The following is a 337,575-nucleotide window of genomic DNA, read 5'->3' on the forward strand; positions in this document are numbered from 1 at the left end:
TAAAACAATTGACGCTTACTAGAATACCATAATTATCCTGCCTTTTAGCTTAACGAGGCTGCCTACATATTCGTGGCAGCCTCGTTAGTTTCCTTTATTGTGTGCTATCTTTCCCCGTTAGGCTTAATGAGTCATCTATTCTCCTCATCCAACGATAGGAATAAATCCTGTAAATCTCCATTAACTGCATAGGCGTTGCCTTGAACAGTTATCTTAACATCTAAATCTGCTAATTCCGATATTGATACAACCCCATCAAATATTCCTAAAAGGGTTGAAGCAGTATCCACTTGTACTTGCTTGATGATTTTATAGAGTATCTCTTTGTTCTCATCGGAAAGTTCCGAATATAACTTTAAAGCCTTCCTCCAGTGTGGGTCAGTCACCGTTTTTCTATCAGTATTTGTAAAGATCCCACGATAAATTTCCAGGTTGTCTTTAACAACATTCTGGTAAAGGCATTTAACTAGGGTCTCATCATTCATTATTTAATTCTCCTTAAATTCAGCTAAAGTTCCCAGTTAGTTCAACGACTTAGCTTCGGATTGAATCCTGTATTTATATCTCAATAGTCCTGGCTGGGAGAACCGAGTAATCCATTTAGCATAAATAACATTCTTATTTTCAAGTTCTATTGTTACTGTTTTATTGTGAAACACTTCGTTGTCAATTTTAGTGATTAACTCAATAGTGCCATACGTTTCACCAGTGAAATTATCTTGGTGCGTTTCTTCTTTATACTTGAGTATTTTAACTGTCTGATAGTTAATTTTTATTGTGATGTGTTTCTTTATTTTTCTATTAGGTTTCATGTCAGCTCCTTTATTTTCGTTTGTATTTTTATTTTAAAATCCTATTGTACCGAGTTAATCTGCCCTTTAGCTTAACGAGGCTGCCATACAAATTCGTGGCAGCCTCGTTGATTTCCTTTATTTAACTATAGTTCCCAGTTAGTTTAATCGTGAATGGAATCAGAAGTAATTTCATCAATGACAGCAATTGCCTTAGATTTCGATGAATTTCCTTCTTTTATTTCAAATTCCCCCATTACTTCAATAAGAATCAGGGAGCAGCTACCACGGCAATCTGCTCCCTGATTATTCCGCTATCGTTTAACGTAACCACTGGGGTTTGAAGAGATCTTTACCAATAACACTAGCTGACACAGGCTTTTTGCCAACTTCTCTCGCCCATTCACTTTTGCTGGTAAACCCTCTCTCTTAGTCAACTTCTGAACAAATCTGATTTGTTTAATTAGAACTTATTGCGGGAATATGCCCACTCCATTTCTCTCCGTTTACTGTTCCCTTAAATTCATAGACAGGCTGATAATATCCTTTTGAGTCATACATATAAGTTAATGTATAGCTTTCTACGGTCAGGTGGTCACCTGGTTTGTAATCGGTGTATCTTTCAAAATTTCCTTTTTCTATTTCTTCATAAGCCTGTGCTGGTGTGTTGATATCAACCTTTTTCACATAATTATTTACATTCATAAAATACAATATCTCGCAAGGTCCGTCAGTTTCTATAGAGGGTGTTATCAATATTCCCCCGCTTACATGATCTGCATTGCTCTTGGTAATATCCGTTGGATTACCCGCATCCCAGCGAAGGTAATGTTCGTCCTGTATGCTAAAGACTGCTCCCGTAGGCAAAAGCCCCATTGATCTAAGCCATTTTTCGTATCGGGCGCGTTGTTCCAATAACGTCTTTTTAGGGGGATTTGGGTTTGAGCAGTTATCTTGCCTCAGCGACCATAACCCTTGGTCTAACTGGTAAATAAGACTGTATTCGGCTCCGGCGTCGTTTTGATAATGAAAATATCGATTATACGATTCAGTACGCATGCCTCCCTGCCTGTGCAGTCCAAATGTCTCTGAAAGCAATGACCCCAATTCTCTGGCATGGTCTACATTATGAATGCTGTCGTTATGGTACAGACTTACCGGCTCCGCAGTTGTTGGCAAAGCAGTGGAGAGTTCCACTTTAACTTGTTTCATGTTCTGGGGAACAGCTGGGCGAATGGACATATTACCCAGTTCTTTTGTATGGTATGCGAATAACGCCCCGGAAAATACAGCAGTAAATACGAGCGGGATGGCCATAGCCTTGAACACAGGTATTAGGGCGACTTGTTTACGTTCCAAGCAGGCAAGGATAGCCATTACTACTAAATATCCAACTATGCTTCCGATCGTGTTGTGTAAAATATCGTCAAGCTCAAATATACCTCTGCGGGTAAGCAGCTGAAAGACCTCGATACCAACTGTCACAGCCAGAGATAGAAGTAATACCGGCATAAATCGGCGTATGCTTTTCCCTAACAGCGGCAGTAGAAATCCCAAAGGAACGAACAATAACATATTGAAGATAATTAGCTGAAACTCGATTAATGACCAGTTGTGCCATGCACTCACATAACCGCTGAAAAGCCTGAAATTGAATAGACCTTCAAATTGGGCTCCACGGCTGAAGGTCGTCAAGCCCATGACGACGACAAACCAACCCAAAATAAGAAAAGAAACGAAGAATTGTCCCTTGGTTAATGTTCGTTTCCCATTTCTTTTTTTGTAAATAAAGTAGATGAGCACTAAAACGAAGATTGCGACGAAAACCGCAACCAATGCAAAAAGAGCAATTGGCGCGATTGCTGATAAAATTCCTTTAATATCCATGTTTCCTCCAACAGTTTCACATTTCTTATTTTACAACGTTTATTCGTTGGACAATAATTACTATCTTAGATATAACTATTTCTCTAAGTACTAAACGAAACCTCATTCAACATTGTTGCGTTATCCTGCCCGATTCGTTGAAAAAAAGCTGCCGATTGATTAGACCTGCAGCCTTCAATATGTTATTACTCTATCGTGTCCCGTAAGTTAAAACCTTCTGTCGCAAGACCCGCCTTGATAAGTAGTCACGCCCCGACCCGCTTCTGCAACTCCATGATATAGTCATACTGCTTCTCTGATTTTCTTATTCAAATAAGAACCAAACCAAAAGCAACGCAAAAACCAAGAGAAGGTGAAAAAGTGGAATGGCCGAAATCAGCAGGTTTCCTTGCTTCCGCTTGACGATAGCAAGAATCAAACACACCAAATACGTAATCAAATACAAGCTGGACACGATCACGAAAGCGAATACGACGAATAATAACAGGGCGCTCTCGCCGCCCGATCGAACCCCAGCAATCTGCATGATGTTCCCAATCATCACGAAAGGATAAGGCAACAGCGCAAGGCCGCCAATGACGAGAAAAATGATGCTTAACGCTTTTTTGTTCATGATGCACCTCATGTCTCTTCCCCTATCACCATTTCAACATTGCTGGTTTTGTTATGCGAAGGATTCTCGTCATTCGCTTTGTCAAAACATCCAACGAAGATAAGGCGATAATAAGTAATTTATACTTCATCTCGAACCCCTTATTTAATTCATGAAAATAAACGTATAAAGTTCAATTATTGTTACACTAAACTGCCCGTCAGCTTCACAAGCCTATGAACATCAAGCAACTATGTGATCACTGATTCAGATAAGCCCTTCGTCTGACGCCGGTCTGCGCTAAGGTTCTAGGAACTTCATGAAATTTGCCTTTTCCACTAGATCCCTCAAATGTTGATGTCTTTCAGCTTCCCTCTTTACATAATACTCACTGTACGCATTTGTCGATTCCAATATATATACATAATAATTGTCCGATAACGGAACGTGATAATACGAAACTCCTGGCTTCAGAATATCGGTTAAGATTTGAGTCGCATCCCCTAACGGCACTTGGTCAGTCCCGTAAGAAAGCCATATACTCAATTATGATAGCCCTCACGCTCTCTTTTCATTTGTATAATAATCATCGGGATCAATATCACGATGAAAAGGACGAATATGATGTACAGATTGGCGCCTAGACTATAAATCGAGAATATTGCAAAAACGGAAACGATGGCTAATGCCGCAGTGATTAACAATACCTTGCCGACTCCGCTATTCTTATACCTTGTACTCCCGTCCGGGATAAACGTAAAGCCAACTCTGAAAAGATGTAATGCTGTTGCCACTGCAATTGTTAAAACCACTGTTCCCGTCTGTAATATAAAACCATCCGCCGAAGTAGGCGCGATATTTGCAGGTGAGATCCAGCCTAAAGCGTCCATTGTAATGAACGATATTACCTGAAGCGTCATAAAGAAGATATAACCAGTGGCACCCATGATCGCAGCGTAAAATAGTTGTATCTCGAATACATACGTTAGGAACAGGATTATAGCTACAAGTATGACGACCGGTACGACGTTGGGCGGTAGTACATTGTTACGTAACGCCCACGAAAGTACAGTTACATTTACACCCGCGAATATGGATCTCCCAACGAGGTACTTAAGATCAAAACGAAATAATTTTAACAACAGTACGAATATCGCGACTGCTTCCAGCGTAGAGAATAGCATAAATTCTAAGAAGTCCTGCATCCAACATTCTCCTTTTATATGTTTAACGTGACTAGTCTCTGTCGTAGACCGCGCGCACGCTCGACGCGTCTCTGTAATTTCCCGGTAACTCCGTAATCGTTCGCATCCTTATAACGTTTCAGCTCCAGTATTACCGCTATCTTAGCGTCAAGCACAAGCCCATGAACTTCGAATAATACAGGGTTAAGCACCTTCAACTTTACTGTTTGTAACTCATCATTTGTCATAGTTAAATGGTATGAAGTAACTTGATTTGCTGCCCCATTACCTTGAATATTTCTTTTTCTTTGCGTATTACTCTTGTTTGAATCTGTTTTCGAGGTAGTTTTATATAAAAAATACATATAGCTATTGAAAAATTCTCGCAATAATGATTATGGATATAAACATGTTATCACCTGACTTTTTAACGGAATTTCAAATCCAGCAATAACACCAATCCCACCTTCACCAGCTCCAGAAAGGGCTTTAAGAATCCAATATTTCGGCTTTGAGTTTAATTGAACTTGAAGTTTAATTTCATAGTCCACGAGGTTCCTGATATCCCAAAATGCTCAAAACCAAGTTTTTCATATAACTGAAGTGCTGCTTGATTCTCTGGATTAACGCTTAACGAAAGTGATTTATAACCATCGGATATTGCTTGATGAATGATTTCTTTCATAAGCCGCGTTCCTAACCCCTGCTTTCTAAAATTAGAAAGTATAGCAATACCTAACTCTGGGGTTTCACAATCAACAAACCCATATCCTTTATCCGTCTCGGCAAATAATCTATACCATGCAGCACCTACGGGTTTATTGTCAATCAGAGCTATTAAAGCAATATCACCTTTTCTTCCCCAATCCTCGCTATATTTCTTGATATTTGGGTCATTCAGAAGCTCATGTTTGGGTGGCTTCCCCTGTGATATATAAATGGACTCATAATGCATATCCATAAGAAAATCATATTCCTTTTGTTCCAATGGTCTTACATGTATCACAGAATCACCCCTTCGCATCTTATTCTATTTCCAATCATGCACTTGGTCTATAGTAAGATTGGTTTTATTCAACTCTTCTGCCCGTTAGCTTAATGCCGGCTGCCAGTCTATATTTTTATTATCACAGCACACCTGCAGTTGAAAAGCAGCCGACGACTCGAGCCGTCCCCAGCCATAAACCATGGTTGAGGGATGGCCCCTTTTTCTCCCGTTGAATAGAACAAAGCCAGGGCATGCCACGCATCCTAGCTTTGTGTTGTTTACAATTACAAACACCATGAAATAACTACATTAAAGGACTTTCTTTCCCTGAAAGAACTTTATTTTCCATGAAAGATCTTTATTTCCCTTCTCCACTTTATTATCTAACGTTCACAACTCCCCCACAAACTTTTCACCATTCCCTCAAAATGTATGTGAACTTTTTCACATAATATCCGATATAGTAAATAGAGAAGTTCAAGCCTCTCGCACTGGTGTAATATGTAATAGACCGGACAAGGCGAAATATTCCAGGAAAAGGTGGACTTATGGGCAAAGAGCCACATGATTCAGACAAACGCATCCATAAGCAGGAGAAGCGGCTGATGATCCTCATGTTCGTTGTGGCGGTTATTATGCTGATTTCTTTTGCACGCAAGTTTTTCTCGTAGTGAAGGGGACTTATTCAGATCAAAAGGAGTTGGACGCACCATGCCGCAATACGATCCGGCCATATACAGCCGAATCCTGACGAGCCTTACGCTCGGATTTCACATTATCTTTGCCACGATCGGGGTCGGCGTTCCGCTGCTGATTGCCCTCGCGGAGTGGATGGGGATCAAGCGCAGCGATCCCCATTACACCCTGCTCGCCCGCCGCTGGGCGCGCGGCTTCGTCATTACCGTAGCCGTCGGTGTCGTGACGGGTACGTCGATCGGCATCCAGCTCAGCCTGCTGTGGCCGAGCTTCATGCGGGTTGCCGGACAGGCGATTGCACTGCCGCTGTTCATGGAGACCTTCGCCTTCTTCGTCGAGGCGATTTTCCTCGGAATCTACCTGTATACGTGGGACCGGTTCAAGAAACCGATTTACCATTTCCTGCTGTCGATTCCGATTATCCTCGGCTCCTCCGGTTCGGCCATGTTCATTACGATGGTCAATTCGTTCATGAACGCGCCGGCCGGCTTCACTTTAAAAGACGGTAAAATCACCGACATCCAGCCGATTGTAGCGATGCTCAACCCGGCAACGCCGACCAAAGTCGCTCATGTGCTGTTCTCGGCGTATTTAACTTGCGCATTCATTCTGGCTGCTATCGCGGCCTGGTCGCTGCTGAAAGGCAGAAACCATATCTATTACAAAAAAGCTCTCAAACTTACCATGACGACCGGCCTTGTATTTGCGGTCGGGACTGCTGTTGTCGGTGATCTATCCGGCAAGTACCTGGCTGAATACCAGCCCGAAAAGCTGGCTGCTGCCGAATGGCATTTTGAGACGATAGAGAAAGCCCCGCTTATTCTAGGAGGCATCCTGACGGAAGAACGCGAAGTCAAATTCGGCCTGGAAATCCCCTATGCGCTAAGTATTCTTGCCCACGGCACCCCCGATGCCGTCGTGAAAGGGCTGAACGAAATTCCGCCGGAAGACCGGCCGCCTTTATATATTCATTATCTGTTCGACTCCATGGTAGGCATCGGCATGTTCCTTACACTAGTTACGATCATCTACCTTATCCTGCGAAAACGCCGAGGCGGCAACCCTCACCGGCGATGGCTGCTTTGGGCGATTCTGCTCGGCGCACCGTTGTCCGTCTTCGCCATCGAATTCGGCTGGGTGTTCGCCGAAGTGGGCCGCCAGCCGTGGATACTCCGCGGTTTTATGAGAACAAGCCACGGCGCTACGACTTCCGAGCATGTCGATACGATGCTGTACCTGTTCCTGCTGCTCTACCTCGTTTTAGGTATTGCCGTTACGCGCGTGCTGCGGCGCTTGTTCCGCAACAATCCGGCGGAAAACGAACTGCAGTCCATTTCGTCTGGGGAGGCGCATAAACGATGAGCTACGAACTGCTCGGGATTACCGTCCTGTGGACGTTTCTGTATGGATATCTGATTGTCGCTTCGATCGATTTCGGCGCAGGCTTCTTCAGTTATTACAGCGAAGTGACCGGCAATAAGAACGTCATTCATCATATTATCGAACGCTATTTGTCACCGGTTTGGGAAGTGACGAACGTGTTCCTGATCTTTTTCATGGTAGGCATTGTCGGTTTTTTCCCGGACACGGCTTATTATTACGGCACCGCCCTGCTCATCCCGGGGAGTATTGCCATCATCCTGCTGGCGATCCGGGGTTCCTATTATGCTTTTGCCAATTACGGCTCCAAAAAAGACAACCGCATCTACCTATTCCTGTACGGCGCAAGCGGCTTGCTGATCCCGGCCTCATTGTCTACTGTGCTGACGCTGTCGGAGGGCGGGTTTATCGAGGAGCGCGGGGACAAGGTCGTGTTTCTATATCAAAAATTGTTCACAAGCTCCTATTCCTGGTCCGTCGTCCTTCTTGCCATTGTAAGTGTGCTGTACATTTCAGCAGTATTTCTAGCCTATTATGCGGACAAAGCAGGCGACAAGCCCGCCCTGCACTTGCTGCGCCGGTATGCTATCGGGTGGAGCATGCCTACGATCCTGTGTTCGCTGCTCGTGTTCTTTGCAATCTCCAGGCATAATCCGCAGCATTTTGAGCGAATGGTCGATCTATACTGGATGTTTGCCTTGTCGTTCCTCTGCTTTGCCGCCGGGTTATATCTCGTATGGACCAGAAAAGCGTATGGCCTCGCGTTCATATTTGTCATGCTGCAGTTCGCTTACGCTTTTTTCGGCTACGGGGCGGCACATTTGCCATACTTGCTGTATCCGTATTTAACCATTCACGACAATTTCACGAACGAAGCGATGGCGACCGCACTGATCATTGTGTTTGTTCTCGGCTTGCTCGTGCTAATCCCGTCGCTGGCGCTGCTAATGAAGCTGTTCCTGTTTGACGCCAAATACGTGCAGGGCAAGACAAAGCCGAAGAAATAGCACATTAGAAAAAGGAGAGATTCGCTTATGCAGCACTTTTTGATCACGTACGCCCCCCCTTTACTGGTCGTCCTTGCTCTGTTGTTAATCTTTTGGTGGGGAGCACGGCCTGAAGGGGAAAATTAGAATAGTTCCTTTTAAAGAGGCAAATCCTACCTCCTGACTGTAAAAAACAGGTCAGAAAGGGATGTAATGAAATGAACGAACAAAGAGGATTACAGCAGGTCGCGGCTTCTATGAACAATTTTCAAGGCACGTTTAACATGGATAAGACCGGCTTCAATCCGGCCATGCCTGGGCACTCGACAGATCACCAGATGACTCTCCGCCAAGAACCGAGAACGGTGAAAAAAATCGGTGCAGGGATCGGACTTCCGTATGAAATCCGCAGTGAAATGGCATTGCAGCTGGATGATCACCAGTGTGCCCTTTCCGTAGCTCTTCATCAGTACAATAAGCATCATTGGATGAGTGAAGGAGCTGAAGGCTTCCTGAGCATTCATGAGCTTCTTAACGAACACCGTGAAAAAACAGCTGAGCACATCGACGAAATCGGCGAGCGTGTAGCACGTTTAGGCGGCGTTCCGACTGCACATCCGGTAACTCAACATGAATTGTCCTACATTAAACATGAAGTAGAAGGGCGTTATACGCTTCGCGACTATTTGCGGAACGATTTAGAGCATGAGTTGAAAATTCAGCAGATGCTTCGCGCAACGATCGATCGTGCGCATCAGCTGAAGGATTTTGGAACTGTGGAAGTGCTGGAAGATATTCTGGTAGAACGGGAAGACCTGGGATACCATCTGTACAGCGTACTGGAGGACGATTCCCTGGTCCGCGGCATGAAGCATCTTCTCGATGGACATGAAGACATTTCCGGCGACCGCCCGATGAACCCCGAAACGAAATTGCAATAGGTAGTGCCAGCCGCCTTCCGTTATCGGAAGGCGGTTTCTGTTTCACCGCCATTTTCGGTAATATCTAGGCGAACTCCCAGTTTTCCGCTTGAAAAAAGCAGAGAAATGGAACGCATCGGCAAACCCCAGCATCAGTGCAATATGCTCTACCGGCTGATCGGTCTGCTCCAGAAGCTGTTTGGCCTTGGACAGCCTCAATTCGAGCAAGTATACGTACGGACTTAACCCGATGTGTTTTTTAAACAGCTTGGTAAAATAACTCCGCTCCAGCCCCACATAATCCGCTGCTTGGCTGACCTGAATCGGCTTATCGTAATGCTGGTCCAGAAACTCCTTCGCTTTCTGCATCCGCATGGCCGATTCATCCCGGGAAGGAAAGGCCGGTTCCGCTGCGGACAAATCTCTGACAAGCTCGTCCTGAATGAGCAGCAGCAAACCCTGGTAAAACAAGGCTCGCTCCTCTCGGCCCCCTGTTGGGTTTTCTTGCAACAGCATCGACAAAAGCTGCAGCACCCTTTCCGGGCGCTTATGGTTTAGAATGGGCTCTTCCGCCCTGAAGCCAAGCTGTTCCATTCGTTCACCGGCCCGATTTCCTTCCACACTGATCCACATGTATTCCCAAGGATGCTTGTCATCCGCCTGCCATTTAGTCATTACATGCGGATGAAGCAGAAACGACTGGCCCTGCTTGACCTCCCGGGAGATGCCCGGAGCTTCATATGCCCCTCTTCCGCTGGCCACGTATACCCACAAGTAGTGGTCGCGAACATGCGGCCCCGCATAATGTCCCGGTGAACACGCTTCCTGCCCGAAATAACCGATATAACATTGTTCACCGGGTGCGGGCATTAAGAAATACTGCCTCATTGACAATGGAATCCCTCCTTGTTAAAAAGACACAAATTCATATATTCAAGCATCAATTACTCATGTAAAAACAGTAGTTTCCTTGTTACGATAAACACATTATATGACAAGGAGGAGCATGTATGAAAGTACAAATCGGAAAAGGCGAATTTCAATTGGGAAGTGAGGAGCTGACTGAACTAAGAGACTCTACAGAGCTGTTGGGCAGTGTGGAACAGCTTCGGACACGCATGGAAGAAGACGGGTATCTGCTGCTCCGCGGATTCCATGACAGGGCACAGGTATTACGGGCAAGAAGCCAAATTCTGGCGAAATTAGCGGCAGACGGCAAGTTCGCGGAAGAAACCGATCCGGAAGAGGCGATCATCGGACCGCTGAACAAAGGCGCTTTTTACGGAGGGACAAACGAGGATCTGCCTGAGTTTCTGGAGTTGGTGAACTCAGCGCGTGTCATGCAGTTTTTCCAAGACTTTCTGGGCGGCGAACCGATGACCTACCCATTTAAGTGGCTTCGTGCGGTTGCCCAGGGTGACAATACCGCGGCCCATTACGACATCGTCTATATGGGACGAGGCACCCCTAACCTGTATACGATGTGGACTCCTCTTGGCGATACCCCGATAGAGATGGGCACACTGGCTGTTCTGGAAGGCTCGCATCGCTGGCAAAACCTGCGGGAAACCTACGGACGGATGGACGTGGACAGGGATGGTACGGGAGGCTGGTTCTCCGATGATCCTCACGAACTGATTGAGAAGTTCGGGGGAAGATGGGCGACTAGTTCCTTTCAGGCAGGAGATGTCATGATTTTCGGCATGTTCACAATGCACGCTTCTACCGTCAATACGTCGAACAAGATGCGCGTCAGCTGCGACACCCGCTACCAGCTGGCCAGCGAGCCGGCCGACGACCGCTGGATCGGGAAGAAGCCGAAAGGCCACCGTCCTGCCGAGGGTGTGCAGAACCGTACCATGGCGGAAGCTCGGGAGAAGTGGGGATTGTAGAGTTTAAACAGCCGCCATGCCGGAAGGCATCAGGCGGCTTTGTTCTTGATACTTACACCACATAGGGATTATCCCCTATCTGTAGTATTTTGAAACAATTGTGGGTATATGGACGAAACACCGCCTGCCAAATCTTTTTGTACTTTGCGGCTCCAATCATCGGCCAGAATTTCATAGCTGTCCGCTTCAACCCCGTCAATCGCTATTTTGGCTACATCGGCCGGATTCGCTTTCGGAGCCGTAATTTTTGCTGTCATGTCTGTATCCATAAAGGCAACATGGAGTCCGGCAACTCTGATGTTGCGCGGAGCCAAATTCAATCTCAATTCGTTGGTCAATCCCCATTGTGCTGTCTTGGCAGCCGTATATCCGCCTGCACTACCTATGCTGAACCAGGAGAGGACCGAGAGAATATTTAAAATCGTTCCTCCGCCGTTACGCTCCAACACCGGCACAAACGAACGAATCATAGACAGGGTACCGAACACATGGGTACCGAATTCAAGATGAATTTTATCCAGTTCTCCATCGAGCAGTGACGCACCTGTAGACGAGCCTGCATTATTGATCAGAAGCGTTACATCGTTAGCCGTATTCGCTGCGGCGGCAACAGATCCAGGGTCCGTTATGTCAAGCTGTAGCGGAATTGCACCAGGAATATCCACGCTCTGCGGGTCCCTCGCACCTGCATATACCTTTGCCCCCCGGGACAAAAGTTCAAGTGTAAGATGGCGGCCAAGCCCTCGATTGGCACCGGTCACTAAAGCAACTTGATTAGCAATATTCATTATTCTATCTCCTTCACCACTTATTTTTTTGTCAAAGGCAGTCCTTTAACATAATTGTCGCCTTTGCTGAAAGCAAGAATATTATGCTTCACATAAGAAGCAGCTATTATGAAGTGAGGATTCTCATTTTAAAAGAATGCCCCATTTTCGACCCTAAGACTGCCGCGTTCTCCCGATTACCGCCATCGTAAACCGACCAAACAAAAAGGCCAACCAGTAATAACTGGCTGACCTAATAATACGAAAGACTGCCACTCCAGGTTTTACACCTAGGGACAGCCTTTCCTCTATAACAATGTTAGTTATTGAAATAAACCGCTTGGCCTGTTCTGGAGGACTCGTAGATGGCTTCCAGGATCTCGGAAACGACCAGAGCCTGCTCAGGTTTCACAGTCAGTTCTTTATCGTTCAGAACCGCATCGATCCACAGTCTTGCTTCCAGGTCTGCGTCGGATTCGGTTTGGCCTTCGTAGAAAGCTACGCCGCCTGCAGACAGGTCAACTTTAGTAGTGAACAAACGGGAGTTTTTCTCGCCGTTAATGCGAAGGCCGTCTTTCATGTCGGCTCCGCCTTCAGTACCGCTCAGGGATACTTTAGCTTCGTCCACTTCCAGGGAGTTCAGCGCCCAGGAGGATTCAAGGATAATGGTTGCACCATTTTCCATTGTGATCATCGCGAATGCGGAGTCTTCTACTGTGAACTGCTTCGGATCCCAAGGGCCCCAAGCGTTAGCAGCGTTCTCGCGGGAAGACAGCTTGTGGAACGCGCGTCCCAGAACCGCTTTCGGCTTGTAGTTGTCCATCATCCACAGCGCAAGGTCAAGCGCATGGGTACCGATATCGATCAGCGGGCCTCCGCCTTGCTTCTCTTCATCCAGGAACACGCCCCAAGTAGGTACGGCACGGCGGCGGATCGCATGAGCTTTCGCGAAGTAGATCTCGCCGAACTCGCCGGCTGCGCAAAGGCCTTTCAGGTATTGGCTGTCCGGACGGTAACGGTTGTTGTACCCGATGCTCAGCTTCTTGCCGGTACGCTTGGAAGCTGCCAGCATTTCTCTAGCTTCTGCTGCTGTCTTGGCCATAGGCTTCTCGCACAATACATGCTTGCCTGCTTCCATAGCGGCGATGGAGATGAAAGAGTGAGAATCGTTAGGCGTACAAACGTGTACGACGTCGATTGAAGCGTCCTTCAGTAGTTCCTTGAAATCGGTATAAGTCTTCGCTTCCGGTGTACCGTACTTCTCTTTCGCCTGCTCGGCTTTCTCCGGGATGATGTCACAGAAAGCTACCATTTCAGCGTCTTTCACTTTTGCCAAACTTGGCATATGCTTACCGTTGGCGATACCGCCGCAACCAATAATCGCTACTCTTACTTTGGACACGTTCAAGTTCCTCCTTAGATTCGATCCGTTGTACAAAATGGATGGTTACATAATAGGTTGAATTTCTTTATAATGTAGATGTACATGTTCGCTTTTAGTATAGTGAATATTACTTCAAAAAGAAATTGCAGATATAGGTATGATTTTATGCTATTTTGGCATTCTGGGGGCGGCAAGCTTGGAAATATACAATGAAAAGGTCACTTATGAAAACCCTCTCTTGTCTTTAAAAGTTTTTCAGACGGACCGGTTTCAAGACGGCCACTCCAGGTGGCATTACCATAAAGAACTGGAAATTCTGCTCGTCCTCGCCGGCAAGCTGGATGTGGAAGTGGAAGAAGAGCATTATTCACTGTCTGCCGGAGATATTGTGCTCATCGGAGCTTCCCAGCTTCACCGGGACCGCAGCATCGGCCATCTCGTATACATTGTGCTGCAGTTCGACATTCAGGAGTTTTTTGACCAGAACACCATGCAGTACATCCGGCGGTTTTCCGATCCGAAGCATCCTCTTAGCGAGCTGAACTACATCATCGGCCAGAATGCCGACGTCAAAAAAACGCTGGTGAACTGCATTACCGACATCCACCGGGAAAGCCGCACCAAAGAGGAAGGCTACGAAATCGCGGTCAACATCCGCATTAAGCAGATCTTGCTTACGCTTCTGCGCAATGACAGGCAGCACAGCTTGAGCCGGCGGGACGACTTCGACCTGGTACGTCTGAAGCCTGTGCTCGACTATATTGAAGCGAACATTGACGGCAAAGTACAGGTAGAGGAAGCAAGCAAGGTGGCTAATATCAGCTACTACTATTTTGTGAAGTACTTCAAGAAAGTGGTCGGCATGTCCTTTACAGAATACGTCAATTACAAGAAAATTAAACGTGCCGAGCGGCTGCTTCTCACCAAAGATATGAGTATCGCGCTGGTGGGCGAGGAAATCGGGATGCCGAACATGGCGCATTTTTATAAGATTTTCAAAAAGTACAACGACTGCTCCCCCAACGAGTTTCGTAAGAAGATGCTGGATTGGAATGCGCCCCAGCAGGCAGCTGTACCGAGCAAGAAGTAATGATGCGAGCCTTGGTAAGATAAACATCGATGATACGGTAATATTTTCCGATCAAAATGAAAGAGCCGCTCTCCAATGGAGGGCGGCTTCACTTTTGCAGGCAGCTATTTACTTCGCCACCGCTGTTTGCTGGCTCACCTCAATTGCCTGGGTCAGATCAGCGATAATATCCTTCACCGACTCCGTGCCGATGGACAAACGTATCATTCCCGGGGTTACTCCGGCCGCCTGCTGCTGCGACTCGGTCAGCTGGAGATGTGTGGTGCTGGCTGGATGGATAATCAGCGATTTGGAATCTCCTACGTTGGCCAAATGCGACAACAGCTTCACGCTGTCAATCACTTTGCGTCCCGCTTCCACACCCCCGCGGATCCCGAACGTAAGAATGGCTCCTTGGCCGTCCGGCAGATACTTTTGGGCAAGTTCGTACGAACTGTGGTTTTCCAATCCAGGGTAACTTACCCATTCGACAGCCTCATGCTCTTCCAGGAACCGGGCGACTTGCAGGGCATTCGTGCTGTGACGTTCCATGCGCAAATGAAGTGTCTCTAATCCCTGCAGCAGCAAAAATGCGTTAAACGGCGCCAACGCCGAACCCATATCGCGCAGCAGTTGGACTCTTGCTTTGATTATGTAGGCGATGGCTCCCACAGCTTCTGTGTAAACAACACCATTGTAGCTTGGATCCGGCTCGGTAAGGCCAGGGAACTTGCCGCTGGCTTTCCAGTCAAATTTTCCGCCGTCTACGATGACCCCGCCGATGGAGGTTCCGTGACCGCCGATAAATTTAGTTGCCGAGTGAACGACGATATCTGCACCGTGCTCAATCGGGCGAAGCAAGTACGGGCTAGGGAACGTGTTGTCCACAATAAGCGGAATTCCGTGCTCATGCGCGACCGCCGCTACTGCTTCAATATCAAGAACGTCACCCTTCGGGTTGCCTATCGTTTCAGCGAATACAGCTTTGGTTTTATCCGTAATCGCTGCACGGAAGTTCTCAGGATCGGAAGGATCCACAAATTTCACTTGAATGCCCAGCTTGGGCAGCGTCGTTGAAAATAGGTTATATGTACCGCCGTACAGGCTTGCAGCAGAAACGATTTCGTCTCCGGCTCCGGCAATATTCAGAATGGAGAATGTAATGGCCGCTTGCCCGGAAGATACAGCCAATGCCGCGGCTCCGCCTTCCAATGCCGCAACACGTTTTTCAAGAACATCGGTTGTCGGATTCATGATACGGGTATAGATATTGCCGAACTCTTTCAGGGCAAACAAATTCGCTGCATGTTCCGTGTCGCGGAAACCGTAAGAAGTAGTTTGGTAAATAGGCACCGCACGCGAGAAGGTCGTAGGGTCAATTTCCTGCCCGCCATGAACGGCAAGTGTATCAAGGGAAAGCTTCCATTCCTCAGACATCGGTCATTCCTCCAGAACAAATAGAATATATTTACACCCTATTATCTCATAGAAAAGGTAGAGTGAACAGTAGTTTCTCCAAGTTTTCCAATGGGAATATAAATAAAAAAGCTCCGCATCGGATACGGAGCATGTACAAACCAAACATTATCTCTTAGAAAAAACCAACTTATACCCCACGCCGCGGATCGATTCGATTTGGACCGAATCCTGTCCCATCTCCAGCTTTTTGCGAAGAGAGCTTACATGCACGTCAACGGTACGCTGCCCGCCGATATAGTCGAACCCCCACACTACATTCATCAGGTCATCGCGGGTAATTACCATGCCTGGGCGCTGGACAAGATACAGCAGCACCTCGAACTCTTTGGGTCTGAGCTGTATGGATTCGCCCTGAAGGACAACTTCGTATTTCTCGGGAAATATTTTCAATTCCCCTACTGAGATGACCTTATCCGACGAGGAAGCCGTCTGATGCTCGCCGTCATCCGGCACAGTTCGACGCAGTACGGCCGACACCCTGGCAAGAAGCTCCGCCACACCGAACGGCTTTGTAATATAATCATCCGCTCCATGTTTAAGTCCCTGTACGACCTCATCCTCCGCATTCCGGGCCGTGAGGATAATGACCGGCGTTTTATTTCCTTTTTGCCTAAGCTTGGTAAGCACTTCGAAACCATTCATGCCCGGCAGCATAATGTCAAGAATGATCAAGTCAAACGGCTGCTGCAGTGCAGCCTGAAGCCCGTCGCCTCCATGGTCCACCGCTCTCGTCTCGTATCCTTCCTGGGTAAGGTTGTACGAAAGCAGTCTCGCTAAGGTCGGTTCGTCTTCTATGACAAGAATTTTGTGCGGCATAGAAACCCCCATCTAACTTTAATAGTACGCTATATTTAATGAATCACCGGCAATTCGATGATGAATTTGGAACCGACGCCCAAGCCGCTCTCCACCCGGATCGTCCCCCTATGCAGTTCAACCAGATGCTTCACGATAGAGAGTCCAAGCCCAGTTCCCCCGGAACTTCGGGAGCGTGCTTTATCCACACGGTAAAAGCGTTCGAAAATCCGCGGCAAATCCTTCTTCGGAATCCCGATTCCGGTATCTTCAATGATAATCCGGACATGCTCGTAATCCCCTTCCGGCGTCGGGTCCGCCGGTTCCACCAACACCGTAACCTTACCGCCTTCCGGCGTATAGCTGATCCCATTCGCCAACAGATTAATGAGGATTTGCCGCAGCCTATCCTCATCCGCCTCAAGATAAACCGTTTCATCCACTTGCATGTCAATCTTGACCTGCTTTTTAGCAGCTTCCGTCCGCATAACCTCGACTGTTTTACGCACGAACATGTCCATATGAATCGGTGAAAAATAAAGCGGTATCCGTTTAGACTCAATCTTGGAAAGCTCCAAAATATCGACAATCAGCCGGTTTAACCGGTCGCTTTCATCATAAATGATCTGCAGGAAGGAATTCGCCGTCTCCTCGTCTTTGACTGCACCTGCCAGAAGCGTTTCGGCGAAGCCCTTCACGGCAGCAATCGGCGTCTTCAGCTCATGCGATACGTTAGCGACAAACTCGCTGCGCATCCGCTCGAGGCGCCGGATCGCCGAAATATCGTGAAGCACGATCACGATGCCGGCCCACTCCTCTTCACTATGATACATCGGAACAAGGTTAATCTCCAGTATCCGCTCCTCCGGGAAATAAAACGTAATTTCTTCGCGGATATGTTCTTTGCGCTCCATGCATTCCTGGATAATCTGCGTCATCTCATACTGCTGCTTTGCCTGGTCGTACCGTTTGCCAAGCAGCTCTTTGCTGCTGAATCCCAAAATTTCTTCGGCCGAACGGTTCAGCAGCACAATGCGCCCTTCCCGGTCAATCATCACGACGCCGCTGATCATATTTTCCAACACGCTTTTCAGCCGGCTTTCGTCCTCCTGGATCCGGTTCATCTGGAACTGCAGCGAGTCCGCCATGGCGTTAATCGCGTGGCCTAGCTGGCCAATTTCGTCCGTATTTTTGATATACACACGGGATTTATAATTCATATGCGTAATTTGCCGGGCTACACGCGTAATTTTCTCTAACGGCTGGGTCAGGCCGTGGGCGATCCGGTAACTCAGCAGTCCCGCCGCCAAGAAGAAGATCAACAGCCCCAAAATTAGATAAAACCACACTAGACGGGTGCTTGCCTCTACATCCTCCAGGCTCATTGATAATCTAACATATCCCCTGAATTTCGGATTATCGTTAACCGGCACCGCTACATACAGCATATTTTTCTTAAGGGTCTGACTGTATCTGGTTGTGCTGCCTAGTCCCTGCTCACGGGCTTGGACAACTTCCTCACGATGGGAGTGATTATCCATATTCACCGGATTGTTATCGGAGTCCCCCAGCACGATACCGTCTTCCCGGATAAAAGTAACCCGGGCCTCCGCTATCGTGCGCAGCCGTTCCGCCAGCTTCGTATAGTAGGCAATCTGTTCGGTATCGCTCCCCTCACGGAGCCAGTCCGTCATTGCCAGAATGATTTTGCTCTCCCTGACCAGGTTTTCTTTGAGGCTTTTCAGCTGGGATTGATTGAACGTCCTCGCCATAAAAATACTGCTGGCCAACACGGACAACCCGATCAGCACCACAAAAATCAACGTCAGCCGGACGCGAAACTTCTTCATTGGCCACATCACTTTCCTTCGTTAACTTGGCGCAAAGGCACTTCTATTATCGTAACTTTTACAAGACATGAAGACTAGTGGGTTGTTTATTAAGATTTTGTAAATAAACCCTTATCGAAGCAACTCAGGATGAGCAACCGCGTTTATAAGTAGCTTTATATGCCAAATGGCAAGCGTTTTTCGCAAAGCGAAAACTAGGCTTTCCAATGTGGAAAATAACCCTTATCGAAGCAACTCAGGATGAGCGACCGCGTTTATAGGTAGCTTTATATGCCAATTGGCAAGCGTTTTTCGCAAGGCGAAAACTAGGCTTTCCAATGTGGAAAATAACCCTTATCGAAGCAACTCAGGATGAGCGACCGCGTTTATAGGTAGCTTTATATGCCAATTGGCAAGCGTTTTTCGCAGCGAAAACTAGGCTTTCCAATGTGGAACATTGCCGCTTCGGCCGCGCAGCCTACGGGCTTCAACAGACCGGAGGATCCAATAATTCAGCGTAGCCATCGGCTGCTGAATGAGAATGGCGAGCACGACGGGCACCGCGGCCAGCGGCCCGAAATAGGCGAGCCCGATGACCATGCCGAGGGAAATGTTCCGCATTCCCGAGGCATAGGTCAGGTTCGCCGCTGCGGCGGGGTCACGCCGCCGAAGCAGCATTGACCCGAGCAGGCCGAGCAGATAGCACACGGCCACGAGGGCAAGGACAGCCGGCAGGACGACAGCCATGTCGTGCCGAAGGGCTGTTACATGCGGTGCGATGGCCGCCGCATTGATCATGACGACGGCGGTGAAGCAGAGCTTCGACACCGGCGCAGCCACAGGAGCGGCCGCAGCTTTGATGCGGCCGCGGGACAGCTCGTACAAGGCCACTCCGGCGGCCGTAGGGATCACGATGATTGCGAGCAGCTTCAGCATCATGCCCGCGGAGTCGATGTGGATGTCGGCACCGAAGAAGAGGTGCACGCTGGCCGGAACGACTGCCGGGCTGAGCAGCGAGTCGATCACGATCATGGCGAGAATCCAGGCGGTGCTGCCGCCGGACAAGCCGACCCAGATCGCCGAGGACACGCCCAGCGGGATCACGGTGAACAGCACCATGCCGACGACGTACGGGGAGGCGGCACCGAACAGGGCAGCCCCCATCGCGTAGGCGATGAGGGGTGCCGCGATGTGGGCTAATGCAAACAGCAGCAGCATCGGCAGCGGCCGGCGCAGCTCCTTGGCGATCTGGCCCGCGCTGCAGCCCCAGCCCATGACCAAAGTGATAAAAGCGAACAGCCACGGGACCCAGGCGATGAAAGGCTGAAGCTCATCCGCTAACCAAAAGCCGGCCGTCAGCGCCCCGGGGATGACAATAAACATATACCGCTCGAACCACGCATTAAAGCGCAGTCCGAACGGTATCCGTTTCATCGCGTCGGTACTCATTTAAACACAGGCTCTTTGAATTCGGCCAGTTTCTCCAATGAGTTTCTTTCTACATCGGCATGAAGGCTGTTGCCGTGGGAATCCATAGTAACGATAGCCGCAAAGCCTTCTACCTTCAAATGCCACATCGCTTCCGGAATGCCGAATTCCATGAAGTCCACGCCTTCCACCTCTTTAAAGCATTCGGCATAATATTGAGCCGCTCCGCCGATGGCATTCAGATACACCGCACCGTGCTCCTGCAGTGCTTTCAGCGTCTTAGCGCCCATCCCGCCTTTGCCGATAACGGCACGAATACCGAATTTCTTAATAATATCCCCTTGGTAAGGCTCCTCGCGGATACTTGTTGTCGGCCCCGCCGCCCGGACCTTCCAGCCGTTCTCATCTTTGCTCATGACCGGTCCGCAATGGTAAATTACTTGCCCGTTCAGGTCGATCGGTGCGTCATGGTCGATCAGATGTTTATGAAGCGCATCACGTCCGGTATGCATATGTCCGTTGATGACAACCACATCGCCTACGCGAAGCTGGCGGATCTGCTCTTCGGAAATCGGCGTCTGGAGCACTATTTCACGGCGCTCCTCCTGCTGTCCGGATCGTTCAGCCGCAGCGGCCGCTTCTTCACCCGCAGTGTCTTTCATCGGCACCTCTTGCCCGGCCTCGTATATCCACTCCTGGATCTCGCCTGTAGCCGCATTGACCAGCACCCCTTGCCTGCGGTACGCCCAGCAATTATATGCAACAGAAACGAAGAAGCTGGCAGGCAGGCGGTTCATCACGCCGACTTTACAGCCCAGCAGCGTTACCGCTCCGCCGAAGCCCATCGTGCCGATCCCCAGCTTGTTCGCATTGTCCAGAATGTAATCTTCCAGCTGCGCAAGCTCTGCATTCGGGTTCACGTCGTCCACCTTGCGGAACAGCTGCTGCTTTGCCAGCTCATACCCTGTCGTCCGGTCGCCGCCGATTCCGACACCGATGAAGCCCGCGCTGCAGCCTTGGCCCTGTGCCTGGTAAACAGCGTGAAGGATACATTTCCGGATGCCGTCCAAATCACGGCCCGCTTTACCCAGTCCCTCCAGCTCCGCCGGCAGGCTGTACTGGATGTTCTTGTTCTCGCAGCCGCCGCCTTTCAGGATCAGCCGCACATCAATCTCATCCTTCTCCCATTGCTCGAAGTGGATGACCGGCGTGCCCGGCCCCAAATTATCTCCGCTGTTAGCCCCCGTGAGCGAATCCACGGAGTTCGGACGAAGCTTGCTGTCCTTTGTCGCACGCTGAACCGCTTCGCGGATATCGCGCTTCATCTGGATCTGATTCGCGCCAACCGGGCAGTGCACGACGAAAGTCGGCATGCCTGTATCCTGACAGATCGGCGATACATTGCATTCCGCCATCTCAATATTCTCCGCAATCGTGGATAAGGACAGCGCCGCACGCGTGCCTTGATCCTCCTTCGCTTTCGCAGCGTTCACCGCGCGTCTGACGTCTGCAGGCAAGTTCGTGGATGTTTCGACAATGAGCTTATACATGCTTTCCTGAAATTGATTCATTCTGACGGCTCCTCCCTGACATCTATACAGAAAAAATGGTATGATCACAACAAAAGAACTACACTTTATCATACCATAATTTGTCCGTCAGGATAAACGGTTTCATACACAGCAGGCCGTCATCAGTTGTAAGGTAACCGCACCCCGTCCATCAGACCATAGTAAAGGAACGATGAATTTGGAAAGCCACTTTTTAGCTTATATGTACCGCTTACGATATATCGAGCGCTGGAGCCTCATGCGGAATACGCATAAAGAAACCGTAGCGGAGCATTCTTATCACGTCGCTTTGCTGACACACATGCTTTGCACGATCGGCAGCGAAATCTACGGCCGCTCCGTAGACGCCAACCAGGCTGCTGCGGCCGCGCTGTTTCATGACAGTACCGAGGTGTTCACCGGAGATATCCCTACGCCAGTGAAGCATCACAATCCCAGCATTCTCAAAAACTTCAGGGAAATCGAAGCCGTCGCCGCCGAAAAGCTGACTGATCTCGCTCCTCCGGAACTGCGCCACATTTACGGGCCGCTGGTGCGCAACCATATTGATCCAGTACTCTATACTTATATTAAAGCTGCGGACCTGCTGGATGCCTACTTGAAATGCGTCACCGAGCTCTCCGCCGGCAATCGTGAATTTCTGGTAGCCAAGCGCCAGACGGAGGAAGCCATGCAGTCACTGCAAATGCCCGAAATCGCTTTTTTCCTCGAACACTTTGCCCCCAGCTTTGAGAAAACACTGGATGAACTATCGGAGTAAACTTACCGGAAACACGCTATTTGCTAGCTTTATCCGCTTCGGACTGTCATATTCACTAAATATGGCTGCTGATGTCCGTTAGAACTTGAAAAGCCGCATTTTGGGCGATTTAGCGTGTCTGGAGTTCGTTAGGCCGGGGCCTGCAAACAAAAACCCGAATGACGGGCACTTGAACCAAGTGCCTGCCTTTCGGGTTTCATTGTTTCTGCGGAAAAAGTCTTATCCTCGATTATATTACATCCGGATGGCTCATGATGTACACGGTCACAACGAGAAGCACCGCATTTACAGCGCTCAGTGTCTGCACGGAAGAGGTGTTGCCTTCCTTCATCTTTTTGCCCATAATGCCTGTCAGTGCGAAAATCGCCAGCAAAAGCACGATGGAAACTACCATCCACGCTACGGACAAGTCATATTTGGATACAAGATATCCGCCCGTCAAAAATTGAACGATCAGCAGATACGTTCCGATCCGGTTCATAGAACGAAGCACCGGCAGGTTGTTGGCTTGACCGCTCACAAATGGCAATAGCAAGTAAAATCCGAGGCCTACCGCACTGATTAAATGGATAAATAAAAATACGCTCTCCACGCTAACCCCTCCAAATCTAGTATTTTTCCCATGTTACATTTCACAGTTTAGTATACTTCATTTTCCAGGCCAAAACAAAAAGAACATGCCGATTTTTACAAAAATGTCACCATTTCCGGCCGAATATCCCCATTTTCCATATATAAGGTCTGTTTGACTTCAAAAAACAGTGTTTATGTATTGAACAGAACAAATCCACCATTGAAAGGGAGATGCATGAATGAACCATAATGACAACTGGAATAACTGGGACATGGTTTATTTGATGAACAACAATCATATCTGGCGCTTGCTCGCGGCCGTAGTAATTCTTATTGCGGGGCTCTGGGTTGCCAAGGCTGTCGGAGGCGCGATTGCCAAAGGTCTTTCGAGGACGAATGTCGACCGGCACGGCGAAACTTATTTTAAATCCAAATCGTCGTTGAGCCGCATTGCCGGGCAAGTGATAAAATATTTCTTATACCTGATTACCATTCTAGTTGTACTTGAGCTCATGTCGTTTACTTCCATCCTGAATCCGTTTGTCGGGCTCATTGGTTCAATTACCTCTTTCATTCCTTACCTGCTGGCAGCGGCTCTGCTTGCTGCGGTTGCCCATATTTTAGGTACGCTGCTGAAAAGCCTGCTGGTCCGGATGCTGGATTCCGAAACGGTGAGAAAACATTCCCCCGTTTTGAACCAGTATAAAGAAACTTTGGGTACGGTGCTCTACGCGCTGATCATTCTTTTGTTTGCTCCAAGCATACTGCAGGCACTGCACATCGATGCCGTTTCCAGACCGGTCGGCGCGATTGTAAATCTGATCATCAGCTATCTGCCGCTATTGGTATCGGCCGCTATACTGGTCGTGATCGGTCACCTGATCGCCAAATTCGTGGCTAATCTGGCCCAAACGCTAGCGGCTTCCATGAATCTGCAGCGTTGGACAGGTCCGGAAGTCAATGCGCCGTCCATCATCCGAAGCCTTGTGTATTTCCTGATCTTGTTCCCGATCATAGTACAGGCGCTTAACATTCTGCAGATTCAATCGATCCAACAGCCGGCGGAAGGCATTCTCAATCTCATTATGTCGTGGATTCCTCGGGTAGCCGTTGCGGCGTTCCTGATTTACCTAGGGTACATTATCGCCAAAATTGCCCGTAACTTCGCTTTAACGCTGCTGTCTCCTATGAAGCTGGATCAGAAGACCTACGGTTTGGCGACCATGTTCAATCGTAAAAAGACCATGCTCGACGCCCAAGGCAATCCGCTTGGCGGCGGGATTACCCCGGTGCTTGACACCACTGGAGATACATTGGGTGCACGCACCACATGGCCTGTTACCCGCTGGATCGCCAACCTGATCGGTATTTTGGTATTCGGGTTCTTCCTGGTGGAGGGCACGAACATACTCGGACTTGAGTTTATTTCTGCAACCGTCGCTTCCATCATGGCACTTCTGCCGCGCCTGGTGCTTGTAGCACTTATTGTACTTGCCGGCATTGTATTGGCCCGTATGGCGGCAGGCATGGTCAGCGACTCCAATCCGTTGAAAAGCTTTATCCAGCCGCTCATCATCGTCCTGGCCGTTGTCATCGGTTTGACCGAAATCGGGCTGGCTTCCATCATTATCACCTCCGGATTTATGATCGTGCTCGGCGCACTTGCCGTCACCTTCATCATCTCTGTCGGTATCGGAAGCATTCCAGCCGTGAAGAAATACTGGGACAAGAAACAGTCTCGCGGCTCTCAGATGTAATTTGGCACACGGTGAAACGACTTACTCCGTCCTTTAGGCAAAAAGATCGTTTCATTCCGTAGAAATATCAGAACTGAGTATTACGTGAAACTTATACTTTCTGATATTTCAACAAAAATCCCCGCCCAAGAACTAAGTTCGAAGGCGGGGATTTCTTTGGCTGGGTTACCCTTTCACAATCTGAATTACGTTGCGGACCGATTGAGCGGATTTTTCCAAAGCCGCTTTTTCTTCATCCGTCAGTTCCAATTCAAACACTTTCTCGATTCCGTCGCCGCCCAAGATGGCCGGTACGCCCATGAACAGGTTGTCATAGCCGTATTCGCCTTGAAGCAGCGCGATGACCGGAAGGATGCGTTTCTTGTCTTTCAAAATCGCTTCAGTCATTTGAACAAGGGAGGCTGCCGGCGCATAGTACGCACTGCCGTTGCCCAGCAAATTCACGATTTCACCGCCGCCCGTACGAGTACGCTGCACGATCGCTTCAATGCGTTCAGCCGGAATCAGCTTCTCAATCGGAATGCCGCCCGCGTTGGAGTAGCGGACCAACGGTACCATGTCGTCCCCGTGGCCGCCCAATACGAAACCGCGAACGTCCTCTACGGAAACATTCAACTCTTGCGCTATGAATGTACAGTAGCGGGCGGTATCCAGTACCCCGGACTGGCCGATGACCCGGTTTTTCGGGAAGCCCAGCGCTTCATAAGCTACATAAGTCATAGCATCAACCGGGTTGCTCAGGATAATGACGTAAGCATCCGGCGCATACTTTTTCACGTTCTCACAGACGGATTTCACGATGCCCGCATTTGTGTTAACTAAGTCATCGCGGCTCATGCCGGGTTTGCGCGCGATCCCCGCTGTGATGATGACGATATCGGACCCTGCGGTATCTTCATAGCTCGAAGTACCTGTGATGCTGCTGTCGAACCCTTGCACCGGACCGGCTTCCAACATGTCCAGCGCCTTACCTTTGGTCGGGTTCTCCAGTTGAGGAATATCCACCAGAACAACGTCTCCGAGTTCTTTCTGAGCAAGCATCAATGCAGTTGTTGCGCCTGTGAAGCCTGCGCCTACGACGGTAATCTTTTTGCGTTGAATGGCCATGATAGGATGCCTCCCTTGTTTTGAGGAAAAAGACGGCAAAGCTTAGCAGCTCATACCGTCTTTTCTTATTACATATTAGCGATAATTTGGTTAGCGAATTCCGAGCACTTCACTTCGGTAGCGCCTTCCATCAGACGGGCAAAATCGTAAGTAACGGTTTTGTTGTTGATGGACGTTTCCATGCCTTTGTAGATCAGGTCAGCCGCTTCCTGCCAGCCCAGATGCTCAAGCATCATAACGCCGGAAAGAATGACGGAACCAGGGTTTACTACGTCCAGGCCGGCATATTTCGGAGCCGTACCATGTGTAGCTTCGAAAATCGCATGTCCAGTCACGTAGTTAATATTAGCTCCCGGAGCGATACCGATACCACCGACTTGAGCAGCCAGAGCATCAGACAGATAGTCACCGTTCAGGTTCAATGTTGCGATAACATCAAAGTCCGTCGGACGAGTCAATACTTGCTGAAGAGCGATGTCGGCAATCGCATCTTTCACGATGATTTTGCCTGCTGCTTCCGCTTCTTTCTGAGCTTTGTTCGCAGCGTCCGCGCCTTGCTCTTCCTTGATGCGGTCGTATTGGCCCCAAGTGAATACTTTGTCGCCGAACTCCTGCTCAGCCACTTCGTAACCCCAGTTCTTGAACGCGCCTTCTGTGTATTTCATGATATTGCCTTTGTGTACAAGGGTAACGCTCTTGCGTCCATGCTGAATCGCGTATTCAACAGCAGCGCGCACAAGACGCTTGGAACCTTCGGAGGAAACCGGCTTGATGCCGAGACCGGAAGTTTCCGGGAAGCGGATCTTCTTCACGCCCATTTCCTGCTGCAGGAACGCAAGCACTTTCTTCACTTCTTCCGAACCTTCCTGATACTCGATACCTGCATAGATGTCCTCTGTGTTCTCACGGAAGATAACCATGTCTACCAGCTCAGGGCGTTTCACCGGAGAAGGTACGCCGTCAAAATAACGGACAGGACGAAGGCAGACATACAGGTCAAGCTCTTGGCGAAGAGCAACGTTCAAAGAGCGGATGCCGCCGCCGATCGGCGTAGTCAAAGGACCTTTGATGGCAACGATATACTCGCGGATCGCTGTCAGCGTGTCAGCAGGTAGCCATTCGCCGTACTGGTTGAACGATTTCTCACCGGCAAATACTTCGTACCAGGCGATGGATTTCTCGCCGTTGTAAGCTTTCTCTACAGCAGCATCCAGAACGCGTTTGGAAGCCGCCCAGATGTCAGGACCTGTTCCGTCCCCTTCGATGAAAGGGATAATCGGGTTGTTAGGCACTTGAAGCTTTCCGTTGTCAATCGTAATAGGCTGCCCTTCTGTCGGCAGAGCGTATTTCTCGAATTGCGGCATGTAAAATTCCTCCCAGAATATCAAAAATAGATTGGTGCTTCAATAATTAGCGCTTGCTTACCGGAATGTACTGAGCCTTCTCAGGTCCGGTATACTCTGCGCGCGGACGGATCAGACGGTTGTTGTCGTACTGTTCCAGAATGTGCGCCGTCCATCCGGACAAACGGCTGATCGCGAAGATCGGCGTGAACAGGTCGCGCGGAATTTCCAGCGAAGTGTACACGGAAGCGGAGTAGAAGTCTACGTTCGGCTTCAGGCCTTTCTGTCCGGTTACCAACTCTTCAATTCTAATAGACATATCGTACCAGCGCAAATTCCCTGTCAGTTCCCCCAGTTCGCGGGACATCTTCATCAGATGTTTCGCGCGCGGATCGCCGTTCTTGTAAACGCGGTGGCCGAAGCCCATAATTTTCTCTTTGTTCTCCAGCTTGCCGCTGATGTAAGATTCCACTTGATCCGGGGAACCGATCTCTTCCAGCATCGCCATTACCGCTTCGTTCGCACCGCCGTGCAGAGGCCCTTTCAGGGCGCCGATAGCCGAAGTCACGCCGGAATAAATATCGGACAGCGTGGCAACGGTTACACGTGCAGCAAACGTAGAAGCATTCAGCTCGTGGTCCGCGTGGAGCACTAACGCTGTATCCAGCGCTTTCACGGCTACTTCATCCGGTTCCTGTCCAGTCAGCATATATAAGAAATTGTGAGCGACGGATACGCCTTGCTTCGGAGCAACTGGCTCCAAGCCTTGACGAATGCGGGCAAAGGCAGCTACGATCGTAGGCAGCTGCGCCTGAAGCCGGATCGCTTTACGGATATTCGCCTCTTTGGACATATCGTTCGCTTCGGCGTCGTACAATGCCAGGGAAGATACCGCGCTTCTCAGGGCAGCCATCGAATTTGCATCTTTCGGATAGGTTCTAAGCTGGCTGATCATCTCAGCCGGAACGGCAGCTTCCTTGCTCAAGTCTGCCAGCAGCTGATCCAGCTCCGATTGTGTAGGCAGCTTACCGAACCATAACAGGTAGGCAACCTCTTCAAATGTTGCCTGTTCAGCAAGCTCGTCAATATTAATGCCGCGATACGTCAGATATCCGTCAATGATGGAACTGATCGATGAGGTGGTTGCAACGATGCCTTCAAGCCCTTTAGTTGCTGTCATCCTTCTCTCTCCTTTAGCATTCAAAATGCGGGTTCTCAAATCCATATGAAAACAATCCTAGTACTATTAATCCTCAGAAAGCCCGATGAATCGGGCATGGAAACTTTCTGTAAGCCCATCTTTATCATAAAGCATTTTATTTGCGATGTGAACCGAACCGTACATAAAACTTCATTATCGCTACTATAAAAGAATTTTTGAAAAGGGTTTCATAATCTTATTTTGGACTACGCGGACACTAGTGTTAAAATGGAAAGACTATCTGTATTCCCATCATTAATGATTGTGAGGAAACCTGTCTTGACCAGTAAACGTTTCGGCATTATCGACATCGGCTCCAACTCTATCCGTCTCGTGATTTATGAGCAGACGGAGAACGGCGCTTACAGAGTCATCGATGAAAGCAAAGCTTCCGCCAGGCTCAGCGGGCATATTGACGCCGACGGCCGGCTGCCGCACTCGGGAATCCAACTGATTATCGAAACGTTAGCCTATTTCAAAATGCTCTGCGAAGCAAGCCGCGCCTACTCGATCCGCGCGGTAGCTACGGCAGCTGTCCGCAATGCCGGCAACAGCGGGGAGATCGTTCAGGCCGTCGAAGAGGCCTCAGGCATTAAGGTCGAAATTCTTTCCGGCCATGAGGAAGCCCGCTATGGCTATTTAGGAGTCCGCAACACGCTGGACATTGCAGAAGGATTTATTGTGGACATCGGCGGCGGAAGCACCGAGATTTCCTATTTTAAAGACCGGCATTTGCTTCACAGCGTCTCCTTTCCGTTTGGTTCCGTAAATACGGCAAAGCAGTTTTTAAAGAACGGCAACCTGGATGAAGAAGACTTGTCCAAAATCCGTTCGATGGCGATCAAAGCAATGGAGGGAGAACCCTGGATCCGGAAAGCGCCGGGACTGCCGCTGATCGGGCTGGGAGGCACCATCCGCTCCGTTTCCAAAATAGACCAGAAAGCGAAGAAGTATTCCCTCGGCCTCACGCATAATTACCAAATGGCAGCGCAGGATGTTACCCAATGGCTGCAATCGCTCCGGGCGATGCCGCTCGACAAGCGGCGCAAAGTCCAGGGACTGGCCAAAGAACGGGCGGACATTATCGTTCCCGGTCTGGTTATCATGCAGGCTGTGTTCCAGCATACCGCGGCTTCCCATTATGTAATCAGCGGATCAGGGCTGCGTGACGGGCTGTTCTTCCAAACGGTGCGTCCCGAACGGCCGGAAGCCGACGAGGTGCTTGAGGCGAGCGTACGCAATCTGATGGCGCTCCACCCTGCGATGCCCCATGCTCATGTGGAGCAGGTCAACCGCCTCTCCCTGACGCTGTTCGACGCTTTGCAGTCCCGCTTCGGGCTGTCCCGCCGGGCTAGATCATATGTGCATACCGCCTCGCTTCTGTACCGAATCGGCGTAACGATCCATTATTACCAGTATGCGAAGCATACGTTCTATGTAATGGCCCACTCGCGGATCGACGGGCTTTCCCACAGGGAAATCCTGATCTGCGCGATGATTGCCTCCTACAAGACAAAAAGCCGGACCCGCGCCTTGTATTCCGAACATAAGGATATACTGGCGGAATCCGACCTTGATTTAATTGTTAAACTAGGGACACTGCTGCAGCTGGCGATTGCGTTTGACCGGAGCGAAACACAGCCGGTCACCCGTCTCGATGCCGTACTCGCGGAACATACCCTGTCGCTTACGCTTTATGCCGGACACGATGCCGCCATCGAGTGGAAAGAGGCGGAGGCTGTCGGCAAAGAATTTACCAAGCAATGGGGGCTCTCCTTAACCGCGGATCTGCGGATGGAGCCTTAACGTTTCCACTTCTTAATATCGACCGCGGCGAATTGGCTTCGCAATGCAGGCAGCTCATTCGTCACGCGGGCATAAGTGCCGTTAGGCAAAAGCTGGCGCGACTTGACATTGTCCCTCAGCTTCAGCTGTAAAATCCGGATCAGCGTACCGCGGATTTCGCGGTCGAAGACCGGGCTCATCAGCTCAACGCGGCGCGTCAGATTTCTTGTCATCCAGTCCGCGCTCGCGATAAACACCTCGGGATCCCCTTCATTCTCGAAATAAAACAGCCTGGCATGCTCCAGAAACCGGTCGACAATACTATAGACGCTGATATTCTCGCTTAAGCCCGGCACACCCGGACGCAGGCAGCAGACGCCTCTGACGATCAGATCGATTTTTACACCGGCTTGGGAAGCCTCGTATAATTTATCGATGATTTCCTGGTGGGACAGGGAGTTCATCTGACCGATTATGTAGGCAGGTTTGCCTTGCAGGGCGTTTTCTCTTTCCCTGTCGATCAAGTGGTACAATTTATCTTTCAGAGCGCTCGGGGCTACACCGAAAGCCTGCCAGTTGTGGGGTGCGGAGTAGCCCGTTATTTCGTTAAATAAGGCGGAGGCATCCTCCCCGATGACCGGATGGGAAGTAAACAGTCCCACATCGGTGTATAACCTCGCCGTATTGTCATTGTAGTTCCCCGTACCGACATGGACATACCTGCGAAGATGGTCCTGCTCACGGCGGAGTACCAGCGTAATCTTCGCGTGTGTCTTCAAGCCGACGAGCCCGTATACGACATGACAGCCTGCTTTCTCCAGTTGGCGGGCCCAAGCGATGTTCTTCTCTTCATCGAACCGGGCTTTCAATTCCACGACAACTGTAACCTGCTTACCGGATTCCGCAGCTCTGGCCAGCGCCTGCACCAGGGTGGAGTTCCCGCTGACACGGTACAGCGTCATTTTGATCGCGAGCACCTTGTCGTCATAGGCCGCATCCGTCAGAAAGTCATCCACCGATGTGAACGATTCGTAAGGGTGATATACCAGGACGTCACGCTGCCGGATCACACTGAACAGATCCTCCGTTTCCGCAAACTCGGCTGGATATGCCGGTTCAATTTTCGGAAAACGCAGCGCCTCTCTTCCCGGGATGGAGCCGGCCAGCCTCATCAGATAAGTCAGGTCGATCGGCCCGTCAATTTCAAATATACTGTCTGTGATTTCAAACTCCTCTTGCAGCATGCTCAAGGAATACGGGTGCATCCCCTTCTCCACTTCCAGACGAACAGGCAGTCCCCATCTGCGTTTGCGGAGTTCTTTTTCAATTTCCTCAAGAAGGTCCTCCGCCTCTTCTTCGTTCAGTGTGATATCCGCATTACGCGTCAGCCGGAAACCATGCACATCTACGGGAACGTAGCCGCTGAACAGCGTTTGAATATGGATGCGGATCAGATCCTCCAACAGGATGTATTCCAGCTTTTTGCTGTTGGCACGGGCTGGAAGCTTTATGAACCTGGGAAGAATGGAAGGAACCTGAACGATGGCAAAATAAGGCTCTTCCTCCGGGTCCTCGTCTTGATCCTCCAACTTGAGAATAACGGCCAAATATAAACCCAGCGTATGTACGAGCGGAAAAGGACGGCTTTGGTCAACCGCCATCGGCGTCAGAACAGGAAAAACGATATCATGGTAGTAGTCGTCCATAGCTTTTTGCTGGACTGGGCTCAGCTCGGCATATTTGGTGAAATGGATTCCCTCTTTGGCCAGCAGCTTCTTCAGTTCCCTAAACGTCCTGTATTGTGCAGATACCATGGAGCCGGACCTTTTCATGATACGCTTCAATAATCCCTGCGGCGTATATCCGCTGAAATCTTTGCGGGTAATGCCCGCTCTAACCTGATCGTTTATCCCCGCCACGCGCACGCTCATAAATTCATCTAAATTGGATGATACGATGGACAGGAATTTGGCCCGTTCCAGCAGCGGATTTTCCGTATCCTGAGCCTCCTCATATACGCGTTTATTAAATTCAATCCAGCTCAGCTCGCGGTTCACATAACGGGATACGACATCTTTGCCGCCAGAGCTTGTTTTCATAATCAAAGTCCCCTCCAAATAAGTATAAAGAACAGGCAGTTGTGCAAATAAAGTTCATTTTGGTGGAAGTTCCCTAACATGGTACAATAGTTGCATAATCAGTATGGGACGATTACGTCCGTTTAGGTTGCCTACATAAAATCCGCTATTTCAAAATATGAAAAGGAGGTCTTACATGGACCGTATTTTACTCAGGCAGGTACTTAGGGGAGTCCTGGTGCTCTTATGCGCTGCCGCAGTCTTTCTTACTGTTTATTACGTCACCCCTCTGGTATATCCCTTCATCTTCGGCTGGCTGCTCGCTTATGCACTGAATCCGGTCATCAACCTGCTTCAGAACAAAGCCAGATTCCCCCGGTGGCTGTCCGTAACGGTTACGCTGATCGCCTTTGTCGGCATTTGTGTCACTTTTATCACTGTACTGGTCACACGAATCGTTGTGGAAATCGGGGTATTGCTAGAAACAGTACAGGCCAATCTGGATAAATGGATCGATGATCTGCTGAAGCTTGCCAACTCTGAAATTATTCAGGGTGTAGTGCAGCAGCTAAGTAAATTATATGAAGATAATCCGGATTATCAGGATACGATCAACAATAATTTGTCTTCAAACGCGGCAAGTTTAGCCGATATCATCTCCAGAGTCATCGGTGATTTCTTTAACATAACCATAAGTGTCATTAAAGCACTGCCCAGCATAGCTACGATTGCCATCGTCATTCTGCTGGCTACGTTCTTTATCAGCAAAAACTGGAGAAGACATCAGCAGCAGTTCTCGGAATGGCTGCCGTCGAACACGTTGCGCACCTTCGCAGTGATCTGGGCCGACCTGCAGAAAGCTTTGTTCGGCTACCTTCGCGCCCAATTCATACTGATCTCCATTACAGCTATGTTTGTGATTGTAGGCCTGCTCATCCTGAACGTAAATTATGCCATTACGATCGGTCTTCTGATCGGTCTGGTCGACTTGCTTCCGTACCTCGGTACAGGGGCCGTCATGGTTCCCTGGATCATATACGTCTATGTGTATGGGGATATTCAGCTGGGAATAGGATTATCCATTGTTTACGGCATCATCCTTGTTGCAAGACAAATCCTGGAACCGAAAGTGTTGGCCAGCAGTGTCGGACTGGATCCGCTAGCTACCCTAATAGCCATGTTCATTGGACTGAAGCTGTTCGGCGTACTTGGTTTGATTATAGGCCCGGTTACGCTTGTCATCCTCTCCGCATTCGTCAAAGCGAATGTGTTCCGTGATCTGTTCCATTTCGTGCGCTTTGGTACCAGGCCTAAGTAGTATAGTCTACGAATGTTAACGCTGTGTTAAGACTTATTTGATCTTAAAAAAGGTGAATGTTCCGTTCCCTTTCATCAGCCGGTTCTGAATGAAACCCTGCAGGGTGAGCCGGAAGAAGGGGCGGGTAGGCGGAAATAAAATGAGAAAACCGACGATGTCGGTGAGAAAACCGGGCGAGAGAAGCATCAGCCCGCCGGCCAGAACACAGATCCCGTCCAGGATCGTCGTGCTTGGCACACGCCCTGCCTCCATCTGGGCGCGCGCGGCGGCGAACACTTTTCTCGCTTCCTTTTTGGCCAAATAGGCTCCAAGAAAACCGGTAAGCAGAATCAAACCGAACGTCTGCCAGCCTCCGATCCACTGCCCCATCTGAATCAGGCTCCACACTTCCAAAGCAGGAACGACAATAAACAGAATGACAAGCCATTTTAACATTGGTAATCTACCTCATTTCCCGTCTTCGGATAATTTCCTCAGCATCTCATACAGCTCAGAAGCCTCTCTATCTATACGTACAGGCCGCCAGGCAGCATTTACCCACACATGCTTGGTAGCCCCTTCAGCGAGCAGCTCACCCGTCGGCTCTGCAAGGATCGGATTTGCCGCTTCCTCTTCCTCCGGCAGGTCCCTGCGGATTTGCGACCGGAACTCCATTCTCACATGGGAGTAAGCGTGCACTGAAGTCCATACGGTCACCATATCATCATAACGGGCCGGCATTTTATAACTCACCGCAGCATCCACCACTGGCAGCAAAAGCCCTTTTTCCTCCAAAGACTGATAGGTCATGCCGAGTTCGCGGATCAGCTCCGTCCGTCCGATCTCCATCCACGTCAAATAATTCGCATGGTACACAATACCCATACGGTCCGTCTCCTGATATCTTACCCTGAATCGGGTAGAGAACCATCTTGTTTCCACTTTTTCGATACCTCCTTGTCCGCCAATGAAAAAGAGCCCCGGAGAACCGAAATTCTCGCGGGGGCTCTGGCTGTTATAAGGGATTACAGTACGCTGGCTTGTCCGGTGTAAATCACGCCGAACTCCGCATAAACGGACACTTCCATGCCGTCTTTCAGCACATCTAATGCATTCTCGACACCGATGACAACCGGGATTCCCAGGTTCAGGCCAACGATTGCCGCGTGAGAAGTAATGCCGCCCGCAACGGTGATTACCGCTTTGGCCTTCTCAAATGCAGGCATATATTCTTTATCGGTAGAGTAGGTCACAAGTACCGAATCGTTGCCTACTTTCGCGATTGCTTCTTCAGGAGAGCGCGCAATTACAATGCGGCCGGTTGCGTTCTGGGTACCAAGACCCTGGCCTTTGGCAATCATATCACCGATGTGGTGAACTTTGATCAGGTTCGTAGTACCGGCACGGCCGACAGGTACGCCGGCTGTGATGACAACCAGGTCGCCAAGTTGAAGCATACCTGTAGACATACCGCCGTTTACGGCAATGTCAAACATTTCGTCCGTAGTAGTCGCTGCAGTTCCCTTCACAGGGATAACTCCCCAAACCAAAGCGAGTCGGCGCATTACCTGCTCCGTAGGAGTCACGGCAAGAATCGGAGCTTTCGGGCGGTACTTGGAAACCATACGAGCAGTAAAGCCGCTCTCGGTAGAAGTAATGATCGCTTTAGCGCCCAGATCCAGAGCTGTGTTCGCAACCGCTTGAGAAATCGCTTCGGTTACGGAGTTTTGGGAAACGTTCGCCTGATGAACGAAAATTTCACGGTATTGCAGAGCGGATTCAGCACGCAGTGCAATTCGGGACATCGTTTCCACAGATTCAACCGGATATTTTCCTGCAGCCGTTTCGCCGGAAAGCATAATCGCGCTTGTTCCGTCGAAGATCGCGTTCGCCACGTCACTTGCTTCCGCACGGGTCGGACGAGGATTGCGCTGCATGGAATCAAGCATTTGCGTAGCAGTAATAACCGGTTTGCCGGCGATGTTCGCTTTCTGGATCATGCGCTTTTGCACCAGAGGAACTTCTTCAGCCGGAATTTCCACGCCCAAGTCACCGCGGGCAACCATCAGGCCGTCGGAAACTTCAAGAATTTCATCCAGGTTGTCTACGCCTTCCTGGTTCTCGATTTTGGAGATGATTTGGATATGCTGTGCATTGTATTGCTCCAGCAGGTGGCGGATTTCCAGCACGTCGCTTGCTTTACGAACGAAAGAAGCGGCAATGAAGTCGATGCCGGACTCGATACCGAAAATAATGTCGTTTGCATCCTTCTCCGTAATACCAGGGAGGGAAATGCGCACGCCAGGCACGTTTACGCCTTTCTTGCTCTTGATCTGACCGCTGTTCACGATCGTGCAGTCGATCTCTGTTCCGCGGATACCGGTAACAGTCAAGCCGATCAGGCCGTCATCAATCAAAATGGTGGAGCCGACTTTTACATCTCTCGGCAAATCTTTATAAGTAATCGGAATCCGGGTTTCATCCCCAAGAATCTCTTCTGTTGTCAAAGTAATAGAATTGCCTTGTACCAATTCAATCGGCTCTACAGCCAATTTGCCCAGACGAATTTCAGGACCTTTCGTATCGAGCAGAATCGCTACCGTCTTGTTCATTTCCTGGCAAGCCTGACGGATGTTCTTAATCCGGTTGCCGTGCTCTTCGAAGTCGCCGTGGGAAAAGTTCAGACGGGCTACGTTCATACCCGCGTTAATCAGTTTCTTCGTGTTTTCCAGAGATTCGCTGGAAGGGCCGATGGTACATACAATTTTCGTTTTGCGCATGGTTTCTTTATTCCTCCGATATTTTTCAATACTTGCTGTGTTTTTATCTGTCTTGGCTTCTTTAGATTATAAAGAATGTTTATAGAAAAGTAAATTTCCCTATTTTACGGAATTTATCGTAACGGTCCGCACGCAGCTCGTCCGGCGTCATAGCGCTTAATTCCTGCAGATGCCTCCATACCGCTTCCTTGATGGATGACGCCTGTTCAGCCAGATCAAGGTGCGCGCCGCCTTTCGGCTCCGGCACGATTTCCTCGATCACCTCAAAGCCGAGCAGGTCCGCGGCCGTGATCTTCATCGCTTCGGCTGCTTCATCGGCTCTGGCCGCATCCTTCCATAAGATGGATGCCGCGCCGTTAGGCGAAATCACCGAATAAATGGCATTTTCAAGCATCAGCACACGGTTTCCGACCCCAATCGCCAGCGCCCCGCCGCTTCCGCCTTCACCTATTACTACACAAATCACCGGCACACCGAAACCGGCCATTTCGCGCAGATTGCGGGCAATCGCCTCCGATTGTCCTCTCTCTTCCGCGGCACTGCCGGGATAGGCACCTTTCGTGTCGATAAATGTGATAATCGGACGCTTGAACTTATCAGCCTGCTGCATAAGGCGCAGCGCTTTACGGAAACCTTCCGGATGAGGGCTTCCGAAAAACCGCGCGATATTATCCTTGGTATCTTTGCCCCGCTGATGTCCGATGATCGTTACCGGCACCCCGTTCAGCTTGGCGATTCCCCCGACGATCGCAAGATCGTCGCCGAACAGACGGTCGCCGTGCAGTTCCATAAAGTCCGTGAAAATCTCCTGAATGTAATCCAATGTTGTCGGCCGGCCGTGGTGGCGGGCCAGATGCATCTTCTGGGAAGGAGAGATTTCCAGGTAAATTTCTTCTTTCAATTTCGCATAACGATCTTCCAGCCGGGCAATTTCATCCGTAAAATCGATCTGTTTCTCTTCGCCGAAACGCTTTAGCTCGTCGATTTTGCTTCGAAGTTCAACCAGAGGCCGTTCAAAGGGCAGCTCACCCGCCATGAATCGCATCCCCCTTTACGGTGTGTAAATCTAATATTCTGGTTAGCGTTGCTTTCAAATCCTTACGGTGCACTACTTGATCTAACAGGCCGTGCTGCATGTTAAATTCTGCCGTCTGGAAATCGTCGGGCAGCTTCTGACGGATCGTCTGTTCGATGACGATTCTCCCTGCAAATCCTACTAATGCGCCGGGCTCGGCCAGGTTGAAGTCGCCTAACGTCGCGAATGATGCAGGAACGCCGCCGAACGTAGGGTCGGTCATGACGGAAATATATAATCCGCCCTGTTCATGAAATTTGTTAAGCGCTGCGCTTGTTTTGGCCATCTGCATCAGGCTCAATATGCTTTCCTGCATCCGGGCACCGCCGGATGTCGAGAAAATGATCAGCGGATAACGCTTCTCCATCGCCGTCTCAATTGCCCGCGTAATCTTCTCGCCGACCACCGAACCCATACTGCCGCTGAAGAAATCAAAGCTCATAACAGCAACAACCGCAGGAAACCCGTTAATCGTGCCTTCCCCCGTAACAACGGCTTCATTCAGCTCGTTCTTCTCAAGCTGCTGGTCCAGCTTCTTACGGTAGCCTGGAAATTGCAGCGGGTCTACCGATACCATGTCGCGGTCGAACTCGAAAATGCGGCCTTCATCCATAATCATCTGAATCCGTTCGCCGGCATTCAGTCGGAAATGGTGGCCGCATGCGGTACATACCTTCAAATTCTTCTCAAGTTCCTTGCTGTATTGAATCTTCCCGCATTTCGTGCACTTGTTCATAATCCCTTCGGGAATATCGCGTTTGGTGCGCTGCGAGGGGATGGTTGCGTATTTCTTTTTTTGAAATAAGTCCTTAAGCACATTGACACCTCACAAGGCATTAGTTAAAAAGCCTGTTTCTTACGTTCCATATATCATCCGTCCGCTCGATCGGCCGTTAAAGCTTCCTTAATGAAAAAAAGGAACCGCATCAAGGGTTCAAAATGCCGTTCAATACCTCTTGCACTTCTTCAACTTCCCCTTCGGGAACTACGATCTCGAACTGATTCTTCGATAAATTCGTGCCCCGGACCTGTACAAGAAACCCTTCTTCGGTCAGCTTATGCCTGATGATTTCTGCAATCCTGGCGGTTGGAGCGATATATATGACCGTCCACATAAACCACGTACCCTCCCAATATAGCCCGCAAGTTGAAACGGCGGTCGCCGCACTCAGGCGGATCAATGCGTTCCATAATACCCGTTCCGCCCGGCCGGCAGCACCCGCGCCCTCAACAGAGGAAGACAGATCCCCCGCAGGTATCCGCTCGTCCGCTTCCGGTCGCACGGATGCTCACCAAAGCCCACACAATGGATTAATGATAACATACCTTTTCTTTTTATAGCAACAAAGGTTATGTTCGCCTTGTGGAGGAAAACGTTGGAAAATGCCGGGCCGCCTTATACGGGAGGGCTGTCAGGAACAGGTGCGGGCCGCTTGGCAGCGTTGACTGCGGATGATGGGGCCGTTCCCCGCAATAGGACAGCGTTAAATCGGTATTAAGGTACATCTCCTATGGCGCCGCTGTAATCGGCGGCGTTATGGTCTTTATGGGCGATTCGGGCGGAGGCCGCTGCGGCCAATCCTGCAACGAGGTCGTCCAGAAATACGTGGATTCCGGTTTTGTTGTCGTTCAGCTGCTTAATAATACCGATTTTCTCTTTATCCAGATAGCCGAAGCTGGTCAACCCGATCATGCCGTATACGTTAGTAATGCCCAGTGCCAGCGTTTCATCAACGCCGTAAAGGGATTCATCGGCTTCCATAATGGCCTGCAGCGGCTGGGGAAGAAGCTTGCGCTCCGCGAGTTCATCCAGGGCGATCCCCGTATAAAGCACATACTGGACTTCCCTTTTATTCAGAACCGCCAGCACGCTTTCGACGCAAGCCGATTCCTCCAGCAAAGCATTATAAGGCCTCTGCAGCTTGTACACGATCTCCGCGATGGACGCCACCGTCACGCCGCGGTCCTCCAGCATTCGAATAATGTTGGATTGGGACATTCGCATACCTCCTCCTCAAGACTGTAACTAAACATATGCGGGGGAGGTTGTAAATGTTCGTGTTATTTTTTTACATTACTCTGCTCCCGTCGGCTGTACGGGAGCGCAGCGTCTTTCGGGTGATTTACCTCTTTCGGCACTAAAAATCCCAGCAGAATCGCAGGAATTTGGGGTTCAGCGGACGCGGACGGTATCCGCGCCGAGCATGCCCTCGATCAAGCCGAACAATTCCTTGGACGGCTTGACGTTGTAGTTGTCGTTAAGGGCGAGGAGTTTGGACTCGCGCTCATAGAACAGGACGGTCTGCAGCGGGCCCGGGTGCTGCTGCAGCAGGTCCTTCAGCCGGCTGAGCACCGCCGGCGTCTCCCGGTCTTCGGCAATTTTGACGAAGACCTTTTGGGTTTGCCGCTTGGCGGCGGGGGCGGCCTGCGCGTCAGGCGCCGCGTCCCCCCGGCCGCCTTGCGGCCTCGCCGGCGAAGCCGACTGCGGCGCGCGCGGCGCCGCGGTTCCCGCGCGGGGCGCGCCGCCGGCAGGCCCGCGTGCCGCGGCAGCGGCGCGGGCCTGGCCTTGGCGGCGCATGGCCGCCAGGCGCGCGGGCAGCTCCTCGCGGTCGAGCAGGATCAGCTCGTCCGCGAGGAGTTTCACGTCCTCGTCCTGCTGCTGCAGCTTGGCACGCAGCAGGACGAGGGCGCCTTTGTGGACAAGCGGTCCATACCGCTTCCACGTCTCAGGGAACAGCACCGCCTCCACTTTGGCGATGCGGTCCTCGATTTCCAGAAAGGCCATGCTCTGGCCTTTCTTCGTTACAATATTGCGCTGGCTGACGACCATGCCGGCCACCAGCACCTCTTTTCCGTCCGGAAACTCCGCCAAATCGTTAATCCGGTCCGTTTCGGCCTCGCGCAGCATGTCCTCGTATCCGTCCAGCGGATGTCCGGAAATAAACAGACCCAGCAGCTCCCGCTCCAGTTCCAACTGTTGAAGATGCGTATAAGGCCGCACCTCCGGATAATCGATCGTCCAGTTCACCGCTTCTACAAAGCCGAACAGCTGCAGCTGGAGATCGTCGCGCTCTTTCTTCCATTTGACTGCGGCTTCGAGCGTTTCGTCGAGCATGGCAATCAGCTGGGCGCGGTGACCTTTCATGGAATCGAACGCTCCACCCTGAATGAGCGATTCTATTACCCTCTTATTGCATACACGTAAATCTACCCTGCGGCAAAAATCCATCAGGTCGGCATAACCGCTCTCCTGCCGTTCCTTAATGATGGAATCTATGGCCTGGGTACCTACATTCTTGATGGCCGCGAGACCGAAGCGGATGCCCCCGAGCTGCAGAAGCTGTCCCTCTCCCGAGTCAGCCTGACCTGCGGAATTCTTCGCTGCAGCCTCCTCCGAATCTGCCTGACCACCGGTATCCTTAGATGGGGCCTCTTCCGAGCCAGCATGCGCTTTAGTATCCTTACTGTGAGACACAACCGTCCCGGCTGTATGCGGCGTAAACAACACCTGACTGCCGTTCACATCGGGCGGCAGGATGGCGATGCCCATCCGGCGGCATTCGTCGATATACTCGGCGACCTTCCGGTGGTTGCCCATGACGGCAGTCAGCATGGAAGCCATGAACTGGACCGGATAGTGCGCCTTCAAATAGGCGGTTTGGAACGCCAGAACCCCGTAAGCGGCGGCATGGGCACGCGGGAAACCGTAATCGGCGAAGCGGACGATCATATCGTACACCCGGTTGGCTTCTTCGTCGGAATATCCCTGTGTTACGCTGCCTCCCACAAAATGAGCACGCTGCTCGTCCAGCACCTCGCGCTTCTTCTTCGAAACGGCACGCCGCAGCAAATCCGCTTCTCCCAGCGAAAATCCCGCCATCGAGGAAGCGATCTGCATGATTTGCTCCTGATAGACGATAATGCCATACGTATCCGCAAGGATCGGCTTCAGTGATTCATGCGGATATTCCACCTCGATCTGGCCGTGCTTCCCTTGAATATATTTGGGGATAAACTCCATCGGGCCCGGACGATACAAGGCGAGTACGGAAACGATATCCTCGAACGAAGTGGGCTTTAGTTCCTTCAGCACACGCCGCATGCCTGCCGACTCCAGCTGGAATATACCCGTCGTATCCCCGCGGGAGAGCATCTCATAAGTAAGCGGATCGTTGTCGGGTATCGTGTGAAAATCAATCAATTTGCCAAACTGATGTTGAATCCAGAACAGCGTCCGTTCGATGATGGACAGCGTGCGCAAGCCCAGGAAATCCATCTTCAGCAGTCCGATGGACTCCAGATGCTCCATGGAGTACTGGGTCAGCGCCGTTCCTTCCGTCCCCTCCTGAAGCGGCACATAATGTGTCAAAGGCTCGCGGGATATAATGACGCCCGCCGCATGGGTGGAGGCATGCCGCGGCATCCCTTCCACCCGCCGCGCCATGTCGATCAACTCAGCCGTCTTCGGCTGTGTTTCCGTCAGCCGCTTCAAGTCCGGGTTCAGCTCCAGCGCGCGCTCGATCGTCACACCGAGCATATTCGGAATCATCTTCGCCGCCCGGTCGACTTCATGATACGGCAAATTCAGCACACGGCCGACATCCCTGACCGCCGCTTTGGCGGCCATCGTACCGAACGTAATGATCTGTGCTACCCGATCCGAACCGTACTTCCTCGAAACGTACGCTATCACTTCATCCCGCCGCTCATCGCTGAAATCGATATCGATATCGGGCATCGTAATTCGCTCCGGGTTCAAAAACCGTTCAAAGAGGAGCTTATATTTAATCGGATCGACATCCGTAATCCGCAGCACATAAGCCACCAGGCTTCCTGCAGACGATCCCCGCCCAGGACCGGTTGCAATCCCGTGCTCATGCGCATAGCGAATAAAATCCCACACGATGAGGAAATAATCCGAAAAGCCCATCTTCTCAATGACATCCAGCTCGTAATGCAGGCGCTGCTCTACAGACTTGCGGAAGGTCTTATCCTGCCAGTCTTCCAGCCCACCGTAACGCGCTTCCAGCCCTTCCGTACACAGCCGCTTCAAATAGCCGGCCGCTTCAAATCCATCCGGAATCGGTTCAAACGCCGGCAGGATCGATTTGCCAAACTCCAGCTCCACATTGCACTCTTCGGCTATCTTTACCGTGTTCGCCAGAGCCTCCGACACATGAACGAACAGGCGCTGCATTTCCTCGGCAGTTTTAAAATACAACTGATCCGAAGTAAACTTGAGCCGGTCCTGATCGTCCACGGTCTTTCCCGTACCGATGCATAGAAGCACATCCTGTACTTTGTGGTCAGGCCCCTTTACGTAATGAACATCGTTGGTAGCGGCAAGCGGAATGCCGGTTTCCCGGCTGAGTTCGATCATTGCGTGCATGACCTTCTTTTGCTCCAGCATGCCGTGATCCTGCAGTTCCAAATAAAAGTCGTCCCCGAATATATCTCTGTAACGGAGGGCCGCTTTGAGCGCTTCCTCTTTTCTGCCATACAGCAGGTGCTGTGAAATTTCACTGCCTAAACAGGCGCTCAGGCAAACGAGGCCTTCCGCATACATGGCCAGGTGCTCCAGATCAATTCTCGGTTTATAGTGAAACCCTTTCAGCTGCGCAAGCGAAACCAGCTTCATCAGATTCCGGTAACCCGTCTCGTTCTTGGCCAGCAAAATCAGATGGTACGTCGGGTTATCCTTCCGCGCGCCTTTTTCCTGCATCGGCCCCGTCGTCATGTACACTTCGCAGCCGATAATCGGCTTCACGCCGCGTCTCTTGCAAGCCTTGTAAAAAGCAATCGCCCCGTACATCACACCGTGGTCGGTCAAAGCCAGCGCCTTCATGCCGTTGCGTGCCGCTTCTTCCGCCAGCTCCTCAATGCGGGCCGCCCCGTCCAAAAGGCTGTATTCACTGTGTACATGCAAATGCACAAATCCGCTCATTCGTATCCCTCCTTTGTTCTATCTCTTGTTGTAAAACTTCATACATATTCGGGACAGGTATCCCCATACAGTAGTAATACGGGACAACCCGTTGCTCAAGCCGTTTACACTACTGATTCCCTGCGGAGGTCCGCCATGAATTTCATTACCAAAATATTTTTCGACTTCTTCGTAGCCTTCGGCGTTGTGCTGGGCGGTTCGCTGCTCGGCGGCATCTGTGCTGTGATCACGCTGCAGCCTCCTGCATCCATGATGTTCACCATTGCCGACAAAATTAAAATTTGGGCCATCGTCGCCGCCGTCGGAGGAACCATCGATCCGATCAAGGTGATCGAAACCAATTTTGTGGAAGGCCATCTCCCTCAGGCTCTCAAGCAAATTCTGTTCATTATCAGCGCGTTCGCCGGCGCCCAGATGGGAACCGATCTCATCCACCTGATCTGCCGCGGCAGCCTGAAATCATGAGAGTCCCGTCCCTTGACCGATTCGCCAAAGCGGTGCAAATGATGAGCATTTTCCTGTGCGGCGTCATTGTAGGCTGCGCCGTCTTTAATTCTTTCTTCCACAAGCAGATGGAAAAGCTGATGGCAACCAATAATGAGCTCTGGGAAGCAAACCGGGAACTGCGGGACGAAGTAAAAATATCGGATACTTACAAAAACAAACAGGTCATCAGTAAAATTGTCGTCCGCGCGGAGAACAGCAAACCGACAAGCGAAGTGAAGCAGATCGCCCAAGAGCAGATTAAGAAAAAACTTCAGAGCGAACTTGGTATCCTCCGCGGCAACAGCATTTATGAAATCGACCGGGATGCCAAAATCGCAAGTCTTCTTCTAAACAAGAAGCGGTATACTGTCGAACAAAAAGACTATGAAATTGAAATCAAAACCATGCTCCTCGTCGACAAAGTGCTGCACATCTGGATTACCGTCGCCCCTTATATCCGGAATTGATTTTTTATAGCAAAATGAGTACAGTTAAGGAACAATTTCCGCAAAGGAGCAATGGTCCCCTTATGGTGCAAGCAGTGTATTATTTCTTTCTACTATTAATTATCATCAGTGCGGTCTTTTCTGTATTTAACAGCTTCAAATCCCGCAGGCAGACAGATCCTTCATTAAAAGGCCTTTATGCCGCAAGAACAAACATATCGATGGGCGCGCTGCTGATTGTGATTTCCATCATGCAGCTGTTTCTGTTCCAGGGCAGCTCGCTGCGCGTCATTATCGGCGTCTTGTTTCTGCTGATGGGTGTGTTCAACCTGTTCGCAGGCATCCGCAATCATTCCTATTTCAGCAAAATGCAGCGATAATTCCATAGCCGTTCCCCAAGGGACTGCAAGCTTGGCCGATCCGCTGTCAGCGGCACGGCCGGACAGGCAGTCCCTTAATCATGGTCCAGCGTCTGTGCCGTAAGCAGCGACTTGGACACCAGTCCGCCGTTATGGTACACTTCGACGTCCAATTTGCCGAACTTGCGGCTCATCTCGATCGTTCTCGGCCGGATCTCGATTTCGTCATCGATCTGCAGCGGCTTCATAAAGTAAGTGGTCAGGTTCTCCAGCACCGCATCATGCTTGCGGATGTCCCGGATCACACGATAGGCGGCCTGTGTCATTAATGTGGTAAGCACACCCTCGGATACGGTTCCGAGGTTATTGGTCATCTGCGGTGTAATTACGCCGGTAAACGTCAGCGTGCCGTCTTCCTCACGCTGCTCGTCAAATCCTGTCCAGATGAGATCCTGGAACGTCTCCCCGATCTGAGGCTGCTTCTGGGCGTACTGCATCGCCTTCAGCACATCTTTGCGGGAAATAACGCCAAGAAGCTTTCGTCCCGTGTCCACAATCGGCAGCAGTTCGATCCCTTCCCACACCATCAGATGCGCGGCGGAAGCAACGGAGGTATCCAGCGACAGCGTGATCGGATTTCTGGTCATCAGCCTGTCTATCGTCTGCTCCGAAGGCTCTCCTACGACATCTTTCGACGTGACGACGCCGATCACCCGGTTCCACTCGTCCACCACCGGAAACCGGCTGTGGGTCGTCTCGTTCACCATCCGCCTCAGCTCTTCCACCGTGTAATGGCTCTTCACCGCTACCACCTTGGACCGCAGGGAAACGATATCCTCGATTAGCATGATCTTCTTCTTAATCAGCCTGTCGTCGATCGCCCGGTTAATCATGGAGGCAACAGTAAACGTATCGTAGCTGGAAGATATGATCGGCAGCGCCCGTTCATCCGCCAGTTCCTTCACTTCATCGCTCGTATCGAAGCCGCCCGTAATCAGAACGGCAGCCCCCTGCTCCAAAGCTACCATGTGAGCTCTGTGACGGTTCCCTACGATCAGCAGGCTGCCGGCGTCGATATATCTCAGCATCGCATCAAGCTCCATAGCGCCGATGACAAACTTCCCCAGCGTCTTCTCCAGCCCCTGTCCTCCGCCCAAAATGGAACCGTCCACAATATTGGCAACTTCCGCGAACGTAAGCTTGTCGATATTGTTGCGCTGCTTTTTCTCGATCCGTACGGTGCCGATCCGTTCCTTCGTACTCAGCAGGCCGACGGTTTCCGCTTCCTTCAATGCACGATAAGCCGTTCCTTCGCTCACCTGCATATCTTTGGCCATCGTACGTACCGAAATTTTCGTTCCGACTTTCAAGTTCTCGATATATTTCATCAGCTGCTCGTGCTTGGTGAGCGTGCCCCCGGTCATACCTTCCATCTGTACTACCCTTTCTCCCGAAAACTGTATTAATCTGTAATAAATCCATTATACCTCCAATCGAAAAAAAGAACAAATGTGCGCATCGGTTTTTTGCGGTTTTTCCCGACAAAAAAACACGCCCCGTAAGACGTGTTCTTCTCGTTGTGCCCTGTTGAGTCCCGTCACCCCCGAAACGGTCCTGTCGTGTCCCGCACCCGGATATCAGGCTCTATCGTGATCTGCTTCTTTACTTTCTCCTTGCGGATCAACCTGTGCATCATTTCCGCAGCCGTGCGGCCCAGCTCATTACATTTGAGGGAAACGGACGTCAGTTCCGGAATGCTGTGGGAAGCGAAAGGGATATCGTCAAACCCAACAATCGATAAGTCCTCAGGGATTCTAAGCCCCGCTTTAAACGCTGCTTTCATCGCTCCGATCGCGGTCAGGTCATTGATACAGAATACGGCGCTGGGCCTTTTTTTGCGGCACAGCAGCTCATCCATCAGCCTTCTTCCGTCATCTACCGAGAAACCGCCGTAAATAACCTTATCTGCCCCAATAGAAAGGCCGTTTTCCTTCATCGCCTTCTTGAATCCCTTCACCCTCGCAACCGTGTTTGACATATGATCGAAGCCGCCGATCATGACGATATCTTTGTGTCCCAGATGGATCAGATGCTGCGTTGCCTGCTCCGCACCTGCGGTTTCATTTACAACCACCCTATGCATCGATGATCCGCTCAGCCTGCCGTTTACCTGAACCACGGGAACCCTTTTGCTAACCTCCAGCAGTTCCTGAACCATCTCTTCCGTCGGATTCACCAAGTCGATTCTGCCGCCCAAAATGATGATTCCGTCCACCTGCTTCTCCAGCAGAAGATGTAAGTAATGCGATTCTCTGCGGTACTGCTCACGGGTATCCGAATTGGATGAACAGGTGTCGCACAAGAAGAACGTGTACCCTTGCTTGCGGGCCTCCTGTTCCAGCCCCGACAATACTTCCGGGAAAAATGGATTCGTAATATCCGGGAGCACGATGCCGATCATGCCCGTTTCCTTCTTCAGCAAGCTGCGCGCCAAGGCATTCGGCTGAAACTGGTATTTCTGAATCAGCTCCGCAACTTTATTGCGGGTCGACGTTTTGACGGGGGCGGTATTGTTAAGCACGCGGGATACGGTAGCTACGGACACCTTCGCTTCCCTTGCTATGTCGTATACGGTAATCTGTTTCATCATCCGCGCTAGCCCCTTTCTTCCTTTGAAAAAGGGATATCCGGCTTACGGATATCCCCGTTCACGTTTATTGGCTTTCCACCATCTTCTTGTATTCGTCAAGCTGCCTTTGAATTTCCTCTTTTACTTTGTCATAACCCGCCGCTTGGAGTTTCTTCCGGAAATCCTCAACCGCTTTGACAGGATCGCCGGCCTTGCCGTAAGAAATCGCAGGGCCCATTTCCCCGGCCACTTGGGTCAATGCGGTAATTTCAGCCTCCACCGGCGATTTGTCAAATACGAATTGTCCGTAAGGGAACGGCTTTTTGATCGCATCGTACTTCTTGTAAACATCACCGATTTTGTCGTAAGTCGTATCGCTCGGCAGTTCAAATTTGTCTACGCGTCCGCCCCAGAAGTCGGAGTAAAAGCCGTCTTTGGTGTCATCATAGCCTTGCGGCCTCACCCGTTTGCCGTCCTTGATCTCATACTGTACGCCCTCGATGCCGTAGTTGATAAGGCGATAAATTTCCTGGTCGTTGCGGATGAGATCATAGGCCATCAAAGCCCGCTCCGGATTTTTGCTGTGCGCGCCGACGGAAGTGCCGCCGTGTGTAATCGACATTTCAATCAGGTTGTTGCGGGTATCGGAGAACGAGAACATTTGCAGATCGGATCCCGGCTGAGCTTTGTCCATCTCTACCCGCAGGCCGCTGTACGTTTGCGTGTGATGCTCATCCGCCCCCGACAATCCGGCTTTCAGGGCCACGCGGTTGTCGCCTTTGAAATTCAATACATCCTCTCTCCAGAAGCCTTTATCGCCCCACTCTTTCATCAGTTTAGCGTAATTTATGAAAGTGTCGGTGAAGACCGGGCTGTCAACCGTATATCGTTCATCGTAGGATTTGCCGAAGAAAATCGGCGTGTATCCCGTAGACAACGGCAGCTCAATATTGTCGGTATACGCCTGGACATACCCGTTAAATCTGGATTCCGAAGCATTCGTGTCCCAAGGGACAGCCTCCGGCTTATTGTCTTTGATCCACTGCAGGTATTTGCCGAAGGTCTCGTAATCTTTGATCGGTTCCGTAATGCCCGCTTCCTTGGCCCAGTCGCCGCGGTAGAAGAGGCCGTGATTTACCCACTGGGTGTAATCGTTTTCGGGAATCAGCACGATTTTGCCGTTATATTTGCTCTGGTCCCAATCTTCCTTAGGAACTTCGTTGAACGTCTGAGGGGCATATTTCGGCAAAAGATCGTCCAAAGGCAGGAACGCTCCCCTTTGCGCGTTGCCCCACGTGTCCAGCCAGTCAGTACCGACGGTAATCAGATCGATCGGCTCGCCCGAAGCCAGCAGCAGGTTATACTTCGTCTGCCAGTCCGCCCATTCGACCCATTTCCATTCGAGTTCCGCATTGATTTTGGCTTTCATCTTTTCGTTGACTTTAGCCAGCACCTTTTCAAACTGTCCGTTTTTCGGCTTATCGCCCAGTACGACATAACTGATTTTCACAAACTTCGACGTGTCAGCGCCTGTTTCCGACGGTTTGTTGTTTCCGCCTGAATTGCCTCCGCTTTCCTTACTGTTGCCGTTCGCGCCGCCGCTGCAAGCTGCCATCGTAAACAACAGGATCAATCCGAGAAGCAGCATAGAACACTTTCTGATCGTAGACATTGCAAATCCTCCCCTTGATTGCAAAATGGTCGGCCTTTCAGGCCGGCGTTGCTCTATGTCGAGACAGCCCGGAAGCCGCCCGCATATTCATCAGCCTTTTACCGCGCCTACAGTAATGCCTTTAATGAAATAACGCTGCACGAACGGATAGAACAGGATAACGGGTCCTGTGGCAACGACGGCGGTGGCCATCTTCATCGATTCCAGCGGCATATCCCTTAGCGGAACATTGGAGGCCGCCGAGGAATTCCGGATAAAGTCCGCACTGGTAACCACGTTATAGAGGAACAGTTGGAGCGGTCTGTATTTCATATCGGGAGACAGAAACAGCATGGAGTTATACCACTCGTTCCAGTAACCTAAAGCGATAAACAAACCGATTGTAGCCAGCGCCGGGGTGGTCATCGGAAGGACCAGCCGGAGGAAAATCGTGAAGTCGCCGGCTCCGTCGATTTTGGCGGATTCCGTGATGGCATGCGGAATCGACCTCACGAAGCTTTTCATCATGATGATGAGAAACGGGCTCAACAGCCCTGGGAGCAATACAGCAAGATAGCTGTCCTTGAGGTGCAGATACTGGGTCATGAGCAGATAAAAAGGGACCAGTCCCCCGGAAAACAAGGTAGTAAAGTAAATGAAGAACGAGATGCCGTTCCTGTATTCAAAGTCCGGGCGCTGCAGCGCATACCCCGTCATCGCCACAAGGAACAGACCGATTGCCGTGCCGGCGGCGGTAATCAAGATCGTCACAGCATAAGAACCGAGGATCAAATCGGGATTCTCAAAGACGATTTTGTAAGCGAACGTACTGAATTCTCTCGGCCAAAAATTGAAGCCGTGCTTATGGATGGAGCCTTCGGCCGTAAAGGAAGTGCCCACCACGAGCAGAAACGGCAGCAGGCAGCACAGGGAGAACAAACTGATGAATACATACCCGAACCACGAAACCGCGACGGTGGCGGCGTCGGTGCGGATTTTGCCTCTTACCGCATGTTCCACATCCAGCACCTCCTTTTAGAATAGGGAATTGTCCGGAGAAAATTTCTTGACCAGCCAGTTGGCGGTAATGACTACAAAAAAGCCGAAAACGGATTGATACAAACTTACCGCGCTGCCGAGAGAGAAGTTGAAATTATTCATCAGCGATCGGAAGACGTACGTCTCTATAATATCCGTGCTTGCGTACAAGGCTGTGTTATTAGCGCCGACCAGGTTGTAGAATAAACCGAAATTCCCCCGGAGAACGCCGCCCAGTGAGAAGAGCAGAAGAATAATAAACGTCGGCTTCAGCCATGGAAGGACAATGTACCGGATCCGTTGAAAAGCGTTCGCGCCGTCAATTTCGGAAGCCTCCACAATTTCGTTGTCCAGTCCCATAATGGCGGCAAAGTAAACGATGGAGCCGTACCCTGTGGACTGCCACAGGAACGTAAGCACGATGATGAAGGGCCAGATGTGGGGATTGGAATACGTTTTGACGGGATCGGAGCCGATGGATTGCAGCACAGAATTCAAAAAGCCGTAATCATAGTTAAGGATGTTGTAAGCAATCAGCCCCACCAGGACGGCGGAGATGAAATGAGGCAGGAACATCAGCGTCTGGGATGCTTTTTTGAACCATTTCACCCGGACTTCATTGAGCAGGATGGCCACAAAAATCTGCAGCACGTTTCCGAATAGGATAAAAGCCAGATTGTAAGCGATCGTATTGAACGTTAATCGCCACAGATCCCCTGTCATCACGAGAAATCGAAAGTTGTCGAAGCCGACGAAAGGGCTTTTGAAAATACCGTCCGTGTAGTTGTACTTTATAAAAGCCAGATACAGCCCGGGCATAGGCAGATACGCGAAAATAATGAAAAATACAATGGCCGGCAGGCACATCAGCATCAGCGTTTTATTGTTCCAGAAGCGTTTGAGCCTAGATCTCCGGGCCTTCAGGGCGGGTTGCTTGGGCGTTGCCGCCGACGTTTGCAGGTGTGCTTCCATGGCGATCCTCCTATACCGGTATAAATTCTAATGCTTCCAGGGAAGCCGGGCGCCCGGTGTCGACCGCTTCCAGCAGCAGAGACAGCTGAACCTCCCCTTGCCTTACCCAGCAGCCGGGCACATAGAACGAATGGGGATCTCCTCCTGCAAAAACGGGCCTGGACTCGCTGTCTTCTGTCCACAGCCTGCCGACAATGCGGTCATGAACGAATACGGTCAACTTCATTCCATGCCCTTTCACCCGTACCCGCCAGCCTTTCCCCCCGTCGTCCGGAACAGCAAGGTCTTTTCCGTAAAGCCATGCGGTTCCTCCCTGTGCCAGACCGATGGGAAAGGAAGCCGGATGCGAGTGGGGAAACGCTGCGGCTGCATGCTCATGAAGCTGAGATTCCCCCGATGCAGAAAACAACCAGTCCTCAGCCTTGCTGCCTTCGTAGAGCTGCACGCTCCCAGCTTTTAGCCCAAGAAAGCGTTCCATACAAAGCGTGATTATGGATTCCCGGCCGGGCTGCAGGTAAGCCGACACATTGAGCGTCGGATCAAACGGATGTACAGTTCCTGCCTCTGCACCATCGATAAACACATGGACGATGGTCTCGATTCCATTCAGGTGAAGGATCCAGGAATCAGCCTCGGGCGAGGGCAGGAATTGACGGCGGAAATAATCCAGGCTCCGCGGTTCGGACGTCATCCAGCCTCCAAAACCAGTCATCGTCCAAGCCCGGTCATCGAGCTCAGGGGAAGCCAAAGCCGGATCCGGCATGCCCGGAGGAGAACGGAACAGCCGCCAATTTGCGCCCAATTGGTGAATCCGGGTAACGGCGGTCAGCCCTGCGATCCCTTTCTTTGCGTTTAAGTGAAGCGACGGCAGTCTCGGATCGTCAAAGTTTGTATGGCCCCATTGTTCAACCCGCAGGGTCCATTGCTGCCGCATCGGATGCAATGCAGGGTCAGGGATATACACCGTTTGTCCTCCAGGGGTCAAGGTTCCGAGGTAACGATCGCCGGCATACACCGAAATGGCGTCGCTCCCGCGCTCTACAAGCAGGCCCATCCGTCCTCCCGGCGTTCGTACTTCAGTGGCCGCCTGATACCAGGCGTAGCCCTTGGACACCCCCAATGTTTCCAGAGCTGCGGCTTCCGCCAGTGGGTCGGGTGCCGCCGCGGTAATAGGTATTCCTAGGGGGATCTGTTGAAGCGACCACTTTACTCCTGTCTGCACGGGATCGGAGCTGTATTCGTGAGGGGTGAGCATCCGGATCGTTCCATCCGGGCCTATTCCATCCGACAATAAAGCTTTGCTCCGCGGAATGAGGATCAGCTCCACCGCCTGACCCGTATGCAAGGGAATTCTGCACTTTGACTCCCCTTCACCGGATGAGGAGATGGTGAACAACGTCCCGTCCCTTACGATTTGGAGAACTCCCTTCGCTTCCTGACTTTCTTCGGATGCCTGTTCCAGCCGGATTTGTATGCATGCCGATCCCTCGGCGGCAAATACCATATACGTTGTCTTATCAATATGCTGTATCTCTTCCAGTTCGGCCGTGGAAGAAACGAGTGTCCCCTGCAGATTCCATCGGCTTAGCGGCACCTGTTCCGGAAGCGCCGCGGACCGGCCGGGCGGAAGTGTACATATCCCGCTGAAGTCCGGCGCTTTTGGATCTTGGGCCGGATCTGCTTGGGCTGTTATGTCAACGACTTGCATCTCATCGGTAAGGTTGGTGTAGAATAGCAGCCTTCCTCCTCCGGACAGGCGAAGCGCTTGCCGGGCAACACCGGTTTCGCTTCCGCAACCCGCAACATCCTCCGGCACAGCTTCGGCCAACGCCCGCCCGTAAGTCCGGATCATACGGGACAACAGCCTCGCCTCGTACGCCTCTTTTCTTAGATGCCCTTCCGGCGAAATCATGCCCCCGAAATCATAATCTGAGGTAAGGAACGACAGCGGGTTCCCCCAATTGTTAGCTGCATTCGAAAAGCCGAAATTCGTTCCGGAAGCCTGCAGGTATGGGCCGAGTAATTTAGCTCCGCAGGACAGAAGGCGTCTAAGCAGGTAATGGGAACGGTTCGTTTCCGTAACCATTAGAGGCAGGTCTTGTTCAGCAAGGATGGCCCGGTACGCCAGCACTTTCTCTTCAAAGGCAGGGTCCCGGTCATGCGGATAAAAGTTAAAGGCAGGCACGATCCCTTCCGCGTTTCCTGTCGCCTGTTCTTTTCCGCCTTGCCCGGCGCAGGCGATCAGCGGAACGGTAAGTCCTTGGGCCAGCGCCATATCGCGGAGGGAGGAAAGATACCCGTGAGGATTGCGGCACCCGTAAAAATCCAGTTCGTTCTCCAGCTGTACGCAAAGTACTGTGCCGGCAGCTCCCAGCTGCCGCGAGCTCAGGATTGGCAGGATCCTGTCGAACCATTTAGCGACATAGCTCAAGTACACCGGTTCCTGATCCCTGAGGCGAATGCCCTCCTTGTTCAGCAGATAGGAAGGAAGCGCACCGCCGTCCCATTCCGAGCAGATGTACGGACCCGGGCGGGCGACGACCCATAACCCGGCTTCAGCGGCGAGATCCAGGAAGTGACCGGCATCTTTTTCTCCGGAAAAGTTCCACAGTCCCTCTTCCTCTTCGTGGTAGTTCCACGGGAAGTAGACATCGATACAGTTGTATCCGCAGAATTTAATCTGCTCCAATCGTTCTTTCCAATAGGCTCTGGGAATGCGGAAATAAAACAGGCTGGCACATAAAATGATTTCAGGGGACCCTTTCACGCTCAAAAGGTTGGATGCAAGTTGAACCGGGGATGCAGTTTCACTGCTGCTGTTGTTGGCCATGTTACCTCTCCTCCATCTTTCGTCTTGGACTGAAATCGGTTTCACAATTTCTTTCAATGACAGTAGAACAAGTTGGATTTACAGAGATATAAATTTATGAAACCCATTTCATAAATGGCTAAAAAAAGAAACAGCGGAGCTGCTGGAATCGAATGTAGATTCATCTTATGCCCAAATGATAGCGCTGTCAATTGAAAAAATCTTTGAAATTTCGACAATTACCTTAGTGAAAACTTATACTTTCTGAAATCAAAAATGCCCGGCCGATGAGGCCGGGCTTTCGATGTTTCAGCTAATATACTGCCTCAGCACACGCGCCCTCTCGGCACGGCGGATGCGCTTGATTTTGGCCAGTTCCTTGCGTTTTTCTTCATCGACGCCCAGCAAAAAATGCAGCTGCGCAGCTATGATCAACAGCGCAAAGCAGATCCATATGCAGCTGAACAGCGTAGGCAGCGTCAGCCCGTATCCATTTTCCAGCCTGGGAATCGCGTAGATCAATAGTCCTAATGCAAGGCCCAGGTACAGAACCGGTTTCATCCCTTTCATCCCGCTCCACTCCTTCTAAATTAGACAAGTATACTCCAGTTTATGTGCAGACAAGCGAAATTATGAGACAAGTTGCGGTATCCTTCCAAAAATAGGCTTGACTCAAACCATGGTGTTCATTTCCTTTTATAAACAGGCTGATTTCCTGTCAGGGAAGGGTTTCCCGCGGCTTTTCGCCTTGTGTTTTCGCGGATTGTGCTGCTGCCTTTACAAGCACCACTGGATATATGTCCTCATATGATGATGTATTGAAAGTCAATGCTGGGAAGGAGTACACAAATGCAAAGCTCCAAAGTTACGGTTCAGGTGCTTGGCTCCAGCATTCAGGACGATTTGGTCATATGGATTGGCGATAAGCTGATGAAACAGCATAAATTGCCTGCCCATCAGCCGGTTACGCTTAAATTCGGCGCATGGAAGCAGCAAGCCAGAGTCGTACCCGTACCGAAAGGGGACGGCGTCCGGATTCAGCCGGACCTGGCAAGGCGAATGGGGCTGAAGGCAGGGACTCAGCTGCGGATACAGTACAAAGCAACAAGCCACACCCTTATTTTAGGGCCGGTCATTGCTGTGCTCGTTAGCAGGTCTTATCCCCAGTTTCAGGACCGCCCTTTCGGCGCCATCACTGCGTTCTGTAAAGAACTGACGGACGCGTGCCGGAGCCAGGGGGCTTTCGTTTATTTTTTCACTCCGAATGAACTGGGTTCCCAATCTTCTACCATACAGGGATGGAGTTATGCCGATCACTGGTTTAAAGCCGAATTTCCTGCGCCCGACGTGCTGCACAACCGCCTGACGACCCGAAAGCTGGAGAATAAGCCGAGCGTTCAACATTTCATGAAAGAAGTAAAAACCCGTTACCGGACCAGTGTATTTAATGAGAAATTCCTCAATAAAACAGAGGTATTCCAAGCGCTCCAGCAAGAGCAGAACTTGCAGAGATACCTTCCGGAATCCTATCTGTTCAAAAATTACGCGATGCTCAAAAGCATGTGCAGCAAGCATCCGGTTGTATTCCTGAAACCGATTCGCGGAAGCCTCGGCAAAGGGATCATACGCATCACCAGAATGAGCGACAATTCATACCAATGCCATTTCACCAATGTCAACGGAGCCCGCAAGCAGAATTTCCCGAAATTGCTGAACCTGTTCACCGCGATCTCCGGCAAAATGAAGGCCAACCGCTATCAGATCCAGCAAGGCCTTCAGCTGATGGAAGTAGCCAAGAGGCCGGTGGATTTCCGCGCGCTGGTCCAGAAAAATCTGGAGGGCCAGTGGGAACTGACTTCCATTGTTGCGCGAATAGCGGGAAACCAGCACTTTGTATCAAACCTGGCAAGGGGCGGTACGCTCAGCAGCGTGAAAGAAGCCGTGGCCAAATCCAATCTGAGCGCGCAAGCCCGAAATGACCTGTCAGGCAAAATGAAACGTGCGGCGCTGGATATTGCTGCAGGGATCGAATCGCAGATTCCCGCTCATTTTGGAGAGCTGGGCATCGATTTGGCCGTCGACTCCTATGGAAGAGTGTGGCTGCTTGAAGTGAATTCCAAACCGTCCAAGAACGACAACACGCAAATGGACGATACCAAAATCCGGCCGTCCGTCAGGCGTATGGTGCAATACGCCCGCTTCCTGTCCGGGTTTGTGAGGTGACGCTATGTCTGCTAACCAGCTTACACGATATGTCGGCATTATGATATGCGAAACCGGGGGTCCGCTCCCGTTCCCCGAACGCGGATATTTCAAGGAATGGTGCCTGCTCGGGGAGCAAATGGGCATGACCGTATTTGTATTTTCACCGCAATGGGTACGCTTCGAGTCCAAACGGGTGGCCGGCTATACCTACACCCGAGGGTCCGGCTGGGCAAAGCGGCTGTTTCCGCTTCCCGAGGTGCTTTACGACCGCTGTTATTACAGCTCGAAACCAAAATATGACGCATATGCCCCATCTATTCGTAAACTTCGTTCCCTGAAAGATATTCGATTTATGGGCTACGGCTTAAAGGGCAAATGGGATGTGCAGCAGGCGCTCGCGGGGAACGAGCTGCTGCAGCAGCATCTTCCCTATACGGAGGTGCTCCAGTATGGAGAAACGCTGCTCCCCTTTCTTCAGGAAAGAGGCGAAGCCTTTCTGAAACCTCATGCAGGCAGCCACGGGAAAGGGACGATGCATATCGCCCAGACGGCTCCGGGCTATTTCGAAGTCAGCGGCAGAAACGAAGAAAACCAGCTGTTCCGGTACGGATTCTCAGATGAAACCAAACTGCTGCGCTGGGTGCTTCGCTTCGCCGGATCAAGGCGTTACCTGATCCAGGAGTACTTGGATTTGAATACAAGGGAAGGCCATCCGTTCGATATCCGTTCCTTAGTTCAAAAAGACGGACGCGGAATGTGGCGGATGACCGGCACAGCAGTCCGTGTAGGCAAGCGCGGCGGTGTGACATCGAATCTTCACGGCGGAGGCAGCGCGGAGGAAACGGCACCTTTTCTAACCGGACAATTCGGCGAGGAGCAGGCGAAGGATTTGATGGAAACCATCGGGCGGCTGTCCTCCCTCATTCCTGAAACGCTGGAACATTATCATGGCCGGCTGGCTGAATTAGGCATTGATTTGGGGATTGATGCCGAAGGCCGCGTCTGGATTCTCGAAGTCAACTCCAAACCCGGGCGGGCAGTCTTCAAAAACTTTGCAGACCCTAAGCCGCGAAGCAATTCCGTGAGGCATCCCATACAATACGCGCGTTATTTACTGGATCGGCAACTAGGAGGGTAACAATGAGTATAACAAACTGCAAGCTTCACTTCACGCAGCAAGGAGACAAATCGATCTACATGTCAGGCGCGCTGCTGAAACAGCTGAACCTGAACGGGAAAAAGGCGGTATCCTTCCGGCTGGGCAAAGATAAGATCCACGCCACCATCCGGGCCATCAAAAGAACCGGCAATCATTTGTATGTCCCCGCTTCGATACGGAATTCCATCCGGGTGCCCAAGAGCGGAAATATTATGGTGGTCGGCTCTGCTGACGAAGTCCAGATCGGGCCCCTCATCGGTGTGCTGACTGACGGCTCCGGCCGCTCCAACGGCCTGCCGTTCGGCGGACGGACCGGCTTTATTAAGGAACTGTTGAGGGTCGGTAAAGATAAAGCTTATTTTTTTGCTTTTACCCCACGGGACATCGATTGGCAAAAGGATACCGTGACCGGCTATTTTCTCAATGATAACGGCGGGTTTGACCGCAAGACGGTCCCGCTTCCCGATGTCGTATATAACCGCCTTCCCAGCAGAACTTCAGAAGGCACGGGCTCTATGGAGAATTTCAAAGAGCGGTTTCTCAAACGGAAGATCCCTTTCTTTAACTGGAGCTTCTTCAGCAAGTGGGAAGTATACAATATGTTAAAGGATGATCTAGACGCCTACAAACATGTGCCGGAATCGTTCCTCAACCCGACGCCGGAACGGATTAAAGAGCAGCTGGAAAAACACTCTTTCGTATATCTCAAACCTACCGGGGGGTCGCTTGGACGGGGTATTTTCCGCCTCACATACCATACCAAAAAAGGATATTTCGTACGGTTCAGGAGAAACGGCGCCAATGTCCTGCTGAGGTTCACCAATTTCAACTCGCTGATGCGAATGCTTCAGTCCGGAACACGCAGCCGCATGAGAAATTATGTGCTGCAGCAAGGGATCCGCCTCATCGAGATTGACTCCTGCCCGATCGATTTCCGGTTCCATCTTCATAAGAACGGAAAGAACCAGTGGGTAGTGGCAGGCATCGGCGCGAAAAAGGCGGGGAAAGGCAGCGTCACGACCCATGTGAAGAACGGCGGACAGCTGATGACCCCGGAACAGGCTCTCGGACGCGTGTTCGGGTCCCGTTCCGGAGATGTGCTGGAAGCCGCCAAGAAGGTATCCATCAAGATGGCTGAGGCTATTGAAAATAACTATCGGCACGTGATCGGCGAACTGGGTCTGGATATCGGTATCGACAAAGATGAGAACATTTGGATGTTTGAAGCGAATGCCAAACCCGGCCGCTCCATCTTCAAGCATCCGGTGCTCCGCAGCGAAGGTAAGCAGTCGCTTGTTTATATTTTCGAACATTGCATGTATTTGAGCAAGTTCCGCACCAGAAAGGATGGTTAATGTATGGAGGTCCATCTGCATGAGGCCCACCGGCCCATCGTAGCCATTCTAACCGTAGACGACGACACCCAGCATTTCCGCGGCAACCGCAGCAATTTCATCGATCTGATCAAGACGGGGAAAGAACTCGGCTTCCTCGTCTATGTAACGACTTGCAAAGAACTGCAGCTGAACAACAAACGAGTGGTCGGCTACACCTACTCTTCCGAAAGCCGGAGCTGGACACAGCAGCTCCTCCCTCTTCCGAACGTGGTGTATAACCGGATTCCCACCCGCAAGGATGAGATGCTGCCGGAATGCCAGCGGGCCATTGAAAGCTGTATGAAACATCCGGCCATCCGGTTGTTTAACCCATACTTTTTCAATAAATGGACTCTGTTTGAATGGCTCAAAAAATCCAGAAGCACCCGCAAGTATATCCCTACGACCCGTAAGCTGACTACAGCTGCGGAGCTGGCAAAGCTGCTGAAGCTTCATCCGATGCTTTACCTGAAACCGGAACGGGGCAAAGCCGGCGCGGGCATCATGCGGGCAGCTCAAGTGCCGCAGAAAGAATATCCTTACCGGCTGACCATTCAGGACAACAAGGGAAGCCACACCTTAAAGTTCGCGACTTTGGCTAAGCTGTGGACCAAAATCACGAAGACGGCCGCAAGCGAGGAATATATTGTCCAGCAGGGCATTACGCTTGCCAGCATGAACCAGCGTCCATTCGACCTTCGGCTGCTCGTTCAGAAAAACTATAAAGGCCAGTGGGATGTAACAGGTGTAGGAGCCAGAGTAGCCGGCTTGTTCAGCATAACGACCCATGTCCCCCGGGGAGGGTCCATTGAAGATCCGGAGAAAGTGCTGATCTCCTCTTTCGGATCCGATCATGCCAAGAAAATCCTTGTCAAAGCGAGGCATGCCGCTCATCTGATCGCCCGTCAGCTCGAGAAAGGTTCGGGACATCTGCTGGGGGAAATGTCGATGGATATGGGTGTGGACGACAAAGGGGGCGTCTGGTTTTTCGAAGCCAATTCCAAGCCTATGAAATTCGATGAACCGCATATCCGCAAAAAGTCGCTGGAACGCATATTCCAATACAGCATGCATCTTTCTAAGCAGCGGTCCAAACCGGGAGGCCTGTAACGTGGAAATCCGGGCCGTTTCCTCAGAACAATACGCCAGGTGTAAAACAAAGATCCTCCGCTTCGCACAGCGCTGCGGGGAAGGACGGATCACATCCGCGGCACTGCGGGCGGCGCAGGAATCGGATGCGGACTTGGAGCGGGGCAGCCAGCTTCTGCTGATGATGGACGGAAGGAAAGCAGCCGGACTCAGTCTGCTGCTCGATTACGGAAGGACCGCCTCCTTTTTCGTCGTCCATCCCGATTACCGAGGCAAAGAAATCACCGTTCAGCTGATTAGACGCCACATCCAGGATGTAGGAGCGTATTCCTGCACGGTGGCCGTCACCAATACGCCAAGCTTGAAACAATGTTTCCGGGCAGGGCTGACAGCGGTGGACCTGTTCACAGGGCCGACGGGTAAACCCACCCTTCTGTTCATCAGCCCGTCCTATGAGTCCATTCTATCCGCTAAAAGTAGGTGAACACATTGCCCCAACCCGTATTAGGCATTATGACATTATATTTGAACGATCGGAAGCATATCGAGGAACGTGCCATTTTTCAGCGGATGATTGCATCGGGCAAGGAACTTGGGTTAGCCTGCTTTGTTTTTACTCCGGAGGATGTCGATGCTTCCCGCAAGTTGATCAAAGCCCAGTTCTATGACCCGAATTCAGGCCGATGGACGCGGAAATGGACCCAGTTTCCCACGATGATCTTCGACCGGTGCCGTTACCAGCCCAATAAACGGTTCAAACAGCTGCAACGGTTCAGAAGGAACTATCCGAAGCTGCTGTATCTGAACCGGCCGATCGCTAACAAGTGGATGATGCATCAGCTTTTCACCGAAAATCCGCGGATAAAGCCTCACCTGCCGGAAACCAGGCTATGTATGAAGGTAAGCGATGTGACGGATTTCTTGAAACGTTATAACCTCGTATATTTGAAGCCTAAGAACGGTACCGGCGGCAGAGGAATTTTACGCATCGAAAAAGTGACGGCAGGCCAGTACTTGATTCAAGGACGGGATCATTCCCGCCGGATTATCAAGCCGCAGCGTGTCACGCCGGGCCAAATCGCCATGCGGCTCGGCAGCTGGGGGCTGGCGGGGAATTATCTGATTCAACAGGGCATCCAGTTGAAATTGCAGGACGGCCGCGTCCATGACTATAGGCTGCTCATCCAGAAGAACAGGCAAGGACAATGGGAAGTGACCGGCTGTGCGGGGCGAATCGGGGCGTATCGCAGCATTACGTCCAATCTTCATGGCGGCGGCAGAGCCGTGAAGATGAACGAACTGCTGAAGCAGTGGTTCGATTCGGATGACCAGATCGAGTCCGTCAAAAAAACAGCCGACCAGCTGGCGCTTGAGACGGCCTCCTTCGTGGAGGAAAAGTACGGAAGGTTATGCGAGCTGGCGCTGGATATCGCCATCGATAAAAGCGGTCACGTCTGGATGCTCGAAATCAACCCCAAGCCTGCAAGGGAAGTATTCCGCCGCATCGGCGAGCAGGATACGTACACGAAAGCCATATCGCGGCCGTTGGAGTACGCGCTTTGGCTTTATAAACAAAGAAAGCCGGCTGGAACCTCGGGCTCGAATTCAAAAAGGAAATAGCCGCCTCAAGGCAATACCTCCACCCCAGCGGGGTGGGGGTATTTATGCTTCCAGGATAGCGGTTTAACCTTGCTTGGTCACGTTGGCGGGTACCGCCGACTGCAACGGGACTTTTGGCCGCTGCCGGGCGGCACGGGGGACATAGCAAAGAAAAAACCTGCAGAACAAGTCTGCAGGCCATCAAGGAATTTATATATCATTAAAAGGGGGGTTGTTATTACTATACCCAGCTTATATTAATAGAACATGAAGGGAATATTACAGTTTCATTACAGAGGCGTTAGATCGGATTTACTTGCCGGCAACGCCCGCTGCCGAAGCCGCTTCCTCCCGGATTTTAAGGAACACCTGATAGCTGCGCTCCGCACAGGCGGAGATGGCAATCGGGTCAAAGCCGACCAGATCGGCATAAAGCGTATCGTGAAGCGGATCGATCCAGCTCGACGGCAGCGCCTTAGCCCCTAACACGGCACCGAGAATGGAACCGACCGTCGCGCCGTTGCAGTCGGTGTCCCAGCCTCCTAAGACGGCTGTTGTAATCCCTCTCTCGTAATCGCCTTGGGCATAGATCAAAGCCGCCGCCACAAGCGCGGCATTATTGTTGGTATGAACGGGGTCGTAGTGCTTGAAAGCTTCCCAAATCCGGCTGACGAGGTCCAGCTGGTCCTTAGCGGAATGTGCAATTTCCAATGCTTGCGCGATATCCGCCGCCAAACGGGACGTAGCCGGAATCTCACTTAAGCCGGCGGCAATGATCCGCTCAGGATCGGATTCGGTGAAACTGGCGGCTATCATCGCGGCAACGAACATCTCACCGTATATTCCGTTCTTCACATGCGAGAAAGAGGCGTCCCTCCAGGCCAGTTCAGCCGCCAGCTCCGGATGGCCGGCCGCACCGTAGGCGAAGCCGTCCGCCCTGATTTGGGCCCCGATCCATTCGCGGTATGGATTAAGATAAGAACGGACCCACTCTATGCGCTTCTCCCAATCTTCCGGTTTGGCACCTTTCAAATGAGAGGTGACCTGAGTGAAGTTTAAATACGCTTGCGTTTCCGCGGTGCACACCTGCCCGTAAGTTAACCTCTGATGCCAGAGCTTACCAATGTCCCATGAATCCCAGTCCAGGCCCTTCTCTTCCAGCATCACCAGGCCCAATACCGTATACCTTACATCGTCGTCGCTTTCCATGAAGGCAATGTGCTCCCTGGTACTCTTCCAACACCAGTTGCCGCCAATCTTCAGCCCTTCCTGCTCTGCTCTGGAGTGCTTCGGAGTATATCCTTTGATCGGCCAGGCATCCGCTCCTTCAAACCAGCGCTGCACGTTTTTCCATCCCGGAGAATTCTCCGTTCCCCCCATCACAGCCGGGACTTCCAGAGGCTTACCCAGCGCACATCCCGCAAGCCTGCCCAGCCAGGCGCCGTAAAACTTGTCCCGCCATTGCTCTTCCGTCAGGTCCGACTCATAACGGCGAACCCCGGAAGGGCGAAGTGCGCGAATTTCTTCAAGCCCTGAAGGTTCTTGAAAAGGAAAATCAGCAGCAGTCTCCAAAGTCTGCAGCTCCTCATATACACTCATTAATGCAGCCTTATCTGTTCCAGCCGCTGCCCATTTTTCTTCAAAGCCTGTCACGTCGCAGCCTTCCTCGCGTCGCTGAATCATTTCAAATCGGATTAAATCTTGTAATTGATCCCAACCTGCCATCATTACACGCTCCTTTTATATAGTGGAACCTTCTACTATCTAGTCCTAAAGATAGCGGAAGGCATGGCGGCGTGTCTTCTTGTTTTAACATCATGTATTCTTAAAAAGGGCTATTGTCTCTTTTGACCCATACGGTATTCAAGGGGGGACTGTCCGACAAGAGTGTGGAAGGCACGGTAAAAAGGGGCGGAACTGTCATAGCCGCAGGCAAGATAAATCTCCGTTACGGATAACTCGGTTTGAGTAAGAAGCCGTTTCGCTTCTTGAATCCGTACAAACGCGAGATACGATTTAAACCCTTTACCTACGGTCTCCTTAAACAAGTGCCGCGTCCGGGAAGGACTGAGCGCGGCAGCCGCGGCCAAATCGGAAAGACCGATCGGTTCGCTGAACCTGGCATGGATACAATCCAGTGCAGGCCGAATCCGTTCCAGCCCCCGGATCAGGCTAAGGCGTTCTTCTTTAGGCCGTCCACGTTCTTCAAGACGGTACAGCAATGACATCAGTTCCAGCATCGAACCGCGCAGAAGAGAGCCGTAGGCCGGTTTTTTCCATTGGTACTCAGACAGCAGCCCCGAAAACTTATCTCTAAGTACGTCTCCTGGAAAACAAGCCTGCAAATGTTGTTCCGCCTTAACATCTCCTTGGCCTGAAAAGGCATGCAGCAGCAACCGGTCTTCTGAAGGCAGCAATTCCGCACTGAAGTAAATAAAGATAAAACTGCAGGTTGCTTCGGATTCCGAATGAGCGATATGAGGGGTGAACGGCGGGAACCAGACCAGATCGCCTGCTTTCACCCCGACGGTATGCTCCCCGATATGAAAGAGCGCCTCTCCTTGGATGCAATAGCCGATTTCGTAAAACGAATGCCAGTGCTGCTCCCCCCGGCTGGACGGAAGTCCGTATTGAAATATATGCATGGGGACGTCTGCCTCGAATGAAAATAGTTCCTGCATGCAATCCGCTCCTTCCTCGTCTGTACCCATAGTAAAGCAGTTTTACGCCAAAAAAAAGCCTTCCCTCCCGTTTCCGGGAAGAAAAGCTTCCTGCATGTTGATTATGGCTGAGCGGGTTTACGGTCTTTCAAGTAAATATGGACCCGCTGCACGCGGAGACGGTCCAGCTCGGCAATCTCGAACACATAGTTGTCCACTTCCACCTTGCTGCCCTGCTCCACATTGCCTTCCAGCTCTTTGAACATCCAGCCGCCGATGGAATCGACTTCGTCATCCTCCATATGCAGTCCGAACATGTCGTTTACTTCTTCAAGCAGAGTTCTGCCTTCCACCGAGGTAATATGGTCCAACACTTCTACGCTCGGCCGCAGGCCGTCGTCGAATTCATCATGGATTTCACCGACAATTTCTTCGAGGATGTCTTCGGCCGTCAAAATGCCCGCCGTGCCTCCGTATTCATCAATGACGATGGCCATCTGTGAGGAGGTTCGCTGCATTTTTTTCAATACTTGGCTGATTTCCATCGATTCCGGCACTCCAAGGACAGGCCTTACGAATAGACTCAAATCCGGATCAGCGCCCAAATCCGCTGTCAGCATATCGGTAATATGCACGAAGCCGATGATTTCATCTTTATCTTCAGCCGCTACAGGATACCTCGTATGCTTTGTTTCAAACACGATTTTAAGATTTTCCGCGAAGGAATCCGCAGTATACAGGCAGTCTATGTCCGTACGCGGCACCATGACTTCGCGCGCCAAACGCTCGCTGAATTCAAAGATGTTGTCGACCAGCCTCATTTCATCCTTGTCGATATGACCGCTCTTCGCGCTTTGGGTAACGAGAATCCGTATTTCCTCTTCCGTATGGGCCGCTTCGTGCTCGCTTGCAGGCGCCACTCCGAGCAGTCGAAGGAGCCGGGCAGCAGCGCCGTTCAAAAGCCAGATCGCAGGTTTAAATATGTTATAAAACATCATTAGCGGCCACGAAAGCCAGATAGAAGTCATTTCCGATTTCTGGATCGCGAGCGACTTAGGCGCCAATTCGCCGACCACGATATGCAGGAAAGTGATCACCAGAAACGCCAAGGCAAACGCGATCGTATGCACAACGGAGCTATGGACATCCAGGCCGAACTGATAAAAGATAGGCTCAATGATGAGATCCTTGATCGCCGGTTCCCCTACCCAGCCCAGCCCCAGTGACGCCAGGGTAATCCCCAGCTGCGTGGCGGAAAGATAAGCATCCAGCTTCTTATTCACAGCTAAAGCGTATTTAGCCCGCTTGTTCCCCTCATTGACAAGCTGAGTCAGCCGGGACTGCCTCACTTTCACAAGCGCAAATTCCGCGGCAACAAAAAAGCCGTTCAACAGAACCAGAAAAATTACTAATCCCATGTTTAGGGCGATCTCGCCCCAATGAAAAGTTTCCAAGCAGCATGACCCCTAACTTAAGCTAGAATCGCTTTTCTCGTCTTGAAATCCACCGATTTGTAATATGCGTCCGCAACCAGAAGGTTCGGTCCGCAGCAACCCGCGGCAGGGCAGTGGCAATCTACAGACTGTCCGGCCGGATGTTGAAGCCACCGCCCGAAGATACTGTCAAAGCTCTCTTCCTTAACATTCCCAAAAGAAGGAATATCAGCGAAATCCGTCACAAAAACTTCTCCTGTGAACAAACTTACATTCAGCCGGTTGCGTCCGTCCGGGTCGTTGCGGACCGTTACATTCGGCGCTTGTTTTAACTTATTAAGCAAATTCAGGTCCTCTTGAAACGAATTGCATGCAAAAAAGGGCAGCGTGCCGAAAAGCATCCACAGTTCCGGATCCCGTTCGTCCAGCAGCCTGTCTACCGCTCCCCGGATCTGGTCCAATGTCAGCAGAGGCAGCCCCGCTGCAAAAGAACTTGGATACATCGGGTGAACCTCATGGCGCCTGCAGCCCATTTCGGCGATCAAGCGATGAATTTGGCCCAGTTTATCATGGGTACGGTAATTGATCATAGATTCCGCCGAAACGAACATCCCTTCGCGGCTTAACCGGGCGGTATTCTCGATCATGCGCTCGTACAGCTTCGCCGCAGCAGAAAGCTTCACTTCGTGTCCTGCATTAGCAAAACCTACCTCATGAAAATCCTCGGCTCCAAGGTAGTTAAATGAAATATGCATGACGTCCAGATAGGGCAGCATAGCCTCATAACGGGAATAATCGAGGGTGACGTTCGAATTAAGCTGAGACTTGATACCGCGGTCTTTGGCATATTTGAGGAGAGGCACCAGGTACTGCTCCACTGTTTTTTTGTCATAAGACGGCTCTCCGCCTGTAATACTGATTGTTTCCAAATGCTCTACTTCATCCAGCTTCTCCAGAATGAATTTCAGCGGAAGTTTCGGTCCCTCCGTCATCGTTAGGGAGTCGCCGACCGCACAATGCTCGCAGCGCATATTGCAAAGATTGGTGATCGTCATCTCTACGCTGGTCAACACATGCCTGCCGTATTTCTGCAGAGACCGGATGGGGTCCCACGGGTCATTGGCAGGGGAAAGCGGGCTGGTTTTTATGGGGAAAATCACTTTGTCTGTCATAATCTGAAATACTCCTGACTTATACCGGAATCGGTGAAACGTTACCTGTTATTGTATCGCTCCCCGGCGCAGGACACAAGTTCCTTACTGTGGAAAGGACACCTGGCCGGTTTGGTTCATTTCGTAGTACAGTCCCTTCAACTCCATCAGCTCATCATGGGTTCCGCGCTCGGCAATGGTTCCTTGTTCCATGACGATGATCGTATCCGCATGACGGATCGTGTTCAGGCGGTGCGCAATGATGAAGCTCGTTCTTCCTTTCATCACTTTGGCGAGCGCCTTTTGAATATGCAGCTCCGTCCGTGTATCGATACTGCTGGTCGCTTCGTCCAGAATCAGGATGGAAGGATCAGCCAGAAACACCCTGGCGATCGCAAGGAGCTGCCGTTCTCCTTGGCTTAGATTGCCTCCGTTCTCCGTCAGAACGGTATCATACCCTTGAGGAAGCCTGCGGATGAAGCCGTCGGCATGCGCCAGGCGGGCGGCGTCCGCGACTTCCGTATCCGAAGCCGAAGGCCTGCCGTATTTAATATTTTCCTTTATCGTCCCGGAAAATAAATAGGTGTCCTGAAGCACGATGCCGAATGCTTCGCGAAGGCTTTGGCGGGTATACTCCCGTAAGTCCTTCCCCTCGAGAAGGACTCTGCCTTCAGTGGGATCATAAAAGCGTGTCAGCAGGTTCACCAGCGTCGTTTTCCCGGCTCCCGTCCGGCCGATCAATGCCGTACTGCTGCCGGGCGCCGCCGTGAAGCTGATCTGTTTCAGGATGGGTTCCTCCGGACGGTAGCCGAAAGATACATTTTCGAATTGGATCCAGCCTTCCGCATAATGCAGTTTCTTCGCCCGAGGCTGATCTTGCCTCTCTTCCTCCGCTTCCAGCAGCTCGAACGCCCGCTCCGCACCGGCAACTCCGGACAAGAGCACGTTATATAGGTTCGCCAAGTCGTTCAGTGGCCGGACAAACTGTCTGGAATAACTGAGAAAGCTTGCGATGACGCCTACGGTCAGGTGCCCTTTCACGGCAAGAATGCCCCCCGCGAACGCCACCGCCGTAAAACCAATATTGTTGATGACACTCATAAGAGGCATTAGAAATCCGGACCAGAGCTGGGCCCGCAAACCTGTCTCATAGAGCTTGCCGTTGACTTCCCTGAAGGAAGCCAGCATCCTTTCCTGCCTGTTGTACGCACGCACTGCTTCCATGCCGGAAATGGACTCTTCCACCTGTCCGTTCAGTCGGCCCAGATGCTCCTGCTGCGCTTTAAACAGTACCGATGTTCTGCGGGTAACGGTACGGGCCAGCAGAAAAACAAGCGGAACCGTTATCATGCTCGCCAACGTAAGCGCAGGACTGAGTACCAGCATCATTACAAAAGATCCCGCAATGGCGATCGCGCCCGACATGAATTGGGTCACCGTTTGGGATAACGTGCTGTTCACGTTATCGATATCGTTGGACAGCCGGCTCATCAATTCTCCCTGCTGCCGGGCATCGAAAAACCGGAGAGGCAGCCGCTGGAGCTTCGCAAACATGTCTTCCCTCAGGCTGGCGATAATCCGTCCTGAAATGCCCGCCATCAGCCGCCCTTGGAACAATGTAAGTACTGCATCTCCGGCATAGGCAGCGGTTAAACCGATGAGCGCCGCCTTGAGCAGGCTCATGTTCACACTGCCGCCGTGTTCCCCGTTCGCAGCGGCCATGCTGTCGACAGCGCGGCCGATCAGATACGGTCCTGCCAAGGAGAGTGCAGCACTGCATGCGATCAGGAGGAACACGCCCGCCAACTTTCGGCGTTCCCTGCCCACGAAGGTCCACATTTTGCGTAACGTTGCTTTCATGTTCTTCGGCTTGGCAGCCTGACCGGGCCCTCCGTGCCCTCGGCCGGCCCCCGGACGGCCCGGCATCATCGGCATTGCCGGCGGTTCTTCCTTTGCGGATCCGGTGCCCGCGGCACGGGGGGCTTGTTCAGCTTCCGTTGACGAAAGCATAGTTCCCCTCCTCTCCGTATTGCGAACGATAGATCTCCCGGTAAATCGCGGATTCCCGCATCAGCTGCATGTGGCTGCCTGCTGCCGCAATCCGGCCATCTTCCATCACAATAATCTGATCCGCATCCACAACGGAGCTGATCCGCTGGGCGATCAGGAGTATGGTCGTCTTTTGGCTTACTTTTCGCAGCGATGCCTTTATTTTCGCTTCTGTTGAGACGTCTACGGCACTAGTGCAATCATCCAGCAAGAGAATATCCGGCTGTTTTACCAGTGCCCGGGCAAGGGAAATCCGCTGTTTTTGTCCCCCTGACAGATTAACACCGCGTTGTCCTACCCTAGCTTCATAGCCTTCCGGAAAGGAAGAAATGAACTCATGAGCCTCAGCAAGCTTTGCCGCCTCTATGATTTCCTCCAATGTCGCTTCCTCTTTGCCCCAACGGATATTTTCAGCAATCGAACCCGTGAACAGGAGCGGCTTCTGCGGCACCAACGCAACATGTTCCCGCAAAGATTCCGGATTCCATTTCTCCACATCCATCCCGTCCACCCGGATTACGCCGGAATCCGGCCTATAAAATCCGGGTATGAGATGAACCAGCGTACTTTTTCCCGATCCTGTGGAGCCGATAATGCCTGTCGTTTCGCCGGGCTTGCACAGCATCGTGATTCCTTTCAATACCGGCGTACCTGAATCCGTCCCGTATGAGAACGACACATCGCAAAACTCAATCGAGCCTCTATGCTCCTGTTCCCCCGCCTTCTCCGTCCCGCCTTGGTCCCCTTGCTCAGCTTCCAGTACTTCGCCGATCCGGAGAGCCGATGCCTGGGCCCTGACAAACATCATGAACACAAACGAGATCATCATCAGCGAGAACAGGATTTGCGTCATATAATTGACGAAAGCGATGATATGCCCCACATCCGTCTGCCCCGTGTCCACCTTGAATCCTCCAAGCCATAGGATGCCGACAATACCCAAATTCACGGTAAGCATCATTGCCGGGTTAAACAGCGACATCGTCCGCATGACGGCAGTCGATTCATGACGATACGCATCGTTGACGGCGTCAAACTTTCCTTCCTCATAAACGTTGCGGTTAAACGCCTTAACCACCCTTACACCGGACAGATACTCCCGCAGCACCAGATTGACTTTATCCATTGCTTTTTGCACCAAAGTAAACCTGCGGAAACCGATCTTCATATTAAAATAAACCAGAAGCCCCACCACCGGCACCACAGCCATGGGAACCACCGCCAGCTGAGGGTTCAAACGTATCGCCAAAATCAGGCTTCCGATACACAGCAAAGGGGCTTTGACGAAGATGCGCATGAGCCCGTTCACAAAATTCTGTACTTGTGTCACGTCCTGTGTTAGCCTGGTCATCAGCGAAGCCCGCTCAAAACGGTTCAGGCTGGGAAAAGAAAGGCCCTGAATTTTGGCATAAAGATCATACCGCAGTTCCGATCCGAACCGCTGGGATACCCGGCCTGAGATGACGTTCCTCCCTGCAGCGCCTATCGCTCCGATTCCGGTAATCAACAGCATCAATCCGCCCCATTTCATGACCACGTCCATCCGGTTGTGAGCCACCCCCTGATCGATCATCACCGCCATCAGCGTCGGCATCATCAATTCGGACAGCGCTTCCACAGTAAGAAGCAGTACGGCCAGCAGAAACGGTCTTATGTTCCTGCGTATATAAGGTACGAGAAATCGCATCCAACCTCTCCTTTACGTTGCTTATTAACCCTCTGATGAAAAGTTACCTAGGGCGGCACATAGGTAGAATAACTCGTTTAGTGTGTAGAGATGAAGCTGGTAAAGGGTAACTGACAGGATAAACAGGATAAACAGGTGAAAATGGGTACAAGAACACTGAAACGGGGTACTGGGTCAGCCAATCAGGTACAAATTAAAACAGATACAAAAAAACCGGCCCACAGCCGGCTACAATGATTCTATTAGATTACGCCGTTTGTTGGCGCAAATTCTCGCGGTACATGTAAAGAGACTCATCGATCATCGCCTCCATCAGCTGCGGGTCTACCTCGGGAACGAGCATACGGGCAAACGCCCATGCGTTCTTTTCAATTTGTAAGGCCAGCGCCAGACGTATCCGCACATCGGAAGCAGAATCCATCCGGTCGGACAACTCCGCAAGCTCCGGGTCTTCCGCATGGCCCAGTTCATGTGCGCAGACTACAGCGGCGAGTGCAGGCAAATTCTCCAAACTCCCGAACAGGCGGCGGCATTGCTCTTCCAAAGAAGAAAGATACAGGGTTACCGTATGGGAGCCCATCTGGTACTTGCCTCCCACCAGGCGCTGCTGTGGAAATTCAGTTTCCACCCTCATTTGTACCGAACTTCCCGACCGGCTGCGCAATACCTCAGCCAGCATCTGCAATTCATGTAAGTTCAACGAAGCATTACTCCTTCATCCAATTTCGGCTGCTAAGGAGTATTATAACGGATCATGTTTCAAAAATACACATCTTCCCTATATACCCATGTGAAGGAAAATTGAAACTTTACTTTGGGCGCTGCAAACATTACTAGGTTCGTGTAACGGTACTTTTGGGCGCTGCAGACATTACTCAGTTCGTGCAACGGTACTTTTGGGCGCTGCAGACATTACTCAGTTCGTGCAACGGTACTTTTGGGCGTTGCAGGCATTACTAGGTTCGTGTAACGGTACTTTGGGGCGCTGCAGGCATTACTAGGTTCGTGTAACGGTACTTTTGGGCGCTGCAGGCATTACTCGTTTCGTGTAACGGTACTTTTGGGCGCTGCAGGCATTACTAGGTTCGTGTAACGGTACTTTTGGGCGCTACAGGCATTACTAGGTTCGTGTAACGGTTCTTTTGGGCGCTGCAGACATTACTAGGCTCGTCAGAGCAACCTGTTTGGGCTGATTGCGTTCTTTCGCTAGGTGTCCGTGAGGTGCGCCCGCGGCAAGAGTGTCCTTCCATGAAGAAAACCCCCGGTTTCCCGGAGGTTTTCTTCATTTTGCGTATTTATAAGACTATTCACGTTGGCGGGCGCGTGCCTCGCCGCCTTTGCGGCCTGCTTCCTCGCGGCTCATCTTGCCGTCACCGCCGCTGCTGCTTCCGCCGTTACCGCCGCCGTTGTTATCGCGGGACTCCCCGCCTTTGCGGCCAATCTCCTGATAAAACTCTTTGTCATGATTTTTGGCTGTAGCTTCTCCACCCATGCGACCTGCTTCTTCTCTGCTCATTTTGCCGTTGTCCTGGTTATTTCTAGCCATGTCAATCACTCCTTAGAATTAGGTATCATGGTGCACAGTAATTACATACCCTTGTCCAGGATCGAACTAACATTAGAAATAACTTATACTGACAAATCATTCACTTGCGTCACGACCAGATTCAACTGTTTCGACAAATCCACTTCATACAGATCCTTCAAGTCATTCCCTTCACTGTCCTGCAAAATCCGGATAACGGGGCGTTGGGGGTGGGACGTATTGACGTCGACGACAATTCCTTTATGGCCGGAGCTTAAAGTGACCGAGACGCCCAGCGGGTACAAGGCAATTTTATTGCGGAATGTCTCCAGCATCTTCAAATCATACAAACTGCCCGCTCCGGCATATAGCTGTTCCATCGCCTGATGAGGCAGCATGGCCTTACGGTACACACGGTGGGAGGTCATTGCGTCATAAGTATCCACAAGCCCGATCCATCGTGCGAACTCGTGGATTTCCTCTCCCTTCAAGCCGCGGGGATAACCGGTCCCATCGAGCCGTTCATGATGCTGAAAGGCGCAGTGCGCCGAAAGCAGCGGGATGTTGGGTTCGTCCTTTAGCAGCCGGAAGCCGTGTTCCGTATGGGTTTTCATAACTTCAAACTCCGCTTCGGTGAGCTTATTAGGTTTCAACAGTATATCAAGAGGAATCTTGGTCTTGCCTACATCATGAAGCAGTGCACCAAGACCAATGGTCGTCAGATCATCTTCACTATAACCGCAGGCGATTCCGAGCATCACCGAGTAAATGCATACGTTGAGCGAATGCTCGTACAAATACAGATCCGTGACGCTCATATTCGTAAGCATGATCATCGCATCCTCATGGCTGCTAAGATCATCGATTAATGTGGACAAGACGCTTTTGAACTGCTTGCCGATAAACAGCTGTGTCATGCCCCGGCGGCGGCCGGTGTCTTCCATCATCCGTTTAAAGTTGGTCCGCAGTTCCGACATAACCGCCCTGCGTGTGTCGTCCCGGATCAGATCGGGGACGATCAGGTCATCGGTCCGGGGATCGGCGACGTAAACGAAGCTTACCCCCATCGCTTGCAGCCTGCGGATCAGCTGTTCGGTCAGTTCTACCTGCTCCCTTAGCAGGACTAACCCTTCTTCGTTGTAAATCTTTTTACCTAGGCGCATGCCCGGCATGCATCGGTGTATCGGAATCAGTCTCATGCGGGATTCTCCATCCAAAAGGTAATCTTCAACTTCAACTTTCCTTTAATGTAAAGGAAATCGGTCAAAAACACAATGAAAAAACCGCGTCTTTCGACACGGTTCGATGGTCTTATTTTGGATCCAGGGATTAACGCAGCACAAAAAGGAAGAACAAAGCTGCCAAAATAAAACGGTATATGGCAAAATGAGTCAATGTAATCTTCTGGATAAAACGGAGGAACGCCACTACAACGATCCAGGCTACAACAAACGATACGATGAAACCTGTGGCAAAGAACGCCATGACGTCGCTGGTCATATACTGATAGCTGTCCAGTAATTCATAGCCGGTCGCCACCGTCATAATCGGAATCGCAATGAAGAAGGAGAAATCCGCTGCCGCCTTATAGCTAGCCCCCATCAGGAGGCCGCCCGCCATGGTCGAGCCGGAACGGGAAAATCCGGGCCATAGTACGGAAATACACTGAAATAATCCGATGAATAAAGCCTGTTTATAAGTAAGTTGATCCATATCCTCAGCTGTTGCCTTCGGATGGAATTTCTCGGCGAAGATGAAGAACAACCCGCCTACAATCAGTGCCCACAATACGGGAACCGTGTTAAAACCGTCGTCTTTAATAAAATCCTTAGCGACAAAAGCCAGCCCCATCGCCGGTACGATGGCCAGTGCAATATGAATCAGATTCAGGCCGTTTTTGCGGAAACCCGGCAGGCCCGACTCCCCGTCTCTGGCAAACAGATTGTAAATCCGCTTTCGGTACACCAGAGCGATGGCCAGGATGGCTCCCAGTTGAATGATGATTTTGAATGAATCCAGAACCGGATCTTTCTGCAATCCCAGCAGCTGCTGGGTGAGGATCATATGACCCGTGGACGACACCGGCAGAAACTCGGTCAGCCCCTCCACGATCCCGATAATGATCGCATCAAGAATATCGTACATATTGTCCCTCCACCGTATCTATTTATCTGTCTGTACAACCTACCCGCTCTAGATTACCACACATCCCGCTTCCCGTAAAAGCTACTCCCGGACTAGGCGGCAGACGGAGAAGGCGGCCTCTACCGTTCTTTGGTCACGGATTTCGGCATTAAGAACATCGCGGAGGAATTCCGGGAGGTAATACCTGACATCGCGCCCGTCCGCCAAGTGCAGATAACCGCTGCGAAAGGTGAACATATCGATAGTGCCGACAAGATATTCGGCATCGTCGTCCAGCGGCGCATCGCCGACGTAAATGGAGGCGATGCGGCTGTGCGCCGGCGCCTGCGGATCGACTTCAATCCGCAGGCCGTAGGTGGACAGCGTGCCCAACACTTTGCCGCGGAAGCCGAAGCCCCGGATCTCTTTCCCCGTGTATTCGGGGAGGAGAGACTCTTCGAGCGACATGCGCAGCGCACGGCCGCTGAGGCGCATGCTGCACGGGTTGATGGGCCCCGGGCAGACGGCATGCAGCATCGCTTCGGTGACGGCGCCGGCTGGCAGCCCGGCAAGCAGCTGCCCCGCGTTGACGAGGCCGATCGGGGCCCCCGTCCAACGCGCCAGCCCCGCCGCGAGCAGGTTGCCCAGCGGGGACTCCCCGTGCCAGTCGAGCGGCACGGGACGATCCAGCACGGCAACGGTGCCGCTCAGGGCAGCGGCTGCAGTGCGGCGGCCCGACTCGATGAGGGCGGCCGCGGCCGGCGCGCCGGCATAGCTGTCGACTTCGATCAGGCCTCCGCCCGTGTAAGTGACACGGCGGGCGGCGGGATCGAAGGAGAACTCCGCGCGGCCGACGTACCGGCCGAACTTGCCGGCGGCGCACAGCACCGTGCCGCCCATCCTCACGGGCGGATCGAACTCGTGGTGCGTGTGGGCGCCCAGGATGCAGTCGATGCCGGGAATCTCCCCGGCCATCTGCTCATCCAGGTGCAGCCCCAGGTGCGAGAGCACCACAATCAGATCCGCCTGCGGGCGAAGCAGTTCCGTCAGCTCCCTCACCTTCGCGAGCGGATCGCTGACGTCCCAGCCCAAAGCATCGTAGAACGGTGTAAACGCCGCCGTTACCCCGATCAACCCGACCCGGATGCCGCCCTTATCCACCAGGTGGTAAGGCCGGATCCACGGCGGCACCTGCCCGCTCTCCCGCTCCGTCAGGTTCGCGCACACCACCGGGAACGCTGCGCGTCCCTCATATGCCTGCCTCAGGGCGTCAGGCATAAACGTCAGCCCCTCGTTGTTGCCGAGGGTTACCGCCTCGTATCCGCTGGCATTAAGCACATCGACGTTAACGGCTCCTGCGGTGCCTTCCGTCTCGAGCCGCACGCGGTCCATATGATCGCCGATATCGAGGATAAGCAGTTCCTCCTCGTTATACAGCGCCCTGTAAGAATCAAGCACCCCGGCAATACGCGGCATTTGTTCAAAATGGCTGTGTATATCGTTCGTATGCAGTATGACAAGACGTTGTCCAGACACCGCGTTCACCTCCGCTTCCGTTGTTACCCTCCGATCTGCGACATCCGGCGGTCTGTCGGGAGATGGCTCTGCGCTTCGTCCGCCAGCTTAGCCGCCATCTCATGGTTCAGCGGCTTGATATCCAGTGCGCGCAGGTACAGCTGCCGGATCGCTTCATCATCCCCTACTGCAGGCCTGACGTTTAACTCATCCACCCAATAAAGGCACGGCTTTAGATTTCCTTCCGCCGTCAGCCTCAGCCGGTTGCAGTTTTCGCAAAAATGATTGCTTACAGGATGAATCAGCCCAAACGTTCCTTTGGCCCCCGTAATGCGATAATCTTCCGAGGGTCCGTTGCCGGTCAATCCGGAAACCCGTTCATAGCCATATCCATGTTCCGCACAGATTTCAAGCACCCTCCCAAGCGGAAGGTAGTGGCTCTTCCAGTTATCGTCGGCATGCCCGATCGGCATATATTCAATAAATCGCACATGAAGCTGCTCTTTCACCGACATGTCCAGAAACCGGCTGATTTCATCTTCATTAATACCTTTTAATAACACACAATTGATCTTGATGGGATGGAAGCCGGCTTCCGCTGCAGCAGCAATGCCCTCCATCACTTTCTGCAGTCCCCCGCGTCTGGAAATCATCAGGAATCTGGCTGGGTCCAGCGTATCCAGACTGACATTGACCCGGTTCAATCCCGCCGCTTTCAATGCGGCTGCTTTCTTCCCGAGCAGCAGGCCGTTCGTCGTAAGCGCAATGTCATCGATTCCGGGAATAGCGGCCAGCATGGCAATCAGCTGCTCCAGATCCTTACGGATCAACGGCTCGCCTCCGGTGATTCTAAGCTTACGGATACCCATGGAGGCGCCTACCCGGACAACCTCGGCAATTTCTCCGAAGCTCATGACATGCCCCGGTTCGAGAAATTCCATGCCCTCTTCCGGCATACAATACATGCATCTTAAATTGCACTGATCGGTTACCGAGATGCGTAAGTAATGATGGTTTCTTCCGAAACGGTCCGTTAATTGGTTCATTCCCTCACCGCTTTATCTATTAGAATTGTTATGTAATAGAATAACATTTGGCGCCCGAATATGGTATGCTAAGGTCAATTTTAGCACGAAAAGAGGTCGGTTTTCACATGCAACTGCATATCCAGCTTTTCGCCGCCTTGCCGGAGTTGATGGGCGGCCCTTTGCTCGACATCGAATATAAAGGCCCTGTGCCGCTTACAGCCGGCATGCTGAAAGTATGGCTGGCCGAGACGTACCCGCCGGCTTCGGATCTTTTGCAAACATCGTTCCTTGCCGTTAATCAAGCATATGCGGACAAGAACCTCGTCATTAACCCGTCGGATGAAATTGCAGTCATCCCTCCGGTATCGGGAGGCTAATCGTATGCCCGATTATGTAATTACCTATGAACCGCTGTCTGTGGAAGATACCGCAGCCAAAGTTGCGGATGACGACCATGGCGCTGCGCTGATCTTTGTCGGTACAACGCGGGAGCATACGGCTGGCCAGAGAACAGTGCTCCTGGAATATGAGGCTTATGTCCCAATGGCCCTTCAAACGATGGAGCAGATCGGCCGGGAGATCGCTGAGCGCTGGGAAGGGACCCGAACGGCGATTACACATCGTCTCGGCAAGGTAAGCGTTGGGGAAACAAGCGTAGTCATTGCCGTCTCTTCTCCGCACCGTGCCTCCTGTTATGATGCAAGCCGGTATGCGATCGAACGGCTCAAACAGATCGTACCCATCTGGAAAAAGGAAGTGTGGGAGGACGGCTCCGTGTGGAAAGGCCACCAGACAGGACCTTGGAACCCGCTTTACGTCCCGGACAGCCAAGAATAAATGGTGCTTTGGACTCAGTTTTTTGTTGTGGTATCCCCTGTACGGTGTTAGAATAAGGCTACGTTGTTATATATTTCATTAAGGGTGGGTTTGATGAAGATTCACGTAGCGGATGTAATGAACGGCGATCTATTGATTAAAGATGTGTTCAATTCGAACGGATTGCTTGTCATTTCATCGGGCACTGTGCTGCAGCCCTCGGATATTTCCAAACTGCAGATGCACTCCATTGAGGACGTTTCCATTTCCCCGCGCGAAATTCTGCATCGGCCGGAACCTCAACAATCCGAATCCTATGTACCCGCTCCGGGCCTAAAGAAAGAGTATGAGTCCGCATTGCGCGGAGTCGAATCCTTATTCACTCAGGTATTGAAGGAAGGCCGCTTTGACACAGCACAGGCGGATGAAGCATTTACCCCGCTTGCGGATCATTTCCGGCAGGAGAAGGATGTTGTTACCCTCCTGTTAACTTTAAACAACAAAGACGACTACACTTATCAACATAGCGTACAGGTAGGAATGATTTCCTACTACTTGGCCAAATGGCTTCAGCTCAGCGAGGAGGATGCGTTACTTGCCGGTAAAGCCGGGTATCTGCACGATATCGGCAAAGCGCTCATCGATTTGGCCATTTTGAAGAAACCGGGGAAGCTGACTCCTGAGGAATATGAGGAAGTCAAACTCCATACAGTGTACGGGCACGATATTATCCGGAATTCTATGGGAGATTCGATCTTTGCGACCGTGGCCATGGAGCACCATGAACGGATGGACGGAAAGGGCTACCCTTACGGGAAAACAGGAGAAAGCCTGCACTTGTATTCCAGAATCGTTGCCGTTGCCGATGTGTACTCCGCGATGATCTCATCCAGAGTCTATCAGGCGAAGCGGGACCTGCTGACTGTGCTTAAAGAGCTTCACCGCTGCAGCTTTGGGGAACTTGATCCGCTCATCACTCACACTTTCATTCAGCATATGATACCAAATTTTATCGGCAAAAAGGTTCAGCTCAAGTCCGGGGAAACCGGCATTATTATCATGAACAACCCTAACGACTATTTTCACCCGCTGCTGCAGATTGGAACTGAATTTATAGATTTATCCAAGCAGCCAGAAAGTGAAATTGAAACGATCTACTTTTAGGCATGTGCAAGCCGCCGTTCTCCACATCGGGGAAACGGCGGTTTTTGTGATGCACTGCTGTTTTATTTGGTGTACCTTTTTCCGTACAAAAATGTTCGTTTCCAATATGCTTTGTTGATGTCTGTAATTTGTACCCCGTTTTTAGGTTCGGGAGAGGCATGGATCATTTTGTTATTGCCCATATAAATTCCAACGTGCCCTACGGTCCGGTTGGACTTGAAACGGCCCGGCACATAGAAGAAGAGCAGATCGCCTTTGCGCAGGCTTTTGCGGTCGACCCGGATGCCTCTCGCGGCCTGAGCCCTTGCCGTACGCGGGAGGTCAATACCGTAAGCATCGAATACAAATTGAGTAAACGTTGAGCAGTCGAACTTGTGGGTTGACCGATAGGAACCGGTACCGAATTCATATCGAACCCCTAAGTAATTGCGTGCTTTTGAAATGACACTGCTTTCATTGACATTGACTAAAGCAGGTAAAGAAGGAATTCCCGCGTAAACAGCGCTGCGGTGTCGTCCGTTTTGGATTTCGTTCTGCCGTAAGGACGTTTCTTCCGTTTCGTTTCTCGCCGGGTCATTGGGATCGTCTCCAAAATCCAGCTGCGGATCGCCCACATCGGAGGGATCGTCGAAATGAAGCCCCGCCACGTCTACATTTGATGGATGCAGGACCAGCCCTTCCGGGCCTGCCTCGAAATTCATATCGGCTCCGAACATCTCTACTGCAGCTTCTGCCGGCGTATAAACAGCCCCGTTCAAAACTATGGACGGATGAGACAGCTCCCGTTTCTCACCCTCTCTGTAAACGGTGTTGGAATCTATATAAAACTCAAACTCTACCCCGTAATCCCCAATACGCAGAATCCGCTTGTCCTCATCAAATTTCGTGTGAAATTCCAGAACCTGCGAAAGTTGAGTGATCGAGACGTATTGCGTCCCATTCCGGTTCATATAGGGCAAAGTTACAGAGCTTGCCGTGTCCGTTTGCAGCACCTGAAAACGGCTCGTTTCATCCGGAACATTGCCTCGGGGTGACCGATTCCGGAGCTGGAGAATCTGTCTGCGGTTTTCACCGCTTTGAATCTGGTCTCTTTGTTCCTGCACCTGTTGCTGCGTCAACAAGCGGTCAGGGATCGTTTCCCCAGCCTGATGCTGGTTCGAGCCTCCCCCGCAGCCCGGAACAACTGCGATTCCTCCGGCCAATACGGCTGCGAGCCATGCATGCGGTTTTTTGCTCATGTCCATCCACCTCGTTTAGATTGCCAATATCCCGTTTAGCTTTTGGAATTCCCCCCTCTATTATGCAAAACACGAAAGCTTCAAGCACACATTTGTGTTACAATACCGCTATAACTTTGAGGAAGAAAGGACCTAGTAAAACCATGTCTGATCAGCTTCAACCTGCTTCCAACATTGGGGGGACCCAAGAGGAACAAGCACATAAAAAAACGGAATCTTTCCCCGGAAAGCCCGTGTTCCACACCCCGCACCCTTCCGGGAGACCCAACTCCGGCGTTTCCGGCTTAGGGAGACCTTGGACCGTAAATGCTTCGGTGGTTTGCGGCTTGCTGGCTTTACTGTGTAATCTGGCGTTGATCGGAGCGCCTCTGGGGATTCTGTTAGGGATTGTTGCGCTCGCTTTCTCCCTCCCTCATGTAACGCGTTATCCGGCTGCTGCCGCCGGGCTGCTGCTTACCTGCACAGCGTTCGTCATCTTAACGGTCTATGTGCTGACTGCGTCCGCTTTTTTATCCGACCCGACACTTTCACTCATATCCCTCCTGGAGAAGATCGCTGCTATGGACACCTGAGGAAACAAAGGAACAAATTGTTTTCATTCCTCATGAAAAAAGACATGACCGAAATGATGGTCATGTCTTTATTATTTAGTTTAGCCAAGTTTAAGTCCAATAGTGGCATTATCTTCCGGCGTACCAAGCCAATAGCCGTAGTTCATTGCTACTTCAACAAATTTCTGCAAGGCTGCCGGTTGAGGAGGTCCCGGCGGTACGGAAGCAGCCGGACGGCCGACTTCACTAAAGAACTCTCCCATTTTCACTGTTGTAGTAATCAGCAGGGTTACATTCTCGTTCGACAGGTTTCTCCAGGCGTGTTTCTCGTTTTCCGGAATATCCAGAATGTCGCCGGCCCGAAGCGTAATCCAGCGGTCTCCTGACCAGGCTTCCAGCTCCCCTGAAATCACATAAAAGGTTTCACGGTCAGCATGACTATGTACAGGCACAATTACACCCGGTCCGACTTCCCCCTTCATTACGCAGTAGTCTTGATTGTTAGCCAACTCCGTTAAATGCTGAATACGCGGTCCAAGTACATCTAAAATTTCTGGCATGTTTGTTTCTCTCCTCTTAATATTATATAGTTAATATCTTTTTCATAGTAAGATTAGCAAAATTGAAATGATATATCAACCGCCAATACAAGGTATTTTTGGAAGCAAAAAAAATACGCGTCCGGAAAACTTCAGACACGCATGTGTCAAAAGTCCCAACGGACACGTATTTAAAGCCTGCTAAAAAATTATCCGATACTGCCTTCCATCTCGAACTTGATTATTTTCGCCTTTCAAATCGTATCATAAAGTATCGAAAACCTTGAGAAATCAAGGTTTTTATCTCTTTGTTCATCACATCTTATCATATCTTTTCATGGGAAACCGGACAAAAAACGGACAAATAGGATTTTGCTTTCTCTCAAAAATCATTAAGGATAAACGAGTTCTTTGGGGTCTTAATTAGTATAGAATCTATTTCAGATGGTTCTTGCTGATATGCAATAAAAACAGCATCGAGTATCATAGGGAGTAACTCGTAATCAGGTTCAATGTTCTTGCTGAAAACTATTTCCACTTGCTTCATTAATAACCTCTCCCTAAATTCTCATTATATAATATAATGTTAATAGTAAATAATTTTGAAAGGTACCGGCTATGGCATTCCTACTTGGGGATTGCCTGCTCTTGGATCGACTAAAAGATGTCAACATGTCACAAGCTGAGTTCGCTCGTAAAATGAACTGCCAACGTCAATACGTTAATGGACTAATCAGGGGAACAGAAAAAATGTCGCTTGAATTCGCCATTAACGCAGCAGAAATACTTGGCTGTAACGTTCGCGACTTATATGTTGAGATACCGACCGGACGCAGGAAGGGATAAAAAACATCCCTGCCCCTAAAGTAGTTGTAAAGCCATAGCTTTACAGTACCATTGTAAGACTTTTCCGTGGAAATTTCTATCATTTATTGTCGAAATTTATCGTGTATTTTATGGGAATAATTTGATTATATTGGAAGTAAATGAGGTGATTAGAATGAAGAAAGCGCCCAAAGGATTTATATATCGACCTACATACACTCCCGATATGGAGAGGATGGTTAAAGCTCTGAGAATTATTCATGATTACTATAACAAGACCACCGTCACATCGGATAAAAAAGACACCACATCTAAAAAGTAGATGTGGTGTCTTTTATTATAAAGAGTGTCCTTGGTTTGCTTGCGTCCCAGGAGATGTATCCCTGCAATTTTAATTTAGTCATGAGCCCATGTGTCGTGCTCTGGGACTGATGACCAACAAGCTTCATAACTTCTCTTACTGTTGGCGCATACCTTTTCTCTTCAATAAATTGCTTTATCGCGTATAGAACGTCCATCTGTCTTTCTGTTAGCGGCTTCATATAAGTCCTCCCTAAGATGCAGATCCCACGCCAGTTTGATTAGGATCCAAAGCAAGAATGTTCGATTTCATAAAAGTTCGGAAGGATTTACTTTCTGTGCAGAATGCTTTCACGAGTGCGCCCTGAACAGCATTTACCTTGATGCGTCGCTGACTTATCTTGCCGATCTTGTTTTGATAAATAATATCAACATAGCGACCGATATATTTTTCTATCACAGATATCCCTCCAATAAATAGAACTTATGTTCCTATTTTATACGAATATATGTTCTTATTCAACACAAAAAAACACACTGCATTCCATTATGCAGCGTGTTGGTTATTTATTGCTGAGTAGCTGTTTCTTGCTTATTTGCCGGCTTTGCAGTATTCATCGCAAGCATTAGTTCTATCAATGCTTCCCGATTTATTAGCCTAACTTTGTTGGATTTAGCAAGTGCGTAGGCGGCGTCCGTATAGTCGTTGTTCGTAACTACCCAAGCTTCTGCAGCTCCGTAATGAGCAATAGCTGCGAACGCTTCCTGAACGGCCTTGATTCCTACCTTGGCTGAGTACCTCTTTGCCTGGACGACTATTTTTCTGCCATCTTTCGATATCACCAGGTCAGCGCCATAATCACCGGAAGCCTTGGTGACTTCACTGCGGTAACCATGAAATTTAAAGAGTTGTGCCAAGTAATGTTCGAAGCGATGCCCGTCCATTTTATCAATATCTGCAATCCCGGATCTTCTCAAGCGTTCAATTTTTCGTTGTTTAATTGCATACAAGATCCCCACAACGATGGCAACGAACAATAGAAAAATCACTAGGGATAATTGGAAATACTTTGTGTCAGCAAGACCCATTACGAGAAGTAAGGCTGCTCCTCCTCCAATCAATTCCACAAGTGGATCTTTCTTTTTTCTTCTCCTTCTCCGCTTAGCTACTTTAATTCCTACCTTAATACCTATCTTAATTCCCCCTTTTTGTAATATATCGGTAATACCTTTACTATTTTTAACTATTTTGTTCCCCGCCAGCGATCACGGCCAGCGGGGATCTTCTTTATCCGATAAATACCTTATTCATTTTGTTGTCGTACCGCACCGTCAGTCCGGTAGCCTCAGCCAGCTCAGCAGAGTGAACATAGCTAGTCGGCCCGATTAGGTTAGTAGACTGCATCTCCACCTTATTGAATATTGCCTTTTTCGTAGTATCGTTCCAGCCGTAAGGAGCGGAGAGTGCCAAAGCGACCGCCTTAAGTGGAACATAACTCCGGCCATTGTAAGTATATCCGAATGAAGCGATATTCTTATCCTTTACCTGGACCGCCATTGTCAGTTTTTTTTGCGGAGGAGGTGGCGGAGCCGGAGCAGCTGCTGTAGGAACTAGCACAGGTTTACCCGCAAGCAATTCCTTAATCTCCAAACCAAACGTCATCTGCAGGTGTGGCTTGTCCACAAAATCCCAGCGACCGCCCCATTCAAAACCTAGCTTCTCCGCTTCGTCTACTACTTCCATCCAGTCCGCCATACAGTCTCTGTCGGCATCCAGCAGCGTATCCCATGATACTTCCCTCCCGCAGTTAAGCAGCAGGGCGAAGTCGATTGCCAAACCGTAATTGTGATAGCTGTGGCCGCCGCGGGCGTTCGTCACGATCTTGCCCGGCTTTGTCCGGCCCTGGGCGTAAAGCTCGTCTTGGTATTCCTTAGATCGGGAGCCTTGTGTAATCAATATCTGCACGCCCCGAGTAAAACAACGCATAATAAGCGCCTGGGCCGCGGCCAGCACGACCGGATGCAGCCCCCTCAGCTTAGGCTCATTTTTCGACTGCAATGCTTGTAATGTCATATTCATGCTCATTTCCCCTTCCTCGTCCCTTCCCGGACCGCTTTAACAATCTCATGCCCGTACACAGCCAAGGCGCCGCAGATGATGCCTTGTAACACGCTGGAAGGCGAAACATCCTGCATCCACACTACGAACACGACAGCCAGTGCGGTGACAAAAAAAATGATGCACCAATTCGGCACCCGCGGGATGGTTTTCAGAGAATATCCAATCAGCCAGCAGGCTACCAACACAATAAAGAGCTGCGGATCCAGCAGCTCTAGTAATAGACTCAGTTCAGTTTGCGACATTAACGATCCCTCCTAATAAATTAATGCTACGATCCACCACAGAGTTGCAGAACATGGAAAAAGTAGAGAGAATATCAAATTCACATTACCCCTTTTACCAGATATAACTAAACGTGTTAAAGTGACAAGTGAGATTATAGATATTAAACTAGCAGTAAAAATGATGATCACGTAATCACCTCCACTTTAGAAAGGAATTTACAATGGAAATATTACTTGCTACTCTTGGTTTACTTTTTGCAATCATTCCTGTCCTCTACTTCTTATATGATCGATACTTCGTTAAACCTCATAAAACCCAGAAATGTTCTTACGATAATGCAGGATTTTCTTACATGAAAACGCATTGGAATGGTAAAGAAGCTATTTTGCCAATTTTCTTTATTTATGGTTTTAAAATTGTGAACAATAGCAATAAAAATATAACTTTAGAGTCGGTCAATTTGGAGTATGAAGTGTGCAAACTTAAAAAAACCTCCGAACCTTACTTTATTCAAACTAATAAATTAAATGAAGGTAATGAAGCCGTCCTAACAATCCACCCGGAAAGTAACACAAAAATTTACCTGACCGGATGGTCGGATATTAATTCTCTTCTTGGTAAATTAATTGAATCGCAAGCTGTCATTTCTTCGGGGATCGTCTTTCCCCTAGAAAGCACAGAAGAAGCTGAGTTAGGTAAGAAAATCTATATATTAATTAGAGATTTTTCAGGTAAAACTACTCGTCACAAAATCGAAATATCAAAAGAATTTTTTCAATACAAGAAAATACTTTTTATAAATAGTAGTGATTCTGACTAATTGCGTCTATTTAGTTCAGACCATACTTCCTTGAAGTTCTGCTGCATGTTGTGCTCGAGCGCGACCATTCCTTGCTGAATCTTCTCCAGCGTTTCCCCGGTTCTATCCAAATGGTCCATCAGTTTTTGCTCACGTTCCTTGCTTTCAAGCTTCTGCTCGGCATATATTGCCTGCAGCTGCTTCTCGCGCTCCTTGTTTTCTTCTTGCAGACTGGTGAGCAGTTTCTTCGTAACCGCAAACACGACAAAGAGCAGCAGTATAAATAAGATTGCGAACACATATTGTGACTCCGCGATGGATTGTGCCGTTTTTACATCAGGCATAGGTCATCTCCTCTCAAATAGAAAAGCCCCGCTTAAGCGGAGCCCTCTGTCGGTGCTGCATTCTGTTCAGTTAAGTATTGCTGGTAATCGGTTTCCCACGTTGCATCTTGATTCGTCTCGATGAGGTGACGATACGGATCTCGGACCTTATAAACTGGATATCGGAATTTTCGACACATAGTAAACCAATATTTTTGGTCATTAGCTGTCCAGTTAACTTGATTGTATGGGTATGGATACATATTAAGCGCCTCCCTTTAATACCGCGACTTCCGCGCGGAGTTCTTCGATTGTGGCCTGCATTTGGAATACCAATTCGAGAGTGTATTCATCGATTTCCTGCATACCCACCGTTCGCTCCTCATTGGTACCAAGCTGCTCTAAAGTGAATTGGTCAATATCCTGCATTCCGGTTGTCCGTTCGTCAATAATACGGAGTTGTTCGTCTATTGGCGGCGGCGTAGGCGGTTTCATTGCTTCTTCGGAGAGATATGCCTCCCAGGCGGCTTGTTGCTCAGCTTTGGTTGGTTTTGGATGGTTCAGGTCCCAGAGTGCGATATATTCCCCTTCCCCATCATCTTGAATAACGAAGTCTTTAACCGGCTTCGCATTTGGATATAGATATAATATCACCTTGGATAAAATCATTCCGATAATCCTCCTTATGCAATACGTGTGATGGTAACGTTAGTATAAAGTCCATCACCACTTACGTTTCTAGCGATTGAATTATTGTGTAGTCCATAAAGTTCTAGGGTGTCATTAGCAGCTAAACTTATGACCTTCGATAGATTTACCTGTACGTCAATGGCTGCTACATTCGGTCCCCATACGGCATTAGAGTAACTTTGCGAACCATTAATATGAAGCGCCGCAATATATTGCTTGGAAGCCTCTGTGTTGTTAAACAGCAGCGAGAAACTCACATGATAAAGCCCCGCTGTCTTAACTCTTAGCTTATGCTGCACAGTATCCCATTCCCCTAGTTGGTCCGCAGCTTCACCCATTACTTGTATTTTGGTGTACGTATTGGGGTTTAAGGTTTGGCCGCCTGTCGGAAACAGTCTTACGTGACTTCGAATCGAAGAAGTATTATCCCCCCATGGGTTCAATACATTAGATAAAATGAATCCTCCGCTTACCGTTTCCAGGGCGGCTGTTCCCGATGGCTGTGTTCCTGTCCTGGTAAATGTGGACCCGCTGACAGAAGCAATCCCCGTGGCATTGTTTGACCCTGTGGCATTAGATACCAGAATGTGCGAAGCAGCATCTGCTGTAATCCCCGTACCCTTGTTACTGAATACACCGTTCGCGATAATCCCTACGGAGAAGTAGGTAATGATTCCGGAGAATCCAACCGCCGCACCAATCGCCTTACAGTTGTTAAGTCTAAAACCTAACACCCGATTTACAACAAAGGCATCCCGTGTAATCGTATTCGCTCTTATATAGTTGACGGTAGTGGGTGTAGCAATTCCAAACAGTTCCAAGCTGTTAACGTTAACGGCATCTATATTTCCGCTGTTACCGTTGATGGTCAGGGATCCACCTCCGGTAAGACCTGTTACCTTAATGTCCTCCGGATAATTTCCATCAGCGAGATTAATTGTCACATTGTGCTTTAGTATGGATGGAACCATATCAATGGCCTTCTGAACTGTTCGGAACGCGCCGCCAGCGGTATTTATTAAACCTGTATTTTCATCGTTTCCGTCTGTTCGTACATAATAATTAATATTTGCAGTCGTTTGCTTAGGTACCTTTGTACTTACATACGAATCAATTTTGTCCCAGTTATCATTCAGCATCGTTTGAATGTTAAATGTATCTGTAGATGGATCTACTCCAATTACTTTTTTTAGCAAGTTTAATAATGGTGTGAACGATGGCAAAGTATGTCCCTCCTAATCTAAAAACGGAGCAAAGTCCGATAGTGGATGATTTTCTATTTCATTAATTGTCATGGAGTTAACTTCGTTTATGGTTAAATATCGGTATGAGTAACTAACAAGAAGATGTGAAGGTACAATTTCCGCAATCGCTTTTTGAAGATCGTTAATATTCGGCGGGGCTCCCAAGGTGCTAATAAAGCGGATAGTGAAAGTGCTACTTGCTGGATTAAAGGAAACATCAATTTCTCCGTTTTCATACGCCATGGCAACGTTTTTCATTAGCCGACCAGTAAATTTCCCGTATCCACGCATTTTAGCTTTAATAATCGCCCGGCGCTGCTCAAGCGGTTGCCCAGCTGCCGGCACGATGCCGAATTCCTCTTCCCAATCCTCAATACTCCATGTAGCTGAACCAACGAAGCGCTGAGCCAGCTGATCGTCTAGGTCCGACTGCAACTGATCAAATTGTGTACCTTCCGCCTGCAAGATGACCTGAACTTCCAAAACTGATCCATAGACAGCAGGAAGTTCTTCGATCATGTCCTTGCCTGCGTCAGAGGTGATTACGAAATCACTCATGTCAGAGTCACCGCCCCTATGACAGCAACGGAACCGGCAGGTACCTGTACGTTCGCTGTGCCGCCATTTAATAGCAGCTTGCTGGTGTCATAATCCTGCACGCCAGGTGTATCCAATAGAATGGTGCCAAGGCGGGCAAATTTCATGCTGCGATCCTGACTGTATGCGATGGAAGCAAGGTGGGCGATGAGAGCTGCCGTGAAGTCTGTCTTCACTTGGGCTAACGTCCGGGATCCACTAAGGACAACAGTTGCAGAAACGTTAATTGCAACGGTTGGAGCTGATACGGTAGTAACAACCGCTCCCGCCGGCGCTTGGCCCTCTCCCATTCCTTCGCCAAGTCCGATATTGGGGTCGATGTAGTCTTTGACAGCCTGAACGCTTCCCGCACTTGCTGGCAGCTTGTCCGGACCCAACAAGAACACTTTCACTGTATTGGGTCCATTCCAATTGGGCTGAACGTAGGCATCCCCTATGCCCGGCATTTCCAGCGCCCACTTCCGATAAGCGGCCCGGTTCCCGCTCGTCGGAGGGGTCCGAACCTGCGCGAAATATCTCACCCGGTACTCGTCGTCTGATTCTTCATCTTCGCCCGGTACCAAAACGCTAGTGAGTGTGGCCGTGGCGAGACCGTTAATATAATCCTGTGGAAGCAGAGCGCCCGACGGAATATTCCCCGTGGTCCCGGCCGTCTCGCACTGGAGTTTGAAGTCACCCGCCGCTAATTTCTCGGTTACGGTGAAATTCAGGCCGCTCGTCGAAAAGGTGCTGCCGATAGGGACATCAAACGGGGCGTTTTGATCATCCTTGAAGAGCCCCTTGCGTATGGCCGGCGTTGCCGCTTTTGGATCCAACCCAAAATCCGCCCCGAGCGCTCGAAGCTCGGCCCCGCTCGACGTCTGTGCATGCGACAGGCGATAGTCGGCATCCATTCGCTGATATAGCGTCTCGATCTTCGCCGCGGCAGGCGCCAAGGCCACATACACGATGCTGCCTTCTCGCTTATCAACTTCGGCAGGCACTTCGTCAAGCAGTTCCTGCATGATGGCATCAAATGTACGATCTTCATACATAGTTAGAAGCTCCTTTCTACGGCGATGGAGCCAAACACGGTAACCAAAGTAAAGCTCACGTTCATTTCATCGCCGCTTGTGCTGCTTACAAAATCCTCGATGCCCGTGATTCGATCATCAACCAGAAGGGCATCCGTAACGAGCTGTTGCAGCTGGCCGGAGCCTTCCACGAGGTTATCTACTCCGTAGTTCTCAGAGAAGATCGTATGTGCGAAACGATCCGTCGAAAGGATCAGAAGGGTCGTCTGCTTGACCGCCTCGATGTTATCAATCATGCCGATAATTCGGTTTATTTCTGGATCAAGCCGATAGGTTAGGCTCGGCTGCTGAGCCTCCTGAGCGGTGGTAGACGCACCCCCAATAGGTAGAACCATTTACACCATCCTTCCTAAAATCACGAACTGCTGGCCGCCGTCATCCCGAAGCAGTAGCAGCCTATCCCCTGGAGCAAAAGTCTTGCAATGTTCCAGGACAATTAAAAAATCCGCTGTGAGAGTAAAACGCTGATCGACGTTTACCTCAAGCGGATTGGTATTCATGACGGTGGCCGGGAAGAATGCAGCCGGCTGCGCGGCGCTGCGATGCTGCTCCACAATCGTTTTAATGCTGTCAATAATACTCATGGCTGATACACCCTAAGATTAAGGCTCATGGTGTGCTCTCCTCCCTTCCAGCTGTGCTGGCATTCTTCAACGAGATAATATTGGTCGATGCCCTGTTCCTTGATGGTCACCTGCAGGATCGTGCCTGCTCGGACGCCGACATACCCTAGCGCATCGATCTTGAATTTCCTCTGCTCCCGGTTCTTCAAGGCCATAAAGCGTTTCATCATGGCCTCAATTTGCGCATCATTCAGCCCGTCATCGACTTTTTGGTAATACGAGAGGCGCCCCCACTTGGCGATGGTAGAGCTGTCTTGATAGATGTAGGCATCCCGCTTCCCCGTCTTCTTATTGTCTTTGACAAGCTTAATACGGTTGTACGTGTCGGTGTCAATATCATGAGACAGCGAGTAGCCATAGACGAGGCTATTGTCTCCCAAAATCAGATTCACCCGCATATCCCGGACATGCCTGAGCGTGAGAGAGTGAAAATCATCGTACAGGACAAAGATGTCGCCCAGCTTAAGCAATGTATCGTCCAGTGCCTTGTACACCATGTCCAACCGCTTTTGGCCGTCTTGTGAGAATTTGGGGATGAGGTGTTTGGTATCTTCCAAGTATCCGATCACTAGGCCGGCGGCTGCAGCATTCTCCCTGATTACCTGTGTGGCTGTAATCTTTGCCCGGACGTAGGTGTCGGCCTCCATCATATAACGGAGCTGATCATAAGCGGTGAGTTTGATTTCCCGCGCCTCCGTCTCCTCGATGGTGAAGACGAACCCGTAGAATAACTTTACGCCGTCTACTTTCACCCGGATAACGTCCCCCGTATTAATTTCAAAGCTGTCCTTTTGGAATGTTGGCATGCGAACCAGGCTGCAGGTGAACACTCCGGCGGCCCCGATCCATTTCGTTTTCCAAGATGCTTCCGGAATCAGCTCCGATACATTCCAGAGGGTCCCGTTTCGATTATCGATTACGACTTCAAACAAGGTATCACTTCCTGTCCGGCAGCTGAAGTACCATTCCCACCTTGAGCCCTCTTCGCTCTTCTGAATCCGTGATTTTGTTCAGCAGTTGGATTTCCCGGTACCGGCTGGAGTCCCCCAGCTGCAGCTTTGCGATTTTCAGCAGCGTGTCGCCCGGCTTGATGGTGTAGGTTTTCTGTGGCACCCTCATATCCAGGCGCTTCTTAGGTTCCTTAATTAGCACTTCCGTGCCATCGGGCTTTTTGACGACCTTCACCTTCTGAGGTGCATAATGGACATACTCTTTCAGTTTGAGGGAATAGAAGATGTCACCCGGTGATCCGGCTTCTTCCCAGCGTTCGAACGAGGTGATCATCATGGGCAGAAATATCTTAGTATCATCTTTCGTTGCATTCTGTCCAACATAAATGAATCTAACGGGGTATCCACTAAGCATCCATCTGTTGATATCATTTACATACTTGTTTGGGTCAGGCGTACCATCGACTTTTTTATGGTGAATTTTATTATTAAAAGGATATATATTGCCTGGGAAGAAACATTCGAAACTAATTTCAGCAAGCTCCGGTTTATCAATTGTACTTATTGGGCCCGATCCAATAATATTGTAGTCTTTTGATACTCCGTTCCTTTTTATATTCAATTTCTCAGGCAAAACAGGGAAATCCCAGCCCTCATTTGCATTGTTCCATTGAATCTTCATTGTAAATGGCGAGGTTTCAATCATAATATCAATCCTCTCATAAAAAAAAGACGCCATTCGGCGTCTTAATATCATTCAATAATATTGAACTTTCTTAAATCCTCGATATTAAAGAAGTAATTCCCATAATAGAGTCGTATTCCTAATCCACTTACTACGAAATCCCCATTTGAAGCTGTTTTGAATTCGTCAGGTAACTTTAAAGTAGCTAACACTTTTTTGCGATCAGATGCACCGGTAGTGAATTCAACAACGTAAGGTGTAGTAGTACCATTGAATAAAACACCTTCAATTTTTAATAGCATACCCTCTGATATCCAGCCCTCGCTCATAAGGGGCGGCAACTTCTCCCTCTGCTCGTAGACAGCAATTTGGTATGATGCATCTTCTGAATCGGCATGGCCTTTGTATCCAGGCTCTTCTTCTTCCTCAATCACGGTACCCGGTTTCAGGATGCCTCCCTGCGGCAGCGTGGAACCCGGAGCTGGGTTAGATTGTTCAACATGCCCGCTCGACTTGCCGCCAATCTCAACCTGCTTCTTGGCTGCATTCCACCTGTATTCAACACCCGTGAGCTCTCCGATCTTTGCGAGCGGTATATATGTACGACCAGCATAATTCAAGATCGGTTGTTCCTTATCGGTGTAGACTTTACCGTTCACTATCACAGGTTTATCGAATAACGTCAGGACGAATTGCTTGGCCGCCCCGTATACCGGGACCGCGCTCGCTGCCGCCGCGCCTAACATCATGCCAATGGTTAACGTAATAAGTTGCTTTTTCACTAGATTCCCTCCCACAAATTTCCTCTTATCTTCCATATATCGGATTATACGAGAAGATTCGTGAGAAGTCACTAGTTATCGCCGGGTATAGTGACCGCTGGCGGATGCTGCAATGCCTTGTTCAACATCACTGACAATCTTTTGGATGACCTCATCGACATCCACTTCCTTGTAGATCGGACCGGTTGTAACATGCGTCGTCGGCTGCAGAGTGACAAAATTCTGAATGGCTTTCATTTCAGCAAGGTCCCTCATAATTTTCAGGTCTTCGCTGGAAATGTCCACCTTATCCTTAATCTTGCCGACTTCGCCAACTTTGCCCACGTTCGGGATATCTCCCTTGCCGGTTGCGTCCCCGCCCGGAAGTTTAAAGCCATCCAGCGCTTTGGATACTTTATTGACGATGCCCGCACCGGCCCGGTAGCCGTTATCAAACGAACCCTTCAGGTCCATTTCCTGCATCCGTGCTATATGCAGTACCTTCTTATCCGTCGTCGGGGCTTCCAGCCGGTTCATCATTGCTTTGATATTTCCGCTGACAGCATGTATGTTTTTTTCATCGATAAGCTTTGCGGGCTTTAAATTTCCAAATCCGGGAACGTTGTTCAGTCCGTTTATGAGAAAGTTCACGCCGCCCAGGATCATATTTATTGCCTTATTTACAACCGTCATGAAGTTCCCGGCGAAATCTTCCGCCCCTTTACTCATGGTGTACATGTGAGACAGGAACGTCATGGACAGATCATAAAACAGCTTCTTGATGGCGTACATAGGATCGATAAACACATTGATTAAAAACTCCGCAAACGATGCGAATACGTTGTACAGGAGCGCTACTTTGTTGTAAATGAAGGCAGCCAACGTATAAAACGCACCGGTGACGACGCCAACCATTTCCTGTGCAGTGACGCCCATTTTCAGCAGCCAATATACCAGCCCACCAATGGCAGCCCCCACAAGCAGGATCGGCCAGTTCAGATAGGCCCACGCTGCTACCTGCTGATAGATCGGAACCAGCATTGCATACAGCTGCCGAATCAAGATCGGAAGATAAATGTATGCAATAGCGCCCAAAACGCCCGCGATGATCGGCCAATATTCAATGAACAGGTCGCCAAAAAACATGGCAGCCCGCGCCGCGCCGTACATCAGGTTAGAAACAACCCATAACCCGGCACTGAGTACTTTAAAGAACGGGGCAAACCTTCCCTCGTCGAATGCCTTGATGATGAAGTCGAAAAGGGGTTCGAGTGCAGTCAGTGCGTCGGATCCGGCTTGCTTCAATTGAAATTTAAACGTCTCGATGACTTTTTCCCACTTGGCAGCCGGCGAGTCCAGCATTTTCATGAAGGCTGCTTCCGTCATGTTTTGCTGGTTCAACAGCTTATCCATTCCTGTGATAAAGCCGTCCATATCTCCCTTTTTCCCAGCCTCTAACGCCTGACTACCCTTGATCTGACCACGCCCGATATTGAAGCGCTCTACGATAGAAGCGTAGTCACCGGATAGGAGCTCTTTCATCGCAAAAGCAGCACCCTCGACTCCCTCGTCCTTGTTCAACTTTGCCAAACGCATAGAGAGCTTACTGAGTTTTTCCAGCTTCTCAGGATTCATGGTGTTAGACATAAAGGACATGCTCCCCGAGAGGGCTGCATCGACATTCTGACCAAGGTCCAGAGCTTGCTTGCTGATCTTGTCAAAGATGGCCCCGCCCAAGGCTTCGCTGCCGGCACGGGCGCTAAATGTATCCAACGTTTGCTGTTGCTCCATAGCACCGCCGACTGTCCCCTGCCAAAGCTGCTGTAAGCCCATAGCGGCGAGAACACTGGTGACGATGGCAGCTATGCCGCCTACGCCGCCGAAAGCACTGATTGCACCACCGCCGTCACCTGAATCCCCTGTCCTATTCCCGCGGTTAAAGATATGTGCCAGCTTGTCCATGGCAGAGACCAGGCGGTCCATGGATGCGGATACGTGACCCATGATGCCAGAAAGCTGTGCGTTCACCTTTAGTTCGACCTGGGCAACAAGGTTTCTCAGCTTGTTCAGAATGTCCGCACGAAGCTGTGAAGCCTGCCGGATGGCACTGGCGGAATCAAACTGGACTTGGAGCTGCAGCTTATTGGCCTTTGTGTTTCTCAGCGCTGCGGCAGCTTGTTTATTTACGTCCGGGAGTCGGACGGCGGCGTCACCGGCCTGCTCCAGCTTCTGCTTCACTTTCTCGGCTTGCTTAATTGCATTCCCGGTGTTGATGCTTAGTTTCACTTCGTTTCCCATTGCTTTTTGCAATTGGCTAGAAAGCTCCACTGTTTTTTGAATCACCTTGTTCACGGCTTGAAGCTTACTGCTGAATCGATCATACAGGTCCATGCTGGCTTGGATGGTTGGCATAAGGGATACCTCCTTTCTTTTTGTGATTTACTTGCGGCGCATACGGCGGCCGCCGCTTTTCATTGCCGGGGCCGCCAGTCTATTCCGCTTTTCCTTCTCGATCTTGTACTTGATGATCCCGATGAGAGCCGCTTTTTTACGCATGTCGTAATCAGCAAACTCCCACGGCAGGATCCCCCATTCTTCGAGGGCGGTCAGGGCAATGTTCCATTCCCCGTCGCCCCCCTCGATTAGTTTTTTACTTCGCTTGCCAGCTCGTTGATATCTTCATCGAACCCGTTAATTTCTTGAATTTTCGCTAGCAGGTTGGTGTACTCGCCGGGCAGTAGCATTTTCCGTACCACCGCGTCTGCACCGCGGACCCCGTAAGATTTCTGCAGCTCTGCGTCTTGCAGGTTAGGGAACACAACACAAGCCGCCGTTAGTTTCGCAAGATACTCCTGCATATTGGTTTCCGGAACGGACACACCGTTTTTCTGCTTTGCCTTCCGTGTGGACGAAGCGCGCAGTGCGTCATTCTCCTCTTCGGAAATGGCCCTGATCTGCCAGCGGACGGGTTTGCCCTCCGCATCCTTGAATCGTTTGGAGACCGGCACGCTCTCAGTTTCCGGCTGCGCCGCATTGCTTGCGAAAAATAGACTCATATCAGACATGTTATAGTTCTCCCTTACGGTTTATTGGTTTAGCCTAAAACGGGTGCTACAAATTGATCAGGCATGTCGATGTCTTCCCAAGTGAAATCGATATCTTCGTCCAGCTCGTCCGCGTCTGCATCCAAGGCGGCCATCACCACGCTGTCCAGGTTTACGCCTTTGAGAGTGACCGTTTGTTTGCCAATGGTGGAGTTCGGGTCCTCGTTTACGATGGTAATGTCGAAGTAAACGTCCTTCCCAGTCTTAATGTAGTCGTACATTAGCTTGCGGAACATGCTGGTTACGTAAAAGATAGTCATGGAACCCGTCCCGCTCCAACCCGTTGCCTTGCGCTGGGTTCCGCGTTTGCCGATGGTCTTGATTTCAGATTTGTTTTTCTCCGCGGTGGCCCGCAGGTTCCGCAGATAGAACATCTCATGATTAATGCCGTTAATTGTTATCCACCCACGGCCCTCTTGACCAGATACAATGTCGCCCGCTTTTAGAAATTCAGTCATAGATTATTGGACCCTCACTTTCATGTAGATTTTTTCGATGGAATCCACCGGCTGCACACTGCTGCCCACAAAAACGGCGTCCAGTTCATCACCTAAGGTGACGGTAATGTCCGTGAGTGCATCAAAGTTTTGTATGGCACCAATGCCTTGGTAAATCTCGGCAATCTTGACACATTCCTTCCGGAACAGATTACGGCCGTCAGCGTTGTTGCTCACCTTCCCAATGTAGTACGATTCGAAAGTGTCTTTCCAATCGTTCGCTAAGCTGTCCAGCGCCCGCAGAGAGCGATTCTTACGGAACGTCTTGCCTTTGGTTGGGGTGAAGCTTTTGAACGTGTTGATGTCCTGCTCCACGACAGCACGGCCCTTGTTCATGGTGAACAGGAACTCGCCATTGTTCAGGGCAGTAATGGTCTGGCTATTGGTGTATCGCGGGTTGGCGTCTACTGCTTCGTCGTACGCCGTGTAGGTCAGCGATTCATTGGCTGCCGCGGCCGCCGTCGCTCCCGCCACCCATGCGACCGCCTGGTCTGCAGTCAGCTTGGTTCCATCCGCCAACACAACCCCGTTTTTCACGCTGATGACGCCCTCGTAATCCGCCGCCGGATAATTCTCAACGACCAGTTGAATCTTGCGGCCTTCGTCGTCCCGTAGGCGCTTAGCGAAGGCAGCATATACGGATTTCAGCGTATTGTCCGTACCAACATAAGCAACGGTATTGAAGTAGTACAGCTCCAGCGCTGCCAGAAAGTCGGTGTGATCCGCATTGACTACCGCTGCCCCGTCTGTACCGCCCGCAAGCGAAGTGCCTGCTGTCGCCGTCAGTGCGCCAGCACCGGACCAAGTAACCCATTTGTTCGGGGTAAGGCCGGCAATATTCGCAACCGTTTGGGAATCTACCTGAACCCCGGACAGGAGAGTACGCACATCAAACTTCGCCGGATCATCGATGTTAGCTTGAACAATGATTTTCAGGTCATTCCCACGCAGCCCGCCGTATTTCGCTGTAGCCGTCAGGTTGCCGGCGGCAGCCGTAGCCTTTACCCCGGCATTAAGCCGGTACAGTAGTACCGTTTTGGCTCGTTTCAATGCTTCCTTGATGAGAAGCAGCTGGGAGGCTGTGATATCGTAACCCAGCCGTTCGAAGACGTCCTCACCGGCATTCACTTCGATGATTTCCTTTGCCGGACCCCAAGGAAGAACCAATTGCAACGCCGTGATCCCTCGGGTGCCTAATGTGGCAAGGGACTGCCCTTCACTTTCGAAGTTGATGAATACGCCTGGTCTTACTTTGTTTTGCACGGAATAAGTTCCACCCGCCATAGGTTACTTCGCCTCCTGGTTATAGAACTTCCGGAGAAGCTCGTCGATTTGCTTGAGAGAAAAGGTTCGACCATCCTCAAGTAATGCCTGAAGCACGTCCCGATCCGCAGCATACTTTTGCGATTGAAGTATCTGCGCTTTTTCGTAACTTGGGACGAATTCCGCTTCTGTTTCTTTATCTCGTTGTGCCGCCATTAGGCGTTCACCTCCGTATTCATCGTCCGCATTGGCGTGCCCGCTGGCACCGCCTGCATGACATGGAAATTAAAGTCCACAAAAAAATGCAGCACGTCGTCGATGACTTCATGCCGCATTCCACTCCCTCGTAGCTGACCTCCGGGTACCGTGATGTACCGCAGGCCGCTGATCAGCGTTTCCGCGATGCTATATGCTTCCTTATTGGAGCAGTTGAATAAATGTATGTCAAAAGCGTGGGTACGCTTATGGCGATGGTGTAGGAGGTGTTCACTGCCGCCTTGAAGCAGCTTGACGTAAAAATGCTTACCCTTCCCGATTCCCTGCTGTGGACGCTCACCAAAGCGCCCTATCGCCGGAAACAGTTCGGCCAGCTTTTCGAAGATGCCGTCACGCACGTCATTAATATCCATGCTTTCACCTCATATGCTTATCAATAAACTGCTGCATTTTCCGGTCCATTAACTTGGGCATTTCCTCTTCAATTTCCTTGATGGATAGGGTCAGCATGAATTTGCCGTCCACCCATCCCATATGGTCCGGCGTTCGATGGCCGTACTCCACGTACAAGGAGTATTCGACCGGATTAATAATTTCGATTTGGACGCCCGTTGCCGTCCGTTGGATCTGCCCGATGGTCCACCCGCGCCGGAGATCCCCGGTTACACCCACCGGTGAACGGGCAATCGTTTTAGCAAGCAGCCTTCCTGCAATCTCCCGGATACATTCATCCATAAACCTTGGGAAGTCCCGGTCCATCGCCTCTACGACCTTTTGCATGTCCTTGAGATCGTCAAAGTTGAAATCCCCTATGCCCGCCATAGCTTACGCATACCCTTCTCGCGATAGGTTAATTTCCTGATGCGTGCTGTAAGGGAATGGTTCGCCGGCCGTGAACTGCAGCACCGTTTCGCCGCGGGTGATCGTCACGGAATCCCCTTGCTTGATGACAAGCTCTGGCGAAATAAACAGCTTAGCATCGTACCGGATGTCGTTCTGCGCTTCCGTTTGATTGTTCCGGCCTAGTCCCTGTTGGGATAAGCGGCAAGGCTGGTTTTCGTAGACGGCAATAGGCTGCATAACAGTTTCATGGTTTGGCGCTTCCACTAGTCCCCGGCGCTGAATGGTCGCTCGGTCCGTGTACATTTTCTCAAGCACTTGGCGATATCGATTGGTGGGGATCACACTACCACCTCACACGGCGGAAGGCATTCAGCTCCGCCCGGTAATCAAATACCATGTTATCCAGCACAAGCATGGGCTGAACGGCTGCCGCCGGCTTGCCCGTCTTAACGGATGTGTCGCCTATACTGATCTCGAATTGTTCCTCATCCACCGGATCCGGGAAGAGGATCGCTTTTTGTTCGGCAGCTACCGCCGTGGCTGCCAAGGATGCCCAGGTAAAACGAAGGTCCTCCGGAATCTCCGGGATATTGCAGTAATGTTTGATCCGCTTCTCAGCCTCGTCAACGTAGATGCCAAGGAGATCATCATGCTGCCCGTCATTGACGGGCAGATTCAGCTTCTGCTTGACGATACTCTTGACCTCTTCTTTACTGGCCGGCATCTTGCTTGCCACCTTCGAGGAGGGCGATGATCTCCTCTTTCTTCGTAGCGCCTTTCAGGTCCACACCTTGCTTTTCAGCGTGTTCTTTCAGCTGGGGAATGGTTAAGTCCTCCAGCCGGAGATCCTTGTCCTTGTCGGGTTCCTCGATGGGCTGCTCTACTTCTTTGAATCCTTCGGAAAGGAGACGGGTCTTCTCCGCCTCCGTAGCTACGATACGATGCACATTATCACGTTTCAGCTCATACATAGGTTCGTTCCTCCTTAGGCGCCCGTTCTGACGAATACAGACGGCAGCGCGTTGTCCAGGATCCACAGTTCGTGGTATTTGCGGTAATCGATCTTCCACGCGTCCGCCTTTTGGTTGGTTGCTGGATCGAAAATGCGCATGTTGTCCGTTTTGGAAATGGCAATCGGCACATTGCGCGGGGTGATAATCCAGTGAACATCTTTCGCCCCGGCCGCTGGAACGAAACCGCCCGCCTCCTGCCCGGCTGTTTTCCCGTCACGGAACACATAGGCCGTTTTCATTCGTGCGGATGGCACAGGCTTAATCGGATTGCTGTCGATTGCCTTGATTTGCGTCTTCACGTCGCCTTGGGAGAACTCCACGACATTCAGCTGCTTCGCCAAGTCCGGCGTATTGCTCAACACACCCGTCAAGATCGTGCTCATGGTGATTACCAAGGGAACCTCACCAATAACGTCCTGGATGGCGTAAATGTCCTGTTTCAGTTGTTTCAGGATCGTGGCTTCATCCGGTGTGTACGTTGCCGAACGACCGCCGCCAATGGCTACGGAAGCGATCTTGCTGTATCGGTAGGCGTCTACCTCCGGAATAACCTTCGTGCGCTGAAACTCGCCCATGACCGCTGCTGCCGTTGCCACAAAGTTTGTTTCGTTGACGTCCATGCTGTCCAGCTGGAACGTCCGGCCCCGGTCCTGCGTCATCTGGCGGGTTTCGTAACCGAATGTCACAGCACCCTCAACAAAGCCGTTTGTCCTGTCGTAGTTACCCAGCGCATCCATGTTAAGTTTCGGGATTTTCACCTCATTACCGCCATTGTACTGAACCAGGCTTGCGTTGGGCTCCATCCATCCGGATGTGGCCTGGGCAATCATTTGCTTGTCCAGTGTGGCTTGAAACAGTTTTGCGTACTCCAATGTGTTTGCTACTCCCATATTAGTTCATTCCTCCAAGTATTTGATTTTCAATCAGGGTTTGCAGGCTACCCGGCTTTCCGCCGCCGGCGTCTACCGGTTTCGCACCGGAGAATTGCGGTTGACCCGGCTGCTTCTCGGTAAACAGGAAGGGTTTTGCTTCCTTGAGTCCTTTCAGCTGCTCGTCGAGGCCGCTTACCTTGCCATCATCGGAAAGGATCAGCTTTGTGCGATCCAGCAGGCCCGACACGATATCCGGGTCATGCGCTTCCCCCGCGATGGCTGCTTTAATGGCCGAAGTAAAGGACATTTCCTTCAGCTTGCCTTCGTACGTTTCTTTTGTGGTCTTGTTGGTTTCCTGCAGCGTTTCGATTTGCTTTTTCAGCTCCTCGTTATCGCCGGCAGCCTTCTTGAGATCCGCCAGTTGCTTGTCACGGTCCTTCAAGTCGGTATCCAGTTGCTTCTTGGCTTCGTTGAGCTGGTCGAACTTGTCTTTAGGGAACCATCTGCCGTCAGAAACAATGTCCGCCTTCGCATCACCCAATTTGCTTACGACCTGGTTGTACAGTTCCTCTCCAAGCAATTCCTTCAATTTATCCATTGTGAACACTCCCATTTAGTTTTTTTGGCGTAACCCACCGCCATGGGCGGCCGTGATGCTCCGGCCAACGAGCAATAGAAAGGGCCCCGGCAGTCTCAGCCAGAGCCCAAAAAAGAGATTCCATTTTTTATAAATAGTAGAATATAATTTAGAATATATAACCAATATATTCTTAAAGGGGAGACAACACAGTGCGCATTACTGCATCAGAATTTGATAGAGTTTCTTTTAAAATGCTCCTTAATATCCAAAGAGGAAACTACTACGCAAACAAGTTTGACTTTGAAATTTCTGACGAAACTTACTTCGATGTACTTAAAGAGTTACTTGATGATTATCACGTAGAAGGTTTTGCATTAGTCAAGATGCCCGGAGGTGGAGGCTTTAAGGCAATTAACCCTCGTGTAACTCGCAGCGGTTTATCTCTTATAGAAAAATACATTCGCGACAAGGTGCTACTCGTCTTAGCAACTAAGGCCTCTTCTCAAGGTATAAGCGATGCCACGATGAATAAGTCAGAGTTGGAAAAACGACTTGATGTTAAATCAGAGCAAATAATGCTCCACTTAGAATCTCTCGAAAACGAAGAATTCATTGAGATAACATCGAAAATCTACGCCGATGACGAACTATATAATTACGATATAGCATTAACCCCAAATGGTTTTAATTTGTTTTACGACACGCCGCATTTTAAGAAAAAGGAATCGTCTGTTGTTATAAATGGAGTAATGAACAACTACTCTAATTCCCAGGTCTTTAATGGCGACATAACTTTTTCAGATAGCTTTAACCATGTTGTGAATTCAACAGCGCTATCTCGAGAACAGAAAGAAGAACTCTCTGATCTTATCAGGAGCATTCTTACCGAAAAAAAGGTAACCCCTGATAATGAATCAAAGTTGAAGAAATATTTCGGCAAACTCGGTGATAAAGCCGGAGAAGCTGTTATTGTTCAAAGTGTGACCGCACTTATAAAAAGCATGTTAGAATCTAATGTTTCTTAGTAAACTTTTCCCCATCTGAAAACAGTTCTTCTCCGCGATTCGATGAGTAATATAGCAGTAGTTCTGATAACTGAGAGATTGAAGTTTCTGCAAGAAATTTATCTGTTAGAGGCATAACTTTTCTGTCTCTCATGACAATGGCCCACTTGTAAGGTGAACCCACCCAAGGATGTCCAACTGCCGGAAGCCTAAAGATACCCATCTTTTTTAGGCTTCTTTTTTTCACCCAGGACAGTCTTTTCTTACCGATCATGTAAATCCTCCTCCCCAAATAAAAAAGCACTCTCGACTATGCGGGAGCGCCTTACAGTTTAAATTCATTTTGGGTATGTTCATCCATAACCATTTTCAGTTTCTCATATAACGGTTTCACATCGTCCGGAGCGTCCGGTTTCAAATGTACCGTATCATTGCCAAAATGGATCCATGGCGCTAGTTTCGGCGGAATAAAGGGCATCATAGCATACCGGCCTCCTGCAGTTTTCGATTTAGGATCCTTATAACCTCTGTTGCCAGCCGCCTTGGATTTTCTATACCAATAGCTTCGGCAAACGATTCGGCAAGGATTTCTTTGGAATTCTTGTTAGCATAATCGCTTAATTCTTCGCGGATGTTTTCATTGGTGTGGTCGATCCCCAAGTTCGCCAGTGCTTCCTTGACGATCTCCGTCGATAATACCCCGCGGTTTAAACGTGAGAATATAATTTGCACGTCATCTACGGAAACCTTGGAACCGGTCCAGACGCCCATGACCTTCATGGCGTGGGCATATTCCAACAGATGGCCGAATTCATGAACAAAGAGAGATTCGCGGTTCGAGCCTGGCGGCCAATGCTTCACATCCACTGATGCCTTAATTATATCATCTATATCTTGGGAATTATAGTAATGCGATGAAATTTTCAGGTTTGACAAGACTTTCCCGCCAGTGTATTCCAAGCCTGCTTGTGCTACAAAGTCCTCTGTATCCACGGCTGTAATTTCCTTGGCAAACCCTTTAATGCTCGGGTACTCTTTCATTGCCTTGTCCATGGCCCGATTCACTGAATTGGCGCTATCCACGTCAAGTCCCGTATAGTCCGCCTTATCGAACCCATAGTCTCTCAAGGCGGCTTCCTCTGCTTCCTGAACCGTCTTGGCCGGGACGAACGGCTGCTGTGCCGGTGTCGGCGGCTGCGGTGCTGCCGGATCAGGGATATTGTTCAGCTTAAATGGTTCACTTGCTTCTTTGGCGTACGTCGCTTCCCAATCAGGATAGGTTATTCCGCCGGGAACATCGTAATATTCCCCTTTGTCGTCCATCGCTGACCGTACCTTGACGTTTTCTTCATAGTGCGGAATCGTCGTTGATCGGCAGCGGACATGCAGCGGCGGATAGTTTACCCCGGCCTGAGCTTCCGACAGCAGAAATTCTTTGCCGTCCATGTCCCGGCATGCGGGGGATGTCCTGGAATCCAGCGTCGCCGTGTACTTATACATCTCGACGCCAAGCTCTTTATAAGCATCCAAACGGGACTGTCCGGAAAAGTAAGCAGACTCCGTAAGGATCAACCTCTCTGCATTCGACCGGGAGACCTTCATTTTCTTGGCGAAGGCGTCAACCACGTCCTTGGCCGTATCCCCGCGTATAAGACCATGCGTGAGAGCCGTCTGCAGCTCGTTAAGCAACTTCGTCTTGTCGCCCCATATCCGGGTACTGAAATTCGTCCCGTCCGGCGACCAAGGCCGTGAAAGAAGCTTCTCGATCTGGGTGTGATCCAGTTTCGCGAAGGAGGAGCCAAGGCCCACGCCTTTTTGCATCTCGTAGATGGATTGATAGTATCCATCCTTGTAAATGGTACCCATGGTGTCCGCTGTGCCCTTCTGCTGCTTTGCAGACAGAATTTCGATATGTTGCCTCATCTGCGTCTGCAACGCCTCTAAGCGGCTCACACGGACTTTAATGGATGCATTCTCCAGCTCCTTCATCCAGCGGAGGTCTACCGCGTTTTCTTTCCCCTTCTCGATGTATTCCTCAACAGTCCATTTGAACTCTTTTAGCTCGCCGGCTTTCAGTACCTGCCGGGCGGTTGCCATGTCCATAATGCCGTTATTATGGCCGAACCGGGTGTAAAACGTATCGATATCCCGCTGTAAGGAAGCCATCGCCTTATCATACTGCGTGTTGAGGTCTTCGGTGTATTTTTCTCCCTTGCCGATCAGCGCGTCCGTGAGTTGGTCAAACCGATCGGTCCAGTACGCGTCGCTTCTCATTGGGTACCGCCGCCTTCAGGCGGTGTTTTGTCCTTACCCAAGCCGCCATACCCCTGTGGATCGTCTGGAGCGGCCTGCTCTTCTTCCTGGACGCGCTTAAGTTCTTCCTTAGCATCCTGGACCCAAGGATGATTTGCCAAGATGGTTTCCTGTGAGAGAATGCCGACGCTGTTCTTGACGTTGGTGATCGTATCCGTCTCGTTGATCAGGATATCCCGGTTAAAGAGGAATTCGACCGGCTCCTTCGTGTAATCGCCCTGTCCGGAGTTGATCAGGTGCATGTCAATGAACCAGCATAACTGCTCCAAGCTGGCTTGGAATTCCGTTTCGAGCGTGTTGGCGTCCATGTCCAGGTCATTATACAGCGACCGTAGGGCGACCCCGCTTGCATTGCTGCTGAACTCCTTGGCGGACGTGTCCACGCCGCGGCCAAACTCATAGATGTCCTTGCGGTTCATTTCCATGTGCGTCTTATACGCTTCGGTATCGATTTCCAAACTGATCGTATCCACGCCGCTGTTACCTTCCCCGTCTACCTTGATGAGCCGGTACGTGGAAAGGTTCTTGCGGAGCTCGCCCGCCTCCGTGCCGTCGTAGCCTTTGATGACAAAGATACTGTTCGGTAGATCCTCTAAATTGTTGGAGTTGTCAGACTTGCGCTTGTCGTAATCATCAACGAGCGATTTCAGGAACTGGATTAGGGGCAACTCCTCGTCGTTGTACTTGAAGCAAATGAACGGAACGCGCTCCCAGTTGTATGCTTGCTCTACGCCGTCCACAATGGCGGAAAAATGGGACTGGCTGCTCTCCTGATCCATGTCAGGCGTAAGCTTCCCGTCAACCAGTTCATACTTTTTGACGCCCTGCGTATCCCAATACTCTACTTTGGTCAGGTTCTTCTTGGTCGTGCCCTCATATCCTGTGACATCGTATGTCCGTATAACGGCCTGCAGCTCGGTATGAGCCGAATCCACCCATAGCGGTATGATCTCCTCTGATGGGATCTTCTTAAAAGCGAGCTGGCCGGATGGGTTGTAATACACTTGAACCCACGCTTTGCCTTTGTTGATCGCTTCTTTGCCGATGTTTTTCAGAAGCCGAAGCGTGTTCTTATCAAATAAGTCACCCAGCAGCTCTTGATACTTGGCGTTATCCGTTTGAATCGCAATCGGCTTGCTAAGCAGGTAGCCAACCTTCTGATCGGTCAGCTTCCGGATGAACTGATGCACCAGGCGATTGTCCGCCAAGTTCTTCGCAGGCTCCAGCTTACCGCCTTCCCCGACGACCGTGCGAACCCGTTGGAGAATGTCGGTATCACCTTTATAATACCTCTCCCCGGCCAGCATTTGGCTGCGCTGGCTGCTTGTTAGCCAGTCCTTGATTTCCTGCTCGATGATCTGCTCGGTTGTCATGGCGGACGCGGCGCCTGCCTGCAGGATGGAGAATATGTCTTGCATGAGGCTCATTGCCTCACCGCCTTTCCTATTCGAATGCGATGGAGGAACCGCGGCGCATGTCCTCAATGCTGTACCGCAGCGCGGCCATGGCGTCATCGAAGAAATCAACCGGTTCGTCCAGGTAAATGTTCTTTTTGGGATCGAACTTCCATTTCCATTGCGAGATTTCCTTAAGGGTGTTCACGCAATCAGGATGGATATGGATCTTATGCTTTTTGAGGAAGTCGATCTGTGCTTTTACGCTGCCGGGTTCCTTTTTCACGGGATAGGCTCGGTATCCGGCTTTCTTCCACGTCTTGATCCGGTCCGGCTCGGCGCTGTCGCAAGGCATCCTGAAGCGCTTGTCCAGCTTTCCTTCCGCCATCTGGATGATTTCGCCTGTGTCCTTCTCATGGACATAGATTTCATGGCACACAAACAGCTCACCGTCCTTGAAACCGACCGTGAGTATGGCATTCGCATGGTTGAAACCAAAGTCCTGTCCATGAGTCATAACGTCGAACCGCTCATGCGAGGTATCAAAATCATGGACAGTGTAGTTGCTGAGGATCAGGCCGCCCGTTTCGCCCCATTCTCCCTCACCATAAATCTTGTAGCCTTCCGGATCCCGTTCCTTCCTCATCATCATCCGCCGGTGATAGGCTTCGTCAATGAATCGGTTGTTCAGGTATGTGCTGTGGTGCGTTAAGACGTCGGGATGCTCGATATCAAAGTATTTCCCCTTGATAAAATGCGTTGCGGATACAGGGTTAAAGGTAAGCGTCATTTGATAATACAGGTTGCTGTTCGGCAGGATACCCCGGAGCCGGTCGTCCAAGATATCAATATCGGATTCCATGACTTCCGTTGCTTCCTCGATCCATATCCACGTGAGTTTCCCCTTTGTGAACGTGATCGATTTCAGCTTTTCCCGGTCCCGTGCATCATTGACGCCGCGGAAAATGATCTGATTCCCGGTAACCTTGCTGCGGAGCATAAGAGGTGACTGGCGAACTTCCCAATACTCTTCTGCCTCATCCCCGAATATCCGGTTGATAGCCGCCTGCAGCTCGGCAAAGGTACTGTTCCGGTGTGTGGCATCTACTTTGCGGACAACCAGCAGGTTCGCGCCTTTATACGTGGGATCTGACAGCTTCATGATGAAGTCCTGTGCCACGTTAACGGATTTCCCGCTGCCGGCGCTGCCCTTCATCACCCGGTACCGGTGCTTTGAACGGTTGACCTGGCGAAAGGCTGGGTTAAACTTCACGACGCCCCGGCTCATGGCTCATCATCCCCGTAATCTACGGTGAGCGTGAGAGGCTGCTTCGTATCGTCCTTGGTTACCTTTTCGACCTCAGCCTTCAGCTTGATTAGGCGTAACCGGTGCTCGTCATGGACGTCTTCCGGCGGCATTGTCCGAAGCATGTCCTCATACTGCTTGATCATGGTCGTTAGCCTGTGCATGGCTTGTGTCTGAGCGTTGAGTGCGGTTGCCTGACGATCCCAAGCGAACTGGAATTCAAACTCTTCTTCGACCATGATAGGAACCATGTTGTCGCCATCTGAATGCACTTCAAACTTGCGCTTTTTGACCTCTTTTATCATTTCATCCTTGCTCGTGACATGCATTTTGCGTTGGGCATCAAGGATATTGGACCATGCTATGCGGATTTGATACCACAGCATTTCCAGCCTGGACATGTTTTCCGTGGCATCGAAAATTTCAAGATAAATGGGATCATCCGGTAATAGCTTGCGGAATAGGCCGTGCTTAACAGCGTTGTCATTCCCTATTGGAGCGCTACCGCCTTTGTTTCCCTTAGCGTTTCTGTTTCCCCGCGGCGCCCCGCGCTTTGGCTCCGGCAGCTCGTCCCAGTTGTCCATACTCTTCCATTTTCGAACGAGCGCTGCACTGACGCCTAACTTATCGGCAATTTCAGCAGGTTTCATCGTGCGTCCGCTGCGGATCCAGAGCTTAGCAGCTTTCTCGCGGTCTGGGCTACGTTGACGTGACATCGTTCATTGCTCCACCTCCAATCTTTTGCTGCGGCAAGAGTAATTTGATATTGGCAGCCATAAGATTATCTTTTCTTTTTGGTTTTCCAGAAGCCATAAATAAAATAGCAAGATATCCCTAACAAAACCACTTGGTTCACGATTTGAAGGCACTCAATAACAGTTCTAGGCAAAATCAATACGATCATGTTCTCCCCCATGCTAAACACCTCCTATTTGAGTTTGTTTTCTCACTTTTTTCCTTGACTTTCACAGGCGCTTGTGATTTTGAAATTTAAACTCCTCAAAAACACCCAAAAAACAGCCTTTGAGTTCCCCTAAAAAGGCTTTGTGTGTAATTCAGAGGTTTCACACTTTTTTAGATTTTTCAAGTGCTTGAGATTCCTCTCAAAAATGAGTTCACTTTGCGCCGAATTATGGGTAACTCTACAGCGGATTTTCGTCTAAAGCGGAGTCTAACAGGTCCTGAAGGGCCCCGATATAACGCAAAGAGTCGCTTGGTTCTGTGTGTCCAAGCAACTCCATTAGTAACGCTATGTCCTTTGTTCGCTCGTATAAGTGATAAGCGCAGGTCTTTCTCATGGTGTGGCAGCCGATGTTATCCAGACCAAACTTTTTTCCGGCCTGGGCGAGTATCTTGTAGGCCATGCTGCGGCTGATCGGCTCGTTCTTTCGTCCGCTGATCTTCTTCCGGCTGCGGCCGGGGAACAGGTAATCTTCATCGTCCTTCCCCTCGATCAGCTGGTCCAGCACCTTGCGCAGCTCCTTGTTGATCTTGATTCGCATACGCTTGTCGGTCTTCTCGGTGACCAGGTTAATGTGCGTCCCCTTCACCATCCACACTTTTAAGGGTAGGATGTCAGAGATCCGGAGCGCCGTGTTTATACCCAGCATGAATAGAGCATAGTTGCGAAAGTCCGTCTTAAGCAGGTAGTCCTTAAATGCTTGGAGGCGTCTACGGTCCCGTATCGGTTGAACTACTTTCACCCTGTGCACCCCTCTATCGCTTTGATCTAATAAAAAAAAGCGCCTATTAGGGCGCTTAAAAATTTATCATTGTGTTAATTTGATATTTTTCCCACTCGTTGTCAGTAGGTTCTCTTAAGACATACTGATAACCAACTAGAAGTACTTTTTTATAAGCTTCAAAAGCTTCTTCGCTGAATTTGTTTTGCTGAACGTTATTTATAAAGGCCATTGAATTTTGCATGAATAGCAACGGATTTGTAAACTCAGTTACATCCTTCCACCCATCAACACCTTTAACCGACTGGCTTACTTTATCATCGCAAGTGCCTTTGCAACAAGGTATCACATCAGTAATAGTACCTTGCTTATTTTCAACAATTACAATAATGCCAGGACCTTTATCCTTACTTCCCTGAATTACATCTTTTCCACAAATTTCGCATTCTATCTTCGCTTCATCGCCATAAAGTTTTATCACTGCTACATACCCCTTTTATGTAATATTAGAGAACTCTCTCTAAATTCCATAATACTACAAAACATGGATAATAAAAGGTTAATTTTGATAATATCAATATCACTTTACTAACAATTCCTTTATAGCTTTCATAAGAACCGTTGCCAAGTCATCACCGTCATCGCCCTGTATATAATGAGCATCCCTGGCAATGAACCAATTGAACTTGAAATTCTGTATTTGAAACTGGAAATCATATGACAAAATATCAATCATCTGTGCGACAGAAAGTAACGGCAATGCTTTATTATGCTCGACAGCTATTCTGATTCCTTCTGCGTCATCGTATCGAATACAGTAATCATTGTCCTCTGGATAATATTCTGGATCAGTAATGACGAATACACCAGGTTGATCCTCGATAATGAATAATTCTCCAGCTTCTGGATCACCCCAATGATCCCTTATTCGTTTTATAACTCTTGGATCAACTATGCTTCTCATTTCTGCCTCAGTCAACCGATCACGCATTAAAACAGCCATTATGCCATCTCCCCTGGAAATATGATGTTGCTTAATATTTCTGTGGCAGCCAGAGAAGTCCTGCTATCGTAATCGAACCCGATCCTTATTAACTCTCTGCCATTTCTTCGCGGATGGCAAATGGTGTGTTGTCTCTCCGTAGCAGGTGATAAAAAATAACTTGGACTGCTTGACTATGGAGAACACCCACCATATACCGTCAAGCTTGATATATTCCTTCTGCCGGAACCAGTTGCCGCTCTGAATGTGAGCCTTGCACTGATCTGCCAGTTCATCCCTATCGATCTGTTTTACCCTGGAACAATACTTGTCGTAGGCGTGGTTAGTGATAATTAATTCAAGCTTGTCTAAATACATGGCCCCTTCCTCCTTAGGTTTACGACAACGAAAAAGAGACCGGGAGGGCTCCCCGATCTCTTCGTACTGCATGACTCTAATGCAACTTAATTTGGCGGAGAGTTTTACCTCTCACATATAGGTGGCATTCGCATGGCAAGATTTAACCTGAAAGAAAAATATTTTGTATTAATTCTCTGGATATCTTTCTTTGAGCCCTTTGGATATAGGAATCAACCGATCCTTTTGTGATGTTTAGCATTTGCGATATTTCGTAGTGTGAAAAACAATGACCATGAGCGAGAACATAACATTCCCTCTCCCTTTCCGATAACCTTGAAAGTGCATCATCAATCCTAAACCTTTCCCATTCCGACAGATTTGCCGGGCTTCCGGTTGTGCTGCCACTAACAAAAGCCTGCATTCGAACCGGGTCCATTAATTTTTCCCGTTGGTAAGCTGCGCGTCGTTCGATTCCCCGGCGGTTCCCCGGCCGGCGGCCAGACTGCAGCCACTCAAGCGTGTAATTGCAGTCCGAAATCATTTCACCGATGATCTGCCGCTCAGCCTTGTCCGTATTCAGCGTGCGCAGCGCCTGTAAGTTACGCCTGGTCCATTTATATCCCTTAACCATATCCTCCATGATGCTGCACCCCTTACGCTTCTTCCGGAGCGAATTCGTCGTCTTTAATTTCTTGGTTCAGGTTCTCGAGCACTTCCGCAACCTTACCATCCTTCTTTTTACGGGCCAGATCAATGCAAGCGTCGATGTGGTCCGTTAATTTATTTTTGTCTACCGTTTCCAGTGTAACCCACCCCTTTCGTTAGGCCCAATTTCTCTTATCTTTGCTGTTGCTGTTCGTCCCCGGATGTGGCTGGTCGTAATGGGCACGATCCAATGAAACGAACTTGTTATAGTTTTTGAGGAAGATCAATTCTACCGTACCCACCGGACCATTCCGCTGCTTTGCTAAGATGATCTCGATGATATTTTTCTTCTCGGATTCTGCATTGTAGTAATCATCCCGGTACAAAAAGGCTACGATATCCGCATCTTGCTCGATGGATCCGGATTCTCTCAGGTCGGACATCATCGGGCGCTTATCTTGGCGTTGCTCTACGCCCCGGCTCAGCTGAGACAGCGCGATGACTGGCACTTCCAGTTCCCTTGCAATCTGCTTCAATGTTCTGGATATCTCGGATACATCCTGTTGCCGGTCTCCCTTGCCGCGGCCCTGGATAAGCTGCAGGTAATCAATCAGAATCAATCCCAGACCTTTATCCTTTTTCAGTTGCCGGCATTTCGAACGTATTTCCGAAACTGTGATTCCTGGCGAATCGTCGATGTAGATTTCAGCGTCTGTTAGTGAACCCAGAGCCATTGTAGCTTTCTCCCAGTCATCCGCTTCCATCATGCCCGTTCTAAGGCGGTGCGCGTCAATATTCCCTTCGGCACACATCATTCGCGTTACAAGCTGTGTTGCACTCATTTCCAAGCTGAAGATTGCTACCGTCTCTTTCTGCCGGATCCCGACGTTTTGGGCGATATTGAGAGCGAAAGCCGTTTTACCGACGGATGGCCGGGCCCCGACGATAATTAAATCCGATTTTTGAAAGCCCGACGTCATTTTATCCAGGTCAGCGAAACCTGCGGAAATTCCGGTCAAACCGCCTTTATTGCCGCTATAGTGGGCGTTCTCGATATTCTGAAAGCACTCTTGTGCAACCTCGCTCATAAGCCGAAAGCTGCTTTTCTTTACCGTTTGATCGGCAAGCACTTGAGCGGCCGCCTGCATACTGGCTACCAGCTGGGCCGGGTCATCTGTGTTACGTGCCAAATGCGCTTGCTTTTGAATCTCAATAATCGCATTTCGGTGAACTGAGTTCTCCTTCAGCTTCGCAACGTAATATTCAACGTTTGCTGCAGAGGGAACCGATGACGCTAGCCCTGTTAGGTATCCGATCCCACCGATTTCTGAAAAAGCGTAGCTTTTGCTGAGCTTCGTCGCCAGGAGGACGATATCGACGGGTTCCCCGCCCGCCGATATGCTCTTCATCGCTTGATAAATCTCTTGGTTCGCTGGATCTGTGAATTCTTCGCCGCTGAGCATGTCTGCTACAATGTCATAGCATTTTGGCTCAAGGATGATCGCGCCCAACACGGACCGTTCTGCTTCTAAGTTCCGCGGAAGCTCCTGCATGTTAATCTTAGGACCACGATCTTGTTGCAAGCTGCTTCACCTTCTCTTTCAGCTTTTCAGGCATCGGCACTGCCTTGAGTTCCCGATCTTTTTCCACCTGTTCAAGCATCAACCGGGTATCCGCCGCATTGGGGATGTGAGGGCCTGCAGCTTCTGCCGTCGGTCTTACAGCAAGCTGCCCTGGCGTCGGTGGATATTTGTTGTCGGGGTTCATGATGTATCTTTTCAAGTTTGTCTCCGCCAGATCGTACGTTGTGGTCTTTAGCAATTCGGTCCAGAGGGCGACTTTGTAATCGTCGTAGAAGAATCCTCCCATGGTGTTTTCAATGACCAGGAAGAGCTTGCGCACTTCGCTCTCGTTCACGCTGTTCCGCCTCCCTTATTTTTCTCACGGCCTCTTCATTCCGAAGCTGCTGCTTGCTCTTGCCAGCAACAGCGGGATGGTTCCCCGAAGGCATCTTCATAGCAAGATCCTTGTACTTCTCACGGAGCTTCTTGGCGCTGAGTATGTTCTTTTGCCAGAATGGATCACTGGTAACCCAGTTGATTACACGCTTGATTTCGTCCGGCACCGCCTTGTCCAGTTCTACCAGCTTACGGAACTCGTCTGCCCACTTCTGCATGTCCGCATCTCGGACCAAGTGACCTTTTCCAAGCTGTTCTGCCGATGCCATGATCCTTTCAAACAGGTACTTTGCCATGAGTAAATACCTGTCATCCTCGGCATACGTCTTTTGTTGCCGAGAAGGTTTTTTTAATATCTTTTTCTTACTCTCCTTCTCTTTCTCTATCTCCTTCTCTATTTGTGTACTTTCTGTATCACTTTCTGAACGCTTACTAGGGTTAATGTATACATTAATTACATTACCGTTAGCATTAACTAGGTGAATGGGGGAAATGACCTTCTGGCAGGCAACACCTAAGTCGATCAATGTGTACTCGTCAATGAACACAATGGACTTCCTTCTCTTGGAGGCTCCTATGTATCTACTTTGGAAACCTTTGGAAGTTAGGATGTGGTGTTTTTCAAATAATTCTTGGTGGAAGAAACCCCATTTAATGCACTCATTAACTATGTCATTTACCTTGTTAATGTCTACATTAACCCGTTTTGCGAATACATATTGCTCACGTTCTTCCCATAGATGGAAGTATCCGTTTTTGTAAATCTCTGACATAAGTCGGATGATGATGCCAAAGCCTTCCATGCCGAATTTACCGATTACGACAAGCAACTTATCGTCCTGGTCAATGTCCACATCTAAAGGGAAATATTCAAGGCCTTCCTTTACAGGCCGCGCCATACCTTATCCCCCCTCTCCCTCAGTCGTTTGGTGCCATAACCAGCGCTCAAATTTCTTTTTTAAGCCCTTCTTCCTAAGGAACCGATCAAAGTCCCTTAAGTCGCTCCTATGTGCTTCCGATGCCGATATGAGACTTCCTTGGACTTCTTCTAAGACCGCACGTAGCTCCTGAACGATGCCAGCATATTCATCCAAGCGGACAAGGTAACAATCCTCCAGCGCCTTCATGTAGTGCGTAAGAAGAGGCGAAATCTCCGAAACAAACATCGTCTCGGTGATCTCATGCCTCCCCCGTCTCGCGATTAGATCTTCCACAATTGTTATGATTACGTCCCGATGTAAAGTCATTGTCATCACCTTTTCAGCTGCTTTAAAAAGCGGTAACCGGCCAAGAATCCCGCAACAAAGTGATCCTCGTTTTCCAGTAACCGACTAAAGTTTAATGCTTCTTCATATTCGATCAGGGCTTCCTTTTGATGATCGGGTAACGCAGAAGTCAACATGCTATCACGTTTATTTTCCGTCACTTCCTCCGCCTTAAAATACGCATCAGAGGCCGGAACATCCATTGCAAATAATGTTGTTAAGGCTAACTCACGGAGAACTTCTACCATCCCTTCCTCAAATAACCTGGTCCCGTCAAACGGGCTCAAATGACGATTGGGAGCAATTTTATTCATTAGGAGGGATACATCACTAACACTCTTCATTGCTGCAAAATCACCCATTAGAACGCCTCCTTGAGTAACATGCCGTCCCTAATACCTGCACGGTAAAATGCCTCGCATTGCTGGGTGAGTTCTTCGGCCATAAGCTGTTCCAAACTTTCGAAGAAGTTCTTTTGTTGTGTATTCATTGACTTCAAAAAAGCTTCTTGATATGACGCGATTTCCTTTCCCAATTCCTCATTTTTAGCGATGTTGTCTGCTTGGAGCTCGTTGAATCTGTTTGAAATCAGTTGGTTTAATGCTATAGAAAGTGCATCTTTTCTCACATGTATCACTCCTTTTACATTTAGGATTGAAAGGCGATTTCACCCTGAAAACCTGATGAAATCGCCCTTGGTTTACTTAACAGGCATTGATATGTGAACGGTAGTCACGATTTGCATCTCCAAGAAAAGTGGCAAGTCTCTGAAGAGCCTCAGTCCTCTCCATAAAAGTGCAATAATTCATCTCTTCTCCTTTGGTATTACAACGAGCAGCATTGTGCGCAGCTTTCTGTGCTTCGTCAAGAATTCCTTTTACGGCATCCAAAACGTCATCAAACTTTAATCCGCGAACGTACTCAATCAGTTTGAATTCATCATCGTCCAGGATGAATGCCGAGTTACATGCCGTTAATTCGAAAATGGCTTCAGATGGCATCGATTGGCTGTTAAACCATGCAGCATAGTTAGGTCCGGTAATCAATACGGTAACTTGCGCTCCTTGTACCAGCTGGAAGAATTCATGATCCCCAAGGCTAAAAGTAAAATCCGCACCGCCAAGGGTGATTTCAACAAGATCACCTGTTTCCATGAGATCTCCTTCGATATATTTGACAGCAATGGGTTCATCAACAAGGCTGATCAGCGGATCCGCATTATGATCTGCTTTGAATTCAAGTGAGCAATGCACTCCGTGTTTCGATAGAATCTCTAGCAAATCGCATACTTCCCCGGCATTGGAAGGAACCATATTAATCGTTGTCATATACACTTCTCCTTTAATAGCCTACAATTTTAGGAATCCAATTTTCGACATAACCTAGAACCTGTTGTAGTTCCTTTCGTTTAACATCAGTGTAACTACCAACACCCCAACGGTCTTTAATTTCACGATGAATTTCTCGGAACATCGGACGCCTATATTCAGGCAAATTAGCCAGCTTGTAAACGCGTTTAGCGATGGTTTTTTGAAGTCGCCGTTGCTCACCATGATCTAAAGTAATCTGTTCATCCACTTTTCTTTCAATCTGGTCAACCCTGTTATCCAGCTGCTGATATTTCTTATCTTGGATAAAAATGGCCTTCATCTCTGGACTCAAACCAGCATAAGGGTCTCTCTCGGACTCTAATAGATAATCACGGATGGCCCGCGCTACTTGACTGTCTCGTAGAAGCATTCCTATACGAAGAATTGCTCTTCTTGGAATGATTGTAAAAGAAGAAGCTGTTTTACCAATTAAACCCATCTCCTTCAAGGAGAACAGTTCGTCCCCCCGTAAAACACGAACTCCATCAATCGACAACTCATCCCGATTATCAAAGATGAGACTGTCTATCGCTTTTCTAGAAACTTCAAAGTATTCCGAAACCATTTCTACGCTGGCGTGTATATCTCCAGGGAGCATGATCAATTTTTTTACCTTTTCTAAAGCGTCAACTCGCTCGATTACTGTTTCTCGAAGAGATTTACTCTCAATGAGGGCATCACTTTTAGTCATGGATATGCCCTCCCGTTTTTGGCAGATCATCGACGCAATTAGTGCAAACTACCTTGCCCTTGTAATGAACAATGTAGTCCGCATTTCCGCAGAATACGCAAGCCGGAGAGTATTTCTTGAGCACGATCCGGTCCGCGTCGATGAAAATCTCCAGTCCATCTTTCTCGTTAATATCCATTGTTCTTCTCAGTTCGATGGGCAGTACGACCCGCCCCAGCTCGTCTACCTTGCGGACGATCCCTGTGGATTTCAGCATACTTCTTGCCACCTTCCGGGCTACTATGATAAAATGTAGCCAAATGTTATTTGAAATAGTTATTAATCGCGACTCTCTGGCTCCTACCCCAGAGGGTCGTTTTCGTTCTCAACATATCTTCCAGTCATCAACTTGTATGACTGGTAAACGATCAAAGACAACAACACTAGGCCAAAAACCAAATTAGTCCAATCGAATATAGTCATGACATCTTGTCCTTATTCATGACGTTCACCTCCTCTCCAGCTTTCAATTCAGATAGCTGATTAACAATCAGGCTGCTCTGATAACCATAGTTCAAGAAACTGTCTTCCCTCTTTTGCAGGAAACAACCACTTTCCTCCAACCTTCTTCTTCTTAAATCTAGGATCAAAGAAAAAATTATCTTGTATATAGTTCCAGCTCATACATGTCCGTTTTTGAAGTTCATTTCTGTCCCAGAAAACAAGATCCGCATCCACCTGCTTTAATAGTTCCGTTATGCGCTGCTTACATTCACGCAATATTGCTTCCTCATCGATCTTGACGGCAATCATTCCATTCCACCTCTCGTAAAAAATGGTAAAATGATAATTTAATTATCAAAATAAGTAAAAAAATATAGCAAAATAATTGACGATAATATAATTATCTTGTATATTATTAATAGATAATAAAATTATCGCTTCATTCATGCTTGAATAAGCCTCGAAAATAATCAGGGAAAAGTTTCTCGGCCGGTTGCTCGAAATATTGAGATAGTCGGAACATAAGGTCTCTGCCAGGAGTAAATGTTCCATTTTCGATCATTCGCACATAAACAGTGGAGATAAGATTGTCTGCAGCCACTTTTGCTTGTGTGCCCTTTTGTTTGCGGCATTCGGCGAAATAATGGCGTTTGTGAGTCATTGGCATTGCCACCTCCTTTGTACTTCTGATTATATTTGATAATTTTTTTATCGTCAACATATTTTTTGACAATATTCTTATCAAATTATGTCGGAGGTAGAAAATGAAAATTGGTTCTATATTAACAGAATTACGTTTAAAAAAGGGTTGGACACAAGATCAAATAGCTGAAGCCTTAGGAATAAAAAGGGCCCGGTATAACTCTTGGGAAAACGATATCGCAAGGCCTGACATTGAATTTGTTGACCAACTTGCCCAACTTCACAAGGTCTCCTCTGACTATCTTCTAGGTCGGATCGAACCAGGCATACCAGCATGGGCCACATCTAAAGATCAACGAGATTTCAAGAAAATGCTCGAAGAGGATACGCCAATTATGTTTGATGGAGTGCCGATAGAAGGAGAAGCGAGGCAGCGTGTTATGGATGTACTTACCGGGTTATTCTGGGAAGCTAAACAAATGAACAAAAAGACATATGGTAGAAAGAAAAACATCAAGAACGACACCCCAGATAACATCACAGAGTAGTAGGTGACCGCGCTTGGACAAGTTGACAAAAAAGTTAATACAACGATTTAAAACTAATGATCCATTCGTAATCGCGAAAGGCCTTAATATCAATGTTAAATTTGAATCTTTCCACGATGGAACCCGCGGTTTGTACTATCGAGTCCTGAGACGTCGTTTCATAGTAATACATGAAGGCTTAGACGATACCTGGAAGAGATTTATATGCGCTCACGAATTAGGGCACGACCGATTACACAATGGATTGAATAGATTTTGGTTAGACGAACATTCTTTTTTCACCCCTGGTAAGTTTGAGCGGGAAGCAACAGAATTTGCAGTCTTGCTTTTGTCAAAGGGAACACAAATTTCAGACTGCACAACAATTTATGAGGCAGCGCTTAATGCTGGGATACCAGTTGAGTTTGCGCATTACTTAGAAAAATTCGTGTCTTGTAGCAATATGGAGAGGAGTGAATACGATGGCATTCTTTCGTAAACGAGGAGAAAAATGGGAGTACAGAATAAGCTATGTAGATCGTCGAACTGGTAAATCCAAAGAGAAGACTAAAGGCGGATTTAAAACAAAGAAGGAAGCACAAGTAGCTGCTACTGCAGCTGAAGCAGATTTGAATTATTTTGGCTTTGATGAAAATGGCAATGAGAAAGTCGAAAAATATTTCAACGAATGGTTAGAAGTTTATAAAAAGCCTTACTTAAAACCAATTACATATTCTGTTCAAGAGAGAAACGTTAGATTGAATATATTGCCTCGTTGGGGGAATTATCGTTTAAAAGACTTGACGAGAAGTGAATATCAGAAATGGATTATTGAACTTCGCAGTCATTATAGCGAGGGGACTGTTCGAAGAATACACAGCATATTTTCAACAGCTATGGTTGATGCAGTTCACGAATACAATATTTTGCGTGAAAATCCAATTCAGAAAATTAAAATACCTAAAGATACTGAGAGCAAAGAAAAAGTACAATTTTTTGAAAAGAATGAATTAGAGCAGTTTCTTAACTCTGTTGCTAAGCCAATAAAAAATGCAAAGTATAAACACTCTATCCAGTACTATGCTTTGTTTACATTGTTATCTAGAAGTGGTCTTAGGATTGGTGAGGCACTCGCTTTAACCTGGGATGACATAAATTTCGATGAAAGAACAATAAACGTTAATAAAACACTCGTGTACCCTTTGAACTCTACCCCTTATTTATCTACTCCAAAATCCAAAAAAAGTAACAGAGTTGTTAAACTGGATGAAGAAACTATTTCTTTAATGCGGAAGCATAGGGTAAACCAAAAAGAAGTTATTCTTATGTATGAGCACTATCAGCCTTCGAAAGATAAAGTAATGTTTCACCAGCACGATGGCCGATGGCTGAGAACCAACGTTGTTCGGGAATATTTCAAGGAAGTTTGCAAACGAGCAGATCTGCCGATCTTGTCCCCCCACGCATTAAGACATTCCCACGCAGTTCACCTTCTTGAAGCTGGGGCAAATTTAAAATACGTGTCCGAAAGACTAGGACACGCGAGTGTCAAAGTCACAGCGGACACGTATTTACACATCACTAAAAAGTTGGAAGATGATGCTTTGGATCTCTACAACAAATATATGGACCGGACAAAAACCGGACAAGCATAAATCCATTAGCAGAAAATCCTTGAAGTATCAGGCTTACCCGATACTTCCTTCCATTTCGAACTTGATCAGACGGTTCATTTCAACGGCATACTCCATCGGCAGCTCTTTGGTAAACGGTTCAATGAAGCCCATTACGATCATTTGTGTCGCTTCGGCTTCGGTCAGTCCGCGGCTCATCAGATAGAACAGCTGGTCTTCGGAAACCTTGGAAACGGTAGCCTCATGTTCCAGGGTAATGTTATCGTTCAGAATCTCATTGTATGGAATAGTGTCCGAAGTGGACTCTTTATCCATAATGAGCGTATCGCACTTGATGTTGGCTTTGGAACCTTCGGAGTTGCGGCCGAAGGAGGCAAGGCCGCGGTACGTTACTTTACCGCCGTGCTTCGAAATCGACTTGGATACGATCGTAGACGTTGTATCCGGTGCAAGATGCGTCATCTTGGCGCCTGCATCCTGATGCTGGCCTTTGCCGGCTACAGCGATGGAAAGAACCATTCCTTTCGCTCCGCGGCCTTTCAGCACAACCGCAGGATACTTCATGGTCAGCTTGGAGCCGATGTTGCCGTCGACCCATTCCATCGTTGCATTCTCTTCAGCCACCGCACGTTTCGTAACGAGGTTGTAAATGTTCGGAGCCCAGTTCTGAATGGTGGTATAACGAACGCGCGCGTTCTTCATAGCCAAAATTTCTACTACGGCGCTATGCAGAGAATTCGTGCTGTAAATCGGAGCCGTACAGCCTTCCACATAGTGAACGAAGCTGTCTTCATCAGCCAGGATCAGCGTACGTTCGAATTGTCCCATGTTCTCGGAGTTAATACGGAAGTAGGCCTGCAATGGCACTTCGCACTTCACGCCTTTTGGAACATAGATGAAGCTTCCGCCGGACCAAACCGCACTGTTCAAGGCTGCGAATTTATTGTCATTCGGAGGAATGATCGTTCCGAAAAATTTCTTGAACAGCTCAGGATGCTCGCGAAGAGCGGTATCCGTATCTGTAAAGATAACGCCTTGATCTTCCAGATCCTTTTGCATGCTGTGATACACGACTTCAGATTCGTACTGGGCGGAAACCCCTGCAAGGAATTTCTGTTCCGCTTCTGGGATACCCAGCTTGTCGAACGTTTCTTTAATTTCGGAAGGCACTTCCTCCCAAGTCTTTCCTTGCTTCTCCGACGGCTTTACATAATATTGGATGTCGTTAAAATCCAAATCGTCCATGTTGCCGCCCCAAGTCGGCATAGGCATTTTGTTGAACTGCTCCAGCGACTTCAGGCGGAATTCCAGCATCCATTCCGGCTCGTTCTTCATTCTGGAGATTTCGGTTACGATTTCCTTCGTCAAGCCCTTACCCGATTGGAATACGGCTTTGTGCTCGTCGCGGAAACCATATTTATACTCTTCCATTTCCGGCATTTTCTTAGCCATGGCGCATACCTCCTATATCATTAATGCGATTCGCTTTGTTCAATTCCTTTACGCAGTGCGTTCCAAGCCAATGTGGCGCATTTGATGCGGGCTGGGAATTTGTTGACGCCGGACAATGCTTCCAGATCTTCATAATCCCCAAAGTCCACTTCCTCGCCCTTCATCAGGCCTGAAAATTTGTCCGCCAGCTCCATTGCTTCCGCAAAGCTCTTCCCTTTTACGGCTTCCGTCATCATCGAAGCGGAAGAAAGGCTGATGGAACAGCCTTCACCGACAAATTTCGCCTGCCGGACAATCCCGTCTTCCACCTGCATTTGCAAATGGATTTTATCCCCGCAGGTCGGGTTGTTCAGTTCAATGGATACAGACCCGTCTTCCAACTGGCCCCGATTCCGAGGGTTCTTGTAGTGATCCATGATCACTCTTCTGTACAAATCATCCAAACTCATGACCGAAGTACTCCTTTGTTTTTAGTAGGGCATTTACTAAGCGGTCAACATCGTCTTCGGTATTGTATAAATAAAAGCTTGCTCTAGCCGTCGCCGTCACCTGCAGCCACCGCATCAACGGCTGGCAGCAGTGGTGGCCGGCACGTACCGCAATGCCTTCTGTATCAAGGACGGTCGCAACGTCGTGCGGATGGACATCGCCCAGGTTGAACGTGACCAGTCCGGCGCGTTCGTTACGCGGCCCATAGATGACGATGTCGTCAATGGTGCTCATTCTCTCCATAGCATAAGCAGTCAGCTGCTTCTCATGCCGGTCGATCTCATCCAGTCCAATGTCTTGAAGGAAGTCAATCGCTGCACCAAGACCTACTGCTCCGGCAATGATCGGCGTGCCGCCTTCGAACTTCCAAGGCAGCTCTTTCCATGTAGATTCATATAGATCCACATGGTCGATCATTTCGCCGCCGAATTCGACCGGTTCCATGTTCTCGAGCAGCTCTTTCTTTCCATACAATGCCCCGATGCCGGTAGGAGCACACATCTTGTGACCGGATAAAGCGTAGAAATCACAATCCAAATCCTGTACGTCAATCTTCATGTGCGGCGTGCTCTGAGCACCGTCCACCACCATTACCGCTCCGTTGCGGCGGGCGATAGCAGCGATCTCCTTTACAGGGTTCACGGTACCCAGCACGTTGGATACATACATAACGGAAACGATTTTCGTACGCTCCGTCACCGTCTTTTCCACGTCCGCCAGATCAATCGTTCCGTCGGGCTGAAGCGGAATATATTTCAGCTCGGCGCCTGTCGCTTTGGCGACTTGCTGCCATGGAATCAAGTTGCTGTGATGCTCCATCGGCGTGATGACGATCTCGTCGCCTTCACGGCATACCGATCTTGCGTAACTTGAAGCAACCAAGTTCAAAGCTGTCGTCGTTCCACGGGTGAAAATAATTTCTTTCACAGAACGGGCATTTATGAATTTGGCCAGTTTCTCCCTTGCTCCTTCGTAAGCGTCCGTTGCCCGGGAGCCAAGGGTATGCACGCCGCGGTGCACATTGGCATTGTCGTATTCATAGTAGCGTTTAACGGCTTCTATGACTTGCACCGGCTTCTGAGAAGTGGCGGCACTGTCCAAATATACTAACGGATGTCCGTTGATCTCCTGGTCCAAAATCGGAAACAGCTTGCGAAGTTCGGCGGAGTTCATCGGCTTAACTTCCTTTCAATCTTGCCTTGTAATTGCTGGCGTACTGCCTCCAACGGTACGTCGGCCACTACCGGCGCCAGGAATCCGTTGATAATGAGACGTTCCGCCTCTACTTTACTAATACCACGCGTCATCATGTAGTAAACCTGTTCCGGGTTCACCTGTCCGACCGAAGCTGCGTGGCCTGCCGTTACGTCGTCTTCATCGATCAGCAGGATCGGGTTGGCGTCCCCGCGTGCTTTCGGGCTCAGCATGAGAACTTTCTCCGTCTGCTCGCCGTTGGCGCGGGTTGCGCCCTTCTCGATTTTCGTAATTCCGTTAATGATTGCCGAAGCGCTGTCTTTCATTACGGCGCGAGTGATCATTTGGCTGTCGGAATTCAAGCCGAAATGGATAGCGCGTGTCGTAATGTTAAGGCTCTGCTCTTCTGCTCCGATACAGATCACTTTCGCGTCGGATTCCGAGCCGTTGCCTTTCAGAATCGATGTCGTTTCGGTTACGGCTTTCCCGTTGTTCAGCTCGCCGATCACCCACTCAACCCGGCCGTCATTCTCAAGAACAGCCCGGCGGGAAGTAAAATCAATGATATGCTCGCCAAGGTTATGGATGGAGGAATATTCGACTTTCGCTCCGCCCTTCACGAACACTTCTACGATCCCGTTATGAACGAGCGTCTTTCCTTCACCGGAAAGATAGTTGTCAACGTAAGTCACCTTGCTGTTCGCTTCCGCTACAATTAACACGTGAGGCGCGAACGTCGCTTCACTGTCTTCCGAATAGAATACAGCCTGAAGCGGCACTTCCACGGTTACGTTGCGCGGTACATACAAGAATGCGCCGCCGTTCCATGCAGCAGCATGGAGAGCAGTGATACGGTTCTCTTCTACAAGCACGGCCTGCATCAGGTACTTCTGCACCAGATCGGAATGCTCGCGGACGGCTTTCTCGAGGCTAGTAAAGATAACGCCCTGGCTGGCAAGTTCTTCCGACAGCTGTTCAAACACAACTCCGGAGTTCTGCTGTACCAGCAAGTTATCGGCATGCCCTTCCTGCAGCAGCTCCTGGACATTTCCAGGCAGCTGCGACAAGGAATTCAAAGCCGCAGCCTCTTTGGCAACGCCGTATTCATTCAGGCTCCAGCGTGTAATATTCGTTTTCTCCGGTTTCGGCAATTCCAGTTGACCGGCCAGTTCCAATGCCTTTAAACGAAGGTCCGCGAGCCATGCAGGCTCGCTCTTGCTTGCGGATAATGCGGCGATGGCGTCACGGCCCAACGGAAGAATAGTTTCTGTACTCATGCGTAGTGCTCCCCCTTTGGATTAGACGTTCTCGCCTACAGTTTCGTCCACGATTCCCAGCTCTTCTTTAATCCAGTCGTAGCCTTCGGCTTCCAGACGCTCTGCCAGCTCCGGTCCGCCGGACTTCACGATACGGCCCTGCATCATAACGTGTACGAAATCAGGCTTAACATAGTTCAACAAGCGCTGATAGTGAGTGATGATCAGGAAACCGCGGTCTTCGCTTCTCATTGCATTTACGCCGTTCGCTACGATGCGAAGCGCGTCAATGTCAAGACCGGAGTCGATCTCATCAAGGATGACCAGAGAAGGATCAAGCAGCATCATCTGAAGAATTTCGTTACGCTTCTTCTCTCCGCCGGAGAAGCCTTCGTTCAGGTAACGGTGAGAGAACTCCGGGTTCATCTCCAGTTCTTTCATTTTGCCTTCCATTTGACGGATAAACTTAATCAGCGAAATCTCGCTGCCTTCTTCACGGCGGGCATTAATCGCGCTGCGCAGGAAATCGGCATTTGTTACGCCGGCAATCTCGCTCGGGTATTGCATAGCCAGGAATAGACCTGCACGGGCACGCTCGTCTACTTCCATCTCCAGAACGTCTTCCCCGTTAAGCGAAACGGATCCTTCAGTAACCTCATATTTAGGATGGCCCATCAGCGTGGAAGCCAACGTACTCTTACCTGTTCCGTTCGGACCCATGATGGCATGAATTTCGCCGCCTTTAATTTCCAGGTTGATGCCTTTCAAAATTTCTTTGCCTTCGATAGCCGCCTTCAGACCTTCTATCGTGAAATGAGTTGTAGACATGGACTAGTGACCTCCGTAAATTTGAAATATGAGATAAACCCCTATGGGAACAGCTATTCCAATAGAAATTCTTCTTATTTAGTAATCATTCCAATTTGATTCTCAATGATTCTCACTTTAATTATAGCTTACCACATCCGCTTGTTAAAGACCAATTGTCACATCGGAGCGAAGTTCGTCGAGAAGGCCTTACTCCTCTTATTCCGTTTCCGCGAGCCTGGCTTTAATCTCCCGGTACATCTGGTGGAATTCCGCGTCGCTTAAAACAGGGATTTTCTTACCGCCCGCAGCGGCTAAATCCTCCTGTACCTGCACCCACGATCTGCAGCCGAGATAATCGGGAATGACGGGCACCGTAACCGGCTTCTCAAGCCTGTACACCCGAAGGACAAGCAGATGCAGAGGCTGATTCTTTTTCCATTTCAGCCGGCCCTCCGCGAATTCCTCCGTCCCGATATGAAAAGGCCCCGCTTTATGAAGCACTTCTTCTTGATAAATTTCAATATCTTCCACAACTTCCGCATAGCCTACGATCGTTACAGTGTTCCCTGTGCGGTCCCATTGTAACAACGTGTCATTGATTTTCCCGTGATACGGTTCGCGTACCCACTCGGATTTCTGGTGCTCATAAGTCGGATAAAGGAAGAAAGAACTGCTTTTTACTTCAAAATGCTTTGTTTCCTCCTCAATCCCGCCCTTGCGCAAGATTACTGCCTGCTCCCCTTCCAACAGCGCTTTCGTGATAACCGCCCATTCTTTCAGCGCCATGCTTTCCGATGCCATCCCTGCCGCCTCCTTTTAAAATCAATATCTAAGATTATAATGAAGCTCCGCTGCCGTTTCAATTCTGAGTTATTTACTGGGGTATTTTCATAGAAAGCGATCTATTCTATAATAGGTAGATATGCTTATACTTATTGAACGCCCAAGGAGGTTGTTTCCTATGTCTGCTTATCATCCGCTGACCGAAACAGAAGCGATCCAAATAGCAAGAAGCCTGCCGGACCTGTTTTCCGGAGGGGCCGAACTCACTTCCCGCGAAATCGGGGACGGCAACTTGAACCTCGTCTTTCATATCCGGGACGCAGCATCCGCACGCAGCATCATCATGAAGCAGGCGCTCCCTTACGCCAAAGTCGTAGGCGAGTCCTGGCCGCTGACGTTAGACCGAGCCAGAATCGAAAGCGAAGTGCTGATGCTGGAAGGGGCGTTGTGTCCGGGGCTTGCACCGAAAGTGTATTTATACGATCCTGAATTGGCCTTGACGGTCATGGAGGATTTGAGCGATCACGTCATTATGCGCAAAGGCTTGATCGAGGGCAACCGGTATCCCCGTTTTGCCGATGATATTTCTACGTTTTTAGCACGTACCCTGTTCCTGACTTCGGACCTTGGCTTGAACCAGCAGGAGAAGAAAGAACGCGTGAAACAGTTTATCAATCCCGAGTTGTGCAAAATAACCGAAGATCTGATCTTCGATGATCCTTACCGTGACGCGGACACGAACAGCTTTGACGAAGCGATCCGCGATGAGGCCGAGAAGCTGTGGGCCGATGGGGAACTTCACCTTGAGGTTGCTTTGTTGAGGCATAAATTTTTGACTCAGGCTCAAGCACTTCTGCACGGGGACTTGCATACCGGAAGCATCTTCATCAAAGAGGATTCAACGAAAGTCATCGATCCCGAGTTTGCTTACTACGGTCCGATGGGCTTCGATATCGGCGCTGTACTTGCGAACCTGCTGCTCAATTATGCAGGCCAGGAAGGCTGGAAGAGCGATACGGCGGACCGGCTGGCCTACCGGGCTTACCTGCTTGATACGGTGAAGCAGGTGTGGAGCGGTTTTGAGGCTAAATTCCGCGCATTATGGGAACAGCAAGGTATCGACCGGCTGTCGAACAACGCTGCAGGGTTTCAAGAAGTGTATATGAAACAGCTTCTTCAGGATACCATCGGCTTTACCGGAGCGAAGATGGTCCGCCGCGTAGTTGGCTTGGCTCACGTAGCGGATATTGATACAATAGAGAACTCGCAAGCCAAAGAACGCGCGCAAAGGCTGGCTCTTGCCATCGGCAAGGCGCTGATTAAGCTGAACCGCCGTGCGGTTACCATTGATGAAGTCATTTCTATCGCTGAGCAGCAGACTTCTACGGTACAAGCCTAAACTAACTAGACGGAGTGATTCCATGAACGACAACATAGAAGAAGTACAGGGCTGGCTGCAGTCCGTTAAATGGAACAACGGCCGGCTCGACCTGCTGGACCAGCGCCTGCTGCCGGAGACGATCGAGTTCCTGCCGCTTACCACGGCACAGGATGTATGGGAGGCGATCCGCCACCTGAAGGTCCGCGGAGCGCCCGCCATCGGCATCAGCGCCGCGTTCGGCGTCTACCTCGGCATCCGGGATGCCGAAGGAGATGCGGCCGCGCTGCTGGAGGAGGTTCGGAAGCAGGCCGAATACCTGGCCACTTCCCGCCCTACCGCGGTCAACCTGTTCTGGGCGCTTGACCGCATGAAAGCCCGGGCGGAAGAGCTCGCAGGGCGTCAGGGCTTGTCGCCGGCCGGATTCAAGCAGGCGCTTCTCGATGAAGCGCTGGCCATCCAGGCCGAGGACGAGGAGACCTGCCGCCTGATCGGCGAGCACGCCCTCACGCTGTTCCAGGACGGCATGGGCGTGCTGACGCACTGCAATGCCGGCGGCCTGGCGACGGCGCGGTACGGCACCGCGCTCGCGCCGATCTATCTCGCGCAGGAGCGCGGCATCTCGCTCAAAGTATTCGCGGATGAGACGCGCCCTGTGCTGCAGGGCGCCAGGCTGACCGCCTTTGAGCTGCAGCAGGCCGGCGTCGATGTGACGCTGATCTGCGACAATATGGCCGGCATGGTCATGTCCAAAGGATGGGTGCAGGCTGTCATCGTCGGCACCGACCGCGTGGCCGCCAATGGCGACGTAGCGAACAAGATCGGTACGTACAGCGTTGCCGTGCTTGCCAAAGCGCACGGGATTCCGGTATACGTCGCTTGTCCGCTGTCGACAGTGGATTTATCCACGCCGACCGGTGCGGAAATTCCGATTGAAGAGCGCCCGGACGAAGAAATTACCGAAGGCTTCGGCAAACGCACCGCTCCGCAGGGCGTAAAAGTGTTCAATCCGGCATTCGACGTAACCCCGAACGAATATGTCTCCGCCATTATAACGGAGAAAGGGATCGTGTACCCGCCGTTTAACGTGAATCTGCCGAAGATGTTCGAGGCTTAATCATGGAAAAGACCGCCCTCCGCTGGCTGTTTGCGGAGAGGCGGTCTTTTTAACTAGGGCGGGCATCTTTGTCTATGTCGCGGGGGTTACATCATTTTCTTAATGGCTTCGCGTCCGCTCATCCCCTGTACGATGCCGAAAGCTTCCGCCGTGTACGTCACCGACTCCAGCGGGGCATCCAGCAGCTCCTGCAGCGTCTTTACGCCGACAGCCCGACCTGCAATGATTTCCCGGTCCTTCAGGCGTTCGTTAAGCAGGGCCACGTCCAAGGCACCGCACATGATGTATCCTTTATCCGTTGTAACAACAACCAGCGTAGTGTTGGGCAGCTTTACTTCAATTCCGACAGCTAGCTTATCTTCAATCGCGATAGGTTCAACCCGAATCATAGACGACTCCCCCATTCACCCCAAAATGTCATATACAAACATTATATGAGCCCCTGTGTGTTTTCGTACCACCTGATCCCCGGCCATGCTATAATGAAATACCAACATAGAGCCAGCGGCATAGAGGTGAGCGAAATGGAACCGCAAAAAGCTAAAAAATATATATATCAGATCGAACTGATGCTGGAAGGTGCAACCGACGGGGAAGCGCTGGAAAAGCTCCTTCATACCCTGAACACTTCAGCCGTTAAGGATTATCGGATCCTGAAAGGCGTGCGCCTGGGCAGCCTGCTCGACCAGGCCCGAACCGAAGAAGGAAACGGCATTCCTTTGCAAGGCCTCCCGTCCAAGGCTGACCAACCGGCAGCCCAGCAGGATTCCCATAATGAACAAATCTATGAAACGTTTATGGATTTCATCAGGGACAGTACTTTGGTTCGCTTAACAGTGCTCAAAGAAAAAGGCGGCAAAATAAGCATGCCCTGCCGGATCCTGAACTTCGACCAGACTACCGGCCATGTAACCGTCTACCATGTTGACGAAAAAAGCGTATATTTGTTTACACTTGAGGAGATCGAAGACTTCAAGGTTGTGTGAATATCATCATCCCAAAGAGCCAAAAAAATCCGGAAGCCTTAGCGGCTTCCGGATTTCCATGCTGCGGAGGCAAGCAGTCCCCAGGCGGTGAGGAAAGCTACGCCGCCAAGCGGTGTAATGGCTCCTAACACTTTGATGCCGGTAATGCCAAGAATGTACAGGCTTCCCGAAAACAGCACGATGCCGGCCATCATCAGCCTGCCGGCCCAAAGGAGCTTCCGCTGCTCACCCAGTTTATCGGCCGCAAGGCCAAGGAGCACTAAAGCCAGCGAATGCGCAATGTGATAGTGCACACCGGTTTCAAATGTAGCCCGGGTATCGTTCTTCTCCAAAACCGACTCCAGACCATGGGCCCCGAAAGCCCCGATTGCCACGGAAAGAAAAGCGCAAACCGCTCCCCAAAATATCCATCTTTTGGCCATAACTCCATTCCCTCCGACTTTTCGAATTCCTAATTTAGTAATAGTGTACCATAGGTTCGCTACTGGAATGAAAACGTTACAGAATCGACATAAACTTTTGGGGACCTATTTGCATTCGGTGGGTTCATCCACTATAGTAACGAGAAAATAAACATGAGATCATCGATCAGAGGGACTACATATGATTTATCAACTTACCTATCTATCAGATACATATAAAGTAAAAGGATACTTGTGCCTTCCCTACGGTTACGACTTTCCGGCAGCTGCGCTGCAGGCATCGTTGGAGAACTATTATCAAACCGGTAATCTTCCTGTCACGGAAATAGCCAAGTCCCGGCTGGCTGAGGACGGCATGCTGACAGACCGCAAATGGCCCGTCCTCGTTTATTGCCGGGGAGGCATAGGCAAAGTAGGCGCCGTCAAAACTGCATGGCTGGAGGACTTCTCCCCCCACGGCCATCTGATCTTTGCCCCGTGCTACCGGGGGAATGAAGGCGGAGAAGGCAGAGACGAATTCGGGGGCGCCGACCAGGAAGACGTCAACTCAGCCATCCGTTTTCTGCGCACCCTGCCCTTTGTTGACCCTGCCCGTATTTCCGTGATGGGGTTCTCACGCGGTTCCATCAACGCAACCCAAACGGCAGCCGGACTCCAGCAAATCCATAAGCTAGTGTTATGGGGCGGCGTGTCCGATTTGGCCGTCACCTATGAAGAACGTATCGATCTTCGCCGCATGCTGAAACGTGTGCTCGGAGGCACCCCTTCCCGCAAGCCGGAAGCTTATGCTTCGCGTTCCCCCATCCGGTTGGTTTCGCGTCTGGCTTGTCCCGTGCTCGTCATGCACGGTTCTGAGGACCAGCAGGTCGATATCGGCCATAGCCTCCGCTTGTATGAGAAACTAAAGAAGGAGGGCCTTCCTTGTATGTTTCACCGCTATGAGGGATACGGGCATCATCTCCCGGCACCCATACACAAGGAAGCCATCTCCCGGATGTTCCGGTGGCTGGAACAAAACAAAAAACCGGCAGAAGGATAAATCGCCCCTCTGCCGGCTTCAAAATTACTCTTGTTTCACCAGCCATACCAGCATCATGGATAGCAATTGATCCATATTCAGCGGTTTGCTGATATAGTCGGAAGCGCCTGCCTCCAGGCATTTCTCCCTGTCGTACTTCATCGCCTTGGCCGTAAGGGCAATCATCGGCAGCTCCGACCATTCCGGCATTTTGCGAATCCGGCGCATGGTTTCATACCCGTCCATCACGGGCATCATAATATCCATCAGTACCAGATCGTAGCTGTCTTTCCCTTGTAGCAAATCAAGGCATTCCTCCCCGTTCTCAGCTACCGTCACTTCCACGCCGGCCTGCTCCAGCGCCACAGTAAGAGCGAACGTATTCCGGATATCGTCATCCACAATCAGTACTTTCTTTCCTTTGAATATTTCATTCTCCAGCAGTTCGGACTTGAAGTCCATCATCCCATCCTGCACCACGGAAGACGCTTCGGGAAGCGGGGTTTCCAAGGCGGCGGCTATCTCCTCGTAGACCGGAGCTGACGCACCCTTTTCCTGAATCTCTTCGGCATTCACAGGAAGAATCAGCGTGAACGTGCTTCCTTTTCCCTCTGCGCTGACCACATGAAGCGATCCTCCCAGCAATGCTGCAAATTCACGGGATATCGACAAGCCCAGTCCTGTTCCTCCGTATTTGCGGCTCGTAGCCCCGTCAGCCTGCTGGAACGCTTCAAATATCAGATCCAGCTTCGAATCGGGAATTCCTATGCCTGTGTCGCAAACGGAGATCGCAACCGCTTGCCCCGAAATTTCCTCCGGCAGCCCGTTTTGCAAGCAGAATTCCTTGGTTGCTTTTGCTACCGAAAGCCTGACTTCTCCCCGCTCCGTAAATTTGAACGCATTGGACATCAGGTTCTTCAGAATCTGGTGAAGTCTCTGTTCATCCGTCCGGATCACAGAAGGAACATCGTCCGCTTGTTCAATAGTAAATTGAATCCGTTTCTGTTCCGCTATCGGCCCGAACTGATATTTCATCAATTGAGGAAGCTCCATCAAATTGACCTGATCCACGGCCAGTTCAATTTTACCGGCCTCCACTTTGGAAAGATCCAGAATATCGTTAATTAACCCAAGCAAATCGTTACCTGCCGAGTGAACGACCCGGGCATATTCCTGTTCCTCTTTGCTCAGACGGCCCTTTTTGTTCTCGGAGAGAATCTGGGACAATACAAGCATGCTGTTCAACGGTGTGCGAAGTTCATGCGACATATTGGCAAGAAAGGTTGATTTATAAGCGGAAACTTCCTCCAGCTGTTTCGAATACGCAACCAGCTCCTCCCGGCTCCGTTCCAGTTCGCCGGCTTTCTGTTCCGAATAGCGGACTTGTTCCTCCAGCCTGCTGTTTACCGACAACAGCAGATCCTGCTGGGTCTCAAGTTCCTCCGCCTGTGCCTGCAATTCTTCCGCCTGTGCCTGCAGCTCCTCGGTCTGAACCTGCAGTTCTTCGGTCATCATTTGAGACTCTTCCAGCAGACGCTCGATTTCCATCCTGGTTTCTATCCTGTGTAAAGCAATGGCTGCGATCTTGACAACCTCTGCCAACAGCTCCCGGTGGGAAGCGGTAAACGGTGCAAAAGATGCCAGCTCCAATGCGCCCAATACCTGGTAATCGTGCACAAGCGGGTAAATCATCAGCTGCTTAGGAGCTGCTTGGCCAAGGGCCGACGAAATGCGGATATAATCGGGGGGCACTGTGTCCAGATACATCATTCGGTTGTCAGTTATACACTGTCCGGTTAAACCTTCCCCCGCCCGGATGGAACTTACCCCGATATCCCCCGCTCCGGATGCGTAGGAAGCCAGTTTCAGATAATGGCTGTGATCTTTATCGGAACGGAAATACACTACTCCATAAGAAGCGTTCAGCAAAGGAGCGATGTTCCCCAAAAAGGCTTGTCCGAGAGCTTTACTATCCGTAATCCCCTGTAACAAGGCGGCTGTCTCCGCAATATTAGACTGAAGCCAGTTATATTCAGCCGCCTTATCCAGCAGTTCATTGGTAGCGATCCCTAACTCGCCCACCTCATCCTGTGTGCGCACTGTAATTCTTTGGCTGTTTCCGGCAGCCGTGATGCGCCGGATTGAAGCGGTCACGTCTTGAATGGTCCGGACAATCGAATTCGAGATATAAAAAGACGACAAGAGGGCAGCAGCGCATACAAAAGCGATTAAAACATAAATGATGGTTTCGAGTTTGTGATTCCTCGCATTCAGTTCGGCAGCTCTTTGAGTTGTCAAATCCAGTCCCGCTTCCCGGAAATCCGACAAGTGTGTCCTGATTTGATCCATTTCCTTTTTACCCGGATCCGTTCTGAAAAATTCCTGGATCTGTCCGGTTTTATTCTCCTTGCGAAGCTGAATCAACGGCTCGCCTGCCGCGGCGCTCCAGCTTTCTATGAGCGTCCCGATTTCATCCAGTTTCTGCTGCAGCCCAGGCTGTTGTTCCAGCAGTAACCGCAGCTTCTGGATGTTCATTTTCCAGTTGGCGATACCTGCATTGTAAGGTTCCAGATAAGCCGGATCTCCAGTTATGATAAAGCCTCGCTGGCCTGTCTCCATATCCAGCACATCTTTTTCGATCCGGTTGGACAACTCCTGTACCTGGAAATCATGACTGATGATGTAATTTCGTTCTTTCTTCAGCTCATTAATTTGATTATTAATCAACAGCATCGAGAATATAAATAACAGGATGCTGATCATGCTGCTCCACAAAATTTTGGAACGAATTCCTAAACGGCCCCTCCAATTCATTCGATGCACCCCCTCTATTTAAAAACAAACGTACCCTCTATACTAGCATACTTCCGGAAAGAGTTTCATTAGTGATAGTTTGGCACCACGCCTGGAGGTGTTCTTTTGCTATAGAGATATACGCCGTGCAGGTTCTCATCCGTTGTTTAAAAATCAGTGTACGATGTTAATAATTTTGATAATCTTAAACTATGATTTTGTATTCGGAATTTAAATAGGAGGCAGCACCACTATGATCTTAGCTTCAGAGGAGTCCTTGTTCAGACAAGCGTTTGCGCATGCTCCCTTCGGTATTGCCTTGTTTTCAAAATCAAATGGAACCTGGCACAAGGTAAATCCGGCGCTTTCTTCCTTGGCAGGGTTTGAACCCGGCGTGTTAGAGGGCCTTACTTTCGACTCTATATTCGTGGAGGACCTTCATTACATAGAAAAGCTTATTGAAAAAGAATTCCCCCGTACCGTGACTTTGCAGCTGCGCCATAAACAAGGAAATGTGATTCAGGTGCCTGCTTCGTTAACATGGCTGGAGCATGAAGGGGAACCCGGTATTTTGTTCACTATACAGCTTCCTTTGACTGTTCCCAACGGCACTCCCCCCCTTGCCGTAGAGAGCACCGGACTTCAGCAAAACCGTGAAAAGATATTAGCTATCGCCCAGCGGATATCCCAATCAGGCACCTGGAGCTGGGATATCCCTAACTCCATGTTGTACTACTCCGATGAAATCAGGCGGATATTCAACTATGCGCTGCAGCCCGTTGAAACTTCTCCCGAGGTGTTCGCTTCCCTTGTCCACCCTGACGACATAGAGCATGTGACAGAAGCTATTATGGAAGTCATCGAATCCGGGAAGTCAGGGGAGTCGACGGTGAAGATAGTTTTGCCTGGAGCTGGGTTGAAAGTGGTCCACCTGATCTGGGAAGTGACCCGGAATCCCGAAGGAGAGCCGGCCCACCTGATCGGCATGGCGCAGGACGTGACCGATCACTGGCGGATGGAACAGCGCTTGCGGGAAAGGGAGCAGCACTATAAGTCCCTGTTCGATAACAATCCGGCTGCCGTTTATTCCATGAACCTGAACGGGGATTACTTAACGGCTAATGCCAATTTAGAAAAAATAACAGGGTATACGCTTGAAGAGCTGATCGGGATGTATTGGGGACCGATTGTGCATCCGAAGGATCTGGCCAAGACGCAGTATCATTTCGGCGAGGCTGTGAAAGGCACTCCGCAAAGCTACGACTTAACAATTATTCATAAAGACGGGCATCACGTGGAGATAAACTCGACGAACATACCAATTATCGTGGAAGACGAGATTGTTGGCGTGTTCGGGATTACAAGCGATATTACGGAACGGATCCGCCGTACCGAACAAATCGAAAAGCTCAGCTACGAACATACTCTTATTTTAAATGCGGTTTCGGAAGGGATTTTCGGCTTGGATGACGGGGGCAGAGTGATTCTGGCGAATCCTGCCGGAGCCAGACTGATTGGGCTTCCCGCCGCCGGCATCATCGGCCAGCCGCTGGCTTCCCTCATCCAGGAAACGAGTCAGGACGGCATGTTTTTTGCATGGAATGAAATGCCTCTGCAGAAAGCAGTGGCGGATCAATCCGTGCTGCTCCATAAAGAAACTGTATTTTGGAGAAAAGACGGATCAAGCTTTCTTGCGGACTACCAGATTACACCGTTATGGGACAAAGGCGAGTATAAAGGTGCAGTAGCCGTTTTTCATGACATTACCGGAGAAAAAGAAATCATTAAGGCCAAAGAATCGGCTGAACAAGCGGACCGGGCCAAATCAGAGTTTCTTGCCATCATGAGCCATGAGCTCCGGACCCCTATGAACGGAATTATCGGCATGGCGGATCTGCTGTCGGATACGGAACTCAGCGAGGAACAGCGCAGTTATACCGATACCATCATGCAAAGCAGCGATTCGCTGCTTCACATTCTCAATGAAATTCTCGATTACAGCAAAATTGAAGCAGGCCAGATGACGCTGACCGAAGAAGAAATGCATCTTCCCTCGGTCATTGGCAGCGTGGCCGAATTGTTTGCCCCTAAGGTGGGCGGTAAAGGGTTAACCCTGGATTGGGATATGGATGAGCGCGTCTCCAAATACATTCTCGGCGATACCGGAAGACTCCGGCAGATTCTGATCAATCTTGTAGGAAATTCCGTAAAGTTTACGGACGAAGGCTATATCCGGGTTTCGGTCTCGCTCGCCGATACACCCTTTGGCGAGTCTAAGTTTTTAAAGTTTAAGGTGACCGATACAGGGATCGGCATTCCTTTGGAGATGCAGAGCCGGCTCTTTCAATCGTTCTCCCAGCTCCATCCGGAAATTAACCGCAAATATGGAGGAACGGGGCTTGGACTGGCCATCTGCAAAAAGCTGGTGGAATTGATGGGCGGGGAAATTGGAGCTGAGAGCGAGGCCGGCGCGGGTTCCGTCTTTCATTTCACCCTGCCGTACCGGGTTCCGGGACGTCTGTCGAAACCGGAGTTCACGAAGCCGGTCTATGTACCTGCTTCCCCAGAGCCCTCTAAGAAAGAGGAAGCTTTCGGGCCCTTGAGTATTCTTCTGGCTGACGATAACGACGTGAACCGGCGCCTGCTGCTCGCCATCCTTCGCAGATTCGGATATACCGCCGAATGTGCCGTCAACGGGCGGGAAGCGCTGCTAACCGCGCAGAACCGGCATTTCGAGCTGATTCTGATGGATCTGCAGATGCCTATTATGGACGGCCTTGAAGCCACGGCTGAAATTCTAAAGCTGCAGCCGGAAGAGGGACTGTATCCTTATATTACAGCGGTTACCGCCTTTGCCCAGAATAAAGACAAAGAAATGTGCCTGGCTGCCGGAATGGCGGATTTTATCTCCAAGCCTGTGTTTTCGTCCGAAGTAGAGCGTGTGTTGAAGGCCTGTGCCGAAAGGAAGGCCCGCTCTCTTACCAGTCCGTAATAGCTACGGCCTCCCGTCTGTCATGGACGGGGGGCTGTTTTTGATTCAAGTTCCCGTTTCGTGCTTGTACTCTGGCTTCCATGCCCCCTCTCCTGCATCAGTTACACCCGTACCGAATATACTGGAACATACCTAGGTAAGCCGGGTTTAAAAGTAAGCAATCGATGCTACGGAGGTGCGCGCATGAACGAACCCCTCTTTATCGTTTCCCGCGAGGACTGGTCACTTCACCGCAAGGGCTATCAGGATCAGGCCCGTCATCAGCAAAAAGTCCGCGAGGCGATCAAACAGAACCTGCCGGATTTGGTTACGGAAGAGAGTATCATCATGTCCGACGGCAAGCAGACGGTCAAAATCCCGATTCGAAGCCTGGACGAATACCGTTTTGTTTACAATTACAACAAAAGCAAGCATGTCGGCCAAGGCGACGGCGACAGTCAGGTCGGCGATGTGCTGGGCACGGATCCTCAAGCGGCGAAAGGACCGGGCAAAGGCGAAGGGGCCGGCGATCAGGCCGGGGAGGATTATGTAGAGGCGGAAATCAGCATTGAAGAGCTGCAGACGATGCTGTTTGAGGAACTCGAGCTGCAGAATATGCAAGAGAAGGATAAGGATCAGCTGGAAACGAAGGAAATCCGGTTTAATGATATTCGGAAAAAAGGAATCCAGTCTAACATCGATAAAAAGCGGACCATCCTTGAAAATCTGCGGCGCAACGCCCGCGACGGCAATCCGGGCATCCACAGGATCTCTCCGGACGATTTGAGATACAAAACCTGGGAAGAAATCGTGACTCCCCATTCCAATGCGGTGATCATTGCGATGATGGACACATCCGGATCGATGGGCAGCTTTGAGAAATATATGGCCCGGAGTTTCTTCTTCTGGATGACCCGCTTCCTCCGCTTCAAATATGAAAAGGTGGAAATCGTATTTATTGCGCACCATACCGAGGCGAAGGAAGTAACCGAGGAAGAGTTTTTTACTAAGGGGGAAAGCGGCGGCACGATCTGCTCCTCCGCCTACCAGAAGGCGATCGATATTATCGACTCGAGGTATCCGCCGGCCAGTTACAATATTTACCCGTTCCATTTCTCCGACGGCGATAACCTCACCTCCGACAACGAACGCTGCGTGAAGCTCATTGATCAGCTGCTGGAGAGGTGCAACATGTTCGGTTACGGCGAAGTGAACCAGTACAACCGGAGCAGTACGCTGATGTCCGCTTACCGCCATATCCACAAGCCGAACTTCCTCTATCACGTCATCCGTGAAAAAGGTGAAGTGTATAAGGCGCTGAAGACGTTTTTTAAGGCGAAGGCTCAGTAGTCGATCCGATGGAATAATGCCAAAAAAAACCCGCGCCAACCGGTGCGGGTTTCTTTGTGCTATATTGTACTGGCAAGCCATACTCCGGACATTTCTCTTCTAAATTTCGCTTTATCCAAGGTATACGTCCCGCAAAGTCAAGTACCGGTTCGTTTGAGAACGGCACTTAGTTTGATACCCATGTTACGGCTTCTCCGCTCTTCCAGCGAAGTTTGCCATTTTCAAATTTTTGCATGACATATCCCGTAGCGCTGTCGTAATACTCATCGCTTGTCGGCCAACCGTAAGCGTAAGGGCCGTTATTGTTCACATAGAACGTATAGAATCCGCCCTTCAGCAGATAGGCATTCGCAGCGCCGACCTTTAACAGGATACCGCATTCGCCATATGAGCCATTGTTGAACTGCTGAATGATGCCATTGTTGCCCGGCCCCCAGTAATGCGCTTTATCTCCGTACCAAGGGGCATTCGAATGGCGATACGCGTCCCCGTAAGCAGCTCTTCCGCCGCTGCTCAAATATTTATCGATAATCTGGTCGACAGTCCACTCGTTCACGCCGTCCTGAGTGAAGAGGCCAACGATCGAACTGTGGGATGCGAAAGGATAGAAAACCCGTTTTTTGGCATAGCCGAATAGTGAGTTTTTGCGAATGCCGAACGCCTTGTCTTCCGTGCCGGGTCCATCTTCATCATCCCGGAAGCCGTACAGGAACGGAATTTCAATTTGGGGTCTGGCATAAATCAGGCCGATCATCCTCTCTGTATAAATACGCTGGTTCTCCTCCCCGACCAGGTTTGCATCCCAGCCGTATTCCGTAAACCAGATCGGATAGCTGCCGATAACGTTGCGTCCCGTCACATCTGTATATGCTTTAATTTCATTGTAATAAGTTGCAAAAGTTCTGCCAAAATAAAAGTTGCCGTTCGGATCGCCTTGGGTTCCGTACGGATGCCAGGAAATCACATCCAGCGGCAGCTTGCCGTTGTTGGCGGCTCTGTAGTTCAGCATAATGGTGCTGTTAAAGATGCTGTTCTCGGGATCGTAGCCATATCCATGCTGGCCCAGCCATACACCTGCTTCAGCGTTGGCCGTTGCGGGTCCCACAAACTTAACGTTAGGATACTGCGGCTTGAGTGCATATACTTCGATGAGAGTTTTGGCGTACCGGGCCAGATTCGTGTTCGTAAATTTGACGTTGGCGCTTGGTTCGTTCCAAATTTGAATGGCATCTACGTTGTAGTTGTCCAAGTGCCATTGCACAGCGCTCTTAAAGCTTTGAATGCTGGCGTCCGTATTCGGGAAATTCGGAATATCGGGAATTGCGCTGTTTGCGATAACCCCGAGTACTTTAAGTCCTTTGCTGTGTGCATTGGCAATGACCTGTTGGAACTTCGTTTTGTTGGCCTGAACGGCAGCCGACGTAAAAGTAGAGCCCGCTGGAACACCGTAAAATTCTTCGAATTCGATACGTATCCATCCCAGCTTCAGGTCCTGGAATTCCTGGAATGCCGTCAGGTTCGTACTCAACTCGTTATAGAGCCTGCCCGTTACGATTCCCTGTGTTTTAAAAGCGGATGCCGACGTGAAGGTAGAGAACAGAAACACGAGCGCCAGAACCATGCTGATCAAGTGTTTGAGCTTTACCATGGCCTTCATTATAAAACCTCCTCGATATGGTGGTTTCTCGGACTGACCGGCTGCAACTCCATTGTAAGGGATATAACAATGAAAGCGCATTCATAATTGGGACAACAAAGATGGCCACCCGCCCTAACCAGTCTGCGTGCCGGCAGCCTATCTCCTTTAAAATATGGACTTTATTCGCACCCTTTCCGTTGATTCAGTTGATTTACGGGCAAACCATAATCTCTACTTCCGCCTCAAGGCAGGCTTGGTGCAACTCTTCATCCGGCCCGCGATCCGTGACGATCCGGGCGGCCGCTTTCAATTCGGCAAACGAGAACAGCTCGCTGGCACCAAATTTGGAATGGTCAAGGACCACGACCGTCTCATTGGCTTGCATGATGGCCGTTCGCTTGATCTCCGCCTCATATATATTGGAGTTGCTAAAGCCATGGCGGGCGGACACGCCCGTCGCGCCGAGAAACGCCCGGTTGAAGGCCATGCCTGACAACGTAGCGGAAGCATGCGGCCCCACCAGCGTGGATGTCGCTTCTTGAATCAGGCCGCCGGTGACAATGGTGGTTATTTTTTTGTCCGACAGCTCGTGGGCTACATTCAGCGCATTGGTGACGACGGTGACTCCGATGCCCTCCGGCACATGCCTGGCAATCTGGTAGGCGGTCGTTCCTCCATCGATGAAGATCGAATCGCCGCTGCGGATCAGGGAAGCCGCATGTTTGCCGATTCTGATTTTCTCCTCCAGCAGCATGCCCGCCCGTTCCTTCAGAGTAATATCGCGTCCGAGGTAGATCGCCCCTCCGAAGATTCGGCGCACGGAACCTGACTGCTCCAGACGCTCCAGGTCTCTTCGAATGGTCATTTCGGTTACGCCGAAATGGCTTTTGAGCTCGGAAACCTTAGCTTCGCCTTCCCTCTCCAGCATGTGAAGCAGCTGGAGCTGGCGCTCATTATATGTCACATTCATAGGTCACTGCTCCCTTCTGCTGTGCCTGACGAAAGGTCGAGCCGCAGTTGATAGCGGACGCGTCCCCCGGGCTGCAGCACGGTGAGCGTTCCTTTGTTCTGCTCGGCTGCAATGCCTTCCACGCCGCAATTCGAAGGCTCGATGCCCAGTACATGCTCCCTCTCGCCGGCCATCTTCCATTGCACCAGCCTGGGAAGCGTCTTGCTGCTCCAGGTCAAGCGAACCCGAAGCGGGACGGTGCCAAGGGCCACGGGAAAAGCCGGCTGGTACAGTTCGGCATGGACGCTGTCTTTCCCTTGGGGCAATTCGTGATAATAGACTCTCTCGCGGTAACCATTTTCAGGAGACTCCCATATATCGTACCCTTCTGCAGGGGTCCCTTTGTCTCTGGCATTTACCCGCTCCGACGGAAACTGCATCACGGTCCTTTCATCGAGCAGCGGAAACCCGAAATTGAAATGGTACAACATCATATGAGGAGCGGACTGATAGCCGGCATTTTCTAAGGTATCTATGATTTCAATGGTATTTTGGCCCAGACGGCTGCGAACCTCGCGATACATGCGGAGGTGGCTGCCGAATATCGACGTTTCATCCACTTGGCCCCGAATGTTCATCGTATAGTGATCCTCATCCCATCTGCCTTCCGCGCATACGTGAGAGGCGGACAAATGGTGAACGCGCCCATGCATGCCATAGGTCCGGCCTTGCAGCGAAGAAGGAGAGCCGACATTCGACAGCCCGCATGTCATCAGCAGTCCGCCCGACGCCGTGCGAAGCCAGCCGCTGCCTTCGCCGTCATAAGCGGAAGGGTGTGCATCTCCATTTGGAGACTGCCAGCTGATGGGAGAGCCGCCGAATTCGGCCAGCGAGATATCCAGTCCTTTGGTCGGGCTTACGATATAAGACAGCCCAGCACCCGTGCGGACTTGAATCAGCTCCACGCCGGTTTCGGCTCCTTCCGCTCCGAGGACCCTTTTGATTCCGCCAATCTGTTCCAGTCTTCCTACGCGGGCTTCCAATTCTCTGCGCGTCCACTTCCGGCCGTATAGCTCCATTCTTCGCCTCCTCCTTCTCCTTCATATACTGTCTAGATATCCTCGATAATTACCGGCATACGTTGGATTCTGGGATCCGTAAACATATCGAATTCATCCCGGCTTGTGCTGGAAAACTCGGAGACAACAGCTCCCTCCGCCCCTGCTTGGAACCAATGCAATGTATCAGGCGGAATTGTATACTGCTCGCCAGGATGCAGTACGATTTCATGAAACACGGTATAATACGGCTCGCTTCCCGCAGGCACAATGCTTTGTATAGCTGCTGTCGGCGTTCCTTCCACGTACAGAAACACTTTGCCGTACCGGCAGCGGAACGTTTCCATTTTGCCCGGCTCGCCTTCTACCGACGGATGACGATGCTCGGGGCAGGTTTGATGCGGGAACAGCACAAGCTCCTTCGCGCAATAACGGTTTGTGTTGACATATGTAACGAGCTCCAGGCCCTGCGTTTCCAGTTCTCCCAGCCCGAAGGATGCTACCTCGATATGGTCGAGCTCGGAAGGCGACAGAACGATGCCAACCTTCTCAAACAGCTTGGATGCGCGTTGCTGCGCGGCTTTTACTTCGCTTCTTTTCATCTCCTGACCTCCTCAGCTTCTGTCCGGCTTGGAATACAAGCCGCTTGATACCTTTACCAAACCTTCCAGCGGGAGCGCCATCGCTCTGCTCTCCCAGCCGGCATCAATACGGCTCCTTACCCGCTGCCAACTCGGCACGCCCGTCACGGCGTCAGCCTTCTCAACATTGCAGGCCCCGACGCCGACGGCGCTTTTCATCGTATCCGCCATGGACCTTCCAGTGTTCCAGCCGGCAAGGAAGCCGGCAATCGTACAGTCGCCCGCTCCCGTCGTTCCTGCCGCTTCCACCTTGTAGCACGTCGCATAATACTCTTGATCCAGCCATTCCGATTCCCAGCCGTCCGGCCTTCTGCCGGCGATGTCACGAAAGCGGCCGGCATCGCTTGTCGTCTTGGCATACAAACCGTGCTCACCCAGCTTAATAGCTGCAACAGCCGCTCCCTTGGCGATCAGTTCATCCGCAAGCGATGTCAGCAGTTCCCGTGTGGCGAACGGAATCAACTCTCCTCCTCCGGCTTTGGCGGAAAGCTCATCGTAAACATCACGGCGAAGCATATATACAATTTCGTCAAAGCTTGGCAGGAACAGATCTACATACGGCAGCACACGGCTCAAGATCCGCTTCCAGTCCGCCGCTCCCGCGTCCGACGCGGGATCCGGCTTGGCCATGTCAAGCGAGACTGTGGCTCCGCATGATTTCGCCTTGCGAAGCGCCGCCTTGAGCTCCTTGCCTTCCTCCATGTACATGGTTCTCATCAGTGGAGGGTACCCGAAATGAAACATGCCCGCTTGCTTGACTGTATCCTCTACGACATCTGCGGCATGAAACGTATCGTTAGCACCGGTGCAGTGCAGAAAAACCCTGTCCACCAAGGGAGGGTTGATGACGATCGTGTAAGAGCTTGCTTCTCCCTTCGCGACCACCATCGTTTCCGCCAGCTGCGGTGAATAGGAGCGAAGAATGTCCTGAACGGCGCGGCCGAACAGATCGTCTCCGATCTTGCCCATCAGCCGTACGGGGAACCCCAGCCGGTGCAGCGCCAGCCCCGTATTGGACACCGCGCCGCCGGTCGACAGCACCGCAGGTCCGGTATCCACCAGCTTGCCGGGAACCAGCAGCTCGTGAAGGGTTCCTGAAACGGCTTTCATCTCCGGAATAATGTCCAGGCATATATGTCCGGCAACGACAATGACTTCTTGCTGCGAGGCCATCTTATCCCTCCCAGTTCAGCTTGATGGTTTCCCCTTCCGCATGGGACGCGAGCGCTGCCGTGAACAGGCGATGGCTGTCCGCCGCTTCCTCGGGCGTCGCGCAATAGAACGGCTGAAGCATTTGACTGCCATTGGTGATTTCATCGCAGAACGCCGCCCACATTTGAAGAATGGAATCGGAAAATCCGAATTCGAAGATGCTTCCCGTAATCGTCGGGTACGCGGATACATAGGCTGCATCCTCTATATGCCATGCTTGGCTGCCGCCCGGCTCATAGGGCAGATACGAAATCTGCTTAGGCTGCTTCGTGCTGTACTCCATTGACATCTTTGTCCCCGCCACGCGAAGGAACCAGGTATTGGCATGACCGGGCGCAACACGTTTCATGGAAAGAATCATCGGGAATTCGCGGCCCTGCGCTTTGACATCGCAAGCCAAAATCGCGTTGTCCCAGGTTTCGCAGGAAGCATAGCCGCCTTTGCCGTCGGGGCGCTGGTCAACAACCTTGGACAGCAGCGCTCTGACGCTGTTCGGCTTCCAGCCGAAGCGCAGCGGCAGATGAAGCACATGCAGGCCAAGATCGCCCATGCAGCCGTATTCGCCATTAGTTGCCACGATCCGTTTCCAATTAATAGGCTTGGTAGGGTTCAAGTCGCTGGAATGCCAGAAACCGGCCTCCACCTCGATAATGTCGCCGAATCTGCCTTCCCCGACCCACTTGCTAATTTGCATCGCCCCCGGGAAGAACGGAAATTCCGAGGAGCTGCGAACGACAACCTCCGGGTTAGCAGCGAAAGCAGCCATGATTTCATCGTTCGCTTTTTTGTCGATGCCAAATGGCTTTTCTCCGAGCAAATGCTTGCCCGCCTGGATGATATCGATATAGATGCGTTCATGAAGGTTGTGCGGAACCGCACAATACACCGCATCCACTTCCTCATCGGCCAGCAGCTCTTTGTAATCCCTGTAGGAGCGCTTCACAGAAGGCACACATGCCGTAAACCAGTCGATAGCGGCCTGGTTGGCATCGCAGACAGCGATGATGCGGGGCTCGAAGTTCACGCTTGTCAAGTGGCACCAACGCGCAGCAGCGCTCGCAAATTCTTTGCCCATCAAACCGCAGCCTATGACGCCAAAGCGAATGATCTGTTTACTCATGTTCATTCCCCCCTCAAGATGGACAAAGCGCGGTCTCTGTCAGCCCCTTCATGAACAATCGCCATCAACGCTTTGGTCATCCCCGAAGGGTTCGGATGCTGGATCACATTCCGGCCGTACACAATACCTGAAACGCCCTGCTCCATCAATTTGACGGTACGGGTTACGATCTCTTCGTCGGAAGCTCTGCCTCCTCCGCGCACGAGGATCGGAATGCCGGAGGCCGCTTCGACCACCTTATGATAATCCTCCACATGGTCCGTAGGATCCGCCTTGATCACATCCGCTCCCAGCTCAACACCTTGCCGAACGAGCGGCATAATTTTGTTCAGATCCCCGTCTACCATATAACCGCCCTTCATCTCATTAGGAAGCATCACGAGCGGTTCCACCATTAACGTCATGCCGTATTGCTCGCACGCCGTCTTCAGCTTCATCACATTCCGTACGCATTGACGGTGCAGCTCAGGCTGGCTTGGGAGCAGCAGTAAATTCACGCATACGGCGACAGCATCCATCCGTACGGCATGCTCGACTGCCGAGTCAATCAACTCGCTGAACAGCTTTTCCGGCAGCTTGCTGCCATATATGTTAGCGGCATCCGTGCGAAGCACGAGTCCCGGCTTCTGTCTGCCCGGAATCTCCTGTAAATGTCCGGCCTGGCCAAGGCTGAGCTGGATGCAGTCCGGTCCGGCCTGGACAATGGTGCGAACGGCTTCCCTCATATTCTCAATGCCGCCAAGAAACGAATATTCATTGAAAAATCCGTGATCAATCGCCACATCAAAACATTTGCCTTGTGCACTGAACATCCGGTTCATTCTAGCTTTGATCATTATGTTTCTCCCCTTCTCCTTCTTTGTTCTATCCTCTTAGCGAAGAAGCTCGCCTGCGGCGCTGCGGTTTGCTGAGTACGGCATCGCTATTCGCCGTAGACATACAGAGGAGGCGCCTGCCGATCTCCAGCTCTTGTTCGGTGATCATGCACAGAGTCTTGTCTTCCTGGTTTACGCTGCCTTCTACTACCTCGAACAAGCACGTTCTGCACGTGCCGTTTCGGCAGGAATGATCTATTGTTACCCCTTGCCGGAGAGCCGCGTCCAGCAGCAGCTCTCCTTGCTTCGCAAGAAAGGTTTCGCCCGATTCCAATGTAATCCGATAGTCACTCATTTGCCTTCACCTCAAAGCTTTTGATTTTCTTACGCAGCCCGCTGAGGAACGGCTCATAATCCCATTTTTGATGCGCTTGCTCAATCCATGTATTCCAGGCCTCTCTGACCTCTTCTTTCAAGTCCTCTAGCTTATCGATATCGCCTCCGAGCCGGTGCAGGCACCACTTGTACCCGTACTGCAAATGGATGCTTTCGTCCGCCCAGTCATAGTCAAAATCCTGAGAGCTCGCAGTATCGCCCATGTTTTCAAATTTGGCCTTGAACGTGCTCTTAAGTCCCGGTCCGTTGATCTCGAAATCATGTAGCAAGCATAACAGCGCAAGCTCCCCCATATGCGACACCGACTCGTAATGGTCGCCGACAACCGGGTAGTCCATTCCCGTCTCAAACCCCCAGGCCTTCATCCGCTGCTCACCCATCATGCAGTGGCGGGACTCGTCAAAGCACCAGCGCGCCGTCTCCAAATAGAACTCCCAAGGCATGTCGTCCCACTTCCAAAGAACAATGCCCGGCACTTCCGCTGCCCATATCTCATTCACATGATTAATGCCGCCCCAGATTTGGTGTTCCAGGAAGGTGTTCCATTCCACAGGCGGCATATGGTAGACCGCCTTGCAGAACCGCGGATCCCGGGCAGGAATCAGCGGAGGTTCGTAAGGCTCCCGAATAAGGGCCTCGGGAAGATGCACAGCATTTGCTGCCTCTCTAGTTCCCAGCAAGCCGCCGATCCCGCTTAGGAGCTCAGCTAGAGCCTGTTTTCGCTTCTCGTCCCCACCCTGCTGAACCTCCGGCAACGCATCATAGACCGTGCGAATCTCGTCCAGCTGCTTGCGGATTTCAGCCGGGAACCGTCTCATAAATTCGTAGGTCGGCGCATCGTCCAGGGGATCCGATTCTGCCAAGTAGGTTTCGTAGGCCTCTACGAGCGCCTCCTTCGTAACGAAGTAGACCCCTGCAATCAATTCCGCATCATTCAAGCTGCGGATCTGCTGATGAAGGTACCGGCTTAACGCCTCGTCCTGATCCTGGTCAACGTCTCTTCTCGGATAACGAAGCTCTAACACGCGTGTGCGAAGCGCATCCGCACGCAAGGAATCCTGCCAGATATGGTAAGGAAGCTTAGTCTTAAGCTCCCAGCGGGATACACTGACCAAATATCCGCCAAGAACCCTCATACATTCTCTCTCCGTGTAATACAGCCGCTTCAGGACAGCGGAAGCGTCATCCACCGCTTTCCGTCCCGGTTCACCCATGACCATTCCTTTCTGTTCCATCCTGGCTCCTCCTGTCTGCAGGTCCGTGATACGCCTAAACGACTTCAAGATCGTCCACAGTGCCAAGGCTTGGATGCGGAACGTGCGGCTCCAGCTGATACCAGAAAGCGGTGGAGCTGATATCGTCCCGCAACGGGTAGTACCGTCCATGTGAATGCCAGCCAAGTGCCTGCACCGTTACTTTCAGGTCTTCCTCGAAACGGATGGGATCCATAACATGCCATCGATACATGCCGAATCTTTGATTTGCGCGGTACAAGCCGTCCGGTTTAATGACTTGATGCATGCCGAGGAACGGGGTGGAATACGTCGTATATTGATTGTTCATATCCCAGTTCCAAGCCCCTCCGAAGTAATCCTCGGTACCCGTACCGCAGATGGTAGGAAATTCGCCGTCGCCGTCCATGTAGAACTTGACTTCGCCTTCGCCCCACCAGTTATTGCTGTTCACCTGCCAGGCCAGGTAAGTGCCGACATACTGCCCTTTGCCTTTTACGCCGTCCAAGATGGTGTGAACCTCTTTGAATTTCAACGGATTGCTGCGTCTCCACTGCGCGTGGAAGTAAGCCATATCTTCAGGAATTTCCGTTAAAGCGTAATCGATTTGATAATAAAGCACCGAATTTTCGTGGCTCAAATTCTCCATTTCGATCCGGGCTTTCTTACGAAAAGGCATTTCCCAATAGCTGTTGAAGCCGCCGGCGGGATTCACCGAAATCGGAAGGGAGTTCACGTTGCTGCGCTCGCACCAGCCGTTTGCGAAGAAATCGCCGACCGGCACCCGCACGGAAGGTTCCGTCTCGTCGTCCCAATAGATCGTAAGGATGAGCGAGCGCCAGCGTTCCGGCGGACAAGTCAGCCAGATGTGCTGGATGACGCCGGGACCTTCGATTTCAGCCATGGTGAACGATTTATTCCCTTCTACCCAGACGGAAGGGGAAATCTTCCAGCCTATGCCGAGGTCACGGGCACAAGCTGCGCCTGTGCCTTCTGTCGCCATGGCTCCTGCGCCCTTCCCGCCGGTGAAGTTTTCCGGGCTGATCGATCTCGTTTTGGCATTCGATACGCGGGATAGATTGCCTAGTCCCATTCCAAGTCCATTAAATGTCATATCTGGTCCTCTCCCTTCAAACTGTATGCACAAGTATGGTTACAATCTCTTTTGGTTTCATCTGCAGCTTCACTTGCCGATGCTCTACCCGCAGCTCCTCAACCGGCTGTTCCATCAGATCAGCCTTCCAGGCTTGGGAGATGCCCTGTGCCGTCGTTAACTTGGCAGAGGTCGGCACCTCCAGGGCATTGTAGAAGCGGATTGCCGTTTCTGGTCCGCCCAGACGCTTCTTGACGGCGCTCAGCACGACACCTTCCCCTTGCAGGGTTACGAAGCTTGCTTCCCTCGGAAGGCGAGGCTTGCCTGCATCGGGATCCCGTCTGCTGAACAAGCCGCCGATTTCGCTGTCCTGCACCCAAGGTCTCCCGGCAGCCCATTTCTCCTCCCGCACCGGGAGTGTGTAAGAACGCAGTCCGTGATGGAAGGCTTCCGCTTCCCTGGCAAGCACAGCCGCATTGTCGGAAGGGCCGAACGGCCTGAGCGCAAGCTCGAACGTGTAGGCACCCTGGCATTGCCCGAGCGGGTTGTCATCGTTCTCATGCGGCAGGGGGTTCGGCCGTCCAAAGATCGTGCCGACGCTTCTGATCAGCGTCAAATCCAGGGCCGTGTCGTCTTCCGTCAGTTCATATTCGTGCAAGCCTTTGTTAAACACCGCCATGCCTTGCTCCCAGCCGGCGGCCGCCCACTTCCAGTTCGGCAGGGAATTGGCATGGCGGGTGTACGGCTTCCCGTCAGAGGCTTCCCGGCGGAGGACGTCGAACTGACCGCCGGCAAGCGTGCCCGGCACGGCATGCTGCATCGGGAATCTTATGCGAAGGCGATGATCCCTCGCCGTGTTGTTCAACTCGATGCAAACATCCAGATGTCTCGCATGACGAAGCAATCCTATTGTCGCCTTGATAGCATAGGCAACTTTGCCGTCCGTTCTGGACGTCCCCTCGGCCGCCAGGCTTTCCGGCAGTTCCCAGTGCCACCGAATTTCGACGGCTTGATAGCCCTCCGCCACCGTATTCACAGCCAGAACCTGAGCTTTCAGATCAGCGGAAGTCAGCGTTTGAGCTCCCTCCAGATGTTGAAAGACGTAGAGATCGCCCGCATCCGCCTCATCGACAAAGGTCAGCTGATTCTCGTACAATACTCCAGTTACCTTATCCAGAACGTTCAAGCTGCCATTGGCATTCACCGTGACGCTTATAAATTCGTTCTCCAGACAGCCAGCGTTATGCTGATGTTTGGGAGCTTTAACGGGCTCCTGATGAGGAATGACCTGAAAGGACGTATAGCCCTGCGCCGGCACTTCCTCTGCAACAATTCCGATCAGATAGCGGTTCACGGGAAGCTCCGTCGGCAAATTGATCGGGCTGAGCCTTTGTTTCCTCGTCCTGGTATGGCTGATGATCTGGTAAGGGATCTCCACGCCTGCCGCGTTAACTATGCGGAAGGAGGTAACGCCATCCTTCTCCTGAAAATCGATCGACTGCTCTATCCATCCGGTCATCGGCAGCGTCGAAGGGTTAAACACGGCAATCAGCTGATCGTCCTCACCCATCCCCTCCCTACCGATTCCTCTCAGCAGGCTCAGCGCCTGCCGGTGAAGAACTTCTTGGGCAGCCTCGCCGAACGCCTTGAAACGGTCCATCATATGTTCATGCACTTCGTCCTGGCTGCAGCCGCAGATGCTGTCGTGGGGATGGTTTTTCATTAGTGATTTCCACAAATACGTCAGATAGGCTTCCGGATAGCTGCCGAAACCCGACATTCTCGCCCATACCGCCAGCGGCTCGATCCATTTCTCCAGCAGATCCTGTGCCTTCACGTTTTCCTGCTTAAGGTATACTCGTGCAGACAGCGTTCCCGCCAAAATGTGATAGTCGTCTCCCGCTCTCATTTCACCCTTTTGAACAGTCGGCGAAATCAGTTCCGCCTCCACTCTCCGGATATGCTCCTCCAGCGTCGTATGGAGTATTTCCGCCTCATCCCCAAGCGTTTCGCGAAGCCCCTTCAGAATGCCGCTCAGGTTTTCCTGCGCCTCCAAATGGTCCACGCCGTTCATCAGCAGGTAATTGTTGGTTTGCTTCCGCTCGTCGATTCTGGCTTGGATGAGCTGCAGGGTTTTGAGAGCTTTGGCCGGCTCTTCGGGTATGCGCTGCGCGTTATTGTACCAATTCGGCATGAAAATCGCCGTGATCCGGCTGTCATCCGCGCCTTCCCACAGAAATTCCTGCTCTTTATGCTTGTTGAAGTTATCGTAGCCCCTTCCGAACACTACGTTGCCGATGCCGAAGCCGCGAAGAATTTGAGGCATTTGTGAAATATTGCCGAATTGATCGGGCAGGTAGCCCACCTTCATTTCCCTGTCGATTTGACGGGACATCGTAATGCCGGTCTGCAAGTTCCGGATCGTCGCCTCTCCGCTTGTCAAATATTCATCATTTTGCAGATACCAGGGCCCGATCAGGATCCTTCCGGCGCGAATGAGCTTCTCCAGACGCTCCTTGTTTTCGGGATGAATCTCGTAATAGTCCTCCAGCACAATCGTTTGCCCATCCAGATGGAATACCTCAAAGTCAGGATCTGTTTCCAGCAGCTCGATCAGTCCGTTCATCAGTTCGACGAGCCGGAAGCGGAACTGTTCGAAGGTCAGATACCATTCTCTATCCCAGTGCGTATGCGATATCACGTGAAAACTTGGTTTCATGCCCCTCTCTTCCCCCTTACAAATCAACCTGGGCTATTCGCCGGCAAAGCTGAATCGAATACTTACAATTTGCTTAGGCTTACACGTGAAGGAAATCAGGTTGCCTTCAACATCAACAAAGTCCGCCAGGCCTTCCTTCAGATCGGTCAGCACTGCTTTCCCGACACGATCTTTGAAGGCAAGAACCGCCTTTTGAGTTTCGGATCCAGGATTATACAATCTCACGATCCACCCGTCCCCGTCTTCGGCCCGCTTCAGGGCGCTGAGTGACAAGTTCCCCTCTGACAATCGAAGGAAGGAGCAGGCTTCCGCAGGAAGCGTCCCCTGCCTGCCGGAAGCTCCTTGATAATAGCGAAGGCCTGCACGAAAGGTGTCCGCTTGCCTAACAAGATCGTCATCCGTGGCCACCTCATGAAGCACGATCGCATAGTTGTAAGTCATCACGCGCAGGCACTGAGATCCCGGAGTCTCGAGTGCCGGCCCCGCTCCAGCGTTAATCTTCAGCGGATCCGGAGAACCCAGATGACCGACGGAACGAAGAAGCGTTAAAGCCAACGTTCTCGCAGAATCGGAACAAAGCTCGTATTCCGTGAGATCGCCGGACAATACGGCAAAGCCAGCATTTGCCTCCGATACGTCCACAAAGCCGTTCATGGGATGCGTAGCAGGCGCATCCTCCACCCATACGTCGTCCTCCGGCTGTTGAACATACACACTTCGCTTCACAACGTCGAACTGGGAACCGGCTCTGGATTGGTCTGTTTTCATCGTTGTAGGAAACAGGACACGCAAGCGGTGATCCTTCACTGTGTTATTAACGATCGTCTTAAGCTCGATTCGTCTCGAGTGCCGCAGCAGCGTTACCTCAGTTACAACGCCTACGATCCCTTTCTCCTGCGTTCTAGCATTGCGGTCTCCCGTGAGGGATAACGGAAGCAGCATGGAGCGCGAAATGCGGATCGTGGCGAAATCCGATGTATCCGCAACAACCGAGATGGTGCAGTCTTCTCCGCCTCCAACAAACACTTCGTCAAACATCGGCGGCGAGTAAACATAGCCGTCTCCCCGGTCGCCGCCGTCTTCCAGACGATGCTGCCCAGGATATACCCGGCCCGATTTCTTGTCTGTCAGGTCGAATGTGCCGTCCGAATGCACATCCAGCCTGATCCATTCGTTCTCCAAAGTTCCAGGTCTGGTTACCAGACTGTGATCCCAAATCCTGCACTTGCGGGTAGACTTCGCTAGCACGGTCGTATAGCCCTGCGCCGGTACCCGCGGCACATAGAAACGGACCTTGACGGCCTGCCAGTACGGAATCAGCGGATGATGGTCATAGGCATGTTTGGCAACCGCGCGTCTGCGGCTCTCCAGCATTTGAGAGGAGATCAAAGTGCCATCCCACGACCTAATTTCAAGATTTCGGATTTCCGTCCCGTCCGGGAACAACAGTTCCGCTTCCACCATGCCTTCACCGTCCTTCAGTCCGGTGTGGAACACATGTACAGGTACGGCCTGATCCTCCAGGCCTTCGGTATGTATCCGGGCACAGATTCCATGCATGGCTTCATAGGCCAGCTGTGTGCTGATCTCCGTCGACCAGGCGTAGCGGGTTTCGTTCTGATCATGCACTTCATCAATGCTGCAGCCGCAGATGCTGTCATGAGGATGGTTCTGCAGCAGATACTTCCATGACTGGCGAAGCAGTTCGTAGGGATATGCAATGCCGCCAATCGCGGCTCCCCATACTGACAGAGGTTCCGCCCAGCGCTCCAGCAGCAATTGGGAGCACTCGTTCTGCAGCTTCAAATACATGCGCGTCGACGCAACATTTGCCAGAAGGTAATTATGATGACCCTGAGGCGAATAGTTCGTGCTGCGAAGCTCTCCCTGCAGCGTCTGCAGGCCGTCGGGACGGACTTCCTCCTTCACTGCCTGCACATAACGGTCTACTGTACTATGGATAAAGGTGAACCCTTGAACATGCTCGTTCATCCATTCCACCATCTCTGCCAGGTTTTCTTCCGGCATCGTGTGATCCGTCCCGTTCATCAGCAGCAGCTGTTTCGTCGTATTTCGTGCCGTTAAGATGTCCAGCTCCGACTTGATCCGCACGAGGAGCTCTTCTTTGCCGCTTGGCAAATACAGAGCATTGCTGTAACCGGCATGGACAGGCAAATGATTGGCAAGCAATCGGCTGCCGTCCGCGCCCTGCCATAGAAACTCCGAGGACGTTTGCTCCGTTCCCTGAGTTCCTCCGTCTATCCCCCGCCAGAACACGATATTATCGATTTCAAAGCCTTGAAGGATCTGGGGCATTTGACTGATGTGACCGAATATATCCGGCAGATACCCCAGCTTCACCCCTCGGCCGAAGCTGGCCGCCATGCTCATGCCTATCTCCAGGTTTCGGATCAGGGACTCCCCGCTGACCAGAAACTCATCCGGCATCACATACCATGGCCCGACATCGATTTTTCCCTCAGCGATAAGCTTCTTAAGCGCATCCTTGTTGTCCGGCTTGATTTCCAGGTAATCTTCAAGAACAATCGTTTGGCCGTCGAAATGAAACGAAGGGTAATTTTGCTCGTTCAGCAGATATTGCAGTCTATCCATGAGTCGGACGAGGCGGATCCGAAAATGCTGATACGTCAGGTACCATTCCCGGTCCCAGTGCGTATGAGGGACGACATGGACGGTCATATCTCCGTTCGGAGGCTTTTTTATATCGGCTTTCTCCATTTCTGTCCTCCATCCTATTGGTCTGGGCAATGATTTACTTACAAGAAGATTGCGAATGAGATAAACCTCTATCGAGGTATTTTCAAAGCTGAGCGACCGCGTTAAGATGAAGGTTTATTCGCCAATAAGAAAGCCTGTTTTCGAGTTGAAAACTTATACTTTCTTATGTGGTAAAATATTGCTTGTAGACAACTGTTACGACATTGCAAAAGGTGGAGAGCTTATGACGGAACCCGCTACCTATCATCTATTGTCCAAAGAAATTCAACGAATTCCGCTAGAGTTTGACCTGGGGGCGCTGCATATTGATATCATCAACTTTGAATACGTTCCTCCCGGACCTACCTGGGTCGTACCTAACCACAAGCATTCCTCTTACGAATTTCATTTCTTATCCAAAGGCAAAGGCTATATTACACTGGAAGACAGGACGTTTACCGCGGTACAGGGCCAATGCTATTTGACTGGTCCGTATGCCTATCATTCTCAAAAAACGGACGAGCAGGATCCTATGGATGAATGCTCCTTGCAATGCCAGATCCGTCTGAATCCGAAGGCTCCTAAACACGAGCTGGAAGAAGCCCGGCGAATCCTGCAGCTGTTGAACCGTCCCTGTGCCGGCAGTCATGCCGACGTCAACGGCGGTATCCGCATTTTCTTCGATATACTGAGAGAAATCCAAGAAAAAAGAATCGGCTATCTCATGTCTATCAAACAGCGGATGATGGAGCTGTTTATCGCTGCTGTACGCAATCTGCACGGAGATGCGCCGTCAGCGCCGATCGAATTGCCGCTGAATCACTCCGACCACGCGATCGTGCGCAACTGCATCCTGTTTCTGGAAGACAATTACCAGGATCCGATTACGCTGGAAGAGGCGGCCGCTTCCATTTACTTCAGCCCCAGACATTTAGGCAGAGTATTTAAAGCGATTACAGGCCAGACGGTTGTTGAATATTTGACGGAGATTAGGCTGAACCGCGCTAAACAATTGCTGGAATCAAGCGATGATTCACTGGAACAGATCGCTCAGGAATGCGGCATTGCGAACGGAAGCTATCTCAGCACCCTGTTTAAAAAATATTACGGCATCAGCCCGAACCAGCACCGCAAGACCGGCATCACATCCAGGAGCCGTTAACCCTTAATGCCGCTGAATGTAATCCCTTGAATAATGTAACGCTGAAAGAACAGGAACAATGCCATAGGAGGGATCGTGATTAAGGTCAGGATCCCGAACTGCACATTCACCCCGATACGCCCCATATTCGTCTTATAGATCGCGCTGTACACCGCAGTAGCGATTGGCCAATTTTCGTTTTTTAGAATCAGCAGCGGCCAGAAGAAATCTTTCCACACATAGGTAAAACCAAAGATAATCAAGGTTGCGATGACCGGCTTCGTCAGCGGAAGCATAATCCGCCAGTACACTCTGAATTCGGAAGCCCCGTCGATCCTCGCAGATTCGAACAAATCTTTGGGTATCCCCAGAAAAAAGCTGTATAACAAAAACAATCCGAATCCGTCGGCAGCCCCCGGCAGCCAATAAGCCCAATACGTGCCCAGCAGGTTCGTACCGAAGATCGGCAGGCTTTGGAGCGTCAAGTAGTTTGGAATCATTAAGACCATGCCGGGAACCATGAGCGTTGCCAGGAAATAAAAGATAAAGCCTTTCTTGAACGGAAGCTGCAGCACCGCCATGGAATAAGCGGCCAGCGTGATGACAATGATTTTGATCACCATGAAGCCGCTGAAGAGAAGCACCGAATTCCACATATATTTCATGAAATTAAGACTGGTCCACGCCTCTGAATAATACGAAAAGTGCCAATCTGAAGGTAGAAGAACCGGAGGGAACTGGAGCGCTTCTTTCTCCGTCTTGAACCCGTTCAGCACAACCCATAACAAGGGATATAACATGAATAGGGCAACAGCTGTCAGTCCTAACACGGACAATACATATCCCAGCTTGACGGCCGGCCTTCTCATGTCGAAATCGGATATGATGGAACGTCCGCGCATCGTTACACCCCCTCCTTTTTGCGGGTAAGCAGCAAATAGACGGCGGACAGCAGGGCAAGAGCGACAAAGAACAAGGTGCCCAGCGCTGCAGCCGGTCCGAATTTAAAGTATACGAACGCATACCGGTATATGAGATAGAGCACGGTCAGGGTCGAGTTGTTAGGGCCGCCTTCTGTGACAACGAACATGCTTTGGAAGGCTTGAGCCGTCCCAATCAGTTGCAGAACGAGCAGTACCAGCATTACATTTCTCATTCCCGGAATCGTGATGTGATAAATCCTTCTCCACACCCCTGCTCCATCGATCTCGGCAGCTTCATACGTTTCCTCCGAAATGGCTCCAAGAGCAGCTATATATAAAATCGCCGTAGCCCCGAAACCGGCCCAGGTATCCATCAGCACCATCGAAAACATCGACCATACCTCGCTCATGATCCACGGTACGCGGTCTATGCCGATATAACCCAGCCAAGTATTCAATAGGCCTTGCGGCTCGTACATCCATCTCCACAACGTATAGATCGCGATGCCGGGCAGAACCGCCGGAATATAAACCGCCATCCGGAAGAAATTCTGGAACCGTCTCATCTCCGCAATCCATACAGCGACAATCACAGGAAGCAGGTAGCCGATAACCAGGCCGTATACCATGTATTTCAATGTATTCCAAATGGCTTTGCCAAGCAGAGGATCATGTAACACCGTTCTGTAGTTATCCAGTCCTACGAATACAGGGTCTTTCACCAAGTCGTAATTCAAAAAACCGATCCTGATTCCCAAATAGATGGGATACCAAAGAAAAAAGCCGAAAATAGCCACAGCTGGCAGAAGAAACAGCAGGGCTATGATTTTGCTTTGAGATCGTTGTAAGCGACGCTTGCGCGGTTCAAGCACTGCGCGCGCGGCACCAGGTGACATGCCCATCCCTATCACTCCTCACCGAACATAGCCGGAAACCCGGTCCGCACTGCGTACCGGATGTTCCAGCCTGCGGATATCCTTACAAAAATTCGCTTACTTGCTGTTATACGGATCGAGCACTTGCGTCTGGAAGTCGTCTGCGGCTTTTTTGATCAGCGCTGCCGGGTCGGCGTCCTTGTTGGACAGTACCGATTCGATGGCGCTTGCTACATTTCCGTACCAGACTTGCCCTTCTACCGGAGGCTCGCCGTGACCGGAAGCATAAAGCTGATTGTACAACTCTGCCGGCCATTGAACGAAGGTGTCCGGGTTCGCATCCCAAACTTCCTTGAGCGCTTTGTAGATTTCCGAATCCTCTTTATAAGGTCTCATCAATACATGAGCCCAAACCTCGCCTTTGGCTTTCAGTTCGTCCGCGCGGTTTTGTTCGTTTTTCACAGCCTCGTCTTTCGTCTCCAGGAACGTGATCCAGTCGAATGCCGCTTGCAGCTTGTCTTTGTCCTTCACATTAGCATTAATGATTTCAAAGCTTCCGCCTTGAACCGCTTGGCTTTTGCCGCCAGGTCCAACCGGCATAGGAACGATCCCGATTTGCTCCGGCTTCATTTTGAATTGGTTAATCATCATGGATACGACCCAGTCGCCGTGCGTAATCATCGCAATTTTGCCGTTACCGAAGTCTGTGTTGATATCTGCGCCGTCAGCAAGTGCGTTCGGATTCAGCACATCATGCTTCCAACGAAGATCTTTATACAATTGCAGAGCTTTCGCGCCTGCATCGGAACCGAATGCCGCTTTCACTTTGCCGCCTTCAGTTACTTCGGCTTCGCCGCCTGCCTGGTACAGGAAGTTGGACCAGATCCACGTTGCCGCTCCGCCTTTGCCTGTCGTGCCGAAGCCGGAAATGCCTTTGTCGCGGTTCGTCAGCTTTTTAGCCGTGTCAACGAATTGATCCCAAGTCCAGCCTGCCTGCGGATAAGCTACACCGGCATCGTCGAACAGCTTTTTGTTATACATGATGTGCATAACGTAGCTGCCTTTAGGGAACCCATACCGTTTACTGTCGAATTCAAACAGCTTAAAGGAATCTTCCAAATACTGATCTCCGTACTGCCAGTTGCCAATCAGCTCTGTCAAATCCGCTGCCCAGCCTCTTTCCGCGACGATACGGCCTTCGGATGCGAATACTCCGATTACGTCCGGTGCGTTGTTGCCCGCCATCTTCACGGCGAACTCTTGCGCATTGTACTGCCATGTGTCAGGTTTCACCGTGACATTCGGGTATTTCTCCTGGAACGCTTTAATACGGGCATCGAAATTCGCTCTGCCTGCTTCATCTGTCTCTGCCGGGTAGCCGTTAACCGTGATGGTAACCGCCTTTGGTTCCTCTTTCACTTCTGTATTGCCGGAATTTTGACTTCCTTTGTTGCCTTCTGTATTTGCGGTTTTGTTGCCGCCATTGGCGGGCGTGTTGTTATTGCCGCTGCATGCTGCCAGTGTCATGGACAGAATGAGCGTGAATACGATCAGGAAACTTTTCTTCATGAAACGACCTCCCATAATCGATTTATATAGTTGTAAGCGCTTTATAACAAACGCCCCGCGAAATCGCTTACAGGAATAAGTATAAGATTTTAGTTGCCCGAAAGCCTTTAAGAAAGAGACAAAGAAACTTGGTTTTGAACGAACGGGACGAACCAAACAAACATTGAAAACGCTCACTTTTGTTTGTTTATAACAAGCAGAATAACTTTGGAGCATATAAAATTCGGACATTCACACTGTCCGACATCGGATAAATGTTCGCCTGAATGCAAAATAAACCCGCACTGATCTGCACGGGTTTATTTTCACTATAAATTAAGAATAAGTAAGGGATTTAAGCGTTCAGCTTCTCTTCCAAGTTCTTCTTCATCCAGAGGCAGACATCCCATAGATCCGCTACCGGCACGTTGGAAAACGGCAGGGTATGCATGTAGCCCGGAGGCCCGAATTCAGGCGTGATGGTTGTTTTCAAACCTTGTGCCGAGCGGGCTTCTACGATGCGTTTCCACCAGCCTTCATGCGCAGCGAGTTCTGCCTGGTATTCCGGCGCTGCCGGATGCGGCACTTGCGGTCCTTCAGCGTAGCCTACCCGGCTGTGGATATGTACCGTACGGCTGATAGCCAGCTCCAGCGCTTCCGCCTGGTCGTGCAGCAATGATTCGCAGACGCACACCCAGTGGCTGAAATCCGCCGTCAGGGATAATCCGGGCACATCGCGTAACAGCTGAGCTGTCGCCCATGGCGTAAACATAGCGCGACCCCTGTGCGTTTCATGTCCGACCGTAATGCCAACTTGCTGCTCCAGCTTCACGGCTTGTTCATAGAATGCAATCTGTTCCGCATAAGGCGCGCTGTCTTTGGAGCTGTGTGCGTTAATCAGCAGAGGCTTGAATTCTACGGCACGGCTTACCTGCTCCTCAAAGGATGCAATATGATCACCGTTGGTAAACACCATGGCCACAAAATCAAGATTATGCTTCGCCAAAAGCTCCTTAAACTCGCTCTCCTGCGCTTTCTCCGGCAGCCCGCTTTCCACACCGGTATATCCTGCTTGCGCAATTCGAGCAAATGCCTCGCTTAACGGAAGTCCATCCATTCCCCAAGTCGCTTTAATAAATTGGATCCTGTTTCCCATCGTCCCACTCCTCACACAGGTATATTTCAAACCAAGGATACCTGCATCTGCTCTTACGTGCAAGCGCTATTTTTCATTATATCAACAACGGACACAAGCATGCGCCTATGAGACACAACCGCCTTTAAGTTACAATGGACGCGGAAAATTGGCTTAGGCTCATCCCTGTTTTCTGCTTGAACATCCTCCCAAACGTATGGACATCGGCGTAGCCCACCCGCTCCGCAATTTCAGTGACCGTCAGGTTCGTCTGGACGGCAAGCTCCTTTGCCCGCTCCACCCGGATCCATGCCAAATACTCAAAGGGCGTCATCCCGAACGTCTCCTTAAACTTGGTAATGATGTAGTTCCGGCTCATGCCCGACACCTCTTCCAAGTCCGTATGCTTTACGGGTTCGGCATAATGGTTTAGCAAATAGTTTTTGATCAGCACCAGGTTCGATGCATTTTTCCTTTGAATGCCGGTTTGGGGATTCAGCTCTTCCCTCCGTTTGGCCAGCTCATAAAAGATTTGCAGCAGCAACCCTTGGCACAGCACCCTGTGATGAAGTCCGCTTTGGTGATAATTCGCGACAAGCTGGGAAAGCTTTTGTTCGACAGGATGTCCGTCAAAGTTGCCGATCAGGTGCCCGCTCCCGATGAAGGTGTCCAAAGGATAGTCGATATTGCCAAAATGAAACAGGAGCGAAAGACAGACGTACCGTTCTCCTGGAATTGTGGAGACGGAATGAAGCTCGTTCGGGGCATGGCAGATCAGGTCCCCGCGCCTCGTGATGTACCGCTGTCCCTCGATGATGTACTCGGCTGCACCGTCCACCACATATTGAAATTGATACTGCTTGAACGCTCTCGGCTCCAGCTTCCATTCCGCAGGGGCATTGAACGTGTGGGCCAGCGTAATGTAGGGAGGATGGACATACTCCAGCGTTGGTTCAGCCTGTTCCGGGACTGCAGAAGCCGCATCAGGACGGGAGGCTGGTTGAGCTGCCAATTCTTCGCTATGCCGGGGTTGTTTATCCAACGAAACCAGTTCCTTTCTCGTGAAAAAAGATTGTGTGTGATTTCGGCAACTTAATTCTTGATTTTCACTAAATCTTTTTTGTTCTTCCTACGATAAAGTATAACTATAAACAAACCAAGGAGGCAAATGACATGACACAGCCAACTTTAACGATACCCCAAGTAGATGCTCAAAAACAGCTTCACATCACGGATGAACAAGCTCAATTCTTTTTAGACAACGGTTTTCTAGTCATCAGAAACGTACTTGTCGGCGAAGAGCTGAAGAAGATCCAGAACGATATGTACTCTTTATATGAAAAAGGGATTTCCGGCACCGATCTTGGAGAAGATTATCTCTACCATAAAAGAGCCGATGGAAGCCGGCGGTTTTGGAGAGTAGAATACGTCATTGAGAAAATGGATGTGATGAAGTCGCTTCTGGCCCATCCGTTCATCCTTCGTTCGGTAGAGAAAATTCAAGGCAACAATTTCATCCCTACCTGGGATTCCATGGTCGTCAAAGTGCCGAACCATGCGGCAGCCGTGCCTTGGCATAGAGATGCGGAAAATCCGGGCGGTGCAGGCGCGAAGCCGATTTTCAACGTAGACTTCTACCTGGATCCGGCGGATGAGCGCTCCTGCCTATGGGTAATTCCAGGCAGCACGCACTGGACTAAGGAAGATGCGGATGCTTACTGCGCACGTCCCGGCTTCAGCTTCGAAGGTGCGATTCCGGTTCCGATGAACCCGGGCGACGTGATTTTCCACGACATTCAACTGCTCCACGGTTCACCTGAAGGAGACGGCAATGATCTTCGCCGGACCGTATACTTTGAATTCCGTGCAGGCGAGAACGAAGACGAATTCGGCCCTCATACGCTGGAGTATATTCCGCTGAAACAACAAGTTCTTCTCGACTGCATCGAATACCGCAAAACACAAGACTTTGCTGCGGACGAAACTGCGTTCGAATATAAGCCGACAGGTAAATTTGCGGTTTCCAAGCTTAAAAAACCGGACAACTACCGTTACGCTCACGGGGAGTTCTGGCGGAAGTAAGTAAATATTTATAGCATGCCTAGTAAGACAGCTTTCTACATTTCTTTGTAGAAGGCTGTCTTTTCGTTTATTCAAAAGTACTACTTCTGTTTATTAATCTGTCTGACACTAAAGGCTCACCTTACCGGACCGTAGTATGAGATTGGATTACAACTCGGGACTATTTACTCACTTTTCTAATGCATATTAAAAATAAATATTTACTAACCTTAACGTTAGAATATATACTTCTATTTGATTTACCATTATCCGCATATTCAGAATATTTCAAACAGGCGGTGATCCGGTATGTAATTCTTCCTTTTATCGCACATCAACCGATTCTCCATCACATTTTGACGAAGGAAGTGTTATTTTTGTTTTGGCAAAAAGAAAGATTTTATAAAGCTGTCGTCACAGCCACTCTAGGCATGACTCTCTCCGCCTACCTGCCGGCACCTTCTTACGCCGCCGGCGCCTTATCGAAGGCTGCGCCGGTTAAGCTCAGAACGAGCCAATTGAAGCCGATCACGGAGCCCGTAATCAACATTCCCGGTACACCGGTTTTACAAACAAGCGGCGCATCCGATACTTCCGCAGCGTTGGAAGATTTGCAGCCGGCAAATGATTCCGGACGGATTATCGTCAAATATAAAAGCGGAATTACCTCCTCCAACTCCGACCTGCAAAAAAGCTTCTCAAAGCAAATCAGCAAGGTCACTCCCCTGGAAAACATTCACGCAGCTTTACTTCAAACGGCTGAGGGAACGGATGTTACAAGCCTGATTGACGAATTAAAGAAAAACCCTGATGTTCTTTACGCAGAACCGGACTATAAAGTGAAGCTGCCTCAAGTTCAAGACGACTTGAAACCGAAGTCCGCCGCTTTAGATAACGCTAAGTATGCAAATGCTCCAGAACCTGTCATTCCTAAGGACCAGTTTTTTGTTGACCAGTGGTCGCTTAACAATACCGGGCAAACACTACATGATGGCGATGCCCCTGCGGGAACGCCGGATATCGATATCGACGCCCCTGAAGCATGGGCTGTTACAAAAGGAAGCACGGATCTCGTCGTCGCCCTGATTGACAGCGGAGTTCAAATCGATTTGGCGGATTTGCAGCATCAGATTTGGCAGAATCCGCACCCGGACCCTGTTAAAGGAGATATCCACGGATGGGACTTCATACATAACGACGCAAGCTTATTTGATATTGATGACGGGTTCGGAGACTATCACGGAACCCAACTCGCGAGCCTGATTGCAGCTTCCCAAGGCAAAATCACGAATCACAACGGCATTACCGGCGTAGCGCCGAACGTGAAGATTATGCCGCTCAAGATCGCGGACAAGAATGGATTCTACATCTCCGACGCCATCCGAGCAATCGAATATGCGGATCAGCATGGCGCCAAAATAGCCAATATCAGCTGGGCTATACCCGTGTACAGCCAGGCGCTGCACGAAGCGGTAGAGCAGTCTTCCATGTTGTTCGTGTCTGCGGCCGGAGACCGGAACGAGCGTAATGTAGATGCTTCTCCGGTATACCCTGCAGCTTTCAACAGCGACAATGTTCTCAGCGTAACTGCGGTCGACAGAGGCGGATATCTTGCCAACGGTTCAGGCTACGGCAAATCGCTGGTGGATGTAGCGGCACCCGGAGATTATGTCGTGTCCGCATCCCCTAATGTGAAAGTGGGATACGCCGCGGAGATCAGGAAATATGTTCCAGAGACTGGCTATGAATATAAAGCCATTTATAACGGGATCGGCTTTGAGAACGTCCCCATTGACGAGTATCACCACAATGATCCGAAGCAGCGGCAGGATATGTTTAATGTCGCAGTCGATTATTTGGCCGATGACCGCAACGGCGACGGAAAGGTCAAAGTGCTGATGATGCAGGATAACAAAATCGATGACGGAGGATTTTTTCCTCGAAGCAGCGATTCCGTAGCCGATATTTATCACGGCTTAATCGAGAATTACCGACAGAACCATCCTAACGTGGAGTATACGTTAAAAGGCACAGACGGCCAGTCCGAGAACGGTCCGGACGCTGCTGAGCTGAGCTCGTATGATGTGGTTATCTGGTATACGGGATACTTTCGTATCGGCGAAGGTAAATCGTTTCTAACAGGGACCGATCAGACGAATTTGACTGAATATTTAAATAAAGGAGGCCGTCTTCTTCTTACCGGACAAAATTCGTTATCTAATATGGAAAATACCCCTTTTGTAAAAGAGATGCTGCAATTGGTCGTGGCTGGTGAAGGGGTTTACGATAGAAAAGTGATTTCTGCAGCAAATTCGATCTATGATGGCAAAACCTATACCGTTTGGGATGCTAACCGGGAATTGGACCTTATTTTGTCTAGGGATCCCAGCACCGCTATCAATTTGGAATGGCCTTTCGGTTATTACCGTTATAAAACCGGAACGGATATGGCGGCGGCCAATGCTGCAGGTACGGCTGCGCTTGTGTTGAGCAAGTATCCGTTTATGGAAGCCGCGTCTGTGAAGCAGAGGTTGATGAACAGCGGCAAACCGCTCAGCTCGTTAGCCGGTATTACGGCAAGCGGAAGAATGGTCAATGCGTTTAGAGCGGTATGGGATAAGGATATCCCAGGAACTCCGTTGCAGGATTCCTTCGTAACCGACAAGCTGAATTCAGCTGCCCGCAACGACTTGGTCTACGCCGTAGACATGAAAGCAGGGGAGAAAGTCAACCTTTCCCTATCGGGTGACAAGGGTACCGATTTCGATTTGATTTTATTTGACCCGACCGCTTCCACGGTGGCAAGCAGCGCGGGCATCGTGGCTTATTCGGAAACGCCGAACAGCTCGAAGGAAACGGTCTCTTATCAAGTACCGAAATCCGGAACGTATTATGTCAATGTGCACGCGTTCGCAGGTGCCGGCCAATTCCAGCTTACCGTGCAGACCGATAACCAATGGGGAGCATTTGAAGACACCCACCCCGCCCTGTCTTATGACGGACCGTGGTCTGTACAGCATGGCTCCGGCTACTCGGGAGGCTCGATCCATACCTTGGATGCTGCAGGAAGTGCAGAATTCAGCTTCAAAGGAAATCAGCTGGAATGGGTCGGTACGAAAGGAAGCGATCACGGGATCGCCGATGTGTACGTTGACGGAGAGAAAATAACTTCCCTTTCCCTATACAGTCCGAAGCCTTTAACGAAGCAGTCCCTGCTGAAGCTTTCAATGCCTAACGGCAAGCATACGGTCAAAGTCCGCTGGACAGGGCTTCATGACCCTGCGGCCAGAAAGACCGACCCGACTAAAATTACCATTGATAAATGGGTCGTCTCGAATTTAACCTACTCCACCGACAGCCTCGTGATCTATAAAGGCGCATGGGGTGTGTCTTACGGAACTAAATTTTCCGGAGGCGCGCAGAGATTTTCGAACAAAGCGGAAGCCGAAGCCGAATACACCTTCAACGGGACAAGAGTGGCTGTGCAGGCCAATACGGGCAAAAATCTTGGAAAAGCCAACATCTACATTGACGGAGTGCTAGTTACCCCGAAAGCTGTGGATTGGTACAGCCCGAAAGCCAAATACCAGGTTACCGTTTATACATCGCCTGTTCTGAAGGCCGGATCCCATACCGTGAAGGTAGTCTCTGCCGGAGAAAAGCAGGACGCATCTACAGGGTACGGCATTACGATTGATTCTTTTAATGTTTTGGAATAATCCGTTTTTATTCTGCTGAAATGAGGTATTTGACTTGAAGACTTCCTTATTTAAAAAGTGTTTCTCCCTGCTGACGGCGGCGGCGCTGCTGACCAGCCTTGCCGGTCCTGCTGTATCGGCTGCCGGCGGTCAGCCTGTGCCTGCCGACGCTCCGCAGCTAGGTAAGCTGCATGAGCTTTTGCAAAAGGAGCTGTTTAAAAACCCATCTGCCCGGAACCGCTTCTCTATGCCGTACGGCGCGTTTATTTCTCCAGCCATTGATACGAAATCCAATCATAAAATCAATGTTATTGTCCAACTCTCAGGCTTGCCTGCCTCCATCGGTAAATACGCAGCTAAGACGGGCAACCGGGAACTGGCCGCAGAATCCACCGCTACTAAGGTAAGGAGCGAACAAGCCTCCTTCCTTGAGGCTGCAAAGGATGCCGGCATTTCGTTTAGCGTTAATTACAACTACGATACGGTCCTCAACGGGATGGAAATCACGATTGAGGCCGATCAAATTCCGGCGTTAGCCCGCCTGTCCGGTGTAAAGTCGATTTACGAGAACCAGCTTTACTATCCTATGGTTTCTTCGGAAAGCTTTTCAACGGTTACCGACACGACCTATTCCTATGATTCAGCTCCGTTGAAACAACTGGGAGTTGATCAGGCGTGGGAACAGGGGCTTACCGGGGAAGGCCTGAAAGTAGGGGTTATTGATACCGGCGCCGACTATCTGCATCCGGACTTGAAAGATGCGTTCCAAGGAACCGATTACGGCTACGATTCTCTTTTTGAAGATTCCGACCCGTATGAGGATATGCCCCTTCCTCAAGCCCAGTATGAAGGATCCTCTCATGGAACCCACGTTTCGGGGACGATTGCCGGCAGGGCGGTAAACGGCCAAACGAGAGATTTTGTCCAGAAGGGCGTCGCTTACAAAGCTGAATTGCATGAATATAAAGTACTTGGCGTTAAAGATCCTTACAGCGGACACGAAGCATCGGGAACGTCGGCCGAAATCATTAACGGCATTGAGCATGCTGTGGAAGACGGCATGGATGTGATTAACCTGTCGCTGGGCAACAAAGCGGAGAAGGATCCGAACTCCCCGGACTCGATCGCAGTAAATAACGCAGTTCTTGCGGGAGTCGTCGCGGTTGTGGCAAGCGGAAACGACGGAAGCTCGGTCCCATATTATTACTCCATGGGTTCACCTGCATCCGCACAGCTGGCCATTACCGTAGCAGCTTCTACCAGCCCTAGCGTCCAATACAAGGCGTCCTTGAAAAACTCGGTTACATCCGATACCTATTCCGAAATGAATGTGGTGTCTTGGGAAACCCGCAAGACGGACTTTGCCGCGATCTTCGGCACCGATCCGGTAGAAGCCGTCTATGCCGGCCTGGGCAGGGAAGAAGATTATAATACAGCTCCGCCTTTAAGCGGAAAAATTGCCTTCGTCTCCCGCGGATCGATTTCCTTTGAGGAGAAGGTGAAAATAGCCAAGGCGCACGAGGCTATCGGCATTGTGGTCTTCAACGGAGTCGACAAAATTGACGAAAATGGCTTGACCGTGCCTAATCTGGATCCGAATATTCCCGGTCGGGACGGCCCGATCGGTTCGATCGCGGCACTTGGTGACAGCCATAAATATATTCCTCTAATTGATATGCCTGGTGTTATGGGAAGAGAAATTGCCAGAAATTTGGATATGGGCAAGCCATTTACGTTTACCTTTAAAGCAAATTTCCCTGAGATCAAACTCTCGGGTGACACGATTGCGGAATTCAGTTCCCGCGGACCGAACTCGGACGGGAATTTTGGAATCAAGCCCGATATCAGCGCTCCCGGTGTCAATATTTATTCGACCTTGCCTGCTTACGCGAAACTGCCTGACGGCACGGCCGACCCTTCGGTAAGCTATGAACGCGCCTACGGCCGCTTAAGCGGAACCAGTATGGCTGCGCCTCATATTGCCGGCTTAGCGCTGCTTCTCAAGCAACAGCACAGAGAATGGTCACCGGCCGATATTCGGGCGGCATTGGCGAATACCGCCGATGTAATCAGCAATTATGAAGGAACGCAGTACGATGTCTATTCACAAGGAGCAGGACGGGCTAATATCGCCAAGGCCGTAAAAACGCCGGCTCTGCTTCAGGCGATGGACAGTATAACCATCTACGACTCAGAGTTTCATCCGATCACGATGCCGAGCGAATCCAGCAGCATCAGCTTCGGAACTTTAGATCCGGAGGCAAACGAGCTTGTGTCGCAGCCTCTTCAAGTGAAGAACATGTCGGATGCGCCGCTTGCCTACACGGCGAGTGTCGTGATGCACCCAAAGGTGACGTCAGATCCTAATCATCCGATTCCAACCCCTGACGTGAATCAGGTGAATGTAGCTTTGAGCGGATTCGACGGTCCCTCGAAACAAGTGACGCTGGATCCTAAAGAAAAGCGGGCATTGACTCTAACCGCGAAGGCGCTCCCTAACGCAGCCCGCGGCGTATATGAGGGTGAAGTGCTGCTCGAAAATCCGAATTATCCGTCACTTCATCTGCCTTTTGTAATCCATGTAGGGGACGATTCGGATAACAATGATTTGAAAGTTCAATTTGACTCATTATCAAGCCGTACCGTTTATGCCGATGAGCCGATTGATATGACGGTTAAGCTAAATTCAGACAACATGAACGTGATGTTGTTGGATATCTACGATATCGAAGGAAATTATAATGGAACGGCGGCCCAACTATATGAAATCGACCCCGCCACACAGCAGTTGAAACAGCTGTCCGCAGGGAAATGGAATATTCCAGGTTTCGACGGAGGCATTATCCGTCCAAATGAGACAAATGAGTATTATGTACTGGATCAGCTGCCGGAAGGCACGTACAAAGTTGCGGCAATAGTGGCTAATTTAGGCCCCGACGGATTCCAAGACTTTGATTTTAGCTTTGCAACGATTTATGTAAACAATGAGCCTTCGCCAGACAACGGTGAGGAAGAACCCGGGGACAATCCAGGCAACAATCCAGGGAACAATCCAGGGAACAATCCCGGCATAGTTCCGCCGCCTAACAACGACAGTAACCCTATCAACAAGAAATTGGCGGATACGGTTGCATCGAAAGGTCAATCGGTCCAGCTCGTGGCATCCCATACAGCACCTGACGGTGACAAAACTACCGTTACCGTGACAGATGACGATCTTCGCAAAGCGTTGACTGACGCAGGAAAGAAACCGACCGCTTTCGTAGTCGGAGTCAACGCGCCGAATACAGGTGAGGCGCTGCTGAAGCTTCCTGCTTCCCAGCTTCCGATCTGGAAAAGCGCTCCTGCAGGCAGCTCCATCTCTTTAGTTTGGGATGAGGCCGCTGTGGCTCCGCCTATTTCCACACTTACCAGTATTCCTGAAGGTGCTGACGCCGTATTCAGCATCTCCAAGGAAACCGGAGATTCGTCGTTGTTTACCAAGGAGTTCACCGGCACTTCGATTGTCGGAAATCCATATGCTTTTGAAGCGCAAACTGTACTGAACGGTAAAGCCTCTCCTATGAAGATTGCGCCGAATCAGAGCATCCAGCGTTCTTTTGTCCTCCATCAGTCTGCGGGACTTCAGGCAACAGGAGTTCTGTATAGCGACGGAAACAAAGTGTATCCGATCCCGGCCAAATTCGTTCAAGGGGAGAACGGAGACACGATCGTAACGATCAGCCGTCCCGGCTTCTCGAGCTACGTTGCCGCCTCCCGCCATACGTCGTTTGGAGATATCGGAACGTCTTGGGCTAAGAACGAGATCCAAATGTTAGCCGACCAATTTATTGTACAAGGCACTTCATCGAAGGCATTCTCACCTAAACGGAGCATCACTCGTGCGGAATTGACATCGATTCTCGCCCGCTCGCTGGGGCTTCAGCATCAAGACGCCGCCACTCCGTTTACAGACGTGACAGAGAAAGCTTGGTTCGCCGCAGATGTTGCCGCCGCTTATCAAGCAGGCCTGGTCACAGGCAATGGCAGCCGTTTCAATCCTAATGGGAATATCAGCAGGGAAGAACTTGCGGTCATTCTGGAAAAATCATTGAAACTTCTCGATCTTTCTCCGGCGGAACAGGCTGCCTCCTTTACGGATGCAGGGCAATTCAGCTCCTATGCTAAGGAAAGCATTCGAGCCGTTTCGGCCACCGGCTTAATGAAAGGAGTTTCCAGCAAGAACGGCTCCGCATTTATGCCGAAAGCTCCGGTAACCCGGGAAGCTTCCGCGCTCGTGATCTATACGCTATTACAGAAAGCCGGCCGTATAAACTAAAGTTGAGGTAACAACAATAAAACCCGCCCGATCAGGACATGTTCCTGTCGGGCGGGTTTTTCTTTTGGTGACAGGGCATCGCAGCGCGAAATGGTAACGTTCATGCAAGGATCCCCCCCATATAAAACGGTTAATCGAACCTATAGAAACGCTTCGTGTTGCTCACGATCTGCTCTCTGGCCTCTTCCAGCGGCAGGCCTTGGATTTCGCTCCATACCCGGAGCGACTCCTCCATCATGGACGGATGTGTCAGCCGTCCGGCAAACGGTCCCTCGAACGGCCACGGGCCATCCGTTTCGAGCATCACCTGCCCGCGGGGATAGACGCAGGCCAGCTCCTGGATCTCGGGCTCGTAGAGCAGGTCCGGCGTGAACGATACATAGTATCCGTTCGCTGCCATGCGCCGGACCGTGGACGGCGAGCCCTTGAACCAGTGGAAATGCGCGCGCGTGCAGCCACGCCGCTCCAATATGCTGCACGCGGTGTCCGCGCATCGCCGTACACCGCGTGCAGCACCACCGGTTTGTCCAGCTCCGCCGCGAGCTGGACAAACCGGTCCAACGCTTCGACATACGGTGTAATGTCGAAGCGCTCCCCCCGCGCCTCCGCTTCGGCGCGGGTGTACCAGGGCAGGCCGACTTCGCCGACCGCCGCCATGCCGTGTGCGTGCACACGGATCCAGGCGAGGAGCTGCTCGAAGCCGGCGCTTCCCGGGAGCGGCTGCTCCGGATGGAAGCCGTAGCACGGCTTCACGAGCGCAGGCGAGCGCTTCGCGAGCTCGCGGACGAGCATGCACGAGTCCATGTGCATGCTGACGGCCACCAGCGCGCCGATCGTCGACTCCGGCTGCTCCAGCTCCTGCAGCATCGTCTCCATCTCGGCGGCCTCATACAAATCCAAATGAATATGCGCATCAATCAGCTTTACATTATTTCTCATCCCGTCACCCTCCTATCCCTTTCACTATATCACACCGTTATAATGAGATTACTAGTCAAACAAGGGAGCACTGCACATGACCCGCATCTACGGCTGTCATTTCAGCAGAGCGGCCAATCCGTCCAAATCATTTACATCGCCGCGAACTGTGCAGCGGCTCTTTACATATTCCCCAAATCGTCCACTGCGAGGACAGGCTCGAACTTTTCATGCCATTACCTCCAATGCCGGTTACTGGGGACAGGGTCTCCCCTTCTCCTATCCGGTCGAGGTGTTGCAGCACTTACAACTTACCGGCCCGTCGGAGCTTTATAATCTGGCCGTAACCATCAATTACAAAGTGTTCAAGCCACCTTGAATGGTTTACACTCAAACACCTTACCGACATCCGCTCCAACGCCAAAAGCCCCCTGGCCAAAAGCCCGAGGCTCTTCATCAAATGTCTCCTTTATACTACCATTATCCATCTGGAGGAAACCGAATCAACACAGTCGTCCCTATCCCCGGCTTGCTGTAGATCTCCACGCCATATGCGTCACCATAATGCAGTTTTATCCGTTGATGCACGTTGCGGATTCCGTAGCCTATTTCGCTGCCTTTCAGCGGGTCGAACAGCAACCTTAACGTGTCGGGGTGAACTCCGATGCCGTTATCTATTATTTTGAACCAAATATCCGAAGAGTCCAAGCCGCCCACAATTCTTATACTGATCTTGTCCTCAAACCGCGCATGCTCAAACACGTTCTCTACGAAGGGCTGAAGAATCAGCTTAATCGTGTTGTAAGCGTGCAATTCCGGAGCGATGTCATAGCTGACCTCCACACTGTCCCCGTACTTCGTTCGTTGAATGTTGATATAGGCCTCCACCTGCTCTAACTCACTGGAGATCGGGATAACGGTGCGTCCTTCATTTAACGAAAGACGGTAAAATTTGGCCAGGTCCAACACCATCTGCTGCAACTTATCGAGCTGTCCGAACTGGGCCAAACGGCTGATGGACGATAAGGTGTTATACAGGAAGTGCGGATTAATCTGAGCCTGCAGGGATTCGAGCTCGGCCTCCTTCTTCTGAAGATTGGCAATATACACTTCACGAATCAAGTCCCCTGTATGCTGCCCCATCCGATTGAGCGATTCGGAAATCTGGGTAAATTCATCTTTGCCGCGGAAGTGAATCCGTTTCTGAAAATCCCCTTCTTGGAACGAATGCAGGACCATGACAATCTTATTGACCTTCTTCGCGAACAGACGCGATAAGAAGAAACCGGCGGAGAAGAACAACAGAATACATCCAACACACACCATAATGGTCCAATACCGGAATTGTCCCGTCGCCTCGTCGGTTATATTCATCGGTACCCATGCCACGAGATGCCATGCTAACCTTGGAAGTTCTTCCCTTATGATCGTAATGTCCTCTATTTTGGTATCCGGTCCCGTCTGACCTGAGGAGGAGATCGTCCGGCCCTGCGCATCCATGATGAACAACTTTGTGCCTTTGCCGATCTTGTCGTATTCCACACTCTCCATTAAGTCTGCCAGTCGTATGCTGATTCTGATAAAACCGTGTTCCTCTAACTTTAGCGGCTCATTGGTATCTACAATCCTTCGCAACAACGAGATTCGGCCGTATTGCGCGTCATCTTCAACCTGGCCCCATACCATCGTTTGACCATACTTCTCCTTAGGGAATTGCTTGTACCACTGCTTATCTTGAATACGTCTGATGTTGTAGATGTCGAATAGAGAACGGTTATCTTTCAACGGATCCGTGCCGCTGTGATCGAGATAGATTTCAGGCAGAGCGGGGTTGTGCAAATAGATCGACATCCAGATCGGATCGTTGGCCGCCTCAATCGTCGTATGCAGCTTAGGGAGTAAATATTTCTTCGTCACTTCATAGCTGACCCAGCCCTCTTCGTAATGCCGCAGATGACCGGACAGCGTGTCGTCCAGATAGAGCATATTGGAGATGCGTACCAGATCGTCGACTTTATACGTAATATTGTCTTTCATCTGGTGAATTGTACCGGATTGGATTTCCCTGGTGCGGCCTTGAATCGAGTTCACGAAGATTTCGTTGGCTGCGTATCCCCCGAGAAGTACCAGGACGACGATGAACATACTGTAAGAGAGCATTAGCTTATAGCTGAAGGGCATATATTTCGGCATCCGTATCATCCCGTCTAGTTTCTTCTGTACTCCAGTGGTGTCAACCCGTAAGTTTCCTTGAATTGTCTGCTAAAATAAGGAAGATACCGGTACCCGACAGCCTCTGCGACTTCGTAGACCTTAAGGTTCGTGGAAGTCAGCAATTCACACGCTTTCTCCAAGCGCATGGCAATGAGACAATCGCTGAAGTGTTCTCCCGTCTCCTCCTTGAACAGTTGTCCGAGATAATTGGGCGAAAATGAATAGGCCTTGGCCACGTCCTTAAGCGTAATATTCTCATGCAGCCGTTCCCTTACATAATTCCTCATGTCGTTAATCAACTTCCAGTTCTTTTTAAGCTTACCCGCTTCCCTTATCGCGTTCACCTGAACCTCCTCTATTGCCTGAGGATGCACATGTTGGCTGTATATCTGCTGCTGCTGTTGCTCTTCATCCAATGCATCCCGCACTTTGGCCAGAGAATGAATCAGTTCCTGATCATCCATCGGTTTCAATACGTACCCGGAAGCATTCAGTGCTATAGCCTGTTTGGCATAATGGAAATCTTGGTAACCGCTTACAAAAATAATCTTAATCCCTTTCCGTCTTTCCAATGCTCTCCCCGCCAACTCAAGACCGGTCATATGGGGCATACGAACATCAGTCACGAGAATATCAATCTTCTCCGATTCCAGCACTTTGACCGCCGCGAACCCGTTCGTAACCCCGCTGACCACTTCCATGCCGAGCTCATGCCAGGGTACGAACGTTCTCATCCCTTCCAGATCCAGCATCTCATCGTCCGCCAGCAACACCTTGTACATGGAATCCTCTCCTTTTATATGAAAAATAATCCTCCGGGAGTATACGTACAGTATACTCCCGAAGGACCCTGTTGAAAATCATGATTACTTCCCGACTGCCAATTTCTTGAGGTTAGCCTGCCACTTTTCTGTCTTATACGCCAGCAGCTTCCCGTAACCGGCCGCTTGCGCATCTTTCTCCGCTTTGTCGAGAATCGACAGCACTTCTTCATCTGTCTTCGCGAACAACACCTTCGCTCTTGTTTCCAGATAGAGATCTTCAATGCGCTGACGGATGATGCCCTCTTCGCTCTCCGGCATCGGATCCAAGTTAACGAATTCCGTCGCATCCGATTGTGTTTTCCAAGTGATTTCATTCTGCCAACGGGTAGCCCAGTTCTGTTTCTCCGGCGGCAGGGTACTCTCGAATTTCGCTTTCGTTCTGTCTACGAAGACGGTATTGCCAACCCAATTCCAGTTAAGGGCCGCAGTCTGCAACTTGGTAAGCCCTGCAGCGTCACTAACATACTTATCTGTAAACTTAGGAGTATAACCGTCAGCTTCCACACCTTCCCAATACAGTCCCGGCGGGCCCCACATGTTCACACTCTGCCCTTCCGGCCCGCTGAGCCAATCTATGAACGCGAAGATCGCTTCCGGATTTTTTGCGGCTTGTGTAATGGTCATAACGTTCCAACCCAGTTGATTGTATGTTCCCGGGAAGATGCGGTTCTTATCTAACCCTTCCTTGTGAATCGGCCAGATCATGAAGTATCCGGCTTTCGGATCTTTAGCATTGAGTTCGGTATGCGCAGGCATCGCAAAATCAGTAGGGCTTGCTGATGCGAATACCGCGACGCGGCCAGTCATCACTTTCTCCCTCACTTGGTCGAGCGTCTGCGTCATCGCATCTTGAGTAATGAGCTTCTCACGGAACAATTTCGCTGTGTACTGCATGGATTCACGGAACACAGGGTCAGTGAAGATCGAGACCAACTGGTCGCCGCTTGGCACCGCGTGAATGGAAGGGAAGCTCTTATTGTTCTCAAGGAAAGCGGAGTACAGCACATTCAGCCCCTGCCCGTCTTTGGCCAGATGCGGCTCGAACGGGGTGACGTCGGGATACTTGCTTGAGACCAATTTCAGATACGTATACAGATCGTCCGTCGTCTCCAGCTTCGGAGAACCTAATTCCTCGTAGATCTTTTTGTTGACGACGTAGCCGGAATTGCCGTTCGGTTGACTCGTATACCAATTAGGAATCTGGTACAGCTTGCCGTCTTCGGAACGAAGCATGTTAATGGCCGCCTCGCCCATCCACTTCTTCAAGTTCGGATATTTATCGATATATTCATCGAGGGGGACCAACATGCCCGCCTGGCGAAGCTTTTCCACATCGGCACCGCGGTCCAGCCAGATCGTATCCGGCAGCTCGTTCGTGGCGATCATCGTATTCAATTTCTGCTTAGCGGCACCGCCTGAATGTACAGCCGTAATGTTCACTTTCTTGTTCTCTATAACCCACTTGGAAGAAGCATCATCCCCCCAATTCGGCATCGTATACCAATCATAGTGTCCGTAAAAGCTGAATTCCAGCGGTTCCTTTCCTAGTTCGTACATCGAAGCAGCAGCTTTGGGCTCGTTTCCTCCCTGATTGGTATTGCCGGATTTCACAGGCGGTTCCGCATTGTTGCCGCCTGTGCAGCCTGCAAGGAACGTTACCGCTGTAACCACTGTTACGATAACCGTTAACATAGATCTTCTTACCGTCATGTCTCTGATCCCCTTTCGATTCATGATCATTTATGTTCAAGCTTGCGCTCAAAACCACACCTTGGTCACTACTCTTTCAACGAGCCTACGAGCACACCCTTCACAAAATACTTCTGAAGGAACGGATATACCGCGATAATCGGCACGGTTGCCACAATCATCGTCGCCATCGAGAGCGACTTGGTGGTCACCGACCTCATCTGAGCCATGCGTCCCTGCGCAGCGGAATCCATCTGAGACACTTGCTCCGACATAATATTGGAACTCAGAATCTGCTTCAGCATCGTCTGAATCGGCAACAACTTTTCATTGGAAATATAGATACTCGGAAGGAACCAATCATTCCAGTGATAAACAGCGGTGAACAGCGCCAGCGTCGCAATGACGGGACCGGATAACGGGATGACGATCCGGAACAAAGTGGCCCAATGGCCGCAGCCGTCAATCTTTGCAGATTCCTCCAAACCTGCGGGCAGTCCCAGGAAGAACGTTCTGAAGATGATCATATTCCATACGGAGATGAGCGAAGGAATGATGAACACCCAGAAGGAATTCATGAGATTCAACTCGCGGATCAGCAGGAAAGAAGGAATGAGACCGCCGCTGAAGTACATCGTTATAATACATACAACCATGTAGAACTGGCGTCCCATCAACTCTCTCTTCGAAAGGCCGTAGGCAAACACCGCCGTGGCCAAGATCGAGGTCAGCGTACCGACGACGGTACGAAGGACGGAGATGAAGAATCCGTTAAGCAGCCTGGCATCATTTAGAACGACGCCGTAATTCTCGAATGTGAAGGCTCTCGGCCAGAATGTAATGCCGCCTCTAGCCGTGTCCATACCTTCATTGAAAGAGATAACCAGCGCGTTCCAGAATGGGTAGAACGTGGAGAACGTCAGGAGCACCAGCAGCACATAGATGGTCGAGTTCATCATACGGTCACCCGTGGATAGTCGCATCATGAACAATCCCCTCCCTTACGAACAGATTAGAATTTACCATAGACTGTTACCAGATTTACGCGCGATATAATTCGCCATTGTGAGCAGCCCTACACTGATGACGGCTTTGAAAAGTCCTACCGCCGTCGCGTAGGAATACCTGTTGTTCTGAATCCCGATTCGATACACATAGGTGTCGAGCACGTCAGCGACATCTCGCAGCACCGGATTGACGCCAAGCAGGAGAATATCATCGAATCCCGCGTTCAGCAGGTTACCGATCGCCAGAACCATGAAGATGATGATAACAGGCATCATGGAAGGCAGCGTAATCAGGAACATCTGCTTGAATCGGCTCGCGCCGTCCATCTCCGCGGCCTCATACATGTGCGGGTCAATACTGGCAATCGCGGCCAAGTACACGATCGAAGCGAAGCCAATCTCCTTCCATACCCCAGTGGTCACTAGAATCGCCCAGAAATACTCCGGCAGAGACAGGAAATTAAGCGGTTCATCTATAACGCTTAACCTCTGGAGAAGGATGTTCACGCTTCCGTTATCCGTTGACAGCATAGACATGACGAATCCCGCTACAATAACCCAGGACAGAAAGTGCGGTAAATAACTGATTGTCTGCACTACCCGCTTGAACGCTATGTTCCTCACTTCGTTCAGCATCAGCGCAAGCACGATCGGAGCTGGGAACCCGATACCAAACTTCAACATCGAGATGACGATCGTATTGCGCATCACTTCGCTGAATTCCGGCGATCGGAAGAACATTTCGAAGTGCTTGAACCCAACCCATGGGCTGTTCATGAAACCTTTAAATATACTGTAATCTTGAAATGCCATCAGGACGCCGTACATCGGAATATAGCTGAACACAAGTACCACGAGAATACCTGGCAGAACCATGAGCTGCAGGTCCGTCTGCTTCAGGAAACGTGTGATCACGCCCTTACGTCTGCCGCGGTGTTGCTGAACTTGCTTCACTGGGGAAAGATGTGCCATAGCCTGCTCCTTTATTCGATGTAATGTTGACTTCATGTTGACGTATGATAATGGTTCTGTTTCCTAATTGTAAGCGATTACTTTTGTTGCCACTATCTGACGAAACAACGATTAATGATACATTTCAATCTAAAATAAAGAAACGCCAAACGGCGTCCTTGAAAACTGCTTTGGAGTACATTGTCTACTCAAGTACGGGGAAAAACATCTTGAAGTTCTAAGCTTCCGCATCATCTCTCCTCATATCCCCCGCCCTCCTCTAATATACATAGATACAGACCCTTTAGAAGAAGATGGAGGTTACGGCATGCAGGAGAGCGAGTTTAAAGACCTGGAGTACGCCATCGCGGAAATTACGGAGATTGCGGAGGGCTTCGGCCTGGATTTTTATCCGATGCGTTACGAAATTTGTCCTGCGGATATCATTTACACATTTGGCGCTTACGGCATGCCGACGCGGTTCAGCCACTGGTCGTTCGGCAAAACGTTCCATAAAATGAAAACCCAATACGACCTCGGCTTAAGCAAAATCTACGAGCTGGTCATCAACTCCAACCCATGCTATGCCTTTTTGCTCGACGGAAACTCCCTCATCCAAAACAAGCTCATCGTAGCCCATGTCCTGGCACACTGCGACTTTTTCAAGAACAACGCCCGCTTCTCCAAAACGAACCGCAACATGGTGGAGAGCATGTCCGCTACCGCCGAGCGTGTGCGCGAGTATGAGATGCTGTACGGTTCCGAGGCGGTGGAAGAATTTATCGATGCGGTGCTGTCCATCCAGGAGCATGTGGATCCGACCATCGTGAAGCCCTATCATATGGAAAAAGAACGCTACGTTGACCTGATGAACCGCAAAGATAAGCCTTCCCCGAAAGCATCGACGCCTTACGACGACATTTGGGGACTGGATACTTCAGGGGAAGATGAAGAGCGCCCGCAGGATCAAAAGCGCTTTCCGCCCCATCCCGAAAAAGATATCCTATGGTTCATTGAGGAGTACTCTACGGTTTTGGAGCCTTGGCAGCGTGATATTTTGACTATGCTCCGGGACGAGATGCTTTATTTCTGGCCGCAGCTCGAGACCAAGATTATGAACGAAGGCTGGGCTTCCTACTGGCATCAGCGGATTTTGCGCGAGCTGGACCTGACTACGGAAGAAACGATAGAATACGCCAAGCTCAACTCCTCTGTCGTGCAGCCGTCCCGGCATACGCTGAACCCTTATTATCTGGGCCTGAAAATATTCGAGGATATCGAACGCCGCTGGGATTCCCCTACCGAGGAGGAACGGGAGCGCTTCAAGCGTCAGCCCGGCAGAGGCCGCGAGAAAATATTTGAGGTCCGCGAGAACGATTCGGACTTGTCCTTCATCCGTAATTACATGACGAAGGATCTGGTGAAAGACCTGGATTTGTACATTTTCGAGAAAAAAGGCCCCGAGTGGAAAATCACCGACAAAACATGGGAGAACATCCGCGATCAGCTCGTCTACTCCCGCGTCAACGGCGGTTTCCCTTACCTCGTCGTGCAGGATGGAGACTTCCTGCGTAACGGCGAGCTGTACATGTACCACCAGTATGAAGGCGTGGAGCTGGACCTCAAGTACATGGAGCGCACCCTTCCGCACGTGTACCAGATCTGGGGCAAATCCGTCCACTTGGAAACAGTGGTAGAAGACAAACGCGCTGTGTTCACCTATGACGGGAAAAAGCTGCACCGCAAGTTTCTGTAACTAACATCGGCACGATAATGTTACACCTTCCACCCCTCACTTCCGCCAAAATGGTAACTATGTTCCTTATTCCGCTAACCAATTACCTTATTTAAGGTGTTTTTCAGCAGCCAACCATTTGAACGACACTGTTTTTCCATTTCGCGTCGTCACACGTGCGGATTAAGGAAAATTAGTGTCGTTTCTTTACGTCCTCCCCTAAATTCACCGGAAATAAGGAAATCCGGCAGCACTTTAACGAAATTCATTACCATAATAAGGGGACCTCCACTCATACCAGAGGACTACGCTTCAACTACGAGGATTCCCGTCCCGCGAACTCCCTCTCCACGTATAAATTCCCGAACTTTTGGAAAGCTATCCATAACAAACCTGATTGCTTCCGACTGATAAGAAAATTTTTTCATAGCGAAAAAATGTTTCGATGACAAGTTTTCCAATTCACATGCAAATCCGCGTGATAAGGTATACAATAAACACTATAACGAGATATGGGTTGCGGCACTTGAGCTTCGGAACTGTTCCATGCAAGTTTGTGAAACATTTCACTTTTGGTGATATACCCTGGACTCCTCTGCACGTTAACTCACTTTGTTACCACATTTATTAAGGAGGAATATCGGTTATGTCAGAAATTACTGCACAGAAAGAACTGGACGTTACTGCAGCAGCAGCCGCTTCGAAACAAGACGTGCTGGACCAGCTGCTGAAGCCGGAAGTTCAAGAATCCCTTACGGCGTTGGTGGAGCAGCTGCCTAAGCTGACCGAAATGATGACGCTGCTTACGAAAACTTACGACTTCGCTACGAAAGTGGCTAACGACCGCGTACTGATTCAAGACACTGTCGGCGGCATCATGGAAGTTGTGAAACCAATGGAGGAGAAAGTGAAACACCTTGCCTCCGCTGCGATCGAAGCAAACGACCGCGCCGAGCAAAGCGACCAGACGATCGGATTGTTCGGCATGCTGAAACTGCTTAAGGATCCTGAGCTTCAGAAGATGCTTCGTTTCAGCCAGGCCTTCCTGGATATCGTGCACGAAAGAAAACAACAACAATCATAAGGTCGAACCGACCGGAACGGAGGACGAACATGAGCAAGCATATTCTAATTCTAGGCGGCGGCTACGGCGGATTGTTGACAGCTCTTGCCGCACGCGCACATTTAACGCCAGAGGAAGCTGACATTACGGTTGTGAACCGTGTGCCTTCCCACGAAATCATTACTGAACTTCACCGTCTGGCAGCAGGCAATGTGGATGAAAAGGCGGTTGCCCTTCCGCTGAACAAACTGCTCAAAGGCAAAGACGTAAACGTAAAAGTCGGCAACGTGGAATCCATCGATGTCGAGAACAAGAAAGTCGTCGTAAGCGGCGGCACTTGGTACCAATATGACGTACTGGTTCTGGCTCTGGGCAGCGAAACGAACTACTTCGGCATTCCAGGCCTGCAGGAGAATAGCCTGACGTTGAAATCCGTTGCGGACGCTCACCGCGTTTACACTCATGTGGAAGACCGCGTAAGAGCATACAGCGTGTCCAAAGACAAAGCGGACGCTACCATCGTCATCGGCGGCGGCGGACTTACCGGCGTTGAGCTGGTTGGTGAGCTGGCTGACGAATTGCCTGGCATCTGCAAAAAGTACGGCGTAAGCTACAACGATATTTCCTTGAACCTGGTTGAAGCAGGTCCGAAAATTCTTCCTGTCTTCTCCGACGATCTGATTGCCCGTGCCCAATCCTCTTTGGAAGGCCGCGGCGTGAAGTTCCTGATTGGCCTTGCGATTACCGAAGTGAGCGGCAACGTCGTTACTTTGAAAGACGGACAAAAGATCGAAGCGAACACTGTAGTATGGACCGGCGGCGTACAAGGCAGCTCCCTCGTTGGCAACTGCGGAGTGGAAGTTAACCGTGGACGCGCAACGGTCAACGAATTCCTGCAATCCACTTCTCATCCTGATGTGTTCCTTGCCGGCGACTGTGCGGTTGTATTTGCACCGGACGGCCGTCCATACCCGCCAACAGCGCAAATCGCTTGGCAAATGGGCGAAACTGCAGGCGAGAACATTGCAGCTTACTTCAAAGGAGCTCCAATGGGAGCTTTCACACCGGTATTCTCCGGTACGCTGGCATCCCTCGGCCGCAAAGACGGCATCGGCGCCATCGGTGAGACCAACATCGAGCTGAAAGGCCTGCCTGCTTCCCTGATGAAGAAAGCAAGTAACGCGCGTTACCTGACACACATTGAAGGACTGTTCTCCCTGGCTTACTAAACAGCAAAGAAAGTGCCGGGTCTCTCTCGAGACCCGGCACTTTTTTCATTTATACCAGCAAACTGATAACCAGCAGCTCATACAGCACCAGCGGAAGAATTACGTTGTTGTAATAAAACCCGCGTTCATTACCCTGCGGCACTTCCAAAAACAAATGATGCGCATCCACATTTACCACGGTACCCCGCAGTGTCTCGCCGTGAATGGTCTGAACCTGTACCTGGCGGTTGACGCACTGCATGCAAATGTGGAACGCGTCTTCCCGCATTTTTTTCAGCGTATCGGCCAATCCCGGATTCGCCTGCATCACCGGCTGAACTTGCGGCGCTGCTATTCCTTCTGACATGATGTTGCACCTCCTGTAGATGAAACCTTTCTGTTATGGTCTCATTCTATGCAGATGCCTAGAGAGTGGTGCTAGGATACCAGCTTCAAACCGATGGCGGCCCCCAATACCATCACCAGAAAAAAGACCCGCTTACCGCTTTTCGATTCCCCGTAACGCAGCATCCCGATCAGCGTGCCTCCCGCGGCTCCGATTCCGGTCCAGACTGCGTAAGCCGTGCCCATCGGAATGCTGTTCATCGCCACCCACAGGAGCACAAAGCTGCAGGCGAAACAGGCGGCAAGCAAAACATAATTGAACCATCCCGGAGACCGCTGGGCCCTGTTCATCAAAGCTACTCCTCCCATCTCGAAACAGCCCGCCACGATCAAGCTAATCCATGACATCCGTCTCACCCGCTTTCTTTTCCTCATGCCCCGTCATTTTCAATCCAATTACGCCTATTAAAAGTACCGCAATCAAAGCGAGTTTCCCCGCCTGCAGCGGTTCACCAAAAAACAACGATTCCGACAAAACCGTACCGGCCGTTCCCAAGCCTACAAAAACGGCATAAACCGTTCCCACCGGCAAATCCCGCGAAGCGGCGATCAACGCGTAGAAGCTGACTGAAATGGCCCCCGCCGTAAGAACCCATTCCCACCACAGCTCCGAATGCTTTAATCCTATGACCCAGCCGACTTCAAAAAAGGCGGCCAGCAACACCAATGTCCACTGCCTGTTCATATGAATTCCTCCTGTGTTCCCTTCTAAGCTAGGATGAAGCGCACGGGCTTTGTTTATGCGGACAATAGCAAAAGCCCGGGACATATCATCAGATATCTCCCGGGCTTTTATCCCTCCGTGCTTGCGCGGCTATCGCCGCGCGTTTCCCCTCGGACCAGGCCGGAATGTCAGCAGTGCTGCAGCTGATTCCGCGGAACCCTAGAAAACGTTGCTTTCATAATACCTCACATCACCTGTGAAGTCCACCCCTATTTGCGGAACAGCCCTTTCAATACAAACAATGCATTCGCCGGACGTTCGGCCAGGCGCCGGGTAAAGTACGGGTACCATTGCTCCCCGAACGGGGTATAGACCCGCACCCGGAATCCCTGATCCGCGAGACGCTGCTGCAGCTGTCCGGAAATGCCGTAGAGCATTTGAAATTCAAACCGGTCCCGGCGAATGTTGTGCTCTGAAGCGTAGTTGATCAGTTCCGTTATGATCTTCTCGTCATGGGAGGCAATCGCCGCGTAACAGCCGTTGTCCATCATGATTTGGACCAGTCTTACGTAGTTGCCGTCAACATCGGATTTGCTCGGAAAAGCAACAGAGGCAGGCTCCTGATAAGCCCCTTTTACGATTCTCAGATTAGGTCCTGATGGCAGCAGGCCTCGCAAGTCCTCCTCCGTCCGGTACAGGTAAGATTGGAGAACTAGTCCTACGGTTTCTCCTCCGAATTCTTCCCGTAACGTATTGTAGATATCAATGGTTACTTGGGTATATGGCGAATCCTCCATATCGATGCGGACAAAGTTGCCCTGTTCTTTTGCCTTTGCAGCAATTTTTCTCATGTGATTTAGACAGACGTCATGGCTTATGTTTAATCCAAGCTGCGTCAATTTCACAGAAACATTGGAATTCAGCTTGTTTCTCTCTATAGCGTCATACGTCTGCAGCACCATCCCTGCCGCTTCGGCCGCTAACCTTTCGTCCTTTACACTTTCGCCCAGATAATCCAATGTGACCATCAAACCCCGTGCATTCAGCTCTTTTACCTTTTCCACTGTATCCTTTAAATGCTCCGCCGCAACGAACCGGTGCGCAATGAGCTTCATGCCGTATTTTTGAAAGAAAGACCTGACGGGACGCCGGTCGGCTGTAAACAGGATACTTTTGCGAAACAAAGTTGTCATAACAATTACCCTCCTGACTGTGATACACATGTATTCTTTGAGCAGTGGTCAATTTCCTGCAAGCCCTTACATTTTGGGTATCATTCCCTCATATTACATTGTATGCAGACCTTGTTTTGTTTGTTTTTACACACAAAAAAGCCCGGTGCATCAACATGCATCAGGCTTTATTACGTATTCTTCTATACTTTCAGCTTGCGGTTATTGAACCAGATTGGAATACGGAAAACGAGATTGATCATCAGGACGACGAAGACCAGCACGGCCGCGGCTTTATCCGCGATCTCACGGGCATCCGGTACAATCGATTCGGCTTGCACATACCACAGGTGGACTGCAAGGGTTTCCCCCGGGGACATCAGATTAAAATCCCACATTTCGCCTGAAGTGCTTAACCCGCCCGTCAGGATAATGACGGCAGATTCGCCGAATGCGCGTCCGGCCACCAGGCAGATGCCTGTAATAATTCCGTTCAAAGCTACCGGCAGCACTACGGTGCGGATACATTGGAACTTTGTAGAGCCCATTGCATAGGAAGCTACACGGAGATCCTGCGAAACCGACCGGATCGACTCCTCCGTTACTCTCGTCAGCACCGGCAGGTTAAGGAAAGCGAGGGTAATGCCGGCCCCTAATATCGTGTAACCGATCTGAAAATATTCAATGAACAAAGCAATCCCCAGCAATCCGAAAACAATAGACGGAACGGAGGCAAGCCCTTCCACACAAATGCGCAGGAACGCGGTAAATTTGTTGTCCGGCGCATACTCCGCCAGATAAATGCCGGCCCCAATCCCGACAGGGATGGAAGCGACCAGCGAAATCAGCAGCACGTAGAAGGAGTTCAAAAGCATCGGTCCGATTCCGCCGCCGGCTTCGATCTCATCCGGAATATTGGTGAGGAAGGATGGCGTTATCGTCGGGAGCCCTTTTTTCAGGATCGTAAATAACAGCCACATAATCAGGAACACCACGGCAAAGCCGAGCACCCACAAAAAACTTGTAGCCAAGCGGTCCATGTATCGGGCAGCAGTGTTTTTCTTCGTAAGCACCATACTCATGAGCCCATTTCTCCTCTCGGACGGATCAGCCGGATCGCAATAATGAGAATCAGCGAAATCACCAGCAGCAGGAATGCCATCATATAAAGAGCGTAATTCCAGGTGGAATCAAACGTTACATTCAAAATTTGCATGACGATATTGCTCGTCAAAACAGACGTCGGTCCAAACAGGCTTTCCGGCAGAACCGGCGTGTTTCCGATCACCATCACGACCGCCATCGTTTCCCCTATGGCACGGGCCATCCCCAAGATTACGGCAGACATAATTCCTCTCCGCGCCGCAGGCAGCACCACTTTCCAGATGACCTGAAGCCGGGTGGAACCCAGCGCATAGGCCGCTTCGCGGTATTTGCGGGGTACCGCCACGATCGAATCGTCGCTGATCCGGGCGATGGTGGGCAGAATCATTAGCGTCAGCACCAAAGCTGCGGCTAGAAGCCCTTCCCCGATGGGCTGGCCTGTGACATCTTGGAGAAAAGGTACCAGCACGGTCAGCCCCAAATATCCGTACACGACGGAAGGAATCCCGACAAGCAGGTCCAAAATAGGGCGAACGATCCGTTTCAGCCAGTCCGGTGCAACTTCCGCCAGAAACACGGCGATGCCTACGGACAACGGCATGGCAATGAGCAGCGTCAATCCTGTCAGGGCAAGCGTCCCAAAAATAAACAGCGCGGCACCGAACTTCTCTTCCTCCGGCACCCAATCCGTGGACAGGAAGTAGGTGGAAACCGGAACCGATTGAAAGGTCAGAATTCCCGTCCTGCCGATAAAGAGAATAATAGTGAACAAGACGATGCATAGGATGGCGATACTTGCAAAACAAATCAGTTTAAACGTGTTATTCGTTACTCTTGTGCGGAAATGCCGGTCCAAGGTCCGGCGTGCGGACTTATAGGGACTGGTCAGTGCGCTCTTGACTGCGGTTGCAGTGCTGCTTCCGGCGCTGTTCATGCCTGGTTCCTCCTCTGATATAGAACAAGGTAACCAGCCTCCAATGAAAGAGGCTGGTTACCTTTCACCCATTTGCGTTGCCTGTCGGTTCCTTAGTTCTTGATGCTGGCAAGCGGGATGAACTTCATTTTTTTCAGTGTGCCTTGTTGGAACTCTTTGCTGGTGATGTAGTTGATGAATTCTTTTGTAGCGCCTGTTGGCTGGCCTTTTGTCATGTAATAACCCGTTGCGTAAATTTTGTATTTCCCGTCGATAATGTTAGCGGCTGTTGCTTCTACGCCGTTGAATTTGATCGCCTTGATGTCGCCTTTGATGTACGGTAGGTCAACATAACCGATGGCATTCGGCTTTTGGCCGACTTTGGTAGCCATGTCGCCGCTGTTGGAAGCTACAAGCGTTGCGGATTTGTCGTCGATTCTTGTACCGCCGAGAGCTTTCATTTCATAGTTAACGCGCGTTCCGGAACCGAAAGAACGAGTCACCACTACGATATCTGCGTCCGCCCCGCCGACTTCTTTCCAATTCTTGATTTTGCCTGTAAAGATGCCTTTTAGCTGATCGGAAGTCAGGTTGTCTACGCCGACATTTTTGTTAACGATCGTTGCAAAAGGAATCACCGCCACCGGTGTAGCCACTTGGCCTTCGAAGGCAGGGAAACCTGGAACGGACATGCTTGCATCCCAGTCGCAGGCGCCGATGTCTGCAATGCCCTTTTTAACCGCTTGAGGACCTGTTACGGAACCGGAACCGGAAGCTGCGATGCGTACGCGTGGGTTTTTCTTTTTGAACTCTTTGGAAGCTTGCAGTGTCAGTGGAAGCAGGGCGGACGAGCCGTTAATTGTAATTTTGCCGCTAAGGGTCGATTTGGCACCTGCGATGGAAGCACCTGCGCTCATTACCAGGGCGGAAGCTAATGCGATAACAGTCAATTTTTTAAAAAGTTTCATGGAAGTAAAACTCCTCTCAAATTTTAGTTGATGTGTGAATTGGGCTTACGGTCTGAATTACTCTTTAGTCAGCTTTACAGCTTTACCTTCTCTGATCAGGACGATTTGATCGCCTGCATTCGCCAGAATTTCGCCTTGCGCATTCACGGAAATTTCGTAAATGTCGGCATCGGAAGTGTACAGCAGCGCGGCGGTGCCGGTGGCGGCCTCGACTTTATAGATTTTGTTGTCAACCGTAACGGCAACCAGGTTGCCGTCTTGGGTTACCGTGCTGACCAAAACGTCTAAGTCTTTGCTGAAATCAGCAACAGTTTTGTCGCGGCTGACTACCTTATATGTAGCTTTGTCGTTCGTACCTTCCACATCAACGCTTACGTAAATCACTTTGCCGTCTTTCATCAGGTCGATGTACAGCTTGTTATCAGGCGTAGTTGTCAGCTTTTCTGGAGTAATTAGGCCCTTGCCGTCTTTCTTGGCAGCGTCTGCAACGTAGATTTGCGTACCGGCTGTAGAGCTGTCTACTTCTACTGCATTTTCGTTCAATGCATCTTTCGAGTCGGATTTCACTGTGTTTTGCGTGTTGACCAGGTAAGCCAACAGCGTTCCGTCCGCATTAGCGCGAAGGTCCGATTTGTAATCGACTTTATCTTCCACAACCTTCGTCAGCTTGCCGTCAGCAAGATTAACGGAGTAAATCGTGTTGTATTTGGTATCGGCTCCGCCAATGTAGAACACTTTCTTGCCGTCTTGGGACCATATCAGGTCGCTCTTGGACTCGGTGTCCTCGGAAATCTTCTTTACTTCTCCGCTATGCAGGTTCACTGTGAATAAGTTTCCGTTGGAAGCGGCATAGATGCCCCATTTGCCGTCAGGAGAAACAGACACGCTGTCAGCTTCTGCATCCAGCATCAGGGAAACGGAGTATTTGTCCGTCAGGTTGATCAGGTAGTCGGAAACGGAGCCGTCTTCGTTCTCATGAGCTACAACAGCTGTGTTCGCGCCGGCCCATCTTGGGAGGGAATGTACGCCGGACAGCAGTTTCATCGTGGAGATCTGGCCGTTCTCGGTAACTTCCAGCCCCAGTGCCGCTGCGATGGGCTGCCATTGCGCGAACAGCATTCCTTTTACAATGACGGGAGCTGCTGCGAACTCCACTTCGCCGTCAGCCGTTGTCAGTGTTTTTGAATGGATGGAGAAGGACACTTGCTCCCCGTCTTTCATCAATGTCAGCACGCCTTTGCTGTAGGACACGCTGGCACCAATCGCCTGTGCAAAATCCTTGACGGAAACCAGAGTCGTTTGGCCTGCCGCTACGCTTCTGAGCGTAAAGTCCATGCCATCCACGACAGCCGCTGCGTTTGTAATTGCTGCTGCCGGCTGTGTGACCGATTTCGCAGGGACCGCTGCGCTTGCAGATACTGTGATCGCCGAAGTTGCCATTACGGAAGCTGCCATCATACCCATTACCTTGCGTTTCATGATCAAGATCACCCTATTCTCTTTATTGTGGACGACTGCCGATCATCGCCGCCGGATGAAACCCCTCTTACAAGCGACTCTAGCATTATCTCTACCATTGATTTTCACACAGGTTTGTAAACTATCTTGCTTCCGCCTGTAAAATTACCATTAATTTCATATATAAAAATTGTTAATAAGTTTGGAAAACTTAGAAAACGATCTCGATAGCTCATTGATCCCCATGCCTGCGTTCACTTTTCGGCATAGATAAAGTGACCTTTTACCTACCACTGTGCTTACCGTAACCTGCAAGGTCCCACGACTTGGGACTTCTTGCCTTACCGCACTTTGTAAAATGCACCGTTTACAAATTATGAGAAAACTCATTTGATCCGCCCGGGATGGTTCACCGTTTCCACTACTGTCCCGGCGCTCCCTGCGAGATCCACTGCTGTCCCCACGCCCTGCAGTATCCACTGGTCCCCCTCGCCCACAGGATCCACTGCTCCCCCTCGGCCGACTGAACCAACTCCGGCTAACGAATCGTACACACCTTATTTGCGTTAAAATGAGGGGTTTTCGATTCTAACGAACTGTACGAGCGCTATTTAGCCAAAAATACGATCATGTAGAGGGTTTTGCGGTAAATAACGTTTGTAGGATTCGATAGAACTCTCAACGAGCCAAATATGCTCAAATAACGATATCAGGATTCGTTAGCCATAGCTCCGGCCGCTAACATCTGCTAGGTTCGAAAGGTGTAAGTTCGATAACGCTTGTTGCCGCTCGCAACGAATAATAGCCGGAGCTCGACTAAGTTGCGAAGGATACGACGGGCATGTTGATCCGAGATACGCAAGTGGGAAGCTAACTCCAGGGGGCCAAAAGGGAGAAACACCCGCCTTGCATACCGCAGCGCCTCGGCCTCCAGCCAACTCAGCTGCTCCGGCACGTCCATGGCACTGAATTTGCCAATAAAGGAGAGGACCAGCTTCTGGCAAAGTTTCGGCTCCTCAATAATGGAAAGATAGGCGACCGGAAAAACCACCCAATCATCGATCCCCAACAGCAATGCCTCCGCATAAATCTTTGAATCTCCTCACATCCAAATCTCTAGCATGGGGACCGTAGCCTTGAATTTCGATTGCCCCTTTAACATCACCGCCTGGCATATATGCCAAATCCAAGTATCGATAGCCATTATTTAAATCCTGTACTTCCCATTCCGGGTGCAAGTCTTGAAAGTTTTTCACCACCGGAAACCAGACTTTCCGCAAAAATTCAACTGTGCCATAACCCAACCCTTTTTCAAGCAGCTCCCGCCGCCTGTGGTTCTCCTCATGCGATACCATCTTTCCCATCCATTCCGCATAAGCTTGATCAAATATACCATTCCACTCACTCCCAGTTTTTTTAGTAATAAAAAAGCCGCTCCGACACCAAACCCGCAGATGGGTTACATGTGTCAAAACGGCGTGTGCTTCACGACTTCATATATGAGATTGTGTTCGTCTGCGCTCTACTTCTGTCATTATATACTTGAATTTATCATTATACCATGATGGTCTCTGATTATGATCGGGAGTGTCATTGGTATAAAAACAATAAGTGGTATAAAAGTATAAGAGGCACATAGAATAGAGTAAATAGTCTACAAAACGAGGTTCATAGCGGCATTCATAGATAACACAACAAAAACAAAAAACGCCGCACCCCTAAGGATGTGACGCCTCTTTCACTTGAACTTCGGACCAATTGGTACGATAGAACCGATAGGTTACGGCCAAGCCGTAAACGGTAATGAATGTGTATAACGATATCCATGCTCCCAAGCTGCCCATATCGAACAGGAAGATCAGCACGTAAGCGAGCGGGACGAACAGGAATGCGCTTAGGACGAAAGACGATTTCAACAGGAATGTGGTGTCCCCGATCCCGCGCAGGCCGCCTGCATAGAAGTTCAACAAGCCGTCGAACAGCTGAAGGAATGCCGATACCGAGATCAGATAGGCCGCAAGCTCATAAACCTCGGGCTCAGTAGGCGCATACAGCTTGGCAATCGGCTCGGCAAAAAAGAACTCGATGACACCCAGCACAAGCAGAAACAAAGTTCCCATAATCGCCGTATCAGTACCGGCTCGTCTCGCCGCGTTCGGATTGCGGTCACCGACTTCTTGGCCCACGATAATCGTGGCCGTCGCGCCGAACGCGAATGCAGGCATAAAGCCGAACGACATTACGTTCAAGGCGATTTCATTCGCCGCGACAGCCTTTGTGCCGATCTGCATGACGAAAATCGTAAAGATGTACATTGAAATACTCATCGAGAATTCCTGCACGCCTAACTTCCCGCTTTCCTGCAGAATGAGGCGGGCTTCCGAACGGTCGAAACGGGGACGAGTCCTGGTACCATAACGTTTGTGCAGAAGGATGAAATAAACAAACAAACAGCCGAGCAGATTAAATGCTTCCCCTGCAACAATGGCCCATCCTGCACCGACCAGTCCCCAGTCCGGAAGGCCGAATTTGCCGAAGGCCAGACCGTAAGTTAGAAACACCATGATCGCATTCGCTGATATGGAGAGCACCATCGAAGTTCTTGTTGCCCCGATGCCCCGCAAAAAACCGTGAAACGTAAACACGATAATCCCCAACGCCATGGCAAAGAAACGAACCTGCAAATAAGCGCTGCCGGTATTAATAAACTCGGCATTGCCGCCGGTCATCCGGAGAATCAGGTCGGACGCCGACAAACCGACACCAAAAATAATAAGACCGAAGACCACTGCAAATAATAGCGACATATACGTTCGCTCTATGCCTTTCTTCATATCCTGGGCACCGTAATTCTGGGCTACGAGATAATTTACCGTATGGCCTAGTCCCGAAAAGATAGCAAAGGCGTTATACATAATAATATTGCTGACTCCAACAATGGCGATCACAAGAGCGCCCAGTTGGCCTAAAATAATTAAATTGATCGTTCCCGTAACGGTTGCGGTAGCAAACGATGCGATTGAAGGGAGCGCCAATAGTAAAATACGTTTCCAGTTAGAAGTCATGAAATAGGCTCTCCATCACAAATTATGTCGTTTCTCCATTTTCCTGTATGGAAGAAGTGCTGTCAACGGGTAAGGATGATTTCCCGGGGAATGCCCGTCCGTGCAGGTTTGTATGATTTTTAACGTGCTTCAGCTGGGCTACAATTATAAAACTCACAATCACAAGCAAAAACCATGAGCTGATTTTACTTATATGGACAATCGTCCACTTGTGCGCCTGATCGGGATACTGCCACGCTCCAAGAAACGTACTGATGTTTTCTGCAAGCCAAATGAAGAAACCGATCAGCAAAAAAGAGAGTATGAGCGGCATGGAATAAGTTTTCTTGTTAACGGAATAGATCACTTTAGTTTTCCAGAACACGGGAAACAGTAAAGCTGTCAGCCACCACCGAAGGTCGGGCACATAATGATGCGTCATAAAATTCAGGTAGATCATCGCGCCCAACGGAATGGAAGCCATCGCTGCAGGCCATCCGGTAATGTGAACATCCATCCGGCGCCATGCCTGGCATAAATAACTGGCAACGCTGGCATACATAAAACCGCTGTACAGCGGGACACCGGCCACCTTGGTATAGGCCTCCTGAGGATAAGCCCATGATCCCATGCGGACTTTATACAATTCCAAAATCAGGCCGATGACGTGAAACACACAAATGACCCGAAATTCATCCCATGTTTCCAGCTTCAGCTTCAGCATCAACACTTGAGCGGCAACACATACGATAAGGATAAAATCATAATCCGGCAGGCCCGGAATAGCAGTGATTTTAGCCATGAGCAGCGCACCGAAAATAATAACGGGAAAGACGCAGGAAAGCGCCTGCTGCAGTCCGAAATGCCATAGTTGAACGATCCGATTCAGCATACATTGTCCTCCAAAAATTGTGCTTCGCTGGTGCAACCTATCAGATCTTCCAGCCGTTCTATCTTATGATACCTTTAAAACGTGTTATAATGATAGAACAAACTATGAAATACGGAGGCTTTATAAACTATGTATAGTAATAAAATGGCAGCAGCAGTCCTTACCCTCACTCTGGCGGCCGGTGTACTTGCGGGCTGCGGCAAAGATACAGCAGCACCTGCAGCGGGCACCCCGGCTGGTAACAGCACTTCCGGTACAGTAGAAACGCCCGCCCCGGACACATCCGGGAATTCGCCAAGCAGCAATGATACTGGAAATGGAAGTACGAACGAGAAACCCGCAGGCGATCAGCCAAACTCCGGAACTGCGAACGGGCAAGCCGATGTCATTCCAGTCAGCAGCAGCTCCGCAAGCGGCCTGAAGGGACTCAGGGAAACGATTAAAGTTAACGGCGACGGGCTGCCTGTAGTGACCAATGCTTCCAGCATTACCGTTGTAGTCAACAAGAAGCGCAATCTGCCAGCCACTTACAAGCCTGCGGACCTGGTTACACCCAAAGTCCCTTTTTCGTTCAGCGGGGACAGCCCGAAGAAACTCATGCGCAAAGAAGCGGCCAAAGCGCTCGAGCAGTTGTTTGCGGCAGCGGACAAGGCTAACATTGAATTGAAAGCAGTCTCGGGTTACCGTTCCTACGCGACCCAGAAATCGATCTTTGACCGGAACGCGCAACAGAAGGGTGCTGAGGAAGCAAATCGGACAAGCGCACATCCGGGTCAAAGTGAGCATCAGACCGGACTGGCTATGGACATTTCCAGTGCAAGCGTGAATTATGCGCTCGAACCGACCTTAGGTAACACGAAGGAAGGCAAATGGCTCATAAAGAACGCCCCGAAATACGGCTTTATTATTCGTTATATGAAAGGGAAGGAAAGCATTACCGGTTATTCTTATGAGCCATGGCATGTACGTTATGTCGGCAAACCATTGGCACAAGATATCGCAGACTCCGGTCTAACGTTTGAGGAGTATGTTAACGAAGCCGTTCCGGTCAGCGGTTCCGCCAAATAAGCAATTTGACCCGTTTTCTGAAAATAACCCTCCATCTTTAATGGCATTAAGTAATAGGAGGAACTGACATAAAGAAGCTCCCCGGAACATCCGGAGGAGCTTCTTCCTATGCGCCTATTATGCAGCTCTGCCAAGGTAAGAGCCGTGTAGGATAGGGGTAAGAAAATGGTTGAATTCCTATCTGAATTCCTATCTGTACAGCGGGCCGAATGCGGCGCAGGCCCGGAAGTCTGCGGCCTCTGCGTTCTCCGTTCCCAGCAGTCCCCATACACGTGGACGAAATATACTTTCCTTCTCTACGTTATGCATGCTTACCGGAATTCTAAGCATGGCTGCGAGCGTAATCAACTCTGCACCGATATGGCCGTAGCTGATGGCTCCGTGGTTCGCTCCCCAATGGTCCATGACGGAATACACGCTGGTGAAGGCTCCTTCCCCGGTCAGCTTCGGCACAAACCAGGTAGTCGGCCACGTAGGATCAGTACGGTTATCCAAAGTATCATGTACATGTTCCGGCAGATCGACCGAATAGCCTTCTGCAATTTGCAATATAGGCCCGACGCCTTTCACCAGATTCAACCGGGACATCGTCATCGGCATCCCGCCCCGGGTCAGGAAGTCGGAAGAGTAACCGCCGCCGCGGAAATACTCCAAGGAAGCAGGGCGCCACAACGTGGCGTCGAGGCACCGCTTGGCCTCTTCCTCTGTAATTTCCCAGAAAGGCTTAATAGCCGGTTCCCCGTTGCGCTCCTGCTGTCCCGTGCCGTCCAATGCCGCCGGTCCGGAATTGATCAGATGCAGCAGTCCGTTCGCCGCCTTCCCTTCCAATTCATAGCCTGTCACGCGCTTGACGGCGTCCGGACTCCAATACGTACGAACGTCCGCAAAGATTTGAGCGGTGCCGGTCATCAGGTAGCCGAACAGCATGTTTACGCCGTTCAGGCTGTCGTTCTCTGTTGCCACAATGTAGGGGGAACGGATGCCGTTCCAGTCGAACGAGCTGTTTAAGAGCGCTTCCATAAAATCGCCGTTCGGAAAATGATCTGTCCATTGGCGCTGCCCCTGGAAACCGGAAACAATGGCATTGTGCCCCATAGCCTCTTCCTCGTAGCCTAACTCCGCCAGACGCGGATTGCCTGCCATCAGATCCCGGGCGATCAGCGTCATTTTCACTACGGTCTCCCAGTCGCGGTCTTTCTGCTCCCGTGAACTCCGGATCGCCTCCGGATTATTGTCGGCACCTTCCTTGCAGTGTTCTTTCACCCATGCCAAAGCTCTGTCGAACTCCTCCGGGTCGTAGATGCCTTCATCCATTCTCCGCACAAACTCGCTCATATCGACATATTCGTTTCGCATGCCCAGGTAATCCTGAAATAAGGTCTCGTCTACAATGGAGCCTGCGATCCCCATCGACACCGAACCCATCGATAAATAGGACTGCCCTCGCATCAGGGCTACCGCCATCCCCGCTTTGGCAAAACGCAGCAATTTCTCCTTCACATCGTCCGGAATGGTTCCATCGCCTTCATCCTGGACGTCGTTACCGTAAATGCCGAAGGCCGGAAGCCCCTTCTGCGCATGCGCGGACAGAACGGCAGCGAGATAAACCGCACCCGGGCGCCCCGTTCCGTTAAACCCCCATACTGCCTTCGGCAGGGATGGGTCCGTGTCCATCGTTTCCGTACCGTAACACCAGCACGGCGTAACAGTTATCGATAAACCTACATTTGCGTTTCGAAACTTTTCAGCCGCTTCGGCAGCTTCTTTCACTCCGCCGATACATGTATCGGCAATGACGCATTCCACAGGTTCTCCATTCGGATAGCGAAGCTCAGATGAGAGCAGCGAGGCGACCGACTTAGCCAAGCTCATCGTCTGTTCTTCCAGCGATTCACGTACCCCCTTGCGCCTGCCGTCAATAGTAGGGCGTATGCCGATTTTCGGAAAATTGCGTTCCCAGCGGGTATCTGTAAACAATCAAATCATCCTCTCGTTTATGGTTAATAAAAGAAAAGTTACCGGTAACCTAAAACTATCAAGGAAACCGCTTGCTGTCAATCGTTACTTTCGTTAAGATGTTGGTATACAGGGTAAAGGAGCATGTGAAGTTTTGACTACAATTTACGATATAGCCAAGCTGGCGAACGTTTCCGCGATGACAGTTTCCAAAGTCATTAATAACACCGGAAGCATCAGTGAGAAAACGAAAGCCAAAGTCAGGCGCGTCATGGAAGAATTGAATTATGTGCCGAATCAGATGGCACGAGGGCTCGTGACGCAGCAGACCAGGCTGTTGTTTTTGCTTATTACAGATATTACGAATCCCTTCTATACCACATTGGCCCGGGGCGCTGAGGATGCAGCCAGAAAATACGGGTACCGCCTGCTTTTCGGCAACAGCGACGAGAGCCTGGAGAAAGAGAGCGGCTATCTCGATACCATCTTGGGCGCACGGGCGGACGGAGTCCTGTTTTCTCCCGCAGGAGACCGTTCTCTCCCCCATTTGCAAAAGCTTCGCAAGCAAAAGATCCCCTTTGTCCTGCTCGACCGTGAAGTGCCGGGCATGGATTGCGACGTTGTGCTCGGAGACAGTAAAGAAGGGGCCAAGCTGCTAATAAATCATCTTGCGGAACGCGGACACAGGAGGATCGCCCTGATCAACGGGTCCTCTGAAATTTCCAGTGCCCGCCTCCGGGCGCAAGGTTATGCGGAAGCCCATAAATTAAACGACCTGGAACTGAACGAAGACTATGTGTTGGAAACGGACTATACGTCCCATCAGGATCTGCGGGTGATGTCAGGCTGGCTGGACCGGCTCTCCCCCCGTCCAACGGCCATTCTGGCCTGCAATAACATTCTGGCGAGCGAAGCGATCGAAACCATCCGGGCGAAAGGCCTCAAAGTGCCCGATGACATTTCGGTCGTCTGTTTCGACGATCTGGGATACATGTCCCGTATCTCCCCTTTTCTCACCGTCATTGCCCAGCAGGCTTACGAGATAGGCTATTTGGGCACCCAGCTTCTGATTGAGCGCATACAGGACAAAGACGGCCAGCGGCCCTGGAAGAAGCTGATTTTACCCGTGGAGCTCATCTCCAGGTCTTCCGTAGCCGATATCTCCGGGCAGGGGTAGCCAAAAGGAATGGGAGCACCCTATACCGGCACTCCCTTCCCCTAATCGTCACGGCCGAGCGGATGGAACAGGAAACGAGCGGTGTCAGTTACAGCATGAAACGGTGGCGAACATGTATGCGAATTTTCGCATATATTTCGTCTATTTCGAACGTTGGTGAGGAATATATACGATAAATAGCATACAATTCGGCTTTTTGCGTTATCGGTCACCGAATATATACTATTAATCTCACACATATCGCCTGATTCCGTAGTCCGTTAAGATGTATACGATATTTAGCATCCATTGCACGACTTCAAGTATATTCCCCAGCAAATCAGCGCAACAAAAAGGACGGCCAAGGCCGCCCTCCTCGTTTCCTTACCTATTCAGCAAGCTTCCTACATACCGCAGCAGCTCGTTCGCGCAGTGCGGGCAGTACCCGTGCTCGTCGATCAGGCGTTTCGTCACTTCGTTGACGCGTTTCAACTGGTTCTCGTCCGGCGTTTTCGTGGAGGTCGTGATTTTCACGATGTCCTTCAAGTCCGCGAACAGCTTCTTCTCGATCGCTTCGCGCAGCCGCTCATGCGAGTTGTAGTCGAATTTCTTCGATTTGCGGGAATAAGACGAGATGCGGATGAGAATCTCCTCGCGGAACGCCTTCTTGGCATTCTCAGAAATACCGATTTGCTCCTCAATCGAACGCATCAGGCGCTCATCCGGATCCATCTCCTCGCCGGTCAGCGGATCGCGGATTTTTTGCCAGTTGCAGAACGCTTCGATGTTGTCTAGATAGTTCTCGAACAACGTTTTGGCCGATTCCTCGAACGAGTAGACAAATGCCTTCTGAATTTCCTTCTTGGACAGCTCGTCATACTCTTTGCGTGCAATGGAAATGAAGGACAGGTAACGCTCCCGCTCTTCCTTCGTGATGGAAGAGTGCTGATCCAGGCCGTCCTTCAGCGCGCGCAGCACATCCAGCGCGTTGATGCACTCGACATCCTGGCGGATCAGCGCCGTCGAGATCCGGTTTATGACATACCGCGGATCGATCCCGCTCATGCCTTCTTCGGTAAACTCGACCTGCATCTCTTTCACATCGGCATCCTTATATCCCTCGATCTGCTCGCCGTCGTACATCCGCATTTTTTTGACCAGATCCATGCCCTGCTTCTTGCTTTCTTTCAAGCGGGTCAGGATCGAGAAAATCGCAGCCGACCGCAGCGCATGCGGGGAAATATGGATGTGCTTCATATCGGACTGGCCGATCAGCTTCGTATATATTTTTTCCTCTTCAGACACCTTCAAGTTGTAAGGAATCCGCATCACGATCATCCGCGATTGCAGCGCCTCGTTCTTCTTATTGGCAATAAACGACTTGTATTCCGTCTCATTCGTATGCGCCACAATCAGCTCATCCGCCGAAATTAATGCGAATCGTCCGGCTTTGAAATTCCCTTCCTGGGTCAGCGACAACAGGTTCCACAGAAACTTCTCATCGCACTTGAGCATCTCCTGGAACTCCATCAGGCCGCGGTTCGCCTTGTTGAGCTCCCCGTCAAACCGGTACGCCCGCGGATCCGACTCAGACCCGAATTCCGTAATCGTGGAGAAATCGATACTGCCCGTCAAATCTGCAATATCCTGCGATTTCGGATCCGACGGCGAGAACGTACCAACCCCCACCCGGTTTTCTTCGGAAATAAACACCCGTTCCACCAATACATCTTCTATGCGGCCGCCATACTCGGTTTTGAGCAGCATCTGGCTGTAAGGGGATAAGCTTCCCTCGATTTTGACGCCCAGCTCTTTCTCGAATTCCGGCCTTAATTCATTTGGAATCAAATGCAGAGGCTCCTCGTGCATAGGGCATCCTTTAATGGCATATACCGCTCCCCGATCGGTTCGGGAAAAGTTCTCCAGCCCTCTTTTGAGCATCGTTACGATCGTTGATTTACCGCCGGATACCGGACCCATTAACAGCAAAATCCGTTTCCGGACCTCCAGCCTGCGCGCAGCCGAATGAAAATACTCCTCCACCAGCTTCTCGATGGATTGGTTCAGACCGAAGATTTCTGACTCGAAAAAATTATATTTTTTCACGCCGTTTTCGGTCCGCACGCCCTGGGACTTGATCATCTCATAAACTCTTTCGTGTGCAGTCATTGCCAAATACGGCTTTTCTCTCACCATTTCAATGTACTCTGCAAAGGTTCCCGTCCACGCCAGTCGTTCAGTCTCAGCTCGATGTTCTGCGATTCTTTTAAAAATGTCCACCCCAGAACCTCCTCCCATTTGCTAGCCAATTTGTGTAAAAGGTGATTTGAAGGTCACGCTGTATGAAAAATAGTGTATTACATACCTATGCACCCGGGGGGGATAAGTTTACCGAAAATTTAGGCAGTTTCCCATGAAAATTAGGCGATCAAAGCAACTTCCATGGAATGTCATCTTCGGAAAAAGGAAGCGGTTCCGGACGTGCCTCTAGGGTGATTAGCTCCGAATATGCTATACTATACGTATACATGTTCTCATTTACATAAGGGGTCGGGGAGGCGGAAGCATTGGCAGTCGAGCGGGAAACCGAGCTGTATGCGCCGGTGAAGGGGCATTTTGAAGCACGAGGATACAGGGTCAGGAGCGAGGTCAAAAGCTGCGATCTGGTGGCCATGAAAGAGGATCAGGCGGAACCGGTGATTGTGGAACTGAAAAAGACATTCAACCTGCCGCTGCTGTTTCAGGGCCTGGAGCGTCTACGCTTGTCCAGCTTCGTCTATTTAGCGGTGGAACGGAACCGGGCCAAGAAGGGCGCCCATAACCAGCGTTGGGGCGATATCGTGGATTTATGCCGGCGGCTCGGTCTCGGATTCATCACGGTGACATTTTACAAAACGAAGAAGCCGCTGGTGGAAGTGCTGTGCGAGCCGTCCGACGGCTGGACGGCAAGACGCCCGTCCAAAGTCGGGACGGGCAGGCTGCTTTATGAATTTGCCGAGCGGAGCGGCGATTACAATGTTGGCGGAAGCAGCAATCGGAAGCTGATGACCGCATACCGGGAGAAGGCGCTGCAGATCGCCTACTGCCTTGAGCAGCATGGACAGCTCAGTCCTGCGAAGCTGCGGCTGCTGACCGGCAGTCCCAAGACGGCGGACATTCTGCAGAAGGACTACTACGGCTGGTTCCGCCGCGCCTCCCGGGGGATTTATGAACTGACTGACGAGGGAAAGGCCGCGTTGGCGGCGAACAGTGAAGTTGTTAATGTCTTTGCTGCGGGGCTGGCCTTAGGGCTTTCCGCTGCGGACGTAAATGCCTCGACACCAGTTCCAAACAGCGGCGAGGGCATTATTGCTTCACAGCGCCGATAATCAGGCCGTCAATGAGCCTTCGCTGAAAGACCAGATAAACGGCAATGACCGGGAGGGCGATCATCATCGCCCCGGCCGACGTTAAAGTAATGTCTGTTGTAAACTTGGTTTTGAAAGCATTCAAACCAAGCGGTACGGTACGCAGCCGGTCATCTGAAATCATGATCGTAGGCAGCATGAAGTTGTTCCAGCTGCCAATGAGCGTAAAGATCAGCAAAGAGATCACAGCCGGCTTTACGATCGGTGTTACGACAGCAAATAAAATGCGGAATTCCCCGGCCCCGTCGATCCTTGCCGCTTCCAGCAGCGAATCGGGCATCCCTTTCATAAATCCCCTCATAAGAAAGACGGAGAACGGGATGCTGAGCGCAATTTGAGGAAGAATGACCGCCCACCTCGTATTCAATAAGCCCACCAGCTTCAAATCGAAGAACATCGGAATCATAATAAGATCGAACGGAATCAACAGCCCTGCCATCACCAGATAGCTCCAGAATGCCTTGCCGAAAAACTGCAGGTAACTGAGCGCGTAGGAAGCGAGCAAGACGGTTAACAGTACAATGATCACGGTGGCTGCGGCAATAAATACGCTGTTTTTGAAATAAACCGAGAAATGCCCGGCTGTCCAGGCCTTCTCGTAATTATGCCAATTCCAGACCTGCGGCCATGCCAGCGGTCCGTTCCTGACCAATTCTTTGCGTTCTTTCAGCGAAGTAAGAAAAACCCACAACAGGGGAAGCAGCGTAGCAAGCGAGAACACCAGCAGCAACCCGTACATGGGAAACCGTCTCAGGAGCAGTCCCGTCTTATCCATCATTCGCGTTCCATCCTTTCCGTCAGCTTCGTGTAGACAAACGATACGAGAAAGAGCAGGGCCGCCAGGACAATGGACAGAGCGGAGCCGTAACCTACCCTTGAAGTAAGAAAGCCTTCACTGAAAACGTAATAGGAAAGGACGTAAGAATCGTACCCTGGCCCTCCTTTTGTCATAATATAAATAATGTCGAACACCTGAAACGAAGCGATGATCTGCAGAAGTATGACCGTATGAAGCGGCCTGCGTATTGAAGGCAGCGTCACATTCCAAAATTGCCTCCATTTGCTGCATCCGTCCATGGTAGCCGCTTCATACAGCTGCGTATCGACTCCCTGAATAGCGGCCGAAAACACAACCGTACTAAAGCCGTAGGCAAGCCATACGTAGACAACCAACAAGGAAAACATCACGATGTCGGAGTCGCCGAGCCAGGACCGCTGCCATGAATCAAGCCCTACCCGGCGAAGAACATCGTTGATGGGCCCGGAAATGGGATCATAGATCCATGACCAGATGACACATGCCACCGTAACCGACAGAATTTGAGGCAGGAAAAAGATCATCTGAAAGACATTCGAATACTTCAGCCGATTGCGGACCAAAAGGTTGGCCTGAACCAAACCCAGGGCAACCGGCAAAGTGGAGCCGAATACCAGCCAGAACAGATTGTTTTGAAAAGCGGTGTAAAACTTGGAATCCGGTGAAGTGAAAATATCGATATAGTTTTGCAGTCCGATAAATACGGCCGGTTTGATCCCGTTCCAGTCGGTCAAGCTTGTATATAATGATTGTACCGCCGGGATGATCACCAGCGAAAGAAACAGCAGCATGGCGGGTAATATCATCAGGTAAGCGATACCGTTCCGCCGCCGGATCCGGCCCGGCACATACCCGGCAGCTGCCCTCCTCATTTCGTCAGCCCCTTATCATAAGCTGCTTGGAACTGCTCCCAGGTTTGTTCAGGCGTCAGCTTGCCCATATATAACTGCTGTGTTATTTTTTGGGCGGCATCATATAAGCCCGGGACTGCATTATCGAGGAAATATCCCATTTTTTTATCGGCTACCGCTTTTTGCAGTTCCTGCTTTAACGGGATCGCCTCCAGTTTGCTCTCGTCGAACAGGACGGAAGGTGTATAACCGGCCGTATAAAGTTTGCCTGTCATTTCCTCCGTAAAGAAGATATTCACGAAGTCCTCGAACGCAGCGGTCTTAGTTTCGTCCGCTTGGGCATTCAAAGCCCATCCGCTGTCCGAAGCGTTCACAATATACTCCGACGGGAAGGCAAAGACCCCGGTATTGATTCCGCTGTCCACAAAACTCGCCATAGCCCAGTCCCCGTCAAGAGCCATCGCAACTTTACCCTGCGCATACAAGTTCGATATGTAATTATCGTAGCCTACGCCCATCATCACTTTCGGATCGCCCAAGTACCCTTTCTTTGTCCATTCCGCCACTTTAGCGAACGCGTCTGTAAACCCCTTTTTCACCGACTCTGGAGTCGACTCCTGATAGTACCATTTGCGTACGTCTTCGATGGGGGTATTGTTAAATACAAGATGGTAAATCATCCACAGCATATTGTTATTAGACTGGCCGGCATTCGCTAATGGAATATATCCCGCCTGCTTGGCTTTTTCCAGGATCTCTTCGAATTGCTCCAAGGTTTGAGGAGGCGAAGTTACACCGAATTCTTCCAGAATATCCTTATTATAAAACAGAGCTACCGGCGCCATGAGGATAGGAACGCTGTAAAAAGTTCCAGGGGTGCGCAGGTTGTTAAATTCAACCGCTCCGGGTACGGATTTTTCTATGTAGCCGTTCTTTTTCACCAATTCGGTGATATCTTTCAGGTACTTCCCCTGATTGAGGGTTTGCTGCATCAAATCGTCTACCGTAACAAAATCGGGGCCGTCTCCGCTGGCGAATTCCAGCTTCATTTTGGTACCGTACTCTGTAGTGGTTTCATCAATGACCTCGGCATTCGGCCACTGTTCCTTAAATTTGGTTATAGCATCATTTAGAAGATTCCGGCGGGCTTCATCCGTGAAATGAGTCAATACTTTGATCTTGATGTCCGCATTCCTGTCGACACCTCCGCTGGTTCCCCCCGCATCCGTTCCTTCCGAAACAGCCGCATTTCCCTTCTGACTTCCGTTATTCCCTCCGGCGGTTTCCGTCGTACTGCCGCTGCAAGCAGCCGCGGTAATAACTGTCGCCAGCACAAGCAGCATGCCAAGCATTCTTCTCCACATATGGTTCCCTCCCTGATTTCTTAGGTCACTGCAGCCCCATTATAGGTTCCTGCACGCACTAATTACAGGGAGAAAACAACGAAATCGCTTACAATTATTAGATGATACCGCCCTTTATACGCTTCCGGCCTTTAACACCTGCTGTTCTGGCAGTATTCAATCCGATTTGCGTACAATTCTACAATTTCCCTCACTTGCCGGCAGCTGCTTTCAACCTCTCGAACTCGGATACAAACTGTTTGAATATCTGTTCTGGGGTACCTTCATCCAATGCAAGCCTCTGTGTGCCTGCCTGTACCGACTCCAGCAATCCGGGAAGGGCATTATCCAGGTAATAACCAAACGAGGAGCGGCGGATTGCTTCGTTCATCTCCTTCTTCAATCCCGAAATGGGTATGGAAGCAGCAGAGAATCGGACGCAGGACGTCAATCCTCCCTTATACCACAGTTCCGCGGAGTCCTCACTTAGAAAATGTCCGATAAAAGCCATAGCAGCCTCTTTCTTCTCTGCGTCCATCTTAGCGTTAATCGCCCAAGCGCCGTCCGTGGCATTTACCATCGGCTGGCTCCCCCCTTTTGTTTTCGGAGGAAAGGCAAACACGCCTATGGGAAAGCCGGCCTCCTCGTATTGCGGCAAATTCCAGTCCCCGTCCAGGACAAGCGCACTTTGCCCCTTGGCAAACAGAAGGGGAACCGGGCGATAATCATAATACTCCATGTCGCGTCGGTAAAATCCTCTGTCCACGTCTTCCTTCACCCTGTTTAACGCGGACCTCAACCCTGCTTTGAACGAGTCCGTCATCTCCCAACGGTAATAGAAAGCAGCCGTATCCGCTGCTCCCGCTTCCCCATAAAGGTAGTGATACAACATCCACAGCATCTGATAATTCGACATGAGTCCATTCTCCATGGGGATATAGCCGGCTGCTTTGGCCTTCTGGAGGATCGCTGCTAAGTCTTCCTGTGTTTCAGGCGGCTGCACATCCAACTTTTCGAAAACCGTTTTATTGTAGTAGAACACCACAGGAGCCATCAAAAAAGGAACGCTGTACATCTCTCCGGGCGTTCGCTGATTGTTAAATTCCAATGCTCCGGGAATCAGCTTCTCCTTCCACCGCCTTTGCCGGATGTCATCTGTTATATTCATCAGGTAACCGTTTTGCTGAAACATCTGCTGATGCAAGTCATCAAGGTATACAACGTCCGGCGCTTTCTCGGCGGAGAAAGCTAATTTTAACGTTTCATAATTGTAAGCATGCAAGTACTCTACGGAAATGCCGGGGTGATCGCGTTCAAACCGTTTGATAGACTCCTTCATCATGCGCAGCCTTTGTTCATCCGTCATCGGAGTTGCAACTTGGATCACAACATTACTTTGTGCTGGGGTTTCGTTCCTTTGCTGTGCTTCATTAGACTCGCTCTTGATCATTTCAGCCTCTTTCCATACTTCGCCTTTGAGGCCCCATAGCAAGACAACGAACAGGAGCGCAAAGGAACCTTTTACTATTGTCCGCTTGTTCAATTCGCACCTCCTTGATGAAACCTCTGCGATGGCAGGTCCCCCGGCAAAAGGAGAACGACCGCCGTTCCTTCTTCAGGATTGCTCTCTACACTGACTCCATAAGCAGATCCATAGTGAAGCTTGATCCGCTTATGAACATTGGCGAGCCCGATGGAACCGGCAGCTTCTTGAATGCCGATTTCGCGCGATGCCAGCCGGTTCTGCAGCTCTGCCAGTTTGCCCGCTTCTATGCCGGAACCGTTGTCCCAAACAGTAATCAGAACCGAATCTCCCCTTTGTCTGCCTGTGACAGCAACCGTTCCGAAGTAGCGGGTTGCTTCCAGCCCGTGTACCAAAGCATTTTCCACAATAGGCTGAAGCAGAAGGCGCGGAATCAGGAAGCTGTCCAAACTTTCCTCCAGCTCGACTTGAAAGTCGATCCCTTCCCCGAACCGATGGTTCATAATCGTCATGTAATGCCGCAAATAGTTCAATTCTTCTTTCAGCGTAATCATAGCTACGTTTTGTGAGAACAACGGACGGATCAAGCTTCCGAGCGCCGTAATGCTATGCATAATATTCCGCGCATTGCTGCCGATTGCCATCCACTTGATCATATTTAACGTATTGTACAGGAAGTGAGGATTGATTTGGGCCTGCAGGACGGCCATTTCCGTTTCCCTTTTCGCGTTTTCAATAACGGCATTACGTTCCATCAACTGCCCGATGCTCTGCGACATCCGGTTGAATTCCCCGAAAAGGACGGCCATTTCATTGGTCACTGCCGAGCTTTTGTCGATTGTGGTGCCGAGCCTGCCGTTCTTCAGCTGCTTCATGGCACGAACAAGCACGTAAAAGGGACCGGTAAGTGTTCTTGTCCAAAGCCATGCCAGGCACGCTGCCAAAGTTATGCTTACAGCAATGGCATAGAACAAAGTCCATTGTAACCGTGCAATGTCATGCTTGTACTCGGATAACGGGATCTGCAGATATAAGGTCCAATCCGTCCCTCCGATCCGGTAGTAAATGACCTGCACTTTCTCCGAGCCTGTATTTCTTGTAAAGCTGCCATACACTTTCGAACCGGTCTCCGGGGCGCTATCCATCGCATGCTTTCCCTGCACGGTCCCTGTTATAAGGGTTCCTTTGCTGTCCATGATATAAATTTCGGAGCGGTTGCCTGACGGCAGATTGCGATAAATACCATACAGTTCGGACTCATTTACCGTTATGAGCAGCACACCGCCAGGTCCATTGCTATAAAATGATTTCACTCCTATGGAGGCACTCACGACATGCGGCCCCGGCGGCCCCTCCCTTAAGGTTAACCCCCGTTGAAAATCCGTGCTTCTGTATCCGCCTGTTAGCACGAGGTTCGGATAAGAGTCGTTAGCGCGCTGATAAAGTTCCGTTCCGTAAATCCAGCCTTCGGATAAATGATCGGTCACATAAATCTCTTTACCGGTAGTACCTGCAGCCCGCCGGTCATCGGTGAATATATAGATGGACTGAATGAAAGGGAAATTTGTGATGGTTTCCTGCATTTTTTCCACAATAGCCGCCCGCAGCCTGAAACGTTCCCATCGGGTAGAACCCCCGCTTTCCAAATACCGTTCGAAATCCCTGTTTACCAGGAATGACTTTGTAATCCCGTCAAGCTTGCCGCGAAATGCTTCAAACCCGTACTGTGACTGTTGAAACCGGGTAACCGCTGATTCTTCCGCGCGCTGTTGAAGAAGCCTGAAAAGGCTGGCATATAGAATTCCCGAACATACCATCACAATGATCAGGCTTAAAGCAAGAAAAGAAGTAAGTAATTGAGCGCTGAGAGTGGCCGGACGAAACCTTTTATAAAACGCTTTCATAATAATGGATCCCTATATCCCTTGCCGGCCCACTGACTGCGGTATTCCCTGGGAGAACATCCTTTCCAGCGCTTGAATACGCGGCCAAAATAGCTGTGATCGGAAAATCCCACCATTTCGGCAATCTCATAGGTTCTGAGAACCGTCCCGGAAAGCAGATCACTCGCTTTCTCCACGCGAACCCGGTTTACATAATCGATCACTCCGATACCGGTCTCTTTTTTAAACAGGCTGCTCACATAGTTCGGGCTTAGATGAATCGTTCCCGCCAAGTCCCCGACCGTCAGCTCCTGTGCATAATGCTTTTCGATATAAGCCATCATGTCCTGGATATCCTTTGAATAGGGTTTGCGGGCCTGGATCAAGCCTGCAATGGTCTTTACATGATCCCTGAAGGCTTGTACGGCTTCTTCCATACATTCACTGCACTCCAGTTCCCGGTGAAACTTGGCCAAGATCCCGTCGGTTCGGGAATCATCCAGCTGATAGAACAGAACCGGAATCTGAATCAGCTGCTGCAAGAGCTGACGAATGGAATCCCGGGAAGGCAAATTCCCTGGTTCCCATATTTGCTCTATCTTATCTCTCATCTTCTTACTGCATGAATCCGGCGGAAACTCTCCCACTGCCTTCTCCACCTGGTCTAATAAGAACTGAGTCGACTCTTTGGCTTTCACTTCCCAGCTGCCGTGAACGGAAAACAGACGTCCGGGACCCACGAAATATTTCATAGACAGGCAATTCATGGCTTCCCGGTACTGGGTCCGAAGCTGTTCATAGCCATCCCTAACCGATGAAAGCCCGAAAGTAACCGACGCATTAAAATAAGCGGACATCACCCTCCCGATCTGGCTTGCAATCGAGTTTACCGTTTGCAGAACATCATGTTCCCCCGGGAGGTCCCCGCAATGAAACAGCACCAGGTATGTACCGCTCTCCTCGTCGATAACGATGCCCCGTTGATGGTTTGACAGAATTTCGCGCCATACATTCAACAGTGAATTCTTGACCAGTTCCCCTTTTGCATCATGAAATCGTTCCATCAGTCTATCATAATGATCGATTTGCGCACTTAGCAGAACCATCTTTTGGTCCGTCAACGACGGGTCCCCTTTGTTAATCAGGCTCTCCAGTTCGGCTGCAGTATACAATTGGCGGAACAGATAGTCCCTGATCAGACTTCCGATCGAACTCCGGGTTTCCCATGGATCGGAAGCCGCCGTAAGGCGTCCCGGCTGAATGTCCGATCCGACCCGTTCCAGCACCTGCTCCATATCTTCAGGCGTCATCGTCAACTTCATAATATAATCGGTTACCCCGAAGCGCAGCGCCTTATGAACCATGTTGAATTCTTCCACGCATGTCAAAATAATAATAGGCATTTCCCGGTCCACAGACCGTATTTTTTCAATTAAAGCCATTCCATCCATTACAGGCATCTTGATGTCCGTAATCAGCACATCCGGCTTTTCCCGGAGGTAATATTCCCATGCTTCTCTCCCGTCAGCAGCGTCTGCGCCCACATACATGCCGTATTGCTCCCACCGTATCCCGTTCACCATGCCCATTCGCACAAACAGTTCATCTTCAGCTATCAATACTTTGATCATGAACCCGCACCTCGCTGTCCCGGTTTTAAGTGATTCTATCATAAGCTCCAATGAAAACTCTTGTATTGTAATATCGATGGTTTCGATGTAAAATTTTCGTATTTTAAAGGGGGGATGTTATGACGGATACCAGCGTCCGCAAAAAGGCATTAGAGCAGCTAATCGGCTTGTTTGATCAATCCTGGGCTTCCGTGTCCATCTACTACTACGGCATCTGGCGTAATCAGGGATGGGACGGTCCCCCCGATTCTTTTGAAATCGCTTACTATATTCAAGGGGAAAACACCATCTATCAGGACAATGAAATTTTGCAGGTAAAAGAAGGGCATATGTTGTTTCTCCCGGACACGATCCGGAACAGCCGGTGCGAGGGCGGAACATTTAAAGCATATTACCTCTCATTCGTATTTCAGGGAAACGCTGATCTGGTAGGCAAAGCGAGAGAACTCTACGCGCAAATTGCGCCGGAAAGCATTCCTTTGTGGATCCCCGGCCTGGAATCCTGCTTCTCCCGTCTTCTTTCGGAATTTCAGCTTCAGCAAACGGGTTCTCTGCTGGTCAAACATTACTTTCTGCATATTCTGGTACAGGCTTATCAATCGCTGGATCACTTGGGCGCCGCTAAAACCTCAGCTGTACAAACGAGACATAAAGAGTTGACGGAGCAGGTGATCCTCCGGCTGAATGAGGAATACGGGGACAAAATCCGGCTTGCCGATCTGGCGCGGCAGTATGGAATGAATGAAAGATATTTGAATTATGTATTCAAATCGGTCACCGGAGTTCCGCTGGGGAGCTATCTTACCGGGATCCGGATCGAGCATGCCAAACGCCTGCTGCTGACGACCCGCCGGAACATTACGGAAATTGCGCTGGAGACCGGATTTTATGACGCCTCCCATTTCTGCAAAACATTTAAAATGCGAGAAGGAATGTCCCCTGCCGAATATGTATCCAAAAAACCTTAGTACCTGTATGGAACTACAGCAAGAGCCGTTCTCTATAGAACGGCTCTTGCCTGATTCATATAACGTTGCTAAACTTTGCGGATTACGACCAGTCCCAAGGTTGTTTTACCGGGGACCCGATTTTCTCAAAGCGGAAGAGCTGCTTTCCGCGCTCGGAAAGCTGTTCATACGTCTCCTCGGGAATTTGGATGGTGGCGCCCCCGCCATACCACTCCATGTTGTATATGAGAGCGATATTCGTACGGTTTTGATCCGTCCGGTTCGGCGTTCCGCGATGCCACATCCGAATGTCCCGGATAACCATCGAACCGGCGGGCATGAAGACCTTTTCGGAATACATCGTCTTCGCCGCACGCAGCATTTCCCCGTCGATCGAAGTCTGCTTCGTACTGTCAGGGTCCAGATGGGTTCCTCCCGGCCAAATCTCCAACGGCCCGTTTTCCTCATGCACATCCACCAGCGGGATATTCAATACCAGACTGTACACCGGCAGTCCAACGCCCAAGTCAGGAAAGAGCGGCGGCAGGTCCGAGTGGACATTCTGGTAATCCGATCCTGGCCCTGCGGTGTCGGATGCCAGATAGGTACAGCGTACGCCATGCCCGAGCAGTTTGTCGATGACATCCAATGCTATCGGATTGGCGATGACATACTCCGAGGAATACGGCGCCTCAAACGGAAGAAACATCTGGGCGCGGTTCGTACCTGTATTAAACCCTTTGCGGCTTGTATATTCCGCGAACAGAGGATCAAATGCAGATTTAAATTCTTTAACCTGCTCGTCCGTCAACACCTTCTCAAAACCGATATACCCGTTCTTCCGGACCTGCTCCACTGCCGTTTCTATGGTGGATTCGCTCAGCTTACCGCTTCTTCTTTCCTCTTCCGTCAATGTAATAAACATTCTGCACGCTCCTCTGCTTCAGTAAGATGGTTCTTTCTCTTTCTTTATTGTAGGGAGTCGCAGGCTGTATGTATTGTAAAAACGGATTCCCGCCATTGTAAAATTGTAAGATAAAATAGCGATCTGAGGATTCGTTAGAAGGCGGACCCGACCGGCACACCTACCACCGGAACTAGAACGCAGCAGGCTTGCTCCACCTGCTCTTTTGCTTCCAGCCTGCAATATACAGCAAAAAACCGGTGAGAAGCCCATGCTTCTCACCGGTTTTGTTATCCCTGCTGTGTTACCGTAAGCTCCGCTAACGCGGCTTTCAGGCGCTCCATACCAAGTACGGTCGTATCCCGGTCCGTATGCGTATAATTCATACGGAGCGTATTCAAGCGTGGTGTACCAGCGTAGAACGACGAGCCCGGGACAAAGGCTACCCCGCGGGCAACGGCCAGCTTCATCAGCTCTTCGGAATTCATGCCCTCCGGCAGCTCTACCCATATAAACATGCCGCCCTTTGGCTCTATGAAACGCAAGCCGCTGAACTCCGGCGCACGGAGCAGTCCCGCCATAAAGCGCATCCGCTCTTCATAGTTACGGGAAATCAGTTCAATATGTTCGTCGAGGGAGAAGCTGCCTGCAAGCAGCTCATACAACGCTTGCTGGTCTGTTGCGCTGGAGTGCAAATCCGCACTCTGTTTGGCCCGGGCTAACATCCGGATCACCTGCGGATCGCCGATGACCCAGCCGGTACGGAGCGCCGGGGCAACCGTCTTGGAGAAGGTGCTCGTGTATACGACGGCCGAACCATGCGGATGATCATCCAAAGAGAAGATCGTAGGATACGTCTCCGAACCGTCAAACTGTACCGCCCCGTAAGGATCGTCTTCCAGAATCAGCACGTTCGCCGCCTTACAAGTCGCCAAAGCTCCTAATCTGCGTTCCACGCTCCATACCCGGCCTGTCGGATTGGAGAACGTAGGAACTACATAGACCATCTTAGGCTTGTGTTCTGCAATTTTGGCTTTCAAATCTTCCGTAATCATGCCCTCTTCGTCGCTTTCCACAGCCAGCACTTGCACTCCCCGTGACTGGAACACCTGCAAAGCGGCTAGGTAAGTTGGATTTTCAACAAGTACGGTATCGCCTTCGTCCAGATAAACCCTTGCTATCAAATCAATGGACTGCTGGGATCCGGTCGTGAGAATCATCTCATCCGGAGTCACCTTCATTCCCTTCTTAGCCATGCGTTCCGCAATCTTCGCGCGCAAAGGTGTAAATCCTTCGGTCAAATTGTACTGAAGCACGCCTTTCCCCTTCGTAAAGACGCGCGCATACGCATCACGAATCGGCTCCAAAGGAAACAGTTCCTCAGCCGGCAGGCCGCCGGCGAAAGAGATGACGCTGTTCCCTTGAGTTAATTTCAAAATCTCTCTTACCGCTGAAGATTTTGCTTGTCCCATTAATTTCGAAAACGTATATTCCATCTGCTGCAGCCTCCCCGATTATGCTATGTATTACCTAACGATTCAGGTCAAGTTAAAGAAAATAGTACTCCTAAAACGGGGAGCCTGCAAGCGAAATTTCAGAACTGGGACCATACGCAGCAACCGGAGTTATTTCTGAATGCCGCAGGAACCCGGATAGCCGTCGTTCAACCTCATTTCGTTCAGCTCGCTCTCGGATTCCGCATCTTCCGGGCGTGCGGCCACTACCTTGGTCGGCTCGTGAAATTCAACATGGCCTTTCGGGGGAATCCCGTCCTCCAAATTTTCTTTTACCATTAGAAGCAACCTCCCTTCTGCTTTGTTTCAGGCATAGCATATGCCAAAAACCGGGATATTATTTTCCATTGGATTTCATCTGCACGATCCGTTTGTGCATCCAAATAGCTGCCTGAAGGCCTTCTCCCATGGCAATTACCGCCTGCTCCGAATGGACTCCGACGTCCCCTGCTGCCCAGACACCGGGAACCGAGGTCTCCTTGGTCCGCGGATCCGTTACGACATGCAGATTCTCCATCCTCTCCGCGCCCAGCATTTTCGCTAATTCCGTGTGAATTTTATTGCCGCCGAAAGCGATAAACCCCCGCTCCGCTTTGACCGATGTGCCATCGGACAGCAGGATCGACCTCAGCTCCGTACCGCCCACATGTTCTATTTGATCAATAGGCTGTTCTAAGTAAGTAATGCCTTTATCTTTCAGCTGCTGCCGTAAACTTTCATCTACAGGAGACATTTCATGGTTAATATAAGTTAATTGCTTGGTCCACTGGGAAATGGTAAGCGCCATGTTGGCTCCGGGATGTCCGGACCCGATAATGGCAGTCGGCTTGTCCTTCACCTCATACCCGTCGCAGTCAGGACATACATAAATCGAGCTGCCCAAGCAATGTTCCAGGCCCGGCAGCTTTGGATACCTGTCACTAAGCCCGGTAGCCAGCAGCACAGTAGAAGCTTCATACTCCTCTGCCGTATCCTTTATTACCAGTTTAAATCCGTCCTTCGTCTTCGAAGCACCAATCACTTCCCCGGAAACAAACCGGATTCCTGTCTTTTCCGCCTGTTCGCGTCCCAGCCTGCGCAGATCTTGTCCGGATACTCCGTCAGGCCAACCGAGCAGATTGTGATAACTTCTGCAAGTTGTAGACCTGCCTCCACCGGCATCGATCACGATGGCATCGTCACCGTATCTGCCCAGCTGAATTGCTGCCTGCGTGCCCGCTAGCCCTCCGCCGATAATAATCGCCTCATATTTATGCATAGCATGCTTCCTCCTCTGTGCCCTATAAATCCTGTTCTGTATATGTTTACCCAAAAGAAAACAGGCAACCCATTTTTCAAATGGACTGCCTGTGTTTTCAGCATTATTTACAATTTCCTTACCAAACCGATAATAAACAGCTGCGCCAAAGCCGCCGCCAGCAGAATCCCCGGTATCGCAGCTGAACTTAGATTATCCGACAACAGGATGATTCCGAATATGGACAGAATTCTCCCGGCGCTTAAGGTAATCTCGCGCACCGCGATAGCTTCTACGCGAAAGCCCCCTTTGAGCGGCATACTGCTCATAACCCGGAAATTATAGGCGGAAAGTGCGTTGAACTGAATCGGGAAACAAACACCGTAGAGGGCAAGAAACCCGATGACCGTCCAGACGGACAGCTGCAGAAACAATAATGACACGGATAGAGCATAAAAGATCGCAGTGACAGCGCAGTACAGCTTGATGTTGGCAGGATTCGCCCTCCGGGAAAACAGATAGCTCGTTATGATCGTGATTCCGGTAAACAGCATGCCGATATAGCCGACCGAATCCTCCTTGCCGAATACCTGCAGCAGCAGAATATTCGGAATGAACAGCATGGCCCCGTTCAATAAGCCGAAAATAAACCATACGAGCAGCACCCGGCTCCAGATTCGGCTTTTGCGTGCCATTAACAGCGTGTATTTTAAGTAGTAAGCTTTGTGATGGGACGGGTGAGACCGCAGCTTCAAGCTTCCGATAGAGGCCGCCAGAAACATGACAAATGCCAAGCTGAACACAATGGTATAGCCCTGCAGGCCTTCCCCGTTCGCTATGATGAAGCCGGCCAAAGCAGGTCCCGCAAGCCCCGCGCCGTTCACCATAATCAGATTGAAGCCGAGAAATCGCATCCGGTTCTGGTTCGTAGAAATATCAAACTGCAGCGTTAGATAGCCTAGCCAATAGAACCCGTTAGCAATTCCATTCAGCACCGCGAATACGTATGCGAATTCGGCTACATTCGAACCCGCCGCGATAACCGCAAGGTAGAACAGCGCTGTCAATACGACTCCAATCCGGTAAACGAGCAGCCTGTCCCTTGTCTTTGCCCAATACCCGCAGATCACAAAGAAAACGGGAGTCACAAAAAATACAATGATATTGTACATCCCGTTTAAAAACAGGTCATTCGTCAGCCGCCACAAATACAAATTTAAAAAAACACCGGCCATAGCCGTCCCGAAACTGTAAAAACCGTGCAGCGCCAGTACCGTAACGGCGTCCGGCGATAACCGGTTCTCGGGAGCAACGGCTGCCGCACGGGAATCCCTCCATCTGCTAATCCACTTTATCACTGTTCGCGTCCCCTTGCTGTTCCAAGTTGTAAACCTGATTCAAATATTGTAACGCCAGGCGCGGCTTCCGTAAACAAACAAAAACCCCAGCGCTCCGCTGAGGTTTTCGGCTTAGGTCATACTCAATTATTTTTTCAGGTTTTCCCAAGTTTTTTGGAAGGCATCGAACATTTGGTCTCTGTCGGATTTGCCTGCAATGTAAGCCTGCATAGCCGCACCAAACTCTTGGGTTGCACCATCCGGGTATTTGAACCAGTTCCAGGAAAGGGTTTTGCCTTCTTTGCTGTATGCAATGATGTCGTTAGCAATATCACCCAGGATCGCTTGATCCGTCACTTCAATCGATTTGAAAGCAGGGATGAATTTGAACTCGTTGACAACATATTTCTTGCCTTCCGGAGTGCTGACAAGCCAATTCAGGAATTCTTTCGATTCTGCTTTTACTTTGGAATTTTTGTTGATTACCCAGTTGTTAGGTACGCCTACATAAAGTTTGTCGTTAGCCGCCGCATCTTCGCTGATCGGCATTGGCAGAACACCAATGTTCAGGTTCGGGTCGATGCCGTCAATTTGGATCTGCGTCCAGTTTCCTTGCTGCATCATAGCCGCTTTACCGCTTGCGAACAGGGTTACCTGCGTGTTGTAATCCGTGGTCAGAGGGTTTTTGTTGCCGTATTTCACTGTCATATCAAGCAGCTTCGCCCAGTTGTTGAACACTTCGTTGCCTTTGATTTTGGATGTTCCGTCGTTCATTCCTTTGATGAATTCATCAGGATTCGCCTGGTTAGCGAAAGCAACGTTCAAGTTGTGAATACCCAGGATCCACCACTCTTGATATCCGTTAGCAAAAGGTGTGATGCCCGCAGCTTGAAGCTTCTTAGCCGCTTCTTCCAGCTGTGCCATTGTTTTTGGAAGCTCGATAATTCCTGCTTTAGCAAATAGGTCTTTGTTATACAGGAAGCCGTAACCTTCCAGGTTCATCGGCATACCGAAAATTTTGCCGTCTTTGGTCATTGGCTCTTTCGCTACATCAACAATGTCTCCGACCCAAGGCTGATCGGACAGGTCTTCCAGATGCTCCATCCAAGTGTTCATTTCGTTAAATCCGCCGTTGTTGAAAATATCAGGAGTTTCGCCGGAAGCGAATTTCGCTTTCAGAGCCGCACCATAGTCAGCGCCGCCGCCTACAGATTCAATTTCCAGCTTCACGCCAGGGTGGGATGTTTCGTATTCCGCTTTCATTTTATTCAGGGCTTCGGCGATCTCTACTTTGAAGTTGAAGATTTTAATCGTTACGTCTTTCTTAGGCTCATCCTTCGCCGTATTTTCACTGTTAGCAGGCTTGTCTGTACCTTCCGCCGCCGAATTGTTACCATTGTTTGATCCGCATCCTGCCAGTAAACCGATTAGCAGAACGAAGACTAAGCTCATAACCGACCATTTTTTCATCTTGCTACCTCCCTATAATCATACCGTAAGTGTTTGTTTGTAACTGCTTACAAGTAAAGTATAGGAAATTTGGGACTACAGTCACACTGAGGATGTTGAACAAAAAGGTGCACGATATTGACCAAGGTCAACATAGTACACCTTGGGTTATTTTGGATATCCATTTGTTTATGCCTTTCCATATGGAACCGATTACAGTTAACAAGGGCTTCCGGCTCGTTGGCATACCAGTATATGCCCAGAAACGACTTTTAGGCTGTAGGGACGGAAGCGATTCAGTCTCATTTTGACATTGTTGTATTCTGTACAACTTTTGCATGCCAAAACCAGCTCTTTACCTAGATTGTTGTATTCTGTACAACACTTTCCCCCTCAACACTCATTTCCCGCCTTAAAATGTTGCACAACATAGAACAATCCGCCTAATGTGCCATTTTCGCAGTATATTGTTGTATGTAATACAACATTCGCAATTCTAACTGCCATATTACTTTCCCAACATCCACTTTTTTCACACGTATCCGCGTTTCATAAGCCTGCTGCACTATAACCTGAGAAATATCAGAACAGAGTATAGGGAAATCTTGTACTGCTATTTGCACAAAAAAACCGCGCCAAAGGCACGGTTTCGTTGGTGTTATTGCTTACTCCTATGTTACTTCTTCAGGTTCTGCCAAGTCTTGTCGAAATCGGCGAACATCTGATTGCGGTCGCGTTTGCCGGCAATGTAAGCCTGGATCGTAGCACCGAACTCGTTCGTTGCGCCTTCCGGATATTTGAACCAGTTCCAGCTCAGCGTTTTGCCGTCTTTGCTGTATTGGCTGACAGCTGTCGCCAGGTCGCCCAGCACTTGCGGATCTTTCACTTCAATCGATTTGAACGCAGGGATAAACTTGAATTGCTCTACGATATACTTCTTCCCTGTATCGCTTGTAACCATCCAGTTCAGGAAGTCTTTCGCTTCTTGCTTCACTTTGGAGTTCTTATGAACTACCCAGTTATTAGGTACGCCTACAAGGAGCTTATCGTTCTCTTCCTCATTGTCGTTGATCGGCATAGGCAGAATGCCCAGGTTCAACTCAGGGTTGATCTGGTCGATCTGAACTTGTGTCCAGTTACCCTGCTGCATCATCGCAGCTTGTCCGCTGGCAAATGTCGTAACTTGCGTATTGTAATCCGTAGTCAACGGGTTTTTGTTGCTGTATTTTACAGTCAGGTCAAGCAGGTTCGCCCATTCGTTGAATTTCGGGTTACCGGCCATTTTTGCAGATCCGGCATTCAGCCCTTTGATGAACTCATCAGGATTGTCCTGGTGAGCGAAGGCAACGTTCAGGTTGTGAATTCCAAGAATCCACCACTCTTGATATCCGTTAGCAAAAGGTGTGATGCCCGCCGCCTGCAGTTTCTTCGCAGCAGCTTCCAAGTCGCTCAAGGTTTTCGGAAGCTCCGTGATGCCCGCTTGGTTGAACAGGTCTTTGTTATACACAAAGCCGTATCCTTCCAGGTTCATCGGCATACCGTAAATCTTTCCGTCTTTCAGCATCGGCTCTTTCGCTACATCTATTACGTCCTTAGCCCATGGCTGATCGGACAGGTCTTCCAGGTATTCCTGCCATGTTTCTCTTTCGGAGAAACCGCCGTTGTTGAAAATATCCGGAATGTCTCCAGCTGCAACTTTCGCTTTCAAGCCTGCGCCGTAGTCGCCGCCGCCGCCCAAGGATTCAATTTGAATCTTCACATTCGGGTTTTCTTTTTCGTACTCGGCTTTCATTTTATCCAGAGCTTCTGCAATTTCAACTTTGAAGTTGAAAATACGGACGGTTTTCTTTTCTCCGCCGCCTGCATTCCCCCCTGTTTTTCCGCCGCTTTCGTTGTTTTTGTCCGTATTGTTTCCGCAGCCTGCCAGAAGCCCTACGAACAAAGCCAGCACAAGGCTGAACAGTGTGATCTTCTTCATGTTGTTTTTCCTCCTAGTCCTATCTCTCTCTTTTTTCTCAGGTCACCAAGCCGGTTCAACAGTATGTAAAGGCCAAAGGTTACCCTTTGACCGAACCAGCCGTAATGCCTTCGATAATATGTTTTTGCATCGCCAGGAAAAAGATGACGATTGGCAGTATGCCCATACACAGTGCGGCCAGCGCCAAATCCCATTGCTTCGTGTACTGCCCGAAGAAGGAGTACGTGGACAGCGGAATGGTGCGCAAGTCCGGATCCTGACCCAGAATCAGGGACGGCAGCAGGAAGTCGTTCCAGATCCAAAGCGCGTTTAGAACCATGATCGTCACGGTCATCGGCTTCAGCAGAGGGAATACAATCTTCCAAAACACGCCGTAAGGAGTACAACCGTCAACGACGGCCGCCTCTTCAATTTCAAGCGGAATGGATTTGATAAAACCATGATACAGAAATACGGTAAGCGATACCCCGAAGCCGAGGTAGCAGATGACCAGGCCCCAGATGCTGCTGATCAGGCCGAAGTTTTTGGCAACCTGAACGAGCGGAATCATAATGGACTGGAACGGGATAACCATTGCCGCAACAAACGATGTGAACAGCAGGGTGTTGAATTTCGTCGGACGGCGGATCATCCGGTGAGCGGCCATGGAACTGATAATGACCAGGCCGATGATGCTGAATACAGTAATGAGCAGGGAATTCGTGAAAGCTTGAGGAAAATCCATGATTTTCCATGCTCTCGTATAGTTGCTCCACGTGAAGGCTTTAGGCAGCGCTGCCGAATCCAGCAGAATTTCGGAAAACTTCTTCACGGAGTTAGCTAACAGGAAGTAAAACGGAACAAGAAACACCAGCCCGGCCAGAATCGCAACAATCTCTAAGCCAAGCGTTTTGCCGTTGTATTTCGTTTCCATTAGGCTTCAACCTCCCTCTTCTTAGTCAGGTACACTTGAATCGTCGACACGAGGGCTACAACGATAAAGAATAAGAATGCTTTTGCTGTTCCAAGACCGTAACGGTTGTTCTGGAAAGCTTCAAGATAAATGTTCAAAGCCACGGACTGCGTAGAATCGTAAGGTCCGCCTTTGGTCAGGGACAAATTCAGATCAAAAATCTTGAAGGAGTTGGAGATCGTCAGGAACAGGCAGATCGTAACCGCAGGCATAACCAGCGGGATCGTAATGTTGCGCAGACGCTGCCATGCGGTAGCTCCGTCAATTTCAGCAGCTTCGTTCAGTTCTCTCGGCACATTTACCAGGGAAGCAATATAGATGACCATCAGGTAACCTGCTCCCTGCCAAGCGCTGACGATAACGAGCGCCCAGAACGAGGTGGTGGAATCCCCTAACCAAGGCAGGTTAAAGAACGGAATGTTTGTCGCAGTCCCGATCGCGGAGAAGCCTTTTACGAAAATAAACTGCCATATGAATCCGAGCAGCAATCCGCCGATCACGTTCGGCAGGAAGAATACGGTTCTTAACAGGTTTCTTGTTTTCAAAGCTTGAGTGAGCATCAGCGCCAGCAAGAACCCGATCAGGTTGGTGACGATAACGGCAACAACCGTGAAGCGAACAGTAAATCCGAACGCGTTCAGGAACTTCTCATCCTTGAAAATTCTAACGAAGTTATCGAACCCCGCAGGGGTAATCGAACCGCTGACTCCGTTCCAGTTTGTGAAGGAGTAGTACATTCCCATAATAAAAGGGGCTGCAATAATTAAAAGAAAAGCTAGCAAGGCCGGACCGATGAAGACAGCTTGCTGCATAAATTCCGACAACTTATGTTTTCGGTACATGGTACTGCTCCTTTCAAATGTGAAATACCGCTTTTTAGTCTAGGGTAGTATTAGTATAGAAGGTTAGCATCCAAGCTAACACTGACCCTTTTGAACGAAGAGGTGGAATATATTGACCTTGCTCTGCTATGCTACAATAGAATGTACGCCTAATTGAGGAAAGGATGAGGGATTTGAGGCTTCGGTTCATCCATGCCAGCATTCGGAGCAAGCTTATTCTGTTCCTGCTGATCGCCATTATCATTCCGATGACAACATCGATTGTCATTTCCTATTTTTATACCCGGGAGCAGGTCATTGCCGCATCTGTTGATAACAATACGAACCTTCTGTTTCAAGGCAAAACGAACCTGACCAACTACATGAACATTATCGAGCAGGCTACACTTTCTCCTTACACTGATATACGCACCGGTGACACCAATACACTTTATAAAATAATGGAGCAAGGGTTAACCGACTATTCGAGCAAAGCGGAAATATACAGTTCCCTTGTGAACACCTCGCGCGCCGTGAAAGAAATTCATCAGATTTATCTGTACGTTTCTAAAACCAAAGAAGCTTATCTTCTTGCCAAAGGTAACAAAAAGGAAGGGTTCGGGCTGGACAAGCCATACGGTCCCATTCCGGATTTGCCTTACAAAGCTTATGTAGAGCCTACTCATCAAAGCCATGATTACGGGCTTCCTAAGCAGTCGCCTTATTATGCGCCGCAAACGGTCATTTCCATTCATAGGCCGATTTATGAAATTCCTAACACGGATCAGATTGGACAGTTGTCCATCGACATCAAACTGGATGTGATCCGTTCGATTTCGGATCAGCTGTATACCAACGGCAGTGAAGAATTGTATATCGTATCCGATGACGGTTCGGTGGTCTATGGACCCCAAGAGAAAATGCAGGGACGGAAGCTGTCCGATAGCTGGGTGAAAAAGCTGCTCTCCCAAACCTCGGATTCCGGCTATTACAGCACGAGAGACAATGAGTTTAACGGCATGTATATTTATCAGAAAATGAGCACCCCCTATCTCAACTGGACAATCGTAAAGCGGATACCGGATACGACATTATATGAGAACATCCGGCAGATGGCCGAGATCAATGTGTTCGTCATGAGCGCCTCGATTCTCATCGTCGTACTGGGTGCGCTTTATATTTCAGTGCTGTTCACCAAACCGATCAAGCGCCTGATCCGTTCGATAACGCAGATTGAAGCAGGGCGGTTAAATGTCGATATCGATGTGGGCAGATCGGATGAGATCGGCGTTCTGGCCCAGCGCTTCCAAGGCATGATGAAGACGATTAACAATTTAATCGTTAGAGAATACCGTCTGGAAATTGCAAACAAGACGAATCAGCTGAAGGCACTGCAAGCCCAGATCAACCCGCATTTCCTGAACAATGCCCTGCAGTCGATCGGGACGCTCGCTTTGCAGAATCAGGAACGCAAGATTTATAACCTGATTTCCTCTTTAGGCAAAATGATGCGTTACAACATGAACACAAATGAAGCGCTTGTTCCGTTATCCAAAGAAATCGAACATGCCAAAGCTTATTTGCAGCTTCAGGGGCAGCGGTTTGAGGACAAGCTTACGGCAGAGTTTCGTGTGGAACCGGAAGCGGCCGTCATCACCGTTCCGAAAATGCTGCTCCAGCCTATATTGGAAAATTACTTTAAGCACGGGTACGAACCGCTGGGCGGCAATGGCGAAATCTGCATCGATTGCCGATTGGAACCCTACTGCGATGAAGACGCCGGCTACCAGGCTAACCTTATTATTGAAGTGAGAAATAACGGAAAACAGATCCCGCAGAACCAGCTTCTTGAACTTCAGCACAAGCTGGAGCTCCCGCCGGGCAGCGTAACCGAGGGGCCTGACGGAGGTGTTGGGCTGATGAACGTACTGTCGCGTTTAAAGCTGTATTTTGACGATAAAGCATCGATGGATATTGAGAATATAGAACCGGCCGGACTCAAGATCACCTTAAAGATACCTACAGCCAAAGGAGCCGATATGCAGTGAAAGTACTGATAGTAGACGATGAAAAACATGTACGGGACGCGATCTCCCTGCTTGTCCCCTGGGATGAGTACGGGGTGGACACGGTGCTGGAGGCTGAGGACGGGGAGAAAGCTTCCGAGATCATTGACAGGGAGCATCCTGCGCTCATTCTGACCGATATGCTAATGCCCATCAAGAACGGGGTGCAGCTGCTGGAATGGGTCAGAAACCATTCCCCTTCCAGCAAAACATTGGTCATCAGCGGACATGACGATTTCGACTTTGTCCGGCATACGGTCAAATACGGCGGAATGGATTACTTGCTGAAGCCGATCGATCCCGACCAGCTGAACGAGGCGGTCCGGAAAGCGATCGACAGCTGGAAGGAAGACGAAATGAACCGGCTGCAGTCCCGAGAGCAGTCCATTGAGATGAATAAGATCAAGCCGGTCTACTGGGATAAAATTTTTTCCAATCTCATTACCGAGCCCCGCTATTACTATTCTGTCGCTGATGCAGTGAGCCGGGAACTGGGGTTGCCTAAGGAAGACGTTCAATGCCAGGCGGTGATTTTGTCCCTGGATACTATGGACAGCCGCGTCATGGACAAGTTCAGCTCCCATATCGACCTTTTGTATTTTACGCTGACAAATATTTGCAATGAAATTCTCCGCATGGAAGGCATCGGGTACTCATTCCGCTATTGGAACAGTGAAAATGAGGTTGTCCTGTTATGCTGGAACGGGCTTGAGCGGCTGGAAAGCGTACTGAATGAGATTAACGACGGGTTCCATATGACGCTCAACGGCAGATTCGACTTCGGTATCGGTACGGTCCATCCGTTTCCATCAGGGTTTGGTGCCTCTTATAAAGAAGCGCGCCAAGCGCTGAGAAGCCGCAATCTGCTTCAGAAACAGACACGGCTCCATACCTTTGACGGCACGCGCGGGGCGAGAATCAGCTCGCTTCATTTTACGGATTTTGAGGAGAACGTACGCACTGCTGTACGGAGCACCCAGCCGGACAGGATCGCCGCAGCTGTGTCGGAATGGATCGAGGAAGTCCGCAAGCTGCCTATGATTACGGTAGAGCAGCTGGAGCTCTGGAGGCACGAATACACGGTCTTCCGCTCCCTGTGGCTGAAGGATCTGGCTTCCTCCGACGGAGCACCGCAAACTTCAGATGCCGAACCTGCCAAAATGATCATACCTATGGATATGCAGGGCAAGCTGTCATTGGATTTGTGGCGGGAGGAACTAACACAAAGCCTGCTGTACTTGTCCCAGCTTATGGCCAAAAACCAGCAGAAAGATAACAATGTTATCTATGAGATTGCAAAATATATTGACGGGCATTATCACGAGGAAATCACTCTGCAGGATATTGCCGGTCGCTTCTTCCTCAGCCGGGAGTACATCTCTCGCCGGTTTAAGCAGGAGATGGGCGAGAATCTTTCCGATTACATCGGGCGAATCCGCATAGACAAAGCTAAGCTGCTGCTGTTGAACCCTAATCTGAAAATCTCACAGGTTTCTGAAATGATCGGATACAAGGACGAGAAATATTTCAGCAAAGTGTTCAAAAAAATGGCCGGCATCTCCCCGAACGAATACAGGAAGAAGGAATGGGTCAAAAATTAAAGCGGACTGGCGCAAATGTTATTTTCAATTCGCCGGCGGTTAGGTATAATAAGGAGATGCTAGGACATCTTGAGGTATAACGGAGGTGCTGGAATGGAATTTCTGGGTATGTCGTTTTCCTTGAAAACCATTGTTATTTTAGTCGTATTGCTGGCATTCCTTGGCGCAATCCTTACCTCCTCTTACAATGAGGATCAGACGAAGGGCCTGTAATAAGGAAGAGATTCGGACAAGCAGCAAAAAGCATCACGCCCGGGCAGCCGGAACGTGATGCTTTTTGTGTTTTATGCCTGCAGCAGCATGTCAGGATTTTTGCTTCAAACGTTCCATTCCCGCAAGGCATTCCGAGCAAATATGCCGTTCCTTGAATTCCTTGACCCCATCCGCAGAAGAGCAGAAGATACAGCGGGGACGGTAACGCTCAAGAATGATATGCTCCCCTTGGACCAATATTTCTACAGGATCTCCCTCGTTCATTTCATAGCGCTTCCTCAGCGATTTTGGCAGAACGATCCTCCCCAACTGGTCCACTTTCCTAACGATGCCGATCGGTTTCATTTGTAAATCCATCTCCCTTGTAAGACTTTAAAGATTATGTAAAAATACACATCAACAACTAACATCTCATGGAACCTATTCGTTTATTGGAGGCCGAATTCCTTTTTTAACATGTTGGTAATTCCAACCATATAGACCCAATGCCCATTATTCCTGAACTACATTAATACATCATTCGTGAACATCGAATCGTTTCGGTCCCAATCAAAAAAAATATTACGACAGCCGAAACCCTTTCGGCCGTTCGTAATATAAGGACAGCATTTTAGTTCATGCCCGGGAACCCGTTTTGGCGCAAAGCTTCAAAAACAATGATCGCCGCCGAATTAGATAGGTTCAGCGACCTGACTTTATCCGTCATCGGCATCTTGATCAGCGATTCCTTATGGGCATTCAGTATTTCCGGAGGAAGTCCTTTCGTTTCTTTGCCGAATACGAAAAAATCCCCGTCCTGAAACTGATACTCCGTATAATACCGGTCTGCCTTCGTCGTAGCGAAGAAGAAGCGGCCCCCCGGATTTGCTTCTTTCACTTCCTCGAAATGATCGTAATAAGTAATGTTTACTGCATACCAATAGTCCAGCCCTGCTCTCTTTAGGGTCCTGTCATCGGTATCGAAGCCCAGCGGGCGCACCAGATGAAGATGCACGCCTGTAGCTGCGCATGTCCTTGCTATATTGCCTGTATTTGCCGGAATTTCCGGTTCCACTAGTACAATATGAAAAGCCATGTGGATTCATCACCTCGCAATTTACCTATTATACAACAGCGTTCGCGAAATTTCGATTTAACATTCCGTTTACGTAACCTTTATATAGCCTTGATAGTCGCACACTATACTTTGGAAGATAAGGGAACCCAGGAAGAAAGGAGAAGGTACGATGAAGCAAAAAATACTCGTCGTTGACGACGAGCCCTCCATCTCGATGCTGATCGACTTTAATCTCAAACTGGTAGGGTATGACGTACAATGCGTATATGACGGTGAGGCCGTATTCGAAGCCATCCGCTCTTTCCGTCCCGACCTGATCGTGCTGGACTTGATGCTTCCGAAAATGGACGGGATCCAGGTTTGCAGGGAGCTCCGCAGCAGAAACAATTTGGTGCCGATCATTATGCTAACCGCATTGCAAGATCTCTCCGACAAGATTGCCGGTTTAGATAACGGTGCGGATGATTATATGACGAAACCTTTCAGCCCTCAAGAACTGATATCGCGTGTGCAGGCCATTCTGCGCCGTACACGTACCCTTCCTTCGTCTCAGGAAGGGCAGCCGCTGACCATCGGCGGCATCAAGGTTCATCCTGAGCAGAGGGAAGTGACTATAGAAGGAAAGCCGATCGAGTTGACACCAAAAGAATTCGAGCTTCTGCTTTTTTTGTGCAAACACCGCGGGAAAGTGCTCAGCCGCCAACAGCTGCTGCACGGCGTATGGGATTACCACTTCCTTGGCGATACGCGAATCGTTGATGTGCATATCAGCCATCTGCGGGATAAAATTGAGAACAACGCGCGCAACCCGGACTATATTATGACGATCCGCAACGTCGGTTACAAACTGACCGAACCTGCAGGGAAGGAATCTTCCCTCGGATAAACGAGAAAGAGCTGCCTCAGCATACCGGGCAGCTCTTCTTTTTGTTTCCTTTGGCTTACCCGTTCGTACGCTGAAACTCCGCCATAAATTGCGCTAAAGCTTTGCAGCTCTCGTACGGGACCGCATTGTATGCGGATGCGCGGAGGCCGCCTACGCTGCGGTGGCCTTTAAGACCCACGAAGCCTTCGGCTTCCGAAGCTTTGACAAATTTCTTTTCTAATTCTTCATTCTGCAGACGGAAGGTGATATTCATCATGGAACGGCTGTCCTTCTCCGCAAAGCCGTTATAGAATCCGCCGCTTGCATCGATGGCCTGATAGATCAGCCCGGATTTCTCACGGTTTTGGCGTTCGATCCCTGCAAGTCCGCCTTTGCCTTTAATCCATTGCAGAACCAGGTTTACCATATAGATCGAATACGCCGGAGGTGTGTTATATAACGAATTGTTCTTCACGTGAGTTTCATAACGGAACATGGTCGGCACGGTTTTCGGTACTTCTGTGATAAAATCATCGCGAACGATCACTACGGTCACGCCGGACGGTCCCAGGTTTTTTTGCGCTCCTGCATAGATCATGGCAAACTGAGACACATCCAGCGGTCGGCTCATAATATCGCTGGACAGATCCGCAATCAAAGGTACGGAACCAGCGTCCGGATATTGCTGAAATTGCGTGCCCTCAATCGTTTCGTTCGATGTGATGTGCAGGTAAGCGGAATCCTCGGGGACGTTAAACGTATCTAAAGACGGAATGCTGCGGAACTGGTTGGCTTCCGAGCTTGCGGCGATGTGGGTGCTGCCGAAGTTTTTGGCTTCTTTCACCGCTTTGTCCGCCCAGCTGCCTGTCATGACATAGCTTCCTGTCCGCCCCTGAAGGAAATTCATAGGAATCATGGCGAATTGAGTGCTTGCGCCGCCTTGCAGGAACAGGATCTGGTACCCTTCCGGGATCCCGAGCAGTTCCGTCAGCAGCTGCTTCGTTTCATTATGGACGCCTTCATAAATGGCTCCACGGTGAGACATTTCCATAATGGACATGCCCGATCCCCGGAATTCCACAAATTCGGATTGTGCCTGTTCCAGTACTTCCAACGGCAATGCTGCAGGTCCTGCGTTAAAATTATAAGCTCGCTTCGTCACGTCTCCAACTCCCCTGATTTCTATGATTTGGTTATGGTTATGATAACAAGGTTAGACCGGTATGTTCAAGCTAAAATAAATTACTTATCGAGGTGAAATGGACATGAGTACCGATAAGATCCGCATTTTCTTTGCGGTTCCTTTACCGGCCGAGGTAAAGGAACTCCTTCACTTGCAGACACAGAAATGGCACAACGAGATCTCTTTCAGCAAATGGACCCATCCCGAGGATTACCATATAACGCTTAAGTTCATCGGCGAGGCTTCCCAGGAAGACAGCCGGCGGTATGATGAAATCGCCCGCCAAACCGCTGCCGGCCACGAGCCGTTCGGCCTCCGCCTAAGCGGCGTCGGAGCCTTCGGCCGACCCGGCAGGCCGTCCGTGCTGTGGGCCGGCGCCGCAGGAGCGCTCGACGCCCTGGGCCGGCTCGAGCAGCAGCTCACCGCCGGCTTGGCCGGCGCCGGCGTGCCGCGCGAGAATCGGCCTTTCCGGCCGCATATCACGCTCGCACGGAACTTCAAGAGCGGCGCGTCTCCGGACGACGCGCTGTGGCGCCGCCTCGGGTCGGATCTCCCCGAGGCCCCATGGACCGTGGACCGGTATGTGCTATACCGGACCCACTTGGGACGCAAGCCGATGTACGAAGCCATCGGCGAATACCCGCTGCACGCCGCCGAGTAACTCGCGGCGCAGCAGCCCCCCGCCCGGCGCCTGCGGCCGGATCCTAAGCTGTCCTGCTGTATGCAGCTGACATCTTGAAGACTTCCTCCCCGCCGGGCTTGTCCTTCCCGCCCCTGTCCATGCCAGGGGCGTTCCTATGTTAAAAAGAAGGCCCCCGCCAACCAGCGGGAACCTCCTTGGGAACATATAATAAGATAAAGTTCGGATTAGCAGTCGTAGTACAGACCGTACTCGTAAGGGTGAATGCGGATGGCAACGGCTTTTGCTTCTCCACGCTTCAGATCGATGAAGTTGTCGATGAATTCTTTCGTGAAGACGCCGCCTTCTGTCAGGAACTCATAATCCGCCTCAAGGGCATCCAGCGCTTCATCCAGAGTGCCTGGAACGCTGCGGATTTCTTTCTTTTCTTCGTCGGACAGATCGTAGATATTCTTGTCGTATGGTCCGTAACCCAACTCGGTCGGGTTGATTTTCTTCTTGATGCCGTCCAGACCTGCCATCAGCATAGCTGCGAAAGCAAGGTATGGGTTCGCAGTGGAATCCGGCGTACGGAATTCGATACGGCAGCCTTTAGGCGTTACAGCTGCAACCGGGATACGAACGGCTGCGGAACGGTTACCTTTGGAGAATACCAGGTTTACCGGAGCTTCGTAGCCTGGTACCAGACGTTTGAACGAGTTCGTGCTCGGGTTCGTCAAAGCGATCAAGGCCGGAGCGTGGTATAGGATACCGCCGATGTAATGAATAGCAGTTTCGCTCAGGTTCGCGTATCCGCCTTTTTCGTAGAACAAAGGTGTGTCCCCGTTAAAGATGGATTGGTGAACGTGCATTCCGCTTCCGTTGTCGCCAAACAGCGGCTTCGGCATGAAAGTAGCGGTTTTGCCGTACTGTCTTGCAACGTTATGAACGATATATTTGTATTTCATCAGGTTGTCGGCAGTTTTCGTCAGCGTGTCGAAACGGAAGTTGATTTCCGCTTGGCCCGCAGTCGCCACTTCGTGGTGATGGCGCTCGATGCGAAGGCCGGCTTCCGTCATTAGACGGCACATTTCGGAACGGATATCTTGTTGGGAATCAACTGGAGCTACCGGTACATAGCCGCCCTTTTGGCGAACTTTGAAACCAAGGTTGCCGCCTTCTTCCTTGCGGTTCGTGTTCCAGAACGCTTCTTCGGAATCTACGCTGAAGGAGGAGGAGTTCGTTGTGCTCTCGTATCTTACATCGTCAAAGATGAAGAATTCGGATTCAGGAGCGAAGAACGCTGCAGTACCTACGCCCGCAGTTTGCAGGAATTCTTCCGCTTTCTGTGCGATGCTGCGCGGGTCGCGCTCATAGCGTTCGCCGTCAGGAGTGTGGATGTTGCACATAACGATCAATGTAGCGTGTGCTGTGAAAGGATCGATATATACGGACTCGGTATCAGGAACCATAACCATATCCGACTCTTCAATGCCTCTGAAACCTTGGATAGAAGATCCGTCGAAAGCTACCCCATTTTGGAACGTTTCTGCTTCCACTTCGGATGCAGGCAGTGAAATGTGGTGGGCTCTGCCCGAAAGGTCAACGAAACGGAAGTCTACCCATTCAATATTGTTTTCTTTAATAAGATCCAATACGTTTTGAACTGACATTGATGATACTCCTCCCCAATTTCCGAACATTAATCGCATTTCTATAGATCATTGTTCATTTTCATTTTTTCCTATTATAAAACTCGAGCCTAAACTCGTCAATACTTATGTAAGGTATTTTTTGCGTCTGTGTAAGGTATTCTTACACTTGTAAAATAAATGGAAAATAGGGCCAATTCCCCTTTGCGGAGGAAGTTGGCCCGATTCTTGCTTATGACCCCTATTACCGGAAACTTTCCACCGGTTGTTTCGGTGTCTCAAACTTCTTGCCCATCAGTGGAGCCAGCTTTTCCAGGTCTTGCAGGAGCTGGGCAAACTGGTGCGGGAAGAGGGACTGTACACCGTCTCCCGTCATGGAGTTGTCCGGATCTGTATGCATCTCAACGATGAGTCCGTTCGCTCCGGCGGCTACCGATGCTTTGCACATCGTTTCAACCAGCTCTCTGCGTCCGGTTCCATGGCTTGGATCGGAAATGACCGGCAGGTGGCTGAGCTGCTGGAGCACAGGAATAGCCGTCAAATCCAGGGTATTCCTGGTGTAGGTTTCGAACGTACGAATGCCCCGCTCACAAAGCATAACGTTCGGATTTCCTCCCGCCAAAATATATTCCGCTGCATTCAGAAGCTCATCGTAGGTGGAGCTGAAACCGCGTTTCAACAGCACCGGAGTTTTGATCGTTCCCAGCTTGCGCAGCAAATCGAAGTTTTGCATGTTGCGTGTTCCTACTTGCAGAATATCGGCATATTCTGCGCACACATCCACATACTCAGGAGTCATGACCTCCGTGATGGTCAGCAGGCCATGCTTCTCGCCGGCTTCCTTCATCATCACAAGGCCTTCAACACCCACACCCTGGAAGCTGTATGGCCCCGTTCTTGGCTTAAATGCGCCGCCGCGGAGGACTTGCCCTCCGGCCGCCTTTACCAGTCTGGCAATTTCGTCGATCTGCTCCGCACTTTCCACCGCACAAGGCCCGCCCATGATCACCAGCTCATCACCGCCGATTTTCACGCCTTTGATGTCGATGACCGTATCCTCCGGATGGAAGTCGCGGCTTGCCAGCTTATAAGATTTGGAAATCTTAATGACATTCTCCACGCCTGTCATCTGGCGCAGATGTTCCGCCAGCGTCGGGCTCGCCTGCCCGATGATCCCGATCACAGTGCGATCCGTCCCTTTGGACACATGCGCCTGGTTTCCGCTCTTCTCGATGTAGCTTATAATTTCGTTTAACCGTTCCTCAGAAATGGTGTTTGATGTAATGGCGATCATGTCAATCTCCCCCAATAATAAATAGTCTTTAAATGCTATGATTCAGCGTATTGCATTCATGTAATTGTATGAACGCTTACACGCTTTAATGCTTATACGCTTTTAAGCTTTTATCCATTAAAGTAATAATACATGATCTCTTTCCCTTTTTCAATACTAAATTCTGTATATCGTGAATCGGCAGAGCTGAGTATGGCGAGAAAACTTATATATTTTGATATAAAAAAGAACGCCTCTCGGCGTCCTAATCCCGGCCATAGCCGGGCTGTTAAATTGAGTTCATTATATATCGGTCGCGGTCATAAGAACCGTAGCCTTGCGATGCTTGCGCTTTTCTTTACGCCGGTGAGTAAAATACTGCAGCAGCCATCTTACCGGGAAATATAACAGGATCCCCATAACTGCACCCACAATCATGCCGCCGACGATAAGCTTCAGGTTCACAAATAAAAGCTTCTCGATCCATTGCGGCAAAAAGGCGATATCCGCCTCCAAATGCTTCGGAACGATCATTCCCCCGACCTTGCTGTTCATAAACGCAATAGGGATGTAGATGACCTTCCCGATTACAAAACCGATTAACGCGCCGGCCAAGCTTCCTCTAAGCAAGTAATTCAGCGGAAAGATCAGAAAGAACGCCAGGCCGAAGGTAGGCAGTGTGAACATTTCTACCGCAATCCCGATGGAGAATCCGGTAGCCACCATGGCTGGACCGCCTTTTGCCCGAAGAAGCATAAGATATTTATATTTAAACCAGCGCATCATCTGCATAAATCGAGTCTTCATCTCAACCCCTCCTTCCACTGTGTCTGTACGTGTTGTTTAGCTGCCGGCCTTCTCTTTAATGTTAGGCAGGAGCTTGTTCATATTTACCGTCCGCCGGATCTCATGGGTTTCCGGGCGGTCTTCCTCAAATTGCTCCAGATATGAAATGACTTCTTTCGTAATCGGAGTCGGGGTCGATGCGCCTGAAGTGACACCTACCAGCTTCACTCCCGTCAGCCATTCCGGTCTGATTTCGGAAACGTCCGAAATCCGGTAGGCGGTCACCCCTGCAATCTCTTCCGACACCTGAGCCAGGCGGTTGGAGTTATTGCTGCGAGGGTCGCCTACGACGATCACTAGATCGCACCGGCCTGCCTGCTCTGCAACCGCTTCTTGGCGAACCTGTGTTGCCAGGCAGATTTCATTATGAATTTCAGCCTGAGGATAGGTTTCCAATAATTTCTTCATTATATGCTTAATATCCCATTGCGACATGGTTGTCTGGTTAGTGATAATAATCCGTCCGCTGGTCAGCTGAAGACGGTCGATCTCTTCTCCCCGTTCGATCAGATGAACATGCTCCGGAGCCACGCCAATGGCGCCTTCCGGTTCCGGATGGCCTTTCTTGCCTATATAAATGACTTCGTATCCGTCGGCGACTTTCTCGCGGATCAGGTCATGTGTCTTCGTCACATCCGGACAGGTTGCATCCACGACGGTCAGTCCTTTATCCCTGGCGCGCTTGCGCACTTCCGGCGAGACGCCGTGCGCCGTGAAAATGACAGTCCCTTTCTCTACCTGGTCCAAAATTTCAAGGCGGTTTTCACCGTCCAGAGTAATGATTCCCTCATCTTCAAAAGCGTTCGTCACATGGCTGTTATGAACGATCATGCCCAATATATAAATCGGCCTTGGCAGATCCAAATTTCTGGCGGTCTGGAGAGCCAGCACCATAGCGTCTACCACTCCATAGCAATAACCTCTTGGGGTAATCTTCAATACTTCCAATTGCTGCACCTGCTTTCAGTGTTCCATCTTGCACTGCCTATCTATTATACCTTATTCCTCAGAGGGTGGAAAGCTGACCGGAAGCCAAACCGTAAAGGTGGTTCCTTTTCCCAGCCCCGTTGTCACTTCTACCGACCCTTCATGCTGCTCAATGATCCATTTGGCAATAGACAGCCCTAAACCGGTGCCGACCGTTTCGCCCCTGGAAGCATCCGCCCTGTAGAACCGTTCAAAAATATGAGGAACCTGCTCTTTAGCCATACCGATCCCCGTATCTTCCACACGGATGCCGATCATGTCATCTTTGTGCACCGCATCCATCGTCACATGACCTTCCGGGGTATACTTAAAGGCATTTTCTATGAGGATAAAAAGAAGCTGCTGAAGCATATCCTTACTGCCCGTAACGACAGCTCCTTCTAATGCGCTCAAGTCACCGGGCCGCCACTCTGCCTTATGAGGCAGGAATTGGGCTCTGCGGGCAACTTCTTCCGCTACCCCGAAGATGTCGACAGGCTCCTTCTGCAGCTCCTGGCCGGCGTCAGCACGGGCAAGCGCCAGCAGATCATTGACCAGCCTGCTCATGCGTTCCGCTTCGTCGGAAATATCCCGCATCGCTTCGAGGGAAATTTCCCGGTTTTCCGGGAGGGCCAGCTTCACAGGGTCGGCTGTTTGCTTCCACATTTTCTCCAACAGATCTACATTACCCCGGATCGTGGTCAGCGGCGTACGCAGCTCATGCGAAGCATCCGAGACGAACCGCCGCTGCGTGCGGTATGCCTCCTCCAAATCGCTGTACATCACTTGGATCCGCGATAATAAATTGTTGAATGTATCCGTCAGCCGCCCGATCTCGTCAGCCGGACCTTTATACTTGATCCGCCTTCCCAAGTCGGAACCCCGCTCGATCTGGTTGGCTGCCAAAATGACATGATCAATCGGTTTCAGCGCCTTACGCGCAAGGAAAAAGCCGAGTGACGCCGCAAGGAGGATCATACCGAGGCCGACCAGAATGAGGCTCAACTGCATCGTGCCGAGCCATTTTTCAATGTTATCGATACGGGTGCCGACTTGAAGGATACCGATCACTTCGTTAGATAAAACGATAGGACGGGTATATACATACAAAGAGCTGTGTCCAATCGTCTGGTTTGTAAAGTCCTGCTCCCCCGCAAGAGCTTTCTTCAGAATATCTTCAGAGCGTCCCAGCTCAAAATTCCCCAGGTTACTTGATTTATCTGCAATATTTCCTTTGATATTCGAAGCCTGCAAATATAAGTTCGATTCCTGGAATCCATCCATATTCGGCAGCAGGAGCTGATAATACCTTACATCATCCATCAAGTAAGGCAGAACTCTCACACGGTTATAGATTTCATCGCACTGGGCCTGCAATTCTTTCTTCACAGAAGAATACAAATTATAAGAAAAGAAACCGTACAGCGACATGCTGAACGCCGTAATCATGACGGCTAGAATCAGGGTATACCACAACGTCAGCCGCAAGCGGATCGACATAGCCTAGTCCCCTTTCAGCACATACCCAGCCCCGCGTACTGTCTGAATCAGGCGTTTTCCGCCGTGTTCCTCCGTTTTTTGGCGCAGCATGGCAATATACACTTCCAGCACGTTCGACTCGCCGCTGTAGTCAAACCCCCAGATGCGTTCCATAATGACGTCCCTCGACAGCACTCTGCGCGGGTTCTGCATGAACAGATGAAGCAGATCGAATTCTTTGGTCGTGAGCTCCACCGACTGTCCGCCCCGGATCAGTTCCCTTGTATCCAAGTCCAGCACCATGTCGTCGAACGCAATCCGGTTCACAGCTTTCTCCGTCCGCTCCGTCTTCCGGCGAAGCAGTGCCCGGACCCGGGCCAGCAGTTCCTCCAGGGCAAAAGGCTTCACCAGATAGTCATCCGCCCCTAAATCCAGCCCCTTTACCCGGGAAGCAATTTCGTCTTTGGCCGTCAGCATCAAGATCGGCACCGTGCTGCCCCCATCCCTAACACGGCGGCACACTTCCCATCCGTCCATCTGGGGCATCATCACGTCCAATACGAGCAGGCCCGGCTCTTCTGCAAGCAGTTTTCGCAGCCCCTCGGCTCCCTGATTTGCTGTGGAGACATCGTATCCTTCAAACGTCAAACTCCTGCGGAGCATGGACGTAATTTTCTCATCGTCATCTATAACCAGAATCCGGTCGCGCATTCCACATCGTCCTTTCTAATTCCCCTCTATTGTATCCCATTCCGTGAGGGCAAAAAAGAACCCCCGTCACCGAAGGGTTCCAGCCCGTAAAAGGCTGGCCCATTCGCTTCGGGAGCTCGGTATAGTCTATATTACTGCTGTTGCTGCTGTGCGTTTGCGCTTTTCTCGTATTCGTTGCGGTCCCCGATTTTAACGGACACTTTGCTTGCTTTCTGATTGCGCAAGACGGTCAAATTCACGGTATCGCCGACTTTATGCTTCGCAATCTCTCCTTTTAGAGCATCGCTGTTATCTACCGCTACGCCGTCCACTTCGGTGATGACGTCATAAGGCCGAAGATCCGCCTGATACGCAGGTGTGTTATAAGGCACGCTTGCAATAATGGAACCTTTGGTGCTCTTCAGTCCGAGCTCTTGGGCAATGCTGCTGGTAATGTCGGACAGATTCACACCGATAAACGGAGCCGGCTCTTTCGGAATTTCTTTGTTGTTCTTCAACTGCTCCAGGACGTTGTCAATGGTGCTGGTCGGGATGGCAAATCCGATGCCCTGCGCCTGAGCGCTGACTGCCGTATTGATGCCGATGACTTCGCCGTCCAGATTCAGCAGCGGACCGCCGGAGTTTCCGGGATTAATAGCGGCGTCGGTTTGGAGAAGGTTCTTGTAGTTTCGGTCCCCTTCCTGGTCGGAGATCGAAATCGGGCGTTCCTTGGCGCTAAGCACGCCGACTGTTACGGTATGATCGAAGCCGTAAGGGTTACCGATCGCAACAACCCAGTCGCCGATGCTGATGTTATCGGACTTCCCAAGCGGAAGCGTCGGGAAGTTATTTCCTTCGATTTTCAGCACGGCCAAATCAAGGTCGAAGCTCGAACCGAGCAGCTTTGCTTTGAACGGTTCTTTGTTGCCTTCCACAGTCACTTGGATTTCAGACGGATTTTCACCGATTACATGCTGATTCGTAAGGATGTAACCGTCTTTCTGAAAGATAAATCCGGTTCCCAAGCCCGCAGGCTGCAGTTCGCCGGTTCCCTGCTGACTGTTGCCGCCGTTGCCGCTTCCCTCATCTCCGCCGAAGTTATCGCCAAAAAACTGGCGGAAGAACGGATCGTCGAGCAGGCCTCCGCCGCCTTGCCGGGACTGCGCTTTCTCAAACGTTTCAATCTTCACGACAGCCGGGCTTGCCTTCTGATACAGCTGGGCTATATTATTCGGACGCTGCAGATCCAGTGCCGCCGAGGTGGCACTGTTGCCGCTGCCTGAAGCCGGCGGCGCAGCGTTGTTTGAAGAATTCACTGTAGAGCCCGGTGTCAAGACGCCCTGATCGGCTGTAAACATATTTGTTTTGTCGGAAACCACCATTAGGCTTCCCAATACAACGGCGCCGGCCAGGAACGAAGCGAACATTCCCTTGAAATTGGACTTCCGTTTCACTGTAGTGTAATCCCATGTACGAACCGGAGCCTGCAGGTACCGGGATTGATTGTTGTAATCCTGATCCGCCTGCTGCACCGGCTGCTCAGGCAGATAACTGTGCTCGCTGCTTGTCACTGAAATCGGAGATTTTCTCGGTTCCGGCGTGCCGGGCTGTTCCCCGTTGACATTAGACTTGAAAGGTCCGTAAGAATAATAGTATGAAGTTCTTTCCTCGGTCGGTTCGCCGGCAGTAGTGTTCTGATCGCGTTCAGGCTCGCGCCCGCCGGTTTGCTGCTCCTTGCCGAATCCGTCCGCAGAGCCCGGTCTATATGGATTTTCGTTGTGGTTATTATTTTCCATGTGATTGCCTCCTTCATTATTTTCAAAAGGTTGAAACCTTTACCGTTTCAGCAGCTCTTGCTACTACATATATTGCCTGAGCTACCTTAAACGAACCTTAAAAAAGAATGAAAGGAAGATAAAAACATTACGCGCCCTTAAAATCTTCCTCCACCTTGACAAGCAGCTGCCGGGCCTGGTCCACCCATTTTTGCTCCACATCCGCATCCTTATCGACCGGCTTCTGGAACTGGTCAAATAAAGCGCCGACAATCTTGGGCTGAGCTTCCGGATCCGGATTGTCGCTTTCCCTGTACACATGCTTCAGCACGTAAGGACTGCCCAGCAGGATGGTCGCGTCGCTCGCGCCGGCTTCAATATCCAGCGTCCCTCTGGTAACGCTGAAAGGAATCCGCAGCCATACTTTGTTAGCCTCGTCCAAAGCATAGTCGAATTCCCCCTGGTTATAGTCCCAGTTGCCTCCTAAAGTAAAGCCGTGGGAGGACAACAGCGCGTCCGCGTCCTCGTATGCCATTTGCTGCTCGTTCATATCGGAAGTTAGAGTAATCATAGCAACGCTCCTCATAATTTGGAATGATACTAGGGTTTACCCAATCTTTCCTTTTTATGAAACGGGCTATCGGCCGGCCCAGCCTTTGCGGTGAGCGTAAATGGCAAGCTGCGTCCGGTCCTCCATCTCGCATTTCATCAGCAGGTTGCTGACATGGGTTTTGACCGTTTTGATGCTGATATGCAGCTCTTCGGATATTTCTTTATTGGACTTGCCGTCCGCAATCAGCAGGAGAACTTCCTTCTCCCTGTCGGTCAGGCCTTCGGTATCCTCTTTGGCCGTCCTCTGCCGGAGGCCTCTGGTTAACGCCTGCGATACTTCCGCGTTCATTACGGGCATACCTCGGAATGCGCCCTGGATCACGTATACAAGCTCCTCCGAGGACACGGTTTTCAACACATAACTTGTCGCTCCCGCTTCCATGGCTTCCACCACTTTGGCATCATCCAAAAAACTTGTTAAAATAATCACCTTCAGGTCGGGATACTTTGCCGTGAGGGCACGGGTCGTTTCCACACCGTCCATTTCCGGCATCATTAGATCTACAAGAGCAAGGTCGGGGACTCCCCCTTCGATTCCCGCTTCCAGCATAGCAAGCGCCTGCATCCCGTTGCCTGCTTCAGCCACCACGTTCATGCCGTCCTCAAGCATTAAATATGTTTTTAGTCCCATCCGCACCATCTCATGATCGTCGACGATCATAATGGCCAGGTCACGGTCTTGATTCATTGGATTCTTTCCCCCGTTTGCCAATAAATTTAGGAATAGCCGCCTTCACCCGCGTACCTGCCCCTGCCTTGCTGAGCACTTCCATGCTGCCGCCGAGCTTCTCTGCTCTTTCCCGCATCGTGGATAGGCCGTAGGAGTTCAGTTTGGCCCGTGTCTGGTCAAAACCAAGACCGTCATCCTGAACGCTTAGTATATATTGATTATCGGTTTCATAAAGAGATAACGTCACATGGGACGCCGAAGCATGCTTGGTTACATTGGCCATCGCTTCCTGGACTATAAGAAAGAATTGGTGCTCCTTCGCATCCGACAGTCTGCCGTCAAGCTGGAATTCCAAGCTCCCTTGAAGGCCGTTCTGCCGGCAGTAATCCGGAAACCACTTCTCCAGTGCGGACTGCAGGCTTCTTCCATCCAGTTCCAACGGGCGAAGCTGGGCGATTAACGATCGCATTTGCAGCTGGGTATGGTGGGACATCTGGATAAGCTGTTCCAGCACTTGATTTCCTTGTTCCTCGTTTTTCTGCAGAATTTTGGGCAGTGAAGATGCCGACATATGAATGGCGAACAACTGCTGGGATACCGTGTCGTGAAGGTCCCGGGCCAAGCGCTTACGCTCTTCCAAAACCGCGTCCTCTGTAATGTCGGCGTTTTGCATCACGCTTTCTTCACCTAGGGTTTGCAGCATTTTGACCTTAGCTTCGACCGATTCCGCCATTTCATTGAAATCCCGGTAGATCTGATGAAAAGAATCCGACTCGCTGTAGGCGACCCGGGTGGTGAAATTGCCTTTGGCCATCTGAAAAAGGGATAGCTGCAGCACATTTAGTTTCCGTTGAATCGTTTGCGCCGCTATATAACCGATGATGAGTCCGATCGCCAGCAGCAGGCCTATAAAAGAAAGCCAGAAATACCCTCTCGAGAGCCTCTCACCGAAGTAGAAGCTCCCGAAAAAGGTAGCGGCTGCTATCAACACCGTAGTGCACAGAAAGTAAGAAAGCATTTGCCATTTTACATTATTCCGCCATCCGCCCATCGTCAACCTACCCTTACAACATTCACGTCGCCGATAAATGTGGAAGTAACCAGGCGTACCTTCTTCTCGGCTTCCGTAAAGCTTGGCGTTTCAGCGCTTGTATTCTTGAACAGTCCTCCATGCCTCTTGTCTAACACGATGGTATCCCCCAGGAAAGAGGATGTCTGTACTTGGATTCCAACTTCGATATCATTCGGCACAAGCACTTTCACATCCCCAATGAAGGAAGAAATGTTCACCTGCGTTTCACCGTATGGAATTTGCGCTTTGGTTAAATCGAGAACCGTATCGCCGATAAACTGGGAAATCGACAGCGGTTCCAGCTCCCAAAAATCATGGCCCAGATAAACATCGCCTATAAAACTCGACTTCGACCTCTGGTGGTGCCAGTTATGATGATGCCAATTGTGCTTCCACTCTGACTTCCTCTGCTTCCACTCCGCCTTCAACTCTTCTTTGCGCTTCTTCCATTCTTCCCCCGAAGCACCCATATCCGGACGGGGTGTTCCTGCAGCCGGATGCGGCTTAACCGCATGCTCAGAGAGTTCATCTTTGGGCTCAAGCGGTCCTTCATGTGTATAAGGATTATGATAAGATACGTTCTGCTTCTGCGGACGAAGAAAAATATTCAAACCGATCACGATAAGCAATACCGGAATCAGCATCTGGAACAGCTCTCCAATTGAAAATTGGACGAGACCGAAATTCCGCCCCAGAAAATAAAGCCCGAGTACAAACGGAATGAGGCTCCAAATCCATTGGCTCATTCTGCGTCCGCTTTGCCACTGGCTGTAGGCGCCATATCCTCCAAAATAAATCAAAAATAAAGGCCAGCACTTGCCGATCATTTCACCGACGTTCATGTGAATCATGCCGAACTGTTGAAGTAGAAATAAGCTTCCGATGCCAATCAGGAGTAACCCTGCCAGCATTCTATGAAATAAAGTACCGTTCATATGTCCATTCCTCCGGCTGCTGTCGTTTAGCTTATCTCTATCATAAAAGAAAACCCGCCGACATACTAGCGTCGGCGGGTTGAACTTGGCCTCCGTCTGCAGACGGAGATATGCACGTTATGAATTCCTGCCTAATGCCAGGTCAATGCCGATGACGACCGCGGGTGATCCGTCTGCATCCGGAATGGCCAAGGACATCGTAATGCATGGCCTCTTGGTAATGGCCGAAATATACACATCCGATACGAACAGCTCGCCCTCCATGGCTTTCTTCCACCATTCCCTGTTCTTTGCATTCAACAGCCCCGCCTCCGGAAGCGAGAAAAGGAAAGAGCCGTCTGCGCGGTTCGACCAGATCGCTTCAATTTCTTCTGTTTGCTGAAGATTGTTCGTCAGAATAGACGCATGAATCTGTTCGTCCATTGTAGTGAGTTCCGGTTGTCCTGCAATGTTCCGCAACAAAGCCTTAAATGGCGCGGCATCTACTTCCAACGATCCTGACTGGGCTGAAATCCCTACGCGCTGAATCGAGCGGATCAATTCGCCGGAGGAACCGGTCAAATTACGGTTGACCCTCTGCAGTTTGTGAATCTGATTTCTTTGCATGCCCAGTTGTTTCAATGTACCGTCTACGCTTTCCAGCGTGTGGTTCACTGCATCCACCACCTCGCTAAGCATGACCGCAGAGGCTGCCGTCAAGTCGGACTGCTGCCTGCTGGAGCCGCTTGTCTGTCCAACCAACGCGTTCACATGAGTGATCCGGTTAAAGATATCGTCCATCCGGTTACGGATCGTACTCATTTCTTCCATTCCTTGGTTCACAGCCAATTTCTCCTGTTCGACCGATGAAACAACCTGCTTTACTCCCTGCTCGATCGATCCAAGTATGTCGGTGGACCGCTTTACGGCTTCGTTGCTCTGTTCGGCCAATTTCTTAATCTGCTGTGCCACGACCGCAAATCCACGTCCGAATTCCCCGGCATGCGCCGCTTCAATAGAAGCGTTCAATGCCAGCAGGGACGTTTGGGATACAACCTCTTGAATAAACATATTTATCTCTTCGATTTTGGATGCATGTTCCGATAATTCCCGGATCCGTTCGTCCATCGAATGGTTATAGTGCTGTAATTGATCCATGACGGTCTGGGTATTGTTTAATGATTTGACCACTTCCAGCACCACGGTCTGGGTATGCTGGCTTTCTTCGTTCATATAAGCCGACGTGCCGCTGATCTGCTCGGCCGCCGCAGCAACCTCCTGAAGGGCTGAGAACGATTCGTTGATGCGGCTGACCGCGCTAAGACTTCTGTCCCGGAGCTGTTCCTCGATGTGAGCAGATTGATCTGATACCCTTGTTAAACCTTCGATGGCCAAATTCACTTCTTCGACTGCCGCATTCAGCTGATCGGACACTACCTGTGACTCCCGGATGAACGTAATAACGGATTCTTCCCGTAAGTCTCCGCTCACAGGATTATGCATTTCTTGAGTGTTTTCCGAGCGGAATGTTCCCTTGAACCAATCCGATATCCTGCTTTTCAATCTCCCCTTGACAACCATGCTGCTGTACGCCCCCAGAAATATATGTATTTTAATGTCAACTTTTCTCACATTATAATGGAAGTTTATACAAAAGGAAAGAGGGACACGAGGTCCCTCTTCCCTTTTATTTGTGCATCACCTGCGTGATTACTTTGTTGTGTTTTGGCTTGGTTGTTGTACTGTTTGCTGCTTCTTCGTAGTTGTTTCCGAAGCAAACTCAGTTGAGTAACCATTGTTGTTGGAGCTTTGGAAAGATTTATTCATGGAAGAAGACTTGCTCATGTTTTTGTTTGTGTTGTTGTTGTTTTTCATCGGTGATTCACCTCCTTTAGTATTGGCGAGTGAAGGCGCCCCCTCACTTGCCATCTTATTATGGTTCGGTCCCGTCTTCTTTATGCCGCTGTAGAACTGGCAAAAAAAAACGCACCAGCTCAGGAATGAGCAGTGCGTTTACTAATTTACAGGGCCTGTGATTTTACTCTTTCGGCACTCACCATCTTGTGCAGCTCCGACATCATCCGCTCGGAGAACTTGCCAGTCCCTTTTCGGATCACGCGTACCTGTACATCTTTTTTGCCCCAGTACTTATAAATTTGGCTTTTGGTGTCAAAATATAAATCCAGCTTGCGGCCTTTGATCGCCGAGCCCGTATCCGCCACGACACCATAGCCGTAACCTGGAATAAACAAAATCGTCCCAATCGGAAAGACTCTAGGGTCCGCGGCAATGGTGGAAACCAGGCCTCTGCGTACTTTCACACCGGAATAAGTAATTCCGTAAGCCTTATCCCCGGGTCTTTTGCCAGTGGACTCTACCCCTGCATAATAACCTGTCGCCGTAACTTTCACCGATTTATGGTCAGAAAGCCGTTTGTGGAGTAAAGAAGCTACCCCTTTCAGTTCGGCGCTTACCGGACGCTCCAGCACAGCCTGCCGGGGCACGGCTGCCGGCTGCCGCTTTTTCCAAGCGGAAACGGATGGCTGTTGACCAGATTTTTGTGCAGATGCGGTTGCATTTGCAGTAGATAATTGCACAGGTACAGCCGAAGTTTGAAGGCTTTTCGCCTCATGATTAGTTTGAACAGCTTGTGCGGACTGAGGATCCGCAGCTGTATCGGCCGCTTTCATCCGGCCTTCCGAAGGGCGGGCTTTGTTGATTATGCCTGCGCCGCCTTCAGAGGATAACATTACCGCCACCGCCAGAACCGCGATCAGGATCGAAACGGCCCAACGAGGGCGATTTAAAGAACCAATAAACATTCAGATACCTCCCCCTAGTATACACATTGTCCTAAAATGACAATGTTGAACCACCAGGAACGGAATTTTTCACAACATGAACTCTTGTGTAGGGTATCCAAATGCTTGATTCCTATACTATTCTACCGACTTATTGGAAATTTCCTCAGACAGCAGCCGGATAACTTCCTCTATAGACTGGGCTCCCAAATCGCCTTGGCCGCGCTTCCGGACGGAAAGCGTGCCGGCATTCATTTCATTTTCACCAACGACAAACATATAAGGAGCTTTTTCCAGCTGTGCCTCACGGATTTTATAGCCGAGCTTTTCGTTGCGGTAATCCGCTTCGGCGCGGATACCAGCTGCCTGCAGTCGTTCTGTTACATTGCGTGCATAGTCTTCAAAAGCAGTGGAAACCGGAATCACTTTCGCTTGCAGCGGAGACAGCCACAGCGGGAACGCTCCTGCAAAGTTCTCCAGCAGGAACGCAGTCATCCGTTCCATAGTGGAAATAATGCCGCGGTGAATCACGACAGGACGGTGCTTCTTCCCGTCTTCTCCCACATACTCCAGTTCAAAACGTTCCGGCAGCAGGAAGTCGATTTGCGCGGTCGACAGCGTCTCTTCTTTACCCAGAGCTGTCTTGATCTGAACATCCAGCTTCGGACCGTAGAACGCCGCTTCCCCTTCCGCTTCGAAGAAAGGCAGCTCGAGCTCTTCCGCTACTTCACGCAGCATCCGCTGCGCCAAATCCCACATCTCGTCATTTTGGAAGTATTTTTCTTTATCCTGAGGATCGCGGTAGGATAGGCGGAAACGGTAATCCGTAATGCCGAAATCGCTGTAAACCTGTTTAATCAGATTCACAACACGCGCGAATTCTTCCTTGATCTGATCCGGACGACAGAAGATATGAGCATCGTTCAGGGTCATGGCACGCACGCGGTGCAAGCCTGTTAATGCGCCCGACATCTCGTAACGGTGCATCGTTCCAAGCTCAGCCACACGTACCGGCAGGTCGCGGTAGGAACGCATTTCGCTCTTGAACACCATCATGTGATGCGGGCAGTTCATCGGACGGAGCACCAGCTCTTCATTATCCATTACCATTTTCGGGAACATGTCTTCGCTGTAATGCTCCCAGTGTCCGGAAGTTTTGTACAGTTCCACGTTGGCCAAAACCGGAGTATAAACGTGCTGGTAACCCAGGCGTTCTTCCAGGTCTACAATATAGCGTTCCATTGTTCTTCTCAGCTTAGCTCCGTTCGGAAGCCACAAAGGCAAACCTTGGCCTACCTCGCGGGAGAAAGTAAACATCTTCAGTTCACGGCCCAGCTTACGGTGGTCGCGTTTTTTCGCTTCTTCCAGAAGGCGCAGATGCTCATCCAGATCGGCTTTCTTCGGATAAGCCGTTCCGTAAATCCGCTGCAGCATCTTATTCTTGGCGTCTCCGCGCCAGTAAGCCCCAGCTACGCTTAAAAGCTTGAAAGCTTTGATCTTGCCAGTGGACGGCAAATGCGGCCCGCGGCACAAATCGAAGAATTCGCCCTGATCGTAAATCGTAATTACGGAGTCCGCCGGCAGGTCGTTAATCAGTTCCAGTTTCAGGTTGTCATTAAGCTTTGTGTATATCTCCAACGCTTCTTCCCGGCTTACTTCACGGCGCCGGATCGGAAGATTTTCATTCGTGATACGTTCCATTTCTTTCTCGATTTTCTCCAAATCCTCGGAGCTTAGCGGGTTCTCGATGTCGATATCGTAATAGAACCCCTCCTCAATGACCGGACCGATCCCAAGTTTCACGGCTTCATTGCCATAAATCCGTTTGATCGCCTGAGCCATTAAGTGAGCTGTACTATGACGGTACACTTCCAATCCGTCTTTGCTGTCCAGTGTGACAATCTCTAGAGCGGCATCTTCCTGTAAAGGATAATACAGATCGACTACCTTTCCGTTCACTTTGCCTGCAACGGCATTTTTGCGCAGTCCGGAACTGATCGAACCGGCCACGTCTTCAATTGTGCTTCCGGGAGCGTACTCTCTAACCGCGCCGTCCGGAAATTGAATTTTGACTGACATTTTGACATCCTCCTAAATAATATTTGACATAACAAAAAACGCACACATCCCTTAAAGAAGGGACGAGTGCGTGCTCTCGTGGTTCCACCCTAATTCAACCGGCAGAAGGCCGGTCCTCATTAGCATCCGGTAACGGGGAATGATCCGGCGGCATATACTGTTCCGCAATTCGCCTAAGCGTAACGGAAGTTCCATACCACTGCTGCAAAGGGGTAAATCCGAAGCCGATACATGAGGAAGTTTCAGCCGGGCATCCTCTCTCTGGGTCGTTCGGGCAAGGGATTCATGTCTTTGTTCATAGCATCAATATAGAGTTCATCTTATCGCAAACCCGCTTGCAAGGTCAAGAGGACAAAATTAATATAACCATCCGTTCAAAGGCTATAGCCCGGAGCATTGCCCGTTATTATTATGTTGACAGCTGATCCTGCCGCGGTCCTCCCAGATGAGGAATGCAGGAACTGCAAAGCGTACAGAGCGAGGCCCTGTCGTCAAAAATCTGCTTAATCGTCTTTATGACCTGCATTTCCGGTTCCCTCGTGTGGATAAACACCTTATGAGGAGATACGGTAATTAACGTACTGACGATCATGTCCTCATAATTGATGTCTTTATCGATCATTTCGACGACAAAGGTTTCCACCTGTCTCGTCTCAATCGGCTCCAACGCCTCGTTCAGAAGAACGAAGTCGTTCTCGCCCTTGTGCATCAAATGCGCCACCGGGATTTTGGCATCCTGGATGTATACGAAATACTTCAATAAAGCAATAAATTCCTGGTACTGCTTTTCCATCAAGTACTCATCAATGGCATATTCCACCACTTCTCTTAATTCTTCCACATAAGCCTGCAGCCGGAAAAAGACGAAGCCGTCAATGTTGAGATCTTGATGATGCTCCAGATAGGCATGAAGGCTGTCCGCTATTTGTTTACGGCGCCTGTTGCGGGCTGGACCGCCCTGCCCCTCTTCCCCGTCTTCGTTCAGGATATGAAGCGTGTAGTGCTCAATTTTCGCTATCTCATCACGGGCTTTATAGGCGTTCTCTTTGACGATGATTTTACGGATCAGCTTCTCCTCATACCCGTCCAAAATGAAAGAAGCGACCGCACGGCTGGCCAGACGGCTCATCCGTTCTCCGTGCTGCGTCTTTTCCGCCGCCATTTTGCAGTGTACCGCAGCCGCTGAACCTTCCCTTTCCTCTATGGCTAGCTCGTACAGATCGTTATGTACCCCGGCAAATTCCCGCTCCATCTCTTCATACAGCCTGGAAATGCGCGCCTCCGATCCGCCCGTTACCCGAAAGGTATACAGTTTCATGGAACCACTCCTTTCTTTTGCTTCACATTCAAGTTTATGTTTCGGAAGAATGAGATATACGGCGAAGGAATTGGAATTGGAAAGCGTGCATAATGCCGGGCAACAGAAAAAGCGCCCCGAAGGGCGCTTTCATACAGGTAAGCCGGATTAATTCTGCATAACAAAATCGCGGTCCACCACTTCGTTCTCATCATCGTAGACGCGAAGTATTTCATACTTGGTATTTCTTTGTGCCGGAATTTTGCCGGCTTCACGGATAATCTGAAGAGTGGATGAAATGTTAACTTTATGTGTCGTGCCGGCTGCGGATACTACATTCTCTTCAATCATAGTGCTTCCGAAATCATTGCAGCCGTAAGATAGGGTGATCTTCCCGATTTCCGGTCCCATCGTGACCCAGGATGATTGGAAGTTCTTAACGTTATCGAGCATGATGCGGGAAATCGCCAATGTTTTCAGATATTCCTGAGGCGACACCTTCTCCGCTTTCATGTTCGTATTGTCTGGCTGGAACGTCCAAGGGATAAAGGCAAGGAAACCGGGGGTGTTATACCCGTTAGCGATGCATTCGTCCTGGGCGTCCCTAATGCGAAGCAAGTGCAGAGCTCGTTCTTCCATCGACTCGCCGAAGCCGATGACCATAGTCCCGGTCGTGTGCATGCCCAGCTTATGAGCAGTCTGCATCACATCCATCCAGTCTCTCCATGAGCCTTTCAGGCGGCTGATTTTACGTCGTGTACGGTCATCCAGAATTTCAGCTCCGCCGCCCGGCAAGGAATCCAGACCTGCCTTATGCAGCTCATGGACTACTTCTTCCAACGACAATCCGTCCGAAACTTCTTTCATTTTCATAATCTCGGCCGGTGAAAAGGAATGCATCGTAATATCGAAACGCTTTTTGATCTCTCTTAATAAGTTTGTATAATAGCTGAAAGGCAGATTCGGGTTCGTTCCCCCCTGCATCAGAATCTCAGTTCCGCCTACATCAAGGGTTTCCTGAATCTTTTGAAAAATAGTCTCATCCGGCAATACATATCCCTCAGGGGAGCCGGGTGCCCGGTAAAATGCGCAAAAACGGCAGTAAACATCACATATATTCGTATAATTAATATTCCGTCCCACCACGAACGTAGTAATCGGATCCGGATGATGCTTCTGCATGATCAGGTTCGCCGTGTGGCCCATTTTCTCTATTTCGTCCGATTCGAACAACGTGATGCATTCTTCCATGGAAATCCGGCTGCCGGAAGCTGCTTTATATAAAATTTGATCTACTGTAGTCATATGATTTCGCTCCTAATTTCAATTCGCCCTTTCCCCCTATCCTAACATAAAGCGATGCTAACGTCATCCGCCGGAGCAGCCCTGGGATCTGTTATTCGCTTCTGTTTTCAAGCCTTTTCAATTCTTCCTCGGCAAAATGCTTTGTTCTCCGCTCCTGGGCAAATTTAGCGCTGTTATAAGACTGAGAGCTGTTCCGCGGGATCGAGAGGCTGTCCCATGAGCCGGTCTTGAGCAGCTTTGCGGCATAAACAATTTGTCCCACATGATAAGGATAATGGGCTAGCTGACGGTTGATCGCATCAAATACGCTGTGCCCTTCATTACGTATGTATATCGTAGCCGTGAGCTGTTCCGGACGAATGGAATCGATCGCGCCAAGAAATACCGCCCATCCTTCGTTCCATTTTTCCATTACCTCTTCTTTAGACTGAAGGTCGTTCACGAATTCGGCATCCCGGTTCCGCCACGATTTCTCGCCGTCCTCTGTGAGAAAGTTGGTCCAGCGGGAAAGCATGTTCCCCCATAAATGTTTCACAATGGCGGCTATGCTGTTCGTATCTTCATTTGCTGCAAGAAACAGCTGTTCAGGCTCCAACTGGTGAATGGCCCTTTCGCCAAGCGTTTTGTAATATTGAAATTGTGATTTGATATGCTGCAGGTATGCTTTCTGAAAATCCATATGCATTCCTCCATGTGGTGAAATGTGGTAAACGCTATCCTAGTATATTATGACCTATACGCCTGGAGCCCACCAATTCCATCTTCCGAACAGCTTCATCAGAGACGGAACCAGCATCATTCGGATCAGCGTAGCATCTATAAATACGGCGGAAGCAATGCCGGCACCCAACTGCCTGACTCCTGCCACCTCTCCGAAGGCAAAAGGAAGCGTGACAGCAATCATAATCGCAGCTGCAGATCCGATCATTCCTCCGGTTGAGCCTACCCCTTCCGCGATCGCGGCTTCATGATTCCCGGTCTGCAAGTAAGACTCCCGGATCCGCGAAAGCAGGAACACCCCGTAGTCCATGCTGATGCCGAACACCAATCCTATGATGAAGATCGGAATCATAATCGCAATCCCCTCCTGCGGATCCACATTTGGGTATGAGACTGCATAAGCCATGATCCCGAACGAAGCGGCAAGGCATAGCGCGTTCAGGAGCAGTGTCTTCAACGGAATCAGAACGGACCGGAAAGCCAGCATCAACAAGGCAAAATTGACGGTTAGAATAAAAACAGCCGCTTTTCCGAATGACCTGTACGCGGTATCGAATACCTCCTGCTGGTATTTCGCTTCCCCTCCGAGCATCATATGAAGCCCGGTCATCTGCGCCCCGTACTGCTGTTGAAAATGGGATGCCCATTGCCGGGCCTCTATCGAAGATCCTTCCGCCATCAATGTCAGTTGAAAGAGTGTACGCTTCTCTTTGGCTTTTTGGCCTGAAGCAGGCTTCGTTCTAATTGGCATCACTTCCGCAATCATAGGATCCGCCTTAAGCTTGTCAGTCAGGCGTTGAAGCTGCCTTTTTTCTAATGATGAGAGAATCGTACTCTTCTTTGGTTCAGCAACTAAGTAGAGAGTGGTCCAGTGCTCCGGGTTAAACTCTTCCTGGAAACGGGCGGCGGCGGATCTCGAAACATAACTGTCAGGAATAGAAGTCTCATCCGGAATGGAGAGCTTCATAGTAGAAAGCGGCTGTATGCACAAGATCAGCGCTGCTGCCGCCATGATACTTGAAGCGATGGGTCGGTGCAGCACAAGGTTCGCCAGCTTCCGCCATATCGCTGCCGAGTGAGGAATGGCTCTCTTCTTCTGCGCCTCGCGGTAAAACCGGTTCCGGAGCAAAAACAGCAGTGCCGGCAGCAGTGTCAGGGTCAGCAGCACGGACAGGCAGAGCACAACAAGCGCTCCCAGAGCAACACTGCGGAAGATCGGAAGTTCAATAGCTGAGATCCCGATAAGGCCTGCGCCCATGCAGCTGGCGGATACAACAATAGCGCGGCCGGAAGTCCGCATGGCGATGCGGAGTGCCTGAGCAGGGGGGCGTAAGCGGAGCTCCTCCCGGAACCTGCTGACGATTAACAGCGCGAAATCGATGCTGAGCGCCAGGCCTACCATGGGGATCACATTAAGAACAAACACGGATAAAGTCAGATGTGCTCCCGCTGCAGCCATAATTCCCATTGCTCCTGTAACGGAAATGACCCCCATCAAAACAGGAATTCCCGCAGAAGCAAGCCCTCCAAAAGACAGCCAAAGAATAAGAAAGGCGGCCGGTATGCCAATCCACTCCGCTGAAGCCAAGTCTTTTCTGCTTGCGGTGTTTACGTCGGTTTGTACGATCTTTTTGCCGGTAAGCTCAGCTGTAACAGAAGCCGTGCGGGGAAGTGCGGCCTTAAGCTCTCCGATAATCTCCGAAATTTGAGTGGAATCCTGCTTGAAATCAAGCAGCGCATAGGCATAGGCGCCTTTTCTCATTTCTTTATGTTCAATAGGGGAAACCGTGGAGATCCAGCCCTGGATGCTGCTGATCTTCTGAAGCGAAGACTGGATGACTTGCCGGAAGGCCATCTCTGATACGCCGGTCTTTTTTTGAAACAGCACAATAACCGGTTCCTCGGCAGGAAGCCCAAACTTGCTGGCAGCGATCCGCATCACTTCCGAATGTTCGCCTTGGGTGCGAAGGCCATGATCTTGCAGCACTGAAGGGAGCTTCCAAGCTTGCAGGCCCGAGGCCAGAAGAAAGATTATCCACAAACTTAGCAGAACAAGAGGGTATCGTGAAGAGACCTTCGCCAATCGCTCCAGCATGTCTTACCCCCTTTCTGTCCTTCACATTTTCTGTAGCCGGGTCCATTTCACTGCCTGCTCCCCTAACCAGGGCCAGCCTGCACCCAAGCTGAATAACATTTGCGCCGTCAAGGGCCGGTTCATGGCATGCTGCAGCAGCCTCCCTGCCCGGACAGGTTTGCTCACTTGATTTTTCAGGTCTCTTTCATATCGGGTTTCCCATTCCCTGCGATTGATGTTTCCCTTCAAATAGTCATTCGTCACTGACGCACACAAAAAAGCGGAACGAATCGCAATGGCCATGCCGTCTCCGCATAACGGAGGAATCATGACGGCCGCGTCTCCCAGCTTAGGGAACCTGTCCCATGCCTGAAGTTTCAAATCCAGCCGGACCGGGGAAACAGCGCATGCCGTTTCCTTTAGCAGCTGTGCGCTGCGGAGCCTTTTTTTTAGAGGGATATGGCTGCTTCGAAGGAAATCCAGCACTTGCTCGACCGTATTGCCGTACTCCTGGAAACTCTTTAGTGTCAACAGTGCGGCTGCGTTGTACTTTCCGTCCTCTACCGGAGCCAGCCCGATATACCCCCCTGGTACGAAATAAAGCTCAACTGCATTTTGCGGCGATACCCCTGTATAGTGAGCTTTGATACCGACATAGACAGCAGTTTGGGCAGTGGCAGCGGCCGGCGGCGACAACTTTCCGTATGGGTTGCGGCCCCAGGCTCCGAGGACGGCTCTGGCCTGAATGATGGAAGAGGAGGGTGAATCTGCGGATTTTAACTCTAGTTCCCAGCCCCCTCCCACATCCTGTATTGAAGTAACTGCCGTGTTTATGTTGAGGCTCACTCCGGTTTGTGCGGCTTTTTGGTGCATCATTTCATCCAGCGTAAACCTGCTGATTCCCCAAGCGGCATTCGGAAGCCGAATACTGAGCTCCTTTCCATCCGGCAAAAACATTACAGTCTTGTCCATCAATGCGGGAGAGCGGGCTTCCAAAACTTCCTCCATACCAAGGCTGTTGAACATCTGCCTTGACTCGGGCGAAAGAAATTCGCCGCATACCTTATGCCGGGGAAAAGAGGTTTTATCAGCCAGAAGGACATTCCAGCCTTGAGCGGCGAGCGCAATGGATGCAGCGCTGCCCGCGAGGCCGGCGCCAATGATGGCCACGTCGTAGACGGGTTTAGGGGTACCCGTCATCTTGGCCTCCACGGCCGGGCAATGAGGCAGTACCGGAACAACGGTCTCCAGCTGTATTGCATTCGAGCCGAAGGCATAGCATTCTTCAGTTTTTTCCAGTCTGCGGAGCGAAACCCCTTGGCCACAGATAGAGGGCCGTCATGCCGAATATAATCGTTTTTGGATAGAAGCCGGGTCATAAGCCAAACCGCCCCCCAGGACACCCAATGCCGGTGAATGTCGTTCACGACAACTCCGTATCGGGAACAAGAGAGCATGGCATCTATTACGCGTGGAAGCTGCTCTTCGTCAAAGTGATGAACGAACTGGGAAGCCGTGACGATATCCGCGCAAGCCCACGCCTCCTCCTCCGCCTGTTCCGCAAGTTGGAACAGATCAGCTCGCCGTATCTTTACTCTGTCTTCTCCAGCATAAAGCTCGCGGGCTTCGGCACAGGCCTCCCATGTTATATCCACTAAGGTGATCGACATCTGAATTCCGTGCCGGTCCGCCCATTTCAGCAGCCGCTTATTCACATCCCCCGAGCCTGCGCCTATGTCCAGTATGGATAAGCGGCAGGGCTTTCCCGCCAATTTCCAAAGCCGCCTGACCCCGTACATGGTCGGGCCCGCCGCACCGAAGACCCTGTTAAGCCTCCTGAGATGGCGCAACGCCTCCAACAAGGCGACGCCGCCCTCCGAAAAATCGTCCATATACTCCGGTTCCAGAGAGCGTTTCCGAAGGAAACTAAACATGGCTTTGACCTCCCGCGTCCGCTAACCCTGCCGGAACCGGAACGGCGGCGCAGTACTCAAACCGCAGAAGCTCTGCGGTCAATCCCGGACCGAAGGCCAAGGCGATTCCCTCGGAGTTTTTACTGCCCGCTAGACGGAGCCGTTCCCTCATTTCCTGAAGAACAAACAAAATGGTCGCAGAGGAAAGATTGCCGTATCGCCTCAAAACCGAACGGCTGGCTGCGGTCTGCTCCGGCGTAAGCTCCATCCTTGCTTCCACCGCATCCACGATCCCTTTGCCTCCCGGATGTATCGCCCATAACGGCGGGAGCTCGTCATCCTGGAGCAAAGCATAAATTTCACCGGGGATGAACTGGCGAAGCAGCTCAGGGATCCGGGAGGACAAATATAAGGAGAACCCCTGATTTCCGATGTTCCACACCATTTCTTCCGTTGATTCCGGGAGAAGAACCGTACGGTGGGCGCCCAGCTTGAAATAAGGGCCGGCCGTGCAGGTATCGGGCCGGCCGATGACGCAAGCCGACGCGCCGTCCCCGAAGAAGGCAGCTGCGTACAGGTCTTCGCGGCTGCCGGAAGGCTGGATGTGCAGGGTGCACAGCTCCACGCACACCACCAGGATTTTCGCGGACGGTTCACGGTCCGCGATGGTGCGGGCTACGCATACGGCGCGGAGCCCTGCCGCGCAGCCCAGAAACTGCAGGGGCTGCCGCTCCGTTTCACGGCGCAGGCCCAGCTCGCGGACGAGCGCCGCGTCGAGCCCCGGCAGGTATAAGCCGGTACAGGTGACCGTCAGCAGATGCGTGATGTCATCCGCAGCTGTGCCGCTCTCCAGCAGCGCGCGCAGTGCTGCTGTTTTGCCGAGGACGGCGGACTCGCGCCGGTAGACGGCCATGCGCTCATCGGTAGCAGGCACCCGTTCCGGCGGAGTTCCCGGCACATATCTGCAGTTTTCGGCTTCCTCCAGCAGCTCCGGTTCGCAGGTGTACCTTGTTTCGACGCCGCACTGATGAAAAATCCGCTTCGCCCACCGCGCCACATCCTTGTCCTCTCCCAAAGCGCGTGCCAGCCGTGCCGATGCCTCCGACTGCTCAATCCTATAGGGCGGTACCGCCGTGCCGATCCCCAGGATGGCCGCCTCTCCGATTCTGCCTTCTTCCCTCATTTCCATAACCCCCCGAATACCGCATCTTGGACAAGAATGCATGATATCTCATTGTATTAAGCGGGGGCGGGGAATATGAGCATGGAGAGGGGCGATAGGTAATCTTGTTCATCTTAAATAACGTTGGCGTGGAGATGAGTCATTTTATTCTACCAATGGTCAATTTGGCACGGGAAAAACAAAAAACAGCCCTACTCGCGGGCTGTTTCTCTTAGCTTTCTGATTTGTGACTGCATTTTACGGATATGCTCCAAGCGGTTTTCACGGCTGCCGGCAGTGTTCTCGTTGAGCGGTTCCGGCCTAGCGAAGTAATAGCCCTGTCCCATCTGCACCTCATGCTGGAACAGCACCTCCGCCTCCTCAACCCGTTCAATCCCTTCCGCGACCACTTCACATTGTATCTCCTGGGCGAATTGCATAAGTGCCTTTAAGATGGACCGCTTCACCGAAATCTGATCAATGTTCTGAATCAGGGATTTGTCGATTTTGATAATATCCGGGATCAGTTCCGAAATCGTTAACAGGCTGGAATACCCCGCACCCGCATCGTCCACCGCAAAACGGAATCCGTGATCCCGGTATTTGCGGATCGTGACTCCCATTTCATGATAATCCTTAATGGCATGCCGCTCCGTAATTTCAAAAATTAACTGTGTAGGCGCCACCTGAGGCACCTTCTTCAATTGATCCAATAAAAAGCTAAGATAGATAGGATGACCCAGCGAAATCGCCGTTACATTGATAAAAACCTGTTCCTTAATTTCACGGGAGGCGATTTCCAAAAGCGCTTTACTGGTCACCAGGCATTCCATCCGGATCAGTAAATCTGTCTGAAATGCGTATTCAAACAGCTCCAACGGGGAGTAAAAAGGCGTATTCCTCGGTCCGCGCGTCAGTACTTCCCAACCGAACACGTCACCGCTCTGAAGGTTCATGATCGGCTGGGCCAATACCGATATATTCTCTTCCTCCAGAATGGCAAGTATGTCGTCCCGATAAGGATGGTAGGCAGTTCCGTCCGTGCCTGCGAACATCATCCGTGCATTGTAATAGGCATTCAAAAAAGCGTAATACGTATTCCCCTGATTTGAATCGAACTGGGCATGACTGTGGATGAAGGCGACCGTTCCCATCTCCATGCCGCTCATAATAGCTTCCATGTCCGACTGCAACTTCGAGCACAAGGTATCTCCGATTTTATGCAGATATAACGGCGGGGCCGTCTTCCCGTTGCTGATGAACACGCCGAATTCATCCGGGGCAAACTGCCTCAGAGCCAACAAGTCATCCGCAGCAATATAGGCCGCAGCCAAACGTTCTATAGAAGAACGAATCTCAGCCTTCAGCCAATCCATCTTGTCCTTGTCATACGTGTGCGAGAGCAGCCTGTAATCCTCGAAACGGAGAATCACCAGCCCGGGTTCGACCCCCTGCACCCTCAGCTCCTGCAGGTGCTGGACTGCCGGATCTGCACCAGTCTCATCCTGGGGAAAACTAACGGCTGGTTTCGCAGCGCCCGGGTCTGCGGCTTTACCGAATTTGGCTTTCCATTTGTTCACCGATGCCGAAAATCCCATTAGGGCTCCCCCGTTTGTCCGAATTGTGACAAAATTTGTCGTTTCCCCTATTTTATCATACAAAAAGGCAATTGACAGCCGTCCGCCCTCATGAATCTTGATTTTTACGTAAAAATAAGGCGTTCGTCGCATTCAAAATTCGACAAACGCCTCTTTACTGTTGAATTTCAAGTCCTACCTTACTATATCTGCTACCCGGACAAGGCCTGCTTCAAATCGTCAATCAGGTCCTCAATGTCCTCCAAGCCCACCGAATAGCGAAGCAGGCCGTCGGCGATGCCTCTCTGATGGCGTACCTCTCTCGGCATGGCCGCATGGGACATCATAGCCGGATATGAGAGAATGCTCTCTACCGCTCCCAGGCTAACCGCCACCAAAGGAAGCTTCACTTTATCCAGTACCTGCTTTGCCCGTTCCCCTGAACCGACATCGAACGAAACTACCGCTCCGTAACCAAGAGATTGGCGCTCATGAATATCACGTCCAGGATGACCCGGCAGCCCCGGATAGTACACTTTGGCAATCGAAGGCTGTTCAGCGAGCCATTGCGCCAGCTTCATCGCACTCGTTTCCGAATACTCCATACGGGCTTTCAGCGTCTTCATGCCGCGGATCAGCAGCCAGGAATCCTGCACGCCAAGCACGGTGCCCATGCCGTTTTGGAGGATTTTCAGGCGCCGGCCCAGATTCTCGTTCGCCGTCACGGCAAGTCCTGCGAGTACGTCACTGTGCCCGCCCAAAAATTTCGTGGCACTGTGGAGCACAATATCGATGCCGAGTTCGATCGGCCGCTGATGATAAGGCGTCATAAAGGTGTTATCGAGCAGCGTGAGCAAGTCATGCGATTTGGCCCAATCGGCGATGAGCTTAATATCCGTTATTTTCAATGTCGGATTCGAAGGAGTTTCCAGGAACACCGCCTTGGTGTTCGGCTTCAACGCGGCCTGCACCTGAGCGAAATCGGTCATATCCACAAACGTCGTCTCAATGTTCATCCGGGAGAGGATGCTGGTAAGCAAGCGGTAAGTACCGCCGTACACATCCTCCGTGACGATGATATGATCGCCGGCCGACAGCAGCATCAAAGATGTGGAGATCGCCGCCATTCCCGATGCGAAGGCAAATCCCCGTACGCCGCCTTCGAGCTTAGCAATGTAATCCTCCAACGCCTGGCGGGTCGGGTTGCCCGAGCGGGAGTAGTCATGCTGCGGCGGATTGGCAAGCGACTCGTGATGGAAAGTGGACGCCTGATAAATCGGTACGCTCGACGCTCCCGTAGCTTTATCGATCTCGCCGCCGAAGTGAATCAGGTCGGTCGCAAATTTCCTCTGCTTCTTGTCCAGATCCTGATCTTTATTCATGAACGGCAACCCCCTCTTCCACTTCCTGCTTCGCAAGCTCTAAAGCCGCTGCTAAATCGGCAATCAAATCATCTGCGTGCTCAATGCCCACGGATAAACGCAGCAGTCGGTCGTCCACGCCTACCTGGCGGCGGATCTCCTCCGGAATCGCGGCATGCGTCTGCACCGCAGGATACGTCATCAGCGACTCGACGCCGCCCAGGCTTTCCGCGAACGCAATCAGCTTCACATGGCGCAGAATCGGCTCAATGTAACGGGCATCCTTCACCTTGAAGGAGAAAATGCCCGTGTTGCCGGAGGACTGCCGCTTTTGGATGTCGTGGCCCGGGTGAGTTTCCAGCGCCGGGTAGTAGACATCCGAAATGGCAGGGTGCGTCAGCAGATAGTTCGAGATCCGCGTAGCGTTGTATTCATGGCGTTCCATGCGCAGCGCCAGCGTCTTCATGCCTCTCATCAAAAGCCAGCTGTCCTGTGGACCAAGCACGGCGCCGATCGAGTTGTGAAGCAGCGCCATCCGCTCGGACAGCTCCTCGCCTTTGGTTACGATCAGGCCGGCCAGCACGTCGTTGTGTCCGCCGAGATACTTCGTAGCGCTGTGAATGACGATGTCCGCGCCCAGCTCGATCGGACGCTGCAAAAACGGAGTTAGCAGCGTATTATCCACAATCGTCAGAATGTTGTACTGCTTTGCCCAAGCCGCTACCGCTTCAATATCCGTAATCATCATCAGCGGGTTGGTCGGCGTTTCGATGAGAACCGCCTTCGTGCTTTCCCGTCTGCTGGACTCCAGCGCAGCCAGATCGTTCGTATCTACATAAGTAGCGGACACGCCGAATCTTGCCATAATATCCTCCAGCAGACGGTAGGTTCCTCCATACAAGTCCAAGGACACGATCAGATGATCGCCCTGGCTGAAATAAGCGAAAATCGTCTGCAGCGCAGCCATGCCGGAGCTGCAGGCAAACCCTGCGTCCCCGCTTTCCAGTTCTGCGATCGCATCTTCGAGCACGGTACGCGTAGGGCTTTTAGTGCGGGCATAATCGAACCCGGTGCTTTGTCCAAGTTTCGGATGGCGAAACGCTGTAGATTGATAGACTGGAAAGCTGACCGCCCCGGTGACAGGTTCGGATTGCGAACCGATTTGCGCTAAAAGGCTTTCGATTTTCATGAATGGAGTCCTCCTAATAAGTAAAATGTATTTTAAATTCCCGCCCCGAGCTCAAAAGGCGTTTCCTGATACACATAGTAATTCAGCCAGTTGGAGAACAGAAGGTTGGCATGGGCTCTCCAGCGGGTAATCGGCTGCCGGGTCGGATCGTCGTTCGGATAGTAGTTTTTGGGGATTGCAACATCCATTCCTTTAGAAATGTCGCGGTCATATTCCCATTTTAGCGTACATGGATCGTATTCGGAGTGCCCGGTCACAAAGAAATGTTTGCCATCCTTCGTGCCCACCAGATATACGCCGGCTTCTTCCGATTCCGACAGGATTTCCAACTCTTCTTCAGCTTCGATATCTTCCCTGCGGATATCCGTATGGCGCGACTGCGGCACGTAGAACTCTTCATCAAAACCTCGAAGCAACTTCACATTCTGCTTGGACACCTGGTGCGGGAATACGCCGAACAGCTTCTTCTCGAGAGTGAACTTTTTGATGCCGAAGTGGTAATACAAGCCCGCCTGAGAAGCCCAGCACACGTGCATGGTCGACGTCACGTTTCGCTTGCTCCACTCGAAAATTTGCGTAAGCTCCTCCCAATAGTTTACATCCTCAAAATCCATCAGCTCGACTGGGGCGCCTGTAATAATCATGCCGTCGAAGCGTTCCTTTTTGATATCGTCAAACGTCTTGTAAAACTGCTCCAAATGCTCCGGGGAGGTATTTTTGGAAATATGGGTTTTCGGATGCAGCAGGACACATTCCACTTGCAGCGGCGTATTGCCGATGAGGCGCATGAACTGGGTCTCCGTCGTTTCCTTCGTAGGCATTAAGTTCAGAATGACGATGCGCAGCGGACGAATATCCTGATGAAACGCGATCGATTCGTCCATGACGAATATATTTTCCTGGCTCAGTACTTCCTTGGCCGGCAGAGTATCTGGAATTTTAATTGGCATGATGCAGCACTCCTTTGAACGGTAGATTCTTTTTCGACAAAAAACAACAAAAACCCTTCCTCAACACAGAGAAAGGGTTTACGAACGCAAATAAAGTTCACCTCTCTCATCTCTCAAAAACTTTCGTTTCCGCAAGAATTAGCACCGTGCCTATCGGTTGTTACGCCGAAAAGTCGGTTGCCGGGTATCATCGGGCCAGTCCCTCCACCTACTCTTGATAAGAGTTAAACGATATGCAGTTATAGGCAAATGAATCAATCTGATTTAAATGTATACGATAATGAAATTATCGTCAAGCTGTTACCAAGCGGACATGCCCTTTTTCCTGCAAAATAACTTTGTTAAATCCGCTCCAAAAGCGTCACGCAGCAAGGGTTACGGCCATATGGTAGGGTATGCGGTAGAGTTCACGATAGTTGTTGAAACCTCTATGCTTCGAGTATATACTAGACAAGTACTCGTAACCAAAGCTGATTCTAAGGGGTGAAAGTTCGTATGGACGGTGACCGACCGAAGCCAAGTGGATGTATCGGGCAACAAGAGCATATGCAGGATCTGACAGATCTGTCGGCATCGACCGGAACTTAGCCGCTAGAGGGGTAGCCTGGCTGCGCAGTTTGGAGTTGCCTTCAGCGGGTTGTGCCTGTGCTCTGTGAGTGCCCGGGTTGGGTGCTAGTGCAAGACAGCAGAGGAGTGATAACCATGAAGGTACGTTTAGTGAAGAATGGCATATTTACCGTGGTGGACGATCTCACCGAACCGCTGACGCCGCCGGAAGGCGGATTTTACTGGATCGATGCGGATACGGACGATCTGGAAGTGCTGCAGCCGTTGTTCGGCCTGCATGAACTGGCGGTCGAGGACTGTCTGACAGAAGAGGAACAGCGTCCGAAGATCGAGATTTATGATCATCAGTATTTTATTGTTATTAACAGCATCCGTTATGACGACGAGGAGATTTTTCTGCGGGCGCTCAACATATTTCTAGGCCGGCATTATATCATTACGGTAACCAAGCAAAAAATTAACGAAATCCGCGCAATCAAGCCCGTGCTTTGGGAAGAGGAAGTCAGTTCGCCTGACAGGTTCCTGTACCATCTGGTGGACTTGGTCGTTGATAACTACTTTAACGTTGCGGACCGGATCGAAGCGAAAATCGAGATGCTGGAGGAAGAAATCCTGCTGCATACGAAGAAATCGCATTTGAATGAAATCATAAGCCTGCGAAGCGAGATCCTGTGGCTTAAGAAAGCGCTGGGACCGCAGAAGGACCTGATTTTCACGCTGAATAAGAAAGAACTGAAGCTGATCAACGACCAGCTCCAGAAATACTTCAGCGATATTTATGAGAACACGATCAAGATCTCGGAGACGTTTGAGACTTTCCGCGATCTAATGGGCAACTTACGGGAAGCTTACCAGATGTCGCTGGAGAACCGTACGAATGAAGTCATGCGCGTGTTCACAGCAATTACAACGATATTCATGCCGTTAACGTTCATCACCGGCTTTTACGGGATGAATTTTGATTATATCCCGCTTCTGCACTCCCATGCGGGAACGATGATCGTGACAATTACCATGATTGTGCTGGGCACTGGCATGTTCTATTACTTCCGCCGGCGGGGCTGGCTGTAATTCAGTTGAACCGCCCCCGCAATTCGAACTAGGAGAAAATACTTCCCCTATTTACTTGCCAAACCGCACAAATGAACTTTTAACGGAAAAAACTTCACCTAATTCGAGCCTTTCCCCCTTTTATTGATGGATTGGGCCCATTAGCTGAAGTTTTTTCTCTTATTTAGCATTTACCTTAGTTGTGGAAGAAAATTCGCTTACCAGAATTGCCCGTCGTTACGATAATGCGAAAATACGCCGGCAAGAGGAAAGACGCTGTCGATATGACAGCGTCTTTGTAATTGAAGGACCGCGCTAGAGGGTCTGGTTAACGGGTAAAGTCAAGTAATGGATCAGGTAGCGGATCAAAGTTACCGGGGGAGCCCTAAGTGGACCCAAGGCGGAGAAAGTAATTTTTATGGATCGAAGCCAAAACCGGTTACTTAGGATAGCATCAGCAGATCAATCCCGCTCCTGACCATCTTTACGGATGCGGGGAAATCAACCGGGGAGTATCAAACAGAAATGAATGAGCTTAAGAATAATCTATGCCGCTGCCCGCTCTTTCCGAATGCGGATGCGCAGCAGACGAAGCCACTCATACAGCCGTGTAACGTCCTTCTCTCCAAGTTGATCCGGCGTGTACATGTGCTGCAGCACCGGTTTCAAGTAGCGGTCGCCTTCCTTTTCGAACGCCTGGACCGCGAGAGTCTGCTCCTCGTCCGGCACACCGGCCAGCTCAGCCGTTACCAAAGCATCCACGGAAACCCCGTCTTTGTCCAGCTCCTCAATCCAGGTAATCAGGTCGCGGCGCGGTACTGACAATTGCTCGGACAACGTCTCCAGCGTCTCCCCGCGGGCGATGCCCTCCAGCAGCTTTCGCTTCTCCACTTTCTTGTCAAACTCGTTCTTCAGTTTCATCTCGTTCTGCTTATGAAACCAGGCGCTGAAATCTGAAGCGTCCACCTGGGATTCTACCCATCCCAGCGGGAAATCGCCGCTGCGCTCGTGCTTCACCGTAATTTGCCGGATCGCTTCCAAATAAGCTTCAACCTTCGCCGTGCCAAAGCCCGGCAGCATCAGCAGTTCTTCCTTCGTCCAAGGAACGAAGGCCGAGAGCAGCTTCAAAGCACGGTTGGAAGCGATAATATATGGCGCTTTCCCTTCCTTACCCGCTTGAACGCGCCGCCATTCCCGCAGCTCATTAAACAATTCTTCACTTGCGTGGAACTCGCTGTAATAGTACAGCATTTGGGTGAATCGGCTTCTTCCGTTTCCCACGCTTTGGCCCCCGCTATGTACAGTCGCATCAATGACAGGCAGGAACCCGCCGCTCATTTTCTCCGCCAGCCTGTAACGGAACGCCGCCAGCATTTCATCCCAATGCGCCCCTTCATACCATACGTCCTGATGGATCGTACCGCCGGCATCCGGCTCATTCCACAGCACCTGCCACAACCCCTGGCTCTCACAAATCGAAACCTGAGCCGAACTCCCTTTCTCCCCTTCCGTTTTTCGTTCCATGCTGTTCAAAAACACTAAATGCATAGGCAAAACCTCCATTAAAAGTAGTTTGAACAAACAAAAAACACCCCTCCTACGGTTACGTAGAAGAGGTGCTTCCTCATCGTTTGATTCAATTACAGATATAGTAGCATGACTTTCCGATCTGTGCAACCACATTTTTACAGTCGAATTATGCCGCCGTGTATCCCCCTGCTTCTTCAAGTTCCGCCAAGCTTCGTGTATAATCATATCAACTTCAAAAGAACGGAGGACCTCGCATGACTGCAGAAGGTTTCGACTTTTTATCTGACAGCACAGAGCAGACTTCGACCCGTTACGTATGTTTTATCGGAGAGAGTATGCACCGGTTCGACTTAGCCATTACTACAACCAACCGTTTTTACGGCAAAAAGCTGGTCACTGACCTGCAAAGCGGACGCACCGCTATCCTGGGCCCGGACGACCTGGACGAAGAGGGATATCTCGAATATTTCTATAAGATTCCGGAAGATGCCGCCGAAGAGCTCCGCTCATTCCTGTACCTCGTTGTAGGAGCCGTCAATTTCACGGATTGATGAAAACCGCTTCTTTCGGGCAAAATGGAACCATTCTCCCAACATAGGAGGTTGGTTTCATGACGAAGGGTTTCCTGGATGAAGACCGGCGCCGTGAATTTACGGACCTGTCCACCGTGGAATCGCAGCGCAACGATCTAACCGCAGAGGAGTTTCCCGACGGGCCTTACGGGATGTCCCTGCCGGTAGAAACACTCGGCAAAAGCACCCCGTACCGCCGGGATCAGCGCCCGCCGAACCGGTTCAGCTACGAGAACCGCCAGCTGCACGAAGGATTGTCCCGGGATTATCCGCCGGATCATGATACGCATGATCACAGCGGGGAGGAAGATCCTTCGCAGCGCAATATCGAGCGCCGCTAGTTCGGGCAAGACGAGGCTCGCCAAGCATGCCGGCAGCACATTAACAAAGAGCCCCTGATCCTGACGGATCGGGGGCTCTTACTTTAAAATTTAGCTGATTATATTTTCATAACGCCGCCGGTGCTTGCAGACGTGACCAGCTTGGAGTAACGCGCAAGGTAACCGGTCTTGATCTTCGGCTCAAAGCCTTTCCAGTTCGCTCTGCGGCGCTCCATCTCTTCGTCGCTCACTTCCAGATGAATCGTGCGTTTCACTAGATCCAGCTCAATAATATCGCCGTCTTCTACGAAGGCAATCGGACCGCCCTCAGCCGCTTCCGGCGAGATATGGCCGATCGAAATACCGCGGGATGCGCCGGAGAAACGTCCGTCTGTGATCAAACCGACTTTCGCGCCCAGCCCCATACCGACGATTTGGGAGGTAGGGGCAAGCATTTCAGGCATACCCGGGCCGCCTTTCGGTCCTTCGTAACGGATAACCACAACGTGGCCTTCTTTTACTTTGCCGTTCGCAATTCCGTATAAAGCGTCATCTTGAGAGTCAAAGCAGATAGCCGGACCTACGTGGCGTCCGCCTACTTCCTTATCAACCGCGCCCACTTTGATGATGGAGCCGTTAGGAGCCAGGTTGCCGAACAATACCGCCAAGCCGCCTTCCTGGCTGTGAGGGTTGTCCAGCGGACGGATAACGTCTTGGTTTAGAATTTCGCAGCCCGCTACATTCTCGGCAAGGGTTTTACCGGAAACGGTAATGCGGCTGCCGTCGATCGCACCCGGCTTCTTGAGAAGCTCGTTAATTACGGCACTCACGCCGCCGGCATGATGCACGTCCTCGATATGATAATCCGAAGCCGGAGCGATCTTGGCCAGATGCGGCACGCGCTTCGCTACTTCGTTAATGCGCTCGATCGGATACTCAAAGCCCGCTTCATGCGCCAGTGCCAGCGTGTGAAGAACCGTATTCGTAGATCCTCCCATAGCCATGTCCAGTGCAAATGCATTGTCGATCGCTTCGATCGTTACGATGTCTCTTGGCTTGATGTCCTGCTTAATAATTTCCATCAGCTGGCGTGCGGATTTACGCACGAACTCTTTGCGCTCTTCCCATACCGCCAGAATCGTTCCGTTCCCTGGCAGCGCAAGCCCCAATCCTTCGGCGAGGCAGTTCATCGAGTTCGCAGTAAACATACCGGAACAAGATCCGCAGGTTGGACAGCCGTACTGTTCCAGCTCTTCCAAGGCGCTCTCGTCGATCTTGCCTGCCTGGTAAGCACCTACGCCTTCAAATACCGAGGACAAGGAGATCGATTTGCCGTTCTTATCTTTACCTGCCTTCATGGGTCCGCCGCTTACGAAAACCGTAGGAATGTTGACGCGCAGAGCGCCCATCATCATGCCCGGGGTGATCTTATCGCAGTTCGGGATACATACCATGCCGTCAAACCAGTGCGCGTTTACAACAGTCTCCAGAGAGTCTGCGATGATCTCGCGGCTCGGCAGGGAATATCTCATTCCGATATGGCCCATGGCAATACCGTCGTCAACGCCGATTGTATTGAACTCGAAAGGTACGCCGCCGGCTTCGCGGATCGCTTCCTTGACGATTTTGCCGAACTCTTGTAAGTGGACATGGCCCGGTACGATATCGATATAAGAATTGCACACCGCGATGAACGGTTTGCCGAAATCCTCTTCTTTCACGCCTGCCGCCCGAAGCAAACTCCGGTGCGGAGCCCGGTCGAAGCCTTTCTTGATCATATCACTGCGCATTTTGTTAGGTTGTGCCATATCATATGTCCCTCCTGAGGAATCAGAAATAATAGAGTCGGATCAAGCATGCATATAGTCCCAAAAATAATATTCCTATTTTAACACTTTAAAGGGATATTGCCCATGCCTAATCGTCTGATTTTAACAACAATTTTGAATCATGGGACAAATGAATGGTTATCACCTTAAAGTTTGAATATAAAAAGAGAGACACTTCTGTGCCTCTTCCATCCCCGTCTATAGCTTTTTACCCTATCATTTTTTTGAGAGACCGGAACTCGAACTCCTCCAGAATATCCAAAGCGCGCTGACGGTCGGCAAACATGCGGCAATCATTCAGCACGCAATCCAGCTCCATGTCCACCTGGATCCGGGCAAGCTGGCGGGACAGGTTCAGCATCTCCATTTCGGCCTCGATTTTGGCGCGTACACCCTTAGGTAGCAGCTCCAGATTCGCCAACACCCCATCGATCGAATCATGCTCCTGGATCAGCTTCAGAGCCGTCTTTGCGCCGATGCCTTTGACCCCGGGATAATTGTCGCTCGGATCACCCATCAGTGCTTTAATATCGATAATCTGGCCGGGACGGGAAACGCCGCGAAGCTCCAGAAGGTTCTCATGGTGCACTACTTCGTAGTTGCCAAGGCCCTTCTTAAACAAAATAATCTGCGTATTCTCATCAATCAGCTGCAGCGTGTCCCCATCCCCGGTAAGAATGCTGACCTTCATGCCTTGTGACGAATATTTCCGGGCAAGAGAGCCCATGACATCGTCCGCTTCATAGCCGGGCCGGCCTACGCAAGGGATACCGAACGCCTCTACCATCTCCCACAGCTTGTCGAATTGAGGAAGCAGTTCAAGCGGCGGCTCGCCCCGGTTTGCCTTGTAGTTCGGATACAAGTCGTTACGGAATGTCTTGCCTCCCATATCAAAAGCGCAAATGACATGGCTGGGCCTGAATCTCCCTACCGCGTCCATTAAATATTTGGTGAACTGATATAAGCCGTTCGTATAAAGTCCCTTGGAATTTTGCATATAATTTCCGCTGATCGCAAGTGCGTAAAACCCTCTAAACAACAGGGCAAAGCTGTCCACAAGCATAATTGACGGAGTATCGGTCTGCTGTTCAATCTGATTCATGAAACGTCCCTTCTTACTGCAAAATATGTAGAATCCCGCAAAGGCAATCTATGAAAAATGTGACATTCTACTCTATTTCATTATACTATTGATGCGAAAAAGAGGAAACCTTTTACCAGCAACCTACCATCCGTAAACTGCTAGCTTTGTACACCGCTCTTCTTCAAAAACAAAGCGATCCGATCCGCTGCTTCCAAAAGGCGTTCTTCCTCCTGAACAAGCGCAATTCGAACGTACCCTTCCCCTTCTGCGCCAAAAGCACTGCCCGGAATTACCGCAACGCCTGTCGAAAGAAGCATTTCCCGGGAAATCTGTCGAGAGGTCCATCCTTTTGGAACAGGTGCCCATACGAACATCGTTGCTTTCGGTTTTTCAATAACCCAGCCTGCGCTCTGCAGCCGTTCCACAAACACGTCCCGCCGCCGTTCATACAAATCAGCTGCCGAGCCTTCCGATTCCATATCCTCTTCCAAAGCAGCAATGCCCGCTTCCTGGACGGCTAGAAACACACCGTAATCGATGTTCGATTTCAGCGTACGGAGTGCTCCCACAGCATCCGGATGACCGACCAGAAATGCAATGCGGCACCCTGCCATGTTAAAGCTTTTGGATAAGGAGTGAAATTCAACGGCGCATTCGCGGGCACCGGGGATTTCCAGTATGCTTACCGGCTGAAATCCGTCGAATGCCATTTCCGAATAAGCCAGGTCATGAACGATCAGCAGCTCATGCTTCTGTGCAAAAGCGACGCAGCGTTCAAAAAATTCACGGTCCGCTACCGCTGTTAAAGGATTGCTTGGATAATTCAGCAGCATGAACTTGGCCCGGCTGGCTGTTTCCGGCGGGATGGCCGTTAAGTCCGGCAGATACCCGTTTTCCTCCCTAAGCGGCATGTAATGCGGCGTAACGCCAGCGATCACCAGGCTTGCCGCGTAGATCGGATAACCTGGATCCGGAACCAGGGCGATGTCGCCTGGGTTCGTGATGGCCAGAGCCAAATGCGCCAACCCGTCCTGGGATCCCATCAAGGCAAGCACCTCGCGGTCCGGGTCCAGGTTTACGTGAAACTTATGACGGTACCAGCGCGCAACCGCACTGCGAAACGCAGGGCTTCCTTCCGACGTCGGGTACCCGTAGTTTTGCGGCTTGCGCACCGCTGCTTCCAGAGCAGCCATTACTTTGGGCGACGGTGCCCTGTCAGGGCTGCCGATGCCCAGATCGATGACGTCCAGCCCTCGGGCGGCCGCTTCCCGTTTCCATTCCGCAACTTCCGAAAAAATGGCCGATCCAAGACCGGCCAGCCTTACGGACGGTTGAATGTCCATGTATCTACCTCTCCTTATCTTCACGCAAAATGAAGGAAGGAAGCCTACCGGCTTCCCCATACCTCCTCGTATTGTTCAGGCTTGAAGCCGATCGTCACTTTCCTGCCGTCGTAGGCAAGCGGACGCTTGATCAAACGGCCATTGGAAGATAGCAATGCTATTTGTTCCTCTTCGCTCATGGAAGGGAGCTTGTCCTTCAGCTGCATCTCTTTATAAACTTCGCCTGATGTATTAAAAAACTTCTTTACCGGCATACCGCTCGCCTTCACCATTTCTGTGAGCTGCTCTTTTGCAGGCGGCTCTTCAAATACCGGGATTAATTCCGTTTCGATACCTTGTGCCTGTAACCATTTCAACGCATTGCGGCAGGTACCGCATTTGGCATATTGATATACTTTCAACGCCATGGATCGTACCTCTTTCTTCTAGTTGTCGGATGTTCCTTTGCTCTCATCGGCCAATTCCAGCAGCAGCTTCTCCAGATCCGACGGAAGCGGGGCTTTGAATATCTTCCGATCTCCGCTGATGGGATGAACGAAGGACAGCTGCTCAGCATGAAGAGCGTGGCGGTCAATGCGTTTCGCCATAGTTTCGGTTATTTCTGCGAACCGCTCGCTAGTATACATCTTATCCCCGATCAAGGGGCAGCCGATATGCTTCATGTGCACGCGGATCTGATGGGTGCGGCCCGTTTCCAGACGCAGACGGACAAGAGAAGTCGGTCCGTACTTCCGGACCGTCTCATAATGCGTCACTGCCTCGTACCCGTCCTCCCGGACAACACGCAGATGAGGATTGTCCGTATCCCTGTCGATCGGAGCGTCAACCGTTCCGAGCTCTTCAGGAGGATGGCCGTAAACGGCTGCCAAATACAGCTTATCCACTCCGCCCGCAATCATCTGTTCAGAGATATGCTGGTGGATATATGGATTTTTTGCGACAGCCAGCACGCCGGAAGTTTCCTGGTCCAGCCGGTGCACGGGCCGGAATCGCACCCTCTCGCCCTTGCGCTGCCAATAGCTTACTATCCCGTTGGCCAGCGTATTCGTATAATGACCGTGAGTGGGATGCACTATGACGCCTGCAGGCTTATTTACAATCAGCAGGTGGTCATCCTCATACAGAATATCCAGCGGCATGTCCTGGGGAAGAATGTCTTCAGATACTTCCTCCTCCATCCGAACCTCCACCAGATCGCCGGACTTGACCTTGACTGTAATATAAACCCGTTCCCCGTTCAGCATAATGCCGCATTCCGTCAACTTCAACCGGGACAAAAGCTTCCGGGAAATCAGCATCCGGTTATGTAAAACGGTACGCAGAAGCATACCCTCGTCTTCGGGAGGGACACGGTAAGTCAGCGGAGAATAATAGCCAGTGATGTCCGTCATGATTTCTTGCGGAACACCTCTGCACTCCGGATATATTCAACGTCCTGTACGCCTTCCCTGGCGTTAGCCGTACGTGCGGCGACAAAGAAGAAATCAGACAGGCGGTTCAAATAGGCACGCGCTTCTTCATGAATCGGCTGCTGTTCGGCGAGCGTTACCACACGGCGTTCCGCGCGCCGGCATACCGTGCGGCATACATGAAGCAAAGAGGCGGTCATAGTGCCTCCCGGAAGAATAAAGCGGGTGATATCCGGATTCTCCGCATCATACCGGTCGATCCACTCTTCCAGCCGCGTAATCATGTCCCCGGTTACTTTGTACTGTTTGCCTTCCGGATTGGCGAAAGCCAAATCCGAACCGCAGTCGAACAACTCATTCTGAATTTCGGTCAGATGCTCCCGCAAATCTTCAAACCGTTCGGCAGGCAGGCTGCTGATCGCCTGGCCGACAAAGCAATTCAGTTCATCAATCGTACCGTATGCTTCCACCTGGGCGTGGTTCTTGCTAACACGGCCTCCGATTACCGAGGTTTGCCCCTTGTCGCCGGTTCTTGTGTAAATGTTCATGCCGCTTCCCCCTCTGCGTTATTTCATTTCAACAATCGTTTTCAACACTCGGATGGACTGTTCCACATCCGGTGAATTGCCCGGAATGAAGGCAAACAGGCCTTTTCCGTTCAACCCTGCGGCTTGAAACCAGCCGGCCTTGTCCATCGGAATGCCGTAAAGCGCAGTCACTTTCTTTGGCTCGTCCGTTGTTCCTTCTTCTGCCGTGGTGACGCCTTCCGGAAACTTGGAGGCATCAAAAGCATCGTCTAAGCGGACGAATCCTCCCTGGCTGGTGTAGCCCTTGAACAGTTCCTCATCCGTAATAACAATCGAGTTTTCCCCTGCCGCCAATTCGACCATCATTTTCTCCGGGCGGAACAGCGGCGATCCGTAAACGCCCATTGTAGGCTTCTCGCCAAGCTTCGCAGCCAGCACTTCCTGCAGCTTGTCCGTAGCTTCGGAAGGGATGCCGCTTTGCGGGAGCACAGAAATCTTCACATCTTCTTTAGGTCCGCCGCACCCCGCTGCCATCAACATAAGCCCTGCCAACATAAGAAGGGGCAGCCATTTCCAGCTGCGTTTTCTTTCCAATCTCATCCGTCATTCTCCTTCTCCCAAAGGTTTTCTTCCCCCATCATATCACACCCTCAATCCATGTCGAAAGAGCACGCCTCCTGCAGCAGCTGGAGCAGCTTAGGCAGCTAGAGCAGCTTGTGCATCAGAAGCGACTGCCCCTCAAGGCAAAGAACCGCCCGGCTCCAGGAGCACGAACGGTTCGTTAAGCAGCAATATAAAGTTATCCTTGGCGAAGTTTGTGCATGTATTGCCCGATCCGGTCCAACGCTTCCGTCAACTGTGTAACCGAATAGGCGTAAGAACATCGCAGAAACCCTTCTCCTCCAAGGCCGAACACACTGCCCGGCACGGCTGCCACTTTGGCATCTCTTAGCATGCCCTGGGCGAATTCCTCAGAGGTCATCCCTGTCGATTGAATCGACGGAAAAGCGTAGAATGCCCCTTGCGGTTCATGGCAATCCAGTCCGATTTCCCGGAATCCGTGGACGACGAGCCTGCGCCTCTGGTTATAAGATTCCACCATACGGTCTTTCTCTTCCATGCCGTTCGTCAAGGCTTCCAAAGCGGCCACCTGACCCATGATCGGAGCGCACATCACCGTATACTGATGAATTTTCAGCATGGCCGAAATCAGCTCTCTGTGTCCGCAAGCATACCCCATTCTCCAGCCAGTCATCGCAAAAGCCTTCGAAAATCCGCTGACCAGAATGGTCCGGTCCTTCATCCCAGGCAGCGATGCAAAGCTCACATGCTTAGAGCCATAAGTCAGCTCGGCATAGATCTCGTCGGAGATCACGATGAGATCGTGTTCCTCCACCAGTTTAGCGATCGGCAGCCAGTCCTCGTAGGTCATGATGCCGCCGGTAGGATTGCTCGGATAACACAGCACCAGCAGTTTGGACCGTTCCGTGATCTGCGCTTTCAGCCCTTCTGCCGTTAACTTGAACTGGTCCTTTGCAAAGGTCTCGATTCCGACTGGAACCCCTCCGCTTAACGAACAAATCGGCGAGTAAGAAATGTAGCACGGTTCAGGAATGAGTATCTCGTCTCCCGGGTTAATCAACGCACGCAGAGCAAGATCGATCGCCTCGCTGCCTCCGACTGTGACCAGTACTTCATGGGCTGGATCATACGCAACGTCGAATTCCCGGTTCAGGTACTCCGCGATCGCTTCCCGAAGCTCCGGCAGTCCAGCATTCGGCGTATAGCTGGTGCGTCCCCGCTCTAACGCATATACAGCAGCATCCCTTACATGCCATGGGGTAATGAAATCGGGTTCGCCCACACCAAGCGAAATAATATCCTTGCTTGCACTCACAAGGTCAAAAAACTTTCGGATCCCGGAAGGCTGAATCGCTTTGACCTGGGGTGTCAGATAATCCTGCATCGATTTTGCGGACTTGCGGATTTCTTCCTCTTTTATCATCGCGCGCCTCTTCCTTTACGGTGAGATTAACATACGGTGATCGTCCTCTGTATCCTCGAAGATGATCCCGTCCTGTTTGTATTTTTTGAGAATAAAATGAGTCTTCGTCGACAGCACGGCATCAATCGGCGACAGCTTATTCGAAACGAAGGAAGCCGCTTCCTTCAGGTTCTTGCCTTCAATTTCCACAAGCAGGTCGTAGGCTCCGGACATCAGATAAACCGATTTTACTTCAGGATATAAATAAATCCGTTCCGCAATGGCATCGAAGCCGCGTCCGCGTTCCGGCGTAATTTGTACTTCTATCAAGGCCGTAACCTTTTCTTCATCCACCTTGCTCCAGTTGACTACCGCGGCGTATTTCACTATGACGTGATCCGCTTCCATTTCGGCGACCGCCACGATCACCTGTTCCTCCGCGACCCCCAGCATGGTTGCGATCTGGGCCGTAGTTCTTCTCGCATCTTCCTTCAGAATATCCAATACCTGCTGCTTGAAATCGTTCATGACCTTCAGTCCCTCCTGGGAGTTTGAAATCGGCAAAGAGCCGCTGTGTACTGCTTCTCTTGCTAAGTTATTAAACACTATATTACATTGAATCCCCTCTTCCTGCAAAAGAAAAAATCCGCCCTGCAAAGGACGGAAACGGTTCTTGCTGTATATTCTAACAAAGGTGCCGCTGTCTAACGAAGCCCTATAAGCCCGTTTTCCTCCCGGCACGGAAGCTTTCGGTACAAAGCAGTTTGCGGATTGTTTCTTCAATCCCCTTATCCGCATAAGCCGGGTCTACGATTGAAACTTCCTTAGCCGCACTTTCCAAGGATTCCGCAGGCAGTCTGCCGAACCCGATCAAACGCTGGTTATCGTATACGGACACGAGCTGACGGCTGTCGCCGAGGAGAAGATCCCATTGGGCGGCAGGTACATGTAAATCCGGATGGCCCGAGTGGGTGCAAAGGTGCGAGTAATCTTCATAACTCGGCGGCGTGTGTTCAAAACCGATCGTGATGCTTGCTCTCAACTGAATCTGACCTCCTGTCATGATCTCATGTTTATAATTATACGTTTGTACGTATATTTATGCAACATGGCCAAAAAAAAAAAAAACTTCTCCGAAAGAGAAGCGGATCGTTATATATTAATAATCGGAAGATTGCATGGATGAAAGCTTATAATTCACTTTTGCATCTTTCACGGTATATTCAAGGCTTTTATTGTTATTGGCTGCAATCGCACGTAAAATTTCATTCTTCTTGATCTTCTGCTGGAACGCGGAAACGGATGCATACGGACTTCCAGGAGCCGGATTCTCCTCAAAATAAAGCTTACCGTATTTGCTGTCCAAATTCTTGATTTTATTCATATTCACCAGGTTTGTTTTATCCAGTGTATCAAATCCCTGGTCTTGCAAATGTTCGCTGAGTTCGGATAAAGTTGTGATCTGGTAAAACTTGCCTTGAGAAGTGTGATAGACGATATTCCGGCTCTCGATATTGATAAACAATACTTCGTTTAAATCCAACATAACCAGCTCGTTCGTTTCGCTATCGACTCTCTTAACCACCGGCATTCTCATCTTCTTCACCTCCAAATAAACAGAATACAACTTTATTTTACAGGCTTTTCCAAATATTGCAACTAATAATTTGGGTCGTCCCATATATCCATAGTTAAATACCGCTCCCCCGTATCGGGAGCGATGCACAGTACCCGCCGGCCGGGTCCCAGCCGGCGCGCTTCCCGCAGCGCAGTCCATACGGCCGCGCCTGCCGATGGACCCACGAGCAGGCCTTCCCGGGAGGCCAGCTCGCGCATCGTCCGCAAGGCGTCTTCATCCGCCACGCGGACGATCTCGTCGTAGACGGCCGTATTCAATACGGCCGGCACGAACCCGGGCGAGGTCCCCACGAGCTTGTGGGGACCGGGCTGACCGCCGGAGAGCACCGGCGATCCTTCAGGCTCGACGACGACGACGCGGATGCCCGGCAGCCGCTCCTTCAGCGTCTCGCCCGTGCCTGTGATCGTCCCTCCGGTGCCGGAGGTCGCCACAAAGGCATCCAGCCGCCCTCCCGTCTGCTCGAGAATCTCCAGCGCCGTGGTAGACCGGTGGATATCCGGATTAGCCGGATTCTCGAATTGCTGCGGGATGAAGCTGCCGGGGATGCCGGCCGCAAGTTCCTCCGCTTTGCGGATGGCTCCGGGCATCCGCTCGGCGGCCGGCGTAAGGACGACCTCGGCTCCATACGCCTTCAGCAGATTAATCCGCTCGCGCGACATGTTATCGGGCATGACGAGAATAGCCCGATATCCTTTGGCCGCAGCGTTCATCGCCAGGCCGATGCCGGTGTTCCCGCTCGTCGGTTCGATAATCACGGAACCGGGGTGAAGCCTTCCCTCCCGCTCCGCAGCCGCAATGAGATTGGAAGCCGCCCTGTCCTTCACACTGCCGCTCGGATTCAGCTTCTCAAGCTTCACCAGCACCTCGGCATCTTGGTCCGTAACCAGCCGGTTTAACCGGACAGCTGGCGTATCTCCGATTAACTCAGTAATGCTGTTTACCATACGTCCGCGCATATTCTAGAATCACCTGTCTTTATTGTAATGCTGCCGCCGGAACCGGCGCAACTGTCCAGAATTATGTCCATGCCGTTAGTAATATGTGTTATCACTAGCTTCCTCAGCTGACGATGTTAGTGATATGACATATCACTAACTGCCTTATAATTCACCATACTCGCTCGCCTGATAATAATTTCGTCCCGTTAGCAATACGTGGTATCACTAGCTTCCCTCAGCGGACGATGTTAAGGGTACGACCTATCACTAACTGCCTCATATCCCCCACCACTTGCTCTCCTGCTGCGCATCCCCTGCTTCTTCTTGGCTGAAGCCCTCAGGCAGGCCTAATGACCTTGCGCATGAACAGCCAAGTCAAGATCGGAAAGCTGCCGATGATCAGCAGCATAATATTCATGATCAAAGGCGCCGTTGTCCAAGAGATGACGGCAATAAACACCAGTGTACCGAAAACCCGCCCCATGCACAATCCCAGTTCCCTCAGCACGATAAATTCGACCCGCTCTTCCGCACTTTTTTGTGAACTTCCAATGGTATCGAATACCGAAGAGGTTAATGGAATGCTGAACAAAGGCATAAACAACGAAGTCCCGATACCGAAGACCAGCAGCGTAACATAATCAACCTTCCAGAAAAAAGGAAGAATCACCGCCGAGATCATGACTGCACCGATCAGCATTGCAGCATAGCGGTGCCTGACCCGCAGCCATTTGCCGACAGCCAGAAAACTGACAAACGCAACGGCGGACGTAATCAGCGTAAAGTTCCCCAGCTGCATTTCCTTCTTGGTGGCAATATAGACCAGGAGCCCTATAATGAAGCCGAACACACCCTCCCGTACGCCTTGGGCCGCAAGTGCGGGGACGATTTTTCGCCAAGGGTTGCCGTCTTTCCGGAGCCCCCTAATCGCTCCAACCCAATGGTATGTGCCGCTGACTTTTCTTTTCTTGAGAAAGAAACTAACGATGATACCGACGAAAAAGATGCCGAGCGACAGCGAGAAAATGAACCGGTATCCTGTCTGCCCGCCCATGCTCGCAATCAGATACCCCGACAGCCAAGGTGTCAGGATGCCCGAACCCGAACCGATGATGCCGGCCCAGCCGTTAAATTTATCGCGGTTTCCCGGATCTGTGACCTCAAAATAAACGACGTTAAACGCCAGCCAAAAGCAGCCTGATGCAAGCCCCTGAAGCAGGCCGAGCAGCCAGATATACCCTACCGCATCTTTTTCAAGCCACAGCACCACAAGGTAAAAAACAGCCGAAAAACCGATCCCCGCGCGGAGGCTGTGCATCTTATTGTGTTCTTTGACCCATTTGCCCGCAATCCAGAAGGTGAGTGCCATCGTAATCTGCTGGCTTAAGGCAAACCATCCGATCAAGGCAAAATCGTTCTTCGCCTTCCAAATATAAACGTTCACAAACGTCCCTGACAGCGCATTGGCTACAGCGAACAATCCGTGAACGATGAGGAGAATGACTGACTGTGAATCCAGATGCCCGCCCCCCGGCGGCTTAGCTGATGAACTGCCGTGGAAAGCGGAGGAGTTCGTATGCGGCCCCAGCAAATGCCAGGAAGGAAACCGCTGTTTCGTATGACCCATTTGTTCACCCCGGACATATAGGTTTGGAAAAGCATCCTTTAACTTCCCCCAAACCCGGGGCAAAACATACCTTCTATGTTCAAATCTAATCTCAAAGCAGGGAAATCAGCCCGTATCGAGGTCTTCGACGTGCGATCGGCCGCGTTCCGATGGAGACTTATTTGTTAGTGTTATGCGGTAAAAAGGATTCGACCGTTCTCAGCCTGTCCTCTTCGGACAACTGCTGCGAAACCTGGAAACAGGCAGGGCAAACGAAAGTTTTCAGCGTAAACGGCGCTTTCAGGAAACTGCGTCCAGCGCTCTCGAAATGCTTTGGCTGAAAGTCTCCCTGGCTTATTTTCGCTTGGCCGGCCAAAATCATATACTCATGGCATCTTTCGCACTGCTGAGCTTCCTCCTGCTCGTCCAGCATGGCGTCCACCGCTTCCTCGTAGCCTGCAAGGCTCGGATCTTCCGCGTCCCAGTCATCCAGAGCGTCAAGCCCTTCTTCCTCGCTGTCTTCGGAAGGTTCCCATTCGGTATCTTCACCTTCCGGCGAATCGGACGCCGGTGCAGCACCCCCGATCCGGATCGTCCTGTATTCCTCTACCGGATTATAGCAGTGCGGACATAGTTCCTCCGGTCCGATCTCCGGATCCCATACAATTTCCGTATGGCAGGAAGGACAAATTTGATGTTGGCTCATATGCATTACCCCCGTAGCAAATAGTACACGCCCACCGCAAAAAACACGACGGCAAGCGCGAATAAAGTTCCCCATAAATATTTCATGACTGTTCCGTTCCCCTGTGCATATTTATTTCAGCTCGGCGACTGTAATGCCGGCTCCGCCTTCGCCGTACTCCCCAAGGCGGTAGCTTTTCACGTGCTTGTGCTTGCGCAGGAACTCTTGGATTCCCGTACGGAGAACCCCTGTCCCTTTCCCGTGAATAATATATACCGAGCCTAAATTCGACATAATGGCTTCATCCAAAAAGCGGTCGGTTTCCATAATCGCCTCATCCAGATTAGCTCCCCTTAGATCGAGCTCCGTACGAACGTTTTCATCCCTCGAACGCTTGACCGTCGCCTTCACCTGCTGCTTTGGCTTCGCTGCCGGTGCGGCGGCGACAAGCTCCAGGTCGGACTTCTTGACTTTGATCTTCATAATGCCAAGCTGCACCATTACCTCTGTAGTGCTGACCTCTTCGACGACATGGCCCTTCTGGTTCAAACTGTAGACCACCACCTCATCGCCCGGCTCAATCGTTTGAGGCTTTGCCGAAGCGCTTCGTGCCGGCGTCTTCTGCCGCTTCTCAGGCGCGGCCTGGTCCAGCTTCCGGCGCACATCGGTGAGCTTATGATCCTTAATGGCCGCTCCTTCTTCCGCAGCCAACCTGCGCAGATCGGCGATAATCTGCTCGGCTTCCGCACGGGCTTTGGCCACGGTTTCCCGGGCCTGTTCCTCCGCTTTCTCCAGCAGCTTTTCTTTCTGCTCTTCGAAACGGCGGCGCTGCTCCTCGCCGGCCTTCCTCTGCCGTTCCATTTCCTGGCGCAGCTGCTCGGCCGTGTTGCGTTCCTGCTCCGCCGTCAGCCGGTCTTCCGCCAGGGAGGCGATCATCGATTCCACACGCTGGTCCTCTTCTTTCACCTGGCCCCTTGCGTTATGGATAATGTCGGAGGACAGACCCAGCCTTTCTGCAATGGCAAAAGCGTTACTTCGTCCAGGTACGCCGACGAGCAGCCGATAGGTTGGGCTTAATGTGTTCACATCAAACTCCATGCTAGCATTAATAACGCCTTTGCGCTCGTAGGCATATGCCTTGAGCTCGCTATAGTGAGTGGAAGCCACTATTCTGCAACCCATCGAATGCATATGCTCCAGAATAGCGATGGCAAGGGCTGACCCTTCCGCAGGATCGGTACCTGCCCCAAGCTCGTCAAGCATGACAAGGCTCTTTGGCGTCATATTTTTCAGAATGCTGATGATGTTCGTCATATGGCTGGAGAAGGTGCTTAAGCTTTGCTCAATGCTCTGTTCATCCCCGATGTCGGCATACACGGCATCAAACACGCACATTTGGCTGCCTTCCTCGGCCGGTACGAACAAGCCGGACATGGTCATCAGCGTTAATAAACCGATTGTCTTGATAGACACGGTTTTCCCGCCTGTATTAGGCCCTGTAACAATAATCGTGCTGAACTGATTTCCAAGCTCGACGTCCAACGGCACCACTTTATCCGGTGCAATCAGCGGGTGCCGGCCCCGTTTCAGCTTCAAGTATCCCCTGTCATTCAACACCGGAAGGGTCGCTTTCTGTTCATGGGCCATTCTTGCCTTAGCGAAGGTGAAATCAATGTCACCCAGCACGTCCACATTCACTGCCAAAGGGTCTGCTTGTTCCGCAACTTTGGCCGACAACATGAGGAGGATTTTCTCGATCTCACGTTCCTCTTTCAGCTTCAGTTCGCGGAGCTTATTGTTCATCGACACGATCGCTTCCGGCTCAATAAACAAAGTCGCTCCGGAAGAAGACTGATCATGTACAATTCCGCCGAAGTTTGAACGGTATTCCTGCTTCACCGGCACGCAATAGCGGTCGTTGCGGATCGTGATGATCGGGTCCTGCAGCATCTTCTGGACGGAAGAGGAACGGATCATCTGCTCCAGCCTGTCCCTTACCCTGGATTCACCGCTTCGCAGCTCCCGGCGGATCGCCCCAAGCTCGCTGCTGGCACCGTCCATCACATCCGCCTGATCGTCGATACAGGACTTGATTGCGGTTTCGAGTTCCCTTGCTTCGAGAATCATCTCGTACATCGACTGCAGCCGGGGAATGGCATGGGCTTCTTCCGCAGCTTGAAGAAACCTTTTGAGCCTCCGTCCGCCATAGATCGTATCTCCGATTTCCAGGAGCTCCGAGCTGTTCAGCATGCCGCCGATTCTCGCCCTGTGTAAAGAGGACTTCACGTCCCGGATGCCGCCGAACGGAGCGGAGCCTTTCAGACGGTCCACATGATAGGCCTCATCCGTGGATGCCAGACGGTTCTTAACCTCCTCAAAATCCGAAGAGGGAAGAAGCTCCTCCGCCAGCCTTTTGCCCATCGAGGTTTGTGCTTTATCGCTCAATCTATTTAAAATTTTGGAAAATTCCATTGTGTGCAGTACTTTCGGGTTCAACTTACCGACACTCCTCTCCCTTTCATTATATCCAATGCGGTTTCGTTTAGCTATGTGGCCAGTCGGGTTTAACCGAATTTTCCACTGGTAGAATGCAAGCCCCCCGGGCAAACTAGCCGTAAGAAACACAATACTTAGCTTTCAGTCATATTGAGAAAGGAGGGCTTTCTAATGAATATATTAGGCCATATTGTCAGGTTCATCGTTTCTGCTCTGGTGCTGATGTTTGTTGGTTTTCTGGTGCCGGGCTTCAGTGTAGGGGGGTTCTGGAGCGCTTTGCTGCTTGCTCTTGTCATCGCGCTGCTGGGATGGATCATCGAGGGTATTTTCGGGAAAAAGGTTACTCCTTTCGGAAGAGGCATCGTCGGTTTTCTGGTCAGTGCTTTGGTTATCTGGCTGGCTCAGTTCATTATCGCAGATGTAAAGGCGTCGTTTATCGGAGCGATTTTGGCTGCATTGGTGATCGGCATTATCGACCTGTTCATCCCTGCAGGACCTATGAGCAAGCAAAGAAGTTAATTGGCGGCTTGATGACCTGTCCAAAGGAAACTTCAAACAATCGCTACAGATTTTCAAGGACAGCCATAGTACAATAAAGGGAGTAGTCCAGAAACTCAACCATGAAGGATGGTGCTCCCTTTTATGAAAAAATGGCTTATTTTCCTCGCTCTCGCAGCGTTAGCAGCAATCGCTGCCGCATGCGGCGGTTCCTCAACAGCTGCAGATACGGTGCCTGCCAATGCAAAAGAGATTGTAATTAAAGCAACGAACTTCAAGTTTGATCAAGCGGAATACCGCGTGAAGAAAGGCGAAACGGTCAACTTCGTACTGGAGAATGAGGCGGGTAATCACGGGGTCAAGATTAACGGCCTGGATGTGAACCTGAAGAGTTCCCACAAAAATGACGTCGTAACGCTGAACGAAGCCGGGACCTACGAAATCGAATGTTCTCTTATGTGCGGCGTCGGCCACCGGGATATGGTAGCCAAGCTGATCGTGGAGTAATCATCAATTGAGCAGCCTGCAGGGAAATTTCCCCTGCAGGCTGTTATGTTTTCGGCGGGCTGTCACATGTGGCCTGGAGGAAATTGGTGTGCTTCCATACTCCCCTCCGCTGCAACACGGCCTGCTTCCCTCAAATCATTCCCAGGCTCTCTATGGCTGTGCTTGTCCAGCCATTGAAGCAGGATACGCGTGGATTCATCCGCGAATTTGGTAGGCAGCTGGTGTTTGGCCCCTTTTACCCAGTACAATTCTGCGTTTGGCAGCCCGCGGAACATGATTGCAGCATAGCTGCGGAATTTCTTGTCAATTTCCCCGTATAACAGGAGCATCGGCACCCGGATCCGGTTCAGCTGCGCGGTGCAGTTATAGTATAAGCTGTATCTGGAATATTGCGCCCAGTTGGAAGTATCCCCATCCAGGCCCTCCTTGCGAAGCTCCCGGAATGTTTGCTCACGGCTGCTGTTCCCCCACGCGATCGTAAAGGCCAGCAGTTCCTTGGCTTTCATTTCTGAAGCCCATACGGAAAGATGGATAAGCGGCTTGACTCTGAAATCAGAAAGCTCCGACATCCCGCTGACCAGAATGCCCCCCAGAAACCGGTCCTGCACGGTCAGTAAAGCCTCCAAAGCAATTTGCGCTCCAGTTGAATACCCGCCTACAAACGCTTTCTGTACCCCGCATGCATCCATTACGGCTAACAAATCCTCCACCAGGAGCGGATAACTTAACGGTATGTTTGACCGTTCGCTTTTTCCGTGGCCGCGGAGATCAAAAGTAATGACCCTGTATTGGCCGGACAGTCTATTGACCCAATCATGAAAGATCCCGCTTGCTATAAAGGGCGGATGGATCAGTACTAAAGCCGTTCCCGTACCCCTTGATTCCACATTCAGGCGGGCTCCGTTAATGTTCATCATTGGCATACTATGCAACCTCTTTTCATGAAGAATCCAGTTGCCGTTAGCGTACCCTTCTGCTGTTGGAATCATGACTTTTGGCGGAGCAAAAAAAGAACTCCTCGTTATGAGGAGCCCGCCTTAGAACATTTTATAACCGCTGTTGCGCAAAAATTGAATGGCCTTGCCGCTTATAACCGCTCCCACCAAACCGCCAAGTGCGGTAATGTAGTCCACGTAACTGTATTCGGCCAGATTATCCATCAGCGAACCTTCCGACCAGCCGGCGTAAATCACAAGGGGAACGACGATGAGAAAGAACAAATATACCGGAAACCAGGTGGTTTTCATCAACATGTTAAGAATAAATCCGATGCCGAACATCATCACGAAAAATAATACGGTCAGCACAACGAGCTGCAGCATGCGCTTACTCCCCTTCGAACTTCATTGATTGTCTACTCCCAAGTGTACTTAGGCGGAGGAATGAAGTCAACGTGTAACAAGAGACGTTCATGAATTTGTAACGGCGGGCCGTTTGCCCTTTGATCAGGCAGTTGTTACAATATTTATTAGATGAATTCCGAAAGAGGAGTGATTGAACATGAGTGAAGCAGCACAAACGCTGGAAGGCTGGTATGCCCTCCACGATTTCCGCATGATCGACTGGAGCGCCTGGAAGAGGGCTTCCGAAGCGGACCGTGAGGCCGCATTGGACGAATTGCACTCGTTCCTGTCCGTGTGGACAGGGGTAGAAGAGCGTAAAGAAGGAAGCACCGCATTTTACAGCATCGTAGGCCAGAAGGCGGACTTCGTCTTTATGCACCTGCGCGAGACGCTGGAAGAGCTGAATGAGCTGGAGACGGCTTTCAATAAAACACGGCTGGCGGAATACACTATTCCCGTTTACTCCTATGTATCTATCGTGGAACTGAGTAACTATATGGCTCAGCCCGGTACGGATCCGATGCAGAATCCGGAAGTGGCCGCCCGCTTAAAGCCTGCGTTGCCTAAGTCCAAGCATATCTGCTTCTATCCGATGAATAAACGCCGCGAAGGCAGCGACAACTGGTACATGCTCAGCATGGACGAACGCAAAACGATGATGCGCAGTCACGGCATGATCGGCCGCAGCTATGCCGGACGGGTGAAGCAGATCATCACAGGCTCCGTCGGCTTCGACGACTGGGAATGGGGCGTAACCCTGTTCTCCGACGACGCGCTTACATTCAAAAAGCTTGTATACGAAATGCGATTTGATGAAGTGAGCGCCCGTTACGGCGATTTCGGCACCTTCTACGTAGGCAACCTGCTCGACGGCGAGAAGTTCCGGACTATGCTCTCAGTGTAAACTTGTTTCATAGCGGAAGCCGTTACACCTTAGTGTGCTGTCCTCACATGGACACGTCTGAGGTGTAACGGCTTCCGTTTTTTTATTTTGTTAAGTACTGTCACCGGCCTTATTGCGCTAATCCTTCCTGGAAGACACTTTTTCCGCCAAACTGACATGTTAATACAGTTCGTATCGCGTGCTCAACGCAAAAAAGCTTTCCCCCTCCTAACTACAGGAGCAAAGGGAAAGCTTTCTGCATCATTTCACCAAAGCGACTTTTCCGAGCTTGTCACCGCTACCGCACCGCCGCTGAATGCCAGCTCGACATCTTGCCGGGATCGGATGAGGCCCCCGGCGATGACCGGTACACGCGTCGTTTCCGCGATTTCCCGGATGATGTGCGGCATAATGCCTGGAAGCACTTCTACAAAGTCCGGCTTCGTCTTTTCTATCTGTATATAACTATTTTCGAGTGCCAGTGTATCGATCAGGAAGATGCGCTGGATGGCGATCAGCCCCTTTTTCTTGGCCGTCATTAACACATTGTTCCGCGTTGAAATAATCCCTGAAGGCCTAACTTCCTGAGCTAAAAATTCCGTAGCATATTCATCCGATTTCAGGCCGTCGATCAAATCCGCGTGCAAAATGATCTTCTTCCCGCCCTGGGCCGCCCGGGCGACAACAGCTTTTACCTGAGCTACATGGACATGAAGCATCACAAGATACTCATAGTCCGTCTTGAGGGCGGAATCGAATTCCTTCATATTCCGGATGGCGGGGATCATTTTTTGCGTCCATCGTTCCAGCGCATCCACCTCCTTAGTTACATTTCACGTCTTTCCTGCCGTTATAACCTTTACCTTACCACAGTATCTTAAGACGGAACCACCGCATCGCGCAAGTAGCTTTCCATTTCGGATTCGTTCCGCTGTATTTGCTCTTCGGTGTGTCCAAGTAAACGTCCCATCGCCTGCACAGTTTCCCGATACCAGGCTTGAACAAGCTGAATGTTAAAGAACAATGCACCCGTACGGCGGATTAAGAAGTCGGCCGGTTTGGCAGCCAATTCATAGTCTACCGCGTACAGAAGCTCCGCATACAGCACAAGCGGCATGTTTCCGCGCTCCGCTTCAGCTTGGGGCAGCAGGGCGGCGACTTTGTCGATATTCGTGCCGTAGCGGCGGACAAGCAATTCTGCTTCCTTAGCCGGAATGCCAAGGCCCGACAGCTCTGCAGACTTATCTCGGATAAATGCAGGCAGCCGGTCAGAACCGCCGAAATCTCCGCCCGACAGCGCCATGTGCTTTGTTTTGCTTGGACCGTATGTCCCGGCACCTTCCCCTGCAAGTTCACGAGCCACCATGTCTGTCACTGTTTCCGCCATTTTCCGGTAACCGGTAAGCTTTCCTCCGGCAATTGTAATCAATCCGGAATCCGAGCGGAAAATTTCGTCACGCCGGGAAATTTCAGACGGCGATTTGCCTTCTTGGTAAATCAGCGGACGCACGCCCGCCCAGCTGGACTCCACATCCCCCGCCGTCAATTTCAGACCTGGGAACATATCGTTAGCCGCCGCGAGAATATAGGTGCGGTCCGCTTCCGACATCGTCGGGTGTACCGGATCGGTTTTGTAATCCGTATCTGTAGTCCCGATATACGTTTTACCGTCCCGTGGAATAGCAAACACCATCCGGCCGTCCGGTGTGTCAAAATAGACAGCCTGCTTCAGCGGGAACCTCGACTGGTCAAATACGAGATGTACCCCTTTCGTCAAACGAAGCGTTTTTCCTTTTTTGGAACCGTCCAGCTCACGAAGCGTGTCGACCCAAGGGCCTGCCGCATTCACGATTTTGCGTGCACATACCGTAAACGTTTCACCGGTCAGAACATCCATTGCCTCGACCCCGGTTAATTTACCGTCGGTGTACAGCAGCTGGGTAGCTTTCACATAGTTCAGTGCCGTCGTGCCGTATTCTACCGCCTTCTTCATGACTTCCATCGTCAGACGGGCATCGTCCGTCCGGTATTCGACATAGTAACCGCCGCCTTTAAGCCCCGCTTTCTTAAGCAGAGGCTCTCTTTTCAACGTTTCTTCCGGACTGAACATCACCCGGCGTTCTTTGCGCTTAACCCCCGCCAGGAAGTCATACACTCTCAAGCCTATGGAAGTGCTGAATGCCCCAAACGTTCCCCCTTGATAAAAAGGAAGGAGCATCCACTCCGGCGTTGTCACATGCGGTGCGTTCTCATAGACAATCGCCCGTTCTTTGCCGACCTCGGCTACCATTTTCACTTCGAATTGCTTTAAGTAACGAAGGCCCCCGTGGACCAGTTTTGTGGAACGGCTTGAAGTACCCGCTGCAAAATCCTGCATATCGATCAAAGCTGTTCTCATCCCGCGGGATTGGGCGTCCAAAGCGATGCCGGCCCCTGTAATGCCCCCGCCGATGACAAGTACGTCGAAAATGTTCTCTTTCATCGTGTTCTTATATTCATTTCTTTGTCTGTTCGAAAAAGTGGTTGCCATTTCATCTCTCTCCTATCGCCCTGCTCTATTTATCATGCCAAAAAACCGTCAACAACCCGCCTGTCAGCCGCACAAAAATCGACTGACAGGCGGGTGCTGCGGTTTACTCCTGGTCTCCAACCTGACTTTATTATGTTGTCTTGTTGTTATTCCTCTTGTGCGAATGCCTGTGTCGCCTTCACGGCCCGTTTCCATCCGCGGTACAAAGCGTCCCGCTTCCCATTATCCATAGACGGCTCATAAACAGCGCCGACTTTCCACTGCTTGGAAATCTCTTCACGGCTTGCCCAATAACCGACGGCGAGACCTGCGAGATATGCGGCGCCAAGCGCTGTCGTTTCGTTTATAACTGGGCGTTCCACGGGAACCCCGAGCAGGTCGCTTTGGAACTGCATCAGCAGTTCATTCTTGACGGCTCCTCCATCCACGCGGAGCTGCTTCAGGCTCATGCCGGCCTCTTCCTCCATTGCCTGGAGTACATCCTTGCTTTGATAGGCCAGCGACTCCAGCGTTGCACGTATAAAATGCTCCTTCGTCGTGCCCCGCGTTAAGCCGAACACGGAACCGCGGGCAGCGCTGTCCCAATACGGAGTGCCCAGCCCGACAAAGGCCGGCACTACATACACGCCTTCGCTGGATTCCACCCGTCCGGCGTAGGATTCGCTGTCCGCCGCGGATTTGATCATCCGCAGGCCGTCCCGCAGCCACTGCAGCGCAGAACCGGCAACGAACACGCTGCCTTCCAGCGCATATTCCACCTTGCCGCCGTATCCCCACGCTATGGTGGTTAACAGGCCATGCTTAGAGCGGATCGGGTTCTCCCCGGTATTCATCAGCATAAAGCACCCGGTGCCGTACGTATTCTTCGCCATCCCCTGTTCGAAGCAGGCCTGACCGAAGAGCGCCGCCTGCTGGTCTCCCGCGATGCCGGCAATCGGCACGGAACAGCCGAAAAAGTGATGCGGAACGGTATGGGCATACACTTCCGAGGAAGAGCGCACCTCGGGAAGCATGGCGGCAGGTACAGTCAGCGCCTTCAGCAATTCCTCATCCCACCGAAGCTCATAAATGTTGTACATCAGTGTCCGGGAAGCATTCGAGTAATCCGTTACATGCGCCGAACCCCCGCTAAGCTTCCAGACGAGCCACGTATCGATCGTGCCGAACAGCAGCTCCCCCCGCTCCGCCTTCTCTCTGGCGCCTTCTACATGGTCCAGAATCCACTTCACTTTCGTTCCGGAGAAATAAGGATCGATCAGCAGCCCGGTTTTGCTGCGGAACAAGTCCCCGAGCCCCTGCTTATTCAACTCTTCGCAAATGTCCGCTGTCTGCCTGGATTGCCATACAACAGCGTGATAAACCGGCTCTCCCGTAGCTTTGTCCCATACTACAGCCGTTTCCCTCTGATTGGTAATCCCGATGGCTTCGATCTGATCCGCCTTCAAATGCGCCTCGGTTAAGGCACCGGCAATGACCGCCAGGACGGACACCCAAATCTCATTCGCATTGTGCTCCACCCAGCCGGGTTTAGGAAAATGCTGCTGAATCTCTTGTTGAGCGGTAGATACAATCTGCCCCTGATTATCAAAAATGATTGCCCTGGAACTTGTCGTTCCCTGATCCAAAGCAAGAATATAACGTTCCGACAACGTGGCGTCCCCCCGGTTCGTTTGTGCGGAGCCGAATGCAGAAAAAGCACAGACGTTCCCTAGACTATAGGTACGCTGTGCTCTCCGAATCTCCGACACATGTATTAACTTGTTTCTACTATACGCTCTCCGGCCGTCCTTTGTCAAACAGACAGGGACGGAGCTCTAGTCTTCGTCATCTTCGGCCTGAATTCTCGCCATCTCTTCGGCAAGCGCCTTCTGGCGCAAATACGTTTCCGTATCGCGGTCGCGCTGCCGGCTCTTTTCTTTGAGCCGTTCGATGGCCGGGAGTATCAGGATATCGATCTCTTTTTGGACGATGGAACTGAGGTCGTGACGGCTTTGGGATTCCAGATAATGCCCGACTTCAATCAGCGCATTATAACGGTCCAGCTCATCACGGGTCAGCAGCCCCCGGACCTGTACGCTGCAGTGTCTCACAGATGGCCTCCCTGTAGCTTCAGCTTCTTGTTAAGGCAGTCCTAGAAAAATTTACCCTTCTTCAGTACAAGCGGAATGCCCCCGATAATGAACAGGTACCGGATGTCGATCATCTTCTTCAACTGCGCGGCCCAGAATCCCTTCACTTTCTTATCGCCGACAACTCCGATTGCTTCACCCTTCCCTAGCGAAGCCACGGTGCCCTTGCTCTTATACTCAAATTGCTTCAGCGAGGTGTTGCGGATGGAACCGACCAGGTTCTGTGCACAAACGACGCCTTGCTGCATCGCAATCTGGGCTGTCGGAGGGTAAGGGCGGTTCTCCGGGCTGATTACCAGGGAGCCGTCCCCCACGATAAACACGTTCTCATGTCCCGGTGCACGCAGGAATTCATCTACTTTCACGCGGCCGCGCATCGCCTCGAAGCCTGCTTCCTCGATGAGGCGGTTGCCCCGGATCCCGCCGGTCCAAATCACAGTCTGCGACTTGATAAACTCCCCGTCTGCAAGCTGGACGCCATCTGTAGTACATTCTTTAATAGCCGTAGCGATCTTGAATGTAACACCTTTCTTGGTAAGAACGTCCATAGCGTATTCCACCAGCTCAGGATCAAAGCCGGGCAAAGCGGTAGGAGCCGCTTCTACGTTATAAACCTTTACTAAAGCCGGATCCACGTCAAAATCCTTGCACAGCTGCGGAATCCGGTCCGCCAGTTCGCCGATAAATTCAATACCGGTGAAACCCGCACCGCCTACTACAAATGTCAAATAGTCTGTGCGGCGCGGCTCTTTCTTATATTTAGCGAATTGATATTCGATATGTTCTTTAATATGGCGTACGGTATTAATGCTCCGGATATTCATCGCGTTCTCCAGAAGTCCCGGGATTCCGAACGTCTCAGGCTCTCCGCCGAGACCGATTACTAGATAGTCATAGGAAAGGGTGCCGTCTTCCAATATCACCTTCTTATCCTGCGTGCGGATTTGAACTACGGTCGATTTAACAAAATCAATTTTAAATTCATCAATCAGCTTCAAAATGCTTACGCGGGCATTTTCAAAATGGTCCGTACCTGCAGCCGGCATATGAAGGTGGGTTGTGATGTAATGATAATCATGTTTGTTTACCAGTGTAACGTCCGCTTCGTTGTAGTTCAGCTCTTTCTGAAGTCGCAAAGCAGTGATGATCCCGCCATACCCCGCTCCGAGGATGACGATTCTTGGTATACGGCTCATATTGGTCTGATCCCTTCCATTCCCTATCCTTATTTTTATCTCTATTTTAAATTAATCCGGGGTATAAAGATATTGTGAAACTTTACACAAAACATTGTAAAAACGGCAAATCCTATGAGAACATACATCGAACATCTTATCTTTTCACCAGGGAATTTTCAAGTATGATTTGACGCCATGAAGCGTATCCTGTGGTAGAATTTGTAACGTTTTATCAGTGTTTCTTATAATCATCTTTCCCTATTTCATTCGCCTGTGCGGACGTTTATAATGGAATCTAATGGTTCGTACTACTAATAAAGAAGGTTTACCAATAACGGAGGTGTGGAGATTGTCTGAGTTACAGCAATCATCGAATCAAACGGATATCGCCATCATTGGCGGCGGCCCGGCCGGCATGTTCGCGGCTTTCTACGGCGGAATGCGCCAGGCGTCCGTGAAAATCATCGAAAGTATGCCTCAGCTTGGCGGACAGCTAGCCGCATTATATCCGGAGAAATATATTTACGATGTAGCCGGATTCCCGAAAGTCACAGCCATTGAACTGGTGAATAATCTTCGCGCCCAGATGGGGCATTTCCAGACCGACATCTGCCTTGAAGAAAAGGTGCAGAACGTCGTCAAGCGCGGAGAACGCGATTTTGAGATCGTTACCGACAAAGCGACCCATTTTGCCAAATCGGTTATCATTACCGCAGGGGTAGGCGCCTTCGAACCGCGGAAGCTGGAATTTGAAGACGCTGCCAAATACGAGAAGAAGAATCTGCACTATTTTGTAAACGACCTGAACGCTTTCAAAGGACAGAAAGTCCTTCTGACAGGCGGTGGGGACTCTGCCGTTGACTGGGCATTGATGCTAGAACCGATTGCAGAGCAGGTTACGCTCGTTCACCGCCGGGACAAATTCCGTGCTCACGAACACAGTGTAGAGAATCTTATGAACTCGAACGTCCGGATTATGACTCCTTATGAAATCAGCGGCTTATCCGGGGATAATCTTATTGAAAAGGCTGTTGTAAAGCACAGCAAGACCGGTGAAACTCTGGAGCTGGAAGTAGATGCAGTCATTGTAAATTACGGTTTCGTTTCTTCCTTGGGCCCGATAGCGGAGTGGGGATTGACTATCGAAAGCGGGTCGATCGTAGTAGATTCCCGCATGGAGACTTCAATTCCAGGCATCTTTGCAGCAGGTGACATCACTACTTATCCGGGCAAGCTGAAGCTAATTGCAGTAGGCTTCGGTGAAGCTCCGACAGCTATTAACAACGCTAAAGTGTACTTCGATCCGGAAGCCAAGCTTTCGCCTGGACACAGTTCTAACATGAAGTTTTAGGCACATGCTATAAGCTGCATCAGGGCATTCTAACTCCAACCAACATATGGAGGAGGAATGCCTTTTGTCTATGCTTTGTCCGTTGTGCAACGGGCTGGACTCGCTTCAAGGAGCTTGCCGGAACTGCGGTTCTCCGACGGAAGACCGCGGTAAATATAATGATTTTCTTGGCCCGTACGCACCTTACCGTGATATCGATGAAGAGAAGCTTACGAACGGCTTCATGGACTTGGCTTCGGGCCGGTGCATCCATGTTTTTTATTGCAGCCAATGCGGCACGACGACTAATGCGGCAATCCAGGAGTGGATCATGTAATTCCAATCCATGGCATTTTTTCTGAAACCCAGGAAATGACCTTTCGTATAACAGACGAAGAAGCTGCTGCAAACCTTAGCGGCTGTAAAGCAATTCTGTTCATCGGAGGGATACCATGGATACGGGATTACTGCTGGAATATGGATGGGTTCTACTTGTGTTGATTGCTTTGGAAGGCATACTGGCTGCAGATAACGCTCTGGTTATGTCCATTATGGTCAAGCACCTGCCCGAAGCTCAAAGAAAGAAAGCACTGTTCTATGGATTAGCCGGTGCGTTTGTGTTCCGTTTCGGTTCCTTATTCCTTATTTCCTATCTGGCGGATGTATGGTACATCCAGGCCGTCGGGGCCGCTTACCTGCTGTACATCTCATTAAGTCATCTGCTGAAGAGATATGTATTTAAGAAGCAGCTTGCAAGTAAACAGCACGGCAATAAAGAAGAGAATTTCTGGATCACCGTTCTGAAGGTGGAAATAGCAGACATTGCATTTGCGATTGACGCCATTCTGGCTGCAGTTGCCTTGGCTATTACTCTTCCGGAGACGGATCTCCCTCCGATTGGCGGACTTGACGGCGGCCAGTTTCTAGTCATACTTGCAGGCGGCATTATAGGCCTGGTGATTATGAGGTTTGCAGCGTCCTACTTCAGCCGGCTGCTGGAGCAGAGACCCGGTCTGGAAACGGCTGCCTTTTGTATTGTCGGCTGGGTAGGCGTTAAACTCGCTATCTATGCTCTCGCCCATCCCGATATCGCTGTCCTTCCCAAAACGTTCCCAAAGGACCCGGTATGGAAGATGATTTTCTGGGGGATCCTCATTGCAATCGCAGTAGGCGGCTGGTTTTTATCCAAAGAAAGATCGACAGCTTCTGCTTCCCAGGCAAAAATAAAAGGGAACCCATGCTAGTAGCAAAGGCTCCCTATTGGCTGAGGCCCCCTGCAGGGCCTCTTTTCGTTTGTCCGTGCCTAGGCACCGGCTGCATGCGCAGTCTGTTCTATATTTAAATTGCGTTTGTGGATCTCGGCAAGCAGCAGATAAATAAACTCGTCTTCCAGGTCCAGGTCAACCGCCTTGAAATAAGATTCTACTAAAACTTCATTGCTGATAACGTTCATAATCACCTCCACCTTTCATTTTTCAGATTAGAGTGTCAACGCTACAGTACCAACAATATGGAATAATCACGGTTGGTTTCCATATCTTAACATGCCATAAAATATAGAACAACCGTTCGGTTATCCACAGCATTTTGTTGATAGCCTGTGTATAAGGTGTGGGTAAGGTTGTTGTTTCCTGTACAGCCCGGTGTGGATTTTGTGCACAAAGTTATACACATGTCCCCAACCAGTTTCTATGATAATAAACTTTAATCATTTATTAATAGTTTCATAGATATATTAATCACATAGAAGCGCCGCCAGTGAACCTGACAGCGCTTGGCCGTTATTGCGGGCGTGTATTCACTTCGAAAATCCAGATATGGCCGGACCGGTCGATTCCATAGTCATACCCCAGCAGCGAGATACCGGGAAACTTTGACTCAAGAATCTTTGAGCAGCTGCGTGTCAGCTCTTTCATTTCATTCTTCTTGTGCCTTACCAGCTTTGGCGAAAGCGATCTGGCTATCCCTTGTGCCGCCGTAAGCTGTGTCCCTCCGCGGCAAAGATTGGTCACGAACAATCCCGGTTTGGCAAGCCTTCCTACTAAAGCACGGAAATGCCAATTGTGCCCTATTTTCTGTACTTTCACCCTGTAGTCGATCGGACGTCCCGAGATCGTCGCCATATGAATGGTCCGCTGAATCATATACCGCCGCCGCTTACGGATTTTCCCGATCAGGCGGGTCAACCCTTTATAACTAAGTCCCGCATGAACTCTGCTGTAATGGTACAAATTGTATCCATTTGCCCCGCGGTTCACTTTGATCACCCCGTGCCCGCCGGCTCCTACGATCGGTTTCATGACAACGGAGCCATATTTGTTCAGCATCACCAGCAGATTTTGCGTAGTGTACAATCTCGATTCCGGTATGTGCCCTGCGACGCGCCGGTCACTGAGCAATACAATCGTTTTGGCCCATTTGCTTGCTAGCTGCCTTCTCTTGGGCAATGCCGTTACTCCCTGGATGGCGGCCTGAACCCATTCGGGCATCGGTTCTTCCGACGGCTGGGGAGCTTCCGGAGACGTCTTAGGCTCCGAACCGGTCACCTGGCCGGTGTCCTCCAGTTCGTTCCCCGACAACTCCGGCGATGAACCGTCTTCCTGGGCCGCCCTGATGTGCATCACGCCTTCCATTTCCTCCATGTCCAACTCTCCTTTATGCTGGGGATAGGTAACGTTTGTACTGTAAACATATTCATCAAGGGTATATGTCTCTTGGATGTTTGTCTGTAGGAAAAGCCCCTTTTCAGTCGGAAGGGACAACGGCGGAGGGGCTGCAGGTTCATGCCCATGCCAAAAAGGCCGGGAACGTTCTCCCGGCCTTTCTTCTAAATTCATAAGTATATTCACCCTGGCATTACCGCCTTGGATCGTCTTTCAGATCATCGATATATTTACGATTGTCGATAAATTTCTCGATAGAAAATACCGTGAAAATGGTCGCCACGGCACCCAGTACGATGTACATGTAGGTCTGAAATTCAAGCCCGATTGCTGCGATCCATGCGGCTGCCTGCACAACGGCAAGGACCAGGGCCAGAATCCATTTTACAGTTGTAGACATAAGCGCCCCCTTCGGAATATCCAAAAAAGGCCTTCCGGAATTCATTCCTCATGAATTCACGGAAGGATCCTTCCCGTTGCCCGTCAGCAGTCCGCGTCGGGTTTCCCCGCATCGGCAGCTGTTCTAAAACTGCTTCCGCAGCCGCACGTTGCCGTTGCATTCGGGTTATTGATGGTAAAGCCGCCGCCCATGGCAGACTCTTTAAAATCGATCTCAAGTCCGTTTAAATATTTCAGGCTGGTACCGTCCACCACTACTTTCAATCCTTGGACATCAAGCTCCTGATCGTTCTCCTGGCTCTCATCGTCAAATCCCATTCCGTAGGAGAAGCCGCTGCATCCTCCTTCTTTAACGCCTAGACGCAGGAACAAGTTCGGTGTTTCTTCGGCCGCCAGCATTTCCTTAATCCGGTCTGCCGCGGTTTCGCTTATATGAATCATGGCAAATGCCTCCTTTAGGTCCATGAATGCTTACCTATTTATAGTATACTGATTATTTCCCTATGCCTCAAGTGCCATTCCCCCTGCCTTATGTTTACATTTTGCACGAGTCGTATTGCCCCCTTTCGCTAACAGGTTTATAATAAGGACAGTTTTGTATACAGAAGTAAAAGAATCGGCCAATAGACATAAAACCGGGGAAATCCGGTTTTTTTCCTGAGTGGATGAGGAGGCTTACCTATGAGTTTGATTATTAGCAGTCCGGACCGGCGCATGGCGGAAATCGCCGAGAAAGTGGAACACGGTGAACGTCTTTCACTTGAAGACGGCGTATTCCTGTATCAGTCGGATGATTTATTAACCATCGGTCAACTGGCAAACAAGGTAAATATGCGCAAAAACGGCAAAAAGGTATATTTTATCGAAAACATGAGCCTTTATTTCACCAATGTATGTGAATCGCACTGTGCGTTCTGCAATTTCCGTAAAGATGAAGGCGAAGAAGGAGCTTACACGCTAAGCGGTCCGCAAATGATTGAGTATGTCGAACAGCATTACCACCCCGGCATCCGCGAGTTTCATATCGTCGGCGGCCACAATCCCCATGTCCCTTTTCAATATTATGTAGATTCTTTAAAAGCCCTGAAAGACCGTTTCCCCGGCGTTACAATAAAAGCTTATACGGGCGCCGAAATCGAATTCTTCTCCCGGATCAGCGGACTCAGCTTTAAAGAGGTCATTCAAGAGCTAATGAAAGCCGGCCTTGATACGCTTACGGGCGGTGGAGCAGAGATTCTGTCCGACCGTTACCGCGACAAAATGCATGTGGATAAAGCCAATGTCGAGCAGTATCTGAATGTTCATCGGGCCGCCCACGAGCTCGGTTTAAAAACTCATACCACCATGCTCTACGGTTCCATCGAAACGCTGGAGGAGCGCGTGCAGCACATGATATACCTGCGTGAGCTGCAGGATGAGACTAACGGCTTCATGGTGTTTATTCCGCTGTCCATGCAGCCGATTAACCGCAATGCGGGAATCAAGCGCCGCAATTCGGCTTATGAGGATCTGCGGACGCTTGCGATCAGCCGGCTGATGCTGGATAATTTCCAGCACATCAAAGCCTATTTCATCAACATCGGGACTCAGCTGACCCAACTGGGCATGACGTTCGGCGCTTCCGACGCCCATGGAACCATCATTAAAGAACGGATCAGCCATGCTGCCGGCGCCCTGACACCGGACGGATTGACCCGTGACGAGCTAGTCTGGCTGATTAAAGGCGCGGGCCGGATTCCCGTGGAACGGGATACATTTTATAACGAAATCAAGGTATACGAGTAACGGGCTGGGACAAGCGTCTGCATTCAAGTTTGAAACCGCACTGGAGAAGGGTACAGATTAGAGACAACCTTTTCAAATTTATATTTCTTTTGAAAGGATCGCGTGCATAATGAAAAATTTTGTAATTCTCGGCGGCGGCTACGGCGGTTTAACAGTGGCTATGGAACTCTTGGAGAAAGAACTGCCTAAGGATACGTCGATCATGATGATCGACCGGATGCCTTATCAAGGGCTTAAAACCGAATATTACGCACTGGCTTCCGGGACGGTATCCGATATGGACATCCGCGTCGGCTTCCCTGAAGATCCGCGGCTGATTCTTAAGTACGGTAACGTTACGGAAATTAATCTTGAACAGCAGACGATCCAGTTGAACGGGGAAGAAGCGATCTCTTATGACTGGCTCGTAATTGCCTTAGGATGCACGGATAAATACCACGGAATTTTAGACGCAGAAACATACTCCCATAGCATTCAGTCGCTTTCCAGTACGCGCAAAGCATACCAGGCACTGAACGATGTGAAGCCTTACGGGCAGGTTTCCATCGTCGGCGGCGGGCTAAGCGGTGTCGAAGTGGCTTCCGAGCTGAGGGAAAGCCGTCCGGATTTAAACATCCGGATTATTGACCGGGGACCAAGCATTTTGTCGGCATTTCCAACGAAGCTGCAGGATTATGTCAGGGAGTGGTTTCTGGAACATGAAGTGGAAATGCAGTCTTTTATTTCGTTGACCCGGCTGGAAAATGGGGTACTGTGGGATAAAGATGTAAATCCGATTTACACGGACGCAACCGTCTGGACTGCCGGAATTCAGCCTGTCCAAGTCGTCCATGAGCTGAAAGTGCCCAAAGATTCTCAGGGGCGCGTGCTGCTGAACGAGTACCATCAGATTCCCGAACATCCGGAAGTATTCGTCGTCGGCGATTGTGCCTCCCTGCCTTTCTCCCCTAGCGCGCAGGCTGCGGAAGCGCAAGGAAAGCAGGTTGTCGAAGTGATTACCGCCATTTGGAAAGGAAAAACCCCCGAGCTCGGACAAATCAAGCTCAAAGGGGTTCTCGGGTCACTCGGCAAAAAAGCCGGCTTCGGCATGATGGGCAAGCGCGCCATTATGGGACGTGTACCGCGTGTTCTTAAAAGCGGCGTCCTGTGGATGTCGAAACATCATTTCGGTTAATCTATATCGAGATCAAAGTCGAACTGCTTTTGGTATTCCTTAATATTAGCAATAATCGCTTCATACAATTCATCTGCGGTCGGAGCCGCTACAATTTCCCCGTTGACGATGGCAAAAGGGAACAAGTAGCATTCGCCGCAGTTGCCTAAGCAGCCGTATTCGATCACATCGTATTCAGGGTTGCTCTCCAGTTTCTTCATCACGGCATCCGTGCCGTGATGCATATTGCTGGCGCAAAATTCTATGATGGGTATCATGGAGTAAGTTCACCTAGCCTTATCGGTTTGCACCATTTTATTTTTGACCCGTTTGTTATATAATAATAAAAGAAAGGAGTTGAATCAAATGAGCGATACAGTACAAAACTCTCAGTACGATGAGGTTTTAGAAGTTCTAGATAAGCTTCGCCCGTTCCTTCAGCGCGATGGCGGTGACGTGGAACTGGTTGATGTGGAAGACGGCATCGTGAAATTGAAACTGATGGGTGCTTGCGGAAGCTGCCCAAGCTCCACGATTACCCTGAAAGCGGGTATCGAGCGCGCATTGGTTGAAGAAGTAGAAGGCATTAATGAGGTTGTTCAGGTATTCTAATTTATTTATAAATCGCCCCCGGTAACCCGGGGGCGATTTTTTGTGGACTGGGGTGCCGGGCAATTACTCTCAACCAATAAGATGCCCGGAGCCCCCTTAGTACTATGTGGTAACACTAACTTGATGTGCACATTGTGTTAGTGAAATCTCATATCACTAACGGCGGCGAAATGGTTACTCTCAACCCGATTGATGTTACCATATCCAAAACATGTCTGCTGGAAGGCGTTAGCTTCCTTAATTGAACGCTTTCCTATGTCAGCGGTTTCTTGATATGCGACCGGATCGGATCCAGTCCGCCGTTAACGTCGATGATGTTGCCTGTAACAAAATCCGATTCTGGCTGGCATAGGAAGCAGATGATCCGCGCCACGTCCTCACCGGCTCCCGGACGGCCGCGGGGAGACTCATCGTCCTGAAGCTGAGCCACTTCGCTGATCAGCTTCTCTTTGTTCGCCCCGCGAATGTCGCCGGGGCAGATCATGTTCACCGTGATGCCGTGCGGCGCCTCTTCCACCGCCAGCGTCTTGGTGAACGAGACCAGGCCGACTTTGGCCGCGGCATACACGGCCCGGTGAGGCCATCCGCGGGCCTCCGCGGCATGGCCGAAGCCAAAATGCACGATGCGTCCCCATTGTCTTTGGCGCATCCCCTGAAGCAGGAGGAGGTCCAGCTCCATCACTCCCAGCAGGTTCCCCTGCATCAGATAATTGATCTCAGCCGATGTGTACTCGCTGAACAGACGGCGCTCCCGGACAAAAGGCCCCGCATTGTTAACCAGAATATCCACGGGACCGACTAATGACTGCGCTTCTTCCATAAGCCGGAGCCGATCTTTCTGGACCGAAATGTCCGCCTGCACAGCCGCACTTCTGACGCCTTCAGCATGCAGCTGCTCGACTAACTGTGCCGCTTCGTCCCTGCTGTTCACATAGTTGATCACTACGTTGCATCCTTCTTCAGCCAGCTTCAGTGCCGTCATGCGCCCCAAACCTTTGGCGCTTCCTGTAATCAAGGCCGTACGATTTTGCAATTTCACGCGACATGCACCTCCCCGTGTGTATGTACCCGTAAGCCTGTGCCTTCTTAAGCCTGACTTTCCGCAATTCTCCGGTAGCTTTCCGTAAACACCTCACGCAGCGTGTGCAGGGCAGCTTCCAGTCCTTGACGGAGGTCGGCCATATTTTGCTTCACATTTTCCAGCGGTTCCTTCGGATTATATTTTTCATAAACCCGCAGCAGATCATCCTGCATTTCCGCATTCATGAAGTGAATTTCAGTATTCCGCTGTTCCCGCAGCTTTCGAAGCGGCTCATCATAGCGGTCTTTTAAGCTGTACAGCGTATTCGCCAGCTTTTCCTCAGTATGGTTTTTCTGCATTTGGCGCAGCACCGTAAAGTAAGAGAATCTGGGCTTGGTTTTCTCCGTTTGCAGGTCCAGCAGGTCGTTCAGGAAATAACCGATTTTGTCAAAAAGGGAAAAAAGCCGGATAAACGCATTTTTATAATAATATACGTGCAGATAATAGTCCTGCTGCTCTTCCTCCGTCATATTGCTCAAAGAGGTTTTCCGGATGCGCTCAGCATACCGCCCTGCGGCATAGACGCTCTGATCCAGCTCGCTTAACGACATCATCAGTCCGCTCGTCCACAGCTCAATTCTGCGGTATTTTGGCGTTGCGCCTTCCTTTTGCCGTCCGTTGTAGTCATGGAGGCGCCGGCGGAAGCGTTCGATGTCCTGACTGGCTTCCCTGAGCAATCCGCTTTCTTCCGGTTGTGGTTCATTCAGTAACAACTTTTTCAGCACACCGTTCACACTCCTTCCTCGGGTCTGGGCGCCGTCATTCGTTTGGCCTGCTGCATCCGGTCGGCTTGCACAAGATACATCGCAATCAGAACAGCTGCTCCACCGAGGTATTCAGCTAACGTAATTTGTTCCTTCAAAATCAGCACACCGGCCACAGCCGCCGTTACCGGCAGCAAGTAACCGTATACCGAGGATTTAAAAGGGCCCAGCTTTCCCAGACTCCAATTATGCAAAGTAAAAGCAGCCAATGTAGCCAAGATGGAAGTATAGGCAAGGCTCCACCATCCCGCAGGACTAATCGAACCCAGATAAGCACCGTTAATGTTGAACAGTACATAAGGCAGGAGCCAAAGCGCGCCGAACGTCATCTCCAATGTGATTAACAAAGGCAGAGGATACTTCGCAACCAGCCTGTTCATATATATTAAATAGAATGCGCCGATAAAACTCCTCATCAGAAGCAGTACATCTCCTCTGAGTGTATCGGCTCCGAAATGCAGCCCTTTCCCGGACACGATAATAACTACGCCCACGAAAGCCAGCGGTATCCCCGCCGCCATTCTCCAGGTAAGCCGGATTTCCATCAAAATTAAGGCAATGATGGCTGTCACGATCGGCATAAAGCCGCGTCCTAGAACAGCACCGTTGGAAGTGCTCGAATATTGCAGCGCATAAGAAAGCACCACTTCCATACCGACCGTAGAAGCAAGGCTAAGCAGGATGATCCACAGCAGATCCTTGGGTGCCATGCGGAAAGACTGCTTTTTGGACCGCTGGTACACCACAGTATACGCCCAAAGAATGGGAACGATACAAGCATACCTCAGCCCGTTAAAGAGGATTGGATCCCACTCCCGGCCTCCGATTTTCATAGAGGTCAGATTGACTCCCCACAACACATAAACGGCTATGAATCCGAGGTGCGGGAGCCAGGAGGCCTTAGGTTTATTCATTAGGAGCTACCTCCCGTTCTATCTCCCTTAGTCTAGTTAAGCCAATGGGAAATATTCTTTCCAGCGGCCTGAGACCAGGTCCACAATGTCTTCACGAGGGAACAGTTCATCGGGATAACCCGGCTTCATACGGGCATCGATTACGATGGGCAGTTCATAGCCGATATGATGTTGCAGCAGTTCTGCGTCCGCGTACATGTCGTGGGCCGGATTGAATCGCGTAAACACAGTCCACAAGAAGGCGGTCTGATCGTGAGCGATAGACACGTCATCGACAAGGATGATCAGCGGCCAGCCTGACAGCTGTGTTTTTACGCGCCGCAGCAGCCGCTGGGCCAGCTCGGGCTCACGTTCGTAAGAAGCGCCGGAGACGACTAGGCATCCGCCGCAATAGACGGCCGCTCCGTCAATTTCGTCAATCTGTCCTCCGTCATAAACGCGCGGCAGCTCGCGGACCGGGGCGCCGGTACCCAGCAATACGGCTTTACTGCCGTGGTTCAACTGGCGTCCGGTGTAGTCCAGCGTGTCATGCGACGTTTTGTTGAATATAAACAGGTCCTTCCGGGGATCGAAGCGCTCCAGCACTGCTTCCATGAGCTGAGCGAAGTTTTCGAGATTCACGGCCTGATCGGTAAGGATCAGGAATTTGGTCAGCGACAACTGGCCTTCGCCGAGAATTCGGAACGCGGAGCCAAGCGATTCCCGAGCATAGCTTTCTCTTACAATAGCGGAGGCCAGCGGGTGAAACCCTGTTTCGGCGTAAGTCCATAGTTCTTTCACGCCGGGCATGACCATTGGGAACGCCGGCGACAGCAGCCGCTGCAGGAATTCGCCCATGTAATAGTCTTCCTGGCGCGGCTTGCCGACAATCGTTGCCGGATAAATCGCATCTTTCCGGTGATACACCCGGTTAATATTGAACACAGGAAAATCATGTGTCAGCGAGTAATAACCGTAGTGGTCCCCGAACGGCCCCTCCGGGCGCCGGACATGTGCCGGCACTTCGCCGCAGATCGCGAACTCAGCTTCGGCCACTAATTTATGTCCGCCGTGCGGACTTTGGACGGTCGGCAGCTTTTTGCCTAGAATCAGGGAAGCCAATAATAACTCGGGTAAATGCTCCGGTGCCGGCGCAATCGCCGAAGCAATCAATGCGGGAGGTCCCCCGAGAAACACGGTTACCGGCAGCGCCTGGTTCTTCTTCTCCGCTTCATGATAGTGGAAGCCGCTGCCTTTGTGGATTTGCCAGTGCATTCCCGTTGTATTCCCGTCGTATACCTGCATCCTGTACATACCCAAATTATGATGCTTCGTCTCCGGGTGCTCCGTGTAAACCAGAGGCAGCGTTACAAAAGGGCCGCCGTCTTCCTGCCAGCTTGTCAGCACAGGCAGTTTGCTCATGGGAGCATCGGTGTCGCATACCTGCAGGACCGGGGCTTCCGAAGGCTGTACCTTTTTCAGGCCGACCTTCATCAGGTCCAGCAGCATCCCCCGCTCATTCCACAGCGCTTTAGGCGTTGGGGGAATCAGCGTATCCAAGGCGCCCACAAGCTGTTTCATCAGCTGTTCCGGCCGGGGGCCGAACGCAAGATCCACACGCCGGCTGGTACCGAACAAATTGGTAACGACGGGAAACGGGCTCCCTTTTACATTGGTAAATAACAAAGCGGGCCCTTGTTCATCGATAACGCGGCGATGAATTTCAGCAATCTCCAAGTTCGGATCCACAGGGGCATCGATAATGGCAATATCGTTTTCTTTACGCAGTACTTCGATAAATTGACGCAGGTTGGCAAAATTCATGGGTTCGCTCTCTCCTAAGATTAGTCTTCCAACGTTTCTATGTACACAGGAGCAATTCCTGCTTAACGCGGCAAAGCAACCCGTACCTTAGTTACGGGCTGCTTTGAATGTAGTGATGCATAGGAAACTGATAACCGCAAACAAACCGGAAACCAGCATAATATGAAGCAAAATGGTGAAAAGATACAAATCCGTCCCCATCGTAGTTACCAGCAGCGCACCGCTGAAAACTTGAGCGGTGACCAGGGCGAGCGCCCACATGCTGCCTAGAACGACAGTACTCTCCGATTTATATTTCCGCCACGCCGTTGCGGCCAGCGATGCAATAGCAATCCAGAGCAAGGCTGCTGCGATCCTGTGCATAAAAGCGATACCTGCTGCGCCGGAGAACTCCGGAACCGCCTCACCGTTACAAAGCGGCCATCCGAGGCAGCCGGCTCCGGAATCGGTATGCCGGACATAGGCTCCGATATAAACCACGATGTAGGTATAGACTGCAATCAGCCATACACCGCTGCGGTAACCTTTGCTTACCATCGTCTTCGTTCCGGTTAATAGCGCGGAAGAAGTATTCCCCCTTTGCCAAATGCTGATCGCCAGCAGCAGCGTACAGGCAAAGGCCAGCAGGGAGATGCCGAAATGAAGCGCCATAATGGCGGCGGTCGGCTCCCAGATCACGGCCATTGCTCCCAAAGCAGCCTGAAGCACAGTAAAGAAAAGAGCTCCTAAAGCATAATACAGGGAATCCCGGCGCTCCCTTACTTTAAAGGCGACGGCTGCTACACAAGCCAATACTAATATGCCTTCAAGTCCTGTAACGGCACGATGGCTGTATTCAATTACGGACTCTATCGTATATGCGGGCACAAACTTTCCATTGCACAGCGGCCAATCCGTTCCGCAGCCTCTGCCGGATTCCGTATTTGTAACGACGGCGCCTGCCAGCAGAACCAGAAACATGCCGATGCAGGAAAGGGTCGTCAGCCACTTTAGTCCACGGTTGTTCACTGCAGACACCTGCCTTTCCATTCGTTGCTGTTAGGGTTGGAACTGAGTATGCAAACAAGTTCAACTTTTCACAAACCCTGTTGCTTTCTTCATTATAACGGTTCAAACAGGCGAATGCCACGCAGAAATATTACAAAACGTTGGCAAAACCTTGTCGAAAAAATGCTTGCCTGCCTCTCCTAAAAAATGGTATACATGAGGTTGATAGATTGATAGTTTAGGAGAAGGAGCGTGGCCAAATTGGATCTTCATCGCGATACTGATACAACTTCTACATTTCATCATATCCGTAAAGCAGCCTTTCTAGCCTGCACAGCTATTCTGCTGACAGGCGCATTAGCAGTAACGCCTGTACAAGCTTCTTCAACTGCGGCTGCTTCATCAGCAGGTTCCCAAACAGGTGTAATGCTAGACGGCTATGCTCTGCCGTTTCCATCACCGCCTTCTTTCCAAAAAGGGGTAACCATGGTGCCATTCCGCGCTATTGCGGAAGCGCTGAATATCAGCGTCCAATGGTCTTCAGCTTCCAAAAAGGTCACTGCGAACGGGATCGTTGACGGAAAGCAGCGGCAAGTGGTGCTTACCATCGGCCGAACGACTGCGGTGGTGGACGGTTCAGCCATGAAGTTGGCCGCCGGCCCGATTCAAATCAACGGCAATGTACTGGTGCCATTGAACTTCTTCAGCTCGCAATTCGGAGCGCAAGTAAGCTGGAACCCGGGTGCAAAGCAGGTAGAGATCTTATCTCCGAAACGGGATCTGCACACTAGGGCGTTTTATGCCATCCGCTCCTTCTCGGACGTGTCCCTGCTGCCGCAATTCGATTCCGTTTCGTTCGGGTGGACCCGCCTGGATGCTGGGGCCCGTGTAGTTCAGAACGGGGCTGTATTTAACTGGCCGCAGCCTTCCGGAGAGGTAACCGCAGAGAGCATCGTGGGTGATGCGGCAGCGGCAGGCACGGAAACGTATCTTATGGTGTTTGCAGACGACGCACAAGGAGAGCTGTCCAAGCTGCTCAGGGATGCATCTTTACGCGATGCGGCTGCCGATGAACTGGTTCGCCTTGCTTCAGAGAACGGGTTTCAAGGGATTCAGCTGGACTTCGAAGGCCTGGGCCGAAAAACGGTACCTGCATCGGCTGCCGGGTTGCAGAAGGCTGCCGATGATCAGAAGGAGCTGACGGATTTTGTATCTGTGCTGTCCGGGAAAGCGAAGAGCCAAGGGCTGAAATTGTCTCTAGCCCTGCAGCCGTTGAACGGCTGGTTTCTGGGGTATGATTATGCAAAGCTTGGCGCTATGGCGGATGATATTGTTGTCATGGCCTACGCCTATGGGGACGAGAAATCGCCGGAACCGTTACGCAGCATTGACGAAGCCATCAGGCTGACACTGAAACAGGTCCCGAAGGAGAAAGTAATGCTTGGAGTTTCCTTCGCGAGTGAGAACGAAACATCGCTGCCGAAAGTAATCGGCCTCGCGAAGCGGTACAACTTGAAAGGCGCCGCCTTCTGGCGTCTGGGATTGCCTTCGCAGGCGGAAATTCAAGCAGTTCAGAAAAGTGTGGAGTAGGTCACCTTGGTTAAGGTTGGTGCCGATCCGCACTTTCATTGAAGTTTGGTCAGCAGTTGTTTAATCGTCTTGGTTGCCGCTGAAACTGAAAAGTACAGCAAAAACTCCCGGTCGCAAAGCGACAACGGGAGTTTTTGGTTCATGGCTTATTTGCTTACTGCAGCCGCTACTTCTAGAGAACGGTCCAGAAACTGTTCGATTTCTTCGCGGGACTTGCGCAATTTGCTGACGAAACGGATCAGTTCCTTGCCTTCCTTGAATGCAATGAAGCTGGGAATTCCCAGGATGTTCAGCTCTTCGCACAGTTCCGGCATATCGTCGCGGTCTACATGAATGAAGTTCAGCCGATCGCCGTATGATGCCTCCAACTCCGGCATGAAGGGGTCGATGAAATGGCAGTCGGGACACCAGGTTGTTTTGAAAACGGCTATGGTCGGTTTGCTGTCCGCAGTGATCGCATGAAATGCTGCTGTATCTTTGATTTGTTCCATGATCATTTCCTCCTTTTCCGTATGGCTGTGATGTGATTTTGTTATAGCATTCCCTATACCCCGTGTCAACTTTCTCCCCAGTAAGTAAATCCGTTCTCCCAGGCATATAGTATAGAAAGAAACCAGCCGATGACAGGGGGAACTGAAGTGAAACCCGCCGGACGAAAAAGAACATTATGGCGAACTTTATGGGATAAAATGACACACCTGCCGCAGGATGCCGCCCACTACTTGAAAGGAAAGTGGCAGAGCCAGGAGTTTTCCGCAGAGCTGGCAGAGCATCCGCTCCCCCTTCAGCTGCCCGCCGATGCCGTCAAAGTGTTGACGCCGAAGCTTAAAGCCGCTGTGGTGCCCGTCCCGGGTACAATCGTCCCTCCTTCCCGGCCGCTTCGTCCGATGGAAAAGGAGATTGCCGTACGTATTCAGGAGCAGACGGCTGCCGCCAACCGGAACAATGTAACCCGTACCGCAGCTTATTTAGCGATGTACCGAAGCCATCCGGAACTGCATTGGGCTTTCCTTGCCCACATGGTATCCAGGAACGGCGGATGGAATATGACAGATCTGAAGGGCGACCTGCTGCCCAGACTGCTTAGTCCCGCTCAAACGGAAGCCATTTTTGTTTTTCTGGAGAAGGCGAACAACTATATTTTTCAGGATGCATATCCCCAGCTGCTGCTATATGCCGAAAGCCGGAAACGGAAGATGCCTTTGTTTCACCTGCTCCCTCAGTTTCATATTTCAGCCTTCATGCGGCCGTTCTGGGAACGGTTTTGGGAGACCGGGGAAAGCTCCTTGCTTACGGTGGCGCTGATCGTCAACGAACAGCATTACATCGAACACCGCATCGTTCAAAATAAAGAGGTCCAAACCCAAGTGCTGCAGTCGCTGCAATTTCAGGCCCAATCTCTTCTTCAGTTGAATCAGGTCGTGTTCCCGTACTCGACGGACCCGCTCCTGTCACGGGAGCAGTTGCGCCTCCGCCTCGCGGGGCTCGTGCTCGAGCAATTCGCCGACCTCGACGAACGCATCGGCGTCGGCCGCAGCCTGTACGCGATCCTCTTCGGCTTCGAGGATCTGCACGAAGGCTCGCGGCGCTTCGCATTCTCAGCGCCGCATACCGGCTCCCGCGCGGACTATTGGCCGCAGCTGTTCGCGCGCATCAAAAAAGCCTCTCCGTCCCATAACTACACGGAGAGGCTTAACGGCTGCGCCCTGCGGCCCGGCGCAGCGCCCTTGTACAGCCCCGCGCTCGAGCACGCGTGGCCGGACCGCACCGTCGAACCGCCTGCCCGGTTCGACTGGTTTCAGTCCATGGACGCGCTGCGGCATTTCAGCCCGCTGCGCGCGCCCCATTCGTTCGACATGACGAACGAATATTGCTTCGGGTTAAACAAAGTGGAGCTCGCCATCCTAACCGGCGAGCACCTCCTGGATGAGTAAGCGGCCCTGGCCCCAGAAACCGTGCCGCCTCCTTACGCCTCCCGCTTCGCCGGAAGCGACTTGCCGAGCAAGCGCAAGACCCGGTTGATGAGCTTGCGCAGCGGAGCCGGAAATCCGGCCGCCTCCTCCGCAGTCACCACCCGGAACAGCCATAATCCTGCAGCATAAGCCGCAAATGCAGCGCCGCCCACGACAACGCAGGCAATGAGGTTATGCACTATTTTGCCGCCGGGAACGAAAGCATCGGTCAGAAGCTCAAGCCCCCAGCCTAATCCTGAAGCCAACACGATCGTAGCCAGGAAACCGGACCAACGCCCGCCCAGTACGTTGTAATCCACAAATTTGCGCAGCGCCCTCAGATTCAACCCGGCCGTAACTAGGAAACAAAGCGTTGTGGCTGCCAAAATACCGTATACGTTGAAAAACGGAGCCAGCGCGAAGCTTGCGGCCAGCTTCACGGCAATGCCGATGTACACGTGCTTCATCGACCATCTCTGCTTCCCTAATCCGGTCAAAATAGATCCCGAAGTCATCATGATAATCTGAAAAATCGTGCCGAACGTCAATAAGGCTATATACCCGATACCCGTAGGTTCCTCGAAAATAAGATTATTGATCGGACGGGCCGCCACGACCATGGCGATCACGACAGGCACACCGCTGTAAATCGAAATGCGCAGTGCCTGGGAGGCTTGCCGCACCACTTCTTGCGAACGTCCGGCAGCGTAAGCGGAAGCGATTGCCGGAATAATGGACTGACTGAGCGCAATCGCCAGAATCGGCGGAATGCCTGCCAGAGACTGCGCCTTCTGGAAGACGTCTCCCAATGCAGCCTCAGCAGCCTCCAACCCCATTCCATGTTTAACCAAAGGGATTGTGATCAAAGAGTCAATTAAGTAAATCAACGGAACCATAAACGAAATCAGCACAATCGGAATTGAAGTTTTGAAGATTTCGCCGTAAATAGACCGGAAACGAAGCTTGTCCGCCACAGCGGAGATGTCCGTCCCTCCGCGGTTTGCAACAGCTTCCAACACTCCATCCACCCTGTCCTGTTTACGCAGCCTGAGCGCAAAATAGACCATGACGCCCAATGCTCCGATACTGCCTGCTACGCCGCCAAAAGCGGCACCGGCAGCTACAATTTTGTCGCTGGACCCGGCCGAGTACAGCAAGTAAGCAAACAGCACAGCCGTAAGCACCCGCAGAATCTGTTCCACGATCTGCGAAATCCCCCCTGCCAGCATCATCTGGCGGCCCTGAAAGTATCCCCGCATCATCGCGATCATTGGGAAGAAGATCAAGGCGGGAGCCAGGGCACGAATGGCTGGCACGGAGTCCGGCTGATTCGCTAAGCTGGCATAAAGCGGGGCGAATACAAGCAAAACCGCCGTAATAAGAACACCAGCCACAACACCGAACATCTGCGCCGCACGATAAATCCGCTGCGCCTCGGCCGGCTTGCCTAAGGCCATACGTTCCGAGACCATTTTGCTGACCGTGCTCGGAATCCCCGCCGTAGCGATTACAAGTAAGGCCAAGTAAATGTTATTAGCCGTCCCAAACGCCACTTTTGCCGTAGAACCGAAGAAATAATCCAGCGGCACCCGCTGAAATAAGCCCAATACCCGGGCTATGAGCGCTGCGGCCGCCAAAATAATCGTTCCCTTAATCAATGAGTCCTTTTTAGCCACTTGAGCCCTTCCTTCCTGCCTCGCAGCATTAAACCTGCCTTGCTGCAAATCAAAAGCCGTGCGCCAAAGCCGCACGGCTGTCCTGTACCCAGTATACTACTTTTTCGAAATTTGTTGAAGCGGCTGCGCGTTGCCGTACTTCGGTGCAGCGCCCTTGCCCGCTGCCGCCCAGCGGATTCCGTTGGAGATCACTTTCAGCACGTCTTTATTGTGGTACGTAGGATACGTTTCGTGTCCAGGGCGGAAGTAGAATACTTTTCCTTGGCCGCGGTAGTACGTGCAGCCGCTGCGGAAGACTTCGCCGCCTTCGAACCAGCTTACGAACACCAGCTCATCCGGTGCCGGAATGTCGAAGTGCTCTCCGTACATTTCTTCCTTCTCGATTTCAATGTATTCGCCAAGGCCTTCTGCGATCGGGTGAGCCGGATTGACAACCCAGATAATTTCTTTGTCGTCTGCCTCTCTCCATTTCAGATCGCAAGTGGTGCCCATCAGCTTTTTGAAAATTTTGGAGAAATGCCCGGAATGAAGAACGATCAACCCCATACCTTCAAGTACGCGGCTGTGAACGCGGTTCACGATTTCGTCGGATACTTGATCATGCCCCATATGCCCCCACCACAGCAGGACGTCTGTAGAATTCAGAACTTCCTCCGTTAAGCCATGTTCCGGCTGGTCCAGTGTTGCGGTGCGAATTTCAAACTCCTCATTTGCCACTCCGCGGGCAATCGCGTTATGCAGGCCGTCCGGATAAATTTCCTTCATGGCAGGGTTGGATTTCTCATGCAGATTTTCGTTCCATACGGTAACTTTGATCACAAGGATTCATCTCCGATTCTAAATGTATTAAGTTGTTCCTGTTTATGTTGTATTGGCAAGACAATCTTATTATAACGCTCAGATACAGACGGCGCTATGTCCAAAATGGGCATAACCCTATCCTATTTTGCTATCCTCTCATCCGGTCAAATCCAGATAAAGAACAGGACGATCATAAGAACCTGCAGGAACAGCTTCATCACAATGCCAGAAAATAAACCGACCAGCGAACCCCAGCCGACTTTCAGCGATTTGTTCAGATCGGAACCGGCAATCATCTCGCCTGCAACCGCCCCGAGAAAAGGACCGGCCAGCAATCCCGCTACCGGAATGACGAAGGGACCGAAAATCAGCCCGATAATACTCCCCCATACCGATGCTTTACTGCCTCCAAACTTTTTGACGCCCCATGCGCTCACGGCATAATCGGCAATAAAGATCACGACCAGAATCGTGGTCTGTATGAACCAGAACCAGAATCCGAAATGAGAGAAGGTAAAGAAGAACCCGTACACGAAAAATGCGGCATATATCGCCACCACGCCAGGCAAAATCGGATAAACTGCCCCTGCAATTCCCACCACGAACAAAGCAATGACCAAAATCCATCCAACGATTTCCACCGTACCAGCCCCCCAACCTATTTTGCACCAAAACGAAATCCGCTAGACTTTCAGTACATATTCCTTAATTGCATGGCCGACGCCATGGTCGTTATTCGTTAACGTCACTTGGTCAGCCTCATTCTTAACCGCGTCCTGCGCATTTCCCATCGCAATCCCCAGCCCTGCCGCACGAATCGCTGCAATGTCGTTCAGGCTGTCCCCCATGGCAACCACCTGGCTCATCTCGATCCCCATCAGCTTGCAGACCTCCCTGAGGCCTGATTCCTTACTCACTCCAGGCGGGTTGATCTCAATGTTATCCGGACTCGAGTTCGTCAGCTCATAATGGCGGTACGGTTCCAGCTCGGCGGCTACGGCGGCGAGAATCTCCGCATTTTGCTCATAATACCCGAATTTCAGCCACTCCTCGGCTTCCTCCGAATCAGGCCACTGTTCGCGGTTGTACACCCCTGTGACCGAGTAGGCCCAGTACCAGACGTTGTGGCGGACGGCGATCTCACGCATGTGCCGTACGGCGCTCAGGTCCATATGCTCCCTTTTGAGGACGCGCTGCGGGTTTTCCCATACTTCGCTTCCGTTCACCAGTACCATCGGACCGTTCAATTCCAGCTGTTCCGCATAGGGCAGCGCACTGGCGTAGCCTCGGCCCGTCGACAGGCATACGGTAATCCCCGCTTCCTGTGCAGCACGTATCCACTTGCGGTTCTCTTCGGATACTTCCAGTGATTCGTTCAGCAGCGTACCGTCCATATCTAAAGCAATTAATTTGTAATCAGGCATGTAACCCCTCCGTCGTATGTAAAAGTAACCATGTTATCTGCTTACAGTTTATCACAGGTAGCCTTTGGAATTAAAATACGCTGTGGCCTCCGGCGGGTTTCATTCCACAAAATGTCGCAAAAACTATATGGTCATGTCACTTAAAAAGAGTCCTATCCTCTATCAAATGCATTATAATTATAGCGTTTACATAAGAAAGTGCTGCTATCGGAAAGTACCATGTCGCAAAAATAGATACGGAAAAGAGGGACATACCATGATTAAAGGGCTGACAAATGCCGGGATTGACTTTGTAGGAAGTCTGAAGGATTTTGTACAGTTGGCTGCAGCGAACGGCTTCGGTTCGGTAGATGCCGACGGAGGACAGATTGAACGGTGGATCGCTGAAGAAGGTGCGGAACAGGTCAACGCCTATCTTGCTGAAAAAGGCGTAATCATCGGCGCCATCGGCTTGTACCCGGATTGGAGAGGAACCGACGCCAAGTTTCAGGCCGGACTTCCTCGGCTAGTGAACGATGCGGCGGCCGCGGCGGCTGTAGGATGCAAGAGCTGCTGCACTTACATTTTGCCTGCGACGGACCTGGATTCCGCTCACTTTATGGCACTGGCCGTGAGCCGTCTGCGTACCTGCGCCCGCCTTCTTGGCGCGTACGGCATCTCGCTGGCTTTGGAATTTGTCGGCCCGCATCATCTCCGCACCGCTTGGAAGAATCCATTCATCTGGAATACGGAGCAGACGTTAGCGCTGATCGACGCCATCGGCGAACCGAACGTCGGCCTGCTGTACGACAGCTTCCACTGGTATACGAACGGCGGTACCCTTGACGATATTTTGAAGCTGCGCGCCGATCAGATCGTGCACGCGCATTTGAACGACGCGCGCGACGTGCCCGTCGAAGACGTGCTGGACAACGACCGCCTGTTCCCGGGCGACGGTGTCATCGATTTGGCCGCCTTCCTGCAGGGACTGCAGCAGATCGGCTACAAAGGCCCTGTCGCGCAGGAGCTGCTGACGCGCGAACCGATCCCCGGCACGCCGCAGGAGAAAGCGGCGCGCTCCGGCGAAGCCTACCGCAGCGTCTACCGCGCTGCGGGCCTGGACGCCTAGGCGGCGTCAGCGCTTCGCGGCGGCCCTCAAGCACAACAGACCTCCGTTCCCCCGTTTCGCCGGGGGGCGGAGGTCTGTTTGCTTTCGGCGGGCGGCGCTCGCCCGGGAGGCGGTTACACCGCCGTACCCTCCGCGGAGGTTTCGCGGAGGAACCGCTTTTGGCGTGCTTTGCGCAGCAGCACACCGTGTTTGGGCGAGCCGAGCAGCGCGGCGAGGAAAAGCGCGCCTGCGACGCTGACCATGCAGCCCGCGATGGAGGCGTCTAGCAGGTACGCGGTGTAGTAGCCGAGGACCGCGCTAAGTACGCCGGACAGTACGCTGAGTCCGAGCATGACCGCCAGCCGGTCCGTGAGCAGGTAAGCTGTCGCGGCTGGAACGATCAGCATGCCAACCACCAAAATTGCGCCGACGCTTTCGAAAGAGGCCACAGTAGTTACTGACACGAGACTCATCAGCAAATAGTGGAACAAAGCGACGGGAATTCCGCACGCAGCCGCCATAGCTGGGTCGAACGAACAGATTTTGAACTGCTTATAAAACAAGCCTACACATAGGACGATCAGGAAGAGCGCGATGCCGATGGTCCAAATGGCCTTCGGACCAATGTCTACGCCGCCTACCGTCATGGTGTTCCACGGAACATAATTGATTTCCCCGTACAGCACACAGTCCAAATCCAAATCGATCTGTCTGGTGTATAAGCTGACAAGGACTACCCCGATCGAGAACAAAGCGGTAAACACCACTCCGATGGAGGCATCGGACTGCACTCCGCTGTCCTCAAACAGCTGGATCAGATAAACCGTTAACAGTCCTACGGCCGCTGCGCCCAAAAGCATCGCGAAGGAGTCTCTGGAACCGCTGATGAGAAAGGCGATGACAATGCCGGGAAGTACCGCATGAGAAATTGCATCTCCAACCAGAGCCATCCTTCTTAAAATCAGAAAGCATCCCAGAATGCCGCATGCGGAGGCAACTAAAGCGCCTGTAAGAATAATTAGAAAATCACTCATGATGACTATGCCTCCCTGATTCTGACGGGACTCCGGACCACGCAGCCGTCTCGGAAAGGACCTTTCGGCGGACGGCATAACGGATCCATAACTTCGATACGATACCGCGCCGCGGAGCAAACAGCAGTGAAATAAGGAACAGGAACGTTGCCGCCAGAACGCTGAGCGGACCTGTCGGCAAATTGTTCGCTAACGTGCTCAGCAGTGTCCCCAGCACGCCGCTGAGCGCGCCGAACAAACCGGAGAGCAGTACCATAATGCCGAGACGTTCCGTCCAGTATCGGGCCGATACCGCAGGGGTGATCAGCATAGCGACCATAAGTACAACCCCCACAGCCTGAATTCCCGCCACTACCACGACTACAATAAGAAACATCAGCAGCTGATCCAGAAACGGGACGGGAAACCCCAGCCCGCGGGCAAAGCCCGGATCGAAACTGAGCAGTTTGAATTCTTTGAATAACAACACGCATGAGCCGATGACAAACAGGGATATGAGGCTCATCATGTAAACATCTTTTAGCACCATGGAAGCCGCCTGACCGAACAGAAATTTATCTAATCCCGACTGATTCCCGCCAACACTATGTTGAATTTGGGTTAGAAGAACAATGCCGACACCGAAGAACACGGAAAGAATAATTCCCAGGGCGGCGTCCTGCTTGATTCTAGAATTCCGGGTGATATAGCCGATCCCGAACGTTGCCAGCAGCCCGGCGGCTGCCGCACCGATCAGAAACAGGAATATTGACTTCACACCGGTCAGCATAAATGCTATACACACCCCGGGCAGAGCCGCATGTGCCAGCGCATCGCCCATCAGGCTTTGCTTTCGCAAGAACGTAAAGCTTCCTACTACTCCGCTGCTCAACCCCAGCAGCAAGCACCCCAGCAGCACCCATTGGGTATTGGGATCACCGAAAGCACGCCATAAGGTTAGAATCCATTCAGGCATACCGCTCACCTCCTGGCTGCCGCAGGCAATCCCGTAACTCCCTGCTCAGCTGGATCCCGGTCCAGAATAGCCAGTTTACCGCCGTACGTTTTTTGCAGCAGCTCGCGTGTAAATACTTGTTCCGCCGGACCAAGAGCCAGCAGTCTTTCGTTAATGAGCATGACCCAATCGAAATATTCCTTCACCGTTGATAAATCATGATGGACGACCAGGACCGTTTTCCCTTGCTTCTTCAACTCGTTCAGCAAAGTGATGATCGCTTTCTCTGTGGCTGCGTCTACACCGACAAAAGGTTCATCCATGAAATAAAGGGAAGCATCCTGGGCCAAAGCTCGCGCCAAAAAGATTCTCTGCTGCTGGCCCCCTGACAGCTGGCTGATCTGCCGCCCGGCGAAGTCCGCCATCCCTACTTTGGACAAAGCCTCCATAGCCAGCGATTTCTCTTTCGCGCCCGGCCGGCGGAACCAGCCCAGATGGCCGTACCGTCCCATCATAACAACATCCAGCGCATTCGTCGGAAAATCCCAGTCTACCGATTCCCGCTGGGGTACGTACCCAACCAGTTTCCGTTGTTCCTCATACCTTTTCCCATATATTTTGACTTCGCCCGTAACTTTAGGGATTAAGCCTAAAGCTGCTTTAATGAGCGTTGATTTGCCTGCTCCATTAGGCCCTACAATGCCGATCAGCTTGCCTTCCGGAACTTCGAAGGTAATATCGCGCAGTACCGGCTTTTTCTGATAAGCTACAGTCAGTCCCTCGATCTGCAAGGGGATTTTCGGTTTTCCCATGTCCCTTCCTCCTTCTCCTATTTCAACGCGTTCACGATGGTATCTACGTTATGTCTGACCATACCGATATAAGTGCCTTCCGCTGTCCCTTCTTTGCCCATTGCATCGGAGAACAGTTCTCCGCCGATGACGATCGTGTGGCCCTTCTCCTTAGCCCCTTCAATAACGGCATCGATCGCCTTGCGCGGAACGCTGGATTCAATAAACACTGCCTTTACCTTATTTTCAACCAGGAAATCCCTGAGTTTAGCCACATCCTTGGAACCGTATTCCGATGCCGTACTGATGCCCTGCAGTCCCATTACACGAATTCCATAGGCATCTCCAAAATAGCCAAAAGCGTCGTGAGCGGTCACAAGTACCCGCTGCTGTTCAGGGATTTTCGCAATTTCGGTTTTTGCGTAGGCATCGAGTTCTTCCAGCTCTTTCAGGTAAGCCGCTGCACTCGCTTCGTAATCCTGCTTATGTGCCGGATCCAGTTTGCTCAATTCATCGCGGACCTTTTCAGCCGCCTTGATCCAATTGGCTACATTAAACCAGATATGCGGATCATGCTCCGTGCCTCCGGAATCTTGACCTGACCTAAGCTGTGAAGGATCGATGTTATCCGACACGGCTACCGTAGGCTTCCCTTTAGACATCTTTTCAAAAATTTCAATCATTTTCCCTTCCAGATGAAGCCCGTTATAAAAAATGATATCCGCCTGATCCAGTTTCTTAATATCTCCCTGCGAAGCTTTATACAGGTGAGGATCCACACCCTCTCCCATCAGGCCGGTTACCTCGACATGATCACCGCCTACTTCACGCACGATGTCGGAAATCATACCGATCGTAGTCGTCACTCGAAGTTTTCCCTCACTTTGCCCGGTCTCCTCCGTACCGCATGCTGCCGTAACCGCCAATACCGTTATGAATAGAACACCTGCAGCAATACGTTTCCAAGCTTTATGTTTCTTCATTGTTCTCTCCCTCGCAATCTTATATTGGATCGATCTCATGTTTCCTTTGACTCAAAATATTGTGTACATGCCTTTTTGTTTCCTTTAGCTTTATTTTTTTATTATATTCAATTATGTTTCCTTAATGCAACTTTTATTTAGAATAAAGCCTTGGTTTTAAAAATGAAAAAACATTCACACTCCAATATGCAAAAAAAGAAGAATGTTTTCCTACCTTATGACTTTCCCTGGGGAAAGGTGCAGGAGGAAACCATTCTTCTTTTTGACTAGGGACCGGCCGGATTAACATCCTCCGTATTAAGGAGTAACCGGTGCACCCGTATTGGATCCGGTTTCTTGGCGCTTCTTCGGCACACCGGTAAGCCCGATTTGTTCATCATACGCATCAAAAATTTTGCGGGCGATCGGAGCCGCTCCCCATCCGCCGTATCCGCCTTCCGGTACGACGACCGCAACGGCAAGTTTAGGTTTGTCCGCGGGAGCAAAAGCGATAAACACCGCGTTCTCCACAATTTTGCCCGCTACGCTTTGCTCGGAGGTTCCTGTTTTGGACGCAACTTTGTATGGAAAGTTTTCAAAGCCTTGCTTTTTAACTTTTTCCATCCCCCGGTGTACTTCATCCCAATAGGAATCCGGAAATTGTACACGATTCAAGACCTCGGGCTTGTAGCCTCTTACAAGTTCTTTGTTATCATTGGTGGTAACTTTCTCAACAAATTGCGGTTTCAATCTGTTCCCGCGATTGGCCAGCGTCGCAGCATATTGGGCCAACTGCAAAGTTGTATATCGGCCCTGCTGCCCGAAGGATGCATACACCAATGCGGACTGTGCAGATCCGCTTTTCGCCTCATGATAATAGTCTACAGTTCCATCCTGCTCATTAGGCAAACCGCTGCTGGTAGTTACCCCCAGGCCAAACTGTTTCATGTAAGAATCCCAGACATCAACGGCCTTGATATCCCCATTGTATTTACTATATAAGGGATTACCTATCTTCTCCGCCATAAATGTATTAGACGAATACTGGATCGCTTGGGCAGGGTCCAATGAGGAGTAAGAATGGTTGTCGGCATTGTTAATTTCTGTTTTATCGCTGCCGAAGAAAAACGTTCCCGTATCTCTATAGGTTGAGCTCGTCGTGATCAGCTTCTCACCTAAACCGACAAGAATGGTCAACGGCTTCTGCGTTGATCCAAGCGGAACGATAGAAGTCGGATGCTTGCCTAGCTCCTTGTCAGGCCAATTCGATTTGGCATCGCGGATCGTCCCGTTCGGGAAACGCTTCTCATTCGCTTTGTATACTTCGTCACTGATCCGCCCGGTTTTCCAGATGCTCGGGTCGTAATCCGGCATGCTTGCCATCGCTACCACTTTTCCTGTGTCCACTTCCATCGCTACCGCATAGCCGGCTTTGGCATTCGGCGCATACTGGAACCGGTTTCCGTAAGCATGGTTAATCACTTCGAGATTATCCATGATAGCCTTCTCCGTCGCAAGCTGGACGTCTTTGTCCAGTGTTAGCCACAGGTTGTGCCCCTTCTCCGGCGGCGTGATGGTGACAGGCCCTACAATTTTGTTGGCTGCGTTAACGGGATAGCTCTTCACACCGTTCTTTCCGCGAAGCTCCTCCTGATACATCAGCTCTAAACCGTCGTACCCGACATTTTCGATATTCAAATATTTATTGGATTTATCCTTTTCGGTTTTGCTCAGTTCACTGATGTTCTTGTAATAATCGATCGTTCGGACAGCGCGGTCATACTGACGAAGATACCCCACCAGCTGAACGGCCACCGTATTTTTGTCATAATTCCGGATACTCTCTTCTACGATTTCGATTCCGCCCATTTCATCGCGGTGCTCCATCAAATAGGCGACTTCCTCATTCGTCAAATCCGCCTTGATCCGCCGCGGTTCATAATTGTAATTCAGAATCCGTTTGTCCACTTTGTTGATGTCATACCCGACATCCATCAGTTTCAAAGTCTCTTCAGCAGTCAACGGTTTCTTGCTCGGATCCTTCTCCCCGTACTTCTCGAACACCTCGGCCAGCCTTCTTGCAAGTGCAATAACCTCGTCCTTCTTCTTGCCCGGTTCTACCCGGTAATACACCGACTGTGTCGATGTAGAGTAGGCGATGGAATGGCCTGTTCGATCCATAATATTCCCCCGGATGGGCGGAATTGCTACGCTCTTGGTCGTCTTCTGCTCTTCCTGCTGAGCAAGGGTCGGCCCTTCCACAAACTGAAGCATGGCAAGCCGGACAATCAGTGCGGAAAATACAAAAAAGGCTACAAAAAAGAAAAAGTTCAGACGAAACGAAAAGTTCCGCCGCCGGATAATATCTTGTTTCTGCGGGTCTTCATGGTTGGAACTGTTGATAGCCATATTCTCTTCTCCTTCCTGCCTTAACCTGATGCATCTAAATGTGCTATGCGCTTTCTTTTATGTGAGTCTCATAAAATCTATCGGGATTGAACCAGTTTCCCGCACTGGCCCAGGTAGTGTCCAGAGGAATCCATGCTTGTTCTTTCTCCAGATACACCTCATTCCAGGCATGCGGGCCGTAGCCGCCTTTCCCATCATAGCCGAGTCCCGTCACTACTTTTACCTGTAAATTCACTGAGCGGGCCATTACGGCATAAAGCCTCGAGTAATCGATACAGACGCCTTCCCGGGTATCGAACGTATCCTGAGGGGTCTGCTCTTTCCATATGTTCCTGCTCTCGTAAAGCTCTACTTTCTGATTGTCATACTTTACCCTTGTCCCTACCCAATCATAGAGCAGCCGGGCTTTCTCCTCCTCCGAACCGGCATCTTTTACAATCGCTTTTGCCGCCAGGGCGATATCGTCGGGAATGTTATGATCGATGACTTCATATTTGCGCTGCAGGATTTTGTTGAACTCGTCCTCCACTGCGCGGGTGAATACCGGAACTTGCTCCGCAATCCATTCCCCCGTGATCGGCTGGATGAGCTGAGTGGCACCTTGCTGATAAAAAGGGGATTCGGCGATATATGCCGACGCCTGCGTCTTTGGAAACAGCGTTGTAAAAATAAATAGCAAGGCAATCACCATCACTGCCCTGCCTGCGCCCACCAGAACCCCGATCATGCCTCCTGTCAGGCTGCTAAAGGCTGAAGAAGGCGCTGCAGAGGATGCTGTGCGCTCCTTCTTGTCCCACATACGAAGGGCAAGATAACCGAAGAAGTACAGCACATTCTTTACAATAGCATATCCGATGAGAAACAGAACCCCTACTCTTAGCAGCGTAAAATCCCTAAAAGCAGTTACAGCTGTGTAAAATAATTTTTGCATTGCATTCAATTCGGTACCCGGAATGGTAATATTCCGGCTCACCAGCCACTGCTGAACCTCTTCGGACAGAAGTCCTGCAGCTTTCCAGGCAGCCAGAAGCGATATAACCGTCATCGCCCCTTCAGCCACAAAAAAGAAAAGATGCTTCGCCGAACCCGTCGCACCTTTCTTCGTACCTTGCACTATGGAGATGATGACGATCAACAGAATCAAAACGGAAACGATGTTTAATTGTGTGATGGACTGCAGATAGGCGGACAATCGCTTCCCTCCTTGATTCTATTCGTTGAAATAAGTTAGCTGATATTCTTCTTAGACGTTTCTATAAACACGCGGACGGTATCGTCGATCTTAACTTTGCCCAGAGACTGGCCGCGGAAACTGACATTCACTTCATCGGAGCCGGCCTGTCCCTTCAGCTCCAAATTCTTCGTCGTGATCGTGAACGTGCCGTCTCCGCCCGACTGATACGTTGCATCTGCGGCTTCTCCAGCCATGGCCTTCAGGGCTTCCGTCTTCAGGGTGGAAGCAACTTCCGCGCCCAAGTTCTTCAGCGCCCCGATGTCTTTAATGTTGCCGATGTAATCCGCTCCATAAAAGTACACTCCGGCAACCAATGCCAGCACCAGCACCCATTTCAACACGGTCTTCACAACATTGATAATAATTAATAATACAATAACCGCGCCAACGATGACAAACCAGCGGTCTTGCAGAAATGTTCCCAATTGATCAAGTAATTGTCCGTCCATGATTTTGAACCCCCTGCGTAATGTCTCTATTACTACTCATTATACATGAAACCATATTTTTACGGAACTGGAGGAGAAGCGTCTTCGCGAAGCCCCGGTCCGCCGCAGAAGAAAAACAAGTACTAACTTGGCCCTCATTTACGTACAAGTAGGTAATAGTTTACCTATGGGGTGGTGTTCACCGTGAAAACCGCAGTCTGGCTTTATTTCTTTATGTTTGTAGCATTCTTCGACTTGCATGCGCAGTATCCGATTCTCTCGCCTTTCGCCATTTCCTTAGGAGCGGCGCCGTCGTTTATCGGTCTGATCATGGGCATGTACTCCATTACGCACCTTCCCGGCAACCTTATTGCCGGTTTCAGCGTAGACCGCTACGGGAGTAAACGGTTTATCGTCCTAAGCCTGATTTTCGGCGGTATAATGATGCTCCTGCAGTCGTTGGTGACCAATCCGTGGCAGCTGCTCGCCGTGCGCTCCATGAGCGGCTTCGTGCTCGCCTTTCTATCTCCGGCTTGTCTGGCCATGCTGGCCAAAATGGCCAGAGACCATATCCATCAAGGCAAACTGATGGCCGGCAACGGACTGGTCCACACGCTGGCCTCCGTCGTATCGCCTGCCGCCGGCGCCTACCTTGTAGCTCAAGTCGGCTTCATGACGGCTTTTCATGTGCTCGGCTGGGTGCTGATCGCTACCGGTGTGTTTGCTATCTTCGGCATCAAGAGCACTTCTGCCGTCCAAGCTGAAAGAGACATCGCCGTCGGTGAGAAGAAGACCCCCTTGCGCAAAGGGAAACTGATCATGCCTCCTCCGGACGGCAGCCCCGTCCCGTGGCTCTTTTACGGCCTTCCGCTCGCCATTTCCTGCTCGCAGGGCATTCTGTTCTTTGAGCTTCCGCTGATCGGGCAGTCATCAGGAAACGCCAGCATCATGGACACCGGCATCCTCTTCTCCGTCGTATCGCTTGGTGCTTTACTAACGCTTTCGCTGTTGTTCCTTAACCGGGTTTCGGCTTTTATCCGGACGGCCTCCGGCAGTTTCGCCCTGGCCCTCATCTTCTTCGGCATGGCCGCAAACTGGCCCCTCCCGTTGACGATGTCCCTGCTCTTGATCGGTATGGCCAAAGGCGTCATCTTCCCGGCCCTCGCCTCCCTGCTGCTGTCCTTGAGCGGAGGGGTCCGGCACGGGCGGGTTTTTTCCCTGCTTTCCATCGCATTCTCCCTTGGCTCGTTTATGGGCCCTATGCTGGCAGGTCATTTCCGTGATCAGGTGTCGCCGTTCTACCTGGCTTTTGTCGTCCTGATGACAGCTTTGACTATATTTCCCGTGTATCTGATCCGCTCCCGTGATTTTTCCAACGCTTCATCCGGACATTAGCCCCATTTGTAAGCAAATAGGCACAAGTTTAGTCACCGGACGCGATTCAACCATAGGATAAAGCGGATAGACACTCCTGTTCCGGAAGGGGGAAAACTACATGTCTTATGGAGCAAACGTTGGGCACGGAGGATATGGATACATGACGTCTGTAGGCGCCATCCTGGTCCTTTACATTCTTCTGGTCATCATTTTAAGCGCATTCTGCTAAAACGTTAGCCGCCCTTCCTTCGAAGGGCGGTTTTCATTTTTCTTTATTCACGCTTATTTCGAATGAGATCGATTATACAACAATTGTCTTAATTTAGAGACCTATTAAACATGACGCGCTCTAGATTCCGGGCAAAGACGAGTCACAAAAAGGACCTGACGGCGAACATCACCGTCAGGTCCTTCCTGCTAACAGGTCATCCTGGTGAAGGGTGCGCTGTTTCCAGTACGGATACGATGGGCGCATCGGTCATCCAAGTGTACGACTCGTTTCGCCTAAGTTGAAGAATACTTCATAGCTGACGTTGTTGAGGCGGAACCGGCATACCGATTGCCCCTCATCATCCTCAACCTTCAGGCCCTCTAATTGCTCTGACTGAAGCTCGCCGCGGAATGGAACAATGACGGTGGCGTACCGGCGGACGCCCCCGCCACCTCCCCCATCCAACATCGTATACCTTGTGGACGGCCTAAGATGGTCCGCCTTGTCCGAAATACTGGCTTCCCCAGCTGCGCCGGTCACCGTCCGCCCCGCCGTCCGGATGGCAACATTCACCTCGTTTCCCACAGTCACTACGGTTTGCTGCTCGGGGTCCCAAGCGGAACGGATCGTATCCAGGTGCCAGTTAAGTTGAACGGTATCCTGTGCCGACAGGCCCGACACCTCATCGAGCACCAATAGACAGCGGCCTGGAAACAGCACAAGGTCCCGGCGGTGCACAGCCGGCTCGTAGTTGTGGTGCACGGCCGAGGCCCGGAGCCAATCCTCCTGATCGATAACGTATTCGATCCTGCCCGGCTTCTGGGGACCGTACTCGAAGGAAGAAATAAATTCGAACGGCTCATGACCGTTGACCGTTAACGTATTATGCCAAGCGGCCGATTTGAACTTGCGGCGTTCCTCAAGCCACCAGTAATTGTAGCGTCCCGGGTCGATCACAAGCGGCCGACCCAACGCTACAAAGTCAAAGGCTGCCGGATCCGCATGTGAATGTCCGTTATAGATCGGCGACCGGCATGCAAAAAATACACTGAAGGCTTCCTTCGACCAGTCGGAACGCATCGCCGCCTGATCCATTTCCCGATCCCAGAACGTACGGGAAAATTCGGGAGCAGTTTCGCCTACAGACGTCGGTCCGGTATCGGGTATGTCCACTAGGTCCAATATCTCAGGGTAATCCAATAACAGAGGAATGATGTTTTTGCGGAACGTATCCACCCCCATCAGCGATATCAGCTGCTTCGCAGGCCGCGGGTCCCCGAGGTAGATCGATCCCAAAGCGGTGGTCATGGCCGCATAGTGGTCGGCGTTGGAGTCCCCCCAAGGTACAATCTGCCCGGTAGGCCGGCATGTCTGCACGCAATATTCCATCGCACCCCGGAAGCGTTCCACGAACGCGTCCGACATCGCAATCCCGTGCTTGCGGGCCAGCAAGCCGACTTTACCCATATGTACCGATGTATAATTATGATAGCTAGGACAGCCTTCCAATTGTCCGCCATTCGCGGAAAATTGAGAGAACATGCAGCGCTCCAGCTCCTGTCTCGCGAACTCGCCCCACTCCTTCGCTTCCGCCAACTCCGGGAAAGTCAACCCGATCGAGAACAGTCCCCACATCTCGGTCAAATAGTAATTGTGGTTCGCTTCGGGCCAGAACAACGGACATACTTCACGCAGAACAAGGCCATGGTCGCGAATCGATTGGAGAATCTTCGGCCTCGCGGCGTCCAGCATGCCGGGGATCCCGTCCATGATCCGGAGGACGGCCGGCCAGACATTGCCCATCCGCTCGCCGACCTCCAGTTGACGCCACGGATTAACAGACGTATACTGCTTACGCACCGGCTCGAGATTGGCCGATAGCGGCTCGATCGGACCCTCGCCCGGGCTAGCCGGCTTAAGATTGTTCGGCAGCGGCGGCGGCGGGCACGACTCGATCCAGTCCAGCAGCTCGACAAGCACCTGATCGATATACTTACGCTCTCCGGTTAACAAGTACGCCTCGGCCAAGATCAGCCAATGATTCATCCGGTTGAGCATCCACACATACCCGTTATTATTGACCTTGTTGTCATGCCAATGCGGCGGATTTCCTACATACAGCCATTGTCCGCGCGTGCCCGACAGGATCTGCTTCCCCTCCAGCGCCATGTCGGCGGCGTGCAGCGTTCTTTGGACGAAATCGGGATCATAACGGTGAATAAATTCGTAAATCCGGGAATAATCGGGTACAGATGTTGGGATTGTCACAGGTAATCCTGCCTCCTCTTAAAATCTTCTTAGATTTCCCCTAGTCCCTTGCGTCTCCTTCCCTGCGCTGGAGGTTATCCTATAATAATGCCTGACGTGGTTTCCGCCTATAGGACTTTTTTTCCGAGCATTTCCGCACGTTATATTGAATCAGGACATGAGAAGAGAAAGGATTGGTCCGATGAACACAGATCCCGTCATTATCGTGGAAGGAAAAAATGACAAAAGCCGTCTTCGCCGGGTCCTCTCCCCGGAGATTGAAATTCTATGTACTTTTGGGACGCTCAATAGCGAGAAACTGGATCAGTTATACAAAAAGGTGCGGGACAAGCAGGTTTATTTGTTTATGGATAACGACTCGTCCGGAAAGCGCATCCGCTCCGGTTTGCGGGATCTGTTCCCGGAAAGCGAGCACATTTATACCAGGAGAGGGTATGCCGGGGTGGAAGGCACACCTGAAGAATATCTCATTCAGCAATTAGAAAAGGCCGGGCTTGAGGAATATATCCTCTACCCGGCCAATCCGTGACCTATTCTTTGCTTAACTGATTGATGTCTTTCACAATCAAATCCGCTGTAGTAGCTTTATCGTTGGCGTTATAAGCCTGGCGGATGTTGCCTTCCTTATCGACCAGGAAGATATAGTTCTGGTGGAGGAAACCGCCCTTCTGGTCGTCCACAACGCTGATTCCGTACTCGAGCGCCGCGTCCCGAGTCGCCTGCTCGTCCCCGCGAAGGAACTGCCACCCGGCTTTATCCGCTTTAAAGCCGTTTGCATAAGCCTTCAGCTTATCCTCCGTATCCCGCTTCGGATCGAACGTAATGGAATACATCATGGATTTGCTGCCGAACAAATCGTTCTCCTGCAGCTTACCCTGCACTTCCCGAAGCAGGTTATTCGTTACAGGGCAGACATCCGGACAGCTTGCGAAGAAGAAATACACGAGTCTGACTTTACCCCCGGTATCCTTCAGGGCAACCGGTTCGCCATCCGTATTCTTCAAGTTGAATTCGGCAGCTTTTTCCTGTACAGGTAAACTGCTTTTCTGAGCGCGGTTCATCAGCAGGAACACGGCCATAGCTGCACACAAAACTAGAATCAATATTTTGAATCCGTGCTTACGCATTACATATTCCACTGTTTACTCCCCTTGCCTTATAGATGCACCGTGTCCACAATCATCACCAGAAATAAAATCATCAGGAAATTGACGGACAGCTTAAAGTTTTTGCGAGCCCATAGATCATCGTCTTTCGCTTTGAAACCTGACAGTGCAGAAACGAGCCAGTAGATGCCGAGTAAGGTTGTAACCGTGAGATAAATCCAACCCACATAGTTATAAAGATACATAGCCACGTTCGCTGCAATCAATAGAACCAGATAAGGAATCATCTGGACTTTCGTCCGGTGGACGCCTTTCACGACAGGCAACAGCGGAAACCCTGCGGCTCTGTATTCTTCTTTGCGGTAAATGCCCAGCGCCCAGAAGTGAGGAGGCTGCCAAAGGAAGAGAATCGCGATCAGCAGCCAGGCGCCGATATCCATCGTCTCGCTTACCGCGCAGTAGCCGATGACCGGAGGCATGGCCCCGGATAAACCGCCGATGGCCGTGCTGAGCGTAGAAGTCCGTTTCAGCCAGGCCGTATAAATCCCGACATACACGATCATTCCGATAATACCCAGGAAGCCGGCAAGTGTATTGACGAGCAGAAAGAGCACTGCCAGTCCGATGATCCCGAGCACTGTGCCGTACATGAACACACTGGACGGGTTAATTCGGCCGGTTGCTAAAGGCCGGTTGCTCGTACGGGCCATCTTAGTGTCCAGCTCGCGGTCCAGATAGTTGTTGAACACACAGGATGAGGCCATCACGAGTGTGGTGCCGATCAGGGTATACAGTAAAAGATTCCACTGGATATCCCATTTCGAAGCTAACCAGAATCCGCCGAAAGCGGCGATCAGATTCGACATGAGAATCCGGGGTTTCGTCAATTGAATATAGTCTTTCCACACGGGACGTTCTCCCGCTTGCGGTATTTCCACTTCTAATGATCCTCCTTGTGGCGGGAACAAGACACAGCATCTTTCCCGCTTCCCTTAGGCGCTTTATGCGCCGTACCCTCTATATCTGTACATCATAGCAAACCCCGGCAAGCTTTGACAATGTTCGCCCGGTGAATTCATAGGATTGTAATAAGTTCTCCAATCTCCAATAAATTGTCATGAAACGCTCACCCCCTCCATACATTGGTACGGAAGGCATCAAATCCATGACAGGCAAACATACCGTTTCGGAAGGGGTAAGCACAGCATGGCCGTCATCAAAGCGAATGCGGAAGACACGAAGCTGCTGGCAAGACTTATGCGCGCGGAGGCTGAGGGAGAAGGCGATTTAGGGATGCTTATGGTAGGCAACGTGGGCGTGAACCGCATCCTGGGAAATTGTCTCGATTTCAAAAACATACGCAGCGTGAGCGATATGGTATTTCAACGTCCCGGCGGTTTCGAAGCAACCATTAAAGGCTACTTTTATCAACGTGCCAGGGATAAAGACATCCGTCTCGCGAGGCGTGCAATTCAAGGCGAGCGGACACATCCGGCTACGAACGGGTTATGGTTTTACAGACCGACCGGGGGTTGTCCCGGAACATGGTATGACCAACGGAACACCGGGCGCTATAAAGCCCATTGTTTTTTTGCTCCAAGCCGCAGCGACTGTCCGAATGTGTATTAATCTTATTTCACAAGATTACGATATGAAAGGTGGATGTTCATGTTTCCTTATTCTCCGTTTCCAAGATCGGCCACACCTTACATGATGCCTATTCAGGGAGGAGTTCCGATGCAAGGAGTGGGCGGACAGCCGATGACTCCTCCCCAGCCCAGCGGCACTTATTTGCCCGGCGGCGTCCCTGGAGGGCCGGGTACTTTACCGTTTACAGAGGAGTCCTACATAGAGAACATCCTCCGGCTCAACCTTGGAAAAGTAGCGACTGTATACATGACTTTTGAGAACAGCACTACCTGGAACAGCAAAATTTTCAAGGGCGTGTTGAAAGGCGCGGGTCGTGACCACATTATTCTGGAAGATGCCAACGGGGTTAACTATCTGCTGCTGACCATTTATTTGGATTATGTCACCTTTGATGAGCCGATCGTTTACAATTACCCTTTTCAAGGATTTCAAGGACCTACCAGATAATTCTTTAAAAAGCCCCCTTCCGGATTATTCCGGCAAGGGGGCTGTTTTTGTAAACGCCCACATATGAAATTTCGCGCTTCCTCCCTCTATGTATTGGGGAAGCTGCCCCCATAATGGATGGCTTTCATCCTCCCTCTCTCCTTTTAGCTTACGATAGTCCGCCTCTGTCACTCCGATCCATAGCTCTACGAACAACAACGGCTGATCGAACCCTTCCAGTATTTCCAGGCTAACGCCTGATCCGGACATGCTTTCCACCGCCTTTACCGCCCACTCCAGGTAAGCACTCCTGCATTCGCGCTTAATCCGATACTCTGCAAAAATTTTTATCCTCATGGTTTGCCGTCCTCCCCTCTGCTTTATATAATGTAGAAGGTACTTATAAAAGTAAACCCGTTGGATGATAATGAATAGCATTGATTCAACACATTAGGAGGAAACGGCTTGGACACAGGTACTCATCTCGTCATAGGACTCGGGCTTGCCGGCCTGTCTCATATCGATCCGGTGATTGCGGCAGATTCAACGCTGGCTACAGCCGTATTTATCGGTACTGTGTTAGGCCAGCAGGCACCGGACTCCGATACGCTGTTCCGGTTTAGGGGTAACGCGTCTTACATTAAGAACCATCGCGGCAAATCCCATTCCCTTCCTGCCATTTTCTTATGGACGGTGCTGATCACAGGACTGATCTCCTGGTTTTTCCCGGCGGCTTCATTATTTCATTTAGGGCTATGGGTGTTTATTGCAGTGTCTCTTCATGTGTTTATTGATTGCTTCAATGCGTACGGTACCCAGGCTGCTTATCCGTTAACGCACCGGTGGATTTCCTGGAATATTATTCATATCTTTGATCCGGTCATCTTTGTCGGGCATGTAGTAGCCATTATGATCTGGACATTCAGCCTAACGAAACCCGAGTATATTTTCTCAGCTTTATACATTCTGCTCGCATTGTATTATTGTTGGAGAACGGCAGTGCATTATTGGCTGGAACGCAGCCTTCCGAAACAGGATCCGGAATATCAGCCGGGCCATAAATTTTTTGCCATTCCGACTGTGAAACACTCTGCCTGGAATGTAGTTAAGCGGATCGACGCCAACTCCTACCGGATTGGAGAATATGTGAATGGCAGGCTGCGCTGGCTGGATAAAGCGGTATGTTCAAGCCACCCGGCCGTAGAGAAGTCCAAGGAATCCAAAGAGATTCAGGCGTTTACCTATTTCTCATCCTTTGCCTGTGCAGAGGTGAAAGAACATAAATGGGGATTCGAAGTCAGGTGGATAGATGTCCGTTACCGCCACCGCAAGCAATATCCGTTTGTCGGAGTGCTGTTAATGGATCCGGAATACCGCATTTTGGATTCTTACGTAGGCTGGTTAAGCGATGAAAGGCTGGAAAAGCGGCTGCGGATGGACACTTACTGAAGAAGAAACAATAAAGCTCAAGGGAGTATCCCTTGAGCTTTATCTCGGGCTGCGCCCGACTTGTTGCATTTTGATGTATAAATTAACGAGATTGACCGCCAAATTGACCAGCAATGGATTGCTCCGCGATTTCTACCAGACGACGAGTGATGTGTCCACCGATCGCACCAGTGTCGCGAGTAGCATAGTTACCGTAGTAACCATCTTGCGGAATTTGGATGCCCAGTTCTTGAGCAATCTCATATTTCAGTTGCTCAAGAGCTTGGTTTGCTTGAGGTACTACCAGTGTGTTGTTTGAGCTGCTTCCGGATCCCATAGTTCAATTTCTCCCTTCGAATGTGCAATCTTTGATGTATTTGCAAGCTTGCGAACTTATTATGTTTCGGTTGGGAGCTTGTTATTCACTATGTTCCTAAAAAATTTAGATACTTGGGGTGGAAATTTTGAGCAAAAAATTATCCTTACTGTTCGCGGTGTTGTCTACGCTGATTCTCATCGGAATAGGGGCTTCGCTGAGCTACAGGAATTTATGGATAGCTGCCGCTCTTCTTATTATCTGGGTCGGTTTCCTCGGTTTTTCCTTTATTGTTAAGGCAAGAAAGGATAGGCGGCGTTACGGAGATGCGAAGAAGTAGAGTGAATAATTAAGAGCCCCGCCCATGAAATGTATAGGGGCGGGGCTTTTTGCTAAGCGGCACTTGTCTTTACACAAGGAACCCCATTTTCTCTTTCACCTGTCGCAGGACACGGCTTGAAGCTTGCTGCGCTTTCTCCGCTCCGTGTCTCAGAACTTCCTCCAGCTCCCCGGAACGTCGGATATCCCTGTACCTCTGCTGAATAGGTTCCAGCACGGAAACGACCGATTCCGCCACATCTTTCTTAAACGCCCCGTACCCTTGCCCTTCATATTTCGATTCAATCTCTTGCATCGTCAATCCGGAACAAGCGGAGAGAATGCTCATCAAATTGCTGATTTCCGGCTTTTCCGGCCGGTCAAAGCGGACTTCGCGTCCGGAATCCGTAGTAGCTCTGCTGATTTTCTTCCGGATCACATCCGGCTCGTCAAGCATAGCAATATAGCTTCCTGCATTGGGGTTGCTCTTGCTCATCTTATTGCTTGCATCGTCCAGTGACATAATTCTGGCGCCGTATTGAGGAATGTAAGGCTCCGGAACCGTAAACAGCTCTCCGAAGCGCTGGTTAAACCGCTGCGCCAAATCTCTTGTCAGCTCCAGATGCTGCTTCTGATCATCGCCCACTGGAACCAAATCAGTATTGTAAACCAGGATGTCCGCAGCCATCAGTGCGGGATAGACGAACAGACCTGTACCGATCGACGATTTCCCTGCAGACTTATCTTTGAATTGCGTCATTCGCTCCAATTCGCCCATATAGCTTAAGGTAGTCATCAGCCATCCCAACTCGGCGTGAGCGGGTACATGGGACTGCAAATAAACATTAGCTTTGGCAGGGTCGATACCTGCTGCAAGGTACAATGCCGCTACGGCCGCACTGTTTTCTTTTAAGGCTTCAGGTTCTTGCGGCACTGTAATTGCGTGCAGATCAACAACCATAAAGTAGCATTCATGTGTGTGCTGCAGTTCCACATAACTCTTGATTGCTCCGATGTAGTTGCCCAGGGTGAGCTGTCCGCTCGGCTGAATGCCTGACAATACTTTTTTCATCTTATCCTGCCTCCTCCAAATAAAAAAAGGCCTTTCGCAAGGGACGAAAGACCGTGGTACCACCCTAATTTATGGCTGTCATGAAGCACAGCCAACTTCAGCTCCGTAACGGGGAGCACCCGCTGCCGCGTACTTCGGCAACAGCCGTTTCTGCTTCGCACTCCTGGACCCATTCAAACTGCCGCTTGCACCGGTTCACACCAACCACCGGCTCTCTTCAGCGAAGACGCTCAGCTTTACTTGTTCCATTCTTTGTGTCGGATATAAATTACATTTTCTAGCGTTATTTTTCACTTATTATACTCCTGCGCCCCTTAAAGTCAACCTGATTTTCCTCCAAAATATTTTTTGCATACATGCGTATAATTCTGTTTTTGGGTCATACTACCACCATGGAGGTGATAACAATGGGATCAGGAAGCAGCTCTAGCAACACTTTGGTTGTACCTCAAGCAAACCAAGCTCTTGAGCAATTGAAATATGAAATCGCTCAAGAATTGGGAATCCAAATTCCGCAAGACGGTTACTACGGTAACTATGCTACTCGCGACACTGGTGCGATCGGTGGACACATCACTCGCCGTCTAGTTGAAATCGCTGAGCAACAACTTGCAGGTCGTTTCTCCAGATAATGTTCTACCCCATACTTAACAAAAGGTGACTAAACCAGTCACCTTTTCGTTGCGTTTAAGGATACACTGCGTCTCCCACACTTTCCCGGTACACCTGGCTTCCCACCGTATCCTCAAGTGCGGGTGCTTCCCCAGGCTCGACTGCTTCCGGACTAATAGTCTGAATATCCTTACTGTAGGGGAACACAACCATTAGAAGCAATACGAGTGTTGCTAAAGTAAACGCTGTTCTCATTGTGTCACCTCCTGCCGTGTAATGCTAATTTCAGTTTGGGCAGGAGTCCTCCATTTTAAACGAATGAAAGACCTCTCCGCAGCGGAAAGGCCTTCAAGGAAGTATGTAGGATAATCGATAATTGCAATTAATAACGGTTCTGACTAATTTCCGTAAGCAGATTCGCCATATTGTAATTTGACTCAAATTGTACGCTTGTGACAAGTACGTTCTGTCTAACAGTGAAATCGTAATAAATTTCCCCATGGGTCCAATGCTTCTTCATCTTTAGTGAATGTACGGCCATCTCGGCGAAAGATTTCTTCTGCGCTTCAGTCAAACCTTTCGTTTCATGCAGGACACCGTCCCTGCTCTCTACAGGGTTATGGCGGATGCCGAACTTCCCGATCGAATTATTGCGAATTTGCACAAAAACAGTACCTGACGATAAAAAATCCATTTCTCCGTATAACCTCTTGAAAGCCATATCTAGCTGCCTAACCAAAGGAAGCTGCTCCATCTACCTATTGTCTCCTCCACTCTATTTGTATCTCTCTTACTTAATGCCTATTATACTGCGACCTTCTACCTATATCAACAAATATTTACAAAATAGTAAAAATTATCTGATTTTTTGTTTAATTTTTATTTAACCCAACAAATTTCCTGAATATGTAACCTTATTATAGGGGAGTCCGGACTAAAAGACTAGTATTTAACTAGACCATTTGTCTTATACGGTGATATAATGAGGATAAATTTGGGTTTTATACTCGGTTAAGAAGGTGGATGTCGAATGAACTGGTTCAACGGCTTGTCGTTCCGGAACAAGATTATGGCTTCTGGTTTCACACTGGCAGGATTGTTCTCATTACTGATTTTATTGATTTTATTCAGTCCGAATTTCCCTGTATGGCTTGGAGTATTGCTGGTTTTGGCATTATTGGGAGGAAGTTATCCTTTCTTCAACTTACTTGAGAAAGCGCTAACAGAACCGATTACGGATATGTCCCGGGTCGCTCTCGACATCTCCAAAGGTGATTTTACGAGAAATATCGACATCCGGTCGAACGATGCACTGGGTGAATTAGGTTTATCCTTCAACAAAATGATCGACAAATTGAAAGAAATTTTGAACGAAACGTCCAAAATCTCCTCGACCGTTTCAGACTCCAGCCGTGACATTTATCTAAAAAATCAGCATTTGAAGAATGTACTCGGTCAGGTAACCCAGTCGGCAGGCGAACTGGCCACCGGGGCAAATGAAATTTCCGAGGACGTATCGGATATGTCGGTCTCCGTAAGGGAAATTGAAACGAAAGTAGCTGCATATGCCCAGTCAACGGAAGTGATGCAGCAGCGCTCCGAGCAGGCTTTTCTCCTGATTGAGAAAGGTCGCAAAGCGGTGGAAAGCCAAAGCGAAGGCATGAAGAGCAATATCGAAGCGACGGCGAACGTATCTGCTACCATTTCAGAATTAGCTAAACAAGCGGCCGGTATTACTAAGATTACCAAGACGATTTCCGAAATTGCAGAGCAAACCAACCTGTTGTCCCTTAACGCTTCTATTGAGGCAGCACGCGCAGGGGAACACGGGAAAGGCTTTGCCGTTGTTGCTCAGGAAGTACGGAATTTAGCGGAAGAATCAACGGCATCGACAAAAGAGGTCTTTAACCTGGTCAAAAGCATTGAAGCCGGCATTAAACAGGCGATACATAATATACAAACCAATGAACAAATTGTCGAAAACCAAAATGTGCTCATTCTTGAAACCGAACGGGTATTTTCGGAAATTGTCGACAGTGTAGGCTTTATCGGGGAACAGATTGCTTCATTCAGCGCAGAGAGCCGGACTATGCTCGAAAATTCCCAAAAAATATCGGCAGCCGTAGAAAACATTTCAGCTATAACCGAACAATCCGCAGCCGGCACACAAGAGGTATCGGCCTCTATGAACGAGCAGATCTCCTCCGTCCAGGAGATGGTCAGCCGTTCCGAGGAAATGTCGCAACTGGCTTCACAGCTGCAGCGGACGATCTCCATATTCAAGTTTTAAACCGATCATAAGAAGAACCCGGCCTTAGAATCAGAGGCCGGGTTCTTTTGGGATCTATTCTGTCATTCTAAGGAATTCTTCTACATCTTCGACACATAAGCCAACGGCTTCGCTCCAGAATTGAGGCTGGGTCAAATCAACATTCAAATGTTTTTGGGCCAGCTCTTCTACCGTCATGCTTCCAGTGTCCTGGAGGAGTGCAATGTACTTGTTCTCAAAAGCTGCTCCCTCTTTCAGGGCGCGGGCAAAAATGCCGTAGCTGAATAAATAGCCGAACGTATAAGGGAAATTGTAAAACGGAACTTCCGTAATATAAAAATGCATCTTGGATGCCCAGAAATGAGGATGGTATTCGTTTAGCGCGTGTTGATAGGCTTCCTTTTGGGCTTCTTCCATGAGGGTATTGAGCTCTTCCGTGCTGACCAGCCCTTGTTTGCGTTTCGCATAAAAACGTGTTTCGAACAGGAAGCGTGCCTGAATATTCATAAAGAAAGCGATCGAGCTTTGGACCTTGTTCTCAAGAAGCGCCAGTTTCTCCTGAGGGCTTTCCGCTTCCTTTACCGCCGCGTCCGCAACGATCATTTCTGCGAAGGTAGAGGCGGTTTCCGCCACATTCATTGCATACTCCTGAGCCATGGCCGGCAGTTCATCCATAACATACTGATGATAGGCATGGCCTAGTTCATGAGCAAGTGTAGACACGTTGGAAGCAGTTCCTGAGAACGTCATGAAGATTCGGGTCTGCTTGCTTACCGGCAGCGAGGTACAGAAACCGCCTGGACGTTTACCCGGGCGATCCTCCACTTCAATCCAGCCTTCTTCAAAAGCTTTCACAGCAAAATCCGCCATCTTCGGGCTGAACTTTCTGAATTGTTCCACGATCAATTCGGCCGCCTCATCATAGGAGTATACTTTTCCGGCCGTACCCAGCGGTGCATCCACGTCATACCAGCTGAGGCTTTCCAAGCCTAACAGCTTTGCTTTGCGCTGCAGAAAAGAAACAAATTTGCCGCTATGCTCGTTGATAACGTTCCACATCGTATCCAGTGTCTGTTCCGACATCCGGTTGATCTGGAGAGGCTCTTTTAAAATCGAATCCCAGCCACGGGCTTTGTACAGCTGCGTGCGGAACCCCCCGAGATGATTTAGAGCATCGGCGCAAAAATCGGCTTTCGCGCCCCACTCCGCTTCCCATTTGTGAAACATCTCTGTTCTCACCGAGCGGTCGGCACTATGGAGTTTGTTGAAAGCCTGCCCTGCGGAAAGCCGCTTGGTCTCTCCGTTTTCCTCGAACGGTATTTCAACCTTGCTCACTGTGGTGTTGTACATCTCTCCCCAGCCGTGATAACCGTCCACCGCCAGATTATTCGCAAGCGCCTCCAGAGCCGGAGCCATCTTCTCGCCTGCCAGCTGTCTTCGCTCTTCCAGGTTAAATGCGATAGGCTTGTACTTTTGTGACGTCAGGAACGCTTCCCAATCCTCGTCAGGCACCTGTGTCAGCAACTGGTCGAATTGAGTCAGCGAAGACATGAATTTCGCATGCGTATCCCGCATTTTGCCGCTGAGCAGCACCGCTTTCCTGTCGTTCTGATTTTCAGCCGTCAGGCACTCTACATAAGCGCTGCCCTCCCTCAGCCGGTTAGATAAGCTTTGCATCAGCTCGATCGGTTCTTCCAGGCTTTGCACCTTCACTCGACCGTTGACGGATTCCAGCATGCCGGCAAATTTGCTAATATCCCGGACCATCTGTTCGGCAAACTCGGCAAAAGCCGGAGACTCGCTGCCCCCGGGAAAGATCGTATCCAAATTCCAGGTTTGTTTCAATGGCTGCTTGTTCATATAGGAATGCTCCTTTACTATGTAAACTTGAATTCACGCACCTGCGGAATTGAATCTTGTCCCGAGGAGGTGTATAACTATGTGTAGATATAGACTATTATGCTTTTCTGGAGGGGAACAGTATGAAACCGCTCAATATTTCGCCCGAAACGGCTGTTAAGCTTGCCGAACATTTAAAAGTCCCGATTGAACAACTGATGCACATGCCGCAGCATATTCTGCTTCAGAAGCTGGCTGAACTTGCCGCCCATGCTGAGAAAGAATCAGGGACTTCATGATACCTTTCAACCGAACTTGCCCTTATGACATCGTCATGAAGGATATTTATGTACCCGAGTGCCCATTTTGCTCCGCTGCTAACGTTCTGGTTCCTTTAAAAACAGCCGAGCTGCAGGAAATCCGTGACGGTCGAAAAAAGCTGCTTGTATTTCCATGCTGCCACCATAGAATTACTCTGGTCGATGCAGATTCGGATTATTTGCTGGCTAGCGAAAAATTACCGAACAGAGGTCAATAAAAGAGGGGAGATCTGTTCTTTCATTTTCCGGAAGAACTTTTCTCTCCTTTTTTGACTTACCTAATTCCTTCTTCCTTCATCTCATCGGGCAATTGGACCTTGGCTGCCAGCATATCCGTTCTTGTGGCCATCCATTGTTCGCGGCTTGCCCGAATCATCGCGGAGTCCATGATCTTCTTATCGTTAATGACCCGTCCGAACCACTTGACCGCTTCGTAATAATGTCCCGTCCTCCGGTTCAGTTCCCCCATCAAATACATCAATCGGGCATTGTTGATTTCTCCGTTTTCTTCTTCATAGACCTTAGTATACGCCTCCAGAGCAAAAGCCAGAAACCGCTGCTCCTGTTCCTTATGGTCCTCATAACGGTACAGCCAGGCAATGTGATGCAGAAGGCCTGCCACCACGCGGCCTCTTTCTCCTTTAATTTGAGCGCATAGGAGAGCCAGTTTGTAGGTTTCCAAGGCGGTTTCCGCAGTTCGTACCCCCCCATACTCTCTGGGAACCCATTGGACCCCTACTTTAGCATGGAACAAGTCGCGCTGCCGATCGGTAACTGCGCCCGCAAAGTTCTCTGTGCTGGCATAGCCGCAATAAGGGCAGACGCGCACGACGTAGAAGTCGGGATTCACTTCTTTATAGTGACCGCAAAAATCCTCATCCGACCTAAAAGGACGTTTGAAGCTCGGGCGGACGCGCGAGGTTTGGAATACCTGAGAACACATTTGGCAGCGTATCTCTATTTTGAATAACGGTTCCACTGGCTTATAGCCCTCCTGCTATTCCTTTGATGGAGTGTTGATAAAATGATAAGCCGGAGCCGACAACCGCTCAAGTACGGCCTCCCGGAGCGGAGACGGTACTCCTGTCCGGTTCAATGCCTGTCCCATGCAGCTCAGCCATGCTTCCGCAAGTTCCGGCGTCAAGGGGATATGCATATGCCTGGCCCGCATCATGGGGTGTCCGTAACGATCCGAATAGAGAAAAGGCCCCCCGAAAAACTGAGTCAGGAATAAATACTGTTTCTCGATCACATCTTCAATATCACTTTGAGCGAAATGAGGTGATAACAGCTCGTTCTCAAGCACGATCGGATAAAAAGCTTCTACCAGCTTGCGCACGCCGCCGGCACCGCCTAACGCTTCGTAAATGGTTTCTTGGTTGGAATTTGCCATCGTTTGTGTCCTCTCGCCTTTCTCATAGGTACTGCATCGAAATACCTATAGTATAACATATCTTGCCTGCCGTTTCGTGTCATCCCGTTGCTGGTAGTACAAAAAAAGGCATCGTCTGCGGAAGACGATACCACTTTACATCTATAACGCTTAGTTCTCCCAGTCCTCTTCGGCCGGGCCCATCAGCGATTCCCTTATTACGTATACGAAAGCGCACACGAGAATTCCTGCAATCACACTCATCATATACATCACTCCATTAACATAGTCTTCGCTTCAATTAAATGATACGGGCAGACCATCATGGTAAGAATAGCCTTATTATAACATAAATATTCAGAAAAATCAGTACAATGTACCTGATTTTCTTTGTTTTTATGCTTCATTTCCCAGGGAATGGATGTCCCGCCCGTTACATATAGTTTAGTAAAACCCAATCGGAGGCAATTTATGCGTATCCCCAACATTTGGACATCCATCCTGGTCAGTGCAGGTGCCTTCTTGCTGGCCGTACTTCTGTTAAAATATCCGGCTCAAGGCTTGGAATCCGCGCTCAGAGGCATCTCCATCTGGTGGGACATTCTGTTCCCTGCATTGCTTCCCTTCTTCGTTATATCGGAACTGCTGATCGGGTTTGGGATCGTTCATTTTGCCGGCACGCTGTTTGACCCTCTCATGCGTCCATTGTTTCGTGTCCCCGGTATCGGAGGATTTATTATGGCGATGGGTTTTGCATCCGGTTATCCGGTGGGAGCTAGACTGACCGCCCAGCTTTGGGAGCAGAAATTAGTTACTCGCGAAGAAGGGGAACGCCTGGTGGCCTTCACCACGAGTTCGGATCCGATCTTCCTGATTGGTGCGGTTTCGGTTGGATTTTTCCATGATGCCGGACTAGCCGTTATTTTGGCGATTACCCATTACGGTACTTCAATTTTGGTCGGGTTGCTCATGCGCTATCATGGACGCGGCGCAGTTCCCACTCCTCTGCTTTCGGTTGAGCCCGGCAAAAAGGGGTCTCTGCTGGTGCGCTCCTTCCAGGCGATGCATAAGGCCCGGCTTATAGACGGCAGGCCTACCGGAACTCTTCTTCAACAAGCAGTCATAACTTCCTTACGGCTGAGCTTCGTTGTGGGCGGATTAGTTGTCTTTTTCTCAGTAGTCATCGAACTGTTCACTTTAGCAGGCATTATGAACGGATTTTATGCCAGCGTACAATCCGCGCTGAGTCTGTTTCATGTCCCTCCCGCTGTCAGCCAATCTCTTGTAAACGGGTTCTTCGAAGTCACTCTAGGTGCCAAATCGGCTGGGGGAGCAGGACAGGATATTCCTTTAGTCTATAAAACGGCGGCGGCGGCTTTCGTGCTTTCCTGGGGCGGACTTTCCGTTCATGCTCAAATTGTCAGCTTGGTCCAGCATACGGGCATGAGGTACTATCCCTTCTTCCTGGCCCGCTTTATCCATGCGGTACTTGCTATGGCTGCTACCATTTTGCTGTGGAACCCTTTGCAGCCCTTGCGTGTATGGCTTGTGAACGAATCCCCTGTATTTATGAACGATGTTCAAACCTCAGCTGCCTTCGCTTCGGGAATCGCATCGTCTGGCACGATTTTTGCTGCAGTAATCGGGCTGCTTGCCCTTCTGGCGTTCCTCCGATCCATGGCAAATGTTTTCGTCAGGAATCTTACCAAATGGTAAGAAGAAGGAGGGAAAGCATTGTGTTCTGGCCCTCTTTTGATTATTATTTAGTATAAGAAAGCTATGTCGGTAACCTATTGGAGATAATTATGAACTGGATTGATGCCATTGCATCGGAACTGATTTCCGAACAGTCGAGCTGCCAAATGATCATTGTGGGAGAAACTGCTGACGGACAGCCATTTTGCGTGGAAGACGGGTTTCTGATCCGGAATTTATCCGAGCAGCAATTTACGGCCGCTTTGCCTTATGAGGATACGAATCCATTACAGAACTTGGACAGAGTGAATTTTATTGAGTTTTCTTTTTATAATAATGGGGTCTTATATTATTCTTTTGTTGAATTGCTGAACAAGAAAACCCTGGAAGGCGAATGCCTGCTGGAACTGGCCGCACCGGAGCTGTTGTACACTTCCCAGAACCGCAGGTTCCCAAGGGCGACATTAACGGATAAGCTGCCGATCCGGTGTGAAATCATCGGTCTGCGCAAGAAGGAACAGACCGGAGGAACCGCTTTTCTCGGCCAGATGGTTGATATTAGCGGCGGGGGCTTGTCGTTTTTTTGCAGCAATAAGCTGTTTTATCCGCTGCTTCTGCGCATGCGGTTCCATTTACCCGTGTACGAGGACGGATTTGAAGTAACCGGAGAAGTGGTGCGCGTTACCTCCCAGAGCGGCAAAGGGTACAGAATAGCGGTGGAGTTCCGCAACGCGCCGGAATCGGCGGTTTCGCTGATCAATGCTTACGCAACTGCTGCAGGCGGTTAAGGTTCCGGACAGCAACGCAGTTGAAGGAGGTTTCAGATTTTGAAGTATTCTTTGCTTAACCGGGGGGACGATCTGTCCCGTCAACTTTCAGATACATTTCATAAGCTTGCAGCCGACAGCGGAATGATCAAGGATGAAGAATGTCCCGATACCATCGTTTCCATCGGAGGCGACGGTACGATGCTACACGCGTTTCATTCGCATCTGCATGTGCTGGACCAGGTGTCTTTTGTGGGAGTTCATACAGGGCATCTGGGCTTTTACGCCGACTGGAAAGCAAATGAACTGGACGAGCTGGTCCGGCGCATGTCTTCCCCGACTTCGGAAATGAAGATTGTCCGTTATCCGATTGCGGAGATTGAATTGGTTTCGAAGGCGGGGACAGAGACGTTTTATGCCTTAAACGAATTCACGATGCGGGGCGATGACGGCAAAACGCTGGTAGCCAAAATCAACATCAACCGGGAGAGCTTCGAGATGTTCCGGGGGGACGGCATTTGCATTTCCACACCTTCTGGAAGTACCGCCTATAACAAAAGTCTTCAGGGCGCGCTCATCCATCCTTCCATTGAAGCGCTGCAAATTGCTGAAATTGCCTCGATTAACAACCGGGTTTACCGGACTTTAGGTTCGTCCATGATTCTTCCCAACCATCACTTGTGCGATATCATTCCCAGGGAGGATCAGAAGCTGCAGTTGTCTGCAGACCATCTAAATATCCAAAGGGACGATGTGCTGTCGATCCGCTGCAAAGTGTCACCGCTGAAAGTGAACTTTGCCAGATACCGGCCCTTTCCGTTCTGGAACAGGGTACGGGCGGCATTTATCGGGGATCAATCGGAATAACGTATTAGAACGCACAAAAGCGCGGCGGAAGCCGCGCTTTTGTGTTATTTATTTACCGCTGGACCCTGACCCCGGTCCCGCTGACTTTGGTCTCTGGAGCCGGAGTTCTCCCGCGGTTTTCCTTCCTTGCGGCCCGAATCCTGGCTTGTAGCTTCCCTTAGAGGATTGGATTTAGGATGTCCTGCTTGATGCGTCTGCTTGTGGTTCGCTTTGGCTTGGTTGGACGGACCGTTCCCTTGAGCCCGGTCTTTCCCTCCCTGACCTTGATTCTGGCCTTGGTTTTGGCCCTGGCCCTGCTGCGAACCTTTGTTGCCGCCTTTTCCCCCAAGTTGGGAATTACCTTGAGCAGTGCCTGCCGAGGGATGATTGCGATTCCCTTGGGAACGGCCAGCGGCTTTCCCGTCCTGGCTGCGGTCACGCTTGTCCGGTCTTCCTTCTCCGCGGCGCTTCTCATGGAAGCGAGGATCGCCTTTACGGCGGCCTTCGCCACTCCGGTTCTCATTTCCGCCTTCACGGGCTTCATTAGCCTGAGAACCCCCTTTGCGGCCCTCCTGTTGGCCATCCTGGTGCTTGGACACTTTCGCTTCCGGTGCAGGTTTCGGCTCAGCGTATCGTGGTCCTGTGTGCTTGAAGTCCACAACAATCGTAGTAGCCGGGTTGAGTTCCTCCGGTACGGGATCGTTCACTTTCTCCAGGATAAAATAAGCACAGCCGAAATTACAATATTCGTGCAGGTAATCCTGAAGGACGGCCACCGAGCTTTCGCGGGTCACCTTGGGATTATCCTCTTTGAAGAAACCTTTGAGACGCAGCTGATTATATCCCCAGTCCCCGACGATGTAATCATAGCGTTCAAGCACTTCACTATACCGGTCACGGAACGCCTCCGGGTTCCAGGCGATCTTGTGCTCCTGTATAATTTGATACGTCTTGCCGGTCATAACTTCACGACCCCTTCCCCCATGTCAAAAGCAATGCAATATTCGCTGTTAGTTCTGGCGAGCGGATTGTACCTGCTCATGAGCATGATATGAACTGCGGACGAACGGCCCCGATTCTACGTGGCTGAACCCGCGCTTCATGCCTTCTTCCTTCAACTTTGCGAAATCTTCAGGCGGGTAATACTTTACTACATTCAAATGTTGTTTCGTCGGCTGCAGATACTGGCCGATCGTCATAATATTGCAGTCAACAGCACGCAGGTCATCCATTGCTTGTATGATCTCGTCCCATTCTTCACCAACGCCCAGCATAATACTGGATTTTGTCGGAATATCCGGGTTCATCGCTTTCGCCCTGGACAGCAGTTCCAAAGAACGGCTGTATTTCGCCTTCGCGCGTACTCTATCGGACATCCGTGCAACTGTCTCGATATTATGGTTCAAAATGTCCGGTTTGGCATCCATAACAATCTTGAGGGAATCCTCGTTCCCCATAAAGTCAGGAATCAACACCTCTATGCTGCAAAGAGGCAGCTTTTCGCGGACTGCTTTCACACTAGCTGCAAAAATCGACGCTCCTCCGTCCTTCAGATCATCCCTGGCTACTGATGTGATGACACAATGACGCAACCCCATCTGTGCAGCAGCTTCCGCAACGCGTTCAGGCTCCTGGAGATCAAGCTCCGTGGGTAAACCGGTTTTCACCGCACAGAAACGGCACGCTCTTGTGCAGATATCGCCCAAAATCATGAACGTAGCCGTACGGTTGGCCCAGCATTCATAAATGTTCGGACATCTAGCTTCCTCGCATACCGTATGTAGCGTCTTGGAACGCATCATCTCTTTGATTTCCTGATAATTCTCTCCTTGCGTCAATTTAATTCTCAGCCAGTCCGGCTTCTTTTCTCTATGATCAACCGCCATGAGCAAGTCCTTCTTTCTATCGCTGTTTTCCAACCCAGGATGATTCATACACTAACTAGTATTATAACATGAAACGTCAATCATTCCACGCAGCAGTAATAAGGCCTGACTTAGCTGCAACTCCATGGATGTGTCGATAAGGAGCGGATGATTTCATACAAAAATGCCGTGCTCTCTGAAAATCCGTCTATAGATGAAGAATATCGTAAAAAACCACCACCTGGGAATAAATTACACATGGGTGATATTTTGTACATCTATTTTAATATAGCATGAATCAGCTCTACTTGCCCGTACATCCTTAAGAAGATATCCCCCAACTCCGTTGGACTGTCAGGGTGGGATGCGCTTCGGCGTTGGGTGGATTCCACCCAACTAACCTTGCGAATCCACTGCATCCGCCCTTAGGGCCTGTCGCGGCGCTCCACCGTCCCCCCTCGTCGTGGGTTCTCATCCGGCTCCTGAAATCGCAAAAACCGCATGCAGCGCATGCGGTCCTGACACGTCCCAGGAGGGATGCGCTTTCGACGTTGGGTGGATTCCACCCAACTAAGCTCGCGAATCCGCTGCGTCCGCCCTTCAGGCCTGCCGCGGCGCTCCACCGTCCCCCCTCGTCGGGGCTTCTCATCCGGCTCCTGAAAACGCAAAAACCGCATGCAACGCATGCGGTCCTGACACGTCCCAGGAGGGATGCGCTTCGGGGTTGGGGGGATTCCCACCAACTAACCTCGCGAATCCGCTGCGTCCGCCCTTCGGGCCTGCCGCGGCGCTCCACCGTCCCCCCTCGTCGGGGCTTCTCATCCGGCTCCTGAAAACGCAAAAACCGCATGCAGCGCATGCGGTCCTGACACGTCCCAGGAGGGATTCGAACCCCCGACAACTCGCTTAGAAGGCGAGTGCTCTATCCAACTGAGCTACTGGGACATAAAAAAGCGGGTGATGGGAATCGAACCCACGCTATTAGCTTGGAAGGCTAAAGTTCTACCATTGAACTACACCCGCATAAAAATGGTCGGGATGACACGATTTGAACATGCGACCCCCTGGTCCCAAACCAGGTGCTCTACCAAGCTGAGCTACATCCCGACTGTAAAAAAAGAATGGCGTGCCCTAAGAGATTCGAACTCCTGACCTTTTGATTCGTAGTCAAACGCTCTATCCAGCTGAGCTAAGGGCACAAATATAATGGAGCGGAAGACGGGAATCGAACCCGCGACCCTCGCCTTGGCAAGGCGATGCTCTACCGCTGAGCCACTTCCGCATAAATGGTGCGCGTGGAGGGACTTGAACCCCCACGCCAAAGGCGCTAGATCCTAAGTCTAGTGCGTCTGCCAATTCCGCCACACGCGCACAATGTTTCAGGCATATTGTTTACCGTGAAAAATAAATGGTGAGCCATGTAGGACTCGAACCTACGACACCCTGATTAAAAGTCAGGTGCTCTACCAACTGAGCTAATGGCTCTCAATGAGAATGAAAATGGCTGGGGATCAAGGATTCGAACCTTGGCATGACGGAGTCAAAGTCCGTTGCCTTACCGCTTGGCTAATCCCCATTAAAGAAATGGTGGAGGATGATGGATTCGAACCACCGAACTCGTCAGAGAGCAGATTTACAGTCTGCCGTGTTTAGCCACTTCACTAATCCTCCAAGTTAACCAATCATAAAAAAATGGCGGAGCCGACGGGATTCGAACCCGCGGTCTCCTGCGTGACAGGCAGGCATGTTAGGCCTCTACACCACGGCTCCACACTAAGGTAAAACAATTGCGGGGGCAGGATTTGAACCTGCGGCCTTCGGGTTATGAGCCCGACGAGCTACCGAGCTGCTCCACCCCGCGTCATTATGGTGGAAGCTGAGGGGATCGAACCCCCGACCCTCTGCTTGTAAGGCAGATGCTCTCCCAGCTGAGCTAAGCTTCCATATGATGGTGACCCGTAGGGGATTCGAACCCCTGTTACCTCCGTGAAAGGGAGGTGTCTTAACCCCTTGACCAACGGGCCTAAAAAGAAAATGATAAAGCTACGGAGAGAGAGGGATTCGAACCCTCGAGACGCTTTTGGCGCCTACACGATTTCCAATCGTGCTCCTTCGACCAAACTCGGACACCTCTCCATGAGGTGGCTCCCCGAACAGGACTCGAACCTGTGACAACTCGATTAACAGTCGAGTGCTCTACCAACTGAGCTATCAGGGAATATGATGGTGGAGCCAAGCGGGATCGAACCGCTGACCTCCTGCTTGCAAGGCAGGCGCTCTCCCAGCTGAACTATGGCCCCATGAAAAATCCCACTTTCACGGAAGTGGGTGTCGCTTGGCAACGTCCTACTCTCCCAGGACCCTGCGGTCCAAGTACCATCGGCGCTGAAAGGCTTAACGGTCGTGTTCGAGATGGGTACGCGTGGTTCCCTTTCGCCATTGTTACCAAACGGAAAAACATATTCAGGTTTACGGCGCCGCCAAGCGCTGTGATCAAGAACGATGTTCAACCGGGCTTGCCGGTGTTCACATCTGTGTCTTAATCCCTGAAAACTGGATATGAAGTGAAGTGTAAGTCTGCGCAGACTCTGTTGATTCAGAGTATTT

Annotated in this window: 321 protein-coding genes, 16 tRNA genes, 1 rRNA gene, 4 pseudogenes, 2 riboswitches and 1 other annotated feature; of the genes and pseudogenes, 80 read left to right on the forward strand and 262 right to left on the reverse strand. The window is 50.7% G+C overall.

Annotated features, from left to right (window positions below):
* Positions 1-131 precede the first annotated feature (131 nt).
* The 6 genes from ACFSUF_RS13540 to ACFSUF_RS13565 all read right to left on the reverse strand — a co-directional run bounded on the left by ACFSUF_RS13540 (position 132) and on the right by ACFSUF_RS13565 (position 5,460).
* Positions 132-485, reverse strand: a complete 354-nt coding sequence (locus ACFSUF_RS13540) for a transposase (protein ID WP_377603445.1) — start codon at positions 483-485, stop codon at positions 132-134.
* Between the two features lie 36 nt (positions 486-521).
* Positions 522-812 (reverse strand): hypothetical protein, encoded by a 291-nt coding sequence (locus ACFSUF_RS13545; RefSeq protein WP_377603446.1) that lies wholly within the window; start codon positions 810-812, stop codon positions 522-524.
* Positions 813-1,250: 438 nt separating this feature from the next.
* Positions 1,251-2,678, reverse strand: a complete 1,428-nt coding sequence (locus ACFSUF_RS13550) for a VanZ family protein (RefSeq protein ID WP_377603447.1) — start codon at positions 2,676-2,678, stop codon at positions 1,251-1,253.
* 304 nt (positions 2,679-2,982) lie between these two features.
* Positions 2,983-3,291 carry a hypothetical protein gene (locus ACFSUF_RS13555; protein ID WP_377603448.1) on the reverse strand — a complete coding sequence of 103 codons (309 nt, stop codon included), beginning with the start codon at positions 3,289-3,291 and terminating at the stop codon, positions 2,983-2,985.
* Positions 3,292-3,812: 521 nt separating this feature from the next.
* Entirely contained in the window at positions 3,813-4,475 is a 663-nt protein-coding gene (locus tag ACFSUF_RS13560; protein WP_377603449.1) for a hypothetical protein, read from the reverse strand.
* A gap of 496 nt (positions 4,476-4,971) precedes the next feature.
* On the reverse strand, positions 4,972-5,460 hold the full coding sequence (locus ACFSUF_RS13565; protein WP_377603450.1) for a GNAT family N-acetyltransferase: 489 nt from the start codon (positions 5,458-5,460) through the stop codon (positions 4,972-4,974).
* A 530-nt stretch (positions 5,461-5,990) separates the two neighbouring features.
* On the opposite strand from ACFSUF_RS13565, the gene ACFSUF_RS13570 reads away from it, so the two are divergent.
* The 5 genes and pseudogenes from ACFSUF_RS13570 to ACFSUF_RS13590 all read left to right on the forward strand — a co-directional run bounded on the left by ACFSUF_RS13570 (position 5,991) and on the right by ACFSUF_RS13590 (position 9,445).
* Positions 5,991-6,113: a hypothetical protein gene (locus ACFSUF_RS13570; RefSeq protein WP_377603451.1), complete on the forward strand. Its 123-nt coding sequence runs from the start codon at positions 5,991-5,993 to the stop codon at positions 6,111-6,113.
* A gap of 40 nt (positions 6,114-6,153) precedes the next feature.
* A complete protein-coding gene (locus tag ACFSUF_RS13575) occupies positions 6,154-7,500 on the forward strand; it encodes a cytochrome ubiquinol oxidase subunit I (protein WP_377603452.1) in 1,347 nt (448 codons plus the stop codon).
* A complete protein-coding gene (locus tag ACFSUF_RS13580) occupies positions 7,497-8,525 on the forward strand; it encodes a cytochrome d ubiquinol oxidase subunit II (RefSeq protein ID WP_377603453.1) in 1,029 nt (342 codons plus the stop codon). Before ACFSUF_RS13575 ends, ACFSUF_RS13580 begins: the two co-directional genes overlap by 4 nt.
* Positions 8,526-8,552: 27 nt before the next feature.
* Positions 8,553-8,639 (forward strand): annotated as a pseudogene (cydS, locus tag ACFSUF_RS13585) (cytochrome bd oxidase small subunit CydS); the annotation flags it as partial.
* 83 nt (positions 8,640-8,722) lie between these two features.
* Positions 8,723-9,445 carry a ferritin-like domain-containing protein gene (locus ACFSUF_RS13590; RefSeq protein WP_377603455.1) on the forward strand — a complete coding sequence of 241 codons (723 nt, stop codon included), beginning with the start codon at positions 8,723-8,725 and terminating at the stop codon, positions 9,443-9,445.
* Between the two features lie 42 nt (positions 9,446-9,487).
* Here the strand turns inward: ACFSUF_RS13590 and ACFSUF_RS13595 are convergent, their stop codons facing one another.
* The gene (locus ACFSUF_RS13595; RefSeq protein ID WP_377603887.1) at positions 9,488-10,312 is read right to left on the reverse strand and encodes an AraC family transcriptional regulator; all 825 of its coding nucleotides are present in this window, start codon (positions 10,310-10,312) and stop codon (positions 9,488-9,490) included.
* Positions 10,313-10,434: 122 nt separating this feature from the next.
* On the opposite strand from ACFSUF_RS13595, the gene ACFSUF_RS13600 reads away from it, so the two are divergent.
* The gene (locus tag ACFSUF_RS13600; RefSeq protein ID WP_377603456.1) at positions 10,435-11,316 is read left to right on the forward strand and encodes a phytanoyl-CoA dioxygenase family protein; all 882 of its coding nucleotides are present in this window, start codon (positions 10,435-10,437) and stop codon (positions 11,314-11,316) included.
* Between the two features lie 68 nt (positions 11,317-11,384).
* Here the strand turns inward: ACFSUF_RS13600 and ACFSUF_RS13605 are convergent, their stop codons facing one another.
* Together ACFSUF_RS13605 and ACFSUF_RS13610 are read right to left on the reverse strand one after the other, a co-directional pair.
* Positions 11,385-12,104 (reverse strand): SDR family oxidoreductase, encoded by a 720-nt coding sequence (locus tag ACFSUF_RS13605; protein WP_377603457.1) that lies wholly within the window; start codon positions 12,102-12,104, stop codon positions 11,385-11,387.
* Positions 12,105-12,402: 298 nt separating this feature from the next.
* Complete coding sequence (locus ACFSUF_RS13610; RefSeq protein WP_377603458.1) at positions 12,403-13,485, reverse strand: Gfo/Idh/MocA family protein; 1,083 nt, start codon at positions 13,483-13,485, stop codon at positions 12,403-12,405.
* Between the two features lie 178 nt (positions 13,486-13,663).
* Here ACFSUF_RS13610 and ACFSUF_RS13615 point away from each other — a divergent pair, with 178 nt between their 5' ends.
* Positions 13,664-14,557 carry a helix-turn-helix domain-containing protein gene (locus tag ACFSUF_RS13615; protein WP_377603459.1) on the forward strand — a complete coding sequence of 298 codons (894 nt, stop codon included), beginning with the start codon at positions 13,664-13,666 and terminating at the stop codon, positions 14,555-14,557.
* 108 nt (positions 14,558-14,665) lie between these two features.
* Here ACFSUF_RS13615 and ACFSUF_RS13620 read toward each other — a convergent pair whose 3' ends face one another.
* The 5 genes from ACFSUF_RS13620 to ACFSUF_RS13640 form a co-directional block, all read right to left on the reverse strand.
* A complete protein-coding gene (locus tag ACFSUF_RS13620; RefSeq protein WP_377603460.1) occupies positions 14,666-15,973 on the reverse strand; it encodes a homocysteine synthase in 1,308 nt (435 codons plus the stop codon).
* A gap of 147 nt (positions 15,974-16,120) precedes the next feature.
* Entirely contained in the window at positions 16,121-16,831 is a 711-nt protein-coding gene (locus tag ACFSUF_RS13625; protein ID WP_377603461.1) for a response regulator transcription factor, read from the reverse strand.
* A gap of 35 nt (positions 16,832-16,866) precedes the next feature.
* Positions 16,867-18,660: a two-component system histidine kinase PnpS gene (gene pnpS / locus ACFSUF_RS13630; protein ID WP_377603462.1), complete on the reverse strand. Its 1,794-nt coding sequence runs from the start codon at positions 18,658-18,660 to the stop codon at positions 16,867-16,869.
* A gap of 414 nt (positions 18,661-19,074) precedes the next feature.
* The gene (locus ACFSUF_RS13635; protein ID WP_377603463.1) at positions 19,075-20,088 is read right to left on the reverse strand and encodes a bile acid:sodium symporter family protein; all 1,014 of its coding nucleotides are present in this window, start codon (positions 20,086-20,088) and stop codon (positions 19,075-19,077) included.
* Positions 20,085-21,638 carry a fumarate hydratase gene (locus tag ACFSUF_RS13640; protein WP_377603464.1) on the reverse strand — a complete coding sequence of 518 codons (1,554 nt, stop codon included), beginning with the start codon at positions 21,636-21,638 and terminating at the stop codon, positions 20,085-20,087. Before ACFSUF_RS13640 ends, ACFSUF_RS13635 begins: the two co-directional genes overlap by 4 nt.
* A gap of 178 nt (positions 21,639-21,816) precedes the next feature.
* Between ACFSUF_RS13640 and yfbR the strand changes: the two genes are divergently transcribed.
* On the forward strand, positions 21,817-22,398 hold the full coding sequence (yfbR, locus tag ACFSUF_RS13645) for a 5'-deoxynucleotidase (protein ID WP_377603465.1): 582 nt from the start codon (positions 21,817-21,819) through the stop codon (positions 22,396-22,398).
* Between the two features lie 229 nt (positions 22,399-22,627).
* Here yfbR and ACFSUF_RS13650 read toward each other — a convergent pair whose 3' ends face one another.
* Positions 22,628-22,990 carry a hypothetical protein gene (locus ACFSUF_RS13650; RefSeq protein WP_377603466.1) on the reverse strand — a complete coding sequence of 121 codons (363 nt, stop codon included), beginning with the start codon at positions 22,988-22,990 and terminating at the stop codon, positions 22,628-22,630.
* Positions 22,991-23,210: 220 nt separating this feature from the next.
* Here ACFSUF_RS13650 and ACFSUF_RS13655 point away from each other — a divergent pair, with 220 nt between their 5' ends.
* Entirely contained in the window at positions 23,211-24,728 is a 1,518-nt protein-coding gene (locus tag ACFSUF_RS13655; RefSeq protein ID WP_377603467.1) for a mechanosensitive ion channel, read from the forward strand.
* A 165-nt stretch (positions 24,729-24,893) separates the two neighbouring features.
* On the opposite strand, the gene mdh is transcribed toward ACFSUF_RS13655, so the two are convergent.
* The 3 genes from mdh to citZ form a co-directional block, all read right to left on the reverse strand.
* On the reverse strand, positions 24,894-25,835 hold the full coding sequence (mdh, locus tag ACFSUF_RS13660) for a malate dehydrogenase (RefSeq protein ID WP_377603468.1): 942 nt from the start codon (positions 25,833-25,835) through the stop codon (positions 24,894-24,896).
* 68 nt (positions 25,836-25,903) lie between these two features.
* Positions 25,904-27,199: an NADP-dependent isocitrate dehydrogenase gene (gene icd / locus ACFSUF_RS13665; RefSeq protein WP_377603469.1), complete on the reverse strand. Its 1,296-nt coding sequence runs from the start codon at positions 27,197-27,199 to the stop codon at positions 25,904-25,906.
* 46 nt (positions 27,200-27,245) lie between these two features.
* Positions 27,246-28,358: a citrate synthase gene (gene citZ / locus ACFSUF_RS13670; protein WP_377603470.1), complete on the reverse strand. Its 1,113-nt coding sequence runs from the start codon at positions 28,356-28,358 to the stop codon at positions 27,246-27,248.
* A gap of 300 nt (positions 28,359-28,658) precedes the next feature.
* On the opposite strand from citZ, the gene ACFSUF_RS13675 reads away from it, so the two are divergent.
* Positions 28,659-30,185, forward strand: a complete 1,527-nt coding sequence (locus tag ACFSUF_RS13675; protein ID WP_377603471.1) for a Ppx/GppA phosphatase family protein — start codon at positions 28,659-28,661, stop codon at positions 30,183-30,185.
* Here ACFSUF_RS13675 and ppk1 read toward each other — a convergent pair.
* Positions 30,182-32,263 (reverse strand): polyphosphate kinase 1, encoded by a 2,082-nt coding sequence (gene ppk1 / locus ACFSUF_RS13680; RefSeq protein WP_377603472.1) that lies wholly within the window; start codon positions 32,261-32,263, stop codon positions 30,182-30,184. The two genes, ACFSUF_RS13675 and ppk1, sit on opposite strands and share 4 nt — an antisense overlap.
* Positions 32,264-32,438: 175 nt before the next feature.
* Here ppk1 and ytvI point away from each other — a divergent pair, with 175 nt between their 5' ends.
* Positions 32,439-33,560: a sporulation integral membrane protein YtvI gene (gene ytvI, locus ACFSUF_RS13685; RefSeq protein WP_377603473.1), complete on the forward strand. Its 1,122-nt coding sequence runs from the start codon at positions 32,439-32,441 to the stop codon at positions 33,558-33,560.
* Positions 33,561-33,593: 33 nt separating this feature from the next.
* Here ytvI and ACFSUF_RS13690 read toward each other — a convergent pair whose 3' ends face one another.
* The 8 genes from ACFSUF_RS13690 to ACFSUF_RS13725 all read right to left on the reverse strand — a co-directional run bounded on the left by ACFSUF_RS13690 (position 33,594) and on the right by ACFSUF_RS13725 (position 43,338).
* The gene (locus tag ACFSUF_RS13690) at positions 33,594-33,995 is read right to left on the reverse strand and encodes an FxsA family protein (RefSeq protein ID WP_377603474.1); all 402 of its coding nucleotides are present in this window, start codon (positions 33,993-33,995) and stop codon (positions 33,594-33,596) included.
* Positions 33,996-34,007: 12 nt separating this feature from the next.
* Positions 34,008-34,481, reverse strand: a complete 474-nt coding sequence (locus tag ACFSUF_RS13695) for an acyl-CoA thioesterase (RefSeq protein WP_377603475.1) — start codon at positions 34,479-34,481, stop codon at positions 34,008-34,010.
* Between the two features lie 83 nt (positions 34,482-34,564).
* Positions 34,565-36,319, reverse strand: a complete 1,755-nt coding sequence (gene pyk, locus ACFSUF_RS13700; RefSeq protein ID WP_377603476.1) for a pyruvate kinase — start codon at positions 36,317-36,319, stop codon at positions 34,565-34,567.
* 79 nt (positions 36,320-36,398) lie between these two features.
* Positions 36,399-37,355 (reverse strand): acetyl-CoA carboxylase carboxyltransferase subunit alpha, encoded by a 957-nt coding sequence (locus tag ACFSUF_RS13705; RefSeq protein WP_377603477.1) that lies wholly within the window; start codon positions 37,353-37,355, stop codon positions 36,399-36,401.
* Entirely contained in the window at positions 37,345-38,211 is an 867-nt protein-coding gene (gene accD / locus ACFSUF_RS13710) for an acetyl-CoA carboxylase, carboxyltransferase subunit beta (RefSeq protein ID WP_377603478.1), read from the reverse strand. The genes ACFSUF_RS13705 and accD overlap by 11 nt, the downstream gene beginning before the upstream one ends.
* Positions 38,212-38,320: 109 nt before the next feature.
* Positions 38,321-38,509: a glutamate decarboxylase gene (locus ACFSUF_RS13715; protein WP_377603889.1), complete on the reverse strand. Its 189-nt coding sequence runs from the start codon at positions 38,507-38,509 to the stop codon at positions 38,321-38,323.
* Between the two features lie 380 nt (positions 38,510-38,889).
* Positions 38,890-39,393, reverse strand: a complete 504-nt coding sequence (locus ACFSUF_RS13720; protein WP_377603479.1) for a phosphatidylglycerophosphatase A family protein — start codon at positions 39,391-39,393, stop codon at positions 38,890-38,892.
* Between the two features lie 174 nt (positions 39,394-39,567).
* Positions 39,568-43,338 (reverse strand): DNA polymerase III subunit alpha, encoded by a 3,771-nt coding sequence (locus tag ACFSUF_RS13725; protein ID WP_377603480.1) that lies wholly within the window; start codon positions 43,336-43,338, stop codon positions 39,568-39,570.
* A gap of 135 nt (positions 43,339-43,473) precedes the next feature.
* Here ACFSUF_RS13725 and ACFSUF_RS13730 point away from each other — a divergent pair, with 135 nt between their 5' ends.
* From ACFSUF_RS13730 to ACFSUF_RS13740, 3 genes are all read left to right on the forward strand, one after another.
* Positions 43,474-43,803 (forward strand): YtrH family sporulation protein, encoded by a 330-nt coding sequence (locus ACFSUF_RS13730; protein WP_377603481.1) that lies wholly within the window; start codon positions 43,474-43,476, stop codon positions 43,801-43,803.
* Positions 43,800-44,291 (forward strand): hypothetical protein, encoded by a 492-nt coding sequence (locus ACFSUF_RS13735; protein ID WP_377603482.1) that lies wholly within the window; start codon positions 43,800-43,802, stop codon positions 44,289-44,291. The genes ACFSUF_RS13730 and ACFSUF_RS13735 overlap by 4 nt, the downstream gene beginning before the upstream one ends.
* Before the next feature lie 62 nt (positions 44,292-44,353).
* Positions 44,354-44,650, forward strand: coding sequence for a YtpI family protein (locus ACFSUF_RS13740; protein ID WP_377603483.1), 297 nt, complete (start codon positions 44,354-44,356; stop codon positions 44,648-44,650).
* A gap of 74 nt (positions 44,651-44,724) precedes the next feature.
* On the opposite strand, the gene ACFSUF_RS13745 is transcribed toward ACFSUF_RS13740, so the two are convergent.
* The 7 genes from ACFSUF_RS13745 to ACFSUF_RS13775 all read right to left on the reverse strand — a co-directional run bounded on the left by ACFSUF_RS13745 (position 44,725) and on the right by ACFSUF_RS13775 (position 54,298).
* Complete coding sequence (locus ACFSUF_RS13745) at positions 44,725-46,062, reverse strand: DRTGG domain-containing protein (protein WP_377603484.1); 1,338 nt, start codon at positions 46,060-46,062, stop codon at positions 44,725-44,727.
* Positions 46,063-46,226: 164 nt separating this feature from the next.
* Positions 46,227-47,276, reverse strand: coding sequence for a LacI family DNA-binding transcriptional regulator (locus ACFSUF_RS13750; protein ID WP_377603891.1), 1,050 nt, complete (start codon positions 47,274-47,276; stop codon positions 46,227-46,229).
* Between the two features lie 67 nt (positions 47,277-47,343).
* On the reverse strand, positions 47,344-48,930 hold the full coding sequence (locus ACFSUF_RS13755) for an ABC transporter substrate-binding protein (RefSeq protein ID WP_377603485.1): 1,587 nt from the start codon (positions 48,928-48,930) through the stop codon (positions 47,344-47,346).
* A gap of 90 nt (positions 48,931-49,020) precedes the next feature.
* Entirely contained in the window at positions 49,021-49,905 is an 885-nt protein-coding gene (locus ACFSUF_RS13760; protein ID WP_377603893.1) for a carbohydrate ABC transporter permease, read from the reverse strand.
* 39 nt (positions 49,906-49,944) lie between these two features.
* On the reverse strand, positions 49,945-50,820 hold the full coding sequence (locus tag ACFSUF_RS13765; RefSeq protein ID WP_377603895.1) for an ABC transporter permease: 876 nt from the start codon (positions 50,818-50,820) through the stop codon (positions 49,945-49,947).
* Between the two features lie 109 nt (positions 50,821-50,929).
* Positions 50,930-53,749 (reverse strand): beta-galactosidase, encoded by a 2,820-nt coding sequence (locus ACFSUF_RS13770; RefSeq protein ID WP_377603486.1) that lies wholly within the window; start codon positions 53,747-53,749, stop codon positions 50,930-50,932.
* A gap of 288 nt (positions 53,750-54,037) precedes the next feature.
* A complete protein-coding gene (locus tag ACFSUF_RS13775) occupies positions 54,038-54,298 on the reverse strand; it encodes a hypothetical protein (protein WP_377603487.1) in 261 nt (86 codons plus the stop codon).
* 279 nt (positions 54,299-54,577) lie between these two features.
* On the opposite strand from ACFSUF_RS13775, the gene ACFSUF_RS13780 reads away from it, so the two are divergent.
* From ACFSUF_RS13780 to ACFSUF_RS13805, 6 genes are read left to right on the forward strand one after another with little or no spacing between them, the layout of a single operon-like run.
* Positions 54,578-55,951 carry a YheC/YheD family endospore coat-associated protein gene (locus ACFSUF_RS13780; RefSeq protein WP_377603488.1) on the forward strand — a complete coding sequence of 458 codons (1,374 nt, stop codon included), beginning with the start codon at positions 54,578-54,580 and terminating at the stop codon, positions 55,949-55,951.
* 4 nt (positions 55,952-55,955) lie between these two features.
* Positions 55,956-57,071: a YheC/YheD family endospore coat-associated protein gene (locus tag ACFSUF_RS13785; protein ID WP_377603489.1), complete on the forward strand. Its 1,116-nt coding sequence runs from the start codon at positions 55,956-55,958 to the stop codon at positions 57,069-57,071.
* Positions 57,072-57,073: 2 nt separating this feature from the next.
* Entirely contained in the window at positions 57,074-58,447 is a 1,374-nt protein-coding gene (locus tag ACFSUF_RS13790; RefSeq protein WP_377603490.1) for a YheC/YheD family endospore coat-associated protein, read from the forward strand.
* 3 nt (positions 58,448-58,450) lie between these two features.
* Positions 58,451-59,578 (forward strand): YheC/YheD family endospore coat-associated protein, encoded by a 1,128-nt coding sequence (locus ACFSUF_RS13795; protein ID WP_377603491.1) that lies wholly within the window; start codon positions 58,451-58,453, stop codon positions 59,576-59,578.
* A gap of 1 nt (position 59,579) precedes the next feature.
* Entirely contained in the window at positions 59,580-60,041 is a 462-nt protein-coding gene (locus ACFSUF_RS13800) for a hypothetical protein (protein WP_377603492.1), read from the forward strand.
* A 5-nt stretch (positions 60,042-60,046) separates the two neighbouring features.
* Positions 60,047-61,177: a YheC/YheD family endospore coat-associated protein gene (locus ACFSUF_RS13805; protein ID WP_377603493.1), complete on the forward strand. Its 1,131-nt coding sequence runs from the start codon at positions 60,047-60,049 to the stop codon at positions 61,175-61,177.
* A 291-nt stretch (positions 61,178-61,468) separates the two neighbouring features.
* Here ACFSUF_RS13805 and ACFSUF_RS13810 read toward each other — a convergent pair whose 3' ends face one another.
* The 12 genes from ACFSUF_RS13810 to moaA all read right to left on the reverse strand — a co-directional run bounded on the left by ACFSUF_RS13810 (position 61,469) and on the right by moaA (position 76,346).
* Positions 61,469-62,881, reverse strand: a complete 1,413-nt coding sequence (locus ACFSUF_RS13810; protein ID WP_377603896.1) for an ADP-ribosylglycohydrolase family protein — start codon at positions 62,879-62,881, stop codon at positions 61,469-61,471.
* A 110-nt stretch (positions 62,882-62,991) separates the two neighbouring features.
* Positions 62,992-63,837, reverse strand: a complete 846-nt coding sequence (locus ACFSUF_RS13815; protein WP_377603494.1) for an AraC family transcriptional regulator — start codon at positions 63,835-63,837, stop codon at positions 62,992-62,994.
* Between the two features lie 101 nt (positions 63,838-63,938).
* Positions 63,939-65,234, reverse strand: a complete 1,296-nt coding sequence (locus ACFSUF_RS13820; RefSeq protein WP_377603898.1) for a hemolysin family protein — start codon at positions 65,232-65,234, stop codon at positions 63,939-63,941.
* 53 nt (positions 65,235-65,287) lie between these two features.
* Positions 65,288-66,421, reverse strand: coding sequence for a radical SAM/CxCxxxxC motif protein YfkAB (gene yfkAB / locus ACFSUF_RS13825; RefSeq protein ID WP_377603495.1), 1,134 nt, complete (start codon positions 66,419-66,421; stop codon positions 65,288-65,290).
* 84 nt (positions 66,422-66,505) lie between these two features.
* A complete protein-coding gene (locus tag ACFSUF_RS13830; RefSeq protein ID WP_377603496.1) occupies positions 66,506-68,410 on the reverse strand; it encodes an ABC transporter ATP-binding protein in 1,905 nt (634 codons plus the stop codon).
* Positions 68,388-70,136 carry an ABC transporter ATP-binding protein gene (locus ACFSUF_RS13835; protein WP_377603497.1) on the reverse strand — a complete coding sequence of 583 codons (1,749 nt, stop codon included), beginning with the start codon at positions 70,134-70,136 and terminating at the stop codon, positions 68,388-68,390. The genes ACFSUF_RS13830 and ACFSUF_RS13835 overlap by 23 nt, the downstream gene beginning before the upstream one ends.
* Positions 70,137-70,383: 247 nt before the next feature.
* Positions 70,384-70,836 (reverse strand): hypothetical protein, encoded by a 453-nt coding sequence (locus tag ACFSUF_RS13840; protein WP_377603498.1) that lies wholly within the window; start codon positions 70,834-70,836, stop codon positions 70,384-70,386.
* Positions 70,837-71,439: 603 nt separating this feature from the next.
* Positions 71,440-71,682, reverse strand: coding sequence for a KGG domain-containing protein (locus ACFSUF_RS13845; protein ID WP_377603499.1), 243 nt, complete (start codon positions 71,680-71,682; stop codon positions 71,440-71,442).
* Between the two features lie 83 nt (positions 71,683-71,765).
* Entirely contained in the window at positions 71,766-72,860 is a 1,095-nt protein-coding gene (locus ACFSUF_RS13850) for an HD-GYP domain-containing protein (RefSeq protein WP_377603500.1), read from the reverse strand.
* Between the two features lie 130 nt (positions 72,861-72,990).
* Positions 72,991-73,806 (reverse strand): undecaprenyl-diphosphate phosphatase, encoded by an 816-nt coding sequence (locus tag ACFSUF_RS13855; protein WP_377603501.1) that lies wholly within the window; start codon positions 73,804-73,806, stop codon positions 72,991-72,993.
* Positions 73,807-73,887: 81 nt separating this feature from the next.
* Complete coding sequence (locus ACFSUF_RS13860; RefSeq protein ID WP_377603502.1) at positions 73,888-75,321, reverse strand: bifunctional metallophosphatase/5'-nucleotidase; 1,434 nt, start codon at positions 75,319-75,321, stop codon at positions 73,888-73,890.
* Between the two features lie 23 nt (positions 75,322-75,344).
* The gene (moaA, locus tag ACFSUF_RS13865; RefSeq protein ID WP_377603503.1) at positions 75,345-76,346 is read right to left on the reverse strand and encodes a GTP 3',8-cyclase MoaA; all 1,002 of its coding nucleotides are present in this window, start codon (positions 76,344-76,346) and stop codon (positions 75,345-75,347) included.
* Between the two features lie 107 nt (positions 76,347-76,453).
* Between moaA and ACFSUF_RS13870 the strand changes: the two are divergent.
* A pseudogene (locus ACFSUF_RS13870) lies at positions 76,454-77,165 on the forward strand (molybdenum cofactor biosynthesis protein).
* A 93-nt stretch (positions 77,166-77,258) separates the two neighbouring features.
* Positions 77,259-78,308 carry an HD-GYP domain-containing protein gene (locus ACFSUF_RS13875; RefSeq protein WP_377603504.1) on the forward strand — a complete coding sequence of 350 codons (1,050 nt, stop codon included), beginning with the start codon at positions 77,259-77,261 and terminating at the stop codon, positions 78,306-78,308.
* Positions 78,309-78,370: 62 nt separating this feature from the next.
* Here the strand turns inward: ACFSUF_RS13875 and ACFSUF_RS13880 are convergent, their stop codons facing one another.
* Positions 78,371-79,546: a C40 family peptidase gene (locus ACFSUF_RS13880; RefSeq protein ID WP_377603505.1), complete on the reverse strand. Its 1,176-nt coding sequence runs from the start codon at positions 79,544-79,546 to the stop codon at positions 78,371-78,373.
* Between the two features lie 143 nt (positions 79,547-79,689).
* Here ACFSUF_RS13880 and ACFSUF_RS13885 point away from each other — a divergent pair, with 143 nt between their 5' ends.
* Positions 79,690-80,118, forward strand: a complete 429-nt coding sequence (locus tag ACFSUF_RS13885; protein WP_377603506.1) for a hypothetical protein — start codon at positions 79,690-79,692, stop codon at positions 80,116-80,118.
* An 80-nt stretch (positions 80,119-80,198) separates the two neighbouring features.
* On the opposite strand, the gene ACFSUF_RS13890 is transcribed toward ACFSUF_RS13885, so the two are convergent.
* The gene (locus ACFSUF_RS13890) at positions 80,199-80,657 is read right to left on the reverse strand and encodes a cupin domain-containing protein (RefSeq protein WP_377603507.1); all 459 of its coding nucleotides are present in this window, start codon (positions 80,655-80,657) and stop codon (positions 80,199-80,201) included.
* Between the two features lie 597 nt (positions 80,658-81,254).
* Between ACFSUF_RS13890 and ACFSUF_RS13895 the strand changes: the two genes are divergently transcribed.
* Complete coding sequence (locus ACFSUF_RS13895; RefSeq protein WP_377603508.1) at positions 81,255-81,482, forward strand: helix-turn-helix transcriptional regulator; 228 nt, start codon at positions 81,255-81,257, stop codon at positions 81,480-81,482.
* A 290-nt stretch (positions 81,483-81,772) separates the two neighbouring features.
* Here ACFSUF_RS13895 and ACFSUF_RS13900 read toward each other — a convergent pair whose 3' ends face one another.
* From ACFSUF_RS13900 to ACFSUF_RS13920, 5 genes are all read right to left on the reverse strand, one after another.
* Positions 81,773-82,003: a LexA family protein gene (locus ACFSUF_RS13900; RefSeq protein ID WP_377603509.1), complete on the reverse strand. Its 231-nt coding sequence runs from the start codon at positions 82,001-82,003 to the stop codon at positions 81,773-81,775.
* An 11-nt stretch (positions 82,004-82,014) separates the two neighbouring features.
* A complete protein-coding gene (locus ACFSUF_RS13905; protein WP_377603510.1) occupies positions 82,015-82,221 on the reverse strand; it encodes a hypothetical protein in 207 nt (68 codons plus the stop codon).
* Positions 82,222-82,328: 107 nt separating this feature from the next.
* Positions 82,329-82,889, reverse strand: a complete 561-nt coding sequence (locus ACFSUF_RS13910; protein ID WP_377603511.1) for a restriction endonuclease — start codon at positions 82,887-82,889, stop codon at positions 82,329-82,331.
* Between the two features lie 160 nt (positions 82,890-83,049).
* Positions 83,050-83,841, reverse strand: a complete 792-nt coding sequence (locus ACFSUF_RS13915; protein WP_377603512.1) for a M15 family metallopeptidase — start codon at positions 83,839-83,841, stop codon at positions 83,050-83,052.
* Between the two features lie 2 nt (positions 83,842-83,843).
* A complete protein-coding gene (locus tag ACFSUF_RS13920) occupies positions 83,844-84,125 on the reverse strand; it encodes a phage holin family protein (RefSeq protein ID WP_377603513.1) in 282 nt (93 codons plus the stop codon).
* Positions 84,126-84,460: 335 nt separating this feature from the next.
* Here ACFSUF_RS13920 and ACFSUF_RS13925 point away from each other — a divergent pair, with 335 nt between their 5' ends.
* Positions 84,461-84,928 (forward strand): hypothetical protein, encoded by a 468-nt coding sequence (locus ACFSUF_RS13925; protein WP_377603514.1) that lies wholly within the window; start codon positions 84,461-84,463, stop codon positions 84,926-84,928.
* On the opposite strand, the gene ACFSUF_RS13930 is transcribed toward ACFSUF_RS13925, so the two are convergent.
* From ACFSUF_RS13930 to ACFSUF_RS14035, 22 genes are all read right to left on the reverse strand, one after another.
* Positions 84,925-85,251 (reverse strand): hypothetical protein, encoded by a 327-nt coding sequence (locus ACFSUF_RS13930; protein WP_377603515.1) that lies wholly within the window; start codon positions 85,249-85,251, stop codon positions 84,925-84,927. The genes ACFSUF_RS13925 and ACFSUF_RS13930 overlap by 4 nt on opposite strands.
* A 243-nt stretch (positions 85,252-85,494) precedes the next feature.
* Positions 85,495-85,899 carry an XkdW family protein gene (locus ACFSUF_RS13935; protein WP_377603516.1) on the reverse strand — a complete coding sequence of 135 codons (405 nt, stop codon included), beginning with the start codon at positions 85,897-85,899 and terminating at the stop codon, positions 85,495-85,497.
* Between the two features lie 14 nt (positions 85,900-85,913).
* Entirely contained in the window at positions 85,914-87,143 is a 1,230-nt protein-coding gene (locus tag ACFSUF_RS13940) for a hypothetical protein (RefSeq protein WP_377603517.1), read from the reverse strand.
* A gap of 12 nt (positions 87,144-87,155) precedes the next feature.
* Entirely contained in the window at positions 87,156-87,722 is a 567-nt protein-coding gene (locus tag ACFSUF_RS13945; protein ID WP_377603518.1) for a putative phage tail protein, read from the reverse strand.
* On the reverse strand, positions 87,719-88,795 hold the full coding sequence (locus tag ACFSUF_RS13950) for a baseplate J/gp47 family protein (RefSeq protein WP_377603519.1): 1,077 nt from the start codon (positions 88,793-88,795) through the stop codon (positions 87,719-87,721). Before ACFSUF_RS13950 ends, ACFSUF_RS13945 begins: the two co-directional genes overlap by 4 nt.
* Positions 88,796-88,797: 2 nt before the next feature.
* Positions 88,798-89,169, reverse strand: a complete 372-nt coding sequence (locus tag ACFSUF_RS13955) for a DUF2634 domain-containing protein (protein ID WP_377603520.1) — start codon at positions 89,167-89,169, stop codon at positions 88,798-88,800.
* Positions 89,170-89,418, reverse strand: coding sequence for a DUF2577 family protein (locus ACFSUF_RS13960; RefSeq protein WP_377603522.1), 249 nt, complete (start codon positions 89,416-89,418; stop codon positions 89,170-89,172). It lies immediately after the preceding gene.
* A complete protein-coding gene (locus ACFSUF_RS13965) occupies positions 89,415-90,389 on the reverse strand; it encodes an XkdQ/YqbQ family protein (RefSeq protein ID WP_377603523.1) in 975 nt (324 codons plus the stop codon). Before ACFSUF_RS13965 ends, ACFSUF_RS13960 begins: the two co-directional genes overlap by 4 nt.
* 4 nt (positions 90,390-90,393) lie before the next feature.
* The gene (locus ACFSUF_RS13970; protein WP_377603524.1) at positions 90,394-90,744 is read right to left on the reverse strand and encodes a LysM peptidoglycan-binding domain-containing protein; all 351 of its coding nucleotides are present in this window, start codon (positions 90,742-90,744) and stop codon (positions 90,394-90,396) included.
* 416 nt (positions 90,745-91,160) lie between these two features.
* Positions 91,161-91,874, reverse strand: coding sequence for a stalk domain-containing protein (locus tag ACFSUF_RS13975; protein ID WP_377603526.1), 714 nt, complete (start codon positions 91,872-91,874; stop codon positions 91,161-91,163).
* A 75-nt stretch (positions 91,875-91,949) separates the two neighbouring features.
* The gene (locus tag ACFSUF_RS13980; RefSeq protein ID WP_377603528.1) at positions 91,950-94,265 is read right to left on the reverse strand and encodes a hypothetical protein; all 2,316 of its coding nucleotides are present in this window, start codon (positions 94,263-94,265) and stop codon (positions 91,950-91,952) included.
* A 230-nt stretch (positions 94,266-94,495) separates the two neighbouring features.
* On the reverse strand, positions 94,496-94,918 hold the full coding sequence (locus ACFSUF_RS13985) for a phage tail assembly chaperone (RefSeq protein WP_377603530.1): 423 nt from the start codon (positions 94,916-94,918) through the stop codon (positions 94,496-94,498).
* Positions 94,919-94,947: 29 nt separating this feature from the next.
* Positions 94,948-95,415, reverse strand: a complete 468-nt coding sequence (locus tag ACFSUF_RS13990; protein ID WP_377603532.1) for a phage tail tube protein — start codon at positions 95,413-95,415, stop codon at positions 94,948-94,950.
* Positions 95,416-95,418: 3 nt separating this feature from the next.
* The gene (locus ACFSUF_RS13995) at positions 95,419-96,738 is read right to left on the reverse strand and encodes a phage tail sheath family protein (protein ID WP_377603534.1); all 1,320 of its coding nucleotides are present in this window, start codon (positions 96,736-96,738) and stop codon (positions 95,419-95,421) included.
* Positions 96,739-96,741: 3 nt separating this feature from the next.
* Positions 96,742-96,933, reverse strand: a complete 192-nt coding sequence (locus ACFSUF_RS14000; RefSeq protein ID WP_377603536.1) for a hypothetical protein — start codon at positions 96,931-96,933, stop codon at positions 96,742-96,744.
* Positions 96,933-97,346 carry a phage tail terminator family protein gene (locus ACFSUF_RS14005; protein WP_377603538.1) on the reverse strand — a complete coding sequence of 138 codons (414 nt, stop codon included), beginning with the start codon at positions 97,344-97,346 and terminating at the stop codon, positions 96,933-96,935. The genes ACFSUF_RS14000 and ACFSUF_RS14005 overlap by 1 nt, the downstream gene beginning before the upstream one ends.
* A 4-nt stretch (positions 97,347-97,350) precedes the next feature.
* Entirely contained in the window at positions 97,351-97,755 is a 405-nt protein-coding gene (locus ACFSUF_RS14010; RefSeq protein ID WP_377603540.1) for an HK97 gp10 family phage protein, read from the reverse strand.
* A 3-nt stretch (positions 97,756-97,758) separates the two neighbouring features.
* Positions 97,759-98,118 (reverse strand): ABC transporter ATP-binding protein, encoded by a 360-nt coding sequence (locus ACFSUF_RS14015; RefSeq protein ID WP_377603542.1) that lies wholly within the window; start codon positions 98,116-98,118, stop codon positions 97,759-97,761.
* Position 98,119: 1 nt separating this feature from the next.
* Positions 98,120-98,500: a phage head-tail connector protein gene (locus ACFSUF_RS14020; RefSeq protein ID WP_377603544.1), complete on the reverse strand. Its 381-nt coding sequence runs from the start codon at positions 98,498-98,500 to the stop codon at positions 98,120-98,122.
* Positions 98,487-98,747 carry a hypothetical protein gene (locus ACFSUF_RS14025; RefSeq protein ID WP_377603546.1) on the reverse strand — a complete coding sequence of 87 codons (261 nt, stop codon included), beginning with the start codon at positions 98,745-98,747 and terminating at the stop codon, positions 98,487-98,489. Before ACFSUF_RS14025 ends, ACFSUF_RS14020 begins: the two co-directional genes overlap by 14 nt.
* 14 nt (positions 98,748-98,761) lie before the next feature.
* Positions 98,762-99,679: a hypothetical protein gene (locus tag ACFSUF_RS14030; RefSeq protein ID WP_377603547.1), complete on the reverse strand. Its 918-nt coding sequence runs from the start codon at positions 99,677-99,679 to the stop codon at positions 98,762-98,764.
* A 1-nt stretch (position 99,680) separates the two neighbouring features.
* A complete protein-coding gene (locus ACFSUF_RS14035; protein ID WP_377603549.1) occupies positions 99,681-100,259 on the reverse strand; it encodes a phage scaffolding protein in 579 nt (192 codons plus the stop codon).
* A gap of 191 nt (positions 100,260-100,450) precedes the next feature.
* Between ACFSUF_RS14035 and ACFSUF_RS14040 the strand changes: the two genes are divergently transcribed.
* Positions 100,451-101,266: a hypothetical protein gene (locus ACFSUF_RS14040; protein WP_377603551.1), complete on the forward strand. Its 816-nt coding sequence runs from the start codon at positions 100,451-100,453 to the stop codon at positions 101,264-101,266.
* Here ACFSUF_RS14040 and ACFSUF_RS14045 read toward each other — a convergent pair.
* The 22 genes from ACFSUF_RS14045 to ACFSUF_RS14150 all read right to left on the reverse strand — a co-directional run bounded on the left by ACFSUF_RS14045 (position 101,253) and on the right by ACFSUF_RS14150 (position 116,355).
* A complete protein-coding gene (locus tag ACFSUF_RS14045; protein ID WP_377603553.1) occupies positions 101,253-101,519 on the reverse strand; it encodes a hypothetical protein in 267 nt (88 codons plus the stop codon). The genes ACFSUF_RS14040 and ACFSUF_RS14045 overlap by 14 nt on opposite strands.
* Before the next feature lie 51 nt (positions 101,520-101,570).
* Positions 101,571-101,726: a hypothetical protein gene (locus tag ACFSUF_RS14050; RefSeq protein ID WP_377603555.1), complete on the reverse strand. Its 156-nt coding sequence runs from the start codon at positions 101,724-101,726 to the stop codon at positions 101,571-101,573.
* A complete protein-coding gene (locus ACFSUF_RS14055) occupies positions 101,723-103,519 on the reverse strand; it encodes a minor capsid protein (protein WP_377603557.1) in 1,797 nt (598 codons plus the stop codon). Before ACFSUF_RS14055 ends, ACFSUF_RS14050 begins: the two co-directional genes overlap by 4 nt.
* Positions 103,516-104,985, reverse strand: a complete 1,470-nt coding sequence (locus ACFSUF_RS14060; protein ID WP_377603559.1) for a phage portal protein — start codon at positions 104,983-104,985, stop codon at positions 103,516-103,518. The genes ACFSUF_RS14055 and ACFSUF_RS14060 overlap by 4 nt, the downstream gene beginning before the upstream one ends.
* Positions 104,986-105,001: 16 nt before the next feature.
* On the reverse strand, positions 105,002-106,240 hold the full coding sequence (locus tag ACFSUF_RS14065) for a PBSX family phage terminase large subunit (protein WP_377603561.1): 1,239 nt from the start codon (positions 106,238-106,240) through the stop codon (positions 105,002-105,004).
* Complete coding sequence (gene terS, locus ACFSUF_RS14070; protein WP_377603563.1) at positions 106,237-106,974, reverse strand: phage terminase small subunit; 738 nt, start codon at positions 106,972-106,974, stop codon at positions 106,237-106,239. The genes ACFSUF_RS14065 and terS overlap by 4 nt, the downstream gene beginning before the upstream one ends.
* Before the next feature lie 426 nt (positions 106,975-107,400).
* On the reverse strand, positions 107,401-107,961 hold the full coding sequence (locus tag ACFSUF_RS14075; protein ID WP_377603565.1) for a tyrosine-type recombinase/integrase: 561 nt from the start codon (positions 107,959-107,961) through the stop codon (positions 107,401-107,403).
* 55 nt (positions 107,962-108,016) lie between these two features.
* Positions 108,017-108,421 (reverse strand): hypothetical protein, encoded by a 405-nt coding sequence (locus ACFSUF_RS14080; RefSeq protein WP_377603567.1) that lies wholly within the window; start codon positions 108,419-108,421, stop codon positions 108,017-108,019.
* Positions 108,422-108,520: 99 nt separating this feature from the next.
* Positions 108,521-108,943, reverse strand: coding sequence for a hypothetical protein (locus ACFSUF_RS14085; protein WP_377603569.1), 423 nt, complete (start codon positions 108,941-108,943; stop codon positions 108,521-108,523).
* Between the two features lie 63 nt (positions 108,944-109,006).
* A complete protein-coding gene (locus tag ACFSUF_RS14090; protein WP_377603571.1) occupies positions 109,007-109,300 on the reverse strand; it encodes a hypothetical protein in 294 nt (97 codons plus the stop codon).
* Positions 109,301-109,442: 142 nt separating this feature from the next.
* Positions 109,443-109,922: a sigma-70 family RNA polymerase sigma factor gene (locus ACFSUF_RS14095; RefSeq protein ID WP_377603573.1), complete on the reverse strand. Its 480-nt coding sequence runs from the start codon at positions 109,920-109,922 to the stop codon at positions 109,443-109,445.
* Positions 109,923-110,103: 181 nt separating this feature from the next.
* Complete coding sequence (gene dnaB / locus ACFSUF_RS14100; protein WP_377603575.1) at positions 110,104-111,510, reverse strand: replicative DNA helicase; 1,407 nt, start codon at positions 111,508-111,510, stop codon at positions 110,104-110,106.
* The gene (locus tag ACFSUF_RS14105) at positions 111,488-111,844 is read right to left on the reverse strand and encodes a hypothetical protein (RefSeq protein ID WP_377603577.1); all 357 of its coding nucleotides are present in this window, start codon (positions 111,842-111,844) and stop codon (positions 111,488-111,490) included. Before ACFSUF_RS14105 ends, dnaB begins: the two co-directional genes overlap by 23 nt.
* The gene (locus tag ACFSUF_RS14110; RefSeq protein ID WP_377603579.1) at positions 111,804-112,784 is read right to left on the reverse strand and encodes a DUF4373 domain-containing protein; all 981 of its coding nucleotides are present in this window, start codon (positions 112,782-112,784) and stop codon (positions 111,804-111,806) included. Before ACFSUF_RS14110 ends, ACFSUF_RS14105 begins: the two co-directional genes overlap by 41 nt.
* Before the next feature lie 3 nt (positions 112,785-112,787).
* Positions 112,788-113,132 carry a hypothetical protein gene (locus tag ACFSUF_RS14115; protein ID WP_377603581.1) on the reverse strand — a complete coding sequence of 115 codons (345 nt, stop codon included), beginning with the start codon at positions 113,130-113,132 and terminating at the stop codon, positions 112,788-112,790.
* Between the two features lie 5 nt (positions 113,133-113,137).
* Positions 113,138-113,512 (reverse strand): hypothetical protein, encoded by a 375-nt coding sequence (locus ACFSUF_RS14120; protein WP_377603583.1) that lies wholly within the window; start codon positions 113,510-113,512, stop codon positions 113,138-113,140.
* Positions 113,512-113,778, reverse strand: coding sequence for a hypothetical protein (locus ACFSUF_RS14125; RefSeq protein ID WP_377603586.1), 267 nt, complete (start codon positions 113,776-113,778; stop codon positions 113,512-113,514). The genes ACFSUF_RS14120 and ACFSUF_RS14125 overlap by 1 nt, the downstream gene beginning before the upstream one ends.
* A gap of 76 nt (positions 113,779-113,854) precedes the next feature.
* The gene (locus ACFSUF_RS14130; protein WP_377603588.1) at positions 113,855-114,478 is read right to left on the reverse strand and encodes a hypothetical protein; all 624 of its coding nucleotides are present in this window, start codon (positions 114,476-114,478) and stop codon (positions 113,855-113,857) included.
* Between the two features lie 13 nt (positions 114,479-114,491).
* Positions 114,492-115,211, reverse strand: a complete 720-nt coding sequence (locus ACFSUF_RS14135) for an ORF6C domain-containing protein (RefSeq protein ID WP_377603590.1) — start codon at positions 115,209-115,211, stop codon at positions 114,492-114,494.
* Positions 115,204-115,467, reverse strand: coding sequence for an AbrB/MazE/SpoVT family DNA-binding domain-containing protein (locus tag ACFSUF_RS14140; protein ID WP_377603592.1), 264 nt, complete (start codon positions 115,465-115,467; stop codon positions 115,204-115,206). The genes ACFSUF_RS14135 and ACFSUF_RS14140 overlap by 8 nt, the downstream gene beginning before the upstream one ends.
* 266 nt (positions 115,468-115,733) lie before the next feature.
* Positions 115,734-116,003, reverse strand: a complete 270-nt coding sequence (locus ACFSUF_RS14145; protein ID WP_377603594.1) for a group-specific protein — start codon at positions 116,001-116,003, stop codon at positions 115,734-115,736.
* Positions 116,004-116,133: 130 nt separating this feature from the next.
* Positions 116,134-116,355 (reverse strand): helix-turn-helix domain-containing protein, encoded by a 222-nt coding sequence (locus tag ACFSUF_RS14150; RefSeq protein WP_377603595.1) that lies wholly within the window; start codon positions 116,353-116,355, stop codon positions 116,134-116,136.
* A 103-nt stretch (positions 116,356-116,458) separates the two neighbouring features.
* Between ACFSUF_RS14150 and ACFSUF_RS14155 the strand changes: the two genes are divergently transcribed.
* The 3 genes from ACFSUF_RS14155 to ACFSUF_RS14165 are packed head-to-tail and all read left to right on the forward strand — an operon-like array spanning position 116,459 to position 118,518.
* Positions 116,459-116,884: a helix-turn-helix domain-containing protein gene (locus tag ACFSUF_RS14155; protein WP_377603596.1), complete on the forward strand. Its 426-nt coding sequence runs from the start codon at positions 116,459-116,461 to the stop codon at positions 116,882-116,884.
* A 13-nt stretch (positions 116,885-116,897) separates the two neighbouring features.
* Complete coding sequence (locus ACFSUF_RS14160) at positions 116,898-117,362, forward strand: ImmA/IrrE family metallo-endopeptidase (protein ID WP_377603597.1); 465 nt, start codon at positions 116,898-116,900, stop codon at positions 117,360-117,362.
* The gene (locus ACFSUF_RS14165; protein ID WP_377603598.1) at positions 117,346-118,518 is read left to right on the forward strand and encodes a tyrosine-type recombinase/integrase; all 1,173 of its coding nucleotides are present in this window, start codon (positions 117,346-117,348) and stop codon (positions 118,516-118,518) included. The genes ACFSUF_RS14160 and ACFSUF_RS14165 overlap by 17 nt, the downstream gene beginning before the upstream one ends.
* 33 nt (positions 118,519-118,551) lie before the next feature.
* Here ACFSUF_RS14165 and sufB read toward each other — a convergent pair whose 3' ends face one another.
* The 6 genes from sufB to ACFSUF_RS14195 all read right to left on the reverse strand — a co-directional run bounded on the left by sufB (position 118,552) and on the right by ACFSUF_RS14195 (position 124,499).
* Positions 118,552-119,949, reverse strand: a complete 1,398-nt coding sequence (sufB, locus tag ACFSUF_RS14170) for a Fe-S cluster assembly protein SufB (RefSeq protein ID WP_377603599.1) — start codon at positions 119,947-119,949, stop codon at positions 118,552-118,554.
* A gap of 20 nt (positions 119,950-119,969) precedes the next feature.
* Positions 119,970-120,398 (reverse strand): Fe-S cluster assembly sulfur transfer protein SufU, encoded by a 429-nt coding sequence (gene sufU / locus ACFSUF_RS14175; RefSeq protein ID WP_377603600.1) that lies wholly within the window; start codon positions 120,396-120,398, stop codon positions 119,970-119,972.
* On the reverse strand, positions 120,385-121,611 hold the full coding sequence (locus ACFSUF_RS14180; RefSeq protein WP_377603601.1) for a cysteine desulfurase: 1,227 nt from the start codon (positions 121,609-121,611) through the stop codon (positions 120,385-120,387). Before ACFSUF_RS14180 ends, sufU begins: the two co-directional genes overlap by 14 nt.
* Positions 121,608-122,909 carry a Fe-S cluster assembly protein SufD gene (gene sufD, locus ACFSUF_RS14185; protein ID WP_377603602.1) on the reverse strand — a complete coding sequence of 434 codons (1,302 nt, stop codon included), beginning with the start codon at positions 122,907-122,909 and terminating at the stop codon, positions 121,608-121,610. Before sufD ends, ACFSUF_RS14180 begins: the two co-directional genes overlap by 4 nt.
* Before the next feature lie 21 nt (positions 122,910-122,930).
* Positions 122,931-123,716, reverse strand: a complete 786-nt coding sequence (gene sufC, locus ACFSUF_RS14190) for a Fe-S cluster assembly ATPase SufC (RefSeq protein ID WP_377603603.1) — start codon at positions 123,714-123,716, stop codon at positions 122,931-122,933.
* Between the two features lie 198 nt (positions 123,717-123,914).
* Positions 123,915-124,499 carry a DUF1802 family protein gene (locus tag ACFSUF_RS14195; protein WP_377603604.1) on the reverse strand — a complete coding sequence of 195 codons (585 nt, stop codon included), beginning with the start codon at positions 124,497-124,499 and terminating at the stop codon, positions 123,915-123,917.
* A 160-nt stretch (positions 124,500-124,659) separates the two neighbouring features.
* Here ACFSUF_RS14195 and mtnK point away from each other — a divergent pair, with 160 nt between their 5' ends.
* Both mtnK and mtnA read left to right on the forward strand, forming a co-directional pair.
* Positions 124,660-125,880 (forward strand): S-methyl-5-thioribose kinase, encoded by a 1,221-nt coding sequence (gene mtnK / locus ACFSUF_RS14200; RefSeq protein ID WP_377603605.1) that lies wholly within the window; start codon positions 124,660-124,662, stop codon positions 125,878-125,880.
* A 22-nt stretch (positions 125,881-125,902) separates the two neighbouring features.
* Positions 125,903-126,976, forward strand: coding sequence for an S-methyl-5-thioribose-1-phosphate isomerase (mtnA, locus tag ACFSUF_RS14205; RefSeq protein ID WP_377603606.1), 1,074 nt, complete (start codon positions 125,903-125,905; stop codon positions 126,974-126,976).
* A gap of 86 nt (positions 126,977-127,062) precedes the next feature.
* Here the strand turns inward: mtnA and ACFSUF_RS14210 are convergent, their stop codons facing one another.
* Positions 127,063-127,365: a YunC family protein gene (locus tag ACFSUF_RS14210; RefSeq protein ID WP_377603607.1), complete on the reverse strand. Its 303-nt coding sequence runs from the start codon at positions 127,363-127,365 to the stop codon at positions 127,063-127,065.
* Positions 127,366-127,500: 135 nt separating this feature from the next.
* Here ACFSUF_RS14210 and ACFSUF_RS14215 point away from each other — a divergent pair, with 135 nt between their 5' ends.
* Complete coding sequence (locus ACFSUF_RS14215; protein WP_377603608.1) at positions 127,501-127,962, forward strand: hypothetical protein; 462 nt, start codon at positions 127,501-127,503, stop codon at positions 127,960-127,962.
* A 38-nt stretch (positions 127,963-128,000) separates the two neighbouring features.
* Here ACFSUF_RS14215 and ACFSUF_RS14220 read toward each other — a convergent pair whose 3' ends face one another.
* The gene (locus ACFSUF_RS14220; protein ID WP_377603609.1) at positions 128,001-128,384 is read right to left on the reverse strand and encodes a DUF423 domain-containing protein; all 384 of its coding nucleotides are present in this window, start codon (positions 128,382-128,384) and stop codon (positions 128,001-128,003) included.
* Positions 128,385-128,565: 181 nt separating this feature from the next.
* Between ACFSUF_RS14220 and ACFSUF_RS14225 the strand changes: the two genes are divergently transcribed.
* Positions 128,566-129,423: an alpha/beta hydrolase family protein gene (locus tag ACFSUF_RS14225; protein WP_377603610.1), complete on the forward strand. Its 858-nt coding sequence runs from the start codon at positions 128,566-128,568 to the stop codon at positions 129,421-129,423.
* A 24-nt stretch (positions 129,424-129,447) separates the two neighbouring features.
* Here ACFSUF_RS14225 and ACFSUF_RS14230 read toward each other — a convergent pair whose 3' ends face one another.
* Positions 129,448-132,216 (reverse strand): CHASE3 domain-containing protein, encoded by a 2,769-nt coding sequence (locus tag ACFSUF_RS14230; protein ID WP_377603611.1) that lies wholly within the window; start codon positions 132,214-132,216, stop codon positions 129,448-129,450.
* Positions 132,217-132,448: 232 nt separating this feature from the next.
* Between ACFSUF_RS14230 and ACFSUF_RS14235 the strand changes: the two genes are divergently transcribed.
* Both ACFSUF_RS14235 and yhbH read left to right on the forward strand, forming a co-directional pair.
* The gene (locus ACFSUF_RS14235; RefSeq protein ID WP_377603612.1) at positions 132,449-135,187 is read left to right on the forward strand and encodes a PAS domain S-box protein; all 2,739 of its coding nucleotides are present in this window, start codon (positions 132,449-132,451) and stop codon (positions 135,185-135,187) included.
* A 183-nt stretch (positions 135,188-135,370) separates the two neighbouring features.
* Positions 135,371-136,516 (forward strand): sporulation protein YhbH, encoded by a 1,146-nt coding sequence (gene yhbH / locus ACFSUF_RS14240; protein WP_377603614.1) that lies wholly within the window; start codon positions 135,371-135,373, stop codon positions 136,514-136,516.
* A 166-nt stretch (positions 136,517-136,682) separates the two neighbouring features.
* Here yhbH and ACFSUF_RS14245 read toward each other — a convergent pair whose 3' ends face one another.
* The 12 genes from ACFSUF_RS14245 to ACFSUF_RS14300 all read right to left on the reverse strand — a co-directional run bounded on the left by ACFSUF_RS14245 (position 136,683) and on the right by ACFSUF_RS14300 (position 152,129).
* On the reverse strand, positions 136,683-138,173 hold the full coding sequence (locus ACFSUF_RS14245) for a hypothetical protein (RefSeq protein ID WP_377603616.1): 1,491 nt from the start codon (positions 138,171-138,173) through the stop codon (positions 136,683-136,685).
* 193 nt (positions 138,174-138,366) lie between these two features.
* A complete protein-coding gene (locus tag ACFSUF_RS14250) occupies positions 138,367-139,125 on the reverse strand; it encodes a DeoR/GlpR family DNA-binding transcription regulator (RefSeq protein ID WP_377603617.1) in 759 nt (252 codons plus the stop codon).
* A complete protein-coding gene (locus ACFSUF_RS14255; protein WP_377603618.1) occupies positions 139,122-140,183 on the reverse strand; it encodes a DUF4432 family protein in 1,062 nt (353 codons plus the stop codon). Before ACFSUF_RS14255 ends, ACFSUF_RS14250 begins: the two co-directional genes overlap by 4 nt.
* Before the next feature lie 32 nt (positions 140,184-140,215).
* Positions 140,216-140,764 (reverse strand): D-lyxose/D-mannose family sugar isomerase, encoded by a 549-nt coding sequence (locus ACFSUF_RS14260; RefSeq protein ID WP_377603619.1) that lies wholly within the window; start codon positions 140,762-140,764, stop codon positions 140,216-140,218.
* Positions 140,765-140,776: 12 nt separating this feature from the next.
* Positions 140,777-141,976, reverse strand: coding sequence for a carbohydrate kinase family protein (locus tag ACFSUF_RS14265; protein WP_377603620.1), 1,200 nt, complete (start codon positions 141,974-141,976; stop codon positions 140,777-140,779).
* Between the two features lies 1 nt (position 141,977).
* A complete protein-coding gene (locus ACFSUF_RS14270; RefSeq protein WP_377603621.1) occupies positions 141,978-143,135 on the reverse strand; it encodes a Gfo/Idh/MocA family protein in 1,158 nt (385 codons plus the stop codon).
* A gap of 2 nt (positions 143,136-143,137) precedes the next feature.
* Positions 143,138-143,971 carry a class I fructose-bisphosphate aldolase gene (locus ACFSUF_RS14275; protein ID WP_377603622.1) on the reverse strand — a complete coding sequence of 278 codons (834 nt, stop codon included), beginning with the start codon at positions 143,969-143,971 and terminating at the stop codon, positions 143,138-143,140.
* A gap of 28 nt (positions 143,972-143,999) precedes the next feature.
* Positions 144,000-144,305: a 2Fe-2S iron-sulfur cluster-binding protein gene (locus ACFSUF_RS14280; RefSeq protein ID WP_377603623.1), complete on the reverse strand. Its 306-nt coding sequence runs from the start codon at positions 144,303-144,305 to the stop codon at positions 144,000-144,002.
* On the reverse strand, positions 144,298-145,581 hold the full coding sequence (locus ACFSUF_RS14285) for a DUF455 family protein (protein WP_377603624.1): 1,284 nt from the start codon (positions 145,579-145,581) through the stop codon (positions 144,298-144,300). Before ACFSUF_RS14285 ends, ACFSUF_RS14280 begins: the two co-directional genes overlap by 8 nt.
* 34 nt (positions 145,582-145,615) lie before the next feature.
* The gene (locus ACFSUF_RS14290; protein ID WP_377603625.1) at positions 145,616-146,692 is read right to left on the reverse strand and encodes a glycoside hydrolase family 172 protein; all 1,077 of its coding nucleotides are present in this window, start codon (positions 146,690-146,692) and stop codon (positions 145,616-145,618) included.
* A gap of 16 nt (positions 146,693-146,708) precedes the next feature.
* Positions 146,709-149,390 carry an alpha-mannosidase gene (locus ACFSUF_RS14295; protein ID WP_377603626.1) on the reverse strand — a complete coding sequence of 894 codons (2,682 nt, stop codon included), beginning with the start codon at positions 149,388-149,390 and terminating at the stop codon, positions 146,709-146,711.
* Positions 149,391-149,423: 33 nt separating this feature from the next.
* A complete protein-coding gene (locus tag ACFSUF_RS14300; protein WP_377603627.1) occupies positions 149,424-152,129 on the reverse strand; it encodes an alpha-mannosidase in 2,706 nt (901 codons plus the stop codon).
* A 223-nt stretch (positions 152,130-152,352) separates the two neighbouring features.
* On the opposite strand from ACFSUF_RS14300, the gene ACFSUF_RS14305 reads away from it, so the two are divergent.
* Positions 152,353-153,270 (forward strand): AraC family transcriptional regulator, encoded by a 918-nt coding sequence (locus ACFSUF_RS14305; protein ID WP_377603628.1) that lies wholly within the window; start codon positions 152,353-152,355, stop codon positions 153,268-153,270.
* Here ACFSUF_RS14305 and ACFSUF_RS14310 read toward each other — a convergent pair.
* The 5 genes from ACFSUF_RS14310 to ACFSUF_RS14330 all read right to left on the reverse strand — a co-directional run bounded on the left by ACFSUF_RS14310 (position 153,267) and on the right by ACFSUF_RS14330 (position 158,772).
* Entirely contained in the window at positions 153,267-154,151 is an 885-nt protein-coding gene (locus tag ACFSUF_RS14310; RefSeq protein ID WP_377603629.1) for a carbohydrate ABC transporter permease, read from the reverse strand. The two genes, ACFSUF_RS14305 and ACFSUF_RS14310, sit on opposite strands and share 4 nt — an antisense overlap.
* Positions 154,152-154,153: 2 nt before the next feature.
* Entirely contained in the window at positions 154,154-155,074 is a 921-nt protein-coding gene (locus ACFSUF_RS14315; RefSeq protein ID WP_377603630.1) for a carbohydrate ABC transporter permease, read from the reverse strand.
* A gap of 90 nt (positions 155,075-155,164) precedes the next feature.
* Complete coding sequence (locus ACFSUF_RS14320) at positions 155,165-156,616, reverse strand: ABC transporter substrate-binding protein (RefSeq protein WP_377603631.1); 1,452 nt, start codon at positions 156,614-156,616, stop codon at positions 155,165-155,167.
* 334 nt (positions 156,617-156,950) lie between these two features.
* Positions 156,951-157,751 (reverse strand): sugar phosphate isomerase/epimerase family protein, encoded by an 801-nt coding sequence (locus ACFSUF_RS14325; RefSeq protein WP_377603632.1) that lies wholly within the window; start codon positions 157,749-157,751, stop codon positions 156,951-156,953.
* A gap of 124 nt (positions 157,752-157,875) precedes the next feature.
* Complete coding sequence (locus tag ACFSUF_RS14330; RefSeq protein ID WP_377603633.1) at positions 157,876-158,772, reverse strand: helix-turn-helix transcriptional regulator; 897 nt, start codon at positions 158,770-158,772, stop codon at positions 157,876-157,878.
* A gap of 131 nt (positions 158,773-158,903) precedes the next feature.
* On the opposite strand from ACFSUF_RS14330, the gene ACFSUF_RS14335 reads away from it, so the two are divergent.
* The 3 genes from ACFSUF_RS14335 to ACFSUF_RS14345 all read left to right on the forward strand — a co-directional run bounded on the left by ACFSUF_RS14335 (position 158,904) and on the right by ACFSUF_RS14345 (position 167,807).
* Entirely contained in the window at positions 158,904-159,812 is a 909-nt protein-coding gene (locus ACFSUF_RS14335; RefSeq protein ID WP_377603635.1) for a phytanoyl-CoA dioxygenase family protein, read from the forward strand.
* Between the two features lie 356 nt (positions 159,813-160,168).
* Positions 160,169-163,510 (forward strand): S8 family serine peptidase, encoded by a 3,342-nt coding sequence (locus tag ACFSUF_RS14340; RefSeq protein WP_377603636.1) that lies wholly within the window; start codon positions 160,169-160,171, stop codon positions 163,508-163,510.
* A 34-nt stretch (positions 163,511-163,544) separates the two neighbouring features.
* On the forward strand, positions 163,545-167,807 hold the full coding sequence (locus ACFSUF_RS14345; protein WP_377603637.1) for a S8 family serine peptidase: 4,263 nt from the start codon (positions 163,545-163,547) through the stop codon (positions 167,805-167,807).
* 130 nt (positions 167,808-167,937) lie between these two features.
* On the opposite strand, the gene ACFSUF_RS14350 is transcribed toward ACFSUF_RS14345, so the two are convergent.
* Both ACFSUF_RS14350 and ACFSUF_RS14355 read right to left on the reverse strand, forming a co-directional pair.
* Entirely contained in the window at positions 167,938-168,276 is a 339-nt protein-coding gene (locus ACFSUF_RS14350) for a TatD family hydrolase (RefSeq protein ID WP_377603638.1), read from the reverse strand.
* Positions 168,277-168,365: 89 nt separating this feature from the next.
* Positions 168,366-168,746: pseudogene (locus ACFSUF_RS14355) on the reverse strand (TatD family hydrolase); the annotation flags it as partial.
* A 76-nt stretch (positions 168,747-168,822) separates the two neighbouring features.
* Here ACFSUF_RS14355 and ACFSUF_RS14360 point away from each other — a divergent pair.
* A complete protein-coding gene (locus ACFSUF_RS14360) occupies positions 168,823-169,104 on the forward strand; it encodes a hypothetical protein (protein WP_377603639.1) in 282 nt (93 codons plus the stop codon).
* Between the two features lie 101 nt (positions 169,105-169,205).
* On the opposite strand, the gene ACFSUF_RS14365 is transcribed toward ACFSUF_RS14360, so the two are convergent.
* The 5 genes from ACFSUF_RS14365 to ACFSUF_RS14385 all read right to left on the reverse strand — a co-directional run bounded on the left by ACFSUF_RS14365 (position 169,206) and on the right by ACFSUF_RS14385 (position 175,431).
* Positions 169,206-170,918: a sensor histidine kinase gene (locus ACFSUF_RS14365; protein WP_377603640.1), complete on the reverse strand. Its 1,713-nt coding sequence runs from the start codon at positions 170,916-170,918 to the stop codon at positions 169,206-169,208.
* 14 nt (positions 170,919-170,932) lie between these two features.
* On the reverse strand, positions 170,933-171,721 hold the full coding sequence (locus ACFSUF_RS14370; RefSeq protein ID WP_377603641.1) for a response regulator transcription factor: 789 nt from the start codon (positions 171,719-171,721) through the stop codon (positions 170,933-170,935).
* Positions 171,722-171,805: 84 nt separating this feature from the next.
* Positions 171,806-173,473 carry an extracellular solute-binding protein gene (locus ACFSUF_RS14375; RefSeq protein ID WP_377603642.1) on the reverse strand — a complete coding sequence of 556 codons (1,668 nt, stop codon included), beginning with the start codon at positions 173,471-173,473 and terminating at the stop codon, positions 171,806-171,808.
* A gap of 68 nt (positions 173,474-173,541) precedes the next feature.
* Positions 173,542-174,438, reverse strand: coding sequence for a carbohydrate ABC transporter permease (locus ACFSUF_RS14380; protein WP_377603644.1), 897 nt, complete (start codon positions 174,436-174,438; stop codon positions 173,542-173,544).
* 33 nt (positions 174,439-174,471) lie between these two features.
* Positions 174,472-175,431, reverse strand: a complete 960-nt coding sequence (locus tag ACFSUF_RS14385) for an ABC transporter permease (RefSeq protein ID WP_377603645.1) — start codon at positions 175,429-175,431, stop codon at positions 174,472-174,474.
* A gap of 307 nt (positions 175,432-175,738) precedes the next feature.
* On the opposite strand from ACFSUF_RS14385, the gene ACFSUF_RS14390 reads away from it, so the two are divergent.
* From ACFSUF_RS14390 to ACFSUF_RS14400, 3 genes are all read left to right on the forward strand, one after another.
* On the forward strand, positions 175,739-177,166 hold the full coding sequence (locus tag ACFSUF_RS14390; protein WP_377603646.1) for a SpoVR family protein: 1,428 nt from the start codon (positions 175,739-175,741) through the stop codon (positions 177,164-177,166).
* A gap of 625 nt (positions 177,167-177,791) precedes the next feature.
* Positions 177,792-178,229 carry a DUF1641 domain-containing protein gene (locus ACFSUF_RS14395; protein WP_377603647.1) on the forward strand — a complete coding sequence of 146 codons (438 nt, stop codon included), beginning with the start codon at positions 177,792-177,794 and terminating at the stop codon, positions 178,227-178,229.
* A gap of 29 nt (positions 178,230-178,258) precedes the next feature.
* Positions 178,259-179,437 (forward strand): NAD(P)/FAD-dependent oxidoreductase, encoded by a 1,179-nt coding sequence (locus ACFSUF_RS14400; protein WP_377603648.1) that lies wholly within the window; start codon positions 178,259-178,261, stop codon positions 179,435-179,437.
* A gap of 49 nt (positions 179,438-179,486) precedes the next feature.
* On the opposite strand, the gene ACFSUF_RS14405 is transcribed toward ACFSUF_RS14400, so the two are convergent.
* The 11 genes and pseudogenes from ACFSUF_RS14405 to ACFSUF_RS14455 all read right to left on the reverse strand — a co-directional run bounded on the left by ACFSUF_RS14405 (position 179,487) and on the right by ACFSUF_RS14455 (position 190,036).
* Positions 179,487-179,783 (reverse strand): hypothetical protein, encoded by a 297-nt coding sequence (locus ACFSUF_RS14405; RefSeq protein WP_377603649.1) that lies wholly within the window; start codon positions 179,781-179,783, stop codon positions 179,487-179,489.
* A 71-nt stretch (positions 179,784-179,854) separates the two neighbouring features.
* Positions 179,855-180,169 carry a DMT family transporter gene (locus ACFSUF_RS14410; protein ID WP_377603650.1) on the reverse strand — a complete coding sequence of 105 codons (315 nt, stop codon included), beginning with the start codon at positions 180,167-180,169 and terminating at the stop codon, positions 179,855-179,857.
* Complete coding sequence (locus ACFSUF_RS14415; protein WP_377603651.1) at positions 180,156-180,506, reverse strand: DMT family transporter; 351 nt, start codon at positions 180,504-180,506, stop codon at positions 180,156-180,158. The genes ACFSUF_RS14410 and ACFSUF_RS14415 overlap by 14 nt, the downstream gene beginning before the upstream one ends.
* Before the next feature lie 94 nt (positions 180,507-180,600).
* A riboswitch (guanidine-I (ykkC/yxkD leader) is annotated at positions 180,601-180,719 on the reverse strand.
* A gap of 35 nt (positions 180,720-180,754) precedes the next feature.
* Complete coding sequence (locus ACFSUF_RS14420; protein ID WP_377603652.1) at positions 180,755-181,678, reverse strand: proline dehydrogenase family protein; 924 nt, start codon at positions 181,676-181,678, stop codon at positions 180,755-180,757.
* Between the two features lie 182 nt (positions 181,679-181,860).
* Positions 181,861-182,739: a phosphate ABC transporter permease PstA gene (gene pstA, locus ACFSUF_RS14425; protein WP_377603653.1), complete on the reverse strand. Its 879-nt coding sequence runs from the start codon at positions 182,737-182,739 to the stop codon at positions 181,861-181,863.
* On the reverse strand, positions 182,736-183,695 hold the full coding sequence (gene pstC / locus ACFSUF_RS14430) for a phosphate ABC transporter permease subunit PstC (RefSeq protein WP_377603654.1): 960 nt from the start codon (positions 183,693-183,695) through the stop codon (positions 182,736-182,738). Before pstC ends, pstA begins: the two co-directional genes overlap by 4 nt.
* A gap of 92 nt (positions 183,696-183,787) precedes the next feature.
* Entirely contained in the window at positions 183,788-184,642 is an 855-nt protein-coding gene (locus ACFSUF_RS14435; RefSeq protein ID WP_377603655.1) for a phosphate ABC transporter substrate-binding protein, read from the reverse strand.
* 57 nt (positions 184,643-184,699) lie between these two features.
* Complete coding sequence (locus tag ACFSUF_RS14440; RefSeq protein ID WP_377603656.1) at positions 184,700-186,121, reverse strand: stalk domain-containing protein; 1,422 nt, start codon at positions 186,119-186,121, stop codon at positions 184,700-184,702.
* Positions 186,122-186,848: 727 nt separating this feature from the next.
* A pseudogene (locus ACFSUF_RS14445) lies at positions 186,849-187,464 on the reverse strand (transcriptional regulator).
* Between the two features lie 354 nt (positions 187,465-187,818).
* Positions 187,819-189,165, reverse strand: a complete 1,347-nt coding sequence (locus ACFSUF_RS14450; RefSeq protein ID WP_377603657.1) for an MATE family efflux transporter — start codon at positions 189,163-189,165, stop codon at positions 187,819-187,821.
* Positions 189,166-189,187: 22 nt separating this feature from the next.
* The gene (locus ACFSUF_RS14455) at positions 189,188-190,036 is read right to left on the reverse strand and encodes a DUF817 domain-containing protein (protein ID WP_377603658.1); all 849 of its coding nucleotides are present in this window, start codon (positions 190,034-190,036) and stop codon (positions 189,188-189,190) included.
* Between the two features lie 129 nt (positions 190,037-190,165).
* Here ACFSUF_RS14455 and ACFSUF_RS14460 point away from each other — a divergent pair, with 129 nt between their 5' ends.
* Positions 190,166-191,104: a M15 family metallopeptidase gene (locus tag ACFSUF_RS14460; RefSeq protein WP_377603659.1), complete on the forward strand. Its 939-nt coding sequence runs from the start codon at positions 190,166-190,168 to the stop codon at positions 191,102-191,104.
* A 189-nt stretch (positions 191,105-191,293) separates the two neighbouring features.
* Here the strand turns inward: ACFSUF_RS14460 and ACFSUF_RS14465 are convergent, their stop codons facing one another.
* Positions 191,294-193,081 carry an L-fucose isomerase gene (locus ACFSUF_RS14465; RefSeq protein WP_377603660.1) on the reverse strand — a complete coding sequence of 596 codons (1,788 nt, stop codon included), beginning with the start codon at positions 193,079-193,081 and terminating at the stop codon, positions 191,294-191,296.
* A 133-nt stretch (positions 193,082-193,214) separates the two neighbouring features.
* Between ACFSUF_RS14465 and ACFSUF_RS14470 the strand changes: the two genes are divergently transcribed.
* Positions 193,215-194,237, forward strand: a complete 1,023-nt coding sequence (locus ACFSUF_RS14470; protein WP_377603661.1) for a LacI family DNA-binding transcriptional regulator — start codon at positions 193,215-193,217, stop codon at positions 194,235-194,237.
* Positions 194,238-194,600: 363 nt separating this feature from the next.
* On the opposite strand, the gene ACFSUF_RS14475 is transcribed toward ACFSUF_RS14470, so the two are convergent.
* Positions 194,601-196,496, reverse strand: coding sequence for a PrkA family serine protein kinase (locus ACFSUF_RS14475; protein ID WP_377603662.1), 1,896 nt, complete (start codon positions 196,494-196,496; stop codon positions 194,601-194,603).
* A 287-nt stretch (positions 196,497-196,783) separates the two neighbouring features.
* Between ACFSUF_RS14475 and ACFSUF_RS14480 the strand changes: the two genes are divergently transcribed.
* Positions 196,784-197,584, forward strand: coding sequence for a DUF2161 domain-containing phosphodiesterase (locus tag ACFSUF_RS14480; protein ID WP_377603663.1), 801 nt, complete (start codon positions 196,784-196,786; stop codon positions 197,582-197,584).
* Here the strand turns inward: ACFSUF_RS14480 and ACFSUF_RS14485 are convergent.
* From ACFSUF_RS14485 to ACFSUF_RS14510, 6 genes are all read right to left on the reverse strand, one after another.
* Positions 197,562-198,401, reverse strand: a complete 840-nt coding sequence (locus tag ACFSUF_RS14485) for a carbohydrate ABC transporter permease (protein WP_377603664.1) — start codon at positions 198,399-198,401, stop codon at positions 197,562-197,564. The two genes, ACFSUF_RS14480 and ACFSUF_RS14485, sit on opposite strands and share 23 nt — an antisense overlap.
* The gene (locus ACFSUF_RS14490; protein WP_377603665.1) at positions 198,398-199,312 is read right to left on the reverse strand and encodes a carbohydrate ABC transporter permease; all 915 of its coding nucleotides are present in this window, start codon (positions 199,310-199,312) and stop codon (positions 198,398-198,400) included. The genes ACFSUF_RS14485 and ACFSUF_RS14490 overlap by 4 nt, the downstream gene beginning before the upstream one ends.
* Positions 199,309-200,655, reverse strand: a complete 1,347-nt coding sequence (locus ACFSUF_RS14495; protein ID WP_377603666.1) for an ABC transporter substrate-binding protein — start codon at positions 200,653-200,655, stop codon at positions 199,309-199,311. The genes ACFSUF_RS14490 and ACFSUF_RS14495 overlap by 4 nt, the downstream gene beginning before the upstream one ends.
* Positions 200,656-200,845: 190 nt before the next feature.
* Positions 200,846-202,177: an ABC transporter substrate-binding protein gene (locus ACFSUF_RS14500; protein ID WP_377603667.1), complete on the reverse strand. Its 1,332-nt coding sequence runs from the start codon at positions 202,175-202,177 to the stop codon at positions 200,846-200,848.
* Positions 202,174-204,021, reverse strand: coding sequence for a cache domain-containing sensor histidine kinase (locus ACFSUF_RS14505; protein WP_377603668.1), 1,848 nt, complete (start codon positions 204,019-204,021; stop codon positions 202,174-202,176). The genes ACFSUF_RS14500 and ACFSUF_RS14505 overlap by 4 nt, the downstream gene beginning before the upstream one ends.
* Positions 204,018-205,631, reverse strand: a complete 1,614-nt coding sequence (locus tag ACFSUF_RS14510) for a response regulator (RefSeq protein ID WP_377603669.1) — start codon at positions 205,629-205,631, stop codon at positions 204,018-204,020. Before ACFSUF_RS14510 ends, ACFSUF_RS14505 begins: the two co-directional genes overlap by 4 nt.
* A gap of 119 nt (positions 205,632-205,750) precedes the next feature.
* Between ACFSUF_RS14510 and ACFSUF_RS14515 the strand changes: the two genes are divergently transcribed.
* Complete coding sequence (locus tag ACFSUF_RS14515) at positions 205,751-206,599, forward strand: helix-turn-helix transcriptional regulator (RefSeq protein ID WP_377603670.1); 849 nt, start codon at positions 205,751-205,753, stop codon at positions 206,597-206,599.
* 82 nt (positions 206,600-206,681) lie between these two features.
* On the opposite strand, the gene ACFSUF_RS14520 is transcribed toward ACFSUF_RS14515, so the two are convergent.
* The 9 genes from ACFSUF_RS14520 to ACFSUF_RS14560 all read right to left on the reverse strand — a co-directional run bounded on the left by ACFSUF_RS14520 (position 206,682) and on the right by ACFSUF_RS14560 (position 216,791).
* Complete coding sequence (locus ACFSUF_RS14520; protein WP_377603671.1) at positions 206,682-207,503, reverse strand: phytanoyl-CoA dioxygenase family protein; 822 nt, start codon at positions 207,501-207,503, stop codon at positions 206,682-206,684.
* A 269-nt stretch (positions 207,504-207,772) separates the two neighbouring features.
* Positions 207,773-208,978, reverse strand: a complete 1,206-nt coding sequence (locus ACFSUF_RS14525; RefSeq protein WP_377603672.1) for an aminotransferase-like domain-containing protein — start codon at positions 208,976-208,978, stop codon at positions 207,773-207,775.
* A gap of 129 nt (positions 208,979-209,107) precedes the next feature.
* On the reverse strand, positions 209,108-209,275 hold the full coding sequence (locus ACFSUF_RS14530) for a hypothetical protein (RefSeq protein ID WP_377603673.1): 168 nt from the start codon (positions 209,273-209,275) through the stop codon (positions 209,108-209,110).
* A 58-nt stretch (positions 209,276-209,333) separates the two neighbouring features.
* Complete coding sequence (locus tag ACFSUF_RS14535; protein WP_377603674.1) at positions 209,334-210,254, reverse strand: NAD(P)/FAD-dependent oxidoreductase; 921 nt, start codon at positions 210,252-210,254, stop codon at positions 209,334-209,336.
* A 107-nt stretch (positions 210,255-210,361) separates the two neighbouring features.
* The gene (locus tag ACFSUF_RS14540) at positions 210,362-211,591 is read right to left on the reverse strand and encodes an MFS transporter (protein WP_377603675.1); all 1,230 of its coding nucleotides are present in this window, start codon (positions 211,589-211,591) and stop codon (positions 210,362-210,364) included.
* A gap of 126 nt (positions 211,592-211,717) precedes the next feature.
* On the reverse strand, positions 211,718-213,040 hold the full coding sequence (locus ACFSUF_RS14545; RefSeq protein ID WP_377603676.1) for an ABC transporter substrate-binding protein: 1,323 nt from the start codon (positions 213,038-213,040) through the stop codon (positions 211,718-211,720).
* Positions 213,041-213,695: 655 nt separating this feature from the next.
* Positions 213,696-214,997: an ABC transporter substrate-binding protein gene (locus ACFSUF_RS14550; RefSeq protein WP_377603677.1), complete on the reverse strand. Its 1,302-nt coding sequence runs from the start codon at positions 214,995-214,997 to the stop codon at positions 213,696-213,698.
* Positions 214,998-215,076: 79 nt separating this feature from the next.
* Positions 215,077-215,910 carry a carbohydrate ABC transporter permease gene (locus tag ACFSUF_RS14555; RefSeq protein WP_377603678.1) on the reverse strand — a complete coding sequence of 278 codons (834 nt, stop codon included), beginning with the start codon at positions 215,908-215,910 and terminating at the stop codon, positions 215,077-215,079.
* The gene (locus ACFSUF_RS14560; RefSeq protein WP_377603680.1) at positions 215,910-216,791 is read right to left on the reverse strand and encodes a carbohydrate ABC transporter permease; all 882 of its coding nucleotides are present in this window, start codon (positions 216,789-216,791) and stop codon (positions 215,910-215,912) included. Before ACFSUF_RS14560 ends, ACFSUF_RS14555 begins: the two co-directional genes overlap by 1 nt.
* 173 nt (positions 216,792-216,964) lie before the next feature.
* Here ACFSUF_RS14560 and ACFSUF_RS14565 point away from each other — a divergent pair, with 173 nt between their 5' ends.
* Entirely contained in the window at positions 216,965-218,818 is a 1,854-nt protein-coding gene (locus ACFSUF_RS14565; protein ID WP_377603681.1) for a sensor histidine kinase, read from the forward strand.
* A complete protein-coding gene (locus ACFSUF_RS14570) occupies positions 218,815-220,437 on the forward strand; it encodes a response regulator (RefSeq protein WP_377603682.1) in 1,623 nt (540 codons plus the stop codon). Before ACFSUF_RS14565 ends, ACFSUF_RS14570 begins: the two co-directional genes overlap by 4 nt.
* A gap of 303 nt (positions 220,438-220,740) precedes the next feature.
* On the opposite strand, the gene ACFSUF_RS14575 is transcribed toward ACFSUF_RS14570, so the two are convergent.
* Complete coding sequence (locus tag ACFSUF_RS14575) at positions 220,741-220,995, reverse strand: AbrB/MazE/SpoVT family DNA-binding domain-containing protein (protein WP_377603683.1); 255 nt, start codon at positions 220,993-220,995, stop codon at positions 220,741-220,743.
* Between the two features lie 265 nt (positions 220,996-221,260).
* Positions 221,261-221,725: a tRNA (uridine(34)/cytosine(34)/5-carboxymethylaminomethyluridine(34)-2'-O)-methyltransferase TrmL gene (gene trmL, locus ACFSUF_RS14580; protein WP_377603684.1), complete on the reverse strand. Its 465-nt coding sequence runs from the start codon at positions 221,723-221,725 to the stop codon at positions 221,261-221,263.
* 151 nt (positions 221,726-221,876) lie between these two features.
* Between trmL and ACFSUF_RS14585 the strand changes: the two genes are divergently transcribed.
* Positions 221,877-222,593 carry a response regulator transcription factor gene (locus ACFSUF_RS14585; protein WP_377603685.1) on the forward strand — a complete coding sequence of 239 codons (717 nt, stop codon included), beginning with the start codon at positions 221,877-221,879 and terminating at the stop codon, positions 222,591-222,593.
* Between the two features lie 55 nt (positions 222,594-222,648).
* Here the strand turns inward: ACFSUF_RS14585 and serC are convergent, their stop codons facing one another.
* Complete coding sequence (serC, locus tag ACFSUF_RS14590) at positions 222,649-223,734, reverse strand: 3-phosphoserine/phosphohydroxythreonine transaminase (RefSeq protein ID WP_377603686.1); 1,086 nt, start codon at positions 223,732-223,734, stop codon at positions 222,649-222,651.
* A 103-nt stretch (positions 223,735-223,837) separates the two neighbouring features.
* On the opposite strand from serC, the gene thpR reads away from it, so the two are divergent.
* A complete protein-coding gene (thpR, locus tag ACFSUF_RS14595; protein ID WP_377603687.1) occupies positions 223,838-224,416 on the forward strand; it encodes an RNA 2',3'-cyclic phosphodiesterase in 579 nt (192 codons plus the stop codon).
* Between the two features lie 206 nt (positions 224,417-224,622).
* On the opposite strand, the gene glnA is transcribed toward thpR, so the two are convergent.
* The 26 genes from glnA to metA form a co-directional block, all read right to left on the reverse strand.
* Positions 224,623-226,047: a type I glutamate--ammonia ligase gene (glnA, locus tag ACFSUF_RS14600; protein WP_377603688.1), complete on the reverse strand. Its 1,425-nt coding sequence runs from the start codon at positions 226,045-226,047 to the stop codon at positions 224,623-224,625.
* Positions 226,048-226,270: 223 nt separating this feature from the next.
* On the reverse strand, positions 226,271-227,320 hold the full coding sequence (aroF, locus tag ACFSUF_RS14605) for a 3-deoxy-7-phosphoheptulonate synthase (RefSeq protein WP_377603690.1): 1,050 nt from the start codon (positions 227,318-227,320) through the stop codon (positions 226,271-226,273).
* Between the two features lie 282 nt (positions 227,321-227,602).
* Entirely contained in the window at positions 227,603-228,106 is a 504-nt protein-coding gene (locus ACFSUF_RS14610; RefSeq protein WP_377603691.1) for a DUF2062 domain-containing protein, read from the reverse strand.
* A gap of 36 nt (positions 228,107-228,142) precedes the next feature.
* Positions 228,143-229,093: a 4-hydroxy-3-methylbut-2-enyl diphosphate reductase gene (locus tag ACFSUF_RS14615; protein WP_377603692.1), complete on the reverse strand. Its 951-nt coding sequence runs from the start codon at positions 229,091-229,093 to the stop codon at positions 228,143-228,145.
* A 51-nt stretch (positions 229,094-229,144) separates the two neighbouring features.
* Entirely contained in the window at positions 229,145-230,611 is a 1,467-nt protein-coding gene (locus ACFSUF_RS14620; RefSeq protein ID WP_377603693.1) for a sensor histidine kinase, read from the reverse strand.
* Between the two features lie 3 nt (positions 230,612-230,614).
* A complete protein-coding gene (locus ACFSUF_RS14625) occupies positions 230,615-231,301 on the reverse strand; it encodes a response regulator transcription factor (RefSeq protein WP_377603694.1) in 687 nt (228 codons plus the stop codon).
* Between the two features lie 131 nt (positions 231,302-231,432).
* On the reverse strand, positions 231,433-233,076 hold the full coding sequence (locus tag ACFSUF_RS14630; protein WP_377603695.1) for a S1C family serine protease: 1,644 nt from the start codon (positions 233,074-233,076) through the stop codon (positions 231,433-231,435).
* Between the two features lie 127 nt (positions 233,077-233,203).
* Complete coding sequence (locus ACFSUF_RS14635; protein ID WP_377603696.1) at positions 233,204-233,626, reverse strand: YugN family protein; 423 nt, start codon at positions 233,624-233,626, stop codon at positions 233,204-233,206.
* A gap of 66 nt (positions 233,627-233,692) precedes the next feature.
* Positions 233,693-234,355 carry a response regulator gene (locus ACFSUF_RS14640; RefSeq protein WP_377603697.1) on the reverse strand — a complete coding sequence of 221 codons (663 nt, stop codon included), beginning with the start codon at positions 234,353-234,355 and terminating at the stop codon, positions 233,693-233,695.
* Positions 234,339-235,388, reverse strand: coding sequence for a histidine kinase (locus ACFSUF_RS14645; protein ID WP_377603698.1), 1,050 nt, complete (start codon positions 235,386-235,388; stop codon positions 234,339-234,341). The genes ACFSUF_RS14640 and ACFSUF_RS14645 overlap by 17 nt, the downstream gene beginning before the upstream one ends.
* A 2-nt stretch (positions 235,389-235,390) precedes the next feature.
* A complete protein-coding gene (gene liaF / locus ACFSUF_RS14650; protein WP_377603699.1) occupies positions 235,391-236,344 on the reverse strand; it encodes a cell wall-active antibiotics response protein LiaF in 954 nt (317 codons plus the stop codon).
* A gap of 117 nt (positions 236,345-236,461) precedes the next feature.
* Positions 236,462-237,904 carry a methyl-accepting chemotaxis protein gene (locus tag ACFSUF_RS14655; RefSeq protein WP_377603701.1) on the reverse strand — a complete coding sequence of 481 codons (1,443 nt, stop codon included), beginning with the start codon at positions 237,902-237,904 and terminating at the stop codon, positions 236,462-236,464.
* Between the two features lie 129 nt (positions 237,905-238,033).
* Positions 238,034-238,198: a hypothetical protein gene (locus tag ACFSUF_RS14660; RefSeq protein ID WP_377603702.1), complete on the reverse strand. Its 165-nt coding sequence runs from the start codon at positions 238,196-238,198 to the stop codon at positions 238,034-238,036.
* 146 nt (positions 238,199-238,344) lie between these two features.
* Positions 238,345-239,145, reverse strand: a complete 801-nt coding sequence (locus ACFSUF_RS14665) for a 3D domain-containing protein (RefSeq protein ID WP_377603703.1) — start codon at positions 239,143-239,145, stop codon at positions 238,345-238,347.
* Between the two features lie 117 nt (positions 239,146-239,262).
* On the reverse strand, positions 239,263-241,203 hold the full coding sequence (gene thrS / locus ACFSUF_RS14670) for a threonine--tRNA ligase (RefSeq protein ID WP_377603704.1): 1,941 nt from the start codon (positions 241,201-241,203) through the stop codon (positions 239,263-239,265).
* Positions 241,204-241,612: 409 nt separating this feature from the next.
* A complete protein-coding gene (ytxC, locus tag ACFSUF_RS14675) occupies positions 241,613-242,521 on the reverse strand; it encodes a putative sporulation protein YtxC (protein WP_377603705.1) in 909 nt (302 codons plus the stop codon).
* A 147-nt stretch (positions 242,522-242,668) separates the two neighbouring features.
* Positions 242,669-243,805, reverse strand: a complete 1,137-nt coding sequence (gene mqnC / locus ACFSUF_RS14680) for a cyclic dehypoxanthinyl futalosine synthase (protein WP_377603706.1) — start codon at positions 243,803-243,805, stop codon at positions 242,669-242,671.
* A gap of 91 nt (positions 243,806-243,896) precedes the next feature.
* Entirely contained in the window at positions 243,897-244,484 is a 588-nt protein-coding gene (locus ACFSUF_RS14685; protein WP_377603707.1) for a DUF1572 family protein, read from the reverse strand.
* A gap of 54 nt (positions 244,485-244,538) precedes the next feature.
* Positions 244,539-246,620 (reverse strand): MMPL family transporter, encoded by a 2,082-nt coding sequence (locus ACFSUF_RS14690; protein WP_377603708.1) that lies wholly within the window; start codon positions 246,618-246,620, stop codon positions 244,539-244,541.
* A gap of 21 nt (positions 246,621-246,641) precedes the next feature.
* Positions 246,642-247,799: an NAD(P)/FAD-dependent oxidoreductase gene (locus tag ACFSUF_RS14695; RefSeq protein ID WP_377603709.1), complete on the reverse strand. Its 1,158-nt coding sequence runs from the start codon at positions 247,797-247,799 to the stop codon at positions 246,642-246,644.
* Positions 247,796-248,533 (reverse strand): methyltransferase domain-containing protein, encoded by a 738-nt coding sequence (locus ACFSUF_RS14700; RefSeq protein WP_377603710.1) that lies wholly within the window; start codon positions 248,531-248,533, stop codon positions 247,796-247,798. Before ACFSUF_RS14700 ends, ACFSUF_RS14695 begins: the two co-directional genes overlap by 4 nt.
* Complete coding sequence (locus ACFSUF_RS14705; protein ID WP_377603711.1) at positions 248,526-249,695, reverse strand: type III polyketide synthase; 1,170 nt, start codon at positions 249,693-249,695, stop codon at positions 248,526-248,528. The genes ACFSUF_RS14700 and ACFSUF_RS14705 overlap by 8 nt, the downstream gene beginning before the upstream one ends.
* Positions 249,696-249,886: 191 nt before the next feature.
* Positions 249,887-251,272: an EAL domain-containing protein gene (locus ACFSUF_RS14710; RefSeq protein ID WP_377603712.1), complete on the reverse strand. Its 1,386-nt coding sequence runs from the start codon at positions 251,270-251,272 to the stop codon at positions 249,887-249,889.
* Positions 251,273-251,463: 191 nt separating this feature from the next.
* Positions 251,464-252,633 carry a trans-sulfuration enzyme family protein gene (locus tag ACFSUF_RS14715; RefSeq protein WP_377603713.1) on the reverse strand — a complete coding sequence of 390 codons (1,170 nt, stop codon included), beginning with the start codon at positions 252,631-252,633 and terminating at the stop codon, positions 251,464-251,466.
* The gene (locus ACFSUF_RS14720) at positions 252,626-253,801 is read right to left on the reverse strand and encodes a PLP-dependent transferase (protein WP_377603714.1); all 1,176 of its coding nucleotides are present in this window, start codon (positions 253,799-253,801) and stop codon (positions 252,626-252,628) included. Before ACFSUF_RS14720 ends, ACFSUF_RS14715 begins: the two co-directional genes overlap by 8 nt.
* Positions 253,802-253,833: 32 nt before the next feature.
* A complete protein-coding gene (metA, locus tag ACFSUF_RS14725) occupies positions 253,834-254,751 on the reverse strand; it encodes a homoserine O-acetyltransferase MetA (RefSeq protein WP_377603715.1) in 918 nt (305 codons plus the stop codon).
* Positions 254,752-254,854: 103 nt separating this feature from the next.
* Positions 254,855-254,975, reverse strand: a riboswitch (SAM riboswitch).
* A gap of 478 nt (positions 254,976-255,453) precedes the next feature.
* Here metA and corA point away from each other — a divergent pair.
* The gene (gene corA / locus ACFSUF_RS14730; RefSeq protein ID WP_377603716.1) at positions 255,454-256,389 is read left to right on the forward strand and encodes a magnesium/cobalt transporter CorA; all 936 of its coding nucleotides are present in this window, start codon (positions 255,454-255,456) and stop codon (positions 256,387-256,389) included.
* A 525-nt stretch (positions 256,390-256,914) separates the two neighbouring features.
* On the opposite strand, the gene ACFSUF_RS14735 is transcribed toward corA, so the two are convergent.
* Complete coding sequence (locus tag ACFSUF_RS14735; RefSeq protein WP_377603717.1) at positions 256,915-257,916, reverse strand: HRDC domain-containing protein; 1,002 nt, start codon at positions 257,914-257,916, stop codon at positions 256,915-256,917.
* Positions 257,917-258,152: 236 nt separating this feature from the next.
* Between ACFSUF_RS14735 and ACFSUF_RS14740 the strand changes: the two genes are divergently transcribed.
* On the forward strand, positions 258,153-258,449 hold the full coding sequence (locus ACFSUF_RS14740) for a DUF3055 domain-containing protein (protein WP_377603718.1): 297 nt from the start codon (positions 258,153-258,155) through the stop codon (positions 258,447-258,449).
* Positions 258,450-258,508: 59 nt separating this feature from the next.
* Positions 258,509-258,811, forward strand: a complete 303-nt coding sequence (locus tag ACFSUF_RS14745) for a hypothetical protein (RefSeq protein WP_377603719.1) — start codon at positions 258,509-258,511, stop codon at positions 258,809-258,811.
* 98 nt (positions 258,812-258,909) lie between these two features.
* Here the strand turns inward: ACFSUF_RS14745 and ilvD are convergent, their stop codons facing one another.
* The 15 genes from ilvD to ACFSUF_RS14820 form a co-directional block, all read right to left on the reverse strand.
* Positions 258,910-260,598 carry a dihydroxy-acid dehydratase gene (ilvD, locus tag ACFSUF_RS14750; protein ID WP_377603720.1) on the reverse strand — a complete coding sequence of 563 codons (1,689 nt, stop codon included), beginning with the start codon at positions 260,596-260,598 and terminating at the stop codon, positions 258,910-258,912.
* 229 nt (positions 260,599-260,827) lie between these two features.
* Complete coding sequence (locus ACFSUF_RS14755) at positions 260,828-261,721, reverse strand: 5'-3' exonuclease (protein WP_377603721.1); 894 nt, start codon at positions 261,719-261,721, stop codon at positions 260,828-260,830.
* 140 nt (positions 261,722-261,861) lie between these two features.
* Complete coding sequence (locus ACFSUF_RS14760) at positions 261,862-263,046, reverse strand: aminotransferase class I/II-fold pyridoxal phosphate-dependent enzyme (protein WP_377603722.1); 1,185 nt, start codon at positions 263,044-263,046, stop codon at positions 261,862-261,864.
* A 44-nt stretch (positions 263,047-263,090) separates the two neighbouring features.
* Positions 263,091-263,453, reverse strand: a complete 363-nt coding sequence (locus ACFSUF_RS14765) for an arsenate reductase family protein (protein WP_377603723.1) — start codon at positions 263,451-263,453, stop codon at positions 263,091-263,093.
* Between the two features lie 18 nt (positions 263,454-263,471).
* Positions 263,472-264,428, reverse strand: coding sequence for an RluA family pseudouridine synthase (locus ACFSUF_RS14770; RefSeq protein WP_377603900.1), 957 nt, complete (start codon positions 264,426-264,428; stop codon positions 263,472-263,474).
* A gap of 5 nt (positions 264,429-264,433) precedes the next feature.
* Complete coding sequence (locus ACFSUF_RS14775) at positions 264,434-265,003, reverse strand: cob(I)yrinic acid a,c-diamide adenosyltransferase (protein ID WP_377603724.1); 570 nt, start codon at positions 265,001-265,003, stop codon at positions 264,434-264,436.
* A gap of 18 nt (positions 265,004-265,021) precedes the next feature.
* A complete protein-coding gene (locus tag ACFSUF_RS14780) occupies positions 265,022-265,582 on the reverse strand; it encodes a hypothetical protein (protein WP_377603725.1) in 561 nt (186 codons plus the stop codon).
* Positions 265,583-265,781: 199 nt separating this feature from the next.
* Complete coding sequence (locus ACFSUF_RS14785; RefSeq protein ID WP_377603726.1) at positions 265,782-266,987, reverse strand: aminotransferase class I/II-fold pyridoxal phosphate-dependent enzyme; 1,206 nt, start codon at positions 266,985-266,987, stop codon at positions 265,782-265,784.
* Positions 266,988-267,002: 15 nt separating this feature from the next.
* On the reverse strand, positions 267,003-267,494 hold the full coding sequence (locus ACFSUF_RS14790) for an Lrp/AsnC family transcriptional regulator (RefSeq protein ID WP_377603727.1): 492 nt from the start codon (positions 267,492-267,494) through the stop codon (positions 267,003-267,005).
* 187 nt (positions 267,495-267,681) lie between these two features.
* Positions 267,682-268,008 (reverse strand): hypothetical protein, encoded by a 327-nt coding sequence (locus tag ACFSUF_RS14795; protein WP_377603728.1) that lies wholly within the window; start codon positions 268,006-268,008, stop codon positions 267,682-267,684.
* 117 nt (positions 268,009-268,125) lie between these two features.
* Entirely contained in the window at positions 268,126-268,563 is a 438-nt protein-coding gene (locus ACFSUF_RS14800) for a LytTR family transcriptional regulator DNA-binding domain-containing protein (protein WP_377603729.1), read from the reverse strand.
* Positions 268,564-268,625: 62 nt separating this feature from the next.
* The gene (cysK, locus tag ACFSUF_RS14805; RefSeq protein ID WP_377603730.1) at positions 268,626-269,561 is read right to left on the reverse strand and encodes a cysteine synthase A; all 936 of its coding nucleotides are present in this window, start codon (positions 269,559-269,561) and stop codon (positions 268,626-268,628) included.
* 319 nt (positions 269,562-269,880) lie between these two features.
* Positions 269,881-271,170, reverse strand: a complete 1,290-nt coding sequence (locus ACFSUF_RS14810; protein ID WP_377603731.1) for an MFS transporter — start codon at positions 271,168-271,170, stop codon at positions 269,881-269,883.
* A 157-nt stretch (positions 271,171-271,327) separates the two neighbouring features.
* On the reverse strand, positions 271,328-271,855 hold the full coding sequence (locus ACFSUF_RS14815; RefSeq protein ID WP_377603732.1) for a hypothetical protein: 528 nt from the start codon (positions 271,853-271,855) through the stop codon (positions 271,328-271,330).
* Between the two features lie 111 nt (positions 271,856-271,966).
* On the reverse strand, positions 271,967-274,330 hold the full coding sequence (locus ACFSUF_RS14820; RefSeq protein ID WP_377603733.1) for an endonuclease MutS2: 2,364 nt from the start codon (positions 274,328-274,330) through the stop codon (positions 271,967-271,969).
* A 171-nt stretch (positions 274,331-274,501) separates the two neighbouring features.
* Between ACFSUF_RS14820 and ACFSUF_RS14825 the strand changes: the two genes are divergently transcribed.
* Together ACFSUF_RS14825 and ACFSUF_RS14830 are read left to right on the forward strand one after the other, a co-directional pair.
* Positions 274,502-274,849, forward strand: coding sequence for a phage holin family protein (locus tag ACFSUF_RS14825; protein WP_377603735.1), 348 nt, complete (start codon positions 274,502-274,504; stop codon positions 274,847-274,849).
* Between the two features lie 123 nt (positions 274,850-274,972).
* On the forward strand, positions 274,973-275,335 hold the full coding sequence (locus ACFSUF_RS14830; protein ID WP_377603736.1) for a cytochrome C oxidase subunit II: 363 nt from the start codon (positions 274,973-274,975) through the stop codon (positions 275,333-275,335).
* A gap of 62 nt (positions 275,336-275,397) precedes the next feature.
* On the opposite strand, the gene ACFSUF_RS14835 is transcribed toward ACFSUF_RS14830, so the two are convergent.
* On the reverse strand, positions 275,398-276,258 hold the full coding sequence (locus ACFSUF_RS14835) for an alpha/beta fold hydrolase (RefSeq protein ID WP_377603737.1): 861 nt from the start codon (positions 276,256-276,258) through the stop codon (positions 275,398-275,400).
* A 114-nt stretch (positions 276,259-276,372) separates the two neighbouring features.
* Positions 276,373-276,657, reverse strand: a complete 285-nt coding sequence (locus ACFSUF_RS14840) for a YuiB family protein (RefSeq protein WP_377603739.1) — start codon at positions 276,655-276,657, stop codon at positions 276,373-276,375.
* A 178-nt stretch (positions 276,658-276,835) separates the two neighbouring features.
* On the opposite strand from ACFSUF_RS14840, the gene hemQ reads away from it, so the two are divergent.
* Positions 276,836-277,582 carry a hydrogen peroxide-dependent heme synthase gene (gene hemQ / locus ACFSUF_RS14845; RefSeq protein WP_377603741.1) on the forward strand — a complete coding sequence of 249 codons (747 nt, stop codon included), beginning with the start codon at positions 276,836-276,838 and terminating at the stop codon, positions 277,580-277,582.
* Positions 277,583-277,827: 245 nt separating this feature from the next.
* On the opposite strand, the gene ACFSUF_RS14850 is transcribed toward hemQ, so the two are convergent.
* The 5 genes from ACFSUF_RS14850 to ACFSUF_RS14870 all read right to left on the reverse strand — a co-directional run bounded on the left by ACFSUF_RS14850 (position 277,828) and on the right by ACFSUF_RS14870 (position 283,416).
* Complete coding sequence (locus tag ACFSUF_RS14850) at positions 277,828-278,349, reverse strand: glycerol-3-phosphate responsive antiterminator (RefSeq protein WP_377603743.1); 522 nt, start codon at positions 278,347-278,349, stop codon at positions 277,828-277,830.
* An 89-nt stretch (positions 278,350-278,438) separates the two neighbouring features.
* A complete protein-coding gene (locus ACFSUF_RS14855) occupies positions 278,439-280,091 on the reverse strand; it encodes a glycerol-3-phosphate dehydrogenase/oxidase (RefSeq protein WP_377603745.1) in 1,653 nt (550 codons plus the stop codon).
* 146 nt (positions 280,092-280,237) lie between these two features.
* Positions 280,238-281,740 carry a glycerol kinase GlpK gene (glpK, locus tag ACFSUF_RS14860; RefSeq protein ID WP_377603747.1) on the reverse strand — a complete coding sequence of 501 codons (1,503 nt, stop codon included), beginning with the start codon at positions 281,738-281,740 and terminating at the stop codon, positions 280,238-280,240.
* 165 nt (positions 281,741-281,905) lie between these two features.
* Entirely contained in the window at positions 281,906-282,181 is a 276-nt protein-coding gene (locus ACFSUF_RS14865; RefSeq protein WP_377603749.1) for a hypothetical protein, read from the reverse strand.
* A 41-nt stretch (positions 282,182-282,222) separates the two neighbouring features.
* On the reverse strand, positions 282,223-283,416 hold the full coding sequence (locus ACFSUF_RS14870; protein WP_377603751.1) for an NAD(P)/FAD-dependent oxidoreductase: 1,194 nt from the start codon (positions 283,414-283,416) through the stop codon (positions 282,223-282,225).
* A 331-nt stretch (positions 283,417-283,747) separates the two neighbouring features.
* Here ACFSUF_RS14870 and ACFSUF_RS14875 point away from each other — a divergent pair, with 331 nt between their 5' ends.
* From ACFSUF_RS14875 to ACFSUF_RS14885, 3 genes are all read left to right on the forward strand, one after another.
* Entirely contained in the window at positions 283,748-284,749 is a 1,002-nt protein-coding gene (locus ACFSUF_RS14875) for an NAD(P)/FAD-dependent oxidoreductase (RefSeq protein ID WP_377603753.1), read from the forward strand.
* 64 nt (positions 284,750-284,813) lie between these two features.
* Entirely contained in the window at positions 284,814-285,065 is a 252-nt protein-coding gene (locus tag ACFSUF_RS14880) for a hypothetical protein (RefSeq protein ID WP_377603755.1), read from the forward strand.
* A gap of 115 nt (positions 285,066-285,180) precedes the next feature.
* Positions 285,181-285,972, forward strand: coding sequence for a TerC family protein (locus tag ACFSUF_RS14885; protein ID WP_377603757.1), 792 nt, complete (start codon positions 285,181-285,183; stop codon positions 285,970-285,972).
* A gap of 59 nt (positions 285,973-286,031) precedes the next feature.
* On the opposite strand, the gene sda is transcribed toward ACFSUF_RS14885, so the two are convergent.
* The 4 genes from sda to erpA all read right to left on the reverse strand — a co-directional run bounded on the left by sda (position 286,032) and on the right by erpA (position 288,255).
* The gene (gene sda, locus ACFSUF_RS14890; protein ID WP_377603758.1) at positions 286,032-286,181 is read right to left on the reverse strand and encodes a sporulation histidine kinase inhibitor Sda; all 150 of its coding nucleotides are present in this window, start codon (positions 286,179-286,181) and stop codon (positions 286,032-286,034) included.
* A gap of 328 nt (positions 286,182-286,509) precedes the next feature.
* Complete coding sequence (locus tag ACFSUF_RS14895) at positions 286,510-287,217, reverse strand: YheC/YheD family protein (protein ID WP_377603901.1); 708 nt, start codon at positions 287,215-287,217, stop codon at positions 286,510-286,512.
* 367 nt (positions 287,218-287,584) lie between these two features.
* Positions 287,585-287,791: a hypothetical protein gene (locus ACFSUF_RS14900; RefSeq protein WP_377603760.1), complete on the reverse strand. Its 207-nt coding sequence runs from the start codon at positions 287,789-287,791 to the stop codon at positions 287,585-287,587.
* 83 nt (positions 287,792-287,874) lie between these two features.
* Complete coding sequence (gene erpA / locus ACFSUF_RS14905) at positions 287,875-288,255, reverse strand: iron-sulfur cluster insertion protein ErpA (RefSeq protein WP_377603762.1); 381 nt, start codon at positions 288,253-288,255, stop codon at positions 287,875-287,877.
* A gap of 216 nt (positions 288,256-288,471) precedes the next feature.
* Here erpA and mqnE point away from each other — a divergent pair, with 216 nt between their 5' ends.
* Together mqnE and ACFSUF_RS14915 are read left to right on the forward strand one after the other, a co-directional pair.
* Positions 288,472-289,575 carry an aminofutalosine synthase MqnE gene (gene mqnE, locus ACFSUF_RS14910; protein WP_377603763.1) on the forward strand — a complete coding sequence of 368 codons (1,104 nt, stop codon included), beginning with the start codon at positions 288,472-288,474 and terminating at the stop codon, positions 289,573-289,575.
* A gap of 109 nt (positions 289,576-289,684) precedes the next feature.
* Positions 289,685-290,749 (forward strand): NAD(P)/FAD-dependent oxidoreductase, encoded by a 1,065-nt coding sequence (locus tag ACFSUF_RS14915; protein WP_377603765.1) that lies wholly within the window; start codon positions 289,685-289,687, stop codon positions 290,747-290,749.
* Here the strand turns inward: ACFSUF_RS14915 and ACFSUF_RS14920 are convergent.
* Complete coding sequence (locus ACFSUF_RS14920) at positions 290,746-291,006, reverse strand: YuzB family protein (RefSeq protein ID WP_377603767.1); 261 nt, start codon at positions 291,004-291,006, stop codon at positions 290,746-290,748. The two genes, ACFSUF_RS14915 and ACFSUF_RS14920, sit on opposite strands and share 4 nt — an antisense overlap.
* Before the next feature lie 88 nt (positions 291,007-291,094).
* Here ACFSUF_RS14920 and ACFSUF_RS14925 point away from each other — a divergent pair, with 88 nt between their 5' ends.
* Positions 291,095-291,340 carry a NifU family protein gene (locus tag ACFSUF_RS14925; RefSeq protein ID WP_377603769.1) on the forward strand — a complete coding sequence of 82 codons (246 nt, stop codon included), beginning with the start codon at positions 291,095-291,097 and terminating at the stop codon, positions 291,338-291,340.
* Between the two features lie 253 nt (positions 291,341-291,593).
* On the opposite strand, the gene ACFSUF_RS14930 is transcribed toward ACFSUF_RS14925, so the two are convergent.
* The 5 genes from ACFSUF_RS14930 to ACFSUF_RS14950 form a co-directional block, all read right to left on the reverse strand.
* Positions 291,594-292,373, reverse strand: coding sequence for an SDR family oxidoreductase (locus ACFSUF_RS14930; protein ID WP_377603903.1), 780 nt, complete (start codon positions 292,371-292,373; stop codon positions 291,594-291,596).
* Between the two features lie 53 nt (positions 292,374-292,426).
* Complete coding sequence (locus ACFSUF_RS14935) at positions 292,427-293,146, reverse strand: Cthe_2314 family HEPN domain-containing protein (protein ID WP_377603771.1); 720 nt, start codon at positions 293,144-293,146, stop codon at positions 292,427-292,429.
* 5 nt (positions 293,147-293,151) lie between these two features.
* The gene (locus tag ACFSUF_RS14940) at positions 293,152-294,099 is read right to left on the reverse strand and encodes a DMT family transporter (protein WP_377603773.1); all 948 of its coding nucleotides are present in this window, start codon (positions 294,097-294,099) and stop codon (positions 293,152-293,154) included.
* A 36-nt stretch (positions 294,100-294,135) separates the two neighbouring features.
* Positions 294,136-295,902, reverse strand: coding sequence for a menaquinone biosynthesis decarboxylase (locus ACFSUF_RS14945; protein ID WP_377603776.1), 1,767 nt, complete (start codon positions 295,900-295,902; stop codon positions 294,136-294,138).
* Positions 295,903-295,989: 87 nt separating this feature from the next.
* Positions 295,990-296,910, reverse strand: coding sequence for a COX15/CtaA family protein (locus ACFSUF_RS14950; protein WP_377603778.1), 921 nt, complete (start codon positions 296,908-296,910; stop codon positions 295,990-295,992).
* Positions 296,911-297,141: 231 nt separating this feature from the next.
* Between ACFSUF_RS14950 and ACFSUF_RS14955 the strand changes: the two genes are divergently transcribed.
* Positions 297,142-298,479 carry a stalk domain-containing protein gene (locus ACFSUF_RS14955; RefSeq protein ID WP_377603780.1) on the forward strand — a complete coding sequence of 446 codons (1,338 nt, stop codon included), beginning with the start codon at positions 297,142-297,144 and terminating at the stop codon, positions 298,477-298,479.
* A gap of 146 nt (positions 298,480-298,625) precedes the next feature.
* On the opposite strand, the gene ACFSUF_RS14960 is transcribed toward ACFSUF_RS14955, so the two are convergent.
* Complete coding sequence (locus ACFSUF_RS14960; RefSeq protein ID WP_377603905.1) at positions 298,626-299,015, reverse strand: thioredoxin family protein; 390 nt, start codon at positions 299,013-299,015, stop codon at positions 298,626-298,628.
* A 102-nt stretch (positions 299,016-299,117) separates the two neighbouring features.
* Here ACFSUF_RS14960 and ACFSUF_RS14965 point away from each other — a divergent pair, with 102 nt between their 5' ends.
* A complete protein-coding gene (locus tag ACFSUF_RS14965) occupies positions 299,118-300,413 on the forward strand; it encodes a DUF2515 domain-containing protein (RefSeq protein WP_377603781.1) in 1,296 nt (431 codons plus the stop codon).
* Between the two features lie 32 nt (positions 300,414-300,445).
* Here the strand turns inward: ACFSUF_RS14965 and ACFSUF_RS14970 are convergent, their stop codons facing one another.
* The 4 genes from ACFSUF_RS14970 to ACFSUF_RS14985 form a co-directional block, all read right to left on the reverse strand.
* Complete coding sequence (locus ACFSUF_RS14970) at positions 300,446-302,107, reverse strand: putative polysaccharide biosynthesis protein (RefSeq protein ID WP_377603783.1); 1,662 nt, start codon at positions 302,105-302,107, stop codon at positions 300,446-300,448.
* Between the two features lie 96 nt (positions 302,108-302,203).
* Positions 302,204-302,926, reverse strand: coding sequence for a ThuA domain-containing protein (locus tag ACFSUF_RS14975; RefSeq protein WP_377603785.1), 723 nt, complete (start codon positions 302,924-302,926; stop codon positions 302,204-302,206).
* 146 nt (positions 302,927-303,072) lie between these two features.
* Positions 303,073-303,549 (reverse strand): DUF456 domain-containing protein, encoded by a 477-nt coding sequence (locus tag ACFSUF_RS14980; RefSeq protein WP_377603787.1) that lies wholly within the window; start codon positions 303,547-303,549, stop codon positions 303,073-303,075.
* A 42-nt stretch (positions 303,550-303,591) separates the two neighbouring features.
* Complete coding sequence (locus ACFSUF_RS14985) at positions 303,592-304,332, reverse strand: Cof-type HAD-IIB family hydrolase (protein WP_377603789.1); 741 nt, start codon at positions 304,330-304,332, stop codon at positions 303,592-303,594.
* A 256-nt stretch (positions 304,333-304,588) separates the two neighbouring features.
* Here ACFSUF_RS14985 and ACFSUF_RS14990 point away from each other — a divergent pair, with 256 nt between their 5' ends.
* Positions 304,589-305,440 carry a sugar phosphate isomerase/epimerase family protein gene (locus ACFSUF_RS14990; protein ID WP_377603792.1) on the forward strand — a complete coding sequence of 284 codons (852 nt, stop codon included), beginning with the start codon at positions 304,589-304,591 and terminating at the stop codon, positions 305,438-305,440.
* Between the two features lie 113 nt (positions 305,441-305,553).
* Here the strand turns inward: ACFSUF_RS14990 and ACFSUF_RS14995 are convergent, their stop codons facing one another.
* The 7 genes from ACFSUF_RS14995 to ACFSUF_RS15025 form a co-directional block, all read right to left on the reverse strand.
* Positions 305,554-306,453 (reverse strand): metal ABC transporter permease, encoded by a 900-nt coding sequence (locus ACFSUF_RS14995; RefSeq protein WP_377603794.1) that lies wholly within the window; start codon positions 306,451-306,453, stop codon positions 305,554-305,556.
* Positions 306,446-307,408, reverse strand: a complete 963-nt coding sequence (locus ACFSUF_RS15000; protein ID WP_377603796.1) for a metal ABC transporter permease — start codon at positions 307,406-307,408, stop codon at positions 306,446-306,448. The genes ACFSUF_RS14995 and ACFSUF_RS15000 overlap by 8 nt, the downstream gene beginning before the upstream one ends.
* Positions 307,409-307,413: 5 nt before the next feature.
* The gene (locus ACFSUF_RS15005; protein WP_377603798.1) at positions 307,414-308,199 is read right to left on the reverse strand and encodes a metal ABC transporter ATP-binding protein; all 786 of its coding nucleotides are present in this window, start codon (positions 308,197-308,199) and stop codon (positions 307,414-307,416) included.
* A 17-nt stretch (positions 308,200-308,216) separates the two neighbouring features.
* Positions 308,217-309,161 carry a metal ABC transporter solute-binding protein, Zn/Mn family gene (locus ACFSUF_RS15010; RefSeq protein WP_377603800.1) on the reverse strand — a complete coding sequence of 315 codons (945 nt, stop codon included), beginning with the start codon at positions 309,159-309,161 and terminating at the stop codon, positions 308,217-308,219.
* Between the two features lie 297 nt (positions 309,162-309,458).
* Positions 309,459-311,549, reverse strand: coding sequence for a peptidoglycan D,D-transpeptidase FtsI family protein (locus ACFSUF_RS15015; protein WP_377603802.1), 2,091 nt, complete (start codon positions 311,547-311,549; stop codon positions 309,459-309,461).
* A 43-nt stretch (positions 311,550-311,592) separates the two neighbouring features.
* Positions 311,593-312,741: a transglutaminase domain-containing protein gene (locus ACFSUF_RS15020; RefSeq protein WP_377603804.1), complete on the reverse strand. Its 1,149-nt coding sequence runs from the start codon at positions 312,739-312,741 to the stop codon at positions 311,593-311,595.
* Positions 312,742-312,776: 35 nt separating this feature from the next.
* Positions 312,777-313,232, reverse strand: coding sequence for a hypothetical protein (locus ACFSUF_RS15025; RefSeq protein ID WP_377603806.1), 456 nt, complete (start codon positions 313,230-313,232; stop codon positions 312,777-312,779).
* A 183-nt stretch (positions 313,233-313,415) separates the two neighbouring features.
* On the opposite strand from ACFSUF_RS15025, the gene ACFSUF_RS15030 reads away from it, so the two are divergent.
* Positions 313,416-314,606, forward strand: coding sequence for an MFS transporter (locus ACFSUF_RS15030; protein ID WP_377603809.1), 1,191 nt, complete (start codon positions 313,416-313,418; stop codon positions 314,604-314,606).
* Positions 314,607-314,706: 100 nt separating this feature from the next.
* Positions 314,707-314,817 carry a YjcZ family sporulation protein gene (locus ACFSUF_RS15035; protein ID WP_377603811.1) on the forward strand — a complete coding sequence of 37 codons (111 nt, stop codon included), beginning with the start codon at positions 314,707-314,709 and terminating at the stop codon, positions 314,815-314,817.
* Positions 314,818-315,066: 249 nt separating this feature from the next.
* Here the strand turns inward: ACFSUF_RS15035 and ACFSUF_RS15040 are convergent, their stop codons facing one another.
* Complete coding sequence (locus ACFSUF_RS15040; RefSeq protein WP_377603813.1) at positions 315,067-317,067, reverse strand: alginate lyase family protein; 2,001 nt, start codon at positions 317,065-317,067, stop codon at positions 315,067-315,069.
* Between the two features lie 181 nt (positions 317,068-317,248).
* Here ACFSUF_RS15040 and ACFSUF_RS15045 point away from each other — a divergent pair, with 181 nt between their 5' ends.
* Positions 317,249-317,596 carry a toprim domain-containing protein gene (locus ACFSUF_RS15045; protein ID WP_377603816.1) on the forward strand — a complete coding sequence of 116 codons (348 nt, stop codon included), beginning with the start codon at positions 317,249-317,251 and terminating at the stop codon, positions 317,594-317,596.
* Position 317,597: 1 nt separating this feature from the next.
* On the opposite strand, the gene ACFSUF_RS15050 is transcribed toward ACFSUF_RS15045, so the two are convergent.
* A complete protein-coding gene (locus ACFSUF_RS15050; protein WP_377603818.1) occupies positions 317,598-318,206 on the reverse strand; it encodes an SCO family protein in 609 nt (202 codons plus the stop codon).
* 17 nt (positions 318,207-318,223) lie between these two features.
* Positions 318,224-319,111, reverse strand: coding sequence for a heme o synthase (gene cyoE / locus ACFSUF_RS15055; protein WP_377603820.1), 888 nt, complete (start codon positions 319,109-319,111; stop codon positions 318,224-318,226).
* Between the two features lie 268 nt (positions 319,112-319,379).
* Here cyoE and ACFSUF_RS15060 point away from each other — a divergent pair, with 268 nt between their 5' ends.
* Both ACFSUF_RS15060 and gerQ read left to right on the forward strand, forming a co-directional pair.
* Positions 319,380-319,802, forward strand: a complete 423-nt coding sequence (locus tag ACFSUF_RS15060; RefSeq protein WP_377603822.1) for a cell wall hydrolase — start codon at positions 319,380-319,382, stop codon at positions 319,800-319,802.
* 39 nt (positions 319,803-319,841) lie between these two features.
* Positions 319,842-320,270: a spore coat protein GerQ gene (gerQ, locus tag ACFSUF_RS15065; protein ID WP_377603824.1), complete on the forward strand. Its 429-nt coding sequence runs from the start codon at positions 319,842-319,844 to the stop codon at positions 320,268-320,270.
* 24 nt (positions 320,271-320,294) lie between these two features.
* On the opposite strand, the gene ACFSUF_RS15070 is transcribed toward gerQ, so the two are convergent.
* Positions 320,295-320,606: a hypothetical protein gene (locus ACFSUF_RS15070; RefSeq protein WP_377603826.1), complete on the reverse strand. Its 312-nt coding sequence runs from the start codon at positions 320,604-320,606 to the stop codon at positions 320,295-320,297.
* 108 nt (positions 320,607-320,714) lie between these two features.
* Here ACFSUF_RS15070 and ACFSUF_RS15075 point away from each other — a divergent pair, with 108 nt between their 5' ends.
* Positions 320,715-321,698, forward strand: a complete 984-nt coding sequence (locus ACFSUF_RS15075) for a metal-dependent hydrolase (RefSeq protein WP_377603829.1) — start codon at positions 320,715-320,717, stop codon at positions 321,696-321,698.
* An 82-nt stretch (positions 321,699-321,780) separates the two neighbouring features.
* Here ACFSUF_RS15075 and ACFSUF_RS15080 read toward each other — a convergent pair whose 3' ends face one another.
* Positions 321,781-322,014: a small, acid-soluble spore protein, alpha/beta type gene (locus tag ACFSUF_RS15080; RefSeq protein ID WP_377603831.1), complete on the reverse strand. Its 234-nt coding sequence runs from the start codon at positions 322,012-322,014 to the stop codon at positions 321,781-321,783.
* 127 nt (positions 322,015-322,141) lie between these two features.
* Here ACFSUF_RS15080 and ACFSUF_RS15085 point away from each other — a divergent pair, with 127 nt between their 5' ends.
* Positions 322,142-322,333, forward strand: a complete 192-nt coding sequence (locus tag ACFSUF_RS15085; RefSeq protein WP_377603833.1) for a DUF5325 family protein — start codon at positions 322,142-322,144, stop codon at positions 322,331-322,333.
* Between the two features lie 69 nt (positions 322,334-322,402).
* Here ACFSUF_RS15085 and trpS read toward each other — a convergent pair whose 3' ends face one another.
* On the reverse strand, positions 322,403-323,383 hold the full coding sequence (gene trpS / locus ACFSUF_RS15090) for a tryptophan--tRNA ligase (RefSeq protein ID WP_377603835.1): 981 nt from the start codon (positions 323,381-323,383) through the stop codon (positions 322,403-322,405).
* Positions 323,384-323,419: 36 nt separating this feature from the next.
* Positions 323,420-323,645, reverse strand: a binding site (T-box leader).
* 145 nt (positions 323,646-323,790) lie between these two features.
* Between trpS and ACFSUF_RS15095 the strand changes: the two genes are divergently transcribed.
* Entirely contained in the window at positions 323,791-324,015 is a 225-nt protein-coding gene (locus ACFSUF_RS15095) for a small, acid-soluble spore protein, alpha/beta type (protein WP_377603837.1), read from the forward strand.
* A 55-nt stretch (positions 324,016-324,070) separates the two neighbouring features.
* Here ACFSUF_RS15095 and ACFSUF_RS15100 read toward each other — a convergent pair whose 3' ends face one another.
* Both ACFSUF_RS15100 and ACFSUF_RS15105 read right to left on the reverse strand, forming a co-directional pair.
* Positions 324,071-324,250: a hypothetical protein gene (locus tag ACFSUF_RS15100; protein WP_377603839.1), complete on the reverse strand. Its 180-nt coding sequence runs from the start codon at positions 324,248-324,250 to the stop codon at positions 324,071-324,073.
* 127 nt (positions 324,251-324,377) lie between these two features.
* On the reverse strand, positions 324,378-324,749 hold the full coding sequence (locus tag ACFSUF_RS15105) for an O-methyltransferase (protein ID WP_377603841.1): 372 nt from the start codon (positions 324,747-324,749) through the stop codon (positions 324,378-324,380).
* Positions 324,750-325,025: 276 nt separating this feature from the next.
* On the opposite strand from ACFSUF_RS15105, the gene ACFSUF_RS15110 reads away from it, so the two are divergent.
* Positions 325,026-326,285, forward strand: coding sequence for a methyl-accepting chemotaxis protein (locus ACFSUF_RS15110; protein WP_377603843.1), 1,260 nt, complete (start codon positions 325,026-325,028; stop codon positions 326,283-326,285).
* A gap of 54 nt (positions 326,286-326,339) precedes the next feature.
* Here ACFSUF_RS15110 and ACFSUF_RS15115 read toward each other — a convergent pair whose 3' ends face one another.
* Positions 326,340-328,124 (reverse strand): M3 family oligoendopeptidase, encoded by a 1,785-nt coding sequence (locus tag ACFSUF_RS15115; RefSeq protein ID WP_377603845.1) that lies wholly within the window; start codon positions 328,122-328,124, stop codon positions 326,340-326,342.
* Between the two features lie 122 nt (positions 328,125-328,246).
* On the opposite strand from ACFSUF_RS15115, the gene ACFSUF_RS15120 reads away from it, so the two are divergent.
* Together ACFSUF_RS15120 and ACFSUF_RS15125 are read left to right on the forward strand one after the other, a co-directional pair.
* Positions 328,247-328,402: a YycC family protein gene (locus ACFSUF_RS15120; protein WP_377603847.1), complete on the forward strand. Its 156-nt coding sequence runs from the start codon at positions 328,247-328,249 to the stop codon at positions 328,400-328,402.
* Entirely contained in the window at positions 328,399-328,641 is a 243-nt protein-coding gene (locus ACFSUF_RS15125) for a hypothetical protein (RefSeq protein WP_377603849.1), read from the forward strand. The genes ACFSUF_RS15120 and ACFSUF_RS15125 overlap by 4 nt, the downstream gene beginning before the upstream one ends.
* 56 nt (positions 328,642-328,697) lie before the next feature.
* Here ACFSUF_RS15125 and ACFSUF_RS15130 read toward each other — a convergent pair whose 3' ends face one another.
* Positions 328,698-329,402, reverse strand: a complete 705-nt coding sequence (locus tag ACFSUF_RS15130; protein ID WP_377603851.1) for a DUF2225 domain-containing protein — start codon at positions 329,400-329,402, stop codon at positions 328,698-328,700.
* 18 nt (positions 329,403-329,420) lie between these two features.
* Entirely contained in the window at positions 329,421-329,816 is a 396-nt protein-coding gene (locus tag ACFSUF_RS15135; protein ID WP_377603853.1) for a globin domain-containing protein, read from the reverse strand.
* 450 nt (positions 329,817-330,266) lie between these two features.
* Between ACFSUF_RS15135 and ylbJ the strand changes: the two genes are divergently transcribed.
* From ylbJ to ACFSUF_RS15150, 3 genes are all read left to right on the forward strand, one after another.
* Positions 330,267-331,511 carry a sporulation integral membrane protein YlbJ gene (gene ylbJ, locus ACFSUF_RS15140; RefSeq protein ID WP_377603855.1) on the forward strand — a complete coding sequence of 415 codons (1,245 nt, stop codon included), beginning with the start codon at positions 330,267-330,269 and terminating at the stop codon, positions 331,509-331,511.
* A gap of 89 nt (positions 331,512-331,600) precedes the next feature.
* Positions 331,601-332,278, forward strand: coding sequence for a PilZ domain-containing protein (locus tag ACFSUF_RS15145; RefSeq protein WP_377603857.1), 678 nt, complete (start codon positions 331,601-331,603; stop codon positions 332,276-332,278).
* A 39-nt stretch (positions 332,279-332,317) separates the two neighbouring features.
* Positions 332,318-333,124 (forward strand): NAD kinase, encoded by an 807-nt coding sequence (locus ACFSUF_RS15150; protein WP_377603859.1) that lies wholly within the window; start codon positions 332,318-332,320, stop codon positions 333,122-333,124.
* Between the two features lie 44 nt (positions 333,125-333,168).
* Here the strand turns inward: ACFSUF_RS15150 and ACFSUF_RS15155 are convergent, their stop codons facing one another.
* The 19 genes from ACFSUF_RS15155 to rrf all read right to left on the reverse strand — a co-directional run bounded on the left by ACFSUF_RS15155 (position 333,169) and on the right by rrf (position 337,418).
* Positions 333,169-334,065, reverse strand: coding sequence for a YutD-like domain-containing protein (locus ACFSUF_RS15155; protein ID WP_377603861.1), 897 nt, complete (start codon positions 334,063-334,065; stop codon positions 333,169-333,171).
* A 48-nt stretch (positions 334,066-334,113) separates the two neighbouring features.
* Positions 334,114-335,037 (reverse strand): lipoyl synthase, encoded by a 924-nt coding sequence (gene lipA / locus ACFSUF_RS15160; protein ID WP_377603863.1) that lies wholly within the window; start codon positions 335,035-335,037, stop codon positions 334,114-334,116.
* A gap of 802 nt (positions 335,038-335,839) precedes the next feature.
* Positions 335,840-335,913: transfer RNA gene (locus tag ACFSUF_RS15165), tRNA-Arg, on the reverse strand.
* 7 nt (positions 335,914-335,920) lie between these two features.
* A tRNA-Gly gene (locus ACFSUF_RS15170) sits at positions 335,921-335,991 on the reverse strand.
* A 7-nt stretch (positions 335,992-335,998) separates the two neighbouring features.
* Positions 335,999-336,075 (reverse strand) — tRNA-Pro (locus ACFSUF_RS15175).
* Between the two features lie 15 nt (positions 336,076-336,090).
* Positions 336,091-336,167: transfer RNA gene (locus ACFSUF_RS15180), tRNA-Arg, on the reverse strand.
* Between the two features lie 8 nt (positions 336,168-336,175).
* A tRNA-Gly gene (locus ACFSUF_RS15185) sits at positions 336,176-336,250 on the reverse strand.
* A 5-nt stretch (positions 336,251-336,255) separates the two neighbouring features.
* Positions 336,256-336,339, reverse strand: a tRNA-Leu gene (locus ACFSUF_RS15190).
* A 38-nt stretch (positions 336,340-336,377) separates the two neighbouring features.
* Positions 336,378-336,453: transfer RNA gene (locus tag ACFSUF_RS15195), tRNA-Lys, on the reverse strand.
* A 16-nt stretch (positions 336,454-336,469) separates the two neighbouring features.
* A tRNA-Gln gene (locus ACFSUF_RS15200) sits at positions 336,470-336,544 on the reverse strand.
* A gap of 9 nt (positions 336,545-336,553) precedes the next feature.
* Positions 336,554-336,639 (reverse strand) — tRNA-Tyr (locus ACFSUF_RS15205).
* A gap of 22 nt (positions 336,640-336,661) precedes the next feature.
* Positions 336,662-336,738 (reverse strand) — tRNA-Asp (locus ACFSUF_RS15210).
* Between the two features lie 17 nt (positions 336,739-336,755).
* A tRNA-Met gene (locus ACFSUF_RS15215) sits at positions 336,756-336,829 on the reverse strand.
* A 6-nt stretch (positions 336,830-336,835) separates the two neighbouring features.
* Positions 336,836-336,911 (reverse strand) — tRNA-Val (locus ACFSUF_RS15220).
* Between the two features lie 6 nt (positions 336,912-336,917).
* A tRNA-Glu gene (locus ACFSUF_RS15225) sits at positions 336,918-336,992 on the reverse strand.
* A 22-nt stretch (positions 336,993-337,014) separates the two neighbouring features.
* A tRNA-Ser gene (locus ACFSUF_RS15230) sits at positions 337,015-337,104 on the reverse strand.
* Between the two features lie 6 nt (positions 337,105-337,110).
* A tRNA-Asn gene (locus ACFSUF_RS15235) sits at positions 337,111-337,186 on the reverse strand.
* Between the two features lie 6 nt (positions 337,187-337,192).
* Positions 337,193-337,268 (reverse strand) — tRNA-Ala (locus ACFSUF_RS15240).
* 33 nt (positions 337,269-337,301) lie between these two features.
* Positions 337,302-337,418: ribosomal RNA gene (gene rrf, locus ACFSUF_RS15245) — 5S ribosomal RNA — on the reverse strand.
* Positions 337,419-337,575 lie beyond the last annotated feature (157 nt).

Origin of the sequence: Paenibacillus gansuensis (genome assembly GCF_042684925.1) — a bacterium.
In the GTDB taxonomy this organism is placed as follows: Bacteria; Bacillota; Bacilli; order Paenibacillales; family DY6; genus Paenibacillus_N; species Paenibacillus_N gansuensis.

Bases quoted from the DNA above. Each gene is read 5' to 3' on its own strand.
- ACFSUF_RS13540 (WP_377603445.1), bottom strand. From the start codon at position 485: ATGAATGATGAGACCCTAGTTAAATGCCTTTACCAGAATGTTGTTAAA.
- ACFSUF_RS13545 (WP_377603446.1), bottom strand. From the start codon at position 812: ATGAAACCTAATAGAAAAATAAAGAAACACATCACAATAAAAATTAAC.
- ACFSUF_RS13550 (WP_377603447.1), bottom strand. From the start codon at position 2,678: ATGGATATTAAAGGAATTTTATCAGCAATCGCGCCAATTGCTCTTTTT.
- ACFSUF_RS13555 (WP_377603448.1), bottom strand. From the start codon at position 3,291: ATGAACAAAAAAGCGTTAAGCATCATTTTTCTCGTCATTGGCGGCCTT.
- ACFSUF_RS13560 (WP_377603449.1), bottom strand. From the start codon at position 4,475: ATGCAGGACTTCTTAGAATTTATGCTATTCTCTACGCTGGAAGCAGTC.
- ACFSUF_RS13570 (WP_377603451.1), top strand. From the start codon at position 5,991: ATGGGCAAAGAGCCACATGATTCAGACAAACGCATCCATAAGCAGGAG.
- ACFSUF_RS13575 (WP_377603452.1), top strand. From the start codon at position 6,154: ATGCCGCAATACGATCCGGCCATATACAGCCGAATCCTGACGAGCCTT.
- ACFSUF_RS13580 (WP_377603453.1), top strand. From the start codon at position 7,497: ATGAGCTACGAACTGCTCGGGATTACCGTCCTGTGGACGTTTCTGTAT.
- ACFSUF_RS13590 (WP_377603455.1), top strand. From the start codon at position 8,723: ATGAACGAACAAAGAGGATTACAGCAGGTCGCGGCTTCTATGAACAAT.
- ACFSUF_RS13595 (WP_377603887.1), bottom strand. From the start codon at position 10,312: ATGAGGCAGTATTTCTTAATGCCCGCACCCGGTGAACAATGTTATATC.
- ACFSUF_RS13600 (WP_377603456.1), top strand. From the start codon at position 10,435: ATGAAAGTACAAATCGGAAAAGGCGAATTTCAATTGGGAAGTGAGGAG.
- ACFSUF_RS13605 (WP_377603457.1), bottom strand. From the start codon at position 12,104: ATGAATATTGCTAATCAAGTTGCTTTAGTGACCGGTGCCAATCGAGGG.
- ACFSUF_RS13620 (WP_377603460.1), bottom strand. From the start codon at position 15,973: ATGTCTGAGGAATGGAAGCTTTCCCTTGATACACTTGCCGTTCATGGC.
- ACFSUF_RS13625 (WP_377603461.1), bottom strand. From the start codon at position 16,831: ATGCCGCACAAAATTCTTGTCATAGAAGACGAACCGACCTTAGCGAGA.
- pnpS (WP_377603462.1), bottom strand. From the start codon at position 18,660: ATGAAGAAGTTTCGCGTCCGGCTGACGTTGATTTTTGTGGTGCTGATC.
- ACFSUF_RS13635 (WP_377603463.1), bottom strand. From the start codon at position 20,088: ATGAGTACCGACGCGATGAAACGGATACCGTTCGGACTGCGCTTTAAT.
- ACFSUF_RS13640 (WP_377603464.1), bottom strand. From the start codon at position 21,638: ATGAATCAATTTCAGGAAAGCATGTATAAGCTCATTGTCGAAACATCC.
- ACFSUF_RS13655 (WP_377603467.1), top strand. From the start codon at position 23,211: ATGAACCATAATGACAACTGGAATAACTGGGACATGGTTTATTTGATG.
- mdh (WP_377603468.1), bottom strand. From the start codon at position 25,835: ATGGCCATTCAACGCAAAAAGATTACCGTCGTAGGCGCAGGCTTCACA.
- icd (WP_377603469.1), bottom strand. From the start codon at position 27,199: ATGCCGCAATTCGAGAAATACGCTCTGCCGACAGAAGGGCAGCCTATT.
- citZ (WP_377603470.1), bottom strand. From the start codon at position 28,358: ATGACAGCAACTAAAGGGCTTGAAGGCATCGTTGCAACCACCTCATCG.
- ppk1 (WP_377603472.1), bottom strand. From the start codon at position 32,263: ATGAAAACAAGCTCTGGCGGCAAAGATGTCGTATCCCGTTATGTGAAC.
- ytvI (WP_377603473.1), top strand. From the start codon at position 32,439: ATGGACCGTATTTTACTCAGGCAGGTACTTAGGGGAGTCCTGGTGCTC.
- ACFSUF_RS13690 (WP_377603474.1), bottom strand. From the start codon at position 33,995: ATGTTAAAATGGCTTGTCATTCTGTTTATTGTCGTTCCTGCTTTGGAA.
- pyk (WP_377603476.1), bottom strand. From the start codon at position 36,319: ATGCGCAAAACGAAAATTGTATGTACCATCGGCCCTTCCAGCGAATCT.
- ACFSUF_RS13705 (WP_377603477.1), bottom strand. From the start codon at position 37,355: ATGGCGGGTGAGCTGCCCTTTGAACGGCCTCTGGTTGAACTTCGAAGC.
- ACFSUF_RS13715 (WP_377603889.1), bottom strand. From the start codon at position 38,509: ATGTGGACGGTCATATATATCGCTCCAACCGCCAGGATTGCAGAAATC.
- ACFSUF_RS13720 (WP_377603479.1), bottom strand. From the start codon at position 39,393: ATGTCCCAATCCAACATTATTCGAATGCTGGAGGACCGCGGCGTGACG.
- ACFSUF_RS13725 (WP_377603480.1), bottom strand. From the start codon at position 43,338: ATGAGCGGATTTGTGCATTTGCATGTACACAGTGAATACAGCCTTTTG.
- ACFSUF_RS13730 (WP_377603481.1), top strand. From the start codon at position 43,474: ATGAATTTCATTACCAAAATATTTTTCGACTTCTTCGTAGCCTTCGGC.
- ACFSUF_RS13735 (WP_377603482.1), top strand. From the start codon at position 43,800: ATGAGAGTCCCGTCCCTTGACCGATTCGCCAAAGCGGTGCAAATGATG.
- ACFSUF_RS13740 (WP_377603483.1), top strand. From the start codon at position 44,354: ATGGTGCAAGCAGTGTATTATTTCTTTCTACTATTAATTATCATCAGT.
- ACFSUF_RS13745 (WP_377603484.1), bottom strand. From the start codon at position 46,062: ATGGAAGGTATGACCGGGGGCACGCTCACCAAGCACGAGCAGCTGATG.
- ACFSUF_RS13750 (WP_377603891.1), bottom strand. From the start codon at position 47,276: ATGAAACAGATTACCGTATACGACATAGCAAGGGAAGCGAAGGTGTCC.
- ACFSUF_RS13755 (WP_377603485.1), bottom strand. From the start codon at position 48,930: ATGTCTACGATCAGAAAGTGTTCTATGCTGCTTCTCGGATTGATCCTG.
- ACFSUF_RS13765 (WP_377603895.1), bottom strand. From the start codon at position 50,820: ATGCTGATGTGCCTGCCGGCCATTGTATTTTTCATTATTTTCGCGTAT.
- ACFSUF_RS13770 (WP_377603486.1), bottom strand. From the start codon at position 53,749: ATGGCCAACAACAGCAGCAGTGAAACTGCATCCCCGGTTCAACTTGCA.
- ACFSUF_RS13775 (WP_377603487.1), bottom strand. From the start codon at position 54,298: ATGAAAGGGATGAAACCGGTTCTGTACCTGGGCCTTGCATTAGGACTA.
- ACFSUF_RS13780 (WP_377603488.1), top strand. From the start codon at position 54,578: ATGCAAAGCTCCAAAGTTACGGTTCAGGTGCTTGGCTCCAGCATTCAG.
- ACFSUF_RS13785 (WP_377603489.1), top strand. From the start codon at position 55,956: ATGTCTGCTAACCAGCTTACACGATATGTCGGCATTATGATATGCGAA.
- ACFSUF_RS13790 (WP_377603490.1), top strand. From the start codon at position 57,074: ATGAGTATAACAAACTGCAAGCTTCACTTCACGCAGCAAGGAGACAAA.
- ACFSUF_RS13795 (WP_377603491.1), top strand. From the start codon at position 58,451: ATGGAGGTCCATCTGCATGAGGCCCACCGGCCCATCGTAGCCATTCTA.
- ACFSUF_RS13810 (WP_377603896.1), bottom strand. From the start codon at position 62,881: ATGGCAGGTTGGGATCAATTACAAGATTTAATCCGATTTGAAATGATT.
- ACFSUF_RS13815 (WP_377603494.1), bottom strand. From the start codon at position 63,837: ATGCAGGAACTATTTTCATTCGAGGCAGACGTCCCCATGCATATATTT.
- ACFSUF_RS13820 (WP_377603898.1), bottom strand. From the start codon at position 65,234: ATGGGATTAGTAATTTTTCTGGTTCTGTTGAACGGCTTTTTTGTTGCC.
- yfkAB (WP_377603495.1), bottom strand. From the start codon at position 66,421: ATGACAGACAAAGTGATTTTCCCCATAAAAACCAGCCCGCTTTCCCCT.
- ACFSUF_RS13830 (WP_377603496.1), bottom strand. From the start codon at position 68,410: ATGCTTTCGTCAACGGAAGCTGAACAAGCCCCCCGTGCCGCGGGCACC.
- ACFSUF_RS13835 (WP_377603497.1), bottom strand. From the start codon at position 70,136: ATGCGATTTCTCGTACCTTATATACGCAGGAACATAAGACCGTTTCTG.
- ACFSUF_RS13845 (WP_377603499.1), bottom strand. From the start codon at position 71,682: ATGGCTAGAAATAACCAGGACAACGGCAAAATGAGCAGAGAAGAAGCA.
- ACFSUF_RS13850 (WP_377603500.1), bottom strand. From the start codon at position 72,860: ATGAGACTGATTCCGATACACCGATGCATGCCGGGCATGCGCCTAGGT.
- ACFSUF_RS13855 (WP_377603501.1), bottom strand. From the start codon at position 73,806: ATGTACGATATTCTTGATGCGATCATTATCGGGATCGTGGAGGGGCTG.
- moaA (WP_377603503.1), bottom strand. From the start codon at position 76,346: ATGAACCAATTAACGGACCGTTTCGGAAGAAACCATCATTACTTACGC.
- ACFSUF_RS13875 (WP_377603504.1), top strand. From the start codon at position 77,259: ATGAAGATTCACGTAGCGGATGTAATGAACGGCGATCTATTGATTAAA.
- ACFSUF_RS13880 (WP_377603505.1), bottom strand. From the start codon at position 79,546: ATGAGCAAAAAACCGCATGCATGGCTCGCAGCCGTATTGGCCGGAGGA.
- ACFSUF_RS13885 (WP_377603506.1), top strand. From the start codon at position 79,690: ATGTCTGATCAGCTTCAACCTGCTTCCAACATTGGGGGGACCCAAGAG.
- ACFSUF_RS13890 (WP_377603507.1), bottom strand. From the start codon at position 80,657: ATGCCAGAAATTTTAGATGTACTTGGACCGCGTATTCAGCATTTAACG.
- ACFSUF_RS13895 (WP_377603508.1), top strand. From the start codon at position 81,255: ATGGCATTCCTACTTGGGGATTGCCTGCTCTTGGATCGACTAAAAGAT.
- ACFSUF_RS13900 (WP_377603509.1), bottom strand. From the start codon at position 82,003: ATGAAGCCGCTAACAGAAAGACAGATGGACGTTCTATACGCGATAAAG.
- ACFSUF_RS13915 (WP_377603512.1), bottom strand. From the start codon at position 83,841: ATGAATATGACATTACAAGCATTGCAGTCGAAAAATGAGCCTAAGCTG.
- ACFSUF_RS13920 (WP_377603513.1), bottom strand. From the start codon at position 84,125: ATGTCGCAAACTGAACTGAGTCTATTACTAGAGCTGCTGGATCCGCAG.
- ACFSUF_RS13925 (WP_377603514.1), top strand. From the start codon at position 84,461: ATGAAAACGCATTGGAATGGTAAAGAAGCTATTTTGCCAATTTTCTTT.
- ACFSUF_RS13930 (WP_377603515.1), bottom strand. From the start codon at position 85,251: ATGCCTGATGTAAAAACGGCACAATCCATCGCGGAGTCACAATATGTG.
- ACFSUF_RS13935 (WP_377603516.1), bottom strand. From the start codon at position 85,899: ATGATTTTATCCAAGGTGATATTATATCTATATCCAAATGCGAAGCCG.
- ACFSUF_RS13945 (WP_377603518.1), bottom strand. From the start codon at position 87,722: ATGAGTGATTTCGTAATCACCTCTGACGCAGGCAAGGACATGATCGAA.
- ACFSUF_RS13950 (WP_377603519.1), bottom strand. From the start codon at position 88,795: ATGTATGAAGATCGTACATTTGATGCCATCATGCAGGAACTGCTTGAC.
- ACFSUF_RS13955 (WP_377603520.1), bottom strand. From the start codon at position 89,169: ATGGTTCTACCTATTGGGGGTGCGTCTACCACCGCTCAGGAGGCTCAG.
- ACFSUF_RS13960 (WP_377603522.1), bottom strand. From the start codon at position 89,418: ATGAGTATTATTGACAGCATTAAAACGATTGTGGAGCAGCATCGCAGC.
- ACFSUF_RS13970 (WP_377603524.1), bottom strand. From the start codon at position 90,744: ATGATGATCACCTCGTTCGAACGCTGGGAAGAAGCCGGATCACCGGGT.
- ACFSUF_RS13980 (WP_377603528.1), bottom strand. From the start codon at position 94,265: ATGCCAACCATCCAAGCCAGCATGGACCTGTATGATCGATTCAGCAGT.
- ACFSUF_RS13985 (WP_377603530.1), bottom strand. From the start codon at position 94,918: ATGTCTGATATGAGTCTATTTTTCGCAAGCAATGCGGCGCAGCCGGAA.
- ACFSUF_RS13990 (WP_377603532.1), bottom strand. From the start codon at position 95,415: ATGACTGAATTTCTAAAAGCGGGCGACATTGTATCTGGTCAAGAGGGC.
- ACFSUF_RS13995 (WP_377603534.1), bottom strand. From the start codon at position 96,738: ATGGCGGGTGGAACTTATTCCGTGCAAAACAAAGTAAGACCAGGCGTA.
- ACFSUF_RS14000 (WP_377603536.1), bottom strand. From the start codon at position 96,933: ATGGCGGCACAACGAGATAAAGAAACAGAAGCGGAATTCGTCCCAAGT.
- ACFSUF_RS14005 (WP_377603538.1), bottom strand. From the start codon at position 97,346: ATGGATATTAATGACGTGCGTGACGGCATCTTCGAAAAGCTGGCCGAA.
- ACFSUF_RS14010 (WP_377603540.1), bottom strand. From the start codon at position 97,755: ATGGCGGGCATAGGGGATTTCAACTTTGACGATCTCAAGGACATGCAA.
- ACFSUF_RS14020 (WP_377603544.1), bottom strand. From the start codon at position 98,500: ATGCCGGCCAGTAAAGAAGAGGTCAAGAGTATCGTCAAGCAGAAGCTG.
- ACFSUF_RS14025 (WP_377603546.1), bottom strand. From the start codon at position 98,747: ATGTATGAGCTGAAACGTGATAATGTGCATCGTATCGTAGCTACGGAG.
- ACFSUF_RS14030 (WP_377603547.1), bottom strand. From the start codon at position 99,679: ATGGGAGTAGCAAACACATTGGAGTACGCAAAACTGTTTCAAGCCACA.
- ACFSUF_RS14035 (WP_377603549.1), bottom strand. From the start codon at position 100,259: ATGGATAAATTGAAGGAATTGCTTGGAGAGGAACTGTACAACCAGGTC.
- ACFSUF_RS14045 (WP_377603553.1), bottom strand. From the start codon at position 101,519: ATGATCGGTAAGAAAAGACTGTCCTGGGTGAAAAAAAGAAGCCTAAAA.
- ACFSUF_RS14050 (WP_377603555.1), bottom strand. From the start codon at position 101,726: ATGATGCCCTTTATTCCGCCGAAACTAGCGCCATGGATCCATTTTGGC.
- ACFSUF_RS14055 (WP_377603557.1), bottom strand. From the start codon at position 103,519: ATGAGAAGCGACGCGTACTGGACCGATCGGTTTGACCAACTCACGGAC.
- ACFSUF_RS14060 (WP_377603559.1), bottom strand. From the start codon at position 104,985: ATGAGCCTCATGCAAGACATATTCTCCATCCTGCAGGCAGGCGCCGCG.
- ACFSUF_RS14065 (WP_377603561.1), bottom strand. From the start codon at position 106,240: ATGAGCCGGGGCGTCGTGAAGTTTAACCCAGCCTTTCGCCAGGTCAAC.
- terS (WP_377603563.1), bottom strand. From the start codon at position 106,974: ATGTCACGTCAACGTAGCCCAGACCGCGAGAAAGCTGCTAAGCTCTGG.
- ACFSUF_RS14085 (WP_377603569.1), bottom strand. From the start codon at position 108,943: ATGGCTGTTTTAATGCGTGATCGGTTGACTGAGGCAGAAATGAGAAGC.
- ACFSUF_RS14090 (WP_377603571.1), bottom strand. From the start codon at position 109,300: ATGTATTTAGACAAGCTTGAATTAATTATCACTAACCACGCCTACGAC.
- ACFSUF_RS14095 (WP_377603573.1), bottom strand. From the start codon at position 109,922: ATGGAGGATATGGTTAAGGGATATAAATGGACCAGGCGTAACTTACAG.
- ACFSUF_RS14110 (WP_377603579.1), bottom strand. From the start codon at position 112,784: ATGGCGCGGCCTGTAAAGGAAGGCCTTGAATATTTCCCTTTAGATGTG.
- ACFSUF_RS14115 (WP_377603581.1), bottom strand. From the start codon at position 113,132: ATGACTTTACATCGGGACGTAATCATAACAATTGTGGAAGATCTAATC.
- ACFSUF_RS14120 (WP_377603583.1), bottom strand. From the start codon at position 113,512: ATGGGTGATTTTGCAGCAATGAAGAGTGTTAGTGATGTATCCCTCCTA.
- ACFSUF_RS14130 (WP_377603588.1), bottom strand. From the start codon at position 114,478: ATGACAACGATTAATATGGTTCCTTCCAATGCCGGGGAAGTATGCGAT.
- ACFSUF_RS14135 (WP_377603590.1), bottom strand. From the start codon at position 115,211: ATGACTAAAAGTGATGCCCTCATTGAGAGTAAATCTCTTCGAGAAACA.
- ACFSUF_RS14140 (WP_377603592.1), bottom strand. From the start codon at position 115,467: ATGCTGAAATCCACAGGGATCGTCCGCAAGGTAGACGAGCTGGGGCGG.
- ACFSUF_RS14145 (WP_377603594.1), bottom strand. From the start codon at position 116,003: ATGATTGCCGTCAAGATCGATGAGGAAGCAATATTGCGTGAATGTAAG.
- ACFSUF_RS14150 (WP_377603595.1), bottom strand. From the start codon at position 116,355: ATGACTCACAAACGCCATTATTTCGCCGAATGCCGCAAACAAAAGGGC.
- ACFSUF_RS14155 (WP_377603596.1), top strand. From the start codon at position 116,459: ATGAAAATTGGTTCTATATTAACAGAATTACGTTTAAAAAAGGGTTGG.
- ACFSUF_RS14165 (WP_377603598.1), top strand. From the start codon at position 117,346: ATGGCATTCTTTCGTAAACGAGGAGAAAAATGGGAGTACAGAATAAGC.
- sufB (WP_377603599.1), bottom strand. From the start codon at position 119,949: ATGGCTAAGAAAATGCCGGAAATGGAAGAGTATAAATATGGTTTCCGC.
- sufU (WP_377603600.1), bottom strand. From the start codon at position 120,398: ATGAGTTTGGATGATTTGTACAGAAGAGTGATCATGGATCACTACAAG.
- ACFSUF_RS14180 (WP_377603601.1), bottom strand. From the start codon at position 121,611: ATGAACTCCGCCGAACTTCGCAAGCTGTTTCCGATTTTGGACCAGGAG.
- sufD (WP_377603602.1), bottom strand. From the start codon at position 122,909: ATGAGTACAGAAACTATTCTTCCGTTGGGCCGTGACGCCATCGCCGCA.
- sufC (WP_377603603.1), bottom strand. From the start codon at position 123,716: ATGTCTACAACTCATTTCACGATAGAAGGTCTGAAGGCGGCTATCGAA.
- ACFSUF_RS14195 (WP_377603604.1), bottom strand. From the start codon at position 124,499: ATGGCATCGGAAAGCATGGCGCTGAAAGAATGGGCGGTTATCACGAAA.
- mtnK (WP_377603605.1), top strand. From the start codon at position 124,660: ATGTCTGCTTATCATCCGCTGACCGAAACAGAAGCGATCCAAATAGCA.
- mtnA (WP_377603606.1), top strand. From the start codon at position 125,903: ATGAACGACAACATAGAAGAAGTACAGGGCTGGCTGCAGTCCGTTAAA.
- ACFSUF_RS14210 (WP_377603607.1), bottom strand. From the start codon at position 127,365: ATGATTCGGGTTGAACCTATCGCGATTGAAGATAAGCTAGCTGTCGGA.
- ACFSUF_RS14215 (WP_377603608.1), top strand. From the start codon at position 127,501: ATGGAACCGCAAAAAGCTAAAAAATATATATATCAGATCGAACTGATG.
- ACFSUF_RS14220 (WP_377603609.1), bottom strand. From the start codon at position 128,384: ATGGCCAAAAGATGGATATTTTGGGGAGCGGTTTGCGCTTTTCTTTCC.
- ACFSUF_RS14225 (WP_377603610.1), top strand. From the start codon at position 128,566: ATGATTTATCAACTTACCTATCTATCAGATACATATAAAGTAAAAGGA.
- ACFSUF_RS14230 (WP_377603611.1), bottom strand. From the start codon at position 132,216: ATGAATTGGAGGGGCCGTTTAGGAATTCGTTCCAAAATTTTGTGGAGC.
- ACFSUF_RS14235 (WP_377603612.1), top strand. From the start codon at position 132,449: ATGATCTTAGCTTCAGAGGAGTCCTTGTTCAGACAAGCGTTTGCGCAT.
- yhbH (WP_377603614.1), top strand. From the start codon at position 135,371: ATGAACGAACCCCTCTTTATCGTTTCCCGCGAGGACTGGTCACTTCAC.
- ACFSUF_RS14245 (WP_377603616.1), bottom strand. From the start codon at position 138,173: ATGAAGGCCATGGTAAAGCTCAAACACTTGATCAGCATGGTTCTGGCG.
- ACFSUF_RS14250 (WP_377603617.1), bottom strand. From the start codon at position 139,125: ATGAATGTGACATATAATGAGCGCCAGCTCCAGCTGCTTCACATGCTG.
- ACFSUF_RS14255 (WP_377603618.1), bottom strand. From the start codon at position 140,183: ATGGAGCTATACGGCCGGAAGTGGACGCGCAGAGAATTGGAAGCCCGC.
- ACFSUF_RS14260 (WP_377603619.1), bottom strand. From the start codon at position 140,764: ATGAAAAGAAGCGAAGTAAAAGCCGCGCAGCAACGCGCATCCAAGCTG.
- ACFSUF_RS14265 (WP_377603620.1), bottom strand. From the start codon at position 141,976: ATGGCCTCGCAGCAAGAAGTCATTGTCGTTGCCGGACATATATGCCTG.
- ACFSUF_RS14270 (WP_377603621.1), bottom strand. From the start codon at position 143,135: ATGAGTAAACAGATCATTCGCTTTGGCGTCATAGGCTGCGGTTTGATG.
- ACFSUF_RS14275 (WP_377603622.1), bottom strand. From the start codon at position 143,971: ATGATCAAAGCTAGAATGAACCGGATGTTCAGTGCACAAGGCAAATGT.
- ACFSUF_RS14280 (WP_377603623.1), bottom strand. From the start codon at position 144,305: ATGAGTGACTATCGGATTACATTGGAATCGGGCGAAACCTTTCTTGCG.
- ACFSUF_RS14285 (WP_377603624.1), bottom strand. From the start codon at position 145,581: ATGGAACAGAAAGGAATGGTCATGGGTGAACCGGGACGGAAAGCGGTG.
- ACFSUF_RS14290 (WP_377603625.1), bottom strand. From the start codon at position 146,692: ATGACATTTAATGGACTTGGAATGGGACTAGGCAATCTATCCCGCGTA.
- ACFSUF_RS14295 (WP_377603626.1), bottom strand. From the start codon at position 149,390: ATGAAACCAAGTTTTCACGTGATATCGCATACGCACTGGGATAGAGAA.
- ACFSUF_RS14300 (WP_377603627.1), bottom strand. From the start codon at position 152,129: ATGGAGAAAGCCGATATAAAAAAGCCTCCGAACGGAGATATGACCGTC.
- ACFSUF_RS14305 (WP_377603628.1), top strand. From the start codon at position 152,353: ATGACGGAACCCGCTACCTATCATCTATTGTCCAAAGAAATTCAACGA.
- ACFSUF_RS14310 (WP_377603629.1), bottom strand. From the start codon at position 154,151: ATGCGCGGACGTTCCATCATATCCGATTTCGACATGAGAAGGCCGGCC.
- ACFSUF_RS14315 (WP_377603630.1), bottom strand. From the start codon at position 155,074: ATGGGCATGTCACCTGGTGCCGCGCGCGCAGTGCTTGAACCGCGCAAG.
- ACFSUF_RS14320 (WP_377603631.1), bottom strand. From the start codon at position 156,616: ATGAAGAAAAGTTTCCTGATCGTATTCACGCTCATTCTGTCCATGACA.
- ACFSUF_RS14325 (WP_377603632.1), bottom strand. From the start codon at position 157,751: ATGGGAAACAGGATCCAATTTATTAAAGCGACTTGGGGAATGGATGGA.
- ACFSUF_RS14335 (WP_377603635.1), top strand. From the start codon at position 158,904: ATGACACAGCCAACTTTAACGATACCCCAAGTAGATGCTCAAAAACAG.
- ACFSUF_RS14360 (WP_377603639.1), top strand. From the start codon at position 168,823: ATGACCCGCATCTACGGCTGTCATTTCAGCAGAGCGGCCAATCCGTCC.
- ACFSUF_RS14365 (WP_377603640.1), bottom strand. From the start codon at position 170,918: ATGCCGAAATATATGCCCTTCAGCTATAAGCTAATGCTCTCTTACAGT.
- ACFSUF_RS14370 (WP_377603641.1), bottom strand. From the start codon at position 171,721: ATGTACAAGGTGTTGCTGGCGGACGATGAGATGCTGGATCTGGAAGGG.
- ACFSUF_RS14375 (WP_377603642.1), bottom strand. From the start codon at position 173,473: ATGACGGTAAGAAGATCTATGTTAACGGTTATCGTAACAGTGGTTACA.
- ACFSUF_RS14380 (WP_377603644.1), bottom strand. From the start codon at position 174,438: ATGATGCGACTATCCACGGGTGACCGTATGATGAACTCGACCATCTAT.
- ACFSUF_RS14385 (WP_377603645.1), bottom strand. From the start codon at position 175,431: ATGGCACATCTTTCCCCAGTGAAGCAAGTTCAGCAACACCGCGGCAGA.
- ACFSUF_RS14390 (WP_377603646.1), top strand. From the start codon at position 175,739: ATGCAGGAGAGCGAGTTTAAAGACCTGGAGTACGCCATCGCGGAAATT.
- ACFSUF_RS14395 (WP_377603647.1), top strand. From the start codon at position 177,792: ATGTCAGAAATTACTGCACAGAAAGAACTGGACGTTACTGCAGCAGCA.
- ACFSUF_RS14400 (WP_377603648.1), top strand. From the start codon at position 178,259: ATGAGCAAGCATATTCTAATTCTAGGCGGCGGCTACGGCGGATTGTTG.
- ACFSUF_RS14405 (WP_377603649.1), bottom strand. From the start codon at position 179,783: ATGTCAGAAGGAATAGCAGCGCCGCAAGTTCAGCCGGTGATGCAGGCG.
- ACFSUF_RS14410 (WP_377603650.1), bottom strand. From the start codon at position 180,169: ATGTCATGGATTAGCTTGATCGTGGCGGGCTGTTTCGAGATGGGAGGA.
- ACFSUF_RS14415 (WP_377603651.1), bottom strand. From the start codon at position 180,506: ATGAACAGGCAGTGGACATTGGTGTTGCTGGCCGCCTTTTTTGAAGTC.
- ACFSUF_RS14420 (WP_377603652.1), bottom strand. From the start codon at position 181,678: ATGACAACTTTGTTTCGCAAAAGTATCCTGTTTACAGCCGACCGGCGT.
- pstA (WP_377603653.1), bottom strand. From the start codon at position 182,739: ATGAGTATGGTGCTTACGAAGAAAAACACTGCTGCCCGATACATGGAC.
- pstC (WP_377603654.1), bottom strand. From the start codon at position 183,695: ATGAACAGCGCCGGAAGCAGCACTGCAACCGCAGTCAAGAGCGCACTG.
- ACFSUF_RS14435 (WP_377603655.1), bottom strand. From the start codon at position 184,642: ATGAAACTTTTTAAAAAATTGACTGTTATCGCATTAGCTTCCGCCCTG.
- ACFSUF_RS14440 (WP_377603656.1), bottom strand. From the start codon at position 186,121: ATGAAACGCAAGGTAATGGGTATGATGGCAGCTTCCGTAATGGCAACT.
- ACFSUF_RS14450 (WP_377603657.1), bottom strand. From the start codon at position 189,165: ATGACTTCTAACTGGAAACGTATTTTACTATTGGCGCTCCCTTCAATC.
- ACFSUF_RS14455 (WP_377603658.1), bottom strand. From the start codon at position 190,036: ATGCTGAATCGGATCGTTCAACTATGGCATTTCGGACTGCAGCAGGCG.
- ACFSUF_RS14460 (WP_377603659.1), top strand. From the start codon at position 190,166: ATGTATAGTAATAAAATGGCAGCAGCAGTCCTTACCCTCACTCTGGCG.
- ACFSUF_RS14485 (WP_377603664.1), bottom strand. From the start codon at position 198,401: ATGATGGATAAGACGGGACTGCTCCTGAGACGGTTTCCCATGTACGGG.
- ACFSUF_RS14490 (WP_377603665.1), bottom strand. From the start codon at position 199,312: ATGAGGAGGGCAGCTGCCGGGTATGTGCCGGGCCGGATCCGGCGGCGG.
- ACFSUF_RS14495 (WP_377603666.1), bottom strand. From the start codon at position 200,655: ATGTGGAGAAGAATGCTTGGCATGCTGCTTGTGCTGGCGACAGTTATT.
- ACFSUF_RS14505 (WP_377603668.1), bottom strand. From the start codon at position 204,021: ATGAAAGCGTTTTATAAAAGGTTTCGTCCGGCCACTCTCAGCGCTCAA.
- ACFSUF_RS14510 (WP_377603669.1), bottom strand. From the start codon at position 205,631: ATGATCAAAGTATTGATAGCTGAAGATGAACTGTTTGTGCGAATGGGC.
- ACFSUF_RS14515 (WP_377603670.1), top strand. From the start codon at position 205,751: ATGACGGATACCAGCGTCCGCAAAAAGGCATTAGAGCAGCTAATCGGC.
- ACFSUF_RS14520 (WP_377603671.1), bottom strand. From the start codon at position 207,503: ATGTTTATTACATTGACGGAAGAGGAAAGAAGAAGCGGTAAGCTGAGC.
- ACFSUF_RS14525 (WP_377603672.1), bottom strand. From the start codon at position 208,978: ATGGAATATACGTTTTCGAAATTAATGGGACAAGCAAAATCTTCAGCG.
- ACFSUF_RS14530 (WP_377603673.1), bottom strand. From the start codon at position 209,275: ATGGTAAAAGAAAATTTGGAGGACGGGATTCCCCCGAAAGGCCATGTT.
- ACFSUF_RS14535 (WP_377603674.1), bottom strand. From the start codon at position 210,254: ATGCATAAATATGAGGCGATTATTATCGGCGGAGGGCTAGCGGGCACG.
- ACFSUF_RS14545 (WP_377603676.1), bottom strand. From the start codon at position 213,040: ATGAAAAAATGGTCGGTTATGAGCTTAGTCTTCGTTCTGCTAATCGGT.
- ACFSUF_RS14550 (WP_377603677.1), bottom strand. From the start codon at position 214,997: ATGAAGAAGATCACACTGTTCAGCCTTGTGCTGGCTTTGTTCGTAGGG.
- ACFSUF_RS14555 (WP_377603678.1), bottom strand. From the start codon at position 215,910: ATGGAAACGAAATACAACGGCAAAACGCTTGGCTTAGAGATTGTTGCG.
- ACFSUF_RS14560 (WP_377603680.1), bottom strand. From the start codon at position 216,791: ATGTACCGAAAACATAAGTTGTCGGAATTTATGCAGCAAGCTGTCTTC.
- ACFSUF_RS14575 (WP_377603683.1), bottom strand. From the start codon at position 220,995: ATGAAACCGATCGGCATCGTTAGGAAAGTGGACCAGTTGGGGAGGATC.
- trmL (WP_377603684.1), bottom strand. From the start codon at position 221,725: ATGGCTTTTCATATTGTACTAGTGGAACCGGAAATTCCGGCAAATACA.
- ACFSUF_RS14585 (WP_377603685.1), top strand. From the start codon at position 221,877: ATGAAGCAAAAAATACTCGTCGTTGACGACGAGCCCTCCATCTCGATG.
- thpR (WP_377603687.1), top strand. From the start codon at position 223,838: ATGAGTACCGATAAGATCCGCATTTTCTTTGCGGTTCCTTTACCGGCC.
- glnA (WP_377603688.1), bottom strand. From the start codon at position 226,047: ATGTCAGTTCAAAACGTATTGGATCTTATTAAAGAAAACAATATTGAA.
- aroF (WP_377603690.1), bottom strand. From the start codon at position 227,320: ATGATCGCCATTACATCAAACACCATTTCTGAGGAACGGTTAAACGAA.
- ACFSUF_RS14610 (WP_377603691.1), bottom strand. From the start codon at position 228,106: ATGAAGACTCGATTTATGCAGATGATGCGCTGGTTTAAATATAAATAT.
- ACFSUF_RS14620 (WP_377603693.1), bottom strand. From the start codon at position 230,611: ATGTCGATCCGCTTGCGGCTGACGTTGTGGTATACCCTGATTCTAGCC.
- ACFSUF_RS14625 (WP_377603694.1), bottom strand. From the start codon at position 231,301: ATGCGCGACCGGATTCTGGTTATAGATGACGATGAGAAAATTACGTCC.
- ACFSUF_RS14630 (WP_377603695.1), bottom strand. From the start codon at position 233,076: ATGGAAAATAATAACCACAACGAAAATCCATATAGACCGGGCTCTGCG.
- ACFSUF_RS14635 (WP_377603696.1), bottom strand. From the start codon at position 233,626: ATGATTACTCTAACTTCCGATATGAACGAGCAGCAAATGGCATACGAG.
- ACFSUF_RS14640 (WP_377603697.1), bottom strand. From the start codon at position 234,355: ATGAATCAAGACCGTGACCTGGCCATTATGATCGTCGACGATCATGAG.
- ACFSUF_RS14645 (WP_377603698.1), bottom strand. From the start codon at position 235,388: ATGGGCGGATGGCGGAATAATGTAAAATGGCAAATGCTTTCTTACTTT.
- liaF (WP_377603699.1), bottom strand. From the start codon at position 236,344: ATGAACGGTACTTTATTTCATAGAATGCTGGCAGGGTTACTCCTGATT.
- ACFSUF_RS14655 (WP_377603701.1), bottom strand. From the start codon at position 237,904: ATGGTTGTCAAGGGGAGATTGAAAAGCAGGATATCGGATTGGTTCAAG.
- ACFSUF_RS14660 (WP_377603702.1), bottom strand. From the start codon at position 238,198: ATGAAAAACAACAACAACACAAACAAAAACATGAGCAAGTCTTCTTCC.
- ACFSUF_RS14665 (WP_377603703.1), bottom strand. From the start codon at position 239,145: ATGTTTATTGGTTCTTTAAATCGCCCTCGTTGGGCCGTTTCGATCCTG.
- thrS (WP_377603704.1), bottom strand. From the start codon at position 241,203: ATGTCAGTCAAAATTCAATTTCCGGACGGCGCGGTTAGAGAGTACGCT.
- ytxC (WP_377603705.1), bottom strand. From the start codon at position 242,521: ATGAAACTGTATACCTTTCGGGTAACGGGCGGATCGGAGGCGCGCATT.
- mqnC (WP_377603706.1), bottom strand. From the start codon at position 243,805: ATGACTACAGTAGATCAAATTTTATATAAAGCAGCTTCCGGCAGCCGG.
- ACFSUF_RS14685 (WP_377603707.1), bottom strand. From the start codon at position 244,484: ATGGATTTTCAGAAAGCATACCTGCAGCATATCAAATCACAATTTCAA.
- ACFSUF_RS14690 (WP_377603708.1), bottom strand. From the start codon at position 246,620: ATGCTGGAGCGATTGGCGAAGGTCTCTTCACGATACCCTCTTGTTCTG.
- ACFSUF_RS14695 (WP_377603709.1), bottom strand. From the start codon at position 247,799: ATGACGGGTACCCCTAAACCCGTCTACGACGTGGCCATCATTGGCGCC.
- ACFSUF_RS14700 (WP_377603710.1), bottom strand. From the start codon at position 248,533: ATGTTTAGTTTCCTTCGGAAACGCTCTCTGGAACCGGAGTATATGGAC.
- ACFSUF_RS14705 (WP_377603711.1), bottom strand. From the start codon at position 249,695: ATGAGGGAAGAAGGCAGAATCGGAGAGGCGGCCATCCTGGGGATCGGC.
- ACFSUF_RS14710 (WP_377603712.1), bottom strand. From the start codon at position 251,272: ATGGGATTTTCGGCATCGGTGAACAAATGGAAAGCCAAATTCGGTAAA.
- ACFSUF_RS14715 (WP_377603713.1), bottom strand. From the start codon at position 252,633: ATGAATAAAGATCAGGATCTGGACAAGAAGCAGAGGAAATTTGCGACC.
- ACFSUF_RS14720 (WP_377603714.1), bottom strand. From the start codon at position 253,801: ATGAAAATCGAAAGCCTTTTAGCGCAAATCGGTTCGCAATCCGAACCT.
- metA (WP_377603715.1), bottom strand. From the start codon at position 254,751: ATGCCAATTAAAATTCCAGATACTCTGCCGGCCAAGGAAGTACTGAGC.
- corA (WP_377603716.1), top strand. From the start codon at position 255,454: ATGAAGGTACGTTTAGTGAAGAATGGCATATTTACCGTGGTGGACGAT.
- ACFSUF_RS14735 (WP_377603717.1), bottom strand. From the start codon at position 257,916: ATGCATTTAGTGTTTTTGAACAGCATGGAACGAAAAACGGAAGGGGAG.
- ACFSUF_RS14740 (WP_377603718.1), top strand. From the start codon at position 258,153: ATGACTGCAGAAGGTTTCGACTTTTTATCTGACAGCACAGAGCAGACT.
- ACFSUF_RS14745 (WP_377603719.1), top strand. From the start codon at position 258,509: ATGACGAAGGGTTTCCTGGATGAAGACCGGCGCCGTGAATTTACGGAC.
- ilvD (WP_377603720.1), bottom strand. From the start codon at position 260,598: ATGGCACAACCTAACAAAATGCGCAGTGATATGATCAAGAAAGGCTTC.
- ACFSUF_RS14755 (WP_377603721.1), bottom strand. From the start codon at position 261,721: ATGAATCAGATTGAACAGCAGACCGATACTCCGTCAATTATGCTTGTG.
- ACFSUF_RS14760 (WP_377603722.1), bottom strand. From the start codon at position 263,046: ATGGACATTCAACCGTCCGTAAGGCTGGCCGGTCTTGGATCGGCCATT.
- ACFSUF_RS14765 (WP_377603723.1), bottom strand. From the start codon at position 263,453: ATGGCGTTGAAAGTATATCAATATGCCAAATGCGGTACCTGCCGCAAT.
- ACFSUF_RS14775 (WP_377603724.1), bottom strand. From the start codon at position 265,003: ATGAACATTTACACAAGAACCGGCGACAAGGGGCAAACCTCGGTAATC.
- ACFSUF_RS14780 (WP_377603725.1), bottom strand. From the start codon at position 265,582: ATGAGATTGGAAAGAAAACGCAGCTGGAAATGGCTGCCCCTTCTTATG.
- ACFSUF_RS14785 (WP_377603726.1), bottom strand. From the start codon at position 266,987: ATGATAAAAGAGGAAGAAATCCGCAAGTCCGCAAAATCGATGCAGGAT.
- ACFSUF_RS14790 (WP_377603727.1), bottom strand. From the start codon at position 267,494: ATGAACGATTTCAAGCAGCAGGTATTGGATATTCTGAAGGAAGATGCG.
- ACFSUF_RS14800 (WP_377603729.1), bottom strand. From the start codon at position 268,563: ATGAGAATGCCGGTGGTTAAGAGAGTCGATAGCGAAACGAACGAGCTG.
- cysK (WP_377603730.1), bottom strand. From the start codon at position 269,561: ATGCGCGGACGTATGGTAAACAGCATTACTGAGTTAATCGGAGATACG.
- ACFSUF_RS14810 (WP_377603731.1), bottom strand. From the start codon at position 271,170: ATGGGTCATACGAAACAGCGGTTTCCTTCCTGGCATTTGCTGGGGCCG.
- ACFSUF_RS14815 (WP_377603732.1), bottom strand. From the start codon at position 271,855: ATGAGCCAACATCAAATTTGTCCTTCCTGCCATACGGAAATTGTATGG.
- ACFSUF_RS14825 (WP_377603735.1), top strand. From the start codon at position 274,502: ATGAATATATTAGGCCATATTGTCAGGTTCATCGTTTCTGCTCTGGTG.
- ACFSUF_RS14830 (WP_377603736.1), top strand. From the start codon at position 274,973: ATGAAAAAATGGCTTATTTTCCTCGCTCTCGCAGCGTTAGCAGCAATC.
- ACFSUF_RS14835 (WP_377603737.1), bottom strand. From the start codon at position 276,258: ATGCCAATGATGAACATTAACGGAGCCCGCCTGAATGTGGAATCAAGG.
- ACFSUF_RS14840 (WP_377603739.1), bottom strand. From the start codon at position 276,657: ATGCTGCAGCTCGTTGTGCTGACCGTATTATTTTTCGTGATGATGTTC.
- hemQ (WP_377603741.1), top strand. From the start codon at position 276,836: ATGAGTGAAGCAGCACAAACGCTGGAAGGCTGGTATGCCCTCCACGAT.
- ACFSUF_RS14850 (WP_377603743.1), bottom strand. From the start codon at position 278,349: ATGATCCCCGCCATCCGGAATATGAAGGAATTCGATTCCGCCCTCAAG.
- ACFSUF_RS14855 (WP_377603745.1), bottom strand. From the start codon at position 280,091: ATGGCAACCACTTTTTCGAACAGACAAAGAAATGAATATAAGAACACG.
- ACFSUF_RS14870 (WP_377603751.1), bottom strand. From the start codon at position 283,416: ATGAGCCGTATACCAAGAATCGTCATCCTCGGAGCGGGGTATGGCGGG.
- ACFSUF_RS14885 (WP_377603757.1), top strand. From the start codon at position 285,181: ATGGATACGGGATTACTGCTGGAATATGGATGGGTTCTACTTGTGTTG.
- sda (WP_377603758.1), bottom strand. From the start codon at position 286,181: ATGAACGTTATCAGCAATGAAGTTTTAGTAGAATCTTATTTCAAGGCG.
- ACFSUF_RS14895 (WP_377603901.1), bottom strand. From the start codon at position 287,217: ATGCCCGAATGGGTTCAGGCCGCCATCCAGGGAGTAACGGCATTGCCC.
- ACFSUF_RS14900 (WP_377603760.1), bottom strand. From the start codon at position 287,791: ATGTCTACAACTGTAAAATGGATTCTGGCCCTGGTCCTTGCCGTTGTG.
- erpA (WP_377603762.1), bottom strand. From the start codon at position 288,255: ATGGACCTAAAGGAGGCATTTGCCATGATTCATATAAGCGAAACCGCG.
- mqnE (WP_377603763.1), top strand. From the start codon at position 288,472: ATGAGTTTGATTATTAGCAGTCCGGACCGGCGCATGGCGGAAATCGCC.
- ACFSUF_RS14915 (WP_377603765.1), top strand. From the start codon at position 289,685: ATGAAAAATTTTGTAATTCTCGGCGGCGGCTACGGCGGTTTAACAGTG.
- ACFSUF_RS14920 (WP_377603767.1), bottom strand. From the start codon at position 291,006: ATGATACCCATCATAGAATTTTGCGCCAGCAATATGCATCACGGCACG.
- ACFSUF_RS14925 (WP_377603769.1), top strand. From the start codon at position 291,095: ATGAGCGATACAGTACAAAACTCTCAGTACGATGAGGTTTTAGAAGTT.
- ACFSUF_RS14940 (WP_377603773.1), bottom strand. From the start codon at position 294,099: ATGAATAAACCTAAGGCCTCCTGGCTCCCGCACCTCGGATTCATAGCC.
- ACFSUF_RS14945 (WP_377603776.1), bottom strand. From the start codon at position 295,902: ATGAATTTTGCCAACCTGCGTCAATTTATCGAAGTACTGCGTAAAGAA.
- ACFSUF_RS14985 (WP_377603789.1), bottom strand. From the start codon at position 304,332: ATGCCTGATTACAAATTAATTGCTTTAGATATGGACGGTACGCTGCTG.
- ACFSUF_RS14990 (WP_377603792.1), top strand. From the start codon at position 304,589: ATGATTAAAGGGCTGACAAATGCCGGGATTGACTTTGTAGGAAGTCTG.
- ACFSUF_RS14995 (WP_377603794.1), bottom strand. From the start codon at position 306,453: ATGAGTGATTTTCTAATTATTCTTACAGGCGCTTTAGTTGCCTCCGCA.
- ACFSUF_RS15000 (WP_377603796.1), bottom strand. From the start codon at position 307,408: ATGCCTGAATGGATTCTAACCTTATGGCGTGCTTTCGGTGATCCCAAT.
- ACFSUF_RS15005 (WP_377603798.1), bottom strand. From the start codon at position 308,199: ATGGGAAAACCGAAAATCCCCTTGCAGATCGAGGGACTGACTGTAGCT.
- ACFSUF_RS15010 (WP_377603800.1), bottom strand. From the start codon at position 309,161: ATGAAGAAACATAAAGCTTGGAAACGTATTGCTGCAGGTGTTCTATTC.
- ACFSUF_RS15015 (WP_377603802.1), bottom strand. From the start codon at position 311,549: ATGGCTATCAACAGTTCCAACCATGAAGACCCGCAGAAACAAGATATT.
- ACFSUF_RS15025 (WP_377603806.1), bottom strand. From the start codon at position 313,232: ATGGACGGACAATTACTTGATCAATTGGGAACATTTCTGCAAGACCGC.
- ACFSUF_RS15035 (WP_377603811.1), top strand. From the start codon at position 314,707: ATGTCTTATGGAGCAAACGTTGGGCACGGAGGATATGGATACATGACG.
- ACFSUF_RS15045 (WP_377603816.1), top strand. From the start codon at position 317,249: ATGAACACAGATCCCGTCATTATCGTGGAAGGAAAAAATGACAAAAGC.
- ACFSUF_RS15060 (WP_377603822.1), top strand. From the start codon at position 319,380: ATGGCCGTCATCAAAGCGAATGCGGAAGACACGAAGCTGCTGGCAAGA.
- gerQ (WP_377603824.1), top strand. From the start codon at position 319,842: ATGTTTCCTTATTCTCCGTTTCCAAGATCGGCCACACCTTACATGATG.
- ACFSUF_RS15070 (WP_377603826.1), bottom strand. From the start codon at position 320,606: ATGAGGATAAAAATTTTTGCAGAGTATCGGATTAAGCGCGAATGCAGG.
- ACFSUF_RS15080 (WP_377603831.1), bottom strand. From the start codon at position 322,014: ATGGGATCCGGAAGCAGCTCAAACAACACACTGGTAGTACCTCAAGCA.
- trpS (WP_377603835.1), bottom strand. From the start codon at position 323,383: ATGAAAAAAGTATTGTCAGGCATTCAGCCGAGCGGACAGCTCACCCTG.
- ACFSUF_RS15095 (WP_377603837.1), top strand. From the start codon at position 323,791: ATGGGATCAGGAAGCAGCTCTAGCAACACTTTGGTTGTACCTCAAGCA.
- ACFSUF_RS15100 (WP_377603839.1), bottom strand. From the start codon at position 324,250: ATGAGAACAGCGTTTACTTTAGCAACACTCGTATTGCTTCTAATGGTT.
- ACFSUF_RS15105 (WP_377603841.1), bottom strand. From the start codon at position 324,749: ATGGAGCAGCTTCCTTTGGTTAGGCAGCTAGATATGGCTTTCAAGAGG.
- ACFSUF_RS15110 (WP_377603843.1), top strand. From the start codon at position 325,026: ATGAACTGGTTCAACGGCTTGTCGTTCCGGAACAAGATTATGGCTTCT.
- ACFSUF_RS15115 (WP_377603845.1), bottom strand. From the start codon at position 328,124: ATGAACAAGCAGCCATTGAAACAAACCTGGAATTTGGATACGATCTTT.
- ACFSUF_RS15120 (WP_377603847.1), top strand. From the start codon at position 328,247: ATGAAACCGCTCAATATTTCGCCCGAAACGGCTGTTAAGCTTGCCGAA.
- ACFSUF_RS15125 (WP_377603849.1), top strand. From the start codon at position 328,399: ATGATACCTTTCAACCGAACTTGCCCTTATGACATCGTCATGAAGGAT.
- ACFSUF_RS15135 (WP_377603853.1), bottom strand. From the start codon at position 329,816: ATGGCAAATTCCAACCAAGAAACCATTTACGAAGCGTTAGGCGGTGCC.
- ylbJ (WP_377603855.1), top strand. From the start codon at position 330,267: ATGCGTATCCCCAACATTTGGACATCCATCCTGGTCAGTGCAGGTGCC.
- ACFSUF_RS15145 (WP_377603857.1), top strand. From the start codon at position 331,601: ATGAACTGGATTGATGCCATTGCATCGGAACTGATTTCCGAACAGTCG.
- ACFSUF_RS15155 (WP_377603861.1), bottom strand. From the start codon at position 334,065: ATGACCGGCAAGACGTATCAAATTATACAGGAGCACAAGATCGCCTGG.
- lipA (WP_377603863.1), bottom strand. From the start codon at position 335,037: ATGAATCATCCTGGGTTGGAAAACAGCGATAGAAAGAAGGACTTGCTC.